Source organism: Chryseobacterium sp. MEBOG06 (assembly GCF_021869765.1).
GTDB lineage: Bacteria > Bacteroidota > Bacteroidia > Flavobacteriales > Weeksellaceae > Chryseobacterium.
In genome coordinates this window covers 2537548-2998920 of the sequence record NZ_CP084580.1, presented here as the reverse complement: position 1 = coordinate 2998920, position 461373 = coordinate 2537548, and the positions used below count along the sequence as shown (strand labels likewise).

Annotated in this window: 418 protein-coding genes, 7 tRNA genes, 1 other RNA gene, 4 pseudogenes and 1 CRISPR repeat array (2 of these 431 cut by a window edge); of the genes and pseudogenes, 227 read left to right on the top strand and 203 right to left on the bottom strand. The window is 36.3% G+C overall.

Going from position 1 to position 461373, the window contains the following annotated elements; all coding sequences use genetic code 11:
* The 3 genes from LF887_RS13715 to LF887_RS13705 form a co-directional block, all read left to right on the top strand.
* Window positions 1–981 carry the 3' portion of a hypothetical protein gene (locus LF887_RS13715; protein WP_236854776.1) on the top strand. It extends 819 nt beyond the left edge of the window, so only the last 981 of its 1800 coding nucleotides appear in the window; its start codon lies beyond the left edge, outside the window; its stop codon occupies window positions 979–981.
* A gap of 131 nt (window positions 982–1112) precedes the next feature.
* Window positions 1113–1271, top strand: a complete 159-nt coding sequence (locus LF887_RS13710; RefSeq protein ID WP_236854775.1) for a bacteriocin-like protein — start codon at window positions 1113–1115, stop codon at window positions 1269–1271.
* A 161-nt stretch (window positions 1272–1432) separates the two neighbouring features.
* Window positions 1433–2266 carry a GLPGLI family protein gene (locus LF887_RS13705; RefSeq protein ID WP_236854773.1) on the top strand — a complete coding sequence of 278 codons (834 nt, stop codon included), beginning with the start codon at window positions 1433–1435 and terminating at the stop codon, window positions 2264–2266.
* 115 nt (window positions 2267–2381) lie between these two features.
* Here the strand turns inward: LF887_RS13705 and LF887_RS13700 are convergent, their stop codons facing one another.
* Genes LF887_RS13700 through LF887_RS13685 form a run of 4 tightly spaced genes read right to left on the bottom strand, consistent with a single transcriptional unit; the run spans window position 2382 to window position 5692 of the window.
* Window positions 2382–3209: an SDR family oxidoreductase gene (locus LF887_RS13700; RefSeq protein ID WP_236854772.1), complete on the bottom strand. Its 828-nt coding sequence runs from the start codon at window positions 3207–3209 to the stop codon at window positions 2382–2384.
* Between the two features lie 28 nt (window positions 3210–3237).
* On the bottom strand, window positions 3238–4056 hold the full coding sequence (locus LF887_RS13695; RefSeq protein WP_236854771.1) for an SDR family oxidoreductase: 819 nt from the start codon (window positions 4054–4056) through the stop codon (window positions 3238–3240).
* Between the two features lie 13 nt (window positions 4057–4069).
* A complete protein-coding gene (locus LF887_RS13690) occupies window positions 4070–4888 on the bottom strand; it encodes an SDR family oxidoreductase (protein WP_236854770.1) in 819 nt (272 codons plus the stop codon).
* 15 nt (window positions 4889–4903) lie between these two features.
* Complete coding sequence (locus LF887_RS13685) at window positions 4904–5692, bottom strand: helix-turn-helix domain-containing protein (protein WP_236854769.1); 789 nt, start codon at window positions 5690–5692, stop codon at window positions 4904–4906.
* Between the two features lie 483 nt (window positions 5693–6175).
* On the opposite strand from LF887_RS13685, the gene LF887_RS13680 reads away from it, so the two are divergent.
* The 6 genes from LF887_RS13680 to LF887_RS13655 are packed head-to-tail and all read left to right on the top strand — an operon-like array spanning window position 6176 to window position 13454.
* Window positions 6176–7648 (top strand): response regulator, encoded by a 1473-nt coding sequence (locus LF887_RS13680; RefSeq protein WP_236854768.1) that lies wholly within the window; start codon window positions 6176–6178, stop codon window positions 7646–7648.
* 5 nt (window positions 7649–7653) lie between these two features.
* Window positions 7654–11262, top strand: coding sequence for a response regulator (locus tag LF887_RS13675; protein WP_236854767.1), 3609 nt, complete (start codon window positions 7654–7656; stop codon window positions 11260–11262).
* 15 nt (window positions 11263–11277) lie between these two features.
* Window positions 11278–11643: a response regulator gene (locus LF887_RS13670; protein WP_236854766.1), complete on the top strand. Its 366-nt coding sequence runs from the start codon at window positions 11278–11280 to the stop codon at window positions 11641–11643.
* Entirely contained in the window at window positions 11644–12474 is an 831-nt protein-coding gene (locus tag LF887_RS13665) for a CheR family methyltransferase (protein WP_236854765.1), read from the top strand.
* Window positions 12475–12484: 10 nt separating this feature from the next.
* Window positions 12485–13054, top strand: a complete 570-nt coding sequence (locus LF887_RS13660) for a chemotaxis protein CheB (RefSeq protein WP_236854764.1) — start codon at window positions 12485–12487, stop codon at window positions 13052–13054.
* Between the two features lie 28 nt (window positions 13055–13082).
* Window positions 13083–13454: a PleD family two-component system response regulator gene (locus LF887_RS13655; RefSeq protein ID WP_236854763.1), complete on the top strand. Its 372-nt coding sequence runs from the start codon at window positions 13083–13085 to the stop codon at window positions 13452–13454.
* Between the two features lie 93 nt (window positions 13455–13547).
* Here LF887_RS13655 and LF887_RS13650 read toward each other — a convergent pair whose 3' ends face one another.
* Window positions 13548–13847 carry a hypothetical protein gene (locus LF887_RS13650; RefSeq protein ID WP_236854762.1) on the bottom strand — a complete coding sequence of 100 codons (300 nt, stop codon included), beginning with the start codon at window positions 13845–13847 and terminating at the stop codon, window positions 13548–13550.
* Window positions 13848–14022: 175 nt separating this feature from the next.
* On the opposite strand from LF887_RS13650, the gene LF887_RS13645 reads away from it, so the two are divergent.
* The 4 genes from LF887_RS13645 (at window position 14023) to LF887_RS13630 (ending at window position 18477) form a co-directional block, all read left to right on the top strand.
* Window positions 14023–15306 (top strand): cryptochrome/photolyase family protein, encoded by a 1284-nt coding sequence (locus tag LF887_RS13645; protein WP_236854761.1) that lies wholly within the window; start codon window positions 14023–14025, stop codon window positions 15304–15306.
* Between the two features lie 43 nt (window positions 15307–15349).
* On the top strand, window positions 15350–16378 hold the full coding sequence (gene hemH / locus LF887_RS13640; RefSeq protein ID WP_236854760.1) for a ferrochelatase: 1029 nt from the start codon (window positions 15350–15352) through the stop codon (window positions 16376–16378).
* 93 nt (window positions 16379–16471) lie between these two features.
* Entirely contained in the window at window positions 16472–17149 is a 678-nt protein-coding gene (locus LF887_RS13635) for a MarR family winged helix-turn-helix transcriptional regulator (RefSeq protein ID WP_236854759.1), read from the top strand.
* 470 nt (window positions 17150–17619) lie between these two features.
* Window positions 17620–18477, top strand: a complete 858-nt coding sequence (locus LF887_RS13630) for a YXWGXW repeat-containing protein (RefSeq protein ID WP_236854758.1) — start codon at window positions 17620–17622, stop codon at window positions 18475–18477.
* 101 nt (window positions 18478–18578) lie between these two features.
* Here LF887_RS13630 and LF887_RS13625 read toward each other — a convergent pair whose 3' ends face one another.
* The 4 genes from LF887_RS13625 to LF887_RS13610 form a co-directional block, all read right to left on the bottom strand.
* Window positions 18579–18971, bottom strand: a complete 393-nt coding sequence (locus LF887_RS13625) for a RidA family protein (protein WP_236854757.1) — start codon at window positions 18969–18971, stop codon at window positions 18579–18581.
* 79 nt (window positions 18972–19050) lie between these two features.
* On the bottom strand, window positions 19051–19743 hold the full coding sequence (locus LF887_RS13620; RefSeq protein WP_236854756.1) for a helix-turn-helix transcriptional regulator: 693 nt from the start codon (window positions 19741–19743) through the stop codon (window positions 19051–19053).
* 266 nt (window positions 19744–20009) lie between these two features.
* Complete coding sequence (locus tag LF887_RS13615) at window positions 20010–20816, bottom strand: SDR family NAD(P)-dependent oxidoreductase (protein WP_236854755.1); 807 nt, start codon at window positions 20814–20816, stop codon at window positions 20010–20012.
* 98 nt (window positions 20817–20914) lie between these two features.
* Window positions 20915–21502 (bottom strand): TetR/AcrR family transcriptional regulator, encoded by a 588-nt coding sequence (locus tag LF887_RS13610; protein ID WP_236854754.1) that lies wholly within the window; start codon window positions 21500–21502, stop codon window positions 20915–20917.
* A gap of 298 nt (window positions 21503–21800) precedes the next feature.
* Here LF887_RS13610 and LF887_RS13605 point away from each other — a divergent pair, with 298 nt between their 5' ends.
* The 4 genes from LF887_RS13605 to LF887_RS13590 all read left to right on the top strand — a co-directional run bounded on the left by LF887_RS13605 (window position 21801) and on the right by LF887_RS13590 (window position 26519).
* Window positions 21801–22760 (top strand): heme-binding domain-containing protein, encoded by a 960-nt coding sequence (locus tag LF887_RS13605; protein ID WP_236854753.1) that lies wholly within the window; start codon window positions 21801–21803, stop codon window positions 22758–22760.
* 3 nt (window positions 22761–22763) lie between these two features.
* On the top strand, window positions 22764–23237 hold the full coding sequence (locus tag LF887_RS13600) for a cytochrome P460 family protein (protein WP_236854752.1): 474 nt from the start codon (window positions 22764–22766) through the stop codon (window positions 23235–23237).
* A 214-nt stretch (window positions 23238–23451) separates the two neighbouring features.
* Complete coding sequence (locus tag LF887_RS13595; RefSeq protein ID WP_236854751.1) at window positions 23452–24018, top strand: glutathione peroxidase; 567 nt, start codon at window positions 23452–23454, stop codon at window positions 24016–24018.
* Window positions 24019–24341: 323 nt separating this feature from the next.
* Entirely contained in the window at window positions 24342–26519 is a 2178-nt protein-coding gene (locus tag LF887_RS13590) for an ATP-binding protein (protein ID WP_236854750.1), read from the top strand.
* Window positions 26520–26584: 65 nt separating this feature from the next.
* Here the strand turns inward: LF887_RS13590 and LF887_RS13585 are convergent, their stop codons facing one another.
* From LF887_RS13585 to LF887_RS13555, 7 genes are all read right to left on the bottom strand, one after another.
* Complete coding sequence (locus LF887_RS13585) at window positions 26585–27610, bottom strand: NAD(P)-dependent alcohol dehydrogenase (protein WP_236854749.1); 1026 nt, start codon at window positions 27608–27610, stop codon at window positions 26585–26587.
* A gap of 356 nt (window positions 27611–27966) precedes the next feature.
* Window positions 27967–29823 carry an alkaline phosphatase family protein gene (locus tag LF887_RS13580; RefSeq protein ID WP_236854748.1) on the bottom strand — a complete coding sequence of 619 codons (1857 nt, stop codon included), beginning with the start codon at window positions 29821–29823 and terminating at the stop codon, window positions 27967–27969.
* Between the two features lie 83 nt (window positions 29824–29906).
* Entirely contained in the window at window positions 29907–30575 is a 669-nt protein-coding gene (locus LF887_RS13575) for an HAD-IA family hydrolase (protein WP_236854747.1), read from the bottom strand.
* 3 nt (window positions 30576–30578) lie between these two features.
* Window positions 30579–31733 (bottom strand): TIGR03364 family FAD-dependent oxidoreductase, encoded by a 1155-nt coding sequence (locus tag LF887_RS13570; protein WP_236854746.1) that lies wholly within the window; start codon window positions 31731–31733, stop codon window positions 30579–30581.
* An 18-nt stretch (window positions 31734–31751) separates the two neighbouring features.
* A complete protein-coding gene (locus tag LF887_RS13565) occupies window positions 31752–33056 on the bottom strand; it encodes a DUF5690 family protein (protein ID WP_236854745.1) in 1305 nt (434 codons plus the stop codon).
* Between the two features lie 3 nt (window positions 33057–33059).
* Window positions 33060–35885: a TonB-dependent receptor gene (locus tag LF887_RS13560; protein WP_236854744.1), complete on the bottom strand. Its 2826-nt coding sequence runs from the start codon at window positions 35883–35885 to the stop codon at window positions 33060–33062.
* A gap of 324 nt (window positions 35886–36209) precedes the next feature.
* Window positions 36210–36785, bottom strand: a complete 576-nt coding sequence (locus LF887_RS13555; protein WP_236854743.1) for a helix-turn-helix domain-containing protein — start codon at window positions 36783–36785, stop codon at window positions 36210–36212.
* A gap of 578 nt (window positions 36786–37363) precedes the next feature.
* Between LF887_RS13555 and LF887_RS13550 the strand changes: the two genes are divergently transcribed.
* The gene (locus LF887_RS13550; RefSeq protein WP_236854742.1) at window positions 37364–38551 is read left to right on the top strand and encodes a DUF4861 family protein; all 1188 of its coding nucleotides are present in this window, start codon (window positions 37364–37366) and stop codon (window positions 38549–38551) included.
* A gap of 82 nt (window positions 38552–38633) precedes the next feature.
* The gene (pelA, locus tag LF887_RS13545; RefSeq protein ID WP_236854741.1) at window positions 38634–39653 is read left to right on the top strand and encodes a pectate lyase; all 1020 of its coding nucleotides are present in this window, start codon (window positions 38634–38636) and stop codon (window positions 39651–39653) included.
* Window positions 39654–40150: 497 nt separating this feature from the next.
* On the opposite strand, the gene LF887_RS13540 is transcribed toward pelA, so the two are convergent.
* The 13 genes from LF887_RS13540 to LF887_RS13480 form a co-directional block, all read right to left on the bottom strand.
* The gene (locus LF887_RS13540; RefSeq protein WP_236854740.1) at window positions 40151–41257 is read right to left on the bottom strand and encodes a polysaccharide lyase family 1 protein; all 1107 of its coding nucleotides are present in this window, start codon (window positions 41255–41257) and stop codon (window positions 40151–40153) included.
* A 250-nt stretch (window positions 41258–41507) separates the two neighbouring features.
* Window positions 41508–41849: a cupin domain-containing protein gene (locus tag LF887_RS13535; RefSeq protein ID WP_236854739.1), complete on the bottom strand. Its 342-nt coding sequence runs from the start codon at window positions 41847–41849 to the stop codon at window positions 41508–41510.
* 30 nt (window positions 41850–41879) lie between these two features.
* Window positions 41880–42614: a rhamnogalacturonan acetylesterase gene (locus tag LF887_RS13530; RefSeq protein WP_236854738.1), complete on the bottom strand. Its 735-nt coding sequence runs from the start codon at window positions 42612–42614 to the stop codon at window positions 41880–41882.
* A gap of 1618 nt (window positions 42615–44232) precedes the next feature.
* Complete coding sequence (locus LF887_RS13525; RefSeq protein WP_236854737.1) at window positions 44233–45198, bottom strand: pectinesterase family protein; 966 nt, start codon at window positions 45196–45198, stop codon at window positions 44233–44235.
* Window positions 45199–45225: 27 nt separating this feature from the next.
* Complete coding sequence (locus LF887_RS13520) at window positions 45226–46134, bottom strand: alpha/beta hydrolase (protein ID WP_236854736.1); 909 nt, start codon at window positions 46132–46134, stop codon at window positions 45226–45228.
* Between the two features lie 58 nt (window positions 46135–46192).
* Complete coding sequence (locus LF887_RS13515; RefSeq protein WP_236854735.1) at window positions 46193–47860, bottom strand: glycoside hydrolase family 28 protein; 1668 nt, start codon at window positions 47858–47860, stop codon at window positions 46193–46195.
* Window position 47861: 1 nt separating this feature from the next.
* On the bottom strand, window positions 47862–48707 hold the full coding sequence (locus LF887_RS13510) for a rhamnogalacturonan acetylesterase (protein WP_236854734.1): 846 nt from the start codon (window positions 48705–48707) through the stop codon (window positions 47862–47864).
* A 184-nt stretch (window positions 48708–48891) separates the two neighbouring features.
* Window positions 48892–50535, bottom strand: a complete 1644-nt coding sequence (locus LF887_RS13505) for a glycoside hydrolase 43 family protein (RefSeq protein ID WP_236854733.1) — start codon at window positions 50533–50535, stop codon at window positions 48892–48894.
* A gap of 33 nt (window positions 50536–50568) precedes the next feature.
* Window positions 50569–51822 carry a glycoside hydrolase family 105 protein gene (locus tag LF887_RS13500; RefSeq protein ID WP_236854732.1) on the bottom strand — a complete coding sequence of 418 codons (1254 nt, stop codon included), beginning with the start codon at window positions 51820–51822 and terminating at the stop codon, window positions 50569–50571.
* Between the two features lie 11 nt (window positions 51823–51833).
* Window positions 51834–52829 carry a DUF4861 family protein gene (locus tag LF887_RS13495; RefSeq protein ID WP_236854731.1) on the bottom strand — a complete coding sequence of 332 codons (996 nt, stop codon included), beginning with the start codon at window positions 52827–52829 and terminating at the stop codon, window positions 51834–51836.
* 180 nt (window positions 52830–53009) lie between these two features.
* Entirely contained in the window at window positions 53010–54092 is a 1083-nt protein-coding gene (locus tag LF887_RS13490; protein WP_236854730.1) for a pectinesterase family protein, read from the bottom strand.
* Window positions 54093–54108: 16 nt separating this feature from the next.
* Window positions 54109–55944 (bottom strand): RagB/SusD family nutrient uptake outer membrane protein, encoded by a 1836-nt coding sequence (locus tag LF887_RS13485; protein ID WP_236854729.1) that lies wholly within the window; start codon window positions 55942–55944, stop codon window positions 54109–54111.
* Between the two features lie 11 nt (window positions 55945–55955).
* On the bottom strand, window positions 55956–58973 hold the full coding sequence (locus LF887_RS13480; RefSeq protein ID WP_236854728.1) for a SusC/RagA family TonB-linked outer membrane protein: 3018 nt from the start codon (window positions 58971–58973) through the stop codon (window positions 55956–55958).
* Between the two features lie 865 nt (window positions 58974–59838).
* On the opposite strand from LF887_RS13480, the gene kduI reads away from it, so the two are divergent.
* The 9 genes from kduI (at window position 59839) to LF887_RS13435 (ending at window position 70509) form a co-directional block, all read left to right on the top strand.
* Window positions 59839–60675 carry a 5-dehydro-4-deoxy-D-glucuronate isomerase gene (gene kduI / locus LF887_RS13475; protein WP_236854727.1) on the top strand — a complete coding sequence of 279 codons (837 nt, stop codon included), beginning with the start codon at window positions 59839–59841 and terminating at the stop codon, window positions 60673–60675.
* Between the two features lie 9 nt (window positions 60676–60684).
* Window positions 60685–61467 carry a gluconate 5-dehydrogenase gene (locus tag LF887_RS13470; protein WP_236854726.1) on the top strand — a complete coding sequence of 261 codons (783 nt, stop codon included), beginning with the start codon at window positions 60685–60687 and terminating at the stop codon, window positions 61465–61467.
* An 18-nt stretch (window positions 61468–61485) separates the two neighbouring features.
* Complete coding sequence (gene uxaC / locus LF887_RS13465; protein ID WP_236854725.1) at window positions 61486–62883, top strand: glucuronate isomerase; 1398 nt, start codon at window positions 61486–61488, stop codon at window positions 62881–62883.
* A 40-nt stretch (window positions 62884–62923) separates the two neighbouring features.
* Window positions 62924–63931, top strand: a complete 1008-nt coding sequence (locus LF887_RS13460) for a sugar kinase (RefSeq protein ID WP_236854724.1) — start codon at window positions 62924–62926, stop codon at window positions 63929–63931.
* Between the two features lie 2 nt (window positions 63932–63933).
* The gene (locus LF887_RS13455) at window positions 63934–64602 is read left to right on the top strand and encodes a bifunctional 4-hydroxy-2-oxoglutarate aldolase/2-dehydro-3-deoxy-phosphogluconate aldolase (protein ID WP_236854723.1); all 669 of its coding nucleotides are present in this window, start codon (window positions 63934–63936) and stop codon (window positions 64600–64602) included.
* Window positions 64603–64818: 216 nt separating this feature from the next.
* The gene (locus tag LF887_RS13450; protein ID WP_236854722.1) at window positions 64819–66345 is read left to right on the top strand and encodes an MFS transporter; all 1527 of its coding nucleotides are present in this window, start codon (window positions 64819–64821) and stop codon (window positions 66343–66345) included.
* A gap of 123 nt (window positions 66346–66468) precedes the next feature.
* Entirely contained in the window at window positions 66469–67935 is a 1467-nt protein-coding gene (locus LF887_RS13445; protein WP_236854721.1) for a tagaturonate reductase, read from the top strand.
* Window positions 67936–67940: 5 nt separating this feature from the next.
* Window positions 67941–69554 (top strand): UxaA family hydrolase, encoded by a 1614-nt coding sequence (locus LF887_RS13440; protein ID WP_236854720.1) that lies wholly within the window; start codon window positions 67941–67943, stop codon window positions 69552–69554.
* 229 nt (window positions 69555–69783) lie between these two features.
* Window positions 69784–70509, top strand: a complete 726-nt coding sequence (locus LF887_RS13435; RefSeq protein ID WP_236854719.1) for a WG repeat-containing protein — start codon at window positions 69784–69786, stop codon at window positions 70507–70509.
* A gap of 239 nt (window positions 70510–70748) precedes the next feature.
* Here LF887_RS13435 and LF887_RS13430 read toward each other — a convergent pair whose 3' ends face one another.
* Window positions 70749–71777, bottom strand: a complete 1029-nt coding sequence (locus tag LF887_RS13430; RefSeq protein ID WP_236854718.1) for a LacI family DNA-binding transcriptional regulator — start codon at window positions 71775–71777, stop codon at window positions 70749–70751.
* 415 nt (window positions 71778–72192) lie between these two features.
* Here LF887_RS13430 and LF887_RS13425 point away from each other — a divergent pair, with 415 nt between their 5' ends.
* On the top strand, window positions 72193–72342 hold the full coding sequence (locus tag LF887_RS13425) for a hypothetical protein (RefSeq protein WP_236854717.1): 150 nt from the start codon (window positions 72193–72195) through the stop codon (window positions 72340–72342).
* A 68-nt stretch (window positions 72343–72410) separates the two neighbouring features.
* The gene (locus tag LF887_RS13420) at window positions 72411–73538 is read left to right on the top strand and encodes an alpha/beta hydrolase-fold protein (protein ID WP_236854716.1); all 1128 of its coding nucleotides are present in this window, start codon (window positions 72411–72413) and stop codon (window positions 73536–73538) included.
* A gap of 105 nt (window positions 73539–73643) precedes the next feature.
* Here LF887_RS13420 and LF887_RS13415 read toward each other — a convergent pair whose 3' ends face one another.
* From LF887_RS13415 to LF887_RS24425, 4 genes and pseudogenes are all read right to left on the bottom strand, one after another.
* Window positions 73644–74081, bottom strand: a complete 438-nt coding sequence (locus LF887_RS13415; RefSeq protein WP_236854715.1) for a hypothetical protein — start codon at window positions 74079–74081, stop codon at window positions 73644–73646.
* An 80-nt stretch (window positions 74082–74161) separates the two neighbouring features.
* Complete coding sequence (locus LF887_RS13410) at window positions 74162–76984, bottom strand: T9SS type B sorting domain-containing protein (protein WP_236854714.1); 2823 nt, start codon at window positions 76982–76984, stop codon at window positions 74162–74164.
* Between the two features lie 114 nt (window positions 76985–77098).
* Entirely contained in the window at window positions 77099–80170 is a 3072-nt protein-coding gene (locus tag LF887_RS13405; protein ID WP_236854713.1) for a T9SS type B sorting domain-containing protein, read from the bottom strand.
* Window positions 80171–80228: 58 nt separating this feature from the next.
* Window positions 80229–80417, bottom strand: a pseudogene (locus tag LF887_RS24425) (T9SS type A sorting domain-containing protein); the annotation flags it as partial.
* Window positions 80418–81235: 818 nt separating this feature from the next.
* Here LF887_RS24425 and LF887_RS13400 point away from each other — a divergent pair.
* Entirely contained in the window at window positions 81236–81994 is a 759-nt protein-coding gene (locus LF887_RS13400) for a response regulator transcription factor (protein ID WP_236854712.1), read from the top strand.
* Window positions 81995–82383: 389 nt separating this feature from the next.
* Here LF887_RS13400 and LF887_RS13395 read toward each other — a convergent pair whose 3' ends face one another.
* Entirely contained in the window at window positions 82384–82743 is a 360-nt protein-coding gene (locus LF887_RS13395; RefSeq protein ID WP_236854711.1) for a prevent-host-death protein, read from the bottom strand.
* A gap of 1794 nt (window positions 82744–84537) precedes the next feature.
* On the opposite strand from LF887_RS13395, the gene LF887_RS13390 reads away from it, so the two are divergent.
* The 7 genes from LF887_RS13390 (at window position 84538) to LF887_RS13360 (ending at window position 91518) form a co-directional block, all read left to right on the top strand.
* On the top strand, window positions 84538–85188 hold the full coding sequence (locus LF887_RS13390; protein WP_236854710.1) for a TetR/AcrR family transcriptional regulator: 651 nt from the start codon (window positions 84538–84540) through the stop codon (window positions 85186–85188).
* Between the two features lie 778 nt (window positions 85189–85966).
* The gene (locus LF887_RS13385) at window positions 85967–86602 is read left to right on the top strand and encodes a TetR/AcrR family transcriptional regulator (RefSeq protein WP_236854709.1); all 636 of its coding nucleotides are present in this window, start codon (window positions 85967–85969) and stop codon (window positions 86600–86602) included.
* A gap of 699 nt (window positions 86603–87301) precedes the next feature.
* Complete coding sequence (locus LF887_RS13380) at window positions 87302–87958, top strand: TetR/AcrR family transcriptional regulator (RefSeq protein WP_236854708.1); 657 nt, start codon at window positions 87302–87304, stop codon at window positions 87956–87958.
* A gap of 387 nt (window positions 87959–88345) precedes the next feature.
* A complete protein-coding gene (locus LF887_RS13375) occupies window positions 88346–88909 on the top strand; it encodes a TetR/AcrR family transcriptional regulator (RefSeq protein ID WP_236854707.1) in 564 nt (187 codons plus the stop codon).
* Between the two features lies 1 nt (window position 88910).
* Window positions 88911–90305, top strand: coding sequence for an MFS transporter (locus tag LF887_RS13370; RefSeq protein WP_236854706.1), 1395 nt, complete (start codon window positions 88911–88913; stop codon window positions 90303–90305).
* 15 nt (window positions 90306–90320) lie between these two features.
* Complete coding sequence (locus tag LF887_RS13365; RefSeq protein WP_236854705.1) at window positions 90321–90833, top strand: methylated-DNA--[protein]-cysteine S-methyltransferase; 513 nt, start codon at window positions 90321–90323, stop codon at window positions 90831–90833.
* A gap of 16 nt (window positions 90834–90849) precedes the next feature.
* A complete protein-coding gene (locus LF887_RS13360; RefSeq protein WP_236854704.1) occupies window positions 90850–91518 on the top strand; it encodes a DNA-3-methyladenine glycosylase family protein in 669 nt (222 codons plus the stop codon).
* Window positions 91519–91607: 89 nt separating this feature from the next.
* On the opposite strand, the gene LF887_RS13355 is transcribed toward LF887_RS13360, so the two are convergent.
* Window positions 91608–92210, bottom strand: a complete 603-nt coding sequence (locus LF887_RS13355) for an FMN-dependent NADH-azoreductase (RefSeq protein WP_236854703.1) — start codon at window positions 92208–92210, stop codon at window positions 91608–91610.
* A 117-nt stretch (window positions 92211–92327) separates the two neighbouring features.
* Here LF887_RS13355 and LF887_RS13350 point away from each other — a divergent pair, with 117 nt between their 5' ends.
* Together LF887_RS13350 and LF887_RS13345 are read left to right on the top strand one after the other, a co-directional pair.
* A complete protein-coding gene (locus LF887_RS13350) occupies window positions 92328–92684 on the top strand; it encodes a winged helix-turn-helix transcriptional regulator (RefSeq protein ID WP_236854702.1) in 357 nt (118 codons plus the stop codon).
* 119 nt (window positions 92685–92803) lie between these two features.
* Window positions 92804–93400, top strand: a complete 597-nt coding sequence (locus LF887_RS13345) for a Crp/Fnr family transcriptional regulator (protein ID WP_236854701.1) — start codon at window positions 92804–92806, stop codon at window positions 93398–93400.
* 55 nt (window positions 93401–93455) lie between these two features.
* On the opposite strand, the gene LF887_RS13340 is transcribed toward LF887_RS13345, so the two are convergent.
* From LF887_RS13340 to LF887_RS13320, 5 genes are all read right to left on the bottom strand, one after another.
* Window positions 93456–94304 (bottom strand): universal stress protein, encoded by an 849-nt coding sequence (locus tag LF887_RS13340; protein WP_236854700.1) that lies wholly within the window; start codon window positions 94302–94304, stop codon window positions 93456–93458.
* 13 nt (window positions 94305–94317) lie between these two features.
* A complete protein-coding gene (locus LF887_RS13335) occupies window positions 94318–94776 on the bottom strand; it encodes a MarR family winged helix-turn-helix transcriptional regulator (RefSeq protein ID WP_236854699.1) in 459 nt (152 codons plus the stop codon).
* A 187-nt stretch (window positions 94777–94963) separates the two neighbouring features.
* A complete protein-coding gene (locus tag LF887_RS13330; RefSeq protein ID WP_236854698.1) occupies window positions 94964–96169 on the bottom strand; it encodes an MFS transporter in 1206 nt (401 codons plus the stop codon).
* A 95-nt stretch (window positions 96170–96264) separates the two neighbouring features.
* Window positions 96265–97176, bottom strand: a complete 912-nt coding sequence (locus tag LF887_RS13325) for a helix-turn-helix domain-containing protein (protein ID WP_236854697.1) — start codon at window positions 97174–97176, stop codon at window positions 96265–96267.
* A gap of 101 nt (window positions 97177–97277) precedes the next feature.
* A complete protein-coding gene (locus LF887_RS13320; RefSeq protein ID WP_236854696.1) occupies window positions 97278–97793 on the bottom strand; it encodes a hypothetical protein in 516 nt (171 codons plus the stop codon).
* A 116-nt stretch (window positions 97794–97909) separates the two neighbouring features.
* On the opposite strand from LF887_RS13320, the gene LF887_RS13315 reads away from it, so the two are divergent.
* Complete coding sequence (locus tag LF887_RS13315) at window positions 97910–99325, top strand: PLP-dependent aminotransferase family protein (RefSeq protein ID WP_236854695.1); 1416 nt, start codon at window positions 97910–97912, stop codon at window positions 99323–99325.
* Window positions 99326–99362: 37 nt separating this feature from the next.
* Here the strand turns inward: LF887_RS13315 and LF887_RS13310 are convergent, their stop codons facing one another.
* Window positions 99363–100847, bottom strand: coding sequence for a M1 family aminopeptidase (locus tag LF887_RS13310; RefSeq protein ID WP_236854694.1), 1485 nt, complete (start codon window positions 100845–100847; stop codon window positions 99363–99365).
* Between the two features lie 306 nt (window positions 100848–101153).
* Here LF887_RS13310 and LF887_RS13305 point away from each other — a divergent pair, with 306 nt between their 5' ends.
* The 3 genes from LF887_RS13305 (at window position 101154) to LF887_RS13295 (ending at window position 103609) form a co-directional block, all read left to right on the top strand.
* Window positions 101154–101330 carry a histone H1 gene (locus LF887_RS13305; RefSeq protein WP_236854693.1) on the top strand — a complete coding sequence of 59 codons (177 nt, stop codon included), beginning with the start codon at window positions 101154–101156 and terminating at the stop codon, window positions 101328–101330.
* Between the two features lie 342 nt (window positions 101331–101672).
* Window positions 101673–103244: a M20/M25/M40 family metallo-hydrolase gene (locus LF887_RS13300; RefSeq protein ID WP_236854692.1), complete on the top strand. Its 1572-nt coding sequence runs from the start codon at window positions 101673–101675 to the stop codon at window positions 103242–103244.
* A gap of 203 nt (window positions 103245–103447) precedes the next feature.
* Window positions 103448–103609 carry a bacteriocin-like protein gene (locus LF887_RS13295; RefSeq protein ID WP_236854691.1) on the top strand — a complete coding sequence of 54 codons (162 nt, stop codon included), beginning with the start codon at window positions 103448–103450 and terminating at the stop codon, window positions 103607–103609.
* Window positions 103610–104072: 463 nt separating this feature from the next.
* Here the strand turns inward: LF887_RS13295 and LF887_RS13290 are convergent, their stop codons facing one another.
* Together LF887_RS13290 and LF887_RS13285 are read right to left on the bottom strand one after the other, a co-directional pair.
* The gene (locus LF887_RS13290; RefSeq protein ID WP_236854690.1) at window positions 104073–104723 is read right to left on the bottom strand and encodes an HAD family hydrolase; all 651 of its coding nucleotides are present in this window, start codon (window positions 104721–104723) and stop codon (window positions 104073–104075) included.
* A gap of 48 nt (window positions 104724–104771) precedes the next feature.
* Window positions 104772–106895, bottom strand: coding sequence for a Tex family protein (locus LF887_RS13285; protein ID WP_236854689.1), 2124 nt, complete (start codon window positions 106893–106895; stop codon window positions 104772–104774).
* Between the two features lie 219 nt (window positions 106896–107114).
* Here LF887_RS13285 and cas9 point away from each other — a divergent pair, with 219 nt between their 5' ends.
* Genes cas9 through cas2 form a run of 4 tightly spaced genes read left to right on the top strand, consistent with a single transcriptional unit; the run spans window position 107115 to window position 111924 of the window.
* Window positions 107115–109931, top strand: coding sequence for a type II CRISPR RNA-guided endonuclease Cas9 (gene cas9 / locus LF887_RS13280; protein WP_236854688.1), 2817 nt, complete (start codon window positions 107115–107117; stop codon window positions 109929–109931).
* Window positions 109932–109972: 41 nt separating this feature from the next.
* Complete coding sequence (locus LF887_RS13275; RefSeq protein ID WP_236854687.1) at window positions 109973–110692, top strand: hypothetical protein; 720 nt, start codon at window positions 109973–109975, stop codon at window positions 110690–110692.
* 3 nt (window positions 110693–110695) lie between these two features.
* A complete protein-coding gene (cas1, locus tag LF887_RS13270; RefSeq protein ID WP_236854686.1) occupies window positions 110696–111589 on the top strand; it encodes a type II CRISPR-associated endonuclease Cas1 in 894 nt (297 codons plus the stop codon).
* Window positions 111586–111924: a CRISPR-associated endonuclease Cas2 gene (cas2, locus tag LF887_RS13265; RefSeq protein WP_045497873.1), complete on the top strand. Its 339-nt coding sequence runs from the start codon at window positions 111586–111588 to the stop codon at window positions 111922–111924. The genes cas1 and cas2 overlap by 4 nt, the downstream gene beginning before the upstream one ends.
* Window positions 111925–111981: 57 nt before the next feature.
* Window positions 111982–114646: direct repeats of the CRISPR family, unit length 47 nt; unit sequence GCTGTGACTAATCACGAAGATAATAATTTTTGAAAGCAATTCACAAC.
* 194 nt (window positions 114647–114840) lie between these two features.
* Here cas2 and LF887_RS13260 read toward each other — a convergent pair.
* Window positions 114841–117246, bottom strand: a complete 2406-nt coding sequence (locus LF887_RS13260; protein ID WP_236854685.1) for a hypothetical protein — start codon at window positions 117244–117246, stop codon at window positions 114841–114843.
* 340 nt (window positions 117247–117586) lie between these two features.
* Between LF887_RS13260 and LF887_RS13255 the strand changes: the two genes are divergently transcribed.
* Window positions 117587–117898 carry a hypothetical protein gene (locus tag LF887_RS13255; RefSeq protein WP_236854684.1) on the top strand — a complete coding sequence of 104 codons (312 nt, stop codon included), beginning with the start codon at window positions 117587–117589 and terminating at the stop codon, window positions 117896–117898.
* A gap of 112 nt (window positions 117899–118010) precedes the next feature.
* Window positions 118011–118688: a YceI family protein gene (locus LF887_RS13250; protein WP_236854683.1), complete on the top strand. Its 678-nt coding sequence runs from the start codon at window positions 118011–118013 to the stop codon at window positions 118686–118688.
* A 241-nt stretch (window positions 118689–118929) separates the two neighbouring features.
* On the opposite strand, the gene LF887_RS13245 is transcribed toward LF887_RS13250, so the two are convergent.
* Window positions 118930–119286, bottom strand: coding sequence for a hypothetical protein (locus tag LF887_RS13245; protein ID WP_236854682.1), 357 nt, complete (start codon window positions 119284–119286; stop codon window positions 118930–118932).
* A 141-nt stretch (window positions 119287–119427) separates the two neighbouring features.
* On the opposite strand from LF887_RS13245, the gene LF887_RS13240 reads away from it, so the two are divergent.
* From LF887_RS13240 to ychF, 5 genes are all read left to right on the top strand, one after another.
* Window positions 119428–119682 carry a DUF1294 domain-containing protein gene (locus tag LF887_RS13240; RefSeq protein ID WP_236854681.1) on the top strand — a complete coding sequence of 85 codons (255 nt, stop codon included), beginning with the start codon at window positions 119428–119430 and terminating at the stop codon, window positions 119680–119682.
* A 411-nt stretch (window positions 119683–120093) separates the two neighbouring features.
* Complete coding sequence (gene typA, locus LF887_RS13235; RefSeq protein WP_236854680.1) at window positions 120094–121899, top strand: translational GTPase TypA; 1806 nt, start codon at window positions 120094–120096, stop codon at window positions 121897–121899.
* Between the two features lie 325 nt (window positions 121900–122224).
* Window positions 122225–123832, top strand: a complete 1608-nt coding sequence (locus LF887_RS13230) for a glycoside hydrolase family 10 protein (protein WP_236854679.1) — start codon at window positions 122225–122227, stop codon at window positions 123830–123832.
* Between the two features lie 337 nt (window positions 123833–124169).
* Window positions 124170–124721 carry a ferritin gene (locus LF887_RS13225; protein WP_236854678.1) on the top strand — a complete coding sequence of 184 codons (552 nt, stop codon included), beginning with the start codon at window positions 124170–124172 and terminating at the stop codon, window positions 124719–124721.
* A gap of 199 nt (window positions 124722–124920) precedes the next feature.
* Window positions 124921–126012 carry a redox-regulated ATPase YchF gene (gene ychF / locus LF887_RS13220; RefSeq protein ID WP_236854677.1) on the top strand — a complete coding sequence of 364 codons (1092 nt, stop codon included), beginning with the start codon at window positions 124921–124923 and terminating at the stop codon, window positions 126010–126012.
* A gap of 348 nt (window positions 126013–126360) precedes the next feature.
* Here the strand turns inward: ychF and LF887_RS13215 are convergent, their stop codons facing one another.
* Together LF887_RS13215 and LF887_RS13210 are read right to left on the bottom strand one after the other, a co-directional pair.
* Window positions 126361–126522, bottom strand: a complete 162-nt coding sequence (locus LF887_RS13215; RefSeq protein ID WP_236854676.1) for a hypothetical protein — start codon at window positions 126520–126522, stop codon at window positions 126361–126363.
* Window positions 126523–126557: 35 nt separating this feature from the next.
* Complete coding sequence (locus LF887_RS13210) at window positions 126558–126749, bottom strand: hypothetical protein (protein WP_236854675.1); 192 nt, start codon at window positions 126747–126749, stop codon at window positions 126558–126560.
* 200 nt (window positions 126750–126949) lie between these two features.
* Between LF887_RS13210 and LF887_RS13205 the strand changes: the two genes are divergently transcribed.
* The 3 genes from LF887_RS13205 to cls all read left to right on the top strand — a co-directional run bounded on the left by LF887_RS13205 (window position 126950) and on the right by cls (window position 130394).
* Complete coding sequence (locus LF887_RS13205; protein ID WP_236854674.1) at window positions 126950–127888, top strand: helix-turn-helix domain-containing protein; 939 nt, start codon at window positions 126950–126952, stop codon at window positions 127886–127888.
* An 89-nt stretch (window positions 127889–127977) separates the two neighbouring features.
* On the top strand, window positions 127978–128742 hold the full coding sequence (locus tag LF887_RS13200) for an SDR family NAD(P)-dependent oxidoreductase (RefSeq protein WP_236854673.1): 765 nt from the start codon (window positions 127978–127980) through the stop codon (window positions 128740–128742).
* Window positions 128743–128927: 185 nt separating this feature from the next.
* Window positions 128928–130394, top strand: coding sequence for a cardiolipin synthase (gene cls, locus LF887_RS13195; protein WP_236854672.1), 1467 nt, complete (start codon window positions 128928–128930; stop codon window positions 130392–130394).
* Between the two features lie 3 nt (window positions 130395–130397).
* Here the strand turns inward: cls and LF887_RS13190 are convergent, their stop codons facing one another.
* A complete protein-coding gene (locus LF887_RS13190; protein WP_236854671.1) occupies window positions 130398–131546 on the bottom strand; it encodes a methionine aminotransferase in 1149 nt (382 codons plus the stop codon).
* A 494-nt stretch (window positions 131547–132040) separates the two neighbouring features.
* On the opposite strand from LF887_RS13190, the gene LF887_RS13185 reads away from it, so the two are divergent.
* The 8 genes from LF887_RS13185 to LF887_RS13150 all read left to right on the top strand — a co-directional run bounded on the left by LF887_RS13185 (window position 132041) and on the right by LF887_RS13150 (window position 141269).
* The gene (locus LF887_RS13185) at window positions 132041–133927 is read left to right on the top strand and encodes a DNA topoisomerase IV subunit B (RefSeq protein WP_236854670.1); all 1887 of its coding nucleotides are present in this window, start codon (window positions 132041–132043) and stop codon (window positions 133925–133927) included.
* Between the two features lie 24 nt (window positions 133928–133951).
* Window positions 133952–134428 (top strand): hypothetical protein, encoded by a 477-nt coding sequence (locus tag LF887_RS13180; RefSeq protein ID WP_236854669.1) that lies wholly within the window; start codon window positions 133952–133954, stop codon window positions 134426–134428.
* A 6-nt stretch (window positions 134429–134434) separates the two neighbouring features.
* The gene (locus LF887_RS13175; RefSeq protein WP_236854668.1) at window positions 134435–137026 is read left to right on the top strand and encodes a DNA gyrase/topoisomerase IV subunit A; all 2592 of its coding nucleotides are present in this window, start codon (window positions 134435–134437) and stop codon (window positions 137024–137026) included.
* A 12-nt stretch (window positions 137027–137038) separates the two neighbouring features.
* The gene (locus LF887_RS13170) at window positions 137039–137590 is read left to right on the top strand and encodes a hypothetical protein (RefSeq protein ID WP_236854667.1); all 552 of its coding nucleotides are present in this window, start codon (window positions 137039–137041) and stop codon (window positions 137588–137590) included.
* A 10-nt stretch (window positions 137591–137600) separates the two neighbouring features.
* Window positions 137601–138242: a rhomboid family intramembrane serine protease gene (locus LF887_RS13165; RefSeq protein WP_236854666.1), complete on the top strand. Its 642-nt coding sequence runs from the start codon at window positions 137601–137603 to the stop codon at window positions 138240–138242.
* A gap of 31 nt (window positions 138243–138273) precedes the next feature.
* The gene (locus tag LF887_RS13160) at window positions 138274–139377 is read left to right on the top strand and encodes a helix-turn-helix domain-containing protein (protein WP_236854665.1); all 1104 of its coding nucleotides are present in this window, start codon (window positions 138274–138276) and stop codon (window positions 139375–139377) included.
* A gap of 144 nt (window positions 139378–139521) precedes the next feature.
* Complete coding sequence (locus LF887_RS13155; protein WP_236854664.1) at window positions 139522–140307, top strand: SDR family NAD(P)-dependent oxidoreductase; 786 nt, start codon at window positions 139522–139524, stop codon at window positions 140305–140307.
* Window positions 140304–141269 (top strand): NAD-dependent epimerase/dehydratase family protein, encoded by a 966-nt coding sequence (locus LF887_RS13150; RefSeq protein ID WP_236854663.1) that lies wholly within the window; start codon window positions 140304–140306, stop codon window positions 141267–141269. The genes LF887_RS13155 and LF887_RS13150 overlap by 4 nt, the downstream gene beginning before the upstream one ends.
* Window positions 141270–141413: 144 nt before the next feature.
* Here the strand turns inward: LF887_RS13150 and LF887_RS13145 are convergent, their stop codons facing one another.
* The 5 genes from LF887_RS13145 to LF887_RS13125 are packed head-to-tail and all read right to left on the bottom strand — an operon-like array spanning window position 141414 to window position 144785.
* The gene (locus tag LF887_RS13145; RefSeq protein WP_236854662.1) at window positions 141414–141773 is read right to left on the bottom strand and encodes a DUF4180 domain-containing protein; all 360 of its coding nucleotides are present in this window, start codon (window positions 141771–141773) and stop codon (window positions 141414–141416) included.
* A 33-nt stretch (window positions 141774–141806) separates the two neighbouring features.
* Window positions 141807–142649, bottom strand: a complete 843-nt coding sequence (gene prmC / locus LF887_RS13140; protein WP_236854661.1) for a peptide chain release factor N(5)-glutamine methyltransferase — start codon at window positions 142647–142649, stop codon at window positions 141807–141809.
* A complete protein-coding gene (gene yaaA, locus LF887_RS13135) occupies window positions 142650–143408 on the bottom strand; it encodes a peroxide stress protein YaaA (RefSeq protein WP_236854660.1) in 759 nt (252 codons plus the stop codon). It abuts the gene before it with no gap.
* Between the two features lie 4 nt (window positions 143409–143412).
* Window positions 143413–144123 carry a CPBP family intramembrane glutamic endopeptidase gene (locus tag LF887_RS13130; protein ID WP_236854659.1) on the bottom strand — a complete coding sequence of 237 codons (711 nt, stop codon included), beginning with the start codon at window positions 144121–144123 and terminating at the stop codon, window positions 143413–143415.
* A 50-nt stretch (window positions 144124–144173) separates the two neighbouring features.
* On the bottom strand, window positions 144174–144785 hold the full coding sequence (locus LF887_RS13125) for an L-threonylcarbamoyladenylate synthase (protein WP_236854658.1): 612 nt from the start codon (window positions 144783–144785) through the stop codon (window positions 144174–144176).
* A 101-nt stretch (window positions 144786–144886) separates the two neighbouring features.
* Between LF887_RS13125 and LF887_RS13120 the strand changes: the two genes are divergently transcribed.
* The 7 genes from LF887_RS13120 to LF887_RS13090 all read left to right on the top strand — a co-directional run bounded on the left by LF887_RS13120 (window position 144887) and on the right by LF887_RS13090 (window position 145628).
* Window positions 144887–144959: transfer RNA gene (locus LF887_RS13120), tRNA-Met, on the top strand.
* A gap of 39 nt (window positions 144960–144998) precedes the next feature.
* Window positions 144999–145071: transfer RNA gene (locus tag LF887_RS13115), tRNA-Met, on the top strand.
* Between the two features lie 38 nt (window positions 145072–145109).
* Window positions 145110–145182 (top strand) — tRNA-Met (locus tag LF887_RS13110).
* A 39-nt stretch (window positions 145183–145221) separates the two neighbouring features.
* Window positions 145222–145294, top strand: a tRNA-Met gene (locus LF887_RS13105).
* Window positions 145295–145332: 38 nt separating this feature from the next.
* A tRNA-Met gene (locus LF887_RS13100) sits at window positions 145333–145405 on the top strand.
* A 38-nt stretch (window positions 145406–145443) separates the two neighbouring features.
* Window positions 145444–145516: transfer RNA gene (locus tag LF887_RS13095), tRNA-Met, on the top strand.
* 39 nt (window positions 145517–145555) lie between these two features.
* Window positions 145556–145628 (top strand) — tRNA-Met (locus LF887_RS13090).
* A 64-nt stretch (window positions 145629–145692) separates the two neighbouring features.
* Here LF887_RS13090 and LF887_RS13085 read toward each other — a convergent pair.
* From LF887_RS13085 to LF887_RS13070, 4 genes are all read right to left on the bottom strand, one after another.
* Entirely contained in the window at window positions 145693–146721 is a 1029-nt protein-coding gene (locus tag LF887_RS13085; protein ID WP_236854656.1) for a terpene synthase family protein, read from the bottom strand.
* A gap of 41 nt (window positions 146722–146762) precedes the next feature.
* Entirely contained in the window at window positions 146763–147776 is a 1014-nt protein-coding gene (locus LF887_RS13080; RefSeq protein WP_236854655.1) for a terpene synthase family protein, read from the bottom strand.
* Between the two features lie 450 nt (window positions 147777–148226).
* Window positions 148227–148490, bottom strand: coding sequence for an Ada metal-binding domain-containing protein (locus LF887_RS13075; protein WP_236854654.1), 264 nt, complete (start codon window positions 148488–148490; stop codon window positions 148227–148229).
* Window positions 148491–148686: 196 nt separating this feature from the next.
* A complete protein-coding gene (locus tag LF887_RS13070) occupies window positions 148687–149400 on the bottom strand; it encodes a 2OG-Fe(II) oxygenase (RefSeq protein ID WP_236854653.1) in 714 nt (237 codons plus the stop codon).
* Window positions 149401–149585: 185 nt separating this feature from the next.
* Here LF887_RS13070 and LF887_RS13065 point away from each other — a divergent pair, with 185 nt between their 5' ends.
* Window positions 149586–150032, top strand: coding sequence for a GNAT family N-acetyltransferase (locus LF887_RS13065; RefSeq protein WP_236854652.1), 447 nt, complete (start codon window positions 149586–149588; stop codon window positions 150030–150032).
* Between the two features lie 412 nt (window positions 150033–150444).
* Here the strand turns inward: LF887_RS13065 and LF887_RS13060 are convergent, their stop codons facing one another.
* Complete coding sequence (locus tag LF887_RS13060) at window positions 150445–151026, bottom strand: hypothetical protein (protein WP_236854651.1); 582 nt, start codon at window positions 151024–151026, stop codon at window positions 150445–150447.
* Between the two features lie 334 nt (window positions 151027–151360).
* Between LF887_RS13060 and LF887_RS13055 the strand changes: the two genes are divergently transcribed.
* The 5 genes from LF887_RS13055 (at window position 151361) to LF887_RS13035 (ending at window position 156342) form a co-directional block, all read left to right on the top strand.
* Complete coding sequence (locus LF887_RS13055) at window positions 151361–151726, top strand: BlaI/MecI/CopY family transcriptional regulator (protein WP_236854650.1); 366 nt, start codon at window positions 151361–151363, stop codon at window positions 151724–151726.
* A 6-nt stretch (window positions 151727–151732) separates the two neighbouring features.
* Window positions 151733–153721: a M56 family metallopeptidase gene (locus LF887_RS13050; RefSeq protein WP_236854648.1), complete on the top strand. Its 1989-nt coding sequence runs from the start codon at window positions 151733–151735 to the stop codon at window positions 153719–153721.
* A gap of 58 nt (window positions 153722–153779) precedes the next feature.
* Window positions 153780–154685: a GLPGLI family protein gene (locus tag LF887_RS13045; protein ID WP_236854647.1), complete on the top strand. Its 906-nt coding sequence runs from the start codon at window positions 153780–153782 to the stop codon at window positions 154683–154685.
* Window positions 154686–154889: 204 nt separating this feature from the next.
* Window positions 154890–155462 (top strand): sugar O-acetyltransferase, encoded by a 573-nt coding sequence (locus tag LF887_RS13040; RefSeq protein WP_236854646.1) that lies wholly within the window; start codon window positions 154890–154892, stop codon window positions 155460–155462.
* Between the two features lie 7 nt (window positions 155463–155469).
* Window positions 155470–156342 carry a GLPGLI family protein gene (locus tag LF887_RS13035; protein ID WP_236854645.1) on the top strand — a complete coding sequence of 291 codons (873 nt, stop codon included), beginning with the start codon at window positions 155470–155472 and terminating at the stop codon, window positions 156340–156342.
* Window positions 156343–156406: 64 nt separating this feature from the next.
* On the opposite strand, the gene LF887_RS13030 is transcribed toward LF887_RS13035, so the two are convergent.
* Together LF887_RS13030 and fsa are read right to left on the bottom strand one after the other, a co-directional pair.
* Window positions 156407–157399: a serine hydrolase domain-containing protein gene (locus LF887_RS13030; RefSeq protein WP_236854644.1), complete on the bottom strand. Its 993-nt coding sequence runs from the start codon at window positions 157397–157399 to the stop codon at window positions 156407–156409.
* A 128-nt stretch (window positions 157400–157527) separates the two neighbouring features.
* Complete coding sequence (gene fsa / locus LF887_RS13025; protein ID WP_236854643.1) at window positions 157528–158181, bottom strand: fructose-6-phosphate aldolase; 654 nt, start codon at window positions 158179–158181, stop codon at window positions 157528–157530.
* A gap of 214 nt (window positions 158182–158395) precedes the next feature.
* Between fsa and LF887_RS13020 the strand changes: the two genes are divergently transcribed.
* Window positions 158396–158890 (top strand): YdeI/OmpD-associated family protein, encoded by a 495-nt coding sequence (locus tag LF887_RS13020; protein WP_236854642.1) that lies wholly within the window; start codon window positions 158396–158398, stop codon window positions 158888–158890.
* Window positions 158891–159106: 216 nt separating this feature from the next.
* Here the strand turns inward: LF887_RS13020 and LF887_RS13015 are convergent, their stop codons facing one another.
* On the bottom strand, window positions 159107–160504 hold the full coding sequence (locus tag LF887_RS13015; protein ID WP_236854641.1) for a hypothetical protein: 1398 nt from the start codon (window positions 160502–160504) through the stop codon (window positions 159107–159109).
* Between the two features lie 933 nt (window positions 160505–161437).
* Complete coding sequence (locus tag LF887_RS13010; RefSeq protein ID WP_236854640.1) at window positions 161438–161986, bottom strand: tetratricopeptide repeat protein; 549 nt, start codon at window positions 161984–161986, stop codon at window positions 161438–161440.
* 202 nt (window positions 161987–162188) lie between these two features.
* Here LF887_RS13010 and pepE point away from each other — a divergent pair, with 202 nt between their 5' ends.
* The 4 genes from pepE (at window position 162189) to LF887_RS12990 (ending at window position 166388) form a co-directional block, all read left to right on the top strand.
* A complete protein-coding gene (pepE, locus tag LF887_RS13005) occupies window positions 162189–162881 on the top strand; it encodes a dipeptidase PepE (protein WP_236854639.1) in 693 nt (230 codons plus the stop codon).
* Complete coding sequence (locus tag LF887_RS13000) at window positions 162881–163747, top strand: hypothetical protein (protein ID WP_236854637.1); 867 nt, start codon at window positions 162881–162883, stop codon at window positions 163745–163747. Before pepE ends, LF887_RS13000 begins: the two co-directional genes overlap by 1 nt.
* A gap of 93 nt (window positions 163748–163840) precedes the next feature.
* Window positions 163841–165214: a D-alanyl-D-alanine carboxypeptidase/D-alanyl-D-alanine-endopeptidase gene (dacB, locus tag LF887_RS12995; RefSeq protein ID WP_236854636.1), complete on the top strand. Its 1374-nt coding sequence runs from the start codon at window positions 163841–163843 to the stop codon at window positions 165212–165214.
* 7 nt (window positions 165215–165221) lie between these two features.
* Window positions 165222–166388 (top strand): sensor histidine kinase, encoded by a 1167-nt coding sequence (locus LF887_RS12990; RefSeq protein ID WP_236854635.1) that lies wholly within the window; start codon window positions 165222–165224, stop codon window positions 166386–166388.
* 144 nt (window positions 166389–166532) lie between these two features.
* Here the strand turns inward: LF887_RS12990 and LF887_RS12985 are convergent, their stop codons facing one another.
* The 6 genes from LF887_RS12985 to LF887_RS12960 all read right to left on the bottom strand — a co-directional run bounded on the left by LF887_RS12985 (window position 166533) and on the right by LF887_RS12960 (window position 175486).
* Entirely contained in the window at window positions 166533–168389 is a 1857-nt protein-coding gene (locus LF887_RS12985) for a peptidase M61 (protein WP_236854634.1), read from the bottom strand.
* A gap of 136 nt (window positions 168390–168525) precedes the next feature.
* Window positions 168526–170157, bottom strand: a complete 1632-nt coding sequence (locus LF887_RS12980; RefSeq protein ID WP_236854632.1) for a M1 family metallopeptidase — start codon at window positions 170155–170157, stop codon at window positions 168526–168528.
* A 147-nt stretch (window positions 170158–170304) separates the two neighbouring features.
* Window positions 170305–172560: a reprolysin-like metallopeptidase gene (locus tag LF887_RS12975; protein WP_236854631.1), complete on the bottom strand. Its 2256-nt coding sequence runs from the start codon at window positions 172558–172560 to the stop codon at window positions 170305–170307.
* Entirely contained in the window at window positions 172557–173249 is a 693-nt protein-coding gene (locus LF887_RS12970; protein ID WP_236854630.1) for a hypothetical protein, read from the bottom strand. The genes LF887_RS12975 and LF887_RS12970 overlap by 4 nt, the downstream gene beginning before the upstream one ends.
* A gap of 270 nt (window positions 173250–173519) precedes the next feature.
* Entirely contained in the window at window positions 173520–174347 is an 828-nt protein-coding gene (gene tatC / locus LF887_RS12965; protein ID WP_236854629.1) for a twin-arginine translocase subunit TatC, read from the bottom strand.
* A 179-nt stretch (window positions 174348–174526) separates the two neighbouring features.
* On the bottom strand, window positions 174527–175486 hold the full coding sequence (locus LF887_RS12960; protein ID WP_236854628.1) for an SIS domain-containing protein: 960 nt from the start codon (window positions 175484–175486) through the stop codon (window positions 174527–174529).
* Window positions 175487–175644: 158 nt separating this feature from the next.
* On the opposite strand from LF887_RS12960, the gene recQ reads away from it, so the two are divergent.
* The 4 genes from recQ to lpdA all read left to right on the top strand — a co-directional run bounded on the left by recQ (window position 175645) and on the right by lpdA (window position 181371).
* The gene (gene recQ, locus LF887_RS12955; RefSeq protein ID WP_236854627.1) at window positions 175645–177849 is read left to right on the top strand and encodes a DNA helicase RecQ; all 2205 of its coding nucleotides are present in this window, start codon (window positions 175645–175647) and stop codon (window positions 177847–177849) included.
* A gap of 411 nt (window positions 177850–178260) precedes the next feature.
* Window positions 178261–179340, top strand: a complete 1080-nt coding sequence (locus tag LF887_RS12950; RefSeq protein WP_236854626.1) for a glycosyltransferase — start codon at window positions 178261–178263, stop codon at window positions 179338–179340.
* Window positions 179341–179407: 67 nt separating this feature from the next.
* Window positions 179408–179758 carry a hypothetical protein gene (locus LF887_RS12945; RefSeq protein ID WP_236854624.1) on the top strand — a complete coding sequence of 117 codons (351 nt, stop codon included), beginning with the start codon at window positions 179408–179410 and terminating at the stop codon, window positions 179756–179758.
* A 209-nt stretch (window positions 179759–179967) separates the two neighbouring features.
* Window positions 179968–181371, top strand: a complete 1404-nt coding sequence (gene lpdA / locus LF887_RS12940; RefSeq protein ID WP_236854623.1) for a dihydrolipoyl dehydrogenase — start codon at window positions 179968–179970, stop codon at window positions 181369–181371.
* A gap of 225 nt (window positions 181372–181596) precedes the next feature.
* On the opposite strand, the gene LF887_RS12935 is transcribed toward lpdA, so the two are convergent.
* Window positions 181597–182043, bottom strand: coding sequence for a hypothetical protein (locus LF887_RS12935; protein WP_236854621.1), 447 nt, complete (start codon window positions 182041–182043; stop codon window positions 181597–181599).
* Between the two features lie 141 nt (window positions 182044–182184).
* On the opposite strand from LF887_RS12935, the gene LF887_RS12930 reads away from it, so the two are divergent.
* Complete coding sequence (locus tag LF887_RS12930; RefSeq protein ID WP_236854619.1) at window positions 182185–183009, top strand: S1 RNA-binding domain-containing protein; 825 nt, start codon at window positions 182185–182187, stop codon at window positions 183007–183009.
* 38 nt (window positions 183010–183047) lie between these two features.
* On the opposite strand, the gene LF887_RS12925 is transcribed toward LF887_RS12930, so the two are convergent.
* Window positions 183048–186956: a T9SS type B sorting domain-containing protein gene (locus LF887_RS12925; protein ID WP_236854618.1), complete on the bottom strand. Its 3909-nt coding sequence runs from the start codon at window positions 186954–186956 to the stop codon at window positions 183048–183050.
* A gap of 186 nt (window positions 186957–187142) precedes the next feature.
* On the opposite strand from LF887_RS12925, the gene LF887_RS12920 reads away from it, so the two are divergent.
* The 4 genes and pseudogenes from LF887_RS12920 (at window position 187143) to LF887_RS12905 (ending at window position 193453) form a co-directional block, all read left to right on the top strand.
* A complete protein-coding gene (locus LF887_RS12920; RefSeq protein ID WP_236854617.1) occupies window positions 187143–187736 on the top strand; it encodes a TetR/AcrR family transcriptional regulator in 594 nt (197 codons plus the stop codon).
* Window positions 187737–187825: 89 nt separating this feature from the next.
* Window positions 187826–189193 (top strand): TolC family protein, encoded by a 1368-nt coding sequence (locus tag LF887_RS12915; protein ID WP_236854615.1) that lies wholly within the window; start codon window positions 187826–187828, stop codon window positions 189191–189193.
* 6 nt (window positions 189194–189199) lie between these two features.
* Entirely contained in the window at window positions 189200–190261 is a 1062-nt protein-coding gene (locus LF887_RS12910) for an efflux RND transporter periplasmic adaptor subunit (RefSeq protein WP_236854613.1), read from the top strand.
* A 7-nt stretch (window positions 190262–190268) separates the two neighbouring features.
* Window positions 190269–193453 (top strand): annotated as a pseudogene (locus tag LF887_RS12905) (efflux RND transporter permease subunit).
* 299 nt (window positions 193454–193752) lie between these two features.
* On the opposite strand, the gene LF887_RS12900 reads toward LF887_RS12905, so the two are convergent.
* The 11 genes from LF887_RS12900 to LF887_RS12850 form a co-directional block, all read right to left on the bottom strand.
* Window positions 193753–194199: a KTSC domain-containing protein gene (locus LF887_RS12900; RefSeq protein ID WP_236854612.1), complete on the bottom strand. Its 447-nt coding sequence runs from the start codon at window positions 194197–194199 to the stop codon at window positions 193753–193755.
* A 350-nt stretch (window positions 194200–194549) separates the two neighbouring features.
* Window positions 194550–195341, bottom strand: coding sequence for a retropepsin-like aspartic protease (locus LF887_RS12895; RefSeq protein ID WP_236854611.1), 792 nt, complete (start codon window positions 195339–195341; stop codon window positions 194550–194552).
* 290 nt (window positions 195342–195631) lie between these two features.
* Window positions 195632–196396, bottom strand: a complete 765-nt coding sequence (locus tag LF887_RS12890; RefSeq protein WP_236854610.1) for a hypothetical protein — start codon at window positions 196394–196396, stop codon at window positions 195632–195634.
* A 262-nt stretch (window positions 196397–196658) separates the two neighbouring features.
* Window positions 196659–197039, bottom strand: coding sequence for a VOC family protein (locus LF887_RS12885; protein WP_236854609.1), 381 nt, complete (start codon window positions 197037–197039; stop codon window positions 196659–196661).
* A 512-nt stretch (window positions 197040–197551) separates the two neighbouring features.
* Entirely contained in the window at window positions 197552–198247 is a 696-nt protein-coding gene (locus LF887_RS12880; protein ID WP_236854608.1) for a DUF2306 domain-containing protein, read from the bottom strand.
* Between the two features lie 14 nt (window positions 198248–198261).
* Window positions 198262–198720: a DUF2750 domain-containing protein gene (locus LF887_RS12875; protein WP_236854606.1), complete on the bottom strand. Its 459-nt coding sequence runs from the start codon at window positions 198718–198720 to the stop codon at window positions 198262–198264.
* A 59-nt stretch (window positions 198721–198779) separates the two neighbouring features.
* Window positions 198780–199361 carry a GDP-mannose pyrophosphatase NudK gene (gene nudK, locus LF887_RS12870; RefSeq protein ID WP_236859506.1) on the bottom strand — a complete coding sequence of 194 codons (582 nt, stop codon included), beginning with the start codon at window positions 199359–199361 and terminating at the stop codon, window positions 198780–198782.
* A gap of 90 nt (window positions 199362–199451) precedes the next feature.
* Window positions 199452–200027, bottom strand: coding sequence for a hypothetical protein (locus LF887_RS12865; RefSeq protein ID WP_236854605.1), 576 nt, complete (start codon window positions 200025–200027; stop codon window positions 199452–199454).
* A 9-nt stretch (window positions 200028–200036) separates the two neighbouring features.
* Entirely contained in the window at window positions 200037–200948 is a 912-nt protein-coding gene (locus LF887_RS12860) for a TIGR01777 family oxidoreductase (RefSeq protein WP_236854604.1), read from the bottom strand.
* Between the two features lie 30 nt (window positions 200949–200978).
* A complete protein-coding gene (locus LF887_RS12855; RefSeq protein ID WP_236854603.1) occupies window positions 200979–201323 on the bottom strand; it encodes a hypothetical protein in 345 nt (114 codons plus the stop codon).
* Window positions 201324–201330: 7 nt separating this feature from the next.
* Window positions 201331–201924, bottom strand: coding sequence for an HPP family protein (locus tag LF887_RS12850; RefSeq protein ID WP_236854601.1), 594 nt, complete (start codon window positions 201922–201924; stop codon window positions 201331–201333).
* Between the two features lie 177 nt (window positions 201925–202101).
* Here LF887_RS12850 and LF887_RS12845 point away from each other — a divergent pair, with 177 nt between their 5' ends.
* The gene (locus LF887_RS12845) at window positions 202102–202428 is read left to right on the top strand and encodes a hypothetical protein (protein ID WP_236854600.1); all 327 of its coding nucleotides are present in this window, start codon (window positions 202102–202104) and stop codon (window positions 202426–202428) included.
* Window positions 202429–202533: 105 nt separating this feature from the next.
* Here the strand turns inward: LF887_RS12845 and LF887_RS12840 are convergent, their stop codons facing one another.
* The 4 genes from LF887_RS12840 to LF887_RS12825 form a co-directional block, all read right to left on the bottom strand.
* On the bottom strand, window positions 202534–203256 hold the full coding sequence (locus LF887_RS12840; RefSeq protein WP_236854599.1) for a polysaccharide lyase family 7 protein: 723 nt from the start codon (window positions 203254–203256) through the stop codon (window positions 202534–202536).
* Window positions 203257–203417: 161 nt separating this feature from the next.
* A complete protein-coding gene (locus LF887_RS12835; RefSeq protein WP_236854598.1) occupies window positions 203418–204584 on the bottom strand; it encodes an iron-containing alcohol dehydrogenase in 1167 nt (388 codons plus the stop codon).
* Between the two features lie 67 nt (window positions 204585–204651).
* Complete coding sequence (locus LF887_RS12830; protein WP_236854597.1) at window positions 204652–205527, bottom strand: AraC family transcriptional regulator; 876 nt, start codon at window positions 205525–205527, stop codon at window positions 204652–204654.
* A gap of 134 nt (window positions 205528–205661) precedes the next feature.
* A complete protein-coding gene (locus tag LF887_RS12825; RefSeq protein ID WP_236854596.1) occupies window positions 205662–206036 on the bottom strand; it encodes a helix-turn-helix transcriptional regulator in 375 nt (124 codons plus the stop codon).
* Between the two features lie 339 nt (window positions 206037–206375).
* Here LF887_RS12825 and LF887_RS12820 point away from each other — a divergent pair, with 339 nt between their 5' ends.
* The 9 genes from LF887_RS12820 to LF887_RS12780 all read left to right on the top strand — a co-directional run bounded on the left by LF887_RS12820 (window position 206376) and on the right by LF887_RS12780 (window position 214310).
* Complete coding sequence (locus LF887_RS12820; protein WP_236854595.1) at window positions 206376–206708, top strand: single-stranded DNA-binding protein; 333 nt, start codon at window positions 206376–206378, stop codon at window positions 206706–206708.
* 14 nt (window positions 206709–206722) lie between these two features.
* Window positions 206723–207178: an HRDC domain-containing protein gene (locus tag LF887_RS12815; RefSeq protein WP_236854594.1), complete on the top strand. Its 456-nt coding sequence runs from the start codon at window positions 206723–206725 to the stop codon at window positions 207176–207178.
* 125 nt (window positions 207179–207303) lie between these two features.
* Entirely contained in the window at window positions 207304–208683 is a 1380-nt protein-coding gene (gene hisS, locus LF887_RS12810) for a histidine--tRNA ligase (RefSeq protein ID WP_236854593.1), read from the top strand.
* Complete coding sequence (locus tag LF887_RS12805; RefSeq protein ID WP_236854592.1) at window positions 208680–209765, top strand: leucine-rich repeat domain-containing protein; 1086 nt, start codon at window positions 208680–208682, stop codon at window positions 209763–209765. Before hisS ends, LF887_RS12805 begins: the two co-directional genes overlap by 4 nt.
* Before the next feature lie 240 nt (window positions 209766–210005).
* Entirely contained in the window at window positions 210006–210866 is an 861-nt protein-coding gene (locus tag LF887_RS12800; protein ID WP_236854591.1) for an SHOCT domain-containing protein, read from the top strand.
* A 175-nt stretch (window positions 210867–211041) separates the two neighbouring features.
* Window positions 211042–211914 (top strand): PH domain-containing protein, encoded by an 873-nt coding sequence (locus LF887_RS12795; protein ID WP_236854590.1) that lies wholly within the window; start codon window positions 211042–211044, stop codon window positions 211912–211914.
* Between the two features lie 14 nt (window positions 211915–211928).
* A complete protein-coding gene (locus LF887_RS12790) occupies window positions 211929–212768 on the top strand; it encodes a PH domain-containing protein (protein WP_236854589.1) in 840 nt (279 codons plus the stop codon).
* Window positions 212769–212775: 7 nt separating this feature from the next.
* On the top strand, window positions 212776–213423 hold the full coding sequence (locus LF887_RS12785; protein ID WP_236854588.1) for a GNAT family N-acetyltransferase: 648 nt from the start codon (window positions 212776–212778) through the stop codon (window positions 213421–213423).
* A gap of 95 nt (window positions 213424–213518) precedes the next feature.
* Window positions 213519–214310 carry a class I SAM-dependent methyltransferase gene (locus tag LF887_RS12780; protein WP_236854587.1) on the top strand — a complete coding sequence of 264 codons (792 nt, stop codon included), beginning with the start codon at window positions 213519–213521 and terminating at the stop codon, window positions 214308–214310.
* A gap of 113 nt (window positions 214311–214423) precedes the next feature.
* Here LF887_RS12780 and LF887_RS12775 read toward each other — a convergent pair whose 3' ends face one another.
* The 3 genes from LF887_RS12775 to LF887_RS12765 form a co-directional block, all read right to left on the bottom strand.
* Window positions 214424–214660 (bottom strand): YtxH domain-containing protein, encoded by a 237-nt coding sequence (locus tag LF887_RS12775; RefSeq protein WP_236854586.1) that lies wholly within the window; start codon window positions 214658–214660, stop codon window positions 214424–214426.
* Between the two features lie 100 nt (window positions 214661–214760).
* Window positions 214761–215603: an isoaspartyl peptidase/L-asparaginase gene (locus tag LF887_RS12770; protein ID WP_236854585.1), complete on the bottom strand. Its 843-nt coding sequence runs from the start codon at window positions 215601–215603 to the stop codon at window positions 214761–214763.
* Window positions 215604–215816: 213 nt separating this feature from the next.
* Window positions 215817–216707, bottom strand: coding sequence for a cyanophycinase (locus tag LF887_RS12765; protein ID WP_236854584.1), 891 nt, complete (start codon window positions 216705–216707; stop codon window positions 215817–215819).
* A 198-nt stretch (window positions 216708–216905) separates the two neighbouring features.
* On the opposite strand from LF887_RS12765, the gene cphA reads away from it, so the two are divergent.
* Window positions 216906–219536, top strand: coding sequence for a cyanophycin synthetase (cphA, locus tag LF887_RS12760; RefSeq protein ID WP_236854583.1), 2631 nt, complete (start codon window positions 216906–216908; stop codon window positions 219534–219536).
* 79 nt (window positions 219537–219615) lie between these two features.
* Here cphA and LF887_RS12755 read toward each other — a convergent pair whose 3' ends face one another.
* From LF887_RS12755 to LF887_RS12695, 13 genes are all read right to left on the bottom strand, one after another.
* Window positions 219616–220068 carry a hypothetical protein gene (locus LF887_RS12755; RefSeq protein ID WP_236854582.1) on the bottom strand — a complete coding sequence of 151 codons (453 nt, stop codon included), beginning with the start codon at window positions 220066–220068 and terminating at the stop codon, window positions 219616–219618.
* A 3-nt stretch (window positions 220069–220071) separates the two neighbouring features.
* Window positions 220072–221019, bottom strand: coding sequence for a 4Fe-4S binding protein (locus tag LF887_RS12750; RefSeq protein ID WP_236854581.1), 948 nt, complete (start codon window positions 221017–221019; stop codon window positions 220072–220074).
* Between the two features lies 1 nt (window position 221020).
* On the bottom strand, window positions 221021–221479 hold the full coding sequence (locus LF887_RS12745) for a hypothetical protein (RefSeq protein WP_236854580.1): 459 nt from the start codon (window positions 221477–221479) through the stop codon (window positions 221021–221023).
* Between the two features lie 854 nt (window positions 221480–222333).
* Window positions 222334–223512, bottom strand: coding sequence for a hypothetical protein (locus LF887_RS12740; protein WP_236854579.1), 1179 nt, complete (start codon window positions 223510–223512; stop codon window positions 222334–222336).
* 79 nt (window positions 223513–223591) lie between these two features.
* Window positions 223592–224425 carry a type 1 glutamine amidotransferase gene (locus LF887_RS12735; protein ID WP_236854578.1) on the bottom strand — a complete coding sequence of 278 codons (834 nt, stop codon included), beginning with the start codon at window positions 224423–224425 and terminating at the stop codon, window positions 223592–223594.
* A 33-nt stretch (window positions 224426–224458) separates the two neighbouring features.
* Window positions 224459–225577 (bottom strand): carboxylate-amine ligase, encoded by a 1119-nt coding sequence (locus LF887_RS12730; protein ID WP_236854577.1) that lies wholly within the window; start codon window positions 225575–225577, stop codon window positions 224459–224461.
* 28 nt (window positions 225578–225605) lie between these two features.
* Window positions 225606–226559, bottom strand: a complete 954-nt coding sequence (locus tag LF887_RS12725; protein ID WP_236854576.1) for a RimK family alpha-L-glutamate ligase — start codon at window positions 226557–226559, stop codon at window positions 225606–225608.
* A 177-nt stretch (window positions 226560–226736) separates the two neighbouring features.
* Window positions 226737–227450, bottom strand: a complete 714-nt coding sequence (locus LF887_RS12720) for an alpha/beta hydrolase-fold protein (protein ID WP_236854575.1) — start codon at window positions 227448–227450, stop codon at window positions 226737–226739.
* 27 nt (window positions 227451–227477) lie between these two features.
* On the bottom strand, window positions 227478–227753 hold the full coding sequence (locus tag LF887_RS12715) for a hypothetical protein (protein ID WP_236854574.1): 276 nt from the start codon (window positions 227751–227753) through the stop codon (window positions 227478–227480).
* Window positions 227754–227757: 4 nt separating this feature from the next.
* Window positions 227758–228972 (bottom strand): acetyl-CoA carboxylase biotin carboxylase subunit family protein, encoded by a 1215-nt coding sequence (locus LF887_RS12710; RefSeq protein ID WP_236854573.1) that lies wholly within the window; start codon window positions 228970–228972, stop codon window positions 227758–227760.
* 141 nt (window positions 228973–229113) lie between these two features.
* Window positions 229114–230529 (bottom strand): M17 family metallopeptidase, encoded by a 1416-nt coding sequence (locus LF887_RS12705; protein ID WP_236854572.1) that lies wholly within the window; start codon window positions 230527–230529, stop codon window positions 229114–229116.
* Between the two features lie 81 nt (window positions 230530–230610).
* Complete coding sequence (locus LF887_RS12700; RefSeq protein ID WP_236854571.1) at window positions 230611–230793, bottom strand: hypothetical protein; 183 nt, start codon at window positions 230791–230793, stop codon at window positions 230611–230613.
* Window positions 230790–231731 (bottom strand): alpha/beta hydrolase-fold protein, encoded by a 942-nt coding sequence (locus LF887_RS12695; RefSeq protein ID WP_236854570.1) that lies wholly within the window; start codon window positions 231729–231731, stop codon window positions 230790–230792. The genes LF887_RS12700 and LF887_RS12695 overlap by 4 nt, the downstream gene beginning before the upstream one ends.
* Window positions 231732–231926: 195 nt before the next feature.
* Between LF887_RS12695 and glgB the strand changes: the two genes are divergently transcribed.
* The 7 genes from glgB (at window position 231927) to apaG (ending at window position 242789) form a co-directional block, all read left to right on the top strand.
* Window positions 231927–233873 (top strand): 1,4-alpha-glucan branching protein GlgB, encoded by a 1947-nt coding sequence (gene glgB, locus LF887_RS12690; RefSeq protein ID WP_236854569.1) that lies wholly within the window; start codon window positions 231927–231929, stop codon window positions 233871–233873.
* Window positions 233874–233876: 3 nt separating this feature from the next.
* Entirely contained in the window at window positions 233877–235283 is a 1407-nt protein-coding gene (locus LF887_RS12685) for a glycogen synthase (RefSeq protein ID WP_236854568.1), read from the top strand.
* A 296-nt stretch (window positions 235284–235579) separates the two neighbouring features.
* Entirely contained in the window at window positions 235580–236848 is a 1269-nt protein-coding gene (locus LF887_RS12680) for a glucose-1-phosphate adenylyltransferase (protein ID WP_236854567.1), read from the top strand.
* Window positions 236849–237046: 198 nt separating this feature from the next.
* On the top strand, window positions 237047–238087 hold the full coding sequence (locus LF887_RS12675) for a polyketide cyclase (RefSeq protein WP_236854566.1): 1041 nt from the start codon (window positions 237047–237049) through the stop codon (window positions 238085–238087).
* Between the two features lie 125 nt (window positions 238088–238212).
* A complete protein-coding gene (locus LF887_RS12670) occupies window positions 238213–241026 on the top strand; it encodes a 2-oxoglutarate dehydrogenase E1 component (protein ID WP_236854565.1) in 2814 nt (937 codons plus the stop codon).
* Window positions 241027–241064: 38 nt separating this feature from the next.
* Entirely contained in the window at window positions 241065–242318 is a 1254-nt protein-coding gene (gene odhB, locus LF887_RS12665) for a 2-oxoglutarate dehydrogenase complex dihydrolipoyllysine-residue succinyltransferase (protein WP_236854564.1), read from the top strand.
* Between the two features lie 81 nt (window positions 242319–242399).
* A complete protein-coding gene (apaG, locus tag LF887_RS12660; protein WP_236854563.1) occupies window positions 242400–242789 on the top strand; it encodes a Co2+/Mg2+ efflux protein ApaG in 390 nt (129 codons plus the stop codon).
* A gap of 70 nt (window positions 242790–242859) precedes the next feature.
* Here the strand turns inward: apaG and LF887_RS12655 are convergent, their stop codons facing one another.
* From LF887_RS12655 to LF887_RS12645, 3 genes are all read right to left on the bottom strand, one after another.
* Window positions 242860–243414, bottom strand: coding sequence for a 3'-5' exonuclease (locus LF887_RS12655; protein WP_236854562.1), 555 nt, complete (start codon window positions 243412–243414; stop codon window positions 242860–242862).
* Between the two features lie 116 nt (window positions 243415–243530).
* Window positions 243531–244514 carry a glycosyltransferase family 2 protein gene (locus tag LF887_RS12650; protein WP_236854561.1) on the bottom strand — a complete coding sequence of 328 codons (984 nt, stop codon included), beginning with the start codon at window positions 244512–244514 and terminating at the stop codon, window positions 243531–243533.
* Between the two features lie 12 nt (window positions 244515–244526).
* The gene (locus tag LF887_RS12645; protein ID WP_236854560.1) at window positions 244527–245405 is read right to left on the bottom strand and encodes a lysophospholipid acyltransferase family protein; all 879 of its coding nucleotides are present in this window, start codon (window positions 245403–245405) and stop codon (window positions 244527–244529) included.
* Window positions 245406–245486: 81 nt separating this feature from the next.
* On the opposite strand from LF887_RS12645, the gene LF887_RS12640 reads away from it, so the two are divergent.
* The gene (locus LF887_RS12640; protein ID WP_236854559.1) at window positions 245487–246050 is read left to right on the top strand and encodes a thioredoxin family protein; all 564 of its coding nucleotides are present in this window, start codon (window positions 245487–245489) and stop codon (window positions 246048–246050) included.
* A 63-nt stretch (window positions 246051–246113) separates the two neighbouring features.
* Here the strand turns inward: LF887_RS12640 and LF887_RS12635 are convergent, their stop codons facing one another.
* The 5 genes from LF887_RS12635 to LF887_RS12615 all read right to left on the bottom strand — a co-directional run bounded on the left by LF887_RS12635 (window position 246114) and on the right by LF887_RS12615 (window position 251881).
* On the bottom strand, window positions 246114–247475 hold the full coding sequence (locus tag LF887_RS12635) for an aldehyde dehydrogenase (RefSeq protein WP_236854558.1): 1362 nt from the start codon (window positions 247473–247475) through the stop codon (window positions 246114–246116).
* Window positions 247476–247680: 205 nt separating this feature from the next.
* Window positions 247681–249243, bottom strand: a complete 1563-nt coding sequence (locus tag LF887_RS12630) for a hypothetical protein (protein WP_236854557.1) — start codon at window positions 249241–249243, stop codon at window positions 247681–247683.
* Window positions 249233–249493, bottom strand: a complete 261-nt coding sequence (locus tag LF887_RS12625; protein ID WP_236854556.1) for a hypothetical protein — start codon at window positions 249491–249493, stop codon at window positions 249233–249235. The genes LF887_RS12630 and LF887_RS12625 overlap by 11 nt, the downstream gene beginning before the upstream one ends.
* Before the next feature lies 1 nt (window position 249494).
* Window positions 249495–250541 (bottom strand): HlyD family secretion protein, encoded by a 1047-nt coding sequence (locus LF887_RS12620; RefSeq protein WP_236854555.1) that lies wholly within the window; start codon window positions 250539–250541, stop codon window positions 249495–249497.
* Between the two features lie 5 nt (window positions 250542–250546).
* Window positions 250547–251881: a TolC family protein gene (locus LF887_RS12615; protein WP_236854554.1), complete on the bottom strand. Its 1335-nt coding sequence runs from the start codon at window positions 251879–251881 to the stop codon at window positions 250547–250549.
* A 136-nt stretch (window positions 251882–252017) separates the two neighbouring features.
* Between LF887_RS12615 and LF887_RS12610 the strand changes: the two genes are divergently transcribed.
* Window positions 252018–252821 carry a helix-turn-helix domain-containing protein gene (locus tag LF887_RS12610; RefSeq protein WP_236854553.1) on the top strand — a complete coding sequence of 268 codons (804 nt, stop codon included), beginning with the start codon at window positions 252018–252020 and terminating at the stop codon, window positions 252819–252821.
* A 143-nt stretch (window positions 252822–252964) separates the two neighbouring features.
* Here LF887_RS12610 and rplI read toward each other — a convergent pair whose 3' ends face one another.
* From rplI to rpsF, 3 genes are all read right to left on the bottom strand, one after another.
* Window positions 252965–253468, bottom strand: coding sequence for a 50S ribosomal protein L9 (rplI, locus tag LF887_RS12605; RefSeq protein ID WP_236854552.1), 504 nt, complete (start codon window positions 253466–253468; stop codon window positions 252965–252967).
* A gap of 111 nt (window positions 253469–253579) precedes the next feature.
* Window positions 253580–253882, bottom strand: coding sequence for a 30S ribosomal protein S18 (rpsR, locus tag LF887_RS12600; RefSeq protein WP_034706728.1), 303 nt, complete (start codon window positions 253880–253882; stop codon window positions 253580–253582).
* Window positions 253883–253914: 32 nt separating this feature from the next.
* Window positions 253915–254256 carry a 30S ribosomal protein S6 gene (gene rpsF, locus LF887_RS12595; RefSeq protein ID WP_236854551.1) on the bottom strand — a complete coding sequence of 114 codons (342 nt, stop codon included), beginning with the start codon at window positions 254254–254256 and terminating at the stop codon, window positions 253915–253917.
* Between the two features lie 242 nt (window positions 254257–254498).
* Here rpsF and LF887_RS12590 point away from each other — a divergent pair, with 242 nt between their 5' ends.
* A complete protein-coding gene (locus LF887_RS12590) occupies window positions 254499–255002 on the top strand; it encodes a hypothetical protein (protein ID WP_236854550.1) in 504 nt (167 codons plus the stop codon).
* Between the two features lie 76 nt (window positions 255003–255078).
* Here the strand turns inward: LF887_RS12590 and LF887_RS12585 are convergent, their stop codons facing one another.
* From LF887_RS12585 to LF887_RS12565, 5 genes are all read right to left on the bottom strand, one after another.
* A complete protein-coding gene (locus LF887_RS12585; protein ID WP_236854549.1) occupies window positions 255079–256434 on the bottom strand; it encodes a chloride channel protein in 1356 nt (451 codons plus the stop codon).
* Window positions 256435–256476: 42 nt separating this feature from the next.
* Window positions 256477–257103, bottom strand: coding sequence for a hypothetical protein (locus LF887_RS12580; RefSeq protein WP_236854548.1), 627 nt, complete (start codon window positions 257101–257103; stop codon window positions 256477–256479).
* 168 nt (window positions 257104–257271) lie between these two features.
* Window positions 257272–257619 (bottom strand): hypothetical protein, encoded by a 348-nt coding sequence (locus tag LF887_RS12575; RefSeq protein WP_236854547.1) that lies wholly within the window; start codon window positions 257617–257619, stop codon window positions 257272–257274.
* Between the two features lie 258 nt (window positions 257620–257877).
* The gene (locus tag LF887_RS12570; protein WP_236854546.1) at window positions 257878–259170 is read right to left on the bottom strand and encodes a dihydrolipoamide acetyltransferase family protein; all 1293 of its coding nucleotides are present in this window, start codon (window positions 259168–259170) and stop codon (window positions 257878–257880) included.
* 63 nt (window positions 259171–259233) lie between these two features.
* Window positions 259234–260061: an S-adenosyl-l-methionine hydroxide adenosyltransferase family protein gene (locus LF887_RS12565; RefSeq protein WP_236854545.1), complete on the bottom strand. Its 828-nt coding sequence runs from the start codon at window positions 260059–260061 to the stop codon at window positions 259234–259236.
* 134 nt (window positions 260062–260195) lie between these two features.
* Here LF887_RS12565 and LF887_RS12560 point away from each other — a divergent pair, with 134 nt between their 5' ends.
* The 7 genes from LF887_RS12560 (at window position 260196) to LF887_RS12535 (ending at window position 265265) form a co-directional block, all read left to right on the top strand.
* Entirely contained in the window at window positions 260196–261155 is a 960-nt protein-coding gene (locus tag LF887_RS12560) for a PhoH family protein (protein WP_236854544.1), read from the top strand.
* Between the two features lie 117 nt (window positions 261156–261272).
* Window positions 261273–261950, top strand: coding sequence for a porin family protein (locus LF887_RS12555; RefSeq protein WP_236854543.1), 678 nt, complete (start codon window positions 261273–261275; stop codon window positions 261948–261950).
* A gap of 217 nt (window positions 261951–262167) precedes the next feature.
* Entirely contained in the window at window positions 262168–262668 is a 501-nt protein-coding gene (locus LF887_RS12550) for a porin family protein (protein ID WP_236854542.1), read from the top strand.
* A 462-nt stretch (window positions 262669–263130) separates the two neighbouring features.
* Window positions 263131–263787 carry an outer membrane protein gene (locus LF887_RS12545; RefSeq protein WP_236854541.1) on the top strand — a complete coding sequence of 219 codons (657 nt, stop codon included), beginning with the start codon at window positions 263131–263133 and terminating at the stop codon, window positions 263785–263787.
* 86 nt (window positions 263788–263873) lie between these two features.
* The gene (locus tag LF887_RS12540; protein WP_236854540.1) at window positions 263874–264533 is read left to right on the top strand and encodes an outer membrane beta-barrel protein; all 660 of its coding nucleotides are present in this window, start codon (window positions 263874–263876) and stop codon (window positions 264531–264533) included.
* A 64-nt stretch (window positions 264534–264597) separates the two neighbouring features.
* On the top strand, window positions 264598–264732 hold the full coding sequence (locus LF887_RS24235) for a hypothetical protein (protein WP_262912470.1): 135 nt from the start codon (window positions 264598–264600) through the stop codon (window positions 264730–264732).
* Complete coding sequence (locus LF887_RS12535) at window positions 264720–265265, top strand: porin family protein (protein ID WP_317207809.1); 546 nt, start codon at window positions 264720–264722, stop codon at window positions 265263–265265. The genes LF887_RS24235 and LF887_RS12535 overlap by 13 nt, the downstream gene beginning before the upstream one ends.
* A gap of 71 nt (window positions 265266–265336) precedes the next feature.
* On the opposite strand, the gene ffh is transcribed toward LF887_RS12535, so the two are convergent.
* Window positions 265337–266698 (bottom strand): signal recognition particle protein, encoded by a 1362-nt coding sequence (ffh, locus tag LF887_RS12530; RefSeq protein ID WP_236854539.1) that lies wholly within the window; start codon window positions 266696–266698, stop codon window positions 265337–265339.
* 634 nt (window positions 266699–267332) lie between these two features.
* Here ffh and atpB point away from each other — a divergent pair.
* The 30 genes and pseudogenes from atpB (at window position 267333) to LF887_RS12380 (ending at window position 298403) form a co-directional block, all read left to right on the top strand.
* Window positions 267333–268460: a F0F1 ATP synthase subunit A gene (gene atpB / locus LF887_RS12525; protein ID WP_236854538.1), complete on the top strand. Its 1128-nt coding sequence runs from the start codon at window positions 267333–267335 to the stop codon at window positions 268458–268460.
* Between the two features lie 52 nt (window positions 268461–268512).
* Window positions 268513–268731: an ATP synthase F0 subunit C gene (locus tag LF887_RS12520; RefSeq protein ID WP_034681712.1), complete on the top strand. Its 219-nt coding sequence runs from the start codon at window positions 268513–268515 to the stop codon at window positions 268729–268731.
* Between the two features lie 100 nt (window positions 268732–268831).
* A complete protein-coding gene (locus LF887_RS12515) occupies window positions 268832–269326 on the top strand; it encodes a F0F1 ATP synthase subunit B (protein WP_236854537.1) in 495 nt (164 codons plus the stop codon).
* A gap of 2 nt (window positions 269327–269328) precedes the next feature.
* Window positions 269329–269868, top strand: coding sequence for an ATP synthase F1 subunit delta (gene atpH / locus LF887_RS12510; protein WP_236854536.1), 540 nt, complete (start codon window positions 269329–269331; stop codon window positions 269866–269868).
* Between the two features lie 16 nt (window positions 269869–269884).
* A complete protein-coding gene (gene atpA, locus LF887_RS12505; protein ID WP_236854535.1) occupies window positions 269885–271462 on the top strand; it encodes a F0F1 ATP synthase subunit alpha in 1578 nt (525 codons plus the stop codon).
* An 84-nt stretch (window positions 271463–271546) separates the two neighbouring features.
* On the top strand, window positions 271547–272410 hold the full coding sequence (gene atpG / locus LF887_RS12500) for an ATP synthase F1 subunit gamma (protein ID WP_236854534.1): 864 nt from the start codon (window positions 271547–271549) through the stop codon (window positions 272408–272410).
* Window positions 272411–272682: 272 nt separating this feature from the next.
* Window positions 272683–274041: a hemolysin family protein gene (locus tag LF887_RS12495; RefSeq protein WP_236854533.1), complete on the top strand. Its 1359-nt coding sequence runs from the start codon at window positions 272683–272685 to the stop codon at window positions 274039–274041.
* 10 nt (window positions 274042–274051) lie between these two features.
* The gene (locus LF887_RS12490) at window positions 274052–274357 is read left to right on the top strand and encodes an ATP-dependent Clp protease adaptor ClpS (RefSeq protein ID WP_236854532.1); all 306 of its coding nucleotides are present in this window, start codon (window positions 274052–274054) and stop codon (window positions 274355–274357) included.
* A 208-nt stretch (window positions 274358–274565) separates the two neighbouring features.
* On the top strand, window positions 274566–275180 hold the full coding sequence (gene udk / locus LF887_RS12485) for a uridine kinase (RefSeq protein ID WP_109617533.1): 615 nt from the start codon (window positions 274566–274568) through the stop codon (window positions 275178–275180).
* A 4-nt stretch (window positions 275181–275184) separates the two neighbouring features.
* Entirely contained in the window at window positions 275185–275541 is a 357-nt protein-coding gene (locus tag LF887_RS12480; protein ID WP_236854531.1) for an FtsB family cell division protein, read from the top strand.
* A gap of 99 nt (window positions 275542–275640) precedes the next feature.
* Window positions 275641–276804, top strand: coding sequence for a methylmalonyl-CoA mutase family protein (locus tag LF887_RS12475; protein ID WP_236854530.1), 1164 nt, complete (start codon window positions 275641–275643; stop codon window positions 276802–276804).
* A 218-nt stretch (window positions 276805–277022) separates the two neighbouring features.
* Complete coding sequence (locus tag LF887_RS12470; RefSeq protein WP_236854529.1) at window positions 277023–277406, top strand: GxxExxY protein; 384 nt, start codon at window positions 277023–277025, stop codon at window positions 277404–277406.
* 978 nt (window positions 277407–278384) lie between these two features.
* On the top strand, window positions 278385–279530 hold the full coding sequence (locus LF887_RS12465; protein ID WP_236854528.1) for a THUMP-like domain-containing protein: 1146 nt from the start codon (window positions 278385–278387) through the stop codon (window positions 279528–279530).
* Window positions 279531–279668: 138 nt separating this feature from the next.
* On the top strand, window positions 279669–279941 hold the full coding sequence (locus tag LF887_RS12460) for a hypothetical protein (protein ID WP_236854527.1): 273 nt from the start codon (window positions 279669–279671) through the stop codon (window positions 279939–279941).
* A 169-nt stretch (window positions 279942–280110) separates the two neighbouring features.
* Window positions 280111–281490: a dipeptidase gene (locus tag LF887_RS12455; RefSeq protein WP_236854526.1), complete on the top strand. Its 1380-nt coding sequence runs from the start codon at window positions 280111–280113 to the stop codon at window positions 281488–281490.
* Between the two features lie 252 nt (window positions 281491–281742).
* Window positions 281743–282657: a T9SS type A sorting domain-containing protein gene (locus LF887_RS12450; protein WP_236854525.1), complete on the top strand. Its 915-nt coding sequence runs from the start codon at window positions 281743–281745 to the stop codon at window positions 282655–282657.
* 80 nt (window positions 282658–282737) lie between these two features.
* Window positions 282738–283445 (top strand): SDR family oxidoreductase, encoded by a 708-nt coding sequence (locus LF887_RS12445; protein ID WP_236854524.1) that lies wholly within the window; start codon window positions 282738–282740, stop codon window positions 283443–283445.
* A 149-nt stretch (window positions 283446–283594) separates the two neighbouring features.
* Window positions 283595–284341, top strand: a complete 747-nt coding sequence (locus tag LF887_RS12440; RefSeq protein ID WP_236854523.1) for an electron transfer flavoprotein subunit beta/FixA family protein — start codon at window positions 283595–283597, stop codon at window positions 284339–284341.
* Between the two features lie 38 nt (window positions 284342–284379).
* Entirely contained in the window at window positions 284380–285327 is a 948-nt protein-coding gene (locus tag LF887_RS12435; protein ID WP_236854522.1) for an electron transfer flavoprotein subunit alpha/FixB family protein, read from the top strand.
* 195 nt (window positions 285328–285522) lie between these two features.
* Window positions 285523–286122 (top strand): bifunctional nuclease family protein, encoded by a 600-nt coding sequence (locus tag LF887_RS12430; protein WP_236854521.1) that lies wholly within the window; start codon window positions 285523–285525, stop codon window positions 286120–286122.
* 22 nt (window positions 286123–286144) lie between these two features.
* Window positions 286145–287527, top strand: a complete 1383-nt coding sequence (locus LF887_RS12425; RefSeq protein WP_236854520.1) for a nucleoside permease — start codon at window positions 286145–286147, stop codon at window positions 287525–287527.
* 376 nt (window positions 287528–287903) lie between these two features.
* A complete protein-coding gene (locus LF887_RS12420; protein WP_236854519.1) occupies window positions 287904–288308 on the top strand; it encodes a hypothetical protein in 405 nt (134 codons plus the stop codon).
* Window positions 288305–288721, top strand: a complete 417-nt coding sequence (locus LF887_RS12415) for a hypothetical protein (RefSeq protein ID WP_236854518.1) — start codon at window positions 288305–288307, stop codon at window positions 288719–288721. Before LF887_RS12420 ends, LF887_RS12415 begins: the two co-directional genes overlap by 4 nt.
* A 58-nt stretch (window positions 288722–288779) precedes the next feature.
* Window positions 288780–289957, top strand: a pseudogene (locus LF887_RS12410) (acetyl-CoA C-acyltransferase).
* A gap of 106 nt (window positions 289958–290063) precedes the next feature.
* A complete protein-coding gene (locus LF887_RS12405) occupies window positions 290064–291554 on the top strand; it encodes an MFS transporter (RefSeq protein ID WP_236854517.1) in 1491 nt (496 codons plus the stop codon).
* Window positions 291555–291733: 179 nt separating this feature from the next.
* The gene (locus LF887_RS12400) at window positions 291734–293896 is read left to right on the top strand and encodes a M12 family metallo-peptidase (RefSeq protein WP_236854516.1); all 2163 of its coding nucleotides are present in this window, start codon (window positions 291734–291736) and stop codon (window positions 293894–293896) included.
* 161 nt (window positions 293897–294057) lie between these two features.
* Window positions 294058–294984 carry a mevalonate kinase gene (locus tag LF887_RS12395; protein WP_236854515.1) on the top strand — a complete coding sequence of 309 codons (927 nt, stop codon included), beginning with the start codon at window positions 294058–294060 and terminating at the stop codon, window positions 294982–294984.
* Between the two features lie 10 nt (window positions 294985–294994).
* Window positions 294995–295924 (top strand): UbiA family prenyltransferase, encoded by a 930-nt coding sequence (locus tag LF887_RS12390; RefSeq protein ID WP_236854514.1) that lies wholly within the window; start codon window positions 294995–294997, stop codon window positions 295922–295924.
* A 63-nt stretch (window positions 295925–295987) separates the two neighbouring features.
* The gene (locus LF887_RS12385) at window positions 295988–297154 is read left to right on the top strand and encodes a proline dehydrogenase family protein (protein ID WP_236854513.1); all 1167 of its coding nucleotides are present in this window, start codon (window positions 295988–295990) and stop codon (window positions 297152–297154) included.
* A 229-nt stretch (window positions 297155–297383) separates the two neighbouring features.
* The gene (locus LF887_RS12380) at window positions 297384–298403 is read left to right on the top strand and encodes a T9SS type A sorting domain-containing protein (protein ID WP_236854512.1); all 1020 of its coding nucleotides are present in this window, start codon (window positions 297384–297386) and stop codon (window positions 298401–298403) included.
* A 58-nt stretch (window positions 298404–298461) separates the two neighbouring features.
* Here the strand turns inward: LF887_RS12380 and LF887_RS12375 are convergent, their stop codons facing one another.
* Entirely contained in the window at window positions 298462–298995 is a 534-nt protein-coding gene (locus LF887_RS12375; protein ID WP_236854511.1) for a helix-turn-helix domain-containing protein, read from the bottom strand.
* A 968-nt stretch (window positions 298996–299963) separates the two neighbouring features.
* Here LF887_RS12375 and LF887_RS12370 point away from each other — a divergent pair.
* Both LF887_RS12370 and LF887_RS12365 read left to right on the top strand, forming a co-directional pair.
* The gene (locus tag LF887_RS12370; protein ID WP_236854510.1) at window positions 299964–301073 is read left to right on the top strand and encodes a M14 family zinc carboxypeptidase; all 1110 of its coding nucleotides are present in this window, start codon (window positions 299964–299966) and stop codon (window positions 301071–301073) included.
* 56 nt (window positions 301074–301129) lie between these two features.
* Complete coding sequence (locus LF887_RS12365) at window positions 301130–301531, top strand: hypothetical protein (RefSeq protein WP_236854509.1); 402 nt, start codon at window positions 301130–301132, stop codon at window positions 301529–301531.
* Between the two features lie 73 nt (window positions 301532–301604).
* Here LF887_RS12365 and LF887_RS12360 read toward each other — a convergent pair whose 3' ends face one another.
* The gene (locus LF887_RS12360; RefSeq protein ID WP_236854508.1) at window positions 301605–302105 is read right to left on the bottom strand and encodes a DUF4920 domain-containing protein; all 501 of its coding nucleotides are present in this window, start codon (window positions 302103–302105) and stop codon (window positions 301605–301607) included.
* A gap of 141 nt (window positions 302106–302246) precedes the next feature.
* Between LF887_RS12360 and LF887_RS12355 the strand changes: the two genes are divergently transcribed.
* The 8 genes from LF887_RS12355 (at window position 302247) to LF887_RS24420 (ending at window position 311844) form a co-directional block, all read left to right on the top strand.
* On the top strand, window positions 302247–303650 hold the full coding sequence (locus LF887_RS12355) for an APC family permease (protein ID WP_236854507.1): 1404 nt from the start codon (window positions 302247–302249) through the stop codon (window positions 303648–303650).
* A gap of 169 nt (window positions 303651–303819) precedes the next feature.
* Window positions 303820–304260 carry a GPW/gp25 family protein gene (locus LF887_RS12350; protein WP_236854506.1) on the top strand — a complete coding sequence of 147 codons (441 nt, stop codon included), beginning with the start codon at window positions 303820–303822 and terminating at the stop codon, window positions 304258–304260.
* Between the two features lie 23 nt (window positions 304261–304283).
* Window positions 304284–306167: a type VI secretion system baseplate subunit TssF gene (locus LF887_RS12345; protein ID WP_236854505.1), complete on the top strand. Its 1884-nt coding sequence runs from the start codon at window positions 304284–304286 to the stop codon at window positions 306165–306167.
* 29 nt (window positions 306168–306196) lie between these two features.
* Window positions 306197–307126, top strand: a complete 930-nt coding sequence (locus LF887_RS12340) for a YiiG family protein (protein ID WP_236854504.1) — start codon at window positions 306197–306199, stop codon at window positions 307124–307126.
* Between the two features lie 311 nt (window positions 307127–307437).
* Window positions 307438–310269, top strand: a complete 2832-nt coding sequence (uvrA, locus tag LF887_RS12335; protein WP_236854503.1) for an excinuclease ABC subunit UvrA — start codon at window positions 307438–307440, stop codon at window positions 310267–310269.
* A 9-nt stretch (window positions 310270–310278) separates the two neighbouring features.
* The gene (locus LF887_RS12330) at window positions 310279–310878 is read left to right on the top strand and encodes a hypothetical protein (RefSeq protein WP_236854502.1); all 600 of its coding nucleotides are present in this window, start codon (window positions 310279–310281) and stop codon (window positions 310876–310878) included.
* Window positions 310879–311185: 307 nt separating this feature from the next.
* The gene (locus LF887_RS12325) at window positions 311186–311590 is read left to right on the top strand and encodes a hypothetical protein (RefSeq protein ID WP_236854501.1); all 405 of its coding nucleotides are present in this window, start codon (window positions 311186–311188) and stop codon (window positions 311588–311590) included.
* Between the two features lie 119 nt (window positions 311591–311709).
* Window positions 311710–311844, top strand: coding sequence for a bacteriocin-like protein (locus LF887_RS24420; RefSeq protein ID WP_410679954.1), 135 nt, complete (start codon window positions 311710–311712; stop codon window positions 311842–311844).
* 78 nt (window positions 311845–311922) lie between these two features.
* Here the strand turns inward: LF887_RS24420 and LF887_RS12320 are convergent, their stop codons facing one another.
* Window positions 311923–312471, bottom strand: a complete 549-nt coding sequence (locus LF887_RS12320; protein ID WP_236854500.1) for a hypothetical protein — start codon at window positions 312469–312471, stop codon at window positions 311923–311925.
* Between the two features lie 193 nt (window positions 312472–312664).
* On the opposite strand from LF887_RS12320, the gene LF887_RS12315 reads away from it, so the two are divergent.
* The 3 genes from LF887_RS12315 to LF887_RS12305 all read left to right on the top strand — a co-directional run bounded on the left by LF887_RS12315 (window position 312665) and on the right by LF887_RS12305 (window position 314120).
* Window positions 312665–313177, top strand: a complete 513-nt coding sequence (locus LF887_RS12315) for a DUF421 domain-containing protein (RefSeq protein WP_236854499.1) — start codon at window positions 312665–312667, stop codon at window positions 313175–313177.
* A gap of 5 nt (window positions 313178–313182) precedes the next feature.
* Entirely contained in the window at window positions 313183–313674 is a 492-nt protein-coding gene (locus LF887_RS12310) for a GNAT family N-acetyltransferase (RefSeq protein WP_236854498.1), read from the top strand.
* Window positions 313675–313895: 221 nt separating this feature from the next.
* Complete coding sequence (locus tag LF887_RS12305) at window positions 313896–314120, top strand: hypothetical protein (RefSeq protein WP_236854497.1); 225 nt, start codon at window positions 313896–313898, stop codon at window positions 314118–314120.
* A gap of 66 nt (window positions 314121–314186) precedes the next feature.
* On the opposite strand, the gene LF887_RS12300 is transcribed toward LF887_RS12305, so the two are convergent.
* On the bottom strand, window positions 314187–314501 hold the full coding sequence (locus tag LF887_RS12300; RefSeq protein WP_236854496.1) for a DUF4286 family protein: 315 nt from the start codon (window positions 314499–314501) through the stop codon (window positions 314187–314189).
* Between the two features lie 148 nt (window positions 314502–314649).
* Here LF887_RS12300 and gyrA point away from each other — a divergent pair, with 148 nt between their 5' ends.
* The 7 genes from gyrA (at window position 314650) to LF887_RS12265 (ending at window position 322121) form a co-directional block, all read left to right on the top strand.
* The gene (gene gyrA / locus LF887_RS12295) at window positions 314650–317241 is read left to right on the top strand and encodes a DNA gyrase subunit A (protein ID WP_236854495.1); all 2592 of its coding nucleotides are present in this window, start codon (window positions 314650–314652) and stop codon (window positions 317239–317241) included.
* A gap of 30 nt (window positions 317242–317271) precedes the next feature.
* A complete protein-coding gene (locus LF887_RS12290) occupies window positions 317272–318306 on the top strand; it encodes a tetratricopeptide repeat protein (protein WP_236854494.1) in 1035 nt (344 codons plus the stop codon).
* A 443-nt stretch (window positions 318307–318749) separates the two neighbouring features.
* Window positions 318750–319586 carry a 1,4-dihydroxy-2-naphthoyl-CoA synthase gene (locus tag LF887_RS12285; RefSeq protein WP_236854493.1) on the top strand — a complete coding sequence of 279 codons (837 nt, stop codon included), beginning with the start codon at window positions 318750–318752 and terminating at the stop codon, window positions 319584–319586.
* An 87-nt stretch (window positions 319587–319673) separates the two neighbouring features.
* Window positions 319674–320603: a 1,4-dihydroxy-2-naphthoate octaprenyltransferase gene (gene menA, locus LF887_RS12280; protein WP_236854492.1), complete on the top strand. Its 930-nt coding sequence runs from the start codon at window positions 319674–319676 to the stop codon at window positions 320601–320603.
* Between the two features lie 17 nt (window positions 320604–320620).
* Window positions 320621–321067 (top strand): SRPBCC family protein, encoded by a 447-nt coding sequence (locus LF887_RS12275; RefSeq protein WP_236854491.1) that lies wholly within the window; start codon window positions 320621–320623, stop codon window positions 321065–321067.
* Window positions 321068–321072: 5 nt separating this feature from the next.
* The gene (locus LF887_RS12270; protein ID WP_236854490.1) at window positions 321073–321360 is read left to right on the top strand and encodes a hypothetical protein; all 288 of its coding nucleotides are present in this window, start codon (window positions 321073–321075) and stop codon (window positions 321358–321360) included.
* Window positions 321361–321434: 74 nt separating this feature from the next.
* Entirely contained in the window at window positions 321435–322121 is a 687-nt protein-coding gene (locus LF887_RS12265; RefSeq protein ID WP_236854489.1) for a metal-dependent hydrolase, read from the top strand.
* 117 nt (window positions 322122–322238) lie between these two features.
* Here LF887_RS12265 and ffs read toward each other — a convergent pair.
* Window positions 322239–322336, bottom strand: an RNA gene (ffs, locus tag LF887_RS12260) — signal recognition particle sRNA small type.
* Between the two features lie 131 nt (window positions 322337–322467).
* Here ffs and LF887_RS12255 point away from each other — a divergent pair.
* The 12 genes from LF887_RS12255 to LF887_RS12200 all read left to right on the top strand — a co-directional run bounded on the left by LF887_RS12255 (window position 322468) and on the right by LF887_RS12200 (window position 334064).
* Window positions 322468–323070, top strand: a complete 603-nt coding sequence (locus tag LF887_RS12255) for a DUF4199 domain-containing protein (RefSeq protein WP_236854488.1) — start codon at window positions 322468–322470, stop codon at window positions 323068–323070.
* Between the two features lie 16 nt (window positions 323071–323086).
* On the top strand, window positions 323087–324037 hold the full coding sequence (locus LF887_RS12250) for a glycosyltransferase family 2 protein (protein WP_236854487.1): 951 nt from the start codon (window positions 323087–323089) through the stop codon (window positions 324035–324037).
* Window positions 324037–324429, top strand: a complete 393-nt coding sequence (locus tag LF887_RS12245; protein WP_236854486.1) for a hypothetical protein — start codon at window positions 324037–324039, stop codon at window positions 324427–324429. Before LF887_RS12250 ends, LF887_RS12245 begins: the two co-directional genes overlap by 1 nt.
* A 788-nt stretch (window positions 324430–325217) precedes the next feature.
* Window positions 325218–325919: a GIN domain-containing protein gene (locus tag LF887_RS12240; protein WP_236854485.1), complete on the top strand. Its 702-nt coding sequence runs from the start codon at window positions 325218–325220 to the stop codon at window positions 325917–325919.
* A gap of 107 nt (window positions 325920–326026) precedes the next feature.
* Window positions 326027–327742 carry a phospho-sugar mutase gene (locus LF887_RS12235; protein ID WP_236854484.1) on the top strand — a complete coding sequence of 572 codons (1716 nt, stop codon included), beginning with the start codon at window positions 326027–326029 and terminating at the stop codon, window positions 327740–327742.
* Window positions 327743–327775: 33 nt separating this feature from the next.
* Window positions 327776–328657: a hypothetical protein gene (locus LF887_RS12230; RefSeq protein WP_236854483.1), complete on the top strand. Its 882-nt coding sequence runs from the start codon at window positions 327776–327778 to the stop codon at window positions 328655–328657.
* 28 nt (window positions 328658–328685) lie between these two features.
* A complete protein-coding gene (locus tag LF887_RS12225) occupies window positions 328686–329939 on the top strand; it encodes a pyridoxal phosphate-dependent aminotransferase (RefSeq protein ID WP_236854482.1) in 1254 nt (417 codons plus the stop codon).
* Between the two features lie 119 nt (window positions 329940–330058).
* Complete coding sequence (locus tag LF887_RS12220; RefSeq protein WP_236854481.1) at window positions 330059–330520, top strand: hypothetical protein; 462 nt, start codon at window positions 330059–330061, stop codon at window positions 330518–330520.
* A gap of 311 nt (window positions 330521–330831) precedes the next feature.
* Window positions 330832–331818, top strand: coding sequence for a phosphatase PAP2 family protein (locus LF887_RS12215; RefSeq protein WP_236854480.1), 987 nt, complete (start codon window positions 330832–330834; stop codon window positions 331816–331818).
* A 132-nt stretch (window positions 331819–331950) separates the two neighbouring features.
* Window positions 331951–332673 (top strand): 3-deoxy-manno-octulosonate cytidylyltransferase, encoded by a 723-nt coding sequence (gene kdsB / locus LF887_RS12210; RefSeq protein ID WP_236854479.1) that lies wholly within the window; start codon window positions 331951–331953, stop codon window positions 332671–332673.
* A gap of 116 nt (window positions 332674–332789) precedes the next feature.
* Entirely contained in the window at window positions 332790–333452 is a 663-nt protein-coding gene (locus LF887_RS12205) for an outer membrane lipoprotein-sorting protein (protein WP_236854478.1), read from the top strand.
* A gap of 36 nt (window positions 333453–333488) precedes the next feature.
* Window positions 333489–334064 carry a glutathione peroxidase gene (locus LF887_RS12200; RefSeq protein WP_236854477.1) on the top strand — a complete coding sequence of 192 codons (576 nt, stop codon included), beginning with the start codon at window positions 333489–333491 and terminating at the stop codon, window positions 334062–334064.
* 150 nt (window positions 334065–334214) lie between these two features.
* Here LF887_RS12200 and LF887_RS12195 read toward each other — a convergent pair whose 3' ends face one another.
* Window positions 334215–334874 (bottom strand): NAD(P)H-binding protein, encoded by a 660-nt coding sequence (locus LF887_RS12195; protein WP_236854476.1) that lies wholly within the window; start codon window positions 334872–334874, stop codon window positions 334215–334217.
* 128 nt (window positions 334875–335002) lie between these two features.
* On the opposite strand from LF887_RS12195, the gene LF887_RS12190 reads away from it, so the two are divergent.
* Window positions 335003–335359, top strand: a complete 357-nt coding sequence (locus LF887_RS12190; protein WP_236854475.1) for an MmcQ/YjbR family DNA-binding protein — start codon at window positions 335003–335005, stop codon at window positions 335357–335359.
* Window positions 335360–335443: 84 nt separating this feature from the next.
* Window positions 335444–335929 (top strand): hypothetical protein, encoded by a 486-nt coding sequence (locus LF887_RS12185; RefSeq protein WP_236854474.1) that lies wholly within the window; start codon window positions 335444–335446, stop codon window positions 335927–335929.
* A 208-nt stretch (window positions 335930–336137) separates the two neighbouring features.
* On the opposite strand, the gene LF887_RS12180 is transcribed toward LF887_RS12185, so the two are convergent.
* Window positions 336138–337064: a bifunctional riboflavin kinase/FAD synthetase gene (locus LF887_RS12180; protein ID WP_236854473.1), complete on the bottom strand. Its 927-nt coding sequence runs from the start codon at window positions 337062–337064 to the stop codon at window positions 336138–336140.
* 288 nt (window positions 337065–337352) lie between these two features.
* On the opposite strand from LF887_RS12180, the gene atpD reads away from it, so the two are divergent.
* The 3 genes from atpD (at window position 337353) to LF887_RS12165 (ending at window position 340131) form a co-directional block, all read left to right on the top strand.
* Window positions 337353–338861 carry a F0F1 ATP synthase subunit beta gene (gene atpD / locus LF887_RS12175; RefSeq protein WP_236854472.1) on the top strand — a complete coding sequence of 503 codons (1509 nt, stop codon included), beginning with the start codon at window positions 337353–337355 and terminating at the stop codon, window positions 338859–338861.
* An 89-nt stretch (window positions 338862–338950) separates the two neighbouring features.
* A complete protein-coding gene (locus LF887_RS12170; protein ID WP_236854471.1) occupies window positions 338951–339232 on the top strand; it encodes a FoF1 ATP synthase subunit delta/epsilon in 282 nt (93 codons plus the stop codon).
* A gap of 80 nt (window positions 339233–339312) precedes the next feature.
* Window positions 339313–340131, top strand: a complete 819-nt coding sequence (locus tag LF887_RS12165; protein WP_236854470.1) for a hypothetical protein — start codon at window positions 339313–339315, stop codon at window positions 340129–340131.
* A 275-nt stretch (window positions 340132–340406) separates the two neighbouring features.
* Here LF887_RS12165 and LF887_RS12160 read toward each other — a convergent pair whose 3' ends face one another.
* The 4 genes from LF887_RS12160 to LF887_RS12145 form a co-directional block, all read right to left on the bottom strand.
* Entirely contained in the window at window positions 340407–342596 is a 2190-nt protein-coding gene (locus tag LF887_RS12160; RefSeq protein ID WP_236854469.1) for a B12-binding domain-containing radical SAM protein, read from the bottom strand.
* A 146-nt stretch (window positions 342597–342742) separates the two neighbouring features.
* Window positions 342743–343624, bottom strand: coding sequence for a DMT family transporter (locus LF887_RS12155; RefSeq protein WP_236854468.1), 882 nt, complete (start codon window positions 343622–343624; stop codon window positions 342743–342745).
* Between the two features lie 77 nt (window positions 343625–343701).
* Window positions 343702–344973 (bottom strand): aminotransferase class I/II-fold pyridoxal phosphate-dependent enzyme, encoded by a 1272-nt coding sequence (locus LF887_RS12150; protein ID WP_236859504.1) that lies wholly within the window; start codon window positions 344971–344973, stop codon window positions 343702–343704.
* Between the two features lie 83 nt (window positions 344974–345056).
* On the bottom strand, window positions 345057–346094 hold the full coding sequence (locus LF887_RS12145; protein ID WP_236854467.1) for a PLP-dependent cysteine synthase family protein: 1038 nt from the start codon (window positions 346092–346094) through the stop codon (window positions 345057–345059).
* Window positions 346095–346317: 223 nt separating this feature from the next.
* On the opposite strand from LF887_RS12145, the gene LF887_RS12140 reads away from it, so the two are divergent.
* From LF887_RS12140 to LF887_RS12105, 8 genes and pseudogenes are all read left to right on the top strand, one after another.
* Entirely contained in the window at window positions 346318–349803 is a 3486-nt protein-coding gene (locus LF887_RS12140; protein ID WP_236854466.1) for a DUF2723 domain-containing protein, read from the top strand.
* A gap of 90 nt (window positions 349804–349893) precedes the next feature.
* A complete protein-coding gene (locus LF887_RS12135) occupies window positions 349894–351387 on the top strand; it encodes a hypothetical protein (protein WP_236854465.1) in 1494 nt (497 codons plus the stop codon).
* A 96-nt stretch (window positions 351388–351483) separates the two neighbouring features.
* The gene (locus LF887_RS12130; RefSeq protein ID WP_236854464.1) at window positions 351484–352014 is read left to right on the top strand and encodes a DUF1697 domain-containing protein; all 531 of its coding nucleotides are present in this window, start codon (window positions 351484–351486) and stop codon (window positions 352012–352014) included.
* A gap of 529 nt (window positions 352015–352543) precedes the next feature.
* Window positions 352544–353353, top strand: a complete 810-nt coding sequence (gene kdsA / locus LF887_RS12125; protein WP_076351837.1) for a 3-deoxy-8-phosphooctulonate synthase — start codon at window positions 352544–352546, stop codon at window positions 353351–353353.
* A gap of 43 nt (window positions 353354–353396) precedes the next feature.
* Window positions 353397–355640 carry a TonB-dependent receptor plug domain-containing protein gene (locus LF887_RS12120; RefSeq protein ID WP_236859457.1) on the top strand — a complete coding sequence of 748 codons (2244 nt, stop codon included), beginning with the start codon at window positions 353397–353399 and terminating at the stop codon, window positions 355638–355640.
* A gap of 186 nt (window positions 355641–355826) precedes the next feature.
* Window positions 355827–356207: an HYC_CC_PP family protein gene (locus tag LF887_RS12115; protein WP_236859456.1), complete on the top strand. Its 381-nt coding sequence runs from the start codon at window positions 355827–355829 to the stop codon at window positions 356205–356207.
* 121 nt (window positions 356208–356328) lie between these two features.
* Window positions 356329–356802, top strand: coding sequence for a DUF3347 domain-containing protein (locus LF887_RS12110; protein ID WP_236859455.1), 474 nt, complete (start codon window positions 356329–356331; stop codon window positions 356800–356802).
* A gap of 104 nt (window positions 356803–356906) precedes the next feature.
* Window positions 356907–359680, top strand: a pseudogene (locus LF887_RS12105) (multicopper oxidase domain-containing protein).
* Window positions 359681–359886: 206 nt separating this feature from the next.
* On the opposite strand, the gene LF887_RS12100 reads toward LF887_RS12105, so the two are convergent.
* From LF887_RS12100 to LF887_RS12060, 9 genes are all read right to left on the bottom strand, one after another.
* On the bottom strand, window positions 359887–361920 hold the full coding sequence (locus LF887_RS12100) for a S9 family peptidase (protein WP_236859454.1): 2034 nt from the start codon (window positions 361918–361920) through the stop codon (window positions 359887–359889).
* Window positions 361921–361999: 79 nt separating this feature from the next.
* A complete protein-coding gene (locus LF887_RS12095) occupies window positions 362000–363118 on the bottom strand; it encodes an FAD-dependent monooxygenase (protein ID WP_236859453.1) in 1119 nt (372 codons plus the stop codon).
* 31 nt (window positions 363119–363149) lie between these two features.
* Window positions 363150–363650: a GNAT family N-acetyltransferase gene (locus LF887_RS12090; protein ID WP_236859452.1), complete on the bottom strand. Its 501-nt coding sequence runs from the start codon at window positions 363648–363650 to the stop codon at window positions 363150–363152.
* Window positions 363651–363662: 12 nt separating this feature from the next.
* A complete protein-coding gene (locus LF887_RS12085; protein WP_236859451.1) occupies window positions 363663–364466 on the bottom strand; it encodes an alpha-ketoglutarate-dependent dioxygenase AlkB in 804 nt (267 codons plus the stop codon).
* 8 nt (window positions 364467–364474) lie between these two features.
* Window positions 364475–364987, bottom strand: a complete 513-nt coding sequence (locus LF887_RS12080) for a hypothetical protein (RefSeq protein WP_236859450.1) — start codon at window positions 364985–364987, stop codon at window positions 364475–364477.
* A 59-nt stretch (window positions 364988–365046) separates the two neighbouring features.
* On the bottom strand, window positions 365047–365706 hold the full coding sequence (locus tag LF887_RS12075; RefSeq protein WP_236859449.1) for a hypothetical protein: 660 nt from the start codon (window positions 365704–365706) through the stop codon (window positions 365047–365049).
* Window positions 365707–365801: 95 nt separating this feature from the next.
* Window positions 365802–366374 carry an Imm26 family immunity protein gene (locus LF887_RS12070; RefSeq protein WP_236859448.1) on the bottom strand — a complete coding sequence of 191 codons (573 nt, stop codon included), beginning with the start codon at window positions 366372–366374 and terminating at the stop codon, window positions 365802–365804.
* An 81-nt stretch (window positions 366375–366455) separates the two neighbouring features.
* The gene (locus tag LF887_RS12065) at window positions 366456–367322 is read right to left on the bottom strand and encodes an RNA polymerase sigma factor RpoD/SigA (RefSeq protein WP_002979276.1); all 867 of its coding nucleotides are present in this window, start codon (window positions 367320–367322) and stop codon (window positions 366456–366458) included.
* Between the two features lie 321 nt (window positions 367323–367643).
* Window positions 367644–368435 carry a S1/P1 nuclease gene (locus LF887_RS12060; protein WP_236859447.1) on the bottom strand — a complete coding sequence of 264 codons (792 nt, stop codon included), beginning with the start codon at window positions 368433–368435 and terminating at the stop codon, window positions 367644–367646.
* Between the two features lie 376 nt (window positions 368436–368811).
* Between LF887_RS12060 and LF887_RS12055 the strand changes: the two genes are divergently transcribed.
* From LF887_RS12055 to LF887_RS12040, 4 genes are all read left to right on the top strand, one after another.
* The gene (locus LF887_RS12055) at window positions 368812–369753 is read left to right on the top strand and encodes a type VI secretion system baseplate subunit TssG (protein WP_236859446.1); all 942 of its coding nucleotides are present in this window, start codon (window positions 368812–368814) and stop codon (window positions 369751–369753) included.
* A gap of 54 nt (window positions 369754–369807) precedes the next feature.
* Window positions 369808–370710, top strand: a complete 903-nt coding sequence (locus LF887_RS12050) for a TssN family type VI secretion system protein (protein ID WP_262912529.1) — start codon at window positions 369808–369810, stop codon at window positions 370708–370710.
* Window positions 370711–370736: 26 nt separating this feature from the next.
* Window positions 370737–371876 carry a hypothetical protein gene (locus tag LF887_RS12045; RefSeq protein WP_236859444.1) on the top strand — a complete coding sequence of 380 codons (1140 nt, stop codon included), beginning with the start codon at window positions 370737–370739 and terminating at the stop codon, window positions 371874–371876.
* A 100-nt stretch (window positions 371877–371976) separates the two neighbouring features.
* Window positions 371977–373143 carry an aminotransferase class V-fold PLP-dependent enzyme gene (locus LF887_RS12040; RefSeq protein WP_236859443.1) on the top strand — a complete coding sequence of 389 codons (1167 nt, stop codon included), beginning with the start codon at window positions 371977–371979 and terminating at the stop codon, window positions 373141–373143.
* Window positions 373144–373198: 55 nt separating this feature from the next.
* On the opposite strand, the gene blaIND is transcribed toward LF887_RS12040, so the two are convergent.
* Together blaIND and LF887_RS12030 are read right to left on the bottom strand one after the other, a co-directional pair.
* On the bottom strand, window positions 373199–373918 hold the full coding sequence (gene blaIND, locus LF887_RS12035) for an IND family subclass B1 metallo-beta-lactamase (protein WP_236859442.1): 720 nt from the start codon (window positions 373916–373918) through the stop codon (window positions 373199–373201).
* A gap of 213 nt (window positions 373919–374131) precedes the next feature.
* Complete coding sequence (locus LF887_RS12030; protein WP_236859441.1) at window positions 374132–374785, bottom strand: metal-dependent transcriptional regulator; 654 nt, start codon at window positions 374783–374785, stop codon at window positions 374132–374134.
* Window positions 374786–374870: 85 nt separating this feature from the next.
* On the opposite strand from LF887_RS12030, the gene LF887_RS12025 reads away from it, so the two are divergent.
* Complete coding sequence (locus tag LF887_RS12025; protein WP_236859438.1) at window positions 374871–375902, top strand: threonine aldolase family protein; 1032 nt, start codon at window positions 374871–374873, stop codon at window positions 375900–375902.
* Window positions 375903–375937: 35 nt separating this feature from the next.
* A complete protein-coding gene (locus tag LF887_RS12020; protein WP_236859434.1) occupies window positions 375938–376942 on the top strand; it encodes a phosphotransferase enzyme family protein in 1005 nt (334 codons plus the stop codon).
* 65 nt (window positions 376943–377007) lie between these two features.
* On the opposite strand, the gene LF887_RS12015 is transcribed toward LF887_RS12020, so the two are convergent.
* Window positions 377008–377508, bottom strand: coding sequence for a hypothetical protein (locus LF887_RS12015; RefSeq protein ID WP_236859430.1), 501 nt, complete (start codon window positions 377506–377508; stop codon window positions 377008–377010).
* Window positions 377509–377678: 170 nt separating this feature from the next.
* On the opposite strand from LF887_RS12015, the gene LF887_RS12010 reads away from it, so the two are divergent.
* Window positions 377679–378644, top strand: coding sequence for a hypothetical protein (locus LF887_RS12010; RefSeq protein ID WP_236859428.1), 966 nt, complete (start codon window positions 377679–377681; stop codon window positions 378642–378644).
* A gap of 137 nt (window positions 378645–378781) precedes the next feature.
* Here LF887_RS12010 and LF887_RS12005 read toward each other — a convergent pair whose 3' ends face one another.
* From LF887_RS12005 to LF887_RS11985, 5 genes are all read right to left on the bottom strand, one after another.
* Window positions 378782–379339, bottom strand: coding sequence for a DUF4256 domain-containing protein (locus LF887_RS12005; protein WP_236859427.1), 558 nt, complete (start codon window positions 379337–379339; stop codon window positions 378782–378784).
* Window positions 379340–379567: 228 nt separating this feature from the next.
* Entirely contained in the window at window positions 379568–379966 is a 399-nt protein-coding gene (locus LF887_RS12000) for a DoxX family protein (protein ID WP_236859426.1), read from the bottom strand.
* A gap of 18 nt (window positions 379967–379984) precedes the next feature.
* Window positions 379985–380563, bottom strand: coding sequence for a YdeI/OmpD-associated family protein (locus tag LF887_RS11995; protein ID WP_236859425.1), 579 nt, complete (start codon window positions 380561–380563; stop codon window positions 379985–379987).
* 101 nt (window positions 380564–380664) lie between these two features.
* A complete protein-coding gene (locus LF887_RS11990) occupies window positions 380665–381129 on the bottom strand; it encodes an SRPBCC domain-containing protein (protein ID WP_236859424.1) in 465 nt (154 codons plus the stop codon).
* A gap of 114 nt (window positions 381130–381243) precedes the next feature.
* The gene (locus tag LF887_RS11985; RefSeq protein ID WP_236859423.1) at window positions 381244–381573 is read right to left on the bottom strand and encodes an ArsR/SmtB family transcription factor; all 330 of its coding nucleotides are present in this window, start codon (window positions 381571–381573) and stop codon (window positions 381244–381246) included.
* A gap of 245 nt (window positions 381574–381818) precedes the next feature.
* Here LF887_RS11985 and LF887_RS11980 point away from each other — a divergent pair, with 245 nt between their 5' ends.
* Complete coding sequence (locus LF887_RS11980; RefSeq protein WP_236859422.1) at window positions 381819–382172, top strand: recombinase family protein; 354 nt, start codon at window positions 381819–381821, stop codon at window positions 382170–382172.
* 49 nt (window positions 382173–382221) lie between these two features.
* Here the strand turns inward: LF887_RS11980 and LF887_RS11975 are convergent, their stop codons facing one another.
* From LF887_RS11975 to LF887_RS11955, 5 genes are all read right to left on the bottom strand, one after another.
* Entirely contained in the window at window positions 382222–382788 is a 567-nt protein-coding gene (locus LF887_RS11975) for a DUF6705 family protein (protein ID WP_236859421.1), read from the bottom strand.
* An 18-nt stretch (window positions 382789–382806) separates the two neighbouring features.
* The gene (locus LF887_RS11970) at window positions 382807–384141 is read right to left on the bottom strand and encodes a hypothetical protein (protein WP_236859420.1); all 1335 of its coding nucleotides are present in this window, start codon (window positions 384139–384141) and stop codon (window positions 382807–382809) included.
* A gap of 333 nt (window positions 384142–384474) precedes the next feature.
* Window positions 384475–385041, bottom strand: a complete 567-nt coding sequence (locus LF887_RS11965; RefSeq protein WP_236859419.1) for a DUF6705 family protein — start codon at window positions 385039–385041, stop codon at window positions 384475–384477.
* Window positions 384953–385309: a hypothetical protein gene (locus LF887_RS11960; RefSeq protein WP_410681157.1), complete on the bottom strand. Its 357-nt coding sequence runs from the start codon at window positions 385307–385309 to the stop codon at window positions 384953–384955. The genes LF887_RS11965 and LF887_RS11960 overlap by 89 nt, the downstream gene beginning before the upstream one ends.
* A gap of 48 nt (window positions 385310–385357) precedes the next feature.
* A complete protein-coding gene (locus LF887_RS11955; protein WP_236859417.1) occupies window positions 385358–385780 on the bottom strand; it encodes a helix-turn-helix transcriptional regulator in 423 nt (140 codons plus the stop codon).
* A gap of 149 nt (window positions 385781–385929) precedes the next feature.
* Between LF887_RS11955 and LF887_RS11950 the strand changes: the two genes are divergently transcribed.
* Window positions 385930–386163, top strand: coding sequence for a SymE family type I addiction module toxin (locus tag LF887_RS11950; protein WP_236859416.1), 234 nt, complete (start codon window positions 385930–385932; stop codon window positions 386161–386163).
* Window positions 386164–386238: 75 nt separating this feature from the next.
* The gene (locus LF887_RS11945) at window positions 386239–386802 is read left to right on the top strand and encodes a hypothetical protein (protein ID WP_236859415.1); all 564 of its coding nucleotides are present in this window, start codon (window positions 386239–386241) and stop codon (window positions 386800–386802) included.
* Window positions 386803–387359: 557 nt separating this feature from the next.
* Here LF887_RS11945 and LF887_RS11940 read toward each other — a convergent pair.
* From LF887_RS11940 to LF887_RS11930, 3 genes are all read right to left on the bottom strand, one after another.
* Window positions 387360–388124: an O-methyltransferase gene (locus LF887_RS11940; protein WP_236859414.1), complete on the bottom strand. Its 765-nt coding sequence runs from the start codon at window positions 388122–388124 to the stop codon at window positions 387360–387362.
* A 678-nt stretch (window positions 388125–388802) separates the two neighbouring features.
* On the bottom strand, window positions 388803–389276 hold the full coding sequence (locus LF887_RS11935; RefSeq protein ID WP_236859413.1) for a DUF6265 family protein: 474 nt from the start codon (window positions 389274–389276) through the stop codon (window positions 388803–388805).
* A gap of 66 nt (window positions 389277–389342) precedes the next feature.
* Window positions 389343–390155, bottom strand: a complete 813-nt coding sequence (locus tag LF887_RS11930) for a helix-turn-helix domain-containing protein (protein WP_236859412.1) — start codon at window positions 390153–390155, stop codon at window positions 389343–389345.
* Between the two features lie 248 nt (window positions 390156–390403).
* On the opposite strand from LF887_RS11930, the gene LF887_RS11925 reads away from it, so the two are divergent.
* Complete coding sequence (locus LF887_RS11925) at window positions 390404–391186, top strand: YdcF family protein (protein WP_236859411.1); 783 nt, start codon at window positions 390404–390406, stop codon at window positions 391184–391186.
* 318 nt (window positions 391187–391504) lie between these two features.
* On the top strand, window positions 391505–392374 hold the full coding sequence (locus LF887_RS11920) for a nucleoside hydrolase (RefSeq protein WP_236859410.1): 870 nt from the start codon (window positions 391505–391507) through the stop codon (window positions 392372–392374).
* A 367-nt stretch (window positions 392375–392741) separates the two neighbouring features.
* Here LF887_RS11920 and LF887_RS11915 read toward each other — a convergent pair whose 3' ends face one another.
* On the bottom strand, window positions 392742–393614 hold the full coding sequence (locus tag LF887_RS11915) for a DMT family transporter (protein ID WP_236859409.1): 873 nt from the start codon (window positions 393612–393614) through the stop codon (window positions 392742–392744).
* A 578-nt stretch (window positions 393615–394192) separates the two neighbouring features.
* Between LF887_RS11915 and LF887_RS11910 the strand changes: the two genes are divergently transcribed.
* Window positions 394193–394786 carry a hypothetical protein gene (locus tag LF887_RS11910; protein ID WP_236859408.1) on the top strand — a complete coding sequence of 198 codons (594 nt, stop codon included), beginning with the start codon at window positions 394193–394195 and terminating at the stop codon, window positions 394784–394786.
* 427 nt (window positions 394787–395213) lie between these two features.
* Here LF887_RS11910 and LF887_RS11905 read toward each other — a convergent pair whose 3' ends face one another.
* Window positions 395214–395879: a GLPGLI family protein gene (locus LF887_RS11905; protein WP_236859407.1), complete on the bottom strand. Its 666-nt coding sequence runs from the start codon at window positions 395877–395879 to the stop codon at window positions 395214–395216.
* 596 nt (window positions 395880–396475) lie between these two features.
* Here LF887_RS11905 and LF887_RS11900 point away from each other — a divergent pair.
* Both LF887_RS11900 and LF887_RS11895 read left to right on the top strand, forming a co-directional pair.
* Window positions 396476–396913 carry a transposase gene (locus LF887_RS11900; protein WP_236859406.1) on the top strand — a complete coding sequence of 146 codons (438 nt, stop codon included), beginning with the start codon at window positions 396476–396478 and terminating at the stop codon, window positions 396911–396913.
* Window positions 396914–397040: 127 nt separating this feature from the next.
* Complete coding sequence (locus LF887_RS11895) at window positions 397041–398441, top strand: hypothetical protein (RefSeq protein WP_236859405.1); 1401 nt, start codon at window positions 397041–397043, stop codon at window positions 398439–398441.
* Between the two features lie 645 nt (window positions 398442–399086).
* On the opposite strand, the gene LF887_RS11890 is transcribed toward LF887_RS11895, so the two are convergent.
* A complete protein-coding gene (locus LF887_RS11890) occupies window positions 399087–400472 on the bottom strand; it encodes a tetratricopeptide repeat protein (RefSeq protein WP_236859404.1) in 1386 nt (461 codons plus the stop codon).
* A 636-nt stretch (window positions 400473–401108) separates the two neighbouring features.
* On the opposite strand from LF887_RS11890, the gene LF887_RS11885 reads away from it, so the two are divergent.
* Window positions 401109–401450: a helix-turn-helix domain-containing protein gene (locus LF887_RS11885; RefSeq protein ID WP_236859403.1), complete on the top strand. Its 342-nt coding sequence runs from the start codon at window positions 401109–401111 to the stop codon at window positions 401448–401450.
* A 407-nt stretch (window positions 401451–401857) separates the two neighbouring features.
* Window positions 401858–402688: a hypothetical protein gene (locus LF887_RS11880; protein WP_236859402.1), complete on the top strand. Its 831-nt coding sequence runs from the start codon at window positions 401858–401860 to the stop codon at window positions 402686–402688.
* 126 nt (window positions 402689–402814) lie between these two features.
* Here the strand turns inward: LF887_RS11880 and LF887_RS11875 are convergent, their stop codons facing one another.
* The 3 genes from LF887_RS11875 to LF887_RS11865 all read right to left on the bottom strand — a co-directional run bounded on the left by LF887_RS11875 (window position 402815) and on the right by LF887_RS11865 (window position 404660).
* On the bottom strand, window positions 402815–403405 hold the full coding sequence (locus LF887_RS11875; RefSeq protein ID WP_236859401.1) for a methyltransferase domain-containing protein: 591 nt from the start codon (window positions 403403–403405) through the stop codon (window positions 402815–402817).
* Window positions 403406–403609: 204 nt separating this feature from the next.
* Window positions 403610–404035, bottom strand: coding sequence for a RidA family protein (locus tag LF887_RS11870; RefSeq protein WP_236859400.1), 426 nt, complete (start codon window positions 404033–404035; stop codon window positions 403610–403612).
* A gap of 340 nt (window positions 404036–404375) precedes the next feature.
* Window positions 404376–404660, bottom strand: coding sequence for a bacteriocin-like protein (locus tag LF887_RS11865; RefSeq protein WP_236859399.1), 285 nt, complete (start codon window positions 404658–404660; stop codon window positions 404376–404378).
* Between the two features lie 447 nt (window positions 404661–405107).
* Here LF887_RS11865 and LF887_RS11860 point away from each other — a divergent pair, with 447 nt between their 5' ends.
* A complete protein-coding gene (locus LF887_RS11860; RefSeq protein ID WP_236859398.1) occupies window positions 405108–405896 on the top strand; it encodes an XRE family transcriptional regulator in 789 nt (262 codons plus the stop codon).
* A gap of 128 nt (window positions 405897–406024) precedes the next feature.
* On the opposite strand, the gene LF887_RS11855 is transcribed toward LF887_RS11860, so the two are convergent.
* The 4 genes from LF887_RS11855 to msrB all read right to left on the bottom strand — a co-directional run bounded on the left by LF887_RS11855 (window position 406025) and on the right by msrB (window position 408864).
* Window positions 406025–406840, bottom strand: a complete 816-nt coding sequence (locus LF887_RS11855; protein ID WP_236859397.1) for a ferritin-like domain-containing protein — start codon at window positions 406838–406840, stop codon at window positions 406025–406027.
* A gap of 24 nt (window positions 406841–406864) precedes the next feature.
* Window positions 406865–407578 carry a ferritin-like domain-containing protein gene (locus LF887_RS11850; RefSeq protein WP_236859396.1) on the bottom strand — a complete coding sequence of 238 codons (714 nt, stop codon included), beginning with the start codon at window positions 407576–407578 and terminating at the stop codon, window positions 406865–406867.
* Between the two features lie 79 nt (window positions 407579–407657).
* The gene (locus tag LF887_RS11845) at window positions 407658–408227 is read right to left on the bottom strand and encodes a fasciclin domain-containing protein (RefSeq protein ID WP_236859395.1); all 570 of its coding nucleotides are present in this window, start codon (window positions 408225–408227) and stop codon (window positions 407658–407660) included.
* A gap of 121 nt (window positions 408228–408348) precedes the next feature.
* Complete coding sequence (gene msrB / locus LF887_RS11840; protein WP_236859394.1) at window positions 408349–408864, bottom strand: peptide-methionine (R)-S-oxide reductase MsrB; 516 nt, start codon at window positions 408862–408864, stop codon at window positions 408349–408351.
* A 150-nt stretch (window positions 408865–409014) separates the two neighbouring features.
* Between msrB and LF887_RS11835 the strand changes: the two genes are divergently transcribed.
* Window positions 409015–409524: an RNA polymerase sigma factor gene (locus tag LF887_RS11835; RefSeq protein WP_236859393.1), complete on the top strand. Its 510-nt coding sequence runs from the start codon at window positions 409015–409017 to the stop codon at window positions 409522–409524.
* A 1-nt stretch (window position 409525) separates the two neighbouring features.
* On the top strand, window positions 409526–410335 hold the full coding sequence (locus LF887_RS11830) for an anti-sigma factor domain-containing protein (RefSeq protein ID WP_236859392.1): 810 nt from the start codon (window positions 409526–409528) through the stop codon (window positions 410333–410335).
* Between the two features lie 53 nt (window positions 410336–410388).
* Here LF887_RS11830 and LF887_RS11825 read toward each other — a convergent pair whose 3' ends face one another.
* From LF887_RS11825 to LF887_RS11805, 5 genes are all read right to left on the bottom strand, one after another.
* On the bottom strand, window positions 410389–410877 hold the full coding sequence (locus LF887_RS11825; RefSeq protein WP_236859391.1) for a hypothetical protein: 489 nt from the start codon (window positions 410875–410877) through the stop codon (window positions 410389–410391).
* A gap of 326 nt (window positions 410878–411203) precedes the next feature.
* Window positions 411204–412526, bottom strand: coding sequence for a phosphatidylserine decarboxylase family protein (locus LF887_RS11820; protein WP_236859390.1), 1323 nt, complete (start codon window positions 412524–412526; stop codon window positions 411204–411206).
* A 221-nt stretch (window positions 412527–412747) separates the two neighbouring features.
* On the bottom strand, window positions 412748–414142 hold the full coding sequence (locus LF887_RS11815; RefSeq protein WP_236859389.1) for an alkaline phosphatase: 1395 nt from the start codon (window positions 414140–414142) through the stop codon (window positions 412748–412750).
* A gap of 77 nt (window positions 414143–414219) precedes the next feature.
* Window positions 414220–415419: a GTP-binding protein gene (locus LF887_RS11810; RefSeq protein ID WP_236859388.1), complete on the bottom strand. Its 1200-nt coding sequence runs from the start codon at window positions 415417–415419 to the stop codon at window positions 414220–414222.
* A gap of 12 nt (window positions 415420–415431) precedes the next feature.
* Entirely contained in the window at window positions 415432–415770 is a 339-nt protein-coding gene (locus LF887_RS11805) for a MerC domain-containing protein (RefSeq protein WP_236859387.1), read from the bottom strand.
* Between the two features lie 89 nt (window positions 415771–415859).
* On the opposite strand from LF887_RS11805, the gene LF887_RS11800 reads away from it, so the two are divergent.
* Window positions 415860–416249 (top strand): Fur family transcriptional regulator, encoded by a 390-nt coding sequence (locus tag LF887_RS11800; RefSeq protein ID WP_236859386.1) that lies wholly within the window; start codon window positions 415860–415862, stop codon window positions 416247–416249.
* Window positions 416250–416267: 18 nt separating this feature from the next.
* Here LF887_RS11800 and LF887_RS11795 read toward each other — a convergent pair whose 3' ends face one another.
* Window positions 416268–417143, bottom strand: coding sequence for a helix-turn-helix domain-containing protein (locus tag LF887_RS11795; protein WP_236859385.1), 876 nt, complete (start codon window positions 417141–417143; stop codon window positions 416268–416270).
* Window positions 417144–417291: 148 nt separating this feature from the next.
* Here LF887_RS11795 and LF887_RS11790 point away from each other — a divergent pair, with 148 nt between their 5' ends.
* Window positions 417292–418560: a M24 family metallopeptidase gene (locus LF887_RS11790; RefSeq protein ID WP_236859384.1), complete on the top strand. Its 1269-nt coding sequence runs from the start codon at window positions 417292–417294 to the stop codon at window positions 418558–418560.
* Between the two features lie 69 nt (window positions 418561–418629).
* On the opposite strand, the gene LF887_RS11785 is transcribed toward LF887_RS11790, so the two are convergent.
* A complete protein-coding gene (locus LF887_RS11785; protein ID WP_236859383.1) occupies window positions 418630–419133 on the bottom strand; it encodes a GNAT family N-acetyltransferase in 504 nt (167 codons plus the stop codon).
* 158 nt (window positions 419134–419291) lie between these two features.
* Here LF887_RS11785 and LF887_RS11780 point away from each other — a divergent pair, with 158 nt between their 5' ends.
* Window positions 419292–419783 carry a hypothetical protein gene (locus LF887_RS11780; protein ID WP_236859382.1) on the top strand — a complete coding sequence of 164 codons (492 nt, stop codon included), beginning with the start codon at window positions 419292–419294 and terminating at the stop codon, window positions 419781–419783.
* 109 nt (window positions 419784–419892) lie between these two features.
* Here LF887_RS11780 and LF887_RS11775 read toward each other — a convergent pair whose 3' ends face one another.
* On the bottom strand, window positions 419893–420363 hold the full coding sequence (locus LF887_RS11775) for an NUDIX hydrolase (protein ID WP_236859381.1): 471 nt from the start codon (window positions 420361–420363) through the stop codon (window positions 419893–419895).
* A 410-nt stretch (window positions 420364–420773) separates the two neighbouring features.
* Between LF887_RS11775 and LF887_RS11770 the strand changes: the two genes are divergently transcribed.
* Together LF887_RS11770 and LF887_RS11765 are read left to right on the top strand one after the other, a co-directional pair.
* Complete coding sequence (locus LF887_RS11770; RefSeq protein WP_236859503.1) at window positions 420774–421709, top strand: NAD-dependent epimerase/dehydratase family protein; 936 nt, start codon at window positions 420774–420776, stop codon at window positions 421707–421709.
* Window positions 421710–421858: 149 nt separating this feature from the next.
* Window positions 421859–422767 carry a helix-turn-helix domain-containing protein gene (locus LF887_RS11765; RefSeq protein WP_236859380.1) on the top strand — a complete coding sequence of 303 codons (909 nt, stop codon included), beginning with the start codon at window positions 421859–421861 and terminating at the stop codon, window positions 422765–422767.
* A 33-nt stretch (window positions 422768–422800) separates the two neighbouring features.
* Here LF887_RS11765 and LF887_RS11760 read toward each other — a convergent pair whose 3' ends face one another.
* From LF887_RS11760 to LF887_RS11695, 14 genes are all read right to left on the bottom strand, one after another.
* Window positions 422801–423412, bottom strand: a complete 612-nt coding sequence (locus tag LF887_RS11760; RefSeq protein WP_236859379.1) for a hypothetical protein — start codon at window positions 423410–423412, stop codon at window positions 422801–422803.
* 54 nt (window positions 423413–423466) lie between these two features.
* Entirely contained in the window at window positions 423467–424276 is an 810-nt protein-coding gene (locus LF887_RS11755) for a hypothetical protein (RefSeq protein ID WP_236859378.1), read from the bottom strand.
* A 221-nt stretch (window positions 424277–424497) separates the two neighbouring features.
* Window positions 424498–426015: a TSUP family transporter gene (locus LF887_RS11750; RefSeq protein ID WP_236859377.1), complete on the bottom strand. Its 1518-nt coding sequence runs from the start codon at window positions 426013–426015 to the stop codon at window positions 424498–424500.
* Between the two features lie 5 nt (window positions 426016–426020).
* Entirely contained in the window at window positions 426021–428897 is a 2877-nt protein-coding gene (locus LF887_RS11745) for a TonB-dependent receptor (protein WP_236859376.1), read from the bottom strand.
* A gap of 356 nt (window positions 428898–429253) precedes the next feature.
* A complete protein-coding gene (gene cysI / locus LF887_RS11740) occupies window positions 429254–430927 on the bottom strand; it encodes an assimilatory sulfite reductase (NADPH) hemoprotein subunit (protein WP_236859375.1) in 1674 nt (557 codons plus the stop codon).
* A 43-nt stretch (window positions 430928–430970) separates the two neighbouring features.
* Window positions 430971–432683: a sulfite reductase flavoprotein subunit alpha gene (locus LF887_RS11735; RefSeq protein ID WP_236859502.1), complete on the bottom strand. Its 1713-nt coding sequence runs from the start codon at window positions 432681–432683 to the stop codon at window positions 430971–430973.
* Complete coding sequence (gene cobA, locus LF887_RS11730) at window positions 432673–433518, bottom strand: uroporphyrinogen-III C-methyltransferase (RefSeq protein ID WP_236859374.1); 846 nt, start codon at window positions 433516–433518, stop codon at window positions 432673–432675. The genes LF887_RS11735 and cobA overlap by 11 nt, the downstream gene beginning before the upstream one ends.
* A 24-nt stretch (window positions 433519–433542) precedes the next feature.
* On the bottom strand, window positions 433543–434454 hold the full coding sequence (gene cysK / locus LF887_RS11725; RefSeq protein WP_236859373.1) for a cysteine synthase A: 912 nt from the start codon (window positions 434452–434454) through the stop codon (window positions 433543–433545).
* 23 nt (window positions 434455–434477) lie between these two features.
* A complete protein-coding gene (gene epsC / locus LF887_RS11720) occupies window positions 434478–435308 on the bottom strand; it encodes a serine O-acetyltransferase EpsC (protein ID WP_236859372.1) in 831 nt (276 codons plus the stop codon).
* Between the two features lie 5 nt (window positions 435309–435313).
* Window positions 435314–436552 carry a sulfate adenylyltransferase subunit 1 gene (locus LF887_RS11715; RefSeq protein ID WP_236859371.1) on the bottom strand — a complete coding sequence of 413 codons (1239 nt, stop codon included), beginning with the start codon at window positions 436550–436552 and terminating at the stop codon, window positions 435314–435316.
* Between the two features lie 42 nt (window positions 436553–436594).
* A complete protein-coding gene (cysD, locus tag LF887_RS11710) occupies window positions 436595–437503 on the bottom strand; it encodes a sulfate adenylyltransferase subunit CysD (protein WP_236859370.1) in 909 nt (302 codons plus the stop codon).
* An 11-nt stretch (window positions 437504–437514) separates the two neighbouring features.
* Window positions 437515–438228: a phosphoadenylyl-sulfate reductase gene (locus LF887_RS11705; RefSeq protein ID WP_236859369.1), complete on the bottom strand. Its 714-nt coding sequence runs from the start codon at window positions 438226–438228 to the stop codon at window positions 437515–437517.
* A gap of 81 nt (window positions 438229–438309) precedes the next feature.
* Window positions 438310–438726 (bottom strand): RrF2 family transcriptional regulator, encoded by a 417-nt coding sequence (locus LF887_RS11700; protein ID WP_262912527.1) that lies wholly within the window; start codon window positions 438724–438726, stop codon window positions 438310–438312.
* Between the two features lie 96 nt (window positions 438727–438822).
* Entirely contained in the window at window positions 438823–439308 is a 486-nt protein-coding gene (locus LF887_RS11695; RefSeq protein WP_236859367.1) for a GNAT family N-acetyltransferase, read from the bottom strand.
* Between the two features lie 153 nt (window positions 439309–439461).
* Here LF887_RS11695 and LF887_RS11690 point away from each other — a divergent pair, with 153 nt between their 5' ends.
* A complete protein-coding gene (locus tag LF887_RS11690; RefSeq protein ID WP_236859366.1) occupies window positions 439462–440067 on the top strand; it encodes a DNA-3-methyladenine glycosylase in 606 nt (201 codons plus the stop codon).
* Between the two features lie 21 nt (window positions 440068–440088).
* Here the strand turns inward: LF887_RS11690 and mug are convergent, their stop codons facing one another.
* The 6 genes from mug to LF887_RS11660 form a co-directional block, all read right to left on the bottom strand.
* A complete protein-coding gene (gene mug / locus LF887_RS11685; protein WP_236859365.1) occupies window positions 440089–440589 on the bottom strand; it encodes a G/U mismatch-specific DNA glycosylase in 501 nt (166 codons plus the stop codon).
* Window positions 440590–440960: 371 nt separating this feature from the next.
* Window positions 440961–442400 carry a SusD/RagB family nutrient-binding outer membrane lipoprotein gene (locus LF887_RS11680; RefSeq protein ID WP_236859364.1) on the bottom strand — a complete coding sequence of 480 codons (1440 nt, stop codon included), beginning with the start codon at window positions 442398–442400 and terminating at the stop codon, window positions 440961–440963.
* Between the two features lie 11 nt (window positions 442401–442411).
* Window positions 442412–445435: a SusC/RagA family TonB-linked outer membrane protein gene (locus tag LF887_RS11675; RefSeq protein ID WP_236859363.1), complete on the bottom strand. Its 3024-nt coding sequence runs from the start codon at window positions 445433–445435 to the stop codon at window positions 442412–442414.
* 142 nt (window positions 445436–445577) lie between these two features.
* Window positions 445578–446279, bottom strand: coding sequence for a LytR/AlgR family response regulator transcription factor (locus tag LF887_RS11670; protein ID WP_236859362.1), 702 nt, complete (start codon window positions 446277–446279; stop codon window positions 445578–445580).
* Window positions 446260–447333, bottom strand: coding sequence for a sensor histidine kinase (locus tag LF887_RS11665; RefSeq protein WP_236859361.1), 1074 nt, complete (start codon window positions 447331–447333; stop codon window positions 446260–446262). The genes LF887_RS11670 and LF887_RS11665 overlap by 20 nt, the downstream gene beginning before the upstream one ends.
* Window positions 447334–447495: 162 nt before the next feature.
* Window positions 447496–447879 (bottom strand): DoxX family protein, encoded by a 384-nt coding sequence (locus LF887_RS11660; RefSeq protein ID WP_236859360.1) that lies wholly within the window; start codon window positions 447877–447879, stop codon window positions 447496–447498.
* Window positions 447880–448111: 232 nt separating this feature from the next.
* On the opposite strand from LF887_RS11660, the gene LF887_RS11655 reads away from it, so the two are divergent.
* Window positions 448112–449122 carry a hypothetical protein gene (locus tag LF887_RS11655; RefSeq protein ID WP_236859359.1) on the top strand — a complete coding sequence of 337 codons (1011 nt, stop codon included), beginning with the start codon at window positions 448112–448114 and terminating at the stop codon, window positions 449120–449122.
* A 158-nt stretch (window positions 449123–449280) separates the two neighbouring features.
* Here the strand turns inward: LF887_RS11655 and LF887_RS11650 are convergent, their stop codons facing one another.
* On the bottom strand, window positions 449281–449781 hold the full coding sequence (locus tag LF887_RS11650) for a TlpA family protein disulfide reductase (protein WP_236859358.1): 501 nt from the start codon (window positions 449779–449781) through the stop codon (window positions 449281–449283).
* A gap of 1 nt (window position 449782) precedes the next feature.
* Window positions 449783–450211 carry a rhodanese-like domain-containing protein gene (locus LF887_RS11645; protein ID WP_236859357.1) on the bottom strand — a complete coding sequence of 143 codons (429 nt, stop codon included), beginning with the start codon at window positions 450209–450211 and terminating at the stop codon, window positions 449783–449785.
* A gap of 169 nt (window positions 450212–450380) precedes the next feature.
* Here LF887_RS11645 and LF887_RS11640 point away from each other — a divergent pair, with 169 nt between their 5' ends.
* The 4 genes from LF887_RS11640 to LF887_RS11625 all read left to right on the top strand — a co-directional run bounded on the left by LF887_RS11640 (window position 450381) and on the right by LF887_RS11625 (window position 454112).
* Window positions 450381–451493, top strand: coding sequence for a hypothetical protein (locus tag LF887_RS11640; RefSeq protein WP_236859356.1), 1113 nt, complete (start codon window positions 450381–450383; stop codon window positions 451491–451493).
* A 121-nt stretch (window positions 451494–451614) separates the two neighbouring features.
* Complete coding sequence (locus tag LF887_RS11635; protein ID WP_236859355.1) at window positions 451615–452742, top strand: FAD-binding dehydrogenase; 1128 nt, start codon at window positions 451615–451617, stop codon at window positions 452740–452742.
* A gap of 101 nt (window positions 452743–452843) precedes the next feature.
* Entirely contained in the window at window positions 452844–453281 is a 438-nt protein-coding gene (locus LF887_RS11630; protein ID WP_236859354.1) for an FAD-binding protein, read from the top strand.
* Window positions 453282–453308: 27 nt separating this feature from the next.
* The gene (locus tag LF887_RS11625) at window positions 453309–454112 is read left to right on the top strand and encodes an SDR family oxidoreductase (RefSeq protein WP_236859353.1); all 804 of its coding nucleotides are present in this window, start codon (window positions 453309–453311) and stop codon (window positions 454110–454112) included.
* 60 nt (window positions 454113–454172) lie between these two features.
* Here the strand turns inward: LF887_RS11625 and LF887_RS11620 are convergent, their stop codons facing one another.
* The 8 genes from LF887_RS11620 to LF887_RS11585 all read right to left on the bottom strand — a co-directional run.
* A complete protein-coding gene (locus LF887_RS11620) occupies window positions 454173–454976 on the bottom strand; it encodes a phosphatase PAP2 family protein (protein ID WP_236859352.1) in 804 nt (267 codons plus the stop codon).
* A gap of 35 nt (window positions 454977–455011) precedes the next feature.
* Window positions 455012–457555 (bottom strand): TonB-dependent receptor domain-containing protein, encoded by a 2544-nt coding sequence (locus LF887_RS11615; RefSeq protein WP_317207801.1) that lies wholly within the window; start codon window positions 457553–457555, stop codon window positions 455012–455014.
* Window positions 457555–458589 (bottom strand): sulfite exporter TauE/SafE family protein, encoded by a 1035-nt coding sequence (locus tag LF887_RS11610; RefSeq protein WP_236859351.1) that lies wholly within the window; start codon window positions 458587–458589, stop codon window positions 457555–457557. Before LF887_RS11610 ends, LF887_RS11615 begins: the two co-directional genes overlap by 1 nt.
* A 92-nt stretch (window positions 458590–458681) precedes the next feature.
* Window positions 458682–458858 (bottom strand): hypothetical protein, encoded by a 177-nt coding sequence (locus tag LF887_RS11605; RefSeq protein WP_236859350.1) that lies wholly within the window; start codon window positions 458856–458858, stop codon window positions 458682–458684.
* 89 nt (window positions 458859–458947) lie between these two features.
* Window positions 458948–459799: a GLPGLI family protein gene (locus tag LF887_RS11600; RefSeq protein WP_236859349.1), complete on the bottom strand. Its 852-nt coding sequence runs from the start codon at window positions 459797–459799 to the stop codon at window positions 458948–458950.
* Between the two features lie 79 nt (window positions 459800–459878).
* Window positions 459879–460043, bottom strand: a complete 165-nt coding sequence (locus LF887_RS11595) for a bacteriocin-like protein (RefSeq protein ID WP_236859348.1) — start codon at window positions 460041–460043, stop codon at window positions 459879–459881.
* A 245-nt stretch (window positions 460044–460288) separates the two neighbouring features.
* A complete protein-coding gene (locus LF887_RS11590) occupies window positions 460289–460501 on the bottom strand; it encodes a GHKL domain-containing protein (protein WP_236859347.1) in 213 nt (70 codons plus the stop codon).
* A protein-coding gene (locus LF887_RS11585) for a sensor histidine kinase (protein ID WP_236859346.1) crosses the window boundary here: on the bottom strand, window positions 460501–461373 show its 3' portion. The gene runs 201 nt beyond the window's last position; 873 of the gene's 1074 nt are visible here — the last part of the coding sequence; its start codon lies off the right edge, out of view; its stop codon occupies window positions 460501–460503. The genes LF887_RS11590 and LF887_RS11585 overlap by 1 nt, the downstream gene beginning before the upstream one ends.

Sequence of the window (461373 nt, the reverse complement as noted above, 5' to 3'; positions counted from 1 at the left end):
AGTGTTTTACTTCCTATTGGTCCCGATAATACTTATCCTGAAGTTCAAATTAAAGTATACAGTCAGGATTTATGGGGTGGATATCAAATTCCGGTTTCTTCGGCTCCAAGCGAAAAAGTCTCCAGTAATATTGCCATTCTGGGAAGGTTTCAAAATTATCAGTACAAAGACAGCCCCGGAATTGACAAATATGATTACTTTAAATCTTACAACAGTTTTCTGATGTCTGTCGGATTTATTAACAGAAAGTTTTCGGTGCAGAAAAATATATTTCAATATGACCTTCCTGAGGATATTGCTTATGGTAAGTCGTTGAATTTTACAGCGGGAGGTTTATCAAGAAGTAAAGACGTAAAACCCTACGTAGGAGTTTCTGCATCCTATGGTGATTTCACAAACATAGGCTATTTCAATGTGAAAGCTCAATTTGGAAGGTTTTTTAATGAAGATGACCAGAATCGTGAGTCTTTTCGCCTGGATGGTACTTATTTTACGAATCTTATGGACTGGAAGTTTGCCAAAGTAAGGCATTTCTTTTCCCCGACTTTAGCATTAGGAAATCCACAGCATAATTATTCCTACAAAGACAGAATTAATCTTTCTTCTCCAGATGAATTTCCTGTTTATAATTCAGATTATATTGGAACAAAAAAAATGGTTTTAAGATATCAGCTTCAGATGTTTATCAATAAAACATGGAAAAATTTCCACTTCAGCCCATATCTGACAGCAGCCGTAGGATGGCTGGGGATGCCAGCCGATAAATTACTGAAAACAACAGCAAATACGAAAATAGGAATTGGAGTTTTAATTAATAATCCATATCTGGTTTTCAACAGGATTCAGATTTCTTTCACCTATTATCCGCGTGTTCCTTTTGACAATAATTCTGTTTTTGATTTTAACAGTAACAGAAATAATCTTTTACCAATGGATAATTTTGGGACAGATGTTCCTCATTTTGTAAACTTTGGAAATTAATGATGAAAAATTTCTTCGTAAACCCAAAGTAATCATTTTCTTTAGATTATAAAGAGTCATTATAATTTTTTATGTTAAATCGCTGTATTTGGATTTTTATTATATTTACTCGTAAACTAAAAATGAATACTATGAAAAATTTAAAAAAAATTTCAAGAGAAAATTTAAAATCAGTAAAGGGGGGAGCATATACATTTTGCAGCCCGGGCCGTGTTTATAAATGTTACAATATTGGAGTCTGTGAGCCGGATTATGGATTCAACGAATGCTGTGGATGTTATCCGGAATAATAGAAAACATTCCTTTAAGGATTTTTCTAAAAAATACTTAAAATAAATATGCTAAATGTATCCAGAAAAATTGACTGCAAATGCAAGAATTCTACTGGTACATTTAAGTATATAGCCTTTTTAATTTTACAATTATATAATAGATTAGAATTGATTAAAGTATGATAAGAATATTTTCTGCTTTTATTTTGTTTGCATTTACAAATACACTTGCACAGACCCATAGGTATTATTATAACATTGAATACAAGCTGGACTCTTTACAAAAAGAAAGTCAAAAGAAAACTATGATTTTGGATATTAATCCAGAAGATGTTAAATACTATGACTATGCATTTCTAGTTAAAGACTCAATCAATAAAAAGACCAATTCTCAAAATTTAAATTGGACAGATCAGATTCCTGTTACACGTAAAAGAGATTCTAATAAAAATCTTAATTATAATAATATCAATTTTGATTTGTATACCTACTTCACGGATGATAAAATCAACTGGAAGCTTCAAAAGGATACCCAGGATTTTGAAGGATTCAAATTACAGAAAGCGACTTGTGATTTTGGAGGAAGAAAGTGGGTGGCCTGGTTTACTAAAGATATTCCTTTTAGCGAAGGACCATATAAATTTCGTGGATTGCCGGGACTGATTGTTTTATTGCAGGATAACCAAAATTTTTTTAATTTTTCTTTAATTAAAAGTGTAAATCTTAAAGAGACTTATAATACAGAAAATATATTGGAAGTTAGATATGGTAACAAAGCGTTTCCTGTAACAGAAAAAATATTTATAAAGAAATCTGCTGAACATTATAATGACCCTTTCCATGATATTAAGCTTTCATTAGCTAATAATCCTTCAGGGAGTTTTGATTATTATGGAAAACGCTTTACAAAGGATGATGATTTAACAAAAATAACAAAAGAAGCAAGAGAGAGAATATTGCTGAAAAATAATCCGATTGAAATCAATAAGTCAATAAATTATAATAATAAATAACCCATAAAAAAAACTGGATCTATTAATTATTCTTTATAATGAATAATTTCGCAAAGTTTTACTTCTGCTTCTGGCTTCTTTTGTAAGTATCATCATTAATCCTGAAAGAGGAAAATTAGTTTTCAGGCACAAACGTGCTTCTCAGGACATCCATGTATTGCTCATCAGTTCCCCCGTTTCTGATGTCGATCAGCGGTTGCAGATCAGAACCTACCACATAACGCAACACATTGCTTTCGTCATTCGCAGCTTTGAAAATGGTTGCTGCCACATCCGCCGCCGTAGAGCCACCCCCACTGTAGATCCCTTTAAATACCTCATCCATCTTTTTCAGATAATCCGAATAATCGGTTAATGCTTCGTCAGCTGCAAAATTCGATTTGGTGGTTTGTTCAAAGTTAGTAGCAATATTCCCAGGTTCAATGATTTTAACTTGAATATTCTGAGAGGCTAATTCAAACGACAGCGATTCGCAGAAGCCTTCTAAGGCAAATTTAGATGCCGCATAAATAGAGACCAGGGGAACCGTTACGCGGCCGACACCGGAAGTAATAGTAATGATGCTGCCGTTTTTCTGCGCCCGGAAATGGGGTAGTAAAGCCCGGGTAATTTCCATGGTTCCAAAAAGATTGACTGAAAACTGACGGTGAATTTGCTCCGAAGTGGTGGCTTCAAAAAGACCGTGCTGTCCGTAACCGGCGTTATTTAATAATACATCAATCTTACCGAAATGGGCAATAGCTTTTTCTATAACTTCATTAAAAGTTTCCGGCTTTTCCACATCCAGTTTCAAAACAAGCATGCGTTCGCTGTTTTTTAAAATATTCTGCTTTTCAGGACTACGCATAGTAGCAATTACATTCCATTCCTGCGCTTCAAAATACTGCGCTGTTGCCTGTCCTATTCCAGAGGATGTTCCGGTGATAAAAATGGTTTTATTCATTGTGTTAAATTTTTAATTGTAGAGTTAATTATGAAAAGATATTCCTCATAAATCTCATATATTCTTCTTCAGAACTAGATGTTCGCATATCAATAATGGGCTGGATATCCTTCCCGGAAACATAACGTAATGTCTGTGTCCCATCTGTGGCTGCTTCAAAAATTGTTGCTGCAATATCATCCGGTACCGAACTGGAAGCTGAAGTATTTTTACGAACAATGTCCATTCTGGAGTTCAGATGTTGAATATAATCGTTATATGCTGAATGACTGACTGTGCTTTCTTCTAAAGTATGGTGGAAATTAGATGCAGTACTGCCCGGTTCAATAATTTTCACCGTAATATTTTGCGATGCCAGTTCGTATGCCAGTGATTCTGAAAAACCTTCCAAAGCAAATTTGCTGGCATTGTACAGCGACATCAGAGGTACTGAAAAACGACCACTGCCTGAAGTGACATTAATAATCATTCCCTCACCCTGAGTTCTGAAGATGGGGAGGACTGATTTTGTAACGTTTATGGTTCCAAAAACATTGACTTCAAATTGATTTCTTATCTGTTTATCAGATAACGATTCAAAGATTCCATATTGTGCATATCCTGCGTTGTTGAGCAATACATCGATCTTACCAAATTTCTCAGTTCCGATAGTGAAAGCATTTTCAATACTCTCCATTTCAGTAACATCCAATGGAAGAATTAAAATGTTTTTTACTGGTGCTAAATCTTCAGCATCTCTGATATTTCGCATAGTAGCAATTACATTCCATCCCTTTTCAGCAAAAAATAAAGCAGTTGCTTTGCCAATACCACTTGAAGCTCCGGTTATTAAAATACTTTTAGGCATCGCTTTTTAGTATTTATGAATTAAACAATTGTCGCATATGTCGTGCAAACGTTAAGTCATCCATCGACGTACGGTCGTTGATCCAGCTTTTTGCATCCTCACCAACGATGTAACGGAACTGATCTGAATTGTCTGTAGCTGCCTTGAAGATCTCATCCGCTACTTCTTCAGCACTTGACATCATATCGCCCATTTGTCCTAATTTGTTTAATGCTGCCTCGCTGAATACATCGTAACTTGTCAATTCTGGATTTGTGGCAAAAAGCTGGGCTGAAGTTTCGTGAAATGGTGTTGCTACACCACCTGGTTCAACCAGTTTCAGGCTGATGTTTTGAGAAGCCAGTTCATAAGATAATGCTTCTGAAAAACCTTCCAGTGCAAACTTTGAAGAAACATACATTGAAATCAGTGGAATACCAATCCTGCCCCCTGCAGAACTTACATTAATGATCTTCCCCTCTTTTTGAGCTCTGAAATGCGGCAATACGGCACGGATTACATTCATTGTTCCGAAAACATTGACACTGAATTGTTTTTCAATTTGTTCAGGTTTTAAGGCTTCGAATATTCCGTATTGTCCGAAAGCTGCATTGTTGACCAGTAAATCAATTTTTCCAAAACGGTCTGTCGCCTCCTGAATACTATTTTCGATAGAAGATACATCTTCCAGATCCAAGCGGTTTACCAGTACATTTTCCAATTGATTAAGTTCTTTTTCAGCCTCAGGAGTACGCATTGTTGCTACTACATTCCATCCATTTTTAGAAAATAGAAGGGCTGCGGCTCTCCCTATTCCTGTGGAAGAGCCCGTAATTAAAACGGTCTTGTTCATATGTTATATTTTAAATTATAGGTGCGAAGGACTTACGCCGAAGTGGTTCTTGAAGGCATACGAAAAATGCGATAGAGTTTCGAAACCAACTTCAAGGTAGACATCCTTTGCTTTCATTTTTTTTTGTTCTAGTAAATAATGGGCTTCCTCCAGGCGTTTTTGCTGTAACCATTTGTTGGGAGAGGTATGGTAGAGTTTTTCAAAATCGCGTTTAAAGGTGGCCAGACTTCTCCCTGTTAGAAAAGCAAGCCGTGACAAGGGCACATTGAAACGGAAATTGGTATTCATAAAAGCTTCGAGATTGATTTTTCCCGGCATACCAAAATGAAATAGGATATTTTTAAACTCCTTATTATTGCGAAGCAGTAAATGAATCATTTCCGTTTTTTTGACAGTGGAAAGTTCGGGACTTATTTTATTTCCAAACCAGCTTTCAAGCCCTTCGAAGAAAGACTGGATCAATTCATCCTGCTCCAGCTTAAACAGACTTTCTTTCGGGGTTTTGTCAGAAGCTATTTCATACTGTTCTGCAAAATTTTTTAAAAGATTTTCATCCAGAATAATAGATGTCGCTTCAAAATTCTCTTCCCGATGCGGGTATTTAACAAAGCGGATCAAAGCATTTTTCCGGTACAATACCACATCACCTTTTTGGTACAAATGTTTGGTATTACCATCGTAGGCTTCCATTTCGCCTGAAACAATGAATGAAATACCATGTTCAGTGATGAACTGCTCGCCGGCTTTACTGCTTTTTGTATAACAATGGCGCTGAATACCATGTAAATCTTCCTGCTTTTTCATTGTTGTTTGTTTTAGTTTTCCCACCAATAAGTCATTTGTAACTGATTATTGAAGTCCGCCAATGCGATTCTTTTTTAAGGTTTAAATCAGCATCGGGCATATTTGATTGTTTTCATCCCCTTTGCTCCACACAAAAGTAACACATAAATAAAATAATTGGTTTCCTTAGAAGCTCAATTTAAGTTTCCTGAGGGGCTCAAAAAAGATAAAAAATTATCTTAAAGTTTAAGAAATCCTTTTTTGTTTACCGGTTAGGTCCTCAATACTTATATTCATCAAATCAGCTGTTTGGTAATAAAGGTTAGTGTTATTCGGAAACAATAATGACAGCCGAGTATATATTCAGAGTATACCATTAGAGTTTTTGTTATAAAAAAGAGTGTTAATTAAATAGTCATAATCTTTAAAAATTACTGTTTTTTGAAATATTGTGAGTATTTTTGAACCTAAAGTAAGTATAATTAATTATTGATTTTGACTTCTATGATTTTAATTGTTGATGACAACCAAAGTAACCTTTACTCATTACAAAAATTACTTCAGTCTAAGGATTTTCAAGTAGACACAGCAGGTTCTGGTGAGGAGGCCCTTGGTAAAGCGCTGAAGAATGACTATGCCTTAATTATTTTGGATGTTCAAATGCCTGATATGGATGGTTTTGAAGTTGCCGAAACCCTTGCGGATTACAGTAAAACAAAAGAAGTTCCCATTATATTCTTATCCGCTGTCAATACAGACAAAAAATTTATCACACGCGGTTATGCTTCTGGAGCTAAAGATTATGTAACAAAGCCTGTCGATTCTGAGATCCTTTTGCTTAAAGTTAAAACGTTTTACAACCTTCAGGAAAAGAATGTGGCAATGAAAAAGACACAGCAGAATCTTGAATTGGAGGTAAAAGGAAGACGTGAGCTGCAGGTGACGATGAAATCCCAGATTGATCATTTTCATCTGATGCTGGAATCTCTTCCTCAGATTGCATTTACCGTTAATGAAAAAGGAATTGTAGATTTTGTAAACGGTAAATGGTATCATTATTCCGATTCTGAGCAGATTTTTCCTGAAACCCATTCTGATGATCCCGATATCGGAGAAGAATTTGAAAGGGCAAGAAAAAGAGGAAAGGCTTTAGAACTGGAGATCAGAATTAAAAGTATCGGTTCGGAAGATTACCGTTATCATTTGCTTCGCGTAACCCCGGTATTTGATGATGGACATATCAAAAATTGGGTCGGTACTTTCACAGATATCGATGGCCAGAAGAAGGCCGAAAAAGAGAAAGATGAATTTTTAAGTATCGCAAGCCATGAATTGAAAACTCCTTTAACCAGTATTAAAGCCTATGTTCAGTTATTAGACCGGAAATTAAAATTAGATAAGGAGAGCGCCGAGGCTGGTTTTGTGACAAAAGTTCAGGACCAGATCGAAAAACTCAATACTTTGATTACTGATCTGCTGGATGTTTCCAAAATAGAAAACGGTAAATTAAAAATTAATAAAAAACCCGTTAATCTTGAAAAAGTGATCAGCAATGCAATAGATACAATTCTTCAGACTCATGAAAATACAGTCCGAATTGAGCGACATGGCAATAAACCTGATATATTGATTCCAATGGATGAAATCCGTATAGAGCAGGTGCTGATTAATTTTCTGACAAATGCCATCAAATATTCTCCCCACAACAATCAGGTTATCGTTACCACTTTTGTGGATGAGGAAGCTCAGGAAGTGAGAATAAATGTGACCGATTTTGGAATAGGGATTCCAGATTTTAAACAGGATGCGGTGTTCAAGAAATTTTATCGTGTAGAAGAGTCTTCACTGCAGTTTCAGGGAATGGGTATCGGGTTATTTATTTGCTCTGAAATTATCAAGCAGCACCATGGCAGCGTAGGTGTGTCCAGCATCCTGAATGAAGGATCTACCTTTTATTTCACTTTACCCCTAAACTAATTTTTATGCCGAAAAAAATTATACGAAATCTTCAGTTTGGAGTAGGTCTTTCGCTTTTGATTTTAATAGCCAGTTCAGTGGCTTCCTACTGGAGTATTCAAAATCAGATGAGTCACAGAGAGAGCCTGTCAAAAAGCCGGCGTTCAGTGACTGCTGTTAAAGATGTTTTAGTAGCACTGTTAGATGCAGAAACGGGGAACAGAGGTTATCAGCTGACCGGAAGGGAAGAGTTTCTTGAGCCTTACAAAAGGGGTTTGAGAGAATATCCAAAGGCATTGATACAGGCAGAATCACTAGACTTACAGGATAAAAATCAGCTGGCAAGACTTACCAGTCTGAAACATAGCGTTGATCAGGTGATCACTAATCTGAAGGAGCTTGTTGATAACAGACGAAGAGGAAGTGTAATGACTCATCAGCAAATTATAATCGGTAAAGCCTATATGGACCAGTGCCGGAAAATTGTAGCTGATTTCGTTAGATACGAGGAAAGTCAGCTTGAAATTAAAAATAAAGACCTTAACCGTTCGTCCGATACTACGGTTTTATTTATTCTCTTTTCTGCCATAGCAGCAGTAGTAGTGACAATCTTTTTTTACATTAAAATGAGAGCAGACCTTATCAGAAGAGATAAGCTGGAGAGAATGCTGAAGCAAAAAGATCAGGAAACGTCAAGAAGAGTAAGTGCTATCCAGAAAATTGCCAATAGGGTAGCTAATGGTGATTATAGTGAAAAGGCAGTAGACAATTCAGAGGATGATCTGGGAGATCTGGTGGGTTCTCTCAATAACATGACCGAATCTCTTAAAATTTCTTTTGATAAAATAAATAAAAGCGATTGGCGCCAGAAAGGGCTTGCTTTGCTGAATGAATCCCTGGTAGGGAACAAATCTGTGGAGGAAGTGTCTAAAAAAGCACTGCACCAGCTGATTGACTACGGAAAATGTATCAATGGCTCCCTTTATCTTTATGACGAAGGAGTTTTGAAACTGAATAAAGCTTTCGGTTTGGAAGGCAATATGAAAAAGACCTTTGAACCGGGAGAGGGAATGGTAGGACAGGCTTTTTTAAATGCCAAAACACAGGTCTACAACAATCTTCATGAAGAAGATTTTGTGGTTACTTTCGCAAGCAGTACCATTAAAATATACGGAATCCTTTTGATTCCGGTTTTTGCAGACGGACACCCGATTGGAGTTCTGGAATTAGGATCTACCTCTAACTTTGATGAAGACAGGGTGAGCTACTTCTCAGAATGCAGCATTAACATAGGAATTGCATTGAGTGCAGCTAAAGGAAGAGAAAAAGAACAGCAGTTACTGGAAGAAACACAGGCTCAATCTGAAGAACTGCAGGTTCAGCACTCCGAACTTGAAAATCTGAATACTGAATTGGAAGCCCAGACTCAGAAGCTTCAGGCTTCGGAAGAAGAACTGAAAGTACAGCAGGAAGAATTGATGCAGGCCAATGCAGAACTTGAAGAACGTTCAAGATTATTGGAAGAAAAAAATCATCTGATTGCTGAACGGAACAATGAAATTCAAAAAAAGGTTGAAGAACTTGCCTTAAGCACAAAATATAAGTCTGAGTTCCTTGCAAATATGTCTCATGAACTTCGTACTCCGCTGAACTCTATCCTTCTTCTGTCCAGATTGATGGCTGAGAATCCGGATGAAAATCTCAACGATGATCAGGTTGAATCTGCAAAAGTAATTCAGAGTTCAGGAACAAGTCTGCTAACACTGATTGATGAAATTCTGGATTTGGCAAAAATAGAATCCGGTAAAATGACTCTTGAATATCAGGATGTTGTGATAGAAGAAGTTGTAAAAGATTTAAAGAGCCTTTTTAATCCTGTATTTCAGGAAAAAGCCCTTCAGTTTAATATTGACATTGATTCTGATATACAGGAGGTTATTGAAAGTGACCGCCTGAGAATTGATCAGGTATTGAGAAACTTACTGTCTAATGCTTTAAAGTTTACCAAAGAAGGAAGCATTGGCTTATCCATTAAAAAACACTCGGAGAAACCGGATTTCATTATATTCTCTGTAAAAGATACAGGAGTGGGAATTGCTAAAGATAAACAGAGGATTATATTTGAGGCATTTCAGCAGGCAGACGGTTCTACCAAAAGAAAATTCGGAGGAACAGGTTTGGGCTTGTCTATAAGCCGTGAAATTGCAAAACTTCTCGGTGGAGAACTTGTTTTGAAAAGTGAAGTTAATGAAGGCAGCGAATTTAGTTTTATAATTCCTGTTCATGCTGTTGCTGAAGCTCCTCAGAGTGAAACAGATCAGGATCTGGTAGAAATCATCCGTGAGGACGTTGAGGAAATTAAAAGCATTCTGGATGATGCAGAAGCTGACACATTCCGCCCGAATACTTTGGAGATTCCGGAAGAAGTAGCAGATGACAGAGATCATATCAATGAAGGAGATAAAGTTATCCTGATTATAGAAGATGATACCAATTTCGCGAAAGCCCTTCTTAAATACGCCCATATGCAGAAGTATAAGGGAATTGTTGTGGTGAGAGGAGACCATGGTCTTTCCGCTGCTCAGAAATACCATCCGCATGCTATATTGCTTGATGTGCAGCTTCCTGTGAAGGATGGCTGGGAGGTAATGGATGAACTTAAATCTAATCCTGCAACAAGGAATATTCCGGTTCATATGATGTCTGTACTGCATCTTAAAAAGGAAAGCCTCATGAAAGGTGCTGTGGATTTTATCAATAAACCCGTAGCTCTGGATAAAATGACTGATGTTTTCAGTAAAATTGAAGAAGCTTTAAAAAAAGGGCCTCAGAAAGTTCTTATCGTTGAGGAGAATGCCAAACATGCGAGTGCGTTGTCCTATTTCCTGAGCAATTTTAATATCTCCCTTTCCGTAGAGCACAATGTGGAAGACAGTGTAAAAGCACTTACTTCAGACCATGTTGACTGTGTTATTCTGGATATTGGAAATCTGAAAGGAGATGAATACCATGTTATAGAATCCATAAAAAGCAATGAAGGGCTGGAAAATCTTCCTATCATTATCTTTACAGAGCAGAATTTATCAAAAGAAGAAGAACTGAAAATAAAGCAGTATGCAGATTCTATAGTGGTAAAAACGGCCCATTCTTATCAGAGAATTTTAGATGAGGTAGGTTTATTCTTACATTTGGTGGAGGAAAAAAACAATTTCCTTGAAAATAATACCAGTAGGGTGCTAGGCTCTCTGACAGAGGTATTAAGTGGGAAAAAAGTTCTGATCACGGATGATGATGTGCGTAACATCTTTTCTTTAACCAAAGCGTTAGAAAAATACAAAGTGGAGGTGATTGTAGCGATGGATGGGAAACACTCTCTTCAGCAGCTTAAGCAAAACCCGGATATAGATGTCATTTTGATGGATATGATGATGCCTGAGATGGATGGTTATGAAACCATTAAAGAAATCAGGAAAATGCAGGAATTCAAAAGGCTGCCAATTATAGCCATTACGGCAAAATCAATGATTGGAGAACGTGAAAAATGCATCACAGCAGGAGCTTCTGATTATATCTCAAAACCTGTGGATATTGATCAGCTGCTATCACTGCTTCGCGTTTGGTTATATGAAAGTTAAACAGATAAAATTCTGATGAATAAGAAAATCTTAATTGTGGATGATGATCCACGTAATATATTTGCACTGAAACTGACTTTAAAGTCTCGCGGATATCTGATAGAGAGCTGTACAATGGCTCAGGAAGCTATAGAAATGCTGAAGTCCGGTCATCAGTTTTCAGTGATCCTGATGGATATGATGATGCCGGGAATGGATGGTTATGAAGCTATCAGAATTATAAAAAATACTCCGGAAATCGCAGATGTTCCCGTAATAGCAGTGACCGCACAGGCCATGCCGGAAGACCGTCAGAAATGTATTGAAGCCGGAGCTATAGACTATGTTTCGAAACCGATTGACGTAGATCTGTTGATAAAAGCTATTGAAAAACTCTCATAAATGCTGGAACCGAGTATCATTAAAGATGAAGAAATAGAGTACCTGATCAACGATGTTTATGAGATGTACGGTTATGATTTTTCAGGATACAGCCGTGCTTCTTTTAAGCGGAGAGTAAACCGTATCTGCTTGCTAGACAGATTTACCAGCTTTGCAGAACTTAGATATACCATCATCAATGACCAGGAATATTTGAAGCGTTTTGTAGAAGAAGTTACGGTGAACGTCACGGAGATGTTCAGAGACCCGGTTTTTTTTAAAACTTTAAGAGAAAAAATACTGCTTCAGCTAGGTACCTATCCGTTAATCAGAATCTGGATTGCAGGCTGTTCAACAGGAGAGGAAATCTACTCTGTTGCTATCCTGCTGAAAGAAGCAGGTCTTTATCATAAATCACTGATTTATGGGACAGATTTGAATCCCTCCGTTCTGGAAACCGCCAGAGCAGGAGTCTTTCCTTTACAGCAGATGAAACTCTATTCTGAAAATTATATTCAGTCTGGAGGGAAAAAGGATTTTTCTGATTACTATACTGCCAATTATGACAGTGTGAGATTTGATAAAAGCTTGCAGGAAAAGCTTATCCTGTCAACCCATAATCTTGTATCAGACAGTTCTTTTAACAGTTTTCAGCTGATCATCTGCCGTAACGTTTTAATCTACTTTGACCGCGAACTTCAGGAAAGAGTTTTCAGCCTCTTCGATAATAGTCTGGAAAATTTAGGTTTTCTGGCTTTAGGAGCTAAAGAAACCCTTAAGTTTTCTACCATTGATAAAAACTATCATCAGGTTGAAGATCAGAAAATCTGGAAAAAGCTGGATCACCATTAAACCGTTCCCCATGAAAACACAAAAGGATACAGAACTAATTATTATAGGAGGCTCAGCAGGAAGCTTGCAGGTGATCATTGAGATGGTTAAAAATTTAGATGACACCCTAAATATTCCCGTTTTGCTGGTTGTTCATAGGAAGGCACATGCCACTAATATTCTTCAGACTTTATTGCAGCAGTTTACATCACTGCCTGTGATTGAAGTTGAAGATAAAACCGAACTTCAGGATGGCAGTATCTATATTGTTCCGGCAGACTACCATCTGCTGTTTGAGAATAAGAAAAATATGTCGCTGGACAGTTCAGAAAAGATGAATTATTCCCGTCCTTCTATTGATGTAACCTTTAAATCTGCTGCCGAAATTTATGGCGAAAAGCTGATCGGTATATTATTGTCCGGAGCCAATGCAGATGGAGTGGAGGGCCTGGCTTACATCAAGAAAAATAATGGCCTGGTTTGGATTCAGGATCCCGTAACGGCGGAGGTGGATTATATGCCCAGACATGCAGTTGAAGAAATTAATTATGATTTAATCATTAAACCTAGTAATTTAGCAAATCTTATAAATCAATTATAACATATCTCAATATAATAATCCAACTAATATGAGTAAAAAGAAAATTTTAATTTTTGATGATGATAAAGCTATTTTAGAAGTAGTCACGATAATCTTTGAAGAGAACGGATATGAAGTTAAAATTTCGGAAACATCACACGATATTCTGGAAAGAGTAGCAGATTATCAGCCGGATGTTATTTTAATGGACAACTGGATCCCCAAAATTGGTGGAGTGGAAGCTACAAAACTTCTTAAAAGCAACGAGGAATTTAAACACATTCCGGTCATCTATGTAACCGCAAATAATGATATTGTTGCACTGGCTGCTGAAGCTCAGGCAGACGATTATGTTTCAAAACCTTTTAATCTGGAGGATCTGGAAGATATGGTTGCCAAGCATATGAAAGAGAATGTATAGTAATACTGAAGATATCTGACTGATCATTAAAGCATATAAAAGGCTGTCTCAAAAACTTATTGGGGCAGCTTTTTATTTTATAAAATTCCTACTTTATTGGTGTTCTCTGAAAGACTCCAATGCTTTTGTCATCTGAGCTCTTCTTAAAATACCTGAATTTATCTTATGAATTAAAGCCTGTAACAAAAAATATAACGGTGAATTAATTCTGATAAAATCCGAAAACGTCTTGACCAGAATTTGTTTTTTTGAGACTATATTTTCTGTAATAATATACTCATTGCTGAAATTCATACTGATATCCAATTCATCTTTTACAATCAGGCTGAAGTACTCATCAATAATTTCCTTATCCCTTGTCAGTTGTAAAATGTCGGGTTCTGTATCATTCATGATAATGATTTTAATTCCTTTTATAATTTTTACAAATTTTGTACCGAAATTAAAATAAAATTAAGCTTATTAATAAACTTAATTTTATTTTAATTGGTATATTTGTAATCTAAATTAAAGTTTGTTTTTTAAGATGATGCCCTCATTTTTTGAAAAAGAATCGTAAAAAGTACAGATGAACGAGATAAATATTTTTTGGTTTAGAAGAGATTTAAGATTAGAAGATAATATTGGACTTTACCAAGCACTGCAATCAGGGTTGAAAGTGATTCCTATATTTATTTTTGATACCGGAATCCTGCGCCAGCTTCATAACAAATATGACAGAAGGGTAGACTATATTCACCAGGCACTTCAGCAGCTTCACGATGAATTGCAGAAATACGGCAGCGGACTTCATATTTTTTACGGAGAGGTGGAAGAGATTTTTGAAAAAGTGGTCGCTAAATTCAATATTAATACTGTTTTTTGTAACAGAGATTATGAGCCTCAGGCTATAAAAAGAGATCAGACCGTTGCACGATTACTTTCGAAACATACCATTCAGTTTAAAGAGTTTAAAGATCAGGTGATCTTTGAGAAAGATGAAATTGTAAAAAGTGACCATTCCCCTTATACGGTGTTTACGCCCTATTCCAGGAAATGGAAGGAAAACATGACCGCTGTTAAAAGTGTTAGGATTGATACGAGCCATTTTGTGGAGTTTCATGAAGGTTCAGAAATTGTAACGCTTGCGGAAATTGGATTTGAAAAAACCGATCTTGAATTTAAAAAGCCGGAACTGGATTCGAAAATTATCGCCGATTACCAGAAATACAGAGATTTTCCGGCGCTGAATCACACTACCCATCTGGGTATTGCGCTTCGTTTTGGAACGATTTCCGTAAGAAAATGTGTCAAATATGCTGCTGAGCATAATGAAATATGGCTAAATGAGCTGATATGGCGGGAATTTTTTATGCAGATCCTCTTTCATTTTCCATCAGTTGTTACCCATTGTTTTAAAAAGAAATATGAAAATATTAACTGGCGAAATGATGAAGATGAATTTAAGGCATGGTGTGAAGGCAGAACAGGATATCCGATTGTAGATGCAGGGATGAGAGAACTCAATGAAACAGGGTTTATGCACAACAGGGTAAGAATGATCACTGCAAGCTTCCTTACCAAACACCTTCTTATCGACTGGCGGTGGGGAGAAGCCTATTTTGCGGAAAAGCTGCTGGATTATGATCTTTCAGCCAACAACGGAAACTGGCAGTGGGCTGCAGGATGCGGGTGTGATGCGGCCCCTTATTTCAGGATATTCAATCCCTATGAGCAGACCAAAAAGTTTGATAAAGACTTAAAATACATTAAAAAATGGCTTCCGGAAAACTACCGCGAAGAGCCGGTTGTGGATCATAAAAATGCCAGAGAACGTGCATTAAAAGTATATAAAGAAGGACTGGCAGATTAACCGTCAGTAAAAAATAAAACATTGACTAATAAAATAAGGAACATTGGCTAAAAAAGGAATATTATTAATCAATCTTGGTTCTCCAAGATCAACTGCTGTGAATGATGTAAAGGAATATCTGGATGAGTTCCTTATGGATGAAAAGGTAATTGACTATCGCTGGATTTTCCGGGCTCTTTTAGTTCAGGGAATCATTTTAAAAACCAGACCGCAAAAATCTGCTGAGGCTTATAAGACCGTCTGGACAGATGAAGGCTCTCCCCTGATTGTTATTACCAAAAAAATCAGGCAAAAACTTCAAAAGCTCGTCGATGTACCTGTGGAAATCGGAATGAGATATGCAGAACCCAGCATCGAAACAGGAATCAGAAATCTTGTTGAAAAAGGGGTTTCAGAGATCGTTCTTTTCCCTCTGTATCCTCAGTATGCAATGAGTACAACCGAAACCGTTATTGAAAAAGCCGAAGAGGTAAGAAAGAAGAAATTTCCGGAAGTAACCATCAATTATATACAGCCTTTCTATCATCGTGATATTTATACCGATTGCCTGGCAGAAAGTATCAGAGAAAAGCTTCCTGAAAAATTTGATGCTTTGATGTTTTCTTATCACGGGGTTCCGGAGCGGCATATTTATAAAACAGATCCTACTAAAACCTGTAATATGAACGATTGCTGTTCCAGAGAAACCAACCCGAGCCATCCGTTTTGTTACCGTCATCAGTGCTTTAGTACTACCGAACGTGTGATCAAAAAACTTGGACTTTCAAAAGATAAAGTAATTGTTTCTTTTCAGTCCAGACTGGGAAAAGATAAATGGATGGAACCTTATACGGACCATACTTTGGAAACTATTCCTGCTAAAGGAGTTAAAAAACTGGCGGTAGTATGTCCTGCTTTTGTTTCCGATTGCCTTGAGACCCTGGAAGAAATATCTGTAGAAGGAAAACATCAGTTTTTAGAATCAGGAGGTGAGAACTTTAATTATATACCGTGCCTGAATGATGAGGACCGCTGGATTGAAGTGATCCGTACTTTATGTGAAGAAAAATTAAATCAGTTCTATCTGATATAAGTATTTTTAACGAACGTAAAGACCCATTGAAAGTGATTTATACATCAAAGGTAAAAATGTGAAAAAGGTATATTTGTAAAATATTTAATTGACATGAATTATACGCTTGTTAAAGACTTTATGACGCTGCTGGAAGAGTTTGAAGCAGAAGTCTGTACCCATCCTGATACTTATGCTTTAGATATTCAGGGCTTTAAAACATGGATATCTGACCGGGAAAATGCAGAAGGACAAGATAACCAGGATGAGCCATACTGGGAAGGTAAGGAGAATGGCAGAACAGCAGAAAGTGCGATCAATACATTACTTGTTCACCTCAACCGGTATGCAAAGACCTATTCAAAATCTGCGATCTCCAATTCTGAGTTTTCTACTCAGGAAGATTTTATCTATCTGATCAACCTTAAAGCTTTCGGACAGATGACCAAGATGGAGCTTATCAAGAAAAACATTCATGATAAACCTGTCGGAATGCTGATCATTGCACGGCTGCTGCGCCTGGGCTGGATAGAACAGAGTGAATCTGATGTGGATAAACGGAGTAAACTGATCTGTATTTCAGAAGCAGGATTGCTGGCATTGGAAAGGCAGATGGAAAAAATTCGCCAGGCAACTAATATTGTGGCTGGAAACCTTTCCTATAGCGAAAAAATGAATCTTATCCATATCCTTAATAAGCTGGATAGGTTTCATTATCCTATTTTCTCAAGAAATATAAACTCAGATGACCTTATAGCAACAGTATATGAAGAGTATTCACCGGGGAAATAAGTAACCCGGTTTCCAATTTATTATTCCTTAATTCGCACCTGGATTAAGGAATGTTTTTTTATAAAAGAAGTCGGAAATTAGATGTGTCCAACGATTAATTTATTTCTCCTAAAACGAAAAAATGTCTAGTTTAAATATATATTATTGCGTAAATTGCAGAGTATAAACGCCGCGATGTCAATATTTTACATATTGTCAGTTTCATTGAGCTTTATTTAATATGATTGACCTGTTATTTTTTCATTATATCTGTTTGATATAATTTGATTGGAGATAGAATGTTATTTAGTAAAAAAAGAAAACCGGCAACTGTATTTCTTGATTTATTAAAGATATAATTATTGATCAGAATAATTAAGAGCTAGACCAGCACACGCCTGTAACTTTTATAGTTTTTCAAACTTTTTTAGATCGGTATAGCCTCACAGAGGCACGGTCTATTTTACTCATCAAACCTTAAATCTCTTTTTATGAAAAAAATCAAATTTCCCTTTCATGAGGACTTATTTCTGATGGAAGGAATTACAGCATCCAATAGTAAACATCTGTTTACTGTAAACTTATACACTGCACTGAAGAAACTGATAATGGTTTCTTTAATTGCTCTGTTTGCAAATGTTTCTGTGTTTGCACAGAATACCGGATATATGGATGATCAGTCTTCTATTACGGTAAGAGCAGAAACTGCACCACCGCCGCTTCCTGATTACGTTCAGCCTCCATGTCCCGGAGACGGTTACCTGTGGACCCCCGGATATTGGAACTGGGCTACGAATGGGTATTATTGGGTTCCGGGAGTTTGGGTATTACCTCCTGCCATTAATCTATTATGGACTCCCGGATATTGGGGGTTCTATGACAGTTTCTACGGATGGCATCCCGGATATTGGGGACCACGTGTAGGATATTATGGAGGAATCAATTATGGGTTTGGGTACTTTGGAAATGGATTTTATGGCGGAAGATGGGATGGCGGACGTTTTATGTACAATACTTCAGTGTGGAGGGTCAACAAAAATATACATAATACCTACATCGAGAAGGTTAATATCAACAATAAAAACCGTATCAGCTTTAATGGGGAGAAAGGAGTATCCTACCGTCCTAATAAAGATGAAATGGATGGTATGCGCAACAACCGTATTGAAGCGAGTAAAGAACAGATGGATCACGAAATGAAAATGAGGGACAATATGGGACAGTTTCATAATAATTCCGGCCCTATGATTCATAGTATGGATCATCCGGGAGGTCAGGGATTTGATAGAGGAGGGCGGGAAATGAGGATGGGAGGAATGAACAGAGGAGAAGGAAGAGGAAGAAGATAACCGATTCCCTAAGCGTAATAAAAAATAGAAAGCCGCCCTGCTGCTAAAGTTGGGGCGGCTTTTCAGGTTTTAATAAACAATTCTGAGATCGGTGAAGATGATTATCTTACCACTGTAGCTTCCAGTTCTACCGTGAGCGTTGCAAAAAGTCCTTTTACCTCAAGTAAAGTTGTCGCTTGCTGAATGCCGTGTTTTTGGATAAATGGCACATATACGTCCATGCAGCTTGTAAAAAACTCCTGTGTTGAGGTAGTATAAACATTCAGTCTTACTATATTCTTACAGTCGTAGCCTGCTTCGCTTATCAGTTGTTCAAGATTTTGAATAGTTTGGATCAGCTGCGAGCGCATATCTGCATTACTTGGTATACCATTAGCGTCTATCGCTACCTGCCCGGAACAGTAAAGAGTCCCTGTTACATTTTTTACCTCAACGGCTTGTGCTGAATTTGTGTTTTTACCCCATTCCCAAGGATTGAAAATCTGTTTTTCCATTTTTTTGACTATTAATGTATTATTGATAATGCAAAGCTAGAATAGGCCGGTGACAGCCTTATGTCAGGGGTATGAAAAATCAGTAATTTTTATCAAAATACTCTTGCAGGGTCATTTTATGAGGCTCGAATTTCTCCTCAAGAATTTCCATGTTCTTAATCCTGTCAAGCCGGAAATACCTGAATTCCATACGAAGCCGGCACCAGGCAATAAGCAGCCAGTTTTCTGTAGTACTGATAAGGGCAAACGGTTCAAGCATTCTGATTGTCATTTTGTTTTGTCCGTTAGTATATTTTATTTTGATCAGCTGAAAGTTAGTCAGTGCATTCTGCAGCTGTGAAATAGTACTGCTGCTTCTTTCTCTGTTTATATTCTGCTCAAAACGCGTGCGGTCTGCAAGCAAATTGGCTTTGTCTTTTTCCGACTGTCTTAGTACTGCTTTTATTTTATCAACAGCTTCAGTGTAATCCTTAATGAAAGAAGTATCCTTATTCTTCAGTACCAGCTGTTCAGCAAGAATTAATGCATTGGCTTGGTTTTCAGTAAACATAACTGGTGGAATCCTATATCCTTCCATCAGAGTATATCCTTTTCCTTCTTCTGTAAGAATGGGAACTCCTGCCTGTTCCAACGCTCTGATATCCCTGTAAATTGTTCTAACGCTCACATCAAATTTTTCAGCAAGGCCCGGGGCTGTCAGAAGTCGTTTCGTCTGCAATTGTATTAAAATTGCTGTCAGTCTTGAAAGCCGTTTAGTGTCGTTTTCATTCATTTTTAATTCTGTTGGTGGAAAAGGGAAGGTGAGGGGTCGTCTATATATCCTCCAAAACCGGAGATTTCTTTTCTAAAGATGAACACCTATGTTTTGAATTCCAAATTTACAAAATCTATTGTTTGTTTGGTAATGCCCTTCCTATATCAGCAAGGTAAATGATCATCAGTTTTTATTAATGTCTTAAAAGTTTTGTCAAAATGGATTACAAATAAGCTTTGTCCTGAACAGAACAAAGCTTATTTACAATGATATTTTCCGGAAAATTATCCGTGGGCTTCTACTGAAACCTCATTCCATTCTTCCCATACTTTTAAACGCTGTTCATAATTTTGTTTTACAAATGGAAGCGCAACTTTCCCAAGTAATAAACGTAAAGGTGGATTTTCTGTTTCGGCTAGTTTTATGATTGCAGGTGCTGTAGCTTCTACTTCTCCGAAAGAGTTTTCAGATTTTGCAAATGCCTTTTTAAGTTTATCATAAGCAGGGTTACTTTGGGTATTGATTCCTGTATGCCAGATATTGGAAGCATAACCATTAGGCTCTACCAAAGTAACATGAATGCCGAATTCTTTCACTTCTGTTGCCAGTGTTTCACTTAGCCCCTCAATGGCAAATTTTGATGCATTATAAAGCCCCATTGTCGGCAAAGTTGCCAATCCTAAAATAGAAGAAACCTGAATAATATGCCCACTTTTCTGATTTCTCATAATAGGAAGAACCGCTTGTGTAAGCCACAGTGTTCCAAAGAAATTGGTTTCAAACTGAGCTCTGGCTTCCTGTTCGTTTGTTTCTTCAACAGCACCGGTTAAAGCATAGCCGGCATTATTGATCAGGATGTCAATTGATTTAAAATGTTCATGTACTTTCTGAACAACAGATAAGGACTCTTCTCTCTTATCAACATCCAATGTTAGGGGCAATACAGAATCTCCGTATTTTTCTTTTAAATCATTAAGTGTTTCTACGTTTCTGGCTGTAGCTGCCACGTTGTATCCTTTTGCTAAAAATGCTTCGGCCCAGGTTTTTCCAAATCCTTTTGATGCTCCTGTAATTAAAACTGTTTTTGACATTGTTTTTTGGTTTTTAAATTATTGTGATTATTATAATCTTTATAAAGATTGTTTTTGTTATAAAAATGACTGATCGGTCATTTTTTAGATAAAAAAAATTACACACTGTTTTCTTCTATTAAATTTTTAAGCGTATTGATGATTACCTGCATTTTGCTATTATTGCCGGACATTCTAGACATTAAGTGTCCGCCTTCAAGCATGGCAAACAGAACCGCTGCAAAATCTCCCGAATTCCAGTCTGCTCTAAATTCATTGTTTTTAATTCCCTGTTCAATAATGCCTGAAAGCAATTCCTGCCCTTGCTTAATAGCATGATTTACTTTTTCCTTAACAACCGGATTGGTATCGTCAGCTTCCGTTCCAAAATTCAATAAGGGACAACCTCCAATCAAAGGCGGATGGTTAGGGTCACTAAAAAAATCGATGTATGCCAATAACTGCTCTTTAGAAGTTTTAGCCTTGCTTAATGCCTTTTGTAATTGATTACTGAGCATTTTCATATTGTGATCAACTGCGGCACAGGCAAGAACTTCTTTATTTTCAAAATGAACGTACATACTGCCTTTAGACAACTTGGTAGCCTCCATGATATCACTCATAGAAGTAGCAGCGATCCCTTTTGTATTAAAAATAGGGGCGGCTTTTTCTACAATAAACTGTCTGGTTTCTTCTCCTTTTGCCATAATGTTTCTCAATTACAATGCAAATATATGACCGATTGGTCATAAAAACAAAATATTTTAATGTTTTTTATTTTTTACCCTTAAACAGGCGGTTTGTTTAAGGTAGAATGATACGATAAGTAAGTTCTTTGATAGGATTTCATTGAAAAGAAGACTGATACAGTAAGCTTGTTAATCTTTATAGATCTGTAATTTCGGAATCAGTTTTGTCTAATTCAATGTGAAATCTGTCTACTTGGTGTAGATTTTACGTAAGACATAAGGTAAAGTTGCGTAATTTCAATAAAAATTTACGGATATGGATCGTTTTTTTAAAAAGATAAAAACAAAAAATATTCTGGCCTTCGTTCTAGTTGCTTTTATAGGCATTCAGTTTTACAGACCTGAAATTACGCATAAGCCTGTTACCGGAGATATACATGTCCCCGCTGATGTAAGGGCAATATTGCAGCGTTCGTGTTTTGATTGTCATTCCAACCAGACAGATCTGAAATGGTTTGATCAGATCGCTCCTGCTTACTGGCTGGTAGCAGACCATATTAAAAAAGGAAAAGAAGGACTGAACTTTTCTGAGTGGGATAAGTTAGCCCCTCCGGCGCAAAATGCAAAATTATGGGAAGCTTTCAACCAGATCAATCTGGGAGTTATGCCTTTGAAAAGTTATGAATTATTACATCCCCAGGCTAAATTATCTGAAAAAGACATTACTGTACTGAAAAGATATGTGAGCTCGCTTGCTCCTAAACAAAAGCCGGATACCGCAAAAATTGCCGCTTATCACAAGCAGTCTCTGCAATTGAATGCTATGACCAATGAAAAGGCATCCAACGCTTCACTGCCTGTTGCATTGAATGGAATCAGCTATATTCCTGATTATAAAAACTGGAAGCCCATCAGCTCTACTGAGAGGTTCGACAATGGAACAATGAGGATCATATTCGGGAATGACATTGCTGTAAAAGCCGCAAAAGAACATAAAACAAATCCGTGGCCGCATGGAACCATACTGGCTAAGGTGGCATGGGATCAGATCATAGACAGCGAAGGGAATGTAACCACAGGAGCCTTTAAACAGATAGAATATATGATTAAGGACAGCAAGAGGTTTGCTTCCACAAAAGGATGGGGATGGGCGAGATTTGTATCTCCCAAACTTGAACCATACGGAAAAACTGCAGAATTTTCAAATGAATGTATCAACTGCCACCGTCCTATGAAAGACAATGATTTTGTATTTACATCTCCTATTAACCATTAAGCTATGAAGAATCTAATTGTTTATATGATCGTCTCTGCGTTTATGATGAGCTGCAGTTCTAAAAAAGAATATGAACCGGTTAATCAAAATGCTTCCCTTCCTGAACATTTTGATTTTAATGCCATGAATCTGCATGTGGTGACTTCTTCCATTAATCATAAAAAACAGACAATGATGACTCTGTATGGTAATACTTCAGCAATGGATGATCTGAAGGGTAATGCCACAAAGAATGAAAATAAAGAAAAAATACTTGCACTGGTTACCTGGTCACAAAAAGATGATCCTGATTGGTTTGGAGCAAAAATTCCTGATCATCTGCTATCGGTAGAGGTGATCAGAAGCACAGGAACATTTTCAGGTAATTCGGGAATCCAATATCAGAGATACGAAGGGAAAGAACTTAAAAAAGTAACAGGAGAGAGTGCAGAAAGAATCAAAATAATTCTTCAAATGAAGCCTTCTGTAATGCCCTGAGATCTATTTTCAAAAGTTTAAAGGATAAATGAAGTAATAACCCGTTAAGCTTATAAAGACGGCAAAGTATTTGTTGCTGGTTATTAGTATAAAACCTTCTTCATAAATACAATAAAGTTCTGTGTTTATGAAAAATTGAACCACGGGACAAATGAATTGTATAAATCAAAAAAAAGTTATAAAACATATAAAATCTAATTAAAATCTTTTTTCAATGAAAAAAATACTTTTTATCGGGATGATGCTTATTACCATTGTAAGTCTTTCATCATTTATTAAATCAGGAGATTCTACAGGTTCAAAACCTCCGAAGTCGATCTACGATTTTAAAGTGGAATCTATTGACGGGAAGCAAATCGACTTTTCAAAGTACAAAGGCAAATATATTCTTATTGTGAATACTGCTTCCAAATGTGGGTATACCCCTCAGTACAAAGGGCTGGAGCAGCTGTATAAAGAGTACGGTGATAAGCTTGTTATTGTTGGTTTTCCATCTGATAATTTTGCAGATCAGGAATTTCATGACAATGTGGAAATCAAATCTTTTTGCGAGAAAAATTATGGGGTGACATTTCCGCTTACTACTATGGTTAATGTAAAAGGAGCAAAAATCACTCCGGTATTTGACTATCTTACCCACAAATCTAAAAATGGAGTTTTAGATGCTGTTGTAAGCTGGAATTTTAATAAATTTCTGATCAGTCCGGATGGGAAATTACTGGAACATTTTGATTCCAAGGTGGTTCCTGAAAGTGATCAGATTACTCATTACTTCAAATAGTATTTACAGATATTGATCAGTTATCCTATATAATCCTTACCTTTAGAAGTAGGGATTTTTTATTTTTATTACATGATTATATCCAGTTTGGCCTGCAGTTGATCATTGAAATAAAAAGGGATAAGACAAATATATATCATAAGTACATTGATGATTTCGTTTAAATAAAATATTTAGATTATTGTATTCAATCATATTAGGTATTTAGATTATTGTTTAGTATTTTAGTGAATCAATTCAATATCTTTGAGACAGACTGTCTGTCAGTATCCTTAAATAATTGCTCAAAGATTTCTGAATAGTGTATGTTTAAATAAGGAACTATGCCTCAGGTTGACTGTCATGACGAGCAAATACATCTTTGCGGAAAAATCCAGTATTTTGGTTATCTTTTTGTTTTTGAAAATAATGTCTGCATTGCAGCCAGTAAGAACTCTATTGAAATTACAGAACGTTCCATTGAACAAATAATTGGACTTACAATAGACCAGCTCTTGAATTTGATGACCCCTGATAAGAGATGGAACTTCAGTGAAATTGACGTGAATATATCGATTCCGAATAACAGGTTTACAGAACATATCCGAATTGGTGTTCAGGAATATTATATAAGTATATATCAGTACAGTAAGAAACAATTTCTTGAAATAGAAATATGCAGTGATTATATTGCAAAATCGAACAACCTGAATAATTATGCCCGGGCACTTGAACACTGCAATGACCGTTGGCATATGCTTACCGAGCTGATCAAAGAAATAACAGGTTTTGACCGTGTTATGGTATACCGGTTTCTTGAGGATAATAGCGGGCAGGTGATTGCAGAGTCAAAAAATGAAGAATTACCTTCCTTTTTGTCATATAGGTATCCTGAGTTTGATGTCCCCATACAGGCACGTGAACTTTACACAAGGTTCCCTTCCCGAAATGTAGCGGACATTGATGGGAAACTGTTTGAGATCCTTGGTATTTCAGCTGATCAACTGGATCTGAGTCATTGCGGACTCAGGGCTTTTTCGCCTATGCATCTGCAGTATCTCAGGAACGCTCATGCGCGTGCCAGCGCCAGTTTTTCGATAATGATTGAGGGAAAGCTCTGGGGACTGGTAACCTGCCAGCATACTCTGCCTAAACATGTTGACCTTGGACAGAGAAATCTATGTACTTTTTTAACACAGTATGCCGTTAACTATCATCTTCTGGAACATCAGAAAGAATTGATTGATGCTTACAAAGTAATGGGAGCTGTAGAAAGAGACCTGAAGGCGGAGCTTTTAGTGCAGCATGATTTTCATGGCGTTCTGGAACAGTTTGCTCCCAAAATAATGGAGATTGTTGCTGCGGATGGAATAGTATTAATCTATGACGGAGGACTGAGCTGCATAGGAGAAACTCCGGGGCAGAAAGAAATAGAACTAATAGACGATTTTCTTTTAGATAAGGATGATGAAATCCTGTTTTCTACAAACAAGTTTATATACTCTCAACCGGATGGCAGGGATGGTCTTTATTTTCCTGGTGTAATCCGCATTAATATTCTCCCGGGAAATAAATGGTTTCTCTATCTTTTCCGAAAAGAAAGTATTGTTGAGGAAATATGGGCCGGAAAGCCTGAAAAGCTCATTGTAACAAATGAAAACAGCGGGATTTCTTATCCGGGCCCGCGCACCTCTTTTGCGAAATGGAAAGAGATGACCAAGGGTAGCGCCATCAATTGGAAAATAATCGAATTGGCATTTCTTGAAAAAATAGTGAATATTACCCAGCAGGCGATTGGGCAAAGAGGTGGCGAAATTTTCAATTTGAACAGGGAACTTATCCGTTCAAATAATGCGCTGGATACCTTTGGATATACATTGACTCATGATCTTAAAAATCCACTGGCAATGATTAAGTTGTCTGCTCAGATGATACTAAGCCGTGAGGAAGACAAAAGCAGCATGTTTTACAAGCTGGCGACCAATATTCTGGATTCGTCCCATCTCATGGCGGAAATGATGGATAAGGTTTACGACCTCTCCCAGTCAAATTATATTCATTTTGAGCTAGAGCTGATCAATCCGCAGAGTGAAATACTTGATATTCTTAAAAATTCCAAGAAACTATATAACAGCAAAAACCTTATTTTCAGCTTGGACGACACTATAGCAATTCCCGGGGAAAGAACACTGCTTTATCAGATGTTTTTAAATCTTATTGGAAATGCAGTCAAATACAGCTCCAAAAAAGAAGAACCAATGGTAGAGGTAAAGAGCTACAGGAAAGGTTTATCTGTGATCTATGAAGTCCGCGACAATGGTATTGGTATTGACCTGAATAATGGGACCAATATTTTTGATATTTTCAACAGAATGCCCAATACTGCAGAATTTGAAGGTGCAGGCATTGGCCTTTCCATTGTAAAAAGGATAGCTGACCGTTTAGGAGCTAAAGTTTCTGTAGAAAGTGAAATCAATGTCGGTACAAGTTTCCAGGTTGAATTTATCAATGTTCCTCTTTAACAGATAACAAATGCAAAAAAGCCGGAAGAGTCTAATTTCTTCCGGCTTTCAGTTTTTATGTTATACTAAGGAATAAGCACTGCCCGTCCTTTTATTTTACCATTTCTCATTCGGTCATAGACTTCATTGGCCTGGTCCAGTTTATATTTTTCAATTTCGATATGGATCTTTTTCTGTCTTGCCAATCCTACAACTTCCATAAGTTCTACTCTGGAGCCCCAGTAAGGGTTTGTCATGCTTACTCCAAACGGAAGGCCGGACATCGTGTACTGGTAATGGCCGCCGCCAAGCCCAACTATTGTAAGATCTCCATCTAAACTTACTACTTTGGTTCCCAGTTCAATTGTTGAGGTAGCTCCTACAAAATCAATAACAACTTTGGCTTTTTTAATGCCTGTGATTTTCTGAATCTGTTCTGCAGCATCTTCATCCTTAGAATTGATGGTGAATGCGGCTCCCAGCTCTTTTGCAAAAGCAAGCTTTTCATCAGTAACATCACACGCTATGATGGTGCTGGCGCTTATTTCTCTAAGAATTTGCAATGCTACATGTCCCAGTCCTCCAACGCCTATAACAACTACATACTCATCGGGTGTCAATTTAGCAATTGATCTTTTAATAGCGGAATAAGGAGTTAATGCAGCATCAGTAAGTGGGGCTGCTACCACAGGATCCAGGTCATAAATAGGAACCAGTAAGCGTGAAGACGGTACAAGCATATAGTCTGCCATACCTCCGTCCAGTCCCAATCCGCCTCCATACGCCATTTCAGATTGATGATCACAATAGTTTTCTTTAGACTGCTGACAAGGCTTGCAATGTCCGCATCCCCATGGTCCATATACCAAAACAGCGTCCCCTTTTTTATAGTCTTTTACGTCAGGTCCTGTTTCTTCTATCCAGCCTGCATTTTCATGCCCCAAAGTGAATACTGAACCTCCTACTGTTCCTTCATCAATAATGTGAAGGTCGGAATGACATACTCCGGCACCTCCAATTTTTAACAAAACTTCATCTCCTTTTGGGGTTGGCTTTTCCATATCATTAACAACACGGACATCTTTGTGTCCGAAAAAACGTACTGCTTTCATAACTTTGAGAATTTTTAATTGGTCTATTAAAAATACGAAATATTTACCCAATGGTTTTTTTGATGTTTAAGTATAGAAACCTGTGATTGGTTGTGTAAAATAACTTGATTTTGATTGTTTTGTGAAATTTTTTCCTGGTTCATTGAGATGCTTTGATAATATGATTTTTAATTAAAAATAAATAGAATATTAAAAATTTAGCAATAAAATTATTCTGTCAAAAAGCTCCACTTTAACACATCGGTTTTTATATCCTGTTAAGATTGTAAAAAAAGATGTCAGATGTGTATATACCATAAAAAAATAGTACAGACCATGAAATAATCTGTACTATACAAAAAATATAAATCTAATAATTACTTTTTAATGAATGTTTTTTGAATTCTTTTGCTTCCTTCTGTTACCACTATAAAATAAGAACCATTGGTAAGATTGGAAATATTGATCATTTCCTCATAATTTCCTGTGGATGAAGCTGCCGCTTTTGTTACAAGAACTTTTCCGGAAAAATCAATAATATGAATGTTGATTTTATTTTCAACTGATTTGAATTTTATATTAATTTCGCTGTTAGCCGGATTAGGATAGATTTTAAAATTTGATCCAGCATTGCTGCTCTGCTCGTTTACAGATAAGCTATTCAGATCACATGCCGGAATTCTGCTTGTTCCGTCTATGCCCCAGGAAGACATTACAGGAATACAAAACCAGTTCAAAACAGTAGGGAAGTGGTCTGTCTGACGCGGGGTGTCTAAATAATTCTGAATAGTAAAAACTTCTGTGGTTTGAAGGTTTCTTGTTGGTGAACCCGTTATCGATGCGTTGTTACTAAGAGGCCCGGAATCAGTGAGTGTACTGCCGGAAGTTTCATTCATTTTATAATTGGCCAGAAGCTGATTATAATAAGGATGTGAGCTGGTAACGTCCTGATTGGCATACTGAACAATAACCTCCTTAGGGAGTGCCGTTTTCCAGATCCTGACGTCTTTATAAGAAGCTGCAAGATTTACTCCGTAAGTATTCGTGCCGTCCTGATTGAAGGTAAGAGGAAGATTGGAATTGATATCTCCGATAGTGTTCATTTTCCCGAAAGTTACAGGAACTCCGTCTTCATACAGTGTGGCCAGGCCGTCACGATCAAAGCTTACAGCAATATGCTTCCACTGATTGGTATTCACTTTTCCTCCCACCAAATCCAGTCTGTTGGTTCCGTCCCCTATATTCATTTTCAAGGTCTGTCCTGAATACCCTGAAATTACAAAGCCTTTATTGGTACCGCTATTCCAGTTTTTATTACCGATCATAACGGGATCACTACTGTAGCCTGCATTAGGTTTAACCCAGAATTCAATGGTGAAATCCTGATTGGCTCCGAAATTAAAACTACTCTGAGAGGCTGGTTTAGCGTAAGTTCCCGCAGGAAAATTCAATTGATTGAAGGTCTTTGAATTCTGAATTTGTGTTTTACTGATTTGCTGTGACGAAAAAGAAGGGTTTGAGTAAATTGAAAAAATATTCCTTTCAGAAAGGTTCCCACCACCGTGAGCGTTGTCTACAGCTCCATGATCAGTGGTCACTACAACCAGCCAGTCTTCGTTATTGAAGTTACTTCTGCTCTTCATCGCGGTAAGAATTTCCCCGATATATGAGTCGGTAGTCTGCATTGCGCTAACATACTGAGGGACTGCTGAAGAGAATCCGTAAGAATGTCCCGCATGGTCCACATCGTCAAAATCTACAAAAAGGACATCCGGATTATCACTTTGTAAAGCCTGCACTGCGGCATTTTTTACTGCGAGGTCTGTACCCGAATTGGTCTTTACATCCGCATTCTGAATAATCGTATTATTAATAGGAGTCCAGTTAACCAGTGAAATAGTTCTCAGGTTTGGGTTAAAAGTCTCAATTCTTGTCATAAAATCAGGATAATTGGTAAAGTTTGGATTAGTAAAACTATTATCCTGTACATTGTGTTTGTTGTGCCATACTCCGGTCAGCATGGTACTCCAGCCATTCCCACTCCAGGTAGGTGCAGCAGTGATGGCATCCAGAGAATAAATAGCAGTAGGTAATAAACCTTTGATATTAGGGGTGTTTGAAGACATCATAACGTCTGCTCTGCATCCGTCGATCCCAATGAATAATACTTTTTTGGTTTGTGCGCTTATAAGGGCAGCAGAGAGTCCCAAAACAGAAAGAAGTTTTGTTTTCATATTAATTTTTATATTAAAAGATTGATTCCTGAAGGTTGGAATAAACTACTTACAGAAAACTCTGTAAGCAGTTTGAAAAAGAATTAAAGAAGAATTTTTTCAGCTTCTGAAATATTGTTTAAGATATAATCCGGTTGCGCAGCTTCTAGCTGTTCTCTTGTCTGTGCGCCGCTCAGTACTGCAATGGTTATTCCGCATCCTGCATTTTTACCCTCTTCAATATCGATGGCGGAATCTCCTGCTTTCATTACTTCTTTAGGATCTGTAATCCCGAATTTTGACATGGCCAGTCTGATCATTTGCGGACTTGGTCTGCTTTCAAAAACATCATCAGCAGTGATAAGGTCGTCAAAATGAACATTTTTCTGCCATGCTAATTTTGACAACAGCTGTTGAGCCACTTTTTTGGTATAACCCGTATTTAAAACTACTTTTTTATCAGCGGATTTTACTTTCTTTAAGAAACTTTCGACATTGTCAATAGGCTTCACCTCCAGTTCCTCATAGGCAAGAGCAAGATCATCCGAGAAATTTTCAAAAATAGCATCGGTATCATCGGTATTTCCGCCAATATTTTCAAGAAGGTTTCTGATGGCTTCTGCTTTTTCCATTCCGGCACAGATTTCAAGTACTTTTTCCAGGGTGACATCATACCCGTAACTGTTCACGGCTTTGGCAAGTGTTTTATATACTACATTGTCTTCATCTATCGTTGTTCCGGCCATATCCAGAACCAGTAATTGTATATTCATTTTTTAAGAAAAAATTGTATTGATATTAAATTTTGAAAAACCACCGCTTCCGGTCATTCCTTTACCACCGATTCCTGTTATGATATGAATATTCGGAGAAATATTATGCTCGAAAATATCCTTTGTTTTGCATTGGGAGTAGATTCCGAACCATCTTTTCTGAATGGCATAGGTAGGGAGATTAATGATTTTTTTAGCTTCCTGAATCATAAATTCGTCAATATCCATATTTAGATCATAGCCCAGATCGTCTGCATTTTTTGCATCAGCGTATTCGTGGGAATCGCCAATGATGACAGAGCCATCTAAAGCCTGTTTGAAGAGAATATGAATTCCGAATTTCTTTTCAAAAGAGTTGGAGTCTTCAGCTTCTTTTATTTTACGGAAAGAGGAACACTCGCTGAAAGATTCATACCTTCTGATTGAAAGTCCGGTGAGGATATTTCCGGGAAGTGAATAGATCCCCTGAGGTTTGGTCTGAAGCATCTGCAGTTTGCTTATTTCAAGATCACTCTCGTTAAATATTTCAGGATACATTGTTTTAAATTCATGGCCGCCGCATATTATTATTTTAGATGCCGTTATTTTTCTTCCGTCTGCTGTAACCGCTGTACAATGGGTATTATTTTCAAAAGTTTCTACTACAGTTGTGTTGTAAAATAAATCTAATTCTTTATGGTTTTTTAAATATTGATGAAGTTTAACAATCATCTCACTGGAGTCAACTGAGATTTCCTGAGGAAAAAACAACCCGCCTTTACAGTAGTCTGATCTTAATCCGTCAAATTTCTGAATGCATTCATTCTTAGAAAGAAGCACAGACTCATAATCATTGTTTTTGTTGATCTGAAAAAGTTCCTCAATCAGCTGAAGCTCTTCGTCATTAGAAGCGATATAAACAGAGCCGTTCTGACGAACGGTAAGATCCGTTTTAGACTGAAGATCTTTATAAATATGCAGGCTTTCTTTGCCGAAGTTCTGCCATTTGATATCCATTCCCGAAGGAACTACCTGCCCGAAGTTTCTTACGGTTGCCCCCTGCGGAACAGAATTTCTTTCCAAAACAGCAACTTTCAGGTTTTTCTGTAAAGCGTGATAGGCATGAAATGTTCCTAAAACTCCACCACCTACTACGATAAGGTCATATTGATGATTCATATTCATTTTTTTTTATTATTAAAAAGGATCGAAACTCATAATGGGAGAATTGTCGTCTTCCTTTGATTTTATTTTTGATTTTCTCTGAAAAGCCAGAAGTGCAATCACAGCAAACAACAGTACGGTTCCGGCAATGATATAATTGAGATGGATATAAAACTGAAGCCAAGACTGGCCCGCAGAACTTAAATTTTTCAGAAACAGAACAGAAACACTGCCCAGATATCCGAATGCATCAACGAAATAAATGAAAAAACCTACATTTCCTTTGATTTTAAAGGCTGCAATCATCCTGTCGAAATAAATTCCGTTGAAAGGGATGTAGCAAAGGTACATTCCAAAGCCGGAAACAGTCATCCACAGAAAAGGAGAGATAATTCCGTTTTGAAAGAAATAGGTGGATAATGCTACAGAAATGATTCCGCCAAAAAGAATGTAATGGTAATAAGCAAAGGCCTTCAGATTATTTTTAACTTTGACCATAAACCCGAGAATAAGCAGAACCATGATAGAGATTGGAACTTCTGTAAGAGTGAAAACAGCACTGTTGGTATTTCCGCTCATCTCATCCCATATTTCCCTGCTGAAATTGTCCCTGAAATCTCTTAAAACCGTAAGGCTGATGTACAAAACAGTGATGCTGATTAAAGGGATAAAGAACTTTCTAATCAACGCTTTTCTTTCCTCTTTGCTTAAAGGTATTCTTTCCTTCTTTAAAGCTTTGTCTTCTTCTGTAGGAGCAGGGGTTTTATTCAGCATAACAGCAAAAATAATCATTGGAATGATGAAGATTAACCCTGTTGTAAAAGGCATCCAGAATTCTGAAATACTGAAATGGTCCATCAAAAATTTACCTGCTGATTTTACTACTCCCGATGAAACCACGAAGCTTGAACAAAGGAATAAACCAATGATTTCCGTAGTTTTTCTTCCTTCAATATAAGAAAATACAATCCCCCAGATCATTCCCAATGGAATACCATTGATGAACATGCAGATGATATTATAAGGAGCGGGAACCATAGCAAATCCAAGTAATGCTAATTCTGCAACTCCTATAAAGCTAAAGAGGAACAGGATCCTTTTTTCAGGTTTTAATTCTGAGATAAACTTAATTCCGATAAATTTAGAAATGAAATATCCAACCGCCTGAGCAATAATGATTAAGATTTTATAGTCAAAACCGAAATATTCAAGATTACTGAATGAAGCTGCAGTAAAGGGCTTCCTGAAAGCATACATGGAGAAGTAGACCCCGAAAGCTGCGATGGCCGCTTTCAGAGTTACATTCAGGGTATTGTTTTTTAAGTGCTTGGTTTTCATCTTTTAGAAATTCAGTTTTACCCCAAGATTTCCTCTTACGCCATAGTATTCCACCTGCTCAGGTCTGTCCTGGCTTTCCCCGAAATGATAGATCAGAGGTTTATTCAGAATATTATTCACATCAGCAAAAACTGTAATATGTTTATTGATCTGGTACGAAGCTCCGAAATCGAGATTGCTGTACTTTCCGTAGTAAGAATCATAAAGATCTTCCTCCGCATATTCTACAGCAAATTTTCCCTTGTGGTTGTAAGCCAGCCTGGCATTGAATCCTTTTTTCTCAAAGAACAGCTGGATATTATAAAGCTCTTTGGCCTGATAAGGAAGCTTTACTTTTCTGCCGCTCGGTTTTTCCATTTCTGAAGTCATGAACGTGGCATTAAGCTGAGTTCCAAAATACTGTAAGAACCCCGGTAAAAAGTCAAACCTTCTGTTGATTCCCAGTTCAATTCCTCCCAGCCATGCCGCTTTTCCGTTATTGGGAGCACTGAATTGCACCCCGCCGATTCCGTTATACGTTCCGATGAAAGAATCCTGGAAAATAGGATCTGTAATCGATTTATAGAAAACACCACCGCTTAAAATCCCGACATTAGAGAAGTAGTATTCACCCATTAAGTCCAGGTTGATCGAGTAGGTGGGATTCAGGTTAGGATTCCCTCCTTTAAACTCATTATCAGCTTCTATATAAGTTCCTCCCGGTGTAAGATCTCCAAAATTGGGTCTTGAAAAAGTACGTGTTGCAGCAAATCTCAGGTTTGTTTTATCGTTAATAGCATATTTGAAATGGATCATAGGCAAAACAGCAAGATATTCTTTGGTGTTTTCAACCGGAGTAAGAACATCATCTATTACGCTGTACCCTTTTACTTTGGTATGGGTGTTGGAGAGTCTTACCCCTCCCAGAATGGTCATTTTATCATTAATTCTGTATGTTCCCATTCCATAAGCATCAAAGTGCTTCTCAAAAACATCGAAATTTCTTCCTAGTGCCTTGTTATATTCCAGCGCTTCAGAATCTGTTTTGTTGATGGTAAGATTTCCCTGATTCTGGAACCAAAACTGATTCATCCCGCCCGTAGTTAATACCGGACCAAACGTATTTCCGATATGAGCATTCATTTCACTTAGATATTGAGGCCCTCTGGGCTGCGTTGTGATATACTGTGCAAAATCAGAAAGTAAAGGCGCTGTTCCACTGCTCCAATTGTAAAAAATGTCTGAAAATCTTGCATTTCTTTCCTTGTCGCGGTATTTAAACCCATATTTTAAGGTAAGCTGATCAGAAACATTGATTTCATGATTGAAACCTGCCACGATTTTATCTTTTTCCTGAACGTAGACCTTGTAGAATTCAAGATCGGTAAATCTCATTTGGGAAGCATCCATTTTGAAATTCGGATCACTGTAAAAACCAAATAAAGCATCCGTGTTTTTGTAATCCAGTTTTCCGCCGTCTGCTTTCCAGTAAGCTCTTGGCCCGACTCCTTTATCAGAAATGTAATCTGGATTGATTCCTACGCCATTTTGAGTATATTTAATGACATAATAAGAATTATTCTGCTTATCCGGAATATTTCCATATTTAAAAAGGTTGTTGTAGTAAGAGAGATCCCAGTCTATTTTACTTTTATTCAGCTGATGAACACCACCTAGAGAAACTGAAGTAAGCTCCGTGATCAGTAAATTATGAATATTCTGAAGCTCAACTCTTGCCGTATTATTAACACCATTGAATTTATCAAAACGTATTCTATGTTTGTAGTGCGTCTCATCATCAGACAGAGTTCCGTACATTCCTTTCACATAAAATGTGCTTTTGGGAGACAGAACATATTCTAATGCCACGTTGGCTCCGGTGGTTTTTCTGACCCCGTTGTAGTCTCTGAGTTCCAGTCTGAATACCCCTTCGTCACCACTTCTTCTGGCTTCAAAATTATCCGTAGACCAGTTTCTGATAAAATGTGAGAAGTTAACTAGATAACCGAATTTTTTGTCTTTAGCTCTTCCTCCGTACAAGAATCCCAGGTTGTAAATCCCTTTATCTGCTTTTGCATTATAGCCGGTTCCCACTGTACCTCTGAATTCAGTTTTCATTGGTGGTGTTTTGGTAATAAAATTAACGCCGCCTCCAATTCCGTCTGCTTCAAGATCCGGTGTAAATGATTTATTGACGTTGACGTAGGAAATGAGTTCCGTAGGGAAAAAGTCAAAAGCTGTAGCTCTGGAAGTGGTTTCTTCCTCAGCTGTCGGAAGTCTGTTCCCGTTGATGGTAGTGGAAGCCCAGAACGGCGGAAGCCCTCTTAAAGAAACGAATCTTCCTTCACCCTGATCTTTTTCGATAGAAACGCCCTGAACGCGCTGAACCGTTTCTGCTGCATTTCTGTCCGGAAGTTTTCCGATTCCGTCGGAAGCAATTACATTGGTAATATTGATGGCATTTTTCTGCATGTTTAAAGCCCTCGCTTCACTGTTTTTAAGGGTTCCGGAGACGACTATTTCTTCAATACTTTTCTGGCGCTGATACAAAACAATACTTCCAAGATCAAGATTCTGAGCCTCCGGAATTTCAATAGTCAGTTTTTTAGCCTCAAAACCAATATAACTTACTTTAAGGTTGTATTGTCCAGCCTTCAGATCACTGATACTGAATCTTCCTTCTGCATCTGTAATGATTACTTTAGAAGTTCCTTCTACGGTAACGGCTGCCCCGGGAAGAACCTGGCTGTCGTCAGACACAATTCCTGTAACAATTTGTTTCTGGGCAAAAATCCCAATCGTACAGCAGGCAAATAATGGAATAAAACTTTTTTTAACTACGCCATTCATTTTTACAAATATTAAAATTGTACCGCAAAAATATGCTTGATTTTTAATATTTATAAACTTTTGATATTAAGTAATGGTAAACAAATTATATATTTAATTTAAATAGAAATAAGTGTATTGATAGTTTTGATTGAGCTTTTATGTCTCTTAAGATGTTTGTTTTCAGTTGTTTGATTTTATTTCTGAACTGTTTTTTTTGTCCTGAATACGATAAATTAAGAAATGTGATATTAAGAAACTGTTATTTATTTGTTAAATAGCAAAAATAAAAGTTTACTAATAGTAAACTTTTTGATCAATTTTTGCGTTTTTGAAAATCCAGGATCAGGCTTTTTCAGAATAAAGATACAATACCAGCATAAGGCATGATTCTTCTGAAATACTCTCAGGAACGTGAGGGTGTCTTCCGTTGAAATACAGGGCATCGCCCTCAGATAAGATGATCTCTTCCTGATCTATGATGTATTTTACTTTTCCTTTTAAAATATATTTAAATTCCCAGGCATCGGTAATTACTTTTTCTCTTTTAGAATTAGGCTCTAAAGTCAATAAGACAGCTTCAAATCCTAAAGAATTAAGACTTTTACTGAAAATATGCATGTACTTAAAGCCTTTTGCTTCCATTTCTTTTTCTATAATCTGCTGGTTTTCTTTAGGAATATATAAGAATTTTGAAGTGCTGTCTTTTTCAACACCTTCAAAAAAATAACTGGCATCAATCTCCAGTGACTGTATAAGATCCAGCAAAACAGGAAGGGAAGGAATGGTTCTTCCATTTTCGATTCTCGAAATAAGACCATTGCTTACATTGGCTCTGTTGGCCAGCTCATTAATAGTAAGATTATTTTCTTTTCTGATATCCTTGATTCTCTTGCCAATTCCTATGATAAAATCGCTCATCGTTTTTTCAATCTGATTTTGTTTACAAATAGTAATAATATAAACAAATGTAATATTATTTTGAATACTATTTTCTATGAATGAAATATTATACTTTAATTCCGGAATTTTTAGCCAGTATTTACTTTTTACTAAACCAGAATATTAAGTTTTTCTTTATTTTTGACTAAAATGACGGCAGACATTCAGGTAGATCATAGTGCACAGCAAAAAAGCCGGGAATCAAAACAACTGTCATTTTAAAGTCGAAACGGGAAAAAAGAGTATTTATACTCCCCGGAAGGGGAAAACGTATTAAAGAACCGCTTTTAGAATCTTTTTTGATGCCATGGGTGATTTTTACCGTAAGATCAGGCTACTGTCTGGCTGTAGCGTTGCCTTGTGATAACCAAGAATCTTAAATCTTCGAAATTTTGATGTTTTAATAGGATTGGTAACATTTTTGAATTTTTATAATGTCATTTATGTATTTGAGACTTATCAACGTAAAAATAAAAGTTTAAATAACTTCAGTCATCATCAATGATTTATTCCCAAATTATTTATATTTTTGGATTATTAACTCATTGAATAAAATTATGTTGATCAGAAAAAAAAGCTTTATTGGATTCAGTTGTGCAATCGGTTGCATTACTTCAGGTTTTTCCCCAGCTCAGCAATCCGTTAAGGTGACTAATCCTTTGGATTTTTCAAGAACTGAAGTGGTGACTGTTCAAGCTGCTCAGTTACAGTCATTCTTATCTAAGCACAGTGAAAAAGAGCTTAGAATCAAGGATTCAACAGGAGCATTACTTCCGGTTCAATGGATAGACTATGATGGAGACGGGATAAGTGAAGAACTACTCTTTCAGGTACATATCAATGCTAAAAAAACAAATAATTATACCATTATGGCTGATGGAAAGGCTCCGCTTCCCGAAACCACGGTTTCTACCTATTCCAGATTGGTTCCGGAGAGAGTAGATGATTATGCCTGGGAAAATGATAAAATTGCCTTCAGGGTATATGGCCCCAAAGGACAGCAGGAAGCATTACAGGGAATAAAAAGCAGCACCCTTTCAAGCGGAGTCGATATCTGGCTGAAAAGGACCGATCAATCCATTATCAACAAATGGTACAAAGGATATCTTACCGATCCGATGTATTACCACAAAGATACAAGAGGAGAAGGCTACGATCCTTATCATGTAGGAAACAGCCGCGGAACAGGAGGAATTGGAATCTGGCAGAATAATAAACTTCAGACTTCACAAAACTTTGTACACTCCAGAACTATTGCTGAAGGACCTTTAAGAACTGTTTTTGAACTCATTTATGATCCGTGGAGCGAATATGGAGTAAAGGAAGTCAAGAGAATTTCTTTGGATTTGGGCTCCAATTTTTCAAAGTTTGAATCTCATTTTGAAACTGAAAAAAATGTTCCCAATTACACCATCGGAATCACTTTACACAAAAATGAGGGCGAAACCAAACTGAATGATAAAAACCGTTATTACCTTCACTGGGAAAAAATAGATGATGCTTTTGTGGGAGAAGGAATTGTTGTAGACCCTAAAATTGTAGAAAAATCAATAGCCTACAAATCTGATGTTCCTGACGAAAGTAACCTGCTGGTCGTTACCAAACCCGAAAAAAAGTTAACCTATTACGCAGGGTTTGCATGGCAGAAAAGCGGACAAATTCAGACTCAGAAAGACTGGGAGAACATTCTTGAGAAGCAGTCCCGGATGATTGAAAAACCGTTGGTGATAAAAGTGGTAAAATGAGAGATTTTTATGGGTTTGAGAATGATCGGAAAATAAACATTCTCTCTTACAATATGGTTACTAATTTCTGAAAAATAAAAAAATGAATCTTAAAATATACACATTTGCATTAGGTTTAATGGCCGTTAATTTTTCCAGTCAGGTTAAAGATACATTAGCAGAGAAAATGATGATTTATCAGCTCCCCAATGGAGGTTGGGGGAAACAGCTTGAAGATAAGTCAACGGTGAACTATAATTTACCGCTTGATAAAAACCTTTTAAAAAAGATAAAATCTACAGGTGATGATCATGCAACGATTGATAATAATGCGACCTCCAGAGAGATCAATGGATTGATTAAAGCCTATTCAGCAACAAAGAATCCTGAATATTTGAAATCTGCGGAGAAAGGAATCGGTTACCTTCTTCTGATGCAGTATGATAACGGTGGTTTTCCTCAGTATTATCCCAATAAAGGGCTCTACAGAAAACAGGTGACTTACAACGACAATGCAATGATCAATGCCTTAACCGTTCTTTATAATACGGCAGAAGGAAAAAACAATTTTGATGTCGTTGACTCAACGCTAAAAGAAAAATCTAAAGCTGCGGTACAAAAAGGAATCGAATGTATTTTAAAAACCCAGGTTTTGCAGAAAGGAATATTTTCCATCTGGGCAGATCAGTATAATGAAATCACTTTGCAACCCGATAAAGCGAGAGCTTTTGAACCTATCTCATTAGCCACAGGAGAATCGGTAGGCGTTATCAGGTTTTTAATGTTACAGCCGGTTACACCGGAAATTGAAAAATCTATAAAATCTGCGATACAATGGTTTAGGCAGAACAAGATTGAAGGCTATAGCTACAATGTTTCCAAGCAAAACGGAAAAGCAGTAAGAGTATTGGCAAAAGATAAAAATTCGGTGATCTGGGCGAGATTTTATGATATTCACACCAACAGGCCTTTGTTCGGAGATCGTGACGGAAGTGTAAAATACAATTACAATGAAGTTTCGGAGGAGAGAAGGAATGGTTATAACTGGTTTGGAGATTTTGCAGAAAAACTTATAGCGAAAGAGTACCCGAAGTGGTTGGAAAATAATAAAATAACAGAATGATTTTTTGTTATTGGTGATGACTTATTTTATACAGTGTTCAATTTTACTGTAGATAGAATCCTCGCGCCCTTGAGCTGTTTTTAATCTGAAATATTGCATCTTTGCGATCGTCCAACTTATTTGTTTTTTGTTGGAGAATTGCTAAGGCGTAAAGATTTTTATTGTTTATATAATTTAAGGTACAGGAAAATAAAAGCTTTTCGGCTATGTTTTATCCTTGGATACACGATTTTTTATAATAGAGTTTGTATAAAAGGTCTGATCTTGCAGGGTATTAATCACTGAAAATTACTATAAATATTCAATAGGAATGGGTTTTAGCCCATTCTTTCATTTTTATCCTTTTCCATTGGCTTTAGCCAAAACCTATTACTCAAAATATAATCATTCATCATATTTTTAAGCGTTTAAAATAGAAAAGAGAGCATCTCATTGCTGAGATACCCTCCTTCTTTTATTACTACTACTACTACTACTATTACTATTAAAGCCTCCTGTTAGAAAGCATCACATATATTTCCACCCAACGTTGCCCCTGCATTAGCCATTACATCCGCTTTTACGTCTGCTGCGTTAAGTTTAGCAATGCTGTATGGAGGTGTGAAGGCCGTTCCGCTTCCTGAAGTATTTCCTGTAACATTAATGAAGCTGTTTCCTGTTTGGGTTACCGCTGTAAATCCGGTCATCAAATTGATAGGCTCTTTCACATTTTCAAAAACATTTCTTTCCACCAAAATATTGGCCTGAACCCCTGCTGCAATACATTTATTGCTTACAGAACTGTTGAAATAACTGTTCAGAATATGGATTTTTCCGAATCTTACCCTAGGCATACGTTCTCTGCACCCCGGGGCCCACCAGCAACGAACAAAAGTGACGTTCAGTTTTCCGGCATCAGCGGTTGCTCCATCACTTGATCCGATAAGATTTGAGAATCTGTGGTCATCCGTTCCTCCTGAACCTCCTGGTTTTGGGGCTTTCAGATAATGGAATTTTGTGTAAGATACTGTAATATAATCGGATTTGTTTTTGATATCGAAATTTCCGTCAACACCGTCTCTGAACTCGCAGTGGTCAATCCATACATTTCGGCAGTCATCCAGAATGGCATTATCCCAGCCATCCGTGTCATAAGCTCCCGGTCCTTCAAAAATAAGGTTTCGGATGATGATATTATTACATCTTTTAATATTGATGATTCCTGAGCCATCCTTTGTCTGGTCAGTAGAAACCAATTTGGCTCCGGTTGCCCCATAAATTGTTTTTCCGGTCTGATCCTGAAATGATAAGCGTGTTGTAATAGTAATGGTTCCTGTTACTTTTATCACTTTTACAGATGTGTTTTCAATGGCAGCTTTTAGTTGGGCATAGGTAGAAACCGTTGTTTCTGCTGCAGTTCCGCCACCGGTAGTTCCGCCATTTTGAGAAGCCCATCCCGGGGCAATACAATCAGCTAAAGGGATGATCTTTTGAGCCAGTGAATTTTTAATGCTTAATTCATTTGTGGTAAGATCGTTATTAATCTCTTCATGACCACATCCGGTTAGTGCAAAAGTGGAACTTAGAGCTACTGTAAGAAAGGTAGCCTTGAACATTGTTTTCATAGTTTATATTTTGTGATTTGTTGTGATGTAAAATTATAAATTTATTATTAAATTATTTTATATTTTATTGTATTAGTATTTATATAATTATAATGTTAATTATTTTATTTAAGCAACCGATTGCATTTTATTAAATGTTTAAAGACTGGATATGAGTTGGTTTTTTATTAAAATTGTATGGATAAGAATATGAAATTTTTTAACAAAAGAATATAAAAAAACATAGAGACCAGAAGCTGTTCCTTGCATATTAAGGAATGAGAAAATCTTCTCTGAAAGGAGCAAAAGCATCAATTAATCTGCCTTCTTCAATACATTTCACTCCATGAAAAATATTGGGCTGTGCGAAAAAAACATCACCTTGCTGCAATATTTTGATTTCACCATCTACGGTAACTTCAAATTTTCCAGAAGCAACATAGGTGATCTGAGAATGAAAATGCTGATGTAAAGGTCCTGCAGCATCTTTTTCAAATTTTACAATAACCATCATTACCTGAGAATTATAGCCTGCAAGCTGTCTGGAAACGCCATTTCCTAGATCTTCCCATTCAGAATTACCATCGAAGAAAGGTTCTTTTTTAAAATTCATTTTTGTCTATTTTAGATTTTACATTTGATTTCATTTAATGTATTTTTCCAACCCTGTTTTCAGATTTTTCAAAGAATAGACTGCCAGCTTTGCAACAGATTCAGCACCCAGTTTTGATAAATGGGTATCATCATCTTTTCCTTCCGGATAATAAGGATCTTCTCCTTTTCTGTAATGAAGATGCAGTTTTTTTGATTTTTCCGGACCGTAAGATATTTCTAGCAGTTCTGTCTGTAGCTGCAAATCAACAAAAGGTACTTTAAGATCGTTGGCAACCATTCTTACCACCAGAGGATATTCTTTGTGAGTATCTACCAAAACACCGTTTTCATTGAAATTCCTCCTCACAATGGAAGTCATCAGAATGGGAACAGCCCCTTTGGCTCTCACCTCGTTCACATATCTTTCAAGATTGGCTCTATACTGAGTATAAGGATTGGTGAAACGTGCCGAATCATTAACTTTCTGATCATTATGCCCAAACTGAATGATCACAAAATCTCCTTTTTTAAGTTGGCTCATCACTTTTTCCCATCTTCCTTCTGTTCTGAAACTTTTGGAACTTCGTCCATTAGTTGCATGGTTCTGAATTTCAATTCCTGATGTAAGAAAGGGCGGAAGCATTTGTCCCCAGCCGTGTTCCGGGTTTTTTTCCGGGTTTTCTTTGTTAGCCATAGTTGAATCTCCGATCAGGAATAAAGTCGGCTTTTGTGCTGATGCCATGATGGACAGAAAGAAAAAAAGTAGGGTAAGTTTCTTATTCATTTTATTTATTTATTAAGTTCTTTTGTCTTAAAACAAAAGAACCAAAAGTTCAAGACCTGGAATCTTCCGCTAAAAATTAATTCTGTTCTCTAAAAATTCTAAAACTCGTGCGGATTGTCTGCTTGTTCTTCGGTTCATTATTGTTGCCGCACTCAGACAGTAGAATTTTTTTAACGTTCACAGAATTAATTTTTTTAACGCTCCATATTCCTATGTCGATTGTATGGAGGTCGTTATTCGATATTTGTCAACTGATCGGGTTGTATTGCTTTTATTCATTTTAATTTATTTATTAATTTCTTTTGTCTTAAAACAAAAGAACCAAAAGTTCAAGACCTGGAATCTTTCGCTAAAAAATAATTCTGTTCTCTAAAAATTCTAAAACTCTTGCGGATTGAGTGCTTGTTCTTCGTTTCATTATTGTTTTCGCACTCAGACAGTAGAATTTTTTTAACGTTCACAGAATTATTTTTTTTAACGCTCCATATTCCTATGTCGATCGGCTGTAGGTCGTTATTCGATATTTGTCAACTGATCGGGTTGTATTGCTTTTATTCATTTTAATTTATTTATTAAGTTCTTTTGCCTTAAAACAAAAGAACCAAAAGTTCAAGACCTGGAATCTTCCGCTAAAAAATAATTCTGTTCTCTGAAAATTCTAAAACTTGTGCGGATTGAGTGCTTGTTCTTCGGTTCATTATTGTTGCCGCACTCCGACAGTAGAATTTTTTTAACGTTCACAGAATTAATTTTTTTAACGCTCCATATTCCTATGTCGATTGTATGGAGGTCGTTATTCGATATTTGTCAACTGATCGGGTTGTATTGCTTTTATTCATTTTAATTTATTAAGTTCTTTTGTCTTAAAACAAAAGAACCAAAAGTTCAAGACCTGGAATCTTCTGCTAAAAATTAATTCTGTTCTCTAAAAATTCTAAAACTCGTGCGGATTGAGTGCTTGTTCTTCGGTTCATTATTGTTGCCGCACTCAGACAGTAGAATTTTTTTAACGTTCACAGAATTATTTTTTTTAACGCTCCATATTCCTATGTCGATCGGCTGTAGGTCGTTATTCGATATTTGTCAACTGATCGGGTTGTATTGCTTTTATTCATTTTAATTTATTTATTAAGTTCTTTTGCCTTAAAACAAAAGAACCAAAAGTTCAAGACCTGGAATCTTCCGCTAAAAAATAATTCTGTTCTCTAAAAATTCTAAAACTCGTGCGGATTGTCTGCTTGTTTTTCGGTTCATTATTGTTGCCGCACTCAGACAGTAGAATTTTTTTAACGTTCACAGAATTATTTTTTTTAACGCTCCATATTCCTATGTCGATTGTATGGAGGTCGTTATTCGATATTAAAACAAAAGAACCAAAAGTTCAAGACCTGGAATCTTTCGCTAAAAATTAATTCTGTTCTCTAAAAATTCTAAAACTCGTGCGGATTGTCTGCTTGTTCTTCGGTTCATTATTGTTGCCGCACTCAGACAGTAGAATTTTTTTAACGTTCACAGAATTATTTTTTTTAACGCTCCATATTCCTATGTCGATTGTATGGAGGTTGTTGTGGATTATGTACAGAGCCAAAACTTTACACGTTTGTGTTGACTCTATGATTTAATATCCTGTAAACCAGTTGAATATTTTCTCCAGGGTGTAGTTTTTAACATCATTTTTTGTCAGCTGATGAGACCATTCAGCTCTTTTTGAGGTATTTCCTCCTTGACCTTTACTACCATATTCAGCATAATAAGCGGTTTTTTCTTTATCAGGAAACATTTTGTCTCCTTTCCAGGGATTCCAGCCTTCAGGGACGATGTGTTTTCCCATTTCTGTATTGATGAAAATTGTTTTTGCATAAGGTCTCCATGGTCTTCCCAGATACACTTTGGTGACGCCTTCTTTAGCGATCAGCTTACAGTCTAAAAATACAAAGCCATATTTTCTGTCGGCTTCTGTTGCAGCAGCAGTGATATAAGAATCTGCAAGGCTTTTAATGATACAGTTTTTGAAAATAGCCGTTGCCTGTCCAAAAATAAAGTCTGTGGTTCCTTCTATATAACAATTTTCAAAATATTGTCTGCTGTGATTAGTTGCACAATATATAGTGTCCTGACACCCCAAAATATTGGAATTTGTCATGGTAAAACGGTCTCCTTCTACATGAAGGGAAACTGCCTGAGCTTCATTGCATGAGCTGTTTTGTATGGTCAGATTACTGATTTTAATATCATCACCCATCACCAGAACGGTATATGAGTTGAATGTTGTCATTTTCTCATTGAATGTATTAAGTTTTCCCGAGAAATCATTGTTTGTAATGATCGTGTTGTCTTTATTTTCACCTTCCAATGTGATTTTGTGCTTTGAAGAGGGGATGACTACTTTTTCATGGTAAGTCCCTGATTTAATTATAATCAAAGCTTCTGCAGGTCCCAGATCTCTTACCGAATTGATGGCTTTCTGAATACAATTGAAATCACCGCTTCCATCCTGAGCAACCGTAATTTTAATATAGGGATCGCTTTCAGCCAGCAGAAACTGAGCTGTTGAAATGAATAGAAGTAAAAGAAATTTTTTCATGCTGTTTATTCTTAATCGTCTTGTAACTTACTTTAAAATTTTGTTTAAAAATTCAACTGTATAATCCAATGTTTCTGTAAACCATGGCTCGGCCGACCAGAAAGAGTGCGGAGAGTCTTTTATTTCGTGAAACTCCGTGGGGATAGTGTACGTTTTCAGTTTTTTCATCATGTCATTTCTACCGGCATGATACTTTGGTTGAGAACTGTTAATGAACAGGGTAGGAGGTGTATTTTTATCAATATATTCCAAAGGGGAAGCTTCTGTCCAGTTTTTTAAATTTGTATCTCTGTCACCACCCAGCCAATAGGACGCGTAAGAGCTTTCTTCAGCTTCAGGATGTGTAAAAGAAACAATTCCGTCTACATTAATGATAGCCTTTATTTTATTTCGGGCTTTAACTCCCACCAATGTTGCCATCTGTGCTCCGGCGGACTCTCCTAAAACCACTATTTTCTTTTTATCTAAAGTGTATTTTGCATGGTTTTTCTTCAGCCACTGAATACCGTTTTCAATATCTTCAATTCCCGCAGGGTATTTTGCTGCATCTGCTAAACGGTAGCCTATAGCAATGGCGACAAATCCTTTGGAAGCCAGTTCCATCGCCATATATTTCTCATTTTCTTTGCTTCCGGAAATCCATCCGCCACCGTGAACCATTGCAATTCCCGGATATTTTTTTGATGAATCAAGAGGGTAATAAACATCTGCTTTTAAGGAAAGTCCATTGATGTTGGAATATTCTACATTCTTATCAATTTTTATATTCTGTGGAACGGGGCGGTCAATAGGGGTAATGAACGGGTATTTTTTCTTTAATTTTTCAAAGGTGGCTTCGTTGGTGTAAGGAGAAGCATTCGGTCTGCTAGTTTGCCCGAATGCCATCATCCCTACAAAGAAAATAGAAATATAAGTATGTCTTTTATTAAAAATCATTCGCTTGAGGAATTGCTTTTTTGTTCTGAAAGTTGTAAAATGGTAAAGATGCAGGGTTTTATTTTACTGCATTTTTAGATATATCAGTGGCTACAGAAAAAGCATTTTTATCTGCAGTGGCTTCTTTGGGTAAGAGCACAGTTCCTGTTTTACTTCCTGAAATTTTGATGTAAGGCTTGTTAGAGGATTCAAATTTTACAGTTGAAAGATTGATATTCTTACTGTTGTAAACTGTGGCTCCTGTTCCTTCGGTGTATTTCAGGGTTACATTTTTCAATTGGATGCCGTCAGCATCTACGATGGTCAAAGCTTTTTTAGTATCAAATTTTGAATCTTCAATGATAATGTTTTTCAAATTCATTTCTGCTAAACCAACTAAGGTAATCGCTTCGTAAGAATTGACCGCATTGATGTTTTTAAAGTAAATATTTCTGAAAATCGGGGTTTCTTCTGTGACTGGGTAAATTTTTTCAGGTGTTTTGTTTCCTTCCTGTTTCTGTCCGTCCTCTAAAACCGGAGAAGCGCCCTCATAAAACATATTGAAACCGATAGTCTGCGTTGGGATATTAATCATATCAATATTTTTAATATAAATATTTTCAACAATTCCTCCTCTTCCACGGGTAGTTTTAAAACGAAGTCCGATATCCGTCCCGATAAATGTACAGTCGGAAACATGAATATTTCTTGCACCACCGGACATTTCACTTCCTACCACAAATCCTCCATGGCCGTGATAGACAATATTATTTTTAATGATCACATTTTCTGTTGGCATTGCTCTTTTTCTTCCGTCTTCATTTTTTCCTGATTTGATGCAGATTGCATCGTCTCCCACATCGAATGTATTGTCATGGATCAGTACGTTTTTGCAGGACTCCAGGTCTACACCGTCACCGTTTTGCGAAAACCATGGATTTCTCACGGTAAGATTTCTTAAAATCACATTGGAACACATCAACGGATGAAGATTCCATGCCGGGGAATTCTGGAAAGTAGGACCATCCAGCAATACTTTGTCGCAACTTACCAGGCTTACCATCACCGGACGCAGGAAATCCTTTACAGTGGTCAGTTCATTTTTGGATATTTTGTCCGGAACATTGAAGTTTGAGCTGCTTTCAAATCCTTTTTTATAACTTTCTGATGGATACCAGTTTTTGCCGTCAGAAGATAATATTCCACCAGATTTGATGATTTCTTTCCATTCGGTTTCTGCTACTTTACTTTTCTTGATAGCTCTCCAGGCATCACCGCTTCCATCAATGACCCCTTTTCCCGTGATGGCAATATTAGAAGCATTTTTAGCTGAAATAGGGGACTGGCAGCGAACGGTATTTACTCCTTCAAAACTTACGTCTACCAGGGGATAGTCATCTTTATCTTTACTGAAAATAAGGAATGCACCTTCTTCTACATGGAGATTGATGTTGCTTTTCAGTTCGATGGGGCCGGTTAGCCACATTCCTCTGGGAACAACCAGTTTTCCGCCACCTTTTTTGCTTAGATCATCAATCGCTTTTTTAAAAGCCAGCGTATTTTTCACATTTCCCCCCGCAACCCCTCCAAATTGTGTGATGGATACGGTGTTGGCAGGAAAAGAAGTTTCGGCAACCTGAGGCATGGTAAACTCAATGTTTTTATAAATATCCAGATTCTGGGCAAATAGTTGTCCGGAAAACATCATTGCTGCGGCTAAGCCGATAATGGTAAGAGACTTCTTCATATTATTTTTTTTGAGTTTTAATTAAATTTTTAAATTCTTTATAAACCAGTGATGCAACTACTTTTGCCCCTTCAGGCTGAAAATGAGTATTGTCTTTCTGTCCTTTTGGATAAGCTTCGTAAAGATTTTCAGGAAGATTCATAAAGTAGTTGTTGGTAGTGAAATCCTGTCCTTTTGAGGTGAAATATTCCATCGATAGTTTATTGAGATCAATGTATGGGACATTCATTTCTTTGGCAATATCAATTGGAGCCTGCCAGTATTCTCCATGTGCATTGTTCAGTTTTCCTTCTTTCCAGGGGTAGTTTCTTGCTACAGGTGTTACTATAACGGGATTTCCTCCTTTTTCTCTTGTCTGGGTAACAAATAGCCTTAGAAATTCTTTGTATCCCTGAATGTTTACATAACGTTCAGGATGCTTTTCGGAACTATCGTTATGCCCAAACTGCATGATCACATAGTCTTTGGGCTGAAGGTGCTCATAAACATACCGCCATCTTCCTTCCTGAAAAAATGTACGGGTACTTCTTCCGCCATGGGCCCTGTCAATAACTGCTACGGAATCTGTTGTGATAGCAGGTTTCAGAGAAGCTAGGCTATCTTTCACAAAAAAAGGCTGAAAAACCTGCCCCCAACCTGTAATAGGGTATCTTACCTTCATATAATCTTTTCCGGGATCGTAATCTCCTGCGTAATCTGCCATTGTGGAGTCTCCGATGAGGTAGATGTGGGTTACTTTTTTATTCGGTTTTGCTGTGGCTTTTTGGGCTTTGTCTTGTGACTGGCACGCTGATAACAGGGCTATACTGAATAAAATTGAAGCGGTTTTGTATATTGTTTTCTTCATGATTTTTTTGTTGGTTATCGCAAAAGCGTAAGTGCTTTTTATTCTTTGTCCTGTTTTAAGGCTCAAGAAAATCAAAGATTTTCGGCAGTTTTAGTGGTTTTCAATTTTATTGCAGATGAAATTTTTGCACCGTATAATTGTGCGTATTTTAACGGCTTAGGGGGTTAGCGTTTTCCAGCTTAATTTATTTCTTTGTAATCCTGAACCAGTCAAAATCGGCATAGCCTCCTCGTGGTGCTTTTTCTGTGCTTATGCTGTATAATCCTACCTTTGCTCCGATCCATTTTCCGGGTTTGGCCTGAAAAACGTCGCCTGCCTGTATGAAGTTTTTTCCGTTTTCACTGTAACTAAACTGGCATAACCCGTTGGGTTCATTTACATTGACTTTTAAATAGACTTCGTTGTTTTTTAATTTCGTTTCGAATACAATTTTTTCCTCACCTCCTTTATCCGCTTTTTCTGCTTTTCTCAGCTGTAAATAGTAACCATCCTGTTTGTTTGTAATAACTATGGATTGATGATCCAGCCCCATAATCAGCAATCCTGCGGTTTTTCCTTCTTTGGCATCTTCGGGAGCTAGCTTAACTTTCGTTGATGCAGTGAAATTTGGAGCAGGAAACTTTTGGGTTAACAGATTCGGAACATTCCACAGATTTTTTTCACCTTCCGGAACTTTTACAGAAAATAATCTTAAAAATTGCTGTCCGGGAAGTTTGGACGACCATACGATGTTTTCATTGGCGCTCCATTGCCATTGTAATCCTAATTTTTCACCATCAAACTCATCAGTTTCCGGAGGGGCAGTAACGGGATAGGATTGGCCAACGTTAGGCTTTTTATACGTTAACACAGGCTCGCCAACTCCGTTTTTATTATGATCAATTCCCACGACAGGCCAGTCTTTTTCCCATTTCATAGGCTGTAGATGAACAATTCTTCCACCTGCATCTACATCCTGAAAATGATAGAACCAGTCTTCTCCGGAAGGAGTGTCTACCCAGGCACCCTGATGAGGCCCGTTGATAGCCGTTGAGCCTTGCTCCAGTACAATCTTTTCTTCATAAGGACCATAGATATTTTTTGACCGTAATACCAGCTGCCATCCTGTCGCTACGCCTCCTGCCGGAGCAAAAATATAATAATAACCGTTTCTTTTATACATTTTAGGGCCTTCTATTGTAGGATGGGAATCGTGGCCATCAAAGACGTGAGTTCCTTTATCCAGGATTTTTGTTCCTTCAGGATTCATTCGGTTAAGAGTCAGAATACTTTTTACTCCCGCACGGCTTCCGGCCCAGCCATGAATCAGAAAGGCGTTTCCGTCATCATCCCAAAAGGGACAGGAGTCAATTAAGCCTTTTCCTTCCATTAGTAATACCGGTTTCTCCCAGGTTCCTAGCGGATCTTTGGTTTTTACCATATAAATTCCGAAATCCGGATCTCCCCAATAAATATAAAATTCACCTTTGTGGAATCTGATGCTTGGTGCCCAAACTCCACCGCCTCTTTTTGGAGTGGAAAAATGGTCATCAGGAAGGATGTCCTGAATAGCGTAATTGACCAGCTTCCAGTTGATCATATCTTTTGAATGAAGAATAGGCAGTCCCGGAGCTTCATTGAAACTTGAAGCGGTCATATAGTAATCATTGCCAACTCTGATAACATCTGGATCGGAATAATCTGCATACAAAATTGGATTTCTGTAGTTCTTCCCCTGATCAGCAGTCCATACTTCGGAAACATAGTTTTTTTCCTGTGCCTGCAGATAAGTGGAAGCTACTGAAAATGCCGTAATGGAAAGGATATTTAAAATACTTTTTGTCTTCATAGAATCTGATTGACGTTTTATTAAGACCTTTCTTTATTTCTCAAATTCTAAACTGGCCAGAATAAAAGGACCTGTCCCTTTCGGATCGTTGGAACGGACTTCTTCATTCACGTAATATTCATAAGAGCCGCTTCTATAGGGAGTTCCGCCTAAACCTGCTACGGCACAGCATTTATTTAAACTTACCACCCCGTTTTCATCTACTGTAATCAGGTTTTTGATGATGCCTTTGTAGCCTTTATCTGCGTAAGTTTTGTATGATTTGGTTAAATATCCTTTGTTGATGGATTTGATCATGGTATATACAAACATGGATGAACCTGTTGCTTCCAGATAATTTCCTTTTTCTCCTCCTTTGTCCAAAACCTGATACCAAAGTCCTGTTTTGTTATCCTGAACTTTGATAACAGCGTCGCAGTAAAATTTTAAATATGAAAGTAACCTGGCCCTTCCCGGATGGTTTTGTGGTAAATAATCCAATACATCTACCATCGCCATTCCGTACCAGCCCATCGCTCTTGACCAGAAATTGGGAGAAAGTCCTGTTTCTTTGTTGGCCCACTGTTGTTCTCTGCTTTCATCCCAGGCATGATATAAAAGTCCGGTTTTTTTGTCCAGCAAATGCTTTTGAATTAAGTCAAATTGATTGATGATATCATTAAATGCTTTTTCAGCGGCTTCTCCTTTTGAAAAATATTGGGTGTAGTGGGCGTAGAAAGGTTCGGCCATATACAAACCATCCAGCCACATCTGATTGGGATAGATTTTCTTGTGCCAGAATCCACCTTCTGAGGTTCTTGGCTGGCCGTTGATCTGGGAGCGCAGGGTTTGTAACGCTTTTAAATATTTATCTTTTTTCTCCTGCTGATAAAGGTAAAGAAGTACATTTCCGCAATTCAGCATATCAATATTATACTTGGAAAGGTCGTAGGAAATGATGTTTCCGTCTTCTTTCACCATCGTTTCACCGAAGGTTGTGATATAGTTGTAATAGTCTTTGTTTCCGGTTTTTTCATACAGTTTTTCTGCACCTTCCAGAACGATAGCGGTAGGGTAGCTCCATTTCGGGGCTTTGTTATAATCCAGCATCCAGGCTTGCGGGAAACGTTTCATCTCGGAAAGAAGCATTCTTTGCGACCAAGGAAGCTGGGCCGAAATTTTACCTTTTACTTCGGACTCTACATTTAGTGAGGTGGTTTGTAAAGTTTTTTGTGCACAGGATAAAAAGAATCCCGAACATACTGCAGCCAATGCATATACTTTGATAGTGTTATTGATAAAGTTCATGATTTTAAACTTTAAAGTTGGTTGTTTTTATCCAGAATATCCAGTTTTTTATCCAGATCCTGATAGAAAGATTCCTCGCTTGTTAAACCATTGGGTTCCTGAGACCAGGCTCCTAAAAAGTAATAGGATACATTCTTTGTCTTTTTGAAAACGATGGTGTGAGTGGATTTCGTTTTGGCATATTTATCGAAATTTTCAAGGGGGTAGAAGACTGCCATTCCCAGGTTGTCTTCTTTTTGGGCAAGGGTCTGCTGTCCATAAGTTGCAATATAGCCCCATTTTTTATTTTTGCTGATTCCCTGTTTTACCGGAATATCTTTAACAGCAACAATTCCGGTGCACAAACCTGAAAGGGTATTGCTCAGATTCAGGTCTACTTTTACAAAACGGTCTTTTGGAAAAATAGTCAGTTTTGACTGTAAATCTATTGCATCGCCCCAGGTTTTCCAACCTTTATAATCGATGACAGCATAAGACTTATCTTTTTCATTGATTACTTTCGCAGTGGTCCTTTTTACGATTTTAAAGGTTTCCACATAATCATTCTGTTCATCATATCTTCCGTAAGAGCCGATTCCTATGCTGCGCCCGGATTTTAAAATATCCTGCCCCCACGGTGCATCATGATGATAGGATTCAAAGCCGTCTTGTCCTACTTCCGGCAATACCAAAGCTGTCACTTTTTTTCCGAAAATATCCGTTGCATTTCTCCAGTCCAGATAGAGCCTGTAGCCAATCTGGTTGTTTTCCAGACCGATTCCCTCATACCTGATGTAAGAAGAATGGTCGGTGTGAGAATCGGGGAGAGTAAGTTCCTGAACGTTTTGGAAAGTTCCGCCAACGTATTGATTTCCTTCCCATTTTCCGCCTTTTTTAACGGAAAGTTCTGCGTAGGAAAAGGGAGCTTTAGGATTTCTCTTAATGGTTTCAATCACAGAGGTCTGTGCTGAAAGGGTAGAACTGATAAAAGCTCCTGCAATGACTATTTTAAACAAACTGAATTTCATACTATTTTTTATTATGGGGCGTGCCGATTTTTAATAATGAGTTTTCATGGTTATTAGCTTTGTTCATCGGTTATTTTTTTACAATATCATTCAGATAGACTTTAATATTGTTTTCGTTTTTATCCAATTTCCGTCTATGGCAACTGTAGCTGTTCTTTGGCTGTGTGGATCAGGTTTTCATTATGGTAAGCTCTTTTTTACATTCCAGTTGTCTTTTCCTTTAAGGATATTGACTGTTGTATATTTTTTTCTTTCTTCTTTGCTTAACTGATGTGACCATGGAACTCTTTGGCTGTTATCAGCACCAGCTCCTCTTGAATTGCTTTCTGCATAGAATGTTGTCTTTTCTGCATCAGGCTTATTCCAATTGTGCCATCCTTCGGGTTTTATTGTTGAATTGATTTCACAATCAATATAAATGGTCTTTGCAAAGGGTCTCCAGGGTCTTCCCAGATATACCGAATGGTCTTTGGCATTGCCTGTAATTTTTGAATTGATAAAAATAAATCCAAATTCATGGTCCTTTGGAGTAGAAGCTGCCGTAATATAACTTGCCGTTTCTTTGGAATAAATAATACAGTTTTCAAAAACAGCGGTTCCTGCCCCGAAGATATAATCGGTAGTTCCTTCTATATAACAGTTTCTAAAATAATTCCTGGAAGGTTTCGTTTTGTCCTGCATATCCTGAACTCCTTTTAGGTATAAAGTGTCCTGATTACCTAGAAATCTGCAGTTTTCAAAGGCGATCCGGTCACCGGAGGTAAGAACGGCAACAGCCTGGCCTACTTTTCCGGAACTGTTTTCAATAGAGATGTTCTTCGCTGTAAAATCATTGGAGTAGATAAAAACTGTAGATGAGCCCGTTGTTCCGATTTCTTTTCCCTCTGCATTCTTTTTAGAAGCAAAATCATCATAGGTGATCATGGTTTTCTCAGGATTTTCTCCTTCCAGAAAAACAGCACCTTTTGTTTCGAGAATAATGATCTTTTCTTTATAAATTCCGGCTTTTATAAAAATTTTCGTCCTTACGGAAGAACCATTTTCAATAGCATCAACCGCTTGCTGAATCGTTGTGAAATTACCTTTTCCGTCTTTCGAAACTATGATGGTCCTATCATTGGTTTTGAAAGAAAGGAGGCTGAACAGAGCGACCAGAACGATGAGAAACAGATGATTGTTTTTAAAAAATAGGGAGGTTTTCATAGAATGACTTTTGGGGTAAAATACAGACTGATCCGCTACAGAGACAGTCTGTATTTTCATATGAATGTTAAACTATCTAATATCCGTAATCTTGAGTAAGGTTATAATTTGAATTGATCACATCCAGTGCAATAGGAAGAAGCTCCTTTTTGTTAGGCTGGAAATAGTAAGCATAACTTTTCACAGGATCTCCACTGATGTAAGGCTGTGTCATGGCCAGTCTCCAGCTGATTTTGGTGTATCCTGAAGGAGTGGCTACACTTTGGTTGGGGCTGTAGAATACATCCGCCTTGCTGATTCCGTTGACATACAGGTCCATATCCAGAACATTTTGCTGGGCTGTTCTTGAAGGAACGTAGTTTACAACTGTTGAAGCTGGTTTTTTATAGAAAATATACTCGGGAACATTGGCATAAGCTCCGGTTCCGTTCATAAAATCGGTTAGCTTTTGTCTGGTTTCATTAATTTTTGTTTCCAGAAGATTCCAGCGGATCAGGTCATATTTTCTTAATCCTTCCCCTCCGAATTCCAGCAGTCTTTCCTGTACTACATAATTAAAGAAGGCATTTTTTGAAGTGGGAATAGTTCCAATCTGACCTAAGTTTCCTGCATAAGCTCTCTGTCTTACCGCCATTACAGCGTCAATAGCTTCCTGTGAAGGAGAACTGTGCAGTTCATTATCTGCTTCAGCAAACATTAATAAAATATCGGCATATCTTAGTAAAGGCCAGTCGATCCCTAAATTCTGCGAAGTTCCCGTAATGGCGGTCCATGATTTTCTGAACTTTCCGTCATTCCAGTTGATTGAAGTCTGAAGATCCTCCTGCTTTGTGGTACTTACCCTGAAAATAGCCACATTTACATCTCTTCTCAGATCATATTTGCTGAATTCATAGAAATAAGTAGGAATAGCACTGATTCCTCCGGCTGATTTCCAGTCTGTATCGTCATGTCTTAATCCGTTATAATATCCTATTTTAGAATCTGTTCTGGAATTTCCTCCGAACGCACCTACCGCGAAAATAACCTCGTTCGTTGTATCCTGGCTGTTGGTATGCAGTGATCTGAAAAGCCCTTCATAACTAGGATTCAGTTTGTGCTGTCCGGAATTGATGATGTCTTTACATTCATCGTAAGCGATCTGGTAATATTTCTGAGGGTTAGATCCCTGTGCCATCATTTGCGGACTTCTGCGAAGAGAATATCCTGCTCTTGCCAATGCAATTCTTGCTCTTAACCCTTTTACTGCTGCTTTTGACAGTCTTTGAGCAGTTGTTCCTCCCTCGGATTTCCATGGAACTAAGGTTGATGCCTGGGCCAGGTCTTCCAATAATTGATCATAGATGACATCACGGTCTGTTTTAGGAAGATATACAGAAGGCAGGTCGGCAGAAGGAACATCCTGAAAAGGAATATCCCCCCAGTTTTTGATTAAATCATAATAAAAAAGGGCTCTAAGGGTTAAAGCTTCACCCAGATATCGGTCCATCAGCTTTTTATCAGCCGCTGATCCGGTTTGATAAACAGGTGAGATTGGGATGTTCTTGATAATAAGATTGGCTCTTTCAATCCCTGTATAAGTATCAAGGAAAGGCCTCAGTAATTCCGTGTTGGTAGGTACTGCTCCGAAGCAGCTGATTCCTCTTCTGTCATTGGCATTATAATCTCCGGATGTTCTGAAATCGTCTCCCGACTGTGAAAGAATAAGATTCATTCTCTGTCCGTAGGTATTGTCACCCATGGCGCTGTTGTAAACTCCCACGAGTGCAGCAAAAGTATCCGGTGCTGAGTCAAACTGTTGTTTCTCTGTGGTATTGGAAAGATTTTCCACCTCTAAATAATCACTGCAGGAATTTAGCGTGACCACGCAGGCAAGAGATAAGAAAAGGCTTGAAAATTTATTTTTGTTCATAACGTTTGTTTTTAGAAAGTGATGTCTATTCCTGATAAAATAAATCTGCTTCTCGGATAGGCGGAATAATCAACTCCCGGTGTAAGTGGGTTTCTTCTGGTATTGGCTTCCGGATCAAATCCCGAATACCCTGTAATGGTAAATACATTATTAACGGTAGCATACAATCTCAGGTTTTTAACGCCTATTGCTTCTAAAGATCCTTTTGGTAAGGTGAATCCAATAGTTAGGTTGTTCAGTCTTAAGAAAGAACCGTCTTCAATAGCATAGGAATGCAGGAAGTAAGCTCCGGAAGGCGGAGTCCACATCGTAGTATTGGCATTAAGTGCTGCAAGGGCAGTTGGGTCTGTTACTTTTTGTCCCGCATCATTAAACCATCTCCAGCGGTCTGCCACTTCCGCAAGCATATTATTGTCCTTATACAGATATTGAGTAGAATATTCTACTTTATTGGCATTATATACCTTATTTCCTACGGAGAAATTAAAAAGAAGGCTCATATCCCAGTTCTTATAACGGAAGGTTTGGGTAAATCCGCCATAGAATTTAGGCTGTGCATTTCCAAGATCAGTCATATCTTTGCTGTCGATCACACCGTCACCGTTAAGATCTTTAAGCTTTAAATCTCCCGGCTGTACGGCTTTTGCTCCATTAGCTACTGCGGCAGAACTTGCTATTCCGGCCTTTAAAGTATAAGCTTGGGTGGTAACATCATAATTGAAATCGCTCACTTCGTATCTTCCGGCTGTCTCGTAGCCCCAAAAAGTGCCCACCGGTTTTCCCACCTGTACAAGGAAGTCAAATAAGTTATTTTGCCATCCGGAAGGGTAGTAGTAATAGTTCGAACTTGCCGATGCATTACTTCCTAAGCTTTTGATCGTGTTTTTGTTGGAGGAGATATTCGCATCCATCTTCCATGAGAAGTTTTCTTTGCTGATGATAGTGGTCCCTAAAGAGAATTCTATTCCTTTATTTTCACTGCTTCCGGAGTTCTGGTATTGATATTCATAACCTGAAGTCTGAGGGATTTTAGCCAATAATAAAAGGTCTTTCGTATGGGTTTTATAGACATCAAGAGTACCATAAACCCTTCCTTTGAAAAAGCCGAAATCTAAACCTGCATTATAAGAACTTGCTGTTTCCCAGGTTACATTAGGATTAGCCATAATATTCCCTGTAGTAGCACCAGGGGTTATACTGGTCCCGAATGCATATCCGTAATCCGAAGAAGAAGTAAAGAAGGTATCGTATAAAAATGCCCCAATTCTGTTATTTCCGGATTTTCCGTATCCTAAACGAAGCTTAAGCTCATTCACATAATTGTTTTCTTTCAGGAAATTTTCTTCCTTGATCTTCCATGCTAATGAGGCTGCCGGAAAATATCCCCACTGATTGGTTCCTGGTTTAAAAACACTGGAACCATCCGCTCTCATAGATACCGTTGCAATATATTTGTTCTTATAAATATAATTGGCTCTTCCAAAAAACGAAGCCAGACGGTCCACTTCTCTTGCCGTTTTAGGCGCATCCTGAATCATTCCTGATGGAGGAGAAGCCAGCTGTACGTTAGCAAATGCTTCCTGAGCCGAAGCTGATTTCGGGAACCATTTGATATTGAAAGAAGTAGATTCTCCATCCGTTCTTACCGTTTCCTGGCCTGCCAATAAATCTAATTTATGATTTCCCAAAGTTTTTCTGTAGTTCAGGGTATTCGTATTTGTGATTCTTCTTGTTTGGGAATTACTTAAAAATACCACAGGCTGATCATTGTTCTGTCTGGCCAGACTGGTAACAGGACCGGAAAACTGGTTAACGATCTGATCCCTTTGCACGTATCCGATGACACTTCGGAAAGTGAAATCTTTGCTGATCTTATAATCAATCGTTCCGTTAAGCAATAAGTCGTTTCTTCCGCTTTCTTTGATCTCATCATTAGCGAGCAAGACAGGGTTTACAAGATTCGTCTGATCGGCAAATAAAGGATCAAAATCATCCACATCCACAGAAGAACCCCCTTCAAAAGGCTGATATCTTATCGCATTTCTCAAACGGTTGGTGGTCTGCGAACCTGAAGCAGAAGTTCCTGCTCCGTAAATCATCTGACGGCTGTAACGGGCATTAACTCCAATGCTTAGTTTTTTAGACACATCATAATCATACCGGAAATTTGCCATATTCCTTTTAAATCCTGAACCTATCATCACGCCATCCTCTTCTACATTATTTAACGTTAGCGCAAAAGCAGAATTTTCAGATCCTCCGGACATAGAGACATTATGGGTGAAGTTAAAAGCTTCTCTTCCAAAAAGTTTATCCTGCCAGTTAACCTTTTTAACCGATTTATATTTGTCCAGCTGATCAAAAGTACCATAACGGGTGTTAAACGTTTCAATATCTTTTACATCGCCGTTCTTATAGTATTGTTCATATTGATAAAGCACATATTGATAAGGATCCAGTACATCAATTTTGTTCTGAATGCTTCTTACCCCTACAAAACCATTGTAATTGATCGTTGCTTTTCCCTTTTTACGTCCGCCTTTCGTGGTGATCAGCACTACACCGTTCGCGCCCCTCGAGCCGAAAATAGAAGTAGAAGAAGCATCTTTCAGCACTTCAATGGATTCTATTTCCTTTGGAGAAAGTATGCTCAGGGCATTATCCATTTGTATACCGTCTACAATATAGAGGGGGGCATTACTTTGCGTGATGGAGTTTCCTCCGCGTATCACAATATCCACATCTGCGCCGGGAGATCCTTCGCTGAGAGAAACCTGTACTCCGGCAAGCCTTCCCTGGATGGCTTCAGCAGCATTTGTAGAGGGCATATCTCTCAGAGCTTCCCCTTTCACAGAAGAAACAGCATTCGTAACATCTTTTTTAGAAACCTTTGTATAGCCTACCAGAACCACATCATCCAGCTTGGTTTCTTTATCTTTTTTTGTTTCTTTTTCTTGAGCCATGGCAAGGACAGGAAGCAGAAAAACAGTTAAATATAACCACTTTATTGATTGTACTCTTTTATCCATTTTTGTATCCTTATAGTTTTAATTCTTGGTTGAAAGTTTTTTCAATCGTTTTTTGTTGAGGACTGTCAAGTATTCTGCTGATTTTAGTGGCTGCTATGTTTTCAATATTCTGTACGCTTTAGTGCAATCGATTGCGTAATTTTTTGTAAAACATTATTCTGGCTCCTAAACTAATATTATTTTTCAATACACAAAGAAAAAAATATTATTTTTTTATTAATTTACCTGTTTTAATCGGTTTTATTAACAAAATAAATGTTGATAATTACATTGTAAATATTTGTTTTATAGCATTTTGTGTGTTTGCTTGCAAGCCTTAAGAAGGTTTTTAAATTAAGAAATTTTTTAATGATTGAATTTAAAAAACTTAAAAATTACTTAAAATCATCGCAGATTTTACCTCTTAAAAACCCCGAAATTTTGATGTTGGGAGAAATTTTAAATGCTTTTTCTGATTTTTGTCAGCTTTTAAGACGGTCTTTGAATGGTGTATTTTTTCATTTTTAATAATATCCATTAATGGGTATTATTTATTATGTAAATTGGTTATATTTTTATCAATTCAATACTGATTATTAGATTCATTTTTTTGGCACGATTTTATATTTAAAGATAGGTTTCGTTCAGTTTTTGGTTAAAATAGAATCGCTTTTTTTACAGTTTTTCCAAATAAATCATTTCATTTTTAAAATTTATTAATCTGAAAATCAATTACTTTAAAATTTAAATTAATTTTTTGTTAACTAATTAGAGAATAATTATATATTTATCCCACAAGTATTTCTGCAAATTTTAGTGTGATTTTATGCAATCGATTACACTATGTTTAACAGGTTTGAGAAAACCGCAAAAAATAAAAAGTAGTATGGCACAATCAGAATTTCGTTACGCCCATCATCCCGAAGATGTTAAAAAGTATACTACAGAAGATCTTAGGAGGGAGTTTCTTATCGATGATTTATTCAATGAAGATCAGGTGAAATTAGTCTATTCTATGTATGACAGGCTTATAGTGGGTGGTATAATGCCTTCGTCCAGAGCTTTGAAGCTGGAGCCTACTGATGATTTGAAAGCTGAAAACTTTCTGGATAGGAGAGAGCTGGGAATTATCAATGTAGGAGGTGTTGGAAAAGTAAATGTAGATGGTAAAGTTTATGAACTTGGAAATAAAGAAGCTTTATACATTGGAAAAGGCGCAAAAGAAGTGATTTTTGAAAGATCCGGTGATGAACAGCCGTATTTCTATATCAATTCTGCCCCTGCACATCATACCTATCCTACGAAAAAGATCACAAAGAACGAAGCTGAAATTGTAGAGCTGGGTGACGAAAAATACGCCAATAAAAGGGTGATCAATAAACTGATTGTAAATTCTGTTCTTGAAACCTGCCAGCTTCAGATGGGAATGACAGAACTTCAGCCTGGAAGTGTCTGGAATACAATGCCTGCCCATACTCATACCCGAAGAATGGAAGCTTATTTCTATTTTGATCTGGAAGAAGGGCAGACAGTAAGCCACTTCATGGGGCAGGCTGATGAAACCCGCCACATTTTTATGACCAACAGACAGGCGGTGCTTTCTCCCGAATGGTCTATTCATTCCGGTGTAGGAACTTCCAATTATACTTTTATCTGGGGGATGGCCGGAGAAAATATGGACTACGGTGATATGGACGGCATCAAAACAAACGAACTAAAGTAATTTTTTCCAATGAATTTATTTGATTTATCCGGCAAAGTAGCCGTTGTTACAGGCGGTACCCATGGATTAGGAATGGCTATGGCTGAAGGTCTTGCTGCTGCAGGAGCTGAATTGGCAATCACCAGTACGACCCCGTCAAAACTAGACCAGGCTTTACAATACTATCATGAAAAAGGATATAATGCAACCGGTTATCTTTTTGATGTAACAGACGAGCTTGAAGCTGCTCAGAAAGTAGCTTTGATGGAAGCTACCCATGGAAAAATAGATATCCTTGTCAATAATGCTGGTATCATCAAGCGTGTTCCCGCTATTGATATGGAGGTGGAAGACTTCAGAAAAGTAATCGATGTAGATCTTACCGGACCTTTTATCATGTCGAAATTAGTCGGCAAATATATGATCAAAAGAAAATCGGGAAAGATTATCAATATCTGCTCGATGATGAGTGAGCTGGGTCGTGATAATGTAGTAGCCTACGGTTCTGCAAAAGGCGGTCTTAAAATGCTTACCAAAAATCTGGCAACAGAATGGGCCAAACACAATATCCAGGTGAACGGAATCGGTCCCGGATATTTTGCAACCTCTCAGACAGAACCTATTCGTGTGGATGGGAACCCTTTCAATGATTTTATCATCAGCAGAACTCCGGAAGGAAGATGGGGAAACCCCGAAGACCTTGCTGGAACAGCTATTTTCCTGGCTTCTGAGGCCAGTCAGTTTATCAACGGACAAATTATTTACGTTGATGGCGGAATCCTGGCAACAATCGGAAAACCGGCTAATGAATAACAACAGAATTAGACTAGAATGAAACCTTTTATAACAGATCAATTTTTATTACAAAATAAATACGCTGAAGAACTCTACTTCAGATTCGCAGAAAAACAACCAATCATTGATTATCATAATCATCTGATTCCTAAAGATATTGCAGAAGACACTGTTTTTGAGAATATTTCAAAAGTGTGGATTGCAGGCGACCACTATAAATGGCGGGCCATGCGTACGATGGGAGTAAATGAAAAATTCATCACAGGAGATGCTTCAGACAAAGAAAAATTTGAAGCATGGGCAAAAACAGTTCCTTATACTTTGAGAAATCCTTTGTATCACTGGACTCATTTGGAATTAAAAAGATACTTCGGAATTGATGAACTTTTGTGTGGGGATAATGCATCTGAAATTTATGACAACATCACTGCTCAGCTTCAGACTCCTGAAAAATCAACAAGAGGTCTTCTGAAAATGATGAATGTAGAATCTCTGTGTACAACGGAAGACCCTACAGATGTGTTGAATTACCATCAGGATCTTGTAAAAAGTGACTTCAGCATCAAAGTAAGTACCGCTTTCCGTCCTGACAAAGCTATTTTAATTGAAAATCATAATTTCCCTGATTATATTTCTAAACTGGGCGAATCCGCGGGAATTGAAATCAATTCTTACCAGACGTTGTGTGATGCTTTACTTAAAAGAATCGACTATTTCCATGAAAACGGATGCAGACTTTGTGACCACGGTCTGAACAATATTTCTTTCGAAGAGGCTGCAGAAGCCGAAGTGAATGCTATTTTCAATGATAAACTGGCAGGAAAAGTAATTGCCGAAAAACAGGTGAATCAGTTCAAAACAGCTATTTTATTATTCCTGGGTGAAGCATATCATCAGTATGGATGGGTTCAGCAGTTTCATCTGGGTGCATTGAGGAATAACAATGAAAGAATGCACCGAATTCTGGGTCCGGATACAGGCTGGGATTCTATCGGAGACTTTGTTCAGGCTGAAACGTTGTCTAAATTATTAAATACTTTAGATGGAAAAGACAGATTGACGAAAACCATTTTATACAATTTAAACCCTGCCGATAACGAAATTTTTGCCACCATGATCGGGAATTTCAACGACGGCAGCATCAAAGGAAAAGTACAGTTCGGCTCAGGATGGTGGTTTCTCGATCAAAAAGATGGAATGATCAAGCAGATGAATGCTCTTTCCAATATGGGATTAATAAGCTGCTTTGTAGGAATGCTTACCGACTCCAGAAGCTTTCTTTCTTATCCGAGACACGAATATTTCAGAAGAGTATTGTGTAACCTTTTCGGAGAAGAGATGAAAAACGGAGAACTTCCGGATGATATAGAGCTGATCGGGAAAACGATCTCAGACATCTGTTATCACAACGCTAAAAATTATTTTGATTTTTAAAATTCAAATACAATCATTGAATCTGCACATTTAATACATTATGACAGGTAAAATAGTCACATTCGGTGAAGTGATCATGCGTCTTTCCCCACCCGGAAACAGAACCATGAAACAAAGCCACGAAATGGAGTTCTTTTTCGGAGGAACAGAGCTTAATGTAGCGTCTTCATTAGCAGCAATGGGCTGCGAAGTGAAACATATCAGCTGTGTTTCCAATGATTTTGTGGGAGAATCTGCTGTTTCTTTCATCAAAGGCTTTGGAATTGACACGACTTTCATCAGTAAAAATGAACATCCGTTAGGGCTGTATTTTCTGGAAGTGGGTTCATCTGTCCGTGCCAGCAGAATAGCATATAACAGGCTTAACGGATCATTTGCCAATATTCAGGCTGGCCATGTAGACTGGGAAAAGGTCCTTGAAGATTGCGAATATTTCCACTGGACTGGTATCAGCCCCGGAATTTCTGAAACGGCCTATGAAACATTAAAGCAGGGTCTGAAAACCGCTCAAAAAAAAGGAATTCAGATTACAACAGATCCGGCCTACCGTTCCAACCTTTGGAAATACGGCAGAAATGGGAACGAAGTTTTGAAAGAACTGGTCTCTTACTCTACGATTTTCATGGGTGGAGTGAATGAAATCAATGAAATTCTCGGAACTCAGTTTTCTTCAGATAAAGAAGGTTTCATTGAAGCCTGTAAAGAATTAAAACAACAGATCCCCTCCATTCATAAAATTTTCGATAAAATAAGAATAGGTGTTACAGCGAGTTCTCAGCAGACGCAGGGAAGAGCTTTAGTGGACGGGAATTATTTTGAAACTGAGCTTCTGGAGGTTAACCCTGTAGTCGACAGAATCGGGACCGGAGACGCTTTTGCAGCAGGTCTTATTTATGGTTTGATCCACTTTGATGAGCAAAAGGCATTGAAATTTGCCAATGCAGCCTGCGCTATTAAGCATACCATTCCCGGAGATATCAATTACTCTGGTGTTGACGATATTATGGAAGTTATGAACGGAAATTCAGGAGGAAGAATAAAAAGATAATTATGGCAAGATTTACCCGTATAGAGGTAGCATTAAAAGCAAAGGAGACAGGCATTGTTCCTGTATTTTACCATGCAGATGCTGAAATAGGCAAGAATATCATAAAGGCTTGTTATGAGGGCGGTGCCCGCGTTTTTGAATTTACCAACAGGGGCGACCTTGCTCATGAAGTTTTCACTGAACTGATAAAATATACCGCAGAAGAACTGCCTGAAATGATTGTAGGAATAGGCTCGGTTGTCGATGCCGGAACCGCTTCACTGTACATTCAGAATGGTGCAAACTTTATTGTAGCTCCGTTATTAAATCCCGAAGTGGCTAAGGTGTGCAACAGAAGAAAAGTAGCATGGATGCCAGGCTGTGGTTCTGTTTCTGAAATTTCTTATGCAGAAGAGCTGGGTGCTGAAATAGTTAAAATATTCCCTGCAACACAGGTTGGAGGACCAGAGTTCATCAAAGCAGTGAAAGGGCCAATGCCATGGACGAATATTATGCCGACAGGCGGGGTCCTTCCCACAAAAGAAAATATTACACAATGGATCTCCGCAGGTTCCTACTGTGTCGGTTTAGGCTCACAGTTATTTGTGAAAAATGAAGAAGGCCAATATGATTACAGAAAAATTACAGAGACAGTTGCCGGTTCCATTCAGATCATTAAAGAATTAAGATAAAGATCCTTACAATTTTAATAAAATCATTAAAGGAATTTGAAAAGGAAGATTCATTGATCTTAAAGCAAAGCTTAACTTCATTATTCCAAATTCCCTAATCAAATCATAATGGTTTAAGAAAATAATAATTCCTGTACTGAAATCAGTATGGATAGGGAGTTTTTTGCTCCTTTTTGTTGTCAAAATCAATAAAAATCAATACTATTAACGATTGATATGAAAAAAGAAATATCCTCGAAACTGAGTAACTTCAGATGGACGATCTGTGTACTTCTTTTCATTGCAACGACCATCAATTATATGGATCGCCAGGTGCTGTCTCTTACCTGGAAAGACTTCATTGCTCCGGAATTTCACTGGAACAATAATGATTATGGAAATATCACCGCATTATTCTCTATTTTCTATGCGGTAAGTATGCTTTTTGCAGGGAAGTTTGTGGACTGGATGGATACCAAAAAAGGATTTCTATGGGCTATCGGAATATGGTCTGTAGGAGCGGTCATTCATGCATTCTGTGGAATCGCGACTTCAGGAGTTCTTACCGGAAACTGGCTGGTAAGTTTTGAAGAGTCCAAAGAAATAATCGGTACGGTAGATAACGCCGGAGCCATTATCAGTACAAGTGTTACCCTCTTTATCTTTGCCCGTTTTGTTCTGGCTGTAGGTGAAGCAGGAAATTTTCCGGCAGCCATCAAAACAACAGCAGAATATTTCCCTAAAAAAGACAGAGCATTGGCAACGAGTATTTTCAATGCCGGAGCAACGGTAGGAGCTTTGGCTGCACCGGTTAGTATTCCTTTTATTGCAAAATCTATGGGCTGGGAGTGGGCATTTATCATCATCGGAGCTTTAGGTTTTGTGTGGATGGGGCTTTGGGTGTTTTATTACAAGAAACCTCATGAACATCACAAAGTGAATGAAAACGAACTGATCTACATTCAGCAGGATCAGGATGATTTCCCGGCTGAAAATGGATCAGGTGCAGAAAAGAGATTTTCTTTCAAAGAATGTTTCAGCTACAGACAGACGTGGGCTTTTGCTTTCGGAAAGTTTATGACAGACGGGATCTGGTGGTTTTTCCTTTTTTGGACACCTGCTTATCTGAGTTCCGTTTATAAAATGGATTCTACTCAAAGTGCATTACCGCTGTTCGTGCTTTATATGATTACTTTACTGTCCATTATCGGAGGCTGGCTTCCTAAATATTTCGTAGAAAAGAAAGGTATGAACGCCTATTCAGGAAGAATGAAAGCAATGCTGATTTTTGCATTTTTCCCGTTACTGGCATTGTTTGCACAGCCTTTAGGCTCTGTTACCTATTGGATTCCCGTATTGATTATCGGAATTGCAGGAGCAGCTCATCAGGCGTGGTCAGCCAATATTTTCTCCACCGTTGGCGATATGTTTCCTAAAAAAGCGATTGCAACCATTACCGGAATTGGAGGAATGGCAGGAGGAGTAGGTTCTTTTCTTATCAATAAGTCATCCGGCGTATTGTTTGACCATGCCCATAAAGCATGGACAACTGTTGACGGAACACCATTGCTAGAAAAATACCCGCAGTACATCAATGAACGTCTGCCGGAGAACTTTTTACACAACCTGGAAAAATCCGGTGTGATCATTTCAGATGGAATAGACAAAGGATATATGATCATTTTTTCTATCTGTGCCGTTGCTTACCTGATTGCATGGAGTGTAATGAAAACATTAGTCCCAAAATACAAAGCGATACAATAACTCAATATTCCTTTAACATCACAATAAAAATAGCTGACTGAAATGGCTTTGTGAACTTAAAATCAATAAAAAATCTTTGCAGTCTTTGCGTTAAAGTCAAAAAGGATATTCAAAATAATAAAGATGGAAAATCAGATAAAACAAAAATTAAATCGTGAATTCAATGATTCTCAGGAGAAATTGCCTATTAAAATTGTGCAGTTTGGAGGGGGTAATTTCATGAGGGGTTTCACAGATTATGTGATTGATTTGCTTAACAAAAAAACAGGATTCAATGCCGGAATTGTGAATGTGCAGCCTACTCAGGGCGGTTCCGTTCACAAGCTTGAAGAACAGGATAATCTGTACACTCTTTTTACAAGAGGGATTAAAAAAGGAGAGATCATTGATGAAAAACAGATTATCTCAGCTATTCAAAAATCAGTCAATCCCTATACACACTATGATGAGTTCCTTGCATTAGCCAAAGAAGAGGCCTTGGAATTTGTTTTTTCCAATACCACAGAAACGGGAATTGCTTATGATGAACTTGAAAATACTTATCAGGGTCCGCACAAAAACTTTCCTGCGAAAGTAACTGTTTTACTATATGAAAGGTTTAAACATTTCAATGGAGCTCCTGAAAAAGGATTGAGAATTATCCCGTGTGAACTGATTGAAGACAATGCTTTAGCTTTAAAACAAATTATCCTTCAATATGCAAAACTGTGGAATTTAGAAGATTGTTTCGTACAATGGATCGAACAGGATAATTATTTTCATAATACATTGGTAGACAGGATTGTTCCAGGATATCCTAAAGATGATGCTGAATCTTACGAAGAACAGCTTGATTACGAAGACCGGATGATGGTGGTTTCGGAAGCATTTTTACTTTTTGTAATTCAGGATGTTAATAATCTGAAAGGGAGGATACCTTTTGATCAGATTAATGAGCAGATCCTTGTGGTAGATGATATTCAGCCTTACCGTCTCAGAAAAGTACGTATTTTGAATGGCGGCCACACCCTGATGCTTGCTCCTGCTATTTTATCAGGAATGGAAACAGTGAAGGAGTCTATTGAGAATCCATTTATCGGTAAGTTTTTAAGTGAAACAATTTTCAATGAAGTGAACCCGACTTTAGGATTGGATGAAAATGAATTGAAAAACTTTGCAGAAGATGTTTTTGACAGGTTCAAAAACCCTTTTATCAAACACTATTTGACAAGTATCGCTTTGTATTTTGTATCCAAATTTAAAGTAAGAATCCTTCCAAGCCTTTTAGGGTATGTTGACATCAATCAGAAATTACCGCTTAACCTGACTTTCTCTCTGGCAAGTTTAATCCGTTTTTATCAGGGAAGTTATGGTGAGAAATGGCTTCCTTTGAATGATGAAAGCTCTGTGGTTGAGAAATTTAAAGAGATCTGGACTCATTATAATGATTATGAAACCGTTGCGGAGCTGGCATTAAGCGAAGCATCTTTCTGGGATACGGACCTCACTAAGGTTAAAGGCTTGAAATCTGCCGTAGCAAAAGCATTATGGGAAATTGATCATCACGACACAGAAACGGCTTATCACAATTTCGTTCAATTTTATTCTTAAAAATCATGCAAAAGAAAGTACTGAAAGTAAATCCCAAAGATAATGTAGTAGTTGCACTGGTTGATCTGAGGCAAGGGGAGACTGTTACTTTGGGTCATCTTACTTATGACATCATAAAAGATACTAAGGCTAAGCATAAATTTGTAACGGAAGATCTTTCAGAGGGAGATTCTATCATTATGTACGGTGTCTTGGTGGGAAAAGCAAACCAGCCGATCCAAAAAGGAGAAGTAATCACTACCCTGAATGTGAAACACCAAAGTGCAAAAGTACAAAAGAAAACAGAAACCACTTCCTGGACAGCCCCGAATGTTGACCAATGGAGAGACAAGACCTTCATGGGCTACCACAGAGAAGACGGACAGGTAGGAACAGAAAATGTATGGCTGTTCTTTCCGCTGGTTTTTTGTGAAAACAGAAATGTAGAGATCTTAAAAGATGTTTTTGAAAAAGAGCTTTTATTTGAGAAAACAACCAAACACCAGTTATTATTAAGATCTTTAATCCATAATTCAGAGGCGGAAGCAGTTGCTGAAGAAGATCAGGATTCAAGAATTTTTAAAAATGTAGAAGTTAAATTTATCACTCATCAGGGTGGTTGTGGCGGAATTCGTCAGGATGCAGAAGCGTTGGGAAGACTTTTGGCAGGATACGTCAACAATCCGAATGTTGCCGGAGCAACGGTTTTGAGTCTTGGATGTCAGAATCTTCAAGTACAGGTTTTTAAGGATGCCTTAGAAAAGATTAGTCCGCAAAATAATAAACCAATCATCGTTTACGAACAGCAAAAGTCCGGAACGGTAGATGAAATGCTCAGCGGAATCATTAAAGATTCTTACGAAGCCATCAAAAAAGCTAATGATATCCAAAGAAAACCTGCTCCGCTTTCAAAGCTTGTATTAGGGCTGGAATGCGGTGGTTCAGACGGATTTTCGGGAATTTCTGCCAATCCGGTATTAGGACATCTGTCGGATTTAATGGCCGGAGTAGGAGGTGCTACCATTCTTTCAGAGTTTCCGGAACTGTGCGGAGTGGAGCAGGAGCTGGTCAACCGTTGTGTAAACGAAAAAGATGCAGAAAGGTTTTTACAGTTGATGAAAGACTTTGAAGCATCAGTAGTTGCGGCAGGTTCAGGCTTTGATATGAATCCATCGCCGGGAAACATTAAAGACGGCCTTATTACCGATGCTATGAAATCTGCAGGCGCTGCGAAAAAAGGGGGTTCATCCCCAATCAATGACGTTCTTGATTTTACTGAATATATCAAAGAACCCGGCTTGAATTTGCTTTGTACACCGGGAAATGATGTAGAATGTACGACGGCTTTGGTAGGTTCAGGCTCCAATGTTGTGCTATTTACAACCGGTCTGGGAACCCCTACCGGAAATCCTGTGGTTCCCGTGGTGAAAATATCTTCCAACACTTCTCTTTCCGAGAGAATGCCGGATATTATCGACTTCAACACGGGAGATGTGATTACCGGAGAAAAAACAATTGATGAAAAAGCAGAAGAACTGCTGGAGTTTATCATCAAAGTAGCCAGCGGAGAAGTAAAAACCAAAGCTGCTATTTTAAACCAAAATGATTTTATCCCCTGGAGAAGAGGGGTAAGTTTGTAAAATGTTTTTTTAATTATAAATATTAATTAGGATTGAAAATGCTTTCTATGTAATGTAGAGGGCATTTTCTTTTATCAGAGGTAAAAACAATGTATATTTGAACGGCATTCAAGGCTACAATGATGGAGTATTAAAAATGGAACGATCCTTTGCATACATCACTGAAGAGGTCATAGAATGGATGTATACAACGGAATAAAAACTTTACATCTAAGATGTACAAAATAATATGGAAAATCCTTTAGAGCTTTATGAGACCATTTTCTTATCTAAAAGGCTTAAAATATCAATCTTTCAGTACAAAGACGGAAAAGTTTATACAGCTGATGAGTATAATAATATAGAGGAACTTAAGGTGTCAAAAATCGTTGATTATTCAAATGGAATGGTTCGATTTTATAATATGATTGAAGGAGAGAAAAAATGGGGTGTTATGCTAATTAATGGCTTCCAGATTATACCTCCTGTTTATGATTATATATCTCCTTTGATCGATCAAAAATATTTTAAGATTTTTATAGGTGACTATCATTGGAAATATGATGATGAGTCTAATGAGCTTTTTTACGAATTTTTATGGGATAACAAGTCGTGGAATGGTGACGAATATAAGGGAAGGCTAGGACAGGGAAAGTGGGGGCTGATCAATACAGAAAACCAGATCCTGATTCCTGTAGAATATCAGTGGATAGATATCCTGGATCAGCGTACTGTATGCTGTAATATAGGAGATACTCCCATTATAAAATGGTATCATGGAGATAACAAAAAAGACGTACTCTCAATAGGCGGTGGTTTATGGAAAGTGATTTACCTCAGTCGCTTCCAGAATATAGAGACCGAATTGGGGATGTACTATGAGGTTATTGAAAAGTTTCCCGAAGAATATAAAAAACATAACAATCTTGATTATCACCCCTTTTCCTATGAATTTCAAAAGATTCATCAGTTTTGATCTTACACCCTCGAGCCTGCATGAAGATTGGGAACAGAATGAAAAAACGACAATCTCATTCAATAGGAACGGGTTATTATCCTGAGCGTAATGAAAAGGAGCCCGTTTTAAAAAAAGGAGAAATTATCATTGGCTTAAGCCAAAACTTACTTATTGATTATAAATTGAGATTCTTCCTTCGTCAGAATAACAAACAGGCTGTTGATAGCTTATGTAAACAATCAATCTCAGGAGAAAAACTATTTTTTCTTAGACGATTTTCGGATATAAAGCTGCGGGGTAAGCACAACCTTTTTCTCAATGGAAACTCCGGATCCATTCTCTTTTACACTTTCCAAAAATACCTGCCCAGCCATTTTTCCCATTAATACCGGAGTCTGATCAACTGAACTGATCGGAAGTTCCATAAATTGAGTGAAAGGCTCGTTGGAAAAACCAATAACAGCAACTTCCTGAGGAATCTTTATGTTGCGTTTTTTCAATTCCTGGCAAGCGCCTAAGGCTGCAAAATCACTGGACGAAAATATAGCATCGGGAACAGATTTTTTATTCCAAAGCTTTTTAATAGCTTCAATTCCGCCATCTATTGAACTCTCTGTAGAAATTATATTGTCTTCTTTTACAGGTAAATGGTGATCCGTAAGAGCCTGCTTATACCCGTTAAGACGATTCTGATAAATTTCAAGGTTAAGGTCTCCTGCAAAATGACAGATATTTTTATAACCTTCTTTGATCAGGTGTTCGGTGGCCATATACCCCCCGCGATAATCATCAATGGTCACGGTGCTGATGCCTGCGATATCTTTTTTACGGTCAAAAAAGATAATCGGTGTATTCGAGGTGTCTAAAATGTTTTGGATATGGGTGGTATCTGTTGTCGTTTTGGATACAGACATGAAAATGCCGTCTACCTGAGCATTAAGCAAGGTATTAAGCTGTCTTTTTTCAATATTGGCATCTTCGTGGCTCTGGCAGATAATCACATGATAACCAAGCGGAGAAAGCTCCTCCTCAATTCCCCGTATCACAGATGAAAAGAAGTTGGTGTTGATGTAAGGAACAATGATGCCGACATTTTTGGTTTCACCACTTTTTAAGGCTTTGGCAAGGTTATTTTGCTTATAGTTCATTTCCTTGGCCGTTTGGCGTACCAGTTCTTTCGTGGCCTGGCTTATTCTCGGATGGTCGTTCAATGCTCTTGAAACAGTTGCCACACTCACGTTAAGCTTCTTTGAAATATCATAGATGGTGGCACTTTTCTTATTCATACAGAGATTTTTCTACGTGTTTTTATACCTACATTATAAAGGTTAAATTTAATCAAATTATAGCTATTTAAAAGGAAAACCAGCGTATTTTATGTTGCCAGGTATGATATTGAATGCCTATTGCCTTTTCTGTTGTTTTAAATGATTGATTATGTTTGTTTTAGAATTATTCTTTATTGGCGGGAATTTATAATTGATCGAAAAAGAGGGAAGAATCCGGAATCGTCATTCACGATCTGGAAGAAACATTTAAAGATTTACTATTTCGACCGAACGATTTCAGATTTTTATTTAAAAAGAATGTTTTCGGATTATAGGATCGATGATTAGGGCTTTAATACGTTTTATCTGTAGTTATCGTTCAAAATAAAAAACACCTATGAAACCGGTTAAAATGAATTAAAAAACTTCCCTCATGGGGAAGCTAAAAGATTTTGGTGTGATAGTGATATCACTAAGATTATCATTTTCAAAAGTAAGTGATATCAAGATATTTTATTATGATTACGATCATAATACAGCTTTTCATGAAAATTTTATCGCAGGAATTAACCATTTGGAATAGGGAAGTGATAGCATTTTTAAGTTTAAATTCTTAAATTACACGCTTTCTATCATTCTGAAACGAACTCAATGCGAAACTTTATAATCACTTCTATAGTTACTTTATCCTCTGTTATGGTATTTTCCCAAAAAGAAGAGACCTCTGTAACAGCACAGAAAGGAAAAGAATTTCCTAAGATCACCCCCGAAGGCAAAGCCCAGTTTAAAGTTTATTTTCCCGAGGCAAAATCTGTTACTTTAGAAGGGGGAGACGGGATGCAGAATTTGAAAACTACTGTTAACAAAGACAAAGATGGTTTTTGGAGAATTTCTGCTTCACCCATGGAAATAGGATTTCATTATTACTGGTTCAATGTGGATGGTAAACGAACCAATGATCCCAATACCGAGCTTTATTTTGGCTATGGCCAGCCGACGAGTGCTATTGAAGTAGATTCACGAGAAGATTTCTTCTTTGAGAAAAAGGTAAAGCACGGGAAAATTGTTGATGATTCTTTGAACTCGATCATTACTCATGGAAAGAGAAATTTTAAAGTTTACCTTCCTCCAGGTTACGGAACTGAAAGACTTCCTGTTTTATATCTTTATCATGGAACGGGTGAGGATATTACCGGATGGGAAAAACAAGGATATATCAGAAATATTCTGGACAATCTTTTTGCAGAGAAAAAGGCGAAAGAAATGATCGTGGTGATGGATTACGGAGTTGCTCTTAACCCTGAAGAAGAAAAAATGCCGGACAATTATCCGAGAACTGTACTTTCTGCTCAAAACCTTGACAGGATTGTGGTTCAGGAACTGATTCCTTACATTGAAAAGAAATATAAAACTACAAGTAAAAGGGCTATTGCAGGACTTTCCCGTGGAAGTTATCAGGCTATGCTGATTGGATCCCGTCATCCTGAGTTATTTTCTGCTATTGGATCATTTAGTCCTGTCATTTATGAGGGAACCAAAATAGAACCTTTTAAGGAACTTCCTATCGGTAATCTCTTAAAGTCAAGACAGAAGCCTTTCTTCTTTATCGGAATTGGAGAGAAAGAGGACCATAGATTCCTTGAATTTAACGAAGCTATCGTTACTTATTTTAAACAAAATAAGTATCCGTATTCTCAGTACAAATCTCCACAAACCTACCATGAATGGCTGACCTGGAGAGGATGCCTTTACCGGTTTGCACAAAAAATATTCAAATAATTTAGAGTGGATTTTTACTGTATTTATTTTTATAAAAAACAACAGGCTGCCTCACTTTGGAGACAGCCTGTTGTTTTTTTACTAGCTTTTTATCTGGAAGAGCATTTACTTTTTTGCGGTAGATATGCTTAAACACTTCTGCCCATTATAATCTATAATGTCAGTATTTTCAATCATTTCACTATAAATTCTGGTATCCGGCCCTTCAATCTTATAGCCATCAATAAATACCGGGCTGTTTTTCGGTACGTTGTTCTGACTGTTAAGAAGTTCAAGAGATATACTGTCGGGATAGGCCCCATTTTTTTTCAGTTTCACTTCTGCCAAACCATTATCAGCAAGGTATTCAAACTTTTTCAGATGGGAAGGAAGGTTTGCTTTAGTCTTAAAAACATTTATCTTTTCAATACTGCTTTTGTAGTTGTCAAACATTTTAGCTGTTCCTATTACATCATTGTAAACGGCAAATTTTACAGTATTGCTTTTTTGCGCGAGTACCATTCCTGAAGCAAAAATTAGAAATGTATATAAAAGCTTTTTCATAATAAAAATAGATATTTAAATAGTAAGTAAATTATTTTTTTGTGATCGGATCCGTGGCTCTTTTCAATCTTTAGGATCAGTTAGTCTCTGTTTTTTACCATAACCCATCCTGTGAATTTTATTGGAGTCTGCTTGGTGTTGGACTCATTCCAGCCAAGATCAAACCAATAAGTCCCTGTGGCTACTTTTTTTCCTGCAATAGTTCCGTCCCATTTGTATCCGCTTTGCTTATTTCCTTCATGGATCTTACTTCCATATCTGTCATAAATGTTAAATGTTAAATTGGATTTTCCGGCTAAAGCAGAATAGTCAAGTACATCATTTACTCCATCGCCATTAGGGGTGATTACGTTAATCAGATTAGGTACGGTAATATCTACCTGCAAAGGAACACAATTGTAAGAATCTTTTACATAGAAGGTAGTAACCCCTCTAGGTACGTTGGTAAATACATTGTCATCCTGCCAGTTGATATTATCCATTGAATACTGGTAAGGTGGTGTTCCGGCAATAACAGTTATTGTAACAGTATTGTTTGTAATATTAACATCGGAAATAACAGGATTTTCGGAAGGATAGATTTTAACCGTCTGTCTGGTTGTACATTCTCTGGTTTTAAGATCAACCCAATAAACACCCACTCCTAAGTTATTGACAACCTGGGTGGTTGCTCCCGTACTCCATAAATACCCTGTGAAACCAGGTCCGGCATCTAATGTTGTGGTATTTTCCATACAGATTATTTTATCTTTTAAAACATCTGAGTACATTGGAGGGATCACAACAAGAGTTACTTCTGCAATTTTAAAACATCCGTTGGCATTGCTTACTTTAATATAAACTACACCGTTTGGAGCAATGTAATTGGCCGGGGTAAGGATTTCGTTTGTTCCGTTTTGTGCATCAGTAGGGGATGGATAATATTTTCTGGTAGTTCCCGGCTGCACATTAACTCCTGCGGATGTTAAATCAAATAATCCCAATACAGGGTTAGCAGGTGTAAAACATGATTTTAACGTAACATCTTTTACGATTGGGCTTTCAGAAACAGTTAATGTTAAAGTTACCTGTTCACAATCTGTAAAGTCCGGGTTATTTCCGCAGAATTTATAAACAATAGTATCCATTCCCATATACCCAAAGTTTGGAACATAATTAACAACTCCTGCCGGATCTACAGTTGCTGTACCATTTGCCGGAGGCGTAATGATGGTTACCGTACTCGGTACATAAGTTTGGGTAGAATTTGTAAATTCGGGAACAATAGACTGGTAGCCTTCACAAACAGTCATTGCTTTGGTGGTCTCATTCAGACAGGTATATACTTTATAAACCGGAGTGGTTGCCGGAGTACATGAGCCTACTGAGATTTTTACCGTATAGTTTCCTGAAGCTACAGGAGTATAGCTGTTGGAGTTGGCCCCGGGAATAGGATTTCCGTTCAGATACCATTGGTAGGTATCGTAGCTGTCATCAACCTCCAGAACAAGACCTGGAATACAGTCTCCTGTCTGCTTGGCAATTAATGGAATAGAGGAGAACCCCGAGAAGTATCCACCGTACCCTGATGTACTGTACCCTCCGTTAATACCTGCAGTTACAGCTTTATCAGAAATAATGGTCACATTTCCGGTGATAGGTGACAATGCATAAGTAACCCAGTTAGAATTTCCTGTTAAAGGGAAAGGTCCTTGTGCCGCTGTAGGAGTAATACCGTTTACGGTTACATTAGCTCCTGCTTCGGTTAAAATATTCAATTTTACAACGGTTCCGCTTGGAACAGTACTGCTTGTTCCAGTTCCGGTTGGCATCTCGTTGATTTTTCCTATTTCATCAATTTTTCTGGGTAAGAAACAGTTTAATGGCGGGATATAGTTGAAACCACAGGTTGCACTGCTGTTATCCACTGAAACCAATTGATACAGATATACATTTTTTGAAGTGGTAATGAACATATTGAAATGCCCGGAAGTTCCCTGCTGAACATAATTGCTTCCCTGGATCCTGTAATATTCACCACTGTTGATTGTAGCGATAGGCGTATTGGCTCCGTTAATGAATATTTGGGTATTGTCTTCAGTTCCAATAACAATACCTCCTTCCAGATCCGGATTGCTTGATCGGGTTCTTACCATGGCAAAAGTACTACCAAGTCTTTCTGTAGGTACGGCCTGATCAAGGATTCCATCTGATCCTGAAGATGTATTATTTCCAAAATTTCCATTGATATTGCCGTTGGTAAGAGTGATGGGTTTATCAGCAACAATCTTGGCTCCTATAAAAGCAGATTGGTTAAGTCCATTAGTTCCAGTACCTCCTGCAAAAATAAAAGACTGTCCTTTATTTAAGGTAACAGTATGGGTATTGGCTGGCGGTGTAGCACCAAAGAATGTTACATTTCCACTCCAGGTAGTAGTCACAACCGTATTGTTTTCTGTTGCCATCACCCCTGCGGTAAAGTTAAAACCTGAAGATGATGCGGTAGTAGGCGTTCCTGCAACATAAAACTCTTTACCAATTCCGGCTTTACCTTTACTGGTTACAATTTCAGCATGCGTAGTGCTGCTTACCATTCTTAATGAGCAATAGAATGGTTTGGTTCCCTGTACATATAGTCCTTTATTGATAACATTGAACGCATCTGATGTTACTGTAGCAGCTATATTAGGTATGGGTACAACAAAAGTCTGAGGGGCTCCTTTACTAATGGTAACAGTACCGATAGGTGCATTATTACTGTTAATAGTAACAACAAAAGGAGCTACTGAATCTGTGGATAAATATAATGCCTGGGTATAGCTTGTAGAGGCATAATAGGGCGCAAACCAATGGTCCGTATCCCTTTGAGCCGAGACATTGATGCCTAAGATAATTAATAATAAAATGAGTAGATAGTTTTTCATATAATGTAAAGTTTGTTCACTGAATAATAGAAAATTGTTTATTAGGTTAAATTTTTGTTAAATTTAATGAACCACGATGAATAATCGTAGTTCATTAAGCTGTTATTTTGAAAATTATTCAATATTTTTCACTAAAATCCATCCTGTATACTTAATTGGGGTCTTTTCTTTGTTGGATTCGTTCCAGTTAATATGATACCAATAAGTGTCAGTTGTTATTTTTTTATCGAAATGCTTTCCGTCCCACCTGTAGTTATTAAACTTATTTCCGGTGAAAATCTTGTTTCCATACCTGTCATACACTACGAATGAAAGATTCTCCTTATAAGCCAATTCACTATAGTCAATAAAATCATTTTTATGATCTCCGTTTGGCGTGATCGCATTAATAAGGTTAGGTACTGTTACTTCTACAGAAACCGGCGTACAGTTATATGCATCTTTTATATAGAATGTATGCTGGCCTCTTGTAAGTCCTGTGAAAACGTTAGAGTCCTGCCAGTTAGAAGGAGCGTCTACCGCATATTGATAAGATGCTTTTCCTCCTGATATATGAACGGTTGCAGTATTATTGGAAATTTCAACTTCCTGAATCACCGGATCCTGAGATTTTTTAACATTGACGGGCTGTTTAACAAAGCATCCGTTATCTTCAAGAATGACCCAGTATGTTCCCACCATGACATCCTGTATTGTTTGCGTAGTTGCTCCGGTACTCCATTGGTAAGAAGCATATCCGGGGCCTGCATCTAACGTAGTTTTGGCATCTATACAAATGATTCTATCTGTAAGTACTGCAGATCTTTTCGGAGGAATTACCTTAAGAATAATTTTTGCAATGGAATAACATCCGTCTGCGTTGTAAACTCTTGCATAAACAGTGGCATTTGCAGAGGTATAAGCTGTCGGATTCTGGATTTCATTGGTATCATTGCCGGCATCCGTTAATGTTGTATAAAAACTCTTTGTGACAGGTGTTTCATTTGTGATGTTGGCCGCTGTCAGATCAAATTTTGACTGATTTTCTGCTTCCGGAAGAAAACATTCACTTAACAAACCATCATGTACTACAGGAGAAGGAAAGAAAGCTAACGTAATTTTAGCAGTGCCCGTACATCCTTCACTGGTCGTTACCTTTACATACACAACTCCGGCGGCAGAGTTATAATTTGTAGGATCTGTAATTGGATTGGAGTCAGAAGTAAGATCTGCCATACTAAGGTAGAACTTTTTCACTACAGGACTGTAAGAAGTAACAGCAGCTTTTGTTAAGTCAAAAAATCCTTTTCCGTTATACTGACATGCTTTAACGGTGGCATCATCCAGAATGAATGGTACAACATTTAAATGTAAAGTTACTTTTTCACAATCAATAAATTCCGGTGCATTACTGCAAAACTGGTATACAATAAGGTCCGGGCCTATATATCCTGTATTGGGAACATATGTAAATGCTCCTGTAGTAGGGTTGGGTGAGGTAACAGTTCCGTGAGCGGGAGGAGTAATGATGGTGACTGTACTTCCTAGTGGCGTCTGGGCAGAATTGGAGAATGCAGGGGTAATAACCTTTGAAGCACATGAATTAACCGTTGAAGTAGATTCATATAAACAAGGGAAGACTTTATAAATAGGAGTCGTAACCGGTGGACAGCTTCCCATTGTTACTTTTACGGTGTAATTTCCTGCCTGAGTAGGAGTGTAGGTATGGGATGTGGCTCCTGGTATGGCAGCTCCATTTAAGAACCATTGATAAGAATCATATCCGTCATCTACTTCCAGCACAATACCCGGAACACAGTCTCCTGTTTTTTTTGCAATTACAGGGATTGATGAAAATCCTGCAAAATATCCTCCATATCCGGAAGTGTTGTATCCTCCATTGATACCGGCAGTGACTGCTTTGTCAGAAATAATAGTTACGTTACCTGTAATTCCTTCTATCACATAAGTTACCCATGATGCATTTCCGGTCAGCGGATAAGGCCCCTGAGTAGCATTAGGGAAATTTCCGTTGACTGTTACCGTTGCGCCGGCTTCAGTTAGGATATTTAACTTAATGACCATATCGCTTGGGGTAGGATTAGGAAGTGGCATTTCATTGATTTTGCCGATCTCGTCTATTTTTCTCGGTAGAAAACAGTTTAATGGAGGAATATAATTGAACCCGCAAGTTGCACTACTGTTATTAACAGCTACCAGCTGATACAAATAGACATTTTTTGAGGTGGTTATAAACATATTGGCATGTCCGGAAGTCCCCTGAAGTACATAAGCATCCCCTGAAATTCTATACCATTCTCCCTGATTGATTGTAGCAGCGGGCGTGGTAGAGCCATTTAAAAATATATCTGTATTGTTTTCAGTAGCGATCACAATGCCACCCTCTAAGTCTGCTGCGGTAGATCTTGTTCTTACCATTGCAAATGTACTTCCCAACCTTTCTACAGGAACAGCCTGATCCAAAATGGCATCCGATCCTGAATTGGTTGTAGTTCCAAAATTTCCGTTAACGTTTCCGTTGGTAAGAGTAACCGGCTTGTCAGAAACTACTTTTGCTCCAATGAATGATCCGATATTCGAGGAATTGGCTCCATTACCTGCGAAGATAAAAGACTCTCCTTTATTCAGGATAAAAGTATGCGTTGTACCTGCTGGAGCAGTGCCCAGAAAATTGACACCCGCATTCCACGTTACCGTTACTGAGGTCGCATTCTCTGTAGCCAAAATACCGGCAGTGAAATTATTTCCCGTACTTGAAAAAGGAGACGGAGTTGCAGCTACATAAAACTCCTTCCCAATTCCTGCCTTACCTTTGCTCGTAACAATTTCTGCGTGAGTAGTGTTGCTCACCATTCTAAGCGTGCAGTAGAAAGGTTTGGCACCGTTAAGATATAAGCCTTTATTGATCACTGTGAAAGCTTCAGCAGGAACTGTGGCGGCTATATTAGTGACAGGAACCGTATAAATCTGTGGACTGCCTTTACTGATGGTGACAGTTCCCAGGGCAATATTATTGCTATACACTGTAACATCAAAAGGAATCAGAGAATCTGTAGATAAATACAAAGCCTGGGTGTAGCTTGTTGAAGCATAGTAAGGAGCTATCCAATGTTCAGTATCTCTTTGTCCGAATAAAGAGCCGAACGTCAGAAAGAGGCTTAATAGACTAAATATAAAGTTTTTCATGCGCGATAGAATTATAATTTCTGAAAAATAAGGTTGAGTTCATTACTAATAAAAGCTGTTATGGTTCTTTTATGAATTTCTTTTGTATGGTTCCTCGAACATCTTCTATTTCTATTACATAAACCCCATTGATAAGGTTACTTACATTAATAGAGTTATTCAGGGTGATACCAATTGATACTAGTCTTCCTGCAGCACTATAAAGCTTATATTTAGCTTTTGAGCTTATATTCGTGACGTACCAATACGGCCCTGGAAATTTCGTTTAGAAATCCAGAGATATTGATTCATTATCAAAAATTTGGGCGCTAAGTGGGAAGGGGAGGATCCTGTTATTTCACCTGATCACCTATTTTGAGATACGCGATCTGAATCGGAAGAATAATAGAATTATTTCTTTTTAATTACGTTCAACATTCGAAGCAAAAAAGATTTGTATAATTATTTTGAATGATATCCGTGATTATTTTATAAACAAAATATTAAATTCATTACAAAATACTCACCTGCAAATCAGAAATTACTTAATGTTTTTTTATTATCAAAATTCTTAACTTTACGATAGCTTAGCTACCGGCAAGTCTGTGATTATTTTTGGATGTTCTTTCATTTTATTAGAAGGGTTATTAGATTTTTTTACTTTATAATTATGATTTGGGTAAAAATAATTTAATAAAAATTTAATATTACTATACTTTCGTATAGTTTTAATTCCTTTAGTGATGAATTAAAATGATGATGAATAATCATGAGGCTCTTTTGTAATAAAGGATATGTGAATTTTGTCTTATTAAAAAAGACTTTCCTGAAACCTTATTGTCTTTGATCTTTTCATTTATTTTCTAATTTGTACCCCAAAAAATCTGAAAACATTTTTAACAGATATGGAAATAATCAATAAAATGGGGAATTATAGATTTTTTTAATGTTGAAATAAAAGATTTTCAGTTTTATGTTTAACTATAATTAAGTTTTAATAGATTTTTTATTTAGCTTAATTATGGATATGTTTGTAAAAATAATCTAATAAAATAGTTTTGTGTCCACTAATATCATGTCAAAAATATGAGTGATATAATAAATTCAGTTTGTAGCGATAATTCGTCGGTTTTACCAAAATCAGATGAAAAAAATGTATCAAACAAATACTTTAATACACTTAAATCTGTAGCAGAAACCAATTTTGGCTGTATTTACATTGCAGATCTGAAAACTGGGAAAATGGAGCTTATTTCCGAGAACCGTTTTCTTTTTTCAGGGCTGGGCTCTGTTGAAGTAGAGAAAATGGGATTCAATTTTTTTCGTAAATATACAAGATCAGAAGATCTTGACATATTGAAAAAAGTGAAGATCTATGGATTCAAATTCTTTGAATGTCTTTCACCGGAAGAGAAAAAACGGCATACTATTACTTATGATTTTCATGTTAAATACGCCAATAGTGTTGATGTACTTATCAATCATAAAATTACACCCATAGAATTGTGCGAAAAAGGAGACATTTCTAAAATAGTATGTGTAGTTTCATACTCACTCAACCGTGCTGCTGGTAATATTCGCGTACTATCAAATACTTCCGATACCTACTGGAAATATAATCTCTCTACAGGAAAATGGTCAGAAGAAGCCAAAATAACCTTAAAAATCAGGGAAATTGAAATCATCAGACTTTATCTTCAGGGAATGAAAATAGAAGAAATTGCTGAACAGCTGTTCGTTGCTCCAAGTACCATTAAATTTCACAGAAGTAAATTATTTGAGAGAATAGGAGTGAAAAATATTATCGAAGCCATTTCTTATGTGATCACCAATAATTTGATTTAGAAAAATTTAAATTTTAAAGTTGTCTTCAGTTAAAATCAGTGAACCGGATATTTTAATTTTTTAATTCTGAAATGTATTTCTTATAGTACAATCAAAAAAAAACCCAACATCTGCTGGGATTTTTAAGGATTGAAAAATCTATTTTTAATCTTTATGCCTTTACTTTATGATTTTTATACCTATCGGAAATTGCTGCATTCTAGAAAAACATCAGCATGAGTTCATCTAATTTTCATAAAGCACAAAACGGTATCGGTAAAATTCCTGTAACAAATAGTATTCCGATTATGCCCATAACATAAAATTGAAGTATTGGATTACTGCAATTTTTTTTAGAACAAAATGGGGATATTAAGCCTGTCAGCAGGGGTTAAAATACTAAGGGCAGATTAATTTAATTGATAGTTGGCGATCACTAAACTTAGAATGAAATGAACATAGTTCTGTTCAACATCTTTTCTGTTGACCAATCTGTTCTTATACTCGTAAGAGTTCAGATCTCTGCTTAATCTGTGGTAGACTTCAAAATCATCACCTTTAATCTTTACTCTGGTATTACCATCCCTTCTTTCAATCATTGTATTGTCTAAAGTTCTGACTTTAAATAAAGCTTCACATAATGTAGGACGAGCCTTCATAGAACCGATATATCTTTCAACTATATTAACCTTGAACGAATCAAATATGACCGTATTAAAAACAATTTTAGAGTTAGGCTCCTGAGTGTTGAGCTCAAGCTTATAATTCATTAATTTAAATTTTTTGGTAAATATAGGCTTAATTATACCAAATCACAGCCCATTTTTGATAGATTATTCCCATAATTTAATTATGCCCTATCAGTCAATTGCTGGAAATACTAAATTGAAGATTGTATTTATGCATACAAACACATGAAATATAAAGATAATCAGTTAAATAGAAGAATGAATTTTATATAATACTGATCAAATGAGAATTGATACTCAAAATATTTTAGAGTCAGTAAGAAATAAAAAACAGACAATGCCATCAGAATATTTAATGTTACCCTAGTCAAAATCAAACATGAGATTTTCAGGTTTTGCAGAAGCTGTTTTCATAATCTTTGGAAAATGGGCTATGATCAATTGCTTTGCTGGCTGCGTTTAAGAAATGAAAGAATATGCCCAAAATAAAACAGCAGCATTAGAATCCTATTGCTGCTGACTAAGTTTTGTGTTTTTACCTTAGTGGGTTTTCTCGAAATCTTTTTTAGTTTTTCAACTCACGTCGTGCTTAATATGTAAAATGGTTATTAGTTGGATGCAAATATACAAAATAAGACACTGTAAAGTGTCTAAAATTAATTTTTTTTATCTCCTCTCTTATTGATATTATGATAATGGAAAGAAAATGTTTGATAGAAGGTATTCAGAGCAATAATGATAAAGTAAAAAAGAATCTGATCTATTCAAATCAATAAAAAAAACAATAGTTTGGCGAACGCTTTTCCTGAAAATGAAAAAGTACCATTAGATGTCTAATGATACTCCTGTGTAAGTGATCTTACCTTAGTTGTTTAATATTCGAAACTATTTTTAAGTTGAGGGACGCGATTGCGACCTGAATTTTCACTTAAATAGTGTTTTAAAATACAAAACGGTTATTAGTTTGATGCAAATATAATAAATAAGACACTATAAAGTGTTTAAATTATTATTATTTTTTATTTATTTTACGAAAATAAGTGTAATGTTCTATATATTAGTCTTTTAAATGAGTGCTTTAAGAAGGAAAAAGTTGTAGTTAAACCCTATTAGCTTGGATATGCTGGATAAAGGTGAAAAAAAACAGGAGGCAGGGTAATATTTTCCCGAAAACGAAAAACACCATTAGATTTCTAATGATGTTTTTGTGTAAGTGTTTTTACCTTAGTTGTTTAATATTCGAAACTATCTTTAAATTGAGGGAACATAATTACGGTCTGAATTTTTCTTCTTTTTCAACTTAGATAGTGTTTTAAAATACAAAACGGTTATTAGTTTGATGCAAATATAATAAATAAGACACTATAAAGTGTTTAAAATGTTATTTTTTTTTCCTTTTTTCTGATTTGATTCATATAATATCTATAAAGCATTGTATATTAATTGATTAAATTATTGGTAAAAATAGAAAATATATTGTTCGAGGTTAAAATTTCAAAAAAAATTCCCATCAAACGGTTAAATATTTACATTCAAGGTCTTCCAATACCTTTGCTGAAGTTTCCTTCTTATAATAAATGCTTTTAATATAATCTACTCATTGTTAGGAAAAGTGACCATCCTTTCAACTTAAGAAAGCACCATTGAATTCCTAACGAGATTTTTGTTTAAATATTTTTCATTAGCTAATGAATGTCTGAAGCTGTCTTTATTGGATAGAGCATAATTACACTCTCAATTGTTTCTAATTCTCCCACTTTAACGGCTCTTTCTTATTTAGAATGGTTTTAGTTTCTACAAATATGCAAAATTAGACACTTGGTAGTGTCTAAAGTAGAAGGAATTTTCTTAAACTTGTATTATCTAATATTTACCATGGAAAGAAAGTCAGTAGGAGGTAATATCCGCAATAAAGAACGAAGTAAAAAGAAATTTTTAGATGCCGTAGGAAAAATCCTTAAAACCAAAGGATATGCCGCATTAAAAATTAATGATATTGCAACTATTGCCGGTGTAGATAAGAAGATGATTTACAATTATTTTGGAGGAATGGATGGCCTGATGGACGAATATATTCGCTCACAGGACTATTGGAGCAAAGTAACAATAGAGGAAATTGATAAAATAAAGCCGAAGACAGATGATGGAGGAAGATTATTTATGGAAGAAATGCTGATCTCTCAGTTTGATTATGTATACAAAAATAAGGAAGCACAGAAATTATTGTTGTGGCGCTTATCCGAACCTCGCAAATCACTGGCAAAACTGACTGCCAACCAGGAACAAAATGGAGAATATATTTTTAAACTGATGATGGATTCTCATTTCAGAGAAAATGCACAGAAGCTCCGTTCGATTATGGCGATTATAGTTTCCGGACTTTATTACCTTAATATGTATTCTTCTGTTAATGGAAGTGTTTTTTGTGGAATAGATGTTAATACCCCCGAAGGACGTGATAAAATTAAAAAAGCAGTTTCTTTTTTGATAGGCCAGTCCTATAAAAACCTGAAATGTTCAGACTAAGAAGATTTTGTATTGGTCTTTCCATCTCTATAAAAACAGCACCATAAGGGAATCCTATGATGCTGCTCTGTAATGTTTTACCTTAGTTGGTGTTTCTTCATTCTCTTGAATGGAGGAAACTGAGTAATACAATCTGAATTGTTTTGGCTTTTCAACTTAGATAGTGTTTAATATATAGAATGGTTGTTAGTTAGACACAAATATACACATTAAGACACTATAAAGTGTCTAGTAAATATTTTTTTTTGAATTTTATGATTAAAGACTGAAACTGATGGACGTCCTGAGTATTAATTCAACCCTTTATTTTATTTTATTTTATTTTATTTTCACACAAATCAATAAATCCGGATATATTGTTCCCGAGAACATAGATGTTTGAGATGAAATGTGCTCTAAAAATTAAAATCCCTGATGTGCTTAATTTTCAGATTTTAGATTAATGCTTATTAAACAGAATAGTAACTGAATTTATAAGACATGGGATAAATTTTATCAATAATTTTATCAACAGAAAAAACAGAAAAATAAAACAGCATCATTACAACTTCAATGATGCTGTTTGTGTGAGTGTTTTCCCTTAGCCGTCTAATATTCGCCTTATTCTAAGCTAAGGGAGAACTATGGTACAATCTGAATAGTTTTGATGCATTCAATTTTGACAGCGATTTTCTGTATATAGAATGGTTAAATTTTTGCAAATATATATAATAAGACACTAGCTAGTGTTTAAAATGATAAAAAAAATTCATAAACTTGTATCTTTGAATGTTTAGTCATGGAAAGAAAACCAGCAGCAGGAAGTATTAGAAATAAAGAACGCAGTAAAAAGAAATTTTTGGATGCGGTTGGAAAGATCCTTAAAACAAAGGGATATGCGGGTCTGAAAATAAACGATATTGCAGCCACAGCCGGAGTAGATAAGAAAATGATCTATACCTATTTTGGCGGCTTAGATGGTCTGATAGATGAATATATCCGTTTGCAGGATTATTGGAGTAAAGCGACCGCTAAAGAAGTTGAAAAAATACTCCCAAAAACAGATGATGGATGGGAATTATTTACCAAAGGAATGCTGCTGTCGCAATTTGATTATGTGTATGGCAACGTAGAAGCACAAAAACTGCTGCTTTGGCGCTTATCAGAATCCCGTACATCACTCGCTAAACTTACCGCTACCCAGGAAGAAAACGGAGAACATCTTTTTAAACTTATGGATACTCAGTTCAAAGAACACGAACAGGAATTCCGTTCAATCATGGCAATCATGGTTTCCGGGCTTTATTACCTTAATATGTTTTCTTCTGTGAATGGCAGTGTTTTCTGTGGAATAGATGTCAATACACCAGAAGGACGTGATAAAATCAAAGAAGCTGTATCTTTTTTAGTTGAACAATCCTATACAAAACTATAATATCTGAATAAGAAACCGGCCGAGCCTGATTACAATATAAGCTTTGCTTAGTAAGCATATGTTTTATAATGAGAGAAAATTATATTGTGAAAAGGCATTTTTCAACTTTATCTGGTAAACCAATACCTATAATCCAGTGACTTTAGCCTTACTAAAGGAAGAGAATTATCGAAAAAAGACTTAATTTTGAAGAAAATAGAAAACAGCATCATTAGTTTTCCAGTAATGCTGTTTACATTGAGTGCTTTTACCTTAGCTTTTTGTGTTCGAAATTCTCTTTAATTCTTCAGTTTAAATTGTGTTTAATAATGAAAATGGTTATTAGTTTGGTGCAAATATACACAATAAGACACTATAAAGTGTTTAAAATTTTAAAAATTAATTAAATTTAATATATCAGTTATTCGGGCAAGATGATAAAAATCCATGCAGATAGTAGCTGGATAAGATATTGACCGGTTTTTTTAAAAAAAGTATAGAAATGCAAGATTTAGAATGTTGAGGAATAAAGTGTTTTTATTTGCCGGATATTGGACGAAGCTCCTGTTAAAGTGGCCCGATTGTCTAATTACTTGGATTGGAATAATATATTTTTAAATACCCTATAATTAAGTTAATAAAAATAATTAAAATAAAACACTGTATAGTGATTAATAATTATAAAAAAATCCTTAAACTTGTATCATTGAATTTTTAGTCATGGAAAGAAAATCAGCAGCAGGAAGTATCAGAAACAAAGAGCGCAGCAAAAAGAAATTTTTGGATGCGGTTGGGAAAATTCTGAAAACAAAAGGACATGCCGGATTAAAAATAAACGATATTGCTGCTACAGCCGGAGTGGACAAAAAAATGATCTACACTTATTTTGGCGGTATGGATGGTCTTATGGATGAATATCTTCGGTCACAGGACTATTGGGTTCAGGTAACCAAAGAGGAAGTCGAAAAGATGAAACCAAATATAGAAGACGGTGGAAGAACATTCATCGAAGCAATGCTATTATCTCAGTTTGACTACGTATACAACAATAAAGAAGCTCAAAAGCTATTGTTGTGGACCATATCCGAACCCAGAAAATCATTGAAAAAATTAATTGATACCCAGGAACAAAACGGAGAATATATTTTTGAACTGATGATGACTCCTCATTTCAAAGAGAAAATGGATATCTACCGCTCGATAATGGCAATAATGGTTTCAGGTCTTTATTACCTGAATATGTATTCTTCTTTGAATGGAAGTGTCTTTTGTGGGGTTGATATGAATTCGCCGGAAGGACGTGCATCTGTAAAAAGAGCAATATCTTTTTTAGTTGAACAGACTTACAACAATCTGATTCCTGAGGGAGATTCGTAAGAACAATTTTAAACTAGATTTCAATTAAAATAGAAAAAAGAGGCATTGATTTGCCTCTTTTTTTGATGAATAATTAAGTATTATTCTTTAATTATTATCAATTTTTGTTTATCAGAAATTAATTAAATCTCAGAAAATGAGGTTCAGTTTTCGATGTAATTTATAGTGCTGTTTTTTTGAACTATGATCGGGAATCCTTTGTATCGGGGTGTTTTGGATGCTTTTTTTTTAATTAATCGTCAATTAATTGAAAAATCACTTTCGTTAAGATCAATAAAAAGTCGGATTATTACGATGACTATTAAGCAAGTGATAATATATAATATCGATATTAGTTTTATATAAAATAAATAGACAGACTTGTCTATTTATATGTAGCTTTGTCTCATGAAACAGAGAGGACAGGTCGTCATAGACAAAATATTGGATACTGCTGAGCATTTGTTTTATACTCAGGGCTACAGCAATACAGGTATCAATCAGATTATAGATGAAGCAGACATCGCAAAAGCATCCTTATATAAGCACTTTGAAACAAAGACTGACTTATTGGTTGCTTATGTTCAGCGTACTCATGAACGTTGGTTCAGCAGATTGGAAAATTCCGTAACCAAAGTGGAAGATCCTCAGAAAAAGCTTCTGGCAATTTTTGACTATCATATAGAACGGCAAGAAATCAGGCAATTCGGAGGATGTCCTTTTATAAAAGTAAATGATGAAGCTGGTACGGACGATCCCCGTGTTCTGGCCCAGATCCGGCTTATGAAGCAGCACAGCAAAGAATTCATTAAAGGCTTAGTGGCTGATTCCGGTCATAAAAAAGAATTGACAGATGAAGAACTGACGGAAACAATTTATACCATGCTGGAAGGGGCTATTGTGACTGCCTCTGTTTTTAAAAGCGCCAGTCCCATACAATCTGCAAAGCATATTATCCAAAAACTGATCTGAGATGAAAGAGGTAACAAATAAATGGCTGGAACTGGTGATTGTATTGGCAGCCCCTTTACTTTCTGTAATAGACGTATTTATCATCAATGTTGCGATTCCTACCATTAAGAAAGGGGTACATGGGACAGATGCTGAAATGCAGCTTGTTATTGCCGGATACCTTCTGGGATATGCAGCTTTCCTTATTACCGGAGGAAGAGCAGGAGACCACTTCGGGAGGAAAAAGGTTTTCTTCTGGGGAATGTTTGCCTTTACAGTCGCTTCATGTTTATGTGGATTGTCAAACTCTGCTTTACAACTTAATGTCACCCGGTTTTTTCAGGGATTGAGTGCTTCATTTATGGTACCTCAGACTATTGCCTTCATTCAGGTTCTCTTTACAGATACAAAAGAACGAGCAAAAGCATTTGGGCTGTATGGGATTACTTTAGGAACGGCAGCAGCAATAGGGCAGATTTTAGGAGGATATTTATCAGATACTCATTGGGTAATAGAAGGCTGGAGGCTCATCTTTTTTATTAATCTTCCCATAGGAATTATCACCCTCTGGGCTACCCATAAATATGTAACGGAAACACAGAAACATCAGAATACAAAATTTGATTATATAGGTATATCGATTTTGACACTGGCTCTATTTTCTCTTATTTATCCTTTAATTCAGGGGAGAGAGGCAGGCTGGCCATTATGGAGCTTGGGATTGATTGTTTCATCGGGGTGTCTTTTTCTATTCTTTATTTACAATCAGAAAAATAAACTCAGCAGAAATGAAAACCCTTTGATTGATGTACGATTATTTCAGATTAAAGATTTTAATATTGGATTGGTAGCTGTCTTATTCCATTTTATGCTGCATACAGCCTATCTTTTGCTGAGTGCGGTTTATCTGCAGAACGGTCTCGGTGTTTCGGCACTGGATTGCGGACTGTATTTTATAGCACCGGGGATATTATTTATTGCCTCTTCTGTAATTGCCTCGCGAATGATCATTATATTTGGAAAGCGGGTTTTACAGTTTGGCGTTACTATTCTGGCATTGGCATTTTATTTACAGATGGAATTGTGGAAACCCGGAATCAGTACGGGGTTAATTATTGGATTGATGGCACTATGGGGCTTTGGAAACGGACTGGTACTTCCTTCATTGCTTAATATTGCCCTCAAAAATGTTCCTCAGCAATATGCCGGAGCAGCAGCGGGAATTTATTCAACATTTCAGCAGACCGCTTCTGCACTCGGAGTAAGTATTATTGGTGGTGTGTTTTTCTATTTTTCTAAAAATGGATGGCAGGCTGCCTATCAGGCCGGGATCATAGGAATATTGACTTGTGTAGTACTGGTGGGAATAATGCTTTATCTGCTTCCCGGTAAAAAAGCAGTAAGTGGAGATCAATAATTAAAAAAAAGAAAGATGGAAAACTCTGAACAGCTAGTATATAAAGAGGTACAGTCACCAGTAGGAAATATAAGACTTATTGCTTCTGACAAAGGTCTTGCTGCCATATTGTGGGAAGGCGAAGATTATAAAAGAACAAAACTTTCCGTTCCTGTCCGTCAGGATGAATCACCTGTCCTTTTGCAGACTGAACAACAGCTGACAGAATATTTTGAAAATAAAAGGAAAGTCTTTGAGGTTCCTCTTGATTTGAAAGGCACTGAATTTCAAATGAAAGTATGGGAAGCTTTGTTAAAAATACCATATGGAGTCACAAAAACGTATGGCGATCTGGCCGGAATTCTTGGAGATGTAAAAGCTGTTCGTGCTGTAGGAGGAGCTTTAAATAAAAATCCAGTATCTATTATTGTTCCCTGCCACAGAATTGTGGGAGCATCAGGAAAGCTGGTCGGTTTTGCAGGAGGTATAGAAAATAAATCTGTTCTGCTTGATCTTGAAAGAGGTTTTACCATCCCTACTTTATTTTAACCTTAAGCATCGTACTATGAAAAACAGAAACCCTGCCATTCCAATAGTTGAAACGGAAACATTCAGTACAGATAATTTTCAGAAATTATGTGAATATCTGGCTGATCAGGATAAGGATCTTAAGTGGGTTTTAGATACACATGGTTATCCCCCGATGTGGACCCGCGAAAATACTTTTGAAACAGTTGTTCATATTATTCTGGAACAGCAGATTTCTCTCGCATCGGCTTTGGCAGCCCTAAACAAGCTTAAAGAAAAAACAAATAGAATAACTCCGGAAGCTATTTTTAGGCTTAATGATGAAGAGATGAGAGCGTGTTATGTCAGCCGGCAGAAAACGATTTACATCAGAGGGCTGGCACAGGCTATTGTAAATAGTGATATCGACCTGGAAAGCTTACCGCAAATGTCAGATGAAGAGGTTCGAAAGATTTTAGTAAGTCTGAAAGGGATCGGAAACTGGACTGCCGATGTCTATCTGATGTTTACCCTTCAGAGAACGGATATTTTTCCTATTGGAGATTTGGCGGCAGTGAATGCCTTAAAACGCCTCAAACAGCTTTCATCCTCAACTACAAAAGAAGAGATTCTGGAAATAAGTGAACAGTGGAAACCTTTCCGCTCAGTGGCTTCGATGATGCTTTGGCATTATTACCTTTCTGATCCGGTAAAAAAGAAAACTTAGATACCCATTTAAAAACCATTCATCAACTTAAAAGAAAAAGTGATCCCAAAAGTCAGACAATTAAACTTTTGAGACCACTTTTTAAGTCTCTATTCTACTACAATGCTTTCAATCCCTTTTTGTAAAGCCGTTTCCTGAATTACCGGAACGGATAAACCTTCCGCACGGACAACAGAAATATCTGTCATTCCCAAAAAGCCAAGCGTTTTCTGAAGGTAAGGTACTACAAAATCATAGGCCTGTCTTTCTCCTTCGGAATAAATACCGCCGCTTGAAAAAGCGACATATACTTTCTTGTTTTTAATCATTCCTTCCGGACCATTTTCATTATAACGGAAAGTAACCCCTGCTCTGGCAATATGGTCAAGCCAGGATTTCAAGGTAGAAGTAATACTGAAATTATACAGCGGAGCTTCAATGATGATGATATCCGCTTCCTGTAATTCAGCAATTACCGTATCCGAAAGCTTTACAGATTCCAATTGCTCGGAAGTACGGTTTTCAGCCGGAGTAAAAAATGCATTGATATGATTTTCTTCCAGATGAGGAAAAAGAGGATTTGTTAAGTCACGTTTTTTAAAAACACTGTCAGGGTATTTTGCGGTAATTTTTTCTACAACAGCATTTCCCAGTTTTTTGCTGACTGATGATTCACTTCTTGGACTTGAAATAATATGAAGTACTTGTTTCATTTTTTTATCTTTTTTAAAATTGACAGGTCAAAATTATTTATATTTACTAATAAAAAGATAGCAGTTACCAAAAGGTTAGTAATAACATTTAGGTTAGCTGCAATAGAAATAAAGAATATGGAAGACGAAAAAATAGTGTATTCACGGCCGCAATGCAGCACTCATCTCGCTGCTACTGAAGATGCTTTGTATGTTCTGGGAGGACGGTGGACCATAAGAGTGATGATTGCAATTTTAGGCGGACATACAAGGTTCAACGAACTACAGCGCACCATTAATGGTATCTCAGCAAGAGTACTGTCCAGCGAACTGAAAAAATTAGAAGTTAACCACCTGGTTGAAAGAACCGTTCTTACCGATCAGAAACCTGTACTGGTAGAATATGTTCCTACCGCATATAGTGAATCATTAAAAGATGTTATTGCTGCCCTGGCAGAATGGGGAGTAAAGCATAAGAAGAAAATCACAGCCTGATAAGGCAAACTTCTGAGCATGTAAACTCCCGAATTAGCCCCCGAAAAGAATAATGATATTTGCTAAACTATAATATTCATCATACTTTCAGTATTTTTACCCAAATTAAGAATGACAAGATGATCATAAATGAAGACCTGTTATTGTCGCATGGAGCCAAACTTGAAAAATATAATGCAGCAGATTATATTTTTGAGGAAGGAACGGCTGCTAAATACTATTTTCAGATAAAGTATGGTACTGTGAAACTGAATACTTTCCTGGAAGATGGAAAAGAGTTTGTACACGGTATTCCCTTTGACGGACACTGCATTGGGGAAAGCTACTTATTTACCGGCCACAATTATGCTGTTAATGCTATTGCAGTCACTTCCTGTGAAATTATCAAAATTCCTAAAGACAAATTGCTCCAGATACTGCTGGAAAATCCTTTATTAATGCTGGAACTGAATAAATATACAGCAGAAAGGCTGCATTTCAGATATATGATTTCCAGTTTTCTGGTGATTTCAGATCCTATTGTAAAACTTGAAAAATTATTTGATCACATCAAGGGGTATTTCGGATTTGAGGAAGCCTATTCTTTTCTTGTTCCTTATACCAGACAGCAGATAGCTACTTTAACAGGTCTTCGGGTAGAAACTGTCATCAGGTATATCAAAAAAATGAACGAGCTGAAACTTGTCAAACTGGACAGCACCAAGATCTATTATTAAGATCTGAAATGAAAGAATAAACTTCCTTAAGTTAAAAAGATTGAAAACCCTTGTATTATTTTAAGATTAAAACCGGCTGGTTGGTGTTTTGGTAAATTCCTTCAGAAATACTTCTGCTGGCCAGGTAATACAGGAAGCTGTGTTTGCCCGGTAAAGCAATGATAAGGTCAGTGTCATTTGAAGACGCAAAAGTAAGAATTCCGTTGATGATGTCTTTATCATGAGAATAATGAATAGTGCTCGGGATTTCTGTTAAATGCTGTTGAATATATTCTTCCAGTTCTCTTTTCTTATCATCACTGATATCTTCTTTTTCACTGGTATTGATATTTAAAAACAATAAACGGACATCCTTCTGATGAATAATAGGCTTATGATGAAACAACCTTTCCAGTCTTTTGACACCATTCAGATCACAGGGAATAAATATATTTTTTACGGCACTGTATCTATAGCTGTTAGGAACAATCAACGTTTTTACAGGGCTTGTTCTTGCAATGCTGATAATGTTATCAGAAACAAAACTCTCTGTAGAAGAAGTACTGTCATCACTTCCCAGAATAATCAGTTCTACAGATGGCTGATTCTTTAGAACCTCATTGATGCTTCGGGTAAGAGCCCAGTCGCTTAATACTCTGGAAACTTTTATATCAGGTGATTTTTCTGTGATAATTGCATGGAGCTGATCAAATAATTGCTCCGTTTTTTCAAGTAAATTGTTGACACTTTCTTCATTCACAAATGAATGCCCTTCAGCAATGTGCAGATAATCAAATTCAGATTCTCCGGCTGTTTTTAAAAGAATAATATTTTGGTATTCATATTGTTTTGCCCAATCTGCAGCTGTTCTTACCGCATTTTCTGTAGTTGATGTAAAATCAATGGGTACAAGGATTGTTCTCATATTATATTAAGTTTTAATCCTGGTTTTCCAGGTTTGCTGTCATTTTTTTTACAAGGACAAGTGCCTGGCCTATTTCATCTTCACAGAGGTCGCCGGCTGCCTTTTTATAAAGGTCTAATGCCCAGGGATAAATCGTCTCCACAGCATTTTTTCCTTTTGGAGTAAGAAAAATCTGATTATTCCTCCTGTCATTTTTGTAAGCTACCCTTTCAACAAGATCTCTTTTTACCAGACTGTTGATAAGGTAGGTGATGCTTGATTTATCTTTGCTTACCTTGTTTCCTATTTCCTGCTGATTGATGCCGTTATTGCGGGAAAGCAGTCCCAGAATTTCAATAAGTTCAAAAGAAAGATCGGGATCATAATCATTAATAGTCGCCTGAATCTTTTGTCTCAAACGGCTTTTCATTTCACTCATTGCCATCCCCAGCTCAAGAGCAAGTTCAGAAATATTGTTTTGCTTTACAGGCATACTTTTAAAAATAATGATAAACCAAACTGCATTCAAATCTGAAAAAGATTTTATGTCTCCATCCCGTTATAACAAATATAAGAAAAATTAGTTTTAATTAAAACTAATTAATCATAAAATATTATATGACAGTGGGTAGGGTTTATTCACGACTCAGATTTAGAATAGCAGCAAAAAAAAACAGAGATTAATTCTCTGCTTTTTCTTTTTTTACAACTTGATTCATAATCAGTATGATTCCGAAAAGTAAACCGGCAATAATCAGATAGCGCCAGGATAACCCTTTCTGCTCGGTGACCGTTCCCGTTACGGAAATAATAAAACTGGTAACAGACGTAATAACATATACCAGTCCTCCCATCAGTCCACCTGCTGTTCCTGCATTTTTAGGGAAATAAAGCATACTTGACGTAAAAAACGAAGTAAACAGAATTCCGGAACATATATGGATGAAAAAGGCAAAAGGAATCAGAATGAAAAGGCTTTCTGCGAAGTAGCTGATGCCAATTAAACACGCAATCAGCAACATCTGCAATAGAATAGGCTGTAGAATTCTGGGCTGAAAATCTAATGTAAGCCTTTTTTTTCCTATAAAACCGCCTATCATCCATGAAAATCCTAAGATAAGAGTACAGTATCCGATAACTACCGGCGTAAAATGAAATGTATTTTCAATGATAAAAGGCCCGGTAATATTAAATAACATCACAATAGAATAACTTAACCCCAAAATGAAAATACCCAACATAAAAATTTTGTTTTTAAGCATCATCTTATACAGGCTGATATTTTCTGAAAGATTAAGCTTCTTTTTCTCCGGCAGACTTTCACCACTGAAAAACCACTCAAACAAAAACAGGAATCCGGCATAGAAAGCAAGGAAATAAAAATTCGCATGCCAGTTGAAAAGCTTTTCAAGATAACCTCCGAGAAAAGGAGCAAGGATAGGACCACAGGACCATACGATAGTGAAATAACTCAGATAATGTTTTACCCTTTCCGAATCATAAATATCTACAAAAATAGCACGGGTGGCAACCACCAGTACAGAAACCGCAGCTCCCTGAAGAATTCGGAGCAGACAGATCAGCAGAATACTATTCGTCATCGTTATTAAAAGGCTGCTGATGACGAGCAGGAATAAGGCAATTAATTTGGGACGGTAACGTCCTATACTGTCCAGAATACCTCCTACAAAAAGCTGGGAAATTCCATAACTCAGCAGATAAGAAGTAAGCGTGATCTGAATGTCTTTTTCCGATACCGAAAGCTCTCTGGCCATAGATGGAAAGGATGGCAGGTAAATATCTGTCACAAACCCGGAAAGCGGGATGGAAACAAACGCCATAATGGTTATTAATCTGATGCGCTGCTCAGATGCTTCTCTCAACATATTCATTCTTTTTTACCCTGCAAAAATAAGATAAGAAATACTGAAATCAGTTTTAAAAGACAAAGTAAAAATTACAAAATTCAAATATTTGAATTTTAAAAGGAATTTTTGAATTTCAGAGGTGAAGTCTGTGCGTGTTTTTTAAAAAAATTATTAAAATGGGAGGGCTGCTCAAAGCCTAAAGTATATCCTATTTCTGAAATATCCCAGTTGGTATACTTCAGGAGATTTTTAGACTCTTCAAACATCCTTTCTTTAATGATTTGTGTTGTGGTAAGATTAGTCACTGACTTCACTGATGAGTTCAGATGGTTCACATGCACATTAAGTTGCTGTGCAAAATCAGACGGTGTTCTTAAGGACAGCGGATAAGCAGGAGAATCCAGCGGAAACTGCTTATTCAGCAGCTCATCAAAAACTTTGTACAATCTTACATTGGCAGGAAGCTCATTCGGGTTAATGTCATCTACCCGGTTTTCCAAAGCCAGGTGTAAAACAGATGCCAGGTGGTTTTTGATACTGCTGCAACGGAAAGGATAGGTAGAATTATTCAGTTTATACATCTGCTCAAAATATAAAGTAGCCAGTAAAGTCTGCTCGTCGGTAAGGAAAACAATAGGTTTGCTCCATTCCTTAAACAAAGAGGTTTTTTTAAACAAATTGAATTCAGAATTTCCATGGAAAAACTCCTGGTTGAATAAGCAAAAATAGCCTTCCTGCTCACCTTCGCATTCCCAGGAATAAGGAATGTTGGGGGAAGGGAAAAAGAGAACCGGACGGTCAATATACAATCGGTGCGGACCATACTGAAAGGTGCCTTTTCCGATAATGAAACTCACTTTATAGTAATCCCGGCGGTTGTAGGGGCTCTTGAAGCTGCAGTACTTCCGCATAGAAATGTTAAAATGAGACTTACCTGTTTCAAAATCATCAGAATCAAATACTCTGATCTGATTCTTACGGATACGGTTGTAATAATCCTCTATCGTTTCCAGCTGATCACTCATTGTGAATAAATTATAAAAATCAAAGATAGGTAAATCTTTTGTATTCAGATTTACCTGATCCGTTTTTATATCAATCTGCCCTGATCTGCTGATGAACCCTTTTAATTTTTACTGATCTCCATTTCCATGATGTGGGAAGGCAGTTGAAAAGGTCCTGCATTAACCTCTGCAGCTGCTTTGAAACCTGATTCTTTTAAAAACTCCAGAAGTGGATCATGAGCCAGCATATTGATCCAGATAACATCTGCGAAACTCACTGCAGACCTGCACTTTTTCCAAAGAGACTGTCTTGTTTCCGGAGAATCAAACTCAGGAAGAATCACGAAACTGATTTCTGTAGACCTTTTACCTCCCGCTAAACCGGGGTATACAGAACCACTTTTAACAATACTGTAACCAATTGGCTTCTGATCTGCATAGGTCATAATTAGCTGGTTGGAAAGATCATTCAGTTCATTGATCATCTTTCTTGGATCAATTTCTTTATGGATGTAATTTTTAATGTTTTCTTCAGAAACATAATCTTTATGAAGGGCATACACTGAAGAATCAATGATGGCTATAAGATCAGAAATTCCCTCTTCAGACCCAATTGTAAATTTTGAAATGATATCCATTATTTTTTTTATTCAAAATTATAAGATTAAACCATTCAAAAAGGGTACAGTTTATTAAAATATAATCGGTACAGATATTTGTTTTTGTAAATTTGTCCGGTACAGTTTGACTAATTATGATGAAGACCTATAAATATGAAATTTTCACAACGGCTATTGAAGAGGAGATCCGCAACGGAATTTTGCAGAGAAAAGACCGGCTTCCTTCGATCCGGGAAATTAAAAAAAAGTATAAACTGAGCACCAGTTCGGTTCAGAGCGGCTTTGAGTATCTCATGATTAAAGGTTTGATTGTAAGCATTCCGCGTTCCGGGTATTTTGTTGCAGATACAGGAGAAGAATACATCCCCGAGACCAGGGTCAAACTTCCGCCGGCAGTAAGAGACGAGGTGTTTATGAAAAATATAGCACTGACTTCAAGAAGGGCTTCAGAATCAAGTTCTTTCAATAATGCAGTGCCGGCGGACTTATTAATTCCTCAAAAGCTCATTCTGAGGACAATGCAGGAAGTAATCCGTGAAAAAGGGGCAGCACTCCTCCGGTATTATCCTTCCAGTGGGCTCGAACTTTTAAGACAGGATATTGCAAAACAAATGGGGGAGTATGGATGTCTGTTTAATCCTGATGAGCTTATTATTACTGATGGAGCGCTTCAGGCACTTACCATTGCATTAAAGTCTGTAACCAAAGCCGGAGATATAGTCGCTGTAGACAGTCCCTGTGTTTTTTCTGTGCTGGAAGTGATCACCAATCTGGATCTTAAAGTGATTGAAATTCCGGTACATTACAGAGAGGGTTTCGATACGGAATATTTCAGGAATGCTTGTGCTGAAAATGATATCCGCGCATTGATTGTCACTCCGAATTTTCATAATCCTACCGGTATAATGATGAGCGATGAGGTTAAAAAAGAAATACTGCATATTGCAGAAAGGTATCAGATGTGTATTATAGAAAATGATATGTATTCCGACCTTTATTTTGGGGAGAAAAGGCCGCGTTGTATAAAAAGTTTTGATAGGGAAGGACTGGTGATGACCTATTCATCATTTTCAAAGACACTGGCACCCGGTATCCGACTGGGATGGTTGTATGCAGGCAGGTTTTATTCGAAAGCAGAAAGAGCAAGATTTGCTTTAGGAAGATCCGTTTCTCCAATCTATCAGGAGCTGGTTCTTAAACTTTTGGAGGGTAGCAGCTATGAACGTCACTTGCGTTCGTTCCGCAGGAAGCTAAATGAGCAGGCCGTTCTGGTTTTGGAAACCCTGAGAAAATCCTTTCCGGAAGGTTCCTATTTTCATAAGCCACAGGGTGGGTACAGCATTTGGGGACAAATGCCTGAGAGTGTGGAGATGAAGAAATTTTATGAATATTGTAAAAATAACAGAATACTTTTTACCCCGGGAGAGACATTCTCTTTTACCAATAGATACAGCCATCATTTCCGGATTGTTTTCGCTGAGAGAATTACCTCAGAAAGCTTGCTCTTATTGGAAAGTGCTGGCAGTCTATTCTTTGAAGATGAAAATTAATAAGCCATCAAGAATAGACTGTAAAGAACCTTATTTTTTAATCAATACTATATTTTATATTCTTGCATTCATCAATTTCCAGCTGTGGAATACCATCCATCATTTTAAATTCAAAACCATCGATCCATTTTTCCTTAAGAAGATCAATGTTTTCTCCACTAATGATGTGTTTCTGAAAGAAATAAGAGATATCCATGCTCAGATATTTTTGAGCAAGATCCAAAAATAATTCATCCGTAAATTTTACATTCTTTTCTGTACATACCTTTAGGAGTTCTCTCATGAGATCGTCTAATGACTTTTTCGAATGTGTTTTCAGCATGATCTGATTATCCAGCCAAAAAGCAAAAATAGCTCCCCGGCGGTAGGGAATCTTCTCCACATCACCGCTTTTCCAGAAATCGTCTTTTATCCTGTAATTTGGCATATTTCGCTGTGGATTGTTCCAGTAATTTTTAATGACTTCACTGTTGAACAATTTCAGCCATTCGTCCATAGAAATATCCTTTATTCGGAGCCTGTTTTTATAGGTGTAATAATCTGTAAAACCTTCACTGAACCAATAATTCAGTTCTTCATGTTTATTTTGAATTTTATTGCCAATCCACTCATGCATCAGTTCATGATGCATCAGATAGAGAAAAGAATTCTTACTGTTAAAAGGATTATTGGTGCCCTGAATCATAAAAGCATTTTTAAGAGCAGAACCTTTAGTGCTATATCCCTTGAATAGGGTATCTTTCTGTGAAACGGTAGGTGTCATCATTACTGTAAAATAATCCTGGTCGTAATCTTCCCAGAAGTCCCTCTGAGATTGTATGGCTTTTTTGAGATTTAAAAATAAAAAATCATCAGTAAATCCATTTTGCCATTGGTCTCTTAGTACAAAATAAACCGGCTTATTTTTGATCTTAAAAGAATGGAATCTGTAATCACCGCCGATGAATAGTGAATTATAAAATCCTTCCCAAAGGGAAGTTTTAATTCTCTGCTTCCGGATCTGGGTAACAAAGTTATTATGAAGTTTAAACTGCGGAGGGAAATCAACCCACTCAATAAAGAATTCAAACTCCCGATCTTCAGGTATTTTGGTAAATGATCTTGGAACGATAAAAAGATTTTTTCCTAAGACATGAAAGAAGGTATTATTGATTCTAGGGCGGTTGAATGTTTTATAGCCTGGATCTTTAAAGTCCTGTTTGATATGGTAAATAAGAGAGATTTTCTCTCCTTTGTTCATATTAACCTTTATTTTATTTTTTTCCGGCAGAATCTCAAAAGTAATATTAGGATTATCTTCTTTAGATATGGACAAGGCATTGAATAGGTTATTTTCCCCCCAATTTTTATTAGCATAGAAGAAGGAAAGAGTATCTGATGGTTTCTGAAGAGTGTAATCTACCTGAACTTTTAAGCCGTTTTGTTCAAGATCTTTATTATAAAAAACTTTATAACTAATCTTATCTTGCGAGTAAACAAATAGAGGCCATATAAAGGCAAAGATGAATAATTTTCTGAACATAGGTTATGCGTTTTTTCAAATATAAAATAAAAAATCAATAGTACAGATCTATCAGTTTATTTTGGCGTTATAAATATAGTATTTCAGTGATTTCTGAATTCTTTTTAATTTTAAAAATGAAGTTCATATCTTTACAGATAGGTGTTAAAACGTTTTGTTTAAGAGGTTTTAACCAGTAAAACTTGTAAAAACGTGCTTTTATGTTCGTGAAAGTGAAAAAAATAGTGATTTTGCACAATTTTTTTTCACTGCGGTTAGGCTGGAATCGCCATAAAACCTATATTTGCAGCCTAAATTTTTAAATAAATGAAAGAACTAATTGAAAAAATCAACGCAGAATTTGAAGCGTTCTCAACTGAGGCAAACCAGCAAGCAGAAAAAGGAAACAAAGCAGCAGGTACAAGAGCTCGTAAAGCAGCTTTAGAACTTAGCAAATTGTTCAAAGAATTTAGAAAAGTTTCTGTAGACGAAGCTAAAAAATAATTCGTTCCCTCGCCGGCTTTCATGAGCCGGCTTTTTTATTCCCTGAATTTCCTTTCTGATGGGGAATTAGAAAAAGCTTCCAGCGCCTGTAAATGGTTTTCTTCCTTTATTCATAACCTTTCCCTTTTCAGGTTATTCTAAAATACAGCTTTAAAAGAAATTGTTCTGAGAGAAAAATATTTGATTCCGGTGTTTTTACCACAATTAGACTTCAGTGAGTATTGTTAATTGCTGTTAAAAGAACAAAAAAGACTCAGAATATCTTTGTACAGGAACTTTTTCATACTCATTTCTTCATCATTTCCCTAAATTCCTTTATCTTTAAAGCAATCAATATATACTATGAGGATAAATAGATTTTTTGCAGTGCCTGCAGTAATGCTGGCTGCTCAGTTTTCATGGGCTCAGGTAAAAGTAGACCCAAAAGAAAAACTTGACCCAATCGTGAAAAGTTTTGTAGATGAGGTAAATAACAATTCGCAACTGGAAAACATGGCTTATGAACTGCTGGACGGTATAGGCCCGCGCCTTGTGGGAACACCGGAAATGCTGGCTGCCAATGAATGGAGTGCAGGAAAGCTGCGTTCATGGGGGATAGATGCTAACCTTCAGCAGTTCGGAACCTGGAAAGGATGGCAGAGGGGGATTACTCATGTGGATATGATCTATCCGCGTGTAAAGTCTTTGTCTGCAACACAACTGGCATGGAGTCCTGCTACGAAAAAAGCAATTGAAGCGGAGGTCATCATTCTTCCTAAAGTATCTTCCAAAGCAGAGTTTGACAACTGGCTTCCTTCCGCCAAAGGGAAAATCGTACTGATTGCGCAATATCAGAAAATAGGACGTTCTGATGAGCAGATCAAGGAATTTGCAACCCCTGAGCTCTATGACAAGCTGAAAGCAGAAAAGGAACAGGCTGCCAAAGACTTTACAGCATATGTGAAAAATATTGGTTATGATAATAATACCCTTCCGGAAGCTTTAGAAAAAGCCGGAGCGGCAGGAATCGCTATTTCAAACTGGACGGGAATCATGGGAGCTAACAGAATTTTTGGAGCAAAAACTTCCAAAATCCCAATGATTGATATTGATGTGGAAGACTATGGAATGCTTTACAGAATGGCAGAAAAAGGAGCTCAGCCTAAAATTAAAATCGATGCTCAGTCCAAAATACTTCCTGAAGCGAAAAACTTTAATACAATTGGTATGATTAAAGGGAAGGAAAAGCCTGATGAATATGTCATTCTTTCCGCCCACCTTGATTCATGGGATGGTGCTCAGGGAGCTACAGATAATGGAACAGGAACGCTTACTATGCTTGAAACCATGAGAATCCTTAAAAAATACTACCCAAACAATAAACGGACAATCGTTATAGGGCTTTGGGGAAGTGAAGAACAGGGATTAAACGGTTCCAGAGGCTTTGTGGCAGATAATCCTCAGATTATAAAAGGAGTGCAGGCAGCTTTTAATCAGGATAACGGAACAGGACGTGTTGTGAATATCAGCGGGCAGGGATTTGTAAAAGCATACGACTATGTAGGAAGATGGCTTGATGGTGCACCAAAAGCAGTAAGAAGCCAGATCAAAACAGATTTTCCCGGAATGCCCGGAGGTGGAGGATCTGATCACGCATCATTTGTTGCGGCCGGAGTGCCCGGAATTTCTTTAGGATCTTTGAACTGGGGATATTTTGGCTATACATGGCATACGACAAAAGATACATATGATAAGATTGTTTTTGATGAGGTTAAAAATAATGTTGTTTTAACAGCTGCATTAGCATATATGGCATCTGAAGATCCTGAGTTCAGCAACAGGGAAAAAAGAGTAATGCCAAAGGATGAAAAAGGAGAAACCATACAATGGCCGGAGGCAAAGGAACCGAGAAGAAGTTCGAAAGATTATAAATAAAGGAGATTTTATTGGAAAAATAAGAATGAGTGAAAGGCTGTCTGTAAAGGCAGCCTTTTACCATATATGGATTTTACATTTTCGAATTTCTGTAGAATTTTACAGTAAAAACCTGTATTAATTTGGTGATTTTTAAAAAAAATAATCCTATGTCAAATAAATTCATATATTTGGAAAAACAATAACCATAAAAACAAGTTATCATGAAAAATTTGAAAAAACTATCAAGAGAGAATTTAAAAACAGTTCAGGGAGGTGTTGGTGAAAGCGGCTGCAGACCAGGTCTGCTATTGTGCTACGATATTACATGTACTCCAACATGTATGTCTCCGGGCCAGTGTAAGGTTTCTTTTTGCTTCGAATAATTTAAGCCCTTACGGACCAAGGCAAAAACAAACTGTTCTTGTTTCAATTTCCTTTATAAAAATATCTTAACATACTTATGTATCAGTATGAAAAAAAGAAACAGTCTCATTTTGAGACTGTTTCTTTTGCTATATATCAATTATTCGCTGGTAATGTGTTCATCCATAGAATGATAATTCATTTTATGGCCAACTGAAATAATAAATTGATTATTTGTTGTTTCTCATTCGTTTCAATTAGAGAAAATTGTATTATTATTCGAAGCATTAAGTTTTGAAGTATAGACTTCTATAATTGATATTGCTTCTGGAGAAGTTTCTCCATTTCTATTATTTTGTCATCCTTAACGGTACAGGTTTTAAAGATCTTATTGCTTAAATTCATACTTAAATTCATTTGAGTGGATTCTGTTTCCCTGGTATGATGGATAGGTGGAATATTCTTTAAGCTCAGATATTTTCATTATTTTGTAATAGCCTTAAGACAGGTTTGCAGGTCTGAAAACTTTAAGATGGAAGGTTCATATGAAGCGTTCAACAGTTTCCCAAAACCATATTTACAGAAAATAAAAAGCAGACTATTAGCAGAAGAGGAGTCGTGATCTGTCTGCGTATCACCTATGTATACTGAATTTTCAGCAGATAAATGGTTTCTTTCCATGAGCAGTTGTATATTTTCTGCTTTAGGCTTTTGAGTCCGGCCGTGAGATTCAAAATCAACAAAGAGATGATTGAACTTATAATAGTCTAAAAATCCTTCGATATAACCGTCCTGACAGTTACTTACAATAAACAGATTATAATGTCGGGTCAGGTCTTTCAGGGTCTCTTCAACGCCTTCATATAAAATCCCGCCGCGGGTACGCAGAATTTTGTTTTCATGGCTTACAATTTCAGCCAGAATGTTCTCAGCCAGCTGATCTGAAATACCGGATACTATATCTTTGATAATATCTTTTGCCAGAAGCCCCATATACTGATCCATATCTTCGGGCTTCAGATCTTTTTCAATAAGCTGGTGCTGATGTAAAACATCATTCCATATTCCTATAATGGTAGCCCGTGGATCCCACAGAGTTCCATCTAAGTCGAAAATTAAATTTTTATACTTCAAAATGCAGTGTTTATATTTTGATTGATGTTTATTTCCATATTTCGAAGACTAAAGGATCATGCTCAGCTGAACTCTCTTTCTCGCTTCATCTACTTCTGTTACCTTCACACGAACGTGCTGATGGAGTTTTACTACATCGTTGACATCCGATACAAAACCTTCTTTCAGCTGAGAAATATGAACCAGTCCGCTTTCTTTAATTCCCAGATCCACAAAACACCCAAATGCGGTAATATTATTGACGATTCCGGGTAAAATCATGCCTGCTTTTAAGTCTTTAATACTCTTGACGTTCGGATCAAACTCAAACACTTTAGCTGCTTTCCTCGGATCCAGCCCTGGTTTTTCAAGCTCTTTCAAAATGTCTTTTATTCCTAAAATTCCAGTTTCTTCTGTGATATAATTTTCCGGCTTTACTAAAGCTATCTTCTCCTTACTGGCAATCAGTTCATTGGTCTTAATACCTAAGTCCTTAGCCATCTTTTCAACAATTCCATAAGCTTCCGGATGTACTGCTGAATTGTCCAGTGGATTTTTAGCATTAGTAATCCTCACAAATGCCGCTGCCTGCTGATAAGCTTTTTCCCCAAGCCTTGGAACTTTTTTAAGCTGTTTTCTATCCTCAAAAGCCCCATTTTCAGCCCGGTAATTGACGATGTTTTCTGCCATTTTTTCTCCGATCCCTGAAACGTAGCTTAATAATGATTTGCTGGCTGTATTTAAATTGATTCCTACTGAGTTGACACACTTCATTACCGTTGAATCAAGTTCACTTTTAAGCTGGATCTGGTCTACATCATGTTGGTATTGTCCTACGCCGATTGATTTGGCATCTATTTTCACCAGTTCTGCCAAAGGATCGGCTAATCTTCTTCCGATTGAAACGGCACCACGTACCGTTACATCATAGGTCGGGAATTCCTCTCTTGCAATTTTACTTGCAGAATACACTGATGCTCCGGCTTCTGAAACCACAAAAACCTGTAATGGCTTGTCAAAAGCTATTTTTTTAATGAAAAACTCTGTTTCACGACTTGCCGTTCCGTTCCCAATAGAGATTGCTTCAATATTATAGGCATTAACCATAGAACGGATTTTTTTCATCGCCATTCCGCTTTCGTTTTGCGGAGCATGAGGGTAGAGGGTTTCGTTATGGAGCAGGTCTCCTTTCTCGTCTATACATACCACTTTGCATCCACTTCTATACCCAGGGTCAATTGCTAAAATCCTCTTCTCTCCCAAAGGCGGAGCTAAGAGTAACTGACTTAAATTTTCAGAAAAAATCTCTATTGCCTTCTGATCAGCTTTTTCTTTTGCTTCCTGAAGAGCTTCATTGGAGATCGCCGGCTCTAAAAGTCTTTTATAACTGTCTTTTATTGCCAGTGCAATCTGTTCAGAACTTTCATTATTGGATTTGATAATTGCTTTTTCGATGAAGTCAATAGCTTCGTCTTTGTCAATTCCGACATTTGTTTTTACAAAACCTTCAGCTTCTGCTCTCAGCATGGCCAGAAGTCTGTGGGAAGGTGTTCTGTTAAGATTTTCTTCCCATTCGAAATATTGGGAGAATTTCTGTGCATCTTCTTCGTCTTTTTTAGCTTTCACAACTTTAGAAGTAACTACTGCTTTTCGTTGGAACAGACGACGGAGGTTTTTACGCACATACATATTTTCATTGATCCATTCCGCCATAATGTCTCTTGCACCCTGAAGAGCTTCCTCTTCGGAGGCAACATTGTTATTCAGGTATTTGGAAGCCAGAAGCTGAATATCATCATTCCTTTGGCTCATAATAATCTTTGCTAAAGGCTCCAGTCCTTTTTCTTTAGCAGTATCTGCTTTGGTTTTTCTGCGTTTTTTGAATGGCAGATATAAGTCTTCCAGTTCAGTAATATCAAAGCTTTCTTTAATTCTTTGCTGGAGTTCAGGAGACAATGAGCCCTGTTCTTCTATAGATTTTAAAATAGATTCTTTTCTTTTAACAATCTCTTCAAACTGTTTGCTGATTTTGGAAATCTGTTCAATTTGAACTTCATCCAGATTTCCGGTTTTATCCTTTCGGTAACGGGCAATAAAAGGGATTGTGCAGTCTTCTGCCAGTAATTGTAAAGTATTGTTGATGCTCTTCTCAGAAATATTGAGCTGCTTCTGTATAAATTCTACGGTCGTCATTGTTCTGTTTTCGGATAGCTAAAATAAGATTTTAAAACGAAAAAAGGCGAGTTGCCCCGCCTTGAATGTTTTCACAACGGAATAATCCTTATTGTGAATTGCTTTTCAAAATTATTATTACAAATATAGAAGAAAAAATCTTTAACACATTTATGGGAATCCGTATTTTAAATATTTTTTTTATTTCTATTTTTATGTGGTATCTAAAAATTAATAATTATGAGACTAATAGTAGGTTTAGATGTAGGAGTTTCATCTGTAGGTGTTGCAATTATTCAGGAAGAAAATAATAAAAAAGAAATAGAGGAATTGGCTGTAAGAATAGTACCCGAAGATCCAAATTTTCAGGGTAAATTTTACTCAGGTAATACAGCAAGTAAAAACTTACCAAGAACAACTTCGAGAGGAATTAGAAGAGGTTATCAGAGAACGAAATTGCGAAAGAGTAAGTTATACACTTTTTTGAAAGAATTAAATATGTATCCTGATGAAGATTTAATAAAATTAGATGAATTGAGTCTTTACAAACTACGAAATGACTCTTTAAAAATAAAATTATCATTACAGGAAATAGGGAGGGTGTTAATGCACTTAAACCAAAGAAGAGGATTCCTAAGCAACAGGAAATCTAAAACGGCTGAAGAAAACTCTTCAGAATACAAATTGGCAATAGCTGAATTGGAAAGCAATTTGAAAAGTAAAACTATTGGTGAACAATTATATGCTGAATTTTCAAATGCAGAAAATGCTCAAAATACAATTTTGCGTAAAAGAACTTATTTAAGATCATCATATATTGAGGAATTTGATAGAGTATGGAATTTTCAAACTCGTTTTTATCCTGATATCTTAACAGGATATTCTGAATCAAAAAGTAAAAATACTTTATATCAAAAATTAAAAAATGAAATTCTTTTTTACCAAAGACCATTAAAGAGTCAAAAAGGTCTTGTTTCTGACTGTACTTTTGAAAAATTTCATAAAGCTATAAGTAAATCATCTCCCTTTTTTGAAATATTTCGTATTTGGCAAAAAGTAAATGATCTTGAAGTTACTTTTGAAAATGGAGATAAATATAAACCGACAATAGAACAGAAAAAAAAATTGGTAAACAATTTATTCAAAGGGATTAAGTTAAACACAAAATTTAAATTATCGGCCAATGAAATAAAAAAAATACTTTCATTTCAAGGTCAAAATGTTTATCTCAACTTTCCTGAATTGGATGGTAGCAGAACATATTCAGTTATTAAAAAGGCTTTGAATAATGCTGGTTTAAACGATCAAGAATGTGAAGAATATCTGCACTTCAATCCATATGAAAATGATGAAAAGGGAGGCTTGTTTGAGCTATGGCATATTACTTATTCGTTACCTACAGATGATGAAATTATAAATACACTTCAAAAGCGATTTAATTTGACTAAAGAACAGTCAAAAACCTTTGCTGATGAAGTTTCCTATAATGCTGACTATGGAAATTTATCAACAAGAGCTATCAAGAAAATTCTTCCTTTTATGGAACAAGGTCTGGGATATAGTGATGCTTGTGACAAGGTTGGTTATGATCATAGCGGCTACAAAACTAAGATTGAAATTACGGACAAACTTCAGCCAATTCTTAAAAACAGCTTGAGAAATCCGGTTGTAGAGCAGATTTTGAATCAGGTTGTGAATATTGTGAATCAAATTATTGATAAGTATGGTAAAATTGATGAAATAAGGGTTGAATTGGCCAGGGAGCTTAGAAATAGTGCTAAACAGAGAAAAAGAATAAGTGTTTCCAATTTCAGAAACAGAAAAGAAAATGATAAAATAAGAGAAGTACTGAGTAATGAATATCATTACAAAATCGTTAATGGCAGGGATATTCAGCGGTATAGACTCTGGCAAGAATCTGATGGACAGTGTCTTTATTGTAACCGGGAAATTACTATGTCCGATTTTATTTCCGGGCAGGCGGATCTTGAACATATACTTCCGAAATCGAGATCATTTACGAACAATATGAATAATTTTATTCTTGCTCATAAAAAATGTAATTCTACAAAAAATCAATTGACAGCCTACGATTTTATGAGTGGGAAGAGTGAAGAAGTATTTGAGCAATATTTAGAAAAAGTAAATGAACTTTATAACGACGGAAAAGGAAAGATAAATAAAGCCAAATTTGACAACCTGATTTGTAAAGGAGATGATATTCCATCTGATTTTGTAGAAAGGATGAAAAAAGATTCTCAATATATTTCCAAAGAAACAGTAAAGCTTCTTAAAAATGTTTGTGAAAATGTATTTACCACAACTGGACAAGTTACAGATTTTCTTAGAGATAAATGGGGATTGAAGGAAGTGATGCAGGAAGTAAACTTTGATAAGTATAAGCTTTTGGGTCTTGTAGATACTAAAATCATAAAGGATGGAACAAATAAAACAAAAGAAATAAAGATAATCAAGGATTGGTCAAAAAGAGATGACCATCGGCATCATGCTGTAGATGCATTAATTTGTGCTCTGACAGATCAGAAGATAATTTTCAGACTCAATAATCTTAATAAACTCTATCAGTACGAAAGAAGTGGCATGTCAAAAGAGGAACTTAAATCGAATGCACAATTCTTAAATGTAGAAAATTTTGATTTAAAAGCTTTTGCTGATCAGATTGATGATTGGTCTATAACTCCTATTGAGAATTTAAGAGAGCAAGTTCGTAGGCACTTGGAGCAAATTTTTATATCTGTTAAAAAGTCTTCTAAAGTTTTAAGTAAAAATATAAACAAGCCAAAGAATTCTTCAAAAGAGCAAATAACTTGGACACCGAGGGGAAGACTTCACGAAGAGACTGTAATGGGTAAGATAAAAAGGGTTTCTGAAAAAAAAGAAAAATTAAATCAGAATTTCAATAATCTTGAAAATATAGTTGATCCATTGGTCAAAGAGTTAATTATGAAAAGAATTGATAAATATCAAAACATTGGCGAAGCTTTTTCAACTGAAAATATAAAAAAGATCCGATATTTTTTCAAAATAATGAACTAAAAGAGGTTTTAGTTTATGAAAATGTTTGTGTCAAAAGAGTTTTGTTAAATGAAAATTTCACAGCAGCGCAAGTGGAAAAGATTGTCGATAAGAAGATTAAAGAAAAAATTATTAAACCAAGAATTGAAGAAAGAGGAGGGATTAAAAAAGCGTTCTCTAATTTAGAAGAAGATCCAATATGGTTAAATAAACAAAAGGGAATTAAAATTAAATCATTAAAAGTTTTCGAAGAAAGTAAAGTTGAAAAGGTAAGGGATGGATATGTAAAAACTGGTGGAAATCATCACGCGTTAGTCTATCTTGATAGTAAAGGTAAATATAATGAAAGTGTAGTTTCTTTTTGGGATGCTGTTGAAATTGGAAAATTCAATATTTCTCAAGGAGGAAAACCGTACCCAATTATTAATAGAAATGACAATGATGATTTGGGTGAATTTAAATTTTCAATGCAAATTAATGACTTATTTGTTTTGGATTTAAAACATTCTTCAAACCCTGTGGAAGAAAATGAGTTAGACTTTTTTGATATTAAAAATAGATCTGCAATCAGTAGTAAGTTATTTAGACTTCAAAAAATGAGTAAAAAGTCTAATGGAACTTTTGAGGTTCATTTTCGGCACCATTTAGAAACAACAATTAATAGAAATGAAAGGGTTTTAAGAGGAATTACCTGGGAAGTTTTTCAATCAAACGGTTATTTACATCGTTTAGAAAAAATAAAAATAAATCATTTGGGAACCATAATTAAAGTTGGAGAATAGACTATGATTACCCGCTCCATCTATATCGGTAATCCCGCTTATCTTAAGCTCAAAGATGAACAAATGTATATTTTGGATCCTTCCACTCAAGAAACGAAAGGCAAAGTTCCGGTTGAAGATTTGGGGTTGCTGATGCTGGATCATTTTCAGATTACGATCTCACATCAGTTGATTCAGAAAATGATGGGGAACAATGTGGTAGTGGTCAGTTGCGATGGACATCATTTACCCCACGGAATTATGCTTCCGCTGTATGGACATACTGAACATTCTGACCGGATCAAAGATCAGCTGGATGCCAGTGAGCCCCTTAAAAAACAACTTTGGAAACAAACCGTTGAATGTAAAATTGAAAACCAAAAAGAAGTTTTAAAACGTTTAGGAAATTATTACGAACCAATGGTTGATTATCAGAATAACGTGAAAAGCGGTGATATTACTAATATGGAAGGTATTGCGGCACAACATTACTGGAAGTATCTCATCAGTCTTGATTTTTTGAGACAGCGTTTTGGAGATTCACCCAATCAGTTTTTCAATTTCGGGTATTCGGTTCTCAGAAGTATTGTGGCAAGAGCAATTGTGGAGACCGGATTGCTTCCTGTTCTCGGAATTTTTCATAAAAATAAATACAACCCTTACTGTCTTGCCGATGACCTTATGGAACCTTATCGTCCTTTTGTCGATTTATTGGTGATGCAATGGCTGGCAATTCATTCAGAAACAGAAGAATTAACTAAAGAATTTAAAGCTTTTATTTTACAGATTGCCACCAAAGATGTAAAAATAGACGATAAAACCAGGCCATTATTGGTTGCTGTAAAAACAACCACTACATCACTGTATAAATGTTATACAGGAGAAAAACGACTGATCTCTTATCCTGAACTGATATGAATGCCGAAAGGTTTAATGCTTACCGAATTATGTGGGTTTTAGTATTATATGATTTGCCGACAGAGACTAAAGCCAATATGAAAGATGCCAACCGCTTTCGTAAATCTTTGCTTGATGATGGTTTTACATTATTCCAGTTTTCAATGTATGTAAGACACTGTCCCAGTCGTGAAAATGCTGAAGTTCATATTAAAAGAGTGAAGTTGATGCTTCCAAAAGCCGGAAAAGTGGCCATTATGTGCATTACAGACAAACAGTTTGGAGATATTGAAATATTCTTTGCCAGAAATAAAGAAGAACCGCCTCCCACCTTCCAACAGCTTGAATTATTCTAAATTTTAAATCCTAAAAATAAAAACAATCTACTGATTTTCAGTAGATTGTTTTTTGAGGCTGTGACTAATCACGAAGATAATAATTTTTGAAAGCAATTCACAACATATCAGCATCAATTTCTTTAACCTCATTGGCTGTGACTAATCACGAAGATAATAATTTTTGAAAGCAATTCACAACATTGTATCGTTAATCATGTTTAATGCTGTGGCTGTGACTAATCACGAAGATAATAATTTTTGAAAGCAATTCACAACTGAATTCAGCTGATATTAACGGTGTTGATTGCTGTGACTAATCACGAAGATAATAATTTTTGAAAGCAATTCACAACTATTCTGTGATCATTCCCGGGAATGTAATAGCTGTGACTAATCACGAAGATAATAATTTTTGAAAGCAATTCACAACCCTTTCTTCAATTTCATGTATTCGTAATGAGCTGTGACTAATCACGAAGATAATAATTTTTGAAAGCAATTCACAACTATGACGCTTTTATTAAAGTTAAGGATAAAGCTGTGACTAATCACGAAGATAATAATTTTTGAAAGCAATTCACAACTATGAAGAGTTATAATCAACCTCGCCAGTAGCTGTGACTAATCACGAAGATAATAATTTTTGAAAGCAATTCACAACTGTGCCTTTAAATTCGTTCATAATTAATTGGCTGTGACTAATCACGAAGATAATAATTTTTGAAAGCAATTCACAACAAAATATTCTTTAGCAAACTTATGGATTGGGCTGTGACTAATCACGAAGATAATAATTTTTGAAAGCAATTCACAACTGCTCGTTAACAAAGGCTTCCATTTCCTCCGCTGTGACTAATCACGAAGATAATAATTTTTGAAAGCAATTCACAACTATAACACCTATCTGCTCCACAACAGCTTCGCTGTGACTAATCACGAAGATAATAATTTTTGAAAGCAATTCACAACGCCGCATCATTTGCTTTTTCCTTTACCTTAGCTGTGACTAATCACGAAGATAATAATTTTTGAAAGCAATTCACAACGAGTAGAGCAACCGTTGTTTTAACTGAACGGCTGTGACTAATCACGAAGATAATAATTTTTGAAAGCAATTCACAACTACGTTATCGATGCGTTGTTCGAATACCCAGCTGTGACTAATCACGAAGATAATAATTTTTGAAAGCAATTCACAACTGGATACATCCAACCAGATTCTTCTCCAGGGCTGTGACTAATCACGAAGATAATAATTTTTGAAAGCAATTCACAACATAAAATTGTCGGGTAGTTCTAATGCGATTGCTGTGACTAATCACGAAGATAATAATTTTTGAAAGCAATTCACAACAAAAGGGAGAAAGTAAAGTAGAAAAAGCTGGCTGTGACTAATCACGAAGATAATAATTTTTGAAAGCAATTCACAACGTAGAAGCTCTCTGGGTTGCTGCTAAAACTGCTGTGACTAATCACGAAGATAATAATTTTTGAAAGCAATTCACAACTGGATCATCATTCCAGGGGGAATACATAATGCTGTGACTAATCACGAAGATAATAATTTTTGAAAGCAATTCACAACTCTCCTTGGTTAAATAGGAGAGGTCGTATAGCTGTGACTAATCACGAAGATAATAATTTTTGAAAGCAATTCACAACTCCCTGTTAAGTCTCCTATTAGGTTGGCGAGCTGTGACTAATCACGAAGATAATAATTTTTGAAAGCAATTCACAACGGAGTGTTTAAGCTTACCAACTGGCACAGAGCTGTGACTAATCACGAAGATAATAATTTTTGAAAGCAATTCACAACTCGGTACTTACATTATAACGGCCACTCTCTGCTGTGACTAATCACGAAGATAATAATTTTTGAAAGCAATTCACAACGTAGTTATTATACGATTCATCAAATTCCTTGCTGTGACTAATCACGAAGATAATAATTTTTGAAAGCAATTCACAACTGACAGGAATTGGTAATACTCCGGATTCCGGCTGTGACTAATCACGAAGATAATAATTTTTGAAAGCAATTCACAACTGTGTTTTGATATTTTCAAGTGTTAAATTCGCTGTGACTAATCACGAAGATAATAATTTTTGAAAGCAATTCACAACTAACCTCAGACATCACCTGTAAACTTTGCCGCTGTGACTAATCACGAAGATAATAATTTTTGAAAGCAATTCACAACTGGAGTTCTGTTATTTTACGTTTTAGCTCTGCTGTGACTAATCACGAAGATAATAATTTTTGAAAGCAATTCACAACAATGCTCTGTCCCTGTAATCGTAATCAACAGCTGTGACTAATCACGAAGATAATAATTTTTGAAAGCAATTCACAACTCTAGGGCGTCTAGCTTAGCATCATGCATAGCTGTGACTAATCACGAAGATAATAATTTTTTAAAGCAATTCACAACTGTAGAGACTACGCATATTAAATCTTTAGTGCTGTGACTAATCACGAAGATAATAATTTTTGAAAGCAATTCACAACCGACTTAGACGACATATTGTAAAATGGAAAGCTGTGACTAATCACGAAGATAATAATTTTTGAAAGCAATTCACAACGATGCTCTTATAATGTTTATATTCGTCGCAGCTGTGACTAATCACGAAGATAATAATTTTTGAAAGCAATTCACAACATTTGACAAATAATCCGCAAGTTTAGAGGGGCTGTGACTAATCACGAAGATAATAATTTTTGAAAGCAATTCACAACAAGTTATGATTTATGAAGATATTCTTCCTGGCTGTGACTAATCACGAAGATAATAATTTTCAAAGTCACCAGGCCATTTTTATCATACTTATTTTGATATTATGATTCACCATAAAATAGAATACAAAAACTACTGCATAAAAAAGCCTGAATGCAATTACGCAATCAGGCCGTATAGTTTTTATAGAAATGATTTAGGGTAGGATTTCATTGTAATAAAGAGGTACCTCATTACTTTTATCGTGTCCCAATATGATAATGCGGTATTTTTTTGCATCATCATTATTGTAAAACTCTACGGATGCAGGCTCCTGGGACTGCACTTCTAGATTAGGATTCCAGAATAGAACACTTCGGGTATCCTGTGGAATTTTTTTGAAACTGTCATTCTGGTAGATTGGACCTTCAAACGGAGTTTCTTTGTCGTAGCCGGATAATGTGATCTGTCTTAATTGCGATGGCAGGCTTCTGTCTATGATTTTTCCTTTAGAACCTCCTCCTCGGCGTGTATAAATAGCTATGGCGCCATTACCGCCTCCGAATCCTCCTGCAAAAATTCCTTTTATTACCTTTACCATAGCAATATCTGATGTGGACATATTAGCGATCTGGCTAGGCGGAATAGGCATTTCATCAAGATAAACTTCTGTTTTTGTCCCTTGCAGATAGGGAATATAGGTTCCATTTTGTAACTGAATGCTTAATCCCGCAACTCTTCCTTGTAACCATTGCAGAATATTGGTTGAAATAATAGCATTTGGGTCGTTCACAAAGTCAAAGACATCTTCGCGGGCACTTTTGAATAAAGCGCTGCTTAGCTCATTATTTAATTTTTTAGTCTTACTTTTTATTTCTCCCCTTATTTTTATTTCTTCAATATTAATTACTTTTTCACTGATGATTTTTTGTGCATTGATAGCTGTGAATGATCGTGTAATTTCTTCAGAAGGCTTATCCTCCAGAGATCTCGGGGCAAGTTTGTAGGAAGATAAGGGAAGACTTTTCATATACGGTATAAAACCGAAATTTGGCTGAAAGTAAACAGAATAATTACTATTGGGGTCTTTAGTATCAGCATTTAACTGATAAGAAAATTTCATGGAATCTTCAAAAATTAAATTATTCATCACAAAGAAACCATTGGCGTCAGATTTGATCTGAAAAATTTTAGACCCCGAATTTGAGTCAAAAATTAAATTAACATCCGTATTGGGAGCCGGTTTTCCCTGAACGCTGACTTTCCCTTTGTAAGAAAGATAATTTTCAAGCTGATATTTAATCTTTGGGTAATTTCCTGAAATAATAGATTTCCAGTCAAAACGTTTCCATCTCTCCGAAATTAAAAGAGCATCCAGAGCATCTGTATTACGGTTGCTGTTGAAATATTGAGCCGGATTGATGATGTTGGATGTAATGTCCCCAGTCAGCCATAAGGAGCTTAATAAGCTTTGACTGTCTTCTGTACTTTTTGTATTGGCATCCAGAACCAGAACAGTATACCCGGAATAATCCGGATTTTTGGAAATTACGAATGAATTTTTTGCACGGGACGTGTTGTCCAGTGAAAGAGATTGCAGGGTCGGCTTTTTGACCTGCAATAGCTGTGGCTGAACAAAGGATAACCTGTTGGCTACAATATTTTCATTGTCATCAAAAACAGTAAGCTGCAAAATGCCGTTTACAAGCTGATTGTTTGGAATAGAATACTGAATTTCGTCAGAAATTTTATTAACCTGGGCTTTATAAACAAGCTGATTGTTAATAGTCCCTAAAACTTTATAGTGTTGGGACTGCTGAGGTAAATTTTTTGACTTTAAAGTATACTTCACAGCGTCATTACCGGAGCTCACCTGTAGGCTGATTCCGGATGGAGAAACATCCGGTAAAGGGATATTCTGCTTCTCACCATGCTGATTCTGAATCACCAGTTGGTATTTCTTTCCGCTTTTGGGAGTCATAGTCAGTAAACCTACATTTTGATCCAATCCTTTGAATGCAGCAATCTTTTCTCCAGGATTTTCAGAGTCTGTTACATAACCTTCCCAATCAGCAGGTTCAGCACCGTTGGACTGAAGTCTTACGGCAAGCTTTGTAGAGATACCGTCTATAAAGTTTCCGCTTTCAGGATATACGGAGGCTGTCCAATGAGTAGTCGGAGTGGTGGTCAGCTTTTCAGGAGACGCAGGATTATACACCGTAATCGGCTTTATAAGCTGAAAATCTTCACTGAAATTAGCCATCCAGGAAGTATAGGCCCTGATGTAGTAAACATCCTCTTTTAATGCAGCGGGCAACAGGATACTGCCGCTTCCCTCACCATCTAGCAATGGAATAAGCTTCTTACTGATTGGTTTTTTGTTGCTGTCATAAAGCTCAACAAATAATGAGGTTGAAATAGATGAGGTATTGTAACCATCAAATACAAATGATTTAAACCATAAGTTTTCCCCTGCAACAAAACTGCTTTTATCTAACAAGAGATGTATTTTTTCCTGAGGATATTTTTGTTCGAATGTTTTTAAAGCTTCTTCAGCTTTCGTTTGCGCATGAAGACATTGCATTGCACCTATGGCAAACAGGTAAATTAGTTTTTTTGACATAAACAATTTAAATTTTTGTGTTTTTATAAAAGAGAAGCAAAAATACAAATTTTCTAGTATAGAAAATAGCGGCAAACCCCTTTGCATGAAGCTGGAAATAATACCCCCCCTTTAAAATAAAGAAAGAAAACAGTCTGGATCTTTTAAGTATTTTAGGATCAGTTTTTTTGAATATTACGTATAACTAAAATTTCGCAGCAAGTAATAGCTGATGCCTTATTAACCCAATTTTAAATGATTGCTCGTTACTGGTTAATTATCAGTTTCCGTGAATTTGTGTTTAAATATTTTATTTACTTGCATTGTATTAAAACTATAACAATATTGAAAAACGATAAACATGAGAAAAATACTGACACTGCTCATCGGCTGCTCTTTAGTGGTATCTTGCCTGTTGAGAGAATCTGAAGAGCCTAAAATATGCAAATGCAGGCTGCAGGAGTACGAAAAGATTGTTGTATTTAAAAATGAACATGATGGTTCTTACACCAATTACTCTGATACAGGATGGCTTGCCAAAGGAGATCCTCAGGAAGACAGTACAACCGACTGTTTTCGAAATGAAACAGAAAAGAATCATGATTTCTCCAGTAATTATGATTCTGAATACAGAAGAGAAGTTTATCGCAAATGGATATACAAATGCAGATAATATATAATATTTCATTTCTTGATGTATGTTAAGGTTCCGGAAATAAGGTTTTTATATTTTTGTACCCGAAAACAACAAAATTTCAATCAACTTTTTTAAACATTTTAATAATATGAAAAAAATTAGTGTAATTGCATTAGTAGGAGTAGGATTGCTTTTAGCATCATGTAATAAAGAAAAATCTGCAGATAATGCAGCTACAGCTCAGGAACAGACTGTGGCAGAAAGTAAAGGAGAGGTGTTAGCGGTAGATACTGTAGCATCTGTAGTAAACTGGAAAGCATTCCACAAAGGAGGAATGGCTCCTCGTTGGGGAACTCTTATGGTAAAGTCAGGAGACATCAGTGTTGACGGAGGTCAGGTTTCTGCAGGAAACTTTGTAATAGACATGAATTCTATCAAAGTAGACCCGGCTTCAGTAACAGAGAAAGATAAAAAACCGGCAGATCTTGAAGCTCACTTAAAAAATCCTGATTTCTTTGACGCAGCGAAAAACCCTACTTCAGATTTTAAAATCACAAGCGTTACCGATCTAAAAGATGCTCCGAAAGATGCTGTTGCAGGAGCTAATAAAACAGTAAGCGGAAACCTTACCTTATCAGGAAAAACAATGAACGTTACTTTCCCTGCTAAAGTAGAAGTAGCAGATAATTCAGCTGCTATTCAGGCTAAATTCACAGTAAACAGAGCAGATTGGGGACTTAAATTCGGTACTTCAGAAGCCGATCCTGCAGAATGGATGATCAGCAAAGATATCGAGATCGCAATCGATGTAAAAGCTAAAAAATAATTGTTAGATTTATAGATAATCTATTGGCTGCTTCCTTTGTGAAGCAGCTTTTTGTTTTTTGAAGTAAAGCTTTGTTGTGATGACAGTGCAGGCAATAAGAAAAATGAAGTACCCCCTTTTGCTTAATCAGCAGAGATTCAAAGGTGGCCTTCGTCATTCCGTAGGAATCCAAATATCATATATTTCCAAAACATTTTAGTTCACTTTGGAAAGGTTAATATCCCCCAACATAACCGTTACATCAATTCAAAAACTCCGTACTCTGCACTCTCACACAATATTCACTCCCCAAATACAAAGGATTGCCATGTTTCTCAGACCAAAAGCCATCCAGGACATCTTTACTTAAGCAGCGGTATACGGCAACACCTTTATAAATTTTCTGATCGTCTCCTTCATAATTGAAGTTAATGACTAAAATATTGTCTTTATAAAATCCCCTGCCGTTTTGAATGTGATCACCAATAACCCACTGGGCAATAATACGGTTGTTTTCATCAATGGACAAACTAAGTATACCTTGATAAGAAGCGTGGGAAGATTCTTCCTGATTGCTTCCTTCAATAGAATAAGTTCCTGCCAGATCCTGTATTTTCATTGATTTGTTTTTTATGAACTGCAAATTTAAAGAATCTCATTTCGACAGCACTATAAATATTTCCCGGCATCCGGGATTTGTACTTCCGGAGCTTTTCCATGTTTAAATTAAACTTTATTTTTGCCGCAAAATTAATTGATAATGATTCTTTTTTTACTGATTGCTAATCTGATTACATTTGGTGTCTTTGGGCTGGATAAGTGGCAGGCCAGGCGACATCAATGGAGGATCTCCGAGAATACCCTTCTGGGAATTTCTCTCCTGGGAGGAATCGTAGGAGCAGCCTCCGCAATGATACTCTTTAACCATAAAGTTTCAAAAAAGTCATTCCTTGTGAAATTTATTATTGTTGTTTTGATAGATCTTGTATTCCTTTATCGGTTTATAAGGCGTTAAGAAATAGTGTTTTAAATATTCATAAAAAAACTTTTTGCTCATGTTTTTTTTATATTTTTATCATTCAAAACTAAAAAACATGGAAAATTTCAAGAAGTGAAATGAAAACCGTTCAGGAGGGTCATATCAAAGGAATGGTTAGATGCAAAGATCCAGATACCTGTATTGTAAAATGGGGATGGGGAAAAGTGCTTCCACTAATTGTGAAAAATTTGACATTATCTGTGGAGAGCCGTCTGTTGTAGATCCATATGAAGTACAACTATGTATATAAGTAACTTAAAGAGTGTTTTTTGAACCCTCTTTTTTTATAGTATTGTAAACAAGTTATTTAAACAAAATATTAAATATTTCGATAAGTAAATATTTTTTCATTAAAATTCACTACTTTTGCACCCGTAAAAATCTTTTATGCAAAACATTAGAAATATTGCGATTATCGCACACGTTGACCACGGGAAGACGACTTTGGTTGACAAGATCATTCACGCTACCAATATTTTCAGAGAAAATCAGGAAAGTGGGGAGTTAATTATGGATAACAACGATCTTGAAAGAGAAAGAGGGATCACGATCTTATCCAAGAATATTTCTGTTACCTATAAAGACACAAAAATTAACGTAATTGATACTCCTGGTCACGCCGATTTTGGTGGTGAAGTAGAGAGAGTATTGAAAATGGCTGATGGGGTTATTTTGTTAGTGGATGCGTTCGAAGGACCAATGCCACAAACAAGATTCGTACTACAGAAAGCATTGGAATTAGGATTGAGACCATTAGTGGTTATCAATAAAGTAGATAAACCAAACTGTCGTCCTGACGAAGTTCATGATAAGGTATTTGATTTGTTCTTTAACCTTGAAGCTACAGAAGAGCAGTTGGATTTCCCTACATTCTATGGATCTTCAAAACAAGGTTGGTTCAACACTTCATTAGAACAGACTGAAGATATTATGCCATTATTAGATGGTATTTTACAATACGTTCCTGAGCCTAAAGTAACTGAAGGAAATCTTCAAATGCAGATTACTTCTCTGGACTTCTCTTCTTTCTTAGGAAGAATTGCAATCGGGAAAGTAACAAGAGGGGAACTTAAAGAATCTCAATGGATCGGTCTTGCTCAGGCAGATGGAAAAGTTGTAAAAGGAAAAGTAAAAGAACTTTATGTTTTTGAAGGATTAGGAAAGAAAAAAGTAACGGAAGTACAGGCAGGAGATATCTGTGCTGTAGTAGGTTTTGATGCTTTCCAGATTGGAGATTCTTTCGTAGATCTTGAAAATCCTGAGCCATTGGAAAGAACTGCAATTGATGAGCCTACGTTGAACATGACGTTCTCTATCAACAATTCACCTTTCTTTGGTAAAGATGGTAAATATGTTACTTCAAATCACCTGAAAGAAAGACTATACAAAGAATTAGAGAAAAACTTAGCATTAAGAGTTCAGCAGACTGATGATGCCAACACTTTCCTTGTTTTCGGTAGAGGTATTCTTCACTTGTCTGTTTTAATTGAAACAATGAGAAGAGAAGGATATGAAATGACGATCGGGCAGCCACAGGTAATCTTAAGAGAAATCGATGGTGAGAAATGTGAGCCTTATGAATCTTTAGTTGTTGACGTTCCTGAAGAATATGCTTCAAGAGTTATCGACCTGGCAACTCAGAGAAAAGGTGATCTTCACATTATGGAAACTAAAGGTGAAATGCAGCACATGGAATTCGAAATTCCTTCAAGAGGTTTGATCGGATTACGTTCTCAGATGTTAACAGCTACAGCAGGTGAGGCTATCATGGCACACCGTTTCACAGAATACAAGCCTTTCAAAGGTGCTATTCCTGGAAGAAACAACGGTGTATTGATCAGCAAAACTCAAGGTCCTGCTACAGAATATTCTATCGCTAAATTACAGGATAGAGGTAAATTCTTCGTAGACCCGGGTGAAGAGATCTATGCAGGTATGGTTATCGGTGAGCAAAATAAGCCAGGTGACTTGGTGGTAAACATCGTTGAAGCAAAACAGTTGAATAACATGAGAGCTTCTGGAAAAGATAAAGATACAGGTGTTGCACCAAAAATCTTATTCTCTCTTGAAGAATGTATGGAATATATCCAGGCTGATGAAGCAATCGAGGTAACTCCAAACTTCATCCGTATGAGAAAGAAATTACTTTCTGAAGAAGAAAGAAAAAGAGTAGAAAGAGGAGCGAAAGCTTAATCTGAAATTCTTAGATATCAATAAAGCCCCGAGTTTTCGGGGCTTTTATTTTTTGATGATACTTAATAACAGTGCATCTAGCCTGCTTTCAATATTTAGGTTCGTAAAATAGTTTTAGCCGCAATTTATAGTGCAGGTTAATATAGATTAATTTAGAATATAATCCTTTTATTCTTGGATACCCCGAAATAGTGAAATTATAAAAACAATTTATGTGCTTTGAATTAAAAATATTTATTACATAAATTGATTTAAGTAAAATAATTCATTTTATTATCGTAATTTTTAAAATCAAAAAAAATAATTTAATGTAGTTTTGCAGACTATGAAAATGAATACACTAAAGTTAATCGTTTTATCAGGGGTTTTAGCGTCTTTTACAGCTTGTTCTACTCAGAATAATGCAGTAAAAGCTAATACTCCTTCAAAAAGTACGACAAAGTCCAATAACAATATATCAGCCCCCAAACCACCTGTTGCAACCACAAAACCTGTTATGCCACCCGCAGAAGATACTTTCAGGACTAATCTTCCGGAAATAAAAAGAGAATTCCGTGGAGCATGGATCGCAAGCGTGGCTAATATCAACTGGCCGTCAAGAAATGATCTTACCGTAGAACAACAGAAAGCGGAAGCAGTCAATATGCTTGATATATTGAAAAATAATAATTTCAATGCAGCGATCTTCCAGATCAGACCCTCGGCAGATGCTTTGTATACGAGTAATATTGAGCCGTGGTCTTATTTCCTGACCGGTGAAACTGGAGCAGCACCTTCTCCAAACTATGATCCCCTTCAGTTTTGGATAGAAGAAGCTCACAAAAGAGGATTGGAGCTTCATGTCTGGCTGAATCCTTACCGTGCCCATCATACCAATGGAGGCTCCGTAAATAAGCTCTCTATGGCTAATAAGCTTTCCGATATTGTCGTAAGACTTAAGAACGGAATGTACTGGTTTGATCCTGCTAACCCGAAAACACAAGGTCATGTCTCCAACGTGGTAAAAGACATTGTGAAAAGATATGATATTGATGCTGTTCATTTTGATGATTATTTCTATCCCTATGCCGCATACAATAAAGGAGCAGATTTTCCGGACAATGCAACCTGGAATGCCTACGTAGGTAGTGGGGGAACATTATCCAGGGCAGACTGGAGAAGAGATAACGTTAATAAATTTGTAGAAAGGATCTATAAAGAAATTCATGCAGAAAAAAATAATGTGAAATTTGGGATCAGCCCTTTCGGAATCTGGAAACCGGGGTATCCGGCAGGAGTTGTAGGCTCTTCACAATATGACGAGTTGTATGCAGACGCCAAATTATGGCTGAATAAAGGATGGGTAGATTACTTTTCTCCCCAGCTCTATTGGCCGATTGATTCTAAGGGACAAAATTTTGAAGCTTTACTAAGCTGGTGGCAGTCTGAAAATACGATGAACCGCCATTTATGGCCCGGATTAAATACGGTTGAAATCAAAGTGTCAGACCGCCCTTCAGAAATTAAAAATCAAATTGAGGTTTCAAGAAAGATACTTAAAAATGATGCCGGCGAAATCCACTGGAGTATTGCCGGACTTACAAAGAACCCAAATATGCTTCCTGCTCTGAAAAACGGTCCCTATAATGAGAAAGCCTTGATTCCGAAGTCTCCATGGATAAAAACGGTTCCATTGCAGACTCCTACACTGTTTATTACAGACAATGGAAGCTTTGCACAGACAAACTGGAGTATAAAAAATGCAGCAGATGTTTTCCAGTGGGTACTTTTCACACAGTATAATGGTGTATGGCAGACAGAGATCCTGACACTTGATAACCTTTCAAAAGATATTCCCAAATTTAAAGACGGCAAAAAGCTGAATGCGGTGGCTATTAAAGCGATTGACAGATTAGGAAACGAAAGCGATTATACAGCCAGAAAGATCAAATAAGGTATTTGTCATTCTGAAAATAATTTCATCTCAACAATATACCCGGTTCCTGGAGAGCCGGGATTTTCTTTTAATAAAATCTTTATATTAATATTACTATTATAAAACATTTGGTTACCCTTAAAAATATGTAGTTTATAATGAAATGAAACACTCTCGTTGCTCTGAAGTCAAGTTCTGATCGCTAATTTATATTTTAGAATAACTATAAATTATAAACTTAAAATATTGTTTTTCAGTAATGTATAATGTATTTGTGAATGTTTTTGTCAAAAAATAAAATGGTATCGGAATCATTTTTGCATGATCAATGCTATAATCACCAAAATTTAACATTATGAATACCAAAAGACTTTCCACAAGCATAGAAAAAGCGCTTAGCGATCAGATGAACAAGGAAATTCATGCATCACATATTTTTTTATCCTATGGAATTTGGGCCGATGACAAAGGCTATCAGGGAATTGCCAACTTTCTTTACCGCCATGCTCAGGAAGAAAGAAATCACTCCATCAAGTTCATGGAATATATTTTGAACAGAGGTGGAAAGCCAAAAGTTAATGCAATACCTGCCCCTCCTGCAGATCCGAAAACACTTACTGCCTGTTTTGACGGTGTTTTTAAACATGAAGTAGACAATACTACAGCCATCTACAAAATTGTGGACCTTTCTATGGAAGAAAAGGACTGGGCAACCTGGAACTTTATGCAATGGTTTGTACAGGAACAAATTGAAGAAGAAACTTTAGCGCAGAGTTTGATTGACAAATTAAAAATTGCAGGAGGAGATAGAGCAACTGATGAATCATTATTTACTTTAGATAAAACATTACAGTCAACTCCAAATGACGTTCCGCTGGCTCAGCAAGCTACCGGAAGCAACCCATAAATAAGCCAGTAGAACACGAACTGTTTGAAAATCTGTCATAATAATGGCAGATTTTTTTTATTATGAAACTACCCTAAAAAACACTATCTTTGCACGCTGAAAGTTAAAGGTTCAACCAGAAAGCGTTAAAAGAAATAAAAACTTTAACCCCTAGACATTGAACTTTAAACCCTAAACCTTAAACTTTGAATTTTACAATATGAAATGTGGAATCGTAGGCCTGCCGAATGTAGGTAAATCAACACTTTTTAACTGTCTGAGCAACGCAAAAGCTCAGTCAGCAAACTATCCTTTCTGTACTATTGAACCCAACTTAGGGACGGTTTCAGTACCGGATGAAAGACTGTTTGAACTGGAGAAAATAGTAAAACCTGAAAGAGTTTTGCCTGCTGTAGTTGAAATCGTTGATATTGCAGGTCTTGTAAAAGGAGCCAGCAAAGGAGAAGGATTGGGGAACCAGTTCTTGGCAAACATCCGTGAGTGTGAGGCAATTGTACACGTTTTAAGATGTTTTGATAATGGAAATATTATTCACGTTGAAGGTTCAGTAGATCCTTTAAGAGATAAAGAAATCATTGATATTGAATTGCAGCTGAAAGACCTTGAAACAGTAGGGAAAGCAGTAGAAAAAGCTAAGAAGTTTATCAAATCTGGGAAGAAAGAAGATATTCTTACTTTCGAAACACTTCAGAATTTACAGAAATTCCTTGAAGACGGTAAAAATGCAAGAGAATTTGCTACTGATGATTTTACAAAATCAATCATTGGAGAAGTTCAGCTTTTAACCAATAAACCGGTACTTTACGTTTGTAATGTAGATGAGAATTCTATTAAAAACGGGAACGACTGGATTGGGAAGATTGAAGAAATGGCTCAAAATGAAGGTGCTGAAGTTGTAGTATTAGCTGCTCAGATTGAAGCAGATATCAACGAATTGGAAACCTTTGAAGAAAGAGAAATATTCCTTGAAGAGTTAGGTCTTAAGGAGCCAGGAGTAAACCGTCTGATCAGAAAAGCTTATGATCTTTTAAAACTTCAGACTTATTTTACCGCTGGAGTAAAAGAAGTAAGAGCATGGACTATTGGACAGGGATGGACAGCTCCACAGGCTGCCGGAGTGATTCACACAGACTTTGAAAAAGGTTTCATCCGTGCAGAAGTAATTAAATACGAAGATTATCTTCATTACGGTTCTGAGGTAAAAATAAAAGAAGCCGGAAAACTTTCTGTTGAAGGTAAAGAATATATCGTTCAGGATGGTGACATCATGCACTTTAGATTCAATGTATAAAAGAGAAAAATATTAAAGTTAGTTTGTAATAAAAAAGCGCTTCCATGAATTTGGGGGCGCTTTTTGCATTCAGGAGCTGGTAGTACTTTTTATAGTTAAGGTTACGCGGGATCATGCAATATATTACATTGCGGTTCCGCACAGTCTTCGCTAATTCTAAGACAACCCCCTGCGTAAAAACATTTTTTTAATCCACCAGCTATTGTTCTCAGCTCTTTTTTACTTAGTTTTTTCCCTTTGTAGAAATGATGATTTTTCATAGTTTAAAATTTAAATGAATTAGTTTTTAATGAACATAACAAATGCTTCCGGATGAGCGGAAGCATTTGTATTTTTGTATATTAGCTGCTATTGCAGCTCAATAGTAGGCTGGCACTGCGGTTCTGCGCAGGCCAAAGAAAATCTCTTACAGGTCAGATTACTTAGCAGGCACATTTCTTTTCCGCCGGTGATAATTCTTAATTGTTTTTTATTCAGTTTTTTTCCGTGGTTTAGGTTTTGATTTTTCATGCTATTTGATTTTTGGTTAAATAAGATTTTTCAGATTATGGTCTGCATATTTTTTGAGCACAGCCACTGGATATTGTGGTGCAGTTTCTTACATCATCAGGTGGATAAACCTCGCATGGAGGATCTGTGCATATCGTAGGCTGCATGCAGTCCATCATCCCTCCCTGAATAAATTTTAATTCCTTCTTGTTTAATTTTTTTCCCTTTGTTAAATTTTGATTTTTCATATAGTTTGATTTTTAGTAAGTTAGTATTGCGAATGTAAGAAAAATAAATGAAGTATATCACTGTATTTAGAAAAATAAGAATTGGTTTGTACGGAATTGTAAATGATTGACTGAAATAGGTGCGTTTAAAGCAATTTGGTAAAATTAAGAACAAACCTATTCTGTAACTTTGTATATTTGAATTTTACAAACCCAATGTTATGGAAAAAATAGCCCATACTTCACTGGAAGATTTCTATAGAGAAATGGCTTCAAAATTAGGCCAGGATCTGGAAAGTATTTTTCCCAAGGGTCTTCATAAAGATATTGGTCATTTCAATGTATTTGATATTGCCCAGACCATAGAAAAAGCAAAATCTACTTCTGAAATGCCCTATAATAGAAGGAGATATTATAAAATAAGTTTTATCAAAGGGAAGAACAGAGCAGAATATGCAGACAAGGTAATTTCTATACGACAGAATGCCCTGTTATTTGCCACTCCTAAAGTTCCTTACCACTGGATCCCTGAAGATCCTGAGCAGTCTGGAAGTTTCTGTGTATTTACGGAAGATTTCTTTATCAAAGATAAATCCTATTATAATCTTGAAGATCTGCCTATATTCCAGCCTGGTGGAGTTCCTGTATTCGAAATTGACGATGAGCTGGCAGAAGAAATAGAATATCTCTTTAAGAAAATAAAAAAAGAAATCAGTTCGGATTATATCTTTAAATATGACCTGATCAGAAATTATGTGCTGGAATTGATTCACTACGGACAAAAACTACAGCCGGCGACCAAAATATCTGCATTAAATGACGCTTCAATGAGAGTTGTTTCTCTGTTTATAGAGTTACTGGAAAGACAGTTCCCTATTGAATCTTCAGAACAGAGACTGCAGTTGAAAACAGCAAAGGATTATGCAGACAGACTGGCCGTACATGTTAATTATTTAAATAAAAAACTAAAAGATAATACAGGGAAAACCACTACAGAGCTAATCTCTGACCGGATCATTCAGGAGGCAAAAATTCTTTTAAGACAAACGAAATGGAATGTTTCTGAAATATCTTATGCCTTAGGCTTTGAAGAAATAGCCCATTTTTCAAACTTCTTTAAAAGGAAAACCTCTTTTACTCCTTTAGAATTTCGGTCATGATTTGAATTTTGCAAATTTCAGATTGATTCAAGCAAATATTGTATTCTCAAAAACCCTCAACTTTGTACCATCAAAATAATCAAAATAAAATGAACACAAAAACAAAAATCGCATTGGTAACCGGAGGAAGCCGTGGATTGGGGAAAAATTCTGCCCTTAAAATCGCTCAAAAAGGATTAGATGTCATCATCACTTACAGAAGCAATAAAGATGAAGCAGAAGCGGTAGTCAATGAAATAAGGGCTATAGGAAGAAATGCTGCAGCCTTTCAGTTGGATACAAAAGACATTAAGAACTTTGATCCCTTTGTAAAAGAAGTGACAGATCATTTACAGCAGAATACGGGAAGTACTCATATTGATTATCTTATTAATAATGCGGGAACAGCCTTATATTCGCCTATTACAGAAGTTACAGAAGAACAGCTGGATGATGTTGTAGACATTCATTTTAAAGGAGTGTTTTTCTTAACCCAGAAATTTCTTCCCTTCATCAATGACGGAGGCGGAATTGTTAATATTTCCTCAGGATTAGCCAGATTTGCAACACCTGGATCATCTATTTACGGATCTGTCAAGGCCGGTGTAGAAATGCTTACAAAATATATGGCTAAAGAGCTTGGGGCAAGAAGAATTAAGGCCAATGTGGTGGCTCCGGGGGCTATAGAAACTGATTTTGGAGGAGGAAGAGTAAGAGATAATGAAGAAATTAATGCAATGGTTGCGGGGGCTACCGCTTTAGGAAGGGTGGGACTTCCTGATGACATTGGTGGAGTAGTAGCCTTTTTGTGTACTGAAGATGCACGATGGATCAACGGCCAGAGAATTGAAGTTTCAGGAGGAATGTTCTTATAAAGTTCTTTTTCCTATCTGATACAATCTTTTTACAGATAAAACTATGAAAATAATAAGAACCGGTCTGAAGAGGCAGGTTCTTATTATTTTTAATGACATTCCGGCTCTATACATCAGGGATTATAATATTGGGAATAATTATTTTGCTTTTTTCACTAACTTTATTATCTGCAAAGTTAATAGCTATGATTAAAGATTTTTTCGACCAGTTTCCTTATATCCTTCTGGGCCTTGAAGGTCTCTATCTTGTGGGGATTATTTTTCTGGCCGCAAAAATTATTATGGATACCAGAAACACCAGCAAGACACTGGCTTATCTGATGCTGATTATCTTTCTTCCTGTTTTCGGAATTATCATCTACTTCGTTTTTGGAGTCAATTACAGAAAAAATAAATTCTATACATTTAAAATAGAACGTAATGAGCAGGTTTATAATGAAATCAGTACTTACATCCGTGAAACCCACTATAAAACACTGGAAAATCATAAAGGTGAAATAGACAATTTTCTTACGACGGTCAATTTTCTTTACAAAGCCGGGCATTCTCCATTATCAGAGGGTAACCATGCGGAGATCCTGATCAATGGAGAAGGTAAATTCGAAAAAGTTTTTGAGGTAATCAACAGGGCTGTTCATCATATTCATCTGGAGTATTATATTTATGATAATGACGATATAGGAAACAGACTTGCTGATGTTTTGATAAAAAAGGCATCAGAAGGGGTTAAAGTCCGTTTTTTATATGATGACATGGGAAGCGGTAAAATAGGGCGTACACTTTTGAAAAGACTGAAATCCGGAGGAGTGGAAATATCTCCCGTTAACAAAATTACCTTCAGGCTGCTTGCCAACAGGGTTAATTACCGGGATCACAGAAAGATTATTATTGTGGACGGTGAAGAAGTATTTACAGGAGGTATCAACGTTTCCGATAAATACATTAATCCCAATTCAAAGCAATATTGGAGGGATGTTCATCTCTATATTAAAGGCGAAGCTGCTTTTTATTTTCAGTTTTTATTTTTCAGTAACTGGATCTTTGCTACAGAAAAAATTCCCGAAATCTCCCAATTATATTTTGCCCATAAAAATAAAGAAGGGGGAACTTCACTTATTCAGACAGCAGCCAGCGGACCGGATACCAAACCTTCCATTATGCTCAGTACTGCTTCAGCGGTACTTGCTGCCAAAAAAAGAATATACATTGTTACCCCATATTTTATCCCGGTTGAAACGGTTCTGAATGCTATAAAACAGGCCGCTATTTCCGGAGTGGACGTAAGGCTGATGGTTCCTAAGTTCGGTGATTCCATCATCGTCAATGCTGCGGCTTACTCTTATTATGACGAGCTTTTAGAAAGCAAAGTAAGGGTTTTCTTTTATAAAAAAGGTTTCCTTCACGCCAAAACCATGATTATAGATGATAACTTTTCATCTGTAGGAACAGCCAATATGGATGTCAGAAGTCAGGAACTGAACTTCGAAGTCAATGCGCTGGTTTTCGACCGGGCAATCAACAAAACTCTTGAAGAATTGTTTCATCAGGATATGAAAGACTGTGAAGAAATTCATCTTAGTACATGGAGAAAAAGATCAAAGGCCAAAGTTTTCTTCGAACATCTGGCCAGGCTGCTTTCTCCGCTGATATAGAAATTAAAGTTTAGACAGATTTTCAAGTGCTTTTTCCAGAGTTTCCTGTTTTTTTGCGAAACATAGTCTGATTACATGATCGTTTCTTTTCTGTTTATAAAAAGATGAAAACGGAACACTTGCCACTTTATGATTGATGGTCAGCTCTGAAGCGAAGTCAAAATCATTTTTATCAGAAATTCTGTCGTATTTAACAGCTTGAAAATAAGTCCCTTCACAATCCAAAAGCTCAAAAGAAGTTCCGGAGAGGCCGTTTCTCAGGAAATCTCTTTTTTCCTGGAAAAACTGATTCAGATGAATGTAATGCTCATCATTTTTCATATACTCAGCCAAAGCAAGCTGAACAGGGGTGTTCACACAGAAAACATTAAACTGATGGACCTTTCTGAATTCATCTGTTAAATTCTTCGGAGCAGCGCAATAACCCACTTTCCAGCCTGTAACATGGAATAGCTTTCCGAAAGAGGCAACTAAAAGACTTCTTTCTTTAAGCTCAGGATATTTGCAGATGCTTAAATGCTGTTTCCCGTCAAAAACAATATTTTCATAAACTTCATCACTTAAAATTAAAATGGAAGTACCTTTTACCAACTGAATAAGTTCCTGAATATCATTTTCATTTAAAATTCTTCCTGACGGATTGTTCGGGTTGTTGAGGATGATCATTTTTGTTTTTTCACTGATCAGATTTTTTACCGCATTCCAATCAATATTATAATCAGGAGCTTTCATTTCAAAACGTTTTACAAGACCACCAAAAAGTTCTACTGTAGGTTCATAGCAGTCATAGGCCGGTTCAAAAATGACCACTTCGTCATCTTTTTTGATAAACGTGGCAATAGCTGTAAAAATAGCCTGAGTTCCCCCGGCAGTAACTGTTATTTCAGAATCAGGATGATAAACTGCCTGATGACTGTTTTCGATCTTTCTGGCAATCTCTTCCTTTAGTCCTATCATTCCACCTAGCGGAGCATATTGATTAAACCCTTTTTTTATAAAATCATCTACATAATTCAGCAATTCCGGATCCGGCATATAATCCGGGAATCCCTGCGAAAGGTTAATAGCCTCATTTTCGTTGGCAAGCTGTGTCATTTGGCTGAAAATAGTAGTTCCTACATCAGAAAGTTTGGAAAGAGGAAGTTGTATCATTAAAGCATATTTTTACTTACCTCGAATTTAATTCATTTTTTGCAATCATAAATCAAAAATTATTTAAAACAGGGGAATTCCATAAAAGCAGCTTGTTTTATCTGTGCTCAAAAGAGGAATTGGAACCGGATTTGTGTGAATGTCCGCGAGGGAAATAAGGAAGGTTTTTATTGGGAGTAAATTAAATGGCAGTAATCCTTTAAAAATAAAAAGATTTTATGAAGTTGTTGAGATAACCTTTGTGAATTCGTCAAAACTCTCAGAATTCTTTCTAAGGATATAAATGATGTTATTTTTAGTTGCAGTTATTTTAAATATAAATCAAATTTCAGGTATATTGCCACTAGTATGTCACTTTTTGTTGAATACTATGAAAATAAGGCGGTGATTGATAATAGAACATTCCATAATGAATAAATTTGAGAAAAAATGGATCTTAAAATTCGCGTAATTTTATGCAATTTCGTACTTTTGTATGTTTGCTGAAATCATATATGTCACAAGAAATAAATCCAACCTACTCAGAAGATAATATCAGAACCCTTGATTGGCAGGAACATATCCGCCTGCGTCCCGGAATGTATATCGGGAAGCTTGGCGATGGTTCGTCTGCCGATGATGGTATTTATATCCTGCTCAAAGAGATCCTGGACAACTCCATTGATGAGTTCAGGATGAGATCAGGGAAAAGAATTGAAATAAAAGTGGACGAAGGCAAAGTTACGATTCGTGACTTTGGGCGTGGTATCCCGCTTGGAAAAGTAGTAGATGCTGTTTCCAAAATGAATACCGGAGGTAAGTACGACAGTAAGGCGTTTAAAAAATCTGTCGGATTGAATGGGGTGGGTACCAAGGCGGTGAATGCACTTTCTGAATACTTCAGAGTACGCTCTTTCCGTGATGGTAAAATGAAAGTAGCCGAATTCTCCCGTGGTATTATCACAGAAAATTTTGATGAAAAGGACTCCTCGGACAGAAATGGTACAGAGATTTCCTTTGTTCCTGATGGAGATATCTTCCTGCACTTTAAATACCGTAAAGAGTATATCGAAAGAATGCTCCGTAACTATGCGTACCTGAATCCGGGACTGAAAATTATCTTCAACGGAGAAACCTATTTTTCTGAAAATGGTCTTAAGGATCTCCTTGAAGAAGAGATGGAAAGCGATGTTCTTTATCCGATTGTTCATTTGAAAGACGAGGATATTGAAGTGGCAATTACCCATTCTGACAAGTCTCAGATGGAAACCTACTTCTCGTTCGTAAACGGACAGAATACAACGCAGGGAGGTACACACCTTAATGCATTTCGTGAAGCATATGTAAAAACGATTCGTGAATTCTTTAATAAAAGTTTTGACGCTTCTGATATCAGAAAGTCTATCATTGCTGCTATTTCGATCAATGTTGAAGAACCGGTTTTCGAATCTCAGACCAAAACCAAACTGGGATCTAATGATATGGGGCCAAACGGACCTACGGTAAGAACATTTATAATCGATTTCCTTAAAGGAAAACTGGATAATTTCCTGCACAAAAACCCGGAAATCGCTGATGCAATTCAACGGAAAATATTAATTTCTGAAAGAGAGAGAAAAGAACTTTCCGGAATTCAGAAACTGGCAAGAGAAAGAGCTAAAAAAGTGTCTCTTCACAATAAAAAGCTTCGTGACTGCAGACAGCACTATAACGATCAGAAAGCAGAAAGAAAAGGAGATACACAGATTTTCATTACCGAGGGGGATTCTGCATCAGGATCCATCACAAAGTCCAGAGACGTAGAAACACAGGCGGTATTCTCCCTGAAAGGTAAGCCCCTGAACTGTTATGGTCTTACCAAAAAAGTAGTGTACGAAAATGAAGAATTCAACCTCCTTCAGGCAGCTTTAAATATTGAAGAAAGCCTGGAAGATCTGAGATATAACCATGTTATTATCGCAACTGATGCCGATGTGGATGGGATGCACATCCGTCTGTTGATGATTACTTTCTTCCTGCAGTTCTTCCCGGATCTGATCAAAAACGGTCACCTTTACATTCTTCAGACTCCTCTGTTCAGGGTGAGAAATAAGAAAGAAACAAGGTACTGCTACTCAGAGGCTGAAAGGGTAAAAGCGTTAAATGAACTTGGGAAAAACCCTGAAATAACACGATTTAAAGGATTGGGAGAGATTTCTCCGGATGAATTTAAACATTTCATCGGCCAGGATATCCGTCTTGAACCTGTAGTACTGGGGAGAGATCAGACAATAGAACAGCTGCTAGAATTTTATATGGGCAAGAATACACCGGACAGACAGTTATTTATTCTGGAAAATCTGGTAGTGGAAGATGATACGGCAATTGATAAAAAACAGATACTTGATGAAATAGAAAATTAGTAAACTGATAAAACCAAAGAGCAAATGAGATTAAGTAACCGTAATAAAGCATCAGTTTATAATTCTCTAAGCACTCTGCTCCTGATGATAGCAGTGTTTGGAATCGTTATATTTATGGCCAACAGGTATAGATTTAACGCATTAGGAAATGAGAGTTATTTACTGATTATTGTTCCCGCTTTGCTGCTGATTATTTTTTATATCAGCGGACGGCAGATTTTTGAATATGACAGTGACGGAGAAGCACTGAATTTTAAAAACAGGAATATTATTCCTTTTTTAAGCAAACCACTCCATGATGAATTTCCTAAATATAAGTTGATAAAATATGATGTAGTCAGTATTTTCTTTTTCAAAAGATTATACATCACTGTTTCAAGTAAAAACAGTGGTTCTACGATGCTGAAGTATCAGATCTCTTATCTGACCAGAAAAGAAGTAAATGATTTAAAACTCTCTCTGAATAAAGTAGTGAAAGCTAATAAAGAGAAAAACGATTAAAAACAAATGACGACAGAAGAACATTCGCATGAGGGTGACAGCTTAAAGAAAGTTTCCGGACTTTATAAAGACTGGTTTCTGGATTATGCTTCCTATGTAATTTTGGATAGGGCTATCCCTTCGGTGTATGACGGACTAAAGCCTGTTCAGCGAAGAATCATGCACTCAATGCGGGAACTGGAAGACGGCCGTTACAATAAGGTAGCCAATGTGGTAGGGAATACCATGAAATATCATCCTCATGGTGATGCTTCCATTACAGATGCCATGGTGCAGATCGGACAGAAAGAGCTATTGATAGATACCCAGGGGAACTGGGGAAATATCTATACAGGAGACTCTGCTGCTGCTGCAAGATATATTGAAGCAAGACTTACTCCTTTTGCTTTGGAAGTAGTTTTTAATCCTAAAACTACGGAATGGACAAAATCATACGACGGAAGAAATAATGAACCCGTTGATTTACCGGTAAAATTTCCTTTGCTTCTTGTACAGGGAGTAGAAGGTATTGGTGTAGGGCTTTCTACGAAAATACTCCCACACAACTTTAATGAACTGATTAATGCTTCAGTAGCCTATTTAAAAGGAAAGAAATTTGAGCTGTTTCCTGATTTCCTTACAGCCGGTTATCTGGATGTTTCCGAATATAATGACGGTCACAGAGGAGGTAAAGTAAGAGCAAGAGCGAGAATTACCCAAACAGATAAACATACTCTGGTTATCTCTGAACTTCCATATTCAAAGACCACTACTGATCTTATTGATTCTATCCTTAAAGCCAATGAAAAAGGAAAGATCAAAATCAAAAAAATAGAGGATAATACCTCAGATAAGGTAGAAATTCTGATTCATATTCATAATGATGTTTCTCCGGATAAGACGATTGATGCTTTATACGCATTCACAGACTGTCAGGTGACAATTTCTCCGAATGCGTGTGTAATCGTGGGAGATAAACCAATGTTTATGAATGTTTCCGATATTCTGAAAATGAATACGGATCATACAGTTTCATTGCTTAAAAAGGAACTGGAAATAGAGCTTCATGAGCTTCAGGAAAGCTGGCATTTCTCTTCCCTGGAAAGGATCTTTATCGAAAACAGAATCTATCACGATATTGAAGAAGTAAAAACCTGGGAAGACGTAATAAAAACGATCGATGCAGGATTAAAACCTCATACCAAACATCTTTTAAGAGCAGTAACGGAAGAAGATATTTTAAAGCTGACGGAAATCAGAATTAAGAGAATCTCAAGATTTGACTTAGATAAATTCAAAGAAAATATTGCCGCTCTTGAAGGTAAAATAGAGCAGGTGAAATACCATCTTGCCAATCTGATAGCTTACGCTATTGATTATTATCTGAATATCCAGAAAAAGTACGGAAAAGATAAGCAGAGAAAAACTGAACTTAGAATTTTTGATACCATTGATGCTACAAAAGTAGCCGTGGCCAATGAAAAATTCTATGCAAACTTTGAAGAAGGCTTCATAGGAACTTCTCTTAAGAAAGATCAGTACCTGTTCGACTGTTCAGATATTGATGATATCATTACTTTCAGAAAAGACGGAAGTATGAAAGTGGTAAAAGTAGAAGCCAAAACATTTATTGGTAAAGATATTCTTCATGTGGCCATCTGGAAGAAAAATGATAAAAGGACGGTCTATAATATGATCTACCGTGAGGGGAGAGAAGGACCTTATTACATGAAGCGTTTTTCTGTAACAGGAGTAACCCGAAACACAGATTATCCGTTAGCTTCAGATAAAAAAGGATCAGAAACTCTTTATTTTTCGGCTAATCCAAATGGTGAAGCAGAAACAGTATCAGTACTTTTAAAACCAAATCCCAGAATCAGGAAGAATAAAATGGAGGTCAATTTCTCTGATCTTACCATCAAAGGGCGTGATTCCAAAGGAAACCTGGTGACCAAATATGCTGTAAAAAAAGTGGATATGAAGGAGGAAGGCGTTTCTACCCTGGCTCCAAGAAAGATCTGGTTTGATGATACAGTAAGAAGGCTCAATGCTGATGCAAGAGGTACATTACTAGGAAACTTTAAAGGAGACGACAAAATTCTGACGATCAATACCAACGGTGAAGTAAAACTGATCTCTTTTGATTTAGGAAATCGCTTTGATGATGAGTATCTGGTATTGGAAAAATGGAGACCTGAACAGCCCATTACCTGTATTTACTATGACGGGGAGAAAGATATTTATTTTATAAAGAGATTCTTACTGGAAAATACGGTAAATATACAAACCTTCATGCCATCCGAACATCCGAAATCATTCATTGAGAATGTAGTCGTAGCCAACAATGTTACAGCTGAAATTATTTTTGCAAAAGATAAAGGTAAGGATCGTGATCCTGAAACTATAAATATTGATGAATTTATTGCGGTGAAAGGAATAAAGGCAATAGGAAATCAGTTTACAAAATTTAAAGTAAAAACAATTAATATTACTATTCCTGAACCTGTAGAAGAAGAACCTGAAATATATGAAGATCCGGAACCGGCTGGTGATGGAGACGAGGAAGGAGGGATCATAGGAGACTTGTTCCAGGGAGATGAAAACAGCGAAACTGAATAAAAGCAAAATATCTTGAAAAAAAGTTTATTCCCTGCAATATTACTGGCCGCTTTATTCATGTTCTCCTGTAAAGAAAAAAAGACTGTAGAAACTAAAATTGAGAAAAAACAGAATACTGAAATTAATGCCACTGACCCTATTCCGGAAGAGGAAGAAGAAGAGGTGAAAAAAAGTGATCTGGATTATGAAGCAGTAGACAAAAACAGTTTTAAGAAATGGGAAGGTGAATATAGTCTTGATTATAAAGACTATGCCGGAGAAGGAAATTCTGTAGTCAAGGCAAAATTAAAGCTGGGTGGTCCTGATGACAGTAACCTTTGGATCTGGTGGGAAAGCCCAAATGAAAAAAACAGTGATACCATCAGTGTTTATGGAAGTTTTGGTAAAATGGATGCCGGTAACAGCAAGATCATATTTTTGCCGGAAATAATTTCAGGAGATGATCATGGTATTGACGTACACTTTTACCTTTATGAAGACCATAATAAGTACTATATTAAGTCTCAGATGATTCCATCGGAAAATGGTGTAATAAGGAAAGTTCCGATTCAAAAAATAAAATAGAAAACATAAAATGGATATAGTTGTTTTAATTACTATAGCAGCCACGTGTATTTTTAGTTACATGGGGTTCAATAATATAGCATTATTTGAAAAATATAAATTCAACGTTGGGGCAATTACCAACCGAAAAGAATATGTAAGACTTATCAGTTCTGCATTTTTACATGCAGACTTTATGCATTTGTTTTTCAATATGCTTTCCCTGTACTTTTTTCAGGGAGTGGTTATCAGCTTTTTTGGAGAAACAGGCTTTTTGATTATTTATTTCGGGGCCATGATCCTGGGGAATTTATTTAGCTTACAGATTTATAAAAAACAACCTTGGTATTCTGCAATAGGAGCATCCGGTGCGGTTTCAGGAATCATTTTTGCATCCATAGCAATGGCACCCAATGAAATCAGTGTTAACTTTTTGCCGGGATGGCTGTTTGGAACACTCTATTTCGGATACTCCGTATACATGATGCTGAATCCGAAGCAATGGGATAATCTTGGCCATGCTGCTCACCTCGGAGGAGCCTTTTTCGGACTGATTTATTCTATCGCCATGCATCCGCAGCAGGCTATAAGCAATATGCTCTTCCTGGGGATAATGTCGCTTCCGCTGGTCTATCTGGGATACCAGATTTTTATCCGGAAACGAATAGGATAAAAGACTATTTTTAATTAAAACATCAAAACCAATGAACACATCAGAGTTAAATAGTTTCATCGTGATACTTATCTATGGTTCATTGGTTTTGCTTTCTCTGCTCAAGCTGGCCAATCCTTTAAAGGTAAACAGAAAAGCCAATTTCTGGTTTGGTCTTTTCCTCTTTCTGTGGTCCACTTTCTGGATAGATGAAATACTGTTTTTAATTACACATTCCGTAGTAGAGTTCCATTCCCTGTTTCTGGTTCGCTTTATTCAGTTTCTGACTCCGGTTTTCTTTTATTTCAGTGTCTTATTTTATACCAACCCTTCTTTTAGGTTTAAAATTACAGATCTTAAATTTCTGCTTTTTCCTGCAGGCTTTCTTATATGTCTTACAGCTTCTGCTTTAGGATATACAACTCCTTTTGAATATTTGAGCATTATGCTTATTCTGATTCAGGCACTGTTTTATACAGGCTTATCTTATATTACGATCAAAAAGCATAAAAAGAAGATTCAGCAGTTTTCTTCGAACACAGAAGGAATTAATCTGAACTGGCTGGAGTACATTATTCTGGTCCTTCTTCTGGTGAATATTACCTACATTATTTACAATCTATTTTATGATCCCAAGTCCTTGAACTTCTTTATCAACACTGTCTTTTTAGGAGTCATTTACTTTGTAGGATATTATTCTCTTAAGCAAAAAGAAATCTATCCTTTAGAAGAGAAACAGCGCGAAGAACTGATCTCTATTAATGAAAATCCGGATTCGGAAGAAATCAAAAGAAAGTTGATTTCAGATGAAGAATTATTCAGGATCAAAACATTGCTGGAAGCACTTATGAGTATCCAAAAACCCTATCTTGACAGTGAACTGAACCTTATTAAACTTGCAGAAACAGTGTCCGTTTCCAGTCATCATCTTTCCTATGTAATCAATACAGGTTTTGGTAAGAATTTCTTCCAGTATGTCAATGAATTCAGAGTGGAATATGCCAAAAAGCTTCTGAAAGAAAATGACAGCAGATTGTCTATTCTGGGGATTGCCTATGAGTCAGGATTCAACTCCAAGACATCCTTTAATACAACCTTCAAAAAATTGACGGGTCAAACTCCTTCTGAGTTTAAAAGAATAAGTTCCGGATTATAAAGTTTAACTTTTTTCTATTGACAACGTTTTGCTTTTCAGGGAATTAATGAATTTCTATAGGGGGCTTTAAAATCAGTTCGTTCAGATAATATGGAACATTAAACCTTTCTTCCGATCATAGATTTGTACCATAAATTTAACATTATGGATTCTAAAAAATCATATGCTGTGGTCACGGGAGCAAGTCAGGGATTGGGAAAAGCTTTTGCTGAAAACCTGGCCATGAAAAATTTCAATCTTATTTTGGTAAGCCTTCCAAACCAAAACCTGAAAGAACTTTCACAGGAGCTTGAAAAAAATTACCCTATCAAAGTTCATTATTACGAAACGGACCTTTCAATCCATGAAAATGTAATGAAACTTACGGAGTGGCTTAATCAGTCTTTTGACATTCATATTCTAATCAATAATGCCGGCCTGGGAGGAACCAAAAAATTCACAGAGGCAACATCAGATTATATCAATATGATTCTTCAGGTGAATGTAACGGCTACTTCACTCATTACACATCAGCTTCTTCCTAATCTTTTAAGACAGCCTGAAGCTTACATCTTAAACGTATCCAGTATGGCAGCTTTTTCTCCAATTGGTTTTAAAACAGTATATCCGGCATCCAAATCCTTTATTCATTCATTCTCCAGAGGGCTGCATGAAGAATTAAAAGATACAAATGTCTTTGTAAGTGTAGTGAATCCCGGAGCGATGAAAACTAATGCAGATGTTTGTAAAAGAATTGAAAAACAAGGAATAATGGGAAGGCTGACTCTTTTGAATCCGGATAAAGTAGCTTCTTACTGTATACATCAGCTATTTAAAAAAGATTCCGTAATTATGGTTAACCCAATAAGCTGGCTCGTGATGAAAATAATACCCATATGGATAAAGCTCCCATTGATGACCCAGGCGATAAAAAGAGAAATTGAAGCATGAAAAAAATTTTTGTAACCGGAGCTACAGGACTTCTGGGAACCAATGTCGTTATTAAACTGTTAAAAGATGATTATTCTGTTATTGCTCTGGTGCGTAAGAAAAGCAGCTGGCTGGGTGAAGAAAATGAAAACCTGAAACTGATAGAGGGAGATCTTTTCTCAGATCTGTCATTCTATTTAGAAAAAGTGTATTGTGTGATTCACATTGCCGCAGAAACCCGGCAGCATCTTTTGTTTTACCAGGACTATAAGAAGGTAAATGTGGATGCTGTACAGAATTTATCCATACAGGCTGAGAAATCCGGTGTACAGAAATTTATTTTTATAAGCTCGGCAAATACGTTAGGATATGGATGCAGAAGGCATCCCGGAAATGAACAGGAATACCAAAAATATCCCTTTACCCGATCCTTGTATGCCCAAAGTAAACTGGAAGCAGAAAACTACCTTTTACAGACCTGTAATAACATGGAAATAATCATCCTGAATCCTACCTTTATGATTGGAGCTTACGACAGCAAACCGAGTTCCGGGAAAATTATATTCTGGACGTGGAAGAAGAAATTGGTGTTCTACCCGAAAGGAGGTAAAAATTTTGTGCATGCTGGAGATGCTGCCAATGGAGTAATAAAAGCGGTTGAAATAGGGAAAAGTGGCGAGAAATACCTTTTAGCTAATGAAAATCTAAGTTATCGGGATTTTTTCAGGAAGGTGAATATCATTACCCATCAAAATCCGCTTATGATTCCTATTCCCAACACAATACTTAATGTTCTGGGATTAGTAGGAGAGGTTTTAAGAAAGTTGAATATAAAAACAAATCTGAGTATTTCAAATATGAAAGCACTTCAGGTCCATAATTATTATACCAACCGGAAATCAGTAGAAGAGCTTAAATTAAAGTACCAATCAATAGATAAGGCAATAAAAGATGCTGTTGAATACTTTAAGCGTATTGAATAGACTAACCACTTTCAACAATTTTCCATAACCTTTGCCATTTTGAAGAAATCTGATCATTCCTATAAGAATAGCTTCATTGAGAATTAATTGCCACGAATAGCTTTTGCTGGTTTAAAGGCTTTCGTGGCAATTATAAAAACACATTTAATTTGAAAAATTTACCAAAGCTTTTTCTAAGGTTTCTACAAAATTAACATGTTTCATTTTATTACTTTCAAAAATAAACTCCTTTATACTTTTACTTTCGTATTTACTGAAATTACCTATAATAACCAGACCGATACGATAGTTTGAGAATTTTTGAAGAATTTCTCCTGCTATTTTAGTTTTTAAATCAAAAAATTCTGGAGTGAGGTTTTTTTCATAAAGAATTACCTTATCATAGCCCTGGTAATAGATATTTCCCATAAGATCCAATCCGTCCTCCGGCGACTGAATAAGCATTTCATCAGAAATAACTTCGGCTATTTTGATATCATTGATGGTGTGCGATTTGATAATCATAGTCTTATTGAGTCGTTTTATATTAAAATATACTTATTTCCTTCCAAAAATAAACCGGTCATTCTCCGATAGATCCTTTAATAATTGGGCATCAGAAAAATACTGATAAAGTTCCAGGGTTTCTGGTCCCAGTTTTTGATTGATTTCTAAAAACAAAAGCCCATCAGCATTCAGATGCTTTTTAGCATCTTCTGAAATCTTTCTGTAAAAGATCAAAGTATCGGAAGTAGGAGAGAAAAGAGCCATTTTAGGTTCAAATTCTTTTACCGAGTCGGCAATCTCAATTTCTTCCTCTATTCCTATATAAGGTGGATTTGAAATGATAATATCATAACTTTCTGTCAGTTCAAAATTGAGATAATCAGCATGAATAAAGTTGACTTCCATTGAGTGGTAGTCAGCATTTTTACGGGCTGTTTTCAATGCTTTTTCTGAAAAATCAACCGAAGAAACCTGAGCGGCGGGAAAATGTTTCTTTAAAACCAGAGGAATCACACCACTTCCGGTTCCTATATCCAGAATCTTTATATCCTGTCTTTTTAACTTTTTAATTTCCTGAATGGCAAATTCAAGTAGTTCTTCCGTTTCCGGACGGGGAATGAGGACATTTTCATCTACAAAAAATGTCATGCCGTAGAATTCAGTCTCACCCAGAATTTGCTGGTAAGGCTTTCCGGTCTTTAGCTCATCAATCAGGTTAATCAGTTGTTTTTCATCATCGGTTAAAAGTTCCTGATCAGAAAATTTTCTTTGTTGAAACTGATCTAGGCCTACGATCTTATGGATAAACAGAGAGGACAGAAAAGCGCTTTCCGACTCAGTATAAAGGTCGGAAAGTTCTGTTTTGAAATGTTTTTTATATGCTGTAACCGTCATTTATCTTGTGAAAACCAGTTTTGTATCTGTAGATTTTTCATCATCAATTCTATAGCCTTCATAGTTGAATGCCTTTACATCGTCCAGTGTCTGGGCATTGGTCTCTGCACAGAATCTCACTACAAGACCTCTTGCGTGCTTGGTATACACTACAATCGTTTTCAGTTTTCCTTCTTTTAATTCATAAAAATCAAAATCAATAACGGTATGATTAAGCTTTTTTCTGTCGATTACTTTTCCGTACTCATTACTCGCAAGATGAAGCAGGACTTCTCCTTTTTTCATTTCAGAATTAAGCTGTTCGGTTATTTTTTCTCTCCAGAATTCATATAAATTTTTATACGTATCAAATTTAAATGGGCGCCCCATTTCCAGTCTGTAAAGCATCACTTTATCAGAAGGCTTCAGCAGACCGTATAATCCCGATAGCATCCTGTAATTTTTTTGCAGATAATCTACAGCCTCTTTATTCAGAGTTTTAGCATCAAGTCCTCTGTAGACCTCTCCTGTAAAAGCAAACATTGCCGGTGTAGATTCTTTAGCCGTAGGTTTTGATTTCCATCTTTGGTTTCTTTCCCAGTTTTCATCAGCCAGTTTTGCTGATATTTCCATTAATTCGGAAAGATATTTAGGCGATTTTTCTTTTAAATAAGTTTGTATAAATGCTGCTTCTTCAATGAATTTTGGAGTCGTAGGTTTCAACAGATCAGTGGTGTTTTCTACGTTCATTAATTTCGCAGGAGACGTTATAATTTTCATAATTTTAAAATACAGATAAATGTTTAATATCAATAAAATTCATCATCATGAGAGACACAAAGTCAATCATAAAATGGCAGATGATCAGAATTTTAATGTTTGAATACGCTTTATAAAACAGCGCAAAAACGATTCCAATAAAGAAAGGGACAATCACCTGGCCTATGGTTCCGTAAGTACTGTGAAGAATTCCAAACAAAATGGCTGAGACAAGGACTCCTAAAAGCGGACTGTTGTATATCTTTTCAATCCTGGGCTGTATATAGCCGCGCATCAGAAACTCTTCTACAGCACCCGCTGTAAAGCATGTAAAAATAATTAAAAAATAATTATTCTTAAAAATTGATGAGAGCTGAGAAAGCTTATCACTCATATTTTCCTGAATCAAAAGATGAAGTACCACATTAATACATCCTCCGCCTATAAGACAGATAAAATATAAGCCAATGATAGCTTTTATATAGAATGCTATAGGATATTTCTTTTCTTCTTTAAGCAAAAAAGAGCCTTTCTCAATACAATAGGTGTATAAAAATGTAATAAGTAGAATAATCCATATTGCAATTCTGGTGAGAAAAAAACTGACTGCTGTAATACCCTTTATTCCTGTAATCATATTGATCACAGGGAAAATATAAAGCATTGCTGCAGCTAAAAGTACAAAAGTCAGTAAAATCCCTACAGAATATTTCCCATTACTCGCCATATTTCCCATCTATACACAGAAAATTTTCCATTCTTCACTCTCCATATCTACCTTTCCACTTAAATAATTCCTTTTCCCTGACGGATTATTTCAGGTTCTCCCGAGGTTAGATCCACAATAGTAGAAGCTATATTATCACCGTATCCTGAATCAATAACAATATCTACAAGATGGTCATATTTCTCAGCGATCAGTTCCGGGTCTGTAGAATATTCAATGATTTCATCATCATCTCTGATGGAGGTTGAAGCAATAGGATGTCCTAATTTCTCTACAATAAGCTGAGGAATCGGGTGATCCGGAACACGGATACCAATTGTTTTATGTCCTTTATAGGCTAATGGTAAACTTTTGTTGGCTTCAAGAATAAAAGTGAAGGGCCCTGGAAGATGGCTTTTCAAAAACCTGAAGACTGAAGTATCAATAGGTCTTGAGAAGTCAGAAAGATGGCTTAAATCATTACAGATTATTGAGAATTTTGCCTTTTCCAGTTTCATTTTTTTCAATTGAGCCAGTTTTTCCATAGCTTTTATATCAAAAATGTTACAGCCTAAGGCATAAATTGTATCCGAAGGATAGATAATCAGTCCGCCGTTATTTAAAGTTTTAATAACCTCATTCACAAGATTTTCCTGTGGGTTGTCCGGGTAAATTTTTAATATCTTTGCCATAAAACAAAGATACAAATAATAAAATAGTTTTTATAAAAGTCCTTTATTTAAAAGAAAAATTAGGATTTTTGAGAAATATTCGTACCTTTGCAATCCAATATCGCGGGATGGAGCAGTAGGTAGCTCGTCGGGCTCATAACCCGAAGGTCATCGGTTCGAGTCCGGTTCCCGCTACTAAGTTAAGTGCTTTCGGTAAGCACTCTAAAGATACACCGCGGGATGGAGCAGTAGGTAGCTCGTCGGGCTCATAACCCGAAGGTCATCGGTTCGAGTCCGGTTCCCGCTACTAAGTTAGTGCCTTCGGTAGGCACTCTAAAAATACACCGCGGGATGGAGCAGTAGGTAGCTCGTCGGGCTCATAACCCGAAGGTCATCGGTTCGAGTCCGGTTCCCGCTACTAAGTTAAGTGCTTTCGGTAAGCACTCTAAAGATACACCGCGGGATGGAGCAGTAGGTAGCTCGTCGGGCTCATAACCCGAAGGTCATCGGTTCGAGTCCGGTTCCCGCTACTAAGTTAGTGCCTTCGGTAGGCACTCTAAAAATACACCGCGGGATGGAGCAGTAGGTAGCTCGTCGGGCTCATAACCCGAAGGTCATCGGTTCGAGTCCGGTTCCCGCTACTAAGTTAGTGCCTTCGGTAGGCACTCTAAAGATACACCGCGGGATGGAGCAGTAGGTAGCTCGTCGGGCTCATAACCCGAAGGTCATCGGTTCGAGTCCGGTTCCCGCTACTAAGTTAAGTGCTTTCGGTAAGCACTCTAAAAATACACCGCGGGATGGAGCAGTAGGTAGCTCGTCGGGCTCATAACCCGAAGGTCATCGGTTCGAGTCCGGTTCCCGCTACTAAAGAAAGAGAATCACATGGTGGTTCTCTTTCTTGTTTTAGTATTTAGGATTGGTTTCAGATCTATTTTTGTACAAAAATACTGTGCGGAATAAGAATGTCATCACCTTCTCTTCCATATTGTGGGACAATAAATCCTTTAGGCTCATATCGGTTGGTACCCGAATTATAATACCAATTTGCACATCCGCTTATCTGTAGTTTGATGTGATAGATGTGATCATAAGCTGCTTCCTGAAATTCGCCAAAATCAGGCAGAGATTGATGAAGATCATCCAGCTCCTGACCATAGGCATCATGTAATCTCATAGCTTCTGTACATGCTTCCTGATAAGACAGCTTGTACTGATGGCTTAGAATAAAGATAATATTCAGACTTTCTGTATCTATTTCAAGCTCTTTTTTCAGCGAAGCAAAGTCATTCTGAATCACAATTATCAAAGACAGCAATTCTCTACAGCGCTGCACAATAGGATGATTGTAAACATGAACAGGCAATGCAAAATCAATAGCAGGGTCTATAAGATCTCCATAAGGCCACATGCCGATGGAATATTTCCGGAAGCTAAGATAATGCGGGAGCAGAGGATAGGTTCTGGTTTCAGCTTGCTTGAAAGGTATTTCCTCAGCCATACCATACATGATGAATTCATAAAAATTAATGGATACACGCTCGATCCAGAATTGAGGCATTCCATTGGCAATCCACTCTTTTCTTGCCTGTGCCATTTGCCGCAGAATTCCAATCTCACCCGGTAGAGGCTCGTCACCCATCATTACTTCATAAACCCGATCAGCCATGACTTTCAGCTCTTTTGCCGGTGTTAATCCAAAATAGTCATCAAAAATTGTAATATAGATCATCAGCCTTGCACAGGGGCGCATACGTTCTATGCTGTCACAGGTAGGATTCATATAAGTGGCAACCCGGGATAGAAATTGGGGCTTGCATCTTTTTATTCCCTCTTCAGAAATAAAAGTATAGTCATCATCATACCAGCTTTTTTCTTCCTCATCAAAGGCATTGGCAATAGGACTGTTTACGGTTGGCCACGGGTAATGACATTGAGGGACTATTAATTCTTTTCTCATGGGTTTAATTTTTTTATTTTTAATAAAATTAATTGATGATATTATATTTGATCCAGCTTTTCTTTTAATTCTCTTGCCTCCGGAAAATCCATCGCATTATAACGATCCAGCTTTGTAGATATGTTTTTCCATCCACTAAGAACCATACTCATATAGTGTACCCAGTTCACGACTGCATCCTGCCATATACCAAAATCCGGAAGAGAAGCTTGTAATTCTATGAATTCTTTCAGATCTTCATTATGAAGACGTAAGTCTTCAAGACAGGCTTCTTTCAGAGACATTTGACGTTCATGCTGAATTACCTTTACAATATTGTAATAGATACTGTCTGTTGCCTCATCTTTTAATACAGACTGTACCTCATTGAAAAAAGTAACCAGATGGCAGGCCAGAGTCTGCAGACGGATGATCACCGGATGATCGTGTATTTCCTGTGGAAGCGTGATCCCAGTTTCCACTTCTGTAAGCTGCAGAAAGGGATAAAGGCATATAGAATTTTCACGCAGGGCAATACATTCGTCCACGCTGGGATAAGTTTTATTGTGCTTATATTTTAATTCGGTTTCCAACCCTATAAAGTATCTGCTGATCATTTGTGTAAAGCGGGAGACCGATTCCTCTGGAATGAAGTCTAACAGCTCTTGTCTCAATGAGGCTAGCATAGGACCTAAAGGTATTCCTGAATCTGCAGCATTAATTTCACCTTTCAGGATTGCAATAGATTGGGCATGTACATGTCCAATATCTTTTGGATTACTTTCTTCGTAAAGATCATCATTATACAGGGTCCAGAGCATCAGCCTGCAGATGGGTTTGAATCTTTCCGGTGATGCTGTTGGAAACCACTGGGCTGCAATATGAGCCGTTTTTGTTTTTTTGTACTTTTTCCGGAGATTGGGGTTTTGTTCATAGAGCCACAAATACTCTCCGTCAATCCATTGTTTTTCAGTGATTTCCTGCAATTGTTCGGCGTTCGGGTTTTTTAGTGTTGGGAAAGGGTACCTGAATTGCTTGTGAAGAAGTTCAAGGGTACTAAAATTTTCATTGTTCATGTGTAAGTGTTTTAGTTTTGATACTAATATATAGTTTTATTTAATGCGATGTTATCTTATTTCACACATAGTTGATATTTTTTTTCACAAATGCTGATACGCTTGCATCCATGGGGAACTGATAATTAAAAAAAATGAATTGTATTATGAAATTCAGAATATTTAAGTGTATTTTACATGATTTCCTTACTTTATTTTCTCCGTTTTTAACAGGCGAAACCTGTATCGTCAGAAATTTTGATGAAGAATAGAGTGAAAACGTAGTTGTTTTAGTAAGTAATTAATATGTTATGTGTTATAGGTTGAATTAATGGAGGATTAATCATACGGACTACCTATATACGCTTTAATATAGTAGAATGAAAGCTATGAAATAAGAAAGTTTAAATAATTTCAATTTCTAAGCCATATACTGTTAATTGTAATAAATCTTTAATGCTATTTTGTTTCTCAGTCATCGGGTGTAATGAAGGAGAAATTATTTTTCCATTTTTTATATCTTTCTCTCATACAGTGGCCGCAGGGACGGTAGCTATTTTGCCATGCTTCTTTTTCATCTTTAAAGAAAATTCTATTTTCCTTTTTCATTCTTTTTCCTGACTTACAGCTTAGTAATCCAAAAATTTTTAATTTTTTATTTCCTCCCAAAACTATTTCTCCGTGACGGATTTTACTTCTTAAACTAAGGGCAGTTATCTGAGAATGCAGTATCATATTTTTATAATTGAAAATTGAAAATTAAAAATAGAAAGTTGAGAGTGAGAAAATACGTACTTCTTAAAATTTGCCGCAGCCAATTCATTGGGTTATTAAAATAGTCTGAATGTATAATTTATATAAAATATGCCATTGATAAATTTTCACATTCTTCATGAAGTATGTTCAACTCTCAACTTTCCTCTCTCAATTCTCAGCTCATAGCATCATGGAAAATAACTCCCAGGGCGTAGCGGCTTCCCTCTGTCACTTCACTTACTCCATGTTTCGTATTGACTCTGTAATATCCTTTCACCCCTTTTTCCGGTTTAAAATTTGTAGTAAAAATAAGGACATCTCCCTTTTTAGGTTTCAAGACAATGGCTTTCGACTGAGCTCTCGGAATCTGTTGGGTAAGAACAAATTCTCCACCTGTAAAATCCTGATCAGGTTCACTAAGCATGATAACAATCTGAATCGGAAAATATAGATCTCCATATAAATCCTGATGCAAAGTATTAAAACCTCCTTTTCCGTATTTTAAAATCAAAGGAGTGGCTTTCTTCTGACCGTTGGCATGACATTGTTGTATAAACTCCCTATGATCTAGGGGAAAAGAAGTATCAATATGTAAGGCATTAAACCAGGAATTGGCAATAGGAGCTAGATAAGGATAAATATGAGTTCGTACCAACTGAATCAGTTGCGGTAACGGATAATTGAAATACCGGTATTCTCCTAAACCAAACCTGTGGCGCGCCATGACAACGGTTTTACGATACAGATGAGCATAGGTATAGTCTGACTTTAAATCTTCACATTCATCATCTGATATTAAATTGGGAATCACCGCATAACCTTTCTGATGCATTTCCTCTGTTATATGCTGCCAGTCCGTGTCTTTTATTTTTTGGATAATATCTGTCATTGCTTTATTTTATGGGGCAAAGTTCCAAAGTTGTCTGCCAATATAAAATCTGAAACGTGTGGTATTTTATCTTTTTTATGAGGTTTGGAAACATCCTCTGGACCATCTGTATAACTTTAATCTGGATGATACCTCCAGCCGAGTTTGGGACTACTTTTGCGGTGTTAATCAAAATAAATATAACGATGAATTACACTATTAAAAAAGCAAGCCTTGAGGATCTTGAAGACACCGCCGTATTGTTTGATCTTTACCGTGTTTTTTACAGACAGGAATCTGACATTGAAAAAGGAAAGGCTTTTCTTCGAGAAAGATTTCTAAACAGTGAATCAGATATTTTTCTGGCTGTAGCAGATGGAAAAGCCATAGGATTTGTACAGCTCTATAAACTGTTTCACTATACCAAATTACAGAAACAATGGCTGCTAAGCGACTTGTTTGTACATCCCGATTATAGAGGGAAAGGGCTTTCAGTAGCTTTAATTGACCGTAGTAAGCAGTGGTGTGAAGAAACAGGGGCTTGTGGTCTGATGCTTGAAACTGAAAAGACCAATGAAATTGGAAATACTTTATATCCCCGCTGTGGATTTGAATATGATGGATTGCATAACTATTATCACTGGTGGAAGTAGACAGCCAATAGAAGGAAGGAAAGAATGGAGAAACGATAAGACATTATATGATGTGTTAATTATGTCTGATAAAGATGTTATAAAGCTGCTGGTGCGGCTTTAAATTTATTTTTCTGACAATATTTTTCTTTTCAGGTAGAATTATTTCTACATTTCTTCCTATTTAATTCTACAGCGATTCTTTTAGGAGAGAAAAGCATAGCTTTATTTTTGTACAACTCTTACAGGTCAAGGGTAGGACTAATTGACTCTGTAAGAGGTTGCAAAAAAATCTCCGTCTTATTTTCTACTTTTTCCCCAAGTTTTATGATTAGTACCACAAAACTGCTTTTTCCGACGGAGATTTTTTGCTTTAAACGAAAAGAGAACCGCATTTGCAGTTCTCTTTTTTATTTTCAGGGGTAAGTTCTTATTATTGAGCCAGCTGAGCAAATGGAGTCAGCTTGTTGTCATCAGACATCGTTTGTCCCAAAAACTCTCTTTTCTGATCAGCCTTCATTCTTCCTGCAGCATCATTAGCATTGAAGTAAGCTTCACTTAGTTTTGTAGCTATTTCAGCAGGTTTAAATTCAAATTTTGTATCACCTTCTACTCCTAAATATCCATTCTTTCTTGTAAGGTTAGAAATATAGTTACTGTAGTTGATCAGTGTATTTCTCAGATATTGCGTATGGTATTCCATGCACTTTTTAGCTTTCTTGGAAGAATTGTTCAGGATACAGTTTTTCATATTGTTTCTGTATAAATACCATTCAGATTCTAAAATCCGATATTCTTTACCCACTGCAATTTTTCCGTTGGTAACAATATTATTGTCCCCTTCTTTTGTAGCAATGGTCTGAAGATGTTGGATAACCAATGGTACTGTAGCTTCAATTTTTGATTTTGTATCCTTTAATATACTAAGGTCAGCAGCCGGAGAATTTTTCTTTTGCGCTGTAGTAACATTAAAAATAAGTAGTAATAGTACAATCAATAAATTATATCTTTTCATGAGAAATTTTTAAAGCACTAAAATAAATATATTTTCCCGGTTAAAACAAATTCATTTTAATTTTATTTAATAAAAATTAACAAGTTTTAAGAATTTACAATTGAAATTATCCTTTTTCTGTTGATTAGATGGGTGCTGACTCTTCTCCATTATAAAATTAATATATTTAAATTAATTTTATAGTGTTGATTTTCAATTAGTTAATATTAAATAATGTTTTATCACTAAAAAAATAGTTGTCTGAGTCAAAATTATTTCTACATTTGTATAACTAATTTCTTAGTGATAGAGAATTGAACGTTTCTTTATTACAAGATGAATAAATGTACAGGATATGAAAATTCAGACTTTAACAAAAGCAGAGGAACAGGTAATGCAGTATCTGTGGAAACTGGAAAAAGGATTTCTTAAGGATGTTCTCGATCTGTTTCCTGAACCCAAACCCCATACCAATACTGTCTCCACCATTTTAAAAGTATTAAAGGACAAAGAATTTGTAGATTATCGTGTACACGGAAGACAGCATGAGTATTTTCCACTGGTTTCAAAAGAGCAGTATTCCGGGAAAACCATGAAGAGTCTTGTGAAAAACTATTTTAAAGGTTCTTACAAAAGTGCCGTTTCGTTTCTCGTAGAAAAAAATGAAATGACGGTAGAAGATCTTGAAATGTTACTGGATGAACTCAAAAAGAAAGACTAGAGGCCTATGGAAGCAATACTTTTATACTTTGGAAAAACAATTATATGTTCAGGTGTAACGTTTTTGTATTATCAGTTGTCTTTAAAAGACAAGACATTCCATCATTATAACAGGTTTTATCTGTTGGCGGCAGTTTTGGTATCGCTGTTTTTACCACTCATCAGAGTAGAAGATTTTACGATAGAGGTAAATAATGATCTATACAGACTTCTTGATAAAATTCAGAATTTTAATACAGAAAAAAACTTAAACAATGGTAACCTTTATTTTAACCTTATTTTTTCAGCTCTGGGACTTGTTTCTCTCTATTTTCTAGGGAAATTGGTATACGGGATTTTTAAAATCCAGCAATTTAAAAAACAGTTTCAGAAAGAAAGTTTTGACGGGATCAATTTTTACCGTACCGACCTCACCGAAGCACCCTTTTCATACTTTAAAAACCTTTTCTGGAAAAATGCAATCACGCTGAACTCAGAAGTGGGAAGGCAGATTTTAAAGCATGAGATGGTACATATTGAGCAGAAGCATTCATTTGATAAGATCTTTATCGAATTCATTACCGCTGTTTTCTGGTTCAATCCCTTTTTCCATATTATCAAAAAAGAAATTAATTTAATCCACGAATATCTGGCTGATAAGAAAGCCGTTAAAAATTCGGACACCAAAGCATTTGCGCAGATGCTTTTAGCAAGCCACTTTTCCGGAACACAGTTGCCTGCCACCAGTCCGTTTCTAAGTTCAAACCTTAAAAAAAGACTTAAGATGTTACAAAAACCAAAAACCAAGTTCGGATATGCGCGAAGAATTTTTGCACTGCCCGTTTTATTTTCAGTCGCTTTTGCCTATCTGGTAAATGCAAAAAACAGAGAAATTGAAGAAACCAATTTTAATATTAAAAAAGCGGTTTCACAAATACAGAAAGATACAGTAAGACCTGAAAAAGAACAACAGAAAGAAAATACAGATCCAATACCTGGACTTCCCAAGCTGAAAGCAAGATCAGTGGAAATCCAAAAAGAACTGGATAAAAAAAGCAAAGAGCTAAGCAAACTGACACCAGAAAGCGCTGCCTTTAACAAAAAGATAGAAGAAATTAATGTATTGGCCTCTGAAATGGGGAAAATCGCTGGACAGGTATCTACATCAGTTGACAGTTATTTCAAATCTCCTGAATGGAAAAGCCAGATGAAGGCTCTTGATAATATGGAAATTGAGATACCGGATATACCTGAGTTAGATGTTGACATTGATTCTCCTGAAGCTTCGCCAGCGCCTCCGGCAGCCCCCGGAGCCGCAAAAGCACCAAAGACCCCTAAAGTAATATACTTTAAGAACAATACCGTTCAGTATAAAGACTTAAGCCGTAAAGAAAAAGAAGAAGTACGTAAAGCGCTTAAAGAAGCTAAAGAAGCAATGAAGGAGGCGGCGAAAGCCAGAATTGAGGGAGAAAAAGCAAGAATAGAGAGCGCAAAAGCCAGTATAGAAGGCGAAAAGGCCATAAGAGAAAGAGAGGCTTACAGAAGAGAAAGTGCAAAAGCAAAGATTGAAAGTGATAAAGCCAGAAAAGAAAGTGAAGCTGCCAGAATAGAGAGTGCAAAAGCAAAGATAGAAGGTGATAAAGCCAGAAAAGAAAGTGAGGCTTACAGAATAGAGGGAGCAAAAGCAAGAATAGAAAGTGAAAAAATGAGATTGAAAGCCCAGAAAAACCTTAAGGATATTCATTTCTCAAGGATTAATGGTTCTTCCAAAGTAATGGTAATGCAGGCAGATTTCATCAAAAAAGATGGCAACGGAAATATTGCCATGAATGGGGTAAAAAGATTTAATATAAGTGGAGGAGACGATATGAAGTCCAAGTACTATATTGATGGCAGAGAGGTCTCTAAAGATGATATTAATTCATTGAATACAAGTGATATATCCAGCGTTATGATTAATAATCAGCGGAAAGGAGACGCTAAGAAAAGCGAAATAAGAATTCAGACAAAAAAATAAAGTTCCATCAGGCTTTGTTAATATCATATTGACAAAGCCTTTTTTTTAATCATTCATTATGAAAAGCAAAATTCTATTTTTTATGTTTCTGGGAGTGTTAGCCAACGCTCAGATTAACAGGTTTTTTTACGAATATAAATTTATTCCGGATTCTAATAATAAGGAAGAGGTGAAGAAAGAAATAATGCTGCTGGATATTGATAAAAACGGCTCCACTTATTACAGTCAGGATAAATTTGTGGCAGATTCCATAGGAAAAGCTGAACTTGAAAAGCAGCTGAAAGCAGGAGGTGGAAATATAAGTGTCAACAGACGTGAAAAACCGGGACAGGTTTCTTATAAAGTAACCAAACAATATCCGGATTTCAAAACCTATCTTTTCAGAAATATCTCCACAGATAAATATAAAATAAAAGAAGACAGAAAACCGGAATGGAAAATAACCTCTGAGAAACAAAAAATAGGTGAGTACAATGCTCAGAAAGCAGTTACCAGTTTTGGCGGAAGAGAATGGACAGCATGGTTTACAACCGATCTTCCTTTTCAGGATGGACCCTATGTTTTTTACGGACTTCCAGGGTTGATTGTGAAAATAGAAGATGCTACAGGTTCCCACAGTATGACACTGGCAGGTAATAAAACCATCAAAACACCAGATGCAGAAGCAGACCTGCAGATTCCTGATCATGTAAAAGTACTGGGAATTGGCGGAAAAGATATCGAAGTGACCAAAGATCAGTTTAAGAAAGCATGGAAAGCTTATGTAAACGATCCTTCCAAAAATATGAGAGAACTGATGATGAAAAACGGCGGAGATAGCAATACCAAAGTGGTTTTCAAAGTAAGGACTGCAGACGGTAAAGAAATTTCAGATCCCAATCAGGTTTTCAGGCAAATGGAAAAGAGTACAAAAGAAGCACTTCAGAAGGATAACAACCCGATTGAACCGGATCTGGTGAATTAAAATTATATCATTTTTTATACAGCAGGATGTCATTGATTGACATCCTTTTTCTGTTATTAAAACAAGAAAAAGAATGAAATATTGGCAGTCATTTAAAGGAATTTGATTGATAAATATCAGCTGATCTTTTTATTAGAAAATTCTTAACTTTCAAGTAACAACACATTAAGGCTTTAAAACCAATAATTATCAATTATAAAACTTATGACAGAAAAGGAAAAATGTGCAGCGGGACTTCTTTACGATGCCAATTATGACAAGCAGCTGATCCAGGAACGCATTGCCTGTAAAGATCTCTGTGTGGAATATAACGGATTGAAAAATTCTGATGCGCAAAGAAGAAGTGAATTGCTTAGAAATATCCTTGGCAGTACCAAAGAAAACCTCTGTATAGAACCGTCATTCTGGTGTGATTATGGGTATAATATAGAAGTGGGAGAGAACTTTTATGCCAATCACAACCTTGTCATTTTAGACTGCGCCAAAGTTCAGTTTGGAGATAATGTTTTCATTGGGCCTAATTGCAGTTTTTATACAGCCGGCCATCCGCTGGATGCCAAACAGAGAAATCAAGGGCTGGAATATGCTCGTCCTATTACCGTAGGAGATAATGTTTGGCTGGGAGGGAATGTTGTTGTTCTTCCGGGAGTTTCTATTGGTAAGAATTCTGTAGTAGGTGCGGGAAGCGTTGTTACCAAAGACATTCCGGATAGTGTAGTAGCAGTAGGAAACCCATGCAGAGTAGTGAGAGATATTTCCGGAGAGAACCAAAACTAAAATACTAATGAAAAAACTGATAACCATCACATTGACTCTCTTATTGGGAGTCGTGATGAACGCTCAGAACCAGCGATTTATTTATGAGTATAAATATATCATTGATTCTACTGCTAAAGACAAAGCGGAAACTGAAATAATGCTTCTTGATGTTGCATCTAAAGGATCAAAATTCTACAGTAAAGATTCTTTTGAATCAGACTCGCTTATGAGAGTTGTTATGGAAAAGCAGCTTCAGGCAGGGAATAATGAATTAGACCTGTCATCAGTTAAATTTAAAGGTAAAATACGCTACACGGTTGAAAAAATGTATCCCAATTACGCGATGAATTTTTTCAATAATCTGTCTGCTGAAGAATATATGGTGCAGGATGTAAGAAAACAGGACTGGAAGATTCTGCCGGATAAAGAAAAAGTAGGAGGACTTACTACTCAGAAGGCCGTTTGTGACTTTGCAGGAAGAAAATGGACCGCCTGGTTTACCTCTGATCTCCCTATTCAGGATGGCCCATATAAATTTTATGGACTTCCCGGACTGATCGTAAAACTTGAAGATGTTACTCATTCTCATTCATTTGAATTAAAAGGGAATAAAAAACTTCCGGCAGGATACGAATGGAAGAGTACCAAAAATAAAGAACGTTATAGCCCTCTGATTACAGTGAATGAAGCAAAATACAGAAAAGCCTTTAAAGACTATCGTGCCGATCCCATGAAAAGTGAGAGACAAATGATAGCTCAGGGTATTGTTATTGAAGAAATAGATGATTCAGGGAAAACAGTGGCAACCTCTGAGAAAGGTAAAAAAGACAGAGAAGCCAGGCAGATAAGTGATATAAAAAAGGATAATAACATCATTGAACTGGATCTCCTGAGATAATACCCACCAAAAAAACAGAGATTGTCCCAAAAGTAGAATAAAATTACTTTTGAGACAATCTCATTTATTCCAGAATCTTATCCCATAGCTCTTTGTGGAACTTTATAATGCTATCAGATACATCCGGGTTTTCACCCATTCTTAGAATAATAATATTTTCACTGGGAATAATATCAAGAATTTGGCCATTTTTACCCAATGCAGAAAACATATCTTTAGGAGCATCAGGAACCAATGACTGGTTGAAAGACTTTTCAAATCCGGGTACTTTTATCTCACCTTTCCCATTGAGCCACCACAGGTAGCCGTAGGAAAGATTCAGATTCTGGGAAGTACTGGTCATCTGCTGAAAATAATCATCATATTGATAATAAGTTTTCCCATTCAGTTTCCCTTTGTTTAAAACCAGTTTCCCAAACTGCAAAAAGCTCTTCGCATTACTTGAAAACAGCAGCCCGTTCTGAGTAGGAATCCATTTTCCTGAAATTCCTGAACCGTATAGATTTTCCGAAGTATATTGATCCATGCTTTTACTGCTTGCTTTTTCTATTACTTTTGCCAGTTGGGAATATGCGGAAGTGTCATAATACCAGAAACTTCCCGCAGGATTCTTAAACACAAAACAATTGCCGGATTTACATTGCTGATCCTGATTGTAATCTATTCCGGAAGTCATTGTCAGAAGATTTCTGATGGTGATTTTATCCTCATCTTTTTTATCCATCCCTGTCCATTTACCTAAATATTTTGAAACAGGGTCATCTATATGTAAGAAATTCTGCTGCTGGGCAATCCCGATGAGAACAGAGGTTAGAGATTTCCCTGCAGAAGCCCAGTACCAGTTGGAATTTTCATCAAAAGGCTGCTTATTGATGATCTTTGTGCCGAAATATTTTTCACTAATGATATTTCCGTTTTGATAGATGATAAAAGCCCGGCTCTTATTTTCATGATTGAATTCATCAAGCTGTTCCAGTTTTTCTTTTGAAAAGATGATGTTTTGAGAAAACCCAAAGATAAAAGAACATAACGCGAATAAAAGCATATTTTTTTTCATGATCTTTTATTTTTTGGATTCAGATGTGAGAAAGTAGTTAAATCAAGATATGATATTTAATTTATCATCATAAACTGAAAACCCCCGGAACGAAGTTCCGGGGGTTATATATAAAATGTGGTCTGGTTTTATGCCAATTTCTGAGAATCTGCAATAAACTGAGCCAGTCCGCTGTCTGTTAATGGATGCTTTAATAAGCTTAAGATCGGAGGAAGTGGAGATGTAATCACATCAGCCCCAATTTTAGCACAGTCGATGATGTGCATTGAGTGACGGATAGAAGCCGCTAAGATTTCTGTATCATACATATAGTTATCAAAAATCAATCTGATCTCCTGGATTAAGTTTAATCCGTCTGTTGAGATATCATCCAGTCTTCCTAAGAAAGGAGAAACGTAATTAGCACCAGCTTTAGCTGCTAAAAGTGCCTGTCCTGCGGAGAAAATAAGCGTACAGTTTGTTTTGATTCCCTTATCAGAAAAATATTTCAAAGCTTTGATCCCATCTTTGATCATTGGGATTTTTACAACGATATTAGGGTGGATAGCAGCCAATTCGTCTCCTTCTTTGATCATTTCTTCATACGTAGTAGAAAGAACCTCCGCAGAAATATCTCCGTCTACAAGCTCGCAGATCGTTTTGTAATGGTTTTTGATAGCTTCAGTTCCCTGAATACCTTCTTTAGCCATTAATGAAGGATTAGTGGTTACACCATCTAAAATTCCAAGGTCTCTTGCTTCCTTGATTTGCTCTAAATTAGCTGTGTCAATAAAAAATTTCATTTTGATAAATAGATTTATTGATGCAAAGATAGGGAATTAATGTAGGAGATGAAACTTAAAATTGAAACATAAAGTGGCGGAAAAGTGTTAAGAATTGATAAAACAGAAAGTTTAGGATTTTGGGTTTGGTTCCTGAAACTGACTAAAAAATAAAATTCAGCGGATTTAAAATCTAATAATTAATTTTACTGTCAACGCTTAACCTTCATCTTTCATGAAAACAAATACCTTCAGCACTACATTGGAAATTATTGGGATCAATCCTTTTGTTTTTGTTCCCGAAGAAATTTTGAATGTCATTTTTGAAAATTCAGAAAAGAGTAAAAGCCCTATACCGGTGAAAGGATCTGTGAATGGAAAAGAATTCCGGCAGAACCTTATGAAGTATCTGGGAGAATGGAGATTGTACATCAATACAACAATGCTGAAAAATTCGCCGAAGAGAGTAGGAGAGATCATTGAAGTAGAATTGGAATATGATGATTCTGACAGAAGCATTTCTATCCACCCCAAACTGGATGAAGCTATTAAAGCCAGTTCAGTTGCAGGTAAAAACTTTGAAAACCTGATCCCATCCAGAAAGAATGAACTTATCCGGTACATCAATAACCTGAAAACAGAAGCAGGCAGAGAAAGGAATATTGAAAAGATCATCCGCCATTTGCACGGAGAAACAGATTTTTTCGGGAAAAAAATTAATGAAGGATAAAACGTTTAAGATCAAAGTCTTTTGAAATAAAAATCACACCGTACAAATCGTGTGATAACGGGAATGTCCTCACTTACAAATGTTATATTACAAGAGTGTTTAATAAAAAAGGACATCTGCTGAAGCGCAAATGTCCTTTTTATCTGTGTTGATAGAATCCTGTCTCTAAAGGTAAATGGGAATTTTTACCCGGTTTATTTTCAGTCAAATAAATGATTAATCTATTCGAATTACATTAATGGCAAAAGGTGCTGTAATATTTGAAGAATCTGCCGTTGATCCGAAAGAGAGTGCCTGAAATGAAAGTATCTCACCAGCACTCATCTTTAATACCGTTGAATTCGTGCACGTCACAAATGATGGGGTTCCGGATGCTTCCGGCACAGTTACTTTGGTGCTTGTGAATGACTGCTGAACTCCGTTTAAGCTGATTTTAGAATATCCTAAATAGCCATCCCCATTGTCTTCATCCACAGTTCTTTGAGGATAATTAATTATAAAATCAATCTTATATAGCCCGGTTGAAACCGGTGTGAATGTATTTCCCGTAAGCTCATTCAGATTATCGAAATTTTTTGTGGAAATTACGGTGTTGGTAAGTGTATTATTCAACGTGATGATTGCAGAGCCAGTACCTCTTACGGCACTTATGCTTGATGAGTTTTGTAGTTGTACAACACCCTTATTGTTCACCGTTAAAGTTCCTGTAGAGCCTGAAGAAGGCTGTAGTCCTTCCAGTCTAACAGGATTGTTAGAATTTATATGAAGTCTGTTCGTAGCAGCCGTTGTTCCTATACCTATATTTCCTGTGATAGGGTTAATTCTCATTTTTTCATTTAAAATTCCGCCTATTGAATTTCCAATATAGAAATCTTCCTCTGTACCATTCGTCAACGTTGCCCCGGTACGAATAGATCCCAACACCCAGTTGGCACCTCCCGCAGAGGGTCCATTATTGGTAAAGCCAAGTAAAGAATAATTTCCTGAAGCCAAAGCCGAAGTATTTCTTAAGGCCATAATTCCATATTGACTTGCTCCGGTGGTAGCATCAATAAGATTATATCTGTTTGCTCCCGGAGTGGTAGAAACTACATGAAATTTTGTTTCGGGTGAGCTTGTTCCAAATCCAATTCTGTGATTAGAAGCGTCCACAGAAAGTGTAGTTCCGTCCACAGAAAAACCATTGACAGAAGTAGAAGTAAATGCTAAAGTATTGGCATCTTGTGTCACCACTCTGTTTTCCGAAAGAATTCCATCCGAATTGTAAAGATTTACGGAAAAAGGAACCCACTGCCATCCTGTGAAGTAGTGATATCCTGTATTGTGAATACTGCCAACCCGCGCTATACTCGGTATTGATCCAGAGGGCGCAGTAGCGTCTGTAATATAAACAATTGCTCCTGTCTGATCACTTCCGTAAATTCCGGATTCTTTTTCAGCCAATTGCTGTTTAGAAACTCTGGGAGGTAAAATACCATCCGTCACATTAGGGTTTGTACTTGCCACAACATCCAAAGTTGCGTGCGGGGTAGGGGTGTTGATTCCTACCTGAGAATACGCCATGGGGACCGCCGTACATAGGACGATCAGGGAATAAAAATGTTTAACTTTCATGCCTTAGTTATTAGTTTTTGGTATATTAGTTTTTAATCAATCATAAATATATCTATGCGATTATTTTTTACGTAAAACAAGATATATCAATGATATTGTGAAATTGGATTTACAAAACTATTTCAAATTTTAATGATATGATTACGTATAAATACTGGATTTTTATAAAAAATGCCTCCTAAAATAAGGTTTGAATGATTTCAGGAAAAGTTTGATAGATATATAGATGTTCTGCTGCCGAATGAAGGCGTGAAAAGCGTAAATGGCCTTCCAGAGGTCTGCAGGCTTGGTGGAAGAGTCTCGAAGTACTTGGTGAACGGCCTTTAGGTACTTCCGAAGGGTCTTTACCCTCTTGCATAAGGGGCTGGAGGTACTTGATGAACGGTCTTTAGGTACTTCCGAAGGGGCTTTACCCCCTTACCCAAGGGGGTGTAGGTACTTGTGTAGCCAGGTCGAGACACTTCAGAATAGGTAGGAAAATAAGCTGTATAATACCAAAAGCTAGATTAATTTTATATGTTTTATTTAACCACAAACCGAAGATTCAAGAAAGTTAAAAGTGACAAAATATTTTTAATACTTTTGTTATTTTAAGCTTCGGGCTTTGCTGATATAAAGTACACATAAGTTTTTGAAAATCTTTGATTTTCATCTGAAGTGAACTTCTTTATACAGGAAGGTACTACACTTTCTAAAGTGAACTCAAGTTTTTTTAGAATTATACAATGTTTAGATTCCGTAGGAATCCAGCTTTATCTGTTCCCACTTTTTGTAGGCTTTTTCGCCTATGCAGTAAGATAGTAACCTTTTTTGTGGGGTTGGCTGAGTGTTTTTATTAGAAATGCCACAAAGACATGGTTATAAAAAATGAACTGCCCCCAAAAAGTATTTCACTTTGTGAGGGCAGTTTAAAATTTCTGGATTTATATCCTTTTATGAATTTAAAGCTTTACTTAGTTTTAAAGCGTCCTGATTGGTAGGGTCATACTGTAATGATTTTGCAATATGCTCTTTTGCTTTAGCACGGTCACTTTGCTGTTCTGAAAAAGCAATATAAAAATAAGCATAGGCCAGATTCTTCTTATTTTGCTCTACTTCAGCAGGCTTTACAGTAGCAATATATTTTTCATAAGCCATTTTTGCATTAGCGTCATCTTTAGCAGATTGATAGGCATAGGCCTGACTGTAATAAGACGGAGCCCAATCTGGTAATAAAGCTGATATTTTTTTCCAGGTATCAATTGCATTAGGCCAGTCTGAAGCTTCCTGGTAGGCAGCTGCCAGTTTTGCCAGTGATTCTGTATCCTTTGGGTTTGCCTCAATTTGTTTTTTGAGCCCTTCTATAGCAGGATTACCTGCCTGACTTGTTGCAGTTGCGGCAACTGCAGTACTATCCGACTGAGTAGTCTGTGCATTTACAAAACCTGCACTTCCTACAAGTATTAAACCTAAAAATAGATTTTTAATATTAATCTTAGCCATTTTCATAATCTTATATTTTAAAGTTCTGGTTTCTGAAATTCAAGAATAATTCCAGAAAGGCTTAAATTTTAGAAGCTTTAAGTTTTTTTAGAAAATATTAACGGGATTCATGTTTTTTTTAGTTTAATTTTTGATTCGTTGATGTTTGAGTTTATCTTTGTCATTCGATTATTTTTTAATACATATAATTTAAAATCCCCGCATGAATATCATATTAGCCTCAACTTCTACCATTTTTGGTGGAGAATATCTGGAATATTTAAGAGAAGAATTAATTCAGTTATACACAGGAATTGACGAAATTATGTTTATTCCTTTTGCAAGACCCGGAGGTATTTCTCATGATGAGTACACGAAAAAAGCCCGCTCATTTTTTGAAACCATCAATATTAAGGTAAAAGGACTTCATGAGTTTGAAGATAAAGCAGAAGCCGTAAATCAGGCCAAAGGCTACTTTACAGGAGGTGGAAATACCTTTTTATTGGTTAAAACTTTACATGAAGAAGGTTTGATGTCTGTTTTAAAAGAAAATGTAACAGGTGGAAAAGCATATCTTGGATGCAGTGCAGGAAGCAATATTGGCGGTCAGAATATGAAAACAACCAATGATATGCCGATCGTATATCCGCCGAGCTTCGAATGTATGGGGCTGGTTCCGTTCAATATCAATCCTCATTACCTGGATCCAAACCCGGATTTGAAGCACAACGGAGAAACCAGAGAAACGCGTATTAAAGAATTCCTTACTCAGAATGAAAATAAAGTAATAGGGCTGAGAGAAGGAAACTGGATCAGAAGAACCGGGAACAATATAACCGTTGAAGGGAGTGAACTGACGAGAATCTTTGAAAAAGATAAAGAACCTTATGAAATAGAATCCGGAAGTTCATTGTAATGAAACAGGATGATATTGACCGTTTTATAGAGCGTAATCTTAAAAATTTCTCAGTTAACAGTACCGGATGGAATGAAATCATCCGGCAGATGTTATTTGAATTCGCCATAGGAGGCTGGAATCTTGAAAAAGATGTCTTCGGAAAAGAAATGTCTGGAGAATTAAGGTGTTATACTTACTCAGAAAATCCGGAACTCAACGGGATTATTAAAGATATTACCGGTAAATATCTGGTTATATCTGCAGAAACCTGTGAGATCTGTGGAAGCGAAGGAAAAAAAAGAACTGTTGATTCCGGGGAAACCACTTTATGTCTGAATCATTATCTTGATCGCCAGTCAATGATTGAGCTTGATGATGACCTGAATATTAAAGTCAGAAAAAAGAGCATTATTAATGTTCGGGATATTGCTAGAGCTGAAGTGGATTATGATCTTCAGAGAGTATGGCTGTATAAAGAGGATAGATCCGTGGCAGAGGATAAAGTGGAAAGTTTTTCGTGGCAGGAGCCTAACTATTATCTTCTTTTGAAAATGCTTCCTCTTCATCTGTTTCCGGAAGATCAGCAAAAGAATATTTCTGAACTGTTTGAGCATTTGGAATACTGTGAAATATGCGGGAACAAAGCCATTCACAAAAAATGGTGTCTTCGCTGCCACAATGAGTCCTGGGATAATTCTAAAATGTCTCAGGAAAGCCATAGTGATAAAGGAAATTATATAAAAGCCTGTCAGATCGATATCTATATAGATGAAGATGATTATGAAAAATATTTTAGATATGACCGGTCATTCGAGAAATCTCCTGATCATCAGGTCCTTTTTGGATATGCAGATCTCAGAGAATATGAAAAGATGCATTTTTAACTATATTTGATAAAGTTTTACAATGCTAAAAAGACTGCTGTAATCAGTAGAACCTCAGAATAGCAGTAAAGTAAAGAACCAAACTACAATGTAATGAAAAAAACACTTGCAGTCCTTACCCTGTGTATACAGGTTGTTTCTGCTCAGAATATTGCTCAGAAACTGGATAAAGCAACCAAAGATTTTATGGATTCTTCCGGCGCTGTTTCTTCCGGCCTGTCATTTTATGTTGCTGATGAAAATGGTAGTTTTATCTATGAATATCAGGGGAATAAGGGGCTTTCGACAGCCTCTACCCAGAAAATTTTCACAGCCGCCGCTGCTCTGGAAACCCTAGGGAAGAATTATACCTATACCACAACTTCCGGATATTCCGGAACGTTGTCAGGAGGAACTTTAAATGGAAATCTTTTTATACGTTCCAATGGTGATCCTACACTGGGAAGCTGGCGCTATGAGGGCTATAAACCCGAAAATTTTAAAAAAAAATTTATAGAAGCTCTTAAAAGCTCAGGAATCAAAAAAATATCAGGCGATCTGGTGATTGATGATTCTTACTTTGATCATCAGACTATTCCGGGAGGATGGCCGTGGGATGATCTGGGAAATTATTATGGAGCAGGAGTCTGGGGAATCAACTGGAGAGAAAACCAGTTTGATATGACCATGAACGGGACTGATTTTAAAGGATTTTCTTATCCTTTAGAAGGAGTACAATGGCTGAATGACCTGAAAACGGGAGGAAGCTCAGATCAGAGTTTGATTTTCACTGCCCCTCATTCTAATGTCGCCCTGATTAACGGAATGCTTCCGGGAGGAAAGGCTGTAACGGTTTCCGGATCTACTCCTAACCCGCCTTTGCAGCTGGCTGCAGAGGTGAAACAGTGGCTGAAGGAATCAGGAGTTGAGCTTTCCGGAAAAGCAGTGACGAATTCACAGCTTGAAATAGAAGGTAAACAGATTCTGAAAGCTCCCCAAAACAATATCATTCTGACTTATCAGTCTCCATCTCTGGATAAAATTGTTTATTGGTTTCTAAGAAAAAGTATCAATCTTTATGGTGAAACTTTAATTAAAACCCTTGGAAAAGAGAAAAAAGAAGATCCCAGCTTTAAAAGTGGAGTTTCTTATCTGAAAGAATTCTGGAAATCAAAGGGAATCAACCCAAATATGATCAATTTTGCAGACGGAAGCGGACTTTCCCCTCAGAACTACGTTGCCGCGAAAGCAGAAGTACAGGCTCTTTTATATGCTAAAAAACAGTCATGGTTTGATGCCTATTACGATGGTTTTCCCATGCAGGACAATGGCATGAAAATGAAGAGCGGGACGATGAGAGACACTAAATCTTTTGCCGGTTATCATACCGCTAAAGATGGCAAAAAATATGTATTCTCGATTATTATCAACAATTATCAGGGTAGCGGAAGTACAGAACTGCAGAAAATCCTGAATATTTTAAAATAAAATAACTTTGAGAAAATCAATACTCACCAGACTGAATAACTGGATTATTTTTGTAGTTATGACTACTTTGGTAATTGCCATTGTAGCGGCTTCAACATCGCTTATTAATTTTCTCAGAAAAGAGGAGATAAAAAGGATCAGCCTTCTTTCCAAAGCCATTCGGATACAGCAGGAAGTAAAAACTCCGGATACTGACGTTCTGGATCTGCTCCCGGATATCCTTAATATTAATAATACCATTCCGTTTATTGTAACGGATAAGTACAAAAATCCGATTCTTGATCTTGGGTATTACAGGAATATCCCTGAAAGCACCATCAAAAACCCCGAAGAGCTTAATGATCTTATAAGGAATATGGAGAAAAACTATGATCCGATAGAGATCAAAGTGCCGGACGGGAATAATCAGTTTGTGTATTATGATAACTCGAAGCTGCTCAACAATCTGCGGTATTCCCCTTATATCTTGGGATTGTTTATTCTTCTGTATTTTGGTTTCTCATTCTGGTTTTTCAGAACCATTAAAAAAACAGATGAAGGTTACCTCTGGGCAGGTCTGGCTAAAGAGACAGCCCATCAGATCGGAACGCCTTTGTCTTCAATGATTGGCTGGATGGAAATCATGAAGCTGGATAATCCCGAATCAGAAGGTGTACATGAAATAGAAAAAGATATCGAAAGACTAAGAACAATCTCTGAACGATTCTCAAAAATAGGCTCTATTCCTGAGCTGAATGATATGAATCTCAATGAAACGATTCAGGAGAATTATGATTACCTGAAAACCAGAATTTCCAGGAAAATAGATTTCACGCTCCATCTTCCTTCCTATCCGCTTTTGGTTCCGCATAATAAAATTCTGATGAGCTGGGTGATTGAAAACCTTGTGAAAAATGCAGTAGATGCTATGAAAGGGGAGGGAGCCATCACCATGTCTGTATTTGAAAGGAACAAAAATATTCTGGTGGAAGTAAAAGACAACGGAAGCGGAATGACAAAACAGCAGGCGAGAAATGCTTTTAATCCCGGATATTCTACCAAAAAAAGAGGCTGGGGACTGGGGCTTTCCTTAGCAAGAAGGGTTATACATGAGTACCACAACGGAGATATTAAGATTTCTCAGACTGAAATAGGAAAGGGAAGTACCTTCAGAATAACGATAAAAAAAGGGTAAATAAAATATCTTTCCTGATTAAATATTAAAACGTTATAGGTTTCTAAACTTATAACGTTTATTTTTTTGCTATAAATATTCTCATAGAAGGATTTCATATCTAAAAAAAGAGGCTGAACTTTTCAGAACAGCCTCGCCTTTATTCTATTTTTTACCAGTAAGCCACTGGGTTTGAAGTTTCAGCTCTTCCGGACTTGGATTGGCCTTGAATACGGGTGTTTCCATGGTCATTTTCTCAAGAATAGCTTTTCCTTTTAAAGTCATTTTCTCTTTCTTTCCGGCATTATCCCTCAGGATAGTTACCGTGACATCCTGCCCGTCTTTGATGGTTTGGGTATAGCCAATGAAATCCTGTACTTTTTTGATATCTACAGTTTTTCCATCTAAAGCAAGTACCTGGTCGGTGATTTTAAATCCTATACTTTTTGCGAAAGGTGAAAGGGCGGAACTTTCATCGAAAGCAAATGCATTGTTTTTATCATCAAAACCGGTTTGGTTAGGATCCTTAATAAACCAGAAAAGAGGCCGGCTTTCCTGCTTTTGTATATCTACACCTACCATTTTCAGGTATTCTGCGTAGGGAGTTGGCTGGTTTCCTGCAATATATTTATTATAGAAATCTTTTACCTGCGGATATCCTGTTACGGTTACCAGCTCGTCAATCAGCTTATCATCTTTAAAAGGTTTGTTTTCTCCAAATCTCTGAGACAGCTTTCTGATCATATCACGATAGCCCATTTCTCCATTGGAAAGCTTTCTCAGCTCAATATCAAGGCACATTGCCAACAGAGCTCCTTTTTCATAAACGTTTCTGTACTGATCTTTATAAGGCTCTTTCAATACATTTTTACTCATTACCGTAAATGGCATGGTATCATCATAATTTTTGGAGTTTGCTATTTTTTCACCAATTCTCTGAAGGAAGTGTTCTTTATCAATAAGACCCTCCTGAACCTGGAATAAATTGGCAAAATATTCTGTTCCGCCTTCATACATCCATAGATGCTGAGACATTTTAGGATCTGCATAATCGAAATAATGAATCTCTTCAGAATGGGTTTTTAATGGGTTGACAGTATGGAAAAACTCGTGAGAAACCACATCTGTAATCGTATTGTCAATAGCATCTTTCGGCATTCCTTCAGGAAGAACAACGCTGGTAGACTCATGGTGTTCCAGCGCTCCAAATCCTTTGATTTTCGGCCCGTCTCCTCCGGCAAGATAAAGCATGATCGCATACTTTTTGTTGGTATTCATATCTCCCAGAAATTTCTTCTGGGCAATAACCATTTTCTCCAGATTATCTTTAAAATCCGCTGCTTTGTATTTTCCGGTCGGAGAGTACACTCCAAGAACAAGCTCCATTCCTCCTGCATTGAAGGTAATGAAATCAGGCTTGGTATACATTAACGGCGAATCTGTTACTTTAGCATAATTGGCTAATGTAAAGGTATCTGTAGAATCTGATTTATCCTGATCTACTAAAGCTGTTGTACCGTAGAAATCAGTTGGTTTTTGAATAATCAGCTGATAAGGAACATCCTGCATATTGTCTATATAGCCAATAAATCCGTGAGTATTAACCATATAAACTTTTCCCTGCTCAATATCCGTTCCTGACGGAGAAAAAACAGCTTTATGCTTTGACGTATCCATTTCTTCATCAAAACTGTCGTTCACCAGATAAGATATCTTACTCAGGTTTTGAGCGTTTTTTAAAGAATATGTATTATCATTTACTTTTGTATAGGTAAGTTCTTTGCCTTTATTATCATAGAATTTAATTCCTTCTATAAATCTTCCGTAATCATCTTCAGAATAGGTTCCGGGAACTGTTTTAGGGAAATGAAATTTGACATCACCGGATTTCATTTTTGGAAATTCCATAGTAACGGCAACCTTGTCATCTTTTACATTCACAAGGTCAATAGTTGTTTTGATGGACTGTGCATTCGCTAAGAAAGCTGCGAATAGGCCCAGACTTAATGCTATTTTTCTCATTAGGTTTAAATCTTATAATTAAATAGTTGCTTTTTTTATCGTTTTGTTACGGATGGGAGTATTAAACTTTTCTTAAAATTTTATTACAGAAAAGCAAGAAGGCAAATTTGCTGAATCGCGAATTTGCCTTTTTATTTTATTGAACACTCTTATAATTAATATAATAGTTCGGGTTAAACTCAACCGGACTGTTTTTCTTAAGGGTTACAGTCTGCCACTGATCAGTAGGAGTAATAGTCTGATCACCATTGATTATTATAGGTAATTTTAGATTTTTCACGACCTCTGTATAGCGGAATTTCAGGGTTTCTCCATTTTGAGAATATTCAAGAGTAGGAATCATTGTAGTTCTCAGGTACTGATCAAAAATACTTGAAAAGTCAATTCCTGATTTTGATGAAATATAATTTTCAATCTGCTGGGTGGTAACAGTCTGATGATAAAAATCTTTACCCAGCCCTCTTAAAATCTGTCTGAATTTTTCATCATTATTGATGACCTGTCTTATCGTATGAATCATATTGGCTCCCTTAGGGTACATATCACCGCTTCCTTCATTCCTTACCCCATATTTTCCGATGATAGGAACATCATTGTTAATGATATTTCTAAGACCTATCATATAGATATCTGCCGATTTTTTATCCAGATATTTTTCGGTAAAAAGGACTTCGGAATACATGGTAAAACTCTCATGAATCCACATATCTGCCTGATCTTTTGCCGTGATATTGTTCGCAAACCATTCGTGGCCGCTTTCATGGATGATGATATAATCCCACTTCATTCCCACACCGGTTCCGGAAAGATCCCTTCCTCGGTAGCCGTTCTGATAGTCATTTCCATAGGCCACATTACTTTGATGTTCCATTCCTAGATACGGTGAGTCTACCAGTTTGTAGGAATCTTCATAAAATGGATAAGGTCCGAACCAATATTCAAAAGCCGAAAGCATAGGTTTTACCTGTTGAAACTGTTTTTTAGCCTTATCAAGATTATAATCCAGTACCCAGTAATCTAAGTCGAGCTTTCCTTTTTCCCCATCGAAAGTATCTTTAAAATTCACATACTTACCAATATTAGGAATGATGGAGTACGCATTGATTGGATTCTTCACCTGCCAGGTATACGTTGTTTTGCTGCCTTCAGTTTTTTTATCAATCAATCTTCCGTTTCCTACGCCTACAAGATCATTGGGAGTAATAATTTTCATAACGATCCCATTATCAGGTTCGTCACTCCATATGTCTTTGGTAGGAAGCCAGATAGATGCCCCGATTCCTTCATCTGCAACACTCATCCATGGATTCCCTTTTTCATCTTTAGTGAAAACCCATCCACCATCCCATGGAGCATTTTTAGCAATTGTAGGGTTTCCGGAATAAGTAACATCAATACTATATTTTTCTCCTTTTTTAAATTTCTTCTGAGTGGTAATAAAAATAAAATCACCGTCCTGCTTATAATTGGCAATAGGAAAGTTACCGGATACGTTATCAGCTTTCATAGGCTGTTGTAAATCAATCTGGAATGTAGGGCTGGTAATATCTTTTATGATTTCAAAGCTTATTTTATTGCTTCCTTTGATGCTTTTCTTTTCAAAATCAGGTTCTACAGAAAGATCATATTTCTTTACATCCCAGAAATCCCGGAATGAAGTATTGGAACCCTTTAACGTATCCTGTTTGGTGAAAACCTTATCTTTTTCAAAGAACTGACCAAAGACCAGCCCTGATGCAAATAAGAGTGTATATGATAATTTTTTCATTTAATACTTTATTATAATCTTTTCAAAAATAGAAAATTAAATTAACAGCCAAAGGGCAGAGAACAAAAATTGATCAGCTATTTTTTTTAATACATACCAAAGCCCGGAAATAACCGGGCTTTAATATATATATATTATAATAATATGCTATTTTTTGATGAATTTCAGATTTGAAGTTGTTCCTTTATCCTCAATTGAAATAATATAAGCTCCTGTGCTTAGTCTTGATACAGATATTTTATTATCTGTAAGCTGACCGCTCATTACTTTCTGTCCTGCCATATTGGTGATGGTATATAAAGCTTTAGATGAAACCTGTGTTACATTTAATATATCACTTACCGGGTTAGGGAAGATCTGAATTGAAGCTTTATCTTTGATCACGTCAGTGGTAGCAAGCAGCTGCTGAATAATAACCGGATAGTCTTCAACCTCACCGTACTGCAGACTGCTGCATCCGCTGCTTGGCTGAACATCATAGCCTAATGCAACTCTCATGATAACATTTCCTCCGGTATAAGCGTCTGCAGGAACAGAGAAGGTTCCTGAAACAGGAGTAATTATACTAGGTACGCTGGTATAGATCATTTCGGAGGAAGAAAATACTCCGTCTCTATTGAAATCAATCCATGCCGTAACTCCGTCATTGTATTGATCAGGGCTGGTCCATGCTTTGGTAATACTGATTACATTTCCTGAAGATCCCTGTGAAAGGGTAATCAATTTCGAAGGATCTGCGGTATAATCAGTATAAGGAGTATTGCTGCTGCTATTTGAAACCGGGTTCATTCCTACAGGCGTTACAGTAACATTAGAGATATACTCATCAGCTGCGCTTGTTCCTGTAATATTACATTTTGCGAATGAAAGGGTTGAGAAATTGGTTGACGTGGAATAACTTCCTAGTGTTCCTCCGCATACATTGGCTACCTGTACCTCATATTGAGAGGCATCCATAAGTCCGGTGATATTGTAGGCATTGGTAGATACAGGAACTGTAGTCCATGTTGTTGTTCCTATTTTTCTATACATTAAAGAATAAGTGGCTCCCTGCAGGGCGGTCCATTTCACAGTTGCAGAAGATTTTGTAATCCCTGTCACCGTAATTCCTGTTGCCGCTGCTGTAGTACACGCACCTGCAGATGCAGAAACAGTAGCATTACCTATTGCATAAAATATATTATCCACAGCACTTATTCTTAGTTTTACTGTAGAGTTGGCCGCCAAGGAAGTAAATGAGTAAGGTTCTGCTCCGTCATTTGGAGTGGACGGAGTAATCACGGTCCATGTAGTACCATTATCTGTGGTGTAGTCTATTTTTACATTTTGCACATTATAGGGAGCATTATTGGTATTCACTACATCCCAGGTAATTGCCGCAGGAGTATTATTATATATTGTAGTTGAAGTCACTTTGAATGGTCCTTCATTTCCAACATCTACCTTCATCAAACTGCTTTGAGTTTGCTGCTGGCTGATATCCTGGTTGTTATCCCTTACTGTTACCTTGAAATTCATCGTCCTAGGTACGTTGGAAACGGTTTCAAAATCTGTGGCATTTGAAAGAGTACCATTAAGAACGGTGGACAACTTAGGAAGATAACGTGTAGGAGAGGTTGTTGGGGTCAGAGATCTGAAGTTCGCTCCATTATTTCGGGCTGCATTTACAGGTCCGAAAGTAGAAGCTGCAAGATCATACTGTTCCCAGGTATAGGTCATTGGGTCGTTTTGAGCATCCGTTGCAGAAGCAGTCAATACAAAAGCAGTTCCTTTTGGAATCATTTTGCTGGCCATCGGCTGTATTACAGGAGGTGTATTGGAAACCTGTGTAATGTTACCACAGTCCTGAGAGTTGGTATATTTTGCTACTTCTTCTATGTTTTTGGTATGAAAATAAGCATCTGAGTGCATCTGAACATTCGCATTGGTAATCCCTGCATACCCCATGATTGTAGATCCTGAACCAGGTTCCATGTGAGCACCGTGTAGCGCAAGAGACATCGTATGGGCAGCCCCAAACTGATGGCCAATTTCATGAGCCACAAAATCTATATCAAAGTTATCACCGAAGGGCTGATTGGCTGTACTCGGTGATGTAATTCCAGCTCCTTTTGAAGTGTCATCATCATTGTCAACAGGATTTCTGCAGACGTTTCCTACATCACCGGCACTTCCTCCACCTCCTTTGTGGCCGAAGAAATGTCCGATATCATAAGCTCCACTGCCTACACCCGGAGTGTTGGTAAGGGTTTGCTGAACTTCCAGATTCCAAGCTGCAGGAGCATTGGTAACAACCGTTGTATAGGGATCAGTAGCCGGATCAGTAAAGATCAGCTGAGGGAAATCCTGAACAATCATGTGAATAGCAAAATCCTTTTCAAATACTCCGTTTACACGGTTCATCGTAGCATTGATACGGGCTGCTGCACCAGGTACACCCCCGCAAGCTGCGTATATTCACCATTTACAGAAATGGCGATTCTATAAGTTCTGTATTTCTGCTCACTATTTTTATGAAAATTTCCTGAGCCCTTCAGGACATTTTTCGACTTTAACAGCTTAGCGATTGCCTTTTTTGAGCTTTCAGGCTCTGAGGTTCTGCAATCAAAAGGATCATTCTGCGATTTGTTTGATTTAAAAAAGACTCCATAAACATCTTTTTCTTTATTAAGAGGCTCAATAAACTCATACTTTCCAGTACTGGAGTCAAAAAGCATAGACTGAAAATCATTAGGTGCAGTACTAAATCTGATCCGCTTATTAGGATTATCTACTCCTATACCTGTATAGGCCCCTAGCTCATATCTTTCTGCCATAGATTTCTCTACTACCGGTGAGCTATAAACAGAAAACCTCTCAACTTTCCCATCTGTTGTGGGTAGGGAGACTATTACCGGACTTGCTCCGTGTCCCGCTTCAGGAGCATTTTTTAAGAAATCCCTCAAAGAGGCAAGATCAAACTTATAGGAATATAAAACATTGACTTCCTTTCTTATAGGGGTCACTTTCTCAGAGACCGGTTCCCAGCGTTGTGCCTGTAAACCGGTTAAGCTTAATGCTAATGCGCAAACGAAAATAATTCTCTTTTTCATATTTTATTATAATTGTAATGATGTCGATAAATATACTATTTTTTATTATTTATTTAATAAAAACTGTTAATTCTGTCATATTCTGTTCTTAAAGTTAATTTTTAGAATGATTCATCTTCTTTTTGTTTCCTGTCTTTTAGTGAAAAAACAGGTAGTACTATGGAAATCAAAAAAAAGTGCTAACCTCCCGAGTGGGAAATTAGCACCTGTATTTGATTAGGGGAGGTTATTAAATAAATTATTTCTATATAATAGCCTTTTGTTTTTTTGTTATTCCTTTACAGCAGGAAGGGTTCCGTTATTTTTCTGTACTTTTTTATAGGTGAATGTACACATCATAATACTGAACTCATACAACACAAGCAGTGGAAGTGCGGCCATTATCATGCTTAAAACATCTGCCGGAGTAATAATCGCAGCAACAATCATGATCAAAACAATTGCATGACGGCGATAGGTCTTCATAAATGCAGGAGTAAGAATTCCTATGCTTGTAAGGAAATAGATAAGAATAGGAAAAAGGAAAATAATCCCCATACCTAAAACTACCTGCAGGAATAAAGTAGTGTAATCACTTAAGTCATATAGTGGAACTATAATATCCGAAATTTTGAAGATCACTCCAAAGTTAACAGCAAATGGAAGGATTAAGAAATAACCACATAGGACTCCGGTCATGAAAAGGATCCATACCGAATTAATAATATAGATGGAGTTCTTTCTCTCTCTTGGATGCAAAGCAGGACCAATAAAACGCCACAACTCCCATACAATATATGGAAATGCCGCTACCATTCCGCCAAAAACAGAAACCGCCATCATCACATTGAATTGCTGATATAGTCTTTGTACACGTACTGGGAACTCTTTTGGAAGATGAATACTGTCTTCTCCCAGAATCATTCTCGAAAAGTGATTCACAACTCTGAAAGTAGGGAAATCATTCCTCGTTGGGCCAAAAAAGATATGGTCCATAATCCAGTTGATATTGAAACCAACCACAAATGCAGCAACTACTATAGCAATAATTGAGCGGATCAGGTGCCCTCTTAATTCTCCAATATGCCCTAGAAAGGACATGTCTTTACCTTCACTCACAGAATAAATTTTTTAAAGTGACAAATTTATGAAATATTTAGATAAATGTCTGATGTTTGAAATTTAAATTATTGCCGTTTATATAAACTGAAGTCATATCCCCTTTCTTTAATATTCATTTTTTACAATAAAAAATTCTGATGAGCCATTCTATCTTAATTACTTCAAACTTCAGATTTCTAATTAATTCCTTCGTCTAAAAGTTTATGCAGATCTATAATTCCGAAATACTTTCCGTTTTCTGTCACTACCAGCTGCCCGATATTGTTTTCTTTTAGAATTTTCATCGCTTCTTTAGCTAGTGCACCTTTTTCTACGGTTCTTGGGTAGGCAGACATAATATCTTTTGCAAATACTTTACTGATATCTTCTTCCTTCATCAGCATCCTTCTCAGATCGCCGTCTGTGATGACTCCAATGATCTGATCCTCACGGGTAACTACTGTGATTCCGTGGCTTGATGCACTGATGGAGATGATAACATCTCTTATTGAAGCATCTTCTGTTACCTGAGGCTTCTGTGAAGAAAGGAATTGTTCCACTTTAGAGGTGAGGTTTTTTCCTAAGCTCCCTCCGGGGTGGTATCTGGCAAAATCATTAGCTTTAAAATCATTGAGTTCCATCAAAGCAACTGCAAGAGCATCACCCAGGGCCATCTGAATTGTTGTGGAACTTGTTGGTGCAAGTTTATTAGGACAAGCTTCAACATCCACATGGGTATCTAAGACAAACTCTGAAAATTCAGCTAATTTACTGTTCTTATTTCCCGTCATTCCGATTAATGCCGAAGAATAATCCCTTAAGTAAGGAACAAGATTCGCTATTTCAGGAGAGTTTCCGGAATTGGAGATGCACAAAACAACATCCTGTTTCTGGATCACTCCCAGATCTCCATGAATAGCCTCCGAAGCGTGTAAAAATTGAGAAGGTGTTCCCGTAGAGTTAAGAGTTGCAACAATCTTATTGCCGACATGGGCAGATTTTCCTATTCCTACTACAATCAGCTTCCCTTTTGCTGAATGAATAATCTCTACTGCCTGGGCAAACTGGTCATCAATTCTGTTTTTTAATTTTTCAAGTTCAGAAATTTCTATCTCTAAAGTGCTTTTAGCAATTGATACAATGTTAGTTCTATCCATTTTATGATGATAAGGTATACAAAAAAGTTCTTAAAAAACGTTATATTTTAAAAAGAATATTTAATATAAGTTTTATTTTTTATAAATTCGTTCGCTTTTATTTTAAGCAGAAATGTTATAACTTTGGGTGACATGCAAATTTAGCAATAGAAAATTAGATGAGCGCAAAAAAAGCCAATTTATCAGGCGAATTGAAAAAGTATTTTGGGTTTTCTACATTTAAGGGCCAGCAGGAACAAATTATAGATAACCTATTGAATGGGAAGGATATTTTTGTTTTGATGCCTACGGGAGGTGGAAAATCATTATGTTATCAACTTCCGGCACTTATTTCGGAAGGTACGGCAATAGTCGTTTCACCCCTAATAGCGTTGATGAAGAATCAGGTAGATGCAGTGAATGGCCTTTCATCGGATGATGGGGTAGCACATGTATTGAATTCATCATTGAATAAGACGCAGACCAAACAGGTTTTTGACGACATAAAAAGCGGCAAAACCAAGCTCCTGTATGTAGCTCCTGAATCATTAATTAAAGATGATTATCTGGAGTTTTTGAAAGATGTGAAGATTTCATTCTTTGCTATTGATGAAGCACACTGTATTTCGGAGTGGGGACATGATTTCAGGCCAGAGTACAGAAATCTGAAACAGATTATAGATAAAATCGCCAACGTACCGGTGATTGCTTTAACAGCAACGGCAACCCCTAAAGTTCAGGATGATATCCAGAAAACTTTAGGAATGACGAATGCGTTGGTGTTTAAAGAGAGCTTTAACCGGCCAAATCTATATTATGAGGTATGTCCTAAAATCAATGTAGACAGGGAGATCGTTAAATTTATCAATCAGCATAAAGGGAAATCAGGGATCGTGTATTGCCTGAGCCGAAGAAAAGTTGAAGAATTTGCCCAGCTTCTGCAGGTGAATGGAATCAACGCACTTCCTTACCATGCCGGTCTTGATCAGAAAGTGAGAGTAGCCAATCAGGATAAATTTCTGATGGAAGAAGTAGATGTTATTGTAGCTACCATTGCTTTCGGAATGGGAATTGACAAGCCGGACGTACGATTTGTGATTCATTATGATTTTCCTAAATCATTGGAAAGCTACTACCAGGAAACGGGAAGAGCAGGAAGAGATGGTGGAGAAGGACACTGCCTGGCATTCTATGATCCGAAAGATATTGAAAAATTAGAAAAATTCCTGGCACAAAAACCTGTTTCTGAAAGAGAAATAGGATTGCAGCTGCTGAATGAAGTAGTAGGCTATGCTGAAACTTCTATGAGCAGAAGACAGTATATTCTGTGTTACTTTGGTGAGAACTTTGATCCGGTGAAAGGAGCTGGTGCGAATATGTGTGACAATTCATCCAATCCCCCAAAATTAAAAGATGCTACTTTAGATTTAAAGAAATCTCTGGAACTGATTAATGACACCGGAGAAAAATTTAAGTCCAAAGACCTTATTTCTGTTATTGTAGGAAAGGAAAATGCAGTGACAAAATCTTATAAACTTGAGCAAAGCTCTTATTTTGGCTTTGGAAAAGAAGAAAAAGATAATTATTGGAAAACGATTCTGAGACAGGCAACGGTTCAGAGTTATTTACAGAAAGATATTGAAACCTATGGTGTTCTAAAGATTACCGAAAAAGGAAGAAATTTTCTGAATGGTAAATCCAAAGAGAATTTCTTAATAGCTGAAGACAGAGAATTTGATCTTACACAAGCCAAAGCAGAGAGTGACCAGGTACAGCAGCAGGCTAATGGAAGTCTTGATCAGAACCTTTTTAATCTACTCAAAGAGCTAAGGAAAAAAGTTGCCAAAAAACATGGAATTCCTCCTTATACTGTGTTTATGGATCCAAGTTTGGAAGATATGACAGTTCAGTACCCAACAAGTGTAGATGAAATCAATAAAATCTATGGAGTAGGGGAAGGAAAAGCTAAAAAATACGGGAAGGAATTTGCCGATTATATCAAAACATATGTTGAGGATAATAATATAGAACGTACCCAGGATATGGTACTGAAACAGGTGGCCAATAAATCAAGCCACAAGGTCTTCATTATCCAGAGTACAGATAAAAAAATCGATCTTGAAGACATTGCAAGAGCTAAAAATCTTTCTATGGATGAGCTTCTGAAAGAAATGGAGCGTATTGTATACCAGGGAACGAAGTTGAATATCGATTATTATATTGAAGATAATTTTGATGAAGATATTGTGGATGGCTTCATGGAATTCATGAATGAATCCGAAAGTGATAGTATGAAAGTACTACTTGATGAGTTCGGAGATGAACTTTCTGATGAAGAAGTGAGAATGCTGAGAATTAAATTTATCAGTGATGTAGCTAACTAAGGACGTTTTAAAAAAAATATTAAAAGCTCTCTTTGAAAAAAGGGAGCTTTTTATTGTATATGTTCCAACTTTGTTATTCCATAATAATTTTTTTTTGTTGTTTGTCAACTAAATGAAAATATTTTTTTGAATAATTATTAAATATTGGAACACGCAAAGGCGCAAAGAATTGATCTTACTATGAATATATAAGACGCTGGAAAATCAAAGATTTCCAGCAAAGAAAGAGTGAGGATCTTATTTGCAATGAATAAAAGAACACTTTCAATTTTATCGCAGACAAAGTTTTGCATTATTCCAACATAATATTGAATAGTATTTCACTTTTAAGAAGGATTAAATTTTGCTTATAAGCAATCTTCAGCGTCTCAATATTTGACTCATAATGAAAGTTTTTAGTAACTTTAACTAATGAAAAAGATATCAGTAATATTTATCCTGCCGGACTTAGAAACCGGGGGTGCTGAAAGAATTGTTACCACTATAGCGAATCATCTTTCCAGAGATCGGTTTGAGCCAAAGATTTTGCTGTTACGTAAAAAAGGCGGATATCTTAATTTCCTGAAAAAAGATATTGAAATCATAGATATCAATACTGAGAGAATCAGACATTCATTAAAGCCAATTTTAGGAGAGATCTACAGAAGAAAACCTGATATTGTGTTTTCCGGTTTTGGGGAAGTGAATGCTTACTTGTCGCTATTTATCAAACTGTTTCCAAGAACAAAATTTATAGCCAGAGAAACCAATGTGGTTACCCAGCATGTAACCCGTAAAGAGATTAAATTTTTCTATAATTTTTACAATAATTATCAGCGAATTATTGCGCAAAGTGATGATATGATGTATGATCTTGTTGATAATTTTAATATTAAAAAGAAAAAAATTGTTAAGATCAATAACCCTGTAGATTTTGATTTTATTGAGGATAAAATAGCATTGTCTTTAAAACCCGAATGTTTCAAATACAATTATAAGAACGTGGTTGCAATCGGCAATTTATCTTCCAGAAAAGGTTTTGATAATCTGTTGAAGGTTTTTTCAAGACTGAAAAATGAAAACATCATGCTTCATATTCTGGGTGACGGAAAAGATAAAGAGCTTCTCCTGCAGACAAAAGAACTTTTAGGATTGAAAAAAGTTATTTTCCATGGCAGACAGGATAATCCCTATCAGTATCTGAAGTATGCTGATTTATTTGTCCTTTCTTCAAGATATGAAGGTTTTCCCAACGTTCTTCTGGAAGCAGGAGCCTGTGGAACCTATTCACTAGCCAATAACTGCCCGGGAGGGATTAATGAGATTATCCAGAACAATGTAAATGGTGAAGTTGCAGATATTGAAAATTATGACGGTTTTGCCCAGCAGATTATAAAAGTACTTCAAAATAACTATAACAGAGACGCTATAAAAAATTCAATTAAATCCAGGTTTTCAAAGAATATTATATTAGATGAATATGAGAAAGTTTTGCTGGATCTCATGAAGTAATATGACCATGTCATTTGTTTCATGCAGTTTTATTTTCTTAGATTTGGATCTGATAAAATAGATGTAAATGAATAAAATTCCCCAAATAGGATGCGCTTGTGAAAAACCTGACTCTAATTATACTGAGTATAGAAGCTCGGAATTAGGTACAGATCATGCTAATGGAAGATACGGAGAGGTAACGATTCAACAGTGCAAGTTGTGCCAGAGAATATGGATTCATTATTTTGTGGAATATGAAAGCTTCTCCAAATCAGGAAGATGGTACAAAGGAATAGTGTCGAAAAAAGACCGTTCACAGATCACTTCGGAAAACGCAGTAGAATATCTGGAAAGCCTTGAATGGTATGTGTATGGCGGTTCTTTTTTTGAAACTACCGGTGCATTTGGGCAGGGAAAACTGGATGTGAGTTTATAATATTAGCTGAAAAACCATTTGTTTTGGCGCAATTTATTTGAAGGAGGACGGTGAGGGAAATATAAAGCTCATAAAATAACAATTTTCATAAAACTAAAGCATATAATTATCATTTTTAAAATTGATAAAACTCACTTTGGTGCTTGGTAATTTATATGTAAATTTGTGAGAATTAAGATAGATAATAATAAACAAATTCATACAATAACATGAGTCAATTCGATGTTACCGTAATAGGTTCTGGTCCTGGAGGATATGTAGCTGCGATCCGTGCAGCTCAATTAGGTTTCAAAACAGCAATTATTGAAAAATATTCAACTTTAGGCGGAACTTGTCTTAACGTTGGATGTATTCCGTCAAAAGCGCTTCTTGACAGCTCTGAACATTTCGAAAATGCAAAACACAATTTTGCAGGCCACGGAATTATCATCAATGAGCCTCAGGCAGATATTGCCAGAATGATTGAGCGTAAGAATGAAGTGGTAAAACAGAATACAGACGGGATCAATTACCTGATGAACAAAAATAAAATCACTGTTTTTGAAGGATTAGGAAGCTTTGAATCTGGAACTCAGATTAAAATCACAAAAAACGACGGTTCTTCTGAAACAGTAGAATCCAAATATACAATTATTGCAACAGGTTCTAAACCAACCGCTTTACCTTTCATCTCTTTAGATAAAGAAAGAGTGATTACTTCTACAGAAGCTTTAAACCTTAAAGAAATTCCTAAACATTTAGTAGTAATCGGAGGTGGAGTTATCGGATTAGAATTAGGTTCTGTATACCTAAGATTAGGAGCTCAGGTAACTGTTGTTGAATTTATGGATAAAATCATCCCTGGAATGGATGGAGCTTTAAGCAAGGAATTGACTAAAGTTCTTAAAAAACAGGGTATGAAGTTTATGCTTTCTACTGCGGTTTCTGCGGTTGAAAGAAACGGTGATACCGTAAAAATTACTGCTAAAGATAAAAAAGGTGAAGAAGTAGTAGTAGAAGGAGATTACTGTCTGGTTTCTGTAGGAAGAAGACCTTATACAGATGGTCTTGGTCTTGAAAAGGCGGGAGTAGAGCTTGACGAAAGAGGAAGAGTGAAAGTAAACGACCACTTACAGACTAATGTTGCTAATATCTATGCTATCGGAGATGTTATCAAAGGCGCAATGTTAGCTCACAAAGCTGAAGAAGAAGGTGTTTTTGTTGCTGAAACATTAGCAGGGCAAAAGCCGCACATCAATTATAATTTAATTCCTGGTGTTGTTTATACATGGCCGGAAGTTGCCGGAGTAGGTAAAACTGAAGAGCAGCTGAAAGAGGAAGGTGTCGCTTATAAAGTGGGTTCGTTCCCAATGAGAGCATTAGGAAGAAGCCGTGCAAGTGGTGATATCGATGGTCTTGTGAAGATCATTGCTGACGAAAAAACGGATGAGGTTTTAGGAATGCATATTATAGGTGCAAGAGCTGCTGACCTTATTGCAGAAGGAGTAATTGCGATGGAATTCCGTGCAAGTGCTGAAGATATTGCAAGAAGTTCTCATGCTCACCCAACATATGCAGAAGCTATTAAAGAAGCTGCATTGGATGCTACAGGAAAAAGACCAATCCATATGTAAAATTTGATTAGGAGACTTAATCATTCAATATAAAAAGGAGAGACCATCAGGTTTCTCCTTTTTCGTTATCAAAATGGAAACTGATTTTTGAAAAATTAGGTTTGAAGAAGATGTACAAATACATGAAGGTTCTCTAACCTAAATCTGATAAAATGTAATACAGACGGGCTTTAAGTCCATTTATTATTTATCACAAAGACCAGCCTAAGCTAAAACTTATCCTTCTTACATCATCTTCATCCGGTCGTAAAATTTTGTATTATTTGGAGCAATATTGAATTGTATCCCAAAGGTTACCCCTTTAAAGTATTTATCTCTTTGAATAGGAAAAGCATATCCTGTATTGATAAAGAAAACATTGAATAATGAAATGCCAAGTCTAGGCTCCAATGAATACTGGTTCGCGGATATACCAAACATCATTCCGTTATTGAGAAAATTAATATTTGCTTCCGGAATAAATTTATCTGTCTCGTTGATACGGGTATATAGAATGGAAGGGCCAATAATGATAGATTTATAATTACCATCACCAAATCTATATTCTAATCCGGCCTGCAGTACGTTTCTTCCTGTATAACGGTAGGCAAGATTAACTGCTGTTTTCTTCAATACCTGAGCTTTGGAGAAGATTAGACAGAAGATTAAAGTCAGTACAAAATATTTTTTCATATTTTTGAGCGTTTCTTTATTCAAATGTACACGTTTTGCAGGTTTTATGAAAGATAAAGTGAGTCTTAGAAAGATTATAACAGTATTAACTAGGTTGACATCTTCAAATTTCCGTACCTTTGTCAGCTAATTTTATCATCAATGCAACTCGGAAAAACTCAGACTTTAAAAATTTCAGAAAAAATCAATTCAGGATGGATGCTCGTGGACGAATCCGGCGAGAAAGCTTTTCTGCCCAAAATTTTCATCCAGGAAGAAAAAGAAACAGGAGAAGAGGTTGAGGTTTTCGTGTATCAGGATGACGACAAATTAAAAGCTACTACTGAAATTCCTTTGGCTGAAGTAGGTGAGTTCGCCGTAATGGGCTGTGTACAGAGCCTTCCAAGTGGTGCATTTATGGACTGGGGAATCATCAAAGATTTATTTATCCCTTATAAGCAGCAGAAAACCAAAATTATCGAAGGAAAAAGATATCTGGTTTATATCTACGTGGAGGAAGAGATGGGGCTGATTACAGGAACCACAAAATTCAAAAGAAATCCACAATATCAGGATCTTCCGTTCAAAAAAGGAGACAAAGTAGATCTTCTAATGATGAATGAAAGCGAATTGGGCTGGAATGTGGTAATCAATAAACAGTATATCGGTTTGATATATGCTTCTGATGTTTTTAAAAAATTATATCCTTTATCAGAGGAGACAGGATATATAAAAGATATCCGTGAAGATGGTAAAATTGATATTTCCCTTCAGCCGGTTGGTTTTGAGAATATTGATGAATTCAAGCAAAAAATTCTGAATAAGCTAGAAGAAAATTACGGCCTTCTCTATGTGTCAGATAAATCAACTCCTGAAGAAATCAAAGATGAGCTGAATATGAGCAAAAAGAATTTTAAAAAGGCTATCGGCGGACTTTATAAGGATAAGATCATTGATATTTTAGAAGACAAAATCAAATTACTATAAAAAATAAAAAGAGCAGAATTTTCTGCTCTTTTTTGTTGCTATCTGTTTTTGATGAGAAGCCAGCCGTTGTATATTCTTCCATCAGAAACTTTGATGATATACCAGTAATTTCCTGTAGCCACAGGCTGTGAATCATATTTGCCATCCCATTGGAAGGGTTTCTTGTTTATAATTTCTTTATAAATTATGACGCCTTGTCTGTCATATAAATAAACTTCTGTTCCCGGATAATTTTCCAGTCCTGATATTTTCCATGTGTCATTCACTCCGTCCCCATTAGGGCTTATAGCATTAGGAATATTAAATATAGAGAAATTTTTCTGCCCGATGTAACAGCCGGACTTTGTTCTCACATACACCGTGTATTCTCCCATTGTTAAATTGGTAAATATATTAGAGTCCTGCCATGTAGCATTATCCAGAGAATACTCATAGTTTCCGGATGCGGAAAGGATAACTGTAGCGGTGTTATTAGTAATATTTATCGATACAATATGAGCTAGTAATGAATAGGTAACCTGCGTAGAGCTGCTGTTTTCACATCCAAAATTATTGGTGACCTTTACCGAATATGTTCCGGGAACTGATACTGTAATGGTTTGAGTGGTAGCGCCGGTATTCCACAGATAAGATTTAAATCCTGATCCTGCATCCAGAATAACTGACTTTCCCTGACAGAAATCCAGTTTTTCAGGAAGGTTAACAAAAGGTTTTGGATTGATAGTCAGATCCAGTCTTACCACTTTAAAACATCCATCTGTTGTAGCTACTTTTACATATATAAGTGATGATCCTGTATTCATAATATAAGCAGATGGGTTGGCTATAGGGTTTCCTGCTCCATCAGTATACGTGATAATATAACTGCCCGGATTGTTAATGATACTGGCGTCATAATTATGAAGATTAACCGTCATTGTATTTCCGGTAGTATCATTACAAAATGTGTCTGCAAAACCTTTTGCGGGAACATTGCCTAAAGAAAGTGTTACCGTGATGGCCATTTTTTCAGACTCACAGTTATTGATAGTTTGAGTTACATAGTAGGTCTGCCCATGGATAAGTGGAGTAGTTACAGGTAATACAGTCCCCGCAGCATTATAAAATATCAGTGAAACCCCTGTTATGATCAATTTTTCTAATGTAGGATTGGCAGAAGCACAGAAATCCTGGTTAGCATTTGCACTTGGCTTAGAAGTGGTATTTACCGTTACCTGAACTGCAATTTTGTTGCTTTCGCAGCCATTGATCGTTTGGGAAGTATAATAAGTCTGTCCGTTCACAAGAGGTGTTGTTACCGGCAAGACTGTTCCCGCAGCATCATACCATTTTAAATTCTGACCTGTAACCTGAATATCTAATATTTTTGGATTACTGGTAGCGCAGAAAGTTTGATTTAAGTTAGTTGCGACCGGAAGAGAAGGTGATGTAACAATTATATTTTGATTTTGACTTGCAGTATTTCCATTACCATCATTATAAGTCCAATGGACAATATAGTTTCCGGGAATTGAATAGGATAGTGGATCCGTTGTTGTTGCAGTAATTGTTCCTGCGCAATTATCCGTAGCGGTTGGGAAATTGGTGATTACTGTATGGCAGTCTCCTGAGATATCTGCTAAGCTGAAAGTATTAGGAACGGGGGCAATAGCATCGCCTACGACAACATTTACCGTAAAACTACCGTCACAGGCTCCGGAGCCGGAAACCTGGCATGTATAATTTCCTGAGCTTGCCGCTGCAGCATTGGGAATAGTAGGATTTTGCAGATTTGATGTAAAGCCGTTGGGTCCGGTCCAATGGTAAGTTGTCCCTCCTGTAGCATTGAGCTGAACCGTGTTATTAGGACATACCGGAGAATTGGAAGTAACTACTGCCGCGGAAGTACAGTCTTGAAATTTTGCAATAAACATATCATTACCACCGCCTTGTGATTGTTGGAATGTTCCGGGAGTTGCAATACCGGAAGAGTTTCCACTTGACATTCCGGTAAGATAAATAGCGCCGTCTTCATCTTTTGTTACCAGACCTAATTGTGTAGCTCCATTTCCTTTATAATAAGTTCCCCATTCTTTTACATCGTTTTGATTGTATTTAATTAAGAATGTTGAAATATACATGGCCGGCATTCCCATATATGCCCCCGGAGTGGATATGTCGGGCTGTCCGTTTGAATGCAGTCCTGTAAAGAAGACATTACCGGAAGTGTCTGGATAGGCTAATATCTGAGGGTCTCCGGTAAAATTAAAGTAGCTTTTTGTAATTGCATTGGTGGCTAAATCCACACGCCATACACCTGGTTGTCCCATATAAGACGCTGGTGTAGAGTATTTTCCGGCAAGAATCAAAGTATTATTAACAATTCTTGCTTTCCATACTAATTCAGACCCTGAATTGCCGTAATAGCTTGATCTGAGAATGTTATTTCCGGATTTTGACATTTTTAAGTAAATACCATCAGATTCACCGCCTTTTACAGACTGGAAAGCATTAACCATAGGAATGGTTGAAGATTGTGTAGCTCCAATAATCTCCAGATCATTAACAGAAGAGAAAATGTGAAAAATAGACGTAGAACCATCACTCCGTCCAAAATAAGTTGCCCAGTCAACGCTGCCCGTGGTGGAATTTAAAGAGGCTAAAATACCGTCTGTATATCCTATAGGAGTAGATTTTGTAGGCTGCATTGCATTTACTGTAGGAAAATCTGGACTGAAAGCATCTCCGCCAATATATACATGATTTTGGTTATAAGAAACAGTATAAAGCTCATCTTGTCTGCTTGAAACAAATTCCTTTTCAAATACGAGACTTCCGTTACTATTGAATTTTGTTAAAACAATATTTTCGTTATATGGCCCCCTTTGAACAGTTCCTCCCGCAAAAATATTAAAGCTTTCATCAAAATCAACATCCATAAATCCATCCGTCATTCCAAAACCGTAGTATGTTCCCCACAGCCTTTGACCATCTTTATTTATTTTCATTAAAAAAGCATCGAAATTTCCTGCTAAATTTTGCTGATATGTTCCTGATGTTGCAAAGTTTGTTGTACTGGTAGTTGTTCCATGTAAATAACCTGTATTTTGAATATCTGTCTTCATTTTTCCATATTCATCCCCATAGCCTCCTGCATAGCTTCCCCATATTCTTGTAGGTACAGGATCTATGACGATCATTTTATTTGAAGTATTGATTGGAGTAGTAAAGCCAAAAGTTTGGTTTCCAAAATCTTTAAAAGTAACATCAATGTTTTTCTGAATACTCCCTGCAATCCAGCTGTTGGGAATATCTTCATGAATCTCGCCAAACCTTACAGCCATGGTTAGTTTACCGTCTTTGATTAAGGCAGGAGAACCATTGAATTTCATTTTTATATCTGAAACCTTTCCGCCCGGATTGATGAGGAAATTATATTCAATGGGTTTTAAAGTATCCTTGGGTTTGAAGAATACCAGGTCTATATTTGGGTATATATTCTTGTATTTTACTTTTTGATAGCGATGCACGTTAGTTATACCCTTAGAATTATTGGGAAGGTTATAATAGTTTTCATAATCCCTGGATCTGCCCTCTGCTGTGATAATCGCTTTTTTATTGGAACCTAAAAGTTCAATATCTATTCTGTGATTCATTTTTTCATAAATGAATTCATCAGTATTATAGAGCTTAGGATTGGGAAGAATATTTTCTTTTTTTTGCAAGAAGTTGGAATTAGCTGTTTTCCTTACTTCATATACATCATAAGAAAACCCGCCGGAGCGAAGCTGTACATTCAGCCCGTTGGAATGAAAGAGGTATTTCACATCTCTATTTTCTTTCCCGTCCTGATCAATGATCTGGCCTTTGTTTTCGTAAAAATAGTATGAATTGTTTTCCGAAGTCTTTTTCTGTGAAAATAGAAGTATTACACTCAAAACTGAGAACAGTAATAAAATTTTTTTCATCGGTTATTAATTTTTGCGGCAAAGATATAAAAATCAGCTTTCCATTAAATAATAACAACTCTCTTATTCATGATTTCTTTTCAAAAAATATGATGGATATCATAATAATTGTGTTTAATATTTTTGTTTAACAATTTTGTCAAAAATAAAATTTGATATAAATTTGCACAAATTTGTTTAACAAAAATGTCAAATCAAGCAAAAAAAGACCAAACACAGGAATTGATCAAGGAGACAGCGAAGAATTTATTCTTTGTGAAAGGAAAATTTGATGCTACTACGCAGGAGATCGCCGATGAAGCAGGAGTGAACAGAACCCTTATCAACTACTATTTCCGATCAAGAGATAAACTGCTGCAGATCATCTTTGATGAAGCACAGAAAGTAGAGCAGGAAAAATCTAAAATTATTCAGAATGCCGACCTGCCCTTTAAGGAGAAGATTAGCCAGTTCATAGAAAGCAGCCTTGCAACGAGTCTTCAGTATCCGTATCTGGAAACCTATATTGTTTCACAGATTAATAAAGGAAACTGCCATCAGAGAGAAATTGAAGAAGATATACTAAACCAGATGTATAGTGATATCGAAAAAGAAATGGAATTGGGAAATATTGAAAAAATGGCTCCGGTTCAGTTTATCCTGAACATGGTTTCACTGTTAGTTTTTCCAAGTGCCATAAGACCATTGTTTATGGAGAATCTTTTAATAAATGATGAAGAATATGATCAGATTATTTCTGAACGAAAAGGAATAATTATCAACATGTTGTTTAAAAATTAAGAAAGTATAAAGTATTTCTGAAAATCATTCGTCCTTTAGGAATAATTGACGAAAGCAACTTAATAAAAAAATAAACGAAGTATAAAATTATGAAAAGAAAACGTATAACTGCTACAAAGCTAAAAATTGGGATAGCTGCAGCATTTATGATTTTCGGTTTTTCATCGGTGTCTGCCCAGCAGCAGGTTTCTCTGCAGGAAGCAATAAAACAGGCACTTCAAAATAAGGCAGAAGCTAAGAAAGCAGCCTTACAGGTAAAAAAAGCCGAATATAAGATTGGTGAAGCCAGAGCCGGGGCCTTACCTCAGATAAGTGCCAGTATAAACAATACGTACAACCCAGTTTTGCAGAAGTCTGTACTTCCCGGAGAAATCTTAGGGAAACCAGGTGAGCTTATTCCGGTTGCTTTCGGAACAAAATGGCAATCTGTAAACGTTGTAACTCTTAACCAGAGTATTTTTGACCAGAGAGTTTTTATTGGTCTTAAAGCTGCAAAATCAACACGGGAATTTTACCTTTTGAATTCTGAATTAACCAATGAGCAGATCATTGAGAATGTAGCTACGGCATACTATCAGGTATTCGTTCAGGAAGAGAATCTTAAAACCGTGCAAGAAAGCTATGCCAATACTGAACGGGTAAGAAATGTAATCAAGAGTCTCGTAGATAATGGATTGGCAAAACCAATCGATTTGGATCGTACCAATGTTCAGCTTACCAATATAGGATCCAATAAGCAGCAGCTGATTAATGCTGTTGAAGTTTCAAAAAATTCTTTGAAGTTTTATATGGGAGTTCCTATTGAGACGTCTATTGAGCTTGAAGAAAAAGAGATTGTACCTAATCCGGAATTATTGGCAACAACTGTCAATTTGGAAACCCGTTCAGAATTAAAAGTTTTAAATAAACAGAAAGAACTTTTAGAATATAGTAAAAGAGCAACTGTAGCTAATCTTTATCCCACGGTAGGACTTAATGCCAACTATGGATGGCAGGGATTAGGGAATAAATTTCCTTATACTACAGGATCCAGCCAGGGAACTACCTGGGGTGATTATGCTTCAATTGGTGTAGCCATCAAGATTCCTATTTTCATGGGTGGGGCTACCAAATCTCAGATTCAACAGGCAGAAATTGATATTCTGGATCTGGATCAGGACATCCAGAATAAAAAGCTCAACCTTAGTTTAGATTATAAAAATGCGATTTCTAATATGGAAAATGCTATAATCAATATTCAAAGTATGAAAGATAATGTGGACCTGGCAGAAAAAGTACAGAAGAATACCCAGTCTAACTATCAATATGGATTGGCAACACTTACTGAAGTATTGGATACTGAAAACTCGCTTACACAGGCTAAACAGAACTATTCTAATGCATTGCTGGACTATAAACAAGCCGAGATCAAGGTAATTAAAGCGAAAGGAGAGTTAAACACATTACAAAATCAATAATAGACAATGAAAAAAACTTTAATATATATCATCGTAGCAGCTGTACTTGTAGGTTTGGCCGCTTATAAGATTGCTGGCAACAAAGAAAAACAGACTAAGGAAGTAAAGGAGGTTGCCAAGCAGGTAGATAAAATCAACGTAAATATTGTAACCGTTACAAGAGAAAATATTGATACGGACTACTCGGCAAACGGAACATTCCTTCCTAAGCAGGAAATGAACCAGTCTTCTGAAATTGCAGGTCGTATTGTCAATGTTCTGGTAAAAGAAGGCTCCAGAGTTTCTGCCGGACAGGTTTTAGCAACAATCAAAAGAGATGCTATCGAAGTAGACGTTTCGCAGGCTCAAAATAACCTTCAGAACGCGATCATAGATAACCAACGCTACGAAAACGCATTCAAAACAGGTGGTGTTACAAAACAACAGCTTGATAACTCAAGACTGCAGCTGAAAAATATGCAGGCTGCCGTTAAAGCTCAGGGAGTAAGAGTAAATGATACAAGCATCCGTGCAGGTATCAGCGGTACGATCAATAAAAAAATGGTAGAGCCTGGAACGGTTGTTTCCATTGGAACTTCAATGTTTGAAATTGTGAATATCAATAGCTTAAAATTGTCTGTATTAGTAGATGAAAGCCAGATCGGAAAAATTCAGATGGGTCAGGAAGTTCCAATTAAAGTAAACGTTTTACCTGAAGATTCTTTCGTAGGTAGAATTACATTTATTGCTCCAAAAAGTGATGCTTCTTTAAATTTCCCTGTTGAAATCGAAGTTCAGAACAGAGGGAATTTAAAGGCGGGTATGTATGCCACTGCTACCTTTAAAACAAACAACGGTGCCGCTACTCAGAATATGCTTACAGTTCCTGCTGAGGCGTTTGTAAACGGGGTAAGTTCAGGACAGCTTTTCGTTGTTCAGAATGGTGTTGCCAAATTGATCAAAGTGACTGTAGGAAAAGTTTACGGTGATAAAGTTCAGGTACTAAGCGGACTGAATGATGGCGAGCAGGTAGTAACCAGCGGACAGATCAACCTGGACAATGGTTCTAAAGTAAACATTATAAAGTAGTAGGTTTATGAAGTTAGCAGAAATATCGATTAAAAGACCATCGTTGGTTATTGTATTATTTACAATTCTGACGTTGGGGGTATCCTGAGTTATACGCTCATGGGATACGAATTGATTCCGAAGTTTGAAACCAATATGGTAACAATTTCTACGGTGTATCCGGGAGCTTCACCGGCAGAGGTGGAAACCTCCGTCACCCGGAAGATTGAAGATGCCGTGGGATCTTTGGAAAACGTAAAAAAAGTAGAATCTTCTTCATATGAAAGTTTGTCTGTTATCATGGTTCAGCTGAACGATGGGGCAGATGTAGACTACGCTTTGAATGATGCCCAGAGAAAGGTAAATGCTATTCTGGCAGACCTTCCGGAAGATGTGAAAGCACCGTCCTTGAATAAGTTCTCTTTAGACGACTTACCAATTATTACGATGAGTATCTCATCTGATAAACTGAACAGTAAAGATCTTTATGATCTATTAGATAAGAAAATAGAACCGATCTTTTCCCGTGTTAACGGAGTCGCACAGGTAGACCTTGTAGGTGGACAGGAAAGAGAAATCCAGGTGAATCTGGATGAAAAGAAATTGCAGGGGTACGGACTTTCAATAGCAGATGTACAACAGTCTATTCTTTCATCAAACCTTGATTTCCCTACAGGTAGTTTGAAAACCAGAACTGCAAAATCTACCATCAGACTATCCGGAAAATACAAGTCAATTGAGGAAATGAACAATCTTGTAGTTTCTAATAAAAATGGAGCTCAGGTTCGTTTATCTGATGTAGCAACCGTTTTTGACGCTCAGAAAGACGTTGAAAAAGTAGCAAGATTCAATCAGTTTCCGACCATTTTGATGCAGGTTAAAAAACAGTCTGATGCCAATGCCGTTGCAGTGTCTGAAAGTGTTCAGAAGACGATTAAAACGGTAGAAGAAGCGTATAAAGTTCAGGGAGTGAAAGTGAAAATCGTAAATGATACAACAGAGTTCACCCTGGAATCAGCCAACCACGTAATTTTCGACTTATTCCTTGCGATTATTCTTGTGGCCATTGTGATGCTATTATTCCTTCACAGTATCAGAAACGCATTTATTGTAATGGTTTCTATCCCGGCTTCCCTGATAGCTGCATTCATTGGAATGAACTTAATGGGGTATACTCTGAACCTTATGAGTTTACTGGGACTGTCGCTGGTAGTAGGTATCCTTGTGGATGATGCCATCGTAGTACTGGAAAACATCTACCGTCACATGGAGATGGGGAAAAGTAAGATCAGAGCAGCTTATGACGGAGCTTCAGAAATCGGGTTTACCGTTGCTGCGATTACTTTAGTAATTGTAGTGGTATTCCTGCCAATTGCGATGAGCTCAGGGCTTGTAGCGAACATTCTTGCCCAGTTCTGCGTCACCGTAGTAATTGCAACCTTATTATCATTGTTAGCTTCATTTACCATCATTCCTTGGTTATCATCAAGATTCGGTAAACTAGAACACTTAACAGGTAAGAACTGGTTTGAGAAATTTATCCTTTGGTTTGAAGGATTAATTGATAAGTTTACACACTGGATTACCGGTATTCTTGAATGGTGTTTGAAAACTACCTTAAGAAGAGTTTCAACGGTGATTATCACATTCATTGTTTTGATCAGTTCATTCATGCTGGTAGCATTCGGTTTCATTGGGGGTGAATTCTTCCCGCCAATTGACCGTGGTCAGTTCCTGGTACAGATGGAGCTTTCGAAAGATGCAACAGTTGAAAAAACAAATCAGTTAACATTAGATGTTGAGAAGTTTTTAAGAAACGATAAAGATGTTGTGGATTTGATTACCACAGTAGGACAGCAGTCAACAGGTTTTGGAGGAGCTCAGGCAACTACATACCAGTCTGAGGTTCAGGTAAACCTGACAGATAAATCTGAACGTTCTGAAAGTACCAACATCAAAGCTGCGAAAATAAAAAGACAGTTAGAAGAGAAGTTCACAGGAGTTGAGTTCAAAACAGCTCCAATCGGTATTATGGGTGCAGAAAATGCTCCAATCGAAATGGTGGTAACCGCTCCGGATAATGCAACAGCAGTAAAAGAAGCAACCAGAATTTTAGAATTACTGAAAAAAGTTCCGGGAGCAGTAGATGCAGAATTATCTACAGATTCAGGAAACCCTGAAGTACAGGTAAGTATTGACAGAGATAAAATGGCTTCTTTAGGCTTAAATCTTTCAAGTGTAGGACAGACAATGCAGACAGCATTTAACGGAAATACCGATGGGAAATTCAGAGCCGGAGAATATGAATATGATATCAACATCCGTTTTGGAGATGTCAACAGACAATCTATTGATGATGTGAAAAATCTTATGTTTACAAACCCTCAGGGGCAGCAGGTTCGTCTGAGCCAGTTTGCTGATGTGAAGATGGGTTCAGGACCAAGTTTACTTGAACGTAGAGATAAATCTCCATCCGTAAAAGTAAGAGCAAAAGCGGTAGGTAGACCGGTAGGTGATGTGGCTAACGAGTGGGCTAAGCAGTTCATGGACAGCAAGAAGAAACCTGTAGGTGTAGACTACATCTGGAGTGGTGATATGGAAAACCAGCAGGAAGGTTTCGGTACGTTAGGTATTGCGTTATTGGCAGCTATCGTATTGGTATACCTGGTAATGGTTTCCCTGTATGACAGTTTCGTTTATCCGTTCGTGGTATTATTCTCAATTCCATTGGCGATGATCGGGGTAATGGTAATCCTTGCTTTAACAGCTAACTCATTGAACATCTTTACCATGTTGGGTATGATTATGTTGATTGGTCTGGTAGCCAAGAACGCGATCCTTATCGTTGACTTTACCAATGCCAGAAAAGCAGCGGGATCCAACACTCACGATGCTTTGATTCAGGCCAACCACGCACGTCTTCGTCCGATTTTGATGACAACCATTGCCATGATCTTCGGTATGTTACCAATCGCATTGGCATCAGGAGCAGGAGCGGAAATGAACAAAGGTCTTGCATGGGTAGTAATCGGTGGTTTGACATCGTCACTATTCCTTACCCTGATCATTGTACCAGTAGTATACTCTTTATTTGACTCTATTCTACGCAGAATGGGGAAAGATACCAAAGTTGACTATGAAGCTGAAATGAAGGCTGAATATGACCACAGAGAACTAAGTGAGGACGGATATACTCCTAAACATTTAGACTAAAAATAACAACCTTTAATTAACCGAAAGCGCTTCAGAATTTCTGAGGCGCTTTTTTAGTTTTAAATAAGCTTATCTGAGGAAAAAATACAGAGAGGAAAATAAGCGTAAATTTCGTCAGCCTATAATACGCAATAAAATTAAACATTCTCATCTGCTAAGTGTGAAATTTTATTACATATAATGTTGCATCTTTCATCCCATTTTTCCATTGTAATTTGAGCCTTTTCGATTTTCCAATAAAACAAAAAAAGACTTCCGGAATATGCCGAAAGTCTTTATATATTTCTATTTGAAAAAAATTAATCTGCCATGGCCTCTCCGGACTTTCTGTAGATAAAGTTTCCGTAGATATGTCTTCTTGCAAAACGGCTTGGAGAATCAGCATTTACCATTTTGATATAGGTATTTCTTGGAACACCAATATATTCGTACATATTGCCGTTCAAATGCTGAACCTTCAACACTGCTTTTTCAAGATAAAAATCCTGAATATTAGATTTTGTGATGGTTTCAGTATATTCCTCTTTATATTTTTCCTGTGTTTCAGGATTAATGCTTACCAAAAAATGATAGGCTTCAATCACAGATTTACTTTTTTCTTCGGCTTCCAGTTTTCCGGATTCATCATTGATAAACTTATCAGGATGTGTATCTTTCATCACATTTCTGTAAATCGTTTTTAATTCTTTTAAAGTAGCATTTTTGTCTACCCCAAGAAGCGTTCTGTGCTCACCAATTTTTTTCATAGGTATTCCTTATTTTCGGGGTGCAAAATTAAGAAATTAAATCCATAAAATCATAACTTATTCATTATTAATTTATTTGAGGCTTACGGGAGTGCTTTTATAATGTAGGTATATGATTGTGAACACTGAAGTTATGTTCTTTTTTTACTTATATTTTTTTAGTTGCTTACCGCATAATCCCTGGAAGGATCTCTTCTTAACACTGCGAAGACCGTCTTTCCAGTGTTAAGAAGACTGTCTTTCCCGCCCGAAGAAGAATCACTTCTTAAATAACTGGAAAAACAGTTAACTCTACTGTGTATAATGAAGTGTATACCATGTTCTATTGTCAGAGGTTAGCAGTAGTAATACTAGTTAAATTCTGAGTATAGGTTTTTATTCAGCTTAAAATAAATATACTTATTCTTAAAATCGATAATGGTATTGAACCGTTTTAAGAATTTATTTCCAAAAAAACCTGCCATCTTTTCAGTGGAATCCATTCCTTCTGTGGAACCGGAAAGGGTAATCGGGACATTGTACAGATATTTCTGAGCAAATTTGACAGAGGGGCAAAGGACAACAGGCATTTCGTATACAGATCCGTCTGAACCCTGAGCTGTAGCTTTTCCCACTTTTTTCATCACATTGGCCAGGTCGTTTTTCTTTGCAAAGGGGGCAGCCATAGTGAGTGCATCATCTGCTCCGCTGTCCAGACCGAAAAATCCGGAATATTCCTTGCCGTTTGCCGTGATACTGCTTTCTATGCATGGATACTTGTCAATCAGATGTAGTTTCATTTTTTCATATCCTGAGAAATTGACAGAAGGATCATTTTCATCATAAAACCGAATTTCTTTTTGATGATAATCAATTTCAATAATTTTCCCTATCATCATGTCTGTTCCGAAAACACCGTCAAAATTAGCGTTGTTATAAGGAATCATGGTAAGTTGTATATTGGTTTTCTGTATATTTCCGAACTCTACAGTATTGTTGGAGCTGTATTCAACGGTATTCATTCCGTTTGACCCTCTGTTTTCAGATTTCCCGTCAATTTTCAACGGTATTTTTTTCTTTGAATTGATGTTGATCACAGAACCGTCTGCACCGGTATCAAAAAGAAACCTGATGCTATCGGTTTTATTAACTTTACAATACATATAAATCGAATTTTTTTCCAGAGAAAAAGGAATCACTGTAGGCATTTTTTGTGCTATTACTCCTATACTAAACAGGAATGTCAGAAAAATACAAATAGGTTTCATGAGACTGTGTTATTAGATTCACGAAAATAGGTGGAATTGTAACTTTCACAAAGAAATAACGGAGCGTTAACCGATGATTAACCGTTCCTTAACTGTTCTGGGGGGAGTTCGACCTCTCATTATTAAATAAAAAAACAGCGCCCAAACCGGACACTGTTATTATTATATATTTTTATTAATAAGCTCTATGGTTCATCACAATTCCTTTTCAGCTTTGTGAAGATCTTGTCAAAATCCTTATAAACTACTTCTTCATCTTCACGTTTCTGCCTGAAGCTGCTGTTGGCACAGTTATGAAAACCCAGACCAATCATATCAATCATTGCATAATCCTCTTTCTGCGGATCATTCATTTTAATATTGAATCGGGCCATTACCCCTTTAGGGTCAGAATTGTTTTTGCTTTTAAGCTCAGTATAATTTTTCCATGCTGCAAACATGGCTTCTCTGTCCGGAGATGAGATGGCATCAATATGCTCTCTGCATGTTGTATAATACTTGCTGTTTTTAAGAGTGGAGGGATCAGAATACGCCATGATTTCCTCTTTATTCAGCTGGTATTCGTTCTCAAAAGACTGAATGGTTTCTTCCTGAAGTTTTTTCCACATAGGAAGGTCTATTACCTTCAGGCTGTATAGTTCCTTTTTCTTTTCCTGATACTGTTTTTCCAGGTCTTCTAAGTAAGTTTCTCTGTTTTTACGGATTTCTTCAAGTTGAGAAAGCTTAAAAACAGGACGGATGTCAAACTGAACGCCGTTGAATTGATATAAAAGTTTATTAACGCCGTCTATTTCCTCTTTTTTATACTTAATAGAATCAAAATATCCTTTGTTGTCACAATTGAAAGTCTGATAGCTATAAGGTGCCAGATTGCTTGTTTTTGCAGGAGTCTTTTGCCCCCATATACCAATGGATAAGGCCAAAGAAAGCCCGATCATCATTTTTTTCATGCGCATAGTTGTTGAAAGAATCCGAATTTTCTGAATTTCTATGCAAAATTAAGGCTTTAAATTTGAAATCTAAAGAATTAAATAGATTTTCTCAATTGATTTTCCATTTTTTATAAAGATTTTGTAGCGAAGCTTTTATGTTTTGTAGAACACTTCCGGTTAAAGCCTTTAACTATCGGAGATACAGGAAACACCAGGATGGAATTACATAATAAAAAAGCAAGACAGTACCGGAATTTTGGGCACTTTATTTACAACGTTTTTAAAGATAATTGCTCACTTCAATAAGATTCTGATCCGGATCACGGAAATAGACCGATTTTATTTTTCCCACAGCACCGGTTCGGTCTACAATTCCCTCAATGATCTCTACATTTTTCTGCTTTAGCTCTTTCATTATTTCATGAATATCTGTTCTGGCAATAAAACAAAGGTCCGCAGAACCACAGGTGGGTGTTTCTGCTTTAGGTTCAAATTCCTGCCCTTTCTGATGGAGATTAATTTTTTGATTTCCAAAAATCAAAGCTTTTCTGTTATCCCCGAAGGTAACCACTTCAAATCCCATGATTTGGGTATAAAATTCAATAGTTGTGTTGATATCGGCTACGGTTAAGACAAGATGATCCAGATTTTTTATTTCCATAATTTACTTTTTATTTTAAACACTGTTTCCTTTCAAAAATAAAACTAATTAAGAATCTTCTATAGAAGCAATAATTGTTTTTTTATATTAAAAATAATAGATTTACATAAATTAATACCTATGATATTTTTTTTCCTACTCTTTGTTATTGTCGTTTTTGGAGTAATTTCTTATTTGATCATGCGTTTTTGTACGCGATGGACGAAGAAAAGTAAATATGAAGTACTTTTTAATACCTTATTATTCATCGGATCATTTTTTCTGATATCATTTCTCAGTCTTTATATTTTCTTTGCCAATGTTAATTTTTCCCGATAAGAGACATTTTAAATAATACTTATTACCTCAATTAATTATATGATTTTCGACTGGATTTATATTTTTCTCCTCTCTTTTTCCTGTTTATTCTTGCTCTTTTTGCAGGGATGTCCTATCTGGTAATGCGTCTTTTTAATCAATGGACCCATAAACATAGATATAAAGTGCTTTTAAATACGACAATATTCATCGGATCATTTCTTTTGATATTGGTTATCAGTCTTTATATTTGTTTTAAAACCGTTGCTATTGATCGATAGAGCAGAGTTTCTTTTAAGAATTAAATAAGCAATGATAAGATTAATGAAAAGGGCCATCCATACATTCAAACCATAGAAAAGTTCATAATTATAAAGCTTTTCATTGTAAAAAAGATTCTTAATAATTCTGAAGGTGATAGCGGTTGTAGTGACAGCATAACTTAAAATCATGTAATTCCTGTGCCTCGTTATATTTCCTTTTTTGATGGAAAGCACTGCTGCTACTGTCAGATAGGCCCAAAGGAAATCCTGTATCAGAAAACCTGTGATTCCGGTGAGTCCTCCATTCGAAAAGAGGGCCAGAACAAAGCAGGCAGGAACATTAATGATGAGGATATTGTAAACATACATTTTGCCAATGATCTTATGAAGCTTTCTGTTTTCAGTTAAGAACTGATTCGAAAACTGAGTGAGCCCTGCCAAAAGGCAAAGCGTTATTGAAAAAATATGGACATAGAAAAAAAACATCCAATACGGATTGCTGACTACTTGTTGCTTAAAGAGTAGAAAACCTATATTTTTTTCAAAAGAAGTATATTGGGAAATCGTCTTCAGCATCAGAATACTGAAAATCATAACTGAAAATAAAGCTATTACTGTGACGATTTTTATTCCCAAAGACTTTTTCATTGCAATATTGTAAACTAATCTTTCAAAATTTCTTTGATTTGGTTTTCAAGGTCATCCATGTTTTCAAATTTTCTTAGTTCCAGAGATTTTCCTGTATTCCTAAGTTCTTCAATACTGTCAAGAATAACTTCGAGAGGCTCTGCTTCATAACCAATAAGGTTGCTGTCAAAATTGGTTCCAACGATAAACCCGTCATTGTTCATTCCTAAACACCAGTTTTCTATAAATTCTGTCAGGCCGACAGGGGATACCTCATAATGATCCCATTCCTGCTCAACACATGACTTTGCTCTTGCAGCATCAGACCAGAAACAAACGATCTTTGCAGGTTCGCCATCTTCATATTCTATCTCGCTGGAGTAGGATGTAGCATATCCACTTTCATCCTTTAAGGCATATACGGTTTCTGTTTCACTGATTTTTTTAATGAAATCTTTATAACGGTTTTTGACGGTAATGTGGTCCTGTATCATTTTAAAAGTAATTATTATAGACTATATGGGAATTTCTTTCTTGTAGAGTTAGTTCAAAACTATATAATATTTTTAAGTCTTAGATATTGCAGCAGCATAATTGTTTTGGCATCCATGATTTCTCCGTTATCTATCATAGAAAGTGCCTGATTAAAAGGAAGTTCTAAAACTTCAATATTCTCACCTTCTTCTTGCAGACCGCCGCCATCAGCAATTTTCATTTCATTTGAATATTCTGCAATAAAGAAGTGAAGAATCTCGGTTACAGATCCGGGGGACATATATGCCTCAAATACTTTTTCTACTTTTGAGATTTTATAACCTGTTTCTTCCTCTGTTTCCCGTTTGATGCAGTCTTCGGGATTGTCATTGTCCAAAAGTCCCGCACAGGCTTCAATCAGCATTCCTGTAGAATTTCCATTGATATAAGTAGGTAGTCTGAATTGTCTGGTCAGGATAACGGTATTAGAAACTTTGTTATAAAGTAGAATAACTGCTCCGTTTCCACGGTCATAAGCTTCTCTGCTTTGGGTTTCTGTAGTTCCGTCGTTTTTTAGAATATCATAAGTCACTTTATTTAAAGTGTACCAGTTGTCAGAAAGAATTTCCGTTTTTAATATTTTTATTTTACTGTTTTGCATAAGAGTTTTTTCCATGATATATTGAAATTGTTTTGTAACAATTTCTAAATTTTGGGATTTATTTGTGATGATTTTTTAAAACTCAAAAAATTAATGGTTCTTTAGAATGAAAGTGAGCTTGGAGTTTCTGATGAAATCTTCCACAGAAGTCCCAGCGGCAGCATTTTTATTGGTGAGTTCTATCAGATACGTGGTAGTTCCTGGCGATCTGCCATCTTTACAAATGAGATTGAATACTTTCACTTTGGGATCTGAACTTAGAAAACTCAGATAATGAGTATCGTTTATTGTCATATTGGAAACATCAAAAGAAGCTCGGGGATCTTTTTGAAGTTTGAAAAATTTCCTCTGCATTTTGTCAGTGGTATCCGTGAGGAATTTGTCCATTTGATAATCAGTTAAAAGCTGTGGATAGATAATACCTTCCTGAAGCAGTATTTTTGTCTGATTATCACTTTTATCGTAGTAAATAATCTTATCATCAAACATTACCAGATTATCTTTTACAGTGATTTTTCCTGCAAATTTTTTATAGTTTTTCTTTTTATATTCATTTTTGTACTGCTCGGTAAGAGCTTTCTCCTTTGAATTTAATACTCCGCTTTTCTGCCCAAAAACGGAAACAGAAAGCATTAGAAGAAGAATAAACATGAATCGTTTTTTCATAATATTAAATTATTTTTCATTATTTAATAAATTATCAAGTGCTTCCTTCAAATCCGGAAACTGAAATTGAAATCCTGTCTCCCGAATTTTCTTTGAAGAAGCCCTTGAGCCTTCCAATATAGCACTAGCCAGTTCTCCAAATATCAATTTTAAAATAAATGCGGGAACATTAGGCATCCATAAAGGCTTGTTGAGTACTTCAGCAATTTTTTCAGTCAAACCCTTATTAGTAGCATGTTGTGGCGAAACAGCATTATAAGCACCATCAAGCAGTGAGTTTTTTAAAGACAGTTCATATATGGAGCAGATATCCTCAATATGAATCCATGGCATATATTGCTTGCCGCTTCCTAATGGAGAACCAATATAATATTGAATAGGAGGAACCATTTTCTTTAATGCACCCTCTTTTTCAGAAAGAACAACCGCTGTTCTTATTTTAACAACTCTTTCAGCAAGATTCTGTTCTTTAAAATCATCGGCAGCCTTTTCCCACAGAACAACAACTTCACTCAAAAAGTCATTTCCCGGCGGATCGTTTTCTGTGAAAATTTTTTCGGTAGTTTCTGTACCGTAAAAATTAATTCCGGAAGCTGAAATAAAAGATTTAAGTTTAATCTTATTTTTCTTTAATGCAGTTCGAAGTAATGCTGCTGAATCAATTCTGCTGGAAATCAGTTCTTTTTTCCTTTCCTCTGTCCAGCGCTTTTCTGAGATATTGGCACCGGCCAGGTGAATGATATGAGAAACGTTGTCCAAAGCAGCTTCATCAATAGTTCCTTTTCTGATATCCCATTCATACTCATTAGAATGTTCCTTTTTTCTGGTTAGAAACCTGAGTTCATATTCTTTTTCTATCTTTTTTGCCAGCTGCCTGGCAATCATGCCACTGGCTCCGGTGATGAGAACAATTTCTTTCATAGTAGTCCATTTAATGGGATGCAGGCTTTATTATGTCTGGCTTTTTACAATCAGAATAAAATCATCTTCCAGAAGTTTATAGCCATAATCATAAATAAATTTGTATTCAGAACCATTTTTATAAACTTTCAGATTGGTGAAATAATCAAAATCAAAACCCAGACCATCCAGCCTGGATTTTGCAACTTTTGTTTTCCCGTCAATATTAATATCCATAAGAATACGGTAATTTTTTCGGAGTTTGTTGTTGACATTCCGCATCAGATTCGTAGAATCTTTATTCTGTTTATTGTTGTAGGCGTTTCGGCAGGCATCATTACAGAACTTTTTATCAGACCTTCCGATTATTTTTTCGCCACATTCAAGGCAGTTCATAATGTACTTATTTTGTGTGGTGGGTATGTCTTTTTTTCAGCAGCCTCTTAAAACTGTTGTGGGAAGGGTAGCTCCTGTTGGGCGTTATATTGTTGAAAAATAAAGCCACAAGAAGCAGGATAATACACCCCGAAAGAACAGGGGAGATAACATACCAATATCCCAATTCCGGAATTTTACCGGTAGAACTTACAGCGATTAATGCTGTAGCACCACCTGGTGGATGAAGGGTTTTTGTATATTGCATCAGCACAATAGAAAAAGCAACGGCTAGCGGTGCAGTAAGCCAGATGATATCCGGGACAATCTTATAAACCGTAACGCCCACAATAGCGGAAAGTACGTGTCCTCCTATCAGGTTTCTGGGTTGAGCCAGAGGGCTCTGAATAGCTCCGTAAATAAGGACACTGGATGCTCCGAAAGAACCGATCAGAAATATATTTTCTGTCTGTGCCAGAGAATGGGACTGGATAAATGCAATAATCCCGATCCCGAAAAATGCGCCCAAAAATGACCAGAAATGCTCCTTATAATCAACAAGCGTTTCTTTATAGATCACATACTTTGAGACTCTGAATGTCCTTTTTATAGTCTTCTTCATGTAGTCTTCTTTATTTATTATTTTAATTCAAAGATACGGAATTATCCGTTTGTAAATGGATAGTATTGGGTATCAGAAACTTTTACACATTTACTTTTTATTTGATGTACGGAAACCCGTAATAAGGTCTTTGAAAATAAATATATATTGCAATTTATAAATATTAAAAAATAAATAATGAAATTATTGGTTCATTCAGATAATCCTGTAAAGCTTAGGGATGCTATAGAAAATTATCTGAAAAGTGATGAAAGTATATGGCTATACATTGATGATTACAAAACAAATGTAGGGACAACCCGACCGGTATTTACTCATAAATCCAAAAACTATAAAGATAAAGCGAAGTTTGTAGTTTATGCCCAGTCAGATTCAAATAGAGTTTTATTTTACTTTACTGATAAAGAAAGCTCTCAGGTGGAAGCTCAATATATGGGAATGCTTATTCCTTTGATAATGAATAATTTCCCCAATAATTTCACTTCAATATCTGTAGAGAAATAGATGAAAAATATTTTGGAAGATGATTATGTAGAAAATTAAGACACAGGTTGTATCATTTATCGTGAACAGTGTCTTAGTTTTCCCAGTGATTTACAGAAAAAGATATTAAAATATTTTAATATCATAAATGGCGACTAATCCTGATGATACCGGAATTTTATTATCCTGCAGATAATTTCCTGCTTTAAAATAAACGGCTTCTGATTTCCAGCTGTCTCCCAGCGTATAATTAGTAGTTTGCTGATTGATTTTTACCTGAACATCTAAACCATGCTGTTGAATACTGTATTCAAAAGCCTGTCCTAAGGGAACATCTTTCAAAAGAGTGACACGATCTTCTTTACCATTAACCTCTTTTTTGAAACCTGCCTGTAACTCACCGTTGTTCCACCACAGTTTTACTGCTTCTGTACCTTTTGAACTTCCGTGAATCTGCCCGATAATAATCTTTCCGGAGCTAGGTTGTTTCAAAACAGACATTTTTACATGCAAAGTATGCTTGTTTTCAAAATGCCATTCATCAGTTTGGCGTAATTCCGTTCTGGGATAATGAGACCCTTTGGTTGCTTGTCCATCCGAAGAACAAAAGAAACGGATACTTTTATCCTCACTGGAATAGTAGAAATTTTCTGATGAGAATTGGGCTATTTCAGAACCTTTGATAATGGCGATAGAATTGTTTTTCGGAACCGGAAGCTGAAGATTAAAACCTGTCAGATCAAACTGGGCCTGAGGAGCTTTAGCATAGATGTTTTTCTGTGCATGAAAAAGCGTAGGACACATTACAAATAATCCACAATTTACTATGATTTTAAAGAAGTTCTTCATAGCCGGTTTTATTAAAAGTTAAAAAGTACATACGAATTTAGATATTTTTACTGATAAGATTCTCATCCAGGACATTTTTTTTGGCTTATGGATTTAAAATATAAAAACAGAAAGTCAATTTGACTTTCTGTTTTATATCAGTGCTGAAATTTAAATGTAAATTATCCTGCAACCAGTTCTTCTGTGTAAACAAAACCTTCATAACAAGCATTATAAATGGCTTTCAATTCGTCTAACGATGGAACTCTAGGGTTGAAACCCGTACAAGGATCTGCCAGCGCATTTTTTGTGATGTAGTCAAGGTTTTTATCCCAATCTTCTCTTGAAATTCCAAACTCTTTTATTGCAGATTGATTGTTAACTTCAGAGCGTAACGTTTCAATTGCCTGAGCCAGATCTTCTGCTGTTTCTCTACCGATAACCTTGGCTAAATCAGGAAAACGTTCTGTGGCCTGTGCATTATAACGGATAACATTAGGAAGGAAAATCGCATTAGAAGCTCCATGAGGGATTCCGTATAAGGCTCCAACCTGGTGAGACAATGAATGTACAATTCCCAGCCATGCATTATTAAATGCTAAACCTGCCATAAAAGAAGCATCATGCATATTCTGACGGGCAGTGATATTGGTGGGATTTTCTACAGCTTCTTTTAAATTATTAAAAACAATCTCCAGACCGCCTTTTGAAAGAGCATCTGCAATATTGTTGTTTATATTAGAAACATAAGCTTCTACACAGTGAGTCAACGCATCAAGACCTGTATTTGAAGTCACGTGAGCTGGCATTGAAGCGCAGATCTCTCCATCCACAATAGCAATATCCGGTGTTAATTCATAAGAAACGATAGGATATTTTACCCCTTTCTCTCTGTCTGTAATCACGGCAAGGCCTGTTGTTTCAGTTCCTGTTCCACTCGTAGATGGAATGGCGATAAATTTTGCTTTATTTCTTAAAACCGGAACTGTGAAAGGTTTGATCATTGCATCAAAATCGGCATGAGGATATTCATAAAACACCCACATGATTTTTGCAGCATCAATCGCTGAGCAGCCTCCTAAGCCAATAATCCAGTCCGGTTCAAATGATTGGATAAGTTCAGCCCCTTTCAGGCAGGTTGCAGAAGATGGATCTTCTTCCACACCTTCGAAAATCTGGGTTTCGATCCCGGCTTCAGTAAGGTAAGCAACAGCTTTATCCAGAGTTCCGCTCTTTCTCATAGAACTTCCTCCAGTTACGATTACCGCTTTTCTACCTTTAATATTCGCTAACTCCGAAAGACTTCCTGCACCGTGGAAAACTTCTCCTGCTATAAATAATTTGCTCATTTTTTTACTTGATTTTTAATGAGACAAAATTAGATAAGCCCGAATGGAAGATGTTATACAAACAGGATTATGTGTTATACATTTGCGCCAATTCCTGCTGAAGTTCGGTAGGAGTTTCTTTCAGTTTTGCTTTTACAAATTTGTTGAGAGCAGAAGGAGAATTGAAACCGAGGTCAAAAGCAATTTCCTTGTGAGAGAGATCAGAAAACATCAACTGACGTTTTATTTCTATTAAAATCCGGTTATGAATAGCCTGTATAGCTGTTTCTCCACAATGTTTCTTCGTGATGGAATTTAATTTCTTTGTAGTAATGGCCAGTTCATCAGCATAGTATTGTACCGTTCTGTATTGTTTATAATGCTCATTTAATAATTTTTTAAATCGCACATAGATCGGCTTATCAGTTGTTTCTTTATATAAAATAGGATGCAGCCCGTGAACAGATTCTATCAGGCCTAGCAGAAAAATCTTAATTTGAAATCTTGCCTGTTCCTTTTTAATAAGGCTTGGATTCTGATAAATTTCCTTGATGATAGAAATTGTATACAAACTTTGCTGAAAATCTTCTGAAGATAAAATGGTGCAGTGAAGTTGTGTAGAAAGATTTACATTGTAAGTACTCAGTTCATTTTTCAAAATATCTGAACAGAATAATATTTCTTCAAACAAAATGATTTTTCCTTTCAGGTCTTCACTTATATCAGAAATAAAATGCACCTGCTCCGGAAATACTACCGATATTTTTCCGGGTTTCAAAAAATGAATTTTGTCTTCAATATGAAGCTGTAGTGTTCCGCTTTCAATGGCGATAATCAGGAAATGATCTTTTTTGTGAGGTTTGAAATAATCCTTCAAGTATTCTTTTGTTAAATCAAAAACCCTGAAAGAAAGATTTTTATCCTCATCCTTTTGGATATTCTTTTTAATTTCTAGCTTCTTCATATTTTCATTTCGTTATTTTCAAAAAATCTCATGGCATTCGGTGTCAATAAAAAATCAGAATAGAAGAATTCTACTCTGATTGGTATATGTTTTTTGCACCAATTGCTGATACTGAAAATTTCTCCTTTCGTTTTCTACTTTTTCAGTCTGCTGATTTCCTCTTTCAGCAAAACAATATATTCCTGCATCGTTTTAATGATCTCTATGCTTAATTCATTATTGATATACCCCATATTGTTGGCAGAAAAACCACTATTACCAATGTTTGCACCAGGGCTGTCATTAAACACAGGATTCTCTATAATAACTTTTGCTTCATCCTCTTCATAAATTTCCTCAACAGGAACTTCTAAAAAACTGGCAAGTTTGGTCCATTCTGCCTGTGTTACAGATACAACACCACTTTCTTTCCTGCTATAGTTGGAAACGTCAGTTGGGATTACATCAGCCATTTGCTGCTGGGTGTAGCCTTTTCTTTTTCTTACTGTACGGAGTTTTTCTTTTTGCATATTAGACGTTTTTACAAATTTGCAAAAAAAAAATTAAATTATACAGTAAAATTCTTCTATAATAAATAAGGTTTTAATGTTCTTGGATAGCATTTAAATTTATTTTACAAGACGATAATTATGATGTCTTTTTTTTAATCTAATAGGCCTATTTATTTATTTTTTATAACCTCAATAAAATTTCTTCGGCGATTATATCCGGTTACAAACGACTACAAACGAATTTAAGTAGTTTATCACCGGTTATAATGCGTGAGAGTCACAATCTTTGTAACAGAGATTTGAGAAACACAGTGAACGTCTCTTATCTGAATTATTAATATTTAAAATCTAAAAGTTATGTCACTAAGAAACAAAGTAACATTAATAGGTTACACAGGTAAAGAAGTTGAAATGGTAAACTTCGAAAACGGAAACGTGAAAGCAAGTGTCTCTTTAGCCACCAGTGATCATTACACGAATGCTAAAGGCGATAAAGTAGAAGAAACACAATGGCACAATCTGATTGCCTTCGGGAAAACTGCAGAGATCTTTGAGAAATATGTTTCCAAAGGAAAAGAAATTGCTATTGAAGGAAAGCTTACGTACAGATCATACGATGATAAAGACGGAATTAAACGATATATCACGGAGATCCGTGTAGATGAAATTCTTCTTTTGGGAGGCAAATAATTCTAAAAAAGCAAATGATGAAAGTAAAAGTTTTTAAAATCAGGCTTCCCGAAGAATTTCTCTTCAAAGATCAGAAAATGCTGGATAGTTTTCTGGAAGAACACGAAATTATGAAAGTAGAAACAGCTTTTGTAAGTGAAGAACGTTATTGGTCTGTAATATTGTATTTTGAAGATGTAAAACTTACAAAAAATACAGTGAAAGAACCAAAGGCAGTTAAATATTCTGCAGAGTATGATTCCTTAAATGCTGATGAGGAAAAGGTTTTGGATGCTTTGAAGCTTTGGAGATCAGAGAAAGCACGGGAACAAAATCTCCCTACTTATTTTATAGCGAGTAATAAGGAATTATTGTCTGTAGCGAGGTATAGACCTGCTAAAAAGGAAGAATTGCTGGAGATCAAAGGATTCGGAAAACATAAGATTGAAAATTATGGTGAAGAAATACTGGAGATTTTAGAAAGTATCTGATTTTTTTGGAATAAATGATAACTCAAAAACAAAAGCTGAGGAAGTTTGCTTCTTCAGCTTTGCTATGCTGTGTAAAATTCCGTTCAATTGTGTACTTTTGCATCTATCAAAATGACATACAAGAAATGAAGCCAAGTTTAGCAAAAGGAACAAGAGATTTTACAGCACAGGAAGTTTCCAGAAGAAAATATATCATTAGTATTTTACAGAATAATTTTGAGTTATTCGGGTTTCAGCCATTGGAAACTCCAAGTTTTGAAAATCTTTCTACGTTGACAGGAAAATACGGAGAAGAAGGAGATCGTCTGATTTTTAAAATTTTAAATTCAAGTATTAACGAAGCAAAAGAAGATAAAAAGACTTTAATGCTTCAGGATTTTCAACGGGCATTAGATAAACCTTTTAGCTCAGAAAATCTTACAGACAAAGCCCTTCGTTATGACCTTACGGTACCTTTTGCAAGATTTGTAGCAATGAATCATGGAAAACTGACTTTCCCATTCAAGCGTTCTCAGATACAACCTGTTTGGAGAGCAGACAGACCTCAGAAGGGAAGATACAGAGAGTTTTATCAATGTGATGCGGATGTTGTAGGAAGTGAGAGCTTATTGCAGGAAGTAGAGCTGGTTCAGTTGTATCTGAAATCTTTTGCAGATCTGAAAGTTCCGGTAACCATTCATATGAACAATAGAAAGATTCTTTCCGGATTGGCAGAATATGCTGGAATCACAGATAAACTGATAGACTTTACGGTAGCATTAGATAAACTGGATAAGATCGGAAAAGAAGGAGTTGTACAAGAATTACTGGAAAGAGAAATTGCTCAGGAATCTATTGATAAACTGGATTTCCTATTCAGCCAGTCAGACGATGCGCTGGAAAACCTTCTTCAGCTGAAAGAAAAATTTGCAGGAAATGAGATCGGCCTTAAAGGAGTAGAAGAACTTGAATATGTTCTTACACAATCTCTGAACCTTGGTGTGGATATGCAAAACCTTGTATTTAATATTACCTTGGCAAGAGGACTGGATTATTATACAGGAGCTATTTTCGAAGTGAAAGCAGATGAAGTTGCTATGGGTTCCATTGGTGGCGGTGGTAGATATGATAACCTTACTGAGGTATTTGGTGTTAAAAATATTCCGGGAATTGGAATTTCCTTCGGCCTGGACAGAATTTATCTGGTCATGGAAGAATTGAATCTTTTCCCTGAAGAAGCATCTTCTAAAATAGAATACCTGTTTGCTAATTCTGGAGGTGAGGAAATGACAGAAGCTTTGAAGCTGATCATGCAGGTAAGAGCAAAAGGAATCTCCGCAGAGTTATATCCTGAAAATGCAAAAATCAATAAGCAATTTACGTACGCAGAAAAGAAAGGAATAAAGAAAGTGGTTTTTTTGGGTGAAGAAGAACTTAAAAATAACACCGTTACTTTTAAAGATCTTGAAGCAGGAGAAAAGACAACGGTTTCTTTAGAGGAATTCTTAGGAAATATCACTCAATGAAAAAGATCTTAGTTACTATTTTAATATGCTCGGGAGCTTTGCTGTATTCACAACAGGAAGCTATGAAACTACCTCCTGTGGATAAAATTGATTTTTCTAAAGAAAGTGAAAGAGTCAATATCATTAATATAAAAGTGTTTCCCAAACAGATTTTAAGCTGGAATGTTAAATACTTAAATATTGCATGTGAAGAAGATTTTACTCATATTCCGGAAGAAATAAAAAAATTAAAGAATCTTGAAACTTTCAGCATGAGCGGTGGAACGGGTGTTGCTGTTTTTCCCAATGGCTTTGCAGAGTTGCAAAATCTGAAGGAAATAACAATCTATTCCAATTATATTAAAAAATTCCCTTCTCCGTTTTTAAAACTTAAAAATCTGGAAAAGCTTAGCTTACTGTGCCCATACTTGGAAAGTTATCCGGAAGATCTTGGGAATTTAGGGAATTTAAAATCCTTGAATCTTTTTAATAGAGAATATAAAATGGCTTTTGTTAACGGAAAAGAATTTTATTTTCAGCCTTTGAGTCTTCCTAAAAGCATTAAAAATCTGAAAAAACTGGAGAATTTTTTTGCCACAAAAAATATGTTGAAAAGTATCCCAGAAGAAATTGGGGGAATGGAAAGTCTTAAAATTCTTAATCTGGGAGAGAATTATTTGGAAAATCTTCCTGCTGGTTTTTCAAAGCTTAAGAATTTGATATCTATAGATATAAGTAAAAATAACTTTAAAATATTCCCTTCAGCATTATATGGTGTTGAAAATTTAGAAAGAATAGATTATAATGAAAATGTAATTGAATCTTTTCCTCCGGGAATTGAAAAAATGAGCAAACTCAAGTATTTTTTTGCTACCAAAAGTAAAATAACATCAAAAGCTCTTTCAGAACTCTATAATATACCAAATTTAGAATCTGTAGATCTTTCGGATTGCCAGATTGAAAGCCTGCCTCCCGGAATTGATAAACTTAAACATTTAAAAAGTTTAAGTTTTTGGGGTAATAAAATTTCTCCTGAAGAATTAGCCAAGCTAAAAAGAACAATACCCAATGTTAGAATTACGACTGTCAATCCGTACAAGTAATTCTAAACCGAATAATAATTGAATACTATACAACAGATCTCTATAAGGGATCTGTTTTTGTTAATATCAAACAGGTTTAGAATTAAGAGATAAAAGAAAAGTAAGTTTGAAGAATCAGAAGATTTAAATATTTTTGATCTTTAAAATCGGTTTAGAATTTGTAATTTGGATCAGTATTATTAAAACAGAGTTAAAAATAAGCTCTGTATTCACTAAAAAACTTTTAAACATAAAAACCAAATGAACACTATTTGCGCATTGTGTGGAACACCACTTACAGCAACAGATACGCTCGTAGGTAAAAATAAACTTGCGGACGGCGGTTATCTATGTGCCGGATGCTTTACGAAAGCTGTTAATATCAACAGAGACCTTATCAATAATCTCGATCAGTTTTATTTCGCGGAAATTACCGGAATGTTTCTTAAAAGTAAAATAGATGCAAGTCAAAGTCCTGATGGCCACCAGTACACCGGAAGTTATTACCAATATGATGCTCCTTCCAGACTGGACGAAATCAAAGATCAGATTGTAACCCTTAATGCAAGACTCAGCGTCATTGCAGATGAAGAGGTGAATGAGCTGGCTAATATTTTAGACAGAGACGAGAAGCTTTTTGCCATTGCTGAAGGAATAGATCTTCAAAGTAAGAGAGAAGGGATTATTTTTTCAACGCAGAAAAGAATCGCTTTCGTTGATAAAAAATTTCTGGGAGGCATAGCAAAAAATGAATTCTCTCTCCAAAGCATTTCTTCTATTGATCATATCGAGCACCTTTTGTATTCGGTACTAAAGATTAATACAAATGCAGGTGCCTCAGAATTTAAGCTTCATAATAAAAACGATGGAAGAGGATTTGCTGAGATTTTAAAAAAGAATTTCAATTATTCAGAAAAATCATTTAGTCAGAATTCAAGACCATTGGAGGCATTTTCACAAACCATTCCGGATCTGAGTCAGGAAAATATATTCAATACTGGAAAAGAATCATCCGGAACGATCTATGAACAGTTGGAAAAACTTGGAAAGCTAAGAGAAATGGGAATTCTTACTGAAGAAGAGTTTACCGAACAAAAGAAAAAACTGCTGGCTCAACTCTAAATTTCTATTCACTATCAAAAACGGAAAGTACTATAAAAACTCTGAAAAATATAGAAAATGAAGGGGGAGAAAGCCCTGAAATATATCCATAATCTGTAATTTGGATAAAAATATACAGAACAGATTTTGTTTATCTTCTGTTTTGATCTGAAAACTTTTAAACATAAAAATTAGAATGAACACGGATTGTGCTCTATGTGGATCACCATTAACGTCAATGGACACCCTCTTGGGAGAAAATAAGCTCTCAGATGGCGGTGCTCTGTGCAATAAATGCCTGAATAAAGCGACCAATATCAATAAAGATCTGGTATCTGATCTTACGAATTACAGCCTGATACAAATCAGAGATATTGTAGTAAAAGAAAGCATACAGGGGGAAGAACCAACAGAAGAAGAAATTCCTGTACCTGGTAGAGTGACAGAAATTCCCGAATCTGTACTATTTAATTCTACCATAGAAGCTCCCAGTAGAATTGATGAAATAAAAGATCAGATTGCTGCCTTGAATGCTAAGCTCAGCATCTTTGTAAACAGTGAGGTAAATGAACTGGTGAATGTTCTTGATAAAAGTGAGAAAATTATTGCTATTGCGGAAGGAAAATATCTGTATAATAATCTTGAAGGAATTTTGGTTTCCACGGAAAGGCGGGTAGTCTTTGTTGATAAAAAGTTTTTCGGAGGAGTATTTGAAAATGAATTTCCCCTTTGCAAAATTACTTCTATGCAGCATAGCAGTGGTTTGCTTTCATCAGAACTGAAACTATTTACAGAAGGATTTAAAGGTGAATTTAAACTGTATAGCAGAAGTGCAGCAAAAGTTTTCTACGATGCAATACAAAATAATGTTTATACTTCTCAACAACAACAACAACAACAGGTTCAATCTGTACAGCAGACTCAGAAACAGCAAAACAGTTCAGTGAAAAAGGAAGACCCGGCTCTTATATTTGATAAGCTTGAAAAACTAGGCAAACTAAGGGAATCCGGTATTTTAACGGATGAAGAATTTGCAGAACAGAAAAAAAAACTGCTTGATAAATTATAATAATAATAACAGAAATGAGTAATAATTGTTCATTGTGCAATACGGAATTAACCTCCATGGATACACTTTTGGGAGCTAATGTACTTTCAGGCGGAGGTATTTTATGCAATAAATGTCTGGATAAAATAAGCAATATCAACCAAGAATCGCTTTATAACCTCAATAAATTCAGTATTCAGGACATTCATGATATGTTGAGAACAGGAAAAACAGAACCCGTACAGCCACTAATAATAACAGAGCAAAATCTTCCTGTACTGACAACTTCTGAACCTCAAAGTATTTCAAATGAAGTGTTTAAACGCAGAAAGAGAAAAATAAAATATGAACTGCAAAAGCTCAATGCAAATCTTTCTGCTTTTACAAGAGGAGAGATCAAAGAACTCCCTTATCTGATTCCGGAGGATGAAAAAATTATCGCTATCACTGATGCGCAGTTTATTAATACACTAGATGCCGGAGTTTTAGTAGCAACATCTTTAAGGATGATTTCTGTATCAAAATCAATGTTTGGATCTGCCAAAATCAGTGATTATCCTAATGAGACGATCCAATTGGTAAGTTTTATTGCTGATCCGAGATCTCCGGTGATCAGATTGCATCTGGATGAAAGAATAGTAGAGTTTGAATGCTATATGGATAAGGAAGATGCTGAAAAATTCTATGATATTATAAAAGCAATTTACAATGCTTCCCCAGCAGCTGCTCAGAAACAGATTGCGGAAGTAAATGAAAAACCTGCAGAAGACGTTTTTGAACAGCTGGAGAAATTAGGAAAATTAAGGGAAAACGGTATTTTGACAGATGCAGAATTTGCCGAGCAAAAAAAGAAACTTTTGGAACGCCTCAAATAAAAAGATCATGGAAAATAAAGTTTCTAATGGTTTACTTCAAAAATGGATAACAGCGTGGGCTTTATCTAGAGAATTACCTTTACCTGCCCAATACAAATCCGGTTTTAAAGTAGAGGTGGGTGATGAAAAGCAAAAAGAGCGCTATGTGTTTGCTGAATCCAATGAAGATTTTTTTCAGCTTGCCCAATCAATTGCTGAACCATGGGTTTATTTGAAAGTCTGCGTGCCTCCGCATCAATTCATAGATAAGATACCTGAAAGGTGGGAGCTTCAACCGCAAGGGTATATGATGCACTGCTTTCATCCTATGAATATTTCTGATGTTTCTCTTCCGGAAGGGTATCTTGTAAAATATACTCATCATAACTCAACATTTACAGTTGAAATTATTGCCGAAGGTGGTAAACAAGCTTCAATAGGACGTGTGGTTTTGATAGACGATCTGGCAATTTATGACAGAATTGTAACGGAAGAACAACACAGAAGAAAAGGGCTGGCTTCTTTTTTAATGAAAGAATTGGAGAATATCGCTTTATCAAAAGGTATTTTCAATAATTTTTTGGTGGCAACGGAAAAAGGTAAATTATTATATGAAACTTTAGGCTGGAAATCGTACAGCCTGTATACTTCTCTTGTCATTCCTGCTCAGCTATAAATGTTTTTATTAAATTGGTATTTGGTAAAGCTGAGAGAAATTAATGACCGAGAACTACATTATTCAGGGAGATTAAATTACTTAAAAGTTAAATAATGGAAAATTACCTAGAAATAAATAAAAAGTCCTGGAATGCCAAGGTAGAACCTCATCTGAAATCAGATTTCTACTTTGTGGATGAATTTTTAAAAGGAAGAACGTCACTGAACTCAATAGAGCTTGAGCTTCTGGGAGATGTAAAAGGGAAGAATATTTTGCATTTGCAGTGTCATTTTGGTCAGGATTCAATTTCCCTTTCAAGAATGGGAGCTAAAGTGACCGGGGTTGACCTTTCAGATAAAGCAATTGAAACAGCCAGAGATCTGACACAGAAATGTGGCACAGACACAGAATTTATATGTTCTGATGTATATGATCTGCCAAATGTACTGGATCAGAAGTTCGATATCATTTATACCAGCTACGGAACAATAGGCTGGCTTCCTGATCTTGAAAAATGGGCAGAAGTGATCTCTCATTTCTTAAAGTCGGGAGGGAAGTTCATTATGGCAGAATTTCATCCGGTTGTCTGGATGTTTGATGACGATTTCACGAAAATAACTTATAATTATTTCAATGAAAAGCCTATTGTAGAAACTTATGAAGGAACTTATGCAGATCAGTCTGCACCAATTGTACAGGAGTATGTAATGTGGAATCATTCTTTAGCCGAAGTTCTCGATAGTCTTATTAAAAAGGAAATAAAACTGGAAACGTTTAAAGAATTTGACTGGTCACCATATCCATGTTTCAGACATGTAGAAGAGTTTGAAAATGGAAAATGGAGAATTCCCCAGTTTGGAGATAAAATGCCATTGGTCTACGCGCTGATTGCAGAGAAAAAATAATCTGCTTGAGCTTAATAGCTTAATGATAGAAAAATTTAAAATCAAAAAAAGGCCATCGTAATAATTACAATGGCCTTTTTCTATATATGAATGTTAAAAAAACTATCTGTTTTTTAGTTTAAAGAGTCCTCAGCTTTTGTTTTCACTTCGTCTACTTTACTCTGAACCTGAGAAGCAACATCATTAGCTTTACTTTTAAGGTCGTTTCCCCATTTATTAAAATTGTCTTTTGCTGTATTAAGTTTATCCTTTACAGCTTGTTGATCTTCAGGGCTTGAATTCTTATATTTCCAATAAGCTAAAGCACCTAAACCTAATAAAGCTAATAAGCCTTTTGTTTTGTTTCCCATGATTTCTATTTTTTTAAGGTATTAATATTAAAATTTGTTATTAGTACATATGTAAATTACGTGCCAAAAAATTGAATAGAGTTATAAAAAATTGTTAAATTTAAGAGAATGCCTGAAATTTTTTGCCGTCAAAACTGGCGAAAACCATGGTAGGATAGGAGTCTTGATGAAAAATATTTCCATTTTTATCAATGGCAATGGCTCCGGCAAATCCGTCAATAGCTTTTAGTTCATCAAAAGTCTTATCAAAAGCCTGTTCAAGGCTCATGCCATCTGTAACTCTTGTTACGATTTTTGCAGCCGTTGCATTACTCACAATGTCTTCCCCTACACCTGTGCAGCTTACAGCACAAACTTCATTGGCATAATTTCCGGCCACAGTGGCAGAATCTGAAATTCTTCCGGGAATCTCAAAACCCTTTCCGCCTGTGGAAGTAGCAACGGCCAATTTACCGTCTTTATCAAGCGCTACGCAACCTACCGTTCCTTTTCCTCCATTATTAAGTTTGGCTTCGTATTCTTTTCTTCTTTGGGGAAGCTCTGTAGAGAAATTTTCGAATCCGTGTTTTGAAGCATAGTTTTTTGCGCCTTGTCCGCCCAAAACCCGGTCATCTTCTCCTATCAGTTCTTTGGCAACAAATATTGGATTCTTCACATCCTCAATATTGATTACGCCACTTAGTTTTTGAGTCTCTCCATTCATAATTGCTGCGCTCATACGGATAATACCATCACTTTGAATCTGAGAGCCAATTCCTGCATTGTACAATGGGTCGTCCTCTAACAGGGAAACCGCATAGGCAACCGTGTCAAAAGCAGAGTGCGTCTGAAGATAGTTAAATGCTTTTTCAGCAATTTCTTTTAAAGAGTTTTGTTTTGCTGTCTTTACTTCATGGCTTTGGTCACTTTCAGAGAAAAAGCCACCATGGATGATAATTTTCATAAAATATAAATGATTACTGATATTCTTCTACGAAGTTAATTGATAAATTTTAATTTATTCCAACGTTTTTAGATTTCCTGAAAATAATAGATTCTCAATATTTATATCTTTAAATTTTAAACAAAAAAAATGGAACCGAAGTCCCATCTATATAGTAAGCCATATTATTTTTGATTATCAATTATCAATTATCAATTATCAATTACAAAAGGTCTATTTATCCTGAGGAATGGGATTGAACTGTGAGTTTTCAATCGTCAGTACCTTTGTGGTAAGATCATAATGATCATTCATAGACATTACATGAACCGTTAAGTTGTCAATAGAGATCGGTTCTCCAAGATTGATATTGGTAAGGTTGGTATCTTTAATAAATCTACCGTCTACCAGAATAACAAGACCTGAACCAACAGCGGTCATCACGTCATTATGAATGAAAAGCCCTGTATCTTCCCCAAGTCCGATTCCCAATGTTCTGGGATTGTTCACAACAGCCTGGAAAAGACGCCCAATTCTTCCCCTCTGTACAAAGTGAGTGTCAATAATGACATTGTCTATTAAACCAAGTCCCTGGGTTGTTTTGATTTCTCCTTTTAACAGAGCTTCAGAGCTGCTTCCCTGGTAGATCATATTTTCAGAAGCAGCAGCAGCCCCTGCAGAAGTTCCGGAATAGATGAAATCCTGCTCCTGATATTTTAGCAGGATGGTATCGTGAAACCTCGTTCCTCCAAGGATAGAAGTCAGTCTCAACTGATCTCCACCGGTAAACATCATTACATCTGCAGCATTAGCTCTTGCCACCATTGCATCAGAATTGGCTTCTTCACGATTATGGATATCAAGGATGTTTACATTTTTAGCACCCAGAAATTCAAATGCTTTTTTATATTCAGCACCTACGATCTGAGGAATCTGGGAAGCGGTTGTTACGATTTCAATAACAGAATCTTCTTTGTGTTTTGATTCGTTAATAATCTTCCTTAAGATCCCACGCTCAAAAAAATTAAGATTCTTTTCAATATTCTGATCATAATCGGTTTCGGCAAAACTACCTTTGTTTACAGCCCCTCCAATAACTATTAATTTTCCAACAGGTTTAGTCATGGTACAAAATTAAAAAATAATTAACATTATTTTGCGAAATTCGTGCCATCTTTACTTGATTTTTAATCGTTTAGGAATGTTAATAGAAATTAATATTTTTTTAATAAATCTTTAAACCAGGTATGGTTTTGTTTAGGGTTTTGCATTATCTTTGGCTATAAAAGTAGTTATTATTAACTGTTAAATTGCCAATAGACTATGAAAATTGAAAAGATTCAGGCACTACGTGGTCCTAACATCTGGAGTGTCAGAAGAAAGAAGCTGATACAAATGAGACTGGACCTCGAAGAAATGGAGAATTATCCGACTAATAAAATCGATGGATTCAGAGAGAGGATTGAAAAATTAATACCCTCGCTGATTACCCACCGATGCTCAGAAGGAGTGAGAGGAGGTTTTTTCCATAGAGTGGAAACAGGAACCTGGATGGGGCATGTCATTGAGCATATTGCTTTAGAAATTCAGACCCTGGCGGGGATGGATGTAGGGTTTGGAAGAACCCGGGAGACCAAGACTCCGGGAGTGTACAATGTAGTATTCAATTATCTTGAAGAAAATGCAGGAATCTATGCCGCTGAAGAAGCAGTGAATATCGCTGCTGCATTGATAGAAGGTCATGAGTATGATTTGAACGCGTGTATTCAAAAATTAAAAGAGATCCGGGAGCGTGTGCGTCTGGGACCATCTACCGGAAGTATTGTAGAGGAAGCTGCCTCCAGAAGAATTCCATGGATAAGATTGGGCACCAATTCCCTTGTGCAGCTGGGGTATGGTGTAAACCAGCAAAGATTTCAGGCTACAATTACCGGAAAGACAAGTTCTATTGCTGTAGATATTGCCTGTAACAAAGAGCTCACGAAAAGAATGCTTCATGATGCAGCTATTCCGGTTCCTATAGGAGATCTGGTAGTGGATGAAGAAGGTTTGGATCAGGTAATCAAAAAGATACACTATCCTATAGTTCTGAAACCTTTGGATGGAAATCACGGAAAAGGATCTTCCATTAATGTTAATGACTGGGAATCTGCTAAAATAGGATTGGAGCATGCTCAGAAATATTCGAAAAAAGTAATTGTTGAAAAATATATTACGGGCTATGATTTCCGTGTGCTGGTAATTAATAATAAAATGGTGGCGGCAGCAAGAAGGGTTCCTGCTCATGTAGTAGGGGACGGAGAACATAACCTTCTGCAGCTTATTGAAAAAGAAAACAAGGATCCAAGAAGAGGCTACGGTCATGAAAATGTGCTGACTGAGATTGATGTGGATAAGGACACACTAGAGTTGCTTGAAAAGCTTCATTATACACTTGAAACAGTTCCGCAAAGGGGAGAAGTGGTCTATCTGAAATCAACAGCCAATCTTTCAACCGGAGGAACGTCAATAGATGTGACAGACATGGTACATCCGGAAAATATTACAATGGCTGAAAGAATATCCAAAATTATTGGCTTGGATGTCTGCGGTATTGATATTATGGCAGAAAACCTGACGCAGCCTTTGAAAGAAAGCGGAGGTGCTATCATAGAAGTAAATGCAGCTCCGGGGTTCAGAATGCATCTGGCGCCAAGTGAAGGTTTGCCAAGAAATGTAGCCGCACCGGTAGTAGATATGCTTTATCCCCAAGGAAAGCCTTTTACCATTCCGATTATTGCAGTAACGGGAACCAATGGAAAAACGACTACAACAAGACTTATTTCACATATTGTAAAGAGTAATGGCTACAGAGTAGGATTCACTACTTCAGATGGTATCTATATTCAGAATACGATGCTGACAAAAGGAGATACAACAGGGCCTCTTTCTGCAGAGTTTATTTTGAAAGATCCTACTGTTGAATTTGCTGTTCTTGAAACAGCTCGAGGGGGAATTTTACGTTCCGGACTTGGGTTTTCACAGTGTGACATTGGAGTTCTTACCAATATTGAAGAAGATCACCTGGGTATGAATGATGTTCATAACCTGAAAGACCTTACCAAAGTAAAAAGAGTAGTACTGGACAGTGTAAAGAAAAGCGGCTGGAGTGTACTGAATGCAGACAATGAATATTCCATGAAAATTCTGAATGATCTTGATTCTAATGTTGCGATCTTTAGTATGGATGAAAATAATCCCCATATTGTTAAGTTTGCAAAAGAAGGTAGAATCACCTGCGTTTATGAGGAAGGTTTTGTGACCATTAAAAAAGGAGACTGGAAAATCAGAATTGGAAAAGCCAAAGACTTCCCGATTACGATGGAAGGAAAGGCCCGATTTATGATTGAAAATGTTCTTGCAGCCAGTTTAGCCAGTTACCTGTATGGATTTGGGATTGAAGATATTTCCAACTCTTTAAGAACTTTCATTCCAAGTGCTCAGCTGACTCCGGGAAGACTGAATGTATTTAAGTTTAAAAACTTTAAAGTGCTGATCGATTTTGCTCACAATCCTTCCGGATATGAAGCGATTGAAGATTATCTTAAAAATGTTGAATCTACCAAGAAAATAGGTATTATTTCGGGCGTGGGAGACAGAAGAGATAATGATATCAGAGAATGTGGTAAGATTGCCGGAAGAATGTTCGATTATATTATCATCCGAAATGAAAAACATCTTCGTGGAAGAACCGAGGAAGAAATTAACGGGTTGATTATCGACGGAATCAATGAAGCAGGCAAAGATGTAAGCTATGAAATTATCCCTAAAGAAATTGAAGCCCTAAAGCATGCTATGGGAATGGCTGAAGAAGGAACTTTTATCACGGCTTTGAGCGATGTGATCTCTAATGCCATTGATCTGGTACAGGAATATCAGGCAAGAGAGCTGCTGGAAGACAACAAGAATTTATAAAGATATATAATCATAAAAAGCATCGGCGGAACCTTTGGTTCCGCCGATGCTTTTATCTACTGATATTGAAAATACCAACTTAGTTTTTATCAGAATTAGCATAAATTTCTATTATAGTAAGATTTTCATATCTTTTTAAAATATCTTCATTGGTCTTATATTTTACATTGTCTCTCTTAATTCTTTTTTTGAGGCCGGAAGTACTTTGGAATAACTTGTTAGTGGTACTATCATGTTCCTTAATGAAAAGTGTTATTTTGGCCGATTTTGCATTTTTATCAGAATTTCTGATATCATCAATAAACCTTATTGTGATAAAGTTATTGGCTTCAGGTGAACCTCCTCCAAAAGTAACCAGTTGAATATCCAATTTTAAGTCTTTTAATAGGTCCTTAACTTTTTTTCCGATATAATTATTTTTTTTAACCTCAAATCTCCCTATAGTTTGCTTTGAGGATACTTTTTCCTGTGCATTCATTTTATAAAAGAAACTTAGAGTTATCAGTAGAATGAAAGTAAATGTATTTTTCATGACTTAAGGGCAGGTTGTTTGAGTGTTAGTAATAGTTCCGTCAGGATTTTTTTTGGTATCAATCTTTATTTTTTTAAAATTCCCCTGATTATCTCTTTTTAATAAAGCCATTCCTGCATCATATTTATCCAGAATATGAGACAATGACATTTCCCAGCTTCCATCAAAATCATTCCATTCATCAAATAATGGTGGTGGAAAATTGGGTGCATATCCTGGGATTTGTGTATAAGGATGGTTCTGTAGAAATTGGCTCATAGCAGCAGGATCAGTTACTGCCAGAGCATAAACTGTACCATCGGGATTCATTACATAATAGGTGGTATAAGTATTATTGCCGTTGTAAGCATTGATCAGAGAATATACGTCTCCTACTGAGGGAGGTGAATCGTTGGCCGGATGGATATGTATGCTCCCCACTGGATTTTCAAAATTATGATTCAAAGTCATGTTATTCGGACCTCCATGCTGTATGTCGGTAGAAACAATCGCTCCATTTTGACTTCCGAGTACATAACCGTGCTCTTTTCCATCATTCATTCCTCCGATTGTGTTGAATGCATTATTAAATGCATTAGTTTGAGATAATTGTGTTGCGTGAGCAGCGGATTTGGAAGCTTGTAAGCAAGGATCTTTATCTTGTCCATCCTCTCCGGGTTGATTACCACCACCAACAGTACCTCCTCCATTATTATTGCCTCCAGGATCAGGATTAGGTTGATTTAAGTAAGAAAAAACTGAAGTGGGACAGACTGGAATACAGTCGCCACAACCGGTACATTTTTCTACATTTATTGATATTGTTACCCCCTTAAGAGATACATATCCACCTACATCCAAATACATTTCAGTATCATCTATAGCCTGTTCCGGACACTCCGGAACACACATAGTACATTCTATACAATGTTCACCCTGTACCAGAATTTTTTCGCCAATAGTAAAAGCCATCTTAAAATATTATTTCTTTTTTTGTAAAGTTTTCGCTAAGCTCACTGTAATGTATATATTGAAACTTAAGTTTTGTAAATGTATTGGGTAGGCTTATTTGGATAGGTTCCTTGAAAAGGACACATGAAAACTCATCATTCAACTTCATTATTTTTAAATTCTTATTGGTTTTATTAGTTTCACTGATAGACTCATTTAAGGTAATATATCCAAGACTTACAAATTCCATAAGGATAACTTTTCTTCTGTCAAAATTTACTGATCTTGATTTTCTTCCTTTAATGTCAGAATTTTCACTAATTATATAAATCGGCTTGAATCTCTTTTTTAATTGATCATTATTGTTAAAGGTATTAATTTCATCATTAAAATTATCTTGTATACAGGATAATAAGGTACTACCTAATCCTGCATATAAAATTCCATGAAAAGATTTTTGAATAAATGTTTTTCTGTTCATTCTAATAGTTAAATTTTAGCTTTTGTAAAAAAACTTTAGAACTCCCATCCTATTGAATATTCTTGTTGAAATCCACATTATCCATACTATTTTGATCTTTCTATAAGATTTCCCAATTAGATAGGGTGTCCACATCATTTTTTTCCGCGGCAAATATACAATAAATAGCTTTTGTTTTTGAAATAAATCACAATTAATGGAGTTTTAAAAACCTTTGCAGGTATTGGTTTAACGATAATTTCCTATACTTTTTCTGATTGTGATTTTTAAAAAAAATAGAAAAAGAAGTACTGATAAATAATTGATTATGATAGATCAGGAATTAATGAAAGAACAATAAGAAAAAACAAAACCTCCAGAATTTTGGAGGTTTTTGTTTGTTAAGAATTTTCCCAGATTTTCTTTATTGCATTTTTATAAGGTGAAAATGCAACGGGATAAGTTCTAATCTCAGTGTAAAGTTGATATTGGGGATAGTAAAAGGGATAATTGCCATCATAATAAAGCAAATGACAATGCCTATTATTGCATCAATGATAGCGCTTGGGGGGCATTTTTGTTCAAACCAAAGTCGTAGGTCACAATGCCTTTGTAAGTAAATAGTAAACATATCAAAAGTTCTGTCATTGAATAAGGATGATGGGCGTTAATTCCATATATAGATAGGTTGGTATGGTTGAGAAAAGGGTCTAAGATTAATAAAATAGCGGCTATTGGGCCTCCAATTAAAAAGATCCATAAGAAAATTTTATCCATCCAGGTAATAGATCTCTTCTTCTTGTTACCCTGTTGTTACTGTCAAATTCTTTGAAAGTTGCTGAGCTTTCTTTCATGTATATTAGTTTTAAATTTTTTTATCCAAAAAATGCATTAGAACTTCCAATCCAGATGGCATCTTTCTTATTGAAATCTACATTGATCATCGCTGCCTTGGTCATTCTGCTAAGATTTTCCAATAGGATAGGATGTTCATCATTTTCCCGCCAAATATACAACAAACGGATCTCAGCTTTTGAATATTCACCATTGATATCTTCAAAAATAGGTTCATAGTTTACCTTTCTCTGCAGAATATAATTTTCTTTATCCTCAATAGAAGCTGTAATTTCCTGAGTCGGATTTAAATTAACACCGCTTCCTGCAAATGAAAATAGAGGTTTTAAAACAAAATTTTCAAGATTTTCATGTTCCGGAAACTCATGTAGAAAATAGCTTTTCGGGACGAATTGATGATGTAATAAAGGTAAAAGAAACTTTGATATTTTAAAGAACCAGTTCGGATGGGTAATCCACTTTACATCAACCTCATCACGGAAATTAAATTCAGTAGTAAGATCAGGAATACGATCCAGCTCATCAAAAATAACTCTATTGTAGATTCTTTTAATTTCTATCAGTTTTCCATTGTTATCATAATAAAGCTTTTTGCCCGTTTTCTTTACCTTTGTCAGGCAGACTGTTTTTATTCCTAATAATTGCTCTGTTAAAGCAAAATCAATAGCTGTTTTCTGTTTTTCCGGGAAGATTTCAAGCAGGATTACATTTTCAGGATTTTCATCCCCTACGATCAGCTCCTGTAAATATTTTTTGAAATCCTCTGGATGCATAGGATTTCTGATTTCCGAAAGAAAAGGATAAACCTCACAGAAAGTTTCCTCATATACCTTTTGAAAAGCATACAAAGAAGGGAAAGCCTGAAGTTCTATAAGCTGGGGTTCAACTTCTCCATTTTCACTTTTACAGACCCCAAAATCGATGGTGAAAAAGTGAGGCTGGGCTGTATCATTGGGCACTTTGCAGTTTTCAGGGATCGCATTCTGAAGAATTTCAGCTGGAATTGCTTTAATCTGGCTGATGATACTTTCGCTGGCATCAATAAGTTTGTTTTGAAATTCTTTAGTCAGAAAAATAGGACTTTCTGAAACTCTGAAAGTAGGTTCTATACCTCCTTTTTGGGTTAGAATATCTTTAAGCTTCTGATATTTTTCCTGTGAAAATTCCTGATTAAACTGTTGTCTGTATTTTGGGATCATATTTTTTTCTTTTGTGATGTTAAAAAATCGAGCATTTCTGCCCGATTTCAGTATTGTAATTGAAAGAAATAGTGGTTTGCTAAGCCAAAGACTCAATTTCTTTCAAAATGTTTTTTTTTGCAAACTGAAGGAATTTTGGAAGAATCTGATTTCTGGTCAGGATGATTTTATCTTCATCATCTATTCTGTCCATCGTTTCAAGATATTTTTCCATTCCAAAGTTTTCAATCATCGCTTCTCTGTTTTTATCATCTTTCAGATTTTCAATCAGAGACTCTGGGTTGGCTTCAGGGTGAAACTGGGTTCCGAATATTTCATCTGAGAAACGAACAGCCATCACTGCTCTTTCGAGATTAATATGAGGGCGGAACTTCTCAATAGCCATTATGGTCATTCCAAGTTCTTCCAAACGGTCATGATCCGGCTCAATAAACTGATAGGCTCTGGAGTCTACTGCATAGAATGGATCTTTAAGATTTTTAAATAAAAACTCTTCTTTGCCTTCCTTTGTTTTGTGAACAGGCATTACGCCGAAAGAGTAGGATTTTCTTTTACAGATATTGCCTAACTGCCAGTGAATGCTTGCCAGTTGGAATGAGTGACAGATCAGGAATAGATATTTTTTATCATCACTATGCTGATTATGCTCAAAAACAGCATTCAAAAAATCAGCGAATCTGTCTTCCCAGGCAAGACCTTCTCTGTGAGGAGTTCCCGGTCCGCCCGAAGAAATAAAAATATCAAAGTCTGTAATCTCCGGCATTTCATCTTTAAACCTTACATCAAACGTTTTGATGGTAACGTTTTCTTCAGAGCTATTCTGAAAAGCTTCAGAAATTTCTTTAATGTTTCTAAAGCCTTGATTGACATGGTTGTTATTCATGTCCAGAAGGGCAATTCGAATATCTTTCATTACATCATATTTTTTGTAAAGTTACCAAAAATATTATGAAGCAGTTTCCCCATGGGTGATGCCATATTCTGTTTCAGAAATCATATAATCTACAACTTTTGTAAGATCGCCTGTTTCCTTAAAGATCTGAAGCTGTCGGTCTGCTCCGGTTCCGTTTTCCAGAATTTTCCAGGCATATTCTACCTCATGACGGCACCCCAAATCATCTACCACATCATCAATAAACTCTAGCAGTTCTTTTAATAAATATGGATAAGGAACTGATTCCTCTTTTCCAAAATCAATCAAATGAGCTTCAATACCACTTTTGGAAGCACGCCATTTATTTTCATTCAGCAGCAGCCTTCTGTAGCTTCTGAAACTCAGATTCTGCTGATGCAGCTTATAGATCTTTGCCACCAAACTCTGCATGATGGCTGCTAGACATACTGTTTCGTCAATCCTTAAAGGCATATCGCAGATTCTGAATTCAATAGTAGGGTAGAATGGGTGAACCCGCAGATCCCACCATATTTTCTTGGCATTGTCAATGGTTCCGGTCTTCACCAGAAGATCAACATAGCTGTCAAATTCTGCCAGAGAATTAAAATAACTCGGAATACCGGTTCTCGGAAATTTTACGAAAATTTCCTGTCTGTAGGATTTGAAGCCGGTATATCTTCCGATCCAAAATGGCGAGTTAGTAGAAAGAGCATACACGTGAGGCAGAAAATAGCGCATCACATTCTGAATTCTCACTCCTTCTTCACGATTTGGGATCCCGATGTGTACATGAAGTCCAAAAATAAGATTTTCCCGGGCTACATCTCCCATATCATCTACAATTTTCACATATCTTTCCCCCTGGGTGATCGTATTGTCAGACCAATGCGAAAAAGGATGTGTACCCCCTCCGGAAACACGAAGTCCCTGTTCATGAGCAGTATTGATAAGATGTCTTCTTAAACTCGTTAATTCTGCTCTGGCCTCCTGAATATTCTGGCAGATGCCTGTTTCCATTTCAATCATGGATTCATGCATTTCGTGTTTTAAATTTTCACTTAAAACAGCTTTTCCACCTTCAATGATTTTTGAAACGTGAGAAACAAGATCTCTGCTGTCAACATCAATGATCTGATATTCTTCTTCAATTCCAATAGTAAACTGATGCATTTTCTTGTGTTTTTTATTTTTTTCAATATTATTTTATGGAATTTTTCACAAAAGTCCCCCATTCAATATTAGGTTTCCCCGGAACATATTCTTTAGCTTTTTCTACAGCCAGTTTGGCAGCATGTTCTATGATCCACGCGAAATTTTCCTCTCCTACAGAGTTTCTGTCTGCATCAGGAGCCGGGTTACAGAAGTCGATAGCATAAGGAATACCATCTCTTACAGCAAACTCCACGGTGTTGAAATCATATCCAAGAGCCTCATTCATTGTAATCGTATAATCATGAATGGTTTTCAACAATTTTTCAAGCTCTTTCCCCTGGGTCTGGTGAGTAGTGGCATATCTTAGATGGGGTTCATTTCTGGGCTCATAAGGCATAATGTGGACGTATTTTCTGCCAAGGCAGTATACCCTGTAATAGTCATCAAAGACAATTTCTTCCTGAACCATCATTACCAGCTGTTCTGTTTCTCCTAATTTATTCCAAAGATCATCCGGATTCTCTACCCTGTAAACACTTTTCCACCCACCTCCGTCATGGGGTTTCATGTAAGCCGGAAAACCAATATGCTCGAATATATACTCCCAGTCATGGGGGAATTTCAGATTCCTGAATGAAGTTTCCGACGTATTGTCCGGTCTTTCATAGGACGGTAGCAAAACAGTCTTAGGAAGAGGAATTCCTAGCTTAGACATCAGTGCATTATTAAAAAATTTCTCATCAGCACTCCACCAGAAAGGATTGTTGATCACATAAGTACCATTAAGTGCTGCATTCTTCAGATAAGCTCTGTAAAAGGGAACATCCTGCGAAATTCTGTCGATGATTACAGCATAGCCATAATCTGCTCCCTGTTCCAGTTTGTCAATGGTTACAGGCTCCGCTACAATATCTCCGCCACCCAGCTCATTTACTTTATCAATAAATGCCCAGGGAAACGTATCTTCCATACCGAATAAAATTCCTACTTTTTTTGTCATAATTTTTGTTTTTTAAATTGGCGTATACTTTTATAATAAATAAAATCTTTCTTCCCTATCATTATATCTTGCTATTCCCGATGTATGTGAAAAGAAATTGTTATGTATTTACCTGTAATTTCATGATCATCAGATATTTTTAAAACTTAAGTATAAAAAGAGATCAGAAAAACAGTATTAAGAGAAATAGGCTCCTATAAATGTTGGAAACACCATTCTCCATAATGGCCAGTCATGACCGATCCATTTTCTTTCGTCATACCAGAAATCAATGCCTTTTGCTTTTAAAATTTCAGCCATTTCGATATTCTTATCTCTGCAGATATCCTGATCAGAAGTACTTAATACAATATGCATATGTTTGTATTTCCAGGCATCATCATTCCGTACAAACTCTCTGGGGCAGTTAAAGTAGACCAGTTCATCAGAATAGCCGTCCATAAAGTTCCGGATACTGAACGCTCCTGAAAGGCAGAATAAATGGGAAACCACATCTGGAAACCTGAATGCGAAATTGGCTGCATGATAACCTCCGAAGCTGGCCCCGGCGACTGCTACACGATGCTCTTTATGGAGTTTCTGAATGTAAGGGATAAACTCCTGAATCAAAAACTGTACATAGCGTTCATAATTTCTTATTCTTTGCTGAGGTGTTATTTTTTCATCATAAAAACTCCAGCCGTCAATTGTCTGAATATTATAAAGTTTTACCTTTCCCTGTTCTATATACCAATTGATACTTCCGTTAAGATGAAAATCATGATTCTGGGTATATTGCCCCTGTGAAGTTGGAAACATAATAATAGGATGGCCATAATGCCCTGTTACCTCCACTTTAAGGCTTATTCCTAATATATTCGAATAATAATCTGTGTGTTCTATATGAGGCATTTTTCTTGGTGATTTTTAATATTGAGGTTATAATGTCATAAACTCGATTCCTCTAAGTTGGTCATGTCCAATAATGTCCAATACAATAGTATATAACGCCGGATGTTCCGGAATGATATTCTCTTTGAATATTAATCCTGAACCCAACTGATTGGCACTGGTAGAATCGACGAATTTATAATAGGTTTTGCTTTCCCATTTTCCGGGATTTATTTGGTCTAAATTACTTCTTATGAGAGATTTGTCGGGTAGATTATATTTTAAGAATTTAATAATATTCTTAATGTCAATCTCCTTATTCATAATCTTATGAAGTTAACTTACTGCTTTTAGGCGGCAGAATGTTCAGCATTTCTGCATGAATCATTTCTGCAGCAGTGTCCAGCCTTTTCTGTATCATATCTGCATCACTGGATTTGTAAACAATTCCCACATGATAGTCTATTGGGAGGAACTTTACAATTTCTTCACATTGGAAATCGCTGTAATCGGGTTCTTTATCTTTAATCAGAGCAACAATCAGCCCGGAATAGTATCCTGTAGGAGGTGAAACCCTGTAGCTTTTACCTCTGAGAAGAGCATCTTCTATTTTAGCCCATTCTCGCCATATATTGATTCCGCTTGATGCTTCCACAAGATCTGGAATATGGGCACCACCTACTCTTGATGAGGTTTCAAGGAAATACCATTGGCCATCTTCTTGTCCCCGGATAAATTCTGTATGGGTAGCTCCGTTAAGAAGACCGAAATTCGAAAGTACTTTGGAATTCATTTCTTCCAGTGCCTTGAATTCATCAGAATATCTTCCAAGGGTTTTTGACCTGAATACACCTCCCTCATGCGAAACCTGCATAGGAGGGGACAGATACCTGGAGGCTGAAGTGAATACAATCTCTTTATTGAATGTAAGGCTGTCTACATGATACACGTCTCCGGGCTTAAAGCTTTCCAATAAAAAAAGGTGTCGTTCTTCTCCAAGAACTTCTAGAGCTTCATGAAGTTGTTCCTTGGTTGTAATCTTCCTGATTCCTGATGCTGAAGCTTCTGAACGGGGTTTCAGTACCCATGGTGCCGGTACCCGGGATATAAACTCATTAACTTCATCATCATTAAATACTGCTGTAAATTCCGGAACACTGATGCCTGAATCTTTAGCCTTTTGCCGCATTGCCAGCTTATCCCTGAAATAGCGGTGAGTGGTCTGTCCCATTCCGGGAATGCGGAATGTTTCCCTGATTAATGCAGCTTTTTCCACATCATAATCATCAAGTGCCACTACAGCATCTACTTTCCTGGTTTTCATGAGGTGTGAAAATCCCTGGATAAGATGTTCAAGATTCCATACAGACGGTTTTAGTTCCGGCATATAAAAAACTTCATCAATAGCATGCCAGGGCCAGTTTTTTTCTTTAAGGTTTTCAGATGTTACTAAGATGATTTTATTACCGAGTGTCTTCATTTCGTCCATAAAATCGTAGCCTTTGTAGTAGCACGAAATACATACAATAGTTTTCTTCTCCATATAATGTTTTTTTAGTTTTAGTAAATATTCAAAAATAAAAGCGTTTATATTTTGTTTTATTAATATTGAAAACTAATATACCATGCGTTTTTGAAAATCTACTAATCAAGTATACAGAGTTTTTTTGAAAAAAACTAATTTTTAGTGATAATTTTCAATTAAATCCACGAGCAACTGAACTCCAAAACCTGTTGCTGCTTTTTCTTTGGCATATCCCACCTTTCCAAAGGCTACTCCAGCAATGTCCAAATGAGCCCATTTAGAATGGTTTTCAATGAATTGTTCTAAAAATTTTGCAGCAATAATACAGTCTCCTATGGGTTTCATAGAGATGTTTTTAAGATCAGCCACATCAGATTGAATATCATCTTTCCAAACATCCCATAAAGGCAGATTCCATAATCTTTGATTGGTATGATCTCCCGTTTTTAATAATATATTTTTTAATTCTTCACTATTGGAAAATAGGGCTCCGCAAGTATCTCCAAACATTCTCACCGAACTTCCCGTTAAAGTAGCAAGATCAATAAGGTAATCCGTTTTGTAGTTTTTAGAAAGATAAGAGAGTCCGTCAGCCAGGATCAGTCGTCCTTCAGCATCCGTGTCGAGTACCTCAATGGTCTTTCCGTTATAAGCTGTGATGACATCACTTGGAAGCAGTGCTTTTTCTGATATTGCATTATCTGTGACAGGCAGAATAGCTATGATATTGACTGGTAACTTCATCTCAGCTGCATAGATCAGTGTTCCCAGAACCGCTGTAGCACCTCCCATATCAGATTTCATATAATGCAGATTAGCTGAATTTTTCAACGATATACCGCCAGTATCAAATAACACACATTTCCCAACCAATCCAAAGGTCTTCGCATTTTTAACAGTGGTTTTATATTCTAAAATAGTGAACGCTGCATCATAAGCACTTCCCTGATTTACAGAAAGGTAAGCGCCTAGTCCCAATTCTTCACATTTTTTCCTGTTGAAAACGGTATACTTTAATTCATGCTTTTTGGCCAAATTTTTAAGATATATATTGAAAATGTCGGGTTTCTTAAGGTTGGCAGGTTTATTAAGCCAGTCCTGACACGCAGTCTGTCCATTGCTTAACGCTTCCGCTTTTTGACTAATATGATCAAGTTTTTTCTGGCTCAGATTTTCAAAGTGTATTTCAAATTTTGCATCCCAGAAAGCATGGCTTTTTTGAAATGGATAATGGTAGGTTCCGGTCAATAATCCCTTGGCAAATTCTTCGAATTGTTTTTCATTCATAAAATCTGCCAGAAATAAAGTAGGAACTGTCTGTATTTTTTCTTTTTGAGTCTGTGAAAACTTTACAGCAACCTGTTGGATTTCGAAATTCTGTAACCCCGACTTTCCTAATCCAATAAAATAGGTAATACCTTCTTCATGGGCATTAATGAAAACCTCATACTTCTTTCCCGTAAAAAAAGTAGAAATATTTTTATTGAAATTTTTACTTGTTTTCGCCCATTCTTCCTCCGTGAATATGTGAAAAACCTGAGTGTAATTTTTGTCTTTTTTATTAATTAATTTCATAATGAATCTATTTTTTATCTAAGGTTTGTATACAATCACCTTCTATTTTGCAGGATATTTTGCACTGGTGATTTCATAGTCCTAATTTTTAATGCTTTGTTGTTGTGGCTTTACTTCCACAGGGTTTTCAGTATTGTCATAGAAGAGCCATTCAATAGCCCTTGGGAATTCCTGCGACCAATAGAACTCATTGTGGGTTCCCTCAGGATTGATGCTCGTTCTGAACTCAAAATCAAAAAGATTTTTCTTTTCCCATCTTTTCATATATTCTTCAAAATGTGAATTCTTTTTACCATTTTGGATCCTTCCTGTCCGCCGCCATATAGATAAATTTTTATTTTAAAAGGAACCCGGAAATTCATCATCGGAAAGTTGTTGTTAGGTTCTGCCCATAAAGAAGGAGAGAATATCAATAATTTTGAATATACTTCAGGATAAAGAAAACCGCTGTATATGCTGATCAGCGCTCCTAAAGAACTGCCTCCGATTCCTGTGTTCTCACGGTCTTTCCTGGTTCTGTAGTTTTCATCAACAAACGGTTTTAGAGTATCTGTGATAAAGCGGATATATTTTTTCCCTTCAGAGCCGTTGGCAATATTATCATTGTCGAAAATATATTCTTTTATTCTGTCTTCGCTGCCGTGCTCTATGGCAATGATGATAACGTCGCCACGGCCATATTCAGCAAGAATAGAAAGTTTTTTATCAATCTCCCAGTTCCCGAAACCACTTCCTTCATTGAACAGATTCTGGGCATCCTGAAGGTATAAAACAGGATATCGTTTGTCTGTGGTATGATAGTCATAAGGTAAAAGCGCCCAGACTTTACGGTAACGGTCAAGCTGCGGAATATAGAATTTTTCAGATATAACCTCTGCTGTGGGAAAATATTCTTCTTTGAAAGGCCCCCAGTTTAACCTCCATTTTTCAACAGTATCCGAAATTTTGGAATCTGATTTTTTCACTTTCCGGTTGGGAGTAATCTTTCCATGCTTATCCAGTTCTACGTTCTCCCAGCCTCCTTTGGTAAACTTATATTCAATTTCTGTAGCAAGAATCTGATCTTCAATTTCTATAAAATAATTGAATGAATCCACTTTTGTAAGCTGAAAGGCATAGTTTTTGGGGTTCCAGTTGTTGAAATTTCCGGTAATAAATACCGGTCTGTCGTCTTTTTCTTCTGTATAAAGTTCAAACCTCATCGTATGTGTTTAATAAAATATTGCGGTTAAATTTATAAAAAAAAGATTGTTTTGAAATCATAAAAATATGGGTTAAAAAATGATATATTTGATAGAAATACAAAAGGAGAAACTGACTTGACAATTATTTGAAGAATAATTAATCCCTGTTATCAGTATTTTTCGTAGTTTCAAAAAAAATATAAACCGAGCTTGATGAATTCTGTTAAAACCTATACGCTTTTCACTGATCATGATGTTTACCTTTTCAAAGAAGGCAGGCATTATAAGCTGTATGGTAAATTTGGAGCACATTCAGTGGTAAAAGAAGGGGTAAAAGGAATTTATTTTTCAGTATGGGCACCTAATGCAACGAAAGTATCAGTAATCGGAAATTTTAATAACTGGAATCATAAAGATCATATTTTATTTCCGAGATGGGACGAATCAGGTATCTGGGAAGGATTTATTGAGGGATTAAGCTGGGGTACGCTATATAAATATGCGATCGAAACACCCAGAGGTGAAATTCTGGAAAAAAGCGACCCGTATGCTTTAAGCTGGGAGCAGAATATTCAGGCTGCTTCATTAGTGTCCACTACCTGGTATGAATGGAATGATCAGGAGTGGATGGGGAACCGCTGGAAAAATAATAGTTTGGAAGCGCCTGTCTCTGTTTATGAACTGCATCTGGGGTCATGGGTAAGAGAAGAAGAGCATCCGGACCGGTTTTTAAATTATCGGGATATTGCAAGAAAATTAGTTCCCTATATAATGGAAATGGGATTTACCCACGTAGAGTTTATGCCAGTAATGGAATATCCGTATGATCCCAGCTGGGGATATCAGATTACGGGATTTTATGCGGCAACTTCACGTTTTGGTTCACCTCAGGATCTTATGTATTTTATTGATGAACTTCATAAAAACGGAATAGGAGTTCTTTTAGATTGGGTACCCTCTCACTTTCCCGGAGATGCGAATGGACTGTATCGTTTTGACGGATCTCATTTATATGAACATCCGGACCCAAAAAAAGGGTTTCATCCGGATTGGAAATCGCATATTTTCAATTATGGAAGAAATGAAGTGAAATCTTTCCTGATTTCAAATGCCATGTTCTGGCTGGATCGGTATCATGCTGACGGACTGCGTGTAGATGCGGTAACATCCATGCTTCATTTAGATTATTCAAGAAACGAAGGGGAATGGGACCCTAATATATATGGTGAAAATGTGAACCTGGAAGCTAAAGCTTTTCTACAGGAATTTAATACCGCTGTTTACAAAGAGTTTGGAAACAGTATTATAACAATTGCGGAAGAAAGCTCTGACTTCCCCATGCTTACGAAACCTGTTCATGACGGAGGGGTAGGTTTTGGAATGAAATGGATGATGGGCTGGATGCATGATACACTGGATTATTTTAAAGAAGATTTTTCTAACCGTAAATTCCATCATCATAAGCTTACGTTCGCTTCCATGTATATGTATAACGAAAATTATATGATGCCCCTGTCCCATGATGAAGTGGTCCATGGAAAAGCGAGTTTAATCTATAAAATGAAGGGCGACGAGTGGCAGAAATTTGCCAATCTCCGTGCTCTGTATGTATACATGTTTACCCATCCGGGAGCAAAACTGCTTTTTATGGGTGACGAATTCGGGCAGACCAGTGAGTGGGATTTTACCAAAAGCCTCGATTGGCATTTATTGAAATATCCGGTTCATAAAGGATTACAGGAGCTTGTAAAAGAACTGAATCATCTGTACAGATCAGAATGTGCCCTTTATGAAAATCAATTTGATAAGAGTGGTTTTGAGTGGGTGGAAGCAGATGATCTGGAAAACTCAGTCTATATATACCTTAGGAAGGGCAAGAGAAGAGATGATGTAATGATGATTGCGCTGAATCTTGAGCCTAACATAATGGATTATAAAATCGGAATTCCTGCCGGTACACACTGGGAGGTTATTCTTAGCTCTGATGATGAAAAATACAGCGGAAGCGGTGTCCAGCCTGAAATAGTAGAGGAGAAATATGAAGAATGGAGAGGCCATCAGAAATCAATGACTATCAAGCTGCCCCCTTTAGCAGGAGTTGTTTTAAGGCAGAAGAAAGATAAAAAATATAAATTACACAGAATTAAACATAAGAGATAAAGAATGGTTATTTATCATTTAAGTACAGAATGTTACCCTGTAGCAAAAGTAGGAGGTCTGGCAGATGTAGTTGGAGCGCTGCCTAAATATCAGAACAAAATAAAAGGAATAGATGCCAAAGTAGTAATGCCATGGTATAATAAGCCCTTTGTGTATGATCATGAATTTGATGTGGTTTTTGATGGATTTATTCATCAGGGTCCAAACAGGTTACAGATTCAGATATTAAAAGAAAAAACAGATGTTTTGGGGTTTGAACTTTATATGGTAAAAATTCCCGGATTACTGGATAGAGATAATCCATACGGATATCAGGATGAAAGTTTTCAGTTTATGGCATTTCAGCAGGGCATATTACACTGGATGTGTGCTATGGAGATCAGACCTGATGTTTTACACTGCCATGATTATCATACCGGTTTGGTTCCATTTATGGTAGAAAATTGTCCGGAATTTGAGTTCTTAAAAGGCGTAAAAACAATTGGAACAATCCATAATGGAGAATATCAGGGGATGATGAGCTGGAATATGGCAAATTATATGCCTGCATTTGATTCCTATAAATGGGGATTAATGGATTGGAACGGATTCATGAACCCGCTGGCCAGTATGATCAAATGTTCTCATGCTTTTACTACTGTTTCTGAAGGATATCTGGAAGAACTTTTTATAAGCTTCCGCGGCCTGGAAAGCCTGGTTCGTCAGGAATTCGGAAAAGCATACGGAATTATTAACGGCATTGATACCGAAATATGGAACCCCGAAACTGATCCAATGCTGGATTTTAATTTTAATATTGAAAATGCAGTTGCCCAAAAGAAAAAGAATAAGGAAAAAATGTGTAAAGAATACGGATTGAAGCCTGAACTTCCTTTATTTGCATTTATCGGAAGGTTTGCTACAGAAAAAGGAGCAGATCTGCTGCCCGATGTTGTTTGGAAAAGTATCAAGCAAAGTTATGGGGCTTTAAACATTATGATTCTGGGCTCTGGTAACCATTATATTGAGAGTAAATTGAAGGAATATAATTATACCTACACCAATTTTGCAGTGGATCTAGGTTACAAAGAACATCTTTCACACAAAATATATGCATCGGCAGATTTTCTTCTGATGCCGTCAAGAGTAGAGCCATGTGGATTGAATCAAATGTATTCCATGAGGTATGGAACGGTTCCGGTGGTAAGATATACGGGCGGACTCAGAGATACTGTAGAAGATATTTCAACTGGAGGAGCGGGATTAAACTTTACCTATGCGGGAGTGGATGATATTGTGCACGCAATGAACAGGGCGTTGGGAATTTACAATCAAAAAGGAGTGATGGAAGATCTTATCCATGCCAACATGAATTTTGATTTTACATGGGAGAAATCTGCGGAAAAATACATAGCTTTATATAATAGCTGATATGGTAAAGACTGGAAAGCAAGGTATGAAAAGGATTTAGATGATTTTACATCGAAGAAATCTGATATGGTGGATGTTTTAATTACCGCTGGGGCTTTCAGGGAACAACTTAAAAAATGCAATATAGAAATAGACGGAGTATATAAGGAGGTAAAATAACTCAGTAATTCAGATATGTACGAATTGGCAGTGTATGGGTATGATAAAGATGATAATAGAATTAACTGCTGTACACTTCATGCAAACACTAAGAACAGAACAGTAAACTTAATAAAATAAAAAAACGCAAGATATTTATGAACAGAAATGTAATCTCTATTGTATTGGGCGGCGGAAGAGGAACAAGATTATTCCCGTTAACGTATTCAAGATCAAAACCAGCGGTACCTATTGCAGGGAAATACAGGCTGGTAGATATTCCTATTTCAAACTGTCTGAATTCAGGATTGAATAAAATCCTTGTTCTAACACAGTTCAATTCAGCTTCTCTTAACTCACATATCAAGAATTCTTATCACTTTGATATTTTCAGTAAAGGTTTTGTTGATATTCTGGCTGCCGAGCAGAATGTAGAAAATGAAAGCTGGTATCAGGGAACGGCAGATGCCGTACGGCAGTCTATGAAACACCTTGAAAAGTATGATTATGACTATATCCTGATTCTTTCAGGAGATCAGTTGTATCAGATGGACTTCAGGGAAATGCTGAATTTTCACATTGAAAATGGCGGAGATCTTACCATAGCAACAATTCCTGTAAATGCTAAAGATGCGACAGGTTTTGGGATCTTAAAATCTGATGATGAAGGAAATATCACTTCTTTTTATGAAAAACCGGATTTTGATATGCTGGAAGGCCTTAAATCCGAAGTTTCCGAGGAAAACAAGCATAAAGGGAAAGAGTTTTTAGCCTCTATGGGGATTTATATCTTTACAAAAACGATCCTTAAAAAGATGTTTGACGAAGGAGCAGGTGATGATTTTGGAAAAGATATTATTCCGAATTCCATTGGGAAATATAAAACATTAAGCTATCAATATGAGGGCTACTGGACTGATATTGGGACGATAGAATCCTTTTATGAAGCAAATCTGGATCTCTGTCTGGATCTTCCCCAGTTCAATTTATTCTCGTCTTCACCTATCTATACAAGAGCGAGAATGCTTCCTCCGTCCAAGATCAACGGATCTTATGTAAGTAAGGCAGTTTTTGGAGACGGATGTATCATTATGGCAGATAAAATTGAAAATTCAGTGATCGGAAACAGAACAAGAATTGATAAAGGCAGTACTATCGTCAACTCTTACGTAATGGGAGCTGACTTCTATCAGAATACCACCGAAATTGTCCTGAATGACAGAGCAGGACGTCCGAATATGGGAATTGGTAAGTATTGTTACATAGAAAAAGCAATACTTGATAAAAACTGTTACATTGGCGATAACGTAAAAATCATAGGAGGGAAGCATATTCCTGATGGAGACTATGGAACTTATTCTGTACAGGATGGTATCGTTGTTGTAAAAAAAGGAGCTGTATTGGTTCCGGGCACCCATATAGGGTAGTAACAAAAGAAATTTGAAGTTGGAGAAAGTAAATTATTAAGGCAGTTAATTATGGAGATGAAGCTCCGAACAATTATTTTTAACCCCATTTATGTGATTTCCATCCTGAAAATTGATTATTAGGTTAATTATTGTTAAACATAAAACTAGAGTGATCAGCATATTGTTCACTCTTTTTATTTGTATTATTTTTGTGCGATGCGTATTTTTAAAATATTAACTGTAATTATTGTTTTGCTGGGGGGAGCTTATGCTGCTTCCATGTATTATTTTGTTGACGAAAGTAAAAACTTTACGATAGAAAAAGAGATCGATTATCCGGTGGATAAAGTGTTTACTCAATTTAATAATCTTCAGAATTTTACAAGATGGAACAACTTTTTTACCAGTTCACAATCCATAGATATTGATTATTATACGCCTTATGAAGGACAGGGGAGCTCTATTAGCTACGTAGATCCTAAAAACGATACCGATGGGGAAATGTTTATCAGGTATGAGAATCTGAATAAAACTCTGAAATATCAGCTTTTTGAGGATGAAAATGAAAATCCGACATTAGTTGACGTTAAATTTAAGCCTGTTTCTGCAGAAAAGACAAAAATTATCTGGTATGTGCACACCCCAAAACTTTCTGTGTGGAAAAGGGTAGAGAATTTCTGGACCGAAGACCGCTTTGCCGAGAACATCAACAAAAGTATGGTTAATCTTAAAAATTCCTTAGGAAATAAAGTTGAAAAAGATAACCGGATGGCAGCCATTAAATATGACAGCCTGATGGTGGAGAAAGAAGAAGATAAGCTGTTGCTCGGGATCAATGTAAGTACTTCAAACAAGAAAGACGCCCTTTACAAAAATATCGTGATGAATTATAACAAAGTGTATAATTTTGTGACGATGGATATGGGGAAAAAAGATGATGAATTTGGATATCCGGTTCTGATGACTGATGCGGATAATTACAAGGACAAAGAGGTTTCTTACTTCCTGGGAATTCCACTTTCCAAGAAAATAGGAGTGTCTGATAATAATTTCAATTTTAGGTCCGTAAATCCGTCTCAAAATTACGTCATGTACTACAAAGGAAGTTATGAAGGCCGAATTAAGGCAATTCAGCAGCTGATTCAGAAAGCGAAAAAAGACGAGATGCGCTTCGGAGACATCCTTCAGACCTTTATTGAACGTCCTATGGAAGGGCAGGAAGTGAATATGAAGCTCTCATTATCAGTGTATAAGTGATTTTTTTTAATTTTTAATTTTCTTAATTTTTTTTAACGGTTTGAGACTGTTCTAACTCGGTTTTTTTTATTAAATTTGAAGATTAATTCTACAAATAAATTTTAATAAATAGATAAACTGTAATAATGGACAGATTTTCATTCCTAAACGCAGCTCATTCTCAATTAATTGAGGATTTATACCAACAGTACTTAAAATTCCCGGACTCTCTAGAACCATCATGGAAAGCCTTCTTTCAAGGCTTCGATTTTGCTTTAGAGAACTATGGTGATGACGATAACATTCAATTTATTCAGGCTCCGGCCAATGCTGCTCCGGCAGTACAACAGATTTCTCAGGCAGTATCAAATGGAGAGGTTCCTGAGCATATCAAAAAAGAATTCAAGGTTGTAAACCTTATTGAAGCTTACAGAACAAGAGGGCACTTGTTTACAAAAACAAACCCTGTTAGAGAAAGAAGACACTATACACCTACTTTAGATATCGAAAACTTCGGGCTTTCTAAAGAAGATTTAAATACTAAATTCAACTGTGCTGTTGAAACAGGAATGAAAGAGCCTGCTACATTAGCAGATTTGATTACGCATTTAGAAAGTATCTACTGTGATTCTATCGGAGTAGAATATACTTACATCAACAATGTTGAAGAAAAAGATTTCATCAAAAGATGGCTTCAGGTAAATGAAAACCACCCAAGTCTTTCTGCAAATGAAAAAATAGAAATCTTATTAAAATTAAACCAGGCAGTTGCCTTTGAAAACTATCTTCACACAAAATTTGTAGGTCAGAAAAGATTCTCACTGGAAGGTGGTGAAACGTTAATTCCTGCTTTAGACCAATTAATTTCAAGATCTTCTCAATTAGGAGTAGATGAAGTAGTATTGGGAATGGCTCACAGAGGAAGACTGAACGTATTATCCAATATTTTCGGAAAATCTTACAAGCAGATCTTCTCAGAATTTGAAGGAAAAGAATTTGAAGAAGATGTATTCTCAGGTGACGTTAAATATCACTTAGGATCATCTAAAAAGGTCAAAACAGCTTCAGGAGAAGAAGTTTGTATCAATCTTACTCCAAACCCGTCTCACCTTGAAACCGTAGCAGCTTTGGTAGAAGGAATCTGCCGTGCGAAAGTAGATGACAAATACAAAGATTACTCTAAAGTATTGCCAATCATCATTCACGGTGATGGTGCTATTGCCGGACAGGGTATTGCTTACGAAGTAGCTCAGATGATGACATTGGAAGGCTATAAAACAGGAGGTACTGTTCATATCGTGGTAAACAACCAGGTATCTTTCACCACAAACTTCCTTGATGCAAGATCTTCAACATACTGTACAGACATTGCAAAAGTTACAGAATCTCCTGTAATGCACGTAAATGCTGATGATGCTGAAGCAGTAGTTCATGCAATCCATTTTGCTGCTGATTTCAGAGCAAAATTCGGAAAAGATGTTTATATCGACCTTTTAGGGTACAGAAAATATGGTCACAACGAAGGAGATGAGCCAAGGTTTACACAGCCCAATCTTTACAAAGCTATTTCCAAGCACCCGAACCCGAGAGAAATTTATAAAGATAAACTGATCAACGACAGCGTTATCTCAAATGATATCATCAAAAAGATGGAGGTTGACTTCAAGGCTCTTTTAGATAAAGACTTTGATGCTTCCAAAGAAATTGAGAAAAACGTAATGGATCTCTTCATGTCTGAAGACTGGACTAACTATCCGATCGGAAAAAGAGGAGCCGTTCAGTTGCCTGTTGATACAAAATATGATGCATCGAAGCTGAAAGAATTGGCCCTTAAAATGTCAACACTTCCTGGAGATAAAAAATTCATCAATAAAATTACAAGACTTTTTGAAAACAGAATCAAAGCTATTGAAGGTAATTCATTAGATTGGGCATTGGGAGAGTGGTTAGCTTATGCAACACTGCTTGTAGAAGGTCATAATGTAAGAATCTCCGGAGAAGATGTGGAAAGAGGTACATTCTCTCACAGACATGCTGTTGTAAAAACAGAAGATACAGAAGAAGAATATATTCCTCTAAGACATGTATCAGAAAGCAGATTTGATGTATTCAACTCTCACCTTTCAGAATATGGTGTTCTAGGTTTTGATTACGGATATGCAATGGCTTCTCCAAATACATTAACAATCTGGGAAGCTCAGTTTGGTGATTTCGTGAACGGAGCTCAGATCATCGTTGACCAGTATCTGGCAGCTGCAGAAGAAAAATGGAAACTTCAGAATGGATTGGTAATGCTATTGCCTCACGGTTCAGAAGGACAGGGTGCAGAACACTCTTCAGCAAGACTGGAAAGATTCCTTACACTTTGTGCCAATGAAAACATGGTGGTAGCTAACATTACTTCACCGGCAAACTACTTCCACTTATTAAGAAGACAATTGAAGTGGGGATTCAGAAAACCATTGATCGTAATGAGTCCTAAATCTCTATTGAGACACCCTAAAGTTGTTTCTCCACTTGAAGATTTTGCAAACGGTTCATTCCAGCCAATCCTAGATGATCCTACTGCAGATCCTAAGAAAGTTGAGAAAGTAGTTCTTTGCTCAGGTAAACTGTACTTCGAGTTATTAGCGAAGAAAGAAGAATTAAACTGTGAAAATATTGCTTTAGTAAGATTCGAACAGTTATATCCACTTCAGACAGATGCTATTGAAGCTATCTTCAGTAAGTATGAGAACAAAAAACAATTAGTTTGGGCTCAGGAAGAACCGGAAAACATGGGAGCGTGGTCTTATATCCTAAGAAACTTCAGAAACACAGGAATTGAGGTTGTTGCTCCGGTACCAAGCGGTGCTCCGGCTCCAGGTAGCCACAAAATGTTCGAAAAAAATCAGAACGCAGTAATCAACAGAGTTTTTGACAGAGATGATGCTCCGGTAAAAAGACCTGTTACAGCTTAATTAAATAATAATCAGTTAAAAAATAAAAAATACTCGATATGTCAGTTTTAGAAATGAAAGTTCCTTCACCGGGCGAATCAATCACAGAAGTTGAAATTGCAACTTGGCTTGTAAAAGATGGTGACTACGTAGAAAAAGATCAACCTATCGCTGAAGTAGATTCAGATAAAGCAACGCTTGAATTGCCAGCAGAACAAAGTGGAATTATCACTTTAAAAGCAGAAGAAGGTGATGTGGTACAAGTAGGTCAGGTAGTTTGTTTAATTGATATGGATGCTGCCAGACCAGAAGGTGCTGCACCTGCTGCTGAAGCTCCGAAACAGGAAGAAGCTCCAAAAGCTGCTGAACCTGCTAAACAAGAGGCTCCAAAACCAGCTGCTCCGGTAGCCGCTCCACAAACTTATGCTACAGGGGCTCCATCTCCGGCAGCTAAGAAAATCCTTGACGAAAAAGGAATGGATGCAGGACAGGTTTCCGGAACAGGAAGAGATGGCAGAATCACTAAAACTGATGCTGAACTGGCTGCAGTTCCTGCATTAGGAGGAAACTCTTTAACTGCTACAGGCGCAAGAACTACTACTACGACTAAACTTTCAGTTTTAAGAAGAAAAATCGCTCAAAGACTGGTTTCTGTAAAGAACGAAACAGCGATGTTGACAACTTTCAACGAAGTAGATATGTCTGAAATTTTCAGATTAAGAAAACTTTACAAAGAAGAATTTGCTCAAAAACACGGAGTTGGACTTGGGTTTATGTCTTTCTTTACAAAAGCAGTTACCAGAGCATTACAGATGTATCCGGATGTAAATGCATCTATCGACGGAGACTTCAAAATAAACTATGATTTCTGTGATATCTCAATTGCAGTTTCAGGACCTAAAGGATTGATGGTTCCTGTATTGAGAAATGCAGAAAACATGACTTTCAGCGGAGTTGAAGCAAACATCAAAGATCTTGCTGTAAAAGTAAGAGACGGTAAGATTACTGTGGATGAAATGACAGGGGGTACTTTCACCATTACAAACGGCGGTACTTTCGGATCTATGTTGTCTACACCAATCATCAACCCTCCACAATCTGCAATTCTTGGAATGCACAATATCATCCAGAGACCAGTAGCTGTTGACGGACAGGTAGTTATCAGACCAATGATGTATGTGGCTATGTCTTATGACCACAGAATTATCGACGGAAAAGAATCTGTAGGATTCCTTGTTGCGGTAAAAGAAGGCATTGACAATCCTGTTGAAGTATTGATGGGAGGTAACGAGAGAAAAGGCCTTGGATTATAAGTTTTAATAAAATTATAATATAAATATATAATCTCGCCTTAAAAAAGGCGAGATTTTTGTATCTATTAAGAAAATACGACAATGATGTTTTCAAAAATGACTTCCAATATCAAAGTTTCAGTAATACCTGAATATGATAGTAAAAACAGTTATCCCTCCGAAAACCGTTATGTTTTTAAATACAATATTACGATAGAAAATGACGGAAGCTTTCCTATCAAAGTATTGAAAAGAAAATGGTTAATTTTTGATGTAGGATTCGGATACACAGAGATTATAGGAGACGGCGTAATAGGTCTGACTCCTGAAATAGGACAAGGTGAAAATTTCGCTTATTTTTCAAATGTGATGCTTCGTTCCGGAGTAGGGAATATGGGCGGAAAATACCTGATTAAAAACATGGAAACGCAGGAAACTTTTGAAGTGGATATTCCAAAATTCAACCTGTTGTCTGAAGTTTTAAGTAATTAATTTTTCCTGTATCTTAACGAGGTACAGAGGTCAGATAAAAAGAACCCGGGTTTTAATTATTGTATAATTACTAAAGCTTTTTGATTTTTGCTTTCATGTAATCCTGCACTTCATCATTACTGGTGAGAAAGAGCTTCTCAAAAGCCAGCAGAGATATTTTGGCACATACTTCAGCATCAGCGCCTGCGCGGTGGTGGTTAAAATTAATATTATGGTATTCCGCCAAAGGTTTCAATCCATATTTTGGAAGATAATTCCAAGATTTTTTAGCAAGCTGAATGCTGCACAGATAGTTTACGCTGGGAGTAAACAATCCATAATATTCCAGGCAGCCTCTTAAGACGGAAGCATCAAAACTCGCATTATGAGCAATCATAAGGCTTCCGTACATCATATCTTGTGCTTCATGCCATATTTCATCAAAGGTAGGTGCATTTTGTACATCTTCGGGATGAATCCCGTGTACAGCAATATTGAATTTATTGAAATAAGGGAAACTTGGCGGTTTGATCAGCCAGGTTTTAGTCTCTACAATTTTAGAGTCTTGTACCACACAAATTCCCATTTCACAAGCTGAGCTTCTCTCGTGAGTTGCTGTTTCAAAATCTATTGCACAGAAATCCATTGTTACATTGTAAATTAGTTGTTATTCTTTAATGGTTCTAAGTTGACAAAGAATAATATATCCTTAGTTGGTAAGACAATACACTTATTTATGTCTTTTCCATAACTATTAATTTTTCACTTGTTTTTTCGTCCCAGAAAGTGTCTGAAGATTAACCATTTCGATTGGTAGAAATTCTTTTTCTGATGTTTCTGTCGAAGTTTCCAGGTCCCCGGAAGCTGCCCGTAGAATCCAAAATGAGCCCTTACTACAGCCCACAGGTGTAGAAATCCATGTTTGAAGCCAAAATAAATTCCTGCGATACCGTCCAGACAGAGTCTGAAAAAAATAAGCCATATCAATTGAGGGAAAGGAAGATTTTTCAGCATCATAGAAAGATTATTTCTGATGTTTAAAAACGTTTTCTGAGCACTCTGCTTATTCAACGTTCCGCCCCCTACATGATACACACTGGATTTTCCTGTGTAAAAGATCTTTTTTCCGGTATTGATAAGCCTCCAGCATAAATCAATTTCCTCCTGATGTGCAAAAAATCTGGCATCAAAGCCATTTTGATCCCAAAAATCTTTTGAACGGATAAAAAGACAGCATCCCGATGCCCAGAAGATTTCTGTTTCATCATTGTATTGTCCTTTGTCTTCTTCCAGATCATCAAAAACCCTTCCTCTGCAATAGGGATAACCAAGATTGTCAATCAAACCACCGGCTGCTCCGGCAAATTCGAAATAACTTTTATTATGATAAGATAAAATTTTAGGTTGAATTGCGGCGACTGAAACATTCTTTTCAAACAACTCCAATACAGGTTCTATCCAGTTTTCTGTAACTTCTACATCAGAATTGAGAAGACAGTAGTATGGATTGCTTATTTTTTTTAGCCCTTCATTATAGCCTCCCGCAAACCCATAGTTCTGTTCATTTTTAATGACCGTTACTGTAGGGAAATGCTCTTTTATAAAGGGTACGGAATCGTCTGTAGAAAGATTATCAATAACATAAATGTCTGCATTTTGAGAAAATTCAACTACATTTGGAAGAAATTTTTCAAGCCAATTTCTGCCATTCCAGTTCAAGATGGCAACTGCCAGTTTTTTCTGCATGTCAATCTATTTTTATTCAGAATCAAATGTTTTGATAGAATCCTGATACTTCCATTTTCTGTGGGACCAAAGATAATTGTCCGGATTTTTGTGTAAGGTGTTCTCTAACAGCTTATGAAATTTTCTTACCACTTCGTGTTCGGTAAACTTTTCATTGTCCGGATATATTCTGTGATAATTAACCTGGTAATAACCGCGTTTTACTTTTTTCATCTCGCAGTAGATAAAGGCAAGATCCATTCTGGTTGCCAGTTTATCATATCCTATAAAAGCGGGTGTCCGTTGGTTGAGAAACTTCAGCCCATAAGTTACATGAGAGAAATGGGGAGTCTGATCAGCAACAAACATATAAATAGAACTTCCGTCATTATTAGTTCTGAAAATATTTCTGATTACCTCATTGGCTTCCAATGCTTCATTTCCGAATTTATTACGGACTTTTTTCATCTGGTTTTCCCAAAAATCGCTGTTTACTTTTCTGTAAACAGGGTGACAATGTTTTTGAGGGACAATTCTTGCCAATGCATTGATCCATTCCCAGTTAAATACATGTCCGGCAAGCAGAATGATATTTTTACCTTCTTTTTGGACCTCGTGAAATACATCCTGATTAATGTGCTGCATCCTCACTCTTGCCTCTTTTTCAGAGATACTGAATGATTTTATAGTCTCTACGAGATAATCGGAGAAATTACGATAGAACTTTTTGCGGATTTCTCTGATCTCTTCTTCAGATTTCTCAGGAAAGGAATTTCTCAGATTTTGGGTAATAACCTTTTTTCTGTAACCTACCAGATAATAATTTAAGAAGAAGATAACGTCCGAAAAAATATATAATATTTTAAGCGGAAGCTTAGAGATGAAGTATAATATTTTGATTAGGAAATTCATAAAACAGGCAAATTTAGTAATAATAAAATTATGGTTCTATTTTTGCAGGGGGATATATATTATTTTTTTTACTTTTATGTTATGAAAAAATTGACAATACTAGCTTTCGTAGGATTAAGCGCTCTTGCTTTTTCTCAGGAGGTAAAGAATTTACCAGATAAAGGAAAGCAAAAAACAGCTCTTATAGTGCAGACAGAGCAGAAAGATTTAGAAGCAAAGAAAAAAGCTGCTGAAGAAAAAGTGAAATTGCCTAAGCCTTATAATCCAAAAGCTGATGCACAGGCAGATATCAATAACGCGATCGCCAAGGCAAAAAAAGAAGGGAAGAATATTTTGATTCAGGCTGGTGGAAACTGGTGTATCTGGTGTCTTCGTTTTAATAATTTTGTACAGACAACTCCTGAACTGAAGGAGATTGCAGACAAAAAATATGTGTATTATCATTTGAATTATTCTCCGGATAATAAAAATGAAAAAGTTTTTGCTCAGTATATTAATACAAACGAACAGCAAGCTTATCCATTCTTTATTATTTTAGATAAAAACGGGAAAAAAATTCACGTCCAGCAAAGCGAGGTTCTGGAGGAAGGAAAGGGCTATAGCAAAGAAAAAGTGAAGGAATTTTTGGAAAAAGGTAAAGTGTAAAATAAAAACTCTTTTTAGTCATCTAAAAAGAGTTTTTATTGTTTTGTAAAAGTTGGTGTATTATTATAACAGCCTTCTAATCCACGTTAATTTTTTTTCAGAATAGGGTGGATATTTTATATTCGGCTCACCCCAGGTAGCTTTTTCAAGAACAGATTTTTGATGAGAAAAAGAATCAAAACCATATTTCCCGTGATAATTTCCTATCCCGGAATTTCCTACACCTCCAAACGGCAGGTTCCCATTGCCCAAATGCATAATAGTCTCATTAATACAGCCTCCGCCAAAAGAAAGCCTTTTTGTAAATATCTCTTTTTCTTCAGTATTATTAGTGAAAAGATATGCCGCAAGAGGTTTTTCAAGTTCTAAAATGGAGTTCAAAGCGGCATTATAGTTTTGAAAACTGAGAACAGGAAGGAGCGGGCCAAAAATTTCTTCCTGCATGATTTCATCGTTCCAATGGATATCAGTAAGAATGGTGGGTTCTATATATAATTTTTCTTCGCTGAAACCTCCACCACAGTATATTTTTTCCGGACTGATAAGCTTAGTTAATCTATGAAAATTTCTTTGGTTGATAATTCTTGTATATTGTTCAGAATCAGCATTGTATTTAAATTCTTTAATGTATTTCCTGAGCATTTCCAGAAACTGTTCCTGAATCACCTCTTCCACCAATAAATAATCCGGCGCAACACAGGTTTGCCCTGCATTAAGGAATTTTCCCCACACAATTCTTTTGGCAGCAATGTCAAGATTGGCATCTTTAGTAACAATAGCCGGAGACTTACCGCCCAGCTCAAGAACAACAGGAGTAAGATGTTCCGAAGCCGCTTTATAAATAATCTTTCCGACTTTTGTACTTCCTGTAAAAAATATTTTATCAAATTTTAACTCTAACAGTCTTGTAGTCTCATCAATACCGCCTTCGTATACATACAGGTATTCGGGCGGAAAATTTTTATTGATAATTTCAGCCATCGCTTTCATCGTATTTTCAGCAATTTCGCTGGGCTTTAGAATACAGCAGTTTCCAGCAGCAATGGCAGCAACAATCGGGGAAAGTGATAATTGATAAGGATAATTCCATGCTCCGATAACCAGTACACAACCCAGTGGATCAGCATAAATTTTACTGTTTCCAAACTGATTGACAAGATTGGTGCCTACTTTTTTAGGTTTTGCAAGAGACTTTAGGTTCTTTAAGTAATAATCTATGTCATGAAGAATAAAAGACAGTTCTGTAGTGAATGTGTCAAATTTAGATTTTCCAAAATCTTTGTAAATCGCTTCATACAGCATATCTTCATTGGTAATTATCAGATTCCGAAGCTTTTCAAGATAGATCTTCCGGAAGGCAAGGCTTTTGGTCTGCTGTGTTTTAAAGAAATCTTTTTGACTCAGTACAATTTTTTCAATTTCCATTCGTAAGCTTTTACATTAAATAGTAGTTATAACTGCAATATTCTTATTGGGGAAAATGAACAATAAGCCGGCCAAAGTTAAAAAAAACAGAGGTTGTATTGTTTGATTTTGCTTAATTAACGATAAGAATGGAAATAGCGCTATTGTGTGAAAATAATTAAGAAACAATAAATCTTTAGTTTTTCATATTAAAGGCTTATCCTTATTACATAATATTTCTTACTGCTATTTTTACAGGATGATAAAGCAGCAATAGAAGTGCTGTAATAAATGACAGCCAGAATAACCCCGTGAAAATTTCCATATTGGAAAGTAAAATCGACTGTGCTGTTATTTTAGCTTTAAAAGCACCTGCTGTCATAGATAAGGATTCATTGACGGGAAGTTTTGAAATATTAGCTCCAAAAATCTGGTTCCACTGGCTGTAAAAAACAGGATTGGTATCGGTAAGGTTAAAGCTAAGGGTATCGGAATGTTTTAACGTTAAAAATAGCATCAGATTCTGCATAAGAGCATACCCAATAGCAGTAGTCCAGAAACGGGTAGTAGTTCCTAAAGCAGTCGCATTGGCTACATATTCTTCCGGCATTCCTGAAATCAGAAAGAAAACCAAAGGAGTAAAAAGCAGTCCCTGAGCAACTCCCTGTAAAAATAGAGGCGGGCAGATGGTGAAAAGACTGGTGTCCGGATAGAAAGTGTACGTAAACCATGCACAATCTACGGCCAACAGCAGAAATCCTGTAAAGAAAACAATTCTTGATGAAATTCCTTTTACCAGACATATTCCTGACACGAATACACCCAACAGCGTTCCCGCAACATTCCAGTACTGAATGTTCACAATATAATCCCACGGCCATTTCCAGACTGTAGCCATGATACTATATACATTGTTCAGGCCGGAGCGGATCAGGTAAAAAATAAAGAACAGAATCATCCCGGCAATCACGTTTTTAGAACCGAAAACCTCAAAATGAAACAGAGGTCTCTTGGAATTTCTCTGTTTAAGCATAAATAAACCTCCTGAAAGCAAAAAAACAAACAGACACATTATAATCGTATCAGATTCAAGCCACATTAATCTTTTTCCATAGATAATAGCATAGCCGCCGGCCTGAAGACAAACCCAAAGTAAAAACCAACTGGTAATATCCAGCTGATATAAGGGTTTTTTTGGAAAGAAACGGTTTCTGTTAAAAATAGTGATCCCAATAATCAGAACAAATACATGAAAGTAAACCATCATTAAAACCATATGCCGGAAATCATAATCTTCAATACTTGATTTTAACAGGGAAGTGGTCACTGTACCTCCTGTAAGCATAATAGCATACATCAGAAGGTAAGAGAAAACTTTAGCATGTTTTGTTTTTAATTCTGCAACAATCAAAGGAAGGAAAATAGCCCCTTCCAGAAGCCCGAATATGCCTTCTAAAAACCGGATAACCAATATGACATGATAATCATTGGTGACGGATAGGACGTAAAGAATAATCACTGAAACAGATGCCATGAGCAGAATGTAATACTTCACACTGAAGTAAGCCATGAACCGCTGTAAAACTAAAAGGGTAACCACAAATGTCCCATACATCAAAATCATTAAATACTGGATGTCATCTGAATCTACATCCATAAAAGAAGAGGTGAAGGCGCTGTTTGAATGTAAGAGCGACAACAACATCAAATGGGGAAACAGTGCCAGTGTAAGGAGAGGCAGTTTCAGCCATTGTGGTACCCATTTATGATAAACTGTATTATGCTGCATTGTTTTTGATAGCGAAATAGGCTGCGAAAGCTGCTATGGTTAATAAAACTTTTGTGCCTGAATTAAAAAATGCGAAAAGACAAAAGGGCAAAGGTGTAAAAGTAAAAGGTAAAATGGCAAATATGCTCAAGAAAAAATTTGCAGATTCGCTATTTTGCGGTTTTGCCTTTTCGCGGTAAAAAAAATCTAACTTTAAAAAAATTGAAAATGAATTAAACCAGAGAGCCTTCTGAGGCTTTCCAATACTCATATTATATTTTCTTAGCACTTACCAGAACATTCATCCCGGAAAGAAGCTTTTCATTATCTTTATTGGTATCGAGAAGAATTTTCACAGGAAATCTCTGTTCAATTTTTACGAAGTTTCCAGTAGCATTATCTGGTTTTACTAATGAAAATTGCGATCCCGATGCAGGAGAAACTGAAAGGATTTTTCCTTTAAATTCAATCCCAGGATAAGCATCAGCAGTGATAATTACTTCCTGCTTCTGATCAATCTGTCCAAGCTGTGTTTCTTTATAGTTGGCAATGATCCATTTTTCTTTGCTTACGATCTGTACCAGTGCCTGTCCTTCTTTGATGAGCTGCCCTTCCTGAATCGTTTTTTTACCTACCCAGCCATCATAAGGTGCTGTAATTACAGTGTAAGACAGGAACAGTTTGGCATTATTAAGATTGGCAGAACTTTGCTGAATCTGGCTTTTAACAGGAGCAACCTTGGTCTGCTGCTCATTAGCTCCGGCTTTTACTGCATTTTTTTGCTGTTCCAATGCCAAAAGGTTGGCTTTTGACTGTTCGTAAGAAGCTTTTATATTTTCAAAATCCTGTTCTGTAGCAGCATCTTCGGCCAGCAGGTTTTTATATCGTTTGAAATCCTGTTCTGTTCTCCATATATCAATTTTTGCAGAAGTAATCTTTGCATCAATGATCTTTGTATCACTTTCTTTGGTATTCACTCCGCTCTGGATAGTGGCAATAGTAGCTGTAGTGGCATGAAGATTAGCCTCTGCCATTTGTACCTGATTCGTATATTCTCTGTTGTCTATGACAATTAAAGTATCTCCCTTATGTATAAACTGATTCTCATTAAATTTTATGGTTTTAATGAATCCTGAAACTTTGCTTGATACCGGAGTGATATACTGTTCTATCTGTGCGTCATTAGTAGTGACATTACTTCTGGAAAAGATATAGAAACTTACCATTCCTGTGATTCCGCTGATAATAAGGATCCAGGCCAGTAAGGTAATTGTTTTGTTGATTCTTTTTTCCTTTTGTGTCAGTTGTTTCTGTGCCATAGTTTTTATAAGTTTCCAATCGTATATTGGAGTTGATAGTATTTTAGTTGTCGGTTGATTTTTACGGATATTAAATTAGATTCTGCTTCCAGATAAGTATTGTCAGCATCTATTAATTCGGTGATAAGACTTAGCTTATTGGCATATTTTGTTCTTACAATACGGTAATTCTCTTTAGCCTGATCAATTGCTTCTTCTGCTATTTTTACTTTCTGATCGGTTTCTTGAAACTTTTTGTAGGCTTCATATACCGTATGTCTTATTTTCTCTTCATTCTCTTCTATCTGAAGTTTGGCAAGATCAATATTTTCCTTTGCTTCCTGCATTTTGTATTTGTTTTTGTACAGGTTTTCAATAGGGTAAGTAAGATTTACGCCAAGCATTCCCAGACGGTAAGCATAAGGCTCCGGAGGAAAGAACATCATATTCGGATACTTTATAAAATATTCTCCACCAGCTGTTATTTTAGGTAAATAATTAGCTTTGGTGATTTTCTGATCCAGCTCTTTTAAAGAAAGATTTTTGTGAGTCATTTCAACAGATTCATTTTTGGTGAGGGCTGTTTCCGTCAATTCATCAATGTAAGGAATTCCCGCTTTATCCGAAATCAGATCTTCTGTGTTAACGTGCATTTCCTGACTTTCCGGTAAGGCCAGAATTGTTTTCAGCTTATGTTCTGCAATCTGTATGTCATTATCCAGTTCTGTCCAGCTCATTTTATGATTAGAAAGCTGCAAAGAGGTTCTTAGCACTTCATTTACTGTTACAACACCATTTGCCTTAAGAACTTTAACCTGTTTGATATTTACAGAATCTTCTTTCATTTTGTCATTGATAAGATTTTGCTGCTCTTTCAGATGGTGAATCTGTAAAAAGGCAGTAATAATCTCCATTTTAAGCTGTCTCTCATCCAGATGGGTCTTTAGAGTTGAAATCTCAGTGTCAATGGCTGCTTTCTTTTCAGTGTTTTTGATTTTCCCACCCATATACACCGGGATGGAAGCGGAGAGTGTAAAATCATACATTCCATTGATGGCATCGTATTTTGTCGGTTTATTGAACACGCCATCCTGATACTGAAAAAGGTTGGTAACCTGAGTATAGCTTGTATGGAATTCTATGTCCGGAAGTTTTTCCATTTTGAGATCTTTCTCTTTGGTGGCGGACATTTCCTGTTTTAGATGACTTATCTGAATGTTTTTGTTGTTTTTCAACCCAACTTCTATAGCTTGTTGTAAACCAATATGTTGGTAGTCTATCATCTGTGAATGTAAAATATTGCTCAATAACAAGCACAACGCAATGCACAGATATCTGCCTGCGTTAAATGTGATATTCATAAATTAATTAAAGGATTTTTGCTAAAATGATTTTGATGCAGCAAAGTTACGCCCGGAAGGAGAAGACTCTATTTGTGAAAACAGAAAAAGATTTGCTCATTTGCGCCAATTTAAAAATTCTCCTTATCTTTATTTCATGAACCACGACCATTTTAAAGAAGTTGAAGATAAAGATTCAGAGTTTTACATTTATCACGTACTTACGGGAAATGTAACAACAGAAATTCACTATCACAGTTCGGCGCAGTTAGTGTACGCAGAAGGGGGTATTGTGCATATTTTTACTGATTTGAGGCACTGGTATCTTCCGGCAAGATGTTTCATGTGGATACCTGCCGGGACGCCACATTATATTTTTTCTACCAGTCCGAAAGTTGATTTGTACAATTTTTATTTTAAAAAAGAAGATGGCGAAAGTGGCTTTTTTGATGAAATTAATATCTACTCTGTAAATAATCTGCTTCGTGAGATGATTTTGCATACGAAAGACTGGGATGGAAAAATCACAAAAAATGATGGTTCTAAATATTTTTTTCTCAAAGCATTGAAAGGGATTTTACCTGAGAAAAGAGATAAACAGCTTGCATTTCCTGTACAGCATCCCTTTCCTAAGGATGAAACTTTACTGAAGATTGCCAGGTATATTCATGCAAACCTTGAGAAGCCTCTTACGATTGAATCTACAGCTAAAGAATTTGGAATGAGTACCAGAACCCTTTCCAGAAAATTTAAGGAGATTCTGGGCATGAATTATATCCGTTTTCTGAGAGCTTTGAGAATTACCAGATCCCTTGAGCTTATATCAGAAGGGAAATACAATATGTATGAGATTGCAATGATGGTAGGGTATAACAGTTTATCCTCCTTCAGCAATATTTTTAAAAAGATAATTGGAGTGGCCCCCACAGAATATCAGCACAAATTGAGAGGTGACCGCTAACTGTATGGGGCAGGCTGGATAATGTAGACTTACAATACACGATATTACTTCTAAAGCCTCCCTATAAAATTATATCCAACAAAAAACCACTTCAAATTACATTGAAGTGGTCTTTATATGGTGAGAAAATCTCGGTTGCTTGATTAAGCTTCCTCAGATTTAACTTCTTCCTTCTTAGCAGCAGGAGCAGCTACAACCGGTGCGTCAGATACGATATCGAATTCGAAATTGTACTCAACGTTTCTGTGTAATCTGATGTTTGCTGTTACTTTACCAGTTCTCTTAATAGTGTTCCCTGGGATTTTGATGTATTTCTTCTCTACAGAAACTCCAGCTTTAGCAAGAGCTGCAGAAAGATCTGCATTGTTGATAGATCCGAATAATTTATCACCAGAACCTACTTTTGCAGGAATAGTAATAGAAGTTTTCTTTAATTGATCTACTACAGCGTTAGCAGCAGCGATTAATTTAGCTTCTTCTTCTTTTCTAGCTTCTAAAGTAGCTTCTAGAGCTGCTTTATTTTTAGGTGTAGCTAAAAGTGCAATTCCTTTAGGAAGTAAAAAGTTTCTAGCATAACCTGGCTTTACGCTTACTGTATCAAACTCAAGTCCTAAGTTTTCTACGTCTTGTTTTAGGATAATATCCATTGTTGTTGTCCTTTTTTTAGATTTTAGAGTGATCCAAAATCAAGTTAGAATTAATTATTTATTCAGCAACAAAAGAAGAGGTTGCCCTCTTCTTTTATTTATTTTTTTGTCTTATTTCAATAAGTCAGCTACGTAAGGTAGTAAAGAAAGGTGTCTTGCTCTTTTGATAGCAGCAGAAACTTTTCTTTGATATTTTAAAGAAGTTCCAGTGTATCTTCTTGGTAAGATTTTACCTTGCTCGTTTACGAATTGTAATAAGAAATCAGCATCTTTGTAGTCAACGTGCTTAATTCCGTATTTTTTGAATCTACAATATTTCTTTTCAGATTTTGTATTGATATCAAGTGGAGTAAGGAATTTTACTTCTGATTCTCCTCCTGCAGAGGCTTGTTTAGCCATTTCATCTATTGCCATGTCTTGTCTTTTTTAAAAAATAGGGTTAATAATTAAGCTTTAGCTGCTTTTACTTTAGCTCTTCTAGTTACAGCGTACTCAACAGCGTGCTTGTCAAGTTTTGTAGTTAGGTAACGGATTACTCTTTCGTCACGTTTGAATGCTAATTCTAAGTCAGCTACTACAGTACCTTCTCCTTTAAATTCGATTAAAGTATAGAACCCATTCTTTTTCAATTGGATTGGGTAAGCTAGTTTTTTTAATCCCCAGTTTTCTTTAGCAATGATTTCGCAGTTCTTTTCTTTGATAAGATCTACATACTTGTTCACTGCTTCCTCTACCTGTGCCTCAGATAGAACGGGAGTTAAAATGAAAACAGTTTCGTAATTGTTCATAATGTTAAATGAATTTGTTAATTATTTCGAGGTGCAAAATTAGAGAATATATTTGTAATATACAACAGTGGGAGCGTAATAATTGATAGTTTTCACTTTTCTGCTGACGGATGATTGATGTTTTTGTATTTTCATACCTAAGACTTTTCATTATGAGAGCTAAAAATTATGTTTTTCCATTATTATTAATGGCAATATCATGTTATTCCCAAGACATAATTTCCAGAAAAAACGGAACCTCTATGGATATCAAACTTTTAGAAATAGGGAGTTCAAATATTACCTATAAAGATAATCCTGATGGCCCAACTCACTCATTAGACAAATCTGAAATTTATCAAATAACTTACAATAATGGTAAAACAGAAGTTATGGGGAAATATAAGACTGCAGATGAAGCCAGAAACTTTATGATATCCCAAATAAACGAGTACGGAATTGACAGGGATAGAAATGATCTGTCCCTAAAGGCTTATTTTGAAGGTGATCATATTAAGATCAATTCTTTGAATAAAAAAGGTAAAATTGTGCATGAAGGTAACCTCTGGGATCTAAGTAAAGTAGTTGCCTTTCATGAACTTTCAAAAAGAAAAGATAATATTGCCTATTTGAATATTGTAACTTATGAAATCAGCAAATTAAAAAGAGAACTTAAAAAACTGGTCATCAAGATGACGGATTATGAGGCTGCAGCCAATCTGTTGGAAGCAATGAAGGATTTAAGAATTATGCTAAAAAAGGAGTAGAAGCTGAATGAGAAATAATTTCAATTATCAATTATCAATTATCAATTATCAATTATCAATTATCAATTATCAATTATCAATTATCTTTTCCCCTAATTTCCTTCAAAAAATTAACCTTCAGTACATCATATAAAGAATGTCTGCTTATCAGGATAGAGGCGATAGAAGAAACCATTCCGGCAAGCATGAGATGAAAGATTAATGAATGCCTGTCGGTCATTTCTAAAACGATAATAGCAGATGTAAATGGTGCTCTTGTAATTCCGGTAAGAAAAGCTACCATTCCCGCCAGAATAACGACATTGGTTTCGTTAGCTGTTAAATGAATAGCTCCTGAAATGACGGAACCAATACTTGCTCCGGCGGTAAGAGCCGGAGCAAAAATACCACCGGCACCACCTGATGTAAAAGACAGGGCAGGGCCAAGCATCCTTAAAACAGGGACGTACCAGTCTTCGTGTTTGTTTTTGGTAAAAAGAACACGTTCCATAATTTCTTTCCCGGAACCCAGAATTTCTCTGTTGATAAAATAAGCAATCGATGCAATAATTAAAGCACAAATAACTAAAAATACTACATTGGCTTTATCTGTTTTCAGGGTTTTCTTTTTCCAGCCATTGATTTTAAGCATAATCACCGAAAGCTGGCTGGCAAAAATGCCGGCTGTAGCTGCAACAAGAATGATGGGAAACATAACCATTAAAGATACATCATTTGTTTTGGGATATCCTAAATACAAATAAGATCCTGCTAAGGTCTGAGCTGTTAAGCCTGCAATAATAACAGCAGTGAACAGAGCTGTTTTAAAGTAATTGATATGCGTTTTTGACAGTTCTTCAACAGCAAATACAATTCCTCCCAAAGGAGTATTAAAAGCCGCCGCAAGACCCGCAGCCGCACCGGTCATAATCATGTTCTTCTTCGAAATTTTGGGCCACCACTCGGGAAGGTACTCGTTGACTTTTCTGAAAACAGAACCTGCAATTTGAATAGTGGGTCCTTCACGTCCTACAGCGCCTCCTCCTATAACTAAAATAACCGAGGACAGAATTTTGAAAAAAATAATTTTAATGCTTAGAAGGCTTCGGATTTTCGTATGCTCTTTCGGATTGGCAAGTTCTACCGCAGCCATAACTTGTGGAATCCCGCTTCCTTTGGCATTGGGAGCGAATTCTTTTACCAGCCACCATGAAAGTACAAACCCAATAGGAGCGATAATGAAGATCATCCAGGCATGCCAGTCAAAGATAAAATTCATAAAATTTTCACCCCAGGCGAATACCTTCGCATAGAGTACAGCGAAAAAACCGGTAATAACAGAGGCAATCCAGAAAGGAATAGCCTGAAGCAGGTTGTTCTTCAGCTGTTCATTCCTGATATTGTCAAAGGAATTTTTAAGAGCCTCCCGTATGGAGGTGAAAAATTTCAGCATTTGTTAGTTTTGTGAGATGAAATTACGGCAAAAAAACGAAAATCAGATTTTTTCTAAAAATTTTGATATAGCCAGAGCATTATCAATACTCAGTGTTTTTGGGAATCCAAAAGATAATATATCATTTTTAACTTCAAGGCTGAAACTTCCATCAGCAACAGACTGTATAGTTTTCTTTCTTTCCGGATTTAAAAAGGTCATCGTTTTATAAGGATCACTTCCCAGCACGTAAAAATCTTTGAAATCCCTGTTTTCTTTAAAATTAATATTAAAGCTGCTGAAAATCCCCGCTATTTTATCGGTAAGCTTCTTTTTGTTGATGGATATAAAACCAAAGTCTTCACTCAGTTTTTTTAATCCCCAAATTTCTAAGGTATCATACTTGTCAGTGGTACGGACCCACCGGAATGAAGGACTGATTTTATTGATGATAAATAGATAGAACTCTGTCCTTTTATCTTTATCAGTGACAGCGTAGCAGATCTTTGGCTCTTTTAGAAAATCTACTGTTTCAGAACTGAATTTCTGATAAGGAGAATCTTCAATATTGACAACCGAAATATCATACATTTCCAATAAGGCATCATAAACCTGAAAAATCAATTCTTCTTCTTGTTTAGAAAAATCAAACAATTTGGTCACATATAGTTTTCTAAAATCAAGCTCCATTGGTGAAATATTTTATTAAAGATAAAACTATTTCATGAAATTCTATGATTCAAAGAGTAATAAAGGCAGCCTCCCAATAAAAAAAACGCAAAGTGCGGTCAAACAGATTTCTGAATTTGTGGCTCAAACAAAAAAAGCTTCCCGGTGGGGAAGCTTTATGCTTTATATTTAAGACCCACCGAATAGAAGGGCAGCTCCTATACCGTAGATTAATAACAGAACACCTATGAAAATTAAATTAACATTTCTGAGCCTGGATTTGCGTTTATTCTCAAGAACAACTGTTTCAATAACAATGAAGAGAAACCAAAGTCCATGGAAGGCCATCATAAAGATTAAGTACGCTAGCCCATCCCATCCCTTTGCCCGGCTCATGGCAATAACGAAAACAATAGTTCCGGAAATTATTACTGCGAGACGTATCAAAATATGATTTATTACATTTTGATTATCAGGCTGCTTGTTTGTTTCTTCGTCCTGTTTGATTTCAAAAAGCTCTCTTAATTCCGGACTCATTCCTTTTGTTTATTGTATAATTTGACAAAAAACTGCAGTATTCCAATAAATCCAATAAGATTTAAAACACCAAAAACACGGTATATCTCCATAGAGTATAAATCCCAAAAGCTGCCAACAAACTGTATAAGGTCAATAAGAATAATGAGACTTAATGAAATTATTGCGATTAATGTTGCGTTTTTCATCTTCAGGTGTTTTCGTTATTAGTTAAAATTCTGTTTTGGATTCAATTCCAGAGGAGTTATTTCTGTTCTTTTATACTTCTGTATTCAGATCCCAGTTCTCAAGATAATCATGAACATGTTTCAGCATCATTCCACCTAAAGATCCGTCTACTACTCTGTGATCATATGAGTGAGACATAAACATCAGGTTTCTGATCGCAATTACATCTCCATCAGCCGTTTCAAGAACTGCAGGTTTTTTAACGATAGCTCCAATGGCAAGGATAGCCACCTGAGGCTGAGGAATAATTGGCGTCCCCATAAGGTTTCCAAAACTTCCTACGTTAGAAATTGTATACGTTGCTCCCTGAGTATCTTCAGGTCTTAGTTTTTTGTTTCTTGCTCTGTAAGCTAAGTCGTTGATTGCTTTTGCAAGACCTGAAAGAGAAAGCTGATCAGCATTCTTGATAACAGGAACGATAAGATTTCCGTCTGGCAGGGCAGTAGCCATACCTATATTGATGTTTTTCTTTTTGATGATGTTCTCACCGCTTACAGAAACATTGATCATAGGGAAATCCTGAATAGCTTTTACTACAGCTTTCACGAAAATCGGCATGAAAGTAAGTTTTTCACCTTCACGTTTTTCGAAGATCGCTTTGTTTTTGTTTCTCCATTTTACAACGTTGGTAACGTCCGTTTCAATGAAAGAGGTTACATGTGGAGCAATTTGTTTTGCTTTCACCATGTTCTCAGCAATGATCTTTCTCATTCTGTCCATTGGAATGATCTCATCACCTGCATTTACCGGAATAGTAGCTGCCGGAGCAGAAACTGCAGGTTTTGGAGTAGATGCTGGTGCTTGTTGAGCTGGCTGCTTACCTCTGTTGGCAACGTATGCCAGTATATCTTCTTTAGTGATTCTTCCTTCTAAACCGCTTCCTTTGATGGATTTCAGCTCAGCTTCAGAAATATTTTCCTGTTGTGCAATTGATTTTACAAGCGGAGAAAGATAAAGATCTCCTGAAAATTCTACGTTTGCAGGAACAGTCTGCAAGGGCTGTTCAATAGTGCTTAAAGTTTCAGTATCCGGAGTGGCAGCCGGAGTTTCTGTTTTTACTTCCTCAGAAACAGAACCTTCTCCTTCAATTTCTAAAATCGCAATGGCTTCGCCTACTTTTGCAACTTCGTCTTTTTGCTTTAAAATTTTTACAATTTTCCCCGAAACTGGTGTCGGTACGTCTGAATCTACTTTATCTGTTGCAATTTCTACTACGGAGTCATCCTCTTTTACGTTATCACCTTCATTGAATAACCAAGTGATAATTGTCGCTTCCATAACACCTTCTCCCATGGAAGGAAGCAATAATTTGTATTCTGCCATTTTTGATTTTTAGATTTTGACAAATATATAAAAAAAATCGGTTTTTTTATGAAATATATAATTTTAGCTGAATTCAATGTAAATATTTTCGCCTACATTCAATCCAAACAGGCTTTTAGCCCCGTTTTTTTTGCTCCCTTTATAGATAGAAAGCTCCAGGAACTGACTATCATTGAAGATTGCCGCAGACTGCCCATGAAATTCCGTTTCTCTTTCCCAGTCCGAAACCACTTCCGTATGGCTGGAAAATATACGGGAAAGACTGAGGTTTCTGAATTTTATAGTAAAGGCATTGTATCCTTTGCTGATATTTTCAAAAAAATCTTTGTTGATATTTGATATTATATTTCCGAAATTATCAATATAAGTGACTTCTCCAATGATCATTCCCTCAGATTCATTGTGTACCGGTTTGGGAAACATCAGTTCCTTCGCAGTATCTATTTTTCGTCCTATCACTTCAGGAAGTCCGCCATTGGCAAGATGCACTGCTGCAGGAACAAAAATGTCTGTAGAAGTAAAATTGATAATATCATCAAAGCGGTTATTGAGGGTAAGCTCATAGATCGCTTCGGGTTTAATATCAAAAAATATCAGACTTAAAAGACCATTGTCCGCCGCCAAAAAGTAGGAATCATCAGCTTTATAAAGGATATTTTTTCTTGATTTGTGGTAAAAACTGTCTACCGAAAGGATATGAATACTTCCTTTTGGAAAATATTTGTAAGCATTTCTTACAATATATGAAGTTTGTATAAGGTTGAATGCCTGGATATCGTGGGTTATATCAATAATATTAACCTCAGGATTTAGAGACAGAATTTTGCCTTTCACAGCGGCAACTCTGTAATCTAAATTTCCGAAATCCGAAGTAAGGGTAATAATTGACATGAGCAATTTCTAGAATAGTGTAGTCTTGCAAAGTTATTTAAAATAAAAAGAAAGCCCGAAAGATTGTTGAAAAGAATTTGATATAAATTTGAAAAAAATCTTTAATTTTAAAATCTAATAAATAAAAATACTGCATGTTTGAATTAACGTATGATTTGGAAGATCTCGATAAAAAAATCTTCTATGGAGTTAATAACCAATATTTCAACCTACTAAAATCAAGCTTTCCAACCATTAAAATTACAGGAAGAGACCATTTTATCTTTGCCATTGGGAATCAGGAAGCTTTAGATATATTGAAAATAAAATTGGATGATATCGTAAAATTCATCTCTAAAAATAATTCAATAGAGCTCAAAGACGTCGAAAATATCCTGAATATTAAAGATGAAAATGAGAAACATCTGATCTTTGACCAGGATATTATTGTAAAAGGGGTAAACGGTAAGATAATTAAAGCTAAGACCACTAATCTTAAAAAACTGGTTAAGGAAACAGAGAAAAAAGATATGGTTTTTGCCATTGGCCCTGCAGGAACTGGAAAAACGTATACCAGTGTTGCTTTGGCAGCAAGAGCTTTGAGGGATAAAGAAGTAAAAAGAATTGTGCTTACAAGACCTGCTGTAGAGGCAGGGGAGAGCCTAGGGTTTTTACCGGGAGATCTTAAAGAAAAGCTGGATCCGTATTTGCAGCCACTATATGATGCACTTCGTGATATGATTCCTCATGAAAAGCTGGAAGGCTTTATGGAGAAAAAGGTAATTGAAGTAGCCCCATTGGCATTTATGAGAGGGCGTACTCTGGATGATGCCTTCGTTATCCTTGATGAAGCACAGAATACTACGCATGCTCAGATGAAAATGTTCCTTACGAGAATGGGGATGAATGCGAAGTTTATCATTACAGGAGATCCTAGCCAGGTTGATTTACCAAAAAACCAGCAATCCGGGCTGAAGGAAGCGATGAGAATTTTAAACGGAGTGAATGAAATCGGTTTTGTACACCTTACAGAAGAAGATGTTGTGAGACATCCTGTGGTAAGAAAAATTATTCTGGCTTATAATGATGAAGAAAAGAGGCTGAGAAATGATTGATTCTAAATAAGTAAAAGTGTCGTTAACCTTTTATTAACCATGAATAATGATTATTAAATTTGTTAATTTGAAAAAAATAATTAGTTTTGCATCCTTAAATGTAAAAACTAATATACAATGAAAAAACTTATACTTGTTGCAGCAGTCGCTGTTATGGGAATTAACGCAAACGCTCAGGAATTTAAATTTGGACCTAAAGCAGGTTACTCTTTATCAATGCTTAAAGCAACTGGCGAAGGAACTACTTACAAGTTTGATGCAAAATCTACTTTCTATGCTGGTGTAATGGCTGAATATAAATTCAACGATAAGCTTGCAGTACAGGGAGAGGTATTGTATTCTCCAATAGGTGGGAAACAAGAAGAGACTGTTTCTTACAGCATAATGGGAGCTACTGTTACAGGTACTGAAAAGTCAGACTGGAAAATAGGAACTGTACAGATTCCTGTGAGTGCTAAATATTATGCTACAGAAAACTTGGCATTTGCAGCAGGACTTAATGTGGGAATTATTACTTCGGCAAAAATAAAAGTGACAGCTGATATTACAGGAACAGCAGGCGGTCAAACTACTTCTGATTCTACCACTGAAACAGAAGATGTTAAAGATCACATGAATAAATTAAATTTAGCTCCATTTGTAGGTGCTGAATATACTCTTGAAAATGGATTGTTCTTTGACGCAAGGTATAACTTAGGAGTTTCTAACCTGATGAAAAAACAAGATGGTGAAAATGGAACCCTGAAAAATAGCTTCGTTCAGATAGGTGTTGGTTTCAAATTCGGAGGAAACTAATTCTGATATTCGGAAATAAAAACAATAAGAAGCAGGACAAAATAAGTCCTGCTTCTTTATTTTAACAGAATATTTTTCTCTATAGTTTAGCCACTAAACCAGCAAAAACTTAAATCTTAATTCATTTTTTGTCTGGTTCGGGCTTTTAAACCTGTCTGCATTTGTACTCATGATGAAAATAATTAGTATTTTTGGCCGGTAATTTTAAACTAAAAAAATGAAAAAGCTATTATTAGTAGGTGCTTTTGCACTATTAGGAGGTGCTCTTCAGGCACAGGAAGGTTTTAAAATTGGAGGACATATTGGTGTTCCTGTGGCTGACGCAAGTGATGTAGCTTCGTTTACATTAGGAGTAGATGCTGCTTATATGTGGAATATTGCTAAAGGTCTTGACCTTGGGGTAACCACAGGGTATTCTCATTTCTTCGGAAAAGATCATTTTGATGATTTCGGGTTTGTTCCTGTAGCTGTTTCCGGTAAATACAGATTCTCCGGAGCACCTATCTTTGTAGGATTGGACTTGGGATATGGTATCTCTACAAAAGACGGAATGGATGGTGGTTTCTATGCACAACCAAAATTTGGATACCAGATGTCAAAAGGAGAGTTGTATATAGGATACCAATCTATAAGCAACAAGCGTGATCTTCCGGGGTGGGGGAGTCATACCTGGAACGTTGGAGCTGTTAATTTAGGATATAACTTCTTCATTAAATAATAATATTCTTAAAAATATAGAGAACTCCGGCCGAAAGGCCGGAGTTTTTATTAAGGGACTATTAACAAATAGAAGGAATTCTTAACAAAAGCTTTCAATTCGCATCAATGATAAGCTTATGACAGGCTGTTAAAGCCCTTGAATTATAAATATTTGCTGGGATTTTATGAGTTAAGGCATTAAATATTAACATTTGAAACAGGTAATTACTGATTGCTTTGATAGTTTTTACGGGTTTTATCTGAAATTGATAAATTTAAAAAATTAGATATATTGAATTCCTGTTGATGATTTGGAGTTTATTTATTCATAAAATTGTGAAAAAATCAAAAACTTCTTTTTAGTAAGATTTATTTTTGTAAAGTGCCGGATTTTAACAATGATATTAATCACATTAACAAATTTTAATATTAGTGGCTACCACTGTAAATTTGCCCTCAGAAAGTATTAAAATTTTTTAAAATGAAAAAAATATTATTAGCGGGTGCTGTTGCACTTTTTGGTTTATCAAACGCTCAAATTGCTAAAGGAACTACATATTTATCAGGATCTGTTGGTTATTCCCAGGAAGAAACTAACAATGGTAACCTTAAAACAGAAAACTTCAACGTATTACCTACAGTTGGATATTTTGTTAACACAAACTTAGCAATTGGTTTAGGGATCGGTTACCAAACTGAAAAAACTACATCTACTACTACAACATCTATCCTTAATACAACAACTGTAAGCGAGGATATTACTAAGAAGCCAGCTTTCGTTGTTGCTCCTTTCGTAAGAAAATACTGGACTTTATCTGATAAATTATTTATTTTCGGACAATTAGCAGTACCAATGGAGTTTGGGAAAACTAAAATTGAAAATAGCTCAGTATCAACTTCTGGAACGACTACAGTTTCTAACTCTACTTCTACTGAAGCTAAATACACTCAAATTGGTGTTACTGTGAAGCCAGGTTTAGATTATTTCTTAAACAAAAACTGGTCTATCGAAGCTACTATCGGTGAGTTTGGTTACAACAACTACAAGCCAAAAGATGGTGATGCTACAAACAACTATAACTTCGGTCTGAATTTATCTTCTGTGACTTTCGGAGTTAAATATGTATTTGCAAAATAATAAACAAAGCATATAGCAATAGAGCCCTGAGAAATATCTTAGGGCTTTTTTAGCATAAAAGACTTAATAATATAGCTATAATAATCATGAAAAAAATAGTATTAGCATGTGCGGTTGCTCTTTTCGGCTTTTCAAATGCCCAGATTGTTAAGGGAACAACTTATCTTTCCGGACAGGTAGAATATAGCCACAGTGAGAATAACCAATTTACTCAAAAAAGAAAGGATGATGTGGTGAAAATTCTTCCTACGGCAGGTTATTTTGTCAATACAAACTTAGCGATAGGACTGGGAGCAGGCTATAAAAGTACTGTTACAAAGTATGACTTAGGGAATGCTGCCATCAGTAATCTGCTGGAAATAAAAGATACGGAGAATGCATTTGTTGTAGCTCCATTCATTAGAAAATACTGGACTTTATCGCACAAATTATATATATTTGGCCAACTGCAGATTCCATTGGAATTTGGACAAGAGAAAGTGGATGCAAACAGTAATATTGAGATGGGAGATCCAGAGCTTGCTTCTTTTGAAGGGAAAAATAATTACACCCATATTGGAATTAATATCAAGCCGGGTGTGGATTATTTTTTAAGTAAAAAATGGTCAATAGAAGCTACCTTTGGTGAGTTTGGATACAATACCAATAAAAGGGATCTGGATGGTGCGAAGAGGCAGAATAACTATAAATTTGATGTAAATCTGGCTTCTGTAACATTTGGAGTTAAATATGTATTTGCAAAATAATAGACAAAAACATATAACCATAAATTTGAAAGTTTTCTTAAAAAAACTATTTAATATAATAATCATGAAAAAAATCTTATTTGTATCAGCGCTTGGTTTATTTACAGGGCTGAATGCACAAACTACATTTGGAGTAAAAGCGGGTTATGCTTTATCAAAATTAAACTCTAGCGAAGGAGATTTCGAATTAGGGGGATAGAAGGAAGTTTAAAATCAAAGTCAGGATTTTATATCGGAGCTTTAGTTGAGCATAAAATTACTGCTAAATTTGCTCTTCAGGGAGAGGTTGAATATGCCAATCTTGGAGGAAAAGCAGAAGTTGGGATACCAGGCACAGGTTTTACATTAACTGAAAAAATGAATCTTAACCGAATTGTAATTCCTGTATCTGCAAGATATTATGCGACTCCGGAATTGGGAATTTATGCAGGTCCTTATGTAAGCTTTAAAACAAATAATACAGTAAAATTTGAAGTAAGCGGTCCTAATGCCGGTATGGTAGATCCTTCAGGACTTAAAGAAGGGGAGCGTTATTTGGAAAGAGAGTTGAATAATGGTTTAAAATCAACTGATTTTGGTTTATTCTTAGGAGCAGATTATAATGTTTATAAGGGGTTATTCGTGGATGCACGTTATAGCTTTGGACTTACCAATATGATCAAGAATCCTGTAGATGGAGAGACGTTGAAAATGAATTTCTTCCAGCTTGGAATAGGGTATAAGTTTAAATAAACGATACCGATAAAATAAAAAAACTCTCAGAAATTTCTGAGAGTTTTTTTATAGATCATTTTTGTTTCAAATTATTTACCGAACATTCCACCCATTCCAGGCATGTTAGGCATTTTGCTCATCATCTGCATCATCTGCTTTCCTTGAGGCCCCTGCATCATTTTCATCATTTTACCCATCTGGTCAAATTGCTTCATTAGCTGGTTCACATCTTCAATTTTTCTTCCTGCACCTTTTGCAATTCTGTTCTTTCTCTGCGTGTTGATGATAGACGGTCTTCTTCTTTCATCCGGCGTCATAGAGTAGATAATAGCCTCAATGTGCTTAAATGCATCATCACTGATCTCTACGTCCTTGATTGCCTTTCCAACTCCCGGGATCATTCCCATCAAGTCTTTCATGTTACCCATCTTCTTAATTTGGTTGATCTGCTTTAAAAAGTCGTCAAAACCAAATTCATTTTTAGCAATTTTCTTGTGAAGTTTCTTAGCTTCTTCCTCGTCAAACTGCTCCTGAGCTCTTTCTACTAAGGAAACAACGTCTCCCATTCCAAGGATTCTGTCTGCCATCCTTTCCGGATAGAAAAGATCCAGAGCTTCCATTTTTTCTCCTGTAGAGATAAACTTGATTGGTTTTTCAACAACAGAACGGATTGTTAATGCCGCACCCCCTCTTGTATCACCATCTAATTTCGTTAAAACAACTCCGTCAAAATTCAATGCATCGTTGAATGCTTTTGCTGTATTCACGGCATCCTGACCTGTCATGGAATCTACCACGAAAAGTGTTTCCTGCGGCTTAATGAAGTAATGTACGGATTTAATCTCGTTCATCATCTGCTCATCAATTGCCAAACGGCCGGCAGTATCCACAATAACAACATCATGGTTATTGGCTTTTGCAAAATTAATTGCATTCTCCGCAATAGTAGATGGGTTGGTAGACCCTTCTTCTGTATAAACAGGAACATTAATCTGCCCTCCCAATACTTTCAGCTGATCAATCGCTGCAGGACGGTATACGTCACAGGCAACCAACAAAGGCTTTTTATTTCTTTTTGTTTGTAGATAATTAGCAAGTTTTCCGGAGAAAGTAGTCTTACCCGAACCCTGAAGACCTGCAATAAGGATTACAGATGGTTTTCCTGAAAGATTGATTCCTTCCTGAGAACCTCCCATCAGATCTACCAACTCGTCATGAACGATTTTGGTCATCAATTGTCCTGGAGTAAGGGACGTAAGAACGTTTTCTCCTAATGCTTTATCCTGAACTCTCTTAGTAAGATCTTTTGCTACTTTATAGTTAACATCAGCATCTACCAATGCTCTGCGGATTTCCTTTACGGTTTCTGCAACATTGATTTCAGTAATTTTTCCACGTCCGGAAATATTGTGTAATGCCTTGTCTAACTTATCCTGTAAACTATTAAACATATTTATTGTAAATTATAGGTTTGCAAAAATAAGGAATTTTTAAGAAATCTGAGTAGTATTCGCTTAATATTATAAGGATTAGATTGAAATTCAAATAAAGAAAGGAAATTAGAACAAGAAAAGAAAGTTCTTTTATGCACAATCCCATTTGTTTTAGCCTTAAAAATGTGCAGATGACATTTTCTCTAATTCATTTTGTTTGGTTTTTACTATAATATATATATATGATAGAAGATTTTGAGATTTTTTTTGTTTAAAAAATTATAGTGTTATTTTTGCACCATGAATTTTTCAGATGTTTTTATTATTGTAGCATTGGCTGTTGTTCTCAATACAGCGGTCTATATAATATTTAAAAAGTATTTACACGGTAGAGAGGATGCAGCCCTCAAGTTTCTCACCTTTAATATCCCTAAAGATATTATATGGCTTGTGGTTTCGTTACTGATTATTGACAAAACAAAAGAAAATTTTCTGTTTTTACTTGTATGCTTTATTATAGCGTCATTCCTTATATATTTACCTATAATAAAACTCATTAATAAATCTTGATTTTTTTGATGATAAAAATCAATTTTTAATATTGGTAAAGTTTAATAAAATCGATATATTTGCACACGATTAAAAAAGAGATATGAACAGAAAAATTTCTTCGTTATTTTTCGCATTTTTGTTTGTGTTTATTAGCAGTTTAGCTGCTGCACAGCACGAAACTGAAGGGGAAAAAACAGCTGAAAAAGTAGAGCATAGAGAAGCAAAAGAAGGCTTCAATGCAACTAAAGTGATCATGGAACACATCGGTGATTCAAATGAATGGCATTTATGGACTACAAAAGATGACAGTGGTGAAGAGCATCACGTTTCTATCCCTTTGCCGGTTATTATTAAGGATAACCAAGGGTGGCATACTTTTCTTTCCAGCAGTATTGCTCACGGACATGAACATGATGGGTATACTTTGGAAGAAGGACAGGTAGTTTCTACTAAAGGGATTGAAAAAGCTACTTTATTTGCAATCATCAGTGGAAAACAAAAATCAAACGAAGTGTTTTTTGATCTTTCAGTAACGAAAAACGCAGCTTCAATGTTCTTGTCAGTAATTTTTATGGCGGTAATCTTCATAGGGATGGCAAGAAATTACAAAAAATCACAACTTCCAAAAGGAATTGGAAAATTATTGGAACCAGTGATTGTATTTATCAGAGACGAGGTGGCTATTCCAAACATCGGGTCTGTTAAATATAAAAGATATATGCCTTATTTATTAACTGCATTTTTCTTTATCTGGATTAATAACCTTTTTGGTTTGATTCCATTCTTTCCTTTCGGAGCGAACCTTACTGGTAATATCGCGATTACTTGTGTGCTGGCGATCATTACATTAATTATTACATTGTTCAGTGCTAATAAAGATTACTGGAAACACATCTTTATGCCGCCGGTTCCAATCTTATTGTACCCAATTATGGTTCCAATCGAGATTATCGGAATCTTTACAAAGCCTTTCGCTTTAATGATGCGACTTTTTGCTAACATCACTGCGGGACACATTATGATCTTGGCGATTATTTCATTGATCTTCATTTTCAAGTCTCCATTGTTAGGATTTGCATCTGTACCATTAGCATTATTCGTTTCTGTATTGGAATTACTAGTTGCTGCACTACAGGCTTATATCTTTACAGTATTATCTGCATTGTTTATCGGTATCGCAGTTGCGGAACATGAGCATGAGCACGGTCATGAAGAACACGCTCACTAATTAATTAAGAAAAAAGAATTTAAAATAATTTTTAACTAAATATTTATTTATTATGGATTTATCAACTGGAACAGGATTAGTTTACGTAGGTATCGGTTTAGCAGTACTAGGTGTAGGTCTAGGTATCGGTAAAATCGGTGGACATGCAATGGATGCTATCGCTAGACAACCAGAACAAGCTGGTAAGATTCAAGGAGCAATGCTTATCGCTGCTGGTCTTATTGAAGGAGCTGGTCTTATCGCGATTATCTTTGGTGCTTTCATCAAGTAATCTATCCTCAAAAAAACATTCTTAGCAGTTAAGCGGTTGGCTGCTGCTAAGAATTTTAAAAACAATCCATAAATAACACTTAAAAAAAGAATCTACAGATATGGGAATTATTGAACCTGGAATTGGACTTTTGTTTTGGATGACTCTTACATTTGTTATCCTATTGTTTCTTCTAGCTAAATTCGCTTGGAAACCAATTGTTAATGCTGTTAATGAAAGAGAAACATCTATTGTTGATGCATTGAACCAAGCTAAATTGGCGAAAAAAGAGATGGAAGATCTTAAAGCTGACAACGAAAGAATCATTCGTGAGGCTAAAATTGAAAGAGATGCTATCCTTAAAGAAGCTAGAGAAATTAAAGACAGAATCGTAGGTGAAGCTAAAGATGCTGCAAAATCAGAAGGAGACAAATTGATCGAAGCTGCTAAGCAAACTATCAACGCTGAGAAAAATGCTGCAATGGCAGACATCAAAACTCAGATCGGTGCTTTATCTGTAAACATTGCAGAATCTATCTTGAAACAAAAGTTAGATAACAACGAAGCTCAAAACGAATTAGTTCAAAATTATATCAACAAATCTAACCTTAACTAATAATGCTTACATCTAAAGTAGCGAAAAGATACGCACAGGGTTTGCTTGAATTCACTAATGAATCAGGTGAGACAGCTGCTGTATTTTCTGAAATGAAAGATGTAGTGAAGATTATGATTGAATCCAAAGATTTGAACAAATTCTTCCTTACGCCTTACATTGATGCAAAAAAGAAAATAGAGGTAGCAAGTGAAATTTTCAAAGGTTTATCAGTATCTTCTCAGAATTTGATCAAGTTGGTAATCAAGCATGGACGTGAGAACCAATTGAAAAATATCGCTCAGGAATTCATCAAAAAAGTTGAAGATATCAATGGAGTGCAGAGAGTAACGCTTACTACAGCTACTCAGCTTTCAAAAGAAAATATCGATCAGATACTAAGATCTACCAGCCTGGTAAATGCTAATTCAAACTATGATTTGAAAGTAAATATCAACCACGATATCTTAGGTGGATACATCTTAAGAGTAGGTGATCAGCAGGTAGACGCGTCTGTGAAGACAAAACTAAACCAAGTTAAAAAAGATTTTCAATTAAATTAAGAAAAACAACCATACAATGGCAGAAATAAATCCGGCAGAAGTATCTGCGATCTTAAAACAGCAATTGGCCAACTTCGATACTCAATCAAACGTTGAGGAAGTAGGTACAGTTTTAACCATCGGTGATGGTATTGCTCGTGTATACGGGTTAGAAAACGTACAATACGGAGAGTTGGTGAAATTTTCTAGTGATGTAGAAGGTATTGTACTTAACCTTGAAGAAGACAACGTAGGTGTTGCTTTACTAGGTGAAAGTAAATTAGTAAAAGAAGGGGATACAGTAAGAAGAACAAACAGAATCTCTTCTATCAAAGTAGGAGAAGGTATGTTAGGAAGAGTAGTAGATACTCTTGGTAACCCTATTGATGGTAAAGGTCCTATTTCAGGGGAATTATATGAAATGCCGTTAGAAAGAAAAGCTCCCGGAGTTATCTTCAGACAACCGGTAACTGAGCCTTTACAGTCAGGTATCGTTGCGATTGACTCTATGATCCCTGTAGGAAGAGGACAGAGAGAGCTTATCATTGGTGACAGACAGACAGGTAAAACTACTGTTGCTATCGATACGATCATCAACCAAAAAGAATTCTTTGAAGCTGGGAAACCAGTATATTGTATATATGTTGCTATCGGGCAGAAAGCGTCTACTGTAGCACAAATCGTTAAAACTCTTTCTGATAAAGGAGCTTTAGCATATACTGTAATCGTTGCGGCTAACGCATCAGACCCAGTTCCTATGCAGGTATATTCTGCAATGGCAGGAGCTGCTATTGGAGAGTTCTTCAGAGACACAGGTAGACCAGCATTGATCGTTTATGATGATTTATCTAAACAAGCTGTTGCTTACCGTGAGCTTTCCCTACTATTAAGAAGACCACCGGGCCGTGAAGCTTACCCTGGAGACGTTTTCTACCTTCACTCAAGACTATTGGAAAGAGCTGCAAAAGTGATTGCTGATGATAATATTGCTCGTCAGATGAATGACTTACCAGAATCTCTTAAGCCAATCGTTAAAGGTGGTGGTTCATTAACTGCCCTTCCGATTATCGAAACTCAGGCAGGTGACGTCTCTGCATATATCCCTACAAACGTAATCTCTATTACAGACGGACAGATCTTCTTGGAGTCTGATCTATTCAACTCAGGGGTTCGTCCTGCGATTAACGTAGGTATCTCTGTATCAAGAGTAGGAGGGAATGCTCAGATCAAGTCAATGAAAAAAGTATCTGGTACACTTAAGTTAGACCAGGCTCAATATAAAGAATTAGAAGCGTTTGCTAAGTTCGGTTCAGATCTGGATGCTTCTACTTTAGCAGTAATCTCTAAAGGAGAAAGAAACGTGGAGCTTCTGAAGCAGCCAGTTAACTCTCCACTTCCGGTAGATAGCCAGGTTGCTATGATCTATGCTGGTACTGAGAACCTATTGAGAAACGTTCCATTGAACAAAATTAAAGAATTCCAACACGAATATATCGAGTTCCTAAGATCTAAGCACCCTGATACAATGGCTGCAATTAAATCTGGAAAAATCGATAACGATATTACAGGTGTTCTTAAGCAGGCAGCTAACGATTTAGCTTCTAAATACAACTAAAATTAGTTGATGGTTGTTGGTTGATAGTTGACAGAATTTTCTAAAACTAGCAACCAACAGCCGACAACCAACAACTAACCCAATATGGCAAACTTAAAAGAAATACGAGGCAGAATTACGTCAATTTCATCTACGATGCAGATTACTCGTGCTATGAAAATGGTTTCCGCTGCGAAACTGAAGAAAGCACAAGACGCAATCGTAATGCTAAGACCTTATTCTGAAAAATTACAGGAGCTTATCCAGAATGTAAATTCTAGCTCAGATCCTGATCAGATTTCTGTATATGCTCAGAAAAGAGAGGTTAAAAGAGTACTTTTCATCGCTGTTACTTCAAACAGAGGTCTTGCGGGTGCTTTTAACTCTTCTATCGTAAAAGAGCTTAACCTTCAGTTTCAGAACAAATCTCAGTACGAGGTTGAAGTTCTTCCTGTAGGTAAAAAAGTATATGATGCTGTAAGAAGAAGTCATACAGTATATACTAATGGAAGTTTCGTTTATGATAATCTGAACTTTGATGCAGTAGCTAATATTGCTGAAGGGGTGATGACAAGTTTCAGAGAAGGTAAATTTGACGAAGTATATGTTATTTATAACAAATTCGTTAACGCTGCGAGTCAGGTAGTAACTACAGAGCAGCTTCTTCCTATCTCAATGCCTGAAACTACTGAGCCACAGGTTGAAACAGATTATATCTTCGAACCGAACAGAGCAGAGATCTTGGATAACTTGATTCCTAAGTCTATTAAAACTCAGGTTTTCAAATCAATCTTAGACTCAGTAGCATCTGAACACGGAGCGAGAATGACTGCTATGCACAAAGCTACAGACAATGCAGAGGCTATGAGAAATGATCTGAAGATTTTCTACAACAAAGCAAGACAGGCTGCAATTACAAACGAAATCTTAGAGATCGTTTCAGGAGCAGAAGCTTTGAAAAATTCTTAAAGAATTATTTTAACATACTATTACAAGCATCGATACTATCGATGCTTTTTTTGTTGTATAAGAAGTTAAAAACGGCCATTTGGTGATCAAAAACTCCCTTTTTACAGCGAAATTGAAGTACGGGTCCAATGATTTTTTTTATTTCAAAATAGCCATATGTGGGCGCTTCATTTTTATCTTACAAAAATTCCCGTACCGAAATACCTTATCCCGGATTCAGGTTATTTATATTTTGCATATCTTTGTACCTAATAAAATTATACAACTTCTAAATGGACTCGGACATAGTCAGGCTTTTGCTGGCCTTATTTCTTGTTTTACTAAATGGCTTTTTCGTAGCCGCAGAATTTTCAATTGTTAAAGTTCGTTACTCACAAATCCAACTAAAAGCCGCAGAAGGCGATTCGATGGCTAAACAGGCAGAACACATTATCAAACATCTTGATGAATATCTTTCTGCTACACAATTAGGAATTACATTGGCATCCCTTGCCCTTGGTTGGGTAGGAGAGAGCGCCCTGCATCATGTGGTAGAAAGTATCTTCCACTCTTTAAATATAGATTTAACACAAACCACAATTACCACTGTTTCAGTGGTGACCAGTTTTGTATTGATTACCATTATGCATATTGTATTTGGTGAACTTATTCCAAAATCAATTGCGATCAGAAAATCAGAAGCCACTACAATGGCTACTGCAGTTCCGTTGAGGGTTTTTTATACAATATTCAAACCGTTTATCTGGTTGATGAACTCAATGTCCAATGGCTTTTTAAGACTTATAAAAATCCATCCGGCTTCGGAACAGGAAATTCACTCTACAGAAGAGCTTCAGCTTTTGGTAAAGCAGAGTGCAGACAGCGGAGAGATTGAAGAAGAGAACTATGAGATCATTAAAAATGCATTTGATTTTACAGATCACTCTGCCAAGCAGATCATGGTTCCAAGACAGAATATTACTTCTATCGACTTTGAAGAGGATATCAATGATATTATCAACAAGATCATGGACAGCGGGTATTCTCGTATTCCGGTGTATCTGGACTCAATAGACAACGTAATCGGGATTTTCTATACCAAAGAGATCATCCGTGAATTTGTCAAAAGAAAAGGAGATCTTGATCATGAAGACCTTAAAGATCTGATGCGTGATGCATTTTTTGTGGTAGAAAGTAAAAAAGTTTCAGACTTATTAAAAACATTCCAGCAGAAAAAGCAGCATTTGGCGATTGTAATTGATGAATTTGGAGGAACTGAAGGGATTATTACATTAGAAGATATTCTGGAGGAACTGGTAGGTGAAATTCAGGATGAAGAAGATGAAGAAGAAAAGATCGTTGATAAAATTGCAGATAATACCTATTGGGTTCAGGCAACCCAGCCTCTGGATGAGATCAATGAACATTTACCTAAAAAACTGCCTCTTTCCGAGGAAAGCGAGTACAATTCATTGGCAGGATTCATCCTATATGAGCTAGAAGAAATTCCTGAGGAAAATCAGGAGTTTGACCTTGATAACTATCATTTCAAAATTCTGAAAATGAATAATAAGAGTGTAGAGCTTGTTGAATTGATCTATCAGGAACCCAATGCTATTGACAACTTAGCAGATAAAATTGGAGAAGTTTAAAACAATCAGAATGAGTTTTTATAATACAATAAGAGATTACGAAAATCCAAAGCGCCAGTATGAAGAAGAAGTAATGGTACTGGATGATACGGATGATGTCTATAAACTGGTGCTTCATAATGATGATATTCATACATTCGATTATGTAATTGATTGTCTGATCGAAATATGCAAGCATACAATGGAACAGGCCGAGCAGTGCACAATGCTTGTACATTATAAAGGCAAATGCACCGTAAAAACAGGATCAATAGATGTATTGAAGCCTATGCATGAAAAATTAATTTCAAGGGAATTAACAAGCGAAATTATATAAAATAAAATCCGGCAATCAATTTGCCGGATTTTTTATTGAAAAATGAGGCAAATAGGCAGTGATTGTACTGTAAATTTCTCAAACATTTAACTTTTCCCTCAATAATCCCTGAATGTCCTAATCTCTTAATTTTTCAAATTATATTCTTACATTGCCATATTTTATCTAAAATAGTATATTTGTACCAACTATAAAGAAACAAAAAAGAATGCTTGTAATAGGAATTGCCGGTGGTACAGGATCTGGCAAAACTACAGTTGTTGACAAAATACTTCAACAGCTTGATATTGAAGGAATGAATATCCTTTCTCAGGATAATTATTATCATGACAATCAGAATCTGACACTGACAGAAAGAGAGGCTTTAAATTATGACCATCCGAAGTCCATCGATTTTGAATTACTGATAAAACATGTTAAAGCTTTAAAAAACAATGAGCCCATTGAGCAGCCAATTTACAGCTTTGTAACACATTCCCGAACAGGAGATCATGTCACTGTAGAACCTAAAAATGTATTGGTAGTAGAGGGAATTCTTGTCCTTACCAACAAAGAATTGCTGAAAGAATTCGATCTTAAGGTTTTTGTTCATGCTGATTCAGATGAAAGGCTGATCAGGCGTATCCGAAGAGATACCCAGGAAAGAGGAAGAGATCTGAGTGAGGTACTGCACCGTTATCAGACTACCCTGAAGCCTATGCACCAGGAATTCATCGAGCCGTCTAAAAATGATGCCGATCTTATTATTCCTAATATGAAACAGAATTCCGTAGCGATTGATTTTTTAACTACTGTTATTAAAAACTCGTTGAGAAAACATTAAAAAAATGGAAGAAAACAAACTTATCAAAAACATTCAGCCGAAATCTGAAACATTCAAAACTATCCAGAGATATTTTTTGAATAAGTATACCATTACGATCTGCATGTTTTTGGTATGGATGGTTTTCTTCGACAAAACCTCATTTCTTGTAATTAACGAACTGAATGGCGAGATTCATAAGAATGAAGAGCAATTGGAGTATTATAAAAAAGAATACGAAAAAAATGATGCTTTTTATAAAAAACTGATGAACAACAAGTCAGAGAAAGAAAAATATGCAAGAGAAAATTATTTTATGAAAAAGCCGAATGAAGAAATCTTTATTCTGGTAGTAGACAGTACAAAAGTCGCTAAAAAATAAAATAATGCAATAAAAACCTCAATAGTGAATAGTCAGAGATACTATTCACTTAATCAGGTAAAATTGACCATCGATAACTCACTCCATTAAACAAAACTAATGTCAAATACAGATATACTTCCAAACTGGGAAAAACTAGTAAAAAAGCAGCTTAAAACAGAGGATATTTATCCCGTTCTGGAAAAAGCAAACCTTGAGGGAATAAAGGTAAAGCCTTTTTACACAGATGTTCAGAAGCCTTTGGTAAATCTGCCAAGAATTGAAGAAAGTACCCATTTGGTAGCTTGCTACCACGAAAGTCTGGAAGATGAAGTATTTGCATTTCTTTTGGATCAGAATGTTGAAAATCTGACCGAGAAAACTCTTTTTATCAATAATAAAGATCTGGCAGGGCATATCAGTCCTACAGAAGAAGATCAGTATTTCTCTCTCATTGATGTTTTTAACGAGAAGGAGGGAAGCATTGATGACCAGCTGGCAAAAGAATTATTGTCAAAAGAATTCAAAAGAAACATTTGTGTTGATATTTCCTTACATCAGAATGCCGGAGCTGCTATTTATCAGCAGCTGGGGATTGCCCTGGCAAAAACTAAAGAGCTGATAGAGGCATATGGTGCAGAAATAATCAATAAACTGATCTTCAGAATCGCTGTTGGAGGCAACTATTTCTTTGAAATGGCAAAGTTGAGAGCTTTTAAAATAGTTTTCAATCAGCTTTCAAAAGAATACGGTATGGATGAAGTTCCCTACATTTTTGCAGAAACATCTTTTAGAAATAAAGCCGTTTCGGATAGTGAAAACAACCTGATCCGTTCTACATTAGAGCTTGCTTCCGCAATGATTGGTGGAGCAGATGCCGTTTTTACCAATAACTACCTTGTTGACAGGAGTACAGATAATTCAAAAGAAATTTCTTTCAAGCAACAGATTGTTTTGGCCTATGAGAGTATCATTAATGTATTTGAAGATGCTTCTAACGGAAGCTATTATGTTGAAGATATCACTCAACAGATTGCAGACAAGTCATGGGCTTTATTTGTTGAAATGGAAGAAGCAGGAGGCTATCTTGAGCTTTTAAAGCAGGGCGTTATTCAGAAGAAAATTTATGATCACGCTATTGAAGAACAACAATGGATCGAAGAGGGGAAAATAAAGCTGATTGGCGTTAATTTATACCCCAAATTGGAGGTTAAAAAGTCAATAGCGGATCTATACAGCGAAACAGAAATAAAAGCGGTTCGTTGGGCTGAAATGTTTGAATAAAAACATTCTTTACATCATGAAAAAGTCTTCTAATTCTCCTATTATAGTTTTTCGCAAGCTGAGAAAGATCTTGATAAGAGGGCAAATCAATCTTACTTAGGCAAAATGGTATAATATCAGCACATCTGATTATATTTTTTATCAGAGATAATTTTGATAAGTGATCATTTTCTGTAAAGATTTTGTGTAAATTTATAAAAACACAAAATACAAATGTTATGAAAGAAAATGAGATAAGTTTTTTTATCAGGAAGTCTATTTTTTCTGTTTATAATGAACTAGGACCGGGGCTTTTGGAGAAGGTTTACGAAAAAGTTTTGGCTTACGAACTTAAGAATAACGGATTAAAAGTGAATACTCAGGTGCCAATGAAGATTACATTTAGAGATACTATTATTGACTCTAGCTTTGTCGCTGATATAATTGTTGAAGATAAAGTGATCATAGAAATAAAAGCGGTAACAGAAATAGCAAATGTTCATCACCAGCAATTATTAACCTATCTAAAGTTAACAGGATTGAAACTAGGGATTCTGGTTAACTTTAATACTGATTATATTAGTAAAAGTATTTTTCGGAAAGTAAGAGGAGATTTGGACTGATTTTTTTTATTAACCACAGATTACGCAGATTTTCACAGATGATTGCGTATATTTTTTTAAATAATCAGAAGAAAAAGATATCAATGTCTCGTACCTGCATTAAAATACATAAACAAATAAAACCTAAACATCTGTGAAAATCCGTGTCATTTGCGGTTAAAAAATAGATATCCCCAATTCACATATATAATTACACAAAACTTTAGAATAAGAAGAAACAAAAAGTATAGTTGCACTGTAGTAATACATAAAAAAATAAAATATAAACATCTGTGAAAATCCGTGTCATCTGCGGTTAAAAAATAGATATCCTAATTCGCATATATTATTACACAAAACTTTAGAATAACAAGAAACAAAAAGTATGGTTGCACCGTATTAATACATAAACAAATAAAATATAAACATCTGTGAAAATCCGTGTCATCTGCGGTTAAAAAATAGATATCCTAATTCATATATCTTATTACAGAGAGCTTTAGAATAAGAAGAAACAAAAAGTATAGTTGCACCGTAGTAATACATAAAAAAATAAAACCTCAACATCTGTGAAAATCCGTGTCATCTGCGGTTAAAAAATAGATATCCTAATTCACATATCTTATTCCAGAGAGCTTTAGAATAAGAAGAAACAAAAAGTATAGTTGCACCGTAGTAATACATAAAAAAATAAAACCTCAACATCTGTGAAAATCCGTGTCATCTGCGGTTAAAAAATAGATATCCTAATTCACATATCTTATTCCAGAGAGCTTTAGAATAAGAAGAAACAAAAAGTATAGTTGCACCGTAGTAATACATAAAAAAATAAAACCTCAACATCTGTGAAAATCCGTGTCATCTGCGGTTAAAAAATAGATATCCTAATTCACATATCTTATTACAGAGAGCTTTAGAATAAGAAGAAATTAAAAGTATAATTGCACTGTAATACATAAACAAATAAAATATAAACATCTGTGAAAATCCATCTCATCTGTGGTTAAAATATTAAACAAAGAAATTCAAAATTACATCAATGCAAATCTGAATGCAGATTTACACACACTGCTACTGAAAAAATCCCCATTTCCAGAGGTTTCTATGCAGGAAATAGTACAACAGATCAAAGGAAAGCAGGTTGCAGAAAGAAAATTCCCTTTTTTGCTGAAAGAAGGCATTCTTTTCCCTCCACAGCTTAGCCTCGAGCAGTCGTCCTCTGAAAAAACAGCCCTTTATAAATCAGAAATTTTAAAAGGTAAAAAATTCATTGATCTTACAAGTGGTTTCGGTATTGATGCTTATTATCTGTCTCAGGATTTTAAGGATATTACTTTAATAGAGCAGAATGCGGAACTTTTAAAGATTGTAGAGCATAACTGGAATGTTTTGAGCAGGAATGCCCGATTTATCAACCGAAAGCTGGAAGACTTTTTAAATGAAAATCAGGAGCATTTTGATGTCGTTTATCTTGATCCGGCCAGAAGAGACCAGAATAAAAACAAAGTTTTCCTTTTGGAGGACTTATCTCCAAATATTCTTGAAATCCGGGAAAAATTACTTTCAATTTCAAATCAGGTCGTAATTAAGCTATCTCCATTGATTGATATGAAATACCTGGTTTCTGTTTTGCCTCAAATCTTCAGGATTGATATTGTTGCTTTGAAAAATGATGTAAAAGAGATTGTCATCTTCTTATCCGATGAAAATAAAAAAGAAATTATTTGCAATTGTGTGAATCTTGAAAGTGGGGAACCTGCCTTTACTTTTGTTTTTGGAGAAGAAGAAAATGCAGTATCTGAGTATGATGAACCTGAAAAATTCATTTATATCCCCAATAATTCCATTTTAAAAGCAGGAATCTTTAATTTGATTTCAGCAAAATTCGGATTGAAAAAGCTTCACCCTAATACCCATATTTATACCAGCGGAGAAAGAATAACAAATTTCCCAGGAAGGATTTTAGAAATGGAATCTATTGATTCAAAAGGTGTTAAAAAGAAAGAACAGTATAATATTATTTCAAAAAATCACCCCTTAAAACCCGAAGATATTAAAAAGAAATATGGGTTGAAAGATGGCGGTGAGAAGTATCTTATTTTTACACAATCTAAAAAAGGAAAAATAATTTTAAAATCAGTATAAAAATGTTGCCGAAAAAAGTAGGTTTTCTTAATTTTGGGCAATCAAAAATGTAAGCATGAAATCGCTCGCTGTTTAGATACTTAAAATAAGCTAAAATAGTGCGGTTCCATATAACCTTAAAAAAAATAAATTTTACATATGAAAAAATTAGTTATATGTTTAGCGATTGCAACGGTAGCGGTAAGCTGTAAAAAGGTACCGAACGGAGGAAACAGAGGTACTTTGAAACTGGAAGAAGGAGTAGAAAGATATTCTGACGATCCTCAGGGAGGAGAAGCTCATGGACATGAGGCTGCTGCTGATCATAAGGAAGAGGCTGTAAAGTCTGAAGCTGCGGCTCCTAAAACAGACAGTGCTGTTGCTGCAAAGCCTGTTGAAACAGCAGAAAAAGCTCCAAAAGCTGAACACTAATTATAAGTATACAATATACAATTGCCCTGTTTCTATGCAGGGCATTTTTTATTAATAAAAATGATAGAAGGCTGAATTACCGGGAAATAAGCAATTTATTGGAAAATCCTGCGTTTTTGCTTGGTCCAGCGAAGCATTTTTTTTAATTTTAACAAAATAAAATTTTACAATGCAAGAGACATTAAATTACATCAACGAAAACAAACAGCGTTTCGTGGATGAATTATTTGAGTTATTGAGAATCCCTTCTATTTCTGCAGATCCGGCATATAAAGATGATGTATTGAAGTGTGCAGACGTATGTGCAGAATACCTTAGAAATGCTGGAGCTGATAATGTTGAAGTATGTGCAACAAAAGGGTATCCTATCGTTTTCGGAGAAAAAATTATAGATAAAAACCTGCCAACGGTATTGGTATACGGACATTATGACGTTCAACCTGCAGATCCACTGGAGCTTTGGAGAAAACCTCCTTTTGAGCCTTACATTGAGAAAACTGAACTTCATCCCGAGGGCGCTGTTTTTGCAAGAGGGTCAGCAGATGATAAAGGACAGTTCTTTATGCACCTGAAGGCTTTCGAAGCAATGATGAGAACCAATGCACTTCCTTGTAATGTTAAATTTATTCTGGAAGGAGAAGAAGAAGTAGGATCAGTAAGCCTGGGAGACTTCGTAAATGAAAACAAAGAAAAACTGGCTTGTGACTGTATTCTGATCTCTGATACCCATATCTACAGCAATGAGCAGCCAACCGTTACTACAGGATTAAGAGGATTAAGCTATGTGGAAGTAGAAGTGGAAGGACCAAATAGGGACCTGCATTCAGGACTTTACGGAGGTGCCGTTCCGAATCCTATTCATGTACTTTCAAGAATGATTGCTAACCTGATTGACGAAGATGGTCATATCACTATTGATGGATTCTATGATAATGTGGAGATTGTATCTGATTCTGACAGAACAGAAATGAATAAATTGAAGGATAACCCTGAAGAATTCAAAAAATCAATAGGCTTAAGCGATGTAGAAGGTGAAAAAGGATATACAACACTGGAAAGAGCTTCCATTCGTCCTACTTTAGACTGTAATGGTATTTGGGGAGGTTATACAGGAGAAGGAGCTAAAACAGTTATCCCTTCAAAAGCTTTTGCAAAAATTTCAATGCGTTTGGTTCCTTATCAGACTCCGGAAGAAATTACAGAAAAATTCACCAGATATTTCGAAAAAATAGCTCCGGATACTGTAAAAGTTAAAGTAACTCCTCACCATGGAGGAATGCCTTACGTTCTGCAAAGTGATACAAAGGAATTCTTAGCAGCTAAGCAGGCTATGGAAACCGCATTTGGTAAAGAAGTTTTACCGTACAGAAGTGGAGGAAGTATTCCAATTACATCGATGTTTGAGAAGGTTTTAGGAGCTAAATCGGTATTGATGGGCTTCGGATTGGATTCCGACGCAATCCACTCTCCAAACGAACATTATGGATTGTTTAATTTCTATAAAGGGATTGAAAGTATTCCATTGTTTTTTGAAAATTATTCAAAATAAGAATTAAACTTATAAAATTAGTAAGGCGCTTCTATCAGGAGGCGCCTTTACTTTTTTATAAGTGTCTGATTTTAACAAATTATCTTGAGGAAAAGTGTCCTTATATGCTGTATTTCAGATTGTATAGATATTAATTATAGTGAGTTTTAAGTTGAGCTAATTAAAAATAAAACGTTTATTGTTGTTTATTTAATATTATATCTCACTTTTGATGGAATTTTTTATTATTTTTATTGTAAAACTTAATTTACCATGAAAAAACACTACTCATTTGTATTGATCTTATTTTCAATACTTTCTTTTGCACAGCAGATCATTTCTTTTGAAGATGCTGAAGGCTTTTCACCAATAGACGTAAACGGACAGGTGAATTGGATAAGCACTCCTACAGGTGGAATACCTGCCAATGTCACCAATCAGGTGATCAGTACAGATAATGCCAGTGATGGAATTCGTTCCCTGAAGATCGTCAAAGAATCTACCTATGGAACGCAGACTGATCCCATAATAGGAGGTTTTTATAATTTACAGACCCCTATTTCCTTTGCTGATTTTTCTATTTCTTTTGAAATTAATATGTCACAGCGTAACGGTTCCGTTTTTGGATTTCAGGCAGTAGACAGTACAGAAGAACAGTTTGCAGTAAGAGTGGATTTTGATAAGACGGGTGTGGTGAAAATTCTGGATATGATCTCAGGAACACAAACTCTTATTTCTCTTTCCGAAATCTGGACACAGAACATCTGGTATAAATGCAGGATAGTGGGAACTGCCACAGATATTAAATATTATCTTAATAACACTTTGATTTACACAGGTTCCGCTGCTACAGTAGATATCAGTCAGCTTCGTTTTGTGCATAATAATGCATTGGGGAGTGCTTATATTGATAATATTGTGATCACCAACGGAGTCGTACTGGGGGTCAATGACCTTAAAACCAATACTAAACTGGTATCATTATATCCGAATCCGGCATCCGACTTTATAAAAATTAATTCTCAGAATAAAATCAAGAATGTAATGGTTTATGATCTTAATGGAAGAAGAATTGATGTTAAACGATATGGAGATGAAATAGATGTAAGAAATTTGTCTGCTGGAGAATATTTACTTACTATAGAAACTGATGGAAGAAGCAGTACCGAAAAATTCATAAAAAAATAATACCTGATAAATCTTAGGATATATAAAACGCTTCAATTGGAGCGTTTTTGTTATTTTAGAGAATTAAAATTTTGGATTCTATGTCAGAGAATAAAACAGCGTATATAACAGGAGGAACCAAAGGTATTGGTTTCGGGATTGCTAAAATTTTACTTGAAAATGGAATCTCGGTTGCATTTTCAGGAAGAAAGAGAGAAGATGTCATGCAGGCTGAAGAAGAGCTTAAGCAATATTCAGAAAATGTACTGGGAATTGTTTCGGATGTAAGAAGTCTTGAAAGCGAGCAGGAGGCCGTGAAATACATTCTGGAAAAGTTCGGAAGGCTGGATTATGTAATAGCCAATGCTGGATTGGGGATTTTTAAACCTGTAGATGAGCTGACGGCCGAAGAATGGAATGATATGATAGAAACAAATCTTACAGGCGTTTTTTATACCTTAAAAGCATCCGTAGAAGCGCTGAAAAAGACAGAAGGGTACTATATTACCATTTCCAGTCTGGCAGGAGCCAATTTCTTTGAAAACGGAACCGGCTACAACGCTTCAAAATTTGGTGTAGTAGGTTTTACTCAGGCTGCCATGATTGATCTGAGAAAATATAATATCAAATCTACGGTTATTATGCCGGGATCAGTAGCCACTCATTTTAACGGAAATATTCCTTCAGAAAAAGATAATTGGAAGATTCAGCCGGAAGATATGGGGAATCTTATATTGGATGTTCTGAAGATGAATGCAAGGGTTTTGCCAAGTAAAATAGAGTTTAGGGCAACAAGGCCAGGCAAGTAAGTACATCTAATGTATTGAATAATAATTTAATAAGTATTATGCATGCATAATATATTTTTTATCTATATTAGCAAAAATTAATTCAAACAAAATCTCTGCATAAACTGTCATGATTTTATGCATAAAAGAGAAAAAATAAAATAGTACACATGAAAATATTAGTTTGTATTAGTAGTGTTCCGGATACTACTTCCAAAATTAACTTTACAGCAGACAAATCTGCTTTCGACAAAAACGGAATTCAGTGGGTAATCAACCCTCTAGACGAATTTGCGCTGACAAAAGCGATTAAACTTCAGGAATCTCAGGGAGCGGCCGTAACAGTAATCAACGTAGGAGATGCTGCTACAGAACCTGTAATCAGAAAAGCTTTAGCAATCGGTGCCAATGATGCCGTAAGAGTAAACCTGGATCCGCAGGATAGCTATTCTACAGCAAAAGAAATTGCTGCAGTGGCTCAAAACGGAGGATATGACCTTATCCTTTGCGGTAAAGAATCAATTGATTATAACGGAGGATCTGTTCCCGGAATGGTAGCTCAGTTATTGAATCTGCCTTTCGTAAACGCATCAGTAGGATTAGACGTAAGCGGAAGCGAAGCAACTGCAGTAAGAGAAATTGAAGGGGGAAAAGAAACTATTTCTGTAAAATTACCGGCAATTATTGCAGGTCAGAAAGGATTAGTAGACGAAAAAGACCTTATCATACCGAATATGAGAGGGATTATGTCTGCAAGAACAAAGCCATTGCAAGTGGTAGAGCCAACTTCTTTAGAAGTAAAAGTTCAGGGAGTATCTTATGACAGCGTTCCGGCGAGAGCTGCTGTGAAAATGGTTTCTCCTGACAATCTGGACGAATTGGTAAGATTACTTCACGAAGAAGCTAAGGTAATCTAATCTTAATCCTTTAATTTTTAATCTTTAAATTTAAGAAAATGGCAGTATTCGTATACGCAGAAAATATAAACGGAGTTTACAAGAAAGCAGCTTTTGAAGCAGTTTCTTACGCTAAAGCTATTGCAGATAAAGCGGGAGATACCGTTACAGCGATCTCTGTAAACCCAACAGATTCTTCAGATTTATTATACAAATATGGAGCATCAAACGTTATCAATATCAAAGACGAAGGTCTTAAGAGCTTTTCAGCAAAAGCATTCGCACAGGCTGTAAGTGAAGTAGCAGACGGAAGCATTATCGTTTTCCCTCACACTACAGATGCTTCTTCAATTGCTCCAATGCTTGCAATCATGAAGAACTATTCTTTACTGACCAATGCATTGGAAGCTCCTGAAAGCCTTTCTCCGTTCCAGTTGAAGAGAAGAGCATTCTCAGGAAAAGGTTTCATGCATGCAAAAGCTGAAGGAAACGGTGTGATCGTTACTGTTTCTCAAAATGCTTTCGGAGTAAAAGAAAACGCAGTATCAGGTTCAGAAGAAGTGAAAAACCTTTCAGTAGCGAATGAAGATACTAAAGTGATTTCTCATGAGCAAAGTTCAGGTAAATTGGATCTTAAAGAAGCTGAAATCGTTGTTTCTGCAGGTAGAGGGATGAAAGGTCCTGAAAACTGGGGAATGATCGAAGACCTTGCCAACGTGTTAGGAGCTGCTACAGCTTGCTCTAAGCCTGTTTCTGATATCGGATGGAGACCTCACACAGAGCACGTAGGACAAACAGGGAAAGCTATTGCACCCAATCTTTACATCGCTGTAGGGATTTCAGGAGCCATTCAGCACCTTGCCGGAGTAAACTCTTCAAAAACTATCGTAGTAATCAATAGCGACCCTGAAGCACCGTTCTTCAAGTCTGCTGATTATGGAGTAGTAGGAGACGCTTTCCAGATTATTCCTGCGCTTACAGAGAAAATCAAAGCAATAAAAGGATAAAAAAAGAATTGGCAATAGTCAATATGTTTTACTCATCGATTCTTTAATAAATAATAAAAGAATTCACCTGTATCACAAAATTAACTATTGACGATTGATAATCATACATAATGTACTAAAAGCTCGGCTTTCCGGGCTTTTATTTTTGTGTAAAAAAGTAAAATCACAATAAAAAATTAATCTATATTTGTAGCTATGGATTATAAGCAGCTAATTATTCGCGGAATATCGTACAGCCAGACTCAATCAGGGGCGTACGCACTATTATTGGAGCATGAAGAAACACACATAAAATTACCTGTTGTTATAGGAAATTTCGAAGCTCAGTCTATTTCTCTTGGACTGGAGAAAGATATTCATCCACCGCGTCCTCTTACCCATGACTTATTCACAAAATTTATAGTTTCTGCCAATTACGAATTGGTATCTGTCATTATTTATCAGATTGTAGACGGAGTATTCTTTTCAAATATCAACTTTAAAAATAAGGTGACAGAAGAAGAATTAATCCTTGATGCAAGAACTTCAGATGCCGTTGCGATGGCTGTAAGATTTGATGCACCTATCTTTACTACACAGCAGGTTCTGAACGAAGCCGGTATCCTGTTGGAACTGGAAGATGTTTCAAAAGAAGATCAGCCTTTCTCGGAAACCGTACAGGCAGAAGATAACTTAAAATCTCTTTCTATGGAAGAACTTCAGAAGTTGCTGGATGACGCCGTTAAAGAAGAAGATTATGATACCGCCCTTGAAATTCAGGAAGAAATCAAGAGGAGGAAAAAGAACATTGATTAAAGAGATACTTTTTATATAAACTATGAATTTAAAATTACGACTGACCATCCTCAGTTTTCTCCAGTTTTTTGTTTGGGGAGCATGGCTGATTACGATGGCTAACTTCTGGTTTGGCACAAAACATTGGGATGGAACTCAGTTTGGAGCTGTTTTCGGAACAATGGGAATTGCTTCCATTTTTATGCCTACCATTACTGGAATTATTGCAGACCGTTGGATAAACGCGGAGCGTATGTTCTCAGTATTACACATCCTTTATGGGGCTATGCTTTTTATATTGCCGCACTCTACAGATCCGAATTCATTCTTTTCGGTAATGCTTGTTGCGATGTGCTTTTATATGCCAACTATTGCACTGGCCAATTCAATTTCCTACACTATCCTTAAAAATAATAATATGGATGTAGTGAAGGATTTCCCACCCATTCGTGTATGGGGAACCATTGGTTTTATTGTTGCCATGTGGATCACCAACCTTACTGGAAATAAAGCCACGGAAGGACAGTTTTATATTGGTGGAGTAGTCGCTATATTTCTAGGAATATACGCTCTTACATTACCAAAATGTCCGCCACAAAAACTGATCAATAAAGAAGCTCCGTTATCCGAGCAGCTGGGCTTAGATGCACTTAAGCTTTTTGGAAACTATAAAACGGCATTGTTCTTTATGTTTTCTATGCTTTTGGGAGCTGCACTTCAGCTGACGAATGCATATGGAGATGTTTTTTTAAGTGAGTTTGCTCATTTTCCAAAATATGCGGACTCATTTGTAGTTCAAAGATCTACTATCATTATGTCAATTTCTCAGGTTTCAGAAACATTATTTATTTTGGCAATTCCTTTCTTCCTGAAGAAATTCGGAATCAAAAAAGTAATGCTGATGTCTATGCTGGCGTGGGTTTTAAGATTTGGATTCTTTGCTTATGGTGTACCGGATGGGTTCGGGCTTTCACTGATTATTCTTTCCTGTATCGTATACGGAATGGCATTTGATTTCTTCAATATTTCAGGTTCTCTTTTCGTAGAAACCACTACAGATAAGAAGATGCGTTCTTCAGCACAGGGGCTGTTTATGATGATGACGAATGGATTTGGGGCTCTTTTTGGAAGTTCTATTGCAGGATGGGCTATTGATAAGTTTTTCACGCATAAGTTTACAACAGCTTCAGATTTATCTGCTTATCTGGAAACAACACCTGATAATCCTACTTTCCTTGAAATTCTAAAAAATAGTTTCAACGCAGCGATCAATTCAGACGGAACTCTTTCTTCTGTTGTTATGGTAAAAGACTGGCAGCAGATATGGCTTTCTTTTGCAATATACGCTTTAGTACTTGCGATATTCTTTGCAATATTATTCAAGCACAAACATAATCCGGAAGACGTTTCATCAGTGAAACATTAATTTTAATGAACGATTATTTAAAATATTAAATTGCATTTTTTTCAAAAATGCAATTTTTTTGTTTTAAGCTAACTTTTGCGCAAGATAATATAAGAGAATGTGAGGTCAGTTATTATGGTTTTAACCTGTTTATTTAAAATAATTACCCCTGTTTTCAATGTTAGTGCTTTGCTAAAGAAAAATATGGACTTCAGATAAGCATAGGAATCACAAATGTTTATTTTTAATTCGGTAAAAAAAAAATCATTTCTTTACTTAATAGCTAAAATTATTTGCTTTTTTTTATGACTAACGAACGTTTGTGAATGGAAAACCTATTTTTAAAACACAGTCTTTAAAAGTGTGTTTTTTTTTGTATTTTGGCACTTTAGTAAATATGAAAAATATACAGTTATTAGGATTACTGTTAGTGATTGTCGGCAGTTTTTTACCATTAGTACATGTTCCTATTATAGGAAATTGGAACTATTGGAAACTTGACTATTATCTGGCCATTGCATGCTGGCTTTTTGCAGCATGTGCTGTTTTTGGAATTGTAAATAACAACCCAAAATTGGTAAGGTTTTTTGGTGTTTTGCTTATTCTCTTATTTGCATTCACTTTAGTAGCTGTGAAAATGCAGTCTTTACAATACTTCAGCTTTTTACCTTTCAAATCATGGAGAGAAGCATTCGCCGGAGTAGTTAAACTAAAATGGGGCTGGATCGTAGAATTTTTAGGAGCCTTTTTAATGGTTTTTGCCGGAGGTAACAAAAAAGTAAATAAAAGGACACAGATATGAACATGAAATTATTAAAGCTACTTTTAGCTGGAACCGTACTGATGACAGCCGCTAAGACTAAGGCTCAGACCATAGAAACAAAAAAGCCGGATAATCCTGCTAAATGTTCAAATATAAAAGAAGGTAAATTTCTACGTGCCAATTATCCGGAAGAGATATGGCACATGACCATCAAAGATAATGTTCAGACTGAATATTATAACAATGGAAAGGATTTTATAAAGTCAACATTAGTTTTTGTAGATGACTGCAACTATAAAGCAATTGTTTTGGAGAAGTCTGACAAAAATGACCCCACACAGATAGGAGCTGTTTTCAATAATAAAATAGTAGCGACTCAGGATAATCTTTTGAAAGTGAATATTAAAATTGAAGAAAATCAATTTGATGTCGTTTACATAAAAACAAAATAAATTTAATTATAAAAATGAAGCAATAGTTTCATTTTATCTAAAAATAAAAATTATATACATGAAAGAAGTATTCATCGTTTCCGCAGTAAGAACGCCTATAGGAAGTTTTATGGGAAGCTTATCAACGGTTCCGGCTACAAAATTGGGAGCTGCAGCAGTAAAAGGAGCATTAGATAAAATTGGTCTTGATCCTGCTGCTGTTCAGGAGATTTATATGGGAAATGTTCTACAGGCAGGAGAAGGTCAGGCACCGGCTCGCCAGGTAGCTTTAGGAGCAGGTCTTTCAATCAATACACCTTCTACTACAGTCAATAAAGTATGTGCTTCAGGAATGAAGGCTGTAACAATGGCTGCACAGGCTATTAAAGCAGGTGATGCTGAAGTAATTGTTGCAGGAGGTATGGAAAATATGTCTTTAGTTCCTCATTATTATAATGCAAGAGTTGCTACAAAATTAGGCGATATCAAAATGCAGGACGGTATGGTGCTAGATGGCCTTACTGACGTATACAATAAAGTGCATATGGGCGTATGTGCAGAGAAATGTGCAGTTGATTATAACATTACGAGAGAAGATCAGGATAACTTTGCAATAGAATCTTACACAAGATCAGCAAACGCTTGGGGCGAAGGAAAATTCAAAGAAGAAGTTGTACCGGTTTCTATTCCTCAGAGAAAAGGAGAGCCAGTGGTTTTCGCTGAAGATGAAGAGTACAAAGCGGTTAATTTTGACAGAATCAGAACGCTTCCTACAGTGTTCAAAAAGAAGAAGGAACAGTAACTGCAGCTAATGCATCTACTTTAAATGACGGTGCATCTGCATTGATCCTTGTTTCTAAAGAAAAAATGGAAGAATTGGGCCTTAAGCCTCTGGCTAAGATCGTTTCTTATGCTGATGCTGCTCAGGAGCCTGAAAACTTTACTACAGCTCCGGCTAAAGCATTACCTATTGCTCTTAAAAAAGCAGGTCTGGAAGTTTCAGATATCGATTTCTTTGAGTTTAATGAAGCTTTCTCTGTAGTAGGATTGGCAAATAATCAAATCTTAGGATTGGATGCTGCAAAAGTAAACGTAAACGGTGGTGCTGTGGCATTAGGACATCCGCTGGGAAGTTCAGGTTCAAGAATCATCGTTACATTGATCAATGTATTGAAACAAAACAATGCAAAATATGGCGCTGCTGCGATCTGTAACGGTGGTGGTGGAGCTTCTGCAATTGTTATTGAGAATATATAACGTCTTGTTTCATAATGAATTACCATTAAGGAATTGATAATTTTTTTAAAATCTTATCCATTTCTTAATGGTTTTTCTATTTTTGTGCTACTAATATTTATTTGAAATGTCTGAAACTGAGAATCGACAGCCTAAAAACATAAAGAATAATCCGAAGATTATGAAAGCCTGGGCTGTATATGACTGGGCAAACTCCGTTTATTCCCTGGTTATTACCTCTACTATTTTCCCAATTTATTATTCCATTCTTACTACTGCTTATGAGAAGAAAGAATATATAGCGGAAACAAAAACATGGATTGATGTTCCGGTAAGGCATATGATCAAAATTTTTGGAAACGAATATCAGCCCGATGCGGTCTATGGGTATTCGCTAACAATATCATTCTTTATTGTGGTATTGCTTTCTCCATTTTTATCTTCTTTGGCAGATACTATTGGAAACAAAAAATCATTTCTGCAGTTCTTCTGTTATCTGGGAGCTACTTCATGTATGGGACTGGCAATGTTTACGGGAATGCATAATGTATTTCTGGGGCTTCTCTTCAGTATTACGGCCAGTGTCGGCTTTTGGGGAAGTTTGGTATTCTACAACTCATTCCTGCCGGATATCGCTACACAGGACAGGCAGGATGCGCTCTCTGCAAAAGGATATGTATACGGGTATATCGGCTCTGTTGTCTTGGTCGTAATCTGTTTAATTATGATTCAGGTCTTTGCGAAAGGAGCCGCTCAGCAATTGTTATTTACCAGAATCAGTTTCTTACTGACAGGAGCATGGTGGTTTGGATTCTCTCAATATACATTTAAACATCTTCCACAATTTGGAAATGTAAAAGAGAAGCTTCCAAAAGATCTTGTATTGCTGAATTATAAAAATATCTTTAAAAAACATGAAGAACAGGGAGGCTTTTTCGAAGTGCTGAAAGATAATATGAGCTTCTATGTAGATATAGCTAAAGAAAGTTTTCACGAACTGTTCAAAGTAGGAGGAGTTCTTTTTAAAGACAGAAACCTGAAGTTCTTTCTATCGAGTTTCTTCTTCTACAGTGTCGGGATGCAGACGATTTTTCTGATGGCAACCTTATTTGGTAAAAGTGAAATTAATCTTGCGCAAGATAAACTGATAGGAACATTACTGGTTATTCAGATTGAGGCGATTATTGGAGCTGTGATATTCTCCAGATTATCAAAAAGAATCGGAAACAAAAACGTAATATCTATTGCAATTATACTATGGATTGTAGCATGTTTATGGGCTTATTTCCTGAACAAAGAAAATCCTAATGTAGAATATCAGTTTTATGGAGTAGCCGCAGTTGTGGGGCTCGTAATGGGTGGTCTTCAGGCAATGTCCAGATCTACTTATTCAAAACTTCTTCCTGAAGATTCAATGGAAAATACAACTTACTTTAGCTTTTATGATGTATTGGAGAAGATTGCGATAATCATAGGAACATTTATTTTTGCTACATTAATTGAGCACTTTAATAATATGCGTATTGCAGCATTGTCAATGACCCTATTTTTTGGGGCAGGGCTGATCCTTATCAGATTCCTGAAAGTCAAGATGAGAAAAGAAAGAGAAACTTTATAAAAATTGAAAGACGTTATTTTTAACGTCTTTTTTATTTTTGTATGAATAAAAAACATCTAATTGTTGATTTTATTTAATATACTAATGAGCATAAACTAAATAATAGGAAATAGCATTTATTTTTCACTATATTTTGATTTTTTTTGTTAATTTGTCAAAGCGATAAAATTATCAAAATAATGAAAAAATTCCTATTAATTTGCTTCTTGCAATGTTTTGCTTTTGGTTTTTCTCAAAATTTAAAACCAGTTGCCCAAAAAGTATCAGAATATCATAATGAAAAAGCAGAGTTTAAAAGCTATGATTTATTTGAGGTAAATACAGATGCTGATAAATTAGCGGAATACAGACGTGCTGCAACTGATATCACAGTGTTGTCTCTGAAATCTGCTGAACTGAAAAGATTAATCAAAGAAAAACCTGACTTTCTTGAAATCACTTTTCCCTTTGAAGGCGGAAAGAAGATCACTGTTGAAATGTATAAACATCAGATCTTAACCAACGATTTCAAAGTAGTTACAGATCAGGGTAAAATAGTAGAATATACACCAGGTGTCTATTATCAGGGAATTGTAAAAGGGGATAATGCTTCTATTGTTGCTTTCAGCTTTTTCAATAATGATATAATGGGAGTGGCTTCCACACCGGAACTGGGAAATGTTGTGGTAGGAAAAGCTAAAAATTCGCAAGATTTTGTAAGCTATTCAGATTCTAAACTAACAGGTGCCAACCCATTTGTATGTAATGTTGACGGATTGAAAGAAAATCAGGTTCAAAGAGCACCCTTTAATCCTAAAAATGCAGGTAATAAAAAAACGGATAATTGTGTAAGGATTTATTACGAAGCAGGTTTTGGACCTTATACCCAAAATGGAAGCAATACGACCACTACTACTGACTGGGTTACTGCTATGCATAATAATATTTCAACATTGTACGCAAACGAGAATGTTAATGTAGCTTTAAGCGGAGTTTATGTTTGGACAACTACTGATCCTTATACAGGATCGCCAAGTGCAATTCTTAACCAATTTAAAAATACCAGAACAATATTTAATGGAGATCTTGCCCAATTGTTAAGAAATCCTGCTACCACAAGTATTGCTTTTGTTAATTCTTTATGTACTAATTTCAGATATTCTTATTGCGGGGTCAACTTCACCTATCAGAATGTACCCACTTACTCATGGAATATAGAAGCTATGACCCATGAACTAGGGCATAATCTAGGTTCACCTCATACCCATGCTTGTTTCTGGAATGGAAATAATACCGCTATTGATGGATGCGGGCCTGCGTCAGGAAACAATGAAGGATGTACAGCTGCTCTTCCTGCTGTAGGCGGAGGTACTATTATGAGCTATTGCCACCTGGTAAGCAGTGTAGGTATTAATTTTGCCAATGGATTTGGTGTGCAGCCAGGAACACTGATCAGAAATACCATCGATTCAAAAGGGTGTCTTGGTACCAATTGCACAACCTCATGCTCTTCCTCGATTACGAATTTTAATATTGCAAACATCACACAGACCTCCGCAAATGCAACTTTCACCGATGCCACTTCAGCATCATGGAAGTACAAACTCACTACCACTAACGGAACAACAGTATCTACAGGAAGTGCAGGTACACCTTCTTTTAATTTTACTAATCTTCAGCCGGCTACTTACTACAAACTTAATGTAGGTACTGATTGCAGCGGGCCTAATGCATTCCTTGTATCAAAGCTCTTTTTAACAGATGCAGCATGGTGTGATGGCGTTCAGTTTACAGATACAGGAGGTGCTGCAGGTCAGTATGGGGATAATGAAGAAATTATAAAAACATTTTATCCTGCGTCAGGTTCTGCGATGACAATGAATTTTACAGCATTCGATCTTGAACAGGGTTATGATTTCATGTACATATATAATGGTCCTTCTACCGCTTCACCATTATTTGCGAATGGAAATAACCTGACAGGGACTACGGTTCCGGGTCCGTTTACATCTACAGATCCTTCAGGAGCGATAACGGTACGATTTGTTTCAGATGGAGGCGTTACCGGAAATGGCTGGAATGTGAATTTCTTATGCAGTGTTCTGGCAGTGGAAGAGAGCAGTATAAAAAACAGTTCAATAAATATCTATCCTAATCCTGCTAAAAATAAGATTACAATTTCTTCCCAAGAAAGATTAAAAGGGTATAAAATATATGATGAAGCCGGAAGATTGATCCTTTCAGATTCTTCATTAAAAGGAACTCAGTATGAAGTTAACCTTTCCTCTGTGCAGACAGGAAATTATGTAATAAGCATTGAAACTGAAAAGCAGACAATCAGCAAGAAGCTGATAAAGCAATAATTTCTAAAATAAATTGATAAAAAGCCTGAGATTCTCAGGCTTTTTTATTATTTTTAAAGTATAAATAAAGCATATAAAGTATAAATAACCGATATTTCGGCCTAAGTTTTGCTTATATTCAGGGGAATAATTTTAACTTTGCAAAAAGATTTATTGTCAAAATGACCAACCCATTATTTTATGCAAAAATAATTCTGTTTGGAGAATATGGAATGATTGAAGATTCCCAGGGGCTTGTAGTACCTTACAGCTTCTATAAAGGGACTTTGAAATTTTCAGATTTAAATTCTGAATTTGAGCTTAATTCCAACAGACATCTGCAGAAATACTCAGACTTTCTTACAACGCTTGATCTATCTGACGATTTTAAGTTGGATATTGAGTGCCTGAAAAATGATATTTCAAACGGACTTTTCTTTGATTCCAATATCCCGCAAGGATATGGAGTGGGAAGTTCAGGAGCTTTAGTAGCTGCTATCTTTGAAAAATATTCAATAAGTAAGCTAAATCCTGATAACATTTCAAAAGACAATCTTAAAAAGTTAAAAGCTGTTTTCGGTGAAATGGAAAGCTATTTCCATGGCAAAAGTTCAGGAATGGATCCTTTGATCTGCTATATGAACCTTCCGATTCTTATTGAAAATAAAGAAAACCTGGACAGGGTAGATATTCCGGATGGAGAAGAAGGGAAAGGAGCTATTTTCCTGATAGACTCTGGAATGACTGGAGAAACCGGACCTATGATTCAGATTTTCTTTGAAAAAATGAAAACAGAAGGATTCCGTAAGACGCTGAAAGAAGAGTTTATCCGGTACAACAATGCCTGTATAGAGTCTTTTCTTAAAAAAGATATGAATCCATTCTTCAGAAACTTAAAAAAACTTTCTCACTGGGCGTATGAGCATTTCCGTCCAATGATTCCTGAAAGTATCTTTAATATCTGGAAAAAAGGGCTGGATTCCAATGCCTATTATCTGAAACTTTGCGGAAGCGGAGGTGGTGGTTATATTTTAGGATTTACCAAAGACTACGAAAAAGCTGAAAAAATGCTTGACGGCTTCCAAAAAGAAGTGATTTACAGATTTTAAAAAGATTGGAATGAATTCTGAAAAAGAACCTTTCCAATCTAAAAATTTCATCTCAAAATCTCTATTTTACAGATTTTCACAATTCGTGGGCTTTCTGCTCGGAGCACGCTTTTTTGTAGCAGCCTTGTTGACATTTGCCCTGTATGTTTCTACTTTTTTCCTGTTTAATCAGGATGAATCTTTCGGTAATTTTGTATTTGATTTTAAAGTACACGGTATTATTTTCTGTACCGTTCTTACCATTCTGGCAGGAGGCATTATCAATCAGTTTTATGATTTGGAAAAAGACCACATCGTAAAACCTTTCCGAACCCGAATCCAGAGTTTCATCAAACAAAAATATTTCTTATATGCCTATTTGGGATTGAGTGCTATTTCTTTAGGTGTAGCATGGATGATCTCCCACAACGTTTTTATTTTTTTTGTAGTCTATCAGTTTTTTATGTGGTTGTACAGCCACAAACTGAGCCGGATACTGATCTTAAACAACTTTACCTTTGTAAGCCTTACGTTATATCCATTTTTTGGAATGATGGTCTATTATGAAACTTTTTCAAAGAAGGTATTTTTGATGGCGGTCTTCCTGTTTCTGATCCTTTTATGTATTGATATTGTAAAAGATACCCTTACAAAAACCGTTGATAAAACATTTGGATATATTACCATTCCCAATTATTTTAAAGGCAGAAATACAAAAATTATTTTGATCTCCCTATTGCTTATTATGATGGCCGTTTCTATGAAAATTATTACCAAAACCGGAATTTCCGGATTTATGGCATATTACTTTTCCGGAGGGCTGCTAGTCATGATTTTCTGTATCTATCTTTTTTTAAATTCAACCAGAAGGAGTAACTTTCTTATTCTGAATGTATTACGGTTCTGGGTTTTTGTAGGAATTATTGCCATGCTTTTAAACGGAATAGAGCATAAATTGTAAAAAAAATCTTTAAATAAACTGAGGTTATTATTACATTTGCATAATTAAATTTAATAAATAGGAATGCCCATTTTTAATGATACTAAAGTCGCATTTGCAGACAAGTCTGATGCACAATTGAGAAAGGCTTACTGGATGTTTAAAATGATTGAACAACCCGCTCTTACAAGCCTTGGAACATCTGTTCTTAATTTCACGGTACACAATAATTTTCCTTTCGTTACAGGAATTGTAAAAAACACTTTATTTGAGCAGTTTTGCGGAGGTGAAACCCGTGAAGAAAGCATGAAAGTGGTAAAACAGCTTTTTAAAAGGGGAGTTGGAAGTATTTTTGATTACTCTATTGAAGGAAAGGAAGATGAAGAAACCTTTGATGCAGTATGCAGAGAGATTAAAGATATTGTAAGATTTTCTGTAGGAAATCCGGCGATTCCTTTTATCGTTTTTAAACCTACCGCTTTCGGAAGGATTGATCTTTATGAAGCCGTTGGAAAAGGGGCAGAGCTTACTACAAGCCAGAAAGAAGAATGGGAAAGAGTGGTAAGAAGATTTGATGAGGTATGCAGACTTTGCCACGAGAATGATAAAAAAGTAATGGTAGATGCTGAAGAAACCTGGATGCAGGATGCAGCAGACCATCTTTGCGAAGAGATGATGGAAAAATATAATCAGGAGAAGCCTATCGTTTGGAATACCATCCAGATGTATAGAACCAAAAGACTTGAATATATGGAAGCAAATCTTCAGAGAGCAAGAGAAAAGAACTACTTCATTGGGTATAAGATCGTTCGTGGTGCCTATATGGAGAAAGAGAGGGCCAGAGCAGCAGAGAAAGGGTACGAGGATCCGATACAGCCAAATAAAGAAGCTTCAGATAAGAACTATAACTCCGGAATCGATTTTGTGATGAATCATCTGGACAAAGTATCAGCATTCTTCGGGACTCATAATGAAATTTCTTCAGAATTGATTATGGATAAAATGAAGGCCAAATCTCTGGAAAATGATAATCCACACGTTTATTTTGGACAGCTTTACGGAATGAGTGATAATATTACATTCTACCTGTCCGATAAAGGATATAACGCTGCGAAATACCTTCCATATGGACCAGTGAAAGATGTTGTTCCTTATCTTACAAGAAGAGCAAGGGAAAATACTTCTGTTGCAGGACAAACCGGAAGAGAACTTGGCCTTATCAGTAAAGAGCTTCAAAGAAGAAAAAAATAATAGGATAAAAATAGATCAAAAGCCCGCAAATTTTGCGGGCTTTTTTTATTAGAATTAATTGAATAAAACATACTGCTGATGACCAATATAGAAGATATTTAACTTAATAATCAATTTATGATTGTTAATGAATTTTATTTATTTTAAAATATTGTATAATATAATTAAGCTTTCTTTGTAGATTTCATTTTTATTTTTTACATTTGATTAAATCATAAAAACTAAAACAATGAAAAAAAATCTACTTGTTGCTGCTTTACTGGCAGCTAACTTTTACTTCTCTCAAACTTATAGTAATGGAGGTTTAAGCACTGGAGTAAACACGAAAAGCAATGTTACTGCACCAGCAGGATATACTTGGTCTGAATTACAGAATAATGCAGGAAATACTACAGAATCTAATACCAGTCTTGGGTTAGGCGGGACTTTTATCTCTGCCGCTTCAAGTCTTTTCCTTGCTGATGACTTTACGATTCCCGTGGGTAGTTCATGGCAGATCAGTACGATTGATTTCTTTGGCTATCAGACAAGCTATACAGGGACTACTTCTCCGTTTAATACAGTAAGAGTTAATATATACAGCTCCGACCCCTCTGTTGCGGGGGCGGTAAGTGTGTTTGGTGATGATACAACCAATAGATTCAGTGCAGGAACTGATGCCAACATCTACAGGATTGGAAATACGACTGTACCCCTTGCTACAACACCAGCCACTAACAGAAAAATATGGAAAGTGACAGCCAATACACCGGTTACCTTAACTGCAGGAACATATTGGGTAAAATATCAACTGCAGAATGTTGTGACGGCTACGGGAGGCTTTTTACCACCGGTTACGGTTGTAGATTCACGAGGGCTTCCGGGTTTTAATGCTAAGCAGTTTAATGCGATTGCGGGAACATGGGTTTCTATTATAGATGACGGAAATCCTACAACTGCTCCGGATTTCCCTTTAGATATGCCTTTTGTGGTTACTTTTACATCTCCTACACTGGGAACCAAAGAGATTATTCAGTATGATAATAGAGTACGGGTATATCCTAATCCGGTAACTGATCATTTCAGGATTAACAATCCGGAAAAAATGAAAATAACTACTGTAGAAATTATGGATCTTTCCGGCAGACTTATAAAAACATTAAATGCTGCTGAAAGCTATAACGTCTCGGATCTGCCAAAAGGTAATTATATTCTTAAAATAAAGAATGAGAGCGGACCTGCGAAAATTACAAAACTTATCAAGCAATAACTTTAGTTTTCTTCTTCAAATATTTTTTTACCTGACCAATTTTCTCTGGTCAGGTTTTTTATGGCTCAAAACTTTCGAATTTTCCGTTTTCATAGAACAGAACGATACGTTTTATTTTATCAGTCTGATTTCCAAGTATTTGCCCCAATATCTGATCGCTTGAATTTTCTAATCGCTGAGAATTGGATATTTTTTCCGGAGCTTTATCCTGGGGCGGTAAAAACGATTCTCCGGGGCTTGATTTTGGAGCTTCAATTTCAGTTTCGCTTCCGAATTCGTCATCATCATTCATCATCGTAAACAAGTCGGGGAGAGGAGTCGTTTTTACGATTTCCTCTTCTGCATGTTCAACTCTGATTTCTGTGTTGGGAAGTTCAGATTTCAGCATTTCCCCTTCTCCGGTAACTAGCCAATCCCATAGAAGTTCAGGAAAACGGGATTTTATTTTTATGATAAATTCCAGAGAAGGTTTATTTCTACCCGAAGTAATATGCGAAATAGATGAACGCTGCACATCAATTTCATCTGCAAATTCTGAAGGAGTAAGATTGGAATACTCTATAACTTTTGAAATTCTATCGTTTAAACTCATAAAAATAAGTCATTAATTATATTACAAATGTAAATAATAAAATTTACAAATGCAAAATACAAATGTAAATAATTTAAATACTCATTGATGTACAAATGTAAACTAAAAGTAAAGTATTTTAAACCAATAAATTACCATTCAGTTACATTTGTATCTTTTCAATACCTTAATCAGCTACAGACCTTATTTATTCAATTATATTTCTTTAAGTTCGGGTCTTTTTTTGGTTAAAATACTGTTTAAAAATGTAAACTATACCTCTTTAAGAGCATATTAAGTGTATAAAACAACCTCTTTATGTTTGTTTACATTATTAATTAACAGAAACCTGGTATCAGGTTAAAAAATCGATTTAATAAGCCTTTATTGTCTATTAAATACCGCTTTTAAAGTATTACAAAGGTAAATTACTGATGTAAATGCCCTTTTAAACCTCAATGAAGGGGTTGTTTTAGGTTCATTATGATCTTTCTTAAACGACTAATTTTATGAAGATGTAAAATTTCCTGGAAAAGGATAGATTAAAGAATTAAAAGTGAAATTTTAAACATTTTCTATGATTTACATTTGTATAAACAAGTAAACATCTAGGTTTTCCACATTTTAAATGTTTAAATAAATAACTCATAAAGTGCTTAAAACCTGCTTTTTTACACTTCAAGTATAGTTATAAATACGATTTATATAAATGCCATAACTTGCTGAAATAGTGATACATAAATATATGTAATTAAATTATTCGCAATCCACAATTTTACCAACAGACAAATTGACGGATGAGGATGTTTAGTGTAGTTACATATGTTAATCCTGTTTTGAAATTTTCAAACGGGTAAATTTAACTCTTGTAAAATATTTTTAAAACGGTTTGGATTTGTAAATTCATGAATTTTGCTATTATTTACAGATGTTAATTTACTTTTTTGCCCAAAAATGGTTAAATTTGATTCTTGTAAATTATTCCAACAATGAATTTTGAACAGATCTATTCTCAAAACCCCGATTTCTCAAATCGTTATATTTCTCCTGAAAAATTATTTTCTTACCTACAGAACAATCTCAGCGATTATATTCAGCAAATAGGAACATCTTATTTAGAGAAGCCCATCTATCAGTTAAGTATAGGAACCGGAAACATTAAGGTGTTAGCCTGGTCGCAAATGCATGGAAATGAATCGAACGCAACCCATGCGATGCTCGATCTATTAAAAACTTTGGATAAAGCTCCGGAGATTAAAGAAGAGCTCTTCTCTAGAATACAGTTAGACTTTATTTTCATGCTGAATCCTGATGGATCTGAAAGATGGACCAGACTGAATGCTGCCGATATTGATCTGAACAGAGATTTTCATAACGAGGCCAGTAAAGAGATTAAATTCCTGAAAAATGCTGCCGCTTCAAAGAAGTATGACTACGCATTAAATCTCCATGAGCAGAGAACCATTTTTACAACAGATGGTATCCACCCTGCTACACTTTCTTTTTTGGCTCCCTCAGAAAATGTAGAACGTACAGTTACTGAAAACAGGAAAAAGTGTATGGCAGTAATCGGAAGTGTTTATAATCATTTAAAAGAAATGATCCCCAATCAGGTCGGGAGATATTCTGATGAATTTTATCCTACGTCTACAGGTGATAACTTTATCAGGGCAGGAATGCCTACTATATTATTTGAAGGCGGACACTTCGTTAACGATTATACAAGAAAAGGGACCAGAAAATATTATACTATAGCTCTTTATTATGCGCTGAAAGCAATCAGTGAATTCAACTCGGATATTACAGGATGGGAGACTTATCTTGATATCCCTGAAAATAAGGATACCCATTATGATATCGTTTACAGAAATGTAAAACTGAATACGGAACATGAATGTATCTTAGACATTGCGGTTCAGTACAGAGAGATGAAAGAAGCAGGTAAAGATGAAATTTCCTTTATTCCTTTTGTAATGGAAGTGGGAGATGTGAAGGGAAAAAAGGGCTGGCTGGAAATAGAATGTACCGGGAAGAAATTTATATCTGCTACTAAATATCCTAAACTGGATGCAGTCGCGGAATTTAAAATAGAAGATTAAAAAATTCAAAGTACCCAATACATTTTTAGACATTGAATCAAAAGGTTAAATATACTATGCAAAATTTACTGACATTGTTAATCTTGACGATCACGGGACTGTCTTTAAAGGCACAAAACCAATCATCAATACCCTATAAGCCGAATGACAGCGTAATGGTAACTGTAATAATGCGCCATATACAGGAAAACCCTGTAGATTCTATTCAGGCGAGGGTAATGAAACAAAAGTTTTATCAGAAACTGGATAAAAGCCACACCCGAATTGTATCGTGGAACGTAGTAATGGGGATAGGCCAGATTATTACTTTACGATTCAAACCTGAGTATACGAGAGAAGTTAATCAGGTATTTGAAAGTGGAGCGTGGGGTGGATTCAAAACAGAATTTTATCCTTCATATGATTTTCTGCCTGTCTATCCGGTTATGCTGGAGAAAGAAAAGAAACAAAGTAAATAGGATAATAATCATCTATATAAAAAAGCGTTCTCAAAATATATTTGAGAACGCTTTTTTTATTGTTTGAAATAGATTAGTTGATAACCTTAATTCCGTTAGCTACAAACCTGATTTCCTCTTTTGGCTGTGTAATCGCGTCAATTTCAGACTGAGGCTTTTTTGCATCTTCAGCATAGTGCTTCTGCTCATTAACAGATATTACTTTTCTTTCGGCATTTCCTTCCAGCACCACATTTTTCCCTTTTAAGGCCGTAGGTACAAAGAAAGCGTAATCTTTCATCTTTACGAAGAACTTTGAATTGTCTTCCGTCTGAATAGTAAGCCAGCAGCCTTTTTTATCGCAGACATCAGTTACTTTTCCTTTAACGGCTATATTTTCAACCTTTTTGTTATCTTTTTTAAGCTGTTTGTTCAGTTTATCTACGGTCACAGCTTTAGCTTCAATAGAGGAAGCTACCTCACCCCCATAGGTATCACCTACCAAAGCTTTTCCTGCAGGTGGTCCGCTTTCCTGTGCAAATGCTAAAGAAGAAACACTTACAGCAGCGACAAATAATATAGTCTTAAATTTCATTTTTAATATTTTGTCAAAAATACTAATTAAAATCGAATCATAACCGAATAATAAATGATAAAAAACAGGTGTTTTAAGGAAATTTCAATAAAATTCAAAATGAAAAGCAGATTTGTTTATATTTGAGCCCTATACTTGACTATGCAAAAAAAACTGAAACTATGGGATGCCATTATGCTTGTAATGGGGTCTATGATCGGAAGTGGGATCTTTATTGTAAGTGCTGACATGATGAGGAATCTGGGATCCGGATTCTGGCTGATTGCCGTATGGGTAATTACAGGGGTGATGACGGTAGCCGCAGCCATAAGCTATGGGGAACTTTCTGCTCTGTTTCCGAAAGCCGGCGGCCAATATACATACCTGAAAGAGATCTTTGGCAAAAGAATGGGTTTCCTTTATGGCTGGGGACTGTTTACCGTAATACAAACGGGTACTATTGCCGCAGTGGCAATGGCTTTTGGAAAGTTTACCGCCTATATTATTCCATCACTTAACGATGCCGCACCTATATTCCAAAGTGGTGAATTTAAAATTACCTGGATCCAGATTCTGGCTATTGCTGTAATTCTTCTCCTTACCTATATTAATACGAGAGGAGTACAGAGTGGAAAAATCCTTCAGAATATATTTACAGCCTCCAAAATCATAGCATTATTAGGTCTTATAGCACTGGGCTTTATAATGGTTGATTTTTCACATATGTCTGAAAATTTTAGTCTGGGAACGGATTCCTTTAGTAACCTTAAAAAAGATATAAGTGGTAACTTTCTTAAAGAAGGATGGCAGTCTATCAGCGGAATGACCTTGTTGGGAGGCATTGCAGCTGCCATGGTAGGTTCTGTTTTCAGTTCCGTAGCCTGGGAAAGTGTAACTTTTGTTTCAGGGGAAATTGACAACCCAAAGAGAAATGTAGTGAAATCAATGATATACGGTACTTCTGCCGTAATGACTCTTTACATAGCAGTGAATTTTGTATACCTTAACGCACTGGATAGAAACGGAATTGCTTTTGCCATCAATGACAGGGTTGCCGTTGCCGCATCACAGAACATTTTCGGAAGTGCAGGGACAATTATCATAGCATTATTGGTTATGGTGTCTACATTTGGATGTAATAACGGACTGATTTTAGCAGGAGCTAGAGTTTTTCAGACCATGGCCAGAGATGGAATGTTTTTTAAGTCAGCATTAAAAAATAACAAAAATGAAGTGCCGCAAAATGCTTTATGGATGCAGGGGGTCTGGGCTTCTATCTTATGCCTCAGTGGACAATACGGAAATCTGCTGGATATGATATCCTTTGTTATCGTCCTTTTTTATATGATTACAGTTTTTGGCGTTATGTATTTAAGAATGAAACAACCTAATCTGGAGAGACCTTATAAAACATGGCTTTACCCAGTGACACCTATCATTTATCTGGTCATCGGAACGTGTTTCTGTATCTTACTTTTAATTTATAAGCAGCAATATACATGGCCGGGGTTTGTATTAGTTTTACTGGGCCTTCCCGTATACTATCTTATTAACCGGAAAAAGTAGACAGCTAAACTATGTAAGAATAGATAATCATCATAAGGGCTTTCAATTTGGTTTGAGAGCCTTTGTTTTGAATAATATTTCAATGTATTTTGATAATTATTTAGTGAAAATGTGTATTTTGGTATCTCGTTTTTAAGTAAACGGGACCATGAAGAAAAATTAATACATTATGGATACACCAAATTACAGAATGCCTTTCGTGCCGTCTACTTTAATGACCGAGGGCGGAAGTATCGATACCTGCGATATGGGAGAGAGTATTGCTCACAATATTATGCTGCTGATCACCACCAAAAAGGGAGAGAACAGGTATGATGAAAACTATGGAAACGATGTTTGGAACCTGGAATTCGATAATGGAGTGACAAGTGCTATCTGGGAAAATGTTTTTGTAAAAAGCCTTAAAAGACAGATTCAGGAATATGAGCCCCGAATCGTCAGTCCGCACATAGATGCTCACATCCAATTTGTAGAACACAGCTACGATACCAAAGAACACACCGAAATCAAAAAGAAAGTAAGAATTGCCATCAATGCAAAGATGGAGGAAACAGGAGAACGCTTCAGCTTTTCAACAGAATTGTTCCTGAGTCCTATGTCTATTGATTAATATTTTTAACACACAGAAAAAATATGAATTTAGATCAGAATATTTATTCCAAAGAATCTGTAAAAGCCAGAATGCTTCAGAATGCAACTAAAGTATGGGGACTGAAAAGCCCGCAGTCTTTAGACCCTTTTGTAAAATTATTGATAGACGCATTCAGCACGGAAGTTTTTAAAGCGAATAACGAAATACAAACGGTGAATGCCAGGATTCTGGAGAAACTGGCAAAACTCCTTACTCCGTCTATATATACCCATCCTATACCAGCCCATTCTGTTGCTTTTACGCAGCCTTATGAGTCTTCCGAAATTTTATTGGAGCATACGGAATTTTTCTTTCGTAAGCAGATGACTTCTACTGTAAAATCAGAATCGGATAAACAACTTAATATTCCTTTTACTCCGGTAGGGAATGTAAGAATTAACAAAGTGCACACTTCTATCATGTTTGTAGGAAATACGTGCTATAGCATTGATGACAGATTCAACAAAATTCCTATTGCAAGATTTCAGGGAAGACCTGAAGATTACAGAAAAATTACAATTGGAGTAGATGTGAGCAAATATGTAAGCGAAAAATTTCCTAAATATTTGAGTATATTTTGTTCCAATCCTGCTTTTGAGCATCTTGATTTTGTATATAAGCTGCTGCCTTATATTAATGTTTCCAGCAACGGAAACCCTTTATTTGTAAGAGAAGGGCTTAGCTACCTTACAGAAAGCCCTGCAGACGGCTATGAGCAGATGTTTAAAGAACAGTCTATCAGAAATAAGGTCATTGAAGATATTAAAAGCATCTATCGCCATAAATTCATTGAGATTACAGGAATTTCTAACAGTCTTTTTTCTGAGCCCGGACAACTGCCGCAGAACCTGGATTTCCTTACAGATAAAGAAGAAATTGTAAAATATTTAGAAAATAAACAATACCTGTGGCTTACTTTTGAGTTTCCGCCTCAGTTTTCCGCCGAAATACTGGATAACTTCTCTTTCGTTCTGAATGCTTTCCCAATCTACAACAGAGGTTGGAAGAAAACAGAATACAGTCTGGATATTATGGGGAATAATATTCCTTTGGTCACAGACGAAGGCGAGCATTTTCTTTACGTAGATGAAGTTCAGGACGGTGATGGAAGAAAGTATAGTGAAATTCCATTCACGCCGGCAGATGATCTTAAAAAAGGATTGTATACAGTAAGGAAAGGAGGGATGGAGCGATTCACCAATAGAAATGCTGTAGATATGATTGCTAATGTTCTGGAGCTTACCAGAGATGAGATTGCCGCATTTTCCCTTTTAAACAGAGATAATGTAAAAGGAGTTCTTAGCGAAATGTCTGACAAGATGAAATCTATGGTGCAAAAAGTAAATAATGCCAAAAGAAATATCAGACAGGAACTGAACTATGTGATCATGGAACCTGTAGAAAAAACAGATCACACCTATGCTGCTTTTTGGGTAACCCATTGTACCCTGGCCAATCATATGCGCCCCGGAACAGAACTCTCCAATCAGTTGAAATCACAGACCGTTATACTGCTTACAGAAACATTAGGAGGAGCCGAAGAACAAAAAGGTACAGACAGTATACAGGCCTATAAATATGCTTTGACAACAAGAGATAAGATCATTTCCCTTGAAGATGTCAAAAATTACTGTCGGATGATTCTGAAAGACGAGCTGAGAGAAGTAAGAGTAAGAAGAGGAACTATGATCAGTAACAGACCCAAAGAAGGTTTTGTAAGAACCGTTGAGGTGGAGATCGTCCCACAGAATTATTCTTTCTATGGAAGAGCATACTGGGAAAATATGTCCAATATCCTCAGAAACCAGATTATTGCCAAAGCGATAGATGGGATTGAGTATATTGTAAGAATAAGCAATGAAGATATTGAATTTCAGGATGCATAATTGAACACCAAAACTTAAATGAATAAAATATGAAAAAGATTATGATATTGGCTATGGCTATATCTTTGACAACTAGTGTTGTAAGTTGCAAAAAAGGAGCTGATAAAATGGGTAATACCATTTTAAATCTAGGAGGAGAATCAGATGCCAATGCAATTATTGACTTTAATAATAACTTTGTGGATTCTTATAAAAACACAACTAAAAGCTTGGAAAGATTCTTAAAATATGCGGATGATGTAGTAGCCAAATCCAAAGACGCGAAGTTTATGGTATTACCTCTAATGACCACAACAATGGATTATACTCTCTCCAGAATTAAAGAAGTTCCGTCAGGTTTTGGGAAAGATAAGGCTGCCATTGAAGCTGATTTTAATATCTATAAGGCTAAAAAAGAAAATATAGAGAAAAAAATAGAAGAGCTTAAGTCATATATGAATTCTGAAGATTATAAAGATGATAAAGGAGCTAAGGCAGAAGCAATCAAAAAAGAAATTGAAGCCGATGCTGACGCTTTGTATACTTCAGGTGAAAATGTAATGGCCAGGATCAAGCCTGCTACTGATGTGGCTGAAGAGGTTATTTTAAAGGATCATCCGATGAAAGAATATATTATGTCTTCCAAAAATGTAATGAATTCACTGGATTCTGTAGTTGATCTTTTAGGCAGACAATATACAGGAAAGTTTAATGAAGCAGAGGCCCAGAAAAAATATGATGAATTTGCAAAACTGGTCGAAGCCAATTCAAAAATGAATTTTAATGTTAAAGATCAGCAGTATTCTTATAAAAAGTCTCAGTTTGAAACTTTTAATAAAACAGCTTCAGGCTTTTTAGATAAATACAGAAAATTAATAAGAGATTCAAAAGAAGCAGGTAAAATCCCGGATATTGATCTCCAGCAGATTGATTCTTCATATGAATCAGTGCTTAGTGCATACAACACTTTTGTAAAATAACTTTTATTTTTAAAGAAAACCAAGAATTGGTTTATAAGATAAGGATGCCGTAGAAATACGGCATTTTTTGTAATCAATTTTTAAAAGAGATTTATTAGGAGTAGGCTGAAGACTAAACTTAATAATTTGTAGGTCATTAATTCTTCATACAAAAAAGAAATTCAATAGAAATGAATATCAAGACGTTCTTATTAGTATCTGGTAAAAGGAAAGTCTGATTATAATAATTTTCTATCCCTTATAATAAAAAAAATTCCATAAAATTCCGTAATTTTGCACGTTGTGATTTTCAGGCAAAATCCCTCCAAATTATGAGCAAATCAACTGAATATATAGAAGTTTACGGAGCACGTGAACACAATCTGAAAAATATTAATGTTAAAATTCCACGCAATGAATTGGTTGTTATCACCGGTCTTTCAGGAAGTGGAAAATCTTCACTGGCTTTTGATACTATTTTTGCAGAAGGCCAGCGTCGGTATATAGAAACCTTCTCTGCTTATGCACGTCAGTTTTTAGGTGGTTTGGAGCGTCCTGATGTAGATAAAATTGAGGGACTTTCTCCCGTTATTGCCATTGAGCAGAAAACAACCAATAAAAATCCCCGTTCCACTGTAGGTACCGTTACAGAATTGTATGATTATCTGCGTCTGTTATATGCTAGAGTTTCTGATGCTTACTCCTTAACTACAGGACAGAAGCTGGTAAGCTATACTGAAGATCAGATTCTGGAGACGATCAAAGAAAACTACAAAGGAGAAAAAATCATGCTGATGGCACCTGTAGTACGATCTAGAAAGGGACATTACCATGAACTTTTTGTACAGATGGCTAAAAAAGGCTATGGACAGGCAAGAATTGATGGCGAATTACAGGATATTGAATATGACCTGAAACTTGACCGTTATAAAACCCACGATATTGATATTGTAATCGATCGTTGGATTATCGGGGAAAATGCGTCTGAGAGCAGAATGGAAAAATCATTGCGTACAGCAATGGAAATGGGTGAAGGGATTATTGGAATTCAGAAACTGGGAAGTACTGCTATTGAATACTTCTCCAAAAACCTGATGGATGCAGAAACAGGACACTCTTTGGCGTTACCTGAACCCAATACATTCTCGTTCAATTCACCTAAAGGAAGCTGCCCGAACTGTAAAGGACTGGGAACGATCAAAAAAATCAATACCGACTATTTCGTTGATAATCCAAAACTATCAATTAACCAGGGTGGTTTACTACCATTAGAAGATATTAAATCCAATAAATGGATTCTGTCACAGATAAAAAATATTCTGGAGATCTTCGGGCTGGGATTAACAACTCCATTGAAGGATATTCCGGAAGAAGCACTGGACTATATCTATAACGGATGTCACAAAGAATTTAATAAAGACCTGAAATACGCAGGGATCACTAAGAAAATAAAGATCAGTTTTGATGGTCTGATTGCTTTCATGGAAGAAATGATCGATGAAAGAGAATCTTATGAAGCAATTTTACTGGAAAGACACTTTACAACAGAAGAAACCTGCCCGGAATGTGGAGGAACCCGCCTTCAGCCTTCAAGCTTAAGTTTTAAAATAGACGGAAAGAATATTGCTGAGGTAAATGGATTAAGCTTAGCAGATTTAAAAGACTGGCTGGCTGACGTTAAAGATAAATTCTCTGAGAAAAACAAAATCATTGCCCACGAGATTTTGAAAGAAATAGAGACCAGACTTCAGTTCCTGCTGGATGTTGGTTTAGATTATCTTAGTTTGAGCAGAAGCTCCAAGACCCTTTCAGGAGGAGAGTCACAAAGAATCCGTCTGGCAACTCAGATTGGATCTCAGCTGGTCAATGTATTGTATATCCTTGATGAACCGAGTATCGGACTTCACCAGAGAGATAACGAAAGGCTTATTCATTCTTTGAAAAACCTTAGAGACATCGGAAACTCTGTATTGGTAGTAGAACATGATAAAGACATGATTCTGGAAGCCGATGAGGTGCTTGATATTGGTCCGAGAGCCGGAAAATTTGGCGGAGAGATATTGTGGCAGGGAAAACCAAAAGATTTATTGAATGCAGATACTATTACTGCTCAGTATATCAATGGGAAAAGAAAAATTGAAATTCCTGCAGAAAGAAGAGTAGGAAGCGGTAAAAATATAGTACTAAAAGGAGCTACAGGAAATAACCTTAAAAATGTAACGCTGGATGTTCCGCTGGGAAAACTGGTGGTGGTAACCGGAATTTCAGGAAGTGGAAAATCTTCTCTGATCAACGGAACTTTATATCCGATCCTTAATAAACACTTCTATAGAGCAGTTCAGGAACCTTTACCTTATAAAAAAATTGAAGGTCTGGATAATATTGATAAAATTGTAGATGTTGACCAGACACCGATCGGTAGAACGCCACGTTCCAACCCGGCAACATACACCGGGATGTTTACAGACATCAGAAACCTTTTTGCAGAACTGCCGGAAAGTAAAATCCGTGGTTACAAGCCGGGAAGATTCTCTTTCAATGTAAAAGGAGGAAGATGTGAAACCTGTCAGGGTGGAGGATTGAAAGTGATTGAAATGAACTTCCTTCCGGATGTATATGTTCACTGTGAGACCTGCAACGGGAAACGTTTCAACAGAGAAACCCTTGAGGTTCGTTATAAAGGAAAATCAATCTCTGATGTTCTGGATATGACGATTGATGAAGCCGTTGATTTCTTCCAGCCCATCCCTAAGATTTTTGCAAAAGTAAAAACATTACAGGATGTAGGATTAGGATATATTACCTTAGGACAGCAGTCCACAACCCTTTCGGGAGGTGAAGCGCAGCGTATCAAGTTAGCAACTGAACTGGCAAAAAGACAAACCGGAAATACCCTTTATATTCTTGATGAGCCAACTACTGGACTTCATTTCGAAGATGTGAAAATCCTGATGGAAGCCATTAATAAATTGGTGGAACTAGGAAACTCATTCATTATCATTGAACACAATATGGATGTCATTAAGCTTGCAGACCATATTATTGACGTTGGACCGGAAGGAGGAAAGTATGGAGGGCAGATCGTAGCACAGGGAACTCCCGAAGAAATTGTAAAGTCTAAGAAAAGTTTAACCGGAAAGTTTTTGAAGAGGGAACTGGAATAAAGATTTTATATGAAAACGCTGTTGCAAAAGAATGGAAGAAATGCGTGTTATTTCGAAATTAAGGAAGATGGAGTCTTTGTTAAGAACAGTTTTATAAAAGAGCTGCATGAATATAAAGTCCATTTTTCAGAGATCTATGATGATGAAACAGTATTTAGAAAATCAAAAGATTGGGTACTTTTATTAATCACCTTATCTGTCGCGATGAATTCAATATTGCTCACTATTGTGATTAATATGAGCTATCATCTTTCCATGTCAGCAGGAATGGTAGTTTTCATTATTGCTCTCTTGCCTGCATTTATTGTAACCGCATTGTGTAATAATGAATTCAAGACGGTAAGTTCCAAAAGTCTCGCAGCAGCAAAACCAATTAATTTCTCATATTCAAAAAAAGAAATGGAAGAAGTTGATGCCTTTATTGTCGAAATCAGAAAGAATAGAAAAGACTATTATTTGAAAGAATATTACAGAGTAGACAATCTGATTCCTGTCCACACACAGATCGCAAGGATTCACTGGCTTTATGAAAGTAAATATATTACAGAAAGTGATGCGCAGTTTATTATTGATGAACTTGAAACAAGAAGAATAATCAAAGGACAATAATCCGCCTGAATATATAACAAGTCACATAAAAGAATTTGCGAAAGCAGATTCTTTTTTTGTCCAGATCATTTCTTAAGTGTTAATTGAAGCCGGTAAAAATAGTTAATTCCCTACAATTTGTATTATTATTGGATTGCCAATATTAATTTTTCAATTATTTTAATATTTTATCTTATTTATAATCAGTTGATTATGGGCTAATGTTAACTAAATATTAACTGAAAGTGAATTTAATATGAATTATTTTTAATAACTTTGGTTAAGAGATCCAAAATAGGATTAGTATAATATTAAAAACCAGATTGTTATGAGAAATAAAATCCAGCTATTGATTGCTTCATTGTTTGTTTGTGGATTTGCTGTTGTAATGAACACAACCAAAGCACAGACTTCGGATCATAATACCATTGAGGAAATTCAATTGAATAAGAACGAAACTTTTAATGATATCAGAGGAAAACTGATGGCTAATTTCGATCTTACCAATCCGGAATACCAGCAGGGAACTGTCAACTCTGTAGTGAAGTTTGATATTGCAAAAAACGGGAAAATTGTCAATGTACATTCTAAAGGAGACTGCAAAAGCGTCAACAAAGAAATTGAAACCGTTTTAAGCGAACTTGATTACAAAGTAGACCGCAAAAGTCTGAGTGAAAATATGGTTGCATACACTTACGTAATGCCCGTAACAGTAGAGATCAATAACAGATAGTACTTATAATGTATTTTTTTTATCATTAAAGTGTGAATAATGAAAAAATATACTATTAAATTGTAATAAAAATAAACCAGATTGGTTTTAATTTTACTCAACCATAAAATTAAAACTATATGAAAAATTTAAAGAAACTGGCTAAGTCAGATTTAAAATCAGTGTACGGTGGACAGCCAAAACAATATTGCACATATTGTGAGTGGGCAAATAAAGTATTTTGCAGCGAAGTTCCAATCGTTCAGTGTCCATAAAAAACAGGAGGCTGTCTCAAAAGTGAGATAGCCTCTTTTATAATGATGATGGTTTCATTTATGAAATGCTGCAAAATTTCACAGTGTTCCTTTCACAAAATCAATCATTCTTGCTTTAAGATCGCCTGAATTAGCCATCTTCTTGTCAAAAGTGATATTATCTATTTTCCAGCCTTTCTCTGTATTGATCAGATGTACCGTATCTATCCATGTTACTTTTGGTGACGGCATATTATACTCAAATTCTACCTGGGCATCAGCAATTTTATCTTGTATCTTGACGGATTTAATTGTATAGGCTGTAAATCCTTCATACAAGCTGGAGAACATAGCCCCTTCAAAAATTAATGGTTTCTCATCAGAATGATCACTATTTTTCACCTTTTCAATATCTGCTTTTGATGCACGTATTGCATTTTCTAATGTTTCCTTTAAATCCTTTGAAAACAAAGTAGCCGGAATAGTTTGATTGTAAATGACTTCATTAGAATTGCCATATTTTGAATAAAGTTCATTGACTTTCATACGCACAGCATTATCAGAAGAAATATCTGCTGCAGACTTTTTCTTTTCACAAGCCACAAAAAATAAAAGAATACCCAGATAGAAAAATAATTGTTTTTTCATTGTTAAATTATGGTTTTATGAAGATGGTCAAATCTCATACCAATAGAAATACAATTTATTTTACCTCTGGATGCCATACATTTTTAATAATTAAATAGCAGCCAGCGACCAATCAATGCCTGTAAATACATTTTCCTTTGATACATCAATAAAATAGTAAAAAATTAATACATTTGAGTAGATAAAAAAAATTGTGGATTCCATTTTTAACGTAGCTGTTCGTTCCCTCTGTGTTTACCTTTTCATGGTGATCGCGATCCGTTTATTTGGCAAAAACCAGCTTTCCCAGCTTAATGCGGGAGATGTGGTTTTGTTGCTGTTAATTTCCAATGCGGTTCAGAATGCAATGGTAGGCCCGGACACCTCATTGCAGGGCGGAATTGTTGCCGCACTGGTTCTCTTTGTTGCTAATTTTATTTTAAAAAGAATTATGTTTTCCAACCGTTCCTTTGAGACATTCATGGAAGATGATCCCGTAATCCTTATCAGAGATGGGGTAGCAGATCAGGCTGCCTTAAACAGAGTAAAAATTACCCAGAGTGAACTGGAAGAAGCAATAAGAGAACACGGCATTGAAAAGATACAGAACGTAAAGCTTTCCGTTCTGGAAGTGGATGGGAATATCAGTGTGGTTTCTGAAGATGAAAAAAGTAAACAGACCCATTATTCAAGAATTAAAAGAAAAATTAAAAGAAAATACCATTAAATACGATGAATTACGAATTAAGAGAAATGCTTCCCAATGACGAACCCAGAGTACTGGAGATTTTCAGGCAGGGAGTTGATAGCGGTATAGCTACTTTAGAAACTGAAGTTCCAACTGCCGAAGCCTGGAGTATGGAATATTTCCATGACTGCCGCTGGGTGCTGGAAAACGAAAATAATGATGTCGTAGGATGGTGTGCTTTAAAACCGGTAAGCAAAAGAGAAGCGTTCAAAGGAGTAGCAGAAGTGAGTATTTATTTTGATAATCAATATCAGGGTAAAGGATTAGGTTCAGTATTACTTAAAAAGCTGATTTTGGATAGTGAAGATCATGGATTCTGGACATTGCAGACCAATATTTTTTCCGAAAATGAAACCTCAATCAAATTCCATCAGAAAAACGGCTTCAGAATAGTGGGTGTACGTAAGAAAATTGGAAGGCTCAATGGCGGGTGGAAAGATCTTGTTATGATGGAAAAAAGAAGCAGTATAGTGTAATCCTTCGGTTGCTGTGCTCGTTATATACTATCTGTGATAACAGCGTATATCAGACGGAAAAAATGCTAAGAAGATCTAAGGAGGAAGGATAAAAGATGATACTCCGGGCCAGTGAAAAAAAGGAATGGATATTAATAAAAAAATAGAAGATTTAAACCTTTTTTACAGCACTTTGGCATCAACATTGATCCCTTTAATACAGAATTAAAAGTGACAAAAAAATGAAAACTTTGTTTAAGGCTGTAATGGTCATGACATTAATATTCATGCTGTCATCTTGTGCAGCTGACGGATATTATGGAGTAAGTACGCCTGCATATGGATATTACGGACCAAGATACTATGGTTATGGTCCCAGATATACACAGAGAGTATATGTTTATGGTGGACATCACGGGGGATATTATCACCATGGTGGAGGTCATCATAACGGATTTCACAGATAAAATGTAGTACAATAAATAAGCACTGAGAAAATTTCAGTGCTTATTTTATATTTAGATAATTCCGGTTTACATTCTTTGTTTTCTAGGATTCAGAAACGTATTGAAGATCATTACTTCCTGTCCGAATTTACTTTCAATGCGTTCAGATATATTTTTCAGTTCGCTCTCGATAAAATCACTTCTCAACTCATCATTATCAAAGATTAGAAGCAGGTTATAATTCTTTCCGTCTTCTATATAATCACTGTGAACTTCAGAAAGCATATACTTGGTGACATCCATCAGATTTTCGGTCATTAAAACCAGTGTTTCATCAATATAATTTTCCCATTCTTCCAGATTATTTTTCGTGCAGTGGAAAGTTATACTTAATACGCTCATATTTTAAGAATTTTTAAGATTTTGTGGATAAATTCTAGCGCAAAAATCGGCAATTTTTTCGTAAATTAGCCCATTAATAAAAAATCAAAATAAATAATTTTCAGCCTTTCAGCTAAAGGTTTGACTATCATTATAATAAAATTTGTTTATGCAAAAAGAAGGAGAAAGACTGATTCCTATCAACATTGTTGATGAAATGAAGTCATCTTATATCGATTATTCGATGTCAGTTATCGTTTCAAGAGCGTTACCTGATGTAAGAGATGGCTTGAAACCCGTTCATAGAAGAGTGCTTTACGGTATGTATGGACTAGGGGTTTTTTCTAATAGAAAATATTTAAAATCTGCGAGAATTGTTGGGGATGTTTTGGGTAAATATCACCCGCACGGAGACTCCTCTGTATATGACGCGATGGTGAGAATGGCTCAGGACTGGAGCTTACGTTATCCTCAGGTAGACGGACAGGGGAACTTTGGTTCCATGGATGGTGACCCGCCTGCAGCAATGCGTTACACCGAGGCAAGATTGAAAAAGATCTCTGATGAGGTTCTTTCAGACTTAGACAAAGAAACAGTTGATTTTCAGAATAACTTCGACGACAGCTTACAGGAGCCAACAGTAATGCCTACCAAGGTTCCGAACCTTCTTGTAAACGGTACTTCAGGTATTGCAGTAGGGATGGCTACCAATATGGCACCGCATAACTTACGCGAATCTGTGGATGCTATCTGTGCTTATATCGATAATAGAGAAATTACGATTGATGAGCTGATGCAGCACATTATTGCTCCGGATTTTCCTACAGGAGGGATTATCTATGGCTATGATGGAGTAAGAGATGCATTTCACACAGGAAGAGGTAGAGTGGTTTTAAGAGCTAAAGTTAACTTTGAAGAAATTGGAAACAGAAATGCAATTATTGTAACAGAAGTTCCTTATCAGGTTAACAAGGCAGAAATGATTGCCAGAACAGCAGAACTTGTTAAAGATGAAAAAATCCCTGGCATCCACGAAATCAGAGACGAATCAGACAGAAAAGGACTTCGTGTTGTATATGAACTGAAAAATGACGCGATTCCAAATGTTGTTCTGAACTTACTCTATAAATATACAGCCCTTCAAACCTCTTTCAGTGTAAATAATATTGCATTGGTACACGGAAGACCGGAGCAGCTGAATGTAAAAGATATCATTCATCACTTTGTAGAGCACAGACATGAGGTAATCGTTAGGAGAACCAAATTCGAGCTTAAAAAAGCAAGAGAAAGAGCGCATATCTTAGAAGGGTTCATGAAAGTGATCGGGTCTCAGAATTCTCTCGATAAAGCGATTGCAATTATCCGTCACAGTGCAAACCCACAGGCGGCAAAAGATGGCTTGATTCAGGAATTTGAACTTTCTGACATTCAGGCTCAGGCAATTCTTGATCTTAGATTGGCACGTCTTACAGGGATGGAGCTTGATAAGATCAGAGATGAATACGATACCATCATGAAAGAAATTGCTGATTTAGAAGATATCTTAGCCAGCGAGCCAAGAAGATTCCAGATCATTAAAGAAGAATTGCTTGAAATCAAAGAAAAATACGGAGACGAAAGAAGAACTGAAATTGATTATTCAGGAGGAGAAATGTCTATTGAAGATATTATTCCTAATGAATCTGTAGTTCTTACCATTTCTCATGCAGGATATATTAAGAGAACTTCCCTTTCAGAATACAAAATTCAAAGTAGAGGAGGTGTAGGGAATAAAGCGGCGACAACCAGAGATGCTGACTTCCTTGAATACATTGTTTCAGCTACCAACCACCAGTATATGCTGTTCTTTACAGAAAAAGGAAGATGTTACTGGCTGAGAGTATTTGAAATTCCGGAAGGTTCCAAAATATCAAAAGGAAGAGCCGTACAAAACCTGATCAACATCGAACCGGATGATAAGATCAAAGCGTATATCAGAACTAACAACCTGAAGGATTCTGAATATGTAAACCAAATGAGTGTGGTGATGGTAACCAAAAACGGTACGATCAAGAAAACATCACTGGAGGCTTATTCAAGACCAAGAGTAAATGGTGTAAACGCAATTGAAATCAGAGATAATGACCAGTTATTAGGAGCTTACCTTACTAACGGAACTTCTCAGATCATGATTGCTACCAAAAATGGTAAATGTATCCGTTTCCCTGAAGAAAAAGTAAGAGAAGTAGGTAGAGGATCTATCGGGGTTCGTGGTATTGCTATGGAAGACAATGATGAGGCTATTGGTATGATTGTTGTGAATGATGTGGAAAAAGAAACAGTACTTGTAGTATCTGAAAAAGGATACGGAAAGAGAACTGCAGTAGAAGACTACAGGATTACCAACAGAGGAGGAAAAGGAGTTATTACCCTAAACATTACCGAAAAAACAGGAAATCTGATTGCTATTCAGAATGTGACAGACGAAGACGGATTGATGATTATCAATAAGTCCGGTGTTGCCATCAGAATGGGAATGGATGAAATGAGAGTGATGGGTAGAAATACACAGGGAGTAAAGCTGATCAACCTTAAGAAAAATGACGAAATTGCAGCCATTGCAAAAGTAGAAATGGATAAGGATGTAGAAGATGATTCTGAAGAGAATGAAGAAGGAGTTGAAGGAGAAACTGTAACTGATAACCAAGAAAACAATACAGTACCTCAGGCTGATAACGAAAACCCAGCAGAGGATAATGAGGTTTCTGATTCTGAAGAATAAATTGTACAATAAAATATAAAAATAGTTATTATGAAGAAACTGATTTTAGGAATGGCTATCGTAGCATCTGCCTTTGCTTTTGGACAGAAAAAAGATGCCAATGCTTTGAATGCACAACTTCAGGAAGCTAACAAAGCTGCAATGGATGCCTACAATGCAAAAAATTACGCAGCGGCAGCACCTAAGTTTGTTGAAGTTTATGACCTATTAAAGTCTAGCGGTCAGGATAATAAAATATATATGTATTATGCAGGGCTTAGTCATGCGTTAGCCAATAACAGTGACCAATCTATCAAAATATATACAGACCTGATCAATTCCGGATTTACAGGAGTAGAAACTACTTATACTGCAAAGGAAAAGAAGACGGGACAGGTGGTGAGCTTAGATAAAGCTACCTGGGAGCTTATGAAGAAAAATGCCGATTACAGCGACTTCAAAACAGAGCAGTCGAAAAGTGTAGAGCCGGAATTATATGAAACTCTGTCTTCATTACTTCTTAATGCAAAAAAATCTAATGAAGCTCTTACGATAATTGAGAAAGGGTTAGCTAAATATCCTAATAATGCTAAGCTTAAAGAAGCTCAGAGTACTGCATACCTTCAGTCAGGAAACACAGATAAATTTGTTTCAGGTCTGAAAGAGCAATTAGCAAAGAACCCGAACGATGCTACCAATTGGTATAACCTTGGGGTAATGCAGGCTAAAACTCCAGCTACTGTTGAAGATGCTGTAGCAGCATTCAAAAAAGCAATTGAACTTAAGCCTGATTTCTCTGATGCCTACCAGAACCTGGTATACACTACCATTGGAGATGATGCAGGAATCGTAACAAAGATCAATGCATTGAGAAAAGACAAGCCGGATGAAGCTTCCAAATTGATCGATGAGAGAAGAGAAAGATTCAACAAAGCATTACCTTATGCTGAAGGATGGTACAAGGCAAATCCAAAGAGTATTGATGCAGTTAGTGCGTTAAAAGAAATTTACGTAGTAACTAAAAATATGGATAAAGTTAAAGAAATGAAAGCTAAAGAAGCAGAATTAAGTGCTGCTGCAAAGTAATCGTTTTAATAACCAACTATAAAAACCGGGGCAGAAATGTCCCGGTTTTGTTTTGTTATTATTTGAAATCAAAATAGAATATAGGATCTATCCATTAGCTTAGAAAGAACCAATGAAGTTGATCTCATCCTCGCCTCCTTATAGCATACATTCAGAAAAATTACTTCTTTCAATAAACAATACTAAGCCTTCACTGATTGTACAATTTTTCCTTTCGACTCTTGTATTTGATGTTTTTTATGTTAATTTATTGGCTATTAGTACTTACCTAACAGTGATGCAGAATTTGGTATTATTAAAAAAGATCATAAAATGAGTTCTGATTACCTGTATCTAATTCAAAAACTAAATTTTAAAAATTCTCCTTTTTGCAGAGCTTATCATGAAATTTCACCCTTAAAAATTCTCTGCAATTCCGTATCTTTGAGAAAAATTTTTATAAGATGATCGAGTGGAAAACCGCCAAGGAATACGAAGATATTACCTATAAAAAGTCTAACGGAGTGGCAAGAATTGCTTTCAACAGACCGGAAGTACGTAACGCTTTCAGACCTAAAACAACTTCAGAATTATATGATGCCTTTTATGACGCCTATGAAGATCCTTCAATAGGGGTTGTATTGCTTTCAGGAGAAGGGCCAAGCGCTAAAGACGGTGGCTGGGCTTTCTGTAGTGGAGGAGACCAGAAGGCTAGAGGACATCAGGGGTATGTAGGAGAAGACGGAAGACACCGTTTGAATATTCTGGAAGTTCAGCGTCTGATCCGCTTTATGCCAAAAGTAGTAATTGCAGTGGTTCCGGGATGGGCAGTTGGTGGAGGACACTCCCTTCATGTTGTTTGCGACCTTACTTTAGCGAGTGAAGAACACGCTATTTTCAAGCAGACAGATGCCGATGTTACAAGTTTTGACGGTGGTTACGGATCAGCTTACCTTGCTAAAATGGTAGGTCAGAAGAAAGCCCGTGAAATATTCTTTCTAGGAAGAAACTATTCCGCTCAGGAGGCTTTGGAAATGGGAATGGTGAACAAGGTAGTTCCCCATGCTGAATTAGAAGATACAGCTTATGAATGGGCTCAGGAAATATTAGCAAAATCTCCAACTTCTATCAGAATGCTGAAATTTGCAATGAATCTTACTGACGACGGAATGGTTGGGCAGCAGGTATTTGCGGGAGAAGCAACCCGTTTGGCGTACATGACGGAAGAAGCTCAGGAAGGAAGAAATGCGTTTCTTGAAAAAAGGAAACCGAACTTCGGAGAAGATCAATGGATATCTTAAAATTGTAAAAAGTACAATGTAAAATGTATTAATGACTTTATTAATGTATTTTACATTGTGCATCATACATTTTACATTATAAAAATTATGACTGATTGGATAAAAGCCGCAAGGCTAAGGACTTTACCGCTTTCTTTAAGCGGGATTATTATGGGAGCTTTCATTGCAAAATGGAGGCTTTACAGAGAAGGAGGAACCTGGGACTGGAAAATTTTTGCACTGGCCCTTCTGGTAACCCTTTTATATCAGATTTTATCAAACTATGCCAATGATTATGGCGATGGGGTAAAAGGTACCGATGCTAAAAGAATCAATGAGGCAGAAGCCAGAGCAGTGGCATCAGGGAAGATTACAGCAAAACAGATGAAAAATGCAGTAATTCTTTTCTCAGCACTATCTTTCATGGCTACTATTGCTTTATTGTATGTGGCCTTCATTCCCAATTATATGAATGAGTTTTACATCTTCATAGGACTGGGAGTGGCATGCATTCTGGCGGCTATAGGATATACAGTAGGTAAAAAACCTTACGGTTACATGGGACTGGGAGATATTTTTGTATTTATCTTTTTTGGACTTGTTTCTGTATGTGGAAGTTACTTCCTGTTTACAAAAACTTTCAGCTGGGATATGCTGCTTCCGGGGACTGCGGTAGGTATGATGAGTATGGCGGTTCTTAATCTGAACAATATGAGAGACATCGAAAGTGACAGACTGTCAGGGAAAAACAGTTTTGCGCTGAGAATAGGATTCAAAAATGCAATGATCTACGAAATGATTCTGTTGCAGCTTCCATTATTGCTTATTCTTATGTTTCTGGGGGTAAACGGATTCATTCAGGCTCAGAATTATTATGTTTTCATCGTAATGATCCTTTTGTTCCCACTTTCAAAACTTAGAAGAAATATAATGTCGGTAAAAGAACCAAAAGAACTGGATCAGTATTTAAAGCAGGTAGGAATTATGACGTTTATAATGGCAATTCTTACAGCAGCCGGACTTAATTTATTTAACTAACTCTAAAATAGAATATCGTGAATTCTACTGCCTGCGTTGAAGCTCAAATGCTCATCAGAAAGCCGATTGAAGATGTTTTTGAAGCGTTTATCAATCCTGAAGTAACCACTAATTTCTGGTTTACAAAATCTACCGGAAAATTAGAAGAAGGTAAGACGGTAACCTGGGAATGGGAGATGTATGGTGTAAAATCTGTGGTGAAAGTTAATCAGGTAATTCCCGGTAAGCTTATCAGAACAGAGTGGGGTGAGCCTTCAACAAATGTAGACTACGAATTCACGACAATGGAAAACGGAACACTGGTTGTGATCAGAAGCTATGGATTCGGCCAGACAGGCGAAGATCTTGTAAAAGTGATCAATGACAACACAGGAGGCTTTACAACAGTTTTAGACGGCTGTAAAGCTTATTTGGAGCATGGTATTAATCTGAATCTGATTCAGGATAAATTTCCCAAGAAATAGATAATATGAAGACCTTTGTAAAAATATCTTCCAGTTTATCTGTTATCCTGGGTTTGGTACTTATTTATTATTTGGCTGAAGAGTTGATAGGAGGAATGTCAGTGCTTGAAATTGATTTTATTCCAGCCTTTATTACTTTGATTATTATGGCCAATGCTGGTTTAGGCTTTTATCTGTTCATCGGAAAATTACAGCCAATGAGACCTTTACTGGTTCTTCAGATTTTAATAATAATACCAACCTGTCTGCTGCTGTATGAGTTTTTTTTAAAGCAGCCAATGGGATGTTCTTAAATTAAAAAAGATATTTTAATTTCACTTAAAGTAATAAATCATCTTTATTCAATAAATTCAAAACTAAATTTAAAATGAAAATACAATTCTTAGGGCAAAATTGCTTCTTGTTTACCTACAAGGACAAGACAATTTTAAGTGACCCATTCTACAACTACAAAAAAGCGGAGTCAGGTTTTGATATCGCCGCTCAAAAAATTGATTACATCCTTCTGACCCATGCACATGGCGATCATATTGCTGATGTAGGAGAAGTGTTGCAGCATTATCCGGAGGCTACCGTAATTGGAGTACCTGAAGTATGCGCTTACTTTACATCCGCAAAAAACAAAGATGATGTGAACTTAGGAGGATCAGCAAAAATCGACGATCTTAAAATTTCCATGGTTCCGGCTCATCACACCAGTTCGTTCCCGGATGGGAGCTACGGAGGCGTTCCTGTGGGGTATATTTTCAGATTGCCTGAAGATAAAAATATTTATTTAGCAGGAGATACAGGAGTAATGGCTGATATGGAGCTGTTCCCAAGACTATACGGGAATCTTGACCTTTCTATTCTTCCGATCGGAAGTCATTACACAATGTGCCCGAGAAAAGCTTCTTTCGCAGCAGCTGAGCTATTAAAAACACCGAAAGTAATCGGATGTCACTTTGATACTTTCCCGGCAATTGAAATCAATCATGAAAGTGCATTAAAGCATTTTGCAGATAGAAATGTAGAACTTGTTTTACCAAAACTGGGCGAGACGTTCGAATTTTAATCAATAACTGGATCGGGGTAATCTGAAAATTAGAAAAAATGAAAATGATGCGTAAGGTATTAAAAACAAAAAAAGATAATTATCAAATTACCTCTCTTCTTACTTTAAAACAAAAAAAAATGGCAAGCTACCTAAATCACACCGCTACAACCGATTACCTTTGCTGCGTTCCCACCCTGGAGGATTGTCAGGAGCTAGTTGTTTAGGACTTGCCGTTGCAAAGGTAGGAATAATTTATAAACTTCAAAACTTTATTAAAGAAAATTAGTCGAAAAAATGCAGTAGTAGAGCTAAACAGCTGACATTTAGGGGAATAATTTTTCAACTTTTTTCTAAAAAATTAAATATGACTAAAAGTCCATCAACACTAGGAATTATACTTTTTATAGCTACAATGATCGTTTTCTTCGTAGTATATACTTTTTTCTCAGGAGTTAACTATTTTGATATCTCTCTGAAAGCCAATGCTTTTGTTCTGCCTCTTTTATACGCAGGAGCTGCTTTTTGGTCTGTAAAAATATATTGGAATAACCATAGAGTGGTAAAATTCAAGGATGCTTTCAAAAGAGCATTTGTACCAATGTTTATCGGGGGAATACTTTCCATATTCAGTATTTATGCATTTTTAAACTTTGCGGATACTGATGCGAAAAAGCTGTTGAACTACCAATATGTTCAAAGACAAAAATCAGAATTGGATACAGAATACACGTCTGCCAGAAAGATTTTGAAACATCAGAAGGATATTGATGAGCTGGACCAGAAGTACAAAGAGAGATTACAGAGCTTCACTCCGGAGGCTGTTAAAGGAAAAGATATGCTTACGGCAAGTCATTTTTCAGGATATTTTGCAGCAATTCTTATATTTTACGTAGTTTTGTCAGTGTTTTTCGGAGCGTTTTTCAGAACAAGAACGATTCATCAGCCCGAAGAAACAAATCAAGAATAATTTTTATTAAAATTAAATGAATTTATCTATAGTTATTCCGTTACTGAACGAAGAAGACTCTCTGGAAGAGCTTTTTTCAAGAATTGATAAGGTGTGCACAACCAGTAATTTATCTTATGAGATCTGGTTTGTAGACGATGGAAGTACGGATTTGTCGTGGAGTATCATTGAGAATATGAAAGTACAGTATCCTCAGATCCACGCTATTAAATTTTCCCGAAATTATGGGAAATCCCAGGCGCTTCATGCTGCCTTTGAAAGAACAAACGGAGACGTGGTTATTACCATGGATGCAGATTTGCAGGATTTTCCTGAAGAAATTCCGGAACTGTACAATATGGTAGTGCATGACAATTATGATATTGTGTCCGGCTGGAAAAAGAAGCGTTTTGATAATGTGATGACGAAAAATATTCCGTCAAAACTGTTTAATGCAGCAGCCAGAAAAGTTTCGGGAGTTTATCTTCATGATTTTAATTGTGGTTTGAAGGCCTATAAAAAACAGGTTGTAAAATCTGTAGATGTGTACGGAGATATGCACCGTTACATCCCGGTACTGGCAGCCAATGCAGGTTTCAGAAGAATTACAGAGAAAGAAGTACAGCATCAGGCAAGACCTTACGGAACTTCAAAATTCGGAACCGAAAGATTTGTAAGAGGATTTTTAGATTTAATAACCCTTTGGTTTGTAAGCCGTTTCGGAGGAAGACCAATGCATTTCTTCGGAGCTGTGGGAACTATAATGTTTATTGTTGGTTTTCTTTCTGCACTTTGGCTGGGACTTTCTAAGCTGATAGACGTAGCCAGAGGGATTTACGGGCATTTAATTACCAATAATCCATGGTTCTTTATTGCTCTGACAATGATGATTATGGGAACACTACTTTTTATAGCAGGATTCTTAGGAGAAATGATCATCAGAACAAATCGTGAGCATAAGAATTACAATATTGATGATGTAATATAATGGAGGAGAAGTTACCGAAAATATATTCTAAAAAAGCTGTTTTAGGATTTTCTATCTTTATGTCAACTCTTTTTGGAGGGATATTGTTATACCAAAATCTAATTGAGATCAACAAAAAGAAAGAAGCTTATATTGTATTGGGAATTTCTATTGCAATAACAATATTGACTGCCATTGTTGTGAATATCCCGGAAAATCCTCAGAGCTCATTAGCCTATTTATGTGGACTTGGTGGGGGAGCTTTCCTTGCTTATTACTTTATGCCTAAATATTTTCCAAATGAAGAACAGTATCCTAAGAAAGCTATATGGAAGCCATTAATTATTGCCGTAATTATAGTTGCAATTCTTTTAGCCTTAATTATTTATGGTACTTCTGTTGAAAATAGCTAGACAATAAAAAAGTGGTAATAGCTAATCAGTAATTACAGATTAAAAATAAAATAAGACGGAAAGCACTCTATTTATAGGGTGCTTTTTTTTTAGTAAAAACTTTTAACCCGATCTCATGTTGCAGTTCAGAATTTTTATCATTTCTCTTTTGCTGATTTTTATTACATCATGTTCCTCAAGCAAACTATTGGGTCCCTGGGAATTTGTTGATATTTATGATGGTGAAATTCGTTATGCAGATAGTTTGAAGTCTAAAAATAACAGTTCCAGATAGGGAACAGGAATTTTGACCTTTCCTAAGGACGGTTCCTTTGATTCTATGGGAAATTCAGGGAATTATAAAAAAGAAAAAAAGCTGCTGAACATGAAATACACAGACGGCGCGGATACCACCAAAATGAAAATTTCCTATATCAGCCAAGATTATTTATTCCTATTTTCAGTACTTAAGGCTCCTAAAACCTGGGTTTATAGAAAAGTAAAATCAGACAGAAAATAGGGGATTTTTAAGAAAAACGATCTGAAATATAGATTTTATTCCTATTTAAGGATTACTTTTCTTAGCTTTAATACTTCTGTCTTCGGAATGGCCATCACTTTCATTTGAAAAGCAGAAAATTGAAAACTATCACGTATTTTATTGTCAAAAGACAAAGTTTTTTAGAAATTTAAATCTTATTTTTGTTAAAAATATTGTTGAAAGTCCTGTGACAGATACAGAAAAATCAATCCAGAAATTTTCAGCAGAGCAGATCATTGCGATTATAAATAGATATTTAAAATTGAATATGAAAAAAGTAGTGTACACATTGATGCTGGTTGCAGTAGTTTCCTGTGGAAAAGTTTCTCCAAAAGGAAATATTGAAAAGAAAGATGTGGATGTTCCGGAATTTGTTAATCTGGATCTGGAAGGGAAGTTCCGAGTATTTTACGCCAGAGGTCCGAAAAATTTTGTGGAGATAGAAACGTACCCGAATGTGGCAGGTAACCTTGATGTAGATGTAAAAGACAAAACGCTTGTTATCAAAGAAAAAAGAGGAACAAAAGGAGTGGATTTTTATAATGTAACCATCTATTCAAAATATAACCTTGAAAAAGTATCCGTTTCTGATTCTGTTGAAGTAAATATTTCCAGCGAAATCAAAACTGATAATTTCAGACTTAATATGAAAAATAATGCAAGTTTCATGGGGTCTGTCAATACAAGAAGAGCAGAAGTGGAAATGCACAACAGAAGCCGTGCCAATTTTCTGGGATTATCTAAAGATGCCGTTATAAAGATTTCAGATACAGCAAGTTTAATAGCGCCTTACTGGAAAATCACAAACCTGAATATCGATTCTAAGAATGGAAATTACGCAGAGGTTAATGTAAAAGATTCTTTAAAAGGACATATTCAGAACACTGCAAAATTTATCTATTATAACGACCCTATCAGGGCTTTTAAAATTGATAAGACGACGAAGGTTGAGAATAAAAAACTGGAGTAATCGGAAGAAAAATATAAATTTAGACAGCTTTTTTAGCTTATTTGATACAAAAACGGTCTGATTTTAAAATGGAACTTTATAAACTATAAAAAGAACAACATACAAATATGAATACATTAGAAAAAGCGAAGCTTTGGTTAAGTGATACCTTCGATAAAGAAACTAGAGATGCTGTACAGACACTGATCGACAGCAATTCCCCTGATCTTGAAGATTCTTTCTACAGAGAACTGGAATTCGGAACCGGAGGAATGCGTGGGATAATGGGAGTAGGAACCAACCGCTTAAATAAATATACTTTGGGACAGGCTACCCAGGGACTGGCAAACTATATGCTGGAACAGTTCAAGGGAGAAGAAATTAAAGTGGCCATTGCCTATGATGTGCGTCATAATTCAAAAGAATTTGGAAAATTGGTTGCAGATGTTCTGACAGCTAACGGAATTAAGGTATTGCTTTTCAAAGATCACAGACCAACTCCTGAATTATCTTTCACAGTTCGTGATAAAAAATGTAACGGAGGAATTGTATTAACGGCTTCTCATAACCCGCCGGAATATAATGGTTATAAAGTATACTGGAACGACGGGGCTCAGATTGTTCCACCTAATGATGAAGCCATCATCAACGAGGTATATTCTGTAAAGTTTGAGGAAATCAAATTCAACGGAAATGATGATCTGATCGAGTGGATCGGAGAAGAGCAGGATGATGTTTATATTGATGCTTGTATTGAAAATTCTACCTATCAGAATGTTGGAAAAGAAAACCTAAATATTGTTTTCACATCTATCCACGGAACAACTTACACTACGATACCTAAAGCTTTAGAAAAAGCAGGATTCAAAAAAGTAGATCTTGTAAAAGAACAGATGATCCCTAGCGGAAACTTCCCAACAGTAGACTCTCCAAACCCGGAAGAGCCTGCAGCATTGGAAATGGCAATGGATCTGGCAAGAATTACCAATGCAGATATCGTTATCGGAACAGATCCGGATGGTGACAGACTGGGAATTGCTGTAAGAAACCTGGATGGTGAAATGCAGTTATTGAACGGAAACCAGACCAATACCATCCTTACTTATTATATCCTTAATGAATGGAGAAAGCAGGGGAGAATTACCGGAAAAGAATTTATAGGCTCTACCATCGTTACTTCCGATATCTTCATTGAGATTGCTCATAAATTTGGTGTTGAATGTAAAATAGGTCTTACTGGATTCAAATGGATCGGAAAAATGATCCGTGAAGCAGAAGGTACACAGAAATTCGTTTGTGGTGGTGAAGAAAGCTTCGGTTTTATGACAGGAGACTTTGTACGTGATAAAGATTCATGTGGAAGTATCATCCTGGCTTGCGAAATTGCTGCCTGGTGCAAGGCAAACGGAAGAACAATGTATCAGTATATGATCGAGATCTATAAAGATCTTGGAATGTACTATGAAGGACTGATCAATATTGTGAGAAAAGGAAGAGAAGGAGCAGAAGAAATCCAGAATATGATGAAAAACTTCCGTGAAAACCCTCCAAAAGAACTGGCAGGTTCAGAAGTACTACAAATCAACGACTTTAAGGAACAAACCAGTTTTAATGTTTCTACGGGCGAGAAAAAAGTAATGAACGATATTCCGCAGTCTAATGTACTGATTTACTATACAGAAGATGGAACAAAAGTTTGCGTAAGGCCTTCAGGTACAGAACCAAAGATTAAGTTTTATGTTTCCGTAAGAGACTCTATCTCTTCAGAAGCAGACTTCAGAGATAAATTAAAATCATTGGAAGCTAAAATAGGAGCCGTTAAAACAGATTTAAAACTGGACTAATCTCCTGATAACAGCACATAGATGATAAAAAATATGGTAGCAATTTGCCTACTGTCGGCCGCTGTAGTTTCTTGTAAAAAAGAGACTGCAGTTTCTGACACAAAACCGGCAAATGACTCAATTGTCAAAAACGAAACCAAAGATCAGTATAAACCTATTGATACCGTTTGTACTCCCGCCAACAAAACGGAGGATTACATCACAGCTCTTCAATGGTATCGGACTAAAATTGACAAGGAGATTGCAGGAAACAGCCCGGAACAGAACGACAAAGTATACGAAGACTACCTGACAATAAGAGAGAAATATACAGAATGTCTCAATGATCTGCATACAGATATATTAGATAAGTATATTGATTATCACACAGGACCGGATACTAATAATCTACCGGCCAATGTGAAAAAAATAGCTGCAGAGCTGAATAAAGTAGGCCTGGAATTTCGTGAAATGGGTGAGGGACTTACTGAAATTCATTCATTACCCGGATATTATGAGTCTGTTTTTAAAAATAAAGTAACCCCTGATTATGGTGCTTATATTTCGCAGATGGCGGAAGATAACAAAGAAAATTATGCTATAAACGGAAGTCTGATGATCACCTGGGAAGAACTGGGAGACCGGTTAATTGTTTGGGAAAATTTAATGAATAAATATCCTAAAAGTCCATTAATCAAATCCATAACAGATCATTATTATAGCTATTTGTCGGATTATCTTCTGGGAATGGATAGTAATTTGATTTATGACAGCGAAGAAAGGAAAATTTTTGATGACAAAATGGAAGAATACAACAGAATCATCAAAAAGTACCCTAACTCCAGGACCGCAAAAAAAACTAAAGAACTAATAGCCGCCTATGACGCTCATACCCCTGAGGATCAGATAGGTGAGAAACTCAATTTAAGAAGATAATAGTAGTAAATTTTAAATAAGAATAAAAGTGAAAGTTTCAAAATTAGCAGCGAACCTGATCGGTTCTGAAATTGTAAAAATTGGTAACGAAGTAAATGATCTAAAAGCAAAAGGAGCAGAAATTGCCAATCTTACTATTGGTGACCTGAATTCTAATATCTATCCTATTCCAGCCTTGCTGAAGGAAGAAATTCAGAAAGCCTATCAGAATAACCTGACAAATTATCCTCCTGCAAACGGACTTTTATCTTTAAGAAAAGAAGTTTCCAAAGATCTGAAAAACAGATGGAACCTGGATTATTCTCCAAACGATATTTTGATTACTGCAGGCTCAAGACCCTTGATTTATGCGGTATACAAAACTATAGTGGATGAAGGAGACAAAGTAATATATCCTACGCCATCTTGGAATAACAACCATTATGCTTACCTTACTTCAGCCAATGCTGTAGAAGTAAAAACAAAACCTGAAACCAACTTCCTTCCAACAGCTGATGATTTAAGACCTCATTTGGATGGAGCCGTTCTATTGGCACTTTGCTCGCCATTGAACCCTACAGGAACGATGTTTACAAGAGAGCAGCTTTCAGAAATCTGTGAACTGGTGATTGCTGAGAATAAAAAAAGAGGTGAAAATGAAAAGCCGTTGTATCTAATGTATGACCAGATTTATTCTAACCTAACTTTTGGGGCTGAGCACGTAGATCCGGTTTCTCTTTTCCCGGAAATGAAGGAATATACAATTTATATCGATGGTATTTCCAAATGTCTTGCAGCAACTGGAGTGCGTGTAGGATGGGGATTCGGGCCGGCTCATATTATTGATAAGATGAAAGCTCTTCTTACTCACGTAGGAGCATGGGCTCCAAAACCTGAGCAGGAAGCTACTGCAAAATTCTATGAAAATCCTGAAAATGTAGATACATTTGTGGATGACTTTAAAGCAAAACTGGAAAATAGTTTAAAAGTTCTTCATGGAGGTATTCAGGACTTAAAAGCCAAAGGTCTAGCTGTAGACAGTATTGAACCAATGGGAGCGCTTTACCTGACTATCAAATTAGAATATATCGGAAAAACAAAACCGGATGGAACTCTTATTGAGAACTCTTCTGATCTTGTTTTCTATTTAATCAATGAAGCAGGAGTGGCATTGGTACCGTTCTCTGCATTCGGAGAAGACAAATCTGAGCCGTGGTTCCGTGCTTCTGTAGGAGGATTGGCCACTGATGAGATTAAAGTAATGCTTCCAAAAATGGAAAGTGCATTAAATGCTTTAAAATAAATTTAAATAAAATATCATGCTTCGACTTCGTTCAGCATGACACCGTTAAAACATAAAAATCGTATTAGCAGTGTCAGGCAGACCGGAGTCGAAGTCTTTTTATATAAAAACAAAAACCTATGAAGATTCCACGGAAATATTTTCTTGAAACAAAATATTTGTTTTATTCAACATTAGCCATCATAGCAGTTGTGATCCTAAGTGTCTGGCTTGCAGGGAAAGGATCCCATCGTTCATTATTTCAGAATTCTGTCTTATCTACCTCTGTTTTGGCAGGAGTATTTTTCCTGTTTATAACCTTGGGATTATATTATGGTTTGAAATTAAAAGATAACGTTGGCAGTATTTTAAACAAAGAAAAAATAAAAAAGTTTTCGGATAAAAACCTTCCAAATGGCGGTTTTGATTTTGATCCGCCGGATATTGGTGAAGGAATAGGAGCTGCGATACTTTCTATTATTTTATGGATTATATTTTCCGTAGTGCTTGTATTTCTTTTATCTTTTCTTTTGGTCTGCAGTATTATTTCTTGCAGCTATGCTGTATTGGATCTTTTTCCGTGCGTTACGGCTTGTATTTAAAAACTCTGGAAAGTGTAAAGGAAATGTATTGAAAAGTCTTGGATTAGGCTTTTTCTACTCTCTCCTGTATGTATCCTGGATCTATGGAATTATATTTATATTCAACTATATAAATTAAACAAAGAACAAGAGAGGTTATAGGTATTCTATAGCTATAAGAAGATATTGCTGACACAGAAGACTTCTTGCAATTTTATAAAAAAATTAAATAAACATTAAAAATTAAACAAACATTTTGCACTTACCTTAGATAGGGATTACCTTTGGGGCTTTTATAAAGCTAAGAATTAAATAAGGTTGAAAAAACTACGATGAAAAAATTACGATTTCTGCTATTGCCAGTATCTATATTGGTGTGCTCGCAAGAGGTGGATACATTAAAGGTAACAGAATTACCAATGGAGCCTGAATTACCAAAGGTTCAAACTTATACTTTAAAAGACGGTACCGTAAGAACTTATCCTAAACCTAAACTATTGGATTTTGTGACCAAACTACCAAGAAACTTTATTAATACCAATAAAGATTTTGTAGCACAGGATCATGCCTATTATCTGGGAGGGGCAGTTGCCGCAACCTTGATTCTTTTACCCTTTGACCAGAAATTAATTGACAATTCAAGGGAGCTTGGGGAAAGATGGGGTATGGATAAGGATAATAACTATACCAAACTTGGCGGCGTCTTTAAAATACCAAAGGACATAGGATCTACCTTGTATCTGATAGGAAACGGCTCTACGCTTGTCTTTCTTGGAATAGGTTTCGGAGCTTATGGTTTGATCAAAAATGATTACAGAGCGCAGGCTACCGCCAGTGGATTAATGGAAAGTTTAATCCTTTCCGGAGTTTTCACCCAAACCCTTAAAAGAATTACCGGAAGAGAAAGCCCGTTTATTGCAGAAGAAAATGGCAATAAAGGAGGTGCCTGGAATCCGTTTCCAAGTTTTTCAGCATTTGGCAAGAATACCTCTAATTATGATGCAATGCCCTCAGGACATTTAACCACCTTTATGGCTGGTATTACTGTGATTGCAGATAATTATCCGGATGCAAGATGGATAAAGCCGGTAGGATATACCCTGGCAGGAGCTTTGTGCTTTCAGATGATGCAGAGTAAAGTTCACTGGGCTTCAGATTATCCTTTAGCTTTATTAATGGGATATTTTATAGGAAAAACAATATCAAAAAGCAGATATACCAGTTCAGAGGGTACTGTAGGAACTACAAAATATAAACTCAACTTTATAGCATCCCGCCAATGGGAATATAATATGGCAGGGGTGAAACTTTCTTTTTAAATATGACTTTTTACGGAACAAAGTGAAATAGTTTTACTACTTTTGATCAGAATATACACGGTTATTCCTTCTTATCTTTTGAAAAGAAGGATGGCAGTGTTCAAAAAAATACCTATCTTAATATTTGAATTAATGAAAATAATCGCTGTTATCCCTGCACGTTATGAAGCAAGCCGCTTTCCGGGGAAACTGATGCAGATTCTGGGAGAAAAAACCGTTATCACTACAACTTACCAGAATGTAGTGGAAACAGGGCTGTTTGATGAAGTATTTGTGGCTACAGATTCTGAAATTATTTTAGATGAAATTATAAAACACGGAGGAAAAGCTGTCATGACAGGACAGCATGAAACAGGAAGCGACCGTATTGCCGAAGCCGTTCAGAACATTGAATGTGACATTGTAATCAATGTTCAGGGAGATGAACCTTTTCTCAAACTGGAGCCTTTAAAACAACTGATCGAAGTATTTAAAAATGACGAGAAACAGGAGGTTTCGTTGGCTTCCTTAAAAATACAGTTGTTTGAAAAAGAAGAAGTTGAAAACCCGAATAATGTAAAAGTCATTACGGATAACAATGGCTTTGCCTTATATTTTAGCCGTTCTGTAATTCCTTTTCACAGAGAAGTTTCTTATGATATAAGTTATTTTAAACATATTGGGGTGTACGCTTTCAGAAAAGAAGCATTACTGCAGTTTTCCAAATTGGAAATGAAACCTCTGGAGATCTCCGAAAAAATAGAATGTATCCGCTATCTTGAATATGGTATGAAAATCAAGATGATAGAAACCAATTTCATAGGAGTAGGTATTGATACCCCCGAAGATTTAGAAAAAGCAAGAAAGCTGATTTAAAAATAAGAACAGTACATTCATTTATTGGCAAATTTGCCTTTACAATGCATTAGCATTTCTTACCTTTTTGCAATTTCGCTCAAATCCTCCTATATTTGGAATTATAAATAAAATTAATGAAGAAGTTACTCTTAGTATTTGGACTGATATTTTCACATTTAACATTTGCACAGACGGCAAAGGAAATTATAGATAAAAATATTGAATTGTCCGGAGGGCTTACCAATTGGAAACTTTTAAACTCGGTACTGCTTCAGGGAAAGGTGGTACTGGGAATCAAAGATGAATATCCAATAAAAATATATCAGCAGCGTCCTAATCTTACAAAAACATTGATTACAACCAATGGAAAGGAAACAGCTATTGAAGGCTTTGACGGAACAAAAGGCTATGCGATGAATTATGCAGCCAATAAACTGCAGGAATACCCTGAGTATATTCCTGAAAGTTTTGATAACGACTTCATTGATTGGGAAAATAAAGGATTTGAGGCTAAATATCTTGGAAAAGAAAAAGTAGGAGATATCTACTGTCATAAAGTAGAACTTACCAAGAATGTTAATAAGAATATGTACTATTTTGATACACAGACTTATATGCTTTTAAAAGAAGTGAAAAAAGATGAAACACTCGTATATTTTGATTATAAAAAAGTAGGGAATTTTAGTATGCCTTTCAGAATAGAATCGTCAAATTCTAAGAAAGATGGAGACTATGTTATGATACTAAACAGAATTGATATCAACAAAGTGTTTCCTGCCAATATTTTTAAGTTTTAATTCACCTGCAGCCAACTGCGTAAAAATTGATAAGAAATGAAAAATATTTTTCTAATGCTGCTTTCTTTTATAGCATTTCTGCAAAGCTGCACCAATCAAAAAAGTGAAATTTCTAAAGCTAAAACCAACGAACTTATGGGAAAAACAATATATGACTTTACAGTTGAAAGTCTTGACGGTAAGGAGATCAATTTCGCAGATTTCAAAGGAAAAAAGATACTGATTGTAAATACTGCTTCAAAATGTGGATTTACCCCTCAGTATGAAGAGCTTGAAAAGCTATATGAAGAGTATAAAGATAAATTGGTAGTCATTGGTTTTCCTGCCAATAATTTTGGAGGCCAGGAGCCGGGAACCAATACGGAGATCGGAGCCTTCTGTCAGAAAAATTATGGAGTAACATTCCCGATGGCAGCAAAAGTTTCTGTAAAAGGAGATGATACGGCACCTATCTTTAAATATTTAACAGAGCAGGAGCTAAACGGAGTGAAAAATACAACCATTCTCTGGAACTTTACCAAATTCTTAGTGGATGAAAACGGGAAGCTTATTGATACTTTTGTGAGTACTACAAAGCCAACGGACCATGCCATCACGAAGTATTTGAAGTAAAAATATAAGAATAAGCCCCGAGCTTAGCATATTTCGACTCCGCTCAGCATCGATTTTGATATCCGGTATCGGATATGTCATGCTAAGCGGAGTCGAGGCATTTATAGTCATGTATAATGGGCAGGGAATGATCCAAAACAGTCTGTATCTTTAACTATCAATTACTTTTTCTGCAAAACAGAATATATTTCCAAGTTTGATACTGGAGTAACCATTGCTTTTTATTTTGGAAGAATTGATCATCGCTTTTGCGAGAATATCCGTCGGCAGAGGTTTTTGACTCTCCAGTAAGCCCAACTTATTGGCAAACTTTATAATCCGGCTGCCAAGCACTTCACCTGTTCTCTCAGAATTTTTACGCTCCAGCATTCCCGGGTTAAAAATAGTTATTTTATTGAAATGCAACTGTTTTACAGCTTCTTCCAGTTCTCCTTTCATTTTAGAATAAAAGATTTTGGACTCAGGATTCGCTCCATAAGCCGAAACTAAAATATAATCTTCCACATCATTTTCCTTAGCAGCTTTGGCAAATTCATACTGATAATCAAAATCAACCTTCTTCTGAGCCTCCTTACTTCCGGCATCCTTTAAAGTAGTTCCCAGACATGAAAATGCAACATCTCCTTTTACCTTTTCTTTCCATTCCTCAGGCTTTTCAAAGTTGACAACATGTACTTTAAGCCTTTCATTTTCAATATTAACGGGTTTTCTTACAAAAATATTAACTTCCTCGAAGTCTTTATCATTGAGCAACTGATTAACCAGATCTTTTCCTGTAGCGCCTGTGGCACCGATTACTAAAGCCTTCATAAGAATGTAATTTGATGTAATGATGTTTTCTTTCTTAAATTTACTAAATTTGAACTAAAGATTAAAAAATTTATTAAAGATCAGTTTTATATTTTTAATTTTTAACGCTCAATATTCAATAAAACTCCATGGATGCCAACGAAATTTTAGACTATTGTCTTGCCAAAAAAGCAGTTACAGAAAGCTTTCCTTTTGATAACGAAACCCTGGTTCTGAAAGTAGATACTAAAATGTTTCTGCTGATGGCCCTTGAAAAGCAACCTTTATCTATCAATGTAAAAACAGATCCGGAATGGAGTGCTGAGCTCCGCGAGCAATATCCTCAGATAACAGGGGCTTATCATATGAATAAAACACACTGGAATTCTGTGATGACAGACGGTTTGAAAAGAGATTTGATCTTTAAGCTTATTGACCAGTCGTACGATCTTGTTTTTAAATCCTTGACAAAAAAGGCTCAGAATGCTGTCAATGAGTCTTTGTAAAATAGGGGCAGTTATGGTTAGGTACGGAATTTGTTATCTATTAGTTGTGAAATATTAATTTTTATAGTAACAAAAAAAGAACAAATGAGAAACCACTTATTATTATTTATGGCTGCAGGTACACTAATGTTATCAAGCTGTAATAAACCGGAGGCAAAAACAAATGCTCCTTCTGCTGCTGTTGACAATTCAAACACCCCGTCTGATAATATTAAAATAGAATTTTCAGGGATGGGGGACTTTGTTATCAAAAATCCAAAACTTAAAGTAAGTTTATATGGAGTGGATGAGACTTTAGCAGATGCACCAGCTACATTAATCACTGAAAAAGATTATGAGCAGAAAACCGTGCCATTTGTTATAGACTTGCCAGTACCTAAAGATGCTGAAAGTAAGATTACACCCAAACCTAAAGGGCCCGTGAAGTATTATGTGACAGTAAGCTGGGATTCTGACGGCAATGGAAAAGCTGGTGAAAAAGGAGATATATTTATTGATTATGATAAGAAATTTCCTAATGTGAAAGTGAATAATGAGACCCAGCAGGTCTATTTAAAGATATTGAAATAAATAATATAAGGCTGCTTCCTATCAGGGGCAGCCTTTATTTTTAGCTGTAAATACCCAAAATTCTATGAGTATCTGTAGCCAAAATAAAAGGATTAGATGCAATAAAAGACTGTACATACTAGTACAGCCCCTTGTTTTATAATCGGATTTCAAAAATATATACGTTTTTCATGAGGAGCTCATGATAAATTTTATGAACTCAAAATTATCACACTTTGAAATCATAGTTTTTTGTAATTTCCTTATCCAGATCCAGTCTTTCAATCAGTTTTTCCAGACCCTCAAATTTTATCTCATCGTGAAGAAAATCCCTGAAAGTTACCGTAATTTTTTCATCATAAATATCATCATTAAAATCGAGAATATAGACTTCAACAGTCAGTTTTTCTCCATTTACAGTAGGGTTGGTTCCAATACTCAGCATTCCTTTATACTGCTGGCCTTTTACCACTACTTCTACAATATAGGCTCCCTTTTTTGGTAGAAGCTTAATAGATTCGGTCTCAATATTAGCCGTTGGATATCCAATGGTTCTTCCAATTTTCTTTCCGTGAACTACAGTCCCTGAAACAGAGTAGGAGTAGCCAAGCATCTCATTGGCTTCTTTAATATTCCCGGTCAAAAGGGCATTACGAACTTTGGTAGAACTGATATTATTTTCGTGAATATTAATCGCTTCCATTTGGTCTACTTCAAAATCAAGTTCTTTTGATAATTTTTGAAGCAGTTCAAAATTTCCGGTTTTATTTTTTCCGAAAGAATGGTCATATCCTATAATAAGGTATTTTACATTAAGCTGGTCAACTAAAATCTGACGAACAAATTCTTCTCCTGTTAAGTTCCTGAATTCTTCATCAAACTCTTTAAGGAACAGATTATCAATACCATATTTTTCAACCAGCTCTTTTTTCTCCTCTAAAGTATTTAAAAGCTTTAAATCTTCATTAGGATTAAATACAAATCTTGGATGGGGCCAAAAAGTTAATATTGCAGTTTCCAGATTATTCTCTGTGCCTACATTTATCAATTCATCAATAATACTTTTATGCCCTAGATGTACCCCGTCAAACATCCCTAAAGACAATGCTAGAGGTTTCTGAGAGGAATAATCTGTGAAATTCTTGAAAACTTTCAAAACGGAAAAATTTTGATTGCAAATATAAAGCCTTTATTTTGAATGTAGCGGAGGAATTTTAAAATTTGAAAATGAAATGTTTTGAAACGAAAGGGTATATTGTATATTAATATATAAAGGTGAATCTGGTGATTTGAAAATTTGTTTTTAAAAATTGCCGTAGATATTGAATTTTACATATTATTTATCACAATATGCTTTCTCTGAAAAAGCATGATAAAAATCTTTTTTTTACCAATTGCGGGTTTATGAAGAATCACTATATTTGCACCAAGAAAAAATTTAGCAATGGCAAACCAAATTAAAGGTAAAATTTCTCAAATTATTGGTCCGGTAATCGACGTTGTCTTCACAGGTGTGGAAGCAATTCCTTCAATCTATGACGCGTTAGAAATTACAAAAGAAAACGGTGAAAAAGTAGTTTTAGAGGTAGAACAACATATTGGCGAAGATACAGTAAGATGTATCGCAATGGACGCTACTGATGGTCTTAAGAGAGGTCAAGATGTAATTGGATACGGAAATCCTATTACTATGCCAATCGGTGAGGCCGTAAACGGAAGACTATTCAACGTTGTTGGTGATGCTATCGACGGACTTCAAAATATATCTAAGGAAGGTGGTCTTCCAATTCACAGACCAGCTCCAAAATTTGATCAACTTTCAACTTCTGCTGAAGTTTTATTTACAGGTATTAAAGTAATCGACTTAGTTGAGCCTTACGCAAAAGGGGGTAAGATCGGTTTGTTCGGTGGTGCTGGTGTAGGTAAAACAGTATTGATCCAGGAGTTGATTAACAATATTGCAAAAGGACACGGAGGTCTTTCTGTTTTCGCCGGAGTAGGTGAAAGAACGAGAGAAGGAAATGACCTTTTAAGAGAGATGTTGGAATCAGGTATTATCAAGTATGGTGATGATTTCATGCATTCTATGGAAAATGGAGGTTGGGATCTTTCTAAAGTAGACTTAGAGGCTATGAAAGAATCCAAAGCAGCATTCGTTTTCGGACAGATGAACGAGCCGCCAGGTGCAAGAGCTAGAGTAGCACTTTCTGGTCTTACATTAGCTGAGTACTATAGAGATGGTGGAGAAAGCGGACAAGGTAGAGACGTACTTTTCTTCGTAGACAACATCTTCCGTTTTACACAGGCTGGTTCTGAGGTATCTGCACTTCTTGGTCGTATGCCATCAGCGGTAGGTTACCAACCAACTCTTGCTTCTGAAATGGGTGCAATGCAGGAAAGAATTACTTCAACTAAAAATGGTTCAATTACTTCAGTACAAGCGGTATACGTACCTGCGGATGACTTAACTGACCCGGCTCCTGCAACTACGTTTGCTCACTTGGATGCAACAACGGTACTTGACAGAAAGATTGCTTCATTAGGTATTTACCCAGCGGTAGATCCATTGGCTTCTACTTCAAGAATTCTTTCTCCGGAAGTTATTGGTCATGAACATTATAACTGTGCTCAAAGAGTAAAAGAAATTCTTCAAAGATATAAAGCGCTTCAGGATATCATCGCAATCCTTGGTATGGAAGAACTTTCTGAAGAAGATAAATCAGTTGTTTACCGTGCAAGAAAAGTTCAGAGATTCTTATCTCAGCCTTTCCACGTAGCAGAACAGTTTACAGGTATTCCAGGATCATTAGTTGATATCAAAGATACAATCAAAGGATTCAACATGATTATGGATGGTGAATTAGATCACTTACCAGAAGCTGCTTTCAACTTGAAAGGAACTATCGAAGAAGCTATCGAAGCAGGACAAAAAATGTTAGCTGAAAACGCTTAATAAATTAGACATAAAGATAGCAGATACCAGACATGAGACTTTAAGGTTGTCTGAAATCTGAAATCTGAAATCTTCAAATCTAAATTAAAATGAATATAAAAATTTTAACACCAGAATACGTAGTTTTTGAAGGAGAAGTAAACTCAGTATTATTGCCTGGGAAAAATGGTGAATTTCACATCATGAAAAACCACGCAGGAATCGTTTCTTCTTTAGTAGGTGGTAAAGTAAAGCTTTTCGCTAACTCAATTGATGATGCTTTTGCTAAAAACTTTACTGCAGAAGGTGGGAAAGACTCTGTTTTTTCTTACTCTATCAAAAGCGGTGTTGTAGAATTTAATCATAATAAAGGAATTATCCTTTGTGAATAATTAAATGAAAAGCTAAATATATTTTCAAGAAAGTGTAACTTTGTGTTACACTTTTTTATTTTATGTAAAAGTCTGATTCTATGAAGAAAAGTATAATCATATTCTTTACAGTGCTGGGAGTTTTTCTCCATGCCCAGAATATTAAGACCAGAAGAGGAATTATTAATGTAGACGGAATTCCCGTAGCCAAACTCTCTAATAAATCCAGCGAATATACGTTTATGGATTTAAAGGAAACCCCGCTCTATACAATAAAATTCATTGATAAAAGTATTGTAGATTCAGTGAGAGACAGCTATATTAGTATCAATAGAGTTTATAATAGAGACAAGACTATAGAACTGGATTACTCATCACCTTCTGCATTTTCCGGAGAAGAGAAATCAGCGGTTTTTACTTCCGTGAAAGACCTTAAAATAATTGATAATAAAGGAATCAATGTAAAAAACCTTGATGAAATTTTCTCAAATGTTCCAAAAAGGAAACTTGACAACAAGACCAAAGAAGCTTATGCTATCAGAAAGAAGATTGATAAAATGAATATTGAAGTCAATAAGGTTGGTGAGATTCTGAGTAATGGTGTTCCGGTAGGTTACTTTACCAATTTACCTGTAAGTTTTGGTTCAGATGATACAATCATGGACAAAACTTTTATAGATATTGAAATTTATGATGCTAAAAGTAAATTAATCGGAAGATATATTACCACTACAAAACAGCTGAAAACAGCAGGAGGAAAAAGCTTTACACTTTACAGAGAGATGTCAGGAAGAGCATCCATTCTAAAATATCCTACTTATAAAGCTATTGCAGAGCGTATGGCTATTATGGATCCTAATTTTATTAAAATTCAGGAAAAAGTATCGGTAGGACCTGTTTCAAAGGATACTCCTAATTAATAGAATATCTTCAATAAGAAACAAAAGTCTTAATCTTCTTGTATTTCTTCGGGATGATAAAGAGTATGTTTATTTGCTATTTTAGAAGCTTATGTAAAATTGTGTTTAACCAAAATTGATCATAATAGAAATTGTATTCTATATTTTTCGGAAATGGCAAAGTGGGCATTTTCTTAATTGATAAAAGTTCGGTAATTTTCAAAAATCTGATTTTTTTCTAAAAAACAGCCAAACTCATGAAATTTTAAAAATTCCTGAGAAAAAAACGAAAAATTTTACAAACTCAAAATTACGCCATTTTCCTTCAATTGCTGCATAGGTTTTGAAAACCAGAACAGCTCAAAATCTTCAAAATTTTCTTCAAATTTATTCTTAAGTTGCTGAACTGTAGGTTTCTTCTGATTCTCTATAGAGTTTTCATCTAATATGCCCATCAGCCATGTTGCTTTGTCTTCTTCCAGTTCAACCTTTACAATATTGGTTTTTAAGTGGAATGTAAGAACGGTGTACGTACCAGAATGTTTCTTTTTATTTTTTATGCGATTCTCAGCGATTACGTTTTTGGTCAAAAAGATCACTTTTGAATTTCCTTTGAAATTAAACTGAGCATCTTCCAATAGACAATCATGAATATAATCGGGATGAATAGTTGTTCTTGGAATTTTAAAATCAAACCATTCCTGAAGAGACATTTCAAAATTAACTCCATGCATATAATTGAAAAGAGATTTTTTTAATCCTATGCTGAATTTATTATGATCGATTCCGGTTTTATCTTTGAAGTCTATGTCGTTGTTCGCAAACTGTATTTCCTGTTTCACGGGAATTACTCCAAAGTCTTCAGGGCTTATACCAACCGGGGAATGTGCAGTCATGGCAAACTGGTGCCAGAATCCACTTTGAAGAATTCCCATCTCAAACATCTGGCGAATCATTTCCATAGAGTCTACTGTTTCCTGAACGGTTTGGGTAGGGTAGCCATACATAAGGTAAGCATGAACCATAATTCCTGCTTCTGTAAAATTTCTTGTAACATTGGCAACCTGTTCTACAGATACTCCTTTATCTATTAATTTTAACAATCGGTCGCTGGCAACTTCAAGTCCTCCGGAAACGGCAACACATCCGGAAAGTTTCAGGAGATAACAAAGATCTCGTGTAAAGCTTTTTTCAAAACGAATATTGGTCCACCAGGTAACAACCAGATTTCTTCGGAGAATTTCCAGTGCAACTTCTCTCATCAATGCAGGAGGTGCTGCTTCATCTACAAAATGGAATCCGGTTTCTCCTGTTGTTTTGATCAATTCTTCAATTCGGTCTACAAGAATTTTTGCAGAGATAGGCTCATATATTTTAATATAATCTAAAGAAATATCACAGAAAGTACATTTACCCCAGTAGCACCCATGAGCCATAGTAAGCTTATTCCACCTTCCGTCACTCCATAAACTGTGCATTGGATTGGCAATTTCAATAACAGAAATATACTGATCCAGTTTCAGATCTGTATAATCCGGAGTTCCTACATCAACTTGTTTATAGTCGTGTTTTTTGGAATTGTTTTTATAAACTACTTCCTGATTTTCGATTAAGAATGTCCTTTTAAATTCAGCTTCTTCTGTTGAAATTTCTAAACTTTGGCAGAGAAGATCAAGCGGAAGTTCTCCATCGTCTAAGGTAATAAAGTCGAAAAACTCAAATACTCTTTTATCTTTAACCTCTCTTAGTTCTGTATTGGGAAAGCCTCCTCCCATTGCAATTTTAATGTGGGGATAATGCTTTTTTATAAACTGGGCGCATTTGAAACTGGAATACAGATTTCCGGGAAACGGAACTGAAAAACAAACCAATTTAGGCTGCACCAATTCTATTTTTTCACCTAGAATTTTTAATGTAAATGCATCTATAAATGTTTGCTCACCAGATAGTTTGGAGTACAATTCGTCAAAAGAATTTGCACTTTTCCCCAGTCGCTCTGCATACCTGCTGAAACCGAAATCAGCATCAATATTTTCAACAATATAATCTGAGATATCTTCTAAATAAAGGGTTGACAGATGTTTTGCTTTATCCTGTAAACCCATATTTCCGAAAGCAAATTCCATATCATCCAATTGATTGAAACGGGAGGCTTCGGGAAGAAAGTTCATACTGCATATCTGTCTTGCCAGCGTAGGAATTTTACCCTGCAGAAAAGTAATCACCTGATCAATCGTCTTTAAGTATTCTTCCCTTAATGCAAAAATCCGCCGGGAATTTTCAGAGGCATTAGAAAGATCAATTTCTTTGCTGAAAATTTTCTGAATTCCGTCTTTTGAAAATAATTCTAAAATAACATCAATACCTAAATCAACCTGGTAACTGGAAATATCTTTGGTGTTCAAAAAACCTTTGATATACGCTGTTGCAGGATAAGGAGTATTGAGCTGGGTAAAAGGCGGAGTAATAAGAAGCAGGTCTTTCAACAGAAATTTTTTGCAAAGTTATTCTAAAGTTTTTTTAGAAAAAAATTTTTTGCCCTGATTATAAACAGGGAGAAAAATTCGTTAAGAATAGCAGGATCATTTACCAGCCTGTCTTTTACAATACTCATATCGATCAAATAGTAGTTTTAATGGACAGGGCTTACTTTTTTCCGGTCTCCGATAACGTTAAGACTTACTCCCAAAAGAATGAAGGAAATCCCGATCAAAAGATTATAAGTAAACTTTTCATGGAACATGAGTACACTGATAAATACAGCAACAACTGGTTCTAAAGCTCCTAAAATTGCTACCGGTGTAGAGCCGATATTTTTAATAGCAAATACCAGGCACAAGCTGGAAATTACCGTTGTAAGAAAAGCAAATGTTGTAAGACTAAAAAAAAGAGATAGGGAAGGGATAGCAAAAGATTCTCTCGTCATTCCGGCTTTTGTCATGAAAAATAAAGAGGTAAAGAGCATCGAATAAAAAGATAGCTTAAATCCGGAAACCTTAATATTGGACTTGCTTACAATCACCATATAAAGTGCATAAAAAAGCGAACTGAGCATTACAATTCCCAATCCTGCAAAATTAATCTCGAAGCCATTGCCTTTTAAACATAAAATAATAACTCCCACAAAAGCAAGAAGAAGAGAAGCAACGGATAGTTTCGTAAGTTTCTCTTTAAAAAAGAAAAACATAATCAATGCTACAATGACGGGATAAATAAATAAAACAGTAGAAGCAATTCCTGCAGAGAGAAAATCATATCCTAAAAACAAAAACTCCGAAGAGAAAGCATAGCAGATTCCAAGAACAGCTAATATGAACGCTTCTTTTTTACTGATCTTAAAACTTTCTCCGGAATACAGAAGATAACCACCAACCATTAAGGCAGAAATGAAAAACCTGTAAAACAGAGTTATATCCATAGAAAAATGAGCCTGCTTGACAGGCAGAATAAAAATTGGAATCAGCCCATAGGAAACGGCAGACAGAATCCCAAGTAGATAACCTCTAAGTTTCACTTGTTTTTTTATAATTTTAATGTGTTTATAAACAAAAAAACCACTGAATCAATCAGTGGTTTTTTCTATTTTTAAGATTAAATCGGTTTAAAACTTAATCCCTGTTCCTGTAGTAACAGTTGTTCCTGTTCTTTATAGTAACCACTTACTAGTTTATCATGAATAGCTTCAAATGCGGCCAGAGTTTCATTAATCTCTGAATCTGTATGAGAAGCAGTAGGAATTAGTCTTAAGAGAATCATTCCTTTTGGAATGACCGGATAGACGACTACGGAAGTAAATATACCGTAGTTTTCTCTAAGATCTTTTACCAGCAGAGTAGCCTCCACCGGAGTTCCCTGCATCATTACAGGAGTTACACAGGTATTGGTATCTCCAATGTTGAAGCCTCTGTCTCTTAGTCCGTTTTGTAACTTATAAACATTTTCCCAAAGTTTAGCTTTGATTTCAGGTCTTGTTCTCAACAGCTCCAATCTTTTCAATCCTCCTATTACCATTGGCATTGTAAGAGATTTAGCAAAAATCTGAGATCTAAGGTTGAACTTCAGATATCTGATGATTTCTTTGTCACCTGCAAGGAACGCTCCGAAACCTGCCATAGATTTAGCAAAAGTTGAGAAATATACATCTATCTGATCCTGGCAGTCCTGCTCTTCACCAGCTCCGGCTCCTGTTTTACCAAGGGTTCCGAATCCATGGGCATCATCTACCAAAAGTCTGAAATTATATTTTGATTTAAGGTCGCAGATCTCTTTCAGTTTTCCCTGCTGACCTCTCATTCCGAAAACCCCTTCGGTAATGACAAGAATTCCTCCTCCTGTTTCTTCAGCCACTTTGGTAGCTCTCTGAAGGTTTTTCTCAAGACTTTCCATATCGTTGTGCTTGTAGGTAAATCTTTTACCTGAGTGAAGTCTTACTCCATCTACAATACAAGCATGAGAATCCATATCATAAACAATTACATCATTTCTACTTACCAAAGCATCAATGGTAGAAACCATCCCCTGGTAACCGAAATTCAATAAATATGCTGATTCTTTTTGTACAAAGTCTGCCAATTCTTTTTCTAACTGAAGGTGCTGCTCCGTTTCTCCAGACATTGCTCTTGCTCCCATCGGATAAAACATTCCGTATTCTGCAGCAGCATCAGCATCTGCCTGCTTTACTTCAGGATGATTACATAATCCTAAATAATCATTGGCACTCCAGAAAATTACCTCTCTACCTTGGAACTGCATCCTTGGACCGATAGGCCCTTCCAATCTTGGGAAAATAAAATAGCCTTCACCATAATCTGCAAATTGTCCAAGAGGTCCTGGATTTTCTTTTATTCTTTCAAAAATATCCAACATTTTATATCGTAATTTTAAGTAAAAAAGCCTTTTTTGTAGAACACGCAAAAGGCTTGATTTATATTGTGATTTATATATTCTTATTTGATAAACTCAGTCTTGAAGACTTCGTCATAATTGTGAACACAATTGTTGACAAACCCTTGTTCTGCCATCCATTTATCGCTGTACACTTTAGTGATGTATCTTGAACCATGATCAGGATAGATCAGGACAATCATATCGTTTGCCGTCAGCTCATGAGATTGTGCATACTGCATTAATCCCTGAGTAACCGCTCCGGTGGTATATCCTCCCATGATAGCTTCCTTCAAAGCAATCTCTCGGGTTCTGTAAGCTGCCATTTCATCATTTACCCTTACAAATTCATCTACCTTATCGAAAAGAAGGGCAGAAGGGATCAGGTTTTTCCCCATTCCTTCAATCTGATAAGGATGTACATCTTCCTTGTGAATTTCTCCTGTTTCATGAAAGCTCTTCAAGATAGAGCCATCCGCATCCACTCCGATAATTTTAATATCCGGATTTTTTTCTTTCAAAAACTTTGCTGAACCGGATAACGTACCTCCAGTTCCGGTACAGGCAAAAAGGTGAGTGATCTTACCTTCTGTCTGTTCCCAGATTTCAGGACCTGTGGTCTGATAGTGGGCATCAATATTCAGCTCGTTAAAGTATTGATTGATGTAAATGGAATTAGGTGTTTCCCGGGCAATTCTTTTAGCTACTTCATAATATGATCTCGGATCATCTGCAGGTACATTGGCAGGACAGATATACACCGTAGCTCCCAATGCTTTCAGATAAGCGATTTTCTCAGGTTTGGTTTTATCACTTACTGCAAGAATACATTTATATCCTTTGATGATACATACCATCGCAATAGAAAACCCTGTATTTCCGGAAGTAGTTTCTACAACTACAGAATCTTCTTTTAACAAACCTTTTATCTCTGCGTTCTCTATAATATGAAGTGCGATTCGGTCTTTGGTGGAATGTCCAGGATTATATGATTCTAACTTGGCATAAACGGTTGCTGGAATATCTTTTGTAACAGTATTTAGCTTCACCATAGGGGTGTTTCCTATCAGGCCAAGGATATTATCGTAAACATTACTCATTATTTGTTATTTTCAATAAAAATCTGACTGCAAAAATACAAAAAAATAAATAATTACTAAACTTTTGTTTGATTTCTAGGGCGTGTTCAGGTAAAAAAAAATTTTCGTATTTTCAGTTTTAACATCTCTATGGTCGCAAATACCACGCCAAAATTTTTAAAATTTGTTAAAACCCGCATAAAATAAGATAAAAGCCTTATTTTCGCATAATTGATTTAATACTATGAAAAATTGGACTTTTAGGCAATGGAACACCGTTTCAGGATGGGTGATTTTCGTCATTGCGTTTTTCACGTACTTGTCCACAATAGAACCCAATTTCAGTTTTTGGGATTGTGGAGAGTACATTTCTTCTGCAGTAAAGCTTGAAGTAACGCACGCTCCAGGAGCGGCTTTATTCCAGATAGTGGGTGCCGTGGCAGCCATTTTTGCATTAGGGAAAGGCGAGAATTACTCCATCGTGATCAACGCGATGTCTGCATTGTTCAGTGCGCTGACTATTTTATTTTTGTTTTGGACGATCACTCATTTTGTGAGAAGACTTTTAAACAAGGATTTTGAAGAAATTACTAAACATCAGGAAATCTCCATTTTATTTGCAGGAGCAGTTGGAGCACTTTGCTTTACATTCTCAGATACATTCTGGTTTTCTGCGGTAGAAGGTGAAGTTTACTCAATGGCTTCAATGTTTATCGCTCTTTTGGTCTGGTTGATTACGAAATGGGAAAATGAGTATCAGGCAGCAGACAGTGAAAGATGGATTATCCTTATTTTCTTCGTTTTAGGACTTTCTGTTGGGGTACACATGATGTGTATGCTGGCAACTCCTATGGTATGTCTTGTATATTACGCAAGAAACTACAAGTTTACATGGAAAAATTTCATCATCGCTAATCTGATTACGCTGGCGATTCTGATCATTGTTTTCAAAATTATTTTCCCTCTGATCATGACGATGTTCGGAAGACTGGAAATATTCTTTGTAAACGGTCTTGGACTTCCTTTCCACTCAGGAACAATTGTAGCGTTTATTCTGATGGCTGCCCTTAGCTATTTCATTATCAGATATGCCAGAAAAACAAAAAGAAATCTATATCAGACTATAGCTTTATCTGTAGTGTATATGATTATTGGTTTCTCTTGCTGGATGGTAATCCCAATCAGAGCGAATGCTAACCCGCCAATGAACCTGAATGATCCGGATACTGCAATTGGTATGCTGGATTATTACAACAGAGAGCAGTATGGTGACTGGCCTACAATCTACGGACAAAACTATACCGCGTTCCTTGATGCTAACGGAATTGAAAAAAATGAAGACGGAAGCTTTAAGACAAAGAAGACCGGTGAAATCTACGAAAAAGATGAAAAAACCGGAACGTACAGAAAAACTGGAGACCGATTCAATTATGTATTCAACAAGTCTCAGGTAAGCTTAATGCCAAGAATGTTCAACGAGGATAAAGATGTAATGGCCAACTACATTTCAATGTATGGAGCGCCTGATTTTACATTCAATTATGCGAATGAAGATGTGGCAGACAATCCCCAGGCTAAGCAGATTTTTGATGAACTGAGAGCGAAGTATGAAGATAAGTCGATTACTGCTTCTGATTATCTGAAAGTAAAACCTTACAATCTTATCAACGTACAGAAGCCTTCTTTACTTCAGAATATGGATTATTTCATTTCTTTCCAGAACGGATATTATTTTGTAAGATATCTGATGTGGAACTTTGTAGGAAGACAGAACGACCTTGAAGGAAACATGGAAAGTACGAAAGGAAACTGGATTTCCGGTATCCCTTTCATTGATAATGCTATTGTAGGAAATCAGGATAAAATGCCTGCTAAATTTAAAAATGAAAGTACAGTAACCTTCTTCTTCCTTCCATTGATTTTAGGATTGATTGGATTCTTTTTCCAGCTGAACAGGGATTTTGGAAGATTCTATGCATTACTGTCCTTATTTATTATAACCAGTGTGGGAATTGTTTTTTACACAGGAGTAAAACCTTTCGAACCTAGAGAAAGAGATTATGCAATGGTAGGTTCATTCTACGCTTTTGCGATCTGGATCGGACTGGGAGCGGGAGCTATTTTATGGTTCTTACAGTTTAAAATAAAATCTAACGGAGCTAACATCGCTTTGGGAGTTGTATTATTAGGAGTTCCTTTTATGATGGGCTTCCAGAACTATAATGTTCATGACAGAAGTAACCGTTATACAGCCTATGATTATGCTTATTCAGTTTTAAAATCATTACCGAAAGATGGCATATTGTTCGTTTACGGTGACAACGATACTTATCCGGTTTGGGCAATCCAGGAAACGGAAAGATTCAGAGATGACGTTAAGGTAGTAAACTTTACTCTTGCGTCTACACCCTGGAACCTTGATCAGGTGAAAAGAAGAACTTACAATGCAAAGGGAATTCCTAGCCAGCTTACACACGAAGATTACAGAGATGGTGTAAACGACCAGATCTATATGATGAAGAAAGATGACTGGGAAGGAGTATTCTCTATGTTGAAAGAACAGGGAGTTCCGGATACGGAGTTCAAGGATTTCAGAAAATATCTTACACAGGATTCTTTAACATTGAAAGAAGCAATCAACTTCATTAAGTTCAAATCCCCTGAAAAAGATCAGCTACTGAAAATGTACTTCGGAGAAGAGAAATATGAGAAATATAACATCCTTCCTGTAAACAAATTCATCCTTCCTGTAAATAAGGAAAATGCATTAAAAGCAGGGATCATTAATCAGGCAGACCTTCCTAATGTAGCCAATCAGATTATGATTACTTACAAAGGAAATACTCTTTATAAAAATAACCTGATCCTGATGGACCTATTGGCGAACTTCGACTGGAAACGTCCAATCAACTTTTCATCAGGAGGAATCTATGACAGTGAAAATATTTTCTATCTTAACGATTATCTTCAGTTTGACGGTTTCAGTTACAGATTAGTTCCAATTCAGACACTGCCTACACCTGATGGTGATATGGGAAGAGTAGATGCCAATTCTCTTTATAATGTGGTGAAAAATTTCAGATGGGGGAACTTTAAAGATCTGAATGCTCATTTTGACGAAACAGCTACTTCTAATATTATCAGCTACAGAATGTCAGCAAGCAGAGCTGCTTCAGCACTTGCATTAAGCGGACAGAAAGCAAAAGCAATAGAAATTCTGGATCTTGCAGCAAAAGAAATTCCTGCTGAAAAATACAATGATCCCCGTTCACTAAGCTCTATGGTATCAGGATATATTATTGCAGGACAGGAGCAGAAAGGTCTTCAGCTTGCAGAAGTGCTTAAAAAAGGAATCTTTGAAGAATACGATTATTACCAAAGCCTTTCTAAAGCTGACCAAAGCTATCTGAGAAGACAGATGAGAACAAAGCCAATGGAATATTCTCTTGTAGTTTCAGCAGTTACAGATGCTTATACTAAAATTGGACAGAAAGAAAAAGCATATGCTTATCTGGTAAAATCTATAGAGCCAATTGATAAGAAGTTCAATGATTTTGTAAAAGATCTTGAGCAGATGGGCAAAGAAAAAGCGATGAAAGAATCTGAAGAAGTTCAAAAGATCACGCCATTCTATCAGTATCTATTTGATGTAATGGAACCTTTTGATTCTACTTATTCGAAAGAAAAAGAAAATCAGATTACCACTGCGATTATCAAAGCAACAAAATAAAATACTTTTAAAAACGGAACTTCGGTTCCGTTTTTTTATTATTGGGAATCCTGAATTTTAAGATTATATTTGTGGAATTAAAAATACAGAATGCCCGAAACACAAAATAGCAGGTTCCCAATCTATGCCGTCATTGTTACGGTTCTTTTTAAACTTCTTTTTTTACTGACGCACTACATTCAGGAAGATGCATTTATCACCTGGAGAGTAGCACAAAATCTTTTGGATTATGGAGTAATAGGTTTCAATGGAGATACCAAAATTTCTGCGTCCACTACACATCTGTACGTTTTTGTGTCCTACATTTTTAATCTGGTTTTTGGAAAAGAATATTTTATAGAACCTCTTTTGATCTTCAATTCAATACTGTTTACAATAGGGACATTATTTCTGTCTCATCTGGTTCTTAGAAACCCCTGGCATAAGGCTGTTTTCATATTTTTAGTCGGTATTCTGCCGTCGGCAATTAAGATTTCAATCCTTGGAATGGAATACGGAATTCTGTTTTTTCTCGAAATGGCACTGCTGTATTACGGGTTCAATAAAGGTAAGAAATGGGTGCTGACTCTTCTTCCGGTTCTGATTATGTTTACAAGAATTGATACAGTTATATTCTTAGGAATTGTATTTCTTGTCGATATATTCTGGAACAGAAAAATCAGATGGAATTATATTTTCGGAGGTATTCTGGGAGGGGTACTTACAGTCGCTTTTAACTGGTTTTATTTCGGAGAAGTGGTGAACAATACCATCACTGCAAAGAAGCTTCTGTATGAAGAGAGCTTTACTTTCCAACAGCATATCGGTTATTTTTTCAAAAGTTTTGGGAACTTCTGGGGAATGCTGAAGCTTCCGGGAGATTTCAATCCTGTGACCGTCATTGTCCTTATTTTTGAACTTCTTTGTTTCATTTACCTAATCAGACAGAGACAGAAGAGAAACTATTTTTTATGGATCATCTTTATTTTCGGATGGACAAAACAAATTCTTTTTATCTCTCAGAAAAGCCTGTTCGACTGGTATTACTGGGTGCCGCAGCTTCTGCTTTTCGTTCCGGTTCTTATCTTTGTACTGGAGCAGAAAGAGAAGAGAAACCTATGGCTGTCTATGCTTACTCTGTTTTATATCCTTCCGATGCTGGCATTCCAGACTATTCACTGCATTGCTACCGGAAATGGTGAGTGGAACTACAGAAGAACAATCGGATTATTTTTAAATAAATACGAAAAAGATAAAAACCAGTGGATTTTGCTGGAACCTGCTGGCTATGTACCTTATTTTTCCGGATTAAAAACAATTGATGAAGTAGGTCTGGTAGACAAGCAGATTCAGGAAGAGATCAAAAAAGATAAAGTTAATTACTGGATCAATACCGTAAAAGCCAGAAAACCAAAATACCTACTTTCTTATAAAAATCTTTACGAAGGAAATGATGCAGATTCTGAATACTATCAGACGCATTATAAACTGTTAAAAGAGTTCAGAGTGAAAGACCACCTGAACAGTGATAACAAAATTTTAGAGAAAATCTACCATCTGAAACCTTCCGGAACAGATTATAATTTATACATAAGAGTAGATTAAAAATAAAAATTAAAAAATCAGAGAGGTAAAATTATGATTAATCTTTAATAGTTATACCTCTCTGACACCCTCTAATGACACCTAATCCCTGAAAAAATGAAATACTGTGCTTTTCTCCGCGGCGTTAACGTAAAAGGAACCAACATGAAAATGGCTGATGTCTGCCAGGTTTTTAAAGAAGCCGGAATGGACGGGGTAACGTCTATTCTGGCCTCCGGAAATATTGTTTTTTCTTCAGATAAAAATGCCGGAGATTTAAAGTTACTGTTAGAAAAAGCAATGTCAGAGCGTTTTTCCTATGAAGCCTTTCTGTTTATAAAATCTCAGGAAGAAACAGAGGTTTTCTGGAACAGTATTCCTTTTGAAACCAATGAAGGATTTCATATTTACGCTTTCGTAGGAATTCCCGGGGTAGAAAAAGTTTTGCTGGAAGAGTTTCAGAAAGCGGCTCAGGTTGAGAATGAAAGGGCTGAAATCGTTAACGATATTTTTTACTGGAAGGTTCCAAAAGGGAATACATTAGATTCCGTGTTTGGAAAAGTTTTAGGAAAGAAAAGCCTGAAAGACCAGTTCACCAGCCGGAATATCAATACATTTGAGAAGGTTTTAAAGAAAATGAATGCCTGACGATCTATGGTTGTGAATAGCAGAAAAAGTCTCTTTCAAACTGCGGACATGACTGCAATATTCTTCCAAAATTCACTTACTCCCTTTCGGAAGTACCTCGACCTGGTTATATAACCGTCCGGAGGGTCTTTGGAAGCCCCTCTGCCCCCTTAGGTAAGTGGCTAAAGGTACTTAGGTAAGTGCCTCGAGGCTCTTAAGAAGGGGCTCGATACCGTTGAGCAACTGGCTGGAGACCGTTATCCAAGTACCTGGAGACACTTCAGAACTCCCTAAAGCAATAATCTGTTGCTGTAATCACATCCGGAAAAGATAATTTTGGATTTATAGTAAACAGTCTAGCCCCAAACAAAGGATAAAAATCCTTCCCCAATGCCAAGTCGCTGTTGTCCAGAGTTTGAAATATAAGATCTCCGTTCTGTCTTTCTCTTTTATGACTTCCGGTTCCCGAATCTTACATCTATTCCCGTCAAATAATTTCCATTTGTGAAACTTTCTCAGTATTTTTACTGAACTTTTTAATGACAACAGTATGATTCAGTATTTAGATAATATTCAGCACAAAGATTCAAAGAACTTTTTCCTTATCGCAGGACCTTGTATTATTGAAGGTGAAGATATGGCGCTTAGAATAGCTGAAAAAGTTATAAACATTACAGACAAGTATAATATTCCTTATATTTTCAAAGGAAGCTTCAAGAAAGCCAACAGAAGCCGTGTGGATTCTTTTACCTCAATTGGTGAAGAAAAATCTCTTGAGATCCTTAAAAAAGTAGGAGAGACGTTCAATATTCCTACCACAACGGATATTCATGAAAATGAACACGCCGCACTGGCCGCACAATATGTGGATGTTTTACAAATTCCTGCTTTCCTTGTACGTCAGACAGATTTATTGGTAGCAGCTGCAAAAACAGGTAAATGTGTTACCCTGAAAAAAGGACAGTTTCTTTCTCCGGAATCCATGAAGTTTGCCGTTCAGAAAGTGACAGATTCTGATAATCAGAAGGTAGCGATCATTGAAAGAGGAAATTCTTTCGGATATACAGACCTGATTGTAGATTACAGAGGAATTCCTACGATGAGAGAATATGCTCCCGTTATTTTGGATGTTACCCATTCATTACAGCAGCCTAACCAGAGCTCAGGAGTTACAGGAGGAAGACCGGATCTTATAGAAACTGTTGCCAAAGCAGGAATTGCTGTGGGAGCAGACGGAATTTTTATTGAGACACATCCTACACCGGAAACGGCATTATCTGATGGCGCTAATATGTTAAGACTTGATTTATTAGAAGATTTGTTACAAAAATTAACAAGAATTAGAGAATCCATTTTGTAATTGTTAAAAAAACATTAATTTTAGAAATTCTAAAATATTTCTTTTGAAAAAACTAGTTTTACCGCTAAGCCTTATGGTTCCTGTACTGCTTTTCTCCCAACATAGGAAAAAGGATACAGTGACCACTAAAGTGACCGATATAGAGGAAGTTGTCTTCCAGAAAAAAACAACCGGAAGAACCAACGACCTTACCAATGTAAGAATTTCAGCAAAAGAAGCTAAAGCAGTAGCTTCTATTAATGGGGGAATTGAAGGGTTGCTAAAAACATTACCTTCCGTAAACTCCAATACTGAGCTGTCTTCCCAATACATGGTTCGTGGTGGAAACTATGATGAAAACCTTATCTACATTAATGATATTGAGATCTACAGACCTTTCCTGATCAGAAATTCTCAACAGGAGGGGATGAGTATCATTAATCCCGATATGGTTTCCAGTGTGAATTTTTCTGCCGGAGGATTTGAAGCCAAGTATGGTGATAAAATGTCTTCTGCTTTAAATATCTATTACCGTGAGCCCGAGAAATTTGAAGTTTCGGGAGAAGCAAGCTTAATTGGGGGCAGACTGACAACCGGTCTGGCTTCTAAAAATAAAAAGTTTACCGCTTTATTTTCCGGAAGATACAGAAACACTAATCTTGTTCTTAATACCTTAAAGGAAGACACGGATTTTAACCCTACCTATTGGGATTTCCAATCTTATCTTAACTATCATGTCAATGACAAATTCTCTGTATCATTCATAGGATATTATTCTAAGAATGATTACGAAATGATTCCTAAGCAGAAGAGTGTTACTTTCGGGAGTCTTCAGCAGCCTATTACCGTTAACATCGGATATGGAGGTAAGGAGAATGACCAGTATAAGAACATGATGGGTACAGTTTCTATGAACTATAAGCCTGCAGACAAATGGAAGCTTACGTTGGATGCTTTTGCCTATCAGAACAGAGAAAAAGAATATTACACCATACAGTCAGCCTATGAATTGCAGACATTTGATCCTAAGACTCAGGAGCCTGTAGCTTCTTATGACGTTGGCGGGCAGATAGAGCATGCCAGAAACGATTTATTTGTAAGAACTTACGGAACACAGTTCAGGGCTAAATTTTCTCCTAATATAAATACCGATATCGAAGTCGGCTTTAAATACGAGAAAGAAAACCTTAAAGACCTTACCAACGAATGGAAACTTGTAGACTCTGCAGGATACAGTCTTCCAAGACCGGAAATCATTGATCCGAGAACCGGAGCTACAGGAGACCTTAAGCTGGCTTATTATATTGCAGGACAAAATAATATAGAACCTACGAGGCTTTCGGCTTATGCGCAGTATTCACAGAAATTTTACTGGGGAGCCAGTAAAGTATTTGTAAATGCCGGAGTGCGTGTTGCCAACTGGAGTTTTAATAAAGAAACCATATTCTCACCAAGAGCTCAGTTTGCCATAAAACCGGACTGGGACAGTGATATGTTGTTCAAAATTTCAGGAGGTATCTACTATCAGGCTCCTTTCTACAAAGAAATCAAAGATCTTGATGGTAATTTCAACCCGAATATAAAATCACAACGCTCTATCCAGGTAATTCTAGCCAACGATTACGAGTTCCAGATGTATGACAGACCGTTTAAACTGACAACGGAACTTTATTACAAGAAAATGGATAACCTGATTCCATATTATATGGATAATGTAAGGATTCGTTATGCCGGACAGAATAATTCTAAAGGATATGCATACGGTATTGATACCAGATTGTTCGGTGAATTTGTTCCCGGAGTAGATTCTTGGTTATCTGCAAGTTATGCGAGAGTTTATGAAAACATTGATGGGAGAGGAGATATTCCGAGACCTACCGATCAGAGATTAAGATTTGCAATGTTTTATCAGGATTATATGCCGCAATTCCCTTCTATGAGGGTGAATCTTACACTGGTATATGCAATGGGACTTCCAACGGGAGCGCCTGTTATGTTTAACAGTAACGGACAGCCTGATTTTACTTCAGCATACAATTACCAGAAAACACTTCCGTCTTATAAAAGAGTGGATATCGGTTTAACAAAAGTATTTATTGATCCGAAAGAGAAGAGCAAGAGATCCGGCTTCTGGGGTAACTTCGAGGAACTGACATTAGGCGTTCAGGTATTCAACGCATTTAATATCAACAATACGGTTGCCAACCAGTGGATCACAGATTATAATTCTACATCCACTAATATGTATCCGGTTCCGGTACGTCTTACAGGACGTTTCTTTAATGTAAAACTGGAATTCAGACTGTAGAACTGCCTTTGATTTTTCAATACTATTGAATAAAATCTGCCCAGCCTCCTAAGTCTGTGAGAAATAAAAATATAGAAAAAGCTTCCGAAAAATATTCGGGAGCTTTTTTGTTTTCCGGAATTTTATAACAACAATACCAAATTTTATAACAACGGTTTCATAGATATTTCTAACTTTGTCCTGTCAATGAAAAAGATTCTTGCCATATTGTTCTCTATTTTCTACTTCGGGTTTTCTTCCGGAGCAGCTTTCAGCGTTCATTATTGTATGAAAGAATTTGTTTCTGTGAGTAAGAAAGTAGATGACATCTGCGGAAAATGCGGCGTTAAAGATAAAAAAGGATGCTGCAAAACAGAAATAAAAATAGTAAAAGTAGATGATTCCCAAAAGTCTGATTTTCTTAAAATCGATTTTTTAAGTGCAATCTCAGAAATTCCGGTGAAACATCAGTTTACGGATATTGACAAATCTTTTTCGGCTACGAAATTTACTCAGATCCAGATCAATGCACCGCCCGAATACCGCCCGGTACCGATCTACATCAATCATTGTAATTTTAGAATTTAGAATCTGTCAGTCGTTTCCGGTAGTGTAAAAATACTGCTGCAGACGATATGCCCTGACGCATTTATCTATGCGTTGCCTATTTATTATTCTTTATAAAAAATTAATTCTAAAATTTAAAACAATGAAAAAGTATATCATTACAGCAGCCTTATCTCTATTCTCAATTATTTCACTTTCAGCACAGTCTAAAAAGGATGCGCAGGTTTCTAAACTGTATCAGAATTACATCGCAATCAAATCAGCGTTGGCTTCTGATGATGCTGACAAAACTTCAAAAGCAGCAAACGAATTTATAAAAACAGCTTCAACCATTGATTATAAATTAGTCTCTGAGGGAAATCTTAATGTTCTTAGAAAAGATGCCTCTGTAATTTCTGACGCAAGAAATGTAACTGCGCAAAGAGAAACTTTTTTAAATCTTTCAGACAATATGATTGCGCTGACCAAAGAGTTCAAGGTTTCTGAGAATCCAGTCTATGTACAGTATTGCCCTATGGCAGACGGCAACTGGCTAAGTGACGAAAAGCAGATCGTCAACCCTTACTACGGGAAATCTATGCTTTCTTGCGGAAGTGTAAAGTCAGAAATTAAATAATTATTGTATTATTCTTTAAAATAATGAGTTGTATACCTCGAGTTATCATTAGCTTTAAGGTATACAGCTTCTAAAAAGTTCGAAATATTATGAAAAAACTAATAATGTTTCTGCTTCTTTTATTCTCTGTTTTTACTTTCGCACAAACTGCAAAAACGTATTATACCTGTCCTATGCACCCTGAAGTAGTCTCTCCAAAACCAGGAGACTGCCCGAAGTGTAAAATGACTCTGGTAAAGAAAACGGTGGTTATAAAGCCTAAAGCAGCCGCTCAGCCACAGGTGAAAGCTGTACCCAAAACAGAGCCCAAAATAAAACCGGCAGAGACAAAAATCAATAAAACCAAAGTTGAAAAAAAGAGTGATTTAAAAAAAGTAAAGAAGACTCAGGAGCCTAGTAAAGCTAAGATTACAAAGCCTTCAATACTTCAAAAATCACAGATTTTATTCCCATCTAATCCTCAATCCCAGGCTAAAGCTTCTTATACCTGCCCGATGCATCCGGAAGTTATTTCCTCTCAACCGGGAAACTGCCCGAAATGCGGGATGGATCTTATTGAAAAAGAAAATTATCAGCCTAAAGCTGAAGCTCAGAAAGAAGAAAAGTCTGTTTTGAAAAGAAATTCTGAAAACGGGAAAGTTACTTTTGGAGGAAAAACAGTTCGCTATGATCTGTATGTAAAAGATACCATTGTTAATTTTACAGGAAAAAACAGAAGAGCGCTCGCTATTAATGGAAAGCTTCAGGCTCCTACTTTATATTTTACGGAAGGAGATACTGCTGAAATTTACCTGCACAATATGCTTAAGGAAAACACAGGACTCCACTGGCATGGCGTCATTCTTCCAAATGAACAGGATGGCGTTCCGTATCTTACTACTAAACCTGTAAAGCCGGGCGAAACTCATCTTTATAAGTTCAGAGTATCTCAAAATGGAACGTACTGGTATCATTCTCACGAAGCTCTGCAGGAGCAGATAGGAATGAACGGTATTCTGGTTTTCAAAAAAGAGAAGGAGAGCCAAAAACCGAATATAATGCTGAAATTCCTGTACTGTTAGGAGACTGGAGTGATGACGATCCCATGCAGATCGCCCGAAGACTTCACATGGCCAATACAGACTGGTATGCAGTGAAAAAAAATGCTGTACAGAGTTATTGGGAAGCTATCAAGTCCGGAAATTTCGGAACGAAAGCCTTAAATGAATGGAAAAGGATGGAAGCAATGGATGTAAGTGATGTATATTACGATAAATTCCTGATTAACGGGACTCCCAGCTCAGACTATTCCAATTTAAAAGCGGGTGATAAAGTGAGATTAAGAGTGGCAAATGGCGGATCGTCTACTTATTTCTGGCTGAATTACGGCGGCGGAAAAATAAAAGTGGTAGGAAATGATGGTAATGATGTAGTTCCGGTAGAAGTTGACCGTTTGATAGTAGGGGTTTCAGAAACCTATGATATTGAAGTGACTATACCTGAGAATAAAAGCTTTGAGTTCCGAGCGACTTCAGAAGACAGGATAGGGCATGCTTCACTTTGGCTTGGAGCAGGTGAAAAGGTGGAAGCTCCCAATCTTCCAAGACTGATGCTTTTTGAAGGAATGAAAATGATGAACGGGATGATGGAGATGAGCGGGAATATGAAGCCGATGAACATGACAATGGGTAATCAGATGATGGATATGAACGAAGTAATGTACCCGGAATTATCTGAAAACCAAAGAAAAACTACTGCAAAGCACATCAATGAGATGATGGGAGTGAAGAGTAGAGAAGAGAAAAAAGAGGGCCACTCTCAGCATTCAGGGATGGATATGAAAGAGGAGAAAACCATTAAAAGACTGTCGTACAATATTTTAAAATCTCCGGAAAAAACAATTCTTCCAACAGACAGTATCCGTGAGATAAAGTTTACTTTAGAAGGAAATATGAACCACTATCTGTGGACATTAGATAATAAAACGGTTACAGAAACGGACAAGATCATGATCAAAAAAGGGGAGATCCTTAGAATTAAAATGTATAATAACTCTATGATGCGGCACCCGATGCACCTTCATGGTCATGATTTCAGACTGATTAATTCAAAAGGGGAATATTCGCCATTGAAAAATGTGGTAGATATTATGCCCATGGAAACGGTAACGATAGAGTTTGCGGCTAATCAGGATGGTGACTGGTTTTTCCACTGTCATATCTTATATCATATGATGGCAGGAATGGGAAGAATTTTCAGTTATGAAAATTCTAAACCGAATCCACAGCTTCCGAACAGAAAACTGGCATGGAAAAACTTTATTCAGGATAATAAAATGACCAGTTCTATGGCGATGCTGGATGTAGCAAGCAATAAGATACATGCTGAAACAATGACGATGTTCGGACCAAGATGGGCGAATCTTAATGAGTTTCATTCTAACTGGAATTTTGATCATTTTGAAGGAAGCGCTAAAGTGGGAAGATTCCTAGGGAAATTCCAATGGGCACTGCCTTATGCAGGAGTCAGAGTTCAAAAAAATCATGAGATTATGGAAAGAAAGATGGCCGAAGATATGGGAATGGATTTTCATGGTAAGAAGACCTGGTTTGGACAGCAGAAAGCTTCAAAAAACAAGTTTGCATTCATTGTCGGGATGCAGTATGTATTACCTATGCTGATTACTGCTGACGCAAGTGTAGATCAAAACGGGAAAGTTCTTTTAGAGTTGAGCAGAGAAGATATTCCGCTTTCCAGAAGGCTGAGAGGAAACTTCAGTGTCAATTCAGATGGTGAATTTTCTACGGGAGTGAGATATATCGTTCAGAAATGGTTATCTCTTTCAGGAAATTATGATAACGAAATGGGATGGGGCGCTGGCCTTACTTTTACCTATTAATTAAAATCCATTATATATAAAAAGACTGTCTCATTGAGGCAGTCTTTTTTCTTAACCCAATTATTTGTAAAGAACTGTAAATAATTATAATCATCTTTGTTATTCTGTGAAAATCTATGGTCTAAAAAAATTACAAAACATAGAGAGGATCAAAACAAAAGCCACCTCAATATTGAGATGGCTTTATTCTATTTAAATCAGATGTCTTATTTAGAAGCTTCTGCAGTTTTTTTCTTTTCTGTTGGGGTGTAGGTCACCTTTTTTATATCAACGGTCATTTCTTTCAGACGTTTTGCCACATTTTCAGGCATTTCTTTCTGATACCTTCCTCCAATGACTTCTGAAAGGAATTTTTCTGCTGCGGCATTCATAGCCATGCTGTTAACCGGTTTGCGGAATCCGTGGCCCTCATCATCAGCAAGAATATAGTCAACCTTTTTACCTTTATCACGAAGTGCAATGACAATCTGATCGGCTTCTGCCTGCTTTACCCTGGGGTCATTAGCACCCTGAACAATCAGCAATGGCTTATTGATTTTATCTACACTGAATAGGGGACTTGCATCATGCATTAGTTTCTTACCCTCCTCAGTTCTGGGGTCACCTACCATTCCGTATAGGAAAGCACGTCCGGATTCCCAATACGCAGGTACTGAATCCAGTAGGGTAAACAGGTTGCTTGGTCCTACAATATCTACTCCGGCAGCATACACATCGGGCGTGAATGCAAGACCTGCCAGTGTAGCGTATCCACCGTAGCTTCCTCCCATAATGGCAACCTTATTTTTATCAGCAATTCCCTGATCAATCAGATATTTTACTCCCCACGTGATATCATCCTGCATCAGTTTTCCCCATTGCAGGTCTCCTCCGTTCTGGAACTTTTTACCATAGCCTCCGCTTGCCCTGAAGTTAGGCTGTAATACAGCGTATCCTCTGTTTGCTAAGAATTGTACTACTGAGTTATATCCCCAATAATCTCTGGGACCTTTTGGGCCTCCGTGAACTAAAACAACTACAGGAACATTCTTTCCGGTTGACCCCACGGGTAGAGTCAGATAAGCAGGAATTTCAAGTCCGTCGCTGCTTTTATAGCTGACAGGAGTCATAGGAGCCAGATACTTTTCTACTTTTTTCAGTTCTGCTCTCGGAGTATACTGGAAAATAAGCTGTTGGGTTTTAGGATCAAAGAAATGAGCTTCGGAAGCATATTTATCACCTCCTACGGAGACTAGAAATTTAGAATAATCATTCGTTGAGCTGGCAAAGCTGACCTCTCTTCCAGGGAATTTACTTTGTAAGAATTTATAGTTGGCTTCCCACGCTTTGTCTTTCCAGTAATATTCGGTTTTATCTCCGGTATAAGAAGTGGAAATGATTTTTCTGGTATTTCTGTCCATAAATAACCCTCCAAAATCTACTTTGCCTTTAGGATCGCTTTCTACTTTTGTGATTTCCTTTGTTTTTGGGTCCATCAGGAATAATGCCGACTTGTCCAGGTCTCCTTTATTAGTAACCAGGTAGAATTTAGAATTATCTTCATTCCAGCTTGTAATGTATGCATTTTCAGTTACCAGTGTCTCATAGATAGGGCTTAGCTTCTCGCCCTCTTTATAAAAGAAGGTCGTAGTTCCTTTATCGTCTGTTTTGGATAAAACTCTCAATTTTTCATCCCAGTCGAAGTCATACCCTGTAATACGATCTTTATTTTCATAGATTTTTTTCAGTTCTCCGGTAGAAATCTTCAGTGAGTATAAGTCATGCCATGCTTTATCACGGTTGTTGAGCCCTATCATCAGCTGGTCAGGATCTTTTCTGCTTATCAGATAGATCTGGACTGCCACTTCTTTGAGAGGTGTTATATTTCTTGATGCGGGAACTCCGTTGGTTGCTTTTGCCATAGGATCTACCGCAAAAACGTTCATATTTTCATCGCCATTATTGTCTTTTACATACAAGATGTATTTTCCGTCTTCTGACCAGAAATAGGCATTAATCGGACGCTTGCTGTCTGTTAATGGACGTGCTTTTTCAAAAGGTTCATCAATCTTTTTTACCCAGATGTTCATGATTCCCCCGTATTCTTTTGTAAATGAGATCCATTTACCATCGGGACTCAGCTGTCCTCCCGAAATTTCAGGGTTTCCAAAGAATAACCCCCTGTCCAGTAATGGAGCTTCCTGCGCTTTTGCCGTATTAACTCCTATCAATAAGAGCAGTACATAAAAAATTCTTTTCATAGTATTTGTTATTTGATTGTGATGAATAGATGATTATACTTTTTTACATATTCTTTTTTATGGTGATTTTTTCAAAGCTTTACATTTCCAGTTCTATAATTTTTCTTGCCATCTTTTGATGAATGCTCTCAGGAATCATACTCATCAGGAAGTTACGCAGTGTATTTCCCCGTTCCCATTGAGAAAATTTCCCAATACTACGGCTTGTACTGACAATATAATCCACCTTTTTCCTTCTTACATTTTGAAACGCTTCAAAAACAGCATTAAAGTCCCTGTCTTTCTCCAGCAATCTGCCGATAATATAAGCATCTTCAATCGCCTGGCAGGCTCCCTGTCCCATATTCGGAGTCGTGGCGTGTGCGGCATCACCAATCAGGCACAGGTTTTCAGAATACCATGTTGGAATAGGAGTGAGGTCGGAAATGTCATTACATATCAGATTTTCTTCAACAGTGGCTTCAATAATATTTAAAATTAAAGGATCAAAATCATGATAAATATCCCGTAACTTTAAAGAGCTGTCAAAGCTATTCTCATTGATACATGCATACCAGTATACTTTTTTGTCAGAAAGTTTGACAAAGCCAAACCGTTTTCCTTTTCCCCATATTTCGAAGGCCTCCTGATGGTATTTCTCCGGCAGATCAAAATCCAGCAGGCCACGCCAGCATTTCTGGCCTGAGCTTCGGATAATTCCGGTTTTTAAAATCTGCTTTCGGATAGGGGACTTTATACCATCCGCTCCAAAAACTATTTTACTTTCAATTTGAATTTCGTTTTTAAAATCTAAGACGTAATTTTCTTTTTTCTCTATTTTTTCTAAAGAATGATCCAGCTTAATAGAATCAGGATTTAAGTTTTCAGCCAGAATCTTCTGAAGATCGGCCCTGTGGATGGCTACATTACAGGAATTGTACTGGTTTTCAAGTTCAAGTACCTCTGTTTTGGAAATAGGTCTTAAAGATTCATTGGCTATTGTAATTCTGTGAATTTTATTACCGGCGTTTTCAATTTTTTCTTTCAATCCCAATTGGTCAAAAACCTGCATCGCATTAACGGCCATCATTATTCCGGCTCCCACAGGTTTTATTTCAGGAGCAGATTCATAGATCGTAAAATCATACTGATGCTGCTTCAGAACATTCCCTAATGTAAGTCCGCCAATTCCGGCTCCGATGATTGAAATGGTATTCATGAGATTGATTCAATGCTTGTTGATATAAAACTTATAACGCTAAAATATAGCTCTCTGATACTTTTTTAAAACCATATTTACTGAAAAAATTATGGGCTCCATGATTGTTCACACCGCTTTCCAGTAAAATGAAGCTTATGTTCCAGCCTTTAGAAGCCTGAATGGCTTTCTCCAAAAGTTTGCTTCCAAGAGACTGCCCGCGTACCGACTGGTCCAACAGCATATCTTCTAAAATCGCATACTTTTTAAAAGGGCTGTTGATCACATTGAAAACCATCATTCCGACAATCTCTCCGTTCTCATTTTCTGCAATTAAAATATTCAGTTTAGAACTGCCGTCAGAATTAAAATCTGTAATGAGCTGCTCTGTTAATATCACTTCGAGATCTGGATTCCAGTGATGAGAATCTATCGCTCTTCCGGACATCATTTCGCCATGGGAAATATAGGAATCAGTTTTATGGGTGATAAAAAAGTCTACCAGTTCTTTTACACGTGCTTTATCAGTGAGCCATTTTGTAGTATATTTCATAAGTGTTTGGTTTTAAATATTTTTCTTCTCAACAGGAGGTATCATATCTCCCGGACTAATGGTGTACAGCAGAGGGGGATAAACGAAATCCAATGATCTGTTTTCCTGACCTCTCAGTTTAAAAAACTCTGATTCCTGTTCTTTGTCCGCTAATGTCAATACTTCTCCGGAAGGAAAATAAGGCTTTTCATTATTGAACTGAACAGATATTTTCGACTTTCGGAACGTAATTCCCAGCCATTTATTATCATTGGCCGCCTTTTTTGGATCAGGTGCTGTATTCAGCACAATTTTATGCTGAAATTTTCTGTTGGTTTCCACAGAAAATAAAATAACAGAGTTATGGTGCAAAATAATTTCAAATTCTTCATCTGTTAATTTATCTTTCACGACAAGTTTTCTCAACTGAAAATCTTCCAGTTCGTCCGGCTGCTCATAGCATGAGAAAAGTCCTATAAAAGAGTTACTTTCTAAATCTAAAGCCTGATCGGAATGAAAACCCATCTTGGAGTAAGTAGAATCATACACTTCAATTAACGCATTGTCAAAATACTGTACCGGTATTTCTGTATTTTCGGATAAAAGAGTTGCATTAATCTGTTCAATAAGTTTCTCATGAATTTCCGAAAACGCAGCTGCCGGAATATGATATCGGGTCGTGGTTCTTACAATTGAGATATCTTTACCTTCCACTTTTACCAGATGATTTCCTAGTCTTCCTTTTCCTGTTAACTCAAATTCAGCTGAATGGAATAAATCCATAAACATATTACGGTCTAAAGGAAGCTGTATTTTTTGAAAGTCGCTTCTATTCATTTTTTCTATTAAAATATAGGTTTCTCATAATCTCCTGAGTTCATGCTGAAATGAACTTTGCCATATTCTATCATGTTTTCAGTGCTGTTTTCTTCATAATAAGAACTTCTTAGCTCTTCACGAAGTTCCGGGGTCATCTCTTCAAGCTTAATATAATGGCCATTTTCTTTTATATAAGTCTGATTATCGGTATGCATCGCTTCCACATTAGAACAGCGGACTACATATCCCATTCTTATCGGGATTTGATTAACGCCCAAAACTGAAGGTCTGATTTCATGAGTATACAGCCTATTAGTAGAAAGGGGAATAAAAAACGCAGAATTTGGATATAAGGTAACGGTAAACTCTTTTTCCAATGAATCGTCTTCAACTGTTTTTTTCAACCTGAAATGAAGTCTTGTTAAAGCACTTGTCTGTTTATAACACCAGTCGAACCTGTCAGTAGCTGAAGGTTTTAATTGTTCTGTATTTGAACGGTCATAGAACGTACAAAACGCAATAAGCCCTTCTTTAGGCATATCTTTCGTTTTGTCGGAATGGGCTTTTATTTTGGCTTTTACTTCCTTATCAGAATCAGTTACTTTTTTTTATTTTCATAAATCTGTACAAGAGCATGGTTCATGTCTGTGCTGTACTCAAAAGTATCCTGTACACATTCATTCAGAAGGTTGATAATATTTGTATCAATTTCACGGAAATTATCGGTAGGTCCTGTTAAATTGCTTGAACATCGTAAAAGGTTGTAGTGAAAAGCTTCTTTTCCTTCCCCGGTAATTTCTTTGGTAACTTTACTCAGGTAGATTCCTTTTCTGAAAGCCTTAACTTCTTTGTTAGACTCTGTTAATTCCTGAAAGTCGTGTTGAGATTTAATGGTATCGAAACTATAGTCATCACCAAACAGTTTTCTGTAATAAACTCCGGCATTGCTGATAATAATGGGAACTTCTCCCAAGCTTACTGTTTTTAAAAAGTTTCCAGGATAATTATCATCATTCACCGAAAGTTCTTTTATAACGGATAAATACAGAGTGTTTTCTTCAAGGCTCTTAAGGTCTCCGCAAACATAGATTTTTTTACTGCTTACATCAGTAGTTATATCAGAAAGTCTATTGACAACCGATCCGCAAAAATGATCCATTAAATATTGAAGCTCCGGATTGATATCATTATCCTGCTGTAGAACAACAAGAATATTTTTGTCTCGAGTAATTTTATTTTCAGATGGTAGAGTAGTCATTGTTTTTTTTAATAAGCTATTATAAGGTATTAGTTGAATACATTTTTAGTTTTGTTACAAAAACTTATGAAATAGAATTTAGATTCTTAAACTCTTTATCCCCAGCTCCTGAACTTGTTATCTATAATTTTTGTGATTTCAAGAACTTTTTTCTTCGCACTTTCATTATCCACCCTGTATTCAGTAGGTATCTTGTCGTAATTCATAATTTCATCGTAAGACAGAAATCCTTTTAAATGATATAATACTCTAAAGATAATATGGTCCATACGCCAGCAAATAGAAGGTTCCATATTTTGTAATTCCTCATTTTCTGTTATTCTGCTTTCACCACCAATCCAGATACTTCCATCAAATTTGAACGCAATATTCTTATAATCTGATTCAGATTTATCATATTCAGGATGATTAAAGAGTATTTTCCATCTTGGAATTCCTGAGAAACGCATGCTGCAAAATATAGGCTGGAATAGTTTCTTACTTGTATCTACATCAGAAATATTTTTTGGAAGTTCGGTGTAAAAATGATCAAAAACTTCAATAAGATGGCCCAGATTCGGTTTAATAAATTCAATATAACGGGCAATAACAAATCCATTTTCATTCGATTGACTGATTGAGGGAATATAGAACAGATCTCCCGGTTTGGGCTTTATTAATGATTTCATTATAAAAATATTTTAATATTGATACCTATAAAAAACGGAGCCTGAAAACAGACTCCGCCTATAAAAATTTTTACGCTAAAATTATTTACCTAGGTAAGATTTCAGGATCTTGCTTCTGGTATTGTGTTTTAGTCTCTTAATTGCTTTTTCTTTGATCTGACGAACTCTCTCTCTTGTTAGATCGAAAGTCTCACCAATTTCCTCTAAAGTCATTGGGTGTTTTCCGTTCAGTCCGAAGTATAATCTTACCAAATCCGCTTCTCTTGGAGTCAGCGTATTCAATGCTCTTTCAATCTCAATTTGTAGAGATTCAAGCATCAGATCTTTATCTGGACTTGGAGATTCTCCTGAACGTAATACATCATAAAGATTAGAATCTTCACCTTCTACAAGAGGTGCATCCATAGACAGGTGTCTACCGGAGTTTTTCATAGATTCTTTAATATCTTCCTCGCTCATGTCAAGAACTTCAGCCAATTCTTCCGGAGAAGGTGGTCTTTCATTTTCCTGCTCAAGGTGAGCGTATGCTTTATTGATTTTGTTGATGGAACCAATTTTGTTCAACGGAAGCCTTACAATTCTTGACTGCTCAGCCAATGCCTGTAAAATTGATTGACGGATCCACCATACTGCATAAGAGATAAATTTGAAACCTCTAGTTTCATCGTACCTTTTTGCCGCTTTCATCAATCCTAAATTACCTTCATTGATCAAATCGGGTAAAGAAAGACCTTGATTTTGGTATTGTTTAGATACAGAAACTACGAAACGAAGGTTGGCTTTGATTAATTTCTCCAGTGCAGCTCTGTCGCCAGCACGTATTCTTTGTGCCAATTCTACTTCTTCGTCCGCAGTAATCAGTTCCACTTTACCAATTTCCTGCAAATACTTGTCTAATGAAGCAGTTTCCCTGTTGGTAACCTGCTTAGTGATTTTTAATTGTCTCATTTATTTTATCCTCAAAAAAGAGTTACTATATAATATACGTTTGAAGAGGTGAAAAGGTTACACACTATGCAATCTTTTTTGTAAAATATATAAGATAAAGGGTATTAATAATTTCCGAATACACATCAATTAATTGATAATTAAAACATTATGGTTAATTCTTTTTTTTGAAATTAAAACAGATATTAATTTCAAAAAATAGGGACATTTGGTATTTTAAACAAAATTTTACCCTCTGTAATTTTAAAATTTTGAGCAAAAAAAAACGAAACCGAAGTCCCGTTTTATAATTTCTATGTTGAAATAACTTTTAACTTTCAATTAAAAAAGTTCATTCAATACTTTTGCCAGTCTCAGACCTCCGTATAGAAGCTGTCTTTCCATTGTATCATTAAACTTATATTGGTAGTCGTAAGATAATTTTGAATCGTTAGGAGTCTGTGCATAGATCTTGTTTGCGATTTTGTGAGAATCGTATAACCAGTCTTCTACTGTTCCCGATTGAATTTGCTTTACCTCTTCTTTAGATTTAATATCTAAAAGTTTAGAATACTCAGTATAGCTGTATTTTTGAGAATCAACTAATTTTCCATCCCAAACTGAGTGTAAGTTGGTTTTCTCGCCAAAGTAAGTTACATTGATTTTGTTTCCTCCCAAATCGTCAGCTCTTCCCACGTGTAAAGGCTGTGCAAGGTCTCCCATAATGTGAATAAGGAAGATCAAAGCAATTTTTCTGTCTTTTTCAGAAGTGTTTTTGTCTTTGATCTGGCTGGATAGGGTATTAACCTGTGTGTAAAGACTTGGTCCTGCCTGTGCTTTTAATTTCTCTTCAAAAGCTTTAAAGTCAGTCTGTGGATCAATGTTTACATAGTGCCATGATGAAGCCTGTTTCCATGTTCCTGTAGTATCAGATTTAATGAAGTCTGGCCAGTTAGCCCAATAAGCAAGGCGTTCCCTGCCCATTATTTTTTTGATCTCTCTTCTTGCCTTTCCGGAAAGGTGGTTCTGTGCAATATCTGCAATTACTCTATGTCCGGTAAGTCCCCATGCATAAGAATAAAGCGAAGAGGAAATGAATGCTAAAATCAGAATTTTAGAATAAATACTTTTCATTTTAAATAACAATTTTCAGTCTGCAAAGATACGTCCCACTTTCGGAATGTGCGTTAATTATCTTGATTTTATTCTATAATATGATGTTAATAAAAATTAATCTAAATAAGATAGGGAATTGTTACTAGGTTTGGGAAGAATTTTACGAGTGTATATAGTAAAGGACGGTAAATGCAAAATAATGACTCAAAAAGCTTGAAAATTTCAATTTAGAACGTTGAACATTCCTGCTCATTACCGTATTTTCACGGAATTTAATTGATTTTTTTCCGGGTAATATTAATAAATTAGTACTTTTAGGATAAATTATTAATGAAATATTTTTTCAAACTTGCGAGATATATTATCTTTACAAGTCATAATCACAGGAAACACTATGTATGAGAATAATATTGTAGATATGCATTACAATAAGCTGCAGACAGATTATAAGGCTGAAGCAGTGGCGGTTAACCTTTTAAAATATCATCGGGCAGTAAGCAATATATTCATTGAGCGTGTCGGAGTAAACGACCGTGCTTACCTGAAGGATATTAAAAGTATTTCAAGCAGTTATCTGGGATTTGATGAAGAAGTATTTACGCTGGAAACTTACAGGGAGGGTATTTATGATTATCTTCCGGAAGGGCTGTTTCATCCACCTTCACTTGGAGCTTCCAGAAAAAATGTGGATACTGTAGTAAGGGAAATCCGGAAGCAGAAAAGGGTAGAAGAAGATGCACGGAAGTTTTTCCGTCCTTTTGAGCTGGAAGTCTTTTTTACGGAGATCAGCGCATTGCTTAAAGAGTCGGAATATGACATTACAAGCAATACAGATTCACTGCTGGAAACGGTAAGTGAACTTTTGCCGCTGATCAAGATGCTGGATAAGCATAATGCCTATATTTTCATGCATATTCTGCCGTTTTTTCATCAGATCAGAGGAGATAAAAAATGGTTTGAGAGATGTATGACCGCCTTTCTTCAGGTACCGGTGGAGGTTAGTTTTTCGCCCAATATTATTGATGGGATAGAGAAAAATGATGATTCTATGCTGTTGGGAAACTCACGATTAGGGGTCACCTATATTCCAAGTGGCAGGCATATGGACGGGCAGCGGAACTGGGTAGTCAATATAGGCCCCATTCCTTATGAGGAAATGAAAAGATACATCCCGGGAAGTCCGTTCAGAAAAGTTCTTCAGACGCTGTACGACTATTTTCTTCCGGTAACAGTGGATGTGGAAGAGAATTTTGTTACAGAAAAGGAGGAATATTCTTTCAGTCTTGAAGATGATGAAAGAAATGCCAGCCGCCTTGGATACTCTACGTTCCTCTAATTTATTTTATTATATTTACAATTACCAACAAAGTATAAATTCGAAAAGAAACAAATGGAAATCTCTTCAGTAAAAGGTATTTTTTTAAGGTATATCCTAATGCCTTTAATCGCAATTATTATGATGGTTATACTGGGTGTAATCAGGAGAAATAAACCTGCGATAAAAATTAAAGTAATTATTGTATACGTCCTTCTATGCAGTTTATGCCTGGCTATTCCCGGAGTTTTTGGATTTGCCGGAAATCTGTTTAATCCGTACTGGTATCTTATAGCACAGGTTATCTACCTTATTTTCGGGATTATTCATGTTAACTTACTACACCGGTATTTCAAAAAACATATTGAATCTCTGGCCATGAGTATTCTGTTTGAATCTATATTGTCACTTACATGTATTGCTCTGGGCGGATTTCTTTTTACCCTGATCTTTAACTGGATGAGCAGAGGAACAGGATATGCGGTAATGGCTGCAACAAGTATGCTGATTTTTGTGGTTCCAATGGTATTTTATTACTGTTATATCCAGTTTATCAGTATTCCTTTTGATATCTATAAAACCTGGAGATATTCTCCTGATCAGAAACTTCCTGATTTTGAGGGAGCAGATTTTGACAGATTAATGGTTTTGAATGTAGAGTTGAGCAAAAAATTAGAAGATACCAACCGATTCAGAATTAAAGCAAAAACACTTCCGACCGGAGTTAATTTTGGAGACTGGTTCTACAGAGTAGTAGATGATTACAATCACAAAAATCCCGGTTCTGTTATTCATCTTTCAGACGATAGTAATGAGCCGTATTACTGGATATTTTACACTAAAAAATCGTTTTTTAGTTTTAGAAAATATATAGATTTCGACCAGGATATTACTACAAACAACATTTCTGAAAATGAAGTGGTGATCTGTAAGAGAGTCATTCAGCATGAAGAGGAGGGAGTCGCAAGAAAATCATAACCACAAAAATTTAAAAAGTATTTAACATGATACAGCCTATTAAACATTTTGCAATCAATTGGGTAGATGGGATGAAGGTTTCCCAGAGACACCTTAATGATCAGGATAACTTCTTAATTGACACTATAAGAGACTCCAATTCCATTGGAATCACTAACTATAATTATGGGCTTCTGCCTATCTCTAATGAATTTACGGACCGTACTATTTTTGATGTTCACAACACGGCCACCAATGATGTGCAGCTTGTGATAAAGCGTTGCAGCGCTGTTACCATGGCGGGTTATCGAATTGAGCTGACAGACAGAAGGGTCAGTGTAAAATCGCTGGCAAAATCCATGAATGAAGAGCAGGCAGACGGAGAATACTATATCCTGATTTCTGTAAATCCTTTTGACAAAGTACCTTTTGGGGATATTGATCCGGAAGAAATTCCACCACGCCATCCAAGCGCACAGCCAAACCACCATATTGAATTACTTCCCGTAACTTCGCTGAACAGCAGCTATTCCGGAGGGAATTATCTGATTATAGGAAAAGTTGATTTAAAAGGGAATATTGCTCAGGTAGATTCCAATTTTATTCCGCCTTGTACATCTGTTCAGAGTCATCCGGCTTTGGTAGACTATTACAGCAGCTTTGCAAAGTCTATCGGGAACCTTCAGCAGTACGCTTTTAAAATCATTCAGAAAACATCTCATAAAAATCAAAATACTGCCTTGGCACAAAACGTAAAGTTTCTGTGCAGCACCATGGTGAATACCTTTGGTGATATGTATTTTCAGTTTAGAAATATTACCCCTTGGCAGCCTCCTGTATTTTTGATTGAATCTTTTGCAAGACTGGCGCTTCACCTATATAACGCAACGCAGCTTCTTGTTCCTGCTGAACTGGAAGAAATGCTCAACTACAGTTTAGAGTGGAGTGAGATTGCTCCTCATACGTTACTGAACCAGCTTTCTATTGTAGCAGAAACCAATTATGATCATCATAATTGTGGTGAGCCTTTGCTTTATACTCAACAGATGCTGAGAAGTTTGGAAACTATTTTTTCTAAGCTGAGCGAGCTCGACTATATTGGTCAGAGAAAAGAGAATATCATTGTTAATGAGCAGGAAGTTTCTACCAACACAAACCCCAAAAGAGGTTGGAGTGTTTTAGATTAAAATAACTTATTTAATATAATTCCCGGATGAAAATTCGGGAATTTTTTTATTACCAGCGAAAAAAAATAAAGTAAATTTACGTTTTACAGACTTATAATAAATGGATTTAAATGCAATAAGAAAGGACACACCAGGATGTTCAGATAAAATATTTTTAAATAGTGCCGGTTCATCATTAATGTCTATGATTGTGGTGGATACTGTTGTGAACTACTTATATGAGGAACAGCAGTTCGGAGGCTATGAAACAATTAATAGAAATTCTGCCCTAATCAATGAGTTTTATAAAGAAGCTGCAAAATTGATTAATACCCAACCAGATAATATAGCCTTTGTAGCAAGCTCTACAGATGGCTATGCAAAGGCCTTATCCAGTATTTCTTTTAAAAAAGGTGACTGTATCATTACGACCAATGATGATTATGTATCCAATCAGATTGCTTTTATTTCCTTGCAGAAGAGATACCATATTGATATCGTGAGAGTGGCTAATCTCCCGGATCATGAACTGGATCTGGAAGATTTTGAAAGGCTGATTAAAAAACATCAGCCTAAATTAGTTGCAGTCACTCATATTCCCACCAATTCCGGGCTCATTCAAAACGTAGAGGGGGTAGGAAAGCTTTGTAAACAATACGATATCCTTTACCTTGTAGATGCCTGCCAGTCAGTAGGCCAGTGTGTTGTGGATATAGAGAAAATTGGCTGTGATTTTTTAACCGCTACAGGGCGGAAATTTATGAGAGGCCCCAGAGGAACAGGTCTTTTATATGTTTCGGATAGGGTCTTACATACTGAAATGGCTCCCTTATTTTTAGATAATGAAGGAGCAAAATGGACCGCTTTTGAGGAGTATCAGCTGAGCAGGACGGCAAAAAGATTTGAACACTTCGAAAGATCCAGTGCTTCACTGCTTGGTCTAAAAGAAGCTTTAAAATATGCCAACACTCTGGGAATGAATAATATTGAAAGATATAACCGGGAGTTATCAGGAAAACTGAGAGTAAATCTTCAGAATATGGGTTTCAGGGTATTGGACAAAGGGAATAATCTAAGCAGTATTATTACTTTTTGCCAGCAGGATGGCAATACTGAAACCATTCAGAAAGTACTGCGTGAAAACAATGTATTCTTTACCGTAAGCAATAAAAATAACGCGTTAATTGATTTTACATTTAAGAATGTGGATCATGCCATCCGGTTATCTCCTCATTATTTCAACACCTTAGAAGAAATAGAAAGAGTATCCCAACTTTTGGCGCAATAAATAACAAAGCCCTGGTAGATTAGATACCAGGGCTTTTATTATGTAAATTTTGTCTCTATTTTTTATCCAGAAGTTTCTGTGTATGTTCTACGTGGCCGCCTCCTTTCCATTCGTCATGTCCCGGAATAATAAGGGTTGCCTGTGAATATTTGGATTTCAGTTTTGCCATAGTCTGTGGCCATGCAGCAACATTGGCTTCTCCGGTATATCCCAGATCTGTTGCCGTTCTGCTTTTTACAAGACATCCGCCATCCAGGATGTTATATTTTGGGAACCATACCACTACATTATCTGCTGTGTGTCCTTCCCCCAGAAAATCAACAATAAATTCTTCTCCACCTATACGGTACGTTTTTCCTGTTTTTATAATTTCTGTAGAAGTAGCTTTTCCTTCTTTCTTCAGCAGCTCATTGGTCTTTGCCGTTGCATAGGTTTTAATTCCTTTATTGTTATAAAAGCTTAGATCTCCGGCTCTGTCAGAATGGGAATGCGTAGCAAATACAGCAATGACAGGTAGATTGTGGCGTTTTTTAATAGTATCCATCAGACTTTGATACTGTGTTTTCTGCCATGGAACATCAAATAATACAACGCCTTTTTTGGTAATAAGATACACTGCATTGGTGGAATATTCCTTGCCTCCGAAAACACCAAATGTTTTATAAATATAAAAATTGGGTTTGATCTGCGGTTCAATGACAAAGTCTCTTACCTGAGCGCTGGCAAAAGTACTTAGCAGCATCGAAATAATAAAAAACGGAATGCTTTTTTTCATAATTTTTTTAAGATAGTAATTAAAATTCTAGTGTTGGTTAAAAAGAATATTCTAAACAGAAGATTTTACAAACCTACTTAAAAATAAATTTTCAGGTATTTCAGGAAGGGAAGTTTAACCGTTTTTTAACAGTTATACATGTAGAGACACCATCTCTTTAATAGTAAACCTCACAGGTTTAGAATCTGTGAGGTTTATTTGTAATGGTTAAAACTACTTCTTAACCAATATTTTTTCAGTTGCTTTCTTACTTAAAATTTCTGTCTTACCATCGATTTCTATAGCCATCGATTTATCAAAGTTCTCAACCTTAAGGACTTTTACTTTCGTGTTAAGGAGAAGCTTTCTATCGTTCAGATAATTTAAAAAGGCATCATCAGAAAGAGTTACTGAAGCGAAGACTACATCTTCACCAGGTTCACAGCTGCTCAGTTTCTGAAGGTCCTGGGAAATAATATTTCCGTCTTTATCAGGAATAGGTTCGCCGTGTGGATCAAATTTAGGATAGTCCAAAATTTCATCCATTTTGTCGAAAAAAACCTGAGAATGTACATGCTCCAGCTGTTCTGCAATTTCATGGACATTTTCCCAGCCAAAATTCATTTTCTTAACCAGAAACATTTCGGTTAATCGGTGTTTACGGACTACCAATGCAGCTTCCCTTCTCCCATTTTCTGTAACGATTAAGGGTTTGTAGGTTTCATAGATGACCCACTTTTTGTCTGCAAACTTCTTCATCATATTATTAACACTCGGCATTTTTACATTCAAAAATTTGCTGAGTTCGTTAATCGTAACCTTTCCTTCATTGTCAACTAAGTGAAACAAAGCTTTCAGGTAATTTTCTTCTGTTAGGGTTGTTCTCAAAATGTTAGATGATTTTCACTACAAATCTAACAAAATAAAATTGAAATTTTGCTCTTGTTATTTTAACTTTTTTTAATTTTACAGTATGAAATTTTCATTCAAAAACGACTATTCAGAGGGCTGTCACCCGAATATTCTACAAGCACTTACAAAGACTAATTTTGAACAGCAGGCCGGATATGGAGAGGATAAATATTCTTTGCAGGCAAAAACACTGATCAAAGAGAAAATTAAAAAGCCTGATTCTGAAGTTTATCTGGTCTCGGGAGGAACACAGGCAAATCTGATTGTGATATCTGCAATTTTAAGACCTTACCAATGTGTAATATCTGCAGCACCAGGGCATATTTTAAATAATGAAACTGGGGCCATTGAAGCCACCGGACATAAGGTATTAAGTATAGAAACTGAAGATGGAAAGCTAAGACCGGAACATATCCTTCCTGTTTTGGAGGGCCATAGCAATGTTCCGCATCAGGTAATGCCAAAAATGGTGTATATCTCCAATTCTACAGAACTGGGTACCATCTACCTGGCAGAAGAGCTTGAAGATCTGTCTGATTTTTGCAAACAGCATCAATTGTATCTGTTTATGGACGGGGCGAGATTGGGACACGGGCTGACGGCAGAAACAAGCGATCTTACTATTGAAAAAGTGGCTGAACTCACAGATATATTCTACCTGGGAGGTACTAAAAACGGAGCTTTAATAGGAGAGGCTATTGTGATTAACAATCCATGTCTTCAGGAATATTTTGCCTTTAATATCAAACAGAAAGGAGCTTTACTTGCCAAAGGAAGGCTTCTGGGGATTCAATTCCTTGAGCTGATGAAAGACGATCTGTATTTTGATCTGGCAAAACACGCCAACCAGCAGGCTATGAAAATGAAAAAGGCAATGCAGGGAAAAGGTGTGAAGTTTCTTTCAGATACTTATACTAACCAGATTTTCCCAATTTTAAGCAATGGTCTTATCCAAATTTTATCAGAATATTTTGATTTTTTTGTCTGGAAAAAGATTGATGAAAACTTTTCAGCAATTCGTCTTATTACTTCCTGGAGTACGGGCGATGAAGCGGTAACCCGTTTTATTGAAGTCATTGAAAGAGAATTGTAATTATTCTAAATATACCACATCTTTATCCAAATTCTATGGAACCTGTTTTCCCGACGATTTATTCAACACTTTGCTCTACTGCGTTATCATCACTGATTACGGAAAAGTATGGACTGGAAAATGTTCAGTGCCATTTTTTAGTTCGTGGAGTAGGTGATACCTACCGTGTGGAGTGTTCAGAAGCCTGTTTTATACTTAGGGTTTATCGTTCTTCCCACCGGAGCTTATCACAGATAGAGGAAGAAGTAGGCTTGCTGCTGGCATTGAAAGAAGCACAGGTGTCTGTATCTTATCCCATTGCTGATGCTTACGGGCAGACTATTCTGAAGATCAATGCTCCGGAAGGGGAAAGGCATGCTGTATTATTCTCTTACGCTCCAGGGCAGTCATCCGGGCAATTGAATACAAAACAGCTTCGTGCATTAGGAAATGAAATGGCCCGTTTTCATAATGTATCATCATCTATCCAATTAGGAAATACAAGATGGAATTTTGATCTGGAAACCACTTTATTTCAACCATTGAAAAAGCTGGAGTTTGTTTTTTCGGAAAATCAGGAAGATTATTTTTGGCTGCAGAAGAAGATTGATCAGCTAAAAGATAAATTCTCACAGATTGATACTTCTTCATTTTCAAAAGGATATTGTCATTTTGACTTTTTGCCTAAAAATTTTCATTTTGAAAATGATTCAGTTACACTTTTCGATTTTGATTTTATGGGGTATGGCTGGCTGGTGAATGATATAATGACCTTTTGGCAGCATCTGGCCTTACATGCATTTGTGGGTAAGATGACGCCTGAAGAAGTACAGGATGCTTACCACACTTTTTTAGGCGGCTATCGGGAACACCGCTTTATCAGTGATCAGGAACTTGCTGTGGTCCCTTACCTGACTTTCGGATTTTGGCTTTTTTATATGAATTTTCATACCACACATGATCAGTTTTACGCATTTAGCCAAACTTCACAGCTTAAAGCATACATTGGGATTCTAAAGAATGTAGCAGAGAAATATTGGGACAAGGAAGATAAACTATAAAAATATAACAGCTGTTCCCCCTATGAGGAACAGCTGTTATACTATACTTTAATATCCGAAGAATATTATTTCAAAGCTTTGGCTACAACTTTACAGTCTGCCGTATTCATCTTCTGTCCGTCTTTGTAACTGATTTTTTTCTCGTCAGCATATTTAGACAATCCATCTTCCTCTTTATGGTCACCAATTCCTTCTGTTAAACTATTATTCTGTTGAAGGAAGTAGATATCTCTTTTGCTCTTCTTGCCTTCAGAGGTAAACTCATAAGTCAGTTTCAGGGTATCTCCGGATTTGAAACCCGTCACATCACCTTTAGAGCTGTCTTTTTCGCTGTTTTTATAAGCTAGTTTCCCGATAATAGTTCCTAAATTATCATCGATAGAAGCAAAAACACTGTCTTTTCCTGTTGCCCCTATATAACAATATGATTTGGGTCCCAGCGTGTCTACCACAGGTTCTGCCACTGCAATAGTGTCTTTTTCAATTTTCGGAGCCGTAGTTTCAGTTTTTTTGTTGCAATTGATCATCAATACTGAAATAGCACCCAGTAAAATTAATTTCTTCATATCCTTAGTTATTTAAAATCAAATTTTGAAGTGCTAAATTAGCAATACTATTTATATATTAAAGAATATTCCGGATAAATAAAAGTAATTTCCTGAAGTTTAAAAAGAGCAGTACAACGAATTGGGCACGAAAAATGATTGATAATACTTTATTATTAAATTCATTCATTATGAAAGAAGCTTTCAAGGCGTTAAAACTGGGGTTGTTATTTTTTGGATTTTATTTTTCAATGGGTCAGGCTCCTCAAAATTATATTTATACATCATCCGGTGATCTGCAGAATATTGAAAAAATGATTGCCAGAAAAGATATCGGTGGCGTACAGATCGTTTACAACTGGAGATCGTTGGAAACCTCAAAAGATATTTACGATTTTTCGGGAATTGAAAACGATTTAAAATATCTAACTTCATTAGACAGAAAACTCTTCATTCAGCTTCAGGACAGATTTTTTGAACCGGAAGCCAGATATGTTCCCGATTATATTTTAAATGAAAAAGAATACACCGGCGGGCTGGTTCCTCAATATGATAATCCGGGCGAAAATAAACCCATCGGAAACGGCTGGGTAACACAGCAGTGGAATCCTGCAGTGCAGAAAAGATATCAGAAACTGATTGCTGAACTGGCTAAGAAATTTGACGGAAAGATAGAGGGAATTAACCTTCCGGAAACCGCCATCGATATTGATGTGAAAAAAGATAATGCAGGTTTCAGCTGTGACCGGTATTTTCAGGCAGAACTGGATAATCTGAAATTTGCAAGAGCTGCTTTCAAAAAATCTTACGTTTTGCAATATGTCAATTTTTTCCCGTGTGAATGGGAAAATGATCATCAGTATATGTCGAGGTTATTTGAATTTGCTGCAAAAAATAATATAGGATTGGGAGGACCGGATATTGTTCCGAATAAAAATGCCCAAATGAAAAATTCCTATCCATTTTTCAATCAATATAAAGGAAAATTGCCTTTAGTGGCGATGGCAGTTCAGGAACCTACGCTGACTTATAAAAATCCAAAAACCAGGAAACCTTTTACCAAAGAAGAGTTTGTAGAGTATGCCGAAAATTATTTGGGTGTGAATGTTATATTCTGGAGCATAGAAACTCCGTGGTTAAAAGGTTCTGACTTTTGATATAATATTAGGCAAACATAAAAGGCCACAAAAGTTTTATAAACTTTAAGCTTTTTTTAGTTTAAAGTGTTGCGCATATAAAGTATACTTAAGTTCTTAAAAAGACTATTATTTATTCCTCCGGAACTCTCATATTCTTAAACCTTTAGACTTCCTCTAAACCCTCTCGCCGCATAATAAGAATCTGCTCCATTATGGTACATGAAAACAGTATTGTAACGGCGGTCACAGAAAATAGCGCCTCCCAGTTCGCGGATGTGCTTAGGTGTTTGTATCCAGCTTGAGGTTTTAAGATCAAATTTCCCCAATTCCTGAAGTTCACGGTATTGCTCTTCGGTTAGAAGTTCAATACCCATTTCAGCAGCTTTATCGATGACGTTGCTTTCCGGTTTATTGGCTTTTCTGGAATTCCAGGCTTGATGATCATAGCAGAGGCTTCTGCGTTTCGGGCTTTCCGGAGAACAGTCGAAGAAGATGTATTCGTCTGTTTTTTTATCGTAGTGTATTACATCGGGTTCGCCTTCCGTTTCTTCCATTTCGTTCAGCGACCATAGTTTTTCGGGTGCTGCTTCCAGTTTTGGTTGGATCTTTTCCCAACTGAAGTTTTTATGGCGGCTCATATTATTCTCAAAGCGGGTTTTAAGTACTTTTAAAAAACTTTCGCTTTGTTCAGGAGTTAATGTTTTCTTTTTCATATTAAATTCTGTTTTATAGTTTGTTGTATTGTGTTGTTGGAAATCGCAAAGGCGCAATTTTCGCCAATGAGGGTTTGTTTATGGGCAAGGATTTTATCTTCGATAAAATTTCTGACTCTTTATCTTTAAAATTATTCTGAAATTATTTTATTGGGTTTAAATGTTTTATAGAAACGGAAGGTTTTGTGATTTTATTAAACCTTTAAATAACTTTTAATATTCAAATTATTAATCAATAATAGTGATTTTTCTATCTGCAGGTCTGAAATACCAGGAAATAAGAACCAGCACAAATAATAATACTGCGGGAAAAGTTCTTCCTGCTGGGTCACTCACAATCAGATGGGAAATTACAGCTCCTGACATGACGAAGAAAAAGCCGGCATATGCCCATTCTTTTAATAAAAGACGTTTCGGGATCAATATGGCAATAACGCCCAGGATTTTCCAAACTCCAATGATGGTCATCAGATAAGAAGGATAGCCGAGATTGGTAAAATTGAGCAATTCATCTTTACTTTTCAGCAGTTGGACAATGGCGGTGGAAACCATTCCCAGAGCCATCCATAGGGTAAATATCCAATAAATAATCTTTGTTCTTTTTTGTGATTGTTGAGGGGTGTTCATGATCTGTTTTTTTTATAGTTAGTCGTTTAATCCTATTCCGTCCATTATTTGTGGAATGCATTTTTCAATGCGGGCTTCACGGGTTTTAGACTGCTTGGCAGATGAAAAGTGGAGTAGGTAGGCTCTCTGTCTTCCTGGCGTTAAAGCTTTGAAAGCTTTTTCTAATGAAGGATTCTGATCCAGTTTACTTTGAAACTCTTCAGCTATTTCAAATTCTTTTGTTTTCTTCATTTCAACTTTAGCGCCTGATTCTTCAATTTCAACGGCTTGAAACATATAAGATCGAAGAACTTCCTCCAGATCATTGATTTGCTCTACATCAGTAAAACGAACCTGTCTTGCAGCCTGTACATTTTCAGATTGCTGAATCAAAATCTGATCAGGATCTTTCATCAAAGCTCCTTTAAAGAAGAGAATTGCACAATATTCTTTAAAACCGTGGATCAGGAAAATATTTTTCCCTTCATAGGTATAGCAGGGACATCCCCATTTTAAATCTTCTGCAAGCTCAGTGCTTAAGGCAATTGTTCTTAATTTTTCAAACTCTTTTTGCCATTGCTTGGCATCATTAAAGAAAAAATTAACTTTTGGATTCATGTGTTTTATGTTTGAGGGTTTCTTGAGTATTAGGGTATTAGAGTGGGAGAGTATTGTGTTTTTGGATGAGATTATCTCTATAATTGACAACCTGAAACCTACTATCTGCTACCTACTATTTCCTGTAAACGATTATGTGCCATATTAATACCCTTTGCAAAAGGCATTTTCAGATGTTGGTCTCTGAAATCTACCGATTTATATACAGTTTGAATGGTAATTTTACTCGTTGTATCTGTTAGCTTTTCAAATTCTAAAAACTCGATCTGAACCGGAAAAGGTGTATTTTCCATTTGAAAAGTTCTTATGATTTTCTCATTCTGAACAATATCATGAATGGTTCCGTTGGCACTGAAAACTACACCGCCTTGAGGATTTAAGGTTTCGAAACGGTAACTTCCGTGTTGTTTGTTTTCGAATTTGGTGACTTTGGTTCCCATCCATTGCTCGAAAAGTTCAGCTTCTGTATAGGCTTTGAAAAGGAGTTCTATGGGAAGATCAAATTCTCTGGTAATGAAAATTTCCTGTTTGCCGTCTTCAGCTTGGATTTTTGTTTTGAGTTCCATGATTTTTGGTGTTTGAGGGTTTCTTGGGTGAGAGGGTTGGAGAGTATGAGAGTGAGAGAAAATTGATACTATTTGAAGTCTATTATCTATTCGTCTCTCATCTTTTATCTCTTTTTATCCTTTTTTCAAGTTCTGATACGCTTTCATCACACTTTCCAGCTTGTTGAACTTTTCGTCCCACATTTTGCGGAATGGCTCTATAAAATCTGCTATTTCTTTCATTTTATTGGGATTGAGGTGATAGATAACTTCTCTGCCATTTTGTTCAGATCTCAGCAGTTCACATTCGGTGAGGATCTGGAGATGCTTTGAAACGGTAGGTCTTGCCGTATCAAAGTTGGAGGCTATAGCTCCCGCTGTCATCGACTGTGCCGCCACCAACATCAATATAGATCGTCTCGTAGGATCTGCAATTGCCTGAAAAACATCTCTCCTTAAATTCATCGTGTAGTTATTTGACTACAAATATATGTGTAGTTATTTAGCTACGCAAATATTTTATGTAAAATTTTTGATTTTAATAAAAAAAGCTCAAAAATGTAGGGAAATACATTTTTGAGCTCTGTAATTTTAAATTTTGAATAAAGAAGTAGGCTTACGATCTTACTTCCAGATCTTCAACTATATGGATGGCTTCCTCCAGATAGAGATCTTTTTTCAGGTTTTTAACCCATACTTCCGATTTATTTTTGAATATCTGCGAAAAAATTAATCATGCAGGTGCTTCTTTCCAATCCCTGTCGGAGTCTTGGGCTGATTCCTCCAGTCCCGGAGGAAAAATGATTTTGACCATATTTGCAGGAATAGCAGAGTTTGAAAGAGAACTGATTATTGAAAGAACTTCAGCAGGCAGAAAGCTTGCACAGAAAAATGGAGTTGAATTTGGAAGACCCAGTAAATTTAGTCCGGAACAGATAGATGCTGTTAAAACCCTTATTAATAGCGGAAGTCCTGTTAAGCAGGTAGCTGAAACATTTAAAGTCCATTCTGCTACAATTTATAGAATTCTCCAGAAATTAGATAGAAATAACATTGAAGCTTAAAAAAGAATGACATAAAAAATATCCCGGATTTTGAATCCGGGAATATAATTTATTGTTTTAATAAGTTTATTGTTTTTTTAGTAGGCATGGTCGTTTGGAAATTGCTGCAATCCTTTTGTACTATATCCATAGCTGGCAAAAAATAAATTGACATTTGATCAGGTGTTTCTGGCTTTATTCGTAAATATAGATTTCCATAGTCTATGCATCCTGATTTTTCACCTGAAAAGGTGACTAAATATGCTTTAAGATCTGGTTGAAAATAAATTCCCCAATTTGCGTCATTATCTGACTTACTGAAATTATCAAATTCTACAGTACTATTCTGATCAATTATTTTAACTCGTCCTATCAACATATCCCATTTAACATCTGTATATTCACTTTGGAAATTTTCTTTTTTTATAAAATTAAATTCATAATTTTTCCCTTCTAAAGATCCCTTCCAGGTTCCTACATATTTATTAAGCAGATTATTTACATCTTTTACATAATTGTAGTTTTCTGGGCAAACTGTTGGATTAAAACGGCATTGCGACATTAATTCGAGGGATACCATTTGTGCATTGAATATTCCTGAATATGCCATTATCATGATAAAAAGTATTTTTTTCATATTATTTAATTTTAATTATTAAGGACAATCTGATTCTTTTGTTTTACCGTCAGGTCCTAATTTTATTTCAGTCGTTTTTCCCATCTGTTGTATTCTGTATAAATTTACACCCTCAATTCCCATATTATCTTTTAAGAATTTTAAAAAATCTGATGCTAAATTTTTAGAGTTTTCCATTTGTTTTATATATGGATCTGAAAAAGTTTTCATTTGGTCATCGGTAAAAGTTTTAACTTGACCTGCTGTTCCTGTAAACCTTATCTGATAAATAGAGTTAGTGCTTACCATTACTGCATAAACATCATTTAACGGCCTTCCTGCTGCCTGGGCATTAGCAAGCATATCCATAAAATAATCAACATCGGCAGGAGAAAACATTTTTATTCCGGTTCTAGTAATTTCATTTCCAGCATCATCAAAATAGGTAGTATTATCAACATGGGTATGCATATAACCACTAACGTCTTTATAAACAGTAGCATCAGGAAGTGAAAGGGAGTTCGAGCCTTCGTTAGTGGAAGCTTTACTATGATAAGTAAATTCTCCATTTGCTTTCTGAGAATAGCCTGTTTCTTTTTTCTCTCCCGTTTTTCCTTTAAGGTCACTGATATTCTGATTATAAGCAGCTGTACCTTTTTGCCCTTTTATTTTACTGCAAGGATCATTCCCTGGAGGATTATTAGGAATAATTATTACCCCCGGAATAGGAATCGTTGGGTTATCCGGCGGGAATGGATTGGTTGGACCACTGCCTCCAGGATTAGGAATAACAACAGGCCCTGTATCAATTGGATTTCCTGGAGTCCCAATAATTAGCCCACCATTCCTGTCATGACAGGCTCTACATGCTGGAGCATCAGCAGATCCTGAACCACTTTTAGCTACTTCGTCTATCATTTCTCCTCTTACGATCTGCTTTTCATAACGCATTGAGCCTTCCAGGGATGTATAAGAAACTTTTCCGGTCATTTTTCCCATAATTTCATGAGCAGTCAGATTGTAATCTGAAGGAGTAAAATCAGAATTTGACTCAAATTTCCATAAATGCCCGGAAACTTTACCATTATCTATTCTGAAAGTAAGCTCTTCAATAAGCCTGTTTCCTTCATTTTTGACCGGTACTGTAATAAGAACAACGGTCCCTTCATGTTTGTACTCTCTTACTTTTTCCCATTCAATAAGCTTTCCAGCAACCATATCTTTTCCTCTCATGTATTCATTTTTGATATAGAATACCGGATCCTGCTGAACATTGGTGATCTCAGTTTCCAGGGACTCATGTATACAGGAGTGGAGAGAAGAAAGGAAGAGAAAGCTTCCAGCTATAAGAGCTGTAAAATAATTTTTCTTCATTTTTTATAAATGTGTTTTTTTAATGCGCCAAAACATGACATATTAAAAATTTTCGAGGGCAAAAATATAAAATTAATTCTATATATGGTGAGAATTTAATATTAAAAAGATTAGTTTATTTTTCGTGACTGAATCCAATTCATTTATAAAACCTATCAGATGGTTAATACTTATAGATTTTATCCTTAACCCGGTTTTTTTTTACTTTTCGTGAGCTGACCCCTAATTAGAGAAAAAAAGTATTGAAGCCCAAAAAATAAAAATTGGTAAAAAAATATCCCGGATTCAAAATCCGGGATTATAATTTATTCGAAGAGAATACCTCGAGGTAATTTATTGTTTTGTTAAATTAATTTTTACACTCGTTGGTATTGTCGTTTGAAAATTAGTACAATCCTGTTTTACTATATCATTATCCGGTACAAAAGAAATTGTCATATTGTTTGGTGTTTCAGGTTTTATCCGTAAATTAAGATATCCGTAATCAATACATCCTACTTTAGCCCCTGAAAATATTGTTAGGTATACGGTCAAATCTTTATAAAAGTTATCACCTAGATTAGCTTCGCTATCTGGTTTATTAAAATTATCGTATTCCACTATCCCATTCTGGTCTGTAATTTTAACTCTTCCTATTAATCTATCCCATCTAATACCTGAAGATCCACGTTCAACATTTTCTTTTTTAATAAAATTAAATTCATAATTCTTACCATCAAATGTTCCCTTCCATGTTCCAACGTATTTGTTTAAAAGATTATTAATATCTTTAACATATTCAACATTTTCAACACAAACTGATGGATCAGCTCTACATTGCGCCATAAATTCCAAAGATACTGTCTGGGCATTTATTACTTTCGACAGTGTAATTATTATAATAAAAAGTATTTTTTTCATTGTATTCAAGCTTATTAAGAGCAGCAAAAAAATCATTTTTAAAATTGATGTTGTTGCTAATATTACTTAAGTTATATTGTAAAGCTTCATAATCATTGTTACCCTCCCAAATTTCTGGAAGTGGTTGTATATAGAATTCATCATTTTCAAAGCCATCTTCCCAATGTGGTTTATTTCTGATTTTTTCTATTGCATTTTGCCAATAATCATCTATAAAGTTACCATAGCTTGTCGGCATTCCATGAGCAAGGTCAAAACCATTCCCAATTAATATTATACGATTTATAGTTATTAGTTTCTGTAAAAGAGTTTTTTGTTATCTTTTCTCAATCAACCTCTCCAACTTCTCAATCATCTCCTTCTGCTGCTCCAGCATACGCTCATAAAGCTCTACCATTTTATCAAGAGGATTAAAAGTACAATGGAAATTTGCTTGTCCACCGTCAGTAAAAGTATTTGCAACAGCGCTATCGTGGAAAGTATTGGCTATAATATTGATTGCTGATTCCTCATCAAAATTCTCAATCGCTTCTGCAGGAACTTTGAGGATTTGTGCTACCTGCGCCAGAATATCAGATTCTACGGTTTCTTTTTGCTCTAAAAGGGAGATTTTCTTTTGGTTCCAGTCATCGCCCAGTTCAAAAGCTAATGCTTCCTGTTTGATCCCCAGCATTTCGCGGAAACGCTTTATATTTCTACCCTGATGTATTTTCTTATTTTGCATATCTGTGTAACTCATAATAACAAATATAAAACTTTACGTTCTAAAAAGAAAGCCCTATTTATCAATAAATTTTATTCTAAAATATCCATTGCTTCGAATAAAATATCTGTTCATAAACTGAGATAGCTCCCTTATTATTTCGTGATTTGCTAAAAATAACAAATATGAAAAGAAAAAGAAGAATGAGCCAGAACAAATATAATGAACTGCTCAATCGGAACCTTACGGTTTCCCTCAAATCGTTTTCAAGAGCATATGGCAAAATAGTGTACTTCCCGGAAATAAGAATTGCAGGGAAGTGGGTAGAGCAATGTGGTTTTCAGGCAGGAGATAAAATACTGGTTACGGTGAGCAGAAACCAGATTATCCTGGAAAGGGAAGTAGATTATGAGGGATAAATGCTATTTTTGAACCATTGCTATTGAGTCCTGAGGATTAGAACAAGCAGTGAATCAAACTCAACCTAATCAATAATGAGAAATAACGTCAGTACCAGATCCATATTTTTTGTATTACTATTCTTTTTATTTTCCTGTAAGAGACAAGATAATCAGGAATGTCTGATAAAACTTAGAGAAAAACTGTCTCCAAAAGTAAATGCTGAAAATAAAATTGGAGAAGTGATTAACTTAAAGGAAGATATTCATTGTTTTGATTGGGATTCTTTACTTATTATGATGCCAATTTCTTTGAATGCGGAAGCGGAAAAAGAGTTAGGAATGAAATTACCTATATGTGATGATTTTACCTGGGAGTCTGATAATACCTCAATGTTTTTATTTGTAAAGAATAAAAAAGTTGTTTATTCTATGCTTCAAAAGGCCACTGTAGACAGAGAAACTTATGATGCGGCTCAATCAGTAAAGGCTTACTATTTTCTTAACTTACTTAACTCCTATGGAAAAGGAAAATATTATGTTATCATTCCAAAAGAAAAAGCTGTATTTGAAACTTATCCTATGGTATATCATGATAAGAATGGTAAAGAAATGACAAATCCTAAGTTTGGCCTTGGTGTAAAAATTAAAGGAAACTAGAATAATAAATGAAATTAGGTTTCAATTTCCAAAAAGAATAATAAAAAAATCCTGGATTAATGATCCGGGATTTTTTTCTATTTCCTTAATATTCTTAACTGCTTAATCCTTCTTAATGGTTCAAATATTTTATTAGAATTTTAAACGCAAAGTTTTCAAAGAAAGGTTTTTATATTTTTGAGTAGGCTAAGGATGGGCAAGTGGACTTGCCTGATGAAGCGGATGATAGTCGTACGCAGATTTAGGAGATTGCGCAGATAGAGTAAACATAAGAATCTTCGATATCTGCTTGATCAGCGAGATTTTTTGAACCATTAAGGGTACTTAAGGTTTTAAGTGAAGTTAAGACTCAAATAAATTTGAGTTAAGCGTTATGCTTCTTGAATATCTTTAGATCTTCTCTTAATTATTCTTAACAACTCATCTATTCTTAATGGTTCAAATATTTTATTAGAATTTTTAAACGCAAAGTTTTAAGATAAAGGCTTTTATATTTTGGAGTAGGCTGAGGATGGGCAAGTGGACTTGCCTGATGAAGCGATGTGGATCGTTTTTCTTTATTGTTTTATAAAAACTCCGATGTATTTTCCACAGTATTGTACAACAGAAGTTTTAATCTTTTTTTTATGACAAAAATCCTGATATGCAGAATTGTCGCCAATATCATCACTGATAAATACGGCACCGGGTTTCAATCTTTTATAAATTTGATGATAAGCCCACATTCTTCCGTAGTAACTTTTATCAGAATCGTAGTGGAAAACATCAAAAAAAGATACTTTTTTAAAGATTTTAGGCAAAGATTCTCTATCTGCAAAACGAAATAACTTCCAAAACTTTTTGAGGTTTTCAGGAACAATATAGCCTACATAGCGATCTCCATCCTGAGCAAGATAAGGCATATCTGAGCTATATAGCGTGCCATTTCTTTTTTTTATTGAAAGCAGTATGGCTAAAGAAGACCATCCATAAGCCACTCCTGTTTCAAGAACGTTTTGTGCTTTGGTAAATTCACACGCATAATAAATAAGCTCCAGGGCACCAGGCCCGCCCATTGTGATAGGGCATTCTTTTTCTTTTAAGTTTGCTTCTTTCAGCGTATCAGCATATATCTCTCTGAAATGATCAGTATCCATGGAGAAAAGCCTGGAAACGGCCTCTTTTTGGGATACCGCTATGGAAGCAGCCCAGGAATTTGTTTTTGCTTTTCCTTTGAACGGGCTTCTTCTGTTGATTGTGTTTTTAATAATTTTTCTGCCCAGTTCGGGATAAAGAGCAGGTCTTTTAAGATAAGCTACAAATGTTTTGAGAACTGTTGACATATCATTGATTGTGTTAAAGTTACAAGACAAATGTATTTTTTTTAAAACCACATTGCATTGAGACAATATTAATTTTGAAATCAAATTTGTTTATAATCTTTTAATAATATATACAGTAATTAATCAACAATAAATCGTATTTTTTATTTAAACGTACATTTTCAAAAATAGATTTCTTTTTTCAGTAAGATAAAGATGAGCATATGAGTTTGCCTGATAAAACGGAGAATGATCTCTCACAGATTTTGGGATGTGCTGTTTTTTTTGGACTATAGTCATGTGCGATATCAGCCTGACATCGCACATGACTATAGTCTTTGATTTTTATGATACAAAATCTGTATTTACCTGTTTAAGGTTACAGTCGTTTCTTTATATTTAAGGCGGAGTTTTTGTTTTTTTGTTTACAAAAATGTCTGTCCAAAAATATGTGGAGTACGGTTATAAAAACGGCGATCCTTTTTTGCTTTTTCACGGGTAGGTATTGCTTTTCTATTAACACACCAAAAAGTGTGTTGTTTGATGAGTGCAAATGTATAAATAATTTTGTATAAACAAAAAGATAAATGAGTCGAAATTATTCTACTAATTTTTCATGGTCTGTTGTTGTCAATACATTGTAGGGCTTTGTAAAAATACAAAGCTCTGGTTATGGTAAGCACGATAAAAAGACAGCATTTACTGTATCTTCTTCATAGGGAATGCCTGTCTGGCCATTTTTCCGTTCATCATTCCTGAGATTTCAGCAAATAAAGAATCTTTGCGGATCTTTTTGTAAGTAATTATTTGGGGAAAGTCATTCTCTTTATTCTCAAATATAAGTGCATGGGGCATGGACGTAGAAGTTGATACAAAATCAACAGGCTGTTCATTATGCTGACCTTTTACAGATACCATATAGTGCAGTTTTTTATCTTTTTCTACCAAGCGGACAGATTCAAAAAGGATGGTGTCTTTTTGTTTCAGATAATAACTTTTTCCTTGAAGTTCGGTATCACTTTTTCGGGTCCAGGTTTCGTAGAGGCTTCCTTTGGAGGTTTTTGCTTCCCAGGTTCCGAGAAGCCATTCAATTTTTTTAATTTCACTTTGTTGTTGTGTCCAGCTGGCTGCAATGGATACACCGATCATTGCAAGGATTAATTTTGTTTTCATTGTCAGATGATTTTATTTCAGCAAAATTGAAAATAAGAACGGTCTTAAAATTGTAAAAATGCGACATCAGGAATCTTTTCTGTAGAATAGAAGAGACATTTGCAGCGTATCTCCGTAAAATTCTTTGGGGGTAAATCCTGTAAACTCCTTAAAATCTTTGATGAAATGAGCCTGATCGTAATATTCGGATTCGTAGGCGAGTGCTGTAAGACTGGCATATTCTTTATTGAGAAGATGTTTGATTGTCGTTTGAAGCCGGATGGTTTTTGAGAGCTGTTTCGGACTCAATCCAATAGCTGAAGAAAACTTACGTTCCAGTTGTCTTCTGTTGATATTGGTCTGTCTTGAAAGTTCATTGACTGATATTCTTCCGTCGACATTCAAAAGAAAATCCACGGTAGATTGTACAATTCTGTCAATGGTTTCTGTATTAAGTCTTTTCAGTAGAAACGTTTCTACAATATTTATTTTTTCCTGTACTGTTGAAGCTTTCAATACGTTTTCTTCTAATTCAGCGCCCTGTATTCCGAAGAGTTTTTCCAGCGGAATGGCCTGATCATCCATTTCTTTAATAGGAATTGTAGCAAATGGAATGAACCCATCATGATGAAAGCGAACAGAGAAAATACCGGTAATACCTGTGGGCTCTATTTTCAAGGGTTCGGTCAACTGTCCAAAAACACAGCTTCTAGGCTGTAGAACTGGTTTCCCATCAATATATTGATGATAAAGGTCACCATAATGAATGATCATTTCCATGCAGCCATCCGGAACAATGGTTTGTACCTGCGGAACGGCTTCTCTGGGGCTGTCCAGAGTCCAGTAGCATTTTATGATAGAAGCCAGATCCGGCTGTGGCTGGAAGGTTTGATAATCCATTGTACTCAATATTCTAATCTTGTAAAATTATTAAATAAAAAATAAAATAGTAGAATGCTGAAAATGAGAAATAAAAAGTGTCAGATGATCATCAGATTAATGTAAAAAACAGAATTCTTTTTTTTAAACAAGGAAGGAAAAATTGAAATATCTATGAGGTTATTAAAACGCATTGAAACTATGCAATGGGTAAATTAGCCTATCTTTGAAAAATATTTTATTTAAACACTAATCAATAATATCAAAAAATGAAATTTTTGCTAGACCTTTTATTTCGTATTTTTCAGCTGTTTACAGAGCCTTATTTCCTAGTATTTCTTGCGGTAGTAAGTATAGCCCTGTTAAAAAGAAAAAATAAGCGTAAAAATCTGAGGACAGGAATCTTGATATTGGCTGTTTTAATGATTATCTTTATAGGAAATGGTTTCTTAGGCAAACTAACCTCCGGATATCTGCAGAAAAGTTACGTTAATACTTCTAATACTAAAGATACATCTTCTCAGAGTGCTGTTATTGTAGTATTGGGTGGTGGTGTGATAGATTTTGACAATACCGAAACACTGCATACCATGTCTTATTCCAGAATCGTCAAAGCTTATCAATTGTATAATCAATACAAGAAAAATAATCAGCCCTGTAAAATATTGATTTCAGGAAAGGGAAGGGGACATAAGAGTGAAGCTGAGCTATTCAGTGAAAATTTTAAAAGTATGGGGGTATCAGATTCTGATCTTATCAGGGAAGATAAAAGCATGAATACCTATGAAAACGCAAAATATTCCAGCAAAATAATAAAGCAAATGGCTCCTTCCAGTGTATATCTGGTAACTTCCGGGTTTCATATGAAGAGATCTGTTTCTCTGTTTCAGACATTTGGATTGAATCCTGTTCCACAAGCATCAGATTTTATAGATACCGAAATAACGATATTTCCAAACAGCTATAATGCCGCATTTACCTTTGTGATGCTAAAAGAAGTATTGGGAATCTGGCAGGTTCAATTATATAACAGTTTGGGAATGAATGGATAGTACTGTTTTGGTGAAAAATAGTGATACAAAATTAAATAAAAGAGCCTCCCAGAAATAGTATCTTGAGAGGCCCTTTTTTATTCAAAACCGTGTGTTTGACGGTGATATTCTAGATTTGAAAGGTTCAATGTATGTTTGTCATGAATTACCAAGTCGCCTGATATATGTTCAAAACTATTGCAATTAAAATAAAATTTACGTCTAATAGTATATTTTTTTAACTTTAAAGATAATCTTCAGTAAGGTTGCCGATAAAGCATAATTTTTATTTTCTATATCTTTGCAGCTGAAAACTAATAAACGACAAAAAATTACTACATGCAGCCTAAATTGCCTTTCCATTTCGATATGGAAACTGCTGATCCCGACGATTCTATGACCCTCAGTATTTTAGCAACACATCCCAAGGTTAACCTGGTAAGTGTTTCTGTGCATCCTGGAGGAACAGACCAGATTGGTTTTGTACGCCACATTCTACGAATGCTGGATAGAGAAGATATCCGGATCGGAGCCGGAACACCCAAATCTACAGCCAACCGTGTTTCTGGTTTTTACCGGGAATGGGTCGGAAATTTTGAGCATTCAGAAGCAGACGATACTGCGGCCAGCATCATGGCGGAAACACTTCTTCAATTTCCCGATTGTACTTTGCTAACCGGAGCAGCACTGACGAATCCACATTCTTTATTTGAAACCGGAATTTTCTTTGACCGCTGGTTTTGTCAGGGAGGTTTCGCAGGAGACAATATCATCCCAAAGGAACACCGTCTAGAGAAATTTGACGGGAAACGTACTTGCGCAACCTTTAACCTGAACGGTAATCCGCTAGCTGCAGAAGTGCTGTTCTCCATACCGATGGGCGAAAGACGCATGATCAGTAAAAATGTATGCCATGGCGCTGTCTTTACCAAAGCAGATGCTGAACTGCTTATTCCGTTTCGCAGCCATAACAAGGGGCTCAGCCTGTTCCTGGATGCAGTGGAACTCAAAGAAAAAGCGCTCCACGATACAGTAGCTGCTTTACTGGCCATTGATCCCTCCAAAGCCCTTTGGGCAGAGGTAATCCCATACAGAACAAAGGGCGAGTGGGGTTGTATGGAAGCAAAAGACGGCCTAGATAGACCGGCATCCTTGATTACGACTCACATTCCCAATTTAACGGACCTGTGGAAGGTCATCAAGCCGTAAAATCATTGTATTCTGAAGTTTGTTTTAACAGAAAGGAAAGATTATAAATTCTTTGCCTGAAATTTTAACTTCTCAGAGTAATCCATAATACATCCATATTCTGATCCTATAAAATTTAATAAATAACATTCTAAAGTTTGTTTAAACACTTGAGAACACTTAAGAAAGTTCAATGTTTTCCTGCATTATAAGTTTACTTTAGGAGAAAAATCAAAAATTTTCCAAGAACTCTATTGTACTTTATATACGCAACGCTTTAAACTAAAGTGTTTAAAAAACTTTTGTGGTTAAAGTAAAAATTTGTAAGCCATGTCAAGGTTCAACCCCTTGACATGGCTTGTTATTTCGAAAGAATCAATAGCTTTATTTAGTATTGTACTTTCTTCACTGAAATGAGTGTCTGCAAAATAACAGAAGCAATAATGAATGTCAATCCTACATAAAATGCCAATCCTACTTCTTTGCTTTCTCCAAAAAACAGAAAAGCTATAATGATGGCGTAAACAGGTTCAAGATTGAAGGTTAAATTCACAGTGAATGCCGAAATTTTCTTCAAAACCTCTGCAAAAGCCACATATAATCCAACTGTACAAAAAAGAGCTAAAACGCCCAAATAAGCCGTGTTTTTCCAGTCAGGTACTATGCTATCTGCCGGGAAAACAAGTAGATATATGGGCAAAATTGCTCCGAGGCCTAAAGTACCGCCAATCATCTGATAAAAGTTGATTACTTTGGTATCAAAATGTCTGACCAAGCGATTATTATAAATGGTGTACAGCGCTCCTAAAGCAGAAGAAATAACACCCAGCATAATCCCCAGCTGATAAGAAGCATCGAAATGAAAGATCAGGCTGATTCCCAGTAAAGTGAGTGCACTGAGAAGAAGTTCTGAGATTCTGAATTTCTCCCTGTCAATGATGGGCTTGAATACCGCAGTAAAAAAACTGGTGAGACAATAGCATACCACACCAATTGAGATATTGGAGTATTTGATGCTGGCGTAGAAAAAAAGCCAGTGCATGGTGATAAGCAGCCCAGCTTTCATTATATGGATTTTTTCCTGTGTAGAAAGTCTATAGGGAATTCTCAGCAATTTTAAAATAAAAAATAAAATAATAGAGGAGAAGAGAAGTCTGTACCAGACCAGCAGTCCTTCATTAAGGGTGATTAATTTTCCGAACACACCTGTAAATCCGGCCAGAATAACGGCCAGATGTAATAATACATATGATTTTTTCATTGAGAATGAACTGTAAAGATTTGAATTAATATTTTTTTATCAGAATCTGAAGCATAATAATTCCGGCCATTAATTTTTAATGGCATAAGAAGGCTTCAAATTAATTTGAAAATATTAAGGTGCCGGAGGAGGCAGACAGTTCGCGCGGTTCATATTGATAAATTGAAGGCCAAATATAGGAAAAAAAATTTAAAGATTACCTAATAGAATTTGTAGGCACGCTCCAGATTGGACCAGATCATTTAGATTTCATATTATTAATTTTTTTTGGTATGAATTGAATAAAAGCGGTCATGTGACAAGATTTTGTACTTTAAAGAACAGTTGGAAATGATGAAAAATACGCTTCAGGAAGTAGAATCACCTGCAAGAGACTAAGGACTGTTTTTAAAAAATGATGTAATTTAGTACCCACCGGATTCAGTCCGGTTCAGGAAATAATCTAAGCTTGTTCCAGCGAAATAAAGATAAAAATGGGAATTATTTTGAATACAGCCAGGAAGAGACCACGGAGAAACTGTGGAACACTGGAGATTATCAAGTTGATTTTAAATGAGTTAAACTACTAATTTAACATAATGTATACGAATATATTAGAAAAACTGAATGCTTTAGGTGCAAATACAGATGCTGTAAGCCCGGGAAAAAGCTTCGCGGAGAATTGGAAAAGCCTGACATTCAGCAATTATTTATATGATCAGGAATGGGATGTTTACGGAATAGATCAGTTCTACGAGAATAACAGAGATCTGTACAGCAGTGACAAGGAAGTTTTCTACACCAATCTGCTGGAGCATTATTTTTCAAACCATGAACAGTTTTATGGGCAGGATTTTTATAAAGACTGGCTGTTTACGCCATTTAAAGAAGATTCAAAAGATTTTGGCGAGCTGGAAGGATTTGTAGAGGAAAATGAAATCAGGGAAACGGTACAGGGAACAGAAATGGAATTTATATGTATATTTTATTCTTATGGATATCCGGATCATTATTTTGTATGCCTCACAGATCCTGACCAAAATAATCCAACAGTATATGGTACGGACCACGAAAGTTATTTTGAGGAAATAGAGAACAAAAGAAACCTGGAAACATTTCTGGACAAGTATATGACTAAAGAAGAGTTCCAGAAAGTCGTTAAAGAATATCTGGAAGGAAAATTTGGAAAATAACGGATTCTAAGCGGTATAATGCTCTACTTCAATAACGCTATAAAAATCCTATAATTTATATTATGTTAAATTGAATATTACGGAAGACTTCCCTGTTTAAGCTCTTTCAAAAGTTTGTGTTCAGCCATAATAACCAAATTTTAGGGGTTTTGAAGTATTTAAACCATTGGTAATTTCAAAATGGCAATACCATTCCGGCAGAAGTTTTTATTTATAATTGATTTTATGATTCAACTCTAAAGGATTATTTTCTTCAAGAATAGATTTTTGCGCTTCTCTGATCATTCCATTCATATCTTTTTCATTTCCCTGAGGATCTGTAAATATAACTTTTTTGGCTGTTTTGGTACTCCAAGGGTCATTATAATATGATTTTCCTAGCTGATCATATTGTGTCCAGTCGATTTTAATGGTTTTTGTCCTTACATCAAACCAATTGCTGCCTTTTTTTTACCTGTATTAAATTGAATGAGTAATCATGTTCTGTATCTTCAATGGAAATGATTAAACCGGGTAATCCATTGAAAATATAGGGACCATCATTAAAAGGCAATTCTATCGTAAACCAAGCAATCCAGTTTCTACCACCATAACTAACTTCTGCTTTTTGCGATTTATATTTTCCAATAGTCTTTTGTTCCGGTATGATTTTCCAATTTAACTGTTCATCAATCGGGATAAGATAATTTGCCTTTAAATAAGTAATAATCTTTTCTATTTTTTTATTAATAATATCTTTTTTAATATAAAATTGATTTTCAACCCCCATTATATAGCCTCCATTTTTATTAATGAGCTTCAGGGAATCAGCATCTCTGGACATGGAATCTCTAAAAATAGAAGTATTATTCTCAAAATCCAAAATCATATTTTCAGTATTAATATTGTCAGGTTTTTCTTTACTTGTTCTATATTTAGCTTCATAAATAAAACTAAACTTTTGTGAAAAAAAAGATGTTGACAGTAGTGAAAAAAATAAAATAAATTTCAATTGGTGTGTTATTTTCAATTCAAATTTAGAAAACATACCCTTAAAAGCTTCTTTAGATTGCTTGCATCGTAAAAAGTCACTTGATTTTAATTTTTCATTCATTCGTATCGTTTTTTGAAATTAATTTTCCTGAGTGTCTCTATAATAATCATCTTTAAACCCTACCGTCCTACCCCATATGAACATTATGTAATGTTTATTAATGGATTTTTTGCGGATCAAAGATAAATAAGTACAGTCCTAAAAGGGCATATAACACATAAAATATCTTTATGATGAAAGTGGTTGGGAACATCTGAAAAGATTATATCAAAAATAAATATTAATTTTTTATGTACTAATACAATACATCGTAAAAAGTAGAATTTCATAGAATAAATTTCAACTCTCTCTTTCTAGCCCATACTACTCTTCTACTGCTCGGTAAATATAAAATACCTATAATCAATATTTTAAAATTATGCAGTGGGAATGCAGTACCTTTTTTTTACTTCTGCAGCTGTAGATTTGCAACATCAAACTCGTGAAAATTATACTAGTCAATTTTCGAGTTACGATTCTAACCACACATTTGAATTGTTTAAAACTTTAAACAATGAAAGAAGCATAAAACACAAAAATGAATGACAATTATTTTGGACAGGTTGGAATCTGATCTCCCGGAAAAACAAAATATGAATACATAAAGCACTAAAATTATGGAAAGTTTAAAACAAATACATATCGGAACCTTTATTGAAAAGAGGGTGAAAGAAACTAATATTTCGCTCTCACGCCTATGCAACTATTTTAATTGTGATGGAAGGCAGATCGAAAATATGTACCAATGCGAATTTCTTGACAGTCATATTATTTTAAAATGGAGCAAGATTCTTAACTATGATTTTTTCAGACTGTACACGCAGCATCTGATATTGTACTCACCACAACAATCAATGGGATATAACAGTACCAGCCTTATAGAAAAATCCGGCCTACCGGAGTTTAGAAAAAATATTTATACGAAAGAGATCATTCTTTTTATTATGGAACTTTTAGAGACCAATATAAAAACCAAAGCTCAAGTCATACAAGAATATAACATTCCAAAGACCACTCTCTATAAATGGTTTAATAAATATAGAAACCTGAACTGACTTTTTGGAATATTCTAAGCAAGCTCAGTAAAATTTATTACATGCTAACTTTAAAAATTTATCAAAACACGATTGTAAAATGTACAATCAAAATTATAAAGCTAAGAAATCTTAAAAACCTAAGCAGATGAAAAAAATATCAAGTATTGCAATTTTTTGTATTGGTCATGTCCTTTTCGGGCAAGTCGGTATCAATACTTCAGACCCAAAAGCATCTTTAGATATCATGGCTAAAAATTCTACAGGAATAACTACAAATCCTGAGGGAATATTGATACCAAGAATAGACAGACAAAAAGCACAGTCTATGACAGGAGTAGAAACTTCTACAATGATCTATGTAAATAATATAGCTACCGGAACACTAGCAGGTACTGCTGTAAATATTGATGCAATAGGTTACTATTATTTTAACGGCAGTGCCTGGATTAAGCTTAATGCTAATATTTATAATTCAAACGGAACACTTACCGGAAACCGTACGGTTACTCAGGGAGCAAATACATTAGCTTTCACAACAAATCAACCAAATGGTTTTTCTGTGAATAATTTTGCATTTTCAGTGGATGGAGCTACTAATAAGGTAGGTATAGGAATTAATGCGCCAACGGCTATTTTATCAGTACGAAACGCTTACGCCGGAAATACAGTAGATGCTTTTACATCAGGAATCAACAATTGTGGTGCACCATGTGGGCAGGGTACAGCTAGAAATATTACTTTATATAATGTTAATGGAACTAATTCAAGGTTTGGAAGTATCGATTTTATACCAGGAAACAATCCATTGGGACTTAGTGGAGCAGCAATAATAGGAGTTGACAGAGATATTACTAATGCTTATGCGGGATTGCAATTTCACACAAGAAATACTACTGATTTTGCAGCTAGAATGACAATAAAGTCATCAGGGAATATAGGAATAGGGACAACAAATCCTGCTGCCAGATTAGATGTACAATCTGGTGGAACAGCATTAGTCCCAATAGCAGCTCTTAAAATTGTTGATGGAACACAGGGTGTAGGTAAGGTATTGACATCTGATGGTAATGGTTTGGCAACTTGGAAATCAACAGCTATTTCTTTCGGATCCTTACCTATCCCTTCAATAACCTATACCCATCCTGAGAATAATAATATGGCAAAATATACGGGAGTTCCTATAACACTACCTCCTGGAAAATGGTTATTAAATGTAACATTAGGAGTTGAATTTATAAATTCAGCAACAGATACCTATGTTAAAGGAAGTAATTTTATCCGATTCAGAATCGCAAATACTACAGCAGATGTCTCAATTACAACTTTTTCACCTGATGCAATTTTACCTAGATTAGCTTCAGCAGGCTTCGGAAAATCTGAACAGAGAGGAATTGTAAGAGGAGATTTAGCGGTTAACAATAGTAGTGGCGCTAACAAGACTTATTACCTACTCGCAGATAATGTTTCTAGTACGGCTGGTATGGTCTCATTCGATGTTAGATTTGACTGGAATGAATCATCAATTACATATCAGCAAATACAATAGATATACCATAGGTAAAGTACAAGGGAAGTATCCCAATCCTTTCTTAATAATAATTTTACTGAAGAATTTTTCTTAAAGACATTTTCCTACAAAGTGTAAAAATTAAGGCTTGGATTTATAATCTGAGCCTTTTTTCAAAAAGAAGCTTAAAACCCATATTCTTTTTCAAGCAGATTCAAATATTGCTAAAAAATTTCTTTAGATTCTTCATCATAATCTGATAATATATCTTCTATAGACTTCTTTTTCAATTCTTAATAATAATTTTACTGAAGAATTTTTCTTAAAGACATTTTCCTACAAAGTGTAAAAATTAAGGCTTGGATTTATAATCTGAGCCTTTTTTCAAAAAGAAGCTTAAAACCCATATTCTTTTTCAAGCAGCAGATTCAAATATTGCTAAAAAATTTCTTTAGATTCTTCATCATAATCTGATAATATATCTTCTATAGACTTCTTTTTCAATTCTTCTGTCACGTCATATAATTCCAATGGATATAATTCGGAAGTATTTCTTTGGAGATCAGAAATAGGTATTCTGCCTGTATCTTTTGTAGGTAATCATCTAAATATCAAGTTCTTCAATGATGTTTTCGTTTTTAGGTTTCAGACATATCATAGTTGAAAAATCCGTAAGAATGAATTCTATAAATCCATAATCCATTTTTTCAGATCAGTTTCAGGTGTGAGTTCCAGCTTCTTTTTAAGTCTATATTTTTTAGCCTCTACGGTACGTTTACTTATATTTTCAAACTCAACGATTTCTTTTGTTGAAAGATCCAATCTGATATAGGCACAAAACTTTATATCATGATCCGAAAGACTGGGATGTTTGGAGATTAAATTATGATAAAATTCAGGATATACCTCTTTAAAACGGACAAGAAAAAAAGGATCATTTGCTTTTGCTAAATGAGCAACTTCTTCGAAAGATGAGTTAATTTTCTTTTTTAGTTCATCAGTTTCCGACGACTTCACTTCAATAATTTTATCTGTATGCTTTTGCTTTTTCACATAAGCTTTACGGATAAAATATATAGTAACGAGTGAAAGAGTAATAACAGAGAAAATCAAAAAATAAAGCTTTTTCCTTTCCTGATTCTGTTCTTCCTGCTTCTCTTTTTCAAGTCTGTCAACCGCTATATTAATAGCTTCTTTGCTCTCTACCCTCATTCTTTCGCTTAATTCAGAGTGTTTTTCAGAATATTCGGCTGCTTTTTCTGTATTATTCAACTGCTTGTACGAGTAGGCAATATAGCTGTATAAATTTCTGACCTCAGAAGTATTCTTTATTTTCTCATAGATTGCAAGGGACTGAAGGTAATAATCCAACGCTTTTTCATTCTCTCCCTGAATCATGTAAAAAATCCCATAATTCATTAATGTCATTCCCTTCTGCTCTACAGGATACTTATCTACAGAATTAGATGCCTTATCAAGATAATATTTAGCGGAATCTAAATGTGTTTTGTTTTTTATGAATTTATAGGCAACCTTTACAAAAACTATTGGCTCTGAAGAAACCTGAAGGCTTTTCCTTTGCATACTGTTTAGAGAATCTATTTGGTGGAGCTTATCAAAATTAAACCATTTCCATGCATAACTATAATAAAGCTGATAATTCTTTTGTTTTAGATCAGGAATTTTTTTCGCATAGTCAATTCCTTTGTCGAGATTTCTATTAGACTGGTCAGACAGTCCTAAAAGGGCATAATTCCTACCATATTCATTGTATAGTCTTGACAATAATTTAGGATTTTTCACCTCATTTATTTCGCCTTTGGCTTTATCCAGATAAATGAGACTTTCTTTATATTTACTCAGTGTACAAAGCAAATTTCCAATATTAATATATGCTGTAACAAGCCCTTCCCTATTATTCTGCGTGTCAAAATGCCTGAGTGCATTGATATTAAACTGTACAGCCTCTTCTATATTTCCTTCATCTTTATACTTTTTGGTTATACTGTCAAGCTTAGTCAAACTATAGGTCTGAGCGCTGCATGGTATAATTATTAATAAAGATAACACATAAAATATCTTTATGATGAAAGTGGTTGGGAACATCTGAAAAGTTTATATCAAAAATAAATATTAATTTTTTATTTACTAATACAATACATCGTAAAAAGTAGAATTTCATAGAATAAATTTCAATTCTCTCTTTCTGGCCCATACTACTCTTCTACTGCTCGTTAAGCATAAAGTATTTATAATCAGTATTTTGAAATTGTGCAGTGGGAATGCAGTACCTTTTTTTAACTTCTGCGGCTGTAGATTTGCAACATCAATTCGTGAAAACTATACTAGTCAATTTTCGAGTTACGATTCTAAACACACATTTGAATTCCCTTAATTATTAAATAATAAAAGAAGTATGAAACAGAGCAATAAATAACAATCCATTTTGGATAGGTGGGAATCCGATCTCCCGGAAAAACAAAAAATATAAATACATAAAATTCTAAATTATGGAAAATTTAAAACAAATACACATCGGAACACATATTGAAAAAATGGTGCAAGAGACTAATATTTTGATCTCACGTATGCCAAGATTATCAAAAAGTACGATATTCCCAAAACGGAACACTGTATCAATGGGTTAATAAAGATAAAAAACTGAACTGATTTTTTAAGAATGTCTCATCCCAACACTTATTAATCATGAAAAAATGTAAAATAGAAGTTCCCAATTACAAAAGGATTTTTGAGGATATCATTAAAATGAAATATCCATATAAAGAAAAAGAATGCAGAAATACACTTAATAAAGAGGAACTCTCCAGTCTTGATATTATTAATCTTAATCAAAAAATATTTGGATTGGAAAGTCCCAAAACGCAAAAGTTTAATCAAGCGCACCGTTCCTACAACAAAGAAGATATGATAGCTATTTTGGAATATCAGAGGAAAAATAAGTTGAATAATTCTCAATTGGCAATCCATTTTAAAATGAGTAGAAATACCATTGCAAAATGGAGAAAAAAGGTTCTGAAAAAAGTATAGTAACTGTTTTCAAGTGATTAAATATAAGTAAATTATGAATCTCTGGACACTCATATTATTTTAAAGTGGAGAAAGATTCTGGATTATGATTTTTTCAGACTCTATACTCAACATCTGATCCTGTATTCGCCGCCGAAATCAATGGGATATAATCTCACCTCTTGTACCGAGAAATCCTCTGCCAGGAATTTAGAAAAAAACATTTATACAAAAGAGATGGTTCTTTTTGTTTTGGAACTTCTGCAGACCAATACAAAAAACAATGGACAGATCATACAAGAATATAATATTCCCAAAACAACCCTCTATAAATAGGCAATAAATATAAAAACCTGAAATGATCTTTTGAGAACAGAGATCCGAAAACTATAGTTTAAAACAGTAATAAATTAAAAAAACCTAAGAAAATGAAAAAAATATCATGTATTGGCATTCTTTGTATTGGTACTGCCCTTTTTGGGCAAGTTGGTATCAATACTCCTAATCCCAAAGCAATCCTTCACATTGATGGATCAAAAAATAATGAGGCTACAGGTAATATAAGTCTGGCGAATCAGGCAGATGATGTTGTCATTAACTCCAATGGCTTCATAGGGATAGGAACGAATAATCCTACAACTAGTATCGAAGTAAAAACAAAAGGTACACCTACGGCTCCCATTTCAGGTATTACCATAAAAGACGGATCGGAGTTTAAAGATTATGTTTTAACGTCTGATGCCGATGGTAAAGGACAATGGAAACCAATTACCCTAGGTTTAACCAGAGGGGTAAATGGTCCAGGCGTTAATATCCCCTTTGTAGCAAGCTCAACTTTTGTGTATACTGGGTCTTATATTGACTTGGGACCGGGAAAATGGCTGGTATCAGTCACTCAGATCGTAGCTCCTATAGGAACTAATCTAACAGCTAATGACTGGATGTGGATAAGAAGTACATTTTCAGATGAAGCAGGCATTGCTATTGGCGATACCGGCATTCGATCAAATGATGTAAACACGACACCAAGGTATGTAAGTACACAGATACAGGGCCCAACAAGTATGTCAGCAGGAAATTCAAGATATACAATGACAAACGGAAATATTTATATAGAAAATTCTTCCGGAACGACTAAAAGATATAAATATATTGTAGGAAATGCCGTGGTCGCAGGAACTGCAACAGCCGCTACTTCTATCAATGCATATGGAGGAAGCTGGTCTGAAAACTTAATCTATGCTATACCTACCAACTAAATCCGGAGCTGTGAAATTTTCTGCCTGATTGGAATACTGCAAAGGAATAAAATAATAGTTTTATAAAAATTTTCGGTTTTTTCAGAAATTTTTATAAAGCTATTGTCTGTTTTGTAAAGTCAGACTTTATTTTTCCCAGAAGTTTAATAATCCGTTGCAGTCTGTTGCGATTAAATTAAAACTGCTGGGGACTTCATCCCATTTGCTCCAATAGGTTACCAGACGTGTTCCTGAAGGGGTTTTGTCGAGCTGTTCTTTTACATAATCCGAATAAGCAAAATATAAGTCTTTATCCGGAAGTATGGTATTGTCTATTAAAGATAAAGTATCTATATTTTCGTAAAAAGAATTAAAAAAATAGAACGCATCATAGTCGGAAAAAGAGATTTTATTGATGTTGGAGTGAATAAATTCCACATTAGAAATTTTATGTTTCTCCGCTATTTTTTTTGATATTTTGGTAAGGGATTCTCTTTGCTCTACACCAAAAAACATTCCTTTTGTAGAGGCAGCTCCTACCAGACAAAATTTTCCGGCACCGGCACCAATATCCAATATTTTACTGTTGGGCTTCTCAGCCAGATACGCTGCAGCCATTCTTGCTATGGCAACAGGAGTCCAATGATTACCTGCCAATTCATTGATATGTTTGGGATATAGCCTGTTAAAGGTGCTGTCTTTCACCTCTTTATTTGATTTAATGTCATTAAAAATCATTTGTGTACAACGTATATATTCTTCATTAGTAAAAAATCATCTACTTCAGTGCAAAAATCATACTACAAGGTGTAAAGTTTAAAATTGATGAAAGTTATTTCAGAAAAACTACAGATCTGTGAGAACTCAGACTTTTCTGAAATAACTTTTAATTTACTTAATTGCCGATACATACTTACCAATATTTGGTTTGGCAGAGAGGATTTATTCTCCTTTATTTTTTTTCATAAAAGCTACGGCATCCACCTCTATCAGCATATCATCCAGCGCAAGCTTTGGAACCGGGATTAAGGTGCTTGCCGGAAACTGATGACCTTTCCATGCTTTATGAATTTCCTCTGACCATATTTTAAGTTTCTCCTGGTTATGATCCACAATCAGAATTGTAATCTTAAGCACATCTTTGACTTCTAATCCATATTCATCCAGTACAGTCTCCAGATTTTGCAGTGAGGTTCTAACCTGGGTTCGGAAGTCTTTGGAAAGATAATGGTTTAACCCTTCACCACCACTTTGCCCGGATATAAATACATATTTGCCTTCAGACTCTACAGGTACTGCAGAATGAGAAAAAGCATAGGGCGTCGGATCAAAAAGAGTTTTTGGATTTTTGTATATTATGGTATTCATGTTCATTTGTTTATTGTTACTAACCGTATTTTGTGAAAATGCCAGAAATCCCATAAAGAGAGCCGGTAAACTTAATACTATAGAGTTCATTGTATTTTTTCTTAAATTATTAAAGCAAATCTAGGCTGCTAAATGATAAGAAAACTATACATATGTTGATATTATTCATTTTTAAGAACAGTATATTTACAGATTTTTCTGATGGATGTTTACAATAGGCCATTGCAGTGATATTGATTTAAAATATAACTGACTATTCTAGTATTTCCTCCCATACAATGATAAAAAAACCGCTCTTTTCAGAGCGGTTGAATTTTTTACATCTTAAGGGGTCTGCTGATTAGCAAGTAGAACCACACTCTAATAATCTGATGTGGATTACACCATTGATTACACACTGTGTTTGGCATAATGCGTTTCCTACAACGGTACCTACGCCGCCAACTACTCCACCTACTGTAGATCCTACACCGCTAACTACACCGCCAACGATAGTACCTACACCACCTACTACTCCACCAACTACTCCTCCTAGTCCACCTAGTAATCCACCGATTGGATCTAGTAGTCCGTTACCTGAAATAGTTTTTAGTTCGTTTCTGTCTAATTTTTTTAAGTTTTTCATAACTATAATTTTATATGATTATTACATCACGAATATATGAATAATTACAATATGATGGTATTATTTCGAATAAAATAATTAAATATTTTTATAATTTAATATTCTATTAATATAAAGGTATTTTAATGAAAATATCATTTTAATTTATATCTGATTGATTTTCTAAATGTTAAAAAAAATAACTCAATTTGGAAAATGTAGAGTTAATATTTTGCATCAAATACTGTTTATTTATGATTATTCTTCAAAGCAGAGAAAACAGGTAGATATTCGGGCTGATATCGACTTTAGCGGAAGAAAAATTTGTTGTAAAAAAGCTTTTATCACCTTCGATTTCAAAAAAACAGGAAAGAAATGCAGAAATTCTTCACTTCTTATGGTAAAACCTGTTCTGATTATTGATAACAATATCAAATTTTGTATTTTTGCTTACCTATACTATTATTAATGTCAATTTTTTCAAATAATATACGCTTCTTAAGAGCCGGGAGAAAGCTTTCCCAACAAAATGTCGCCACTGAATTAACGATCTCAAGAGTCCGCTATTCCAAATACGAAAATGGAATATCCGAACCTCCTATTGAGCTCCTTATTAAGATATCCAAATATTTCCATGTGAGTATTGATCTTATGCTGTCTGTAGACATTCAGAAATATCCTATAGAGGAAATGCTGAAACTTCCGGACAACAGGATTGTACTTCCCGTGGCAGTAGATAACTATGGAAATGATACCATAGAAATTATTCCTCAGAAAGCTTCAATGGGATATCTGGAAGGCTATAGCGATGTGGAATATATTGAAAGTCTTCAGCGCATTGCCCTTCCCTTTCTTACCAATGGAAAGTACAGAGCTTTTCCTGCCGACGGAGACTCTATGCCGCCTTTCAGAAACGGTTCTTATATAGTAGGTAAATATGTAGAAGGTATCAATGAGCTGAAACCCGGAAAAACATATGTATTTGTAACGCTGAATGACGGTATTACTTATAAGAGATTTAAGGAAAGAAAAGGAAATTCAATCTGTGTAAGTGCTGACAACTCATTCTATGAAGCTTATGATATTCCGTTTGACGAAGTGGTAGAAATATGGCAGTATGCTTCAGGAATTTTCCCCGAAGACTTTGAACCGGGAGATTACGAAAGTAATAATTTTAAAGAAATGTTCCGTGAGCTGAGACAGGACATCAAAGATCTTGACCGTAAAGTTTCCGGTAAGCGCCGTAAAACTTCATGATACTATTAATAAAAGGCTTTTTAGCTCAATAGAAAGCCTTTTTAAATATTAAAATTTTCGACAAAAAAAGTCCCTTCCCATATAGTATGGAAAAGGACTCCGCCATTCATATTATTAAATATAATTAACTATACTATAAATAATGAAGCAATGGCCTGTGCATCACTACCACTAAGAACTTCATCGTAAGCCGCAGAACCTGCTGCAGCGCCAAATAAAGTTGATGTATTGTAACCAGCCTGGTTAACGTTGTCTTCGCCTGCATAGACCGGATTAGTCGCAGAAGGCATATTTCCACCGTTCGCCAGTTCGATCCAGCCTTTATTACCACGCATTCTTCTTACCTGAGAAGCATGTCTTGCTTCTACCGAGTGAATCTGTAAAGCTGCCTGTAGAACAGCCTTATTGGACATCACATTTCCTGCCTGGCCTTTGTAAGCTCTTACCCCTGTATCTTCAAAAGCCTGAGACAGAGTAAGAAACTGATTGTAATCTGTAAACGGAGTAAAACTACCACCTGCTGTAAAGTCAAAAGTAGGTTTTGTCCCCGGAGTTGTTCCCAGAGAGGTAAGCGTGCTTTTCAGAAAATTAACATGGGCAGACTCATGTTTTGAGATCTGCATAAAAACAACTCTGTCTGCACTCGGTATAAGTCCTGCTGTAGAAAGCCCGATATTGTAGTATTCATTTTCAAGGTATTCCAGTACCAAGGCAAGCTGCAAAGCATCCGTTAAAGTGCTTTTCAAAAAGGCTGCAGATGCCTTTGTATCTGGTGCTTCTGCTTTTACCGGAGTTGACATCATTGTGCCTAGTCCAAGGGGAACAGTTGCTATAGCGGCTTTTTTTCCAAATGCCGAAATAGTATGAAGAGAATCTAATCTTGAAGTTTTCTCAGTAAAAAACTTGTCATTAGAAAGTTTGTCTAATAATTTAAGAATATTCATAATACAAGATTTAAAGGTGAATGATTAGTTAATGCCTCTTTCTTTCCATGTGAAAGGCGTTTTTATAAACCCTCCGGCAGCCATTATGATGTCTTTAGGTTCTTTTGCCACGTCAAGTCCGTTTGCATCAATCACGTCATCCCCTGAAAAAGCAGCAGTTCCCGGATTGATTAAATTTCTGATTGCAGATGCGTGTCTGGCTTCTACAGAAACAATTTTTCCTGCAATCACCAGGTAATCAGGATTGGTAATGTATTTTCCTGCTCCATTATACGCTGCTACTCCTGTATCTTCAAGTGCTTTTGCAGTTGCTAATACCGAATTTCTGTCATTGAAATTGACATTAGTATATTGAAATTCCAGTGTAGGGAGTATATTCTGTGTGGCGCCACTGATAGCAGCCTTAAAAAAATCACGGTGAATAACTTCATGGTGATACAAATCTGTGAAAAGTTCTTTTTCTATATTGGAGATTCCCGAGTAGAAATTATTAACTACCTTAGTATAGAAGTCGGCTTCAAGCTGCTCAAGAGCATATGCATAATTTAATATACCCACATCTCCTGTTCCCAGGTCAAAAACCGGGTTGTTATTGATAATTTCAAAATCATCATTATCACTGCAGCCTATAAGGGTAAGGCCTGCAATAGCGATTCCTACTCCACTTAACTTCAGAAAGTTTCTTCTGCCAGTATCAAGAGTTGCTCCCTTGTTAGATACATGAATTGTATTTTTCATATTATTAATTTTTAAGTGTTTGTATAAGTAACAAGAATAAAAACAGCATATTGCTATGCTGTTTTAAAAACTAATTTTATTACGGCATCAGAACCGTATCTATTACATGGATCACACCATTAGACTGGTTTACATCAGCTATTGTAACTTTTGCACTGTTTCCTTTAGCATCTTTCACGTAAAGGTCTTTACCTTTTGTCCAGAATGTAAGGTCTTCTCCTTCTACAGTTTTCATCATACTTTTTCCTTTACCTGCTGCCACAGCTGCCCAGATATCTTTAGCACTGTATTTTCCTGCAAGTACATGATAAGTAAGTATCTTGGTAAGCATTGCCTTGTTTTCCGGTTTTACAAGATTTTCTACTGTTCCTTTCGGAAGCTTGGCAAATGCCGCATCTGTAGGAGCCAATACAGTGAATGGCCCTGCTCCTTCTAAAGTACTTACCAGGCCGGCAGCTTTCACAGCAGCTACCAAGGTTTTGTGATCTTTAGAATTCACTGCGTTTTCAATAATATTTTTGGATGGATACATAGGAGCTCCTCCTACCATTACTGTTTTTTCTTTCATCGTCTGTGCATTTACCTTCCCGCTAAAAGCAAATGATAAAGCGACCATTGCTAAAACTGCGATTTTTGATTGTGTGTTCATTTCGTTGATTTTTTTTAGTTAATTATAAATAATTTGCGTTCTTAATGTCATTTACGAGCTTGGTTTTGTTTTAGATTAAAAAAAAGCTGTATTTTATTTAACTTGCTGTAAATCAGTGTTGTTATTTTTTAATTGGAACAAATTCAAGACAAACAGAATTCATACAGAACCTTTTTCCCGTTGGTTTCGGGCCATCATCAAAGACGTGCCCAAGGTGAGAATCACATCTTCCGCACAGTACTTCTTCCCGCACCATATGGTAAGAAGTATCTTTTCTGTACTTTATACTGTTTTTACGGATAGGTTCAAAGAAAGAAGGCCATCCGCATGTGGTAGCAAATTTAGAGGTCGAAAGAAAAAGCGGATTTCCACATACTGCACAATAGTAAGTTCCTTTTTCATCAAATTCATCATACTTTCCGGTAAAAGCAGTCTCTGTAGCACCCTCCCTGGCAACCTTATACAGTTCAGGATTTAATATTTTTTTCCACTCCGCATTACTTACCGTCAGTTTATTTTGTGCTGTACGGGAGTAATAGGGATTTTTTGTTTTAAGATGATCTGTCTGAGCTTTGTATTTTCCGGTGGCTAGTGCAATACAACAGATAAGTATTGCTTTTGAAGTTAAGTTTTTCATATTTAATATTTTTCAAATATTCTCCTATTATCATGTACGAAATAAAATATTATTCGGATTTTATTGGAGATGTGTTTTATTTCACTACATTTGGATTGAAAAAATAAAGCTATTAAAACAACCTATTCGGAAGAGGAACTTATCGTTTTATTGAAAGAAAAAAACGAAAATGGTTTTCATTACCTGTATGACCACTATTCTGGTGCGTTATATGGGGTTATTCTTCGAATTGTTCAGTCTAAAGAATACACTGAAGAAGTTATTCAGGATGTTTTTGTTAAAATCTGGCACTCTATCCACCAATATGATACTTCTAAGGGAAGATTTTATACCTGGATGATTAATATTGCCAGGAATACAGCAATAGATTATCTCAAATCTAAAGGATTTCAAAATCAGCTTAAAAACCAATCACTTCCAGATTTCGTATATAATACTGCAGAGCTTTCAACGACCAATCATTCTTCCGATTATATCGGGTTTAATAATGTACTTGAAGGTCTTGAAGTTGATAAGCAGGAGCTTATCAATCTGGCTTATTATCAGGGATATACCCAATCTGAAATATCCGATAAACTGAAGATACCGCTGGGAACGGTAAAAACGAAAATGCGAAACGCATTGATGACATTAAAGGATTTGTTAAAAGATTATCAATAAATTGAACACTAAAGAATACATCTCATCCGGAATTATAGAATCTTATATTCTAGGCCATGCTTCTCATGAGGAAGCAGGGATTTTGGAGTGTGTGATGAAAAATAATGCTGAGGTAAAAGAAGCTTTTGAAGAGGCTCAGAAAACTTTGGAAAATCTTGCTACAGCACAGGCTGTAACACCTCCAAATGACTTAAAATCTAAGATCTGGAGCAAAATTCAGCAAGAAGAGACTTCTAACGAAATTAAACCTGTTGTTGTTACAGATCTACCTGTGGCGAAACCTCAGGAAGAAGTTAGAATTCACAGGAATAATAACTGGAAAGGTTTAGCAATAGCTGCTTCTGTTTTGTTTTTAGGCAGTATTGCCGGAAATCTTTTTTGGATCAGAGAACAATCTGATACACATAAGGAAATTGCAAAGCTAAATACTGAAAAGCAGTCTCAGGATCTGATGATTCAGAAAATGAACCAGAAAGTAGAAATGTTTTCTAACCCGGATATGCAGATGGTTACACTGAAAGGAGTAGAAAAACATACTGATTCTAAAGCACTTGTTTTCTGGGATAAAAAGACCAAAGAAGTATATCTGAACGCCGAAAGTCTACCTAAAGCTCCTGCAGGAATGCAGTATCAGCTATGGGCTATCGCTGATGGGAAACCTGTAAGTGCAGGCCTTTACTCTGAAGATAAAGACAGTCTTGTTGCATTGGCAAATATTCCCCAGGCGCAGGCATTTGCTATCACTCTTGAAAAAGAAGGCGGCAGCAAAGTACCTACTATGGAAAATATGTACGTAATGGGAGGAGTTTAATTTCCTGCCATTACCTACTTTTCAAAAGATGTTATTATCTTTTGATAGAGATATTATAGGTCAGAGATATAAACTTCTACTTTGGTACCATCATACATAAAAGTACCGTCCGTAGGATCTATTTTTCCTAATTCATATTTCATGTCGGCATGAATGTTCCAGGCTGAACCTAATTTAAATCCATTTACAGAACGGATTTGATTCATGTGGCCTGTACTGATCGCAGAATGAAAGAATGTTTTGTCTATAACTCTATAGAAACCAATTGCTTTTCCCTTAGGAATTACAGAATATCCGTTCCACTTTTGGCCTCCCAAATAGTTGAATTTGTTTAACCATCTTTGTCCCGTTGATTCTGCAAGTTCAGTGGGGCTTATTCTGGCACCCCGCATATACAAGGCATAGGCTACCACATCATGACAAACTCCTGTGTTATACTTTGAAATATTTTCTGTACCTGCAAGAAGTGCATTGGCTACAGTTGTCCTCTCAGATAAGTCGAGTTGAGCCTTTCTGGCTCCTTCTGGTGTTATGAATGACATATTAATAAATTTTATGGTGTATGTAAATATACCTTTTTTTTATTAAATGTTCCGGCAGCGTATTTCTGAAATTTTAATCAGCTTGTCTTTCTGTAATTAAAAATAGCAAGACCATTCAGATAGAAAAATTGAAAATTTGAGTTTAAAAATTAATTTCGTATTTAATATTCATCTGATTGCCTGATAACTAAGAGATTAATCTGCTGATATCATTGCTTTTATCGAATTTGGAATAAGTTTCTTACTTTCTGTCGTAAAAGTAAAAAGACAGAAAATAATTCTCTGTCTTTTTGGAACTTATAGTTACTAAATGATTATTGATTTGCTTATCCAACAACTCCAATTCTTGCTTTTAGAGGAATATTATACGTATTTAAACAGGGAGTCTGGCCATGAAAATCAAAGTTAATATGAACTTCCGGTCTAAAGATCAGACAATGTGTGGAACCACCGAAATGAAATGTACCGATAGGATCACCTTTTTTAATACGTTGTCCTTCCTGTACAGTAATCTCACAGCTGGAAACTTCTGCCATGCCAATTGCTGCAAAGCACATCAGTCCGATTTTTTCGTTATCCGACTGAATGAATATCAGTGCACGGGCTGCCAATTCTGTAATGTAACCCTGAGAATCATTAGGTCCTGAAGGATCATAGCCTTCGATGGGAGCTTCAGCATAATATGTTCCCGGAACGTTCTGGATAGCCACTACTCTGCCATCTACAGGGCTATTCCATCTATGATATGTTTTTGCACATAAAAACGCCTGATAAACAGTACTGTTATCACCAAACTGCTGAGCCAGTTCATGATGATTCATAATATCAAGCAGGGAATAAGGCTGTCCTTTCATCCAGAATTTATCTTTCATTTTTGCATTCGTCACGCAGTTATAGGGTGCAGATTCGCAGGCATTGACAATCACCGAAGGATCCTGATCTTCCGGACTTACCTCCCGTATACCGGGATTAAACTCTCTGGTAAAAAAATCATCCCAGCTCTTAAACCCAAAATGAGGCTGATTGGGCTGGCACTGGTAGTTGTATATGAAATTCTTTAAGGCATCTTCCGGATTACTTCCCTGACCTCTCAGGGGATCCATTGCTGCAATAGCTTCTAAAGCATCCGGCGAAAACCAGCCGATAGGATTGGTATAATCAGGTTGTGGCTGTTTTACAGGACCTTCTACCAGAACATATTGTGATGCGGGCGTCTCCAGAAAGGTTTTCCATTCTCCTAAAATAACACTTAGCTTTTGATTAACTACAGGATGAAGAAATGTTAAATATCCTGCCTGTGTGCCCATCGCCCAGTCAACAATAGCATTGATCGGGAAACCTACCAGGCCAATACTGTCTTCTATAGTACTGTAGCAGGGAGCTTCCTGCAGCACCTGATTGATGATCAGCAGCATTGTTTCAAAGTTTTTCACAGGTTCATTGTATCCTTGCGGAATTTCATCATACATACTGGTAAAACTCATGTATAAAACGGGATCATTGTATATGGCATCCCGAAGGTCTGCAACGGCGGGGCTTAAGGGTAGCTTGTTGTGCTTTACCTGATTCACTTTTTTCTCTATCCAGCTGTTGAGAAATTCTCTGTCAGAGGGAAGCCATTTTCCTACTCTGTATTTTACATGGTTCATAATATGAGTATTTAAAGGTTATTTTTATACTATAAAGTTACCTCTGTTTTTTAAAAAACACAATAGTACTTCTACTTAAAGTGAGATAAGTAAAAATACCTAAGCTATGATAATAAATACTCCTTTGAAACGCTCTCTCAAAACAAAACAGAGCGAAAGTTATCCGCTCTGTTTCTCAAATCTGTTAAAAAATGTATACTGTGTGTAAAAAATATGTTGTCTTATATATGTGAAGCTTTCAGCATTAAATAATGCAGATCTGTATTTTTAACAAAAGGCATCAAAAGTTCACTGCCGGGGCCATAAGCGGCTACTTCCACATAGTCCCCGGAATGATCCATACTGATCCATCCTACAGAATTATGTTTTTTCTGAATCTCAGAGTATAGCTTGAAAGGCAGTTTTTTATAATTATAGAGACCATCTTCCTTTTCAAGCCCGTTATAGAAACTGCGGAGATGTTGGGCTTCATCATCATTCAGTACAATTTTATTTCCTTCATAGAGCCAGTCTTTGATATCTTTTTCAGAATACTCTTTGTGAATTTTGTTGAGAAGATATTCATTCGTGTATTTATAATCCGAGATACTGTTGAAGTTTTTGGTCGCATCATTTCCATAGATCGTTCCGGGATTTGCATTTCCGTGATCTGTAGTGATGATTACCAATGTATTTCCGTCTTTTTCGGCAAAATCTACTGCTGCTTTTACTGCTTCATCAAAGGCAAGCTGATCATGGATAAGAGCAGCCACATCATTGGCATGGGCAGACCAGTCTACTTTTCCGCCTTCTATCTGAAGAACAAAACCGTTTGGATGGTCTTTCATCTGGTCAATTGCTGTTTTAGCCATATCTGCCAGTGTAGGTGTTTCTTTATATTCTGAAAGACTGGCTCTGTCTATACTGTATGGTAAAGCTCCGGTATTGAATATTCCCAGGGTTTTTCCCTTTTGGTTTATGCTTTTAAGATCAGCCCGGTTTTTAAGGATTTGATATCCTTTTTTCCGGTATACAGCGTACAGATCTTTTTTATCTTCTCTTTTTTCAGGATTAAAAAACTCGTCACCACCACCCATCAGAACATCAATTTCAAGATCAGCATACATTTCTGCAATCTCTGGCTCAGCATTTCTCTGTGCGGAATTAACACAAAAACCTGCCGGCGTTGCATGAGTAATGGTAACTGTGGTAACACAGCCTGTTTTTTTACCCGCTTTTTTGAATTTTTGCCAGATGGGCAGATGTCTTTCTCCGTTAGCGCCTATATTCAGTACCCCGTTTTTTACCCTTATTCCACCTCCGAAAGCAGAACTTGCTGCTGCAGAATCTGTTACAATAGAACTTGCGGAGGCAGTATCCATCAATGCACGGGAAACCTTCTTCTCATGATAAAGACTCATCCAGTTGCTCTCTTTTCCCCAAATATTTCTTGAATAAAGGTCTGCCATAGAAAGTGTACCGAGACTCATCCCGTCACTGACCATAAATATGATATTTTTTGCCTTCCCAATAGTGTTATGACTAATCTTATCTTTAGCATTGAAAAGTTCAAATGGTGATAAAGTAAGAACACCGGAAAGTAATGCTGAACCCTTTAGAAATTTTCTTCTATCCATTTTCTTAAAAAATATGACTGCAAGTTATTTCATTTATCCTTTTATCGAAACTTTGTTGCATTAATAAATCGTTAATTTTAAATTTCTTTAGGGAAAGGATCCTGAAAAAAATCTTTCCTGTTTACAAATGCTTTTTCCTCAGGAGTAATAAGGCATTTCTGAAGGTCTTCAAGCATCTGATCCTTATCCAGATTCTGTCCTATAAAGACAAGTTCATTGACTCTGTCTCCCCAGTCTTTATCCCATCTGCCTTCAATGAAATCCTGATTTTCTATAAACGAAGCATAATGCGCCCTCTGGCTCATAGGCATACTGCACCACCAGACTCCAGCCTTTTCTAAACGGAATGAGCCTCCTGCCTGAGAAAAATTAAGCGCATCATCCGGCCGCGAAGCAAGCCAGAATAAACCTTTGGCCCTGAGTGCCCCTTCAGGATACGTATCATTAAGATATCCCCACAGTCTCATAGGGTGAAATGGTCTTTTATCTCTGAATATCATTGAACTGATACCATATTCTTCTGTTTCAGGGGTGTGATGCCCCGCCTCTAACTCTTTTTGCCATCCTGCAGAGGACTGGGCTTTATCAAAATCAAAAAGTCTTGTATTGATGATTTCTTTTACATCAATCTGACTGAATTCAGAATGGATAATTTTAGCCTCAGGGCTTAATTTCTGTATTGCTGCTTTTAAAAAACTCAATGTTTCCGAATCCACAAGATCTGTTTTATTTAAAATAATCACATTGGCAAATTCTATCTGATCGGTCAAAAGGTTCACGATGGTTCTGTTATCTCCTTCCATATCGGTAAGATCACGGTCAGTAAGAAGCTCACCCGAGCCAAAATCTTTCATGAAATTAAAGCAATCCACTACAGTTACCATAGTATCTACATAGCTGAACCGGGATAGGTCTATACCACTGTCTTCATCGATGTAGGTAAAGGTTTGAGCCACCGGAACGGGTTCACTGATCCCCGTACTTTCAATAAGCAGATAGTCGAAGCGGTTTTCCATCGCCAGGCGTTCTACTTCTACCATCAGATCTTCCCGGAGGGTACAGCAGATGCACCCATTGCTCATTTCTACGAGCTTTTCTTCTGTTCTGGAAAGTGTATTCTGGTTTTCTACCAGACGGGCATCAATGTTGATTTCACTCATGTCATTAACGATCACTGCTACTTTTAATCCTTCTTTATTATGAAGAATATGGTTCAGTAAAGTGGTTTTTCCGGCTCCGAGAAAACCGCTCAGTACGGTTACAGGAAGTTTAGTCATATCTGTAAATAATTAGTGTTTATGATTTTTAAAATTGATGATGTGCCCGGAGATCAATCCTGCTGCTCCTACATAGATGAGAGGAATATGGACTTCAAATATCAGATCCGCCATTACCGATATTGAAATAAAGGCAATGGAAAGCCAGAATAAAAGCTTTAGCCATCGGTTGGCCATAGATCTCGTGATTCTGAAGACCACAACAGCTCCTATAAGCAGGAATGCCAGATCAATGTAAGGATTGTGTGATATACCTAAAGGAATGATCATTAATAAAGGAAAAATAATGCAGTGAATAAGACAGAGTACAGCTGCTGATATTCCTATGGTGTCAAGTATTTTTGATTTCATGAGGTATAGAAGATTTAAATTTCTTATCGTAACTTTGTTGCAAAAGTAGATATTAATTTTTAAATAAAGCAACTCTGTTGCATTAAAAAATGAAACAAATACGAAATACCCAGTCGAAGACAGAGATTCTTAATCTTATTAATGACTCTGATGTAGCGCTTACCCATTCTGATATCCAGAAGAAATTAGGGGATCTGTGCAACAGGGTTACGATTTACAGAGTTCTGGAAAGACTTGAAAACGAAGGAGCTATCCACAAAATAGTCAATGTGGACGGAGTGGTTAATTTTGCAAAATGCAGTGGAAAATGTACTACAGAAAAACATTTTCACAACCATGTTCATTTTAACTGCAAAGAATGTCATTCTGTGACGTGTATTGAAAATGCCATTCCGGACATTAGCTTACCTGATGCCTTTCTTCCTCAAGAATATAATTTTATCATCAGCGGAATCTGTGGTAAATGTGCTGTAAAATAGCCATGTATATTATTTATATTAACTGTGTCTGTATACAGATGGAGTCATATCTGTATGTCTTTTAAAGAATCTGCAAAAGAGCGACGATTCGGTAAAATGTAATATATCGGTAATCTCCATGACGGATAAATTGGTTGTTTTCAATAAGGATTTTGCCTGGGCAATGACCGCTTCATTGATCCAGCTAAGAATAGATTTTCCTGTTTGTTTGCGGATTATAGTCGTTAGGTATTTGCTTGTAAGATTCATCTTATCAGCATAAAAAAGCACACTTCTTTCTTCTTTATGATATTGATACAGTAAGTCAAAAAAAACATAGGTTAATTCTTTTCCTCTTGTGTATGGGTTGTTCTGCTCCGTAGTATCATTGTACAGATCTTTGATCTCAGAGAGAAGAGCTAATAAAAGATACTGAAGAATGTCTTTCTTACTTCTGGACTGATCCCTGTAATAGTGCATTGAAATATTGAGATGGTGCTTTCTGAAAATTTCAAAACAATCGTCATTTAACAAAATACAGGGCATCTGGCGAATTTCCTGAAAAAGAATAAAATTATTCGAAAAAGAATCTCCGGAAACCAGGTCCTGGGAGAAAAAAACAGTATCTATATGTAAATCTTCTGATACTTCGATGGGTTCCATCATCGATCCTGGCAATACAACCATAAGAGTCCCCTGAGTAAGCTCCCTTTTTTGAAAATTGATTCTCAGCTCTGCCCTGCCTTTGATGCATACAGCACAGATAAACCCTTTTACGGAATGAGGATAATTTGTCAGTCCTTTTCTGACTGCATCCTCTGTTTTGTTCACTGCAATTCCTTCTACATCCTTTAATCCTATCTTCTCAGATACAAAGGATATATCATAGTTTTCTATACCACCTGTTTTTTCCATTTCATGAAATATGTGCCAGATAAAGGAATGATTTATATTTTAATAAAACAAACCTATTGCACATTTATTCTTCTTTTCGGATAATATTCTACGGCACAGGAAGCTTTTACTTTGTACTCAATCTTATAAACAAATTAAAAATTGAGTTATGAAAACATCAATGACCATTCCATTACCTTTATCATTGGCGGAGCGCGACCGCCGTTGGAAAATAGCACAAACAATCATGGAAAGAAATCAGCTGGACACTCTTATTATTTATGGAGACAGAGAATCTGCTGCTCCTGCGCCATTTTGTATCGACCATTATTTTACGAATGACAGACTTGGCTCTGTTGTCATTTTCCATAAGGATAAGAAGCCTGTCATCATTACTTTTGCATCTATGATGATTGCTGATCATATGCAGGCATCTTTACGCGGAGACCAGCAATGGATTGAACCTGAGCAAATTTATGTAGGCAAGACGGGTTCAAATATCGGAGCAATGCTGAAGGCAATAGGTCTTTCCGATCATCCGAAAATAGGGATTATAGGATTGGAGCCTTATCCCCCATTTTATTTTGACGGCGCACTGCCTCACCGCACATGGAAAGGAATCATTGAAGCTTTTCCTAAGGCTGAAATAACAGCAGTTTATCATGATTTCTTCAAGCTTACGGCTTCAAAAAGTGAGGAAGAGCTGGCTTTGATAAGATATGCAGCGCACATTGGTGAGGCGATGAGTGATGCCATGCAGGCAACCGTTAAACCCGGAATAAGCGAAGCTGAAGTAGCTGCGGCCATCACTTCTACCTGTATTGCAAAGGGAGGGTTTACCGCTGAAATATTATTGGGGTCAGGTCCTGAATATATTGGATGGGGACCTCCTGCCTGGCAATACCGCTCTCAGGCGCCAAGAATTATTCAGGAAGGAGATATTGTTTTGTCTGAAATATTTGCGTTGTACGGAATGTACGAAACCCAGCATCAGGCAGCAGTAGCAGTTGGAGATATCCATCCGGATCTGGAACGTGCAGCAGCTGTTGCCCGTGAATGCTATGAAGAAGGTCTTGGCGCTTTGAAAGCCGGAGTTACATTTGGGGAAGTGGTTGATACCATGGAAAAACCGCTTTTAGAATCAGGAGGCTGGCATGTACATCCTTTAATTCACAGTATCAATCCTTATGGCCCCATTGGATTTGGAACAGCTCCGGGTATTGAAGTGCTGCCGCAAGCCATGCGATATGGTAATGCAGGAAGATTACCAAATCCCGGCAGAGATTTAGTGCTGCAAGCCGGAATGTGCTTTGCATTTGAGCCCAACTGTGCTTTTGACAGACATTTGGTTAACCTTGGAGGAACGGTAATCGTAGGGGAAAATGAAGGAATTGAGCTTAATAAAAACTCAACCCATCTTATGAGGGCGCAGTATTAAACTGCAGTTTTTTCAAGCTTCCTGTATAACTGGGAAGCTTGAAAAAATATTTTCATGATTCAAACTTTTTTAAACTTTCATTTGAAAAAGCTCCATAGTTGCATTATGATAATGGGCAGGACGCCCCTGGGTATTGAGTATCTTTTTAGCCCCCAGATGAGAAAACCCACATTTTATGTAATAGTCGGTAAGCCTTTGGTTTCCTGCTGTGGTATCCATTCTTACGTATAATTTATTATTTTCCAATGCATACTTTTTGGTCCATTCCGCAATTTGTTCTACGAACTTCTGTCCCCTGAAATTAGGATTGGTAGCAATTCTGTGAATATAAACGGAAGGGTCGGCATTACGTTCTTCCCAAACCTGCTCATCCTCTAGTGTAATACTCCAGATACAGGCAATATGGCCGTCTATAATAATTTTCCAGTGACGGTTTTCTTTGATTTCAGTTTCAATCATATTCCGATCAAATTCCGGCCATTGTACACCGGATATTTTTTTCTTATAATCAGAAGCCATTTTGTATAAGTCAAAAATTTCTTCTGTGTCGTGTAAAGTCGTATTCGTTATCATTATTCCTTTCTTACCCTCAAAAATACTGAAAAATAAAGGGATTCTTCGCCGTTATTGTTATTCAGAATGGGTATAAATACCGCTCTATTCATTCCTTTCCGTTGGGAAAAGTAAATAAAAATACTATTTTTATCGTCCGATAAAAGAAAAGACTAATTATGCCGACTGACGCTTCTCATAAGCTGATCCCGATGACGACCTTTGTAATTGAATATTATTCACATGAAGGATATGCCGATCTTCAAATTTTAAATTTGATGAATAATTATGCCAATTTCTTAAAGAAACGCCTGGCTCTCGGAATGTTTGTTCCTGTAGACCAGGATGGAAATATTCTTAAAGAACCCAAAAATTATACATCATGGAAGGCCCTTGACCATAATGATGGTAAAAGGACTGATATTGCAGGGTTTGAAGAGTATGCAGGGTATCAGAAAGCAGAGCAGAATTGTATGTTTGAAGGTTTTAAAGTAGATTATAACGGATATTCCAAAGTAAGGATTATAGCTTCATATGATCCTTCTATAGAATTGTCTTTCAATAAAAATGATCTGTTTCCTTTAGGATTTAATGACGTAGAATCGCTTGCTGTTTTTGATGATATTTACCTGACATCCAGCGCACTTAAAGCAATTGGAATCAAAAAATAAATTCCAGTTTACCGAAATATTATTGTAATCCCTTTATCATACTCTGGTAAAGGGATCATAGTATTGTACTCGCAGCTTGTCATAATTAATTGTACTTTTATAAAATAGACTACTGGTGATCGTTAGCTTTCACGATCTCTTCCAATTCTTCTATTAATCTGATCTGTGCTGCATTAATCCGTTGTTTCGCCTCTTCTGAAACAAACCACTTCCATTGGTCCACTTCCGGTATTTCAAGTTTTTTACCTGATCTGGGTGGCCATTCTATCAATAAAGTATTGCTGTAAAGTCCTGAAGTATCCATATCTCCTTCCAGTGCCCATGCATATACCGTTTTTCCTCCTTTTTGAATGACAGGATGTAATTCTATAAATTCTCCGGTAACAGATTTTCCGGTTTCTTCCGTAAATTCAATCAATGCACGCTCCAGAAGGTCCTCATCAGGCATTATCTCACCTTTAGGAATGGACCACGCTCCTAAGTCTTTATTTTTCCAGAACGGACCTCCCGGATGGACCAGAAAGTAATATAAACCTTCTTTTTCTTTTTTAAAGAGTAAAATGCCGGAGCTTGTTTTCATCGACTTAAAGATTGATGATTAAAGTTATGAAAAATAAACAGGATGGATTGACAATTGATTATTAATTGGTTTTATTTAAATACAAAAAGCATAAAAAATTGAGCTATTTTATTTAAAATTGATCATTACACTGAAAAATAAAACAAATAAGCCTTTACAACCTTGTAATTATATTCTTTCGAGAGCCTTTAAGCTTTTAAAATAGCCTTTGTATCATTTGTGGTGATATTTAAAGAATCTTAATAGTTGCCGGACACTGATTAAGGATTGGCAGAGATTATGTTACAACTTCCATAGATTGGGATACATTCTTTTGCTGATTATGCCCGAATTTTGTATCAGAAATAGAGAGGCACTGAAATTATCCTGCTTATTTCCAATTGAATGAATAACCCTCAAAATAAAAAATGATGCAAACTATATTAGGCGCTAACGGACAAATAGGTGAAGAACTGGCAAGAGAACTGAAAAGAAATTATACTTCAGACATCAGAATTGTCAGCAGAAAGCCTGGAAAAGTAAATGATACCGACACTGTATTTTCAGCAGACCTTTCGAACAGGGAAAAAGCAATAGAAGCTGTAAAAGGCAGTGAGATTGCCTATTTCACCCTAGGTCTTCCCATGGATACTGAATTATGGGAAAAACAATTCCTTCTGATCATGAGAAATGTAATTGATGCCTGTAAGATCAATGGAACAAAACTGGTGTATTTTGATAATACTTATATGTATCCTCAAAACAGTATGGTCCTCACCGAGCAAACGGAATTTGCCCCTGTAGGAAGAAAAGGGATGGTAAGAAAAAAAATGACCGATATGCTTCTGAAAGAAATGGGGGCAGGAGCCATAGAAGCTGTCATCTGCAGAGCTCCGGAATTTTATGGTCCGGGCAAAACTCAAAGTATTACGAACAGCCTTGTTTTCAATGCTATTAAAGAGGATAAAAAACTGAAAGTACCTTTGAGAGACAACAAATTACGAAGCCTGATCTGGACTCCGGATGCCAGCCGGGCCACTGCTCTGATAGGAAATACTCCTGATGCTTTCGGACAGACCTGGCATCTTCCTGTGGATGATCACAAGCTGAATTATAAAGAATTTATTGCGTTGGCATCTCAGATTTACGGAAAAAAGCTCAATTATTCTGTCATTCCGAAATTTGTTTTTAAAATTGGATCTCTCTTTAATAAAAATGCAAAAGAACTGCTGGAGCTTCTTCCAAGATATGAGTATGACAATGTTTTTGATGATTCAAAGTTCAGAAAGAGATTTCCTGAATTTCAGGTGACTGCTTACAGACAGGGAATTGAGCAGATCAAAAAAGAACAGCAAAAGGAAAAATAATGCTTTGAAAATTGTAATTTAGAATTTGATTTCTTTTAGCTACAAAAATGTTTAACCACTTAAGCGAAAAAGTAAGAATTTTTCTTGCCGGAAGTGATTCTAAGCAGAATAAAATGATAATTAAATAGAAACGGATATAATAAAAACAAATGAAAACACCGGAAAGAGTACCCTCCATTACAGCATTGCATCTTTACTTAAAGTTGAAAAGACCTTCCAATCCCTTAATCAGTGTTTTTGATTTTAATGAGGTTTCTGTTGATCCTAAAACCCTTCTAACTGCGGTAACCACAGATTTTTATGTTGTGGCTATTAAGAGTGACTGTGCAGGGAAATTCAAATATGGCCAGCATTATTATGATTTTGATGATGGGATCATGTATTTTATTGCACCTAATCAGGTGGTACAGTTTGAAGATATCCTGCTTTCTGAAGTGAAAGGAAGTGTACTGGTTGTACATCCTGATTTTTTACAGGGATATCCTTTGGCTTCTGCGATCAAAGAATACTGCTACTTTTCATATGCTGCCAATGAGGCTTTGCATCTGTCTGATAGAGAAGAACAGTCCGTCACAGACATCATTGATAATATCCGCAGGGAAACGGAAAATAATATGGATGTTTTCACTCAGGATCTGTTAATTTCCAATATCGATTTGCTGCTAAAGTACTGTGACCGTTTTTATAACCGCCAGTTTTTAACCAGAAAAAAAGTGAATCATGATCTTTTGACCCAGCTTGAAAATATACTGGATGATTATTTTAAAAGCGAAAGATTAACGATTGACGGGATTCCCACAGTACAGTTCATTGCCTCAGAAATGAATATCAGCCCCAATTATCTGAGTGATATGCTAAGGGTTCATACAGGACAGACCACCCAACAGCATATACAGAACAGATTGATAGAGAAAGCAAAAGAGTTGTTGTCTACTACAGGAATGTCTGTTTCAGAAATTGCCTATCATTTAGGATTTGAGCATCCTCAATCTTTTCACCGTTTATTTAAAAACCGAACCGCGATTTCACCCCTGGAATTCAGGCAGACGTTCAATTGAAAATGCTCCTGTGCTAAGTAACAGGTATATGCATTATCTGGTTTTTGAAGAAGTAACCTCAGAAAGTCTGTTATTTTTGTAAACAAAACGGACAGGGCTGCTTTCTCCATCAGAAAAATGAAATCCAGGTTCCTGCATTCCGTGCACTACTCCATTTTGTATACTTTTAAAAAAGGTCTGCGTTTCTGCCAGATCACCACCTCTGTTGAAAGAATACTTATAACGGAGTTCACCGTTCTTATTGATAAAAATGGCATAATGTGCGTCCCAGTTATTACCGCCATCACGTCCTTCTATAGTGAAAGGCATAATGGCATCCTCCAAATGATCGCCATTCAGATCGCCTATAAGAATGGGCCGCTCTGAATCAAAAATAGAACCGGAAAGGTCATCATCATAACTGAAGCCCAATTCTTTACCGAAAAAATCTGTTTTTGATGCTTTCTTAAACGCAAGCAGTACTGCTGTGGTATCAATAACGGGTAATTTTATAGCTGTTACAGCACTGTCATGGTCTTTTACCCTATTTGCAGGAGTTTGAATGGTATCATGGGACTTGGTTTCTCTAATAGTCTTTTTTTCCGGCTTGCAGCTCGCAACCATCGCAAGAGAGAGTAATGAAAAGTATATTTTGTTGAAGTACATATTGTAAAGCGCTGTATATAATAGAATATTTATTGTGAAACTAGTTTTACAGGATCACTTAGTATTTTTTTCTTGATCAACTTCTTTCTGTAATTCTTCCTGAAATTCGATTAAAGCTTTTGTAGTACCGGATTTTAAACTTCCGTTTTTTTCTCCTTCTTCCCAGGTTTTAAAAGCTTTTTCCCTTAATCCCAATGTGAAATAATAACTTCCTAATACCGTATATCCTTCCGGTTCTCCGAGATCTATAATTTTCTTGGATAGTGCAATTAATTCCGGGTGAGGCTTTATCTTTTTGGAAGGAATTTTTACGGGATCAGTTAGAAGACCGGGAGTGTACTGCATCATTTTTAATCCAAAGAGATTCATACAAGCTTTTGCTAAACCTTTATTGCACAGATCTTCATTCACTCCGGAGGTTTTCCCCGAAAATAATGCTTCAAAATCAAGATCTGATCCGGAGGAGCTCTTGGTCTTATCATAATACTCGGCCAAAAGCTGAGCTTTCTTTTTAGCATCTGCCGGATTACGTCTGTTATTGATTTCTGAACTGTCTTTTTTAGGAACCCAAACCCCTTTCTCTACCCAGTTTGAAATTCCGGTTAATTTTCCTTTTTTAATTTTGAAGACGAATATACTTTTATCAGGATAAACAATCAGGCTGTCATTCCTGGTAAAATAATCTCCATAGTCCATATCAGATATTAAGACTTTTCCATTTCCGTCAAAATTAAAACTACTGTAAAGCGTTGTATCATTACTTGCCTTATAATAACCTTGTAAAGAATTATCGGCTTCCTGTGCTGATAAAAAAATATATCCTGAGAAGGATAACAGAGTTAAAAATAATTTCTTTTTCATCATTTTCTACTTCTTTATTATTGAATGATTGTTTTTTACAAAGCTATTGAATAGAAAGGGAATTTAATTAGCTGATTTCAGGTATTTTTTCCGTTTGAAAAGAAATTAGGGGTTAAAAAAACTGAGTAATGCCTAAGATTGATTATTTGAATTTATATTTCAAGTGTTCTTAACTAAAAAAGCTCCCTTTTAGAGAGCTTTTCAATCCATACATGCCTGAAGTTTTACATGAAAGATTTGATGATAGAAATAAGACTCATGATGATCACTACTATCCCAACTACTATAAACATCTTTTTGGTGGGAAGTTTTGAGGTAAGCATCGCTGAGAAAGGTGCTGTAAAAACGCCTCCCAGTAATAGGCCTAAAACAATATTCCAGTGGTGAATCCCAATTGTAAAAATGAAGGTAACAGCACTTGTAATGGTCAGCAGGAACTTAGCTACCGTTGAACTTCCTACTACATAACGGGGAATTCTTCCTTCTTTAATCAAGGTTCCGGTAACTAACGGGCCCCATCCTCCTCCTGCAAAGGAATCTATAAAACCACCTGCCAATCCTAATAATCTGAGATTCGTTCTTCGTTTGGTTTTAACGGGGTTTGATTTTTTGCTTTTAAAAGCATTTCTTAAAATATTGATTCCAAGGTATAAGGTATAGCAGGCAATAACAGGCTTTACAATATGGGCATACTCCTCACCATAATGAGACAATGTTAATGCTCCGATAACAGAACCTACGATTGCCAGGGGAAACAATACCCAAACCATTTTTTTGTTGACATTTCCCAGTTTATAGTGGCTGAAACTCCCGGCCGCCGTAGTAAAAGATTCTGCAGAATGAATGCTTGCACTTACAACCGGAGGCGGAACGTTCAGTAATAAAAGTATGGTTGTACAGATTACGCCATAGCCCATTCCCATAGATCCGGCCACAATTTCTGCCATAAAACCTGCAAACAGCATCCAGTAAAAAATATGTCCGTCTTTATTTAGAAAATACTGAATATCCCCGGAAAGATTGAAGTGGTAGACCACCAGTCCTAATATTCCAAACAAAAGCAAAATACCAATGATAGCCAGATAAATATTGGCTTTTCTCTGGGCTGTTTTGGTAATGCTGATCAGTTTTTCAATTTCCATTTCTGATTGGGCAGGAGGAATTTTTCCGTCAGACAGATATTGAGTTGTTATTTTGTTGAGTTCTTTTACTTTATAATTGAAGTCCCCTTTTAGCTGATTCCGGATATTCTGCATATTGTCCAATATATGATCCATTTCATCCGGAATAATTTCAGTGAATGTTTCCCTTAATCTTTTGGCTATCGTCGGGGATTTTCCGTTGGTTGAAATAGCGATTTTAAGATTGCCTTTTTTTACGATTGAACCTAAATAGAAATCACACAGATCAGGCTTATCTGCAATATTAACCAATACACTCTTCTGATGGGCACAATCACGGATTTGTCCGGCCAATACAATGTCATTTACAGCAATAACTGCGAGATCAACAGTATCAAAATCTGTGTCGTTATAAGCTCTTTCATGCAGTTTTATATTGGGAAACTGACTTTGCAGAGCCCTGATCTCCGGAATAATTTCCTTTGCTACAAGTTTTATGACCGTGTCCGGTGAATTGCCAAGTACAGAATCTAATTTTTCAAGAGCGACTTTACCGCCTCCAACAATGAGTAAGGACAAAGTTTCAAGCTTTAAGAATATGGGATATAAGGAGTTATTCATCTTAATTATAGTTTTATATCGTAAGTAAAAGCGAGATAATACAGTCCTCCGATTTCCGGACCTGCAGCATACTGAAAGTATCGTCGGTTCAGCAGATTGGTTGCTCCTATTTTCGCATTTGCATGAATGTCCGGAAGTTTCCAGGTAGCCTGTGCATCAAGGGTATAATAAGCGGGGATTTCTCCTGAAGCCAGAGGGCTCTCCCACATAAAGCTGTTCTGCCACCTTGCAACGACGGTGAAACCTATATTCTTGAAGATTTCTCTATTTCCCAAACTTATATTAACCATCCACTTCGGAGTATTGAAAGCGGTAATAAACAGATCGGATGAGTTATTGGAAGCAAGCGCATTATAGGAAACATTGGTATTAACATTATAATTTCCTGTTATATTGTACCGCACTCCCAAAGAAGTACCATAGCTTTTGTAGGTGGTATTGCTGTTGGTATAGACTCTGTACCTCTCCTGCTTACTTCTGTCAAGCATGGCTAAGACAGCTGTATTACTTCCTACCTGACTGTTTTTAGGTACTGCAACTTCTACCTGACCGAGAAATCCATCATAAATATTGTAATAGAAATCCCAATCCAGAGCGAGTTTGCTATTAAAGAAAACAGATTTGTATCCCACTTCAAAAGAGGTGATCTTTTCGGGCCTTAATTTCTGAAGACCGGCAACTGTTAAAAGCTGTTTATTATCCTGTGCTGCCTGAGTTTGGCTCTTTCCTCCATCCACATCGCTATTCACAGCAGACGTGAACCTGTCTATGGAGGAAAGAGTATAGGAATTTTCCAGATAACCAAGTCCCTCGTTCACTTTTGAAAGGCCTCCCACTCTTCTTACGTTTCCGTTATTCACAAAAGAAAGCGCTTCAAACAGTGACGGGAAACGGTATCCGTTCTGGAAAGAAGCTCTGAAATTATGTTGATTGACAGGCGAATACACAATACTTATTCTCGGATTTAGTTTGGCTTCAAATTCAGGGTTCCTGTCGATACGTAAAGCGGCATTCAGTTTTAATTTTTCATCAAAGAAAACTTTGGTAATCTGTGCAAAAGCTCCGTATTTCTGATAAGTAACATCTTTCCCGAAAGTACCATCAGATAAAGGAATATTTCTTTCATTCACAGGTCTGTTAAAATCAACAAAATTGTTTCCGTCCGGAGTTATACTGTACAACCGGTAATCTACCCCTGCAAGGAGATTAAATATTTTTACAAACCTTGTAAGATCATAGGTGAGTTCTCCCTGATAAAATCGAGATTTCTGTTCGAGTTTAGCGCCTCCCGTTGCCGGAGCTCCTGCAATTCCGGCGTTGGCAGAATCCCAGTTATTAATTCCGATAATGGTATTTTTAAGCTGCTCAAAGGCGGCTGTTCCGGGGACTACTCTATTCTTATCGGCTTCTTTACGGGCCAGAATAAAAGCATCATTAAGGTTTACTCCAGAATTTATAGTATTCTGGAGCGTTGTCTGAAATATATTTTTCCAATTATTATTCGAAAGATTGGTAAGATCCAGATTGTCCGCCAAAGGTTTAAGATTATAAGAATCTCCTGTATTTTCAACAGATACATAGGCTCTGAAAGTAAGTTCTTTGCCCGTAAGTTCTACTTTGTGGTTTTGAACGGTGGCATTTTGCAGCCGGATTTTGTTACCTCTCTGGAAAGTTCCGTCCAGCAATCCGTAGCGGTATACATAGGAAGCTTTCCATTGATCTCCAAAACGGTAATATAATCCTGCATCAAACTTAATGTTTTTCACTTCCGGACTTACAAGGTCTTTTTCCAGATATCCTGTCCTGGAAACATTAAATGTGGTTGGTTTCCCATTGTAATCCACTTTTACAGAAACCCTGTTATTCCTTTCGTCACCGTACTTATTCCATAGATCTTCAGCGGGATTGTTAACTAATGAGAAATTAGGATTAGCTGTAATCAATGAATTTGGATTCTGATCTGTGAGGTTGTTGGATATCCAGTCTATTCCGCTGAAGTAGGATGCATTTACCTTTACAGCAAAATTTTTATTGACCACTTTTGCAAACCGTATTGCACTTTCACCCAAAGAGCTTATTTTATGGTTAGCATTGTCTACATGATTGACTCCACCCCGGAAATAAACACTGATTCCTTCGGAAGTAAAAGGGTCTTTGGTTTGAAGGCTGGCCAATCCGTTAATGGCATTCATTCCGTACAATGCAGAAGCTGCTCCGGGAGTAACTTCCATCGACTGGATGTCCAGTTCTGTAGGTCCTATGGCATTTCCCAGCGGCACTCCCAATGTAGCGGATTGTACGTCTACGCCATCCACCAGCTGCATAAATCGGAAATTATTAGGAGAGTTGAATCCTCTTGAGTTAGGGATTTTCAATGTGAGACTGGAGGTCAAAAGCTGTAGTCCTTTTACATTTTCCAATGTTTCATAGAAAGAAGATGCGGGACTTTCCCTGATTGTTCTGATATCAATTTTTTCAATCGCTATCGGAGAGCGCAGTATTTTTTCAGGAACTCTGGATGCTGAAATCACAACAGCATCAATAATGGTATTCTGAGGATTAAGCCCGATGGTTATTTTATTGGAGGGAGAAAGAACTTCAAGAGTCTGGCTTGCAAATCCGTCTTTATTAATGACAAGACGGAATGGTATGGTAACTCTTGCTCGTATCTTAAAGGTTCCCAGCTGATCTGTGAATGCTGTATCTTCTGTATTTTCTATCTTTACTTTTACAGAATCCAGTCCTTTGTGTGTTCCTGTGCTTTTGATGCTCCCGCTTAATTCGATAAGCTGCTGCTGAGCTTCGGCCAGATTAAAAAATAGAAATGTAAATGCTATAATACCTGCTTTAGGCAGAAGATTTCCCTGTTTTTTGTTTTTCATTTTTTCTTCATTTTTAGGTTGAGAATGAAGCTGTCTGAACTTTTTTACCATGACAGTTTTTCGATAATGAAAATCTTCATTACGAGTGATGTTACCATTGAAGGGTTTAGAATTTTCCACCTTTGGAGGGGTGGCAAATCAAGGATTTGACGGGGTGGTTTAAACCGTGAAAATAATTACTGTTATTATTACAGTGTATATCTGGTATTCACTTTCCTTGATGGGGTCAAAAAGTTGAAACAGCTTTGATTGTATTGTTAGTTGAGAATTAACAACACATACACATTCGTCTACTAAAAAGAAGAGGTTGAGTTTTTTTATTTTTTTTCAGATCATAATGAAAGTCAGCCATATTTTCAATTTAAATTTTGTAAGTAACGGTATGAAAAATCACCAAATGTTTCTTCTGTAAGCCTTTTCTGGATATAAATTCCGAAAAGTTCATCCAGCGTTGTAAGAATCTCGTCTTCGTCTATATTTTCTTTAAACTTTGTATTAAGGCGCATTCCCAGACGGTCGCCTCCGATATGGAGATTATACCTGCCATATGCTGTTCCCACAAATCCAATTTCAGCATTAGGAGATCTTCCGCAGCCATTAGGACAACCTGTCATACGGATCGTGATATCATCTTGTAAAAGACCATGTTTTTCAAGGATAGGTTCTATTTTGGTCACCAAAGAGGGCAAATACCTTTGTGCTTCAGCTAAAGCCAATGAACAGGTATTTAATGCAACACAGGCCACAGAGTTTTTACGCAAAGCACTGGCTCTGTCTGTATAGCCCGAAATTCCGTACTCTTGTAAAATATTTTCAATTTCGGCTTTATCTTCTTCATGAATATCCGCCAGAATAAGGTTTTGATTACATGTAAAACGGAAATTTGCATTCCCGGTCTGAGCAATCTTTAATAATCCTGCTTTGAGAGGATATTCCTCAGTGTTAAGAACTCGGCCATGTTCTACAAACAATGTATAAAACCATTTTCCTTCATGATTCCGGGTCCATCCGTAGCGGTCTTTTCGTTGTTCAAATTTAAATTCTCTGGCAGGCTCAAAACTGAATCCTGTTCGTTTCTCAACTTCGGCTCTGTACTGATCTATTCCAAGCCTGTCAATCGTATACTTTAATCTTGACAATTTCCTGTCGCTTCTGTTTCCAAAGTCTCTTTGTACGGTGATGATCTCGTAAACGGCTTTCAGTACTTTTTCTTCTGTATCCACAAATCCGATTATGGAGGCAAGACGCGCATAGGTGGCTTCATTTCCGTGGGTAGCTCCCAATCCTCCGCCAGCTGCAATATTGTAACCTACGATTGTATTGTTCTCAATAATAGCAATCAGTGCGATATCATTGATGAAGACATCCACATCATTATTAGGAGGAACTGCAATTCCTATTTTAAGCTTTCGGGGAAGATACCGGTCTTCATACAGAGGGTCTTCTTCTGCTTTTCGGTCTACAATCAATTCATCATCAATCCAGATATCATAGTAGGATTGAGTTTTTGGAAGACACATTTCACTGATCTTTCCTGCCAGTTCGTACGCTTCCTGATGCAACGGGGATTCTGAGGGGTTTGCGGTACAGGTTACATTTCTGTTCACATCTCCACAGGCTGCAATAGAATCTAAATGTTTCAGATTAAAACTCTGAATGGTCGGTTTTAATTTCGATTTTAAAATACCATGCAGCTGAATGGTCTGTCTTGTTGTAATTTTTATTGTTCCCGTAGAATGATCTTCGGCGGTTTCATTCAATCCTATCCATTGTTCCGGAGTTAAAAACCCACCCGGAAGCCTTAGCCGGATCATATAGGAATACAGCCATTCCAGTTTTTTTGAAACGCGTTCTTCTCTTCTGTCTCTATCGTCCTGCTGGTACATTCCGTGAAACTTAATCAAGGTCTGATCATCCTCTCTGATCGCTCCTGTAACGTCATCCAGCAAACTTTCCTTTAAAGTTCCTCTGAGCCCGTTACTGCCGGTTTTGATCCTTTCTACCGGTGAAAGATTATCTTTACTATTCATAAACTGTTTTCTTTTAATTTTTTACAAGTACTTCTGTTCCCGATTAATAAACATCTTTTGCATATCTGCCACTAAGCTCCAGTTCTTCAAGATAATGAAGAGCTTCTTCTTGACTGCGTTTTCCTTCATTTTGAATAATAGTCAGGAGAGTTTGCTCTACATCAAGGCTCATCGGTTCTTTTGCTCCACATACATAAAGAGAAGCTCCTCCTTCAAGCCAGTGAAAAACTTCCTGCCCTTTCTGTTCCAGCTTGTGCTGCACATATATTTTATCGGCTGCATCTCTTGAAAAAGCAAGGTCTAAATGGGTCAGGCTTCCTGTTTTAAGGAAATCCTGAAGCTCAGCCTGATAAAGAAAGTCTGATACAAAATTCCGGTCTCCGAAGAATAGCCAGTTTCTTCCTTCCGCTCCAGCAGCATCCCGCTCCCAAAGGAATGATCTGAACGGCGCAATCCCTGTTCCCGGACCAATCATAATGATATCTTTATCCGGTTCAGGCAGTTTGAAATGCCCGGCCTCCTGAATATAGAATTCCATCTCTTCTCCTGCGTTGAATTCGCTTAAAAAGCCACTGCAAAGACCATTATTTTTTTGATGATCGATAAAAAATTCTGATTTGGCCACCGTGATGTGAATTTCATTCTCACCATGAGCTTCCAAAGAGGAAGATATTGAGTAAAGGCGGGGTGCCTGGCCTGTTAATACCTGAATAACTTCTTCAAATTCTCCAGCATTTTTTACAGGATAAATCCTCAGGAGATCAAGAAGGCTTAAACGCACTTCCGGAATGGAATGGCCTGTGATCTTTGCATATTGAGCAACCACGGATTTAAGTAAATAGCTGATATTAAGATGCTTTTGTAAAAGCCCCTCTACGCTATCAGTTATTTTTGCCGTTTCAATTTTCTTTTTAGGATCAACTCCTGTCAGGGTCATAATTTCGTCAACGGTCGCTTTTGAATTGAATGGAACGATTCCTAAAGCTGCACCAGGCTGATAAACAATAGCTTCATCCGTTTCTATTTCAATGTGATAGGTTTCTTTTTCAGAGGTAATGTCGTTCAGATTAATGATCGAAGAAACCTTTCCTTTGTATCTTTTTCTTCCTGTAGAAACTTTTGGAGCTGAACTTTTTTGTGTACGGTTATCAGTTCTTTTATTTACCGCTTCAAATACATGTTCTATCCATTGTGCAGCTTCCTGTTCATAATCTATATCACATTTTTTCAGGGGAATAATACGCTGTGCGCCTATTATTTCAAAACGATCATCTACTTCTTCTCCGGTTTTACAGAATTGAGGATAGCTACTGTCTCCCAATGCCAGAACTCCAAATTTGAGATTGCTGAGGTCAATTTCATTTTCATGAATATAATTATAGAATTTCCTGGCAAGAGCCGGTGGTTCTCCTTCTCCCTGTGTGCTTATAATCACAAAAAAGAACTCTTCTTTACCCAGATCTTTAGGTTTATATTGTGAAAGGTCAGCTAATTTAACCTGAATTCCTTTTTTCTTAATAATTCCTGCCAATACAGTTGCCAGCTTTTTACTGTTCCCGGTTTCTGTGCCATAGGCCAGAGTTATTTTCTTTACAACACTTTGAATAAGAGTATTGGTATGCGTAGGGGGCAATGTAGCCGTTAATAAAGTTCCTCCCGCAAGGCCTGCCAGATATCCGCTGGCCCAGATGGCTTCATCTCTGGAAAAATCTCTGGAGATTTTTTTTAATACGTTTAGTTTATTTTCAGACAGCATATTCAAAGAAATTTTGATTTTTAGGGACTAAACTTCCGTTCTCCACTGATTTAAAATAAAGACCTTCTTTTTCTGTATTTTCAAGCCATGAAAACTCCTCATGCAGAGTAACGATTGTGCCCACGATGACCAATGAAGGTGATGCAAAGGTTTTATGTCCAAAAGCAGCATTGAAAGTTTCAAATGAAGAGGTATAGACTTTCTGATAAGGTGTTGTAGCCTGTTCCACAATGGCAATTTTTTTATCACCGGAAATCTCTAGTTGCAGGAATTTCTCAACCAGGCTGGTAAGATTTCCTTTTGACATATAGAAAACAAGGGTATCATTGGTTCCGGCAAGTTCTTTCCAATAGTCTTCATTCAGAATATCAGATTTATAATACGTTAAGAAACGCACCGATGTTGAATATCCTCTTGCTGTTAAAGGCATCCCTGCATAAGCTGCTGCCCCGAGGGCGGCTGTAATTCCGGGGATGATTTCGTAAGGAATATGATTTTCTTTTAAAGCCTGCAATTCATCCAGAATATTGGAAAATATGGAAACATCGCCCCCTTTAAGCCTAGCAATCGTTTTATTCTGACGGGCATACTCCACCATTAAAGTATTGATATGAGATTGAGGAGTAGATGCACTTTTGCTGCATTCTTTGCCCACATAGATGACTTTAGCGTTTGGATTGACGTAAGCTTCCAGAATCTCCGGACTTACAAGGCGGTCGCATAAAATGATGTCTGCTTCTGCGATGGCTTTAACTGCTTTTACAGTGATCAGTTCAGGGTTGCCGGGCCCTGCACCGATAAGGTAAACCTTTGGTGATTTTATAATTGTTTTCATTGAAAGTCAGTGTTAGTTAAGGATTTAGAAGAGTCCTTCTACAGACAGATACCTTTCTCCGGTATCGTAGTTGATGGTGAGAATTTTAGCGTTAGACTGTATTTGAGGTAAATGCTTTGCTATGGCTGCTAAAGCGGCTCCTGTAGAAACTCCTACAAAAAGACCTTCTTTTTTTGCAGCATTAAGGGTGTATTCATACGCTTCGTCCTTTCCTACTGTGATCACTCCGTCCAAAAGGGTAATGTCCAGAATAGAAGGTACAAATCCGGCTCCCAGTCCCTGTAAAGGATGTGGTGCGGGACTTCCTCCGCTTAATACGGGAGACAGCTCCGGCTCTACAGCAATTACTTTTACGTTGGGATATTTTTCCTTTACTACTTTTGCTATTCCGGTGATATGTCCTCCGGTCCCTACTCCTGTAATGATATAGTCTAACCCGTCAGGAAAATCTTTTAAAATCTCCTGAGCTGTTGTTTCTGTGTGTGCTTTTACATTGGCAGGATTATCAAACTGTCTTGGTATCCATGAATTGGGAGTTTCTGCTGCCAGTTCATTGGCCTTTTCAATAGCTCCTTTCATCCCTTTTTCTCTTGGGGTAAGTACAAATTCTGCCCCATAAGCTTCCATAATCTTACGGCGCTCTATACTCATACTTTCAGGCATTACCAGAATAAGTTTATAACCTTTCACTGCAGCTACCAATGCCAATCCAATTCCTGTATTTCCACTGGTAGGTTCTATGATTGTGGTGTTTTTGTTCAATAATCCTTTGGCTTCGGCATCTTCAATCATTGCTAATGCAATCCTGTCTTTGATGCTTCCTCCCGGATTGCTTTTTTCAAGTTTAATCCAGATTTCATGATCTGTATTGAAAAGATGGTTAATTCTTACGACGGGTGTATTCCCTATCGTTTCTAATGCGTTCTGAAATTTCATATCAATGTAATTTTTTTGTTTTTTTATATCACAAAGGTTAAAGATTCAGGTAATGAACTGTTATCCTTTATTTTTATTTCGCTTTTATGATAAACCAGAGAATGGGCGGGCACATCCTGCGTAACCCATACATTTCCTCCGATAATACTTTCTTTTCCTATGGTGGTATTTCCTCCCAAAATGGTAGCCCCGGAATAGATAATGACGTCATCTTCTATGTTGGGATGCCTTTTCTGATTGGCTTTTTCTTTCGAAACATTCAATGCTCCCAGGGTTACTCCCTGATAAATTTTGACATTGTTTCCTATAATTGTCGTTTCTCCGATGACGATTCCGGTTCCATGATCAATGAAAAATGATTTTCCAATTACTGCACCGGGATGAATATCTATTCCTGTCTTACTATGGGCATATTCTGAAATAACCCGTGGTAATATCTTTACGTCCTGATTCCACAATTGATGCGAAATACGGTATACATATGTAGCAAAAAATCCTGGATATGCCAGATATACTTCTTCCAGAGAGTCTGCTGCAGGGTCAAACTCCAGAATAGATTTTGCATCCAGAACCAACTGCCCGTAAATTTCAGGTAAAGCTGTAAGAAACTCATCTACCTGCCTTTCTGTAATTTCATCATTTCCTGTGACAGTGTTGATCAGATCAAAAAGCGTTTTTTGGAGTGCTTCAAAATTTCTTTTCAACTCATCTTCCGTATTATCCCTTTGAGGCAGGAAAAGCGCTTCGTATAAATCCTTTACAAATTTTTTAGTCTTTATTTTGTCAAAAAATCCATGAATATTATTTTGTTTGGTCTCATGAATTTTTTGAATTAAGTGATCGGAAATTGCCATTATTTCTATTGAATTATACAGGCTGCAACAGTTGAATTAGAAGTTTCGTCTACTAAAATTGCAGATCCTGTTGTTTTATTATTGATAAAACTATCATAGACCAAAGGTTGTGCCGTTCGCAATGTAACTTTCACAATTTCATTAAGTTTAATATCACTTTCTATCCGTTCCCGGCCGAGGGTATTGACATTGATCTTGTAATCTACTTCTTTGACGACGGTTTTTACCAATCTGCTGTTCTGTTGCAACAGGTATTTATTGCCTGGCTGCAGTGGTTTCTGATCCAGCCAGCACAAGAGAACTTCCAGATCTTTTTCTACGGTAGGAGGCTGTTCTTCAGTGGCGAAAATATCACCTCTGCTGATATCTAAATCATGAGTGGTATGGATAACAACCGGCTGTCCTTCAAAAGCTTCTTCTTTTTCAGATCCGTTGATCTCAATCCTGGAAATTTCTGTAATTAATCCCGCAGGAAGAATCTGTATTTTATCTCCTTTTTTGAATTGTCCGCTTAACACCTGTCCTGCATATCCTCTGTAATCATGCAGTTCTTCAGTCTGGGGGCGGATTACGTACTGAACCTGAAAACGGCTTCCGGCATTAATTTCTTCATTCAGGGTTAACTTTTCAAGATATTCCAGAAGAGAATCTCCTTTGTACCAGTCTGTTCTTGTGGATTTTGAAACAATATTATCTCCTTTCAGTGCTGAAATGGGAAAGTAACTCACGTCATTCAGTTCCAGATTTTCTGCAATTTTGGAGTAGTCTGATTTTATGGCTTCGAAAACGTCTTCCGAATATTCTACCATATCCATTTTATTAATGGCTACAGCAACTTTTTTCAGTTTTAACAGTGATGCTATCATAGAATGCCTTCTTGTCTGCTCTATAACTCCTTTACGCGCATCGATAAGGACAACCATAAGGTCAGAGTTTGAAGCTCCTGTGATCATATTGCGGGTATACTGTACATGCCCCGGAGCATCAGCAATAATAAATTTTCTTTTGGCAGTTGAAAAATACCTGTAGGCAACATCTATGGTAATCCCCTGTTCTCTTTCTGCCCGGAGTCCATCTGTTAAAAGAGCAAGGTCTACTCCGTCTTCGTTTTTGTTTTTTGAATGTTTTTCAAGTACTTCCAGCTGATCCTGCAAAATACTTTTGCTATCGTAAAGCAGTCTTCCGATAAGGGTACTTTTCCCGTCATCTACACTTCCTGCTGTTATAAATCTTAATATATCCATCCGTTTTTGAATTATAAATTGTGAATGATCATAAATCATTTATTAAAAATACCCTCCTTTTTTTCGATCTTCCATTGCTGCTTCTGTCACTCTGTCATCAATCCGGGTTTCTCCGCGCTCCGAAATTCTTGTGGCTACAATTTCTTCAATAACAGCATCTATAGTAGTAGCGGTAGATTCTACTGCAGCGGTACAGGTCATATCTCCCACGGTACGGTAGCGTATTTTTTTTGTGGTGACAATATCATCAGATTCTAAAAACACATATTCAGAATTCGCGAGCCACTGCCCGTTAAGGTCTACTACTTCCCTTTCATGCGAAAAATAGATAGAAGGCAATGCTATTTTCTCTCTGCGGATATAGTTCCAGATATCAAGTTCTGTCCAGTTGCTGATCGGAAATACCCTTACATTTTCCCCTTTGTGGATTTTTCCGTTAAAAATATTCCACAGTTCAGGACGCTGAAGTTTGGGATCCCATTGTCCAAATTCATCACGGACAGAAAATATTCTTTCTTTCGCACGTGCTTTTTCCTCATCTCTTCTTGCACCTCCAATGCAGGCATCAAATTCAAATTCTTCTATTGTATCCAGTAAGGTATGGGTCTGAAGCCAGTTTCTGCTGGGAAACTTACCCTTTGCTTCAGTTAACTTTTTACTTTTAATGGTATCTTCCACTTTTCTTGCTACCAGATTAACCTCCAGCTGAGCAACCAGCTGATCCCGGAATTCTAAAACCTCAGGGAAATTATGCCCGGTATCTACATGAACAAATGTAAACGGGATTTTTCCGTGAAGAAATGCTTTTCTGGCCAAATGAGCCAGTACAATACTGTCTTTTCCGCCACTGAATAATAAAGCCGGACGTTCAAATTGCCCTGCAACTTCTCTTAATATATAAATAGATTCGGATTCTAACTGATCTAAATAGTTTAACTGATGTATCGACATTTTTTCTCTTTTTATTGATGAATATGTAAACCGCACTCCTTTTTGTTGGCATCTTCCCACCACCAGCGGCCCGCTCTGAAATCTTCTCCTTCTTTAACCGCTCTGGTACATGGTTCACAGCCTATACTTACAAAACCTTTTTTATGAAGATGATTATAAGGTAGATGATATGCTTTTACATAGTCTGCCACCTGTTCGGAGCTCCAGTGAAGAATCGGGTGATATTTGATGATCTTATTATCAGAATCCCACTCCAACTGCGGCATATTTTGGCGGTTGGCAGAATGTTCTGATCTCAAACCTGTGATCCATACCTGATACCCTTCCAGTGCTTTTTTCAACGGATGCACCTTACGGATCGTACAGCATGCTTTTCTCTGTTCTACAGACTGGTAAAAGGAATCCGGTCCATTTTCCGACACGAAGTTTTTCAGTTCTTCTGTATCCGGATAATAAGCTTTGATATTCTTTTTGAAAAAAGCTCTTGTATTACTCCATGTTTCATAAGTCTGTTCAAAAAGTCTTCCTGTATCCAATGTGAAAATATCAATATTGAGATCTTTTATCAGATGGGTGATGACCTGATCTTCATAGCTGAAACTCGTAGAAAAAATAACCTTACCCGGAAATCTGTCTACCAGTATCTGCAGTGCATTATCCCGAAAAGAGCCTTCAGAAGCTGCTTTCAGAAGTGTTTCAAATTCATTTTTCAGACTATTTTCCATTACTATTTGAAATTTTAATATTGCAAATATATATAAAATTCTATAACTCCTATCAAAATAGTAGAATTTAAATAAAAAAAATTATCCGTTGTTGATAAATTTAGTCAGAGTAGCCTCCATCATGCTTTTTCTTGTTTTTTCACGGACGATAATCAATTCATTTCTGAGGTAGCACGAAGCTTCATCTACGCAATCATCACAGGGTTCGTAAAAATTTAAAGATACACATGGAGTAAGAGCAATAGGACCGTCAAAGATTCGGTAAATGTCTGCTAATGAAACATCATCGGGCGATTTCAGAAGATAATATCCTCCTACTTTTCCCTGCTTGCTGTTTACAAGTTTAGCTCTTTTAAGTTCAAGGAGTATTTGTTCCAGGAATTTTTTGGGGATGTTTTCGTCTTGTGCAATAATGGATGTTGACAGAAAGCCCTGGTTATAATTCCTTGCTAATCTGACCATTGCTTTTAGTGCGTATTTGCAACGTTTCGACATCATAATTCCTGCAAGTTATGACAAATTATCTGATAAATGAAATGTAATAATAAATGAAATGAGTTAATAATCTCTTGAGTGTTTCAGCTGTATGAATGTTTACAATATAAAATAAGCCAGTTCCCTATCTCCTCTCACCAGATTTTCTGTTCTGCCAAAACCGGTTTTCAGAAGAACTTTCTGAGAGCCAATATTATCCAGATCAGTTACCGCAACTATATCTTTTTGATGATGCAGAGAAAGGCAGTACTCAACAAGCGCTTTGCATACGCTTGTTCCCAATCCTTTTCCCCAATAGTTTTCTCCTAATGTATATCCTATTTCTATCTGTTCGGGATTATCGAGGAAAGTTCTGGCAAGACCCATTCCTACGAAATCATTGGTTTGAGCATCAAATATTCCCCATCTGCTGAAGGGGCCATCTTTGTAATCCGATAATGCTTTGTCAAACATTTCTTTATATTCATCAGGTGTTTTATAGGGCAGATATCTTGTAACATTTTCGTTATCAAACAGCTCTAAAAACAGCGCAAACTCTTGTGGAACAAATTCACGGATAATGATCATGTCGTTTTTGTAATGCATAGAGATAGTAATGTGATTCAAACTGAATAATATATAAAAATACGTAAATAAACTAAAATCTGACCTTAAAAACTTTGTTGACATGACTAAAATCTGCCTGAAAATGGTGAATTTATATTAAATTTGATCTGTTAACCGATAAAAATCATTCACTTGAAACTGCCTCTTTCCTACTATTCAAATCAGGATGTCCTTTTTCTGGCCAAAAACCTTTTGGGAAAAGTACTTTTTACAGATATTGACGGTGATATAACCGGCGGAATCATTGTAGAAACAGAAGCTTATTTCGGAATACAGGATAAGGCTTCCCATGCGTATGGAGGCAGACGTACAAACCGTACTGAGATATTGTACAGCCATGGAGGACTTTCCTATGTGTACTTATGCTACGGAATTCATCACCTTTTTAATATTGTAACCTCCGTTGAAAATGAACCAAATGCTGTATTAATAAGGGCTGTTGAACCATTGATAGGCAAAGAAATCATGGAAGCCAGACGAAAAATGCCGGCTGCTAAAGCTGCGATATCTTCCGGTCCCGGATCTGCTGCAAAAGCATTAGGTATCGACCTTACTTTTAATAAAAAAGAGCTGACCGGAGATGAAATATGGATTGAAGATCAAGGATTTCAATATAATGATGATGAAATTATAGCGAGCCCCCGTATAGGAGTTGCATATGCACAGGAAGATGCCCTTTTGCCATGGCGTTTTTTTGTAAAAGGGAATAAATATGTGAGTAAACCTAATAAAATTTAATGTTAAAAAGCAGGATTAATTTTATTTTGAAATAACCTGATAAAATGCACGGTAATGGGCAACAAGATCATCAAGAGAAAATCCCCGGTTCAAGCCACTTGTATTAGGTAAAACCCAGACTTTAGCACCACAGAAGTCTTCTTTCTGCTCTCCCCACAGAATGTCTTTCTTTTTAGAAAATGCTTTATAGGCTGCCTTGCCAAGGAAAACCAGATATTGAGGATGAAATTGAGTAATTTTGGTTTTGAAATCTTCAAGGGAATTGTCAAATTCTTCTTTTGAAAGTTCATCAGCACGGGAAGTCGCTCTTGCTACAGCGGTTGTCAGCCCATATCCAAAATTTAAAAGATCAGTATCGTGCACAGCTTCAATCTCATAAGGCGTAAAACCGGATTGATGCAGAACCCTCCAAAAGCGGTTGCTTCTTCCTGAAAAATGATGGCCATCGTCTGCTGATTTTAAACCGGGATTAATTCCACAAAAAATAACCTGAAGATCAGGAGCAATAATATCTGTTAACATATCTGAATTAGATTGCAATAAAGAAGTGAATGTATGTATTTTATTTCAGAAATAAAGAAGTTCCTATAAAAAGAAATTGGCTTAAGATCATTGCTGATCATTAAGCCAAATCATTATTCAACATGAGAATAATAAACCAACCACATTATATTAATATTGAATTTTATTGATGAATATCCTCTCATCATCTGTGCGTTTGCTGTGATTCTCCTTTGTTCTCTGCTGTAAATTTAGACTAACGAATCGGGAGTCGATAAAAATATCTATCAATGGAGGTTCTTCATCTACAAACTCATCTTTGCAAATCAAGACAGTCTAAAATTTCATTTATTAAAAAGTTTGTATTCACAACTATTGAGTTTTTTGTTTCATTAATGTATATCCCAGAAAACTTTGGTAGTCAGTTTATCTCCTCCTATTGCCGCGGCGGCTTTGGCATAATTGGTTCCATTTGTAGTGGCTTCCAGAGTGGGATATTGAAGTCTTACGGGTACTTTTCCATCTGCGTTGGCAATGGCAGTAGGCGGGGCCTGTAATACAGGATAATCCAGACGGCGGTAAAAATTCCAGGAGACCACGGGATGATTATACATTGCAACCCAGGCTTGTTCTCCAATAGATTTTTTCCAGTTGCCCGCATTGTAAGGATGGGCTGTAAGATAATTTTGAGTCTCCTGGTGGGTAAGCCCCCATTCTCTGAATGAAGCCTGAACTGCATTCTGATATAGGATTTCGGGATTTCCTCCAATTCCGAATCTTGCGGCAGCTTCCGCCAGATAAAAAGCAACTTCAGTATGCGTAATGAGATTTCCCGGAGTTGTCAAAGTATAAGCAAAAATACCCGGAGCAGAAAAATCTGTAAAATTTCCGGCTACACCAATAGTCTGCCCAATGTATTCTCCGTCTACATCCTGGAAGTATTTGGAAACTCTCGGGTCTGAGGTTGTATTAAGGAAATTGACAAACGGTTTACCCGCGAAAAAATCATCTCTTCCACTCACAATCAGATTTTCAAATAACGGATTAAAATTGGCAGTGGCAGCAAGATATCCAAAAAGGCCGCTCTGTGATTCATCTGTAATAACACCACCCGTAATTGCCGTATTAATACTGGATTGTGCTAAGGAAGGGTTAACATCAGAAATTGCAATTCCCAACTTCAGGAGCAGCGAATTTCCAAACTTTTGCCATTTTCCGATATCACCTCCGTAGATGATGTCCCCCGGGCCAAAAGTCCCCTTTCCTCTTTCCAGATTATTGATATCAATTTTTAAACGGCTGATCAGGTCCTGATAGATCTTTGCGTCGTCATCATAAGCAGGAAGCGGAAACAAATCATTGTTAAGAGCCTGGCTGTAGGGCACATCTCCAAAAGTATCAACTAAGGTTTGAAAGGTATAAACGGACAGAATATCTATAATGGCTAACTGATTTTTTTTCTTCGCAGGCCATGTGCTGAGCTCTGAAGGAACGGGCTGGTATTGTTCTATAAATTCTTTTGCTTTATTAAGATTATTAAGCACATTTACATAATGATCACCCCATACGTTATTAGAGACGTTTCGGCCCGTAAAATTATAATTGCTTTCACTCACGTAAGTGGTTTCCTGCCAGTACTGCATGGTAAGCCGGAAATTGTTTTCGTTAACACTCGGCGTGGTCATATAATCACTCAGCTCCTTTTGCGCATAAGTAATAAGAGGTTCAGGACTTGCATTGTAGACGACATGGGGATCAAGATTGACGTCGTCTGATGTACATCCTACCAGCAGTAATGCTAAAAAAGAACTGAATATAATGGTATTTTTCATTGTAATAGTTTTTAAAAATTAACTTTCAGATTGAATGCAAAATTTCTTGTGGAAGGCATAACCCCGGATTGATATCCCTGAATACTTCCCGACGAAAGTCCCGCTTCCGGATCAGCATAAGGAAGGTTTTTGTGAATAATCCAGAGATTGCTTCCTGTTAATCCAAGAGTAAGCGCCTGAACCCCTATGTTTTTAAAAAGATCTTTATTAAAGGTGTAGGAAATAGAAACCTGACGTAGTTTGATAAAGCTTGCATCATATACAAATGCCGCCACAGGTGGATCTGTTTCCAGAGTCTGGCTGGACATGGAACGGTCCAGACGGATCGTATTGGGAATATAAGAGCCTGGATTATTAGGATCCTGCATGACTCCCGGTAAAATAACCCCGCCTCCATTAGCCAATGTATTTCTGACAGGGTTTCCAAGGTCATTTAAACCAACAGAATCAGGATACAGTCCTGTTCCGTAGCCGTAGTACTGGTCTAGGGAAAATATCTTTCCTCCTTTTTTCCAATCAATCTGAAAGCTTAGATTAAAATTTTTATAGGTAAAAGAATTAGTTAATCCTGCAATAAAATCCGGCTGAAAACTTCCAAGATTATGGTTAGAATCATCAGTATGAAGATAAGCACCATTTCGTCCTATGACTTTGTTCCCGCTGGAGTCATATACAAAATCAGCTCCCCAAATGCTTCCGTACTCTTCATGGAGAGGCGCATTGATCGTAATTCCGCCCTGCAAAGTACCTATGGTAATATTCTCAATTCCTTCCCGTAAAGCGGTCACTTTAGTTTTGGGATTGGACCAGTTGAGTCCCATTTCCCAGGTAAAATCATTGAGCCGCACCAGAGCGGCATTTAGAGATAACTCCACCCCTTTGGTAGTAAGTTCTCCTGTATTCTGAATTTTAGCCCCGGAACCGGTTCCGAGTGATATGGGAAGTGGCAGAATCTGATCAGATGCAATATTTCTGAACCACGCCAGATCAAACCCGATTCTGTTTTTGAAAAACTGCATATTAGTTCCTGCTTCAAAATTTTTCAGTTTCTGAGGAAGAAGATCAGTATTTCTCAATGTGGTATTGTAGGAATATACAGGATTGTTTCCAAATGAGGTCTGCACGGTAAACCTATTCCGCAGCTGATCCGCAGCAGTATCAGAACCAACTTCAGCATAAGCGGCCCGGAATTTTCCAAAACTCATCCATTGCTGTTTCAGTACATTGGAAAATACAAAACTTGCCGAAACGGAAGGATAATAATAGGCATTCTTTGCTTTTGGGAGTGCTGTAGACTGGTCTCTTCTGAAAGTTCCTTCAAGATAATAGGTATTTTTATATCCTAAAGAAGCCTGAACAAAAGCCCCATAAATATATTTGGAGGTATCTGTGATGAGGGGGCTTGCAGGGGATGATGCCGAGTTGGCAATGGTATAAAGCCCCGGAATATAAAGTCCTCCAGATGTAGTCTGTGCATTGGAATAGCTGGTCTGTACATTGATATTTCCTCCTGCGAGGGCCTGAACATTTAAATCTTCAGTGATATTCTTTTTATAAGTCGCAATGAGATCATAATTGGTTTCCGTAAAACGGAGGTTGGTCACCGCATATCCTGAAGGCTGTTCTATAGGATTGAAACTGAAAAATGCGGGAACCGAGCCTACTGCCTTTCTTTCTTCAATAATCATATTATAACCGTCAATACCTACTCTTCCCAGAATATTAATATTTTTTGATAGATCGTAGTTCAGACTGAAGTTCCCCGCAAAACGTTCTCTTTTGTCATTCTGGTAATTCTGATACCTTACAAAATAAGGATTGTCCCAGTAATTGGGAGCCAGGTTAACAGGAGATTTGATGTTCCAGCTATAATTTTTATTAAAAGTATCATAGAGGTATTTCTGATACTTAATATCTACATTCGTGGGCCACCACTGGCGGAAACTCCCCATGATATTATCTCCATATCCTGTTGTATTTCTTCCTTTGGTACTTTGCACAATGTAATTGGCAAAAATGGAGGCAGTAAGTTGATCTGTGATCTTATAAGAAGCATTTCCTCCAAAATTATTCTTTGAGAGCGAAGAATTAGGAAAAATATCAGTTGCATAAGTATTGGAATAGCTCAATCTGAATGATGCGATGTCACTTCCGCCACTCAGTGCAATAGTATTGGTTCGGTTAATCCCTTTTTCGAAAAAAGTTACCGGGCCGTTTTTGGCAATGGTCCAGGGAGTCTGTTTTCCAAAATTCTGGGAATCCGGAATAAAGGCATCATATTGCCAAACCATAAGATCAGGATCGTAAGGAGCTCCATAAGAAGCATCGTGTAATGTAAAAGCCAAAGGACCGCCTTCATAAGACTGGAAATGGTTTCCCCAATATCCCTGTCCATATTCAGTTTGGTATTCAGGGAATGTAGATTGATCTACGGTAGATACGGAAATACCTGCGCTATATTCCAGACCGATACCCTGCGTATTTTTCTTTCCTTTTTTTGTTGTGATAATAATGGCTCCGTTTTGGGCTCTGGATCCATATAAAGCGGTTGCAGCAGCCCCTTTTAAAACGTTTATCGTTTCAATATCATTGGGATTGATATCTGAAACAGGACTTCCGTAATCATAACCTCCAAATCCGTTTTGCTGAACACTGGAATTGATATTCCTGTTGATAATTGGAACTCCGTCCACAACAAAAAGAGCCTGGTTATCTCCCAGAATAGATTTGTAGCCTCTGGACACTGCATCTACAGAACCTCCAAAATTGGTAGATTGTCTGATCTCAAGGCCTGCTACTTTCCCTGAAAGGTTATTCAGGAAATTAGTCGTAGGATTTTTGCTGATATCTTCACCTTTCACTTCCTGCGTAGAATAGCCAAGAGATCTTTTTTCTCTTTTAATTCCTAAAGCGGTCACTACAACTCCCTCAATATTCTGTGTTTTAAGGGTGTCCCGCCTTCCCTGGCTGAAGTAAGTTTCGCTTCCCATGAAAAAAGCAACCCCCACGCTCAGAAGCTTCAATTTGTATTTCATAATTATTGATTTTTCTTATTGTTTTATCAAAATTCAACAATTAGTGAAGATTATGGAGAAAGCTATATATCAACGGCTGAATAGCGTCTACTAAAAATATAAATTATTTAATCCATGATTTATACTGTTTGTTCTAAAGTATTTAAAGCTCCAGTGAGGGCTTATAGGTTCTGCCGATCGGAAGTTTTTTCCCATTGATCTGAATGATGCTGGCAGACTTCATGTCAATTTTTGATTTGGAAATAATATAAGACTTGTGAATGCGGGTAAAAAGCCTGGGGTTCAAACTTTCCTCTATTTTACTGATTGGCATTTTAAAAGTGAATGTTTCAGCTTTCGTGTGAATATTAATGTATTCCCTTAAGCTTTCAATATAGAAAATATCCTGAAGAATAATTTTAACCTGTTTTTTTCCGCTGCTGATAAAAATATGCTCCCGGTCTGCAACTTCAAGTAAAGCATCTTCCGCTTCCATTAAATACTTGAATTTTCCTATAGCTGCCAGAAAACGATCATATGGAATAGGCTTCATCAGATAATCAGCAATATCCAGCTCATACCCCTCTACAGCATACTGATGATAGGCTGTGGTGACAATAACGAATGGGGGATTTTTCAATTTCCTCAGAAAATCAAAACCTTTCACTACCGGAAGATGAAGATCCAGAAACATAAGGTCTACCTCATGAATAGTAAGAAGACTGCTGGCATATACTGCATCAGCGCACTTCCCTACCAGATTAAGCTCTTTATCTCTGGAAATGAAGCTTTCCAGAATTTCAGCGGCAATAGGTTCGTCTTCTACAATAATGCAGTTGTATTTTTTAGGCTTTGAATGTATCATGGAAATCTATGGTTAGTTTTACAATATAACGGTCACTTTTATTTTCAACAGAAAGAGTGTGTTTGGGATAAAGCAGTTCAAGCTGTCTGTGGATGTTTTTTACTCCTATTTTAGTTGAATGTTCTACAGATCTTTCTTCTTTTGAGTTCTCAATAAAATAAGTAAGGATTCCGTCTTTCAGCCGGATATCAATATGAATAAAACTTTCTCCCAGGCTTTCTGAAACACCATGTTTAAAAGCATTTTCCACAAACTGAATCAATATAAGAGGAGAAATTTTCTGAGAAAGATTATCCATATCTACCGTAAGATCTACTGTAAGATGGCGGTGGCGGATTTTCTGAATTTGTATAAAATCCTTAATGTTTTCAATATCTTTCTCCAGAGAAATGGTTTTTTCTGCTGCCTCATAGATGTTGTACCTCATCACTTTTGAAAGCTGCAGAATGACATCAGGTGTTTCGTCGGCTTTTTTTAAAGCCATTCCATAAATGTTATTGAGTGTATTGAACAGAAAATGCGGATTGATCTGAGCCTTCAGCATTGTTAATTCCTGATCCAGCTTTTCTGATTTCAACTGTGAAAACTGCTCTTTCAGAAGGTTTTTCTGTCTTGTTATCTCAACACCAAAGACCAATCCTACCATAAAAATAAGATCCATAAATGAATTGAATACCACAAACCCATTCATATATCCTGACGGCTGCTTGCCATCCAACGTTTCTATAATACCATAGATGTAAGGATAAATGATATAATGCGTAAAAAAACGGTGTCCGAAGACAGCTGCCACGATGATCACTATGTAAAGAACATATTTGAAAAAGCTTCTGATATTCATCTTCTCATACACATACAGCAGACTGTAAGCAAGCGGAATTTTAATCAGAAGATATCCCAGCTCCAGAACAAGTGTATTCTGAATCCGAAGCTGCCATTTGAAATCCGGAAACTGATATCTGGACCAGTAAAAGTCGAGATAAGCCTCCAGCATATAATACAATATCCAAAACAGCAAATGAATCTGTAACTTGGATTTTTTATCAGATTTCAAGCGTATAGAGTTTTAAGAATACAAAGTAATACCATTAAGTCAAAGATATAAAGATAAAAGCTACGAAATCCTGCAATTCATCTACAAACTACCCTATTTTTTACTTATCTGATCATTTTAAACTTAATTCTCTCTTTCTGCAGAACGCTTCATCGATAGAATTTATGATGTTTTTTTTAAACGAATTTTTGGGAACATAAGATTCAGAAAGCAAAATATCAGCAGGAAATTAAATTCAGCGCCGTTAGTCCCTCCTCCAACTACGAACCAGCCATTTTGCCAATGGACATAGTAAATCCCAAAAACAAAAATCAAAATATTACAGATGGCTACCGGTTTGATGTAACGGTCCAGCCAGAGCAAAGGTACAGAGACAAGATGAGTTAATTTGACTGTCCATGCTATATAAAGCCCTACCGGACTAAATCCTATGGCATCCAGATACTGTAGTCCAAAATTATTGATATCACCACTGAAAATAGACATTGTACTATGCATCAGTAAAATAACTGACAGCGCAAAACGAAGGAAGAAATTATTTTTCATGAAACAAAAATAGACATCAGGATAACTGATTGTATTATTTTGCAGACCAATGACTATTAGGCGTATACGAAGGATTTATTTACGTCGTAAATATAATTTGAGGAATAATGGTAATCTTTACCTATCCCTTTTTTCTTTCAGTACAATGTTAATTAAATCTCTAAATATAGAAATATTATGATAATTTATTATATTTATATCCAATGTATTAGTAACCTACATCATTAAAAATATGAAAAAAACATTTCTATCAGTTGTAATAACTGCTACATCTTTTTGCATTAAAATTAATGCACAGGTAGGTATTAATACTCCAAATCCACAGGGTGCTTTTACCATAGATGCCGCGAAAGATAATCCCACAACAGGCACTCCTACAGCAGCTGAACAAGCCAATGATGTTACGGTAACCCCTACAGGAAGTCTGGGAGTGGGAACCAATACTCCGGCCGGAAAACTCCACGTAGATGGTGGTGAGTCCCGTTTTAGCTCAACCACTTCTGCCTGGGGAATATCTCCCACTACAGGTGGAACAACAGGTTCTGCCAATTCTTTTGAAATCATTGATCGTGTGAATAATATCCGCAGAATGGTATTGAATGATAATGGTGATGTTTCTTTAGGAGGAGCTGTTGGTTCAAACTCGGGAGCAGGAGCTATTTCAATCAGAACTGGCAATGTCGGGATTGGAACTGGGACTCCCACTAACGTACTAGATGTGAACGGAACGACCCGACTGAGAACAGTAAGCCAGGCTACGGGCTCAACTGTAATTGCGCCAATTTATGTAGACCCTACAGGAGTTGTAGTGAAAGCATCCCCTTCCTCTAATTATGGTGGATTAACATCTAACCAGGTAACCGTAGCCTCAGCAAGTGTAGGTACATTGATAACCGGACTGGCCCAGGGAATCTATAAAGCCACTGTTATTGTAAGTGATGCTTGTGTTAATTATAGCACTGCTGAATTTTTAGTTCACAACTTCTCTTTTAATAATAATTATGGACTTAATGGACAGATTGGATATGTCACTAACGGAACTCCGCCTGCCCGCCCTACTTTCACACAAACTGTAAGAACAAACATTGTTGTTGAGTGGACTGGAATATCAGGATGCCAGGATGGAGGCAATAATACGGCTCTCAACTATGCCTTGGCAATGCCTTCTGCAGGAACTATTAATGTAACTAATAACGGAAACGTAAGCCAGACCTATAGAATTGTTCTTACCAGGATTGATTAAAAAAAATAATCATTAAATGTAAAAGAGATCATTATTTCCCTCATAATGATCTTTCTTATGTATACTATGCAATAATTTAAAACAATTATTAAGCTTTAGATTCTAATACACAATTACAAAAGAGTGGCAATTACTGTCACTCTTTTAAATATTTAATGCTATTGTAAAGTCTTCTTTAAAAATATACTGAGCTCATCTCCATGAAGATTTTTAGCAATAATGGTTCCTTCTGCGTTAATGATGACATTAAAAGGAAGCTCATCCACTTCATAAGTCTTGGCAACCGGACTTTTCCAGAATTTTAAATCACTGATCTGAATCCAGTTAATACCAAAACGGTCTATAGCCTTCTGCCAGCTTTCTTTATTTTTATCCAGAGAAACACCCAGAATTTCAAATTTATTGTTTTTCACGTGATCAGCATACGTATCATAGAATGCTTTCAGTTCCGGCTGTTCTTCCACACATGGCGCACACCACGTAGCCCAGAAGTCTATTAAGACAAGCTTTCCTTGCAGTGTAGAAAGAGAAAACGGGGTTCCGTCTGCTTTAGCCATTGTAATTTCAGGAGCTTTTTTACCTACTTCTATTTTACTATTCTGGGCAAAAACGAATCCGGAAATGATCATTAAAAGGAATACTGTAAAACGAATCTTCATATTAGTCATTTGTAGGATAATCTTTATCTAGCCAATCTGTTTTAATATTTTTAGGAAGATTAAGAAGTTTTGCATTTTTAAACCCCATTTCCATCAGCAGATTAAATGCCGGACGAATATTTGGACATTTTACGAAAGGACAGCATCCGCAATAGATTACAATTTCTCTATCCTTAGGGACATTTTTAAGATAATTTCTTAGTTTTTCAAGGTTTTCAGGTTCATGGGTAGGCCCGATATCTACCGAACCTTTAATAATAGCTTCAGGCCCCACCGAGATAATAACCAGATCTTTTGTTTTCTTTTTTTCAATTCTGGATGCAAGAAGTGCAGGATCCATAAGTTGGCTGTCTTTCCATGGATCAGATTTTTGCTGTGCCTGACTGAATGTAGAGCAGACAAAGCACGCAATGATAAACAAATACTTCATATTCTATTTTTCACAAAGATAAATAAGAAGTTCAAAATTGGAAATTGAAAGTAAAAAATTAAAAGAAATATTAAAAATGGATCCACATTTTGTACCTTAGTGATGATTATGGATAATAAAAGGTTTCCTGATCATAAATCCCCGAAAAGCATAATACTATTGTACGTCTATGAAAGTAAGCCCTCCCGCTCATTGGTTTGAATTTATAAAAAACTTTACAAAAAAATTTGAAGATGAGATCGTTTATGATACGGTGCGCATATTCCGTAGCAAAGAAGACATCGAAGAACGATACAGTACGTATCAGTTTAAAGAATTTCTTCCAGATTACATCCCTGTTGCAGATGATTCAGGTGGACAGGTTGCTGTTATCTCTAAAAAAGAAAACGATACTAAAGTGTATCTAAGTTCGTATGGTACGTTACAGGAGGAAATGCTGGAAGTTCTGGACCGCGATCTGATGCACTGGATGCAGCGAAAATTCCCTTTTGACAGAGAGCAGACCACTCTATCTACTAAAGATCAAGAGGAGATAATGAAAAAAAATGAGGTTTTATTTCAGCACATCATTTCTCATCCGGCTGTTATAAAATTCCTGGAAAACAAAGTTGTTACAGAGGGCCTTATGCTTCCTGAGAACTATGCTGCAGCAGACCGTATCTATTATTTTCAGGAAGGCTACCACTACAATTCCATTGAGAATAAGGTGCTTACCGGAAATAATCCCGGGGATTTCAAACCAGATTGGGTTGTATTGGCTGTTAATTATTTTGCTGATCCGTTTTTTATCAGTTTAAAAGAGGAATCAATGGGCTTTCCTGTGTACTTTGCCTATCATGGCCAGGGATATTGGGAGCCTTTAAAAATAGCTGAGAGCTTAGACATTTTTCAGAAAATAGTGGATGATACCTTTTCTGTAAGATCTGATAAAAACGAATTGGCAGATTATTTTTCAAAATATAAAGACATAGAAAATCCTTTTTGGGAAGAGGTTTTAGAGGCGATTCAAAATAATCCGGAAATGGATGAGGAAACTGCAGAAACTGAAACCAATGAATCTGACTGGCGGAAAGCCAATTTATACATTACCGATATCGGTCCGAATAAAATAAAGATTATTGCTTTGCTGAAAAAGGAACATAAACTGTCCGGATCAGAAGCTTTGGCCTTAAGTAAAAACGACAGGATTTTGTTTACGACAGGCTATTATAAATGGCTGGATTATCATTGCCAGCAACTGGAAGAATTAGGAGCTAAGATGGAAGTTGAGATCATAGAATAAAAGAACATGGCTATATATCCTTTAAATCAAATTTAAGATTGATATTTGGCTGCTTCTAATCTTCTATGAATACAAATATTTTATACATTTATATACGTATTTAGAACAAAAATTTCAGTCCATGAATATAGAAGAAACATTCCAGCCTGATACTATCATTATAGGAACCGGACTTGCCGGACTTACTGCTGCAATGGAAATTACCAATGCCGGGAAGAAAGTACTTTTACTAGACCAGGAAACAGAAGAAAATATTGGAGGCCAGGCTTTCTGGTCATTTGGAGGACTTTTTCTTATCAATTCACCTCAGCAGCGGAGAATGGGAATTAAAGATTCTTATGAACTGGCTTTACAGGACTGGAAAGGCACAGCAGGATTTGACCGCAAAGAAGATTACTGGCCCCGAAAATGGGCTGAAGCGTACCTGAAATTTGCTGTAGGTGAAAAATATGAATACATTTCTAAGCTGGGAATCAAACTGATGTTCATGGTAGGCTGGGCAGAACGTGGTGACGGATCAGCAACCGGTCATGGGAATTCTGTTCCCCGCTTCCATGTGAGCTGGGGAACCGGAACAGGTGTTATAAGGCCTTTTGTGGAAAAAGCCTACCAGGCTAAGGAAAAAGGATTGCTGCAAATGAAGTTCAGACGCAGAGTAACAGAACTGATCCTTGAAAATGGAAATGTAAAAAGTGTCAAAGGAGACATTCTTGAGAATGATGATAAAGAAAGAGGTGCTGAGACAAACCGAAATATTATTTCACAATTTGAATATACAGCGTCAAATATTATCATCGCTTCCGGTGGAATTGGCGCCAATCATGAGTTGGTAAAAAAAAACTGGCCCGAAAGATTAGGAAAAGCGCCCGAAAATATGGTGTGTGGAGTTCCCGCTTATGTAGACGGGAAAATGATCGGAATTGCAGAGAATGCAGGTGCTGATATTATTAACCGCGACAGAATGTGGCATTATACGGAAGGTTTACAAAACTGGAATCCGATATGGCCTAACCATGGAATCAGAATTTTACCCGGACCTTCTTCCCTATGGTTTGATGCTAAAGGAAAACGGCTGCCGGCTCCTTTTCTTCCGGGATTTGATACACTGGGGACCTTGAAATATATTCAGGAAACAGGTTTCTCTTATTCATGGTTTATTCTTACCCAAAAAATTATTAAAAAGAATTTGCCCTTTCCGGTTCTGAGCAGAATCCGGATATTACGAATAAAGATTATTCTCTTTTTCTGAAAAGAATCTTTGGGAAAAAGGCTCCGGAGCCTGTAGAAGCATTTAAAGAACATGGTAAAGATTTTATTGTATCCGATAATCTGAAAGAACTGGTAGATCAAATGAATATATTGTCAGGCGATCATCTCCTGAGTTATGATTATATAAAATCACAGATAGAGGCAAGAGACAGGGAGCTTGACAATAAGTTTTCAAAAGACACTCAGGTTAACTATATCAGAAATACGCGCAATTATTTAGGTGATAAGCTAGGTCGGGTTGCCGCTCCGCACAAAATACTCTCTCCTGAAAACGGACCATTGATCGCTGTACGCCTTAATATTCTGACCAGGAAAACATTAGGCGGAATTAAGACTAATCTGAACGGACAGGTCTTAAGACAAGATGAAAGCATTATCGAAGGACTCTTTGCTGCAGGAGAAGCCGCAGGATTCGGCGGTGGCGGAATGCATGGTTATCGTGCGCTTGAAGGAACATTTCTTGGAGGATGTATTTTCTCCGGAATGAAGGCCGGAAAATATATTGCCGGATTGAAATAATTTACCTGAAAATACTGATATGTAAATATGAACCGATATTTTGACAACAAGGTCATCTGGATCACAGGAGCTTCTTCAGGAATTGGAGAAGCTTTGGTAAAGGAACTTGCCCTAAATAGTAATGCCAAAATCATTATTTCCTCAAGAAAAGAAGAGCCATTATATACCGTTGCTGAAAAAGCAGGCCTTTCTGCTGAACGGTATGCTGTGCTTCCTTTAGATCTCATGAACTATAAAGATATGCCCGCTATTGCAGCAAAGGCAATAGAACAATTTGGAAAGATTGACCTTCTTATCAACAATGCCGGACTATCCCAGCGTTCTTTAGCCATAGAAACGGATATAGAGGTAGATAAACGTCTAATGGATATTGATTTTATTGGAACAGCTGCCCTTACTAAAGCAGTGATTCCCTACATGATCAGCAATGGCGGAGGGCAGATTGCTGTTGTATCAAGCCTTATGGGAATATTCGGAGCCCCTATGCGAAGCGGATATGCAGCCGCAAAACATGCTTTACATGGCTTTTTTGATGCTCTACGTGCGGAATTATATGATTATAAAATACTGGTTACTATTATCTGTCCCGGTTTTATACAGACCGATATTTCTATCCATGCAGTAACCGGAGATGGCTCACAGCAAGGCACTATGGATGATGCCACAAGAAAAGGTATGCCTGCGGATGTTTTTGCAAAAAAAATGCTCTATGCTGTTCAAAAACGGAAAAATCAAAAAGCTATTGGAGGGAAGGAAGTAATGGCCGTTTATCTTAAACGATTCTTCCCGTCATTATTAGCTAAAGTAATCCGTAAAGCAAAGGTGGTTTAACAAAAACAGGAATTTCGGGCCCTTGAAAGGGAGAAATTCCTGTATGAAAGAGTTTGTATTTTAAAAGTTTTTCACCAATCCTATTCCCAGCGTTTTGTTCTGGTAAAAAGGCATAACCATTGTAGATGACAACTTATTTTTCGTTTTATCTTTCCCCCTCAGTATAGTATCAATTCTGGGAAACAGCCAATAAGCCAGTTCTGTAGAAAGAATTCCAAAACCCGCTCCTGCAACTACATCTCCCAGCCAGTGCTTATCATTCACCATCCTGTATACCCCGGTAAAAACAGCGAACGGATATCCTGAAAGGCTTAACCAGAAATTGGTATCTCTGTATTCCCTAAACATGAACTGCGCAGAAGAAAATGCTGTGGCAGCGTGTCCTGAAGGAAAAGACAACGTATTTGACCCGTCTGGCCTTTCTTCTTTCACCAGATATTTTAAAGGCATTGTGAATGCTGCAGCGATAAGCTGTGAAGAGGCATAGATGATTGTACGGTCTCTCAGATTATGCTTTCCTTTTATCCCGGCTGCATTGAAGCCATATACCATTACAGCAGGGGCATACTGGGTATAATTATCCAATATTGTACGGCCCGGCTGGTGTTCATTGATTTCGGTTTTGGTAGATATATTAAGTTGTCTCAGGTTATTCATAGATAATCCGGCAACCCCGTAGCCAATGAATACGGCGGGAATAATCAGGCTTTTGTAATTCAGTTTATTTTGCTGAATACTTACAATACTGTCTTGTTTTGTTTCCTGAACCGTAATCGTATCTTTATTGTTTTGAGCATTCACATTGCTGAAAACTGAAATTAAGACAGCTAAATACATCCATTTTTTTTGAAATTGCTTTTTCATCCTAAATCATATTTATAAAGTTTTTAAATGCTGTATTAAAATTTGTAACTGTATCCCAATCTTACTACCTGCGTTTCATAATAATCATTGCTGGTATAAGCAAATCCAACACCCTGGATTTTTTTCTTAATGACCATTGTATTGAGTAGATCTGAAGCGTTGAGAAACACTTCTCCCTTCCCTTTTTGAATCGCTTTTTTCACTCCCACATCTATAGAAAATCTTGATTGTATTCTTCCCTGAGGAATGACATCGGGAGCCAGATAAACTGCAGTAAACTGTAGGTCCAGCCCTTTTGAAAAGTGAAAAATATTGTTCATTTTAAGGTTTCCTGAAATGGCAGACTGCTTATCAGCAGAGAATGTATTGGGTTCAGGATAGAGATTCAGTACTGAAAATGCATTGATCTGGTTGCGGTAAAGATTCCCATTGATATTGAAAGAATATACATCCGACATCTTTTGGTTCCATATTGCTTCCAGACCTGTATTGTAGCTTTTTCCGGCATTTTGGAATATAGCATAAATCAGCGTACTGTTCGGAACGATACTTGAAATTCGGGTAATTGTTCCATTGGCAAAACGATGGTATAAAGCAGAATACAGATACCCGCTGCCCCAATTGTACTTATACCCAAGTTCAACAGAATTGGTAAACTGAGGCCTTAGTGCAGGATTTCCTACCTTAATAATCTCGGCATCATCATATTTTGGAAAAATTCTGATATCAACTTCATTAGGACGGTCTACTCTTCTGTTATAAAAGACAGAGAACTTATGGCGGTCGTTCAGCTTATAGCCCAGTCTAAAATTAGGAAATGGCTGAGTATAGTTATAGCCGTCACTTTTATAAGTAGGATGGTTGGGGTTCACATCATACTGAATTTTCACATATTCCAGTCTTAGCCCAAGTTCTGCTTCCCATTTGTCATTTTCAAATACATAATTTCCATATACAGCAGGTATAAATTCTTTATAATCAGCTTTTCCGCCCGCAGAGGCATCCAATACAGAGTTGCTTCCGGGGAAAAACTGCATATTGGTTGGGATACTTCTGTTTCGAAGCTTAATTCCTGTTTCAATTCTCCCGTATTTTAAAGGCTTTATATAATCTATATTAAAGTCATACACCTGTTCATCAGATAATAATTTGAAAGCATCAGTTCCTGTAGTAGCAGGTAAATAATTGTCATAGAAATATTTTTCGTCTTCTCTGTGAAAAGTATAATTAAAACCTATATTCAGCAGATGTCCGGCTTCCTTAAATTTATGCTGATAAGAAGCTGTTCCCATAACCGTTGTTTTTAACTCATCTTCCAAAAACTGCCACAGCCGAAGACGCTGAGAGAAATCTCCGTTGAAAAACGGCTGGTCCCCACGGTCAATGATTTTCTCACTGCCATACATCCCTGAAATCGTCAATGTATTCTGATCATCAATATTCCAGTCTATTCCTGCCTTTGTGGTAAAGAAATTAGTATTTCTGTTTCTTTTCAATTGTGAATTGATAACAGTTCCATCGTCATAAGTACGGGTTACAAATTCATTCTTATTAAGCGTCTGAGTATATAAATTATCAGCCTGCAGGAAAATGTTTACCTTATCTTTTCTGTAATTAAGAGAAAGTGAAGGATTGATCTTTGGCGTCATCGTATACTGGGGACGGATGGTTGGCAGATTCTCTTTTCTTACCCAAAGAGATCCAAGTCCTGCTGTGAAACCTACTTTCCCGTTCCATCCATTCTTTTTATTTTTCTTCATGATAATATTGATGATCCCTGCATTCCCATTAGCGTCATACTTTGAAGAAGGATTATTGATGGTTTCAATTTTATCTATTGATGAAGAAGGGATATTGTCAAGGCCTGTCTGGCTTCCGAAACCAGTCATTGCCGTTTGCCTTCCATCAATAAGAACCGTAACTTTATCATTCCCCCTAAGCTGTACTTTTCCATCCTGAATGGTAATACCAGGCAGATTTTGCATACTCTGTAATACAGATCCTCCACTTTGGCTGATATTATCCGCTACCGAATATATTTTTTTGTCAAGCTGATTACCTATCTCAGACTTTTTGGAAGCGGTAATAGTCACTTCTTCTATTTTTGTTTCTGTATCCTTCTTCGGTCCCAGGTCAATGCCGGGAATCTCCAGAAATTCTGAAAGACTTCCGACGAAAATGGGCTGTAACTTTGTATTGTATCCTGTAACAGACGCTTCAATAAGATAATGATCCGGTTTTATCCCTGTCATAGAAAATCTTCCGTTTTCATTGGTAATTGTTCCGGTAATAAACGTACTGTCTTTTTCCTTTTTTAAAATAATACCAGCATAAGGCAATACGGCCTTGTCTTTATTGGTGATTCTACCTGACACAGTCACAGAAGTGGTTTGTGCTGAGGCCATAGACGAAATAACAATAGATGGGAAAAGTAACAGTTTAGTGCTGGTCATTGGGTTGATATTAGTTGATGTTTCTTTTTTATTATGCGCAAAGGCGCAGGCATTTTGATCTTTGATAAAGTTGAGACTGTATATTTTTTTTAAGAGGATTGTATTTATACTTTCTGCTTGATTCATCAGGCTTTATACTTGGTAACCACTTTGTTTTTATAACAGTAGAACCCATGAGTAGTTTCTTTCCCCAGCGCATATACTTTTTCTATATGTACATCATCATAATGTTCTTTTAGTGTATGATACATCGTTTTAAGATTTCCGGAAAGTTCTTCCGGCTGGATGCTCTTTTCAAGTTCCAGTCCTTTATTGGCTTTATATTCCAATACTACACGGGTATTTCTCCAGGACATGGTGTACACATTTTTATTTTCTGTAGACGAAGTATTAACAGCAATTTGATCCTGCTGGATTATTTTGCCGGAGGTAGAGGTCATCAAAGTAATGCCGGAAACTACCATCGCTCCATACCCTATCTTTTTGAACAGGTTTTCGCTGAGATGGGGAAGAATATACTTCACGGTATATGAAGACACTACTGCCGCTACTGCTATCGCAATTCCCAGCCATAATGCGGTATTGGAATATAAGCCCAGCGAGATATAAATGATAAGCTTGATCAGGTGAAGGAAAATTTCATTTGCTGCACGAGTTGCCACTATTTCTTCTTTTTTAAGTCCGAACTTTAAATAAAAGCGGTTGAAAAGAAGTCCTACAGCACCTGTTATTCCTGAAATAAAACCCGCTGAGAAACCAATAACTGCTAATGCAGATTTGGGATAAGGCTTTCCTGATTCTTCTTTTTTATTTTTAGAAACAAAAAGTTGAGGAAGATTTGCAATCAGGAAGAAACCAACCATAAGCTGCAGATAATTGGGGTTTACATATTTGATCATATAAGCACCCAGCAGAACTGCCGGAATAGAAAACGGAACAAACCATAAAAATATTTTCCAGTTGATATGTTTTTTAAACACAGCAATCCGGGAGGCCGAACTTGTAAAAGTACCTAGCGTCAAAGAGAAAGGGACCAATGATGTGGGAAGCAGAAGGTTTAGGATAGGAATCAAAATCAGACTTGCACCGCCTCCACAAATAGCGCTGATCCAGAATGCAAGTATTGTTCCTGCGAATAAAAGGGCAATTTTAAAAATCATTTCTAAATTAATTTTACACTTCAGTATATTTTCAATACAAAGGTGCAATCCGATTTAGAAGAAATTTTGAATTGTCTGGTTCCTGATATTTTTTAGATAATGATATACTTAAATGTACCATCTACTTCCTTTAAATCTGATAAACTACCTGAAGACTTCCCAGCTTCTTGAATGTTAGTATTAGTAGCTTCAGGACTTTGCTCTTCCTGTAAAGGAGTTTCGATCGGATTTTCCAATTGTTCGTTGAGAAATTCTTTTAAAGATTTCATATTATTGAAATTTATATTTGTATTATATATTCAGCTAACGAATAAGCTAACTGTTTGAATACAAAACGAAAAAAAAGATTAGCTAATGGCTAATCTTTTTCTAATTCTAATGGGTTTTCGTATTTTTTATTTTCCTCTTTTTCTTTTTGTCGCTGCCTTATAATTTCTTGACCTTGTATAATAGTAGTTCCGTAACTTGCAAGTACAGCAGCAGCATTTGCATCAGCATTTCTAATTGCTTGTTTTAATTTTTGCTGTGTTGTTTCTATGGCTTCTGTATATCTGCTCTTTTTAATGGTAATTAATTTATCTTTTAATTTATATGTAGGTACAGATTTTACTAATTCAAAATCATATTCTTCTTTATCATCTGTTATTTTGACAATTAGTCCTGGCAAGCCACTAAATTTATATGGACCATAGGGCAACGGAATTTCAAGAGAATACCATGCTATCCAGTTTCGACCTTTAAAATTAACCTCTGCTTTCTTACAAGTAATTGTATTGATTATTTTTGTTTCGTCTATAAGTTTCCAATTTTTTATTACGGGTTCTTTATACATAAGTAATGACATCGAAACAGACTCAAAATACTGTATGTTTTCATTTGATTGTATAATTGTATAATAGAATTGGGTTTTTGGTATATTCATTCCTTTTGTACTTAAAAGAATCCCACCATTATCCAATTTCTTATGTTGGGTTGTTTGAAATGTAGAATCTCTCTTAATTGATTGTGTACTTGCAAAAAAAGCACGTTTATCACCTATCTGTAATGAAAAAAATTCTTCATGTTTATAATCAGGAGTTAATGTACTCAGTTTAGCTTTTAATAAATAGGTAAATTCACCACACACAGTATCTTTTTTATGTAATTGAGAAAAGAATAAGACACTAAAAAATAAGGCTAATAATTGAAATAATTTTTTATAATAATACATAGAATTATTTTTGATTGTAAAAAAAATGCACTTATAACTGTATTAGGTCATAAGTGCAAATAATTAATATGAACAAATATTAATTACAGTAATTTTTTTCAAGTTCAGCAAGCCACTGATTTGCTTGTTGTGGTGTCCAATCTTGAGTTGTAGTAGCAGTTTGACCGCAAAATTCTGCAATCCAAACTTGACCTCCTTTCAATGTTTTAAGGTCTTCTCGAGTTAATTTTTTTAGTTTTTTCATAATTGTGAAAATTTAAGATTAAGTTTCAAATATATATGATTAATTCATATCAAAGAGATATTTTTTATTATATTAAGTGCCTTGTTTAATGTGGAAAACCGTAATTTACATTTGAAAATATTTCGTGCAATATTGAATTAATTTATCTTATTACGAGAATAAAAAAGCATTCTTCACGAATGCTTTTTAGTATTTTTGTATATATAAAATAATTAATATCAGCCAAAATTTAAATCAAAAGTTAACTATAAATTAACAGTGAAAATATGATGATTATTTTCAAATTTATATTCGATTGTCCAGTGATGAAACTTAGCAATTTCCTGTATAATAGATAATCCCAGACCACTTCCGCCGCTCTCTGTGGAGAGTTTTGAAAATCTTTTAAATAATAAATCCGCATTAAGTCTTTCTGTTCCCGAATTGGAAATTTCAAAAGCAGAATCTGTCAGTTTCATTAAAATCCCCCCCCGGGAGAAGTATGGCGGATAGCATTGATGATAAGATTGTTGATCATAATCTCCGTAAGACTGCTGTTACCACTTATTTTTACACCAGAAGAAATATCTTCTTTTACAGAAATGTTTTTTTGTTCAAAATGTTCCTGAAGAATTTCTATACTCTGATGAAGCAGATGATCAAAAGAAATGACTTCAGAGTTATCAAACTGATTATTATCTATTTTAGCAAGCAGCAGGAGGTTTTTATTGATTCGTGAGCTTCTCGTCAGGGCTCTGTTCATTTCCTCTGCAATGCGGTATTGCCTTTCCGTCAAAGCCTGATCCTGAAGTAAAAGATCCAGCTTATTTTTGATGATAGCAAGAGGAGTCTGCAGTTCATGAGAAGCATTTTCGGTAAATTCCTTTTGGGTATTATATACAGAAACATTATGCTCAATCAGTTTGTAAAGAGATTGGTTGAGCTCATCAAATTCTGTGATATCAGAAGCGGGAAGTTCAATTTTAGACTGGTTGTTGAGTTTAAACGTTTTTAACCGGTCCAGAGTATCCCGAAAGGGTTTCCATATGGAAGCGGAAAGTCTTCTGTTTAAGTATAAAAGCCCAACTACAATCATCACAAAGAAAAATATAGTAATCATAGCGATCACGGCAATTGTCTCGTGAGATTCCTCAATATTGGTCTGTATCGTAAAAAGGTAAGGTTTATCGTGAATATATATTACTTTCTGAAGACATCGGTAACGTTCCTTTTTATTAGCAGAAATAAATGGAAGATGTTTTTCGGAAGTATAAACGGTATCTCCTTTAATTTTATCTGCCGGAATTCTTTCAATATTGGTTTCAGGCTGAATATGATTCCATAAATCAAG

What these genes read in the sequence shown, in the direction of transcription:
- menA (WP_236854492.1), top strand. Translation starts at nt 319,674, where the DNA reads ATGACTGATTGGATAAAAGCCGCAAGGCTAAGGACTTTACCGCTTTCT.
- LF887_RS13690 (WP_236854770.1), bottom strand. Translation starts at nt 4,888, where the DNA reads ATGAACAAGACCGTTTTAATTACGGGCTCTTCCACAGGAATAGGGAGA.
- LF887_RS12620 (WP_236854555.1), bottom strand. Translation starts at nt 250,541, where the DNA reads ATGGCACAGAAACAACTGACACAAAAGGAAAAAAGAATCAACAAAACA.
- LF887_RS12735 (WP_236854578.1), bottom strand. Translation starts at nt 224,425, where the DNA reads ATGAAAGATATTCGAATTGCCCTTCTGGACATGAATAACAACCATGTC.
- LF887_RS12040 (WP_236859443.1), top strand. Translation starts at nt 371,977, where the DNA reads ATGGATTTAAATGCAATAAGAAAGGACACACCAGGATGTTCAGATAAA.
- LF887_RS13015 (WP_236854641.1), bottom strand. Translation starts at nt 160,504, where the DNA reads ATGAAAGTTAAACATTTTTATTCCCTGATCGTCCTATGTACGGCGGTC.
- LF887_RS12880 (WP_236854608.1), bottom strand. Translation starts at nt 198,247, where the DNA reads ATGAAAAAGTCTTTGGGAATAAAAATCGTCACAGTAATAGCTTTATTT.
- LF887_RS12045 (WP_236859444.1), top strand. Translation starts at nt 370,737, where the DNA reads ATGATACAGCCTATTAAACATTTTGCAATCAATTGGGTAGATGGGATG.
- LF887_RS13575 (WP_236854747.1), bottom strand. Translation starts at nt 30,575, where the DNA reads ATGAATATACAATTACTGGTTCTGGATATGGCCGGAACAACGATAGAT.
- LF887_RS13520 (WP_236854736.1), bottom strand. Translation starts at nt 46,134, where the DNA reads ATGATTTTTAATAAAAGACATACTTATATTTCTATTTTCTTTGTAGGG.
- LF887_RS11930 (WP_236859412.1), bottom strand. Translation starts at nt 390,155, where the DNA reads ATGGATTATCAAACCTTCCAGCCACAGCCGGATCTGGCTTCTATCATA.
- LF887_RS12520 (WP_034681712.1), top strand. Translation starts at nt 268,513, where the DNA reads ATGGATTTATCAACTGGAACAGGATTAGTTTACGTAGGTATCGGTTTA.
- LF887_RS13505 (WP_236854733.1), bottom strand. Translation starts at nt 50,535, where the DNA reads ATGAAGACAAAAAGTATTTTAAATATCCTTTCCATTACGGCATTTTCA.
- LF887_RS12615 (WP_236854554.1), bottom strand. Translation starts at nt 251,881, where the DNA reads ATGAATATCACATTTAACGCAGGCAGATATCTGTGCATTGCGTTGTGC.
- LF887_RS13190 (WP_236854671.1), bottom strand. Translation starts at nt 131,546, where the DNA reads ATGATACAACTTCCTCTTTCCAAACTTTCTGATGTAGGAACTACTATT.
- LF887_RS13410 (WP_236854714.1), bottom strand. Translation starts at nt 76,984, where the DNA reads ATGAAAAACTATCTACTCATTTTATTATTAATTATCTTAGGCATCAAT.
- LF887_RS13595 (WP_236854751.1), top strand. Translation starts at nt 23,452, where the DNA reads ATGAAAAAAATACTTTTTATCGGGATGATGCTTATTACCATTGTAAGT.
- LF887_RS13245 (WP_236854682.1), bottom strand. Translation starts at nt 119,286, where the DNA reads ATGAAAATACAGGATCTGGCAGGAACTTATTCTATTGAAGGAAGCAAT.
- LF887_RS12715 (WP_236854574.1), bottom strand. Translation starts at nt 227,753, where the DNA reads ATGAATAAGGAGATTGACATTAAGAATATTATTAAATTCTTAAAATAT.
- LF887_RS11940 (WP_236859414.1), bottom strand. Translation starts at nt 388,124, where the DNA reads ATGTCAACAGTTCTCAAAACATTTGTAGCTTATCTTAAAAGACCTGCT.
- LF887_RS13705 (WP_236854773.1), top strand. Translation starts at nt 1,433, where the DNA reads ATGATAAGAATATTTTCTGCTTTTATTTTGTTTGCATTTACAAATACA.
- LF887_RS13215 (WP_236854676.1), bottom strand. Translation starts at nt 126,522, where the DNA reads ATGAAAAATCAAAACCTAAACCACGGAAAAAAACTGAATAAAAAACAA.
- LF887_RS12475 (WP_236854530.1), top strand. Translation starts at nt 275,641, where the DNA reads ATGTCAAATACAGATATACTTCCAAACTGGGAAAAACTAGTAAAAAAG.
- LF887_RS13700 (WP_236854772.1), bottom strand. Translation starts at nt 3,209, where the DNA reads ATGAATAAAACCATTTTTATCACCGGAACATCCTCTGGAATAGGACAG.
- LF887_RS12725 (WP_236854576.1), bottom strand. Translation starts at nt 226,559, where the DNA reads ATGACAAAAAAAGTAGGAATTTTATTCGGTATGGAAGATACGTTTCCC.
- LF887_RS11925 (WP_236859411.1), top strand. Translation starts at nt 390,404, where the DNA reads ATGAAATTTTTGCTAGACCTTTTATTTCGTATTTTTCAGCTGTTTACA.
- LF887_RS13340 (WP_236854700.1), bottom strand. Translation starts at nt 94,304, where the DNA reads ATGAGAACAATCCTTGTACCCATTGATTTTACATCAACTACAGAAAAT.
- LF887_RS12070 (WP_236859448.1), bottom strand. Translation starts at nt 366,374, where the DNA reads ATGAAATCATTAATAAAGCCCAAACCGGGAGATCTGTTCTATATTCCC.
- LF887_RS12845 (WP_236854600.1), top strand. Translation starts at nt 202,102, where the DNA reads ATGAAATTATTGGTTCATTCAGATAATCCTGTAAAGCTTAGGGATGCT.
- LF887_RS12395 (WP_236854515.1), top strand. Translation starts at nt 294,058, where the DNA reads ATGACCAACCCATTATTTTATGCAAAAATAATTCTGTTTGGAGAATAT.
- LF887_RS13635 (WP_236854759.1), top strand. Translation starts at nt 16,472, where the DNA reads ATGAATTATACGCTTGTTAAAGACTTTATGACGCTGCTGGAAGAGTTT.
- LF887_RS11790 (WP_236859384.1), top strand. Translation starts at nt 417,292, where the DNA reads ATGAAAACATCAATGACCATTCCATTACCTTTATCATTGGCGGAGCGC.
- LF887_RS13065 (WP_236854652.1), top strand. Translation starts at nt 149,586, where the DNA reads ATGAATTACACTATTAAAAAAGCAAGCCTTGAGGATCTTGAAGACACC.
- LF887_RS13130 (WP_236854659.1), bottom strand. Translation starts at nt 144,123, where the DNA reads ATGGGAAATATGGCGAGTAATGGGAAATATTCTGTAGGGATTTTACTG.
- LF887_RS12255 (WP_236854488.1), top strand. Translation starts at nt 322,468, where the DNA reads ATGACTAAAAGTCCATCAACACTAGGAATTATACTTTTTATAGCTACA.
- LF887_RS12445 (WP_236854524.1), top strand. Translation starts at nt 282,738, where the DNA reads ATGTCAGAGAATAAAACAGCGTATATAACAGGAGGAACCAAAGGTATT.
- LF887_RS12985 (WP_236854634.1), bottom strand. Translation starts at nt 168,389, where the DNA reads ATGAGAAAAATAGCATTAAGTCTGGGCCTATTCGCAGCTTTCTTAGCG.
- LF887_RS12420 (WP_236854519.1), top strand. Translation starts at nt 287,904, where the DNA reads ATGAAAAATATACAGTTATTAGGATTACTGTTAGTGATTGTCGGCAGT.
- LF887_RS12765 (WP_236854584.1), bottom strand. Translation starts at nt 216,707, where the DNA reads ATGACTAAACCTGTTGGAAAATTAATAGTTATTGGAGGGGCTGTAAAC.
- lpdA (WP_236854623.1), top strand. Translation starts at nt 179,968, where the DNA reads ATGAGTCAATTCGATGTTACCGTAATAGGTTCTGGTCCTGGAGGATAT.
- LF887_RS13685 (WP_236854769.1), bottom strand. Translation starts at nt 5,692, where the DNA reads ATGAAAAAGCAGGAAGATTTACATGGTATTCAGCGCCATTGTTATACA.
- LF887_RS12540 (WP_236854540.1), top strand. Translation starts at nt 263,874, where the DNA reads ATGAAAAAAATAGTATTAGCATGTGCGGTTGCTCTTTTCGGCTTTTCA.
- LF887_RS11635 (WP_236859355.1), top strand. Translation starts at nt 451,615, where the DNA reads ATGAATATAGAAGAAACATTCCAGCCTGATACTATCATTATAGGAACC.
- LF887_RS13550 (WP_236854742.1), top strand. Translation starts at nt 37,364, where the DNA reads ATGTTGATCAGAAAAAAAAGCTTTATTGGATTCAGTTGTGCAATCGGT.
- LF887_RS11640 (WP_236859356.1), top strand. Translation starts at nt 450,381, where the DNA reads ATGAAAGTAAGCCCTCCCGCTCATTGGTTTGAATTTATAAAAAACTTT.
- rpsR (WP_034706728.1), bottom strand. Translation starts at nt 253,882, where the DNA reads ATGGCAATAGATGAAATGGCTAAACAAGCCTCTGCAGGAGGAGAATCA.
- LF887_RS13175 (WP_236854668.1), top strand. Translation starts at nt 134,435, where the DNA reads ATGACGACAGAAGAACATTCGCATGAGGGTGACAGCTTAAAGAAAGTT.
- LF887_RS11625 (WP_236859353.1), top strand. Translation starts at nt 453,309, where the DNA reads ATGAACCGATATTTTGACAACAAGGTCATCTGGATCACAGGAGCTTCT.
- LF887_RS11695 (WP_236859367.1), bottom strand. Translation starts at nt 439,308, where the DNA reads ATGCATTACAAAAACGACATGATCATTATCCGTGAATTTGTTCCACAA.
- LF887_RS12450 (WP_236854525.1), top strand. Translation starts at nt 281,743, where the DNA reads ATGAAAAAACACTACTCATTTGTATTGATCTTATTTTCAATACTTTCT.
- LF887_RS13630 (WP_236854758.1), top strand. Translation starts at nt 17,620, where the DNA reads ATGAAAAAAATCAAATTTCCCTTTCATGAGGACTTATTTCTGATGGAA.
- LF887_RS13000 (WP_236854637.1), top strand. Translation starts at nt 162,881, where the DNA reads ATGAAACAGGATGATATTGACCGTTTTATAGAGCGTAATCTTAAAAAT.
- LF887_RS13255 (WP_236854684.1), top strand. Translation starts at nt 117,587, where the DNA reads ATGAGAAAAATACTGACACTGCTCATCGGCTGCTCTTTAGTGGTATCT.
- LF887_RS11615 (WP_317207801.1), bottom strand. Translation starts at nt 457,555, where the DNA reads ATGAATCAAGCAGAAAGTATAAATACAATCCTCTTAAAAAAAATATAC.
- LF887_RS12310 (WP_236854498.1), top strand. Translation starts at nt 313,183, where the DNA reads ATGAATTACGAATTAAGAGAAATGCTTCCCAATGACGAACCCAGAGTA.
- LF887_RS13695 (WP_236854771.1), bottom strand. Translation starts at nt 4,056, where the DNA reads ATGCCTAAAAGTATTTTAATAACCGGAGCTTCAAGTGGTATTGGCAAA.
- LF887_RS12090 (WP_236859452.1), bottom strand. Translation starts at nt 363,650, where the DNA reads ATGAAATATACTACAAAATGGCTCACTGATAAAGCACGTGTAAAAGAA.
- LF887_RS11590 (WP_236859347.1), bottom strand. Translation starts at nt 460,501, where the DNA reads ATGAAACTGACAGATTCTGCTTTTGAAATTTCCAATTCGGGAACAGAA.
- LF887_RS12370 (WP_236854510.1), top strand. Translation starts at nt 299,964, where the DNA reads ATGAATTTTGAACAGATCTATTCTCAAAACCCCGATTTCTCAAATCGT.
- LF887_RS13320 (WP_236854696.1), bottom strand. Translation starts at nt 97,793, where the DNA reads ATGGATATCATTTCAAAATTTACAATTGGGTCTGAAGAGGGAATTTCT.
- LF887_RS12740 (WP_236854579.1), bottom strand. Translation starts at nt 223,512, where the DNA reads ATGATCCCAAAATACAGACAACAGTTTAATCAGGAATTTTCACAGGAA.
- LF887_RS12685 (WP_236854568.1), top strand. Translation starts at nt 233,877, where the DNA reads ATGGTTATTTATCATTTAAGTACAGAATGTTACCCTGTAGCAAAAGTA.
- LF887_RS12170 (WP_236854471.1), top strand. Translation starts at nt 338,951, where the DNA reads ATGAATATAAAAATTTTAACACCAGAATACGTAGTTTTTGAAGGAGAA.
- LF887_RS13205 (WP_236854674.1), top strand. Translation starts at nt 126,950, where the DNA reads ATGGAAAAAATAGCCCATACTTCACTGGAAGATTTCTATAGAGAAATG.
- LF887_RS13250 (WP_236854683.1), top strand. Translation starts at nt 118,011, where the DNA reads ATGAAAAAAATTAGTGTAATTGCATTAGTAGGAGTAGGATTGCTTTTA.
- LF887_RS12640 (WP_236854559.1), top strand. Translation starts at nt 245,487, where the DNA reads ATGAAAAAATTGACAATACTAGCTTTCGTAGGATTAAGCGCTCTTGCT.
- LF887_RS12365 (WP_236854509.1), top strand. Translation starts at nt 301,130, where the DNA reads ATGCAAAATTTACTGACATTGTTAATCTTGACGATCACGGGACTGTCT.
- LF887_RS13535 (WP_236854739.1), bottom strand. Translation starts at nt 41,849, where the DNA reads ATGAATTTTAAAAAAGAACCTTTCTTCGATGGTAATTCTGAATGGGAA.
- LF887_RS12145 (WP_236854467.1), bottom strand. Translation starts at nt 346,094, where the DNA reads ATGAGTAATGTTTACGATAATATCCTTGGCCTGATAGGAAACACCCCT.
- LF887_RS12460 (WP_236854527.1), top strand. Translation starts at nt 279,669, where the DNA reads ATGAAAAAATTAGTTATATGTTTAGCGATTGCAACGGTAGCGGTAAGC.
- atpA (WP_236854535.1), top strand. Translation starts at nt 269,885, where the DNA reads ATGGCAGAAATAAATCCGGCAGAAGTATCTGCGATCTTAAAACAGCAA.
- LF887_RS12580 (WP_236854548.1), bottom strand. Translation starts at nt 257,103, where the DNA reads ATGGAGCTTGATTTTAGAAAACTATATGTGACCAAATTGTTTGATTTT.
- typA (WP_236854680.1), top strand. Translation starts at nt 120,094, where the DNA reads ATGCAAAACATTAGAAATATTGCGATTATCGCACACGTTGACCACGGG.
- LF887_RS12020 (WP_236859434.1), top strand. Translation starts at nt 375,938, where the DNA reads ATGGAACCTGTTTTCCCGACGATTTATTCAACACTTTGCTCTACTGCG.
- LF887_RS13670 (WP_236854766.1), top strand. Translation starts at nt 11,278, where the DNA reads ATGAATAAGAAAATCTTAATTGTGGATGATGATCCACGTAATATATTT.
- LF887_RS11765 (WP_236859380.1), top strand. Translation starts at nt 421,859, where the DNA reads ATGAAAACACCGGAAAGAGTACCCTCCATTACAGCATTGCATCTTTAC.
- LF887_RS13355 (WP_236854703.1), bottom strand. Translation starts at nt 92,210, where the DNA reads ATGAAACAAGTACTTCATATTATTTCAAGTCCAAGAAGTGAATCATCA.
- LF887_RS12910 (WP_236854613.1), top strand. Translation starts at nt 189,200, where the DNA reads ATGAAAAAAACTTTAATATATATCATCGTAGCAGCTGTACTTGTAGGT.
- LF887_RS11680 (WP_236859364.1), bottom strand. Translation starts at nt 442,400, where the DNA reads ATGAAAAATACCATTATATTCAGTTCTTTTTTAGCATTACTGCTGGTA.
- LF887_RS13560 (WP_236854744.1), bottom strand. Translation starts at nt 35,885, where the DNA reads ATGAATGGCGTAGTTAAAAAAAGTTTTATTCCATTATTTGCCTGCTGT.
- LF887_RS11675 (WP_236859363.1), bottom strand. Translation starts at nt 445,435, where the DNA reads ATGAAATACAAATTGAAGCTTCTGAGCGTGGGGGTTGCTTTTTTCATG.
- kdsA (WP_076351837.1), top strand. Translation starts at nt 352,544, where the DNA reads ATGATTCAGTATTTAGATAATATTCAGCACAAAGATTCAAAGAACTTT.
- LF887_RS13360 (WP_236854704.1), top strand. Translation starts at nt 90,850, where the DNA reads ATGAAAAACAGAAACCCTGCCATTCCAATAGTTGAAACGGAAACATTC.
- cls (WP_236854672.1), top strand. Translation starts at nt 128,928, where the DNA reads ATGATTAAAGATTTTTTCGACCAGTTTCCTTATATCCTTCTGGGCCTT.
- LF887_RS11800 (WP_236859386.1), top strand. Translation starts at nt 415,860, where the DNA reads ATGAAACAAATACGAAATACCCAGTCGAAGACAGAGATTCTTAATCTT.
- LF887_RS12190 (WP_236854475.1), top strand. Translation starts at nt 335,003, where the DNA reads ATGGATGCCAACGAAATTTTAGACTATTGTCTTGCCAAAAAAGCAGTT.
- LF887_RS13335 (WP_236854699.1), bottom strand. Translation starts at nt 94,776, where the DNA reads ATGCCTGTAAAGCAAAACAATATTTCTGAACTTGCTCTTGAGCTGGGG.
- epsC (WP_236859372.1), bottom strand. Translation starts at nt 435,308, where the DNA reads ATGGCAATTTCCGATCACTTAATTCAAAAAATTCATGAGACCAAACAA.
- LF887_RS12060 (WP_236859447.1), bottom strand. Translation starts at nt 368,435, where the DNA reads ATGAAAAGTATTTATTCTAAAATTCTGATTTTAGCATTCATTTCCTCT.
- uvrA (WP_236854503.1), top strand. Translation starts at nt 307,438, where the DNA reads ATGAGCAAATCAACTGAATATATAGAAGTTTACGGAGCACGTGAACAC.
- LF887_RS12340 (WP_236854504.1), top strand. Translation starts at nt 306,197, where the DNA reads ATGAAAAAGATTATGATATTGGCTATGGCTATATCTTTGACAACTAGT.
- LF887_RS12960 (WP_236854628.1), bottom strand. Translation starts at nt 175,486, where the DNA reads ATGGATAGAACTAACATTGTATCAATTGCTAAAAGCACTTTAGAGATA.
- LF887_RS12570 (WP_236854546.1), bottom strand. Translation starts at nt 259,170, where the DNA reads ATGGCAGAATACAAATTATTGCTTCCTTCCATGGGAGAAGGTGTTATG.
- LF887_RS11935 (WP_236859413.1), bottom strand. Translation starts at nt 389,276, where the DNA reads ATGAAAACAAAATTAATCCTTGCAATGATCGGTGTATCCATTGCAGCC.
- LF887_RS11825 (WP_236859391.1), bottom strand. Translation starts at nt 410,877, where the DNA reads ATGTCATTCATAACACCAGAAGGAGCCAGAAAGGCTCAACTCGACTTA.
- fsa (WP_236854643.1), bottom strand. Translation starts at nt 158,181, where the DNA reads ATGAAATTTTTTATTGACACAGCTAATTTAGAGCAAATCAAGGAAGCA.
- LF887_RS11770 (WP_236859503.1), top strand. Translation starts at nt 420,774, where the DNA reads ATGCAAACTATATTAGGCGCTAACGGACAAATAGGTGAAGAACTGGCA.
- LF887_RS12435 (WP_236854522.1), top strand. Translation starts at nt 284,380, where the DNA reads ATGGCAGTATTCGTATACGCAGAAAATATAAACGGAGTTTACAAGAAA.
- LF887_RS11905 (WP_236859407.1), bottom strand. Translation starts at nt 395,879, where the DNA reads ATGAATGAAAAATTAAAATCAAGTGACTTTTTACGATGCAAGCAATCT.
- LF887_RS12065 (WP_002979276.1), bottom strand. Translation starts at nt 367,322, where the DNA reads ATGAGACAATTAAAAATCACTAAGCAGGTTACCAACAGGGAAACTGCT.
- ychF (WP_236854677.1), top strand. Translation starts at nt 124,921, where the DNA reads ATGAAATGTGGAATCGTAGGCCTGCCGAATGTAGGTAAATCAACACTT.
- LF887_RS12230 (WP_236854483.1), top strand. Translation starts at nt 327,776, where the DNA reads ATGGTAGCAATTTGCCTACTGTCGGCCGCTGTAGTTTCTTGTAAAAAA.
- LF887_RS12010 (WP_236859428.1), top strand. Translation starts at nt 377,679, where the DNA reads ATGAAAGAAGCTTTCAAGGCGTTAAAACTGGGGTTGTTATTTTTTGGA.
- LF887_RS12710 (WP_236854573.1), bottom strand. Translation starts at nt 228,972, where the DNA reads ATGGAGAAGAAAACTATTGTATGTATTTCGTGCTACTACAAAGGCTAC.
- LF887_RS12915 (WP_236854615.1), top strand. Translation starts at nt 187,826, where the DNA reads ATGAAAAGAAAACGTATAACTGCTACAAAGCTAAAAATTGGGATAGCT.
- LF887_RS12930 (WP_236854619.1), top strand. Translation starts at nt 182,185, where the DNA reads ATGCAACTCGGAAAAACTCAGACTTTAAAAATTTCAGAAAAAATCAAT.
- LF887_RS13300 (WP_236854692.1), top strand. Translation starts at nt 101,673, where the DNA reads ATGAGGATAAATAGATTTTTTGCAGTGCCTGCAGTAATGCTGGCTGCT.
- cobA (WP_236859374.1), bottom strand. Translation starts at nt 433,518, where the DNA reads ATGAAAACAATTATAAAATCACCAAAGGTTTACCTTATCGGTGCAGGG.
- cas2 (WP_045497873.1), top strand. Translation starts at nt 111,586, where the DNA reads ATGAATGCCGAAAGGTTTAATGCTTACCGAATTATGTGGGTTTTAGTA.
- LF887_RS12350 (WP_236854506.1), top strand. Translation starts at nt 303,820, where the DNA reads ATGGATACACCAAATTACAGAATGCCTTTCGTGCCGTCTACTTTAATG.
- LF887_RS12980 (WP_236854632.1), bottom strand. Translation starts at nt 170,157, where the DNA reads ATGAAAAAATTATCATATACACTCTTATTTGCATCAGGGCTGGTCTTT.
- LF887_RS11805 (WP_236859387.1), bottom strand. Translation starts at nt 415,770, where the DNA reads ATGAAATCAAAAATACTTGACACCATAGGAATATCAGCAGCTGTACTC.
- rplI (WP_236854552.1), bottom strand. Translation starts at nt 253,468, where the DNA reads ATGGATATTATCCTAAAACAAGACGTAGAAAACTTAGGACTTGAGTTT.
- LF887_RS12830 (WP_236854597.1), bottom strand. Translation starts at nt 205,527, where the DNA reads ATGAAGAAGCTAGAAATTAAAAAGAATATCCAAAAGGATGAGGATAAA.
- msrB (WP_236859394.1), bottom strand. Translation starts at nt 408,864, where the DNA reads ATGAAAAACTTAACTTCAAAAGCAATACTTATCTGTTGTATTGCACTA.
- LF887_RS11970 (WP_236859420.1), bottom strand. Translation starts at nt 384,141, where the DNA reads ATGAAGAAAAATTATTTTACAGCTCTTATAGCTGGAAGCTTTCTCTTC.
- LF887_RS12005 (WP_236859427.1), bottom strand. Translation starts at nt 379,339, where the DNA reads ATGAAAAAGAAAACATTAACTCCTGAACAAAGCGAAAGTTTTTTAAAA.
- LF887_RS13610 (WP_236854754.1), bottom strand. Translation starts at nt 21,502, where the DNA reads ATGGCAAAAGGAGAAGAAACCAGACAGTTTATTGTAGAAAAAGCCGCC.
- LF887_RS12185 (WP_236854474.1), top strand. Translation starts at nt 335,444, where the DNA reads ATGAGAAACCACTTATTATTATTTATGGCTGCAGGTACACTAATGTTA.
- mug (WP_236859365.1), bottom strand. Translation starts at nt 440,589, where the DNA reads ATGTTAACAGATATTATTGCTCCTGATCTTCAGGTTATTTTTTGTGGA.
- LF887_RS13370 (WP_236854706.1), top strand. Translation starts at nt 88,911, where the DNA reads ATGAAAGAGGTAACAAATAAATGGCTGGAACTGGTGATTGTATTGGCA.
- LF887_RS13155 (WP_236854664.1), top strand. Translation starts at nt 139,522, where the DNA reads ATGGATTCTAAAAAATCATATGCTGTGGTCACGGGAGCAAGTCAGGGA.
- LF887_RS13710 (WP_236854775.1), top strand. Translation starts at nt 1,113, where the DNA reads ATGAAAAATTTAAAAAAAATTTCAAGAGAAAATTTAAAATCAGTAAAG.
- LF887_RS12290 (WP_236854494.1), top strand. Translation starts at nt 317,272, where the DNA reads ATGAAGAAACTGATTTTAGGAATGGCTATCGTAGCATCTGCCTTTGCT.
- LF887_RS11820 (WP_236859390.1), bottom strand. Translation starts at nt 412,526, where the DNA reads ATGAACCATGTAAAATACAGAGTAGGAAAATGGCTTCCCTCTGACAGA.
- LF887_RS13125 (WP_236854658.1), bottom strand. Translation starts at nt 144,785, where the DNA reads ATGGCAAAGATATTAAAAATTTACCCGGACAACCCACAGGAAAATCTT.
- LF887_RS13350 (WP_236854702.1), top strand. Translation starts at nt 92,328, where the DNA reads ATGGAAGACGAAAAAATAGTGTATTCACGGCCGCAATGCAGCACTCAT.
- LF887_RS12305 (WP_236854497.1), top strand. Translation starts at nt 313,896, where the DNA reads ATGAAAACTTTGTTTAAGGCTGTAATGGTCATGACATTAATATTCATG.
- LF887_RS13260 (WP_236854685.1), bottom strand. Translation starts at nt 117,246, where the DNA reads ATGTCAAAAAAACTAATTTACCTGTTTGCCATAGGTGCAATGCAATGT.
- LF887_RS13530 (WP_236854738.1), bottom strand. Translation starts at nt 42,614, where the DNA reads ATGAATAAGAAACTTACCCTACTTTTTTTCTTTCTGTCCATCATGGCA.
- LF887_RS12480 (WP_236854531.1), top strand. Translation starts at nt 275,185, where the DNA reads ATGGAAGAAAACAAACTTATCAAAAACATTCAGCCGAAATCTGAAACA.
- LF887_RS11995 (WP_236859425.1), bottom strand. Translation starts at nt 380,563, where the DNA reads ATGAATCCAAAAGTTAATTTTTTCTTTAATGATGCCAAGCAATGGCAA.
- LF887_RS11855 (WP_236859397.1), bottom strand. Translation starts at nt 406,840, where the DNA reads ATGAATATTCTTAAATTATTAGACAAACTTTCTAATGACAAGTTTTTT.
- LF887_RS13645 (WP_236854761.1), top strand. Translation starts at nt 14,023, where the DNA reads ATGAACGAGATAAATATTTTTTGGTTTAGAAGAGATTTAAGATTAGAA.
- LF887_RS12550 (WP_236854542.1), top strand. Translation starts at nt 262,168, where the DNA reads ATGAAAAAGCTATTATTAGTAGGTGCTTTTGCACTATTAGGAGGTGCT.
- LF887_RS13330 (WP_236854698.1), bottom strand. Translation starts at nt 96,169, where the DNA reads ATGTTGAGAGAAGCATCTGAGCAGCGCATCAGATTAATAACCATTATG.
- LF887_RS11885 (WP_236859403.1), top strand. Translation starts at nt 401,109, where the DNA reads ATGAAAAAATGTAAAATAGAAGTTCCCAATTACAAAAGGATTTTTGAG.
- LF887_RS12130 (WP_236854464.1), top strand. Translation starts at nt 351,484, where the DNA reads ATGAAATACTGTGCTTTTCTCCGCGGCGTTAACGTAAAAGGAACCAAC.
- LF887_RS11950 (WP_236859416.1), top strand. Translation starts at nt 385,930, where the DNA reads ATGAAAAGAAAAAGAAGAATGAGCCAGAACAAATATAATGAACTGCTC.
- LF887_RS13660 (WP_236854764.1), top strand. Translation starts at nt 12,485, where the DNA reads ATGAAAACACAAAAGGATACAGAACTAATTATTATAGGAGGCTCAGCA.
- cysD (WP_236859370.1), bottom strand. Translation starts at nt 437,503, where the DNA reads ATGTCGATACATCAGTTAAACTATTTAGATCAGTTAGAATCCGAATCT.
- LF887_RS12855 (WP_236854603.1), bottom strand. Translation starts at nt 201,323, where the DNA reads ATGAACTGCCTTGAATGTGGCGAAAAAATAATCGGAAGGTCTGATAAA.
- LF887_RS11955 (WP_236859417.1), bottom strand. Translation starts at nt 385,780, where the DNA reads ATGAGTTACACAGATATGCAAAATAAGAAAATACATCAGGGTAGAAAT.
- LF887_RS11785 (WP_236859383.1), bottom strand. Translation starts at nt 419,133, where the DNA reads ATGATAACGAATACGACTTTACACGACACAGAAGAAATTTTTGACTTA.
- LF887_RS13585 (WP_236854749.1), bottom strand. Translation starts at nt 27,610, where the DNA reads ATGAAAGCAGTACGTTTTTTCGGACACAAAGATGTCCGTGTTGTTAAT.
- LF887_RS12745 (WP_236854580.1), bottom strand. Translation starts at nt 221,479, where the DNA reads ATGAACAGAAAAACATTTATTCAAAAATCTTTTCATGGAATTTTATAT.
- LF887_RS13680 (WP_236854768.1), top strand. Translation starts at nt 6,176, where the DNA reads ATGATTTTAATTGTTGATGACAACCAAAGTAACCTTTACTCATTACAA.
- LF887_RS12140 (WP_236854466.1), top strand. Translation starts at nt 346,318, where the DNA reads ATGAAAAATTGGACTTTTAGGCAATGGAACACCGTTTCAGGATGGGTG.
- LF887_RS11700 (WP_262912527.1), bottom strand. Translation starts at nt 438,726, where the DNA reads ATGATGTCGAAACGTTGCAAATACGCACTAAAAGCAATGGTCAGATTA.
- LF887_RS13345 (WP_236854701.1), top strand. Translation starts at nt 92,804, where the DNA reads ATGATCATAAATGAAGACCTGTTATTGTCGCATGGAGCCAAACTTGAA.
- odhB (WP_236854564.1), top strand. Translation starts at nt 241,065, where the DNA reads ATGTCAGTTTTAGAAATGAAAGTTCCTTCACCGGGCGAATCAATCACA.
- LF887_RS12645 (WP_236854560.1), bottom strand. Translation starts at nt 245,405, where the DNA reads ATGAATTTCCTAATCAAAATATTATACTTCATCTCTAAGCTTCCGCTT.
- hisS (WP_236854593.1), top strand. Translation starts at nt 207,304, where the DNA reads ATGAAGCCAAGTTTAGCAAAAGGAACAAGAGATTTTACAGCACAGGAA.
- LF887_RS13615 (WP_236854755.1), bottom strand. Translation starts at nt 20,816, where the DNA reads ATGTCAAAAACAGTTTTAATTACAGGAGCATCAAAAGGATTTGGAAAA.
- LF887_RS12925 (WP_236854618.1), bottom strand. Translation starts at nt 186,956, where the DNA reads ATGAAAAAAATTTTATTACTGTTCTCAGTTTTGAGTGTAATACTTCTA.
- LF887_RS12575 (WP_236854547.1), bottom strand. Translation starts at nt 257,619, where the DNA reads ATGAGTCCGGAATTAAGAGAGCTTTTTGAAATCAAACAGGACGAAGAA.
- LF887_RS13385 (WP_236854709.1), top strand. Translation starts at nt 85,967, where the DNA reads ATGGAAAGAAAACCAGCAGCAGGAAGTATTAGAAATAAAGAACGCAGT.
- LF887_RS13395 (WP_236854711.1), bottom strand. Translation starts at nt 82,743, where the DNA reads ATGAATTATAAGCTTGAGCTCAACACTCAGGAGCCTAACTCTAAAATT.
- LF887_RS11620 (WP_236859352.1), bottom strand. Translation starts at nt 454,976, where the DNA reads ATGAAAAAGCAATTTCAAAAAAAATGGATGTATTTAGCTGTCTTAATT.
- rpsF (WP_236854551.1), bottom strand. Translation starts at nt 254,256, where the DNA reads ATGAACAATTACGAAACTGTTTTCATTTTAACTCCCGTTCTATCTGAG.
- LF887_RS13080 (WP_236854655.1), bottom strand. Translation starts at nt 147,776, where the DNA reads ATGAACAATGAAAATTTTAGTACCCTTGAACTTCTTCACAAGCAATTC.
- LF887_RS13375 (WP_236854707.1), top strand. Translation starts at nt 88,346, where the DNA reads ATGAAACAGAGAGGACAGGTCGTCATAGACAAAATATTGGATACTGCT.
- LF887_RS11910 (WP_236859408.1), top strand. Translation starts at nt 394,193, where the DNA reads ATGTATACGAATATATTAGAAAAACTGAATGCTTTAGGTGCAAATACA.
- LF887_RS13380 (WP_236854708.1), top strand. Translation starts at nt 87,302, where the DNA reads ATGGAAAGAAAATCAGCAGCAGGAAGTATCAGAAACAAAGAGCGCAGC.
- LF887_RS12730 (WP_236854577.1), bottom strand. Translation starts at nt 225,577, where the DNA reads ATGCATCAGTTTACTATTGGAATTGAAGAAGAATATCAGATCATTGAT.
- LF887_RS12775 (WP_236854586.1), bottom strand. Translation starts at nt 214,660, where the DNA reads ATGGGAAACAAAACAAAAGGCTTATTAGCTTTATTAGGTTTAGGTGCT.
- LF887_RS12835 (WP_236854598.1), bottom strand. Translation starts at nt 204,584, where the DNA reads ATGAGCAAATTATTTATAGCAGGAGAAGTTTTCCACGGTGCAGGAAGT.
- LF887_RS13460 (WP_236854724.1), top strand. Translation starts at nt 62,924, where the DNA reads ATGACAGGTAAAATAGTCACATTCGGTGAAGTGATCATGCGTCTTTCC.
- LF887_RS13035 (WP_236854645.1), top strand. Translation starts at nt 155,470, where the DNA reads ATGAAAAAACTGATAACCATCACATTGACTCTCTTATTGGGAGTCGTG.
- LF887_RS12380 (WP_236854512.1), top strand. Translation starts at nt 297,384, where the DNA reads ATGAAAAAAAATCTACTTGTTGCTGCTTTACTGGCAGCTAACTTTTAC.
- LF887_RS13180 (WP_236854669.1), top strand. Translation starts at nt 133,952, where the DNA reads ATGAGATTAAGTAACCGTAATAAAGCATCAGTTTATAATTCTCTAAGC.
- prmC (WP_236854661.1), bottom strand. Translation starts at nt 142,649, where the DNA reads ATGACGGTTACAGCATATAAAAAACATTTCAAAACAGAACTTTCCGAC.
- LF887_RS11895 (WP_236859405.1), top strand. Translation starts at nt 397,041, where the DNA reads ATGAAAAAAATATCAAGTATTGCAATTTTTTGTATTGGTCATGTCCTT.
- LF887_RS12785 (WP_236854588.1), top strand. Translation starts at nt 212,776, where the DNA reads ATGGAAAATAAAGTTTCTAATGGTTTACTTCAAAAATGGATAACAGCG.
- LF887_RS12680 (WP_236854567.1), top strand. Translation starts at nt 235,580, where the DNA reads ATGAACAGAAATGTAATCTCTATTGTATTGGGCGGCGGAAGAGGAACA.
- LF887_RS12285 (WP_236854493.1), top strand. Translation starts at nt 318,750, where the DNA reads ATGATCGAGTGGAAAACCGCCAAGGAATACGAAGATATTACCTATAAA.
- nudK (WP_236859506.1), bottom strand. Translation starts at nt 199,361, where the DNA reads ATGCAAAACAGTAAAATAAAAATATTAAAAACGGAAATTCTTTCTGAC.
- LF887_RS11880 (WP_236859402.1), top strand. Translation starts at nt 401,858, where the DNA reads ATGAAAAAAATATCATGTATTGGCATTCTTTGTATTGGTACTGCCCTT.
- LF887_RS13200 (WP_236854673.1), top strand. Translation starts at nt 127,978, where the DNA reads ATGAACACAAAAACAAAAATCGCATTGGTAACCGGAGGAAGCCGTGGA.
- cysK (WP_236859373.1), bottom strand. Translation starts at nt 434,454, where the DNA reads ATGAAATTTCAGAACGCATTAGAAACGATAGGGAATACACCCGTCGTA.
- LF887_RS13450 (WP_236854722.1), top strand. Translation starts at nt 64,819, where the DNA reads ATGAAAAAAGAAATATCCTCGAAACTGAGTAACTTCAGATGGACGATC.
- LF887_RS12215 (WP_236854480.1), top strand. Translation starts at nt 330,832, where the DNA reads ATGAAAAAATTACGATTTCTGCTATTGCCAGTATCTATATTGGTGTGC.
- LF887_RS13405 (WP_236854713.1), bottom strand. Translation starts at nt 80,170, where the DNA reads ATGAAAAACTTTATATTTAGTCTATTAAGCCTCTTTCTGACGTTCGGC.
- LF887_RS12545 (WP_236854541.1), top strand. Translation starts at nt 263,131, where the DNA reads ATGAAAAAAATATTATTAGCGGGTGCTGTTGCACTTTTTGGTTTATCA.
- LF887_RS12345 (WP_236854505.1), top strand. Translation starts at nt 304,284, where the DNA reads ATGAATTTAGATCAGAATATTTATTCCAAAGAATCTGTAAAAGCCAGA.
- LF887_RS11645 (WP_236859357.1), bottom strand. Translation starts at nt 450,211, where the DNA reads ATGAAGTATTTGTTTATCATTGCGTGCTTTGTCTGCTCTACATTCAGT.
- LF887_RS13485 (WP_236854729.1), bottom strand. Translation starts at nt 55,944, where the DNA reads ATGAACAAAAATAAATTTTCAAGCCTTTTCTTATCTCTTGCCTGCGTG.
- LF887_RS13675 (WP_236854767.1), top strand. Translation starts at nt 7,654, where the DNA reads ATGCCGAAAAAAATTATACGAAATCTTCAGTTTGGAGTAGGTCTTTCG.
- LF887_RS13050 (WP_236854648.1), top strand. Translation starts at nt 151,733, where the DNA reads ATGGAAGCAATACTTTTATACTTTGGAAAAACAATTATATGTTCAGGT.
- LF887_RS12515 (WP_236854537.1), top strand. Translation starts at nt 268,832, where the DNA reads ATGGGAATTATTGAACCTGGAATTGGACTTTTGTTTTGGATGACTCTT.
- LF887_RS13600 (WP_236854752.1), top strand. Translation starts at nt 22,764, where the DNA reads ATGAAGAATCTAATTGTTTATATGATCGTCTCTGCGTTTATGATGAGC.
- LF887_RS24420 (WP_410679954.1), top strand. Translation starts at nt 311,710, where the DNA reads ATGAAAAATTTAAAGAAACTGGCTAAGTCAGATTTAAAATCAGTGTAC.
- LF887_RS11900 (WP_236859406.1), top strand. Translation starts at nt 396,476, where the DNA reads ATGGAAAGTTTAAAACAAATACATATCGGAACCTTTATTGAAAAGAGG.
- LF887_RS12555 (WP_236854543.1), top strand. Translation starts at nt 261,273, where the DNA reads ATGAAAAAACTTATACTTGTTGCAGCAGTCGCTGTTATGGGAATTAAC.
- LF887_RS13430 (WP_236854718.1), bottom strand. Translation starts at nt 71,777, where the DNA reads ATGAATAAGAAAAGTGCCACCATCTATGATATTTCAAAGAAGCTTAAC.
- LF887_RS13580 (WP_236854748.1), bottom strand. Translation starts at nt 29,823, where the DNA reads ATGAAAACAAAACTTCTTTCTGTTTTGGGACTCTCTGCTGCCCTTATA.
- LF887_RS12300 (WP_236854496.1), bottom strand. Translation starts at nt 314,501, where the DNA reads ATGAGCGTATTAAGTATAACTTTCCACTGCACGAAAAATAATCTGGAA.
- LF887_RS13620 (WP_236854756.1), bottom strand. Translation starts at nt 19,743, where the DNA reads ATGAATGAAAACGACACTAAACGGCTTTCAAGACTGACAGCAATTTTA.
- LF887_RS12050 (WP_262912529.1), top strand. Translation starts at nt 369,808, where the DNA reads ATGGAAATCTCTTCAGTAAAAGGTATTTTTTTAAGGTATATCCTAATG.
- LF887_RS12325 (WP_236854501.1), top strand. Translation starts at nt 311,186, where the DNA reads ATGAGAAATAAAATCCAGCTATTGATTGCTTCATTGTTTGTTTGTGGA.
- LF887_RS11780 (WP_236859382.1), top strand. Translation starts at nt 419,292, where the DNA reads ATGCCGACTGACGCTTCTCATAAGCTGATCCCGATGACGACCTTTGTA.
- LF887_RS12220 (WP_236854481.1), top strand. Translation starts at nt 330,059, where the DNA reads ATGAAGATTCCACGGAAATATTTTCTTGAAACAAAATATTTGTTTTAT.
- LF887_RS12115 (WP_236859456.1), top strand. Translation starts at nt 355,827, where the DNA reads ATGAAAAAGATTCTTGCCATATTGTTCTCTATTTTCTACTTCGGGTTT.
- LF887_RS11965 (WP_236859419.1), bottom strand. Translation starts at nt 385,041, where the DNA reads ATGAAAAAAATACTTTTTATTATAATAATTACACTGTCGAAAGTAATA.
- LF887_RS12970 (WP_236854630.1), bottom strand. Translation starts at nt 173,249, where the DNA reads ATGAAAAAGAGAATTATTTTCGTTTGCGCATTAGCATTAAGCTTAACC.
- LF887_RS12935 (WP_236854621.1), bottom strand. Translation starts at nt 182,043, where the DNA reads ATGAAAAAATATTTTGTACTGACTTTAATCTTCTGTCTAATCTTCTCC.
- LF887_RS11715 (WP_236859371.1), bottom strand. Translation starts at nt 436,552, where the DNA reads ATGGATATATTAAGATTTATAACAGCAGGAAGTGTAGATGACGGGAAA.
- LF887_RS11630 (WP_236859354.1), top strand. Translation starts at nt 452,844, where the DNA reads ATGAATATATTGTCAGGCGATCATCTCCTGAGTTATGATTATATAAAA.
- LF887_RS11810 (WP_236859388.1), bottom strand. Translation starts at nt 415,419, where the DNA reads ATGACTAAACTTCCTGTAACCGTACTGAGCGGTTTTCTCGGAGCCGGA.
- ffh (WP_236854539.1), bottom strand. Translation starts at nt 266,698, where the DNA reads ATGTTTAATAGTTTACAGGATAAGTTAGACAAGGCATTACACAATATT.
- LF887_RS12720 (WP_236854575.1), bottom strand. Translation starts at nt 227,450, where the DNA reads ATGCCTCATATAGAACACACAGATTATTATTCGAATATATTAGGAATA.
- LF887_RS13225 (WP_236854678.1), top strand. Translation starts at nt 124,170, where the DNA reads ATGAATACCAAAAGACTTTCCACAAGCATAGAAAAAGCGCTTAGCGAT.
- LF887_RS13470 (WP_236854726.1), top strand. Translation starts at nt 60,685, where the DNA reads ATGAATTTATTTGATTTATCCGGCAAAGTAGCCGTTGTTACAGGCGGT.
- LF887_RS12655 (WP_236854562.1), bottom strand. Translation starts at nt 243,414, where the DNA reads ATGGATTTCTGTGCAATAGATTTTGAAACAGCAACTCACGAGAGAAGC.
- LF887_RS12250 (WP_236854487.1), top strand. Translation starts at nt 323,087, where the DNA reads ATGAATTTATCTATAGTTATTCCGTTACTGAACGAAGAAGACTCTCTG.
- LF887_RS11755 (WP_236859378.1), bottom strand. Translation starts at nt 424,276, where the DNA reads ATGATGAAAAAGAAATTATTTTTAACTCTGTTATCCTTCTCAGGATAT.
- atpD (WP_236854472.1), top strand. Translation starts at nt 337,353, where the DNA reads ATGGCAAACCAAATTAAAGGTAAAATTTCTCAAATTATTGGTCCGGTA.
- LF887_RS11850 (WP_236859396.1), bottom strand. Translation starts at nt 407,578, where the DNA reads ATGAAAAATACAATTCATGTATCTAACAAGGGAGCAACTCTTGATACT.
- LF887_RS13045 (WP_236854647.1), top strand. Translation starts at nt 153,780, where the DNA reads ATGAAAAGCAAAATTCTATTTTTTATGTTTCTGGGAGTGTTAGCCAAC.
- LF887_RS12265 (WP_236854489.1), top strand. Translation starts at nt 321,435, where the DNA reads ATGAAAATACAATTCTTAGGGCAAAATTGCTTCTTGTTTACCTACAAG.
- LF887_RS13150 (WP_236854663.1), top strand. Translation starts at nt 140,304, where the DNA reads ATGAAAAAAATTTTTGTAACCGGAGCTACAGGACTTCTGGGAACCAAT.
- LF887_RS13420 (WP_236854716.1), top strand. Translation starts at nt 72,411, where the DNA reads ATGCGAAACTTTATAATCACTTCTATAGTTACTTTATCCTCTGTTATG.
- LF887_RS12585 (WP_236854549.1), bottom strand. Translation starts at nt 256,434, where the DNA reads ATGCTGAAATTTTTCACCTCCATACGGGAGGCTCTTAAAAATTCCTTT.
- LF887_RS12770 (WP_236854585.1), bottom strand. Translation starts at nt 215,603, where the DNA reads ATGAAAATTATCATCCATGGTGGCTTTTTCTCTGAAAGTGACCAAAGC.
- LF887_RS11860 (WP_236859398.1), top strand. Translation starts at nt 405,108, where the DNA reads ATGTCAATTTTTTCAAATAATATACGCTTCTTAAGAGCCGGGAGAAAG.
- cas1 (WP_236854686.1), top strand. Translation starts at nt 110,696, where the DNA reads ATGATTACCCGCTCCATCTATATCGGTAATCCCGCTTATCTTAAGCTC.
- LF887_RS13445 (WP_236854721.1), top strand. Translation starts at nt 66,469, where the DNA reads ATGGAAAATCAGATAAAACAAAAATTAAATCGTGAATTCAATGATTCT.
- LF887_RS13540 (WP_236854740.1), bottom strand. Translation starts at nt 41,257, where the DNA reads ATGAAAACAATGTTCAAGGCTACCTTTCTTACAGTAGCTCTAAGTTCC.
- LF887_RS13415 (WP_236854715.1), bottom strand. Translation starts at nt 74,081, where the DNA reads ATGAAAAAGCTTTTATATACATTTCTAATTTTTGCTTCAGGAATGGTA.
- pelA (WP_236854741.1), top strand. Translation starts at nt 38,634, where the DNA reads ATGAATCTTAAAATATACACATTTGCATTAGGTTTAATGGCCGTTAAT.
- LF887_RS13075 (WP_236854654.1), bottom strand. Translation starts at nt 148,490, where the DNA reads ATGATACTGCATTCTCAGATAACTGCCCTTAGTTTAAGAAGTAAAATC.
- LF887_RS12235 (WP_236854484.1), top strand. Translation starts at nt 326,027, where the DNA reads ATGAATACATTAGAAAAAGCGAAGCTTTGGTTAAGTGATACCTTCGAT.
- LF887_RS13455 (WP_236854723.1), top strand. Translation starts at nt 63,934, where the DNA reads ATGGCAAGATTTACCCGTATAGAGGTAGCATTAAAAGCAAAGGAGACA.
- LF887_RS11670 (WP_236859362.1), bottom strand. Translation starts at nt 446,279, where the DNA reads ATGATACATTCAAAGCCTAAAAAATACAACTGCATTATTGTAGAAGAC.
- LF887_RS13040 (WP_236854646.1), top strand. Translation starts at nt 154,890, where the DNA reads ATGACAGAAAAGGAAAAATGTGCAGCGGGACTTCTTTACGATGCCAAT.
- LF887_RS12440 (WP_236854523.1), top strand. Translation starts at nt 283,595, where the DNA reads ATGAAAATATTAGTTTGTATTAGTAGTGTTCCGGATACTACTTCCAAA.
- LF887_RS13590 (WP_236854750.1), top strand. Translation starts at nt 24,342, where the DNA reads ATGCCTCAGGTTGACTGTCATGACGAGCAAATACATCTTTGCGGAAAA.
- LF887_RS12800 (WP_236854591.1), top strand. Translation starts at nt 210,006, where the DNA reads ATGAACACTATTTGCGCATTGTGTGGAACACCACTTACAGCAACAGAT.
- LF887_RS13665 (WP_236854765.1), top strand. Translation starts at nt 11,644, where the DNA reads ATGCTGGAACCGAGTATCATTAAAGATGAAGAAATAGAGTACCTGATC.
- LF887_RS11775 (WP_236859381.1), bottom strand. Translation starts at nt 420,363, where the DNA reads ATGAAAACAAGCTCCGGCATTTTACTCTTTAAAAAAGAAAAAGAAGGT.
- LF887_RS12330 (WP_236854502.1), top strand. Translation starts at nt 310,279, where the DNA reads ATGAAAACGCTGTTGCAAAAGAATGGAAGAAATGCGTGTTATTTCGAA.
- LF887_RS12670 (WP_236854565.1), top strand. Translation starts at nt 238,213, where the DNA reads ATGGACAGATTTTCATTCCTAAACGCAGCTCATTCTCAATTAATTGAG.
- LF887_RS13525 (WP_236854737.1), bottom strand. Translation starts at nt 45,198, where the DNA reads ATGAAAAAATTTCTTTTACTTCTATTCATTTCAACAGCTCAGTTTCTG.
- LF887_RS11760 (WP_236859379.1), bottom strand. Translation starts at nt 423,412, where the DNA reads ATGTACTTCAACAAAATATACTTTTCATTACTCTCTCTTGCGATGGTT.
- LF887_RS12490 (WP_236854532.1), top strand. Translation starts at nt 274,052, where the DNA reads ATGAGTTTTTATAATACAATAAGAGATTACGAAAATCCAAAGCGCCAG.
- gyrA (WP_236854495.1), top strand. Translation starts at nt 314,650, where the DNA reads ATGCAAAAAGAAGGAGAAAGACTGATTCCTATCAACATTGTTGATGAA.
- LF887_RS12630 (WP_236854557.1), bottom strand. Translation starts at nt 249,243, where the DNA reads ATGCAGCATAATACAGTTTATCATAAATGGGTACCACAATGGCTGAAA.
- LF887_RS12705 (WP_236854572.1), bottom strand. Translation starts at nt 230,529, where the DNA reads ATGAAATTAATTAATAAAAAAGACAAAAATTACACTCAGGTTTTTCAC.
- LF887_RS12405 (WP_236854517.1), top strand. Translation starts at nt 290,064, where the DNA reads ATGTCTGAAACTGAGAATCGACAGCCTAAAAACATAAAGAATAATCCG.
- LF887_RS13325 (WP_236854697.1), bottom strand. Translation starts at nt 97,176, where the DNA reads ATGAGTGATCAGCTGGAAACGATAGAGGATTATTACAACCGTATCCGT.
- LF887_RS12025 (WP_236859438.1), top strand. Translation starts at nt 374,871, where the DNA reads ATGAAATTTTCATTCAAAAACGACTATTCAGAGGGCTGTCACCCGAAT.
- LF887_RS11745 (WP_236859376.1), bottom strand. Translation starts at nt 428,897, where the DNA reads ATGAAAAACAAAAAACAGGGAAATCTTCTGCCTAAAGCAGGTATTATA.
- LF887_RS12055 (WP_236859446.1), top strand. Translation starts at nt 368,812, where the DNA reads ATGTATGAGAATAATATTGTAGATATGCATTACAATAAGCTGCAGACA.
- kduI (WP_236854727.1), top strand. Translation starts at nt 59,839, where the DNA reads ATGGCACAATCAGAATTTCGTTACGCCCATCATCCCGAAGATGTTAAA.
- LF887_RS12205 (WP_236854478.1), top strand. Translation starts at nt 332,790, where the DNA reads ATGAAGAAGTTACTCTTAGTATTTGGACTGATATTTTCACATTTAACA.
- LF887_RS13650 (WP_236854762.1), bottom strand. Translation starts at nt 13,847, where the DNA reads ATGAATGATACAGAACCCGACATTTTACAACTGACAAGGGATAAGGAA.
- LF887_RS11985 (WP_236859423.1), bottom strand. Translation starts at nt 381,573, where the DNA reads ATGAATTTAAGGAGAGATGTTTTTCAGGCAATTGCAGATCCTACGAGA.
- LF887_RS12885 (WP_236854609.1), bottom strand. Translation starts at nt 197,039, where the DNA reads ATGGAAATAAAAAATCTGGATCATCTTGTCTTAACCGTAGCCGATATC.
- apaG (WP_236854563.1), top strand. Translation starts at nt 242,400, where the DNA reads ATGATGTTTTCAAAAATGACTTCCAATATCAAAGTTTCAGTAATACCT.
- LF887_RS13030 (WP_236854644.1), bottom strand. Translation starts at nt 157,399, where the DNA reads ATGAAAAAAAATATGCTTTTATTCGCGTTATGTTCTTTTATCTTTGGG.
- LF887_RS12945 (WP_236854624.1), top strand. Translation starts at nt 179,408, where the DNA reads ATGAATAAAATTCCCCAAATAGGATGCGCTTGTGAAAAACCTGACTCT.
- LF887_RS13365 (WP_236854705.1), top strand. Translation starts at nt 90,321, where the DNA reads ATGGAAAACTCTGAACAGCTAGTATATAAAGAGGTACAGTCACCAGTA.
- LF887_RS13055 (WP_236854650.1), top strand. Translation starts at nt 151,361, where the DNA reads ATGAAAATTCAGACTTTAACAAAAGCAGAGGAACAGGTAATGCAGTAT.
- LF887_RS12675 (WP_236854566.1), top strand. Translation starts at nt 237,047, where the DNA reads ATGCGTATTTTTAAAATATTAACTGTAATTATTGTTTTGCTGGGGGGA.
- LF887_RS13060 (WP_236854651.1), bottom strand. Translation starts at nt 151,026, where the DNA reads ATGAAAAGATATAATTTATTGATTGTACTATTACTACTTATTTTTAAT.
- LF887_RS12590 (WP_236854550.1), top strand. Translation starts at nt 254,499, where the DNA reads ATGGATATCAAACTTTTAGAAATAGGGAGTTCAAATATTACCTATAAA.
- LF887_RS13165 (WP_236854666.1), top strand. Translation starts at nt 137,601, where the DNA reads ATGGATATAGTTGTTTTAATTACTATAGCAGCCACGTGTATTTTTAGT.
- LF887_RS12890 (WP_236854610.1), bottom strand. Translation starts at nt 196,396, where the DNA reads ATGAAAAAAATGATGATCGGGCTTTCTTTGGCCTTATCCATTGGTATA.
- LF887_RS12270 (WP_236854490.1), top strand. Translation starts at nt 321,073, where the DNA reads ATGAAGACCTTTGTAAAAATATCTTCCAGTTTATCTGTTATCCTGGGT.
- dacB (WP_236854636.1), top strand. Translation starts at nt 163,841, where the DNA reads ATGAAAAAAACACTTGCAGTCCTTACCCTGTGTATACAGGTTGTTTCT.
- LF887_RS11845 (WP_236859395.1), bottom strand. Translation starts at nt 408,227, where the DNA reads ATGAACACACAATCAAAAATCGCAGTTTTAGCAATGGTCGCTTTATCA.
- cysI (WP_236859375.1), bottom strand. Translation starts at nt 430,927, where the DNA reads ATGAATAGTAAAGATAATCTTTCACCGGTAGAAAGGATCAAAACCGGC.
- LF887_RS12560 (WP_236854544.1), top strand. Translation starts at nt 260,196, where the DNA reads ATGTTTGAATTAACGTATGATTTGGAAGATCTCGATAAAAAAATCTTC.
- LF887_RS12700 (WP_236854571.1), bottom strand. Translation starts at nt 230,793, where the DNA reads ATGAAAAGATGGGAAAAGAAAAATCTTTTTGATTTTGAGTTCAGAACG.
- LF887_RS11945 (WP_236859415.1), top strand. Translation starts at nt 386,239, where the DNA reads ATGAGAAATAACGTCAGTACCAGATCCATATTTTTTGTATTACTATTC.
- LF887_RS12390 (WP_236854514.1), top strand. Translation starts at nt 294,995, where the DNA reads ATGAATTCTGAAAAAGAACCTTTCCAATCTAAAAATTTCATCTCAAAA.
- LF887_RS12355 (WP_236854507.1), top strand. Translation starts at nt 302,247, where the DNA reads ATGCAAAAAAAACTGAAACTATGGGATGCCATTATGCTTGTAATGGGG.
- LF887_RS11865 (WP_236859399.1), bottom strand. Translation starts at nt 404,660, where the DNA reads ATGAAAAACTTAAAAAAATTAGACAGAAACGAACTAAAAACTATTTCA.
- LF887_RS13285 (WP_236854689.1), bottom strand. Translation starts at nt 106,895, where the DNA reads ATGACGACCGTAGAATTTATACAGAAGCAGCTCAATATTTCTGAGAAG.
- LF887_RS12790 (WP_236854589.1), top strand. Translation starts at nt 211,929, where the DNA reads ATGAGTAATAATTGTTCATTGTGCAATACGGAATTAACCTCCATGGAT.
- LF887_RS11870 (WP_236859400.1), bottom strand. Translation starts at nt 404,035, where the DNA reads ATGAATACCATAATATACAAAAATCCAAAAACTCTTTTTGATCCGACG.
- LF887_RS12820 (WP_236854595.1), top strand. Translation starts at nt 206,376, where the DNA reads ATGTCACTAAGAAACAAAGTAACATTAATAGGTTACACAGGTAAAGAA.
- LF887_RS12975 (WP_236854631.1), bottom strand. Translation starts at nt 172,560, where the DNA reads ATGAACCGTGTAAACGGAGTATTTGAAAAGGATTTTGCTATTCACATG.
- LF887_RS12895 (WP_236854611.1), bottom strand. Translation starts at nt 195,341, where the DNA reads ATGTATTGTAAAGTTAATAAAACCGATAGCATCAGGTTTCTTTTTGAT.
- LF887_RS12950 (WP_236854626.1), top strand. Translation starts at nt 178,261, where the DNA reads ATGAAAAAGATATCAGTAATATTTATCCTGCCGGACTTAGAAACCGGG.
- LF887_RS12320 (WP_236854500.1), bottom strand. Translation starts at nt 312,471, where the DNA reads ATGAAAAAACAATTATTTTTCTATCTGGGTATTCTTTTATTTTTTGTG.
- cas9 (WP_236854688.1), top strand. Translation starts at nt 107,115, where the DNA reads ATGAGACTAATAGTAGGTTTAGATGTAGGAGTTTCATCTGTAGGTGTT.
- LF887_RS12080 (WP_236859450.1), bottom strand. Translation starts at nt 364,987, where the DNA reads ATGCCTAAAGAAGGGCTTATTGCGTTTTGTACGTTCTATGACCGTTCA.
- pepE (WP_236854639.1), top strand. Translation starts at nt 162,189, where the DNA reads ATGAATATCATATTAGCCTCAACTTCTACCATTTTTGGTGGAGAATAT.
- LF887_RS12650 (WP_236854561.1), bottom strand. Translation starts at nt 244,514, where the DNA reads ATGCAGAAAAAACTGGCAGTTGCCATCTTGAACTGGAATGGCAGAAAT.
- LF887_RS12610 (WP_236854553.1), top strand. Translation starts at nt 252,018, where the DNA reads ATGAACCACGACCATTTTAAAGAAGTTGAAGATAAAGATTCAGAGTTT.
- LF887_RS24235 (WP_262912470.1), top strand. Translation starts at nt 264,598, where the DNA reads ATGAAAAAAATCTTATTTGTATCAGCGCTTGGTTTATTTACAGGGCTG.
- LF887_RS11920 (WP_236859410.1), top strand. Translation starts at nt 391,505, where the DNA reads ATGCAGCCTAAATTGCCTTTCCATTTCGATATGGAAACTGCTGATCCC.
- LF887_RS13495 (WP_236854731.1), bottom strand. Translation starts at nt 52,829, where the DNA reads ATGAAATTCAGTTTGTTTAAAATAGTCATTGCAGGAGCTTTTATCAGT.
- LF887_RS11915 (WP_236859409.1), bottom strand. Translation starts at nt 393,614, where the DNA reads ATGAAAAAATCATATGTATTATTACATCTGGCCGTTATTCTGGCCGGA.
- LF887_RS12860 (WP_236854604.1), bottom strand. Translation starts at nt 200,948, where the DNA reads ATGAAAGAAATTGTTCTCATCACCGGAGCCAGTGGCATGATTGCCAGG.
- LF887_RS11600 (WP_236859349.1), bottom strand. Translation starts at nt 459,799, where the DNA reads ATGTATTATTATAAAAAATTATTTCAATTATTAGCCTTATTTTTTAGT.
- yaaA (WP_236854660.1), bottom strand. Translation starts at nt 143,408, where the DNA reads ATGAAAATTATAACGTCTCCTGCGAAATTAATGAACGTAGAAAACACC.
- LF887_RS13440 (WP_236854720.1), top strand. Translation starts at nt 67,941, where the DNA reads ATGCAAAAGAAAGTACTGAAAGTAAATCCCAAAGATAATGTAGTAGTT.
- LF887_RS13160 (WP_236854665.1), top strand. Translation starts at nt 138,274, where the DNA reads ATGAACACATCAGAGTTAAATAGTTTCATCGTGATACTTATCTATGGT.
- LF887_RS13305 (WP_236854693.1), top strand. Translation starts at nt 101,154, where the DNA reads ATGAAAGAACTAATTGAAAAAATCAACGCAGAATTTGAAGCGTTCTCA.
- atpG (WP_236854534.1), top strand. Translation starts at nt 271,547, where the DNA reads ATGGCAAACTTAAAAGAAATACGAGGCAGAATTACGTCAATTTCATCT.
- LF887_RS13310 (WP_236854694.1), bottom strand. Translation starts at nt 100,847, where the DNA reads ATGTTCAGAAAATTATTCATCTTTGCCTTTATATGGCCTCTATTTGTT.
- LF887_RS12360 (WP_236854508.1), bottom strand. Translation starts at nt 302,105, where the DNA reads ATGAAATTTAAGACTATATTATTTGTCGCTGCTGTAAGTGTTTCTTCT.
- LF887_RS12375 (WP_236854511.1), bottom strand. Translation starts at nt 298,995, where the DNA reads ATGAGTTTAAACGATAGAATTTCAAAAGTTATAGAGTATTCCAATCTT.
- LF887_RS12635 (WP_236854558.1), bottom strand. Translation starts at nt 247,475, where the DNA reads ATGGAAATTGAAAAAATTGTACTGAGTCAAAAAGATTTCTTTAAAACA.
- LF887_RS11735 (WP_236859502.1), bottom strand. Translation starts at nt 432,683, where the DNA reads ATGCTGTCTGAAAATAAACTAAACGTATTAAAAAAAATCTCCAGAGAT.
- LF887_RS12755 (WP_236854582.1), bottom strand. Translation starts at nt 220,068, where the DNA reads ATGAAAAATACATTTACTTTCATTCTACTGATAACTCTAAGTTTCTTT.
- LF887_RS12455 (WP_236854526.1), top strand. Translation starts at nt 280,111, where the DNA reads ATGCAAGAGACATTAAATTACATCAACGAAAACAAACAGCGTTTCGTG.
- LF887_RS13070 (WP_236854653.1), bottom strand. Translation starts at nt 149,400, where the DNA reads ATGACAGATATTATCCAAAAAATAAAAGACACGGACTGGCAGCATATA.
- LF887_RS11875 (WP_236859401.1), bottom strand. Translation starts at nt 403,405, where the DNA reads ATGATTTTTAATGACATTAAATCAAATAAAGAGGTGAAAGACAGCACC.
- LF887_RS13020 (WP_236854642.1), top strand. Translation starts at nt 158,396, where the DNA reads ATGAAAACAAATACCTTCAGCACTACATTGGAAATTATTGGGATCAAT.
- LF887_RS13230 (WP_236854679.1), top strand. Translation starts at nt 122,225, where the DNA reads ATGAAAATGAATACACTAAAGTTAATCGTTTTATCAGGGGTTTTAGCG.
- LF887_RS13570 (WP_236854746.1), bottom strand. Translation starts at nt 31,733, where the DNA reads ATGAATCATCAATATGACCTTATCGTAGTAGGTGGTGGAGTTTTAGGA.
- LF887_RS13655 (WP_236854763.1), top strand. Translation starts at nt 13,083, where the DNA reads ATGAGTAAAAAGAAAATTTTAATTTTTGATGATGATAAAGCTATTTTA.
- glgB (WP_236854569.1), top strand. Translation starts at nt 231,927, where the DNA reads ATGAATTCTGTTAAAACCTATACGCTTTTCACTGATCATGATGTTTAC.
- LF887_RS13510 (WP_236854734.1), bottom strand. Translation starts at nt 48,707, where the DNA reads ATGAAGAAAACAATATACAAAACCGCTTCAATTTTATTCAGTATAGCC.
- recQ (WP_236854627.1), top strand. Translation starts at nt 175,645, where the DNA reads ATGAGCGCAAAAAAAGCCAATTTATCAGGCGAATTGAAAAAGTATTTT.
- LF887_RS12135 (WP_236854465.1), top strand. Translation starts at nt 349,894, where the DNA reads ATGCCCGAAACACAAAATAGCAGGTTCCCAATCTATGCCGTCATTGTT.
- LF887_RS12195 (WP_236854476.1), bottom strand. Translation starts at nt 334,874, where the DNA reads ATGAAGGCTTTAGTAATCGGTGCCACAGGCGCTACAGGAAAAGATCTG.
- LF887_RS13490 (WP_236854730.1), bottom strand. Translation starts at nt 54,092, where the DNA reads ATGAAAATACAGACTGTCTCTGTAGCGGATCAGTCTGTATTTTACCCC.
- LF887_RS13605 (WP_236854753.1), top strand. Translation starts at nt 21,801, where the DNA reads ATGGATCGTTTTTTTAAAAAGATAAAAACAAAAAATATTCTGGCCTTC.
- LF887_RS13240 (WP_236854681.1), top strand. Translation starts at nt 119,428, where the DNA reads ATGATTCTTTTTTTACTGATTGCTAATCTGATTACATTTGGTGTCTTT.
- LF887_RS12165 (WP_236854470.1), top strand. Translation starts at nt 339,313, where the DNA reads ATGAAGAAAAGTATAATCATATTCTTTACAGTGCTGGGAGTTTTTCTC.
- LF887_RS11605 (WP_236859350.1), bottom strand. Translation starts at nt 458,858, where the DNA reads ATGAAATCTTTAAAAGAATTTCTCAACGAACAATTGGAAAATCCGATC.
- LF887_RS12240 (WP_236854485.1), top strand. Translation starts at nt 325,218, where the DNA reads ATGAAAAAAGTAGTGTACACATTGATGCTGGTTGCAGTAGTTTCCTGT.
- LF887_RS13210 (WP_236854675.1), bottom strand. Translation starts at nt 126,749, where the DNA reads ATGAAAAATCAAAATTTAACAAAGGGAAAAAAATTAAACAAGAAGGAA.
- LF887_RS12100 (WP_236859454.1), bottom strand. Translation starts at nt 361,920, where the DNA reads ATGAAAAGAATTTTTTATGTACTGCTCTTATTGATAGGAGTTAATACG.
- LF887_RS13625 (WP_236854757.1), bottom strand. Translation starts at nt 18,971, where the DNA reads ATGGAAAAACAGATTTTCAATCCTTGGGAATGGGGTAAAAACACAAAT.
- LF887_RS13435 (WP_236854719.1), top strand. Translation starts at nt 69,784, where the DNA reads ATGGAAAATCCTTTAGAGCTTTATGAGACCATTTTCTTATCTAAAAGG.
- LF887_RS13480 (WP_236854728.1), bottom strand. Translation starts at nt 58,973, where the DNA reads ATGGATAAAAGAGTACAATCAATAAAGTGGTTATATTTAACTGTTTTT.
- LF887_RS12015 (WP_236859430.1), bottom strand. Translation starts at nt 377,508, where the DNA reads ATGAAGAAATTAATTTTACTGGGTGCTATTTCAGTATTGATGATCAAT.
- LF887_RS12815 (WP_236854594.1), top strand. Translation starts at nt 206,723, where the DNA reads ATGATGAAAGTAAAAGTTTTTAAAATCAGGCTTCCCGAAGAATTTCTC.
- LF887_RS12095 (WP_236859453.1), bottom strand. Translation starts at nt 363,118, where the DNA reads ATGAATACCATTTCAATCATCGGAGCCGGAATTGGCGGACTTACATTA.
- LF887_RS12565 (WP_236854545.1), bottom strand. Translation starts at nt 260,061, where the DNA reads ATGTCAATTATTACCCTTACTTCGGATTTCGGAAATTTAGATTACAGA.
- LF887_RS11660 (WP_236859360.1), bottom strand. Translation starts at nt 447,879, where the DNA reads ATGAAAAATAATTTCTTCCTTCGTTTTGCGCTGTCAGTTATTTTACTG.
- LF887_RS12780 (WP_236854587.1), top strand. Translation starts at nt 213,519, where the DNA reads ATGGAAAATTACCTAGAAATAAATAAAAAGTCCTGGAATGCCAAGGTA.
- LF887_RS13185 (WP_236854670.1), top strand. Translation starts at nt 132,041, where the DNA reads ATGTCACAAGAAATAAATCCAACCTACTCAGAAGATAATATCAGAACC.
- LF887_RS12110 (WP_236859455.1), top strand. Translation starts at nt 356,329, where the DNA reads ATGAAAAAGTATATCATTACAGCAGCCTTATCTCTATTCTCAATTATT.
- LF887_RS13085 (WP_236854656.1), bottom strand. Translation starts at nt 146,721, where the DNA reads ATGAGAAAAGAATTAATAGTCCCTCAATGTCATTACCCGTGGCCAACC.
- LF887_RS12425 (WP_236854520.1), top strand. Translation starts at nt 286,145, where the DNA reads ATGAATTTAAAATTACGACTGACCATCCTCAGTTTTCTCCAGTTTTTT.
- LF887_RS13400 (WP_236854712.1), top strand. Translation starts at nt 81,236, where the DNA reads ATGAGTGATATAATAAATTCAGTTTGTAGCGATAATTCGTCGGTTTTA.
- atpB (WP_236854538.1), top strand. Translation starts at nt 267,333, where the DNA reads ATGAACAGAAAAATTTCTTCGTTATTTTTCGCATTTTTGTTTGTGTTT.
- LF887_RS11595 (WP_236859348.1), bottom strand. Translation starts at nt 460,043, where the DNA reads ATGAAAAAACTAAAAAAATTAACTCGAGAAGACCTTAAAACATTGAAA.
- LF887_RS12840 (WP_236854599.1), bottom strand. Translation starts at nt 203,256, where the DNA reads ATGAAGAACTTCTTTAAAATCATAGTAAATTGTGGATTATTTGTAATG.
- LF887_RS12695 (WP_236854570.1), bottom strand. Translation starts at nt 231,731, where the DNA reads ATGAGGTTTGAACTTTATACAGAAGAAAAAGACGACAGACCGGTATTT.
- LF887_RS11815 (WP_236859389.1), bottom strand. Translation starts at nt 414,142, where the DNA reads ATGGATAGAAGAAAATTTCTAAAGGGTTCAGCATTACTTTCCGGTGTT.
- LF887_RS13555 (WP_236854743.1), bottom strand. Translation starts at nt 36,785, where the DNA reads ATGAGCGATTTTATCATAGGAATTGGCAAGAGAATCAAGGATATCAGA.
- LF887_RS13010 (WP_236854640.1), bottom strand. Translation starts at nt 161,986, where the DNA reads ATGGCTAAGATTAATATTAAAAATCTATTTTTAGGTTTAATACTTGTA.
- blaIND (WP_236859442.1), bottom strand. Translation starts at nt 373,918, where the DNA reads ATGAAAAAAAGCATTCCGTTTTTTATTATTTCGATGCTGCTAAGTACT.
- LF887_RS12000 (WP_236859426.1), bottom strand. Translation starts at nt 379,966, where the DNA reads ATGAACACCCCTCAACAATCACAAAAAAGAACAAAGATTATTTATTGG.
- LF887_RS13145 (WP_236854662.1), bottom strand. Translation starts at nt 141,773, where the DNA reads ATGATTATCAAATCGCACACCATCAATGATATCAAAATAGCCGAAGTT.
- LF887_RS13565 (WP_236854745.1), bottom strand. Translation starts at nt 33,056, where the DNA reads ATGAAAACCAAGCACTTAAAAAACAATACCCTGAATGTAACTCTGAAA.
- LF887_RS13425 (WP_236854717.1), top strand. Translation starts at nt 72,193, where the DNA reads ATGGGGAAGCTAAAAGATTTTGGTGTGATAGTGATATCACTAAGATTA.
- cphA (WP_236854583.1), top strand. Translation starts at nt 216,906, where the DNA reads ATGAAAATTGAAAAGATTCAGGCACTACGTGGTCCTAACATCTGGAGT.
- atpH (WP_236854536.1), top strand. Translation starts at nt 269,329, where the DNA reads ATGCTTACATCTAAAGTAGCGAAAAGATACGCACAGGGTTTGCTTGAA.
- LF887_RS12415 (WP_236854518.1), top strand. Translation starts at nt 288,305, where the DNA reads ATGAACATGAAATTATTAAAGCTACTTTTAGCTGGAACCGTACTGATG.
- LF887_RS11610 (WP_236859351.1), bottom strand. Translation starts at nt 458,589, where the DNA reads ATGATTTTTAAAATTGCCCTTTTATTCGCAGGAACAATACTTGCATTC.
- LF887_RS12495 (WP_236854533.1), top strand. Translation starts at nt 272,683, where the DNA reads ATGGACTCGGACATAGTCAGGCTTTTGCTGGCCTTATTTCTTGTTTTA.
- LF887_RS12750 (WP_236854581.1), bottom strand. Translation starts at nt 221,019, where the DNA reads ATGGCTTTTACTATTGGCGAAAAAATTCTGGTACAGGGTGAACATTGT.
- LF887_RS12200 (WP_236854477.1), top strand. Translation starts at nt 333,489, where the DNA reads ATGAAAAATATTTTTCTAATGCTGCTTTCTTTTATAGCATTTCTGCAA.
- LF887_RS12085 (WP_236859451.1), bottom strand. Translation starts at nt 364,466, where the DNA reads ATGAATAGAAGCGACTTTCAAAAAATACAGCTTCCTTTAGACCGTAAT.
- LF887_RS11990 (WP_236859424.1), bottom strand. Translation starts at nt 381,129, where the DNA reads ATGGAACTCAAAACAAAAATCCAAGCTGAAGACGGCAAACAGGAAATT.
- LF887_RS12875 (WP_236854606.1), bottom strand. Translation starts at nt 198,720, where the DNA reads ATGATACAGGACCACATTACCGTCAAAAACCGTTATAAAGATTTCATT.
- LF887_RS13390 (WP_236854710.1), top strand. Translation starts at nt 84,538, where the DNA reads ATGGAAAGAAAGTCAGTAGGAGGTAATATCCGCAATAAAGAACGAAGT.
- LF887_RS13500 (WP_236854732.1), bottom strand. Translation starts at nt 51,822, where the DNA reads ATGAACTTTATCAATAACACTATCAAAGTATATGCATTGGCTGCAGTA.
- LF887_RS12825 (WP_236854596.1), bottom strand. Translation starts at nt 206,036, where the DNA reads ATGCAAAAAGAAAAACTCCGTACAGTAAGAAAAAGAAAAGGCTACACC.
- LF887_RS12245 (WP_236854486.1), top strand. Translation starts at nt 324,037, where the DNA reads ATGGAGGAGAAGTTACCGAAAATATATTCTAAAAAAGCTGTTTTAGGA.
- LF887_RS13295 (WP_236854691.1), top strand. Translation starts at nt 103,448, where the DNA reads ATGAAAAATTTGAAAAAACTATCAAGAGAGAATTTAAAAACAGTTCAG.
- LF887_RS12625 (WP_236854556.1), bottom strand. Translation starts at nt 249,493, where the DNA reads ATGAGTATTGGAAAGCCTCAGAAGGCTCTCTGGTTTAATTCATTTTCA.
- LF887_RS12850 (WP_236854601.1), bottom strand. Translation starts at nt 201,924, where the DNA reads ATGAAGAAGACTATAAAAAGGACATTCAGAGTCTCAAAGTATGTGATC.
- LF887_RS11750 (WP_236859377.1), bottom strand. Translation starts at nt 426,015, where the DNA reads ATGAATAACTCCTTATATCCCATATTCTTAAAGCTTGAAACTTTGTCC.
- udk (WP_109617533.1), top strand. Translation starts at nt 274,566, where the DNA reads ATGCTTGTAATAGGAATTGCCGGTGGTACAGGATCTGGCAAAACTACA.
- LF887_RS12805 (WP_236854592.1), top strand. Translation starts at nt 208,680, where the DNA reads ATGAAAAAGATCTTAGTTACTATTTTAATATGCTCGGGAGCTTTGCTG.
- LF887_RS12385 (WP_236854513.1), top strand. Translation starts at nt 295,988, where the DNA reads ATGCCCATTTTTAATGATACTAAAGTCGCATTTGCAGACAAGTCTGAT.
- LF887_RS12900 (WP_236854612.1), bottom strand. Translation starts at nt 194,199, where the DNA reads ATGAAAAAAATTGGTGAGCACAGAACGCTTCTTGGGGTAGACAAAAAT.
- LF887_RS11705 (WP_236859369.1), bottom strand. Translation starts at nt 438,228, where the DNA reads ATGGAAAATAGTCTGAAAAATGAATTTGAAACACTTCTGAAAGCAGCT.
- LF887_RS12865 (WP_236854605.1), bottom strand. Translation starts at nt 200,027, where the DNA reads ATGAAAAAACGATTCATGTTTATTCTTCTTCTAATGCTTTCTGTTTCC.
- kdsB (WP_236854479.1), top strand. Translation starts at nt 331,951, where the DNA reads ATGAAAATAATCGCTGTTATCCCTGCACGTTATGAAGCAAGCCGCTTT.
- LF887_RS11975 (WP_236859421.1), bottom strand. Translation starts at nt 382,788, where the DNA reads ATGAAAAAAATACTTTTTATCATGATAATGGCATATTCAGGAATATTC.
- LF887_RS11795 (WP_236859385.1), bottom strand. Translation starts at nt 417,143, where the DNA reads ATGGAAAAAACAGGTGGTATAGAAAACTATGATATATCCTTTGTATCT.
- LF887_RS13315 (WP_236854695.1), top strand. Translation starts at nt 97,910, where the DNA reads ATGATGAAGACCTATAAATATGAAATTTTCACAACGGCTATTGAAGAG.
- LF887_RS13515 (WP_236854735.1), bottom strand. Translation starts at nt 47,860, where the DNA reads ATGAAGAAGTCTCTTACCATTATCGGCTTAGCCGCAGCAATGATGTTT.
- LF887_RS12400 (WP_236854516.1), top strand. Translation starts at nt 291,734, where the DNA reads ATGAAAAAATTCCTATTAATTTGCTTCTTGCAATGTTTTGCTTTTGGT.
- LF887_RS11650 (WP_236859358.1), bottom strand. Translation starts at nt 449,781, where the DNA reads ATGAAGATTCGTTTTACAGTATTCCTTTTAATGATCATTTCCGGATTC.
- LF887_RS12920 (WP_236854617.1), top strand. Translation starts at nt 187,143, where the DNA reads ATGTCAAATCAAGCAAAAAAAGACCAAACACAGGAATTGATCAAGGAG.
- LF887_RS12795 (WP_236854590.1), top strand. Translation starts at nt 211,042, where the DNA reads ATGAACACGGATTGTGCTCTATGTGGATCACCATTAACGTCAATGGAC.
- LF887_RS12470 (WP_236854529.1), top strand. Translation starts at nt 277,023, where the DNA reads ATGAAAGAAAATGAGATAAGTTTTTTTATCAGGAAGTCTATTTTTTCT.
- LF887_RS11655 (WP_236859359.1), top strand. Translation starts at nt 448,112, where the DNA reads ATGAAAAAAACATTTCTATCAGTTGTAATAACTGCTACATCTTTTTGC.
- LF887_RS12430 (WP_236854521.1), top strand. Translation starts at nt 285,523, where the DNA reads ATGGATTATAAGCAGCTAATTATTCGCGGAATATCGTACAGCCAGACT.
- LF887_RS12075 (WP_236859449.1), bottom strand. Translation starts at nt 365,706, where the DNA reads ATGACTACTCTACCATCTGAAAATAAAATTACTCGAGACAAAAATATT.
- uxaC (WP_236854725.1), top strand. Translation starts at nt 61,486, where the DNA reads ATGAAACCTTTTATAACAGATCAATTTTTATTACAAAATAAATACGCT.